434 protein-coding genes, 8 tRNA genes and 6 pseudogenes (1 of these 448 only partly in view) are annotated in these 453,476 nt (G+C 65.5%); 202 read left to right on the top strand and 246 right to left on the bottom strand.

Annotated features, from left to right (window positions below):
* Positions 1-33: 33 nt before the first annotated feature.
* Entirely contained in the window at positions 34-1,062 is a 1,029-nt protein-coding gene (locus A9973_RS06630) for a magnesium and cobalt transport protein CorA (RefSeq protein WP_183012932.1), read from the bottom strand.
* 65 nt (positions 1,063-1,127) lie between these two features.
* A complete protein-coding gene (locus tag A9973_RS06625) occupies positions 1,128-3,230 on the bottom strand; it encodes an ATP-dependent helicase (protein ID WP_183012931.1) in 2,103 nt (700 codons plus the stop codon).
* 130 nt (positions 3,231-3,360) lie between these two features.
* On the opposite strand from A9973_RS06625, the gene A9973_RS06620 reads away from it, so the two are divergent.
* A complete protein-coding gene (locus A9973_RS06620; RefSeq protein ID WP_183012930.1) occupies positions 3,361-4,257 on the top strand; it encodes a DUF72 domain-containing protein in 897 nt (298 codons plus the stop codon).
* A gap of 24 nt (positions 4,258-4,281) precedes the next feature.
* Here A9973_RS06620 and A9973_RS06615 read toward each other — a convergent pair whose 3' ends face one another.
* Entirely contained in the window at positions 4,282-5,775 is a 1,494-nt protein-coding gene (locus tag A9973_RS06615; protein WP_370539449.1) for a PLP-dependent aminotransferase family protein, read from the bottom strand.
* Between the two features lie 96 nt (positions 5,776-5,871).
* On the opposite strand from A9973_RS06615, the gene A9973_RS06610 reads away from it, so the two are divergent.
* From A9973_RS06610 to A9973_RS06600, 3 genes are all read left to right on the top strand, one after another.
* On the top strand, positions 5,872-7,134 hold the full coding sequence (locus A9973_RS06610) for a 4-aminobutyrate--2-oxoglutarate transaminase (protein WP_183012929.1): 1,263 nt from the start codon (positions 5,872-5,874) through the stop codon (positions 7,132-7,134).
* A 126-nt stretch (positions 7,135-7,260) separates the two neighbouring features.
* Positions 7,261-8,727: an NAD-dependent succinate-semialdehyde dehydrogenase gene (locus A9973_RS06605; RefSeq protein ID WP_183012928.1), complete on the top strand. Its 1,467-nt coding sequence runs from the start codon at positions 7,261-7,263 to the stop codon at positions 8,725-8,727.
* Positions 8,728-8,843: 116 nt separating this feature from the next.
* Entirely contained in the window at positions 8,844-9,698 is an 855-nt protein-coding gene (locus A9973_RS06600; protein WP_183012927.1) for an inositol monophosphatase family protein, read from the top strand.
* A gap of 137 nt (positions 9,699-9,835) precedes the next feature.
* Here the strand turns inward: A9973_RS06600 and A9973_RS06595 are convergent, their stop codons facing one another.
* The 7 genes from A9973_RS06595 to A9973_RS06565 form a co-directional block, all read right to left on the bottom strand.
* On the bottom strand, positions 9,836-10,654 hold the full coding sequence (locus A9973_RS06595) for an NAD-dependent protein deacetylase (protein WP_183012926.1): 819 nt from the start codon (positions 10,652-10,654) through the stop codon (positions 9,836-9,838).
* Between the two features lie 57 nt (positions 10,655-10,711).
* The gene (gene epsC, locus A9973_RS06590; protein WP_183012925.1) at positions 10,712-11,659 is read right to left on the bottom strand and encodes a serine O-acetyltransferase EpsC; all 948 of its coding nucleotides are present in this window, start codon (positions 11,657-11,659) and stop codon (positions 10,712-10,714) included.
* A gap of 183 nt (positions 11,660-11,842) precedes the next feature.
* Positions 11,843-12,937, bottom strand: coding sequence for a UDP-glucose 4-epimerase GalE (gene galE / locus A9973_RS06585; RefSeq protein ID WP_183012924.1), 1,095 nt, complete (start codon positions 12,935-12,937; stop codon positions 11,843-11,845).
* Positions 12,938-12,948: 11 nt separating this feature from the next.
* Positions 12,949-14,616, bottom strand: a complete 1,668-nt coding sequence (gene pgi, locus A9973_RS06580) for a glucose-6-phosphate isomerase (protein ID WP_183012923.1) — start codon at positions 14,614-14,616, stop codon at positions 12,949-12,951.
* A gap of 13 nt (positions 14,617-14,629) precedes the next feature.
* Positions 14,630-16,033: a phosphomannomutase/phosphoglucomutase gene (locus tag A9973_RS06575; protein ID WP_183012922.1), complete on the bottom strand. Its 1,404-nt coding sequence runs from the start codon at positions 16,031-16,033 to the stop codon at positions 14,630-14,632.
* Between the two features lie 20 nt (positions 16,034-16,053).
* Positions 16,054-18,315, bottom strand: a complete 2,262-nt coding sequence (locus tag A9973_RS06570) for a GNVR domain-containing protein (RefSeq protein WP_183012921.1) — start codon at positions 18,313-18,315, stop codon at positions 16,054-16,056.
* Between the two features lie 83 nt (positions 18,316-18,398).
* Positions 18,399-19,535, bottom strand: coding sequence for a polysaccharide biosynthesis/export family protein (locus A9973_RS06565; RefSeq protein WP_183012920.1), 1,137 nt, complete (start codon positions 19,533-19,535; stop codon positions 18,399-18,401).
* A gap of 242 nt (positions 19,536-19,777) precedes the next feature.
* Here A9973_RS06565 and A9973_RS06560 point away from each other — a divergent pair, with 242 nt between their 5' ends.
* The 13 genes from A9973_RS06560 to A9973_RS06500 are packed head-to-tail and all read left to right on the top strand — an operon-like array spanning position 19,778 to position 33,070.
* The gene (locus tag A9973_RS06560; protein ID WP_183012919.1) at positions 19,778-21,187 is read left to right on the top strand and encodes an undecaprenyl-phosphate glucose phosphotransferase; all 1,410 of its coding nucleotides are present in this window, start codon (positions 19,778-19,780) and stop codon (positions 21,185-21,187) included.
* A 52-nt stretch (positions 21,188-21,239) separates the two neighbouring features.
* Positions 21,240-21,692, top strand: coding sequence for a GDP-mannose mannosyl hydrolase (locus A9973_RS06555; RefSeq protein ID WP_183013185.1), 453 nt, complete (start codon positions 21,240-21,242; stop codon positions 21,690-21,692).
* 5 nt (positions 21,693-21,697) lie between these two features.
* Complete coding sequence (locus tag A9973_RS06550) at positions 21,698-23,128, top strand: mannose-1-phosphate guanylyltransferase/mannose-6-phosphate isomerase (RefSeq protein WP_183012918.1); 1,431 nt, start codon at positions 21,698-21,700, stop codon at positions 23,126-23,128.
* Entirely contained in the window at positions 23,115-23,525 is a 411-nt protein-coding gene (locus tag A9973_RS06545) for a VanZ family protein (protein ID WP_183012917.1), read from the top strand. The genes A9973_RS06550 and A9973_RS06545 overlap by 14 nt, the downstream gene beginning before the upstream one ends.
* 10 nt (positions 23,526-23,535) lie before the next feature.
* Positions 23,536-24,645 carry a GDP-mannose 4,6-dehydratase gene (gene gmd, locus A9973_RS06540; RefSeq protein ID WP_175174023.1) on the top strand — a complete coding sequence of 370 codons (1,110 nt, stop codon included), beginning with the start codon at positions 23,536-23,538 and terminating at the stop codon, positions 24,643-24,645.
* A gap of 6 nt (positions 24,646-24,651) precedes the next feature.
* A complete protein-coding gene (locus A9973_RS06535) occupies positions 24,652-25,614 on the top strand; it encodes a GDP-L-fucose synthase (protein WP_183012916.1) in 963 nt (320 codons plus the stop codon).
* A gap of 32 nt (positions 25,615-25,646) precedes the next feature.
* Complete coding sequence (locus A9973_RS06530) at positions 25,647-26,963, top strand: oligosaccharide flippase family protein (RefSeq protein ID WP_183012915.1); 1,317 nt, start codon at positions 25,647-25,649, stop codon at positions 26,961-26,963.
* 22 nt (positions 26,964-26,985) lie between these two features.
* Positions 26,986-27,888: a glycosyltransferase family 2 protein gene (locus A9973_RS06525; RefSeq protein ID WP_183012914.1), complete on the top strand. Its 903-nt coding sequence runs from the start codon at positions 26,986-26,988 to the stop codon at positions 27,886-27,888.
* Positions 27,889-27,916: 28 nt separating this feature from the next.
* Positions 27,917-29,221: an O-antigen ligase family protein gene (locus tag A9973_RS06520; RefSeq protein ID WP_183012913.1), complete on the top strand. Its 1,305-nt coding sequence runs from the start codon at positions 27,917-27,919 to the stop codon at positions 29,219-29,221.
* The gene (locus A9973_RS06515; protein WP_183012912.1) at positions 29,214-30,341 is read left to right on the top strand and encodes a glycosyltransferase; all 1,128 of its coding nucleotides are present in this window, start codon (positions 29,214-29,216) and stop codon (positions 30,339-30,341) included. The genes A9973_RS06520 and A9973_RS06515 overlap by 8 nt, the downstream gene beginning before the upstream one ends.
* 43 nt (positions 30,342-30,384) lie before the next feature.
* Positions 30,385-31,242, top strand: a complete 858-nt coding sequence (locus tag A9973_RS06510; RefSeq protein ID WP_255469043.1) for a glycosyltransferase family 2 protein — start codon at positions 30,385-30,387, stop codon at positions 31,240-31,242.
* Positions 31,239-31,799: a putative colanic acid biosynthesis acetyltransferase gene (locus A9973_RS06505; RefSeq protein WP_183012910.1), complete on the top strand. Its 561-nt coding sequence runs from the start codon at positions 31,239-31,241 to the stop codon at positions 31,797-31,799. The genes A9973_RS06510 and A9973_RS06505 overlap by 4 nt, the downstream gene beginning before the upstream one ends.
* The gene (locus A9973_RS06500) at positions 31,796-33,070 is read left to right on the top strand and encodes a glycosyltransferase WbuB (RefSeq protein WP_183012909.1); all 1,275 of its coding nucleotides are present in this window, start codon (positions 31,796-31,798) and stop codon (positions 33,068-33,070) included. The genes A9973_RS06505 and A9973_RS06500 overlap by 4 nt, the downstream gene beginning before the upstream one ends.
* Positions 33,071-33,129: 59 nt before the next feature.
* Here the strand turns inward: A9973_RS06500 and A9973_RS06495 are convergent, their stop codons facing one another.
* The 3 genes from A9973_RS06495 to A9973_RS06485 form a co-directional block, all read right to left on the bottom strand.
* On the bottom strand, positions 33,130-33,828 hold the full coding sequence (locus tag A9973_RS06495; protein ID WP_255469042.1) for a response regulator transcription factor: 699 nt from the start codon (positions 33,826-33,828) through the stop codon (positions 33,130-33,132).
* Between the two features lie 357 nt (positions 33,829-34,185).
* Positions 34,186-34,935: a response regulator transcription factor gene (locus A9973_RS06490; RefSeq protein WP_183012908.1), complete on the bottom strand. Its 750-nt coding sequence runs from the start codon at positions 34,933-34,935 to the stop codon at positions 34,186-34,188.
* A gap of 563 nt (positions 34,936-35,498) precedes the next feature.
* Positions 35,499-37,100, bottom strand: a complete 1,602-nt coding sequence (locus A9973_RS06485) for a hypothetical protein (protein ID WP_183012907.1) — start codon at positions 37,098-37,100, stop codon at positions 35,499-35,501.
* 387 nt (positions 37,101-37,487) lie between these two features.
* On the opposite strand from A9973_RS06485, the gene A9973_RS31105 reads away from it, so the two are divergent.
* From A9973_RS31105 to A9973_RS06440, 10 genes are all read left to right on the top strand, one after another.
* Complete coding sequence (locus A9973_RS31105; protein ID WP_255469041.1) at positions 37,488-38,159, top strand: TetR/AcrR family transcriptional regulator; 672 nt, start codon at positions 37,488-37,490, stop codon at positions 38,157-38,159.
* Between the two features lie 54 nt (positions 38,160-38,213).
* Entirely contained in the window at positions 38,214-40,562 is a 2,349-nt protein-coding gene (locus A9973_RS06480) for an acyl-CoA dehydrogenase (RefSeq protein WP_255469040.1), read from the top strand.
* 12 nt (positions 40,563-40,574) lie between these two features.
* Positions 40,575-41,870, top strand: coding sequence for an acetyl-CoA C-acetyltransferase (locus A9973_RS06475; protein WP_183012906.1), 1,296 nt, complete (start codon positions 40,575-40,577; stop codon positions 41,868-41,870).
* Positions 41,867-43,831 (top strand): 3-hydroxyacyl-CoA dehydrogenase NAD-binding domain-containing protein, encoded by a 1,965-nt coding sequence (locus A9973_RS06470; RefSeq protein WP_183012905.1) that lies wholly within the window; start codon positions 41,867-41,869, stop codon positions 43,829-43,831. The genes A9973_RS06475 and A9973_RS06470 overlap by 4 nt, the downstream gene beginning before the upstream one ends.
* A 64-nt stretch (positions 43,832-43,895) precedes the next feature.
* The gene (locus tag A9973_RS06465; RefSeq protein WP_183012904.1) at positions 43,896-45,218 is read left to right on the top strand and encodes an OmpP1/FadL family transporter; all 1,323 of its coding nucleotides are present in this window, start codon (positions 43,896-43,898) and stop codon (positions 45,216-45,218) included.
* Positions 45,219-45,272: 54 nt separating this feature from the next.
* Positions 45,273-47,663 carry a 3-hydroxyacyl-CoA dehydrogenase/enoyl-CoA hydratase family protein gene (locus A9973_RS06460; protein ID WP_183012903.1) on the top strand — a complete coding sequence of 797 codons (2,391 nt, stop codon included), beginning with the start codon at positions 45,273-45,275 and terminating at the stop codon, positions 47,661-47,663.
* Between the two features lie 10 nt (positions 47,664-47,673).
* The gene (locus A9973_RS06455) at positions 47,674-48,873 is read left to right on the top strand and encodes an acetyl-CoA C-acyltransferase (protein WP_183012902.1); all 1,200 of its coding nucleotides are present in this window, start codon (positions 47,674-47,676) and stop codon (positions 48,871-48,873) included.
* On the top strand, positions 48,870-49,415 hold the full coding sequence (locus A9973_RS06450; protein ID WP_183012901.1) for a DUF4442 domain-containing protein: 546 nt from the start codon (positions 48,870-48,872) through the stop codon (positions 49,413-49,415). The genes A9973_RS06455 and A9973_RS06450 overlap by 4 nt, the downstream gene beginning before the upstream one ends.
* On the top strand, positions 49,379-49,969 hold the full coding sequence (locus A9973_RS06445; RefSeq protein ID WP_183012900.1) for a chalcone isomerase family protein: 591 nt from the start codon (positions 49,379-49,381) through the stop codon (positions 49,967-49,969). The genes A9973_RS06450 and A9973_RS06445 overlap by 37 nt, the downstream gene beginning before the upstream one ends.
* Positions 49,970-49,983: 14 nt before the next feature.
* Positions 49,984-51,687: an AMP-binding protein gene (locus A9973_RS06440; RefSeq protein ID WP_183012899.1), complete on the top strand. Its 1,704-nt coding sequence runs from the start codon at positions 49,984-49,986 to the stop codon at positions 51,685-51,687.
* 18 nt (positions 51,688-51,705) lie between these two features.
* On the opposite strand, the gene A9973_RS06435 is transcribed toward A9973_RS06440, so the two are convergent.
* Together A9973_RS06435 and A9973_RS06430 are read right to left on the bottom strand one after the other, a co-directional pair.
* Positions 51,706-53,274 carry a sulfatase-like hydrolase/transferase gene (locus tag A9973_RS06435; RefSeq protein WP_183012898.1) on the bottom strand — a complete coding sequence of 523 codons (1,569 nt, stop codon included), beginning with the start codon at positions 53,272-53,274 and terminating at the stop codon, positions 51,706-51,708.
* Between the two features lie 11 nt (positions 53,275-53,285).
* Positions 53,286-54,260: a Bug family tripartite tricarboxylate transporter substrate binding protein gene (locus A9973_RS06430; protein ID WP_183012897.1), complete on the bottom strand. Its 975-nt coding sequence runs from the start codon at positions 54,258-54,260 to the stop codon at positions 53,286-53,288.
* A gap of 127 nt (positions 54,261-54,387) precedes the next feature.
* Between A9973_RS06430 and A9973_RS06425 the strand changes: the two genes are divergently transcribed.
* The 5 genes from A9973_RS06425 (at position 54,388) to A9973_RS06405 (ending at position 59,296) form a co-directional block, all read left to right on the top strand.
* The gene (locus A9973_RS06425; protein WP_255469039.1) at positions 54,388-54,936 is read left to right on the top strand and encodes a MarR family winged helix-turn-helix transcriptional regulator; all 549 of its coding nucleotides are present in this window, start codon (positions 54,388-54,390) and stop codon (positions 54,934-54,936) included.
* Between the two features lie 151 nt (positions 54,937-55,087).
* Positions 55,088-56,116 carry a 2-keto-3-deoxygluconate permease gene (locus A9973_RS06420; RefSeq protein WP_183012896.1) on the top strand — a complete coding sequence of 343 codons (1,029 nt, stop codon included), beginning with the start codon at positions 55,088-55,090 and terminating at the stop codon, positions 56,114-56,116.
* Positions 56,113-57,330, top strand: coding sequence for a D-threonate kinase (dtnK, locus tag A9973_RS06415; RefSeq protein WP_183012895.1), 1,218 nt, complete (start codon positions 56,113-56,115; stop codon positions 57,328-57,330). The genes A9973_RS06420 and dtnK overlap by 4 nt, the downstream gene beginning before the upstream one ends.
* Positions 57,327-58,379 (top strand): 4-hydroxythreonine-4-phosphate dehydrogenase PdxA, encoded by a 1,053-nt coding sequence (gene pdxA / locus A9973_RS06410; protein WP_183012894.1) that lies wholly within the window; start codon positions 57,327-57,329, stop codon positions 58,377-58,379. Before dtnK ends, pdxA begins: the two co-directional genes overlap by 4 nt.
* A 5-nt stretch (positions 58,380-58,384) precedes the next feature.
* Entirely contained in the window at positions 58,385-59,296 is a 912-nt protein-coding gene (locus A9973_RS06405) for a GntR family transcriptional regulator (RefSeq protein WP_183012893.1), read from the top strand.
* A 3-nt stretch (positions 59,297-59,299) separates the two neighbouring features.
* Here the strand turns inward: A9973_RS06405 and A9973_RS06400 are convergent, their stop codons facing one another.
* The 5 genes from A9973_RS06400 to A9973_RS06380 are packed head-to-tail and all read right to left on the bottom strand — an operon-like array spanning position 59,300 to position 64,290.
* Positions 59,300-60,802: a class I adenylate-forming enzyme family protein gene (locus A9973_RS06400; RefSeq protein WP_183012892.1), complete on the bottom strand. Its 1,503-nt coding sequence runs from the start codon at positions 60,800-60,802 to the stop codon at positions 59,300-59,302.
* Between the two features lie 9 nt (positions 60,803-60,811).
* A complete protein-coding gene (locus tag A9973_RS06395; protein ID WP_183012891.1) occupies positions 60,812-61,546 on the bottom strand; it encodes a CoA-transferase subunit beta in 735 nt (244 codons plus the stop codon).
* Positions 61,539-62,372, bottom strand: coding sequence for a CoA transferase subunit A (locus A9973_RS06390; RefSeq protein ID WP_183012890.1), 834 nt, complete (start codon positions 62,370-62,372; stop codon positions 61,539-61,541). Before A9973_RS06390 ends, A9973_RS06395 begins: the two co-directional genes overlap by 8 nt.
* A 29-nt stretch (positions 62,373-62,401) precedes the next feature.
* The gene (locus tag A9973_RS06385) at positions 62,402-63,124 is read right to left on the bottom strand and encodes an enoyl-CoA hydratase/isomerase family protein (protein ID WP_183012889.1); all 723 of its coding nucleotides are present in this window, start codon (positions 63,122-63,124) and stop codon (positions 62,402-62,404) included.
* The gene (locus A9973_RS06380; RefSeq protein ID WP_183012888.1) at positions 63,121-64,290 is read right to left on the bottom strand and encodes a CaiB/BaiF CoA-transferase family protein; all 1,170 of its coding nucleotides are present in this window, start codon (positions 64,288-64,290) and stop codon (positions 63,121-63,123) included. The genes A9973_RS06385 and A9973_RS06380 overlap by 4 nt, the downstream gene beginning before the upstream one ends.
* A gap of 298 nt (positions 64,291-64,588) precedes the next feature.
* Here A9973_RS06380 and A9973_RS06375 point away from each other — a divergent pair, with 298 nt between their 5' ends.
* Both A9973_RS06375 and A9973_RS06370 read left to right on the top strand, forming a co-directional pair.
* Positions 64,589-65,554 (top strand): tripartite tricarboxylate transporter substrate binding protein, encoded by a 966-nt coding sequence (locus tag A9973_RS06375; RefSeq protein ID WP_183012887.1) that lies wholly within the window; start codon positions 64,589-64,591, stop codon positions 65,552-65,554.
* Positions 65,551-67,212, top strand: a complete 1,662-nt coding sequence (locus A9973_RS06370) for an FAD/NAD(P)-binding protein (RefSeq protein ID WP_255469038.1) — start codon at positions 65,551-65,553, stop codon at positions 67,210-67,212. Before A9973_RS06375 ends, A9973_RS06370 begins: the two co-directional genes overlap by 4 nt.
* On the opposite strand, the gene A9973_RS06365 is transcribed toward A9973_RS06370, so the two are convergent.
* Together A9973_RS06365 and A9973_RS06360 are read right to left on the bottom strand one after the other, a co-directional pair.
* Positions 67,121-67,885, bottom strand: coding sequence for an IclR family transcriptional regulator (locus A9973_RS06365; RefSeq protein WP_183012886.1), 765 nt, complete (start codon positions 67,883-67,885; stop codon positions 67,121-67,123). The two genes, A9973_RS06370 and A9973_RS06365, sit on opposite strands and share 92 nt — an antisense overlap.
* A gap of 78 nt (positions 67,886-67,963) precedes the next feature.
* Positions 67,964-68,590, bottom strand: coding sequence for a cysteine dioxygenase (locus A9973_RS06360; RefSeq protein WP_183012885.1), 627 nt, complete (start codon positions 68,588-68,590; stop codon positions 67,964-67,966).
* Between the two features lie 168 nt (positions 68,591-68,758).
* Here A9973_RS06360 and A9973_RS06355 point away from each other — a divergent pair, with 168 nt between their 5' ends.
* The 3 genes from A9973_RS06355 (at position 68,759) to A9973_RS06345 (ending at position 70,679) form a co-directional block, all read left to right on the top strand.
* Positions 68,759-69,538: an NAD-dependent deacylase gene (locus A9973_RS06355; protein WP_183012884.1), complete on the top strand. Its 780-nt coding sequence runs from the start codon at positions 68,759-68,761 to the stop codon at positions 69,536-69,538.
* Positions 69,539-69,737: 199 nt separating this feature from the next.
* Positions 69,738-70,337: a helix-turn-helix transcriptional regulator gene (locus tag A9973_RS06350; protein ID WP_183013182.1), complete on the top strand. Its 600-nt coding sequence runs from the start codon at positions 69,738-69,740 to the stop codon at positions 70,335-70,337.
* A gap of 93 nt (positions 70,338-70,430) precedes the next feature.
* A complete protein-coding gene (locus tag A9973_RS06345) occupies positions 70,431-70,679 on the top strand; it encodes a hypothetical protein (protein WP_175216741.1) in 249 nt (82 codons plus the stop codon).
* A 13-nt stretch (positions 70,680-70,692) separates the two neighbouring features.
* Here A9973_RS06345 and A9973_RS06340 read toward each other — a convergent pair whose 3' ends face one another.
* The gene (locus tag A9973_RS06340; RefSeq protein WP_183012883.1) at positions 70,693-71,577 is read right to left on the bottom strand and encodes a LysR family transcriptional regulator; all 885 of its coding nucleotides are present in this window, start codon (positions 71,575-71,577) and stop codon (positions 70,693-70,695) included.
* 143 nt (positions 71,578-71,720) lie between these two features.
* On the opposite strand from A9973_RS06340, the gene A9973_RS06335 reads away from it, so the two are divergent.
* Positions 71,721-72,317 carry a short chain dehydrogenase gene (locus A9973_RS06335; protein WP_183012882.1) on the top strand — a complete coding sequence of 199 codons (597 nt, stop codon included), beginning with the start codon at positions 71,721-71,723 and terminating at the stop codon, positions 72,315-72,317.
* 97 nt (positions 72,318-72,414) lie between these two features.
* Here the strand turns inward: A9973_RS06335 and A9973_RS06330 are convergent.
* Positions 72,415-72,491: transfer RNA gene (locus tag A9973_RS06330), tRNA-Arg, on the bottom strand.
* A 221-nt stretch (positions 72,492-72,712) separates the two neighbouring features.
* Here A9973_RS06330 and A9973_RS06325 point away from each other — a divergent pair.
* A complete protein-coding gene (locus A9973_RS06325; RefSeq protein WP_183012881.1) occupies positions 72,713-72,943 on the top strand; it encodes a DUF3079 domain-containing protein in 231 nt (76 codons plus the stop codon).
* Between the two features lie 121 nt (positions 72,944-73,064).
* On the opposite strand, the gene A9973_RS06320 is transcribed toward A9973_RS06325, so the two are convergent.
* Both A9973_RS06320 and A9973_RS06315 read right to left on the bottom strand, forming a co-directional pair.
* Positions 73,065-73,141 (bottom strand) — tRNA-Arg (locus tag A9973_RS06320).
* A 184-nt stretch (positions 73,142-73,325) separates the two neighbouring features.
* Positions 73,326-73,402 (bottom strand) — tRNA-Arg (locus A9973_RS06315).
* 264 nt (positions 73,403-73,666) lie between these two features.
* Between A9973_RS06315 and acpA the strand changes: the two genes are divergently transcribed.
* The gene (gene acpA, locus A9973_RS06310; protein WP_183012880.1) at positions 73,667-75,403 is read left to right on the top strand and encodes an acid phosphatase; all 1,737 of its coding nucleotides are present in this window, start codon (positions 73,667-73,669) and stop codon (positions 75,401-75,403) included.
* A 51-nt stretch (positions 75,404-75,454) separates the two neighbouring features.
* Here the strand turns inward: acpA and A9973_RS06305 are convergent, their stop codons facing one another.
* Positions 75,455-76,258, bottom strand: a complete 804-nt coding sequence (locus A9973_RS06305; protein ID WP_183012879.1) for an ankyrin repeat domain-containing protein — start codon at positions 76,256-76,258, stop codon at positions 75,455-75,457.
* A 9-nt stretch (positions 76,259-76,267) separates the two neighbouring features.
* On the bottom strand, positions 76,268-76,786 hold the full coding sequence (locus tag A9973_RS06300; RefSeq protein WP_183012878.1) for a DUF2199 domain-containing protein: 519 nt from the start codon (positions 76,784-76,786) through the stop codon (positions 76,268-76,270).
* 120 nt (positions 76,787-76,906) lie between these two features.
* On the opposite strand from A9973_RS06300, the gene mnmH reads away from it, so the two are divergent.
* Positions 76,907-77,953 (top strand): tRNA 2-selenouridine(34) synthase MnmH, encoded by a 1,047-nt coding sequence (gene mnmH / locus A9973_RS06295; protein WP_183012877.1) that lies wholly within the window; start codon positions 76,907-76,909, stop codon positions 77,951-77,953.
* 88 nt (positions 77,954-78,041) lie between these two features.
* On the opposite strand, the gene A9973_RS06290 is transcribed toward mnmH, so the two are convergent.
* The 6 genes from A9973_RS06290 to cysS all read right to left on the bottom strand — a co-directional run bounded on the left by A9973_RS06290 (position 78,042) and on the right by cysS (position 83,893).
* Positions 78,042-78,134, bottom strand: a tRNA-Ser gene (locus A9973_RS06290).
* An 88-nt stretch (positions 78,135-78,222) separates the two neighbouring features.
* Positions 78,223-79,488, bottom strand: coding sequence for an aspartate kinase (locus A9973_RS06285; protein WP_183012876.1), 1,266 nt, complete (start codon positions 79,486-79,488; stop codon positions 78,223-78,225).
* 146 nt (positions 79,489-79,634) lie between these two features.
* Complete coding sequence (gene tilS, locus A9973_RS06280) at positions 79,635-80,609, bottom strand: tRNA lysidine(34) synthetase TilS (protein ID WP_370539459.1); 975 nt, start codon at positions 80,607-80,609, stop codon at positions 79,635-79,637.
* A gap of 162 nt (positions 80,610-80,771) precedes the next feature.
* Positions 80,772-81,737 (bottom strand): acetyl-CoA carboxylase carboxyltransferase subunit alpha, encoded by a 966-nt coding sequence (locus A9973_RS06275; protein WP_183012874.1) that lies wholly within the window; start codon positions 81,735-81,737, stop codon positions 80,772-80,774.
* A gap of 36 nt (positions 81,738-81,773) precedes the next feature.
* A complete protein-coding gene (locus A9973_RS06270) occupies positions 81,774-82,418 on the bottom strand; it encodes a DNA-3-methyladenine glycosylase (protein ID WP_006225511.1) in 645 nt (214 codons plus the stop codon).
* Positions 82,419-82,438: 20 nt separating this feature from the next.
* Positions 82,439-83,893, bottom strand: coding sequence for a cysteine--tRNA ligase (gene cysS, locus A9973_RS06265; RefSeq protein ID WP_183012873.1), 1,455 nt, complete (start codon positions 83,891-83,893; stop codon positions 82,439-82,441).
* 338 nt (positions 83,894-84,231) lie between these two features.
* Here cysS and A9973_RS06260 point away from each other — a divergent pair, with 338 nt between their 5' ends.
* The 3 genes from A9973_RS06260 (at position 84,232) to A9973_RS06250 (ending at position 86,325) form a co-directional block, all read left to right on the top strand.
* On the top strand, positions 84,232-84,915 hold the full coding sequence (locus A9973_RS06260) for a tetratricopeptide repeat protein (RefSeq protein WP_183012872.1): 684 nt from the start codon (positions 84,232-84,234) through the stop codon (positions 84,913-84,915).
* Positions 84,916-85,049: 134 nt separating this feature from the next.
* On the top strand, positions 85,050-85,559 hold the full coding sequence (locus A9973_RS06255; RefSeq protein ID WP_183013181.1) for a peptidylprolyl isomerase: 510 nt from the start codon (positions 85,050-85,052) through the stop codon (positions 85,557-85,559).
* Positions 85,552-86,325, top strand: coding sequence for a UDP-2,3-diacylglucosamine diphosphatase (locus A9973_RS06250; RefSeq protein ID WP_183012871.1), 774 nt, complete (start codon positions 85,552-85,554; stop codon positions 86,323-86,325). The genes A9973_RS06255 and A9973_RS06250 overlap by 8 nt, the downstream gene beginning before the upstream one ends.
* Positions 86,326-86,412: 87 nt before the next feature.
* Here A9973_RS06250 and A9973_RS06245 read toward each other — a convergent pair whose 3' ends face one another.
* From A9973_RS06245 to A9973_RS06235, 3 genes are all read right to left on the bottom strand, one after another.
* Positions 86,413-87,276 (bottom strand): undecaprenyl-diphosphate phosphatase, encoded by an 864-nt coding sequence (locus tag A9973_RS06245; protein WP_183012870.1) that lies wholly within the window; start codon positions 87,274-87,276, stop codon positions 86,413-86,415.
* 18 nt (positions 87,277-87,294) lie between these two features.
* Positions 87,295-88,881, bottom strand: a complete 1,587-nt coding sequence (locus A9973_RS06240) for a TerC family protein (protein ID WP_183012869.1) — start codon at positions 88,879-88,881, stop codon at positions 87,295-87,297.
* 154 nt (positions 88,882-89,035) lie between these two features.
* Complete coding sequence (locus tag A9973_RS06235; protein ID WP_169273453.1) at positions 89,036-89,821, bottom strand: inositol monophosphatase family protein; 786 nt, start codon at positions 89,819-89,821, stop codon at positions 89,036-89,038.
* Positions 89,822-89,952: 131 nt separating this feature from the next.
* Between A9973_RS06235 and A9973_RS06230 the strand changes: the two genes are divergently transcribed.
* On the top strand, positions 89,953-90,744 hold the full coding sequence (locus A9973_RS06230) for an RNA methyltransferase (RefSeq protein WP_183012868.1): 792 nt from the start codon (positions 89,953-89,955) through the stop codon (positions 90,742-90,744).
* A 64-nt stretch (positions 90,745-90,808) separates the two neighbouring features.
* Here the strand turns inward: A9973_RS06230 and A9973_RS06225 are convergent, their stop codons facing one another.
* Complete coding sequence (locus tag A9973_RS06225) at positions 90,809-91,798, bottom strand: tripartite tricarboxylate transporter substrate binding protein (protein ID WP_183012867.1); 990 nt, start codon at positions 91,796-91,798, stop codon at positions 90,809-90,811.
* 160 nt (positions 91,799-91,958) lie between these two features.
* On the opposite strand from A9973_RS06225, the gene A9973_RS06220 reads away from it, so the two are divergent.
* Positions 91,959-92,720: an IclR family transcriptional regulator gene (locus tag A9973_RS06220; protein ID WP_183012866.1), complete on the top strand. Its 762-nt coding sequence runs from the start codon at positions 91,959-91,961 to the stop codon at positions 92,718-92,720.
* Between the two features lie 63 nt (positions 92,721-92,783).
* On the opposite strand, the gene A9973_RS06215 is transcribed toward A9973_RS06220, so the two are convergent.
* From A9973_RS06215 to A9973_RS06195, 5 genes are all read right to left on the bottom strand, one after another.
* Positions 92,784-93,644, bottom strand: a complete 861-nt coding sequence (locus tag A9973_RS06215) for a mechanosensitive ion channel family protein (RefSeq protein ID WP_183012865.1) — start codon at positions 93,642-93,644, stop codon at positions 92,784-92,786.
* A gap of 121 nt (positions 93,645-93,765) precedes the next feature.
* Positions 93,766-94,878, bottom strand: a complete 1,113-nt coding sequence (locus tag A9973_RS06210) for a DUF1513 domain-containing protein (RefSeq protein WP_183012864.1) — start codon at positions 94,876-94,878, stop codon at positions 93,766-93,768.
* Positions 94,868-95,956 (bottom strand): imelysin family protein, encoded by a 1,089-nt coding sequence (locus A9973_RS06205; protein WP_183012863.1) that lies wholly within the window; start codon positions 95,954-95,956, stop codon positions 94,868-94,870. The genes A9973_RS06210 and A9973_RS06205 overlap by 11 nt, the downstream gene beginning before the upstream one ends.
* Positions 95,956-97,473, bottom strand: coding sequence for a di-heme oxidoredictase family protein (locus A9973_RS06200; protein ID WP_183012862.1), 1,518 nt, complete (start codon positions 97,471-97,473; stop codon positions 95,956-95,958). Before A9973_RS06200 ends, A9973_RS06205 begins: the two co-directional genes overlap by 1 nt.
* A complete protein-coding gene (locus tag A9973_RS06195; protein ID WP_183012861.1) occupies positions 97,470-98,768 on the bottom strand; it encodes an imelysin family protein in 1,299 nt (432 codons plus the stop codon). Before A9973_RS06195 ends, A9973_RS06200 begins: the two co-directional genes overlap by 4 nt.
* A gap of 211 nt (positions 98,769-98,979) precedes the next feature.
* Between A9973_RS06195 and A9973_RS06190 the strand changes: the two genes are divergently transcribed.
* From A9973_RS06190 to A9973_RS06175, 4 genes are all read left to right on the top strand, one after another.
* Positions 98,980-99,906: a LysR family transcriptional regulator gene (locus A9973_RS06190; RefSeq protein ID WP_183012860.1), complete on the top strand. Its 927-nt coding sequence runs from the start codon at positions 98,980-98,982 to the stop codon at positions 99,904-99,906.
* 106 nt (positions 99,907-100,012) lie between these two features.
* A complete protein-coding gene (locus A9973_RS06185; RefSeq protein WP_255469036.1) occupies positions 100,013-100,828 on the top strand; it encodes a class II aldolase/adducin family protein in 816 nt (271 codons plus the stop codon).
* Positions 100,829-100,908: 80 nt separating this feature from the next.
* Positions 100,909-101,868, top strand: coding sequence for a tripartite tricarboxylate transporter substrate binding protein (locus A9973_RS06180; protein ID WP_183012859.1), 960 nt, complete (start codon positions 100,909-100,911; stop codon positions 101,866-101,868).
* Between the two features lie 7 nt (positions 101,869-101,875).
* The gene (locus tag A9973_RS06175) at positions 101,876-102,865 is read left to right on the top strand and encodes a D-2-hydroxyacid dehydrogenase (RefSeq protein WP_183012858.1); all 990 of its coding nucleotides are present in this window, start codon (positions 101,876-101,878) and stop codon (positions 102,863-102,865) included.
* An 8-nt stretch (positions 102,866-102,873) separates the two neighbouring features.
* Here the strand turns inward: A9973_RS06175 and A9973_RS06170 are convergent, their stop codons facing one another.
* The 3 genes from A9973_RS06170 to A9973_RS06160 all read right to left on the bottom strand — a co-directional run bounded on the left by A9973_RS06170 (position 102,874) and on the right by A9973_RS06160 (position 105,949).
* Entirely contained in the window at positions 102,874-104,193 is a 1,320-nt protein-coding gene (locus A9973_RS06170) for an MFS transporter (protein ID WP_183012857.1), read from the bottom strand.
* A 47-nt stretch (positions 104,194-104,240) separates the two neighbouring features.
* The gene (locus A9973_RS06165; protein WP_183012856.1) at positions 104,241-104,912 is read right to left on the bottom strand and encodes a DUF4286 family protein; all 672 of its coding nucleotides are present in this window, start codon (positions 104,910-104,912) and stop codon (positions 104,241-104,243) included.
* Between the two features lie 125 nt (positions 104,913-105,037).
* Positions 105,038-105,949 carry a LysR family transcriptional regulator gene (locus A9973_RS06160; protein WP_183012855.1) on the bottom strand — a complete coding sequence of 304 codons (912 nt, stop codon included), beginning with the start codon at positions 105,947-105,949 and terminating at the stop codon, positions 105,038-105,040.
* 328 nt (positions 105,950-106,277) lie between these two features.
* Here A9973_RS06160 and A9973_RS06155 point away from each other — a divergent pair, with 328 nt between their 5' ends.
* From A9973_RS06155 to A9973_RS06130, 6 genes are all read left to right on the top strand, one after another.
* Positions 106,278-107,285, top strand: a complete 1,008-nt coding sequence (locus A9973_RS06155) for an ABC transporter substrate-binding protein (RefSeq protein ID WP_183012854.1) — start codon at positions 106,278-106,280, stop codon at positions 107,283-107,285.
* A gap of 3 nt (positions 107,286-107,288) precedes the next feature.
* Positions 107,289-108,098, top strand: coding sequence for an ABC transporter permease (locus tag A9973_RS06150; protein WP_183012853.1), 810 nt, complete (start codon positions 107,289-107,291; stop codon positions 108,096-108,098).
* Positions 108,099-108,920, top strand: coding sequence for an ABC transporter ATP-binding protein (locus A9973_RS06145; RefSeq protein WP_183012852.1), 822 nt, complete (start codon positions 108,099-108,101; stop codon positions 108,918-108,920).
* A 67-nt stretch (positions 108,921-108,987) separates the two neighbouring features.
* Positions 108,988-109,170 (top strand): DUF4089 domain-containing protein, encoded by a 183-nt coding sequence (locus A9973_RS06140; RefSeq protein ID WP_183012851.1) that lies wholly within the window; start codon positions 108,988-108,990, stop codon positions 109,168-109,170.
* Positions 109,167-110,555: an AtzE family amidohydrolase gene (locus A9973_RS06135; RefSeq protein ID WP_183012850.1), complete on the top strand. Its 1,389-nt coding sequence runs from the start codon at positions 109,167-109,169 to the stop codon at positions 110,553-110,555. Before A9973_RS06140 ends, A9973_RS06135 begins: the two co-directional genes overlap by 4 nt.
* A gap of 35 nt (positions 110,556-110,590) precedes the next feature.
* Positions 110,591-111,298 carry a GntR family transcriptional regulator gene (locus tag A9973_RS06130; RefSeq protein WP_183012849.1) on the top strand — a complete coding sequence of 236 codons (708 nt, stop codon included), beginning with the start codon at positions 110,591-110,593 and terminating at the stop codon, positions 111,296-111,298.
* Between the two features lie 30 nt (positions 111,299-111,328).
* On the opposite strand, the gene A9973_RS06125 is transcribed toward A9973_RS06130, so the two are convergent.
* Positions 111,329-111,871 (bottom strand): antibiotic biosynthesis monooxygenase, encoded by a 543-nt coding sequence (locus A9973_RS06125; protein ID WP_183012848.1) that lies wholly within the window; start codon positions 111,869-111,871, stop codon positions 111,329-111,331.
* 219 nt (positions 111,872-112,090) lie between these two features.
* Between A9973_RS06125 and hpxZ the strand changes: the two genes are divergently transcribed.
* Positions 112,091-112,465: an oxalurate catabolism protein HpxZ gene (hpxZ, locus tag A9973_RS06120; RefSeq protein ID WP_183012847.1), complete on the top strand. Its 375-nt coding sequence runs from the start codon at positions 112,091-112,093 to the stop codon at positions 112,463-112,465.
* A 126-nt stretch (positions 112,466-112,591) separates the two neighbouring features.
* Positions 112,592-113,146 (top strand): NADPH-dependent FMN reductase, encoded by a 555-nt coding sequence (locus tag A9973_RS06115; protein WP_183012846.1) that lies wholly within the window; start codon positions 112,592-112,594, stop codon positions 113,144-113,146.
* 785 nt (positions 113,147-113,931) lie between these two features.
* Here A9973_RS06115 and A9973_RS06110 read toward each other — a convergent pair.
* The gene (locus A9973_RS06110) at positions 113,932-114,147 is read right to left on the bottom strand and encodes a dodecin (protein WP_054426601.1); all 216 of its coding nucleotides are present in this window, start codon (positions 114,145-114,147) and stop codon (positions 113,932-113,934) included.
* A 183-nt stretch (positions 114,148-114,330) separates the two neighbouring features.
* On the opposite strand from A9973_RS06110, the gene A9973_RS06105 reads away from it, so the two are divergent.
* Positions 114,331-114,852 (top strand): DUF6496 domain-containing protein, encoded by a 522-nt coding sequence (locus tag A9973_RS06105; RefSeq protein ID WP_183012845.1) that lies wholly within the window; start codon positions 114,331-114,333, stop codon positions 114,850-114,852.
* Between the two features lie 13 nt (positions 114,853-114,865).
* Here the strand turns inward: A9973_RS06105 and A9973_RS06100 are convergent, their stop codons facing one another.
* Positions 114,866-115,768, bottom strand: a complete 903-nt coding sequence (locus A9973_RS06100; protein ID WP_183012844.1) for a LysR family transcriptional regulator — start codon at positions 115,766-115,768, stop codon at positions 114,866-114,868.
* Positions 115,769-115,880: 112 nt separating this feature from the next.
* On the opposite strand from A9973_RS06100, the gene A9973_RS06095 reads away from it, so the two are divergent.
* The 3 genes from A9973_RS06095 to A9973_RS06085 all read left to right on the top strand — a co-directional run bounded on the left by A9973_RS06095 (position 115,881) and on the right by A9973_RS06085 (position 118,103).
* Entirely contained in the window at positions 115,881-116,675 is a 795-nt protein-coding gene (locus A9973_RS06095) for an SDR family NAD(P)-dependent oxidoreductase (protein WP_183012843.1), read from the top strand.
* Between the two features lie 29 nt (positions 116,676-116,704).
* Positions 116,705-117,718 (top strand): zinc-binding alcohol dehydrogenase family protein, encoded by a 1,014-nt coding sequence (locus A9973_RS06090; protein ID WP_183012842.1) that lies wholly within the window; start codon positions 116,705-116,707, stop codon positions 117,716-117,718.
* A gap of 151 nt (positions 117,719-117,869) precedes the next feature.
* Positions 117,870-118,103: a hypothetical protein gene (locus A9973_RS06085; RefSeq protein WP_183012841.1), complete on the top strand. Its 234-nt coding sequence runs from the start codon at positions 117,870-117,872 to the stop codon at positions 118,101-118,103.
* A gap of 9 nt (positions 118,104-118,112) precedes the next feature.
* On the opposite strand, the gene A9973_RS06080 is transcribed toward A9973_RS06085, so the two are convergent.
* The 3 genes from A9973_RS06080 to A9973_RS06070 form a co-directional block, all read right to left on the bottom strand.
* The gene (locus A9973_RS06080; protein WP_183012840.1) at positions 118,113-118,469 is read right to left on the bottom strand and encodes a hypothetical protein; all 357 of its coding nucleotides are present in this window, start codon (positions 118,467-118,469) and stop codon (positions 118,113-118,115) included.
* A 79-nt stretch (positions 118,470-118,548) separates the two neighbouring features.
* The gene (locus tag A9973_RS06075) at positions 118,549-119,454 is read right to left on the bottom strand and encodes an aldose 1-epimerase (RefSeq protein WP_183012839.1); all 906 of its coding nucleotides are present in this window, start codon (positions 119,452-119,454) and stop codon (positions 118,549-118,551) included.
* A 96-nt stretch (positions 119,455-119,550) separates the two neighbouring features.
* Positions 119,551-121,020, bottom strand: a complete 1,470-nt coding sequence (locus tag A9973_RS06070) for a catalase (protein WP_183012838.1) — start codon at positions 121,018-121,020, stop codon at positions 119,551-119,553.
* A 643-nt stretch (positions 121,021-121,663) separates the two neighbouring features.
* Here A9973_RS06070 and A9973_RS06065 point away from each other — a divergent pair.
* Positions 121,664-122,392 (top strand): phosphatidylserine/phosphatidylglycerophosphate/cardiolipin synthase family protein, encoded by a 729-nt coding sequence (locus A9973_RS06065; RefSeq protein WP_183012837.1) that lies wholly within the window; start codon positions 121,664-121,666, stop codon positions 122,390-122,392.
* A 27-nt stretch (positions 122,393-122,419) separates the two neighbouring features.
* Positions 122,420-123,088, top strand: coding sequence for an SOS response-associated peptidase (locus tag A9973_RS06060; protein WP_183012836.1), 669 nt, complete (start codon positions 122,420-122,422; stop codon positions 123,086-123,088).
* Between the two features lie 2 nt (positions 123,089-123,090).
* Here A9973_RS06060 and A9973_RS06055 read toward each other — a convergent pair whose 3' ends face one another.
* Positions 123,091-123,288 (bottom strand): hypothetical protein, encoded by a 198-nt coding sequence (locus tag A9973_RS06055; protein WP_183012835.1) that lies wholly within the window; start codon positions 123,286-123,288, stop codon positions 123,091-123,093.
* A gap of 93 nt (positions 123,289-123,381) precedes the next feature.
* Between A9973_RS06055 and A9973_RS06050 the strand changes: the two genes are divergently transcribed.
* Positions 123,382-123,690 carry a hypothetical protein gene (locus A9973_RS06050; protein ID WP_255469035.1) on the top strand — a complete coding sequence of 103 codons (309 nt, stop codon included), beginning with the start codon at positions 123,382-123,384 and terminating at the stop codon, positions 123,688-123,690.
* Between the two features lie 700 nt (positions 123,691-124,390).
* On the opposite strand, the gene A9973_RS06045 is transcribed toward A9973_RS06050, so the two are convergent.
* From A9973_RS06045 to A9973_RS05940, 22 genes are all read right to left on the bottom strand, one after another.
* On the bottom strand, positions 124,391-124,657 hold the full coding sequence (locus A9973_RS06045) for a hypothetical protein (protein WP_183012834.1): 267 nt from the start codon (positions 124,655-124,657) through the stop codon (positions 124,391-124,393).
* Positions 124,641-125,135 carry a hypothetical protein gene (locus A9973_RS06040; protein WP_183012833.1) on the bottom strand — a complete coding sequence of 165 codons (495 nt, stop codon included), beginning with the start codon at positions 125,133-125,135 and terminating at the stop codon, positions 124,641-124,643. Before A9973_RS06040 ends, A9973_RS06045 begins: the two co-directional genes overlap by 17 nt.
* Positions 125,136-125,137: 2 nt before the next feature.
* Complete coding sequence (locus A9973_RS06035) at positions 125,138-125,581, bottom strand: hypothetical protein (protein ID WP_183013178.1); 444 nt, start codon at positions 125,579-125,581, stop codon at positions 125,138-125,140.
* A gap of 99 nt (positions 125,582-125,680) precedes the next feature.
* Positions 125,681-126,106 (bottom strand): hypothetical protein, encoded by a 426-nt coding sequence (locus A9973_RS06030; protein ID WP_183012832.1) that lies wholly within the window; start codon positions 126,104-126,106, stop codon positions 125,681-125,683.
* Positions 126,103-127,341: a hypothetical protein gene (locus A9973_RS06025; protein ID WP_183012831.1), complete on the bottom strand. Its 1,239-nt coding sequence runs from the start codon at positions 127,339-127,341 to the stop codon at positions 126,103-126,105. The genes A9973_RS06030 and A9973_RS06025 overlap by 4 nt, the downstream gene beginning before the upstream one ends.
* Before the next feature lies 1 nt (position 127,342).
* Complete coding sequence (locus A9973_RS06020; RefSeq protein WP_183012830.1) at positions 127,343-128,233, bottom strand: hypothetical protein; 891 nt, start codon at positions 128,231-128,233, stop codon at positions 127,343-127,345.
* Entirely contained in the window at positions 128,230-133,836 is a 5,607-nt protein-coding gene (locus A9973_RS06015) for a phage tail length tape measure family protein (protein WP_183012829.1), read from the bottom strand. The genes A9973_RS06020 and A9973_RS06015 overlap by 4 nt, the downstream gene beginning before the upstream one ends.
* A 34-nt stretch (positions 133,837-133,870) precedes the next feature.
* Positions 133,871-134,131 (bottom strand): DUF1799 domain-containing protein, encoded by a 261-nt coding sequence (locus tag A9973_RS06010; RefSeq protein WP_255469034.1) that lies wholly within the window; start codon positions 134,129-134,131, stop codon positions 133,871-133,873.
* A gap of 47 nt (positions 134,132-134,178) precedes the next feature.
* Complete coding sequence (locus tag A9973_RS06005) at positions 134,179-134,499, bottom strand: phage tail assembly chaperone (protein ID WP_183012828.1); 321 nt, start codon at positions 134,497-134,499, stop codon at positions 134,179-134,181.
* A 71-nt stretch (positions 134,500-134,570) separates the two neighbouring features.
* On the bottom strand, positions 134,571-135,221 hold the full coding sequence (locus tag A9973_RS06000; protein WP_183012827.1) for a phage tail protein: 651 nt from the start codon (positions 135,219-135,221) through the stop codon (positions 134,571-134,573).
* A gap of 103 nt (positions 135,222-135,324) precedes the next feature.
* Positions 135,325-135,765, bottom strand: coding sequence for a hypothetical protein (locus tag A9973_RS05995; RefSeq protein WP_183012826.1), 441 nt, complete (start codon positions 135,763-135,765; stop codon positions 135,325-135,327).
* Positions 135,762-136,115 (bottom strand): DUF3168 domain-containing protein, encoded by a 354-nt coding sequence (locus A9973_RS05990; protein ID WP_183012825.1) that lies wholly within the window; start codon positions 136,113-136,115, stop codon positions 135,762-135,764. Before A9973_RS05990 ends, A9973_RS05995 begins: the two co-directional genes overlap by 4 nt.
* The gene (locus A9973_RS05985) at positions 136,108-136,602 is read right to left on the bottom strand and encodes an HK97 gp10 family phage protein (RefSeq protein WP_183012824.1); all 495 of its coding nucleotides are present in this window, start codon (positions 136,600-136,602) and stop codon (positions 136,108-136,110) included. Before A9973_RS05985 ends, A9973_RS05990 begins: the two co-directional genes overlap by 8 nt.
* 2 nt (positions 136,603-136,604) lie before the next feature.
* Positions 136,605-136,934 carry a phage head closure protein gene (locus A9973_RS05980; RefSeq protein ID WP_183012823.1) on the bottom strand — a complete coding sequence of 110 codons (330 nt, stop codon included), beginning with the start codon at positions 136,932-136,934 and terminating at the stop codon, positions 136,605-136,607.
* Positions 136,931-137,407 (bottom strand): hypothetical protein, encoded by a 477-nt coding sequence (locus A9973_RS05975; RefSeq protein WP_183012822.1) that lies wholly within the window; start codon positions 137,405-137,407, stop codon positions 136,931-136,933. The genes A9973_RS05980 and A9973_RS05975 overlap by 4 nt, the downstream gene beginning before the upstream one ends.
* 2 nt (positions 137,408-137,409) lie before the next feature.
* Positions 137,410-137,661, bottom strand: a complete 252-nt coding sequence (locus A9973_RS05970; protein ID WP_183013197.1) for a hypothetical protein — start codon at positions 137,659-137,661, stop codon at positions 137,410-137,412.
* A 46-nt stretch (positions 137,662-137,707) separates the two neighbouring features.
* Entirely contained in the window at positions 137,708-138,955 is a 1,248-nt protein-coding gene (locus tag A9973_RS05965; RefSeq protein WP_183012821.1) for a phage major capsid protein, read from the bottom strand.
* A 62-nt stretch (positions 138,956-139,017) separates the two neighbouring features.
* Entirely contained in the window at positions 139,018-139,863 is an 846-nt protein-coding gene (locus tag A9973_RS05960; RefSeq protein WP_183012820.1) for a head maturation protease, ClpP-related, read from the bottom strand.
* A complete protein-coding gene (locus A9973_RS05955; protein WP_183012819.1) occupies positions 139,841-141,082 on the bottom strand; it encodes a phage portal protein in 1,242 nt (413 codons plus the stop codon). The genes A9973_RS05960 and A9973_RS05955 overlap by 23 nt, the downstream gene beginning before the upstream one ends.
* Positions 141,083-141,093: 11 nt before the next feature.
* Complete coding sequence (locus A9973_RS05950; RefSeq protein ID WP_183012818.1) at positions 141,094-142,803, bottom strand: terminase large subunit; 1,710 nt, start codon at positions 142,801-142,803, stop codon at positions 141,094-141,096.
* A 3-nt stretch (positions 142,804-142,806) separates the two neighbouring features.
* Entirely contained in the window at positions 142,807-143,346 is a 540-nt protein-coding gene (locus tag A9973_RS05945) for a terminase small subunit (RefSeq protein WP_183012817.1), read from the bottom strand.
* 232 nt (positions 143,347-143,578) lie between these two features.
* A complete protein-coding gene (locus A9973_RS05940) occupies positions 143,579-143,920 on the bottom strand; it encodes an HNH endonuclease (protein ID WP_255469033.1) in 342 nt (113 codons plus the stop codon).
* A gap of 271 nt (positions 143,921-144,191) precedes the next feature.
* Here A9973_RS05940 and A9973_RS05935 point away from each other — a divergent pair, with 271 nt between their 5' ends.
* On the top strand, positions 144,192-144,377 hold the full coding sequence (locus tag A9973_RS05935; RefSeq protein ID WP_175169315.1) for a type II toxin-antitoxin system HicA family toxin: 186 nt from the start codon (positions 144,192-144,194) through the stop codon (positions 144,375-144,377).
* Positions 144,378-144,446: 69 nt separating this feature from the next.
* Complete coding sequence (locus A9973_RS05930; RefSeq protein ID WP_183012816.1) at positions 144,447-144,860, top strand: type II toxin-antitoxin system HicB family antitoxin; 414 nt, start codon at positions 144,447-144,449, stop codon at positions 144,858-144,860.
* A 1-nt stretch (position 144,861) separates the two neighbouring features.
* Here the strand turns inward: A9973_RS05930 and A9973_RS05925 are convergent, their stop codons facing one another.
* The gene (locus A9973_RS05925; RefSeq protein ID WP_183012815.1) at positions 144,862-145,632 is read right to left on the bottom strand and encodes a DNA adenine methylase; all 771 of its coding nucleotides are present in this window, start codon (positions 145,630-145,632) and stop codon (positions 144,862-144,864) included.
* Between the two features lie 146 nt (positions 145,633-145,778).
* Here A9973_RS05925 and A9973_RS05920 point away from each other — a divergent pair, with 146 nt between their 5' ends.
* Positions 145,779-146,195, top strand: a complete 417-nt coding sequence (locus A9973_RS05920) for a hypothetical protein (RefSeq protein ID WP_183012814.1) — start codon at positions 145,779-145,781, stop codon at positions 146,193-146,195.
* A 58-nt stretch (positions 146,196-146,253) separates the two neighbouring features.
* On the opposite strand, the gene A9973_RS05915 is transcribed toward A9973_RS05920, so the two are convergent.
* From A9973_RS05915 to A9973_RS05875, 9 genes are all read right to left on the bottom strand, one after another.
* Positions 146,254-146,327: transfer RNA gene (locus A9973_RS05915), tRNA-Gly, on the bottom strand.
* Positions 146,328-146,429: 102 nt separating this feature from the next.
* Entirely contained in the window at positions 146,430-147,098 is a 669-nt protein-coding gene (locus A9973_RS05910) for a hypothetical protein (protein ID WP_183012813.1), read from the bottom strand.
* On the bottom strand, positions 147,098-147,523 hold the full coding sequence (locus A9973_RS05905; protein WP_255469032.1) for a hypothetical protein: 426 nt from the start codon (positions 147,521-147,523) through the stop codon (positions 147,098-147,100). The genes A9973_RS05910 and A9973_RS05905 overlap by 1 nt, the downstream gene beginning before the upstream one ends.
* Positions 147,520-148,278: a replication protein P gene (locus A9973_RS05900; RefSeq protein ID WP_183012812.1), complete on the bottom strand. Its 759-nt coding sequence runs from the start codon at positions 148,276-148,278 to the stop codon at positions 147,520-147,522. Before A9973_RS05900 ends, A9973_RS05905 begins: the two co-directional genes overlap by 4 nt.
* Positions 148,250-149,101, bottom strand: a complete 852-nt coding sequence (locus tag A9973_RS05895) for a helix-turn-helix domain-containing protein (protein WP_220805360.1) — start codon at positions 149,099-149,101, stop codon at positions 148,250-148,252. Before A9973_RS05895 ends, A9973_RS05900 begins: the two co-directional genes overlap by 29 nt.
* Positions 149,098-149,577, bottom strand: a complete 480-nt coding sequence (locus A9973_RS05890) for a nuclease domain-containing protein (protein ID WP_183012811.1) — start codon at positions 149,575-149,577, stop codon at positions 149,098-149,100. The genes A9973_RS05895 and A9973_RS05890 overlap by 4 nt, the downstream gene beginning before the upstream one ends.
* Positions 149,568-149,870, bottom strand: coding sequence for a hypothetical protein (locus A9973_RS05885; protein WP_183012810.1), 303 nt, complete (start codon positions 149,868-149,870; stop codon positions 149,568-149,570). The genes A9973_RS05890 and A9973_RS05885 overlap by 10 nt, the downstream gene beginning before the upstream one ends.
* Positions 149,871-150,161: 291 nt before the next feature.
* Positions 150,162-150,677 carry a hypothetical protein gene (locus tag A9973_RS05880; RefSeq protein ID WP_183012809.1) on the bottom strand — a complete coding sequence of 172 codons (516 nt, stop codon included), beginning with the start codon at positions 150,675-150,677 and terminating at the stop codon, positions 150,162-150,164.
* A gap of 173 nt (positions 150,678-150,850) precedes the next feature.
* Entirely contained in the window at positions 150,851-151,150 is a 300-nt protein-coding gene (locus A9973_RS05875; RefSeq protein WP_183012808.1) for a hypothetical protein, read from the bottom strand.
* Between the two features lie 90 nt (positions 151,151-151,240).
* Between A9973_RS05875 and A9973_RS31100 the strand changes: the two genes are divergently transcribed.
* The 20 genes from A9973_RS31100 to A9973_RS05780 all read left to right on the top strand — a co-directional run bounded on the left by A9973_RS31100 (position 151,241) and on the right by A9973_RS05780 (position 163,028).
* Positions 151,241-152,317 carry a S24 family peptidase gene (locus tag A9973_RS31100; protein ID WP_255469031.1) on the top strand — a complete coding sequence of 359 codons (1,077 nt, stop codon included), beginning with the start codon at positions 151,241-151,243 and terminating at the stop codon, positions 152,315-152,317.
* Between the two features lie 350 nt (positions 152,318-152,667).
* On the top strand, positions 152,668-152,973 hold the full coding sequence (locus A9973_RS05865) for a hypothetical protein (RefSeq protein WP_183012807.1): 306 nt from the start codon (positions 152,668-152,670) through the stop codon (positions 152,971-152,973).
* 30 nt (positions 152,974-153,003) lie between these two features.
* Complete coding sequence (locus tag A9973_RS05860) at positions 153,004-153,225, top strand: hypothetical protein (RefSeq protein ID WP_183012806.1); 222 nt, start codon at positions 153,004-153,006, stop codon at positions 153,223-153,225.
* Positions 153,226-153,235: 10 nt separating this feature from the next.
* A complete protein-coding gene (locus A9973_RS05855) occupies positions 153,236-153,853 on the top strand; it encodes a hypothetical protein (protein WP_183012805.1) in 618 nt (205 codons plus the stop codon).
* Positions 153,854-153,937: 84 nt separating this feature from the next.
* Complete coding sequence (locus A9973_RS05850; RefSeq protein ID WP_183012804.1) at positions 153,938-154,249, top strand: hypothetical protein; 312 nt, start codon at positions 153,938-153,940, stop codon at positions 154,247-154,249.
* Between the two features lie 152 nt (positions 154,250-154,401).
* Positions 154,402-154,522, top strand: a tRNA-OTHER gene (locus A9973_RS05845).
* Positions 154,523-154,834: 312 nt separating this feature from the next.
* Positions 154,835-155,014 (top strand): hypothetical protein, encoded by a 180-nt coding sequence (locus A9973_RS05840; RefSeq protein WP_183012803.1) that lies wholly within the window; start codon positions 154,835-154,837, stop codon positions 155,012-155,014.
* A gap of 151 nt (positions 155,015-155,165) precedes the next feature.
* Positions 155,166-155,294, top strand: coding sequence for a hypothetical protein (locus A9973_RS31095; RefSeq protein ID WP_255469030.1), 129 nt, complete (start codon positions 155,166-155,168; stop codon positions 155,292-155,294).
* Positions 155,291-155,527: a hypothetical protein gene (locus tag A9973_RS05835; protein WP_183012802.1), complete on the top strand. Its 237-nt coding sequence runs from the start codon at positions 155,291-155,293 to the stop codon at positions 155,525-155,527. Before A9973_RS31095 ends, A9973_RS05835 begins: the two co-directional genes overlap by 4 nt.
* A 155-nt stretch (positions 155,528-155,682) precedes the next feature.
* Complete coding sequence (locus tag A9973_RS05830; RefSeq protein ID WP_183012801.1) at positions 155,683-156,582, top strand: recombination-associated protein RdgC; 900 nt, start codon at positions 155,683-155,685, stop codon at positions 156,580-156,582.
* A gap of 15 nt (positions 156,583-156,597) precedes the next feature.
* On the top strand, positions 156,598-157,398 hold the full coding sequence (locus tag A9973_RS05825; protein WP_183012800.1) for a ParB/RepB/Spo0J family partition protein: 801 nt from the start codon (positions 156,598-156,600) through the stop codon (positions 157,396-157,398).
* Positions 157,395-157,871 (top strand): hypothetical protein, encoded by a 477-nt coding sequence (locus tag A9973_RS05820; protein ID WP_183012799.1) that lies wholly within the window; start codon positions 157,395-157,397, stop codon positions 157,869-157,871. The genes A9973_RS05825 and A9973_RS05820 overlap by 4 nt, the downstream gene beginning before the upstream one ends.
* A gap of 2 nt (positions 157,872-157,873) precedes the next feature.
* Positions 157,874-158,374, top strand: coding sequence for a hypothetical protein (locus A9973_RS05815; RefSeq protein ID WP_183012798.1), 501 nt, complete (start codon positions 157,874-157,876; stop codon positions 158,372-158,374).
* 164 nt (positions 158,375-158,538) lie between these two features.
* The gene (locus A9973_RS05810) at positions 158,539-158,916 is read left to right on the top strand and encodes a hypothetical protein (protein WP_220805359.1); all 378 of its coding nucleotides are present in this window, start codon (positions 158,539-158,541) and stop codon (positions 158,914-158,916) included.
* Positions 158,913-159,461 carry a hypothetical protein gene (locus tag A9973_RS05805; RefSeq protein WP_183012797.1) on the top strand — a complete coding sequence of 183 codons (549 nt, stop codon included), beginning with the start codon at positions 158,913-158,915 and terminating at the stop codon, positions 159,459-159,461. The genes A9973_RS05810 and A9973_RS05805 overlap by 4 nt, the downstream gene beginning before the upstream one ends.
* A complete protein-coding gene (locus tag A9973_RS05800; RefSeq protein WP_183012796.1) occupies positions 159,451-160,047 on the top strand; it encodes a hypothetical protein in 597 nt (198 codons plus the stop codon). Before A9973_RS05805 ends, A9973_RS05800 begins: the two co-directional genes overlap by 11 nt.
* Positions 160,032-160,334 (top strand): DUF4406 domain-containing protein, encoded by a 303-nt coding sequence (locus A9973_RS05795; RefSeq protein WP_183012795.1) that lies wholly within the window; start codon positions 160,032-160,034, stop codon positions 160,332-160,334. Before A9973_RS05800 ends, A9973_RS05795 begins: the two co-directional genes overlap by 16 nt.
* A 9-nt stretch (positions 160,335-160,343) precedes the next feature.
* The gene (locus A9973_RS05790; RefSeq protein WP_183012794.1) at positions 160,344-161,831 is read left to right on the top strand and encodes a DNA cytosine methyltransferase; all 1,488 of its coding nucleotides are present in this window, start codon (positions 160,344-160,346) and stop codon (positions 161,829-161,831) included.
* Positions 161,828-162,772 carry a hypothetical protein gene (locus A9973_RS05785; protein ID WP_183012793.1) on the top strand — a complete coding sequence of 315 codons (945 nt, stop codon included), beginning with the start codon at positions 161,828-161,830 and terminating at the stop codon, positions 162,770-162,772. The genes A9973_RS05790 and A9973_RS05785 overlap by 4 nt, the downstream gene beginning before the upstream one ends.
* Complete coding sequence (locus A9973_RS05780) at positions 162,762-163,028, top strand: AlpA family transcriptional regulator (RefSeq protein ID WP_183012792.1); 267 nt, start codon at positions 162,762-162,764, stop codon at positions 163,026-163,028. The genes A9973_RS05785 and A9973_RS05780 overlap by 11 nt, the downstream gene beginning before the upstream one ends.
* On the opposite strand, the gene A9973_RS05775 is transcribed toward A9973_RS05780, so the two are convergent.
* The gene (locus A9973_RS05775; protein ID WP_183012791.1) at positions 163,025-164,317 is read right to left on the bottom strand and encodes an integrase arm-type DNA-binding domain-containing protein; all 1,293 of its coding nucleotides are present in this window, start codon (positions 164,315-164,317) and stop codon (positions 163,025-163,027) included. The two genes, A9973_RS05780 and A9973_RS05775, sit on opposite strands and share 4 nt — an antisense overlap.
* Positions 164,318-164,558: 241 nt before the next feature.
* Between A9973_RS05775 and mutS the strand changes: the two genes are divergently transcribed.
* From mutS to A9973_RS05760, 3 genes are all read left to right on the top strand, one after another.
* Positions 164,559-167,159, top strand: coding sequence for a DNA mismatch repair protein MutS (mutS, locus tag A9973_RS05770; protein WP_183013172.1), 2,601 nt, complete (start codon positions 164,559-164,561; stop codon positions 167,157-167,159).
* Positions 167,156-168,349, top strand: coding sequence for a cupin domain-containing protein (locus A9973_RS05765; protein ID WP_183012790.1), 1,194 nt, complete (start codon positions 167,156-167,158; stop codon positions 168,347-168,349). The genes mutS and A9973_RS05765 overlap by 4 nt, the downstream gene beginning before the upstream one ends.
* 217 nt (positions 168,350-168,566) lie before the next feature.
* Complete coding sequence (locus A9973_RS05760) at positions 168,567-168,794, top strand: endopeptidase (RefSeq protein WP_105557453.1); 228 nt, start codon at positions 168,567-168,569, stop codon at positions 168,792-168,794.
* A 174-nt stretch (positions 168,795-168,968) separates the two neighbouring features.
* Here the strand turns inward: A9973_RS05760 and bamC are convergent, their stop codons facing one another.
* From bamC to A9973_RS05740, 4 genes are all read right to left on the bottom strand, one after another.
* Entirely contained in the window at positions 168,969-170,093 is a 1,125-nt protein-coding gene (bamC, locus tag A9973_RS05755; RefSeq protein WP_183012789.1) for an outer membrane protein assembly factor BamC, read from the bottom strand.
* Between the two features lie 17 nt (positions 170,094-170,110).
* The gene (dapA, locus tag A9973_RS05750) at positions 170,111-171,016 is read right to left on the bottom strand and encodes a 4-hydroxy-tetrahydrodipicolinate synthase (protein ID WP_183012788.1); all 906 of its coding nucleotides are present in this window, start codon (positions 171,014-171,016) and stop codon (positions 170,111-170,113) included.
* Between the two features lie 87 nt (positions 171,017-171,103).
* Positions 171,104-171,751 (bottom strand): site-2 protease family protein, encoded by a 648-nt coding sequence (locus A9973_RS05745; RefSeq protein WP_183012787.1) that lies wholly within the window; start codon positions 171,749-171,751, stop codon positions 171,104-171,106.
* Positions 171,752-171,823: 72 nt separating this feature from the next.
* Positions 171,824-172,450 (bottom strand): L-threonylcarbamoyladenylate synthase, encoded by a 627-nt coding sequence (locus A9973_RS05740; protein ID WP_183012786.1) that lies wholly within the window; start codon positions 172,448-172,450, stop codon positions 171,824-171,826.
* Positions 172,451-172,536: 86 nt separating this feature from the next.
* Between A9973_RS05740 and A9973_RS05735 the strand changes: the two genes are divergently transcribed.
* From A9973_RS05735 to A9973_RS05725, 3 genes are all read left to right on the top strand, one after another.
* A complete protein-coding gene (locus tag A9973_RS05735; RefSeq protein WP_183012785.1) occupies positions 172,537-173,391 on the top strand; it encodes a neutral zinc metallopeptidase in 855 nt (284 codons plus the stop codon).
* A gap of 186 nt (positions 173,392-173,577) precedes the next feature.
* Entirely contained in the window at positions 173,578-174,114 is a 537-nt protein-coding gene (locus A9973_RS05730; protein WP_183012784.1) for a hypothetical protein, read from the top strand.
* Positions 174,111-174,875, top strand: coding sequence for a DUF1828 domain-containing protein (locus A9973_RS05725; RefSeq protein WP_183012783.1), 765 nt, complete (start codon positions 174,111-174,113; stop codon positions 174,873-174,875). Before A9973_RS05730 ends, A9973_RS05725 begins: the two co-directional genes overlap by 4 nt.
* Here A9973_RS05725 and A9973_RS05720 read toward each other — a convergent pair.
* From A9973_RS05720 to A9973_RS05710, 3 genes are all read right to left on the bottom strand, one after another.
* Complete coding sequence (locus A9973_RS05720; RefSeq protein WP_183012782.1) at positions 174,872-175,144, bottom strand: hypothetical protein; 273 nt, start codon at positions 175,142-175,144, stop codon at positions 174,872-174,874. The two genes, A9973_RS05725 and A9973_RS05720, sit on opposite strands and share 4 nt — an antisense overlap.
* A 222-nt stretch (positions 175,145-175,366) precedes the next feature.
* Positions 175,367-176,032 carry an N-acetyltransferase gene (locus tag A9973_RS05715; RefSeq protein ID WP_183012781.1) on the bottom strand — a complete coding sequence of 222 codons (666 nt, stop codon included), beginning with the start codon at positions 176,030-176,032 and terminating at the stop codon, positions 175,367-175,369.
* Between the two features lie 121 nt (positions 176,033-176,153).
* Positions 176,154-176,888, bottom strand: a complete 735-nt coding sequence (locus A9973_RS05710; RefSeq protein WP_183012780.1) for a helix-turn-helix transcriptional regulator — start codon at positions 176,886-176,888, stop codon at positions 176,154-176,156.
* Positions 176,889-176,974: 86 nt separating this feature from the next.
* On the opposite strand from A9973_RS05710, the gene A9973_RS05705 reads away from it, so the two are divergent.
* Complete coding sequence (locus A9973_RS05705; RefSeq protein ID WP_183012779.1) at positions 176,975-178,246, top strand: MFS transporter; 1,272 nt, start codon at positions 176,975-176,977, stop codon at positions 178,244-178,246.
* On the opposite strand, the gene A9973_RS05700 is transcribed toward A9973_RS05705, so the two are convergent.
* Complete coding sequence (locus tag A9973_RS05700; protein WP_183012778.1) at positions 178,206-178,838, bottom strand: FMN-binding negative transcriptional regulator; 633 nt, start codon at positions 178,836-178,838, stop codon at positions 178,206-178,208. The two genes, A9973_RS05705 and A9973_RS05700, sit on opposite strands and share 41 nt — an antisense overlap.
* 124 nt (positions 178,839-178,962) lie before the next feature.
* Entirely contained in the window at positions 178,963-179,157 is a 195-nt protein-coding gene (locus tag A9973_RS05695) for a hypothetical protein (protein ID WP_183012777.1), read from the bottom strand.
* Between the two features lie 217 nt (positions 179,158-179,374).
* Between A9973_RS05695 and A9973_RS05690 the strand changes: the two genes are divergently transcribed.
* From A9973_RS05690 to A9973_RS05675, 4 genes are all read left to right on the top strand, one after another.
* The gene (locus A9973_RS05690; protein ID WP_183012776.1) at positions 179,375-180,061 is read left to right on the top strand and encodes a DUF3313 domain-containing protein; all 687 of its coding nucleotides are present in this window, start codon (positions 179,375-179,377) and stop codon (positions 180,059-180,061) included.
* A 254-nt stretch (positions 180,062-180,315) separates the two neighbouring features.
* On the top strand, positions 180,316-180,483 hold the full coding sequence (locus tag A9973_RS05685; protein WP_183012775.1) for a hypothetical protein: 168 nt from the start codon (positions 180,316-180,318) through the stop codon (positions 180,481-180,483).
* Complete coding sequence (locus tag A9973_RS05680) at positions 180,480-181,097, top strand: YiiX family permuted papain-like enzyme (protein WP_183012774.1); 618 nt, start codon at positions 180,480-180,482, stop codon at positions 181,095-181,097. The genes A9973_RS05685 and A9973_RS05680 overlap by 4 nt, the downstream gene beginning before the upstream one ends.
* Before the next feature lie 27 nt (positions 181,098-181,124).
* Positions 181,125-182,114, top strand: a complete 990-nt coding sequence (locus tag A9973_RS05675; RefSeq protein WP_183012773.1) for a DUF4105 domain-containing protein — start codon at positions 181,125-181,127, stop codon at positions 182,112-182,114.
* A gap of 12 nt (positions 182,115-182,126) precedes the next feature.
* On the opposite strand, the gene A9973_RS05670 is transcribed toward A9973_RS05675, so the two are convergent.
* The 5 genes from A9973_RS05670 to A9973_RS05650 all read right to left on the bottom strand — a co-directional run bounded on the left by A9973_RS05670 (position 182,127) and on the right by A9973_RS05650 (position 185,780).
* Positions 182,127-183,668 (bottom strand): sensor domain-containing diguanylate cyclase, encoded by a 1,542-nt coding sequence (locus A9973_RS05670; RefSeq protein WP_255469029.1) that lies wholly within the window; start codon positions 183,666-183,668, stop codon positions 182,127-182,129.
* A gap of 179 nt (positions 183,669-183,847) precedes the next feature.
* A complete protein-coding gene (locus A9973_RS05665; RefSeq protein WP_183012771.1) occupies positions 183,848-184,312 on the bottom strand; it encodes a carboxymuconolactone decarboxylase family protein in 465 nt (154 codons plus the stop codon).
* A 281-nt stretch (positions 184,313-184,593) separates the two neighbouring features.
* The gene (locus A9973_RS05660; RefSeq protein ID WP_183012770.1) at positions 184,594-184,860 is read right to left on the bottom strand and encodes a hypothetical protein; all 267 of its coding nucleotides are present in this window, start codon (positions 184,858-184,860) and stop codon (positions 184,594-184,596) included.
* Entirely contained in the window at positions 184,844-185,338 is a 495-nt protein-coding gene (locus tag A9973_RS05655) for a hypothetical protein (protein WP_183012769.1), read from the bottom strand. Before A9973_RS05655 ends, A9973_RS05660 begins: the two co-directional genes overlap by 17 nt.
* A complete protein-coding gene (locus A9973_RS05650; protein WP_183012768.1) occupies positions 185,328-185,780 on the bottom strand; it encodes a hypothetical protein in 453 nt (150 codons plus the stop codon). Before A9973_RS05650 ends, A9973_RS05655 begins: the two co-directional genes overlap by 11 nt.
* Before the next feature lie 123 nt (positions 185,781-185,903).
* On the opposite strand from A9973_RS05650, the gene A9973_RS05645 reads away from it, so the two are divergent.
* Complete coding sequence (locus tag A9973_RS05645) at positions 185,904-186,926, top strand: tyrosine-type recombinase/integrase (RefSeq protein WP_183012767.1); 1,023 nt, start codon at positions 185,904-185,906, stop codon at positions 186,924-186,926.
* 9 nt (positions 186,927-186,935) lie between these two features.
* Here the strand turns inward: A9973_RS05645 and A9973_RS05640 are convergent, their stop codons facing one another.
* The 20 genes from A9973_RS05640 to A9973_RS05545 all read right to left on the bottom strand — a co-directional run bounded on the left by A9973_RS05640 (position 186,936) and on the right by A9973_RS05545 (position 201,805).
* Positions 186,936-187,292, bottom strand: coding sequence for a phage tail protein (locus tag A9973_RS05640; RefSeq protein ID WP_183012766.1), 357 nt, complete (start codon positions 187,290-187,292; stop codon positions 186,936-186,938).
* A 257-nt stretch (positions 187,293-187,549) separates the two neighbouring features.
* Positions 187,550-188,734 (bottom strand): hypothetical protein, encoded by a 1,185-nt coding sequence (locus A9973_RS05635; protein WP_183012765.1) that lies wholly within the window; start codon positions 188,732-188,734, stop codon positions 187,550-187,552.
* 2 nt (positions 188,735-188,736) lie between these two features.
* On the bottom strand, positions 188,737-189,399 hold the full coding sequence (locus tag A9973_RS05630) for a DUF2612 domain-containing protein (RefSeq protein ID WP_183012764.1): 663 nt from the start codon (positions 189,397-189,399) through the stop codon (positions 188,737-188,739).
* The gene (locus tag A9973_RS05625; protein WP_183012763.1) at positions 189,399-190,850 is read right to left on the bottom strand and encodes a hypothetical protein; all 1,452 of its coding nucleotides are present in this window, start codon (positions 190,848-190,850) and stop codon (positions 189,399-189,401) included. Before A9973_RS05625 ends, A9973_RS05630 begins: the two co-directional genes overlap by 1 nt.
* Positions 190,851-190,873: 23 nt before the next feature.
* Entirely contained in the window at positions 190,874-191,242 is a 369-nt protein-coding gene (locus tag A9973_RS05620; RefSeq protein ID WP_183012762.1) for a hypothetical protein, read from the bottom strand.
* Positions 191,242-191,937, bottom strand: a complete 696-nt coding sequence (locus tag A9973_RS05615; protein ID WP_183012761.1) for a Gp138 family membrane-puncturing spike protein — start codon at positions 191,935-191,937, stop codon at positions 191,242-191,244. The genes A9973_RS05620 and A9973_RS05615 overlap by 1 nt, the downstream gene beginning before the upstream one ends.
* Entirely contained in the window at positions 191,934-192,851 is a 918-nt protein-coding gene (locus tag A9973_RS05610) for a hypothetical protein (protein ID WP_183012760.1), read from the bottom strand. Before A9973_RS05610 ends, A9973_RS05615 begins: the two co-directional genes overlap by 4 nt.
* On the bottom strand, positions 192,838-193,170 hold the full coding sequence (locus A9973_RS05605; protein WP_183012759.1) for a hypothetical protein: 333 nt from the start codon (positions 193,168-193,170) through the stop codon (positions 192,838-192,840). The genes A9973_RS05610 and A9973_RS05605 overlap by 14 nt, the downstream gene beginning before the upstream one ends.
* 27 nt (positions 193,171-193,197) lie before the next feature.
* A complete protein-coding gene (locus tag A9973_RS05600) occupies positions 193,198-193,770 on the bottom strand; it encodes a phage baseplate protein (RefSeq protein ID WP_183012758.1) in 573 nt (190 codons plus the stop codon).
* Between the two features lie 8 nt (positions 193,771-193,778).
* Positions 193,779-196,049: a tape measure protein gene (locus A9973_RS05595; protein WP_183012757.1), complete on the bottom strand. Its 2,271-nt coding sequence runs from the start codon at positions 196,047-196,049 to the stop codon at positions 193,779-193,781.
* A gap of 148 nt (positions 196,050-196,197) precedes the next feature.
* Entirely contained in the window at positions 196,198-196,683 is a 486-nt protein-coding gene (locus A9973_RS05590; protein ID WP_183012756.1) for a phage tail assembly chaperone, read from the bottom strand.
* Complete coding sequence (locus tag A9973_RS05585; RefSeq protein ID WP_183012755.1) at positions 196,683-197,111, bottom strand: phage protein; 429 nt, start codon at positions 197,109-197,111, stop codon at positions 196,683-196,685. The genes A9973_RS05590 and A9973_RS05585 overlap by 1 nt, the downstream gene beginning before the upstream one ends.
* A 13-nt stretch (positions 197,112-197,124) precedes the next feature.
* On the bottom strand, positions 197,125-198,483 hold the full coding sequence (locus A9973_RS05580; protein WP_183012754.1) for a DUF3383 family protein: 1,359 nt from the start codon (positions 198,481-198,483) through the stop codon (positions 197,125-197,127).
* Positions 198,484-198,543: 60 nt separating this feature from the next.
* Positions 198,544-199,068, bottom strand: a complete 525-nt coding sequence (locus A9973_RS05575; protein WP_183013171.1) for a hypothetical protein — start codon at positions 199,066-199,068, stop codon at positions 198,544-198,546.
* A 113-nt stretch (positions 199,069-199,181) separates the two neighbouring features.
* Positions 199,182-199,463 (bottom strand): hypothetical protein, encoded by a 282-nt coding sequence (locus tag A9973_RS05570; protein WP_183012753.1) that lies wholly within the window; start codon positions 199,461-199,463, stop codon positions 199,182-199,184.
* Positions 199,460-199,852 carry a hypothetical protein gene (locus A9973_RS05565; RefSeq protein ID WP_183012752.1) on the bottom strand — a complete coding sequence of 131 codons (393 nt, stop codon included), beginning with the start codon at positions 199,850-199,852 and terminating at the stop codon, positions 199,460-199,462. The genes A9973_RS05570 and A9973_RS05565 overlap by 4 nt, the downstream gene beginning before the upstream one ends.
* The gene (locus A9973_RS05560; RefSeq protein WP_183012751.1) at positions 199,845-200,057 is read right to left on the bottom strand and encodes a hypothetical protein; all 213 of its coding nucleotides are present in this window, start codon (positions 200,055-200,057) and stop codon (positions 199,845-199,847) included. Before A9973_RS05560 ends, A9973_RS05565 begins: the two co-directional genes overlap by 8 nt.
* The gene (locus A9973_RS05555; protein WP_183012750.1) at positions 200,057-200,773 is read right to left on the bottom strand and encodes a hypothetical protein; all 717 of its coding nucleotides are present in this window, start codon (positions 200,771-200,773) and stop codon (positions 200,057-200,059) included. The genes A9973_RS05560 and A9973_RS05555 overlap by 1 nt, the downstream gene beginning before the upstream one ends.
* Positions 200,760-201,569 (bottom strand): YdaU family protein, encoded by an 810-nt coding sequence (locus A9973_RS05550; RefSeq protein ID WP_183012749.1) that lies wholly within the window; start codon positions 201,567-201,569, stop codon positions 200,760-200,762. The genes A9973_RS05555 and A9973_RS05550 overlap by 14 nt, the downstream gene beginning before the upstream one ends.
* On the bottom strand, positions 201,566-201,805 hold the full coding sequence (locus tag A9973_RS05545; RefSeq protein WP_183012748.1) for a YdaS family helix-turn-helix protein: 240 nt from the start codon (positions 201,803-201,805) through the stop codon (positions 201,566-201,568). Before A9973_RS05545 ends, A9973_RS05550 begins: the two co-directional genes overlap by 4 nt.
* Before the next feature lie 71 nt (positions 201,806-201,876).
* Here A9973_RS05545 and A9973_RS05540 point away from each other — a divergent pair, with 71 nt between their 5' ends.
* Positions 201,877-202,950, top strand: coding sequence for a S24 family peptidase (locus A9973_RS05540; RefSeq protein ID WP_183012747.1), 1,074 nt, complete (start codon positions 201,877-201,879; stop codon positions 202,948-202,950).
* Positions 202,951-203,219: 269 nt separating this feature from the next.
* Here the strand turns inward: A9973_RS05540 and A9973_RS05535 are convergent.
* Positions 203,220-203,295: transfer RNA gene (locus A9973_RS05535), tRNA-His, on the bottom strand.
* A 205-nt stretch (positions 203,296-203,500) separates the two neighbouring features.
* Here A9973_RS05535 and cls point away from each other — a divergent pair.
* Together cls and A9973_RS05525 are read left to right on the top strand one after the other, a co-directional pair.
* The gene (gene cls, locus A9973_RS05530) at positions 203,501-204,958 is read left to right on the top strand and encodes a cardiolipin synthase (protein WP_183012746.1); all 1,458 of its coding nucleotides are present in this window, start codon (positions 203,501-203,503) and stop codon (positions 204,956-204,958) included.
* 32 nt (positions 204,959-204,990) lie between these two features.
* Entirely contained in the window at positions 204,991-205,905 is a 915-nt protein-coding gene (locus A9973_RS05525) for a LysR family transcriptional regulator (RefSeq protein WP_183012745.1), read from the top strand.
* Here A9973_RS05525 and A9973_RS05520 read toward each other — a convergent pair whose 3' ends face one another.
* From A9973_RS05520 to A9973_RS05510, 3 genes are read right to left on the bottom strand one after another with little or no spacing between them, the layout of a single operon-like run.
* Entirely contained in the window at positions 205,906-206,697 is a 792-nt protein-coding gene (locus A9973_RS05520) for an enoyl-CoA hydratase (RefSeq protein ID WP_370539446.1), read from the bottom strand.
* Positions 206,698-206,707: 10 nt separating this feature from the next.
* Positions 206,708-207,679 (bottom strand): tripartite tricarboxylate transporter substrate binding protein, encoded by a 972-nt coding sequence (locus tag A9973_RS05515; RefSeq protein WP_183012743.1) that lies wholly within the window; start codon positions 207,677-207,679, stop codon positions 206,708-206,710.
* A gap of 20 nt (positions 207,680-207,699) precedes the next feature.
* Entirely contained in the window at positions 207,700-208,881 is a 1,182-nt protein-coding gene (locus tag A9973_RS05510; RefSeq protein ID WP_183012742.1) for a CaiB/BaiF CoA-transferase family protein, read from the bottom strand.
* Positions 208,882-209,140: 259 nt separating this feature from the next.
* On the opposite strand from A9973_RS05510, the gene A9973_RS05505 reads away from it, so the two are divergent.
* Positions 209,141-210,115: a tripartite tricarboxylate transporter substrate binding protein gene (locus A9973_RS05505; protein ID WP_183012741.1), complete on the top strand. Its 975-nt coding sequence runs from the start codon at positions 209,141-209,143 to the stop codon at positions 210,113-210,115.
* A gap of 36 nt (positions 210,116-210,151) precedes the next feature.
* Here A9973_RS05505 and A9973_RS05500 read toward each other — a convergent pair whose 3' ends face one another.
* The 8 genes and pseudogenes from A9973_RS05500 to A9973_RS05470 form a co-directional block, all read right to left on the bottom strand.
* Positions 210,152-210,580: a PaaI family thioesterase gene (locus A9973_RS05500; RefSeq protein ID WP_183012740.1), complete on the bottom strand. Its 429-nt coding sequence runs from the start codon at positions 210,578-210,580 to the stop codon at positions 210,152-210,154.
* A gap of 131 nt (positions 210,581-210,711) precedes the next feature.
* Complete coding sequence (locus A9973_RS05495) at positions 210,712-212,814, bottom strand: 3-hydroxyacyl-CoA dehydrogenase NAD-binding domain-containing protein (protein ID WP_183012739.1); 2,103 nt, start codon at positions 212,812-212,814, stop codon at positions 210,712-210,714.
* A gap of 24 nt (positions 212,815-212,838) precedes the next feature.
* Positions 212,839-213,936: pseudogene (locus tag A9973_RS31090) on the bottom strand (acyl-CoA dehydrogenase family protein); the annotation flags it as partial.
* 24 nt (positions 213,937-213,960) lie between these two features.
* Positions 213,961-215,151 (bottom strand): annotated as a pseudogene (locus A9973_RS31085) (acyl-CoA dehydrogenase family protein); the annotation flags it as partial.
* On the bottom strand, positions 215,141-215,803 hold the full coding sequence (locus A9973_RS05485) for a 3-oxoacid CoA-transferase subunit B (RefSeq protein ID WP_183012737.1): 663 nt from the start codon (positions 215,801-215,803) through the stop codon (positions 215,141-215,143). The gene A9973_RS05485 and the pseudogene A9973_RS31085, both read right to left, overlap by 11 nt.
* Entirely contained in the window at positions 215,800-216,486 is a 687-nt protein-coding gene (locus tag A9973_RS05480) for a 3-oxoacid CoA-transferase subunit A (protein WP_183012736.1), read from the bottom strand. The genes A9973_RS05485 and A9973_RS05480 overlap by 4 nt, the downstream gene beginning before the upstream one ends.
* An 11-nt stretch (positions 216,487-216,497) precedes the next feature.
* Complete coding sequence (locus A9973_RS05475; protein ID WP_183012735.1) at positions 216,498-217,661, bottom strand: thiolase; 1,164 nt, start codon at positions 217,659-217,661, stop codon at positions 216,498-216,500.
* Complete coding sequence (locus A9973_RS05470; RefSeq protein WP_183012734.1) at positions 217,658-218,050, bottom strand: Zn-ribbon domain-containing OB-fold protein; 393 nt, start codon at positions 218,048-218,050, stop codon at positions 217,658-217,660. The genes A9973_RS05475 and A9973_RS05470 overlap by 4 nt, the downstream gene beginning before the upstream one ends.
* A gap of 220 nt (positions 218,051-218,270) precedes the next feature.
* Between A9973_RS05470 and A9973_RS05465 the strand changes: the two genes are divergently transcribed.
* Positions 218,271-219,143 (top strand): NAD(P)-dependent oxidoreductase, encoded by an 873-nt coding sequence (locus tag A9973_RS05465; RefSeq protein WP_183012733.1) that lies wholly within the window; start codon positions 218,271-218,273, stop codon positions 219,141-219,143.
* A 14-nt stretch (positions 219,144-219,157) separates the two neighbouring features.
* Here A9973_RS05465 and A9973_RS05460 read toward each other — a convergent pair whose 3' ends face one another.
* A complete protein-coding gene (locus tag A9973_RS05460; protein ID WP_183012732.1) occupies positions 219,158-220,420 on the bottom strand; it encodes an MFS transporter in 1,263 nt (420 codons plus the stop codon).
* A 339-nt stretch (positions 220,421-220,759) separates the two neighbouring features.
* Between A9973_RS05460 and A9973_RS05455 the strand changes: the two genes are divergently transcribed.
* From A9973_RS05455 to A9973_RS05445, 3 genes are all read left to right on the top strand, one after another.
* Entirely contained in the window at positions 220,760-221,278 is a 519-nt protein-coding gene (locus tag A9973_RS05455) for a sigma-70 family RNA polymerase sigma factor (RefSeq protein WP_183012731.1), read from the top strand.
* Entirely contained in the window at positions 221,275-222,291 is a 1,017-nt protein-coding gene (locus tag A9973_RS05450) for a FecR domain-containing protein (RefSeq protein ID WP_183012730.1), read from the top strand. Before A9973_RS05455 ends, A9973_RS05450 begins: the two co-directional genes overlap by 4 nt.
* Positions 222,292-222,369: 78 nt before the next feature.
* Positions 222,370-224,775 (top strand): TonB-dependent siderophore receptor, encoded by a 2,406-nt coding sequence (locus A9973_RS05445; RefSeq protein WP_183012729.1) that lies wholly within the window; start codon positions 222,370-222,372, stop codon positions 224,773-224,775.
* Between the two features lie 60 nt (positions 224,776-224,835).
* Here the strand turns inward: A9973_RS05445 and A9973_RS05440 are convergent, their stop codons facing one another.
* Entirely contained in the window at positions 224,836-225,405 is a 570-nt protein-coding gene (locus A9973_RS05440; RefSeq protein ID WP_183012728.1) for an XRE family transcriptional regulator, read from the bottom strand.
* Between the two features lie 43 nt (positions 225,406-225,448).
* Between A9973_RS05440 and A9973_RS05435 the strand changes: the two genes are divergently transcribed.
* Positions 225,449-226,336, top strand: coding sequence for a DMT family transporter (locus A9973_RS05435; protein WP_183013170.1), 888 nt, complete (start codon positions 225,449-225,451; stop codon positions 226,334-226,336).
* A gap of 16 nt (positions 226,337-226,352) precedes the next feature.
* Here the strand turns inward: A9973_RS05435 and A9973_RS05430 are convergent, their stop codons facing one another.
* The gene (locus A9973_RS05430; RefSeq protein ID WP_183012727.1) at positions 226,353-227,009 is read right to left on the bottom strand and encodes a GntR family transcriptional regulator; all 657 of its coding nucleotides are present in this window, start codon (positions 227,007-227,009) and stop codon (positions 226,353-226,355) included.
* A 218-nt stretch (positions 227,010-227,227) separates the two neighbouring features.
* On the opposite strand from A9973_RS05430, the gene A9973_RS05425 reads away from it, so the two are divergent.
* The 4 genes from A9973_RS05425 to A9973_RS05410 all read left to right on the top strand — a co-directional run bounded on the left by A9973_RS05425 (position 227,228) and on the right by A9973_RS05410 (position 231,587).
* Positions 227,228-228,214 (top strand): tripartite tricarboxylate transporter substrate binding protein, encoded by a 987-nt coding sequence (locus A9973_RS05425; RefSeq protein ID WP_183012726.1) that lies wholly within the window; start codon positions 227,228-227,230, stop codon positions 228,212-228,214.
* Between the two features lie 24 nt (positions 228,215-228,238).
* The gene (gene ggt, locus A9973_RS05420; protein WP_220805357.1) at positions 228,239-229,834 is read left to right on the top strand and encodes a gamma-glutamyltransferase; all 1,596 of its coding nucleotides are present in this window, start codon (positions 228,239-228,241) and stop codon (positions 229,832-229,834) included.
* A 228-nt stretch (positions 229,835-230,062) separates the two neighbouring features.
* Positions 230,063-230,389 (top strand): Hpt domain-containing protein, encoded by a 327-nt coding sequence (locus A9973_RS05415; RefSeq protein WP_183012724.1) that lies wholly within the window; start codon positions 230,063-230,065, stop codon positions 230,387-230,389.
* Between the two features lie 157 nt (positions 230,390-230,546).
* Positions 230,547-231,587: an Ldh family oxidoreductase gene (locus A9973_RS05410; RefSeq protein WP_183012723.1), complete on the top strand. Its 1,041-nt coding sequence runs from the start codon at positions 230,547-230,549 to the stop codon at positions 231,585-231,587.
* On the opposite strand, the gene A9973_RS05405 is transcribed toward A9973_RS05410, so the two are convergent.
* Positions 231,584-232,519 (bottom strand): dihydrodipicolinate synthase family protein, encoded by a 936-nt coding sequence (locus tag A9973_RS05405; RefSeq protein WP_183012722.1) that lies wholly within the window; start codon positions 232,517-232,519, stop codon positions 231,584-231,586. The genes A9973_RS05410 and A9973_RS05405 overlap by 4 nt on opposite strands.
* A 77-nt stretch (positions 232,520-232,596) precedes the next feature.
* A complete protein-coding gene (locus A9973_RS05400; RefSeq protein WP_183012721.1) occupies positions 232,597-233,382 on the bottom strand; it encodes an SDR family oxidoreductase in 786 nt (261 codons plus the stop codon).
* A 225-nt stretch (positions 233,383-233,607) separates the two neighbouring features.
* On the opposite strand from A9973_RS05400, the gene A9973_RS05395 reads away from it, so the two are divergent.
* Entirely contained in the window at positions 233,608-234,516 is a 909-nt protein-coding gene (locus A9973_RS05395) for a LysR substrate-binding domain-containing protein (RefSeq protein WP_183012720.1), read from the top strand.
* Here A9973_RS05395 and A9973_RS05390 read toward each other — a convergent pair.
* A complete protein-coding gene (locus A9973_RS05390) occupies positions 234,513-235,901 on the bottom strand; it encodes a PLP-dependent aminotransferase family protein (protein WP_183012719.1) in 1,389 nt (462 codons plus the stop codon). The genes A9973_RS05395 and A9973_RS05390 overlap by 4 nt on opposite strands.
* A 190-nt stretch (positions 235,902-236,091) precedes the next feature.
* Between A9973_RS05390 and cyoA the strand changes: the two genes are divergently transcribed.
* From cyoA to A9973_RS05350, 9 genes and pseudogenes are all read left to right on the top strand, one after another.
* Positions 236,092-237,063 carry a ubiquinol oxidase subunit II gene (gene cyoA / locus A9973_RS05385; protein ID WP_183012718.1) on the top strand — a complete coding sequence of 324 codons (972 nt, stop codon included), beginning with the start codon at positions 236,092-236,094 and terminating at the stop codon, positions 237,061-237,063.
* Positions 237,048-239,024 (top strand): cytochrome o ubiquinol oxidase subunit I, encoded by a 1,977-nt coding sequence (gene cyoB / locus A9973_RS05380; protein ID WP_183012717.1) that lies wholly within the window; start codon positions 237,048-237,050, stop codon positions 239,022-239,024. The genes cyoA and cyoB overlap by 16 nt, the downstream gene beginning before the upstream one ends.
* 3 nt (positions 239,025-239,027) lie before the next feature.
* Complete coding sequence (gene cyoC / locus A9973_RS05375) at positions 239,028-239,654, top strand: cytochrome o ubiquinol oxidase subunit III (protein ID WP_183012716.1); 627 nt, start codon at positions 239,028-239,030, stop codon at positions 239,652-239,654.
* The gene (gene cyoD / locus A9973_RS05370) at positions 239,651-240,046 is read left to right on the top strand and encodes a cytochrome o ubiquinol oxidase subunit IV (RefSeq protein ID WP_183012715.1); all 396 of its coding nucleotides are present in this window, start codon (positions 239,651-239,653) and stop codon (positions 240,044-240,046) included. The genes cyoC and cyoD overlap by 4 nt, the downstream gene beginning before the upstream one ends.
* 34 nt (positions 240,047-240,080) lie before the next feature.
* Positions 240,081-241,031: pseudogene (locus tag A9973_RS31080) on the top strand (aminotransferase class I/II-fold pyridoxal phosphate-dependent enzyme); the annotation flags it as partial.
* A gap of 89 nt (positions 241,032-241,120) precedes the next feature.
* Positions 241,121-241,261 (top strand): ribosomal protein bL36, encoded by a 141-nt coding sequence (locus A9973_RS31340; protein ID WP_183013169.1) that lies wholly within the window; start codon positions 241,121-241,123, stop codon positions 241,259-241,261.
* A 181-nt stretch (positions 241,262-241,442) separates the two neighbouring features.
* A complete protein-coding gene (locus tag A9973_RS05360) occupies positions 241,443-242,399 on the top strand; it encodes a glycosyltransferase family 9 protein (protein ID WP_183012714.1) in 957 nt (318 codons plus the stop codon).
* On the top strand, positions 242,374-243,486 hold the full coding sequence (locus A9973_RS05355) for a glycosyltransferase family 4 protein (protein WP_183012713.1): 1,113 nt from the start codon (positions 242,374-242,376) through the stop codon (positions 243,484-243,486). Before A9973_RS05360 ends, A9973_RS05355 begins: the two co-directional genes overlap by 26 nt.
* 975 nt (positions 243,487-244,461) lie before the next feature.
* Complete coding sequence (locus A9973_RS05350; protein ID WP_183012712.1) at positions 244,462-244,692, top strand: CrpP-related protein; 231 nt, start codon at positions 244,462-244,464, stop codon at positions 244,690-244,692.
* Positions 244,693-244,748: 56 nt separating this feature from the next.
* Here the strand turns inward: A9973_RS05350 and A9973_RS05345 are convergent, their stop codons facing one another.
* The 8 genes from A9973_RS05345 to A9973_RS05310 all read right to left on the bottom strand — a co-directional run bounded on the left by A9973_RS05345 (position 244,749) and on the right by A9973_RS05310 (position 254,541).
* A complete protein-coding gene (locus A9973_RS05345) occupies positions 244,749-245,039 on the bottom strand; it encodes a hypothetical protein (RefSeq protein WP_255469027.1) in 291 nt (96 codons plus the stop codon).
* 376 nt (positions 245,040-245,415) lie between these two features.
* Positions 245,416-246,948, bottom strand: a complete 1,533-nt coding sequence (locus A9973_RS05340; RefSeq protein WP_183013168.1) for a M81 family metallopeptidase — start codon at positions 246,946-246,948, stop codon at positions 245,416-245,418.
* Between the two features lie 107 nt (positions 246,949-247,055).
* Positions 247,056-248,717: an ABC transporter ATP-binding protein gene (locus A9973_RS05335; protein ID WP_183013167.1), complete on the bottom strand. Its 1,662-nt coding sequence runs from the start codon at positions 248,715-248,717 to the stop codon at positions 247,056-247,058.
* 25 nt (positions 248,718-248,742) lie between these two features.
* Positions 248,743-249,645 carry an ABC transporter permease gene (locus tag A9973_RS05330; protein WP_370539445.1) on the bottom strand — a complete coding sequence of 301 codons (903 nt, stop codon included), beginning with the start codon at positions 249,643-249,645 and terminating at the stop codon, positions 248,743-248,745.
* 13 nt (positions 249,646-249,658) lie between these two features.
* Positions 249,659-250,600 carry an ABC transporter permease gene (locus A9973_RS05325; protein ID WP_183012710.1) on the bottom strand — a complete coding sequence of 314 codons (942 nt, stop codon included), beginning with the start codon at positions 250,598-250,600 and terminating at the stop codon, positions 249,659-249,661.
* 7 nt (positions 250,601-250,607) lie between these two features.
* Positions 250,608-252,206 carry an ABC transporter substrate-binding protein gene (locus tag A9973_RS05320; RefSeq protein WP_183012709.1) on the bottom strand — a complete coding sequence of 533 codons (1,599 nt, stop codon included), beginning with the start codon at positions 252,204-252,206 and terminating at the stop codon, positions 250,608-250,610.
* Positions 252,207-252,242: 36 nt separating this feature from the next.
* Positions 252,243-253,580: an amino acid deaminase gene (locus A9973_RS05315; protein ID WP_220805356.1), complete on the bottom strand. Its 1,338-nt coding sequence runs from the start codon at positions 253,578-253,580 to the stop codon at positions 252,243-252,245.
* A gap of 10 nt (positions 253,581-253,590) precedes the next feature.
* Complete coding sequence (locus A9973_RS05310) at positions 253,591-254,541, bottom strand: N-carbamoyl-D-amino-acid hydrolase (RefSeq protein ID WP_183012708.1); 951 nt, start codon at positions 254,539-254,541, stop codon at positions 253,591-253,593.
* 151 nt (positions 254,542-254,692) lie between these two features.
* Here A9973_RS05310 and A9973_RS05305 point away from each other — a divergent pair, with 151 nt between their 5' ends.
* On the top strand, positions 254,693-255,790 hold the full coding sequence (locus A9973_RS05305; RefSeq protein ID WP_255469026.1) for a LysR family transcriptional regulator: 1,098 nt from the start codon (positions 254,693-254,695) through the stop codon (positions 255,788-255,790).
* A 19-nt stretch (positions 255,791-255,809) separates the two neighbouring features.
* Here the strand turns inward: A9973_RS05305 and argE are convergent, their stop codons facing one another.
* The 4 genes from argE to A9973_RS05285 all read right to left on the bottom strand — a co-directional run bounded on the left by argE (position 255,810) and on the right by A9973_RS05285 (position 259,287).
* A complete protein-coding gene (gene argE, locus A9973_RS05300) occupies positions 255,810-256,991 on the bottom strand; it encodes an acetylornithine deacetylase (protein ID WP_183012707.1) in 1,182 nt (393 codons plus the stop codon).
* A 47-nt stretch (positions 256,992-257,038) separates the two neighbouring features.
* On the bottom strand, positions 257,039-258,007 hold the full coding sequence (locus A9973_RS05295; protein WP_183012706.1) for a LysR substrate-binding domain-containing protein: 969 nt from the start codon (positions 258,005-258,007) through the stop codon (positions 257,039-257,041).
* 174 nt (positions 258,008-258,181) lie between these two features.
* On the bottom strand, positions 258,182-258,853 hold the full coding sequence (locus A9973_RS05290; protein WP_183012705.1) for a DUF1028 domain-containing protein: 672 nt from the start codon (positions 258,851-258,853) through the stop codon (positions 258,182-258,184).
* A 20-nt stretch (positions 258,854-258,873) separates the two neighbouring features.
* Positions 258,874-259,287, bottom strand: coding sequence for a RidA family protein (locus A9973_RS05285; protein WP_183012704.1), 414 nt, complete (start codon positions 259,285-259,287; stop codon positions 258,874-258,876).
* 298 nt (positions 259,288-259,585) lie between these two features.
* On the opposite strand from A9973_RS05285, the gene A9973_RS05280 reads away from it, so the two are divergent.
* From A9973_RS05280 to A9973_RS05245, 8 genes are all read left to right on the top strand, one after another.
* Positions 259,586-260,383: an Asp/Glu racemase gene (locus A9973_RS05280; protein WP_183012703.1), complete on the top strand. Its 798-nt coding sequence runs from the start codon at positions 259,586-259,588 to the stop codon at positions 260,381-260,383.
* A 43-nt stretch (positions 260,384-260,426) separates the two neighbouring features.
* Positions 260,427-261,218: a transporter substrate-binding domain-containing protein gene (locus A9973_RS05275; RefSeq protein WP_183012702.1), complete on the top strand. Its 792-nt coding sequence runs from the start codon at positions 260,427-260,429 to the stop codon at positions 261,216-261,218.
* Positions 261,219-261,341: 123 nt separating this feature from the next.
* Positions 261,342-262,055 carry an ABC transporter permease gene (locus tag A9973_RS05270; protein ID WP_183012701.1) on the top strand — a complete coding sequence of 238 codons (714 nt, stop codon included), beginning with the start codon at positions 261,342-261,344 and terminating at the stop codon, positions 262,053-262,055.
* Complete coding sequence (locus A9973_RS05265; protein ID WP_183012700.1) at positions 262,045-262,734, top strand: ABC transporter permease; 690 nt, start codon at positions 262,045-262,047, stop codon at positions 262,732-262,734. The genes A9973_RS05270 and A9973_RS05265 overlap by 11 nt, the downstream gene beginning before the upstream one ends.
* Positions 262,735-262,771: 37 nt before the next feature.
* Entirely contained in the window at positions 262,772-263,557 is a 786-nt protein-coding gene (locus A9973_RS05260) for an amino acid ABC transporter ATP-binding protein (protein ID WP_255469025.1), read from the top strand.
* A 25-nt stretch (positions 263,558-263,582) separates the two neighbouring features.
* Entirely contained in the window at positions 263,583-264,608 is a 1,026-nt protein-coding gene (locus A9973_RS05255; protein ID WP_183012699.1) for a PotD/PotF family extracellular solute-binding protein, read from the top strand.
* Positions 264,609-264,686: 78 nt separating this feature from the next.
* Positions 264,687-265,541 carry an ABC transporter permease gene (locus tag A9973_RS05250; RefSeq protein ID WP_183012698.1) on the top strand — a complete coding sequence of 285 codons (855 nt, stop codon included), beginning with the start codon at positions 264,687-264,689 and terminating at the stop codon, positions 265,539-265,541.
* Between the two features lies 1 nt (position 265,542).
* The gene (locus tag A9973_RS05245) at positions 265,543-266,364 is read left to right on the top strand and encodes an ABC transporter permease (RefSeq protein WP_183012697.1); all 822 of its coding nucleotides are present in this window, start codon (positions 265,543-265,545) and stop codon (positions 266,362-266,364) included.
* Between the two features lie 357 nt (positions 266,365-266,721).
* On the opposite strand, the gene A9973_RS05240 is transcribed toward A9973_RS05245, so the two are convergent.
* From A9973_RS05240 to A9973_RS05220, 5 genes are all read right to left on the bottom strand, one after another.
* Positions 266,722-267,681, bottom strand: a complete 960-nt coding sequence (locus A9973_RS05240; protein ID WP_183012696.1) for a glyoxylate/hydroxypyruvate reductase A — start codon at positions 267,679-267,681, stop codon at positions 266,722-266,724.
* 11 nt (positions 267,682-267,692) lie between these two features.
* A complete protein-coding gene (locus tag A9973_RS05235) occupies positions 267,693-268,163 on the bottom strand; it encodes a type II 3-dehydroquinate dehydratase (RefSeq protein ID WP_169273527.1) in 471 nt (156 codons plus the stop codon).
* A gap of 10 nt (positions 268,164-268,173) precedes the next feature.
* Complete coding sequence (locus tag A9973_RS05230; protein WP_183012695.1) at positions 268,174-268,788, bottom strand: glutathione S-transferase; 615 nt, start codon at positions 268,786-268,788, stop codon at positions 268,174-268,176.
* Positions 268,789-268,803: 15 nt separating this feature from the next.
* Complete coding sequence (locus A9973_RS05225; protein WP_183012694.1) at positions 268,804-269,802, bottom strand: NAD(P)H-quinone oxidoreductase; 999 nt, start codon at positions 269,800-269,802, stop codon at positions 268,804-268,806.
* Between the two features lie 82 nt (positions 269,803-269,884).
* Positions 269,885-271,006, bottom strand: a complete 1,122-nt coding sequence (locus A9973_RS05220; RefSeq protein WP_183012693.1) for an ABC transporter ATP-binding protein — start codon at positions 271,004-271,006, stop codon at positions 269,885-269,887.
* 409 nt (positions 271,007-271,415) lie between these two features.
* On the opposite strand from A9973_RS05220, the gene A9973_RS05215 reads away from it, so the two are divergent.
* Positions 271,416-272,666 carry an NAD(P)/FAD-dependent oxidoreductase gene (locus tag A9973_RS05215; RefSeq protein WP_183012692.1) on the top strand — a complete coding sequence of 417 codons (1,251 nt, stop codon included), beginning with the start codon at positions 271,416-271,418 and terminating at the stop codon, positions 272,664-272,666.
* 196 nt (positions 272,667-272,862) lie between these two features.
* On the opposite strand, the gene A9973_RS05210 is transcribed toward A9973_RS05215, so the two are convergent.
* The 8 genes from A9973_RS05210 to A9973_RS05175 form a co-directional block, all read right to left on the bottom strand.
* Positions 272,863-273,072, bottom strand: coding sequence for a cold-shock protein (locus tag A9973_RS05210; protein ID WP_220805355.1), 210 nt, complete (start codon positions 273,070-273,072; stop codon positions 272,863-272,865).
* 219 nt (positions 273,073-273,291) lie between these two features.
* Positions 273,292-273,368: transfer RNA gene (locus tag A9973_RS05205), tRNA-Arg, on the bottom strand.
* A gap of 82 nt (positions 273,369-273,450) precedes the next feature.
* Positions 273,451-274,035 carry a helix-turn-helix domain-containing protein gene (locus A9973_RS05200; protein WP_183012691.1) on the bottom strand — a complete coding sequence of 195 codons (585 nt, stop codon included), beginning with the start codon at positions 274,033-274,035 and terminating at the stop codon, positions 273,451-273,453.
* Positions 274,036-274,048: 13 nt separating this feature from the next.
* Positions 274,049-275,341 (bottom strand): FAD-binding oxidoreductase, encoded by a 1,293-nt coding sequence (locus tag A9973_RS05195; RefSeq protein ID WP_183012690.1) that lies wholly within the window; start codon positions 275,339-275,341, stop codon positions 274,049-274,051.
* Between the two features lie 17 nt (positions 275,342-275,358).
* Positions 275,359-276,048 carry an amino acid ABC transporter permease gene (locus A9973_RS05190; protein ID WP_183012689.1) on the bottom strand — a complete coding sequence of 230 codons (690 nt, stop codon included), beginning with the start codon at positions 276,046-276,048 and terminating at the stop codon, positions 275,359-275,361.
* Positions 276,049-276,050: 2 nt separating this feature from the next.
* Entirely contained in the window at positions 276,051-276,743 is a 693-nt protein-coding gene (locus A9973_RS05185) for an amino acid ABC transporter permease (protein ID WP_183012688.1), read from the bottom strand.
* Positions 276,744-276,777: 34 nt separating this feature from the next.
* Positions 276,778-277,569, bottom strand: a complete 792-nt coding sequence (locus tag A9973_RS05180) for an ABC transporter substrate-binding protein (RefSeq protein ID WP_183012687.1) — start codon at positions 277,567-277,569, stop codon at positions 276,778-276,780.
* A gap of 105 nt (positions 277,570-277,674) precedes the next feature.
* The gene (locus A9973_RS05175; protein ID WP_169273518.1) at positions 277,675-278,424 is read right to left on the bottom strand and encodes an amino acid ABC transporter ATP-binding protein; all 750 of its coding nucleotides are present in this window, start codon (positions 278,422-278,424) and stop codon (positions 277,675-277,677) included.
* 195 nt (positions 278,425-278,619) lie between these two features.
* On the opposite strand from A9973_RS05175, the gene A9973_RS05170 reads away from it, so the two are divergent.
* From A9973_RS05170 to cynS, 8 genes are all read left to right on the top strand, one after another.
* Complete coding sequence (locus A9973_RS05170; RefSeq protein WP_183012686.1) at positions 278,620-280,122, top strand: aldehyde dehydrogenase family protein; 1,503 nt, start codon at positions 278,620-278,622, stop codon at positions 280,120-280,122.
* Between the two features lie 200 nt (positions 280,123-280,322).
* Positions 280,323-281,615: a phospholipase A gene (locus tag A9973_RS05165; RefSeq protein WP_183012685.1), complete on the top strand. Its 1,293-nt coding sequence runs from the start codon at positions 280,323-280,325 to the stop codon at positions 281,613-281,615.
* A 274-nt stretch (positions 281,616-281,889) separates the two neighbouring features.
* Positions 281,890-283,005, top strand: coding sequence for a PAS domain-containing sensor histidine kinase (locus A9973_RS05160; protein ID WP_183012684.1), 1,116 nt, complete (start codon positions 281,890-281,892; stop codon positions 283,003-283,005).
* An 8-nt stretch (positions 283,006-283,013) separates the two neighbouring features.
* Positions 283,014-283,652, top strand: coding sequence for a response regulator transcription factor (locus A9973_RS05155; RefSeq protein WP_183012683.1), 639 nt, complete (start codon positions 283,014-283,016; stop codon positions 283,650-283,652).
* Between the two features lie 148 nt (positions 283,653-283,800).
* Positions 283,801-285,147 (top strand): CmpA/NrtA family ABC transporter substrate-binding protein, encoded by a 1,347-nt coding sequence (locus A9973_RS05150; protein WP_183012682.1) that lies wholly within the window; start codon positions 283,801-283,803, stop codon positions 285,145-285,147.
* Positions 285,147-285,989 (top strand): nitrate ABC transporter permease, encoded by an 843-nt coding sequence (ntrB, locus tag A9973_RS05145; RefSeq protein ID WP_183012681.1) that lies wholly within the window; start codon positions 285,147-285,149, stop codon positions 285,987-285,989. The genes A9973_RS05150 and ntrB overlap by 1 nt, the downstream gene beginning before the upstream one ends.
* A 4-nt stretch (positions 285,990-285,993) precedes the next feature.
* Entirely contained in the window at positions 285,994-286,788 is a 795-nt protein-coding gene (locus tag A9973_RS05140; RefSeq protein ID WP_183012680.1) for an ABC transporter ATP-binding protein, read from the top strand.
* An 11-nt stretch (positions 286,789-286,799) separates the two neighbouring features.
* Positions 286,800-287,243, top strand: a complete 444-nt coding sequence (gene cynS / locus A9973_RS05135; protein WP_183013161.1) for a cyanase — start codon at positions 286,800-286,802, stop codon at positions 287,241-287,243.
* A gap of 36 nt (positions 287,244-287,279) precedes the next feature.
* On the opposite strand, the gene pdxK is transcribed toward cynS, so the two are convergent.
* From pdxK to A9973_RS05060, 15 genes are all read right to left on the bottom strand, one after another.
* Entirely contained in the window at positions 287,280-288,143 is an 864-nt protein-coding gene (gene pdxK, locus A9973_RS05130; protein WP_183012679.1) for a pyridoxine/pyridoxal/pyridoxamine kinase, read from the bottom strand.
* A gap of 59 nt (positions 288,144-288,202) precedes the next feature.
* Complete coding sequence (locus A9973_RS05125; RefSeq protein WP_183012678.1) at positions 288,203-288,700, bottom strand: RES family NAD+ phosphorylase; 498 nt, start codon at positions 288,698-288,700, stop codon at positions 288,203-288,205.
* Positions 288,697-289,077, bottom strand: coding sequence for an MbcA/ParS/Xre antitoxin family protein (locus tag A9973_RS05120; protein ID WP_255469024.1), 381 nt, complete (start codon positions 289,075-289,077; stop codon positions 288,697-288,699). The genes A9973_RS05125 and A9973_RS05120 overlap by 4 nt, the downstream gene beginning before the upstream one ends.
* A gap of 52 nt (positions 289,078-289,129) precedes the next feature.
* Positions 289,130-290,188: a peptidylprolyl isomerase gene (locus tag A9973_RS05115; RefSeq protein WP_183012676.1), complete on the bottom strand. Its 1,059-nt coding sequence runs from the start codon at positions 290,186-290,188 to the stop codon at positions 289,130-289,132.
* Positions 290,189-290,260: 72 nt separating this feature from the next.
* On the bottom strand, positions 290,261-290,818 hold the full coding sequence (locus A9973_RS05110; RefSeq protein WP_255469023.1) for a YbjN domain-containing protein: 558 nt from the start codon (positions 290,816-290,818) through the stop codon (positions 290,261-290,263).
* Between the two features lie 44 nt (positions 290,819-290,862).
* A complete protein-coding gene (locus tag A9973_RS05105; protein WP_255469022.1) occupies positions 290,863-291,555 on the bottom strand; it encodes a DNA repair protein in 693 nt (230 codons plus the stop codon).
* A 10-nt stretch (positions 291,556-291,565) separates the two neighbouring features.
* Positions 291,566-293,260 carry a putative porin gene (locus A9973_RS05100; protein WP_183012674.1) on the bottom strand — a complete coding sequence of 565 codons (1,695 nt, stop codon included), beginning with the start codon at positions 293,258-293,260 and terminating at the stop codon, positions 291,566-291,568.
* Between the two features lie 36 nt (positions 293,261-293,296).
* On the bottom strand, positions 293,297-294,010 hold the full coding sequence (locus tag A9973_RS05095; protein WP_183012673.1) for a TonB C-terminal domain-containing protein: 714 nt from the start codon (positions 294,008-294,010) through the stop codon (positions 293,297-293,299).
* A 17-nt stretch (positions 294,011-294,027) separates the two neighbouring features.
* Entirely contained in the window at positions 294,028-294,447 is a 420-nt protein-coding gene (locus A9973_RS05090) for a biopolymer transporter ExbD (RefSeq protein ID WP_006222018.1), read from the bottom strand.
* Between the two features lie 9 nt (positions 294,448-294,456).
* Positions 294,457-296,379: a DUF2341 domain-containing protein gene (locus tag A9973_RS05085; protein ID WP_183012672.1), complete on the bottom strand. Its 1,923-nt coding sequence runs from the start codon at positions 296,377-296,379 to the stop codon at positions 294,457-294,459.
* A gap of 39 nt (positions 296,380-296,418) precedes the next feature.
* Positions 296,419-298,083: a ShlB/FhaC/HecB family hemolysin secretion/activation protein gene (locus A9973_RS05080; protein WP_183012671.1), complete on the bottom strand. Its 1,665-nt coding sequence runs from the start codon at positions 298,081-298,083 to the stop codon at positions 296,419-296,421.
* 330 nt (positions 298,084-298,413) lie between these two features.
* Positions 298,414-310,977 carry a filamentous haemagglutinin family protein gene (locus A9973_RS05075; protein ID WP_183012670.1) on the bottom strand — a complete coding sequence of 4,188 codons (12,564 nt, stop codon included), beginning with the start codon at positions 310,975-310,977 and terminating at the stop codon, positions 298,414-298,416.
* Between the two features lie 111 nt (positions 310,978-311,088).
* Complete coding sequence (locus A9973_RS05070; protein WP_183012669.1) at positions 311,089-312,057, bottom strand: FecR domain-containing protein; 969 nt, start codon at positions 312,055-312,057, stop codon at positions 311,089-311,091.
* Positions 312,048-312,617 (bottom strand): RNA polymerase sigma factor, encoded by a 570-nt coding sequence (locus A9973_RS05065; protein ID WP_370539444.1) that lies wholly within the window; start codon positions 312,615-312,617, stop codon positions 312,048-312,050. Before A9973_RS05065 ends, A9973_RS05070 begins: the two co-directional genes overlap by 10 nt.
* On the bottom strand, positions 312,607-313,284 hold the full coding sequence (locus A9973_RS05060) for an STN domain-containing protein (RefSeq protein ID WP_183012668.1): 678 nt from the start codon (positions 313,282-313,284) through the stop codon (positions 312,607-312,609). Before A9973_RS05060 ends, A9973_RS05065 begins: the two co-directional genes overlap by 11 nt.
* Before the next feature lie 229 nt (positions 313,285-313,513).
* Here A9973_RS05060 and A9973_RS05055 point away from each other — a divergent pair, with 229 nt between their 5' ends.
* Complete coding sequence (locus tag A9973_RS05055) at positions 313,514-313,879, top strand: hypothetical protein (protein ID WP_183012667.1); 366 nt, start codon at positions 313,514-313,516, stop codon at positions 313,877-313,879.
* Between the two features lie 18 nt (positions 313,880-313,897).
* Here the strand turns inward: A9973_RS05055 and A9973_RS05050 are convergent, their stop codons facing one another.
* The 9 genes and pseudogenes from A9973_RS05050 to A9973_RS05010 all read right to left on the bottom strand — a co-directional run bounded on the left by A9973_RS05050 (position 313,898) and on the right by A9973_RS05010 (position 320,426).
* Positions 313,898-314,263 carry a cupin domain-containing protein gene (locus A9973_RS05050; RefSeq protein WP_006222026.1) on the bottom strand — a complete coding sequence of 122 codons (366 nt, stop codon included), beginning with the start codon at positions 314,261-314,263 and terminating at the stop codon, positions 313,898-313,900.
* Positions 314,264-314,307: 44 nt separating this feature from the next.
* Positions 314,308-314,862 carry a helix-turn-helix domain-containing protein gene (locus A9973_RS05045; RefSeq protein ID WP_183012666.1) on the bottom strand — a complete coding sequence of 185 codons (555 nt, stop codon included), beginning with the start codon at positions 314,860-314,862 and terminating at the stop codon, positions 314,308-314,310.
* An 87-nt stretch (positions 314,863-314,949) separates the two neighbouring features.
* Positions 314,950-315,732: an aldolase gene (locus A9973_RS05040; RefSeq protein ID WP_183012665.1), complete on the bottom strand. Its 783-nt coding sequence runs from the start codon at positions 315,730-315,732 to the stop codon at positions 314,950-314,952.
* A 10-nt stretch (positions 315,733-315,742) separates the two neighbouring features.
* Positions 315,743-316,384, bottom strand: coding sequence for a glutathione S-transferase family protein (locus A9973_RS05035; protein ID WP_183012664.1), 642 nt, complete (start codon positions 316,382-316,384; stop codon positions 315,743-315,745).
* A 4-nt stretch (positions 316,385-316,388) separates the two neighbouring features.
* Positions 316,389-317,351, bottom strand: coding sequence for a tripartite tricarboxylate transporter substrate binding protein (locus tag A9973_RS05030; RefSeq protein WP_183012663.1), 963 nt, complete (start codon positions 317,349-317,351; stop codon positions 316,389-316,391).
* Positions 317,352-317,712: 361 nt separating this feature from the next.
* Positions 317,713-318,252 carry a carboxymuconolactone decarboxylase family protein gene (locus A9973_RS05025; RefSeq protein ID WP_183012662.1) on the bottom strand — a complete coding sequence of 180 codons (540 nt, stop codon included), beginning with the start codon at positions 318,250-318,252 and terminating at the stop codon, positions 317,713-317,715.
* A 115-nt stretch (positions 318,253-318,367) separates the two neighbouring features.
* The gene (locus A9973_RS05020) at positions 318,368-319,051 is read right to left on the bottom strand and encodes a haloacid dehalogenase type II (RefSeq protein ID WP_183012661.1); all 684 of its coding nucleotides are present in this window, start codon (positions 319,049-319,051) and stop codon (positions 318,368-318,370) included.
* A 163-nt stretch (positions 319,052-319,214) separates the two neighbouring features.
* Positions 319,215-319,394 (bottom strand): annotated as a pseudogene (locus tag A9973_RS31065) (glutathione binding-like protein); the annotation flags it as partial.
* A 99-nt stretch (positions 319,395-319,493) separates the two neighbouring features.
* Positions 319,494-320,426, bottom strand: coding sequence for a DMT family transporter (locus A9973_RS05010; RefSeq protein WP_183012660.1), 933 nt, complete (start codon positions 320,424-320,426; stop codon positions 319,494-319,496).
* Between the two features lie 158 nt (positions 320,427-320,584).
* Here A9973_RS05010 and A9973_RS05005 point away from each other — a divergent pair, with 158 nt between their 5' ends.
* Entirely contained in the window at positions 320,585-321,199 is a 615-nt protein-coding gene (locus A9973_RS05005) for a TetR/AcrR family transcriptional regulator (RefSeq protein ID WP_183013159.1), read from the top strand.
* Positions 321,200-321,237: 38 nt separating this feature from the next.
* Here A9973_RS05005 and A9973_RS05000 read toward each other — a convergent pair whose 3' ends face one another.
* Positions 321,238-322,203, bottom strand: coding sequence for an AraC family transcriptional regulator (locus A9973_RS05000; protein ID WP_183012659.1), 966 nt, complete (start codon positions 322,201-322,203; stop codon positions 321,238-321,240).
* A 30-nt stretch (positions 322,204-322,233) separates the two neighbouring features.
* Positions 322,234-322,833 carry a TetR/AcrR family transcriptional regulator gene (locus A9973_RS04995; RefSeq protein WP_255469021.1) on the bottom strand — a complete coding sequence of 200 codons (600 nt, stop codon included), beginning with the start codon at positions 322,831-322,833 and terminating at the stop codon, positions 322,234-322,236.
* Positions 322,834-323,072: 239 nt separating this feature from the next.
* On the opposite strand from A9973_RS04995, the gene A9973_RS04990 reads away from it, so the two are divergent.
* Positions 323,073-323,816 carry an SDR family NAD(P)-dependent oxidoreductase gene (locus tag A9973_RS04990; protein WP_183012657.1) on the top strand — a complete coding sequence of 248 codons (744 nt, stop codon included), beginning with the start codon at positions 323,073-323,075 and terminating at the stop codon, positions 323,814-323,816.
* A 1,133-nt stretch (positions 323,817-324,949) separates the two neighbouring features.
* On the opposite strand, the gene A9973_RS04985 is transcribed toward A9973_RS04990, so the two are convergent.
* From A9973_RS04985 to A9973_RS04970, 4 genes are all read right to left on the bottom strand, one after another.
* Positions 324,950-326,107: a glycosyltransferase family 4 protein gene (locus A9973_RS04985; RefSeq protein WP_255469020.1), complete on the bottom strand. Its 1,158-nt coding sequence runs from the start codon at positions 326,105-326,107 to the stop codon at positions 324,950-324,952.
* Between the two features lie 303 nt (positions 326,108-326,410).
* Positions 326,411-328,840 (bottom strand): autotransporter domain-containing protein, encoded by a 2,430-nt coding sequence (locus A9973_RS04980; protein ID WP_183012656.1) that lies wholly within the window; start codon positions 328,838-328,840, stop codon positions 326,411-326,413.
* Positions 328,841-329,427: 587 nt separating this feature from the next.
* Positions 329,428-330,414, bottom strand: a complete 987-nt coding sequence (locus tag A9973_RS04975) for a tripartite tricarboxylate transporter substrate binding protein (protein WP_183012655.1) — start codon at positions 330,412-330,414, stop codon at positions 329,428-329,430.
* A gap of 92 nt (positions 330,415-330,506) precedes the next feature.
* Positions 330,507-331,631 carry a muconate/chloromuconate family cycloisomerase gene (locus tag A9973_RS04970; RefSeq protein ID WP_183012654.1) on the bottom strand — a complete coding sequence of 375 codons (1,125 nt, stop codon included), beginning with the start codon at positions 331,629-331,631 and terminating at the stop codon, positions 330,507-330,509.
* Positions 331,632-331,738: 107 nt separating this feature from the next.
* Here A9973_RS04970 and A9973_RS04965 point away from each other — a divergent pair, with 107 nt between their 5' ends.
* Entirely contained in the window at positions 331,739-332,620 is an 882-nt protein-coding gene (locus A9973_RS04965; protein ID WP_183012653.1) for a LysR family transcriptional regulator, read from the top strand.
* 36 nt (positions 332,621-332,656) lie between these two features.
* Entirely contained in the window at positions 332,657-333,841 is a 1,185-nt protein-coding gene (locus tag A9973_RS04960; RefSeq protein ID WP_255469019.1) for an FUSC family protein, read from the top strand.
* Between the two features lie 162 nt (positions 333,842-334,003).
* Here A9973_RS04960 and A9973_RS04955 read toward each other — a convergent pair whose 3' ends face one another.
* The 5 genes from A9973_RS04955 to A9973_RS04935 all read right to left on the bottom strand — a co-directional run bounded on the left by A9973_RS04955 (position 334,004) and on the right by A9973_RS04935 (position 339,179).
* Entirely contained in the window at positions 334,004-335,182 is a 1,179-nt protein-coding gene (locus tag A9973_RS04955) for a hypothetical protein (RefSeq protein ID WP_183012652.1), read from the bottom strand.
* A gap of 129 nt (positions 335,183-335,311) precedes the next feature.
* Positions 335,312-335,584 (bottom strand): hypothetical protein, encoded by a 273-nt coding sequence (locus A9973_RS04950; RefSeq protein ID WP_183012651.1) that lies wholly within the window; start codon positions 335,582-335,584, stop codon positions 335,312-335,314.
* A 42-nt stretch (positions 335,585-335,626) separates the two neighbouring features.
* Complete coding sequence (locus tag A9973_RS04945; RefSeq protein WP_183012650.1) at positions 335,627-336,532, bottom strand: hypothetical protein; 906 nt, start codon at positions 336,530-336,532, stop codon at positions 335,627-335,629.
* A gap of 269 nt (positions 336,533-336,801) precedes the next feature.
* On the bottom strand, positions 336,802-338,145 hold the full coding sequence (locus A9973_RS04940) for an MFS transporter (protein WP_183012649.1): 1,344 nt from the start codon (positions 338,143-338,145) through the stop codon (positions 336,802-336,804).
* A gap of 263 nt (positions 338,146-338,408) precedes the next feature.
* Positions 338,409-339,179 carry a leucine-rich repeat domain-containing protein gene (locus tag A9973_RS04935; RefSeq protein WP_370539443.1) on the bottom strand — a complete coding sequence of 257 codons (771 nt, stop codon included), beginning with the start codon at positions 339,177-339,179 and terminating at the stop codon, positions 338,409-338,411.
* Positions 339,180-339,400: 221 nt separating this feature from the next.
* Between A9973_RS04935 and A9973_RS04930 the strand changes: the two genes are divergently transcribed.
* Complete coding sequence (locus A9973_RS04930; RefSeq protein ID WP_183012647.1) at positions 339,401-340,453, top strand: asparaginase; 1,053 nt, start codon at positions 339,401-339,403, stop codon at positions 340,451-340,453.
* A gap of 333 nt (positions 340,454-340,786) precedes the next feature.
* On the opposite strand, the gene A9973_RS04925 is transcribed toward A9973_RS04930, so the two are convergent.
* The 3 genes from A9973_RS04925 to A9973_RS04915 are packed head-to-tail and all read right to left on the bottom strand — an operon-like array spanning position 340,787 to position 344,036.
* Positions 340,787-341,812: a tripartite tricarboxylate transporter substrate binding protein gene (locus A9973_RS04925; protein WP_183012646.1), complete on the bottom strand. Its 1,026-nt coding sequence runs from the start codon at positions 341,810-341,812 to the stop codon at positions 340,787-340,789.
* Positions 341,761-342,825, bottom strand: coding sequence for an NADPH:quinone oxidoreductase family protein (locus tag A9973_RS04920; RefSeq protein WP_183012645.1), 1,065 nt, complete (start codon positions 342,823-342,825; stop codon positions 341,761-341,763). The genes A9973_RS04925 and A9973_RS04920 overlap by 52 nt, the downstream gene beginning before the upstream one ends.
* Entirely contained in the window at positions 342,825-344,036 is a 1,212-nt protein-coding gene (locus A9973_RS04915; RefSeq protein ID WP_183012644.1) for a CaiB/BaiF CoA-transferase family protein, read from the bottom strand. The genes A9973_RS04920 and A9973_RS04915 overlap by 1 nt, the downstream gene beginning before the upstream one ends.
* A 90-nt stretch (positions 344,037-344,126) precedes the next feature.
* On the opposite strand from A9973_RS04915, the gene A9973_RS04910 reads away from it, so the two are divergent.
* A complete protein-coding gene (locus tag A9973_RS04910; protein ID WP_183013156.1) occupies positions 344,127-345,068 on the top strand; it encodes a LysR family transcriptional regulator in 942 nt (313 codons plus the stop codon).
* A gap of 31 nt (positions 345,069-345,099) precedes the next feature.
* Here A9973_RS04910 and A9973_RS04905 read toward each other — a convergent pair whose 3' ends face one another.
* Positions 345,100-346,785 (bottom strand): sensor domain-containing diguanylate cyclase, encoded by a 1,686-nt coding sequence (locus A9973_RS04905; protein WP_183012643.1) that lies wholly within the window; start codon positions 346,783-346,785, stop codon positions 345,100-345,102.
* Positions 346,786-347,145: 360 nt separating this feature from the next.
* On the opposite strand from A9973_RS04905, the gene A9973_RS04900 reads away from it, so the two are divergent.
* Positions 347,146-348,072, top strand: coding sequence for an alpha/beta fold hydrolase (locus tag A9973_RS04900; protein WP_183012642.1), 927 nt, complete (start codon positions 347,146-347,148; stop codon positions 348,070-348,072).
* Positions 348,073-348,095: 23 nt separating this feature from the next.
* Here the strand turns inward: A9973_RS04900 and A9973_RS04895 are convergent, their stop codons facing one another.
* The 3 genes from A9973_RS04895 to A9973_RS04885 form a co-directional block, all read right to left on the bottom strand.
* The gene (locus A9973_RS04895; RefSeq protein ID WP_183012641.1) at positions 348,096-349,067 is read right to left on the bottom strand and encodes a zinc-dependent alcohol dehydrogenase family protein; all 972 of its coding nucleotides are present in this window, start codon (positions 349,065-349,067) and stop codon (positions 348,096-348,098) included.
* A 115-nt stretch (positions 349,068-349,182) separates the two neighbouring features.
* Complete coding sequence (locus A9973_RS04890; RefSeq protein WP_183012640.1) at positions 349,183-349,485, bottom strand: helix-turn-helix transcriptional regulator; 303 nt, start codon at positions 349,483-349,485, stop codon at positions 349,183-349,185.
* Between the two features lie 68 nt (positions 349,486-349,553).
* The gene (locus A9973_RS04885; RefSeq protein WP_183012639.1) at positions 349,554-350,531 is read right to left on the bottom strand and encodes an alpha/beta fold hydrolase; all 978 of its coding nucleotides are present in this window, start codon (positions 350,529-350,531) and stop codon (positions 349,554-349,556) included.
* A 72-nt stretch (positions 350,532-350,603) separates the two neighbouring features.
* Here A9973_RS04885 and A9973_RS04880 point away from each other — a divergent pair, with 72 nt between their 5' ends.
* Complete coding sequence (locus tag A9973_RS04880) at positions 350,604-351,020, top strand: Rrf2 family transcriptional regulator (protein ID WP_183012638.1); 417 nt, start codon at positions 350,604-350,606, stop codon at positions 351,018-351,020.
* A 231-nt stretch (positions 351,021-351,251) separates the two neighbouring features.
* On the opposite strand, the gene A9973_RS04875 is transcribed toward A9973_RS04880, so the two are convergent.
* Positions 351,252-351,785 carry a GNAT family N-acetyltransferase gene (locus A9973_RS04875; protein WP_183012637.1) on the bottom strand — a complete coding sequence of 178 codons (534 nt, stop codon included), beginning with the start codon at positions 351,783-351,785 and terminating at the stop codon, positions 351,252-351,254.
* A 147-nt stretch (positions 351,786-351,932) separates the two neighbouring features.
* Between A9973_RS04875 and A9973_RS04870 the strand changes: the two genes are divergently transcribed.
* A complete protein-coding gene (locus tag A9973_RS04870) occupies positions 351,933-352,688 on the top strand; it encodes a sulfite exporter TauE/SafE family protein (protein ID WP_183012636.1) in 756 nt (251 codons plus the stop codon).
* Here the strand turns inward: A9973_RS04870 and A9973_RS04865 are convergent.
* Positions 352,624-353,109: pseudogene (locus A9973_RS04865) on the bottom strand (hypothetical protein); the annotation flags it as partial. The gene A9973_RS04870 and the pseudogene A9973_RS04865 overlap by 65 nt on opposite strands.
* A complete protein-coding gene (locus A9973_RS04860; protein WP_183012635.1) occupies positions 353,042-354,010 on the bottom strand; it encodes a LysR family transcriptional regulator in 969 nt (322 codons plus the stop codon). The pseudogene A9973_RS04865 and the gene A9973_RS04860, both read right to left, overlap by 68 nt.
* A 143-nt stretch (positions 354,011-354,153) precedes the next feature.
* On the opposite strand from A9973_RS04860, the gene A9973_RS04855 reads away from it, so the two are divergent.
* On the top strand, positions 354,154-354,558 hold the full coding sequence (locus A9973_RS04855; RefSeq protein ID WP_183012634.1) for a RidA family protein: 405 nt from the start codon (positions 354,154-354,156) through the stop codon (positions 354,556-354,558).
* A gap of 9 nt (positions 354,559-354,567) precedes the next feature.
* On the opposite strand, the gene A9973_RS04850 is transcribed toward A9973_RS04855, so the two are convergent.
* Positions 354,568-355,140 carry a hypothetical protein gene (locus A9973_RS04850; RefSeq protein WP_183012633.1) on the bottom strand — a complete coding sequence of 191 codons (573 nt, stop codon included), beginning with the start codon at positions 355,138-355,140 and terminating at the stop codon, positions 354,568-354,570.
* 290 nt (positions 355,141-355,430) lie between these two features.
* Here A9973_RS04850 and A9973_RS04845 point away from each other — a divergent pair, with 290 nt between their 5' ends.
* Positions 355,431-356,264, top strand: coding sequence for a DUF4189 domain-containing protein (locus A9973_RS04845; protein ID WP_183012632.1), 834 nt, complete (start codon positions 355,431-355,433; stop codon positions 356,262-356,264).
* Between the two features lie 24 nt (positions 356,265-356,288).
* Here A9973_RS04845 and A9973_RS04840 read toward each other — a convergent pair whose 3' ends face one another.
* The 3 genes from A9973_RS04840 to A9973_RS04830 all read right to left on the bottom strand — a co-directional run bounded on the left by A9973_RS04840 (position 356,289) and on the right by A9973_RS04830 (position 359,466).
* The gene (locus A9973_RS04840; RefSeq protein ID WP_183012631.1) at positions 356,289-357,287 is read right to left on the bottom strand and encodes a tripartite tricarboxylate transporter substrate binding protein; all 999 of its coding nucleotides are present in this window, start codon (positions 357,285-357,287) and stop codon (positions 356,289-356,291) included.
* 93 nt (positions 357,288-357,380) lie between these two features.
* The gene (locus tag A9973_RS04835; RefSeq protein ID WP_183012630.1) at positions 357,381-358,445 is read right to left on the bottom strand and encodes a hydroxyacid dehydrogenase; all 1,065 of its coding nucleotides are present in this window, start codon (positions 358,443-358,445) and stop codon (positions 357,381-357,383) included.
* Positions 358,446-358,566: 121 nt separating this feature from the next.
* Positions 358,567-359,466, bottom strand: a complete 900-nt coding sequence (locus A9973_RS04830; RefSeq protein WP_183012629.1) for a LysR family transcriptional regulator — start codon at positions 359,464-359,466, stop codon at positions 358,567-358,569.
* Between the two features lie 171 nt (positions 359,467-359,637).
* Between A9973_RS04830 and A9973_RS04825 the strand changes: the two genes are divergently transcribed.
* The 3 genes from A9973_RS04825 (at position 359,638) to A9973_RS04815 (ending at position 362,413) form a co-directional block, all read left to right on the top strand.
* Positions 359,638-360,801, top strand: coding sequence for an alpha-hydroxy acid oxidase (locus tag A9973_RS04825; protein WP_183012628.1), 1,164 nt, complete (start codon positions 359,638-359,640; stop codon positions 360,799-360,801).
* A gap of 159 nt (positions 360,802-360,960) precedes the next feature.
* Entirely contained in the window at positions 360,961-361,755 is a 795-nt protein-coding gene (locus tag A9973_RS04820) for a hypothetical protein (RefSeq protein ID WP_183012627.1), read from the top strand.
* Between the two features lie 4 nt (positions 361,756-361,759).
* A complete protein-coding gene (locus tag A9973_RS04815; protein WP_183012626.1) occupies positions 361,760-362,413 on the top strand; it encodes a hypothetical protein in 654 nt (217 codons plus the stop codon).
* 9 nt (positions 362,414-362,422) lie between these two features.
* Here the strand turns inward: A9973_RS04815 and A9973_RS04810 are convergent, their stop codons facing one another.
* Entirely contained in the window at positions 362,423-363,349 is a 927-nt protein-coding gene (locus tag A9973_RS04810; RefSeq protein ID WP_183012625.1) for a LysR family transcriptional regulator, read from the bottom strand.
* 92 nt (positions 363,350-363,441) lie between these two features.
* On the opposite strand from A9973_RS04810, the gene pcp reads away from it, so the two are divergent.
* From pcp to A9973_RS04725, 17 genes are all read left to right on the top strand, one after another.
* Positions 363,442-364,089 (top strand): pyroglutamyl-peptidase I, encoded by a 648-nt coding sequence (pcp, locus tag A9973_RS04805; protein WP_183012624.1) that lies wholly within the window; start codon positions 363,442-363,444, stop codon positions 364,087-364,089.
* A 15-nt stretch (positions 364,090-364,104) separates the two neighbouring features.
* On the top strand, positions 364,105-365,019 hold the full coding sequence (locus A9973_RS04800; RefSeq protein WP_183012623.1) for an alpha/beta fold hydrolase: 915 nt from the start codon (positions 364,105-364,107) through the stop codon (positions 365,017-365,019).
* Positions 365,020-365,126: 107 nt separating this feature from the next.
* Positions 365,127-366,056, top strand: coding sequence for a TauD/TfdA family dioxygenase (locus A9973_RS04795; protein WP_183012622.1), 930 nt, complete (start codon positions 365,127-365,129; stop codon positions 366,054-366,056).
* Entirely contained in the window at positions 366,053-367,087 is a 1,035-nt protein-coding gene (locus A9973_RS04790; protein ID WP_183012621.1) for a tripartite tricarboxylate transporter substrate binding protein, read from the top strand. Before A9973_RS04795 ends, A9973_RS04790 begins: the two co-directional genes overlap by 4 nt.
* 151 nt (positions 367,088-367,238) lie before the next feature.
* Positions 367,239-368,075, top strand: coding sequence for a transporter substrate-binding domain-containing protein (locus A9973_RS04785; protein ID WP_183012620.1), 837 nt, complete (start codon positions 367,239-367,241; stop codon positions 368,073-368,075).
* A gap of 34 nt (positions 368,076-368,109) precedes the next feature.
* The gene (locus tag A9973_RS04780; RefSeq protein ID WP_370539458.1) at positions 368,110-369,006 is read left to right on the top strand and encodes a transporter substrate-binding domain-containing protein; all 897 of its coding nucleotides are present in this window, start codon (positions 368,110-368,112) and stop codon (positions 369,004-369,006) included.
* On the top strand, positions 369,003-370,427 hold the full coding sequence (locus tag A9973_RS04775; RefSeq protein WP_183012619.1) for an FAD-binding oxidoreductase: 1,425 nt from the start codon (positions 369,003-369,005) through the stop codon (positions 370,425-370,427). The genes A9973_RS04780 and A9973_RS04775 overlap by 4 nt, the downstream gene beginning before the upstream one ends.
* The gene (locus A9973_RS04770; RefSeq protein ID WP_183012618.1) at positions 370,424-371,671 is read left to right on the top strand and encodes an aminotransferase class I/II-fold pyridoxal phosphate-dependent enzyme; all 1,248 of its coding nucleotides are present in this window, start codon (positions 370,424-370,426) and stop codon (positions 371,669-371,671) included. The genes A9973_RS04775 and A9973_RS04770 overlap by 4 nt, the downstream gene beginning before the upstream one ends.
* On the top strand, positions 371,668-372,405 hold the full coding sequence (locus A9973_RS04765; RefSeq protein WP_183012617.1) for an amino acid ABC transporter permease: 738 nt from the start codon (positions 371,668-371,670) through the stop codon (positions 372,403-372,405). Before A9973_RS04770 ends, A9973_RS04765 begins: the two co-directional genes overlap by 4 nt.
* Entirely contained in the window at positions 372,395-373,213 is an 819-nt protein-coding gene (locus tag A9973_RS04760; protein WP_183012616.1) for an amino acid ABC transporter permease, read from the top strand. Before A9973_RS04765 ends, A9973_RS04760 begins: the two co-directional genes overlap by 11 nt.
* A complete protein-coding gene (locus A9973_RS04755) occupies positions 373,200-374,030 on the top strand; it encodes an amino acid ABC transporter ATP-binding protein (RefSeq protein WP_183012615.1) in 831 nt (276 codons plus the stop codon). Before A9973_RS04760 ends, A9973_RS04755 begins: the two co-directional genes overlap by 14 nt.
* A 19-nt stretch (positions 374,031-374,049) precedes the next feature.
* Positions 374,050-374,433, top strand: coding sequence for a hypothetical protein (locus A9973_RS31335; RefSeq protein WP_183012614.1), 384 nt, complete (start codon positions 374,050-374,052; stop codon positions 374,431-374,433).
* Positions 374,430-375,650: a cystathionine beta-lyase gene (gene metC, locus A9973_RS04745; RefSeq protein WP_183012613.1), complete on the top strand. Its 1,221-nt coding sequence runs from the start codon at positions 374,430-374,432 to the stop codon at positions 375,648-375,650. The genes A9973_RS31335 and metC overlap by 4 nt, the downstream gene beginning before the upstream one ends.
* A 122-nt stretch (positions 375,651-375,772) precedes the next feature.
* Positions 375,773-376,120: a VOC family protein gene (locus A9973_RS04740; RefSeq protein WP_183012612.1), complete on the top strand. Its 348-nt coding sequence runs from the start codon at positions 375,773-375,775 to the stop codon at positions 376,118-376,120.
* 9 nt (positions 376,121-376,129) lie between these two features.
* Complete coding sequence (locus tag A9973_RS04735) at positions 376,130-377,059, top strand: CysB family HTH-type transcriptional regulator (protein WP_183012611.1); 930 nt, start codon at positions 376,130-376,132, stop codon at positions 377,057-377,059.
* 111 nt (positions 377,060-377,170) lie between these two features.
* Complete coding sequence (locus A9973_RS04730) at positions 377,171-379,378, top strand: rhodanese-like domain-containing protein (RefSeq protein ID WP_183012610.1); 2,208 nt, start codon at positions 377,171-377,173, stop codon at positions 379,376-379,378.
* Positions 379,379-379,487: 109 nt separating this feature from the next.
* On the top strand, positions 379,488-380,375 hold the full coding sequence (locus A9973_RS04725; protein ID WP_183012609.1) for an aldo/keto reductase family oxidoreductase: 888 nt from the start codon (positions 379,488-379,490) through the stop codon (positions 380,373-380,375).
* A 48-nt stretch (positions 380,376-380,423) separates the two neighbouring features.
* Here the strand turns inward: A9973_RS04725 and A9973_RS04720 are convergent, their stop codons facing one another.
* Positions 380,424-381,794, bottom strand: coding sequence for a 3-deoxy-D-arabino-heptulosonate 7-phosphate synthase (locus tag A9973_RS04720; protein WP_183012608.1), 1,371 nt, complete (start codon positions 381,792-381,794; stop codon positions 380,424-380,426).
* Between the two features lie 185 nt (positions 381,795-381,979).
* Here A9973_RS04720 and A9973_RS04715 point away from each other — a divergent pair, with 185 nt between their 5' ends.
* A complete protein-coding gene (locus A9973_RS04715; protein ID WP_183012607.1) occupies positions 381,980-382,906 on the top strand; it encodes a sulfurtransferase in 927 nt (308 codons plus the stop codon).
* A gap of 15 nt (positions 382,907-382,921) precedes the next feature.
* Positions 382,922-384,082 carry a YeeE/YedE family protein gene (locus A9973_RS04710; protein WP_183013154.1) on the top strand — a complete coding sequence of 387 codons (1,161 nt, stop codon included), beginning with the start codon at positions 382,922-382,924 and terminating at the stop codon, positions 384,080-384,082.
* Here the strand turns inward: A9973_RS04710 and A9973_RS04705 are convergent.
* The 5 genes from A9973_RS04705 to A9973_RS04685 form a co-directional block, all read right to left on the bottom strand.
* On the bottom strand, positions 384,075-384,563 hold the full coding sequence (locus A9973_RS04705) for a heme-binding protein (protein WP_183012606.1): 489 nt from the start codon (positions 384,561-384,563) through the stop codon (positions 384,075-384,077). The genes A9973_RS04710 and A9973_RS04705 overlap by 8 nt on opposite strands.
* A 99-nt stretch (positions 384,564-384,662) precedes the next feature.
* A complete protein-coding gene (locus A9973_RS04700; RefSeq protein ID WP_183012605.1) occupies positions 384,663-385,304 on the bottom strand; it encodes a response regulator transcription factor in 642 nt (213 codons plus the stop codon).
* Positions 385,301-386,737, bottom strand: coding sequence for an ATP-binding protein (locus A9973_RS04695; protein WP_183012604.1), 1,437 nt, complete (start codon positions 386,735-386,737; stop codon positions 385,301-385,303). The genes A9973_RS04700 and A9973_RS04695 overlap by 4 nt, the downstream gene beginning before the upstream one ends.
* 57 nt (positions 386,738-386,794) lie before the next feature.
* Positions 386,795-387,958, bottom strand: a complete 1,164-nt coding sequence (locus tag A9973_RS04690; RefSeq protein WP_183012603.1) for an HPP family protein — start codon at positions 387,956-387,958, stop codon at positions 386,795-386,797.
* A 92-nt stretch (positions 387,959-388,050) separates the two neighbouring features.
* Complete coding sequence (locus A9973_RS04685; protein ID WP_183012602.1) at positions 388,051-388,497, bottom strand: MarR family winged helix-turn-helix transcriptional regulator; 447 nt, start codon at positions 388,495-388,497, stop codon at positions 388,051-388,053.
* A gap of 96 nt (positions 388,498-388,593) precedes the next feature.
* On the opposite strand from A9973_RS04685, the gene A9973_RS04680 reads away from it, so the two are divergent.
* Complete coding sequence (locus A9973_RS04680) at positions 388,594-390,396, top strand: chloride channel protein (protein ID WP_183012601.1); 1,803 nt, start codon at positions 388,594-388,596, stop codon at positions 390,394-390,396.
* A gap of 4 nt (positions 390,397-390,400) precedes the next feature.
* Here A9973_RS04680 and A9973_RS04675 read toward each other — a convergent pair whose 3' ends face one another.
* Complete coding sequence (locus tag A9973_RS04675) at positions 390,401-391,312, bottom strand: LysR family transcriptional regulator (protein WP_183012600.1); 912 nt, start codon at positions 391,310-391,312, stop codon at positions 390,401-390,403.
* A 136-nt stretch (positions 391,313-391,448) separates the two neighbouring features.
* Between A9973_RS04675 and argC the strand changes: the two genes are divergently transcribed.
* Complete coding sequence (gene argC / locus A9973_RS04670) at positions 391,449-392,381, top strand: N-acetyl-gamma-glutamyl-phosphate reductase (protein ID WP_183012599.1); 933 nt, start codon at positions 391,449-391,451, stop codon at positions 392,379-392,381.
* Between the two features lie 38 nt (positions 392,382-392,419).
* On the opposite strand, the gene A9973_RS04665 is transcribed toward argC, so the two are convergent.
* The 3 genes from A9973_RS04665 to A9973_RS04655 form a co-directional block, all read right to left on the bottom strand.
* On the bottom strand, positions 392,420-394,504 hold the full coding sequence (locus tag A9973_RS04665) for a TerD family protein (RefSeq protein ID WP_183012598.1): 2,085 nt from the start codon (positions 394,502-394,504) through the stop codon (positions 392,420-392,422).
* Between the two features lie 110 nt (positions 394,505-394,614).
* Positions 394,615-395,499 carry an MBL fold metallo-hydrolase gene (locus A9973_RS04660; RefSeq protein ID WP_183012597.1) on the bottom strand — a complete coding sequence of 295 codons (885 nt, stop codon included), beginning with the start codon at positions 395,497-395,499 and terminating at the stop codon, positions 394,615-394,617.
* Positions 395,500-395,610: 111 nt separating this feature from the next.
* Positions 395,611-396,516: a LysR family transcriptional regulator gene (locus A9973_RS04655; RefSeq protein WP_370539442.1), complete on the bottom strand. Its 906-nt coding sequence runs from the start codon at positions 396,514-396,516 to the stop codon at positions 395,611-395,613.
* A gap of 121 nt (positions 396,517-396,637) precedes the next feature.
* Here A9973_RS04655 and A9973_RS04650 point away from each other — a divergent pair.
* From A9973_RS04650 to A9973_RS04635, 4 genes and pseudogenes are all read left to right on the top strand, one after another.
* Positions 396,638-398,245: pseudogene (locus tag A9973_RS04650) on the top strand (ATP-dependent acyl-CoA ligase); the annotation flags it as partial.
* 53 nt (positions 398,246-398,298) lie between these two features.
* A complete protein-coding gene (locus tag A9973_RS04645; RefSeq protein ID WP_183012595.1) occupies positions 398,299-399,612 on the top strand; it encodes an MFS transporter in 1,314 nt (437 codons plus the stop codon).
* Positions 399,609-400,757: a thiolase family protein gene (locus A9973_RS04640; protein ID WP_183012594.1), complete on the top strand. Its 1,149-nt coding sequence runs from the start codon at positions 399,609-399,611 to the stop codon at positions 400,755-400,757. The genes A9973_RS04645 and A9973_RS04640 overlap by 4 nt, the downstream gene beginning before the upstream one ends.
* On the top strand, positions 400,754-401,077 hold the full coding sequence (locus A9973_RS04635) for a hypothetical protein (RefSeq protein WP_183012593.1): 324 nt from the start codon (positions 400,754-400,756) through the stop codon (positions 401,075-401,077). Before A9973_RS04640 ends, A9973_RS04635 begins: the two co-directional genes overlap by 4 nt.
* 6 nt (positions 401,078-401,083) lie before the next feature.
* Here A9973_RS04635 and A9973_RS04630 read toward each other — a convergent pair whose 3' ends face one another.
* Complete coding sequence (locus tag A9973_RS04630; protein WP_183012592.1) at positions 401,084-401,911, bottom strand: TlpA disulfide reductase family protein; 828 nt, start codon at positions 401,909-401,911, stop codon at positions 401,084-401,086.
* Positions 401,912-402,144: 233 nt separating this feature from the next.
* On the opposite strand from A9973_RS04630, the gene A9973_RS04625 reads away from it, so the two are divergent.
* The 4 genes from A9973_RS04625 (at position 402,145) to gcvA (ending at position 405,501) form a co-directional block, all read left to right on the top strand.
* Positions 402,145-402,936, top strand: coding sequence for an amino acid ABC transporter substrate-binding protein (locus A9973_RS04625; protein ID WP_183012591.1), 792 nt, complete (start codon positions 402,145-402,147; stop codon positions 402,934-402,936).
* A 24-nt stretch (positions 402,937-402,960) separates the two neighbouring features.
* Positions 402,961-403,614 (top strand): amino acid ABC transporter permease, encoded by a 654-nt coding sequence (locus A9973_RS04620; RefSeq protein ID WP_006219374.1) that lies wholly within the window; start codon positions 402,961-402,963, stop codon positions 403,612-403,614.
* 37 nt (positions 403,615-403,651) lie between these two features.
* Positions 403,652-404,404 carry an amino acid ABC transporter ATP-binding protein gene (locus tag A9973_RS04615; RefSeq protein WP_183013152.1) on the top strand — a complete coding sequence of 251 codons (753 nt, stop codon included), beginning with the start codon at positions 403,652-403,654 and terminating at the stop codon, positions 404,402-404,404.
* A gap of 179 nt (positions 404,405-404,583) precedes the next feature.
* Entirely contained in the window at positions 404,584-405,501 is a 918-nt protein-coding gene (gene gcvA, locus A9973_RS04610) for a transcriptional regulator GcvA (protein ID WP_183012590.1), read from the top strand.
* Here the strand turns inward: gcvA and A9973_RS04605 are convergent.
* From A9973_RS04605 to A9973_RS04595, 3 genes are read right to left on the bottom strand one after another with little or no spacing between them, the layout of a single operon-like run.
* Positions 405,434-406,984, bottom strand: coding sequence for an efflux transporter outer membrane subunit (locus tag A9973_RS04605; protein ID WP_183012589.1), 1,551 nt, complete (start codon positions 406,982-406,984; stop codon positions 405,434-405,436). The two genes, gcvA and A9973_RS04605, sit on opposite strands and share 68 nt — an antisense overlap.
* Position 406,985: 1 nt before the next feature.
* The gene (locus A9973_RS04600) at positions 406,986-410,072 is read right to left on the bottom strand and encodes an efflux RND transporter permease subunit (protein WP_255469017.1); all 3,087 of its coding nucleotides are present in this window, start codon (positions 410,070-410,072) and stop codon (positions 406,986-406,988) included.
* A 7-nt stretch (positions 410,073-410,079) separates the two neighbouring features.
* Complete coding sequence (locus A9973_RS04595) at positions 410,080-411,186, bottom strand: efflux RND transporter periplasmic adaptor subunit (RefSeq protein WP_183012588.1); 1,107 nt, start codon at positions 411,184-411,186, stop codon at positions 410,080-410,082.
* Positions 411,187-411,482: 296 nt separating this feature from the next.
* Here A9973_RS04595 and A9973_RS04590 point away from each other — a divergent pair, with 296 nt between their 5' ends.
* From A9973_RS04590 to A9973_RS04575, 4 genes are all read left to right on the top strand, one after another.
* Positions 411,483-412,097 (top strand): ATP-binding cassette domain-containing protein, encoded by a 615-nt coding sequence (locus A9973_RS04590; protein WP_183012587.1) that lies wholly within the window; start codon positions 411,483-411,485, stop codon positions 412,095-412,097.
* Positions 412,088-412,888, top strand: coding sequence for an iron export ABC transporter permease subunit FetB (fetB, locus tag A9973_RS04585; RefSeq protein WP_183012586.1), 801 nt, complete (start codon positions 412,088-412,090; stop codon positions 412,886-412,888). The genes A9973_RS04590 and fetB overlap by 10 nt, the downstream gene beginning before the upstream one ends.
* A gap of 208 nt (positions 412,889-413,096) precedes the next feature.
* Positions 413,097-414,680, top strand: a complete 1,584-nt coding sequence (locus A9973_RS04580) for an ArnT family glycosyltransferase (protein ID WP_370539441.1) — start codon at positions 413,097-413,099, stop codon at positions 414,678-414,680.
* A 42-nt stretch (positions 414,681-414,722) separates the two neighbouring features.
* Positions 414,723-415,367 (top strand): VTT domain-containing protein, encoded by a 645-nt coding sequence (locus A9973_RS04575; RefSeq protein ID WP_183012585.1) that lies wholly within the window; start codon positions 414,723-414,725, stop codon positions 415,365-415,367.
* An 89-nt stretch (positions 415,368-415,456) separates the two neighbouring features.
* Here A9973_RS04575 and A9973_RS04570 read toward each other — a convergent pair whose 3' ends face one another.
* Positions 415,457-417,685, bottom strand: a complete 2,229-nt coding sequence (locus A9973_RS04570; RefSeq protein ID WP_183012584.1) for an NADP-dependent isocitrate dehydrogenase — start codon at positions 417,683-417,685, stop codon at positions 415,457-415,459.
* Between the two features lie 644 nt (positions 417,686-418,329).
* Here A9973_RS04570 and ilvA point away from each other — a divergent pair.
* On the top strand, positions 418,330-419,925 hold the full coding sequence (gene ilvA, locus A9973_RS04565) for a threonine ammonia-lyase, biosynthetic (protein ID WP_183012583.1): 1,596 nt from the start codon (positions 418,330-418,332) through the stop codon (positions 419,923-419,925).
* A 28-nt stretch (positions 419,926-419,953) separates the two neighbouring features.
* Here ilvA and A9973_RS04560 read toward each other — a convergent pair whose 3' ends face one another.
* The 5 genes from A9973_RS04560 to A9973_RS04540 all read right to left on the bottom strand — a co-directional run bounded on the left by A9973_RS04560 (position 419,954) and on the right by A9973_RS04540 (position 424,448).
* A complete protein-coding gene (locus A9973_RS04560) occupies positions 419,954-420,868 on the bottom strand; it encodes a hypothetical protein (protein WP_255469016.1) in 915 nt (304 codons plus the stop codon).
* Positions 420,869-420,941: 73 nt separating this feature from the next.
* Positions 420,942-421,733: an ABC transporter ATP-binding protein gene (locus A9973_RS04555; RefSeq protein ID WP_183012581.1), complete on the bottom strand. Its 792-nt coding sequence runs from the start codon at positions 421,731-421,733 to the stop codon at positions 420,942-420,944.
* A gap of 2 nt (positions 421,734-421,735) precedes the next feature.
* Positions 421,736-422,191, bottom strand: coding sequence for an azurin (gene azu / locus A9973_RS04550; RefSeq protein WP_183012580.1), 456 nt, complete (start codon positions 422,189-422,191; stop codon positions 421,736-421,738).
* 30 nt (positions 422,192-422,221) lie between these two features.
* Positions 422,222-423,304 carry an iron ABC transporter permease gene (locus A9973_RS04545; RefSeq protein ID WP_183012579.1) on the bottom strand — a complete coding sequence of 361 codons (1,083 nt, stop codon included), beginning with the start codon at positions 423,302-423,304 and terminating at the stop codon, positions 422,222-422,224.
* 7 nt (positions 423,305-423,311) lie between these two features.
* Complete coding sequence (locus A9973_RS04540; protein WP_183012578.1) at positions 423,312-424,448, bottom strand: ABC transporter substrate-binding protein; 1,137 nt, start codon at positions 424,446-424,448, stop codon at positions 423,312-423,314.
* Positions 424,449-424,668: 220 nt separating this feature from the next.
* Between A9973_RS04540 and A9973_RS04535 the strand changes: the two genes are divergently transcribed.
* Both A9973_RS04535 and A9973_RS04530 read left to right on the top strand, forming a co-directional pair.
* The gene (locus A9973_RS04535; RefSeq protein WP_183012577.1) at positions 424,669-425,352 is read left to right on the top strand and encodes a response regulator transcription factor; all 684 of its coding nucleotides are present in this window, start codon (positions 424,669-424,671) and stop codon (positions 425,350-425,352) included.
* Positions 425,345-426,619, top strand: a complete 1,275-nt coding sequence (locus A9973_RS04530; protein ID WP_183012576.1) for a HAMP domain-containing sensor histidine kinase — start codon at positions 425,345-425,347, stop codon at positions 426,617-426,619. Before A9973_RS04535 ends, A9973_RS04530 begins: the two co-directional genes overlap by 8 nt.
* Before the next feature lie 117 nt (positions 426,620-426,736).
* Here the strand turns inward: A9973_RS04530 and A9973_RS04525 are convergent, their stop codons facing one another.
* From A9973_RS04525 to kdgD (A9973_RS04495), 7 genes are all read right to left on the bottom strand, one after another.
* Positions 426,737-427,477, bottom strand: coding sequence for an amino acid ABC transporter ATP-binding protein (locus tag A9973_RS04525; protein WP_183012575.1), 741 nt, complete (start codon positions 427,475-427,477; stop codon positions 426,737-426,739).
* A gap of 42 nt (positions 427,478-427,519) precedes the next feature.
* Entirely contained in the window at positions 427,520-428,623 is a 1,104-nt protein-coding gene (locus tag A9973_RS04520) for an amino acid ABC transporter permease (RefSeq protein WP_183012574.1), read from the bottom strand.
* A 1-nt stretch (position 428,624) separates the two neighbouring features.
* Positions 428,625-429,815 (bottom strand): amino acid ABC transporter permease, encoded by a 1,191-nt coding sequence (locus A9973_RS04515; RefSeq protein WP_183012573.1) that lies wholly within the window; start codon positions 429,813-429,815, stop codon positions 428,625-428,627.
* 3 nt (positions 429,816-429,818) lie between these two features.
* Positions 429,819-431,027, bottom strand: a complete 1,209-nt coding sequence (locus A9973_RS04510; RefSeq protein ID WP_183012572.1) for an aminotransferase class I/II-fold pyridoxal phosphate-dependent enzyme — start codon at positions 431,025-431,027, stop codon at positions 429,819-429,821.
* A 2-nt stretch (positions 431,028-431,029) separates the two neighbouring features.
* Entirely contained in the window at positions 431,030-432,046 is a 1,017-nt protein-coding gene (locus A9973_RS04505) for an amino acid ABC transporter substrate-binding protein (protein ID WP_183012571.1), read from the bottom strand.
* Between the two features lie 431 nt (positions 432,047-432,477).
* Positions 432,478-433,206, bottom strand: coding sequence for a FadR/GntR family transcriptional regulator (locus A9973_RS04500; RefSeq protein ID WP_183012570.1), 729 nt, complete (start codon positions 433,204-433,206; stop codon positions 432,478-432,480).
* Between the two features lie 139 nt (positions 433,207-433,345).
* On the bottom strand, positions 433,346-434,260 hold the full coding sequence (gene kdgD, locus A9973_RS04495; RefSeq protein WP_183012569.1) for a 5-dehydro-4-deoxyglucarate dehydratase: 915 nt from the start codon (positions 434,258-434,260) through the stop codon (positions 433,346-433,348).
* A 295-nt stretch (positions 434,261-434,555) separates the two neighbouring features.
* Here kdgD (A9973_RS04495) and A9973_RS04490 point away from each other — a divergent pair, with 295 nt between their 5' ends.
* Positions 434,556-435,539, top strand: coding sequence for a tripartite tricarboxylate transporter substrate binding protein (locus A9973_RS04490; RefSeq protein ID WP_183012568.1), 984 nt, complete (start codon positions 434,556-434,558; stop codon positions 435,537-435,539).
* A gap of 348 nt (positions 435,540-435,887) precedes the next feature.
* Here A9973_RS04490 and A9973_RS04485 read toward each other — a convergent pair whose 3' ends face one another.
* A complete protein-coding gene (locus A9973_RS04485; RefSeq protein ID WP_183012567.1) occupies positions 435,888-436,316 on the bottom strand; it encodes a hypothetical protein in 429 nt (142 codons plus the stop codon).
* 33 nt (positions 436,317-436,349) lie between these two features.
* Between A9973_RS04485 and A9973_RS04480 the strand changes: the two genes are divergently transcribed.
* Positions 436,350-436,742: a GFA family protein gene (locus A9973_RS04480; protein ID WP_183012566.1), complete on the top strand. Its 393-nt coding sequence runs from the start codon at positions 436,350-436,352 to the stop codon at positions 436,740-436,742.
* Here A9973_RS04480 and A9973_RS04475 read toward each other — a convergent pair.
* The gene (locus A9973_RS04475; RefSeq protein WP_183012565.1) at positions 436,719-437,636 is read right to left on the bottom strand and encodes a LysR family transcriptional regulator; all 918 of its coding nucleotides are present in this window, start codon (positions 437,634-437,636) and stop codon (positions 436,719-436,721) included. The genes A9973_RS04480 and A9973_RS04475 overlap by 24 nt on opposite strands.
* Before the next feature lie 144 nt (positions 437,637-437,780).
* Between A9973_RS04475 and A9973_RS04470 the strand changes: the two genes are divergently transcribed.
* Positions 437,781-439,109, top strand: a complete 1,329-nt coding sequence (locus A9973_RS04470; protein WP_183012564.1) for an aspartate aminotransferase family protein — start codon at positions 437,781-437,783, stop codon at positions 439,107-439,109.
* A 64-nt stretch (positions 439,110-439,173) separates the two neighbouring features.
* The gene (locus tag A9973_RS04465; protein ID WP_183012563.1) at positions 439,174-440,202 is read left to right on the top strand and encodes an amino acid ABC transporter substrate-binding protein; all 1,029 of its coding nucleotides are present in this window, start codon (positions 439,174-439,176) and stop codon (positions 440,200-440,202) included.
* A gap of 43 nt (positions 440,203-440,245) precedes the next feature.
* Here A9973_RS04465 and A9973_RS04460 read toward each other — a convergent pair whose 3' ends face one another.
* On the bottom strand, positions 440,246-440,854 hold the full coding sequence (locus tag A9973_RS04460) for an NTP transferase domain-containing protein (protein WP_183012562.1): 609 nt from the start codon (positions 440,852-440,854) through the stop codon (positions 440,246-440,248).
* A 243-nt stretch (positions 440,855-441,097) separates the two neighbouring features.
* Here A9973_RS04460 and A9973_RS04455 point away from each other — a divergent pair, with 243 nt between their 5' ends.
* The 4 genes from A9973_RS04455 to A9973_RS04440 are packed head-to-tail and all read left to right on the top strand — an operon-like array spanning position 441,098 to position 447,194.
* Positions 441,098-444,538 (top strand): response regulator, encoded by a 3,441-nt coding sequence (locus A9973_RS04455; protein ID WP_183012561.1) that lies wholly within the window; start codon positions 441,098-441,100, stop codon positions 444,536-444,538.
* Between the two features lie 44 nt (positions 444,539-444,582).
* Positions 444,583-445,422: a protein-glutamate O-methyltransferase CheR gene (locus A9973_RS04450; RefSeq protein ID WP_183012560.1), complete on the top strand. Its 840-nt coding sequence runs from the start codon at positions 444,583-444,585 to the stop codon at positions 445,420-445,422.
* On the top strand, positions 445,419-446,036 hold the full coding sequence (locus tag A9973_RS04445; RefSeq protein WP_183012559.1) for a chemotaxis protein CheB: 618 nt from the start codon (positions 445,419-445,421) through the stop codon (positions 446,034-446,036). The genes A9973_RS04450 and A9973_RS04445 overlap by 4 nt, the downstream gene beginning before the upstream one ends.
* A 21-nt stretch (positions 446,037-446,057) precedes the next feature.
* Positions 446,058-447,194 carry a hybrid sensor histidine kinase/response regulator gene (locus A9973_RS04440; RefSeq protein WP_183012558.1) on the top strand — a complete coding sequence of 379 codons (1,137 nt, stop codon included), beginning with the start codon at positions 446,058-446,060 and terminating at the stop codon, positions 447,192-447,194.
* A 93-nt stretch (positions 447,195-447,287) separates the two neighbouring features.
* Here A9973_RS04440 and A9973_RS04435 read toward each other — a convergent pair whose 3' ends face one another.
* Both A9973_RS04435 and kdgD (A9973_RS04430) read right to left on the bottom strand, forming a co-directional pair.
* Complete coding sequence (locus tag A9973_RS04435; protein ID WP_183012557.1) at positions 447,288-448,871, bottom strand: aldehyde dehydrogenase (NADP(+)); 1,584 nt, start codon at positions 448,869-448,871, stop codon at positions 447,288-447,290.
* A 75-nt stretch (positions 448,872-448,946) separates the two neighbouring features.
* Complete coding sequence (gene kdgD / locus A9973_RS04430; protein ID WP_183012556.1) at positions 448,947-449,861, bottom strand: 5-dehydro-4-deoxyglucarate dehydratase; 915 nt, start codon at positions 449,859-449,861, stop codon at positions 448,947-448,949.
* 258 nt (positions 449,862-450,119) lie between these two features.
* On the opposite strand from kdgD (A9973_RS04430), the gene garD reads away from it, so the two are divergent.
* Both garD and A9973_RS04420 read left to right on the top strand, forming a co-directional pair.
* A complete protein-coding gene (gene garD / locus A9973_RS04425; protein WP_183012555.1) occupies positions 450,120-451,694 on the top strand; it encodes a galactarate dehydratase in 1,575 nt (524 codons plus the stop codon).
* Positions 451,695-451,914: 220 nt separating this feature from the next.
* Positions 451,915-452,919: a tripartite tricarboxylate transporter substrate binding protein gene (locus A9973_RS04420; protein WP_183012554.1), complete on the top strand. Its 1,005-nt coding sequence runs from the start codon at positions 451,915-451,917 to the stop codon at positions 452,917-452,919.
* 78 nt (positions 452,920-452,997) lie between these two features.
* Here A9973_RS04420 and A9973_RS04415 read toward each other — a convergent pair whose 3' ends face one another.
* A protein-coding gene (locus A9973_RS04415; RefSeq protein ID WP_183012553.1) for a metallophosphoesterase crosses the window boundary here: on the bottom strand, positions 452,998-453,476 show its 3' portion. 1,726 nt of this gene lie beyond the right edge of the window; only the last 479 of its 2,205 coding nucleotides appear in the window; its start codon lies off the right edge, out of view; it ends in the stop codon at positions 452,998-453,000.

The raw sequence follows: 453,476 nt of genomic DNA, 5'->3' as shown, positions 1-453,476 counted from the left end.
GCCGCCTGGCGTGCGGAAAACGACCGCCCGGCCCTACAGCCAGCCCGATTTGCGGAAACGCCAATACAAGATGGAACAGACCGACACGATGACGCCCAGCGTGATGGGATAGCCCCACGGCGACTTCAGCTCGGGCATGAACTCGAAGTTCATGCCATAGATGCCCGCGATCGCCGTCGGCACGGCCAGGATGGCGGCCCAGGACGCCAGCTTGCGGGTAGTGTCGTTCTGCGCGGCCTGGCCGATCATCAGGCTGGCTTCAAACGCGAAGGCCAGCGACTCGCGCAAGGCGTTGAACAGCTCGTCCACGCGCAGCACGCGGTCCGCGACTTCGCCGAAATAAGGCCGCGCGTGTTCGTCCACGGCGGACATCTCGACCCGCGCCAGGCGACGGCAGATCTCGGTCATCGGCGACACCACGGTGTGGATCCGCAGCAGGTCCCGGCGCTGGCGGTAGAGCCTGCGGATGTCGGAATCCTTCGCGCCCCGGATCAGCAGCTTCTGCTCGGCCCCTTCGACCACGCTTTCGATTTTTCCGGCCGCGGCCACATAGCGGTCGACCAGCCAGTCCAGCACTTCGGACGCCACGTAGTCGCTGCCGCGCTTGAGCAGATCGGGCGAGGCCTCCAACCGTTCCCGCAAGGGGCTATGGGCGGCCGTCGCGCCGCGGCGCACCGTGACCAGGAAGCCGTCGCCGATCAACAGCTGGGTTTCGCCGAAGATCGGGCGTTCGGCCTCGACCTCGACCGTGATAGTCACGATCAGGACCATGTTGCCGTAGTCGATGATCTTCGGCCGACGGTGCGGCTCCAGCATCTCTTCCTGGTTCTTGCCGCAGGCGCCGAGTTCCCCGGTGACCCGGGCCAGCAATTCGGGCGTGGGGTTGCGCAAGCCGATCCACAGCATGCCGGGCGGCTGGCCCTGGGGTTGGCCGTTGTACCGGCTGATGTGCTGCCCGACTTCGTCGATGGGCACTTCACGGTCGCGTCGCCCGTTCACATAGGCGATCGACGCGACGACCTCACCCTTGTGGGCGTCGGCGAAACTGGCTTCATCGGACATGGACTACCTCTGGCAATGCGATCCCTACCGGACAGCTTATGGGCATCGGCCGATGATAGCCCAGCCTAGGAGAACAGGCTGCGCACCCGCTTGGTCACGTCGATGCTGGGCGCCTGCGGTTCCTTGGGCTGGCCGCCCGGCAGGTCGGGCAGCGCGGGCGGCTTGGGCAGGTGGTCGAACAGCGGCAGCATCGCATTCGTGATGTAGCGCGTGCGCGATCCGTAGACGTGGCGGTCGCCCATGCCCGTCTGCTGGTGCACGTAGAAGCGTTGCGGCACGATCAGCTGCAAGCGCTCTTTGGCGCGGGTCATGGCCACATACAGCAGGCGGCGCTCTTCTTCGATTTCTTCGGCGGTGCCCGTGCTCATGTCGGACGGGATGCAGCCGTCGACGACGTTCAGCACATAGACGGCCTTCCACTCCTGGCCCTTGGCGGAGTGAATGGTGGACAGGATCATGTAGTCCTCGTCGCGCGACGGCGCACCGGATTCGTCGCTGGTGGCGTCCGGCGGGTCCAGCGTCAGCTCGGTCAGGAATCGCTCGCGCGAGGGGTAGCCCGCCGACAGCCGCACCAATTGGTCCAGATCGGTCTTGCGCACCCGCGCGTCGTCGTACAGGCGCTCCAGTTGCCCGGCGTACCAGCGCAGGGCCAGGTCGACGTCGGCCGGCCAGCGCAGGCCGGGATCGCACAGCGCCGCATAGGTATCGGCGAACGCGCCCCACTCTTCCTGCGCCGCCGCCCCCGGCTTGAATTCACGCAGCGCGCGCAGGGGCTCGGCGGATGCGGACATGGCGTCCATCAGCTTGCCCGCCGTGGCCGGGCCGATGCCGGGCATCAGTTGCGCCACGCGGAACCCCGCCATGCGGCCGCGCGGGTTTTCCGCCCAGCGCAACAGCGATAGCAAGTCCTTCACGTGCGCGGCCTCCAGGAAGCGCAGGCCGCCGAACTTCACGAAGGGGATATTGCGGCGGGTCAGTTCCAGTTCCAGCGCGGCGCTGTGGCTGGCCGTGCGGAACAGCGCCGCCTGCGATTTCAGCGTGGCGCCGCCTTCGCGCTGGGCCAGCACCTGATCGGCCACCCAGCGCGCCTGCCCGGCTTCGTCGCTGACCGACACCAGTTCGGGCAACTGCGACGAGGCGCGATCGGTCCAGAGGTCTTTGGCGAAACGTTCCGTCGCCAGCCCGATCACCGCGTTGGACGCGTTCAGGATGGGCTGCGTGGACCGGTAGTTGCGGTCCAGCGTGATGACGCGCGCGGGCTGGGGAAACTGGCCCGGGAAGTCCAGGATGTTGCGTACCGTCGCGGCGCGGAAAGAATAGATGGACTGGGCGTCGTCGCCCACCACCGTCAGCCCGCGGCCGTCCGGCTTCATAGCCAGCAGAATGGCCGATTGCAGCCGGTTGGTGTCCTGGTATTCGTCGACCAGCACATGGTCGAAGCGCGCGCCCACGTCCGCGGCGATGCCGGGGTCGGACATCATCTCGGCCCAATACAGCAGCAGATCGTCGTAATCCAGCACCTGCTGGTCCTGTTTGGCGGCGACATAGCCCCGGAACAGGTTCTTCAATTCGTCTTCCCATTGTGCGCACCAGGGGAACGACGTCTTCAGCACGTCGGCCACCGGCGTCTGGCTGTTGACCACGCGCGAGTAGATGGCCAGGCAGGTGCCTTTCAGCGGAAAGCGCGACTTGGTGGACGACAGGCCCTGTTCGTGGCGCACCATGCCCATCAGGTCTTCGGCGTCGCCACGGTCATGGATGGTGAAGGCTTCGGACAGGCCGATGCGCAGCGCGCAGTCGCGCAGCAACCGCGCGCCGATGGCATGGAAGGTGCCCGCCCAAGGCAGGGACGGCGCTTGCTGCGACCCGCGCAGGTTCATGACCCGTTGCAGCACCGACCCCACGCGGCGGTCCATTTCCTGGGCCGCGCGCCGCGAAAAGGTCAGCAGCAGCATGCGCTGCGGGTCGGCGCCGTTCAGGATCAGGTGCGCCACGCGGTGGGCCAGCGTGTTGGTCTTGCCCGCCCCGGCCCCCGCGATGACCAGCAGCGGGCCGCCGTCGCCCGGCGCGCCGCCAACGCCGAATTCGGCGGCTTCGCGCTGGGCGGGATTCAGGTCGGCCAGGGGGTCGGGACGGCTATTCGAAGAGGCGGGGCTGTGATCGGGCATGACGCTTTAAGGGGCCCGCCTGGCATGTCGAGGGAACAGGACGGCAGGCCAAATGACTGGCTATATATCCAGCTATCATAGCAGCGTGGCCGGCCGCGGCCACGCCCCCGGAACCCCTGATCCTTCCCCCATGCGCATCCTGACCGGCACCGCCTCCTGGACCGATCCCACGCTGCTGGCCTGCCGGCGCTTCTACCCGCCCGAGGCGCATAGCGCCGAAGCCCGGCTGCGGTTCTATGCGTCGCGGTTTTCCATGGCCGAAGTGGATTCCAGCTACTACGCCCTGCCCTCGGCGGAAAACGCCTACCTGTGGGCGCAGCGCACGCCGGATGATTTCGTCTTCAACATCAAGGCCTTCCGGCTGTTCACCGGCCACCAGACGCCGCTTGCCGCGTTGCCCGCCGACATCGGCCGCGAGCTGGCCGACTGGCCGGACCCGGTCATCTATCACGACCAGATGCCCGCCGACCTCTGCGACGAACTCTGGCGCCGCTATCAATTGGCGCTGGAACCGTTGCGGATGCCGGGCAAGCTGGGCGCGGCGCACTTCCAGTTCCCGCCGTGGATCCGGCGCGATGCGCGCGGCCGGGCGCGCGTGGCCGATTGCGCGCGGCGCATGCAAGAGCACCTGATCTCGGTGGAATTCCGGCACCCCAGCTGGTTCGAGACCCCTGCCGCCACCGCCGACACGCTGGCGTTCGAACGCGATCTGGGCGTGGTGCACACGGTCGTGGACGCGCCGCAGGGCGTTGACAACACGGTGCCCGCCGTTTGGGAAAGCACCCATCCCGATCTGGCGCTGCTGCGCCTGCATGGACGCAACGCGGCCGCCTGGAACGTGTCCGGCGCGGCTTCGTCGGGGCGTTTCCAATATGAATACACGGAACAGGAACTGGCCGAACTGGCCGAACGCTTCTCGCGCCTGGCGACGCAAAGCGCGCAGGCCCATGCCGTGTTCAACACCAATTTCGAAGACCAGGGCATGCGCAACGCCGCCGCGTTCGCGTCCGCGTTGTTGCCGTTTTGAAGCAGCGGCGCCAGCGCGGACCGCTCAGGCCGCTGCCGGCTTGCGGGCGACTTCCGCCAGGCTTTCCAAGAGCACTTCGAACTTGCGCGCGATGTCGTGCTCGGGCACACAGGCGTAGCCCAGCAGCAGGCCGGGCCGCCGCCCTTGCGCGTTGACGTAATACCGTGACAACGCGCGCGTCAGCACGCCTTTGCTGCGCGCCACATCCACCACGCGCAGGTCGTCCATGTCCTGCGGCAGCGTCAACACCAGATGCAAGCCGGCCATGCTGGCGTCGCGGTGCAGCCAATCCGGCCCCAGCCGCCGTTCGATCAGGTTGACGAGCATCGCGCGGCGCCGGCCGTACAGCATGCGCATCCGGCGGATATGCGCCGCGTAATGACCTTCGGAGATGAACGTCGCCAACGCCGCATGGGTCATCAGGTGGCCCTCGCGGTAGAGCTCCGCATGCGCCGCCTGGAAGGCCGCGGTCAGCGGCTTGGGCAAGACCAGATAGCCCACGCGCAGACCCGGATACAAGGTCTTGCTGAAGGTGCCCATGTAGATGACGGGCGCGTCAGGCTCCAGGCCCAGCAGCGACGCGATGGGTCGGCCTGAAAAGCGGAACTCGCTGTCGTAGTCGTCTTCGATGATCCAGCTGCCGCATTGCCTCGCCACGGCCAACAGCTGCCGGCGGCGCGTCAGCGACATCACCGGGCCCAGCGGATACTGGTGCGAGGGCGTGACGAAGATGAAACGCGGCGGCGTGCCCACGGCATCCGGCAGGCGCATGCCCTCTTCGTCCACCGGAAGGTGCACGGTGCGCAGGCCGTTGGCTTGCAGGATGGTGCGGGCGCCCCAATAGCCCGGATCCTCGACCCAGGCGGTTTCACCGGCTTCGCCCAGGATGCGGGTCGTGAGGTCGATGGCCTGATGGGACCCTTCGGTGATGATGATCTGATCGGGATCGCAATCGATGGAGCGCGTCAGCGCCAGATGCTGGGCCAGTGCCTCGCGCAGCGCCGGCAGGCCGCCGCCGTAGGCGTAGGTCAGCAGGTCGGGCGACGGGTTGCGCCACAGGTTGCTGACGATGCGGCCGAATTTCTTGTGCGGGAACTCGGTCAGGTCGGGCACGCCGGGCATGAAGGCGCCCCATTGGTAAGGCGAGGCCGACACGCCGTCCACGATGGCCGCGCCGCGCGCCGACAGCGCAGGCCCGGGCTGCTGGGGCGGCGGCTGGCGCAGGCGGCGGCCGCTGGCCAGGTAGGAATCCGGCACCGACGCGTTGACGAAGGTACCGTTGCCCTGGCGGCTGCGCGTATAGCCTTCGGCCAGCAATTGGCTATAGACGTGGACGACGGTATTGCGGGCGATGCCAAGCTCGGCCGCCAGGTCGCGCGAGGCCGGCAGGCGGGAGTCCGCCGCGATGGCGCCATCCAGGATCGCTTCACGGATGCCGCGATACAGCCGCTTGTTCATGGGCTCGCTGGATCCGTCGGCCAAGCGCAGCAACAGCAAGTCACCTACAATGGACCGCAATTGGTTCTACCTGTTTTATCAAAGTGGTTCCCACAAATGGGGCCATCGTAGCATTAAATAAGGTTTTTCCCGCCCACCACGTTCCCCGAGGCAGAGATGAAGAATCAGGACTTGAATACCCGCCGTTCCCTGGCCACGCCGCGCGGCGTCGGCGTCATGTGCGACTTCTACGCGGTGCGCGCCGAAAACGCCACGCTGTGGGACGCCAACGGCAAGGAATACATCGATTTCGCAGGCGGCATCGCCGTCCTGAACACCGGCCATCTGCACCCCAAGGTCAAGGCCGCCGTGTCCGCCCAGCTGGACAACTTCACGCACACGGCCTACCAGATCGTGCCGTATGAAGGCTATATCTCGCTGGCCGAACGCATCAACCGCCTGGCCCCCATCGACGGCCTGAAGAAGACCGCCTTCTTCACCACCGGCGTCGAAGCCGTTGAAAACGCCGTCAAGATCGCACGCTCGGCCACCGGCCGGTCGGGCGTCATCGCCTTCTCGGGTTCGTTCCACGGCCGCACGATGCTGGGCATGGCGCTGACCGGCAAGGTCGCCCCCTACAAGCTGTCGTTCGGCCCCATGCCGGGCGACATCTATCACGTGCCGTTCCCCAACGGCACCCAGTCCATCACCGTCGCCGATTCGCTCAAGGCGCTGGACCTGCTGTTCAAGTGCGACATCGACCCGAAGCGCGTCGCGGCCATCATCATCGAACCGGTGCAAGGCGAAGGCGGCTTCAACATCACCCCGCCTGAACTGATGACCGCGCTGCGCAAGCTCTGCGACGAGCACGGCATCCTGCTGATCGCCGACGAAGTGCAGACGGGCTTCGGCCGCACCGGCAAGCTGTTCGCGATGGAACACCACGCGGTGCAGGCGGACCTCATCACGATGGCCAAGAGCCTGGGCGGCGGCTTCCCGATCTCGGGTGTGGTCGGCCGCGCCGACGTCATGGACGGACCGGCCGCGGGCGGCCTGGGCGGCACCTATGCCGGCAACCCGCTGGCGGTCGCCGCCGCGCACGCCGTGCTGGACGTGATCGCCGAAGAAAAGCTGTGCGAACGCGCAACCGTGCTGGGCGACAAGCTGCGCGCCCACCTGGAAGGCCTGCGCGCCAAGGTGCCCGGCATTGCCGACGTGCGCGGCCTGGGTTCGATGGTGGCCGCGGAACTGAACGACGCCGCCGGCAAGCCGGACGCCGAAGCCGTCAAGCGCGTGCAAGCCCGCGCGCTGGAACAGGGCCTGATCCTGCTGAGCTGCGGCGTCTACGGCAACGTGCTGCGCTTCCTGTACCCGCTGACCATCCCCGACGCGCAATTCGACCGCGCGCTGGCCATCCTGTCCGAGGCCCTGGCCGCGTGATGTTCCGGGCCTGAACACCCGATCTTCGGTTGGGCAGGCATGGCAATTGCGGGCGTGTTGCGGTTTACCGCCACGCCCGCAGCCGTTTCCTGGCCCGCTCGCATTTCATTCAAGGAGACTCCGATAATGACCGCATTGACTCACCCCCTGTCGCGCCCTGAACTGCTGCGCGACGCCTGCTATATCGACGGCAAATGGGTAGGCGCCGGCAGCGGCGCGTCGATCCCGGTGGACAACCCCTCCACCGGCAAGACCATCGTGTCCGTGCCCAAGCTGGGCCGCAAGGAAACGGAACAGGCCATCGCCAGCGCGCAGGCCGCGCTGCCGGCCTGGAGCGCCAAGACCGGCAAGGAACGCGCCGCGATCCTGCTGAAGTGGGCGCAGTTGATGATGCAGAACCAGCAAGACCTGGCCGCCATCATGACGTCCGAACAGGGCAAGCCCGTGACCGAAGCCGCCGGCGAAATCGCCTATGCCGCCTCGTTCCTGGAGTGGTTCGCCGAAGAAGCCAAGCGCATCGACGGCGATGTGCTGCAAAGCCCGAAGGCCGGCCAGCGCCTGCTCGCCTTGAAGCAGCCCATCGGCGTCACCGCCGCCATCACGCCGTGGAATTTCCCGGCCGCCATGATCACCCGCAAGGTCGGCCCCGCCCTGGCCGCCGGCTGCACCATGGTCGTCAAGCCCGCCCAGCAGACCCCGCTGACCGCACTGGCGCTTGCCGTGCTGGCCGAGGAAGCCGGCGTGCCGGCTGGCGTGTTCCACGTCATCACGGGCAGCTCGCGCGAGATCGGCGCGGCCCTGTGCGAAAGCGAAGTGGTGCGCAAGCTGAGCTTCACCGGATCGACCGAAGTCGGCCGCACGCTGATGGAGCAATGCGCGCCCACCATCAAGAAGCTGTCGCTGGAACTGGGCGGCAACGCGCCCTTCATCGTGTTCGACGACGCCGACCTGGACCGCGCCGTGGACGGCATCCTGGCCTCGAAGTACCGCAATGCCGGCCAGACCTGCGTGTGCGCCAACCGCATCTACGTGCAAGCGGGCGTGTACGAGGAAATCGCCAAGCGCCTGGTGGCCAAGGTCAACGCCATGAAGGTGGGTGACGGCTTCACCGACGGCGTGACCCAGGGCCCGCTGATCGACGCCAGCGCCGTCGAGAAGGTGCAGGAGCACATTGCCGACGCCACGTCGCACGGCGCCCGCGTGATCGCCGGCGGCAAGCCGCATGCGCTGGGCGGCACGTTCTTCGAACCGACCGTGGTGCGCGACGTGACGCAATCGATGCGCTTCGCGACCGAAGAGACCTTCGGCCCGGTGGCCCCGCTGTTCCGCTTTGAAACGGAAGCGGAAGTCATCGGCATGGCCAACGACACCATCTTCGGCCTGGCCGCCTACTTCTTCACCCGCGACTACGCCCGCATCTGGCGCGTGTCCGAATCGCTGGAGTACGGCATCGTCGGCATCAACACCGGCCTGATCTCCAACGAAGTCGGCCCGTTCGGCGGCGTCAAGCAATCCGGCCTGGGCCGCGAAGGCTCGAAGTACGGGATCGAGGAATACCTCGAAATCAAGTACTTGTGCGTGGATTTGGGCTAAATCCGGCAGATACTTCCTGCACAGCCGGAAAAAGTCCTTTCGTTCCAGGGACTTGCAAATCGCGATCAAATGCCGCTCAGGCGTGATAGATTTGCGCGTTCCCTGGACGAGTCAGTATGAGCAGAACTTTTACCCGCGAGGACACCCGCAAGCTTGCCGGCGTGCTGGCCGAAACCGCCCTGGCGGAGGTCATGCCGCGCTACCGCAACCTGCCGGAAGGCTCGGTGCGGGGCAAGAGTTCACCGCGCGACCTGGTGACCGATGCGGACGAGGCGGCTGAACGGCTGATCGCCGCCCGCCTGGCCAAGCTGCACCCCGGCGCCGTGCTGATCGGCGAAGAGGCGTCCGCGCGCAATCCCGCCCTGCTGAACATGCTGGTCGACGCCGACCTGGCCTTCCTGATCGACCCCATTGACGGCACCCGCAACTATGTGGCCGGCCTGCCGCTGTTCGGCATGATGATCGCGGCCTGCCACCGCGGCGACGTGATCGCCGGCGTCATCTACGACCCGGTCAACCGCGATTGCGCCCTGGCCGTGCGGGGCGAAGGCGCCTGGATGGAATACGAGAACGGCCGACAGGCGCCGCTGGCCGTCGCCAGCCCCGCGCCCCCCGAAGACATGGATGGCCTGATCGCCACGGGCGCGCTGCCCGAGCCGCTGCGCACCACCGTCAACGGCAACCTGTCGCGCCTGGGCAGCACGGCGTCGCTGCGCTGCGCGGCGCATGAATACCGGATGCTGGCCGCGGGCCATTGCCATGTGGCGCTGTACAACCAGCTGACGGCCTGGGACCACGCGGCGGGCTGGCTGCTGCACCGGGAGGCCGGGGGCTACGCCGCCCGCTTCGACGGGTCGCCCTACAAGCCCACGCACCGCACGGGCGGACTGCTGTACGCGCCGGACGCCGGCAGTTGGCATGCCGCTCGCAAGGCGTTGCTGGGCGACGCCATCGATCCCATCGAGGCTTGAAAAATCGGGGTTATCCCTAGGAATTATCCACAGTTCCTGTGGACAACCCTATGGAAAGGTCTGTAACAGCGCGAAAAATCCCTTACAGGGCAAGCACTTGCTTAGACCGGTCAAAAACCGGCCGGCAAAAATCGTGCCTACAGGGCGTCCAGCGCCACCGCGCAAGGCTGTTCCACCTTCAGGGTCAGCAGCGGATCGGCCCGCGTGCGGCCCAGATTGATGGCGGCGATGGGCATGCCGTTGCGGGATGCCGCAGTCACGAATCGGTAGCCTGAATACACCATCAGCGACGACCCGACCACCAGCACCGCGTCGGCGCTCATCAGGCCGGCGTTGGCACGGTCGACGCGGTCGCGCGGCACGGTTTCCCCGAAAAAGACCACGTCCGGCTTGACGATGCCGCCGCAGCGCGGACACGGCGGCACGGTGAACCGCGAGAAGTCCTCGCCATCCAGGTCGGCATCGCCGTCCGGCGCGTCCGTGGCGTCCAGCAACGTCCATTCGGGGTTGCCGTGCTGCAGTTCTTCTTGCCAGGCCTGCCGGCCGCCGCGCCAGTCGCAGTTCATGCAGCGCACCTCGTCCAGCCGGCCGTGCAGGTCCACGACGTCGCGGCTGCCCGCGGCTTCATGCAGTCCGTCCACATTCTGCGTGACCAGCACGGTGACGTGGCCGCGAGATTCCAGACGCGCCAGCGCGCGGTGGGAGTCGTTGGGCTTGACGCTGCCGAAGCGGCGCCAGCCGACCATGCTGCGAGCCCAGTAGCGGGCGCGCGCCAGATCGTCGCCCATGAACGTTTGCAGCGTCATGGGCGGCTTGCGCTTCCATTCGCCTTCGGTGTCGCGGTAGTCGGGGATGCCCGAATCGGTGCTGACGCCCGCCCCCGTCAGGACGAACAGCCGCGGGTGGCGGTCGACGAAGCCGCGCAGCGCGGCCAGATCCGAGACTCGTGTATCCATCCTGACTCCTCTGTCCTGGCCCGCCCGCGAGCGGCGCCGCGCGTTTGAAGGCGGCGTTCAGCCGCCCAGGCCGCAATCCGGCATGTCGCTGACCAGGCTGGCCTGCGTGACGTTGCTGCCCGGCGCCACGCTGCGCGTCAGCCAGACATTGCCGCCGATGGTCGACCCCTTGCCGATCGTGACGCGGCCCAGGATCGTGGCGCCAGCGTAGATCACGACATCGTCTTCGATCAACGGGTGGCGCGGCAGGCCCTTCTTGAGCTCGCCGTTTTCGCCGGGCGGGAAGCGCTTGGCGCCCAGCGTCACCATCTGGTAGAGGCGCACGCGGTCGCCGATGATGGCGGTTTCGCCAATGACGACGCCCGTGCCGTGGTCGATGAAGAAGCTGCGGCCGATGGTGGCGCCGGGGTGGATGTCGATGCCGGTGTCGGCGTGCGCGATCTCGGCCACGATGCGGGCCAGCATCGGCACGTTCAGGCGATACAGGACATTGGCCAGGCGGTGATGGATCATCGCCGCCACGCCGGGATAGCACAGCAGCACTTCGTCCACGCTGTGCGCCGCCGGGTCGCCTTGATAGGCCGCCGTCACGTCCAGGTCGAGCGCGGCGCGCACGCGCGGCAACTCGGCGCCGAACTGGCGCACGATCTCGATCGCGCGCCGCTGGGTATCGGCGGGGTCCGCGTGCTCGTGGCGACCGACGTACTGCAGTTCCAGACAGACCTGATGCAGCAGCGCATCCAGCGCCGCGCCGATCGTGTGCCCGACGTAGAAGTCCTCGACCTCTTCGCGCAGGTCGATGGGACCCAGGCGCATCGGGAACAAGGCGCCACAGAGGTCCTTGATGATCTGGCGCAGGCTTTCCTGCGACGGGAATTCACGCAAGCCCGAGTCTTCGCGCAAGCGGCCGCGCGGGCCGCGCCACGCGACGCGCGCTTCGCGCAGGCCGGACACGATGCTGTCCAGGTTCCAGTGGGCCGGCGGCAGGTGGGAGGGGCCGCTCATTGCCGCGGCTCCGGCAAGGCGCCGAACGGGCCGGCAGACGGATGGAGTTCAAACATGGGAGTGCCTCACTGACGGTGCACGGCCCTGGCGGACAGGCGGCCGAGCCATGTTGCTACGCAATAATCCCGTCAACTGTAACCGCTACCGCCCTTTTTCCGGAACCCCGCTGACACGTCACAGGGGTTATGCGGCGGCCTCACCGTGGCCCGGCTGAGCGCAGCAGCCAGTCCTTTCCTGACCAGTCGCCTCGTAGCCTTGCGGATTGCCTTGCTGCCAGCGCCAGCCGTCGGCGCACATGGCGGCCACGTCGTGCGTGCTGCGCCAGCCCAGCAGCGACGCCGCCAGCGCGGGGTCGGCCCACATGCGTTCAATATCGCCGGGCCGGCGCCCCTGCGTGCGCAGGGGGATGCGGCAGCCATTGACCTGTTCAAAGGCCCGCACCAGCTCCAGCACGCTGGTGCCCTGCCCCGTCCCCAGGTTCACCGCCACGAAGCCCGGATGCCCCTCGGAATACGACAAGGCCTGCACGTGGCCCTGCGCCAGGTCCATCACATGCAGATAGTCGCGCACGCCTGTGCCGTCGGCGGTGTCGTAGTCGTCTCCGAACACGCGCAGGAACGGCTGCCGGCCCACCGCCACCTGGGTGATGAAGGGGAACAGGTTGTTGGGCAGGTCGCGGGGGCTTTCGCCGATCAGGCCGCTGGGATGCGCGCCGATGGGGTTGAAGTAGCGCAGCGTGACCGCGCTGAAGGCGGGGTCCGCCGTGCAGACATCGCGCAGCATTTCCTCCACCATCAGCTTGGTGCGGCCGTAGGGATTGGTCGGCGCCAACGGATGCGTCTCGGTGAAAGGCAGGTACTGCGGTTCGCCATAGACCGTGGCCGACGAACTGAACACCAGCCGCGCGACGCCCGTGGCGCGCATGGCGCGCAGCAGCGCCATCGATCCCGCCACGTTGTTGTCGTAATACTTGAGCGGATCCGCCACCGACTCCCCGACCGCCTTGCAGCCCGCCAGATGCAGCACCGCTTGCACCGGCGCGCCCCGGTCCGCGGCGCCGGCCAGCACCGATTCCATCAGACCGGGGGTGCGGATGTCGCCCTCGATCAGCGGAATCGGCGCGCCGCACAGGCGTTCGGCCCGGCGCACGGCCTCGCGGCTGCCGTTGCTGAAGTTATCCAGCACCAGCGGCCGCTGGCCCGCCGCCAGCATTGCGACCAGCGTGTGCGTGCCGATATAGCCCGCGCCGCCCGTCACCAGCACATGCAGATCCGGCATGCCCGCCCCCGTCAAAGATGGGCCGCCACGCCCGGCACCCACGCGTGCCGCGAACGCGGCGCCTGGGCATGGCCGCGATAGCGGTCGATCCAGTACGACGTGGACGCGTCATGGCCCCAGTCCACCACCCCGGCCGACACCGGCACGGCCAGTTCGCGTTCGATGCCGGTGGCCAGGCGCTTGCCCAGTTCCACGCCCCATTGGTCGAAGGGGTTGATCCCCCAGACCACGCTTTGCACGAATACCTTGTGCTCGTACAGGGCCAGCAGCGCGCCCAGCCCGCGCGGGTCCAGCTGGCGCAGGACGATCAGGGTCGACGGCCGACCGCCCGGATGCACCATGTGCTGCGCCAGGCTCAACGCGCGTTCCTGGTCGTCGATGTGCGCCACGTCCAGTAGCGCCTGCTCCAGGCACTTGCCGCGCAGCAGCGCCTGCCGCTGCGCCAGGCAATTGGCCAGCAGCATACGGTGCGCGTCGGGGCTGTCGGCATGGCCTTGCAGGCTGGCGATGAAGTCGACCGGCGCGCCATCTTCGCTCTGGTGCAGCCATTGGAAGAACGTGTGCTGCCCGTCGGTGCCCGGCATGCCCCAGATGATGGGGGCCGTCGGCACGCCGACCGCCGCGCCGTCGCCGGCCACGCGCTTGCCCAGCGACTCCATTTCCAACTGCTGCAAGTACGTCACCAGATGCAGCAGCCGCGCGCTGTAGGCGGCGATGTTCAGCGAGTTGTGGCCCAGCACGCTGCAGTTCACCAGCCCGGCCAGCGCGAGCTGGATCGGCGCATTGGAGGCGAACGGCGCCTGCTGGAAATGCTGGTCCATGGCCTCGGCGCCTGCCCGCATGCCGATCAGCACGTCGGCGCCTACCGTCAGCGCGATCGACAGCCCGGCGACCGACCAGACGGAATAGCGTCCGCCCACCCAGTCGCACATCTTGAACACCTGGCTGGCCGGCACGCCCAGCGCGCGCGCGGCAGGCGCGTTCGCGGTGACTGCCGCCAGGTGCTCGGATACGTCGGTCACGCCGCCCTGCTTGAGCCAGGCGATGGCGGCCCGCGCGTTATGCAGCGTTTCGGACGTGGTGAAGGACTTGGACGACACCACCACCAGGCACCGGCGCGGGTCCAGCCCCGCCACCGCGTCGTGCAAGGCATGGCCGTCGATGTTGGACACGAAACGGATCTGGCGCCGCTGCGACGGCCCGCCGAACGCCTGGATGGCCAGCCGGGGGCCCCAGTCGCTGCCGCCGATGCCGATATGCAGCACGGTGGAAAAATCCGCCGTCTGGTCCACTTTGCGGACGAAATCGGTCATGCGCGAATACTCGCAGACGGAATCCGCGTCCTGGCCGTCCGGCTGTTCCCGCGTCCGGCCGGCTCGCAGCGCCGTATGCCAGGCAGGTTTGCCTTCGGTCCAGTTGACCGGGTCGCCCGCGAACAGCGCATGGCGCGCATCCGCCAGGCCGCGCGCCTGCAGCAGGTTCAGCGCCGCCGCCTCCAGGGCCGGGGACTGCCGCTGCATGGTCAGATCCACGCACAATCCTGCCGCCTCGATCACTTTCAACGTGCCGGCATCCAATCCGGCAGTTTGCGCAGCGTGCGCGAACGCCTGCCACTCGGGGCTGTGCGCCAGGCCGGAATTCGCCCTTAACGCCTCAATCGCATAGTTGGCCTTACCCATCGCGTGATGCTCCTTAGAACGGTAAACGAACGTGAGGTGCAATGCGCCGGAACGCTTTGCGGAAGTCCTCCTCGATACGGGCCAATGCGGCCACGGTGTCTCCTTCGAAACGCAAAACCACCGTCGGCGTGGTGTTGGAGGGACGCGCCAGGCCGAAGCCGTCGGCATAGTCCACCCGGATCCCGTCCAGGTCGTTGATGGATATCGCGCCAGGGAATTCGCCCTGTGCGCGCAAGGTCTCCACCAGTTCGAACTGTTCGCCTTCGGCGGTGTCCAGCTTGATTTCAGGGGTAGCGCAGGATTGCGGCAGGCTTTCCAGCAAGCCCGACGGGTCCGGCGCCGACGACAGAATCTCCAGCAGCCGGGCAGCCGCGTAGATGCCGTCGTCAAAGCCGTACCAGCGCTCTTTGAAAAACATGTGGCCGCTCATCTCCCCAGCAAGTAGCGCGCCCGTCTCGCGCATCTTGGCCTTGATTAGGGAATGCCCTGTCTTCCACATGGTGGCGCGGCCGCCCGCCTCGACGATGGCGCGCGCCACATGGCGGCTGCATTTGACGTCGTAGAGGATCTCGGCGCCAGGGTTGCGCGCCAGCACGTCGCGCGCGAACAGGATCAGTTGACGATCCGGCCAGATGATCTGTCCCGATTTCGTCACCACGCCCAGCCGGTCGCCGTCGCCGTCGAACGCCAGACCCACTTCGCAGTCGGAATAGCGCAGGCAATAGATCAGGTCTTGCAAGTTCTGCGGGTCGGCCGGGTCGGGATGGTGCCCGGGAAATGAACCGTCCACTTCGCAGAACAGTTCGGTCACGTCGCAACCCAGCGCGCGGAACAGCGCCGGCGCCACCGCGCCCGCCACGCCGCTGCCGCAGTCGATGGCGATCTTCATCGGCCGCGCCATGCGGATGTCGCCGAGCAGCCGGGCCGCATAGCACGGCTGGATCTGCATCTGCGTGCGCCCGCCCGATACCGCGGCCGATTCGATCGGCAAGCGCATCGCATCGCGCAGCGCCGTGATGCCTTCGCCGTACAGCGACGCGCCTTCCAGCACGATCTTGAAGCCGTTGTGCGCGGGCGGATTATGGCTGCCCGTGACGGCGATGCCCGCGCCCGTGTCCATCAGGCGCGTGGCGAAATACACCATCGGCGTGGTGGCCATGCCGATGTCGATGACGTGCATGCCGGCCGAGCGCAAGCCCGCCTGCAGCGCGGCCGCCAGCTCCACGCTGCTGATGCGCCCGTCGCGGCCCACCACGATCGAGCGCGCGCCCTGCTCCCGCGCCTGCGTGCCCGCCGCCATGCCCAGGCTGTGGGCGAAGCGCGCATCGATTTCGTCCGGCACCGTGCCGCGTATGTCGTAAGCCTTGAAAACCGCATCCAGAATTTGCGGGGTATCCCAGCCAAAAGTTCCGTGCATGCCAGTTTCTCCGGGTGGCGTTACTTGGGGCCGTTCTGTTTGAAATCGCCGTAATACGCCGCACGTGAATACCGGTAGCTTCCATACTTGGAGCGGAAGCCGAAACGCTCAGGCATGAGCTTGAGCCCGTTGAACAGCACGCCATCCACTGGCGCGCCCGCCTGGATCAGCCGCTTGGCCGTTTCGCGGATCTCGCCCACGGTGTTCATGCCGGAGCGCACCACCACCATGACCGCCGCCGCATGCGTGCCCACCACAGCCGCGTCGGGCGACGACAGCACGGGCGCCGTATCCAGGATCACCATGTCGTACTGCGACGCCAGCTCGCGCAGGGTGGCGCCGAAGATCGGCGAGGCCAGCAATTCCGAGGGATCGAAGGTCACCGCGCCCGTGGCGATGAAATCCACGCCTTCGGATACGCTGTGCTTGCGCACGCGGGCCAGCGGGATCGTGCCCGACAGCACTTCGAACAGGCCGTCTTCCTTGGGCACGCCGAAATAGCGGTTCAGCTGGCCCTTGCGGAAGTCGGCGTCGATCAGCAGCACGCGCTTGCCCACGCCGCCCTGGATGAAAGCGAAGTTGGCCGACAAGAACGACTTGCCCACGCCCGCCACCGGACCGGTGAACATGACCATGTTGTTGGCGGACTGGCGCAACGACGCCTGCAGCACATTGCGGAACGAGCGCAGGCTTTCGATGGGTGGCGAGTTGCCCTGGCTTTGCGCCAGCAGCGCGGACACGGTGGCATTCTTGCGCCGGCTGCGGCGCCACAGCTTGTCCTGCATGTCGCTGTACGGAATGGCGGCCAGCACCGGCAGGCCCGTGTAGCGCTCGACGTCCTCGGGTTCCGACAGCCCGCCGAACAACGCGTTGCGGACAAAGGCGCACAGCATGCCGAAGATCAGGCCGATGACCGTGGCCACGCCGATGATGATCGCGGCCTTGGGGCGCACGGGGCGGTCGGGTTGCACGGCAGCATCCAGGATGCGCACGTTGCCCACCTTGCCCGCGCGGATCAGACGCAGCTGCTGCGCGTTGTTCAACAGGCCCGTGTAGAGCTCGGTGTTGACGCGCACGTCGCGCACCAGGCGCACCACGTCCTGCTCCAGGTCGGGCAACTGCTTGATGTTGTTGCCGATGCGGCTGACATCGCCGGAGAGCGACGTAATCTGCCGGTCGATGGCCACGATGCTGGGGTGCGTCGGCGCAAATCGCGTGATCAATTCCTGACGCTTTGCGCGCAGCTCCATCACCTTGGTCTGCGCATCCACCGACTGCGCCAGGATCAGTTTGGCTTCTTCGCTCAGATCGATCGTGCCGCGCTTGTTGCGCAAGGCGTTGTACTTGGTCTCGGCCGCGTCCAGCTCGCCCTTCAGGATAGGCAACTGCTGTTCGAGGAACGTCAGCGACTTCTCGGCCTGGGCCGACTTGCGGTTCACGTTCTGCTGCACATACTCCTGGCCGATCTGGTTCAGCACCGCGGTGGTCAGCGCGGGGTCGTTGCCTTCGAGCGAAACGCCGATCACACCCGAGGCGCGCCCGCGCTCGAAAATGCCCAGATGCGATTGCACGTCTTCGATGGCCGCCAGGCGGGAACTGCGCGACACCGTGAACTCGGTGCCGGGACGGCCGGCCAGCGCGTCGATGTGCACATCCATCGCGCCGCCGCCGGGGAGCAGGAAGTGTTCGGGCTTGCCGACGGTGCCATTGAACGCGGCGCCCGTGAACTTGTCGGTCAGCGTGTAGCGGCCTTCGCCCAGCGCGGTCACGCGAAAGGGCTTGCCCAGCCATTCGTTGGGCACGTCAAGCTGCGAGATCGCGATGGACTCCCCGCCCCACGCGTACCCGCCACGCGGCAGGCTGCTCGGATACGGCAATGATTCGTAGCGCTGCGCCAGCCATTCGCCCACCACGGGGAAATAGCGCGGCTTGGCGTGGATGTAGAGCAGGAACTTGTCGACGGCCGGGCCCACGACCATGCGTGAACGCAGCACTTCCATTTCGCCAGAGGTCTCGGCCTTGGTGTCGAACATGGCGGAGACGTCGCCCAGCAGGCTGCGCGCCTGGCCATTGGGCATCTCCTCTTCGACCTGGACGATGATGTCGGCCGAATAGACCGATGGCGTCACCATCACATAAGCCAAGGCGCCGAAGAAGGCGAGCAAGGTGATCGCGATGATCATCCACCGGTTCGACACGATGGCGTCCACATGCGAGGACAACGGGGTTTCCTGCTGGCGAGCCGGGACGTTCGGCTCGAATGATTCGATGGGCAACGACATGCAGCTCTCCAGACGTGGGCGCCGCCGCGGTCGCGGCGCCCCCAAAGGCGTGGTTTAGGGTCTGGCGACCCCAGAAAGGCGGACTAGTTGATCGATTTCACGGTCTGTACCGTTTGCGCGCTCGGGAACAGGTTGCTGATGAAGCGGTTCCACCGCACCAGCGCTGCCGTATCCACGAACACGACGTCTTTGGGTTCCAACTCGAACTTCGCACCTACCGCCAGAGCCTGCGGCGACTTGGAGTTCAGGTGGAACACCTGCGGCGTCGCTTGCTCGGTACTGCGGACCACAAACACTTGCGACGCGTCGGCCGTGAGCTGGTTCGGTCCTCCCGCCATGCCCAGCGCCTCGGTCAATGACATGCGTCCGTCGCGCATCACCACCGTGGTGGGCAGGAACACTTCGCCCATCACGAACACCTTGCTGTCGTCGCGCGGCGTCACACGAACGATGTCGCCCGACTTCAGCATGACCTGATTCAAGTCCTGGCCACGTTCGATCAGCGCGGGCAGGTTCACGCGGGTACGGCGGCCATCGCGAATCACATAGACAGCGCTGCGGTCTGCGGTGGGCAGCAAGCCTCCCGCGCGGTTGACCGCTTCAAGCAGAGTCATCGGAATGTCGTTGATCGCAACCGTGCCCGGCAACTTGACCTCGCCTTCGACGTAAACACGCTTGCTGCGATAGCCAAGCACGCGTACCGTGATTTGCGGATCCTGGATGTACTTGCCGGAACTATTGACTATGAGATTGCGCGCCTGAAGTTCCGTCAACCCCGCCACTTTCAGCAATCCCGCATAGGGAAATTGGATATATCCAGTGGATGAGACCGTATAGCCCGGAATGCCCGAGGCGGTATCCCCCATGATTAGTTCAGTCACCCCTGTCCCGATGGCGTAGGTTTGCGTCGGAAGGACGAGTTCGGGGTGATCCCAGACCACGATAGAGAGGATGTCCCCGGCGCCGATGCGGTAAGGCTCGACGCTGCCGACCAGGCGGTCCACGCCATCGTTGTCGATCAATGCCTGGCGGGCGCGCAGGTCGTCCACGACCAGCGATGGCGTGATTTCCTTGATCGGCGCCACGGAGTTCGGATCCAGAGGATCTACGAGGTGGTCGGCGTTGAAGGTCATACCGGGAGAGAGGGCGCAAGCGCCTAGCGAGGACACGAGCGCGATAGCGGCGATGGCTCGGCTCAACGTTCCGAAAAATGTCGTCATGGCAAATCCACTGTGAATGACTTCGTTGCTTGGAATGGAGCCCGATGCGTAACGGGTTGCGACATTCCACTCTCTTTTCGAAGCCCCGCACATTCGACGGATGCCCTAAGCCTTCTCCTACATCGTTTGGAGGTTTCGGGTACGCCTTGCACTCAATAAGATTTCGTCGGTAGCCCCATGTTTTGCGGCAGTGCATCGTTTTTTCCGGCCGCAAGAAGACTCCCCACGAACAGGAGTGCGCGATGGACCCGTCCAACACGGACACGTCGGCAAGATTCAGCGGGACAAGCTATCTGTACCGCTTGCTCGACGCCGCGATCGTCATCACCTGCGGCCTGACTGCCACCGGCTTGAAATTCTCGGACGATGCTCTGGCGGACCCGCCGCAGATCCATCTGTTCCTGATCTATTTGTGCGGCCTGGGCGTCATCGCCCTCTTCCCGGCGTTCCGCCTGTATGTGTCCTGGCGGGGCCGCCTGCTGACGGATCTGGTCGTGCGCAGCCTGATGGCCTGGGCCACGGTGTTCGCGCTGGGCATTCTTGTCAGTTTTCTCATGCATCAGACCGCCGCGATATCCCGCATGTGGGCGGCTACCTGGTTCGGCATGGCCGCCTTGACGCTGACGGGCGTGCGCATCGCCGTGTATGCGGCGCTGGGCGCGGCGCGCGACCGCGGGCTGAACAAGAAGAACGTCTTGCTGGTGGGATTCGGCGCGCTGGGCCACGACCTGTGGCGCCGCGTAGAACGGTATCGGGGCGCGGGCTACAACGTGGCCGGCATCTACGCCGAACCGCACGAAAGTCTGCCGCCGCAAGTCCGCCGCCTGCATGACCTGGACAATCTGCACGCCTTCGTCCACGAGAACAACGTGCGGGAGATCTGGATCGTCCTTCCGATGGAGGCGGGCCAGGAATTGCGCGAAGTGCTGTACCACTTGCGCAACGACCTGGTGGATATCCGCTGGATCCCCGATGTGATGTCGATCCAGCTGCTGGGCCACCGCATCGGCGAATTCCTGGGACTGCCCGCCATCCAGTTGAACAGCCTGCCGGCCGCCGGCGTGCGCGGCTGGGCCAAAGAGGTCTTCGACCGCGGTTTCGCCATTTGCGCGCTGATCGGGCTGTCGCCGCTGATGATCTCCATCGCCCTGATGGTGAAGCTGACGTCCCGTGGCCCCGTTTTCTTCACCCAGCCGCGCCTGGGCGTGGACGGCAAGGTGTTCCACGTCTACAAGTTCCGCACCATGACCGTGCACCAGGAACACGGCACGGTGACGCAGGCGACCCGCAACGATTCCCGCATCACCCGAATCGGCGGCTTCCTGCGGCGTACCAGCCTGGACGAGCTGCCCCAGTTCCTGAACGTGCTGATGGGCGACATGTCGGTGGTCGGGCCCCGTCCGCACGCGCTGGAGCACAACGAAATGTACAAGGACCTGGTGCAGCGCTACATGATGCGCCACCGGGTCAAGCCGGGCATCACGGGCTGGGCCCAGGTCAACGGGTTTCGGGGGCAGACGGACACGCTGCGCAAGATGAGCGACCGCGTCGAGCACGACATCTACTACATCCAGCATTGGACGTTCCGGATGGACCTGCTGATCATCGCCCGCACGGCCGTGTCAGGATGGACGGGCCGCAATGTCTACTAAGCCTTTGGGATGGCCCGGACACGTCGCAGGCGCCCATGGCGCCTGCGGCGGCATGCTGGCGCAGGCCGACTTCCGCCAGGCGGTGGAGATGCTGCCGCTGGTGTCCATCGACCTGCTGCTGCGCGACGCCAGCGGCCGCTACCTGACGGGCCTGCGGACCAATCCGCCCGCCCGGGGCGCCTGGTTCGTGCCCGGCGGCCGCATCCGCAAGAATGAGTCCCTGCGCGACGCCCTGCGGCGCATTGCCCGCGACGAACTGGGCCTGCCTATCGCGGCCGAGGCCTGGACGCCGCGCGGCGTGTACGAACACTTCTATGGCACCAATTTCGCGGGTGAAGCCGGACGCTCCACCCATTACGTCGTCCTCGCCTACGAGGCCGAATTGCCGTTGGACACCGCTTGCCTTCCGCAGGCCCAGCACCACAGCTACCGCTGGCTGCCTGCCGAAGAGATCGCCGCCGACCCCGGCGTGCATCCGTACACCCAGGCCTACTTCAAGGAGTGAGCGCCATGACGAATCCCCCTCCCCCCTACCGGGCTGTCATTCTTTGCGGCGGCTCCGGGTCGCGCCTGTGGCCCCTGTCGCGTGAATTGCTGCCCAAGCAGTTCATCCGTTTGACCGATGCCCGCAGCCTGTTGCAGAACACGCTGCTGCGCCTGACGTCGGCCGGCGCCCAGGCCAAGCCGATGCTGGTGTGCAACGATGCCCACCAGTACATCGCCGCCGAACAGGCGCTGGAGCTGGGCATCAAGGACGCCGAAGTGATCCTGGAGCCCTTCGCGCGCAACACCGCGCCGGCAATCGCCGCGGCCACGCTGCGCGCCATGCGGGACGGGGAAGACCCCATCATGCTGATCATGCCGTCGGACCACGTGCTGGAAGACGGCGAGGTGCTCAGCGCCGCCTTTGCCGACGCGTACGAGGCGGCGCGCCAAGGCGCGCTGGTGACGTTCGGCATCACCCCGACCGCGCCGCTCAGCGGCTACGGCTATATCCAGTCGGAAGAACCTGGCGCCATGGCGCCGGCCCGGCGCGTGCGCCGCTTCGTGGAAAAGCCGTCGCCGGAAGTGGCGCAACGCTTCATCGAGGATGGCGGCTACTACTGGAACAGCGGCATGTTCGCCTTCCAGGCCTCGGTCTTCCTGTCGGAAATGGCGCGCCTGGCGCCGAAGATGCTGGAACAGGTGCAGGCCGCCGTCGCCACCGGCCATGGGGATGGCGGGCTGTTCCACCTGGACGGGCCGGCGTTCGAGGCTTGCCCCAGCGATTCGATGGATTACGCCATCATGGAACGCACGGACAGCGCCGTCGTCATCCCGCTGGCCGCGTCGTGGAGCGACGTGGGCGCCTGGGACGCCGTCTGGGGCATCGCCCAGAAGACGGTGGACGGCAATTCCACCACGGGCGACGTCACGCTGGAGGATTCCCGCAACTGCCTGATCCACTCCACCAGCCGGCTCGTCGCCTCGGTAGGGCTGGACGACATCGTGGTGATCGAAACCGCCGACGCCGTGCTGGTGGCCCATAAATCCCGGTCGCAGGACATCAAGCGCCTGGTCGAAGTCTTCAAGACCCAGCACCGGTCCGAACTGAACCACCACCGCGAGGTCCAGCGCCCATGGGGGTCTTACGACTCAGTGGGCCACGGACCGCGCTATCAGGTCAAGCGCATCACGGTGAAGCCGGGCGCGCGCCTGTCGTCCCAGATGCATCACCACCGGGCCGAACATTGGATCGTGGTGTCGGGCACGGCGCGCATCTACAACGGCGACAAGCAGTACCTGCTGACCGAAAACCAATCGACCTACATCCCGCTGGGCGAAACCCACAGCCTGGAGAACCCCGGGAAGATCCCGCTGGAGATCATCGAGGTGCAGTCAGGCGCGTATCTGGGCGAAGACGACATCGTGCGCTTCCAGGACATGTATGGCCGGGTCTGACAAGGTGCCGGCCCCTCCGTTCTGGCGGCCGGAGCTGGCACGCGTCTGCGTGCCCGTGGCGGGCGTGTTCTTCGCCGTGCTGGTCGTCGTGGGGAACTTGCCCGGCCTGGCCGCCGACATGTCCGACGCTTTCGGCGACAAGCGTCTGCACCTTGTGGCTTACAGCTTCCTGACTGCATTGATCTATTTGTCGGTCAACCGGCGCCCAGCCCTGGTGGCCATGCTGGCCGCTACCGCATTGGGTGCGCTGGATGAATCAATCCAGTCCTTTTTTCCCTACCGACAGGCTGAACTCTTAGACCTTTTGGCCGATATCTTGGCGGCAGGTGCAACAGTAATCTCACTGCACATTGGTTCCGCAGCCTTCGGCTCCTTTCGTGAAGTCACTAAGTCTTAAGGATACAACCATGCCAAAACGGGCACTGATTACCGGCGTTACCGGCCAAGACGGGGCCTATCTGGCGGAGTTCCTGCTCGCCAAGGGCTATGAGGTCCATGGCATCAAGCGGCGCGCTTCGCTGTTCAACACTGCGCGCATCGACCACCTGTACCAGGATCCCCACGACCAGCCGCGCAACTTCGTGCTGCATCACGGCGACATGACCGATTCGTGCAGCCTGATCCGCATCGTGCAATCCGTGCAGCCGGACGAGATCTACAACCTGGCCGCGCAGAGCCATGTGGGGGTCTCGTTCGAAGAGCCCGAGTACACCGCCAACGCCGACGGCCTGGGCACCTTGCGTCTGCTGGAGGCCATCCGCATCCTGAAGCTGGAAGAGAAGGCGCGCTTCTATCAAGCCTCCACGTCCGAGCTGTACGGACTGGTTCAGGAAACGCCGCAGAAGGAAACCACTCCCTTCTACCCGCGCAGCCCCTACGCCGCCGCCAAGCTCTACGCCTATTGGATCAGCGTGAACTACCGCGAAGCGTATGGGATGTACGCCTGCAACGGCATCCTGTTCAACCATGAATCACCCAAGCGCGGCGAGACTTTCGTCACCCGCAAGATCACCCGCGGCCTGGCGCGCATCGTGCTGGGCCTGCAGGAATGCCTGTACCTGGGCAACCTGTCGGCCTTGCGCGACTGGGGCCACGCCCGCGACTACGTCGAAATGCAGTGGCTGATGCTGCAGCAGGACACGCCGGAAGACTACGTCATCGCCACGGGCATGCAGTACAGCGTGCGCGAATTCATCAATACGGCGGCGCGCGAGCTGGGCATCCTGCTCGCCTGGGAAGGCGAAGGGCTGGAGGAGACGGCTACCGTGCTGTTCTCGCCGGTGCATGACATCAAGCCTGGCCAGGTGATCGTGCGGGTCGACCCGCGCTACTTCCGCCCGACCGAAGTGGAGACCCTGCTGGGCGACCCCACCAAGGCGCGGGAAAAACTTGGCTGGTCGCCGCGCACGACGTTCGCGCAGCTGGTCAAGGAAATGGTGGAGAGCGACCTGAAGGATGCGCGCCGCGACGCGCTGGTCGAACAGAACGGCTATGAAATCTACGCCTACAAGGAGTAGTCCGCCATGACGAACCTGGAGCAACGCGTGTTTGTCGCCGGCCATCGCGGCATGGTGGGCGCCGCGATCACCCGCGAACTGCAACGCCGCGGCTATCCGCAGGTGCTGACACGCACCCGGACCGAGCTGGACCTGGAAAACCAGAACCAGGTGCACCGCTTCTTCTCGACCACGCCGGTCGATGTGGTGTATCTGGCCGCCGCCCGGGTAGGCGGCATCCTGGCCAACCAGAATCATCCGGTCGACTTCCTCTACAAGAACCTGATGATCCAGTGCAACGTGATCCGCGCCGCCTATGCGGCCGGCGTGCGCAAGCTGCTGTTTCTGGGTTCGTCATGCATCTACCCTCGCGAGGCGCCGCAGCCGATCCGCGAAGACGCCTTGCTGACTGGCCCGCTGGAAGCCACCAACGAGCCCTACGCGATCGCCAAGATCGCGGGCCTGAAGCTGTGCGAAGCTTATCAGCGCGAGTACGGCGCGCGCTTCATCTGCGCCATGCCGACCAACCTGTATGGTCCGCATGACAACTATGACCTGCACAGCAGCCATGTGCTGCCGGCCCTGATCCGCAAGTTCCACGAGGGCCGCGAAGCGGGCCAGGAAAGCGTGACGATCTGGGGTACGGGCACGCCATTGCGCGAGTTCCTTTATGTGGACGACCTGGCCCAGGCCTGCGTGACGCTGATGGAGCATCCCGACGCCGAGGGCATCTACAACATCGGCGCGGGCAAGGACATATCCATCGCGGACCTGGCGGCGCTGGTGGCGCGTGTCGTGGGTTACCACGGACGCGTGGTCTACGACGCCAGCAAGCCGGACGGCACGCCGCGCAAGCTGATGGATTCGTCGCGCATGCAGGCGCTGGGCTGGCAACCGGGCATTTCGCTCGTCGACGGCATCACGCTGGCCTACGGGCATTTCCTGCGCGAACGCGCCGACCAACCCCGACAGGCGCTGCCCGTGGCCTGACGGCCGCGCCAGCATGAACGACAGGCTACCCGATGTTTGGACTCGTCAGGAAACACATCGCCGGCAACGCTTCCTTCTGGGGGCTGGTGGAATACGGCATCGGCCCGGTCGCGGCGCTGGTGGCTCTGCCCATCCTGTTCCGCCAGTTGGGCACGGTGGGCTTCGGGCAGTATTCGATGATCATCGCGCTGGCCGGATTCGGCAATGCCGCCAACCTGGGCGCGGCCGTGACCGCGACCAAGCTGGTGTCCGAAAGGATGCACGAGCCGGGCGGCGCGTACCGTGCGGCGGGCGTCAGCATGTCGCTGATCGGCTGCGCGCTGGGCGTGGTCACGTTGGCCGCCGTGCTGCTGTGGGCGGTCGTCGGCCTGGCCTGGCCCGCCGCGACCTTCGGCGGCGTGGCGGTGACGCTGCTGGCCATGCCGGCGCTGGCCATCTATCTGACCCAGCAGTATGACCAACTGTTCTCGGGCTGCCTGAAAGGGCGCGAGGATTTCCGCGCCACTGCGTTGTGCGAGGTCTTCAGCCGTTCCGGCACGATGGCGCTGGCCTGCGCCACGGCCGCGCTGACCGCCTCCCCCACCTGGACGGGCCTGGCCCAGGCGTTCGGGCTGCTGGTCGCCGGCACCGTGAAGATGCGCGTGTTCTCGCGCGCCTACGGGCGGGTGCTGGTGCGCCCGGTGCGCGACCGCTCCGCGATGATGGACGCGTTCAAGTTTTCCCGCTGGTCCTGGCTGAACAGCCTGAGCGCGCTGGCGTTCGGCTCCGTGGACCGCGTGCTGGTGGGCAGCCTGATGGGGCCGGCCGCGCTGGCGATCTATACGGTCGGCGTGCAGGTCGGCCAGATCATCCATACCGCCGCGGTGGCGATCTTCCAGAAGGCCATGCCGCGCATCAGCCGCCTGTCGGTGTCGCCGCCATATACAGGCGCCGCCGAACGCGAGATCCGCCGCATGATGCTGTGGAACCTCGTGCTGTCGGCCAGCGCCACGCTGGCGGTCCTGGCCGTGAGCCATCCGCTCTTGAACCTGCTGCTGGGCGACAACGTGGCCACCGGCCATCTCGCCACCTTCCGGCTGCTGATCGTGGCCTCAGGGCTGTTGTCCCTGAATGCCGCGGCGCACTTCTCGCTGCTCGGCCTTGGGAATTCCCGCGCGGTCGCCATCCTGAACGGCTTGGGCGGGCTGGCGATGCTGTGCGTCATGGCGGGATTGGTACACGCGGCGGGCGAGCACGCCGCGGCCTGGGGCCGCATGGCCTATGCGGCGATCACGCTGGCCGGCGTGGCACTCGCCATCCGTCAATCCCGCCCCGACTTCCCGGGCGCATTGCCAGCGGCCACCCGATAACCCCAACATGTTGAGGTCCTACATGCGCAAGCGTCATAACGAGTACTCACGTCAGCTCATCGACTTCGTCCGCGAGCTCCGCCCGCCCGCGCCGATCGCCGGGGGCCTGTTGCCCAAGGTGACCATCGTGACCCCCTCGTTCAACCAGGCCAAGTTCCTGGAACGCACCATCCTTTCCGTGCTGAACCAAGGCTATCCGCGGCTGGAGTACATCATCATCGACGGCGGGTCGACAGACGGCAGCGTGGACATCATCCGCAAGTACGAGCGTTACCTGACCTATTGGGAAAGCACCCCGGACCGCGGCCAGTCGCATGCCATCAACAAGGGGTTCGAGCGCGCCACCGGCGACTACGTCGGCTGGCAGAATTCCGACGACCTGTATTTTCCGGGCGCGCTGCGCAAGCTGGGGACGGCCGCCGCGCGGGGCCGCGCGCCGATCGTCAGCGGCAACCTGTTCGTGGCCGACGCCAACAACCAGATCTTCCGCAAGATCCACTACACGCCGGTCAACCGCGGCACGCTGACGGTGGTGAAGGCGTCGATCCCCAACCAGTCGGCCATCTTCCGCCGCGACCTGCTGCGCAAGTACGGGCTGCTGCAGGAAAGCATGCGCTACTGCATGGACCTGGAGCTGTGGAGCCGGCTGCTGCGCGAAGGCAAGAACCTGATCGTGCCGGACGCGCTGGGGGTCTATACGGCGCATGACGAGACCAAGACCGCCCTGATGCAGGACGTGCTGCTGGAAGAACGCGAACAGATCGTGACCCGCATCCGGCGCACCGAACCGGGGCTGGGCCGGCTGTTCGAACTGTCGTGCCGCGCATCGAAGGTGGCCGCGCACGCCCGCCAGGGAGACCTGTCATACCTGTTCGAAAAGCTGACCACCAAGATCTTCGGACGCGACGACTGGGCCGCGCACTAGGGCCTGTGAACACTAAACGGAGCTTCGCATGAGCCCGCACCGCCGACTCTCCACCCTGCACTTGCTGGGGCTGTTCGCGTTCACGGCCCTGGCCCTGAACGACGACCGCTTCATCCTGGGCGTGGGCAGCTTCAAGCTGTCGCCCTTCGACGTGCTGTTCGTCGCCATGCTGGCCGTCAAGGCGCTGCGGCTGGCCGAACCCAGCGCCTACGCCTTGCCGCGCGGGCTGCTGGGCGCGCTGCTGGGTTTGCAGGCGATGTCGGTGATCTATCTGCTGCTGGTGTCGGCCCACCACCCCGGCATCGAGACAGGGGATGTGGCGCGCGACCTGCGCATCGTGTTCTATTTCCTGTGCACGCCGTTCCTTTGCTACAAGGACATCGACAGTCCCGCCGCCTATGCCGTGCTGCAGAAGTACATCGTGGCGGCCTGCCTGGCCGTCGCCACTCTGATGCTGCTGGAGCAAGTGCAGGGTTTCAGCGTATCCAACCCGCTGCGCAACGTGCGGCTGGGCGTCTGGGCCATTCCGTTCGGCGTGGTGTCGCTGCTGTACTTCCGCCGCACGTTGAACGTGTCGGGCCCCAAGGCCTATGCCCTGACGGTGTACATGCTGCTGGCGCTGGTGTTCTCGCTGAACCGCAGCCAATACCTGCAGTTGGCGGTGTCGGTGCTGATCGCCGTGCTGCTGGGTTCAAGCCCCGAGATCCGCCGCCGCGCCGTGCTGATCTTCGCGCCCGCCGCCGTCGCCGGCGTACTGGTGTTCGCCAGCATCGGCTACCTGGACGTGCTGGCCAACCGCATCTTCAGCGTCGAAAAACTGGACGAGGATTCCAGCTATGGCGCGCGCATCCAGGAAATGCAGGGGCAGATGGATTTCTTCGCCGAAAGCCCGGTGTTCGGCAAGGGCGCCGGTTTCCGCAGCTGGGTGATGGGCGAAAACGGCTTCGAGCTCAGCACGTTCGCGCACAACTCCTGGGCGTTCTACCTGATGAAGTTCGGCGTGGTGGGCACCATCATGATCATGCTGCCGCCGCTGCTGATCCTGCTGCTGACGCTGCTCAAGCGCTACCACCATCCCGGGCTGGAGATGCACCGGCGCTATCTGCTGGCGACCGCCCCCATCTACATCTTCATCGATTCGCTGTCGGGCGGTCTGGCGTATGCGCCCAAGACCGCCTTTACCGGCTTCCTGCTGTGCTATTGCCTGTCGCTGATGCGCAATGCGCAGATCATGCCCGTGCCGCATGCCGAGACGCCGGCCGCGCCGTTCACCCCCAGCCACCGCCCGGGCGCCGCGCGCCAGGCGCTACCGCGAGTGATTCCCCATGCCTGATGTCTTGTTTGTCGCGCCGGACCTGCACGGCGGCGTCGGAAGATGCGTCGCCTTCATCGTGGATGCGCTGCCCGAACAGGGCGTGGATTCCGCGCTGTTCCTGCTGCGCTCGCGCAACCGCGAATATCCGGTCGGCAACCCGAAGGTCACCCGCGCGCTGCCGATCATCGAATCGCCCACCAAGCTCAGGCTGATGCTGCCGCTGGCGTTCATGCGCCTGGTTGCCCAGATCCGGCGCGACAAGCCCGCCATCGTGTGCTCGCACGGCTTGTTGTGCAACATGCTGGTCGTCCTGGCCAGGAAGTTCCTGGGCGGCACCTTCCGGACCGTTGCGTTTGAGCACAGCAGCCCGGCCATCCATTACGGCGCGTCCCGGATGCGGCGCCTGAAGTGCTGGCTGGTCAGCCAGACGTACCGCCGGCACGACGCCGTCGTGGGCGTATCGCGCGGCGTGAAGGAAGACCTGGTCAGCATGTTTCCGCCGCTGCGCGGCAAGGTCCACACCATCTACAACGGCGTGCCGCTGGACAACGTGCGCAGGCAAGGCGCCCAACGGCCCGAAGGCGACGCCAAGACGCCCTATCACGTGGTGGCCGTCGGGCGGCTGGAAGCAGTGAAGGACTATGCCACCCTGGTCGATGCCGCCGCGCTGCTGGACGACCCCGGCATCGCGTTCACCATCCTGGGCGAAGGCTCCGAGCACGCGGCGCTGCAAAAGCGCATCGACGAACGCCCGTCCCGCACGTCCGTCACACTGGCCGGCCACATCGACAACCCGTTCCCCGTGATCGCGGGCGCGGGCGCCTTCGCGCTGACCTCCATCCGCGAAAGCTTCGGCAATGTGCTGGTCGAAGCGCTATGCCTGGGCGTGCCGGTGATCTCCACCGACTGTCCCCATGGGCCGGCCGAAATCCTGGACGCCGGGCGCTACGGACTGCTCGTGCCGGTGGGCGACGCGGCCGCACTGGCGGATGCCGTGCGCCGCCTGGCCTACGACGGCAGCATCCGCGAACAACTGGCCGCCCAAGGCCCCGAACGCGCCGACGCCTTTTCCCTGGAGCGGCACTGCCGCAACGTCATTGCGCTATTCCAGCCGCTGATGCAACGCGGCACGCCCTGAACAGGACAGCATCATGCAGAAAATACCGGTTTCCGTAGTTGTCATGACGAAGAACGAGGAACGCAACATCACCAAGTGCCTGAAGGCGCTGGGGGAGTTCGACGAAGTATTCGTGGTGGACTCCAACAGCACCGACGCCACCTGCGCGATGGCCGCGGCGCTGGGCGCCCGCGTCTCGAACTTCCAGTGGAACGGCAAGTACCCCAAGAAGAAGCAGTGGTGCCTGGAACAACTGCCGTTCTCGCACCCGGTCGTGCTGTACGTGGACGCCGACGAGGAGATGACGCCCGGGCTGGCCGCCGAAATCCGTGAAACGCTGCCGCGCTTCGCAGCAGGCGCGGGCGGCGCCTTCGTGCCTTTCGACTACGTTTTCTGCGGCAAGAAGCTGGAACACGGCCATCGCGTCTACAAACTGGCGCTGCTGGCGCGGGACCAATCCCGCTTCCTGGACTACGACGATCTGGACGTGGCGCACATGTGGGAGGTCGAAGGCCACTACCAGCCGCAAGTCCAGGGCGAGACCTTCGCGCTGCGCCAGCGCATGGTGCACAACGACCACGATTCGCTCTTCCACTATTTCGACAAGCACAACCGCTACTCGGACTGGGAAGCCAACCTGCGCACCAAAGGCCTGATGAACGATCCGCGCGAGGCCAACGTGGGCGCGCGCGCGCTGCTCAAGCGCATCTTCCAGGCCATGCCGTTCAAGGCGCCGATTTCTTTCCTGCATTCCTACGTCTTCCGCCTGGGATTCCTGGACGGCAAGGCCGGCTACGACTACGCGGTGGCGCGCGCCATGTACTACTGGCAGATCCGCATCAAGACCGAAGAGCTGCAGAAGGCGCGCGAGGCCCGGGCGGGCGACACGCAGGCCGATACCGTGGCGGGGGCCGCCAAATGAGCACGCTTCAGCAACTGGACCGCTTTGCGCTGGCCCCGGGCCAGCGCGGCCGATCCGCGTTGACCGTGCAGCTATGGTGGATGGTGCAAGGCACGGTGTTCCGATGGTCACCCCAGGTGGCCTATGGCTTTCGCCGCTGGCTGCTGCGCTGCTTCGGCGCGCAGGTGGGCCGCAAGGTGCTGATCCGGCCGACCGCCACGGTGACCTATCCGTGGAAGGTCCAGATCGGCGACTACGCCTGGATCGGCGACGACGCCGTGATCTACAGCCTGGGGCCCATCCATATCGGCGCGCACGCCGTGGTGTCGCAACGCAGCTACCTGTGCGCCGCCGACCACGACGCGGGCCGGCCGGATTTCCCGTTGCGCGAACGCGCGGTGCGCGTCGAGGACGGCGCCTGGGTGGCGACGGACGTGTTCGTCGGCCCCGGCGTGACCATCGGCCGCGAGGCCGTCGTGGGCGCGCGCAGTTCGGTGTTCCGCAACATGCCGGCCGCGATGGTGTGCCACGGCAACCCCTGCCGGCCCGTCCGCCCCCGCCTGCCGACACCGCCATGAAGATATTGATCTACGGCATCAACTACGCGCCGGAACTGACCGGCATCGGCAAGTACAGCGCCGAAATGGCCGAATGGCTGGCCGCGCGCGGCCACGACGTCAGCGTCGTGACCGCGCCGCCCTACTACCCGCAATGGCAGGTCCACGACGGCTACCGCGCCGGCCGCTACCGCAAGGAGCAGCGCGCCGGCGTCACCGTGCGCCGCACGCCCCTGTGGGTGCCCGCCCGTCCCGGCGGGCTGAAGCGCCTGATCCATCTGGCAAGCTTCGCCGTGTCCAGCCTGCCGTCGCTGCTGCGCGCGGCGGCCGGCCGGCCGGACCTTATCCTCGTGGTGGAGCCGGCGCTATTCTGCGCGCCCGCCGCCTGGCTGACGGCGCGATTGTGCGGCGCGCGCGCGTGGCTGCACATCCAGGATTACGAAGTCGATGCGGCATTCGAGCTGGGCCTGCTCAAGGGCGCCGGCCTGCGGGCGCTGGTCAGGCGGGCGGAACGCTGGCTGATGCGCCGCTTCGACCGCGTGTCAACGATTTCGCACCGCATGCTGGACCTGGCGCTGGCCAAGGGCGTTTCGCCCGAGCGCGCGGTGCTGCTGCCCAACTGGATCGACGTCAACGCCATCACGCCGCGCGCGGACGGCGGCGACTACCGCGCCGAGTTGGGCATTCCCGCGGACGCGGTCGTCGCCCTGTACTCCGGCAACATGGGTGGAAAGCAGGGATTGCAGACGCTGGCCGGCGTGGCGCGGCTGCTGTCCGGCGACACGCGGCTATGGTTCGTGTTCTGCGGCCAGGGACCCGAGCGCGCACCGCTGCAGGCGCGTTGCGAAGGGCTGCCGCGCGTCGTGTTCCTGGATCTGCAACCTGCCGCGCGGCTGGGCGCGCTGCTCAATACCGCGGACATCCACTTATTGCCGCAACGTGCCGGCGCGGCCGATCTGGTCATGCCGTCCAAGCTGACGGGCATGCTGGCCAGCGGCCGGCCCGTCGTCTGCGGCGCCGCGGCCGGCACCGAGCTGGCCGCCGTCGTCGCGCAATGCGGGCTGCTCGCGCCGCCCGAGGATGCCGATGCCATGGCGCAGGCCGTGCGCACGCTAAGCGACGATCCCCTGGCCCGGGAAACCCTGGGCGCTTGCGCTCGCCGCTATGCGCTGACCCATCTGCACGTGGACGCGGTGCTGGCCGCGGCCGAGCGCGAGTTCGCTGCGGTGGCGGGCACGCCCGCCAAGACGCCCGCTCCATTGAAAACGCCGACGCGCGAGGGCGACATCTGAAGCAAGGCGCCTTTGATCGGGTGAAGCGCGCTTCGCCCGATCAAAGGCGTCCGTACGCATCACTTGCCGTCTAGCCTGCCGTCAGCCCTGACCTCGGCCTTGAGGTCTGCCTTGACCGGCGCCGGCGTGCCCGCGCTTCTGACCAGCCCCATCTGCACGGCGATATAGGCCGCCTCGGCCTGGTTGCGCGCGTTCAGCTTCCAGTACAGCGTGCGCGCGTGGCTCTTCACGGTCGCCACCGAAATACCGACCTGCTGGCCGATCTCGCGCATCGTCTTTCCCTGCACCAGCAGCTGCAGTATTTCTTCCTGCCGCTGCGTCAGTTCGCGCAGCTCCTGCGCAGGCGCGTGCGACACGTTCTGGGGCCGGCCGGCGGGTTGCGGATAGCACTCGCCGCCCGCCATCACCAGGCTTACCGCCGCCGCCAGCGCATCAGGGCTGGACGCCTTGGGCAGATATCCCGCTACGCCGGTCCGCGCGCACACGCCCATGACAGACGGGTCCAGCACGGAGTACAGCACCAATACCAGGCGCGGCATGAAGAAAGCCATCGACTGGGAAATAAGCCCGATGTCCTGCTCGGCCATGCCGCTGCAACCGACGACCAGCAATTCCACTGGGCGGTTGATCGAACTGGACATGTTGAGCAGGTGGGCTGGCGAAATGGCCAGGATGTCGTCGGCGTTCCGGACACGTTCCAGCACATGCTGAATTGCGACGCGAAGCAGAGCGTAGTCTTCGATCAGTACGGTTGTCATCCCGGGAGGAACCTTGTGACGCATGGCCCATACACGGTTCCCGCCACACCGGCGCACCACGCTGCCAAGGCAGGTTCGGGGTGGTACGCCGGCATGACGGGAATCTCGTCCGCGCTATTGGATCGCTATCGCGAGATGTTGTGATTCGCGCTCTCAACCCACGCTTGCGGACACAACCCATGCTATCAGCGGCTACGTTCGCTGAATCTCGTTCAGGAGGATGATTGGTGGTGGAAAGGCGTGCCAGAAAGCACGCCGAGCCCTGCTGTGTACGCCTTAGCCAGGATGGCTATGCGGACCCCGGCAGCAACGGAACCTGTGCGTTCCAGGCTGCCGGGCAGGCAACGCAATCTGCTGCTACCCCAGCTTGCGCCCATAGATCTGCCCGGCGTCCGTCTCCCTGCCATTGGGATCATGCCATTCCAAGGTCGCGCCGCGCTGCAACGCCGCATACACGGCTTCTCCCTTGTTCTTGACATGCAGGCGCTGGTAAAGCGTGCACGCATGCGTCTTGGCGGTCGCCACGGAAATATTGAGCATCCGGCTGACGGTCTTGATCGGATAGCCTCTGGCCAGCAACACCAGGACTTCGTATTGGCGCGGCGTGATCTGAAGCAATTGCGCACCGGCGCTGACCGGCATCGTGCCCTTTCCGGATGCGTCGTCGGCATCGCGGGAAGGCAAGGCGCAGACCGTTGCCGCAGGCGTCTGCAATGCTTGTTCACTAGGAAAGCACTGTCCGCCCGCCATGACCAGGCGTATCGCGGCTTCCAGGATTTCGACCGAAGCGGTCTTCATCAGGCAGCCATACACGCTTGCTCCCGGCAAGCCCTGCACCGGCATGGGTAAGGGCATCACATCCGTCAACAGCAGAATCCGCTTGGGGGTGAGCACACGCTGGATCTCGTGCAATGCGCTCCATGCCTCGTCGGTATCCACCGGCAATCCGTAGATCAGAAGATCGGCGCCCGCATGCGCACCGTCGGCCTTGGACAAATCCGCCAGGCCCATCCCCTCGATTTCCCACACATCGTCCAACTTGCTAAGTATCTGCCACAACCCCAACCGCAATAGCGGATGGGCTTCAATCAGGACCATCTTGGCCATGGTGTCCTCCCGGTTTTTCGACGGGCCTAGAAGGGATCTTCGCTGTGCTGAAGACTATTTTTTTTCCAACCCTGCGGCGGGTGGTCCGCACTATCCCGGAATATCTAATGAAGCTGGACCGGGGCATTCGGGCTGGGCAACTTTGGTAGCCAACATAACGGATGGCATGAACCCATCTTATGGTTCGAAACTCTCAAAATCAAGACGTTTCAGGGCGATATAATCCGATAAAAACAGAAATCATTCGTTAGCCTTAATCACCATCGTAAATAGGGATGAGATGAGCTTCTCCGCCATTTTGATGTTAGGGTTTTCACTAAGATTCCAAGCTGTCCCAGGGCGATTCCATCCTTTCCGCCCAGTACGGAGGCGTAACAGGGACGCGGATGACGGGCGAACAAGGCAAAAAAAATGCCGCGCCGGGGCACACCCCCGCTGCGGCACGAAAGTCCCATTTTGGCTGAAAAGACTCTCGATATGTTTCCGCGGACACACCCCGCCCGCGCAAGCATCCTTCAATCGAAATATAGGTAACATTTTTATTTTTGGGCCGGAACCGCCATTTACTCCATATAGGCGAAGTCAAATACCGTATGCCCCCCTTGATGATGCCAATGGTGCATTGAAGCATGACGCTTCCTCAAAAAGCTCGCGTAGTGGATTTCGCCGTCCGTCTCCACATAAGTGGTCGGTGAAAGCTCCTCGATCCGGTTCAGCGACACGCCCTTTCCGTAGTGGCAGAAACCTTGGTACTGCGCACAGCGGATGACCTCTCCGCTAGGCGACACAACGATTCCCGCGTTGCGGGCCCGCATCGGGTTGCGCACGATGGGGTTGCAGGCATGCGGGGTCCAGACGGTGGAGCGCGGAGAGTCCGAAAAGAACGCGAACAGCTCGTCGCAATGGCTTTGTCCGTCCGTTCTATCAATATTTGTTAATAACCACCAGTATTCGCCGTGTTTAAAAATAATAGTATCAACGGCAGATATATTGGTCATCAGCGTGACGTCAAGCTCCCATTTAAGCGGAAATTCCGTGCACTTCCATAACTCAATACTGCGATTGCCGCAGGTTTCCGGAACCATGTACGTCACGCCTCCATGTTCGAATATATATGGAAACGACAGGTGATAAGGCAGGTTCAGGGCGGTGCCAAGCAGCCGGAAAGCCCCGTCGGAGTAGGTTGCGACCGAAATTGTCCCCTTGCGGGAAGTGAAGTCGTAATCTTCAAAAAAAATATAGGGTTTTTTGTCGTGCGTATATACAAAAGGATCAGCGAAAAAACGGCCTTTTGGTGGTTGCAGCACCATGGCTTCTGATATCACCGCTTGCTGCCGGGAGGACGGAAACATGCCGATCCGCCATCGGACGTTGCGTTTCATGATGCGCCGCACAATCAAATCCGATATTAACCAGGCCTGGCGCGCGATATAAGCCGCGCTGTCCCACTCCACCGGATCCGGCCGCCGCGGCCCGCTCATGATCTGCATCTCGGGCGCCGCCAAGGCTTGCCTGGCGCGGGCGAGCGCCTGCAGCGCGTCATAGACCATGAAATTTCCCAGGCTGAAGGCGCGCGCCTGATTCTTCAGCCAGAACACTTCGGTGTTGAAACTGCGCTGGTCCAGCAACTCATCCTGATCCGCTTGCGGGCCGACGCGCCAGAGTTTCACCGTGGTGTGGTCTTCGCGTTGATAAACCTCCCAAAAGCCGGCGTACCGGCTGGTCGACACCGCGATATCCGAATAGCTCAGTTGCCAAACGCCCAGGCGAGCCCACCCCATCATTTGCGCCCGTGTCGCCAGCGATGCGCCCAGCGTGATCACCAGGTCCAGGCCCAGCGCGGCGACCACATCGTCGTCATGCGCTGCCGCTTCGGACACCCGTTGCAGGACCGGCACACCCGGCGGCATGCTCTGGCGCATGTCGCGGCAGTTCGCCAGCATCTGACGCTGCTTGGCGGGCAGCAGCCTGGACTCGAAGCGCGACAACGTGCCGAACAGGGCCTTCACCGCCAGGCGCGGCGCTTTGCCCGTGCCTTCGGGGGATATCACCAGCAAGGCGGACATGTCGAAATCCTGACTATGGATCAGCCACTCCGCCATCTCATGCATCCAGCCGGGTTGCTCATACCCGTCAACTAGCAGTCCCACTCGGTAGGTCTTCATTTGTCCTGCTCCTGTGTCAGGGCGCACGGGTAGCCGCAGCGGTCAGGCAAACGGGCCCGCATCACGTATCGCCGGTGCAATGCGTTCAAGTCCTCGCGCTGATACTGCGGCGTTTTGGACGCGCGTTCCAGACCACATTCATCCTAGGGCGGCTGTCCGAGGACGAACGGCCCAGCCCCCTGCCGACGGCCGATGTTCGCGTCGTCCGACTGCGCGGCTTGCCTCATCCATCTGATCTAGCCGGCCCGGTACTTCAGTACCTGAAGGGTGCATAGCGACTGGTGCGGGAAGGCCGTTCCGGGTAAACCCTATTGGGGATTGCCGAGGCTCGCTTCTCGCTGTTCCCTACCGCATAATGTTTTTAAACGAACGTTTGAATTCAACCTTATGCAAGAAATCAGAACTCCCAATACTCGCGAATCCATCCTGGACACGGCTGAAGCGCTGTTTGCGCAACAAGGCCACGACGGGACATCGATGCGGCAGATCACCGGCGCGGCCGGCGTGAACCTGGCGTCGGTGAACTATCACTTCGGCTCCAAAGAGTCCCTCGTCCAGGCGGTGCTCAAACGGCGCCTGGAGGTCCTGAACCGCGAACGCCTGCGCCTGTTGGATGAACTGGAGTCGCAATCCGGCGGCAAGCCCCTGAAGCCGTCCCTGATCGTGGACGCCTTCTTCGGCACCTTGCTGCGCCTGGCCGCCGATCCGGCCCAGGCGGGCAGCACGTTCCTGCCGCTGCTTGAACGGACCATGACCGACCCGTCCGACTTCATCCGCGCGCTGTTCGCCGAGGAATACGCCGACGTGCTGGAGCGCTACCGCAATGCCCTGTTCGCCGCGCTGCCCGACGTGCCCAAGGCCGAAATCGTGTGGCGTTTTCAATTCATGCTTGGCGCCACCTCGTACGCCATCATCGGCACGGACTTGCTGCGGTCCGTGACGGGATGGACCCTCGACGAAGCCGAGCAACCCGACAACCCCGACCTGCTGCTGCCCCGGCTCATGAGCTTCCTGCTGGGCGGCTTGCGCGCGCCGCTGCCCCCCCTGGCCGGCACGTAGCCGCCCCGCCCCCCGGTCCGGCCGCCAGAACAAAACCCATACGGAGACAGAGAAATGAATGCAGTCCTCATCGTGCTGGTCGCCATCGCGCTACTCGCCGCCGTCGTGCTGGGCGTGCGCCCCATCCGGCGCGCGTTGCTGTCGGCGCCGATCTTCAACCTCTACCGCAAGGTGCTGCCGCAGATGTCGGACACCGAACGCGATGCGCTGGAGGCCGGCACGGTGTGGTGGGAGGGCGAACTGTTCCGCGGCCGGCCCGACTGGAGCCGCCTGTTGGCCTATCCGCGTCCGCGCCTGACCGAGGAAGAGCAGCGCTTTCTGGACAACCAGGCCGAAGCCGCCTGCCGCATGGTCGATGACTGGAGCGTCACGCAAGAACGCCACGACCTGCCCGCCGAGGTCTGGAGCTACCTGAAGTCCCAAGGTTTCCTGGGCATGATCATCCCCAAGGAATATGGCGGCCTGGCCTTCTCGGCCTACGCGCATTCCGAAATCGTCACCAAGCTGTCCACGCGCTCGTCCGCGCTGGCGGTGTCGGTCATGGTGCCCAATTCCCTCGGCCCCGCCGAACTGCTGCTGCATTACGGCACCGAGGAACAGAAAAAACATTACCTGCCGCGCCTGGCGCGCGGCGAAGACGTGCCCGCCTTCGCGCTGACCAGCCCCTGGGCCGGCTCGGACGCCGCGGCCATTCCCGACAGCGGCATCGTCTGCAAGGGCGAATGGCAGGGCCGCGAGGTGATCGGCATGCGGGTCACGTGGGACAAGCGCTACATCACGCTGGCACCCGTCTGCACCCTGCTGGGCCTGGCCTTCCGGCTGTATGACCCCGAGGGCCTGCTGGGCGGCGAAAAGGACCTGGGCATCACGTGCGCGCTGGTGCCGCACGACCACCCCGGCGTGGATACCGGCCGCCGCCACTTCCCGCTGAATGCGATGTTCATGAACGGGCCCACGCGCGGCGCCGACGTCTTCATGCCGCTGGACTTCATCATCGGCGGCCCCGCCATGGCGGGTCAGGGCTGGCGCATGCTGATGGAATGCCTGGCTGCGGGCCGTTCGATCTCGCTGCCCTCGTCCAATACCGGCATGTCCAAACTGACGGCTCGCGCCGTGGGCGGCTATGCGCGCGTGCGCAGCCAGTTCCGCACGCCGGTCGGAAAATTCGAAGGCGTCGAAGAGGCACTGGCCCGCATCGGCGGCCACACCTACATGATGGACGCGGCCCGCACCATGACGGCAGGCGCCGTCGACCTGGGCGAAAAGCCCTCTGTCGTGTCGGCGATCGTCAAGTACCACGTGACCGAACGCGCGCGCCAGGTCGTCAATGACGGCATGGACGTGATCGGCGGCAAGGGCATCTGCCTGGGGCCCAGCAATTTCCTGGGCCGGGCGTATCAGCAGATCCCGATCGGCATCACCGTGGAAGGCGCCAATATCCTGACGCGCAGCCTGATCATCTTCGGCCAGGGCGCGATCCGCTGCCACCCGTATGTGCTTGCCGAAATGCAGGCCGCCCAATCGCCGGACAAGAAGCAAGGCCTGACCGACTTCGACCGGGCGTTCTGGGGCCACGTCGGCTTTGTCGCCCGCAACAAGCTGCGCGCGCTGGGCACCGCGTTGACGGGTGCCCGCCTTGTCGCCGTGAATGCCGATGTCGCGCCGGACATGTTGCGCTACTACCAGCTGCTGAGCCGCTACTCCGCCGCCTTCGCCTTGCTGGCCGACACCTCGATGCTGGTGCTGGGCGGCAGCCTGAAGCGCCGCGAACGCCTGTCGGCGCGGCTGGGCGACGTGCTCTCGCAGATGTACCTCATCAGCGCCACGCTCAAGCGCTTCGAAGACGAAGGCCGCCAGGCCGCCGACGCGCCGCTTGCGCACTGGTCGATCCAGGACGCGCTGTTCAAGTTGCAGGAAGCGTTGGACGGCGTGCTGGACAACTATCCCAACCGCTTCGTCGCCTGGAGCCTGGCGCGCATCATCTTCCCGTGGGGCCGGACGCAATCGCAGCCCTCCGACCAGCTTGGCCAGGACGTGGCGCGGCTGCTGATCAACCCCGGCGCCACGCGCGACCGGCTGACCGCGGGCTGCCACCTGCCCGCCACCGCCGACGAACCCGTGGGCGCCATTGAACTGGCGCTGGCCGCCACCCTGGAGGCCGAACCCATTGAAGCCAAGATCCGCAACCTGGAAAAACGCGGCGCGCTGCAAGGCAATCCCCAAGCCAACGTCCGCGACATCGCCGACGCCGCCTACGCCGCCGGCGGCATCACCGCCGAAGAATATGCGGTGGTGAAACGCCGCAATAGCTTGCGCGATACCGTCGTGAAAGTGGATGATTTCCCCTTCGACCTCGGCGCGTCGGGCGCAGCCCGGCCCGCCGCCGAACGCAAGGTCGCCTAAGGGAGGGAACGGATGGCATTCAAACCGGTTTACATCGTCGACGGCGCCCGCACGCCCTTCCTGAAAGCGCGCACCGGGCCCGGCCCGTTCTCGGCCGGCGACCTGGCCGTGCAGGCGGGCCGCGGCCTGCTGCTGCGCCAGCCCTTTGCGCCCACGGACCTGGACGAGGTCATCGTGGGCTGCGCCGCGCCGTCGCCCGACGAAGTGAACATCGGCCGCGTCATCGCGCTGCGCCTGGGCTGCGGCAATCAAGTGCCCGGCTGGACGGTCATGCGCAATTGCGCATCGGGCATGCAGGCACTGGATTCCGCCGTCGTCAACATCCAGTCCGGCCGTTCGTCGCTGGTGCTGGCAGGCGGCACGGACGCCCTCTCGCGCGCGCCGCTGTTGTTCTCTGACGATATGGTGCGTTGGCTGGCCGGCTGGTACGCGGCCCGCGGCACCGGCGCCAAACTGGCGGCCTTGCGCCGCTTCAAACTGAAAAATATCGCCCCCGTCATTGGCCTTTTGAAAGGCCTGACGGACCCGGTCGTGGGCCTGTCGATGGGCCAGACCGCCGAGAACGTCGCCACCCTGTTCGGCATCGACCGCGCGGCGATGGACGCCTATTCCGCCGGCAGCCACCAGCGCGCGCTGGCGGCCCGCACGGCCGGCATCATGACCGAGGTCACGCCGTTGATCGATACGCAGGGCAAGCTGTATCCCGATGACGACGGCGTGCGCGAAGACTCCACGCCGGAAAAACTCGCCAAGCTCAAGCCCGTGTTCGACAAGCCCTGGGGCAACATCACCGCCGGCAACAGCTCGCAAGTGACCGACGGCGCCGCCATGCTGGTGCTGGCGTCCGAAGAGGCCGTCGCCAAATGGAACCTGCGTCCGCTGGGCCGCATCGTCGACAGCCAGTGGGCAGGGCTGGATCCCGCGCTGATGGGCCTGGGGCCCGTGCACGCGGCCACCCCCATCCTGCAACGCCACGGCCTGGGCTTGAATGATCTGGACTTGTGGGAAATCAACGAGGCCTTCGCCGCGCAGGTGCTAGGCTGCCTGGCCGCATGGCGCGACGACGCCTATTGCCAAGCGCACTTCGGTACGCCAGCATGGGGCTCGCTTGACCCCGCCAAGCTCAACGTGGATGGCGGCGCCATCGCGATCGGGCACCCGGTGGGCGCATCCGGCGCCCGCATCGTGCTGCATCTGCTTGACGCCCTGAAGCGCCGCGGCGCCAAACGGGGCATGGCGGCCATCTGCATCGGCGGCGGCCAAGGCGGCGCAATGCTGGTTGAAACCCTGGACGAGGACCGCCCATGACGACACTGGACTCGCTATCCCACTGGCGCCTGGAGCGCGACGCCGATGGCGTGGCGTGGCTGACGTTCGACCGCGCGGGCAGCGCCGTCAACGCATTGTCGGCCGACACCATGGCCGAACTTGCCGTGGTGCTGGACGCGCTGGACGCCGCGCCGCCCAAGGGCCTGATCATCCAATCCGGCAAGGCCACGGGCTTTATCGTGGGCGCCGACGTCAATGAATTCGCCAGCCTGGACACGCCCGAGCAAGGCCGCGCGCTGGTGGCGCGCGGCTGGAACCTGTTCAACCGCCTGGCCGCCGTGCGCTACCCCACGCTGGCCTTGATCCAGGGCCATTGCCTGGGCGGCGGCCTGGAACTGGCGCTGGCCTGCCGCTACCGGCTGGTCGCCGATCAGCCCGGCACGTCGCTGGCGCTGCCCGAGGTCATGCTGGGCATCTTCCCCGGCTGGGGCGGGATGCTGCGCCTGCCGCAGGTGATCGGCGCGCCCGCCGCGCTGGACATGATGCTGACCGGCCGGGGCGCGGACGCCCGCCGCGCCGCCGCGCTGGGGCTGGCCGACGCGCGCGTGCCGCCCCGCTTGCTGCTGGCCGCGGCCCGCCAGACGGTCCTGTCGAACAAGCCCCCGCGCCGCGCGCGGGGCCTGGGCGCTTGGGCCAACCGCTGGCCATTGAAATCCGTCGTCGCCAACCGCGCCCGCAAGCAGATCGCCGCCAAGGATCCGCTGGGCCACTACCCCGCCGCGCCCGCCATCGTGACGCTGTGGGAAAAACACGGCGGCAACGCGCTGCAGGCGCCCGACCTGATCGACGGCATCATCGCGTCGGACACCGCCCGCAACCTGTTGCGCGTGTTCCGCCTGCAGGAACGCCTGAAGGCCAACGGCAAGCAGACCGGCGTCGCGCCCGCGCGCCACGTCCACGTGGTGGGCGCCGGCGTCATGGGCGGCGACATCGCGGCGTGGTGCGCGCTCAAGGGCATGACCGTGACGTTGCAAGACCAAGACATGGCCCGGATCGCTCCGGCCATCCAGCGCGCGGCAGCGCTGTATGCGCGCCGCCTGAAAGACCCGCGCCTGGCGCGTGCGGCGTTCGACCGCCTCATCCCCGACACGGCAGGCAGCGGCGTGCCGCTTGCCGACATCGTCATCGAAGCCATCAGCGAACAACCGGAAGCCAAGCGCGCGCTGTACCGGTCGCTGGAACCCCGCATGAAGCCCGGCGCGCTGCTGGCCACCAACACGTCCAGCCTGTCGCTTGAGACGCTGCGCGACGGATTGGCCGATCCGCAGCGGCTGATCGGCATCCATTTCTTCAACCCGGTCGCCAAGATGCCGCTGGTGGAAGTGGTGCATGCCGACGGCGACGCCGGCGACGCGCTGGCACGCGCCTGCGCCTTCGTCGGCCAGATCGACAAGCTGGCGCTGCCCGTCAAGAGCGCGCCCGGCTTCCTCGTCAACGCCGTGCTGGCGCCATACATGCTGCAAGCGATGCGCAGCGTGGACGACGGCGTCGCGCCCGCCACCGTCGACGCCGCGATGGTGGCGTTCGGCATGCCGATGGGGCCGCTGGAACTGGCCGACACCGTGGGCCTGGACATCGCGCGCGCCGCGGGCGAAGAACTGGCGGGCGGCGCCGAGCCGCCGCGCTGCCTGGCCGAACGGCTGGCGCGCGGCGATCTCGGCAAGAAAAGCGGCAAAGGCTTCTACGCCTGGCGCGACGGCAAGCCGGTCAAGCAAGACGGGGCAGCCCCTGCCACCGCCCCGGCAGGCCTGGCGCAGCGCCTGATCCAACCGCTTGTGGACGCCACCCGGCAGCGCGTGGAGGCCGGCGTGGTCGCCGACGCCGACCTGGCCGACGCCGGCGTGATTTTCGGAACCGGGTTCGCGCCATTCACGGGCGGACCTTTGCATTACCAAAGCAGCAACCCTTGGCACAGCAGCAAAACGGCTCACGCCGAATAGACCGGCTCGACAAGAAATCCGGCAGTGGAATAGAGACATACATCCAACTCGAGGAGGCAGTACCATGCGCAGACGTTCATTGTCCCTGAGCACCTTGTCGGCCATTGTGGTCGGCTTGGGCGCTTCCGCAACGTCCTATGCCGCCGGCTTTCAGCTCTTGGAGCAGAACGCCAGTGGCTTGGGCAACGCGTACGCAGGCTCGGCGGCAAACCCGGAAAACGCCAGCATCATCTACTACAACCCGGCAGGCATGACGTATCTGCCTGGCGTCAATTTTTCGGGCGGGGTCAACCTGATCAAGCCCTCGTTCAAGTTCTCGGACAACGGCAACAGCCGCAATCCCAGCGTGCCCGGGATTCCCGGATCGGGCCTGAACGGGTCGGTGCCCACCGGCGGCAATGGCGGCGATGCCGGCAACCTGGGGGTCGTCCCCAACCTATATGCCTCCTGGCAGTTGAACGAGCAGTGGTACATCGGCCTGGGCGTGGGCGCCCCGTTCGGCCTGATGACCGAATACGACGACGGTTGGGTCGGCCAGTACCACTCCAACAAGTTCGAGATCAAGACCATCAACGTGAACCCGTCGATCGCCTACAAGGTCAACGACATGTTCTCGATGGGCCTCGGCCTGAACTGGCAGCACATCGACGCCAACTACAAGAAAAAGACAGTGGTGCCGATCGCCGGCCTGCCGGTCGCCACCAACGGCGACGCCGACCTGAACCTGAAGGGCGACGCCTGGGGCTGGAACATCGGCTTCATGCTGCAACCCACGGAAGACACGCGCATCGGCCTGTCGTACCGCTCGAAGATCAAGCACTCGGCCAAGGGCGATACCGACATCACCAGCATCGGCCCCGCCAAGCAGTCGGTGTCCTTCGATGCCAAGGCCTCGGTGGACTTGCCCGATTCGCTGATCCTGAGCGGCGCGCACCAGTTGAACGAGCGCTGGGAGCTGCTGGGCGATATCTCGTGGACGGGTTGGAGCAGCATCCCCGACCTGAAGATCCGCAACTCGGGCGCCGGCGCGCGCGACGACGACCTGCCGCTGAATTTCCGCGACACGTGGCGCGTCGCTGTCGGTGCGAACTACAAGTTCGCGCCCGACTGGAAGTGGAAGTTCGGCGTGGCCTATGACCAGTCGCCGGTCCACAAGGAAGCCGACCGTCCGACGTCCTTGCCCGACAACGACCGCTACTGGTTCTCGACGGGCGTGCAGTGGCAAGCCACCAAGAGCACGACGGTGGATCTGGGCTATACCTATCTGTACCTGCGCAAGACGGACATCGACACGACGTCCGGCAGCCAGCTTTCCAAGGGCCGCGTCGCGGGCACCTATGACAGCAGCGGCCACATCTTCGGCCTGCAACTGTCGTCCCGCTTCTAGCCTTGCACGGGCGGGCGGCCGCGAGCCGCCCGCCCGCTTTTCCAGGAGAATCCCTTGAGCAAGTTCGTCGTCAAACACGTCGCCGTCCTGGGTGCCGGCGTCATGGGCGCGCAGATCGCCGCCCACCTGGCCAATGCCGGGGTGCCCGTCACGCTGTTCGACCTGCCGGCCGCCGAAGGCGACCGCAACGGCATCGTCAAGAAGGCGCTGGCCGGCCTGAAAAAACTGGAACCCGCGCCGCTGGCCGGCGCGGCGCGCATTGCCCTGATCACCCCCGCGAACTACGACGACCACCTGGACGCGTTGCGCGGCTGCGACCTGGTCATCGAAGCCATCGCCGAACGCATGGACTGGAAGACGGCGTTGTACGAGCGCATCGCCCCGCATGTGTCGCCCGATGCCATCATTGCCTCGAACACGTCCGGCCTGTCGATCGACGCGCTGGCCAACGCCCTGCCCGCAAGCCTGCGCAACCGCTTCTGCGGCATCCATTTCTTCAATCCGCCCCGCTACATGCGGCTGGTGGAGATCATCGCTACGTCCCATACCCAGCCCGTCGTGCTGGACCAGCTGGAAACCTGGCTGACGTCCACGCTGGGCAAAGGCGTGGTCCGCGCGCTGGACACGCCCAACTTCGTGGCCAACCGCATCGGCGTGTTCTCGATCCTGGCCGCCATGCACCACACGGCGCGCCTGGGCCTGGGCTTCGACGAAGTCGATGCGCTGACCGGCCCGAAGATCGGCCGCCCCAAAAGCGCCACCTACCGCACCGCCGACGTAGTCGGCCTGGATACGCTGGCCCATGTGGTCGGCACCATGGAAAAGAACCTGCCGGACGACCCGTGGCACCGCTACTTCGCGCTGCCCCAGTGGCTGTCCGCCCTGATCCAGAAAGGCGCGCTGGGCCAGAAGACCGGCGCCGGCGTCTACCGCAAGCAGGGCCGCGACATCCTGGTGCTGGACCTGAAGGCGCAAGACTACGTGCCCAGCGCGGGCAAGCTGTCCGACGAGGTCGCCGCGCTGCTGAAGGAACGCAATCCCGCGAAGCGCTTTGCCGCGCTGCGCGCCAGCGAACATCCCCAGGCGCAATTCCTGTGGAGCCTGTTCCGCGACATCTTCCACTACAGCGCCGTGCAGCTCGAGCACGTGGCCGACAACGCGCGCGACCTGGATCTGGCCATGCGCTGGGGCTTCGGCTGGGCGCAAGGCCCGTTCGAAACCTGGCAGGCCGCCGGCTGGCAGGCGATCGCCGCCGCCGTGGCCGAAGACATCGCCGCCGGCCGCGCCATGAGCGACGCGCCTCTGCCCGCCTGGGCGCTGGAACCCGCCCGCCAGGGCGTGCACGCGCCGGAAGGCTCGTATTCGGCGCGCACGGGGCAACTGCACCCGCGTTCGGCGCTGCCCGTGTACCAGCGCCAGCTGTTCCCGGAGCGCGTGTTCGGCGAAGGGCCGGACGACCGCGGCATCACCGTCTGGGAAAACGAAGGCGTGCGCCTTTGGAATCTGCCCGACGTCGACGCCGGCATCGCCATCCTGTCCGTCACTTCCAAGAACCACACGCTGGGCGGCGAGGTGCTGGAAGGCGTGCTGCAAGCGGTGGCCCGGGCCGCACGGGAATTTGACGGCCTGGTGATCTGGCACGAACCGCCCTTCGCGGTAGGCGCCAACCTGCAACAGGTGGTCGACGCCTGCGCCGCCGGCCAGTTCGACATGCTGGAAGCCATGGTCGAAAAGTTCCAGCGCGCGTCCCAGTCGTTCAAGTACGCGCAGATCCCCACCGTGGCGGCCGTCCAGGGCATGGCGCTTGGCGGCGGCTGCGAGTTCCTGATGCATGCCTCTCACCGCGTCCTGGCGCTGGAAAGCTACATCGGCCTGGTTGAAGCGGGCGTCGGCCTGATCCCGGCAGGCGGCGGCAGCAAGGAATTCGCCGGCCGCGCGGCCGCCCTGGCCGCAAAGACCGCCACGCCCGGTGAAGTCTTCCCCTACCTGCAACCCATCTTCCAGACCATCGCCACCGCGCAGGTCGCCAAGAGCGCGCTGGAAGCCATCGACACCGGGTTCGCCCGCGAGCACGACATCGTGCTGTTCCACCCCGACGAGCTGCTGTTCGTGGCCATCGGGCAGGCGCGCGCCGCGGCCCAGGCCGGCTACACGCCCCCGCCCCGTCTGGCGAACATCCCCGTGGCGGGCCGCAACGGCATCGCCAACTTCGAGATGGTGCTGGTCAACATGCGCGAAGGCGGCATGATCAGCGCGCATGACTACCGCGTGGCGCGCAGCGCCGCCATGGCCCTGTGCGGCGGCGAAGTCGACACCGGCACGAAGGTAGACGAAGAATGGCTGCTGGCGGTGGAGCGCCGCGAATTCGTGGCGCTCCTGCGCACGCCTGAGACCCAGGCCCGCATCCGCCACACACTGGAAACTGGCAAGCCACTGCGAAATTGAGGAAATGAACATGACGAAGCAGATGCAGGACGCTTACATCGTGGCCGCCACGCGCTTGCCGGTGGGCAAGCGCAACGGCGCCTACGTCACCACCCGCCCCGACGACATGCTGGCCGCCGCGCTGAACGGCGCGCTGGCGCAGGTGCCCGGGCTGGACACCGCACGCATCGAAGACGTGATCGCCGGCTGCGCCATGCCGGAAGCCGAGCAAGGCATGAACGTAGCGCGCATCGGCCTGTTGCTGGCCGGTCTTCCGCAGAGCGTGGCCGGCGTCACGGTCAACCGGTTCTGCGCATCGGGCCTGCAAGCGGTGGCGGACGCCGCCGCCCGCATCCGTACGGGCGAGGCCGACATCATGATCGGCGCCGGCACGGAATCCATGAGCGCCATGCCGCAGATCATGGGCAACAAGGTATCGATGAACCCCGCCATTTTCGCCCACGAAGAGAACATCGGCATGGCCTTCGGCATGGGCCTGACCGGTGAAAAGGTCGCCGAGCGCTGGAAGGTCTCGCGCGAGGACCAGGATGCCTTCGCGCTGGCGTCGCACCAGAAGGCCTGCGCCGCCATCGCCGCCGGCCACTTCCGCGCGGAAACCACGCCGTTCGAAGTGGTATCGCACCTGCCGGATGGCGCCAGCGGCGCCGTGCGCGTGGTGCGCCGGCTGGTCGAGGTGGACGAAGGCCCCCGCCCGGACAGCAGCGCGGAAGCCCTGGCGCGCCTGCGCCCCGTGTTCGCGGCGCGCGGCAGTGTCACCGCGGGCAACAGCTCGCAGATGTCGGACGGCGCGGCCGCGGTGGTCCTGGTGTCCGACCGCATCCTGCGCGAATTCAACCTGAGCCCGCTGGCGCGCTTTGTCAGCTTCGCCGTCGCGGGCGTGCCGCCCGAAGTCATGGGCATCGGCCCGATTGCCGCCATCCCCAAGGTGCTGGACCGCGCTGGCATCACGCAGGACGCGCTGGACTGGATCGAACTGAACGAGGCCTTCGCGGCGCAGTCGCTGGCGGTGATCCGGGAGCTGAAACTGGATCCGGCCAAGGTCAACCCCCTGGGCGGCGCCATCGCGCTGGGCCATCCGCTGGGCGCGACCGGCGCGATCCGCACGGCCACGATCACGCATGGCCTGCGTCGCACGGGCGGCAAGTACGGGCTGGTCACCATGTGCATCGGCACCGGCATGGGCGCGGCCGGCCTGTTCGAGGCGATGTGAAGCCCTATTGGTTCAAGAGCCTGTCGCCGGAATGGCGCGCGCGCCTGATGCGGGTGGGTTTCAACCTGCACCCGGCATTCCGCGCCACCGGCGGCCGGGTACTGCACGTGTCGCCGGATTTCCAGCACATCCGCATCAAGCTTCCTCTGCTGCGGCGCACGCGCAATATCGTGGGCTCGATGTACGGCGGATCGCTGTTCGCGGTGACCGACGGCGCCCACCCCACGATGCTGATGTCCGCGCTGGGCGCGGACCACATCGTATGGGACAAGGCGGCGTCGATCCGCTACCGCAAGCCCGCCTACACGACGCTGTATGTGGACTTCCGGCTGCCGCCCGGCGAAATCGCGGAGATCCGCCGCCTGCTCGCGCGGGACCACGAGACTACCCGCACGTACACGGTGGAATTGAAGGACAAGGACGGCGTGGTCTATGCCGTCGTGGAACGCACGATCTATATCGCCGACAAGAAGTTCTACAAGCGAAAGAACACAGGAGGAGACCCATGCATCCCATCTCTGGAGGGCGATCCGCCGCCCTGAGCCTCATGCTTGCCGCCAGCCTGGCGGGTGCGCCTGCCGTTGCCGCCGACATCGAGGTCGCGGGCGTGCGCGTGCCGGAGCAGTTGTCCGAAGGCGGCCGCGCGCTAGTGCTCAACGGCGCCGGCGTGCGCACCAAGTTCGTCGTGAAGGTCTACGTCGCCGCGCTATACACCACCACCAAGAGCAGCGACGCCGCGACGCTGGTCAACAGCGCAGAGCCGCGCCGCATCCGCCTGCAATTGCTGCGCGACGTGGACAGCAAGAGCCTGGACGACGCGTTGCAGGAAGGGTTGCGCGACAATACGTCCAAGCAGGAGCTTGCCGAGCTGAAAGCGCCTACAGACAGCTTGTCCCGCTTGATGGCCGAGATCGGCACCGCCAAAACCGGCGACGTGGTCGATCTGGACTTCGACGCGCGCGGCGTCACGATCATGGGCAACGGCAAGCAACGGGGCAGGATTGACAGCCCCGGCTTCGCGCGTGCCTTGCTGCGCGTCTGGCTCGGCGACAATCCCGCTCAAGCATCCCTGAAGAAAGCCCTCTTGGGCAACTAGGCGGAACCACGACGATGGAACGAATCTGGCACAAGAGCTATCCCTCCGGCGTTCCCGCTGAGATCGAGATGGACGGCGTAACGACGCTGGTCTCGGTCGTGCGGGAAAGTTGCCGCCGCTATGCGGACAAGACCGCATACATCAGCATGGGAAAATCCATCAGCTACGCCGAACTGGACGCGTTGACGCGCGACTTCGCCGCATGGCTGCACGCCAACGGGCTGGGCAAGGGCGACCGCATCGCGCTCATGATGCCCAACCTGCTGCAGTACCCCGTCTGCCTGTTCGGCGCGCTGCGCGCCGGCTGCATCGTCGTCAACTGCAACCCGCTCTACACCGCGCACGAGCTTGAACACCAATTGGCGGACTCGGGCGCGCGCGCCATCGTCGTGGCCGACAACTTCGCGGCCACCGTGCAGAAAGCCCTGCCCCAGACCGCGATCGAACGCGTGCTGGTGACGTCCGTCGGCGAAATGCTCGGCCCCCTCAAGGGCCGGCTGGTGAACTTCGTGATCCGCCGCGTCAAGCGCATGGTGCCGGCCTGGTCGCTGCCGGGCGCGGTCCGTCTAAGCGACGCCCTGCGCGCCGGCCGCAACGCGCCGTTCACGGAAGTGCCGTTGGACCAGCGCGACCTGGCCTGCCTGCAATACACGGGTGGCACGACGGGCGTGGCCAAGGCCGCGATGCTGACGCACGGCAACCTGGTGGCCAACCTGAGCCAGGCCCACGCCTGGATCAAGCCGTTGGTCAAAGAGGGCGAAGAGTGCGTCGTGACGGCCTTGCCGCTGTACCATATCTTCGCGCTGACGGCGAACTGCCTGACCTTCATGAAGATCGGCGCCAGCAACCTGCTGATCATCAATCCGCGCGACATTCCCGGCCTGATCAAAGAGATGAGCAAGGTGCCGTTTTCCGCCTTCACGGGTGTCAACACGCTCTTCAATGCCCTGCTCAACCATCCGGATTTCGCCAAGCTGGATTTCTCGCGCCTGCGCCTGACGATGGGCGGCGGCATGGCCGTGCAGCGCGCCGTGGCCGACCGCTGGCGCGCCGTCACGGGCAAGTCGCTGGCGCAGGCCTACGGCCTGACCGAGACCTCGCCTGCCGTCACCGTCAATCCGCTGGACGTCAAGGTGTTCACCGGCTCGATCGGCCTGCCGGTGCCGTCCACCGAGATATCCATCCGCAACGATGACGGCGAAGAGCAAGGCATCGGCCAAAGCGGCGAGATCTGCGTGCGCGGCCCCCAGGTCACGCAAGGCTATTGGAACCGGCCCGACGAGACGGCGCTGGTGATGTACTCCGACGGCTTCCTGCGCACCGGTGACATCGGCTACGTCGACGAAAACGGCTACGTGTTCCTGATCGACCGCAAGAAAGACATGATCCTCGTGTCCGGCTTCAACGTGTACCCGAACGAGGTCGAAGACGCGGCGGCGCTGCATCCCGGCGTGCGCGAAGTGGCGGCCGTCGGCGTGCCGGACGAGCGTTCGGGCGAAGCGGTGAAGCTGTACGTGATCCGCAAGGATCCGGGGCTGGACGCGGAAACGCTGATCGCTCATTGCCGCACGCAACTGACCGGCTACAAGGTGCCGCGCTACGTGGAATTCCGCGACGATCTGCCGCGCACCAACGTCGGCAAGATCCTGCGGCGGGAATTGAGGCCGGAGGCGCAGCAGGCAACGGCCTCCCCGCCGCAAACGCAAACCACCGCCTAGGCCTGCGACCCGCCGCGCCTACCACTGTCCGAAAAACACCCCGGCCCGCTTGTGCGCGTTGGTGGCTTTTTCCACCGCCTCGTCGCTGATCGTGGTGCGGCGTTTGCCGCGCAGCATCCAGTCCAGCAGGCGTTCGCGCAGTTCCGCGCGCACGCCGGCGTGCGCGCTGCTGGTGCCCAGATCCTGGAATTCATCGGGATCGGCATGCAGGTCGAATAGCTGTTCGGGTTCGTCCAGCCAATGCACGTAGCGCCAGCGGTCGGTCCGCACTGACCAGGCGCGCGCGTTCTGCGGCGTCTTGCCGCGCAGCACGCGCGCCTGGCGAAAGCTGTAGTCCAGCTCGGAATACACGCAATCGCGCCATGGCGCGGCGGCCTCCCGGCCATGCAGCAGCGTCTGCAGTTCGCGCCCCTCCAGCCGATGGCCAGGCCCGGGCGTACCCAGCGCGCGCAAAATGGTAGGCACCACGTCCACGCTCTCTACCATGTCCGCCAAGGCGCGGCCCCGCGTCGCATCGGCCGCGGCCGACGGGTCCATCACAATGAAGGGAACCCGCTGCACGGTGTCATAGAACAGTTCTTTCTCGCCCAGCCAATGGTCGCCCAGGAAGTCGCCGTGATCCGCCGTGAACACGATCAACGTGTTCTTCATCAACCCGGCACCCTCCATATAGTCGAACAGCCGGCCCAGGTGGTCGTCCAGTTGCCGGATCAGGCCTTGATAGGCCGGCCGCACCACGCGCACGCACTCGTCGGTTGAAAAGCTGACGCTTTCTTCCTGCTGGCGGTAGGCGGCCACGACCGGATGCGCGTTCGCGAGCTCTTCGCGGTTGCGCCGCACCGGCAGGCATTGATCGGCGGTATAGCGCTGGTGGTAGGGCGCCGGCGCCATGTAGGGCCAGTGCGGTTTGACGTAGCTCAGGTGCAGCACCCAGGGCTGGCTGCCGCGCTGCTTCATGAAGTCCAGCGCCTGATCCGTCATGAACGCAGTTTCGGAATGCGGTTCGGCCACGCGCGACGGCAAGTGCACGTTGCGCATGTTCCATCCGCTGACGACCTGGCCGTTCTCGTCCACGCCCGCGATCACGTAGTCGGTCCAGGGGTCTGCGCTGTCGTAGCCGTGGCGGCGCAGGAACGCGGGATAGCCGCTTTCCTTGCCGGGCGCGTGGTGGCCGTCGTAACGGTCCAGTTCCGTAAAGCCGCCACGGCTCAGCAGCACGCCCAGTTCGGACGCGCCGTCGATGGCCAGGCGTTCCATGCCGGCCTTGTCCGGAATGATGTGGGTCTTGCCCGCCAGCGCCAGCTCCCGCCCCTGGCCCGCCAGGTACTCGCCCAGCGTGATCTCGTTGACCGATAGCGGCACGCGGTTCCAGGTCGCGCCATGGCGCGACGGGTAGCGCCCCGTGTAGTAGCTCATGCGCGAGGGGCCGCAGACGCCGGAGTTCACGAACGCCCGGTCGAACCGCGCGCCGCGCGCCGCCAGCGCGTCCAGGCTGGGCGTCTGCAGGTAAGGATGGCCATAACAGCTGAGGTGGTCGGCCCGCAGCTGGTCGGCCATGATGAACAACACATTCTGCACGGTGCTCATGGCGGGTCCCGTCATTGCGTGGCCGTGAAGCCGGAGGCCCGCACCACGGGCTCCCACTGCTTGCGATAGGCCGTCAGCATGTCGGCGGTGCCGGCGGCGTCCAGCGAAACCGGTTCCAGGTATGCGCTGCGCACGGCCTCCTGCATGGCGGGTTCGCGCAGGATGGCCGCGATGTCGGCCCCCAGGCGGTCGATCTTCGCCTGCGGCATCGCCGCGGGCGCGAAGAAGGCGTTCCAGCCGTCGGCCGCCAGGTTCACGCCGCTTTCCTTGAAGGTGGGCACCTCTTTCAAATCCGCGTCGCGCGTGTCTCCGGAGGTGGCCAGGATGCGGATCTTGCCCGCGCGGTGCTGCGGCAGCAAGGTGTCCAGCGTGTCGATGCCCTGGGGCAGGATGCCGCCGATCAGCTCGGAGATCAGCGGCGCCGAGCCCCGGTACCCGACCACTTCCGGCTCCATCTTGATCTCGCGGCCCAGCATCAACGCGAAGAAGTGAGGCAGGCTGCCGGTGGCCGGCACGCCGACGGTGAACTGCTTGGGGTTCGCGCCCAACCACTGGCGCAAGGCGGCCACGTCCTTGATGGGCGAACTGGCTGGCACCGCCAGGGCGAACTTGTAGCGGCTGGCCAGCGACACGGGCTTGAAGTCCTGCTGGGCGTCGTACCCCGGCTGCGCGTAGACCAGGGGCGCCACCACCATGACGGCCGGGTTGGCCAGCATCAACACGTTCTGGCTGGCCGGCGCGGCATGCAGGCCCTGCGCCGCGATGCGGCCGCCGGCGCCGGTCTTGTTCTCGACCACGACCGGCACGCCGACCCGGTCCTTCAAGCGATCCGCCACCAGGCGCGCGATGCGGTCTGAACTGCCGCCCGGCGGATAGCCGACGACGATGCTCAGCGGACCGTCCAGTGGCGCCTGCTGCGCACAGGCCAGCGGGGCCGCCCCCGTCAACGCCGTCGCCACAAGGGCGCCCGTCATCCATTTACGCATTGTCTTCTCCTGGAGACAGTGGCCCGCTGTCGGTTATGGTTATTCATGCTTGGCCGATACCGAATGAGTGAATGGAATGTAGCAACGCGGCCGTTGGTTGATCTAATCCAGGACTTTCCATAACGATATGCACGCCACGCCCACCCTGCCCCCCTCCGAGCCGCCTGCGTCCGACCCGCCCCATCTGGCGGACATGCTGATGTACCGGCTGTACCAGGCCTGGTCCCAGTCCAACCCGGTCTTCGTGCGGATGTGCGAAGGCCGCTTCGGCATCACCCGACGCGAATGGCGGATCCTGGCCTGCGCCGTCGAGGGCGGCATCATGAATTCGGCCGAACTGGCCGCCACCGCCAAGCTGGACCTGGCCCGCACGTCGCGCACCCTTGGGACGCTATGCGAAAAGGGCTGGCTGCGGCGGCTTCACGACAGCGCCGACCGCCGGGTCGTGCGCGTCGAGGCCACCGCCGAAGGCATCGCCCGTTACCAGGCCCTGCTGCCCGAGGTCTCGCGGCTGAACGACTTGCTGGTACAGGACCTGAGCGGCAGCGAAATCGCGCTGCTGCGCGACTTCCTGGTCCGCATCGAGCAACGGGGACGCCGCATGGCGGAAGACAATATCGTCTCGGAGAAGGCCAGCCGGCGCGAAGGCGGCACACGGCGGGCGCGGTACGCCTGAAGGCGGCGAACGGGAAATGTGCCGTTGTTTTGGGCGGGAAAACCTGTACGTACAGCTAGTACGTACAGGTGTACACTACGGTTTTTCAACCCCGTGACAGACGCGTCAACGAACGTCTGCAACCACCAGAACCATCCTGGAGACTCCGCAAGTGTCGACCGCAACTTCCCGTTCGCCTTTTTTTGGCACCATGCAAAAGATCCCTGGCGGATTGATGCTCGTGCCGCTGATCCTGGGTTCCCTGATCGGCACCTTCGCCCCTGACGCCCTGGCCATCGGCGGGTTCACCACCGCGCTCTTCAAGAACAGCGCCCTGCCGCTGATCGCGCTGCTGATCTTCGCGACCGGCACGCAGGTCAACGCCCGCACCGGCGGCCCCATTTTGGCCACCGCCGGCACCATCCTGCTGATGAAGACGCTGGTGCCCGCCACGCTCATCATCATCCTGGGCAGCTATGTCGGCCTGGACGGCGTGCTGGGCGTGTCCATCCTGGCCCTGCTGGCCGCCTTCGACAACAGCAACGGCGGCCTCTGGCTGGCCTACACCGGCCAGTACGGCGATGCCCGCGACCGCGGCGCCTACGTCGCCAGCGCGGTCAACGACGGCCCCTTCTTCAGCCTGCTGTTCCTGGGCGCCTCGGGCCTGGCCGATATTCCGATGATCGCCCTGGTGGCGGCGCTGGTGCCCTTCCTGCTGGGCGTGTTGGTCGGCAACCTGGACCCCAAATGGCGCGACGTGCTCAAACCCGTGCCCAACATTGTCATCCCGTTCTTCGCCTTCGCGCTGGGCACCGGCATCAACCTGGGCGCCGTCGTCAGCGGCGGCATCAGCGGCCTGATCCTGGGCCTGATCATCAGCCCCATCACCGGCGGCCTGGTCTATCTGGGCTATCGCCTGATCCTGCGCCGCGGCGGCAAGAGCGGCCTGGGCTTTGCCGCCGGCACGACCGCCGGCAACGCCATCGCCACGCCCGCCGTGGTGGCGGCCGCCGATCCGAACTTCCAGCAATACGTGTCGACCGCCACCGCGCAGGTCGCTGCCTGCGTGCTGATCAGTTCGATCCTGGCCCCGATCCTGGCCTCGTACTTCCTCAAGCGGGCCGGCGAGCTTAAATCCGAGGATGCGGAAGCAAATCGCGGCACGCCCACATTGGGCGAGGCGCGCGGAGAGGCGCTTTGAATCCCACGATCGCCATCGTCGCCGATGACCTGACCGGTTCCGGCGACACCGCGGTGCAGTTCGTCCGCGCCGGCTGGAGCACGCACCTGTCCATCGGCGGCGCCGACGAGGCGCTGTCCGGGCCGGCCACGGCCGGCGTGGAAGTGCTGGCCGTCACCACCAACAGCCGCGCCCTGCCCGCCGCCGACGCGGCGCGCCTCATCGCGCTGAACGTGCAACAGCTGCGCGCGGCCGGCGTGTCGCGCCTGTACAAGAAGGTGGACTCCACCTTGCGCGGCGCGTTCAAGGCCGAGATCGACGCGGCCCGCGCCGCCTGGGGCCCGGACACGGTGGCGGTGATCTGCCCCGCTTTCCCGGCCACCGGCCGCACCGTCCAGCAAGGCATCCTCTACGTGAACGGCAAGCCGGTCACCGAGACCTCGGCCGCGACCGATCCGGTGACCCCGGTGACCGAAAGCCATATCCCCACCCTGCTAGGCTGCGCCCACGTCGCGGCGCAAGACGGCGAAACGCCGGACGCGCTGGCCCGGCGCATCCGGCAAGCCGGCCACACCGTAGTCGTCGACGCCGCTTCGGATGCCGACCTGGAACGGCTGGCGCGCGCGATCGGCCTGCTGGGCGAACATGCCCTGCCCGTGGGCGCGGGCGGCCTGGCCGTGCCGCTGGCCCGCGTCTGGGCCGGCGCCGACCAGACCGCGCCCGTCGTGGTCGTGGTGACGTCGCAGCACAGCGCCGCGCGCGCGCAAGCCGCCGCCCTGCAGACCGCGGGCGCCGACACCTGGACGCCCTCGTTGGCCCAGCTGGCGGACGACGCGGCATGGCAGGCCTGGAGCCAGCCCCTGCTGCAAGCGCATGCGCAAGCTGCGGCGGAAGCCGGCACGGTGCTGCTGCTGGCGCCCGAAGGCCAATTGGACGGTCTGGATTCCGAGAAGGTCGCCGAACGGCTGGGCAGCCTGGCGGCACAATTGATCACCACCTCGCGCGCGGCGGGCGTTGTCGCCACCGGCGGCGATGGCGCGCGCAGCGTGCTGGTGGCGCTTGCCGCCCGCGGCATTGCGCTGGTGGACGAAGTCATGGGCGGCGTGCCTCTGGGCACGCTGACCGGGGGCACGGCCGCGGGCCTGCCCGTGGTGACCAAGGCCGGCGGCTTTGGCACCGAAGACGTACTGGTTCGCGCGGTGCGCGCGATCCGCGACAGGAGATTCAAGCGATGACACAACCCCAACCCAACAAGCTGCCTTTGCTGGCCGTCACCCTGGGCGACGTGGCGGGCATTGGCCCGGAAATCACGGCCAAGATGCTGATGGGCCACGACGCACTGCGCCAAAAGGCCCGCCTGCTGGTGGTCGGCGACGTGGACGTCATGGTCAACGCCGTGCGCAGCCTGGGCGGCGACCCCGCCATCGTCCGCAAGCTGGACCGCGCAGCCGACTGCACCAATGCCCCCGGCACGATCGAAGTGCTGCAAGCCGGCCCGTCGCTGGCTCACGTCAAGCTGGGTGAAATCAGCGCCGACGCGGGCGACGGCTCGGTGCGCTTCGTCACGACGGCTTGCGCCCTGGCGCGCGCCGGCGAGGTCGACGGCATCGTCACCGCGCCGCTGAACAAGGCCGCCATGCACGCCGCCGGCCACAAATGGCCCGGCCACACCGAACTGCTGGCGCACGAATTCGGCGTCAAGACCTTTTCGCTGGTGCTGTCGGCCGGCGACCTCTACATCTTCCACGCCACGACCCACGTGTCGCTGCGCCAGGCCATCGAAGACCTGACGCCCGCGCGCATGCGCGCCGTGCTGCGGCTGGCCGGATCGTTCGCCAAGGCCCTGGGCCGCGGCGACCAGCCCGTGGCTGTGTCGGGCCTGAACCCGCACGCCGGTGAAAACGGCATCTTCGGCAGCGAAGACGCCGACATCCTCGCGCCCGCCGTGGCCGAAGCCAACGCCGCCGGCATCCTGGCCGCCGGCCCGATCCCGGCCGACGCCTTGTTCCCGCAGGCCGTGCGCGGCAAGTGGCAGTTCGTGATCGCCTGTTACCACGACCAGGGCCACGCGCCCTTCAAGGCCGTGTACGGCGACGATGGCGTCAACATCACCGTCGGCCTGCCCGTCGTGCGCGTCTCGGTCGACCACGGCACCGCCTTCGACATCGCAGGCAAGGGCATCGCCCGCGAAGACAGCCTGATCCTGGCGGCCGAACGCGCCGCGCATCTGGCCCCGGGCTGGACGCATGTATGGGAAACTGCGCGGGCACAAACCGGAGGTTGATTCCCATGGCGCCCGCCACGCACGACGCATTGCCCATTCTTGACCGCTCCGGCGATATCCCGCTGCACGCCCAGGTGGCGACCCTGCTGCGGGGATACATCCGGACGAACAAGCTTGCGGCCGGCGCCGTGCTGCCGAGCGAAGCCGCGCTGTGCGACCGCTTCGGCGTGGCGCGCAGCGTGGTGCGCCAGGCGCTGGCCGCGCTGGCCACCGAAGGCCTGATCCAACGCGAAACCGGGCGCCCCGCCACCGTGGCGGCGCCTCAGGAGCACCGCCGGCTGGTACAGCGCTCCACCGGCCTGTATGAACAGTTCGCCCAATCTGGCGTGGCCTTGCAGACCCGCGTATTGGCCTTCGCCCGGGCCGAACCGCCCGACGACGTGGCCGCCTTTTTCGGCACCGCGCAATTGCTGATGCTGGAACGCCTGCGCCACGTGGCCGATGCGCCGCTGGCCTATGTGCGTACCTGGCTGCCCGCCGACGCCGTGCCCGGCCTGCGCGCCGAAGACCTTGCCGACGCATCCCTGCATGGCGTGCTGACCCGCCGCTTCGGCCTGCGCCCTGGCGCGGGGCGCAACCAGATCCGCGCCGTCGCCGCCGACGCCACGCTGGCCGCGTTGCTGGATACGCAGGCCGGCACCCCCTTGCTGATGCTGCAAGGCCAAGGCATGGACCAGCACGACCGGCCGCTGGAATGGTTCACGACGTGGCACCGCGCCGAACAGCTGGTGTTCGACGTGGACGTCAGCATGGGCCACGAAAGCGTGCATCCCCGGCTGCAGCAGGACGCGCCGGTTCAAGCCGCTTCCGAGCCCTTCGCGCCTGCCGCGCCGCAAGGCCATGACCCCTTGGCGCGCGCCGAGGCGCTGGTGGCCGAACTGTCCGCCGAACTGGCCCGGCTGCGCGGCCAGGCCTGATCGTCAGGCGCCGGCGGCCTGCGGGTCGGCGGTAGCCGCCACCTGCCGCGCCAAAGCCTTGCGATCCACTTTGCCCACGGCGTTCTCCGGCAGGCGCTCGATCCACAGCACCTCGCGAGGCACGTAGATGCGGCCGAGGCGCGCCAGCACCTCGGCCTGGATATCCGCCGCCTCGATGACTGCGCCCTTGCGCTGCACGAAGACCACCGGCACTTCGCCCAGGTCCTCGTCCGGCGCCCCCACGACGCAGCACGCAGCCACGCCGGCCAGCCCCGCAACCACGCCTTCGATCAACGCGGGCGAAATGTTCTCGCCCCCGCGGATGATCACGTCCTTGATCCGGCCCGTGATGCTCAAGTAGCCCTGTTCGTCGAAACGGCCCAGGTCGCCGGTCTGCAAGCGCGCCGGCGTGGCGCCGTCCGCGCCGCCGACGCCCAGGTAACCCAGCATCAGGCTGTCGCCTTCGATGCAGATCTCGCCTTCGCCCCCCGGCGCCGCCTCCGATCCATCCGGCAGGCGCAGCGTCACGCGTTGGCCGGCCAGCACCGTGCCTACCGAGCCGACGCGCCGCGCCGCCGGCGGGTTCATCGTGGACGTGCAGGTCGCTTCCGACAAGCCATAGGACACCACCAGCGGGCAGCCCAGAAAAGCCTCGATGCGCCGGTGCAGCGCTTCGGTGATCGGGGCCGAGCCGCAGCGCGCGAAGCGCAGGCCCGCCAGGGTTTGCGGATCGAATGCCAGTTCCAGCATGCGGGCGTACATGGTGGGCACGCCCGTGATGATGGTGGGTCGGAACGCGCGCAGCAGGCCCGGCATGTCGTCCGCCCGGAAGCGTCCCGCCAGCGCGACGCTGGCGCCTGCCAGCAGCGGCGTGAATAGCTGGTTGTTCAGTGCGTTGGTGTGATGCAGCGGCATCACGTGCAGCAGGCGGTCGTCCGGCGTCAGGCCGGTGTGCGCCAGCACGCCGCGCGCATTGTTCGCCAGGCCCAGGTGGCTAAGCAGCACGCCCTTGGGATTGCCGGTGCTGCCGGAGGTGAACAGCAGCAGGCCGGGATCCGCGGCGGAGACATCGCTGCCCGCCCAGTCCTCCGGCCCCTGCGCCACGCGGGCGGCCGGCAGCAAGCGCGCCGCAGGCAACCCGCTGGCCTGGGCCGTGGCGGCGTTGGCCTCGTCGTGCAGCATCCAGTCCAGCCCCACTGCCGACACGCGGCGCGCCGTTTCTTCGACGGACAGGCGCGGTTCCAGCGGGCAGGGGCAGGCTCCCGCCGCCATGACGCCCAGAATGGCCAGCACCTGGTCCAGCGAACGCTCCATCGCCACCGCCACGAAGCCGCCGCGCGGCACGCCGGCCGCGCGCAGCCCGCCCGCCACTTGGCCGACGCGGCGATGCAGCGCCGCATAGCTCAGCGTTTCATCGGCCGTCACGATGGCGGGCCGCGCGGCCCATTCAGGCTGGCGCCACGCGCGTTCGCACGCCGCCACCAGCGTGGCCTCGGCAATCGTCATGGCGGTCCCCTAGCGCAGCGCGACGGCGGCGTCGCATTCGAATTGCCCGTCCGCATCCAGCTCGCGCAGCGCGCGGGCTTCGGCGGCCGTGGGCGGTGCGGACGGCGCGGCGCCCGTCGCATCGAATTCGAAGCCCGTGCGTTCGCGCACTTCAGACAGGCTGGACTCCGGGTGCCACGACTGCAAGGCCAGCTTGCCGTCGCGCTTCACGAACACGGCGATCGGCGTCACCACGCCATGGAAGCCGCCCCAGGACGTCATGAAATCCAGTTTCTGCACGAACGTGCGGCGCGAGTGTTCCGTGCGCCAGGTGCAGGCCCGGCGGGCAGTAGGCAGCATCACCGCCCCGCCGCCGCCGCCGGGCAGGCGCACCTTGGGTTCATGCCAATCGCCGATGCAGGAATTGTTGGCGCAGCCGGCGCCGTCGATCTGCGCGGCCCCCAGGAAGGTCAGGTCCATGCGGCCGCGCGTGCACAGGTCGTAGAAATCCTCGTTCGAGAAAATAGACGCCGTATGCTCGGCCAGCACCGGATCCGAGCTGGATATCGGAATGTGCGAAGGACGCGGATTCACGCCGCCCGCCACGTTGATGTAGACGAAGTCCCAGTCGTAGGCGCGTTTGGCCAGCAGGCACGCCAGCATCGGCATCGTGGAATTGACGCCGCTGAACGTGATCTCGTCGGGGCGGATGAAGCGCGCCAGATTCGTGACGATGTATGAAAAGCCCGACCATTGCTCAGCCATGATTCCCCCCCTGCGCTTCGGGCGCCGCGGCCAGGTGCGCTTGCAGATCGCTGTTCTTGTCCATATAGGCCTCCACGGCCGGATAGTCGATGGCGTAGTCGGGCCAACACGACCCGGGCCAGGCGCTGCCCGGAGCCACCGCGTAGGCCTGCACCATGAAGTACGGCACCAGCGTGGATTCCGGCTGCGCTTCGAACACCGTGCTGTCCACCACTTTTTCGGCTACCACCAGCACGCTGCCGGCTGCGCGCGACATGATGCGGTCCCAGTGCGCCGTGCCATGCACGCGCACGTTGCCCAGCGCGTCCACTTCGGATGCCTGGATCACGGCGAAGTCCGGGCGGATCGCCGGAATGACATAGGTCTTCTGCCCGCTGCCGTAGGGGTCGTCCAGGCACGCCCAGCCATTCAGCGCCGGCAGGCCGCTGCCATGCAGCCCGCCGCAAGGCTGGAACGGCACGCCGAACGCCGCCGCCCGCAGCCCGGCCGTCAGGCTGGCGCAGGCGTGCTCTTCCAATTCGATCTCGCGGCGCTCCACCGCGCGCCGGTACCACGGCGCCAGGCCGAAGTTGCCCTCCATCGCCACGATGCCCGCGCGGACGCGGCGCAGCACGCCGGCGCGGCACAGGATGTCCACGTCGTACCCGGGCGACTGCTTGATCAGTTCCAGATCCCGCTTGCCCTGACGGATCAGTTCGCGCACGAACGCGAACGGCCCGCGGTGCAGAAAGCTGCCGCCCAGCGCAATGGATGCGCCGTCCGGCACCAGCGCCGCCAGTTCCACCACCGTGCGCTGCTTGTTCTTTTGATTGAAACCCGAAGCCATTGTCTTCCTCCCTGCTGATTCTTGGTGGCCTAGCGCGCCTGCAGATAGGCGGCTACGCGGTCCTTCAATCCCGGCTCGGCCGCCGAACGCACCAGACGCGCCAGGTCGGCGTCGGGTGTCTCAAGCGACAACGCCGCATATAGCTGGATGCGGCTGGCGTCGGTCAACGCGTCCGCCGTGTCCACCGCCTGCTGCTCGATGCCAGGCCACTCCTGCACCGTGGCAAGCCGGCTGGCGAAGCCGTCGCGCAAGGCCTCTTCCGCACTGAACGTCGCGGCCTGCTCGAGTACCGCTCGGGCGCGTTCGGCGCCCACCAGCGCGGCGAAGCGGCGCGTGCCCAGCACCAGGCCGAACTTCAGGCCCGGCATGCGGAACGTGGCGTCGGGCGCGCTGATGCGCCATTTGCAGGCGCCGAACAGGTCGACGCCCGCGCCGAAGTTGCGCCCGTGCGCCAACGCCACCGTCAGGCAGGGGGAGGCCGCCAGACGTTGCAGCAAGGTCTCGACGCGCACGAAGCGCAGCAACAGGTCTCCCTCGCTTTGCGCCTGCCAATCGCCGAAGTCGAAGCCGGCGCTGAGATTCTTGCCCTCGCCCTTCAACACGATCAGCTTGGCGCCTTGCGCCTCGGCTGCGTCCAGCGCGGCAATCAGGGCCTCGACCAATTCAGCGGACAGCGCGTTCATCTTCTCGGGGCGAGCCAGCGTCAACACGTGTCGCGCGCCCTGCTTGTCGATGTGCAGAACGCCGCTCATGCCGTCACTCCTTTCTTGGCGCCGCGCAGGGCGCCAAGCACCTCGTCGTTGTGCTCGCCCAGCGCAGGCGGTCGCAGGCGCAGCGCCGTGGTCTGCCCGTCGAACCGCACCGGCAGGCCAAAGGTACGGGTCTGCACGCCATTGGGCAGCTCCACCGGCTGCACCCAGCCCATGTGTTCCACCTGCGGGTCCGCCAGCACTTCGGAATAGGTATTGATCGGGGCGCAAGGCACGCCGGCGGCGCGGAACCGGGCCAGCCAGGTCTGCGCGTCATCGGCGGCGAAGATGGCTTCGAGGATGTCGCGCAACGCCGTCTGGTTGCGGGCGCGGGCGCTGGTATCGGTAAAGCGCGGATCGGCCAGCAAGTCTTCGCGGCCCACCGTCGCGCATACGGCCTTCCACAGCGCCTGGTTGCCGGCCGCCATGCCGAAGTAGCCGCCCCGGCAGCGGAACGCCTGGTACGGCGCATTACGCGGATGCGCGGACCCGAGCTTGACCGGGTCCTTGCCGCTGCCGAAGAACTCGGACGTCTGCAAGGCGGCGATGCCCAGGGTGGCGCCCAGCATCGGCACATCGATGTGCGTGCCCTGCCCGCTGGCCTGCGCCGCGCGCAAGGCGGACGCGATGGCGAACGCGCCATACAGGCCCGCCGAGAAATCGGCCACGGGCACGCCGCATTTCACGGGTTCACCGCCCGCTTCGCCCGTGACGCTCATGATGCCGCTCATGGCCTGGATGGTCAGATCGAAACCGCCTTCCTGCGAACGCGGGCCCGACTGGCCGTAGGCCGAGATCGAGCAATAGACCAGTTTGGGATTGGCCTCGCGCAGTTGCGCATAGCCCAGCCCCAGGCGGTCCATCACGCCTGGCCGGTTGTTTTCGATCAATACGTCTGCGGTCAGCGCCAATTCGCGCGCCAGCGCCAGATCGGCGGGATCCTTCAAGTTCAGCGTCACCGATTTCTTGTTGCGGTTCAGCGATGCGAAGTTCTCGCTGTAGCCGTCGGAAATCGGCGGCCAGCTGCGCAGCGTGTCGCCGCCCTCGGGGTGCTCGACCTTGATCACGTCGGCGCCCATATCCGCCAACAACATGCCGCAAAACGGTCCCGCCGCGACATTGCAAATCTCCAGCACCGTGATGCCGGCAAGCGCCGAACTGGGTGTCATGTCTGACCTCTCGTTATGAAAATTCAATATTTAGGATGCAAAAAATATTATAAGTGCACGCCTTCCGGAATGGCATCATGCCAGGCGGATTTGTGGCTTCTGCTCTTGTTTCCTAGTGCAATCCCTAGGGAATGCGCTTAATTGTTGACCAGCATATCACCGTGTGGAATTCTACGTAAACCATTTATTGGAACACGAGTCCTATATATTAGGATTTATAGAAAAGGGCCGCAGCACCACTAACGACCGCAACCGCGGGCGCCCGTGCATGACGACCCGCCCCACCAAGGAGACTCCCATGAAGCAAACGTGGCGCATTGCCCTCGCCGGCGCCGTCCTGGCGCTGGCCGCCGGTCCCGCCCCCGCTCAGACCTGGCCCTCGAAACCCGTTCGCATGGTCGTGCCGTTCCCGCCGGGCGGCGCCACGGATGCCGCCGCGCGCATCTATGCGCAGCACCTGGGCGATTTCCTGGGACAAGGCGTGGTGGTCGAGAACAAGGCGGGGGCAGGCGGAGAGATCGGCGCGGAGTATGTCGCCAAATCGGCTCCCGACGGATACACGCTGCTGATGGGCGCGGTGGGCAGCCACGCGATCCATGCCGCCATGCCCGACAAGCCCGGCTACGACTTCGCCACCGCGTTTGTCGGCGTATCGATGGCGACCAGCATGCCAATGGCGGTCGCGGTGAACAGCAAAGTGCCCGCCACGAACGTGCAGGAACTGATCGCGCTGGCCAAGAGCAAGCCCGGCACCATCACGTTCGGATCGGCCGGCCCCGGCACATCGCAACACATGGCGGGCGAACTGTTCCAGGTGGTGACGGGCACCCGCCTCATGCATGTGCCCTACCGCGGCAGCGGCCCGGCCATCACCGACTTGCTGGGCGGCCAGATCGACATGGTGATCGAAACGCTGCCCGCCCTGCTGCCGCAAGTCGCCAGCGGCAAGATCCGGTTGCTGGGGGTGACCACGGCCACGCGCGCCACTGCCCTGCCCGACCTGCCGACGTTAATGGAGCAAGGCGTGAAGGACTATTCGGTCGCCACTGCCTATGCGCTGCTGGCGCCCGCCGGCACGCCGCCCGCTGTCGTCGAAAAATTGTCGGCCGGCATGCAGAAGGCCGCCGCGATGGCCTCGGTGCAGCAAGCCGCCTTGAAGCTTGGCGCCGATGCCGTGGCGACGTCGCCCGCCGACACCAGCCGCGTGCTGAAGCAGGAAGTGGCCCGCTGGGCGGAAGTGGTGCGCATGTCGGCCGCCAAATGATGCCCGCCTCCCGTTTACCCCTGCCGTCGGCCGCGGATCTGGCCATCGTGGGCGGCGGCTCGGTCGCCGTCAGCCTCCTGTACCAGTTCCTGCTGGCCTTGGAAGCTGCCGGCGGCGAGCGGGCATCCCGCCCGTTGCGCGTCGCCCTGTTCGAACCGCAGGCTGAACCCGGGCCGGGCGGCGCCTACCAGGAAGACCTGCCCAGCAATCTGCTCAACATCCCGGCGGGCAACATGTCCGCGCGGGCCGATCAGCGGATGGACTTCGTGGATTGGCTGCGCGGGCAGGATCCCGCCTGGTTACGCGGGTACGGCGTCGACGTGGTCGCCCCCTCGGACTTCCTTCCGCGCCCGCTGTTCGGCGCCTATCTGCGCGCCGTGCATGCGCGTTGCCGCGAGCTGGCGCTTTCGCTGGGCGTCACGCTCGTGCACGAGCAATGCCGGGTGCGGCACCTGGCACTGCGACAGGATGGTGCGATAGCCGTGACGCCCGAACAGGGCGCATCGTGGATTGCGCGCCACGCGGTGCTGTGCAACGGCAACCTGCCGTCGCAGGCCTTTCCGCATCTGGAGGGCGCGCCGGGCTACTTCAACAGCCCCTACCCCGTCTCCGCGCTGGCGGGCGAGATCGACCCGGACGCGTCGGTGTGCGTGGTGGGCACCAGCCTCAGCGCGGTGGACGCCATCGCCGCCTTGCAGCAGTCCGGCCACCGCGGCCCCATCCTGTGCGTGTCGCGCAACGGCCGATTGCCTTCCGTGCGCAGCCCCCACAATCAGGCGCCCAAGTCGCTGCGCCACCTGACCCGCGACGGCGCCTTGCTGTTGGCCGCACGCCACGGCGGCGCGCTATCGGTAGAGGTGATCACGCAAGCGCTGAAAGACGAAGTCCAGGCCATGGGCGGCCCGTTGGACGCGGACGACGTGCTGGGCCTGGAGGCGGATGCGCGAACGGCGCTGGATGAAGAGATCCGCCGTTCCTCGCAAGCCGCCCGCCCCTGGCAGGCCGTGGCCGCCGCCACCAACGCCGCGGTCGACCAGATCTGGCATTTGATGCCCGATGCGCAGCGCAGCCGCTTCCAGACGCAATGGCGCGCATTGTGGATGGCGCGGCGCGCCACCTTTCCCATGCGCAACGCGCTGACGCTGCAGGCCCTGTTCCAGCGCGGCCAACTGCAGGTGCGCGCGGGCTATGTGGACACCCGCTACGACCCAGCGGACCAGCGGTTCCATACGCGCCTGCGCGGCGCCGCAGGCGACGCGACGCTCGCCAGCCGTTATCTGGTCAATGCCACAAGCTTTTCGGTGAATGCCGCCGCGACCCGTGATCCGCTGGTGGCCGGGTTGCTGCAGGACGGGCTGGCGCGGCCGCACGCATTCGGCGGCCTGGCGCTGGATTTCGACACGGGCTGCCTGATGGACGCGCGGGACGCGGTGCTGACGCAGCTATCCGTCTTGGGCAGCCTGGCCGGCGGCACTTACTTCTGGACCACGTCGATGGACGTGAACGCGCGATTGGCGCGCGATCAGGCGCAGCGCATCGCCGCCGCGCTGACGCGCCCGGCGCCGCTTACTGATCCAGGAAACCCCGCCGATAGCCCATCCCTTGCGAGATGGCCTGCGCACAGGCCGACACGTCCGGCGCCAACTGCTTCATCCTAGCGGCGCTCAGGCGGTCCAGCGGGCCCGAAATGCCGACGGCCGCCACAGGCTGGTCCAGGCTGTTGAACAGCGTCACGGCCAGCCCGCCCACGCCTTCGCGCCATTCGCCACGATTCACGGCGTACCCCGCGCGGGCGATCTTGCGAAGTTCATCTTTCAACAGCGCCATGGACACGATGGTCGAAGGCGTGTGGCGCACCAGCTTCTCGGCATAGCGCTCGACATAGCCGTCGGGCTGGTAGGCCAGCAGGGCCTTGCCGGTCGCGACCGCATACGCGGGCGCCCGCCCGCCCACCATCGAATAGGCGCGGATCGGCTGCGGGCTGTCGATCTTGTCGACGTAGACGACATCGAACCCGTCCAGCACCGACAGGTGCACGGTTTCCCCCGTCTGGTCCGCCAGCGTGCGCATGAACGGCGCGGCCAGTTTGCGCACATCCAACTGCGCCAGTTGGCGGGCGGCCAGTTCAAACAAGCGCACCGCGCCACGATAGCCGCCGCCGTCATCGTCTTTGATGACGTAGCCAGCGTGGATCAGTGTTTGCAAGGTGCGATGCGTATTGCTGCGGGTCAGGCCGACCCGCACGGCCAGCGCATCGATCGTGCGCGGCGGATTGTCCACATCGGTCACCGCCTCCAGCACCATCAGCCCCTTGAGCAGCGTCTTGTCCATGTTATTTTTTCCTAATATTTAGGACGGGAACATAGCATGAGACGCCGCCCGCGAACAGCGCTTTCGGGGCGGCGGCGATCAGGCTTTCAGCCCGGGGATGGTGGCGCGCACGGCAGCGGAACGGTCCCACAGGTTGGGCAGGCTGGGCGACGAATAGCCGGACACGAACGGCTTCGCCTGCCCGGTCTCGGGATCATAGACATGCCGCGACACCGCGCCGATATTGCCGCCGTACAGGTGCACGCTGATCGACGCACGGTCAGCGAAGGCGTTGGATACGCGATGGATGTCGCCCTCTTCGGGCGACAGGCGCTCGACGTCGCCAGGCTGCAAGGTAGTGGACTCGCCAACGGCGGTCAGGCGCCCGTCCGGCTGGCGTATGTAGCGCTGATTGATTTCGGCGCCGCGCAGCATGCCCACATAGCCCCAGACCTCGTGGTCATGCACCGGCGTGAACTGGCCCGGCCCCCAGACGAAACTGACCAGCGAAAACCGCTCCAGCGGATCGCAGTGCAGCAGGAATTGCTGGTAGTACTGCGGATGCGGCGTGGTACAGGCCTCGGGCAGCCAGTCGTCGTGGCGCACCAGGTCGGCAAAGGCGGCCTGCAGGGCGGGCGTCTGCGCCAGCGCGTCCGGGGCCGCCAGCCGCGTCGCGGTGGCGATGAAACGGCGAAGCCGGTCCAGGCCGGGGGAAGCTTCGGGCATTGCGCATCTCCATTCGTCGGGAATATCCCAGATGAGAAAACCAGTATCCACCATTCGGGATGCTTGCGCACGCTTCACCCTGGCGGCATGACGGCAATCGGGTTCAGGCCGCGCTTGACAGGCCAGCGTCTGGGCGCGCAGCGTATCGGACTATCTTCCAGGTTGAAAATGACGAGTACTCATCAAGATATTCCAGCCGCGCTCGCGCAGACGCTACGCGACGCCCAGCGCATCGTGGTCTTCACCGGCGCCGGGGTGTCCGCAGAAAGCGGCATCGCCACCTTCCGCGATGCACTGACAGGATTGTGGTCGCGCTTTGACGCGCAAGCGCTGGCAACACCCGAAGCGTTCCGCGCGCAACCCGATATCGTCTGGGGCTGGTATGAGTGGCGCCGCGCGCAGGCCTTGCGCGCCAATCCGAACGCGGCACATCACGCCATCGCGGCGCTGGCGCGCCATGTTCCTGAGCTGCTTGTCGTCACGCAGAATGTGGACGACCTGCACGAGCGCGCCGGCAGCGCACGGGTCGCCCATCTGCATGGCAGCCTGCATGCGCCGCGCTGTTCCGACTGCGCCGCGCCGCACACGCTGTCCAGCAGCGTGACCGAGGAAGCCGGCGAAGGTCGCCGCATCGCGCCGCCCGCCTGCGCCGTGTGCGGCGCGCCAGTACGACCCGGCGTGGTGTGGTTCGGCGAAAGCCTGCCTGCCGACGCGTGGAGCGGTGCCCTGCGCGCGGCCGAACAATGCGATCTGCTGTTCAGCATCGGGACGTCGGCACTGGTCTACCCTGCCGCCGAATTGCCGCAACGCGCGTTGGCCGCAGGCGCGACCGTGGTTCAGGTCAACCCGGCCATGACACCGCTGGACCGGCAGGCGCACTGCAATCTGCACGGCGGCGCCGCCGACGTGATGCCTCGCCTGCTGGCGGCGGCATGGCCCGCCCTGTAGTCTGATTCGCAGCGCGACATGCACGCCAAATGCCCTTTCCAGCGGTCGCCGCAGGAATGATGGCGTCATGTCCGGTGAACATTTGTGAAGATCTTTAGGGCCGATGTGCGGTAGAAACAAGCTTGCTGCAGCAGTCGAGGGGAAACCCCAAATCTCACCGTTGCGCCACCGGATTACAGTGGCGCAAGCTGTTTCGGCCGTGGAGAGCATCATCCCTTTTTCCTGGAGACTTCCCGATGTATTCGTGCGTTCATCAGACGGTGTTTTGCATCGTGTGGTGCGGCACGCCACGACCACCGAAACCATCGCCAAACTTGAGAGCATTCCCAACAATTACCACCTGGATTGCGAATGCATGCTCGACAACGGCGAAACGCTATCCTGGATAGGAAATAACCAGTATCGTCAGACCAAAGGCGGTGCGATCTACACCGCCGAATCCGATATCACGACGCCCCGCGGCGAATCCCGCAGAGGCGGCGCCGTGAAACGGAATGCACCGGATGCATACAGGGCCGCCCCGCACAAGAAACTGACTGCCGGGCCCCCTCCATTACCACTAGCTGTCGTCAATCTAAAAACCGGCAACGATTGGAGCTTGATACGCGCCTGGCGCGAGCACCTCAATATCAGCACTGCGGATATGGCGGCCCGGCTCGGCGTGGATCACTCCATTTACATTGAATTGGAACGGCCGCGTCCACGGCCACGCCAGGTCATCCTGGATCGCGTATCGGAAGCATTGGGCGTGTCACCCGACCAACTCGATGATTCATTGTTAGGAGGACGGCTCCAGTAGCGCCGCGCGGGGTTCGCCCGCCGCCCCGCAGCTTGAACCGTCCACGTGACTTTGGCGCCGCATGAAAGACGGCCCGCGCAGGAGGTAAGCAGTATGCTCGGCACCGCTAGACGATTGACGGATGTGCTTGTCACGTCCCCCGATGGCACCTTGTATCGCATCGAACGTTTCGTGGCCGACCTGGACGCGTACTCCGCGTTGGGGACGTCCCGCTTCGATCCCAAGATGCATTGCATTTGCCGCACCAGCTCAGGCGAAAAAGTCACCTGGCTTGGCGGCCAGGCCTACGAGATGCTGAAGAACGGCATCTCGCTGACGGCGGTCGACCGACGACGGCGCTGAACGACGCCCCTCCCTACCGCGCAAATCGGTCCACCAGAAAGTCCACGAAAGTCGTGAGCTTGGGCAACGCCTGCCTGTCCTTCGGATACAGCAGCGAGATCGGTCGCGCGGCGGGCCAGTACGGCTGCAGGATCGGCACCAGCCGGCCGGCGCGCACGTCGTCGCCCAGCAGCAGCTCGGGTTGCAGCACGACGCCAAAGCCCGCCAGCGCCGCCTGCCGCAGCGCCTGGCCATTGTTGGACAGGAACCGGCCGGTGGGATAGCCCACCTGGTTGCCGTCTCCGCTGTTCAACTGCCAACCGGTGCGGCGGCTCCAATACGAAAAATCCAGGCATTGATGCCGCACCAGGTCGTCCGGCGTGGCGGGTGTCCCGTAGCGCTCAAGATACGCGGGCGCGGCGCAGACGATCATCTGATAGCGCCCGATCATGCGCGCGACCAGGCTTGAGTCCGCCGGCTCGCCGATACGCACCGCCAGGTCGTAGCGCGCGGCCACGATGTCTTCCACGGCATCGCTAAGCACCAGCTCGACGCTGACATCGGGATAGATGGACAGGTAGTCGGCGATGGCCGGCGTCAGCGCGAATGAACCGAAGGTCACCGTCGACGTGATGCGCAGGTGCCCCCTGGGCGTCAGCCGCAAGGCCTCCGCGCCCTGCTCCGCGTCGCGGATCTCCGCCAGGATGGCCTTGCAACGCGCGAAATAGGCCTGGCCCGCCTCGGTCAGGCTTTGCCGCCGGGTCGTGCGGTTCATCAGGCGCACGCCCAGCCGCGCTTCCAGTCCCTTGACGTGCTTGGCCGCCATGGCCGGCGACATCTCGTGGCGCGTGGCCGCGGCGGTCAGGCTGCCCAGCTCCACGACCGCCACGAATACTTCCATGCTGAGCAAACGGTCCATGAATTACGCACCCCGGGTGTGAAGTGTTTCCACCATTCCTGGATTTTTCCATGGAAATCGAACGGCGAGAATGGCTGCATGCACTGACGCCAGACCGGTGCGCCCCAACAACATTCCATTTCGGGCACACCCCGGGAGTCCCTATGAAAATCATCCTTATCGGCGCCACCGGCACCATCGGCCGCGCGGTTGCGGAAGCACTCGGCCAACACCACGACATCATCGCCGTGGGCAAGACCCAAGGCCAGTACCAAGTCGACGTGACCCGCAGCGACAGCATCCGCAACTTGTTCGAACGCGTAGGCAAAGTGGACGCCATCGTCTCCACCACGGGCGGCCTGCATTTCGGCCCCCTGTCCGAGATGACCGCGGAGCAGTTCAAGATCGGCCTGCACGACAAGCTACTGGGCCAGGTGGATCTGGCGCTGATCGGCCAACACTACGTCAACGCCGGCGGCTCCATCACGCTGACCAGCGGCATCGTCAGCCACGAGCCCATCCGCTTCGGCGCCAACGCGTCGGCGGTGAATTCCGCCATCGACGGCTTTGTGCGCGGCGCCGCCGTGGAGTTGCAGGGCATCCGCATCAACTCGGTCAGCCCGACCGTGCTGCAAGAGTCGATGGCAAGCTACGGCCCCTACTTTCCGGGCTTCGAAGCCGTGCCCGCCAGCCGCGTCGCGCTGGCCTACCGCCGCAGCGTCGAGGGCGCGCAGACAGGGCGTGTCATCCGGGTGTGGTGATCCGGACAAAAAAAAGCGGCTTGATGGATGACCATCAAGCCGCTTTTGTCTTTCAGCAGAACCGCCGCATCGTTGATGCAGCATGTTCGAAATAAGTTGGTGCGCCCGGCAGGATTCGAACCTACGACCCCCTGGTTCGTAGCCAGGTACTCTATCCAGCTGAGCTACGGGCGCCCCGAAAGAGGCGTGTTTATAACATGAAAAAATACCATCATGCAAATCGAAGGGGAAAATTCGCTATTTTCGGCAGTTTCTTTCCGTGACGCGCCGCCGCGCTTGCGGCAAATCAACGAAGGCGCCCGCTCGTGCGCAGTACGCTCAAACGTGCCGCAACGCAGGATCCGATCCCGCGCGGTACCCCGCACGCCGGCAACAGACTTCAAGCAGCGCAGACCATGGCCAAGAAATTCCCCATGCATCCGAAACACCCCGAGCGCATCTGCTGGGGCTGCGACCGCTATTGCCCGACAGACGCCATGAGCTGCGGCAACGGCTCCGACCGCACGATGCATCCCATCGAACTTCTGGGCGACGATTGGGCGAGCGTGGGAAATTGGGGGTTTGAAGCGGTTGATGAAGCGCCGCAAGGCGGGCAGGCTGCGGCCGCACAGGTGTGGCAGGACTGAGGCGTTGCAAGGCTGATGCGGCAAGGCTGAATGCAGAACGCATTTGTTCTGCGCCGGAAAAACAAAAAGGCCTTCGATGCGAGATCAAAGGCCTTTCCATTTTCTTGCTATGTTCTTTTTTTGGTGCGCCCGGCAGGATTCGAACCTACGACCCCCTGGTTCGTAGCCAGGTACTCTATCCAGCTGAGCTACGGGCGCTCCGGTAAAGAGGCAAAATTATATCACAATAATTAAGCCGTTGGGGCTGCTGCTGCCCCTTGCTGCTGACCCTATTTGCTTCTTTTATTAAGTTCTTCGCTTTTGTTTTAGCTCCCCCTATTCACGCGAAACTCACGCGGAATTCGGATCACCAAAACCACTACCAAAACTACTACGAAAAACTTGGTGCGCCCGGCAGGATTCGAACCTACGACCCCCTGGTTCGTAGCCAGGTACTCTATCCAGCTGAGCTACGGGCGCGTCAAAAAGCAAGCCTCGAATAATAGCGTTGTTTCAGAAAACGTGCAAGTCGAGGCGGGAAGATCTCACACGGATCCGCGCCATCCTTTCTCTTTTTCCGCTGCCTGCCACGCACTGCGTACAGCTTTCTGACAGCGGATGGTCACACCGATAGAACGTTGGCTCTTTAGCCTAGCGGCCGTTAACGATGCCGGCTGTCATCCGGCGATTCCGCGGCGCAATGACAGTGCGCCGCGTCACCCGCTAGCTCACGAGTTCATCCCCATGTCTGACAAAGAAAAGAACGCCGACGCACCGTCCGCCGCCCCCTCCGACGCGGAATCCCCCGTGCGCCCCACGCGCCGCGGCTTCCTGACCGGCATCGCCGCGCTGGGTGCCAGCGCCGCAGCGATGGGAGCCCTGTCGGGCTGCTCAAGCGATGACGACGATGACAGCCCCGCCACGCCCACACCCACGCCGGACCCCACGCCCGTCCCGGCTCCCGACCTGACGCAGCAATTGCGCGCCAATGTGAAAACGGTGGTGGTGATCTTTGCCGAGAACCGCAGCTTCAACAACCTGTTCGCCAATTTCCCCGGCGTGGAAAAGCCGCTGTCCGCGTTGACCGCTGCGGACTACGCGCAGAACGACCGCGACGGCACGCCGTTGTCCGTGCTGCCGCCCGTGTGGAACGGCATGGTGCCGACGTCGCAGCAGGCCAACCACATCACGTATCAGGTCGACCAGGCCGCGCCATACATGAACAACCTGCCCAACGCGCCGTTCGCGCTGATGGGCCCGCAGGGCGAACCGCTGCCGCAAGGCGTCGTCACGCGCGACCTGTGGCACGTGTTCTATCAGAACCAGATGCAGATCAACGGCGGCAAGAACGACCGCTTCGTCGCATGGGCCGACTCGGGCGCGCTCGTCATGGGCCACTACAGCGACTCCGCCTACAACCTGCGCCTGTGGAAGCTCGCCCAGGAATTCGTGCTGTGCGACAACTTTTTCCAGGGCGCGTTCGGCGGTTCGTTCTTGAATCACCAGTACCTGGTCGCGGGCCGTCCGCCCTTCTATCCCGATGTGGCGGACTCGGTCGCGAAAACGCAGATCGCCCAATTGCAAAGCGCCGATCCCGCCGACCCGCGCCTGCAACCCAAGGCCGCGTCGCCGGCCAGCGCGTTGACCGGCATCCCCCAATTCGGCGCCAGCGCGCTGACGCCCGACGGCTATGGCGTCAACACCATGGCCCCGCCCTACTGGCCTTCGTTCAGCCGCGACGCGACCGACCCGACGCTGGCCGACGCCACCAGCCCGCAAACGATGGTGCCGCAAGCGCACAACAACATCGGCGACCTGATGACCGCCAAGGGCCTGGACTGGGCCTGGTACGCCGGCGGCTGGCAGGCTGCCGTGGACTCCACGGCCAGCACCGGCTTTCCTTCGTCGCCCAATTTCCAGGCGCATCACCAGCCCTTCAACTACTTCAAGAGCACTGCGCCCGGCACCCCCGCACGCACCGCGCACCTGCGCGACGGCGGCTTGGGCGACCTGTCGTCCACCAACAAATTCCTGGCCGACGCCGAAGCCGGCAAGCTGCCCGCCCTGACGTTCTACAAACCGCAAGGCAACCTGAACATGCACGCGGGCTACGCGGACGTGGACTCGGGCGACCGCCATATCGCCCACATCGTCGACAGCCTGCGCAAGAGCGCGCAGTGGGAGAACATGGTGGTCGTGGTCACCGTCGACGAAAACGGCGGCTGGTGGGACCACGTGGCGCCGCCAAAGGGCGATCGCTGGGGCCCGGGCACACGCATCCCGGCGCTGGTGATTTCGCCCTTCGCCAAGAAGGGCACGGTGGACCACACGGTGTACGACACGGGTTCGATTCTGCGGCTGGCGACGCGCGTGTTCGACCTGCCGATGCTGGAAGGCCTGAAAGCGCGCGATGATGCAATGACCGCGCGCGGCCAGCACCCGATGGGCGACTTGAGCAATACGCTGACGTTCAGCGCCTGAGCGCGATTGCCGAGGGCGGGCGCCGCATGTGCGCCATCCGCCCTCGGCAGCCTAGTAAAGCGTAAGCGTGGGCCGCCGGGCGGCGCTGCCATTCCAGGCAACGGGCATGCCGGCCGCTGCGGCCTCGCGCACGATCAGTTGCGCCACGCGCAACATGTCCGCGTCCGCGCCTTCGGGCGCGCCCCAGAACGCCAGATCCAACCGCCCTTCCTTCTTTGCGCGGTTGCGGTCCTGGCGGGTATAGAAGCAGAACCCGTGCAGGCCGGCCGTCGCGCCACCGCGCTCATGGAAGACTTCCGAGCAATCGGCAAAGCCGTCCGACTGCGTCGTGCCCACGTCTTGCATGGCCACCAGGCCCGCCTGCGTCAGCGCCTCGAACAACACATCCAGCCGGGCCTGCGCCTGGCGCCATTGCGCCGCACCGAGCTTGACGGGTTCGGGCTCCGGTTCCGGCTCTTCAAGCGCCACGCCGGTCAGCGCGGACAGCACTTCCTGCACCTCGGGCATCATCGCATTCACGGTGATGTGGTTGCCGTGGGCATCGCTGATATCCGCGCGGGCGCCCGCGTCGATCAGCAGTTGCACCGCATCCGTACTGGGCGCGAACTCGGCCGCCAGATACAGCGCGGTGCGCCCGTCGCTCTGGAATTCCAGTGGGCTGCCGGCATCGATCAACACCTTGAGCACTTCCAGGTTCTGCGGAATATCCGTGTCGTTCGCACCCATCGCGGCCTGCTGCAGCGCGGTGAATCCATGCGCGTCGACGGCCGCCGGGTCCGCGCCCGCCGCCAGGCAAGCACGCACCACCTTCACATCGCCGCTGCGGGCGGCATCGAATATCTTGCTGGGCTTCAAGGGCGGCTCCTAGGTTTGCGCCACACCGGCGCCATGCACAAGCATCGCGTAGATTTCCGCGACCCGTTCCACCGTAATGCCCTCGCGCTGCTCGACGGCGAGCGGATGGCTGGTCGGCTCCAGCTCAATCGACGGCCGGATGCCGCCGTCACGCAAATGCACATGCGTCTTCAGGCTCAGCGTATCCGGATAGGGCGCGAGCTGCGTATTCAGCCAACCGAACATGGGCGGCGTTTGCGCGCGCACGGGCTCGTCGAAGGTGCGCACCCAGGTCTCGTAGCTGGCCAGGCTGACCGATACCCACACGCCCCACACGAAGGGCTCGGGATACCCATGAATGGGCAATTCGATGCAACCGCGCACGAAGAATTGCTGCTCGTCGATCACGCAGTCGTCACTGCCCAGGTCGCCGCGCTGCTGCTGTTCTTCCGGGGCGATTCGGTAGTAGCTTTCGGGCGCCTCGGCGCCAAAGCTCGGCAGGCCATGATGGCGCTGATCACACGTGGCGCACTTGAATGAGAATTCCATATTCCAGGCAGGCAGGGAGAATGCGCAGATGATAGCAACCAGCGCGCCAAGCCCCCGTGTCAGGAAAGCATTATTCTAGTGACCGCTTCGCCCCTTCCGATCAACGCAACGGCTCCCAACGTGAAACACCTGCTCGCCAGCCTAGACAAGCTGGATGACTTCGACGAAATCATCGATGTGCGCTCGCCGCTCGAATACGCCGACGACCACATCCCCGGCGCGATCAACGCGCCCGTGTTCAGCAATGAAGAACGCGCGCAGGTCGGCACCTTGTACCGCCAAGTCTCGCCCTTCGAGGCCTCGCGCACCGGCGCGGCCATCGTCGCCCGCAACATCGCACGTCACCTGGAAACCACCTTCGCGGACCGCCCGCAAGGCTGGCGTCCGCTGGTGTACTGCTGGCGCGGCGGCAAACGCTCCGGTTCGATGACGGTGATGTTCAACATGATCGGCTGGCGCGCGCGCCAACTGGACGGCGGCTACAAGCGTTACCGCGGCGCCACGCTGGAGGCCCTGGACACGCTGCCCGCAGCCCTGCGCTACGTCGTGCTGGTCGGCCCCACCGGCAGCGGCAAGACGCGCCTGCTGAACGCGCTGGACCGGGCCGGCGCCCAGACCTTGGACCTGGAGCAGTTGGCGTCGCATCGGGGGTCGCTGTTGGGCGCGCTGCCCGGCGTCGCCCAACCCTCGCAGAAGCGGTTCGACACGCTGCTGGCCGGGCGCCTGCGCGAATTCGACGCAAGCCGGCCGGTCTACGTGGAATCGGAAAGCCGCAAGATCGGGTCGGTGGCGCTGCCGCCCGCCCTGCTGCAAGCCATGCACCAGGGCGCCTGCATCGAAGTCGCCTGCACGCGCGAAGACCGCGCCACCTTCCTGCAACAGGATTACGCGGAACTGTTCGAAAACCCGGAGTGGCTGAAGGCCCAACTGCAACGCCTGCTGGGCCTGCACAGCCGCGACGTCATCAACGGCTGGCTGCAAATGGTGGACGAAGGCCGCCGCATCGACCTGGCGCGCGAACTGATCGACCGCCACTACGACCCCGCCTACGCCCGCAGCAGCCATGCGCACTACACGCAGTTGCCGCAAGCCACGCGGATGGATTTCCGGCCGAACGACGCTGATGTCGTGGAGCAGGCCCGTGTGCTACTGGCGGCGCTGACATGAAACGCCCAAGAAAAAACCCCGCATTCGCTTTCGCGATTGCGGGGTTTTTATCTTCAGCACTGGCCAGAAGCCAGTACTAAAGCTTATCTGGCGGAGACGGTGGGATTCGAACCCACGATGCAGTTTTTAGCCGCATACTCCCTTAGCAGGGGAGCCCCTTCAGCCTCTCGGGCACGTCTCCGAAAAGAGAACGAGATTCTAGCACGTTTTTTTTGAGTCTTGCCCGCAAACGGGGCCATCAATCAAAAAAACGTGCCGGAACCGTTGCCTTATTCCTTGGCGCCCGGCGTCTGGTCCAGGCCGAAGGCCTTGTGCAGCGCGCGCACGCCCAATTCCATGTACTTGTCGTCGATGATGACGGACGTCTTGATCTCGCTGGTGCTGATCATCTGGATGTTGATGCCTTCTTGCGAAAGCGTCTGGAACATCAGGCTGGCCACGCCCACGTGCGAGCGCATGCCGATGCCCACGATCGAGACCTTGGCGACCTTCTCGTCGGTGGACAGCTCGCCCGCGCCCACGGCGGGGATGACTTCGCGCTTGAGCAGGTCGACGGCGCGCGCGAACTCGTTGCGGTTCACGGTGAACGAGAAGTCGGTCGTGCCAGCCACGGACTGGTTCTGCACGATCATGTCGACGTCGATGTTGGCGGCGGCGACAGGACCCAGGATGGAGAAAGCGATGCCCGGTTTGTCGGGCACGGCCAGCAAGGTGATTTTGGCTTCGTCGCGGCTGAAGGCGATGCCGGAGACAACGGCGGCTTCCATTTTTTCGTCTTCCTCAAAAGTAATCAGCGTGCCCGAGACCATTTCTTCGTCGAGCGGGATGAGCGGGTCGGTCAGCGAGGACAGGACCCGGACCGGTACACGGTATTTGCCGGCGAATTCGACCGAGCGGATCTGGAGGACCTTGGAACCCAGCGACGCCATTTCCAGCATTTCCTCGAAGGAAACGACGGCCATGCGGCGCGCTTCGGGCACCACGCGCGGATCGGTCGTGTAGACGCCGTCCACGTCGGTGTAGATCAGGCATTCGTGGGCTTTGATGGCCGCCGCCACGGCCACGGCCGAGGTGTCCGAACCGCCACGGCCCAGCGTCGTGATGTGGCCTTCCGGGTCGATGCCCTGGAAGCCCGTCACGATCACGACCCGGCCGGCGTCGAGGTCGGCGCGGATGCGCGCGTCGTCGATGGAGCTGATGCGCGCTTTCGTGAAGGACGAATCGGTGCGCACGGGCACTTGCCAACCGGCATAGCTGCGCGCGGGCACGCCTTCTGCCTGCAGCGCGATCGCCAGCAAGCCGCTGCTGGCCTGCTCGCCGGTGGCGGCGATCATGTCGAGCTCACGGCCGTCGGGCTGGGGCGTGATTTCGCGTGCCAGGCCAAGCAGGCGATTCGTTTCGCCCGCCATTGCCGACGGGACAACAACAACCTGGTGGCCTGCGGCATGCCACTTCGCGACGCGACGCGCCACGTTTCTGATGCGCTCGACCGAGCCCATCGAAGTACCGCCATATTTGTGAACGATCAGGGACATCTCGTACTCTGGCTGGGAACCCGCCGCAAAGTGGTGGCGGGCAAAACCATATATTCTAGCGCGGCGGTAAAAATTTGCTCAGTTTGAGGAAATTTATGTTCATTACGCGGCTATTTTTCTGCGGATTCTTTCCAAAGCAGCCGTTTTTATCCTCTGGGTTCCACCCAGACCCGTCCCCGATGGCAACGGACCACGTGCCCGGCCTGCTCTACCCGCAGTTGGCGGTCATGGCCCAGGCTGTGCAGTCCGCGCAGTTGGCGCAGCAGGTCGCGCAGGCGCGCGTCGGTGGGCATGCGGGCGCCGTTTTGCGCCAGCCAATAGCGCAGCACTTGCGACTGACGCGCCGCCGACAATCCGCGCCATGCTTGCAGCGAAAAACTGGCGGCGTCCGGGCTGGGATCCAGCCGGGCGAAATCTTCGCGCGCGACTTCGTCCAGGATCTGCGCCGCCTCGGCCATGTGGTCCGCGTGCCGGGCGACGATGCCCCGCCACCCCGGCCATCGGCTGTCCAGCACCGGCGCCAGCAGCTCGCGTACCGCGGCGCGCGTGTAGCGGGGGTCGGCATTGGTCGGGTCCTGCACCGGCTGCCAGCCGCAAGCGGCCTCCACCGATGCCGCGGCCTGCAGGATGGTCGCGCGGTCCTGGCCCAGCCAGGGGCGCAAGTAGCAGACGCCGTCGCGCTGCGTCGCCGGCGACATGGCCGCCATGCCCGCCAGCCCCGTGCCCCGCAACAGGCGCAACAGCACGGTTTCGGCCTGGTCGTTGCGGTGATGCGCCAGCAGCACGTGGTGCGTTCCGTGCGTATCGGCCAGCCCGGCCAGTGCCGCATAGCGCGCGTCGCGGGCAGCCGCTTCCATGCCTTTGCCGCCCGCCTGCTCGACCTGCACCCGGGCCTCGGCCACAGGCACGTCCAGCAAGGCGCCCAGCGCATGCGCCCGGCGCCCCCAGGCATCGGCGGCGGCCTGCAGCCCGTGGTGCACATGGAACAGCGACAGGCCGATGCCCAGTTCGCGGCACACGGCCGCCGCATGCACGGCCAGCATGGCCGAGTCCGCGCCGCCGCTGACCGCGGCCGCGATGCGTGCGGGACGCTCGGGCAAGGCCAACAGGGCCCGCCGCAACGCGGCGGCAAGTTCCGGGGAAACGGGGAGCAAAAGCGGGACGGAATGCGCAACGCCCGACTCGGCCGCGAGGGGCGTGTCGGGCGTCGGCCGGACGTTCATGGGGATGGCGCGGGTAGCGCGGTCGCGGCGCAGGCGGGTCCGCCCGCGCCCCTGCCCGCCTTACGCGCGCACTTCCTGATAAGCGCCGTAGGACAGCACGCGTTGCACGCGCTGTTCCACAAGCTGTTCGGGCGTCATGCCCTGAAGCTGGCGCAGGGCGTCGCCCAGCGCGCGGCGCAGCAGGCGCGCCATGACGCGGGGGTCGCGGTGCGCGCCGCCCACGGGTTCGTTGACCACGCGGTCCACCAGGCCCAGGTCCTTCAGGCGCGGGGCGATGATGGCCAGCGCCTCGGCGGCGTCGGGGGCCTTGTCGGCGCTGCGCCACAGGATCGACGCGCAGCCTTCCGGCGAAATCACGGCATAGGTGGCGTACTGGAGCATCAGCACGGCGTTGCCCACGGCGATCGCCAGCGCGCCGCCCGAGCCGCCTTCGCCGATGATCGTGCAGATCACGGGGACCTTGAGCTCGGCCATGGCGTACAGGTTGTGGCCGATGGCTTCGGACTGGCCGCGCTCTTCGGCGCCGATGCCGGGATAGGCGCCCGGGGTGTCCACGAACGTGAACACGGGGATGCCGAATTTTTCAGCCAGGCGCATCAGGCGCAGGGCCTTGCGATAGCCCTCGGGACGCGGCATGCCGAAATTGCGGGCGGCGCGTTCCTTGGTGTCGCGGCCCTTCTGATGGCCGATGACCATGCAGGGCGTGCCGTTGAAGCGCGCAAGACCACCGATGATGGACTGGTCGTCGGCGTACATGCGGTCGCCGTGCAGTTCATGGAAGTCGGTGAACATTTCGCGCACGTAGTCCAGCGTGTACGGACGCTGGGGGTGGCGGGCGACAAGGGCCGTCTGCCACGGCGTGAGCTTGGCGTAGATTTCCTTGGCCAAGGTCTGGCTCTTCTGCTGCAGACGCCCGATCTCGTCGGAAATGTCTACCGCTGAATCGGCCTGCACATAGCGCAGCTGTTCGATCTTGTTTTCAAGTTCGGCCAGCGGCTGTTCAAATTCCAGAAATGTATTGCGCATGTAGTGTGGTTCCGTAGATGGGCTGCCTGGTGTGCATCAGTATTGAACCGGTGTCGGTTCCAGACTGCGCCATAGGTACCAGGTTGCCACGGTACGCCAGGGCTGCCACGCCAGCGAGACTTCGCGAGCCTCGAAGCGCGAGACAGGCTCGCCACTGAAATAGTGTAGCGAGATTGCCTTGAGCAACCCGGGATCATCCAGCGGCAGGACGTCAGGCCGCTGTAGATTGAAAATCAAAAACATCTCCGCCGTCCAGCGCCCGATGCCCCGGATGGCGACCAATTCAGAAATAACGGCTTCATCGTCCATCGCCGCCCACTTTTCAGGGTGGACGCGGCGTTCGCCGAAATGCACGGCCAGATCCAGCACGTATTCGGCCTTGCGCTGGGACAGGCCGGCCTTGCGCAGCCCGTCCACGCCCACGCGCAGCACGGCGACCGGCGTGGGGCGCTTGCCCACGGCGTCGATGAACTTGGTCCAGACGGCGTCGGCCGCCTTGGTGGAGATCTGCTGGCCGATGATCGCCCGCGCCAGCGTCACGAACGGCGTGCCGCGCGAGGTCAGCCAGACCTCGGGATGCTGGGGGATGACCTTTTTCAGGATCCGGTCGCGCCGCATCAGATGGGCGACGGCGGCCTCCCAATACTCGGGCTTGGGGATGTCGAGATCGGCGGTGGACATGTCGGGGGTATCCACTGGGCTCACGCCCGGCGCCATTGCGTCAAACCACCCGGCTTGTCGTCGAGCTCAATCCCGGCATCGCGCAATTCGGCGCGGATGCGGTCCGCTTCGGCGAAGTTGCGTGCGGCCTTGGCGGCCGCGCGCGCGTCGATCAGCGACTGGATGGCGGCGGCGTCCAGCGTGGCGCGCTGGCCTTGCTCGATCGCCGCAGCGGAATAGCGGGTGGGCGACTGGAAATACGTCGCCGGGTCCTGTTGCAGCAGGCCCAACAGCGACGCCAGCGCCTTCAACTGGCCGGCGCTGCGCGCGCTTTTGCCGCGATTGGCCTCGGAGGCCAGTTCAAACAGGGCCGCGATCGCGCCGGAACTATTGAAATCGTCGTCCATGGCGGCCTTGAAGGCCTGGGCCTGCGGCTCGTTCCAGTCGACGCCCTGGTCGTCGGCCGCCACGTTCTGCAGCGCCTGGTACAGGCGGTCCAGCGCGTTCTGCGCGTCGACCAGATTGTCCGGCGTGTAGTTCTGGGCGCTGCGGTAGTGGTTGCGCACAATGAAGAAGCGCACCATTTCGGCCTCGCGCGAGTTCACGCGGTAGGTCGCCTCGTCCGTGGCCGGCTCGCCCTGGGCGACCGTCTGGCGGATGGTGCGGAAATTGCCCAGCGACTTGGACATCTTGTCCGAATCGACCATGAGCGGACCGCAGTGCATCCAGATATTGGCCAGCGTGCCGCCGAAGGCGCCTTCGGTCTGCGCGATCTCGTTTTCGTGGTGCGGGAACTTCAGGTCCGGACCGCCGCCGTGGATGTCCAGGGGCAGGCCCAGCAGGGATTTGCTCATGGCCGAGCATTCGATATGCCAGCCCGGACGGCCCAGGCCGTACGGGGATTCCCACTTGGTGTCGGCGGGTTCGTCGGCCTTGGCCGATTTCCACAGCACGAAATCCAGCGGATCGCGCTTGGCGGACCCCACGGGCACGCGTTCGCCGGCCCGCAGGTCGTCCAGCGTCTTGCCGGACAGTTTGCCGTAGCCGGGAAACTCGCGGACGGCGTAGTTCACGTCGCCGTCGTCGGCCTGGTAGGCCAGGCCGTTCTGCTCCAGCTTGCCGATGATGTCGAGCATGTCGCCCACGTACTGGGTGGCGCGCGGCTCGCGGTCGGGGGATTCCACGCCCAACGCCTGCTCGTCGGCATGCATGGCGGCAATATAGAACTCGGTGACTTCGCCGATGCGGCGGCCGGTTTCAACGGCACGGCGGATGATCTTGTCGTCGATGTCCGTGATGTTGCGCACGTAATCGACCGCAAGCCCGCTGGCGCGCAGCCAACGCTGCACGACGTCGAACGAGACCAGCATGCGGGCATGGCCCAGATGGCAGAAGTCGTACACGGTCATGCCACACACGTACATGCGCACCTGACCGGCCTGGGCCGGCTTGAACGGTTCTTTGGTACGCGATAACGTGTTGTAGATTTGCAGCATGGCGCTTTAGGATTCGTGTAATTGCTTCCGGGGCGGATTCGGAAAGTTGCTTGCGAAGGACAATACCTTCGCAGCCTGCCGCCAACACCGTCGTCATCGAATACCGACGACAGGTCTTGCCTGGCCCTCGGGACCGGTCCGACCTAGCCCTCAGGGCCCGTTCAACTTGGCCTTCAAGGGCAGTTCAACCTGGCCCTCAAGGCCAGTTCAAACCAGCCCTTGCACCCGATGTCGAGCCAAAAACTCAACCGGGGCTAAAATGGCGGTCGTCAAGTATAGCAAGCGGCCCGGTCGCGCGCGTAAGTGCGGGCCGGCCACGACTTTTAACGGATACCCACGTGACTATCAAGCCGCGTTTTTGTGTCGCCCTGCTCGCCCTGGCTGTCGCCGGCGCGCCGGTTGGAACCGCCCTTGCCCAGTCGATGGCCGGCGGCGGGGGTGCCAGTCCCAATGCCACCCGCACCACGCTGGACCCGATTCCGCCCGAAGGCGGCTGGGACAGCCTGGCCAATCTGCTGGAAGCGGCCAAGCCCGGCGTCGATACGCGGCTGGCCCCATCGCCGTCGCAGGTCACCTCGCGCATCGAGATGCTGCTGAACCGCGGCGACGTGAACGAAGCCCTGGCCTTGATCGAAAAGCGCGAAGAAGAGGTCAAGGACCAGCGCGGCACCGACGTGCAACTGATGTTCCAGCACGCGCGCGCCCTGGCCGCCCTGAAGCGCACGAACGAGGCCATCGACATCTACACCGACATGACCACGCGTTTCCCGGAGCTGCCGGAACCTTGGAACAACCTGGCGGCTCTATATGCCAGCCGCGGTGAACTTGAAAAAGCGCAAGATGCCCTGCAAATGGCATTGCGCGCCGACCCCGGCTATGCGGCCGCCCGGGCCAATCTGGGCGACCTGCAACTGCTGCAGGCCCTGCAGACCTACAAAAAGGCCGCCAGCGACGGCGTGCCCGGCATGCAGGACAAAGCCCGCGAAGTCGAAACCATGCTGAAGGATAAACAAGGCAAATGATGTCCCGTTACTCCCCCTTCCACCTGCTGCGCCTGACGGCGTGCTCGTTCGCGCTGGCCGCATTTGCCCCAGCCCTCGTCAGCGCCGCTCCTGCGGCCACTTCTTCCACCTCCACTTCTGAAGGCACAAAAGCCATGAGCACCAATCCCCGCGTCAAGCTCGTCACGAACCAAGGCGACATGGTCATCACCCTGGACGCCGCCAAGGCGCCCAAGACCGTCGAGAACTTCCTGACCTACGTCAAGGAAGGCTTCTACAACGGCACCGTGTTCCATCGCGTGATCGACGGTTTCATGATCCAGGGCGGCGGTTTCGAACCCGGCATGAAGCAGAAGCAAACCCATGGCACGATCGAAAACGAAGCCAACAATGGCCTGAAGAACGACAAGTACACCCTGGCGATGGCCCGCACCAGCGACCCGCACTCGGCGACTGCCCAGTTCTTCATCAACGTGTCGAACAACGATTTCCTGAACTTCACGTCGCCCACGCCGAATGGCTGGGGCTACGCCGTCTTCGGCACCATCACCGAAGGCACGGACGTGGTCGAGAAGATCAAGGGCGTGAAGACCGGCAACAAGGGCTTTCACCAGAACGTGCCGAACGAAGACGTGATCATCGAGAAGGCCGAAATTCTTGAATAAGATTGCCTTGTCCGGCCCGATCTGGCTGGCATCCGACTTGCACCTGGGGCCGGCCACGCCGGCTACCTCGGAGGCCTTCCTGGCCTTTCTGCAAGCCGCGCAAGAAGACGCTGCCGCCCTGCTGCTGCCGGGCGACATCTTCGACGCCTGGATCGGCGACGACGTGATCCGCGCCGCACCGCCGTGGCTGGCCACGGTGGTGGCGGCGCTGCGGGAAACGGCCGGGCGCATCCCGGTGTGGCTGGGCCGCGGCAACCGCGACTTCCTGATCGGGGAAGAGCTCGCCACCGCCGTGGGCGCCAAGCTGCTGCCCGAACCCGCCCTGCTGGAAACGGATTTCGGCCAGGTGCTGTTGACCCACGGCGACGAGTTCTGTACGGACGACGCCGCCTACCAGCAGTTCCGCAAGATGGTCCGCGATCCGCAATGGCAGGCCGAATTCCTGGGCAAGACCATTCCTGAACGCCTGGCGATGGCGCAGCAGGCCCGTGGCGAAAGCCAGGCGGCCAACCAGACGAAGTCCATGGAGATCATGGACGTCAACGGCGCCGCCATCGACGCCATCTTCCACGAGACGGGCGTGCGCGTGCTGGTGCATGGCCACACGCACCGCCCCGCGCGCCACGTGCTGGATGTGGACGGCAAGAAGCGCGAACGCTGGGTGCTGCCCGACTGGGACTGCGACCACGCGTCGCCGGCCCGTGGCGGCTGGCTGGTCATCGACCGCGATGGCCTGGAGTTTTACGACCTGGAAACGGAAGCGTAGCCCTCCTGCACCACCGCCGGCGCACACTAGGAAAAAGGGCCTCGCACATGGTGCGAGGCCCTTTTTTTATCCCGCCGCCGAACAGGCCTAGCGGGTGAAGATCCAGGCGGCCACCACCGCGCCGAACACGATGCGATACCACGCGAACACGCGGTAGGTATGGTTGGCCACGAAGCGCAGCACCGCGCGCACCACGACCATCGCGCTCAGGAACGCCGCGATGAAGCCCACGGCGATGCCGGACAGGTCGTGCTGGGTCAGCACACCGAAGTTCTTGTACATGTCGAAGACGGCTGCGCCCAGCATCGTGGGCATAGCCAGGAAGAACGAGAACTCGGTGGCCGTCTTGCGCTGGATGCCGGCGATCATGCCGCCGATGATGGTGGCGCCCGACCGCGACGTACCGGGGATCATGGCGAAACACTGCGCCACGCCTACGCCCAGCGCCTGCTTCCACGTGATCTGCTCCAGCGTGTGCGCCGAGGCGCGCTCGTCGGAAGCCGTATCGTCGGCCGCGCCCGGCTGATCGCCCGGCGTGTGGTGCGTCTTGCGCTCGACATACAGCATGATCAGGCCGCCCACCACCAGGCTCACCACCACCACGCCCGGGTGGTACAGCACCGACTTGATCGTCTTGATGAAGATCGCGCCGATGACGGCGGCGGGCAGGAAGGCGATGATCAGGTTGCGAGCGAAGGCCACCTCGCTGGGCACCCCCGTCAAGGCGCCGCGGATCAGCTGGAGCAGCCGCGCGCGGAACACCCACATCACGGCCAGGATGGAGCCCAGCTGGATCACCACCTCGAAGACCTTGCCGTCGCCGGATTGGAAGTTGATCCAATCGCCCACCAGGATAAGGTGGCCCGTACTGGATACCGGAATGAATTCCGTCAGGCCTTCAAGAATGCCAAGGATGAATGCCTTGATCAGATAGAGCGCGTTTTCAGTCACGATAGGTAGGGTTTCCGGTTAATCGTTGGCAAGCGATGCTTCGTCGGAGAGCATTTCGTGGGGCCGCTTCTCGACGCGCACCAGCGCGATCCGGCGGCCGTCCATTTCCAGGACTTCAAAGCGGAAGTGCTGGTGATGGATGTCGTATTCGCAGACATCGCCCGGCTTGGGCAGATGCCCGAAGCGCGACAGCAGATAGCCCGCCAGGGTGGAGAAGTCTTGGGCTTCGTCGACCAGGCCTTCGGTTTCCAGCACCTGTTCGACATGGTGCAGGTCGGCGGCGCCGTCGATCTTCCAGGTGTTGTCGCCGTCGGCCACGATGTCGGGCAGTTCGTCCTCGTCGGGGAACTCGCCGGCGATGGCCTCGAAGACGTCGATGGGCGTGACCAGGCCTTCGATGGCGCCGAACTCGTCGGCCACCAGCACCAGCTGGCCGCGCGACCGCTTCAGCGTGTCCATCAGGCGCAGGATGCCGATGGCTTCGTGCACGATGATGGGGTCGCGCAGGCGGTTGCGGCGCACCCGGCCTTCGGTGATCAGGTCGGCCACCAGGTCTTTGGCGCGCGCGATGCCCAGCACTTCGTCCAGCGAACCGCGGCAGACGGGGAAGAAGCTATGGGGGGCTTCAGTCAGTTGGCGGCGGATCAGTTCGGGGTCGTCGTCGATGTTGACCCACGACACGTCCGTGCGCGGCGTCATGATCGACCGGATGGACCGTTCGGCCAGGGTCAGCACGCCGCTGACCATGTTGCGCTCTTCGACGCCGAAGGCTGGCATGGCCGGGCCGTCCGCGTTGGGCAGGTCGGGTTCGTCGCTGGCGGGCGGGCGCTTGCCCAGCATGCGCAGCACGGCAGACGCCGTGCGTTCGCGCATCGGGCGGCGCGCGTCCAGCTTCAGCAGGTTGCGGCGCGCTACCTGGTTAAGCGCTTCGATGGCCACCGAGAAGCCGATGGCGGCGTACAGGTAGCCCTTGGGCACCTTGAAGCCGAAGGCCTCGGCCAAGAGCGAAAAGCCGATCATCAGCAGGAAGCCCAGGCACAGGACCACCACGGTCGGGTGCGCGTTGACGAAGCGCGTCAGGGGCTTGGAGGCCAGCAGCATGATGCCGATGGCGATGATGACGGCGATCATCATGATGGCCAGGTGGTCCACCATGCCCACCGCGGTGATCACGGAGTCCAGCGAGAACACGGCGTCCAGCACCACGATCTGCGTCACGATGACCCAGAAGCTGGCGTACACGCGCGGCCCGGACGAGCCCACGTGCTGCCCGCCCTCCAGGCGCTCGTGCAGCTCCATCGTGCCCTTGAACAGCAGGAACAGGCCGCCCACCATCAGGATCAGGTCGCGCCCCGAGGGGGACAGCGGACCGACGGAGAACAGGGGGGTGGTCAAGGTGACCAGCCACGACATGACGGACAAGAGGCCAAGCCGCATGATGAGGGCCAGGCTCAACCCCATGATGCGCGCACGGTCGCGCTGCGCGGGGGGCAATTTGTCCGCCAGGATGGCGATGAAAATCAGGTTATCAATGCCCAGGACGATCTCAAGGACGACCAGGGTAAGCAAGCCGACCCACGCAGCGGGGTCTAGCAGCCACTCCATCAGGAGCTCCAGAAGTTACGCGACCGGTAATCGTACATGGAAATGCCATGACATGCCGGTGACACGCCTCGTCCGTATGCAGGATGGCCGGCGCCCGCGCATAAAAAAAACCGGCCCGAAGGCCGGTTTCCAGACTGCCGGATCCGCGTCGGGATCAGGCGGCCGACGGCGGGTTCAGCGACGTCAGCATTTGCGTGAAGATCTTCGGGCTGGCAGCCAGGACGTTGCCGCTGTCCATCCAGCCTTGTTCGCCGTCGAAGTCGGCGATCAGGCCGCCGGCTTCCAGGACCATCAGGCTGCCGGCAGCCACGTCCCAGGGCTTCAGGCCCACGCCGCAGAAGCCGTCCAGGCGGCCGCAGGCCACGTAGGCCAGGTCCAGCACGGTAGCGCCCAGGCGGCGCACGCCGGTGGCGCCTTCAGCCATCTGGCGGAAGCGCTGCGAGCCCTGCTCGGGATCGCCGGCGCTTGGCCAGTGGGCGCCCAGCAGCGCCTCGTGGTAGCGGGTGCGGCCCGAGACGCGTACGCGGCGGTCGTTCAGGAAGGTGCCGCTGCCACGGCTGGCCGTGAACAGTTCATTGCGCGACGGGTCATAGATGACCGCTTGCGTGACCTGGCCGCGCTGCGTCAGCGCGATCGACACGGCGTAGTTGGGCAGGCCGTGGATGAAGTTCGTCGTGCCGTCCAGGGGATCGATGATCCACTGGAATTCGGCCTGGTCGGGACCTTGCAGCCCGAATTCCTCGCCCAGCACGGCATGGTCCGGGTAAGCGGCATGCAGTGTTTCGACGATGGACTCCTCGGCGGCGCGATCGACTTCCGTGACATAATCGCGCGGCCCCTTGCGAGCCACGCTGAGTCGTTCCAAATCCATGCTGGCACGGTTGATAATGGTGCCGGCACGCCGGGCCGCCTTGATGGCGATGTTGAGCATCGGGTGCATAAAATTCCGTACGTATGCGGTGGGTTCGCGTGATGGTAGGCCACTTGCCGCCCCCCGGGTCCGTCGTCGCCCCCACCGGGGAAATCGACCCAAAAAACCAGGAAGGCACTCAGCCAAACGTGCCATTTTAAATGACTCAAGCATTTTCACGTGTTCGCTTCGTTATGGTGAACCCCAGCCACCCCGGAAACGTCGGTTCGGCGGCCCGTGCAATCAAGACGATGGGCTTCTCGGAACTGGTGCTGGTCGAGCCTAAATTTCCAGATGTAACAAGCCAGCCAGAGGCCGTGGCGCTCGCCAGCGGCGCGCTGGACGTGCTGGAAAACGCGCGCATCTATCCGTCGCTGGAAGCCGCGCTGGCGCCCGTCACCATGGCTTTCGCCCTGACCGCCCGCGTGCGCGACCTGGGTCCCCCGCCCTGCGACATCCGGCAGGCGGCCGACCTGGCCTGCGCCCATTTGGCCGAGACGGCCGAGGGCGTGGCCGCGATCGTGCTGGGCACCGAACGCGCCGGGCTGACCAACGCCCAGATCGCGCTGTGCCACCGCATCTGCCACATTCCCGCCAATCCCGAATACAGCTCGCTGAACGTCGCCCAGGCCCTGCAACTGGCCGCCTGGGAACTGCGTTACGCCTTGCTGGTGGACCAGGGCGCGGCGCTGCTGCCCGCCTCCACCGCCCAGGAACCGGCGCGCGGCGCCGAGCCCGCCTCAAGCGAAGCGGTGCAGGCGTTCCTGGCGCACTGGGAAGAGGCGCTGATCGGCGTCCAGTTCCTGGACCCGGCGCACCCCAAGAAACTGATGCCGCGCATGCGCCACCTGTTTTCACGCCCGGCCTTGACCCGCGACGAAGTCGACATGATGCGCGGCGTGTGCACGGCGATGCTGGCCACCGCCAAGCGCAACGGCGGCGCAAAAAAATAGGGACAGGCATTAGCCTGTCCCTTCCTTGCATCCCCGGCGGCAAGCCTGCCGGGGAATATCGCGATCAGTCCACCTTGGCGCCCGAGGCCTTGACCACCGGGGCCCAGCCTTCCACTTCCGACTTGATGAACTGGCCGAATTCGGCCGGCGTGGTCTTCACGCCCACGGCGCCCAGCTTCTCGAAGCTGGTCTGCACGGACGCCTTGTCCAGCGCTTGCTGCATGGCGGCGTTCAGCTTGTTGATCACTTCCGGCGGCGTGCCGGCGGGCGCCAACAGGCCGAACCACGACGACACGTCGAAATCGGTGAAGCCCGATTCCTTCATCGTGGGCAGGTCCGGCGCGCTCTTCGAACGTTCGCTGGTGGTCACCGCCAGGGCGCGCAGCTTGCCCGATTGGGCGTGCGGCCATGCCGAGGGCATGTTGTCGAACATGAACTGCACCTGGCCGCCGATCAGGTCGGTAATGGCCGGCGAGCTGCCCTTGTAGGGCACGTGCAGGACGTCGATGCCCGCCTTCATCTTGAACAGTTCGCCCGCCATGTGGATGGAGGTGCCGCTGCCCGACGAGGCGAACGCCAGCTTGCCCGGGTTCTTCTTCGCGTATTCAACCAGTTCTTGCACCGATTTCACCGGCACTTCCGGGTTTACGACCAGGATGTTCGGCACCTTGGCGCCCAGCGCCACGGGAGCGAAGTCCTTGCGCAGGTCGAACGTGACGTTCTTGTACAGCGTCTGGTTGATGGCGCTGGTCACGGCCACGAACAGCAGCGTGTAGCCGTCAGGGGCGGCGCGCTGGACCTGGTCGGTGGCGATGTTGCTGCCGGCGCCCGGCTTGTTCTCGACCACGAACGATTGACCCAGGCTCTCGGTGAGCTCCTTGGCCATGATGCGCGCGATCACGTCCGTCGTGCCGCCGGCGGAAAAACCGACCACGATACGGACAGGCTTGTCGGGATAGGCGGCATGGGCGGATCCCATGGCGAATGTGCTTGCGGCGGTGGCCAGAAGGGTGGCGGCCAGACGCCGCAGGCCAGGCTTTTGACCTGTAGTCATAGTGTCTCCGTGCAGGTACTGTCCATTGAATGGACGATTCGAATTATTGGATGATGCATTCTGAGCTATACACGGCGAGTGCATCAAGGTAGAGTCCACGGTACGGACAATGGTTTTCCCTTGACCGTTCCGCAATAACCTACAGTTTTCAGAGATTTGCATGCAAGACAGTGATGCCGCGGCCGCAGGCCCACGCACGTTGCGGCGCGGTTTGGCCGTTCTGGCCGCCCTGCGCGACCAAGGGCCCGATGGCCTCAGCGTGACCGATATCGCCCGCCTGACGGGCATACAGCGTCCCACCATTTACCGCTTGCTGGCCGCCCTGCTCGACGCGGGCCTGGTGCTGCCGGTGACGGGCACCAAGAAATACCGCGCCCAACTGGCGGTGGATCCGGACACGCGTTCGCGCGATCCCCGGGTGCGCCAGTTGCTGCCCGTGCTGCGCCGCCTGGCCGACCGCACGGGCGACGCCGTCTTCCTGGTGGTGCGAGACGAAGACGATTCCATCAGCCTGCACCGCGAGATCGGCAGCTACCCGGTGCAGATCCTGGCGACCTACGCCGGCAAGCGCCAGCCGCTGGGCGTGGGGTCGGGCGGCATGGCGCTGCTGGCCGCGCTGCCCGACGATCTGGCGCGCAGCATCGTCGAGCGCAACTCCGGGCGGCTGGACGAGTACGGCGGCATGACGCCTCAGGAAATGTACCGGCTGATCGAAAACACCCGGGCGCGCGGCTATTCGGTGGTGGGCAATCACGCCGTGCGCGGCGCGCTGGGCGTGGGCTGCGCGCTGCTGGATTCGCAAGGCGCGCCCCTGTTGGCCGTGAGCGTCACGGCCATCATCGACCGCATGCCGGCCCAGCGCCAGCGCGAAATCGCCGGCTGGATCAAGGCGGAACTGGCGCGTCTGGCTTTGCAGGCCTAGACCTCTTCCCCCCAAAGATACGGGCGCCTTGCGGCGCCCGTATCTTTGCCAAGACCCGTTGGATCAGGTCGCCGCGCTGCCCGGCGCGGCTTCGGCCTTGCCCGCGGTCTTGGGGTTCTGGATCTCGCGCAGCGGGATCGGCGGCTGGAAACCGGCCGCTTCCAGCGACGTGCGGATCTGCTGGTACAGGCCCCAGCGCAGGTCCCAGTAGTTGTTGGCTTCGGCCCACACGCGCACGTTCACGATGACGCCGTTTTCCTTGTATTCGAACACCTTGACCAGCGGTTCGGGATCCTTCAGCGCGTCGGGACGCGCATCTACGATCTCTTTCAGCTTGGCCAGCACCACTTCCAGGTCGTCGCCATAGCGGACCGGCACCGGGATATCCAGGCGCCGCGTCTTGTTGCGGCTGTAGTTGGTGATGGTGGCGTTCCACACCGTGCTGTTAGGCAAGGTCAGGTGGATGCCGTCGACCTGCACCAGGCGCGTCAGGAACAGGCCGACCTCTTCCACCGTGCCGTCGGCGCCGGAGCTCAGCGCCACGTACTCGCCCGCGCGGATGGGGCGCAGGATCAGCAGCATGATGCCCGCGGCGATGTTCTGCAGCGTGCCTTGCAAGGCCAAACCCACTGCCAGGCCGGCGGCGCCCAGCACGGCGATCAGGCTGGCCGTCTGCACGCCGAACCGCGCCAGCACGGCGATCACCGTGAAGATGCGCACCGTCCACACGACCGTGCTGTAGAACATCGGCACGATGGTGGGATCGATCTTGCTGGAGCGCGAAGCCGCGCGGCGGACCCATCCGCCCAACAGCGACGAAATCCACCAGCCGGCGATCAGGATCAGCAAGGCAACAAGCAGATTGATGCCCATATCCATCAGCCTGGGGGCCCAGGCGCTAAATTCCTTCAAGGCGTCTTCCATGGAATCTCCCGCAAAAATGACAACCGGAAACTGTATCAGATGATCGGTAGGCGAAGGGCCGCGATGCGGCCCCGGGATGTCAAGCTTTGTAAGGATACGCCTGACCGGCGAACAACAGATGTCAGGCCGGCACGACGCGGAAATGATTGTCCCAGGACACCTCGCGCGACGGCGGCAGCAAGGACGATTCCCTGCCCGCGGCATCCGTGCGCAGCATCGCGCCCAGGCCGCTGCTGACCAGGAAGCCGGCATCGCGCGCGGGGGCTACGCCGCAGCCGTCGGCCAGCAGCGTCGTGCCCAGGCAGCGGCCGCTGGCGGTGTCCCAATAGATCACCTGCCCCCCCACCGGACTGGAGGTGGCGACGATGCCGCCCGAGGCGTCGACCGTCACCGAGCCCACGTAGTTGCGCATGTTGCGCAAGGTCTCGACCGGCCCGTCGAAGAGTTCCAGCTTCGCGCCGCGGCGATGCCGTCCCACCAGGGCCGGGCGGTCGGCCGCCGGGCCCATGTATTGGCAACCGAACCAGACGCAACCGTCAGCCGCCAGCGCCAGATGCCGGATCGACAGGCGATGCAGTTCGGGCGCCAGTTCCACTTTCTCAAGCAGTTGGCCGCTGGCCGCGTCGATGTAGGCCAGCGACGGCCGCATCGTGTCCAGGTTCAGCTCCAGCTTGCCGTAGTCCGGGTGCGTCAGGATGCCGCCGTTGGCCACGCACAGCGTTTTGCCGTCCGGCATCAGCACCACTTCATGCGGGCCGATGCCGCCGGAATCGAATTCGCCGACCCGGCGCCAGGCGCCCCCGGGCGACGCATCGTAAATGCCCAGCACGCCCCGGCCGCCTTCGAAATCGTTCTCGGTGGCGGCAAGCAGCCGCCCCCCGTCCACGAAGGCGCCATGGCCGAAAAAATGGCGTTCGTCAGGCACCGGCAACGCCTGCTGCTCGCCGCCGCCGCGCAGCGAAAACGCCACGGCGAAGAATCCAGGCTGCCTGCCGAACACCACCGCGCGCTGCCCTGAAGCATCGATGGCGAAGCTGTGCCCGCGCGCGGGCATCGGCACGACCAGACGGTCGGCCCCGGCCTCGTCCAGCAACACCGCTTCGTCGCGCCCGCCGCGCTTGCGCGCGCTCAGGTACAACGGCCCGCCGTTCGCGGGAAGCACGGCCAGCGCCGCGCCGGGCGACAGCCCCAGCGCCGCCGCCAGCAACAGGAAACGGCGGCGATCAATCACCATCGAGCGCATTGAATCCGATGGTGACGCCCAGCGCCGGCGCCAGGTCTTGATCGACGATGGCCTTGGCGTTCTGTATCGTCAGGGCCGCCAGCAGCAACTGGCGGCGGCCGTCTTCCTGCTTCAGCGCGGCGTCCAGCGGCGTGGGCACCGCCCGCAAGGTCTGCGCGGCATTCTGCAATTCGCCGCGCACGGACACGTCCATCCAGTCGCCGCCCTTGGGCAGCGGATAGCCGCCGGCCAGGTAGAACGCCTTCAGTCCGTCCAGGTTGGCCGCCAGCAAACGCGTGGACAACTCGCTGCGCCAGAAGGCGGCGCGCTTGGGACGGGCCGCCTCGGCAGATCCGCCCAGCACGGGCAGGATTTTGACATCGCGCGCGAACTGCAGACCGGTGGACAAGGCCTTCATGGCCTCGGCCGCCACTTCCTGCGGATCGCGGTACAAGTCGTTGCCGGCTTGCGGCTTGGCGAACTGGCGGCCGAATTCGCCCTGGGCGCTCCAGGCCTGCGCCACATCGCCGGAAATCGTCGAGACGTTGGCGGCCACGGCCCGGGCATACGCGCACGCGTAGGCGAACGTCGGCGCGCTCGCCTGCGTGAGCAGCGCGGGTTCGCCGTACAGCACGTACTCCAGGGCAGGCAGCCCCTGCACCGCCACACTGCGGCCGGCCAGCGCGCCCGGCGCCAGCAATGCCGGGTCGCCGGCGGCGATCAACTGCTGCACCTGCTTGGGCATCACGCCGCGCGTGTCGGGCCAGAACGCCAGGCGTTCAAATCGGTTGGCCTGCACCAGCGGGCCGAAGCGCAGGATCTCCACGCCGGACCAGGCCTGGGCCAGATTCGAGAAGGCGACACCGACGCGCGCGGCGCCCGCTGCGTCCGGCTTGGCGCACCACCCGCCCAACGCCTCATTCACTGCGGCGGCGGCTTGCACCATCTTGCCGACCGCCGGACGGGCGTAGTCGCGTGCCAGGCGTTCGCCCAGGTCGGCAGGCAATTCGGCCTGCACGGCCAGCGGCGCGACCGCCAGCAACAGGGCCGCTGCGGCATGCTTGAACACAGGCGAAAAGGATCGGGCCATCACAGCGACTCCAGGAAACGGATCAGATCAGCGCGTTCTTCGGGCGTCATCGCCACGACGCGGTCACGCGCGGGCTTGCCCGCGCCGCCGTGCCACAGCACCGCTTCCAGCAGCGTGCGGGCGCGCCCGTCATGCAGCCAGGTGGCGCTGGGATTCACGGTCTTGGTCAAGCCGATTCCCCACAGCGGCGGCGTGCGCCATTCGCGGCCGTTGGCTTCGCCGTCGGACACGCCGTCCGCCAGGTCGTCGCCCATGTCGTGCACCAGCATGTCGGTGTAGGGCCAGATCAGCTGGAAGCGGTGCTCGGGCTGCCTGGCATTGCGGCTGGTCACGTACTTGGGCACGTGGCAGGCCACGCAGTTGGCTTCGTAGAAGAGCTTCTTGCCCGCCAGCACGCGCGCCTCATCCGCGTCGCGCCGCTGCGGCACGGCAAGATTGGTGGAATAGATCGTGACGAAGTCCATCAGCTTGGCCGGGACTTCCTCGGGGCCGAAGCGCGGCTGCGCGCCATGCGGCATCTCCAGGCACTGCTTCTGCGAGGGCGTGCAGTCGCCCGAGTGCTTGGGGAACATCGGCGTGGACAGGCCCATGTCGTTCGAGAACGCCGCGGCGCTTTGCTGCTCGACCGTCGGCTGCCCGGCCTTCAGGTTGAAGCGGCCCAGCACGCGCGCGCCGGTGCGCGCATCGGTGACCCAGTTGGCCTTGCCGACGATGCCGTCGCGCTTGTCCGCCCCCACGTTGGCCAGGATGTCGGCCTCGTGGATGGATTCCAGCAGGCCCAGCCCGATCATGGGCGGCGCCAGGCGCGGCGAAATCTGCGTGTCGGCGCGCATCGGACCATAGCCGAGGTTGTCGATGCGGTAGGTGGGCTTCATCAACGTGGCGGTTTCGCCGCCGTTGAGCGCGATCGCGACGGGCTCGTACTCGATCTCCATGCGGCCTTCGGCGGGCAGGCCCGCCACCGCGAAGTTCTGCAGTTGCACGCCATAGACGGGTTCGGGCAAGGCGGCCAGCTCGCCGGCGGCAAGCTTGGGATGGCCGCGGTCGGGGCCTTCCGGCACGGCAAGGCGCAGCAGCAGCGCCACCGCGTCCGTGCGCTCCAAAGGATCGAAACCCGGCACCGTGCCGCGTCCATCCTTGGTGTGACAGGCCTGGCACGAGCGCGCGTTGAACAGCGGCCCCAGCCCATCGGACGCCTGCGTGGAAGCCGGGGCTGATACCCAGTCTTTCCGGAACAGGCCGTTGCCGACCTGGAATTCCTGACGTCCCTCGAAGCTCATGTTGGCCGACGGCTGCGAAAAGATGTCGGCGTTGACGAGCTTGTTGGTCGTGCCCGCCCCGGCCTGCATGGTCTCGAAGGTTTCCACCTTCGAGAAATCGCGCGTGGGCGCGGTAATGGCGGTGACGCGCTTCTGGTCTTCGGGCGTCAAGTCGTCACGCCCGGCGGGCACTTCAGATGCGACGGCGGCGCCGGCGTGTGCCGACGCCGCCAATACGGCGGCTAATACGAGTTTCACTTGAACACGGCGTCGGGTTTATCCAGGCTGTCGGAACCTTCGATGGCGACCTTGCCCAATTCCAGCAACGCGATCACGCGTTCCAGGCTGCGGGTCTGGTCGACCAGGCGGTCGATGGCGGCCTGCACCATCGCATTGCCTTCCTTGTTGCCGTCGGCAATCATCTGGTCATAGGTTTCGACCGTTTCGGCGCGCGTCTTCATTGCCTGCATGGCCGCCACGGTGGCATCCAGCTTGGCGCGCACTTCGGCATCCAGCTTCGGATCCCTGGCCTTGACCAGTTCAGACAGGCTCGCGCCCTTGACCTGCTTGCCGTCGATGCGGGTGTAGGCGCCCAGGTAGACGTTGCGGATGCCCAGCTGGTCGTAATAATGCGCGTTGTGCGTGTTGTCCGAGAAGCAATCGTGCTCTTCTTCGGGATCGTGCAGCATCAGGCCGAGCTTCATGCGTTCGCCGGCCAGTTCGCCGTACGACAGGCTGCCCAGACCGGTCAGCATGGCGATCAGGCCTGCCTTGGGATCTTCTTCCACGGCCTTGCGCGCGGCGCCATCCTTCTTCCAGTTGCCCACCATTTCTTCCAGGTCCGTCACCAGCAGGTCAGTCACCGCCTTCAGGAATTCGATGCGGCGTTCGCAGTGGCCGCCGGTGCATTGCTTGGTATCGAAGTCCGTATGCGGACGGTTGCCCGAATGGCGTTCTTGCGGCGTGCCCTTGCGGTCGGCCGGCGCGGGACCGGTGCCGTTCAAGTCCTGGCCCCACAGCAGGAATTCGATGGCGTGGTAGCCGGTGGCCACGTTGGCTTCGTTGCCGTCGGCCTCGTGCAGCACTTCGGATAGCAGCTTCGGCGTGATCTTGCTGACGTCCACCGTCTTGCCGCCCACCGAGATCTTGGAATTGGCGATGACGTTGACGGTGTAATAGGCGTTTTCGTCGTTTTCAGTGCCGTAGGACGCGTCCACGTAGTCGATCAGGCCTTCGTCCAGCGGCCAGGCGTTCACGCGGCCTTCCCAGTCGTCGACGATGGGATTGCCAAAGCGGTAGGCCTCGGTCTGCTGATACGGCACGCGGGCGGCCAGCCAGGCTTCGCGGGCGGCTTTCAGCGTGTCGGGGCTGGGCGTGGCGACCAAGGCGTCGATGGCGGTGCGCAGCGTCTTGGCGGCGGTCAGCGAATCTTCATAACCCGCCAGCGCCAGATCCGAATAGGTGGCGACCACGGCCTTGGGCTCAACCGCGGCGTGGGCCGTTCCCCCGAATACCGCGGCGGCCAGCACCGCACCCAAAAGCAACTTGCGCATCGACTTTCTCCCGTAACTCGAACGGTATCCGCCCCCGCGGCGGGCCGTTCCGACTTCAATTTTGTGGATGCGAGTGTAAACAATTTTCGTTTGATGTTCAGCGCAAAGTCAGATACCTGACGTTTTTTTGAACGCCGGATACGCGAAAATCCACGCTGATTCGGGCATTCGGCCGCTACTATCCGGCTTTCCCGCCCCTCATTTCGCCGCCATGGAACTCCGCCAACTCCGCTACTTCGTCCGCGTGGCCGAACTGGGCAGCATCGGCCGCGCCGCGCGCGACCTGGGCGTGGTCGCCTCGGCGCTCAGCCAGCAGATCAGCCGCCTGGAAAGCGAACTGGCGACGCGGCTGCTGCTGCGCACGCATACCGGCGTCGTTCCCACGGCCGCCGGCACGGCGTTCCTGCGCCAGGCCCGATTGACGCTGCGCCACGCGGAGAATGCCGTGGCCGCCGCCCGCGAGGCGCGGCTGTCGGGCATGGTCAGCGTGGGCTTCGCCCCCACCACCGCGTCCGTGCTGGCCAAGCCGTTCTACTCGGCGATGGCCGAACGCTATCCGAACGTGCGGCTGCACCTGGTCGAAGGCTTGTCGGGCAACCTGGGCGAACAGCTCAACAACCGGCGGCTGGACCTTGCGGTGCTGTTCCAGAACGACAGTGGCCAGGCCCGCAGCACGATCCCGGTCCTGGACGAACGGCTGTTTCTGCTTGCGCGGCGGGGCATGTTCGCGATGCCTGACGGCGAACCCGTCACCATCGCCCACCTGGCGGCCTTGCCGCTGGCGGTCACCAGCAAGGCGCATGGCCTGCGCGCCTGGGTCGAGGCCGCCTTCGAACGCGCCGGCATCGAGCCCTGGGTCGAAGTCGAAGTCGACGGGCTGACCACCTTGATGGACCTGGTGCAGGCCAACGCCATCGCCACCATCCAGCCCGGCGCCGCCGTGGCGCGGGCCGAGGCCGGGCTGCTGAACATGCATCCCATCGACGACCCGTTCCTGTTCCGCCGCAACGCGGTGCACTGCATCAATGAAGAAGAATTGTCGCCGGCCGCACTCGCCGCGCGCGTGGTGCTGGTGGACGTGATGCGCGCGCAGGTGCGCCACGGCGCCTGGCCGGGCGCCACCCTTCTCGATTCGTGATGCCCCCATGCCGGGCGCATGGCTAGGCCCGGGCGGGTCCCGCGGATAAATTGCATTCGTGAACGCCGCGGCATGGTGTTGCGGCAGCAGACCTTCTCGACTTCCGATGACGACCGACACCCGCCCCCCGGCCTTGCCTTCCCCGGGCTTGCTTTCCATTCCTTCCATGCGGCCGCACTGTTCCGAACAGGAATGGCAGGCCCGCGTCGACCTGGCCGCCTGTTATCGGCTGGTCGAACGCTACGGCATGGCCGACATGATGGCCAATCACATCTCGGCGCGCGTGCCGGGCGAAGACAACGCGTTCCTCATCAACCCCTACGGCATGATGTATGAGGAGATCACCGCGTCCAGCCTGATCAAGGTGGACCTGGACGGCACGATCCTGGCCAAGCCCGATTTCGGCGACATCGACTACGGCATCAACAAGGCGGGCTATGTGATCCACAGCGCCGTGCATGGCGCGCGCCATGAGGTGGACTGCGTGATCCATACGCACAGCTGGGCCTCCATGGCGGTCGCCTCCCTGGACTGCGGCCTGCTGCCGCTGACGCAGACGGCCATGCGCTTCCTGAAGATCGGCTATCACGACTACCAGGGCGTGGTGCTGGACTTGACAGAGCAGGCCTCCCTGCTGGAAGACCTGGGCCAGGGCGAAGCGCTGATCCTGCGCAACCACGGCGCGCTGACCGTCGGCAAGACGGTGGGCGAAGCGTTCAACTGGATGCATCGGCTGGAACTGGCCTGTCGCGCGCAATTGGCGGCGATGGCGACCGGCGCGCCCCTGCGGGCAGTCAGCCCGGCCGTGCTGGAAGAAACCTGGAACAACTACCAGCCCGGCACGCGGCGCCCTTATGGCGTCATGGAGTGGCCGGCCCTGTTGCGCAAGCTGGACCGCATCGACCCGGGCTTCCGCGACTGAATTCCGCTTTTCCAAGGCGCCGGCCGACGTGGCGGCACGGCGCCTCGCATGCCAAGACAACAACCACGAACGGAGACGATATGAACACTGCCCGAGCCCTGCTCGCCGCCGCAGCGGCGGCCTGCGCCTGTACGTCGCTACCCGCCGCCGCCGCGGACTACCCCGACAAGCCCGTCAAAGTCATCGTGGCGTTCACGGCCGGCGGCACGACCGACACGCTGACGCGCAGCATGTCCAACGCCTTGTCCAAGACCTTGGGGCAACCCTTCGTGGTCGAGAACAAACCCGGAGCCGGCGGCAACATCGGCACTGAATTCGTGGTGCGCGCCGCGCCGGACGGCCACACCCTGATCGTCAATTCCGTCGGCCCCATCGCGGTGAATGCCTCGCTGGCGAAGCTGACGTTCGATCCCCTGACGGACCTGGTTCCGATGGTGCAGATCGCGACCGTGCCGAACGTGCTGGTGGTGCCGCCGTCGTCCCCCGCCAAAGACTTCAAGGGGTTCCTCCAATACGTGAAGAAGGCGACCCACCTGAACTACAGCTCGACCGGCGTGGGCACGTCCTCGCACCTGTCCAGCTACATGCTGATGGACCAGTTGGGCGTGGAAGCCACGCACGTGCCCTACAAAGGCGCCGACGCCGTCAACGACCTGCTGGCGGGACGCATCGACTTCATGTTCGCCACCATCCCGTCGGTGATCGGGCAGATCCGCGCCGGCAAGCTGCGTCCGCTGGCGGTCAGCACCTTGCAGCGTTCGGCCACGCTGCCCGACCTGCCCACCGTCGCCGAATCCGGCTACCCCGGCTTTGACGCCGGCTCCTGGTTCGGTTTCTTCGCGCCCAAGGGCACGCCGCCGGAGGTGGTGGCGACGATCAACCGCGAAGTCAACGCCGCGCTGCCGTCGCTGCACGCGCAGATGCTCAATGAAGGGGCCGAACCCATCGGCGGCACACCGGCCCAGTTCACCGCGTTCATCCGCCAGGAACACGACAAGTGGGCAGCGCTGGTGCGCAAGTTCGGACCCAGCGCCAACTGACTCCCCCATGACGCCACGTCCCGACATCCGCATCCTGTGCTCGCCCGCTGAAGCACCCGCCCTCGTCAAAGCGCTGCCCAAGGATGGCCCGCGCTTCATCCTGCGCCACCCCGAAGACGGCCTGCCCAGCGATGCGCAAGTGGCCTTCGTGTCCCGCGACATCACGGGCGCGTCGACCAAGTTCCAGATCACGCCCGACACCGCCCGCTACTACGAGGCCATGCGCCATGCGCCCGCGCTGCGCTGGGTGCACGTCCATTCGGCTGGCGCCGACCGCGAGATCTACCAGAGCCTGCACGCGCGCGGCGTCGCCGTCACGACCTCGCAAGGCGCCAGCGACGCCGTGGTGGCACAGACGGCCATTGGCGGCGTGCTGGCCCTGGCGCGCCGCCTGTCCCTGCTGGCCGCGGACCAGCGCGACCGCGCCTGGCGCCCCTTGCTGGGCGATCGCACGCCGCGCGACCTGGCGGGCCAGCATGCGGTGGTGGTGGGATGGGGCGGCATCGGACAACGCATCGGCGAACTGCTGATGGCGCTGGGCCTGACGCTGTCCGTCGTGCGCCATTCCGGCGCGCCCGTGCCCCAGGCGCGGCAAACTGCGCCTTACACGGATCTGGCCAACCTCCTGCCCGGCGCCGACTGGCTGGTGCTGGCGTGCCCGCTGACGCCCGCCACGCGGGAACTGGTCAGCCGCCAGGCGCTGGCCGCCCTGCCCGCGCACGCGTCGATCGTGAACGTGGCGCGCGGCCATGTCATCGATGAAACCGCATTGATCGAGGCCTTGGCCGGCGGCCGGCTGGGCGGCGCCTTCCTGGACGTGTTCCAGCAGGAGCCGTTGCCGCCGTCATCCCCGCTGTGGGCGCAGGACAACGTCATCGTCACACCGCACAGCGCGGGCTTCTCGGACGGCAATCAAGCCCGCGTGCGGGGCTTGTTCGTGGATAACCTGCGCCGATGGGCCCGGGACGAACCCCTGGCCCACCGGCTGACCGGCTGACGCCAGCCTTAGCGCTGCAAGGGCGCCTTGGCCGTTTCCTTGGCCGCCAGCAGCGCGATCGCCGTCACGGCCAACGCAGCCGCCACGTACAGCGAAATCGCCACGGTCGAACTCCAGGACTTGTACAGGCTGGCGATGATCAGCGGCGCGAAGCCGCCGCCCACGATACCGGCCAGCGTGTACGCCAGGGACGACCCGGCATAGCGCACGCGCCCCGGGAACTGCTCGGTGATGAACGCCGCCTGCGGGCCGTACATCAGCGCATGGATCAAGAGGCCCACCACGACCGCCGCGCAGATGGCGACGGGATGCGCCGTATCCATCAGCACGAAGAACACGAACGCCCAGACCATGCCCAGCACCGCGCCCGCCAGATACACGGGACGGCGGCCGATCCGGTCGGACAAGGCCCCGCACAGCGGCACGGCGATCGCGTTCAGCGCCGCGCCCAGCATGGTGGCCGTCAGCGCCATCGGCCGCGACAGGTGCAGCACCGTCGTCACATAGGTCAGCGTGAAGACGACGACCAGCGCGTACAGCACGTCCGAGCCGATGCGCGACCCGCCCGCGATCAGCAGTTGGCGCCAATGCTGGCCCAGCACTTCCTTGATCGGCGTGCTGGCGGTCTCGCGCTTGGCTTCCATTTCGCGGAACACCGGCGTTTCCTCGACGCCGCGGCGCAGCCACAGGCCGAACATGACCAGCGCCACGCTGGACACGAACGGAATGCGCCAGCCCCAGGCCTGGAAGTCCTCGGCGCTGACAAAGGCCGTCACCAGGGCGATGAAGCCGGTGCCGATCAGCGTGCCGCACGACGGGCCGACCTGTGTGAACGACGCATTGCGGCCGCGCTGGTCCGGCTTGCCGTGTTCCATCGACAGCAGCACCGCGCCCGCCCATTCCCCGCCCAGGGCCACGCCCTGCACGAAGCGCAACGCCACCAGCGCCACGGGCGCCCAGACGCCCCACGACGCATAGGTGGGCAGCAGGCCCATCAAGCCGGTCGAAATGCCCATGATGACCAACGTCGCGACCAGCACGAACTTGCGTCCCAGCCGGTCGCCCAGGTGGCCGAAGACAATGCCGCCCAAGGGCCGCGACACATAGCCCACCGCATAGGTGGAGAACGCCAGGATGGTGCCCGTCAACGGATCGAAGGACGGGAAGAAGATCGAATTGAAGACCAGCGCCGCCATCAGGTTGTAGATGGTGAAGTCGTACCACTCCAGCGTGGTGCCGACCGAACTGGCCATGGCCAGCCGGCGCATCTTGTTCGGCGCGGCTGCGCTATCGGCCGCGCGGGCCGCGTGCAAGGCATGTTCTGCCATGGATTTCCCCTTGTAGTCTGTGGGTAGAGAGTCAGGCTCGGCGCCGCTCAACGCAGGTCGGACGCCGCCAGCTTCCAGCCCAGTTCAAGCAGCCAGCCGCCGGCCGGATCCGCATCGAACGCGCTTGCCGCCTGTTGCCGCAGGGCAAGCGCCGCGGGTGCGCTGCCGGCCTCGATGACGAACAGAGGCGCCAGCGTGCGGTTGTCCTTGGATTCGCGCGGCAACGGCGTGCTGAGCGTGGCGTCCGGGACCAGCAGGTAGGACTGCACGAAGCCGTCCGCCTGGGACAGTTCCAGGCCCGCGGCCCGGGCCTGGGCGATCAGCGCCTGGGCGTCGCCTGCCACCGGCAACGGCAGCACGACCAATTCGCTGCCGCTGCCGAACCCGGTCACGGCCTCGACGGCGCAGACGCGGCGCATCGGGTCGCGCATGCGGTCCAGGTTCGCGACCGACCACGGCGTCTGGCGCTCGAACGCGGCGCGGTAGTCGGCGGTGGTGAAGGCGGCCAGCGATTCCGTGCGATACAGGCCCAGATACTTGCGCCCGCCGCCGCGCGACACATAGCGCGCGCCCGACAGGAAACCGGGAATGCGCACGCGCTCTTCCACATGCTCGCGGTCGTACCAGCGGTTGAAATCAGGCTCGTCGGCGGCCTCGACGTCGGTGGCGACGAACAGCAGGCCATGGGGAGTCGAGGCGGAGGGGGCAGAATGGCTCATAGGCGGAAGACCAGCGTTCCTTCATTTTCAGAAGGCCACATCTTCATCCGCCAGGCGGCGCGGGGACAAACGAGTAATTCTTCCTTCCAGCAACAGAATTACTGAGCGCCACCCTAGGGATAACACTATTGCGCAGATCCGAAACGCGGTTCCGCCACCGACATCGTGAACTGGTCCGAGGCCCGGCTGGCCAGTTCCGCCACGAGCCGGATCGCGTCCGACCCGGCGCTTTCCACGTAACTCACCACCAGCAGTTGCGGCGGCACCGGCATGTCGCTGCGGATCACCTGCACTTCGCCGCGCGCCACGTATTCGTAGATGGGCGGCAGCGGCACCAGCGCGCGGCCGAAGCCGCTTTTCACCAGCCGCGCCAGCGCCGAAATGGAACTGACGCAATGCACCTTGCCTTGCGGCATGCCCACCTCCCGGTACAGCGCCTTCAACGCTTCATGCGGCTGCGAGCCGGGGCTCATGGTCAGCACGGGTTCGCCCAGCAGTTGCTGCACGGTCAGCGATTCCTCGTCTCCCGCGCGGCCCACCCACCCCATTTCCATGGGCAGGCAAGCGTTGCTGATGATGCCGGTGTCGTTCAGCAGGTCCGTTTGCAGCGCGATGTCCAGCGCCCCTTCCCGCAGTCCCCGGTGCAGCGCCCGCGTCGTCTCGGACGTCAATTGCACTTCGATGCCCGGGTAGGTGGACTTCAGGTTCGTCAGGAAGCCGATCAGCCAGGTATGCACCACCGTTTCGATCGCGCCGATGCGGACCAGGCCGAAAACCTCGTCGCCGCGCTTGCCGAGCGACAGGATCTGCTGGCGGATCTCCAGCAAGCGTTCACCGTAATCCAGCAGGCGGGTGCCGACCGCGGTCAGGCGCAGTTCCTTGGCGTCGCGCTCGAACAGGCGCGCCCCGATGTCTTCTTCCAGCGAGGCGATGCGGTTGGCCACGGCCGCCTGGGTGATGTGGAGGCGGTCGCTGGCGGCCCGGAAACTGCCCAGCCGCGCCGACCATAGAAATGCTTCGACAAAACGCGTATTCATCTTGAACGGGCGCCGACCGGCGGCGCCCTGTTTCCCGTCTGCTTCGATTGCCCGGGGCGACACGCCGCGGGTCCGCGACCATGCTACCCCTTTACCGCCGCCCGCTGCCGCCGGGCCGGGCACGCGCCGTTGCGTCCCCTTCAATGGTGCGCCATGCACCAACATGGTTCATGGAAAGCACCGGGCCGGCGCCCGGCCCAGCGTCCGCCATAGGGCGGGGGCCAGCCGGGCCAGGTTGGCACGGGTCTTGCTTGATGACTGGTATGCAAGCTTGTCTACAAGGCAAGCGCCGTCACCGGACACTTCCGCGAGCACACCAGGAGCCCCCATGATCAACCGCAATGCGCCCTATGCCTTCAACGCCACCCGCCGCCGCCTGATCCAGGGGGCCGCCCTGGGCGCCGCGACGCTGGCCGCGCCCTCGCTGGTACGCGCGCAATCGGGTCCGGTGATCCGCATCGGCTTCTGGCCCGTGGCCGCCGGCCTGCCCTTTTATGCCGCCGTCGAAAAAGGCTATTTCAAGGAAGCGGGCCTGAACGTCGAACCGCTGAAGTTCGCCGGCGCGCAGCAGGTCATGGAAGCCATGCTGGCCGGGCGCGCGGACGGCAGCGCCAACGGCACCGGTTCGGCCAACCTGGCCATCGGGGAAATCGCCTCGCCCGGCTTGTTCAAGATTTTCGCGTCCAACCCCAGCAACGCCAAGAACGTGCTGGACGAGTTCATCGTCGCGAAAGACAGTCCCATCAAGAGCATTGCAGACCTCAAGGGGAAAAAGGTCGGATCTGGACCCGGCATCCAGAACGCCACGCTGGCCAAAGCAGTCCTGGAGCGCGCCGGCGCAACCGGGGCAACCGTGGTCGAGTTGGCGATCAGCCAGCACGTCGCCGCGGTTGCCGCCGGCCAGTTGGATGCGTGCTACACGCTGGAGCCCACCGGCACCGTGGGCCGCCTGAACGGTACCACCCGTGTGCTGGAGACCGGCGTCATCGCCAAGTACGTGCTGGGCGATCCGATGGCACCGTGGTTCGGCGGGTCGGCCTCGCTGACCACCGCCTTCCTGAAAAAGCATCCCGAGGAAAGCAAGAAATTCATCGCCGCCTATGCGCGCGGCATCGAACTGATCCGCACCAAACCCGAAGAGGCGCGCCCCTTCATGAAGGGCTACACCGCCATCGAAGGCCCGATGACCAACGAGGTGCCGCTGGCCGCCTACACGCTCTACAACGAGTTCACGCCCAGCGACATCCAGTACTTCCAGAAATTCTTCGACCTGTTCACCGACAAGGGCATCTTCGCGCAGAAGGTCGACGTGTCGGCCATGCTTTACAAGGGCTGACCCATGACCGCCACAACCGCAAGCAGCGCCCCGGCGGCGGCGAAGCAGCCGCCCGCCAGGTTCAACGCGTCGCGCCTGCTGCCGCTGATCGGCCCCCTGGCGCTGTTCGTCGTGTGGGACCTCGTGGTGCGACTGCAACTGGTCAGCCCCGTGCTGCTACCCACGCCCGGCGCCACCATCGTGGCGCTGATCAAGGGCCTGGCAGGCGGCCCGCTGCTGTGGGACTTCCTGTCGTCCTTGAACCGCACTCTGCAGGCCTTCGTCATCGCCGGCGTGATCGGCGTGCCGCTGGGCGTGCTGTTGGGCAGCAATGAAAAGGCGTATCGCAGCGTCGAATTCCTGGTGGACTTCTTCCGGTCCACGCCGTCGTCCGCGCTGATCCCGTTGTTCCTGATGATCTTCGGCGTGACCGACATGAACAAGATCGCCATCGCCGCCTTCGCGGCCGTGCTGGTCATCCTGTTCAACAGCGCCTACGGCGTCATCAATGCGCGCAAGCAGCGCGTGATGGCGGCCCGCGTGATGGGCGCGTCGCGGTGGCAGATCTTCAAGGACGTGCTGATCTGGGAAAGCCTGCAGCCGACCTTCGTGGGCCTGCGCAGCGGCGTGTCGATGGCGCTGGTGATCGTGATCGTGGCGGAAATGTTCATCGGTTCCGACAGCGGGCTGGGCAACCGCATCATCAATGCGCAGCAGGTGCTGAACGTGCGCGAGATGTACGCGTCGATCCTGGCGGCCGGCGCCCTGGGCTATGTTCTGAACATTCTCTTTCTCATGCTGGAAAAGCGCGTGGTCCACTGGAGCGGCCGATAAATGTCCACCGTCATCAACCCCATCATCGTCCCCGCGCCCGCTGCCGCGCCGTTCGCGCCCGGCCCGCTGGGCACCCACATCACCATCCGCGGCCTGACCAAGTACTTCGCGGGATGGCCCCTGTACGAAGACTTCAACCTGGACATCCCCAAGGGCAAGATCGTCTCGGTGTTCGGCCCCAACGGCTGCGGCAAGTCCACGCTGATCAACATGATCGCGGGCCTGATCCCCATCGACGCCGGTGAAATCCTGTTCGACGGCAAGTCGCTGGCGCAGACCAAGATCGGCTACGTGTTCCAGAACTACCGCGAGGCCATGTTCCCGTGGTTGCGCACCATCGACAACATCGCCTATCCGCTGCGCCTGGAAGGCCGCAGCAAGGCCGAGGTGGATGCGCGCGTGCAAGAGCTGGTCGCGTCGTTCGACGTCAAGTTCGACCTGAAGCGCTATCCGTACGAATTGTCGGGCGGCCAGCAGCAGACGGCGTCCATCATGCGCGCGCTGGCGCCCGGCCCCGAAGTGCTGTTCCTGGACGAGCCGTTTTCGGCGCTGGATTTCGAGATGACGCTGTTCATCCGCGAAAAACTGCAGGAAGTCTTCATGCAGACCGGCACCACCATGCTGCTGGTCTCGCACGACCTGGAAGAAGCCGTGTACCTGGCCGACCAGATCCTGCTGTTGACCAAGCGGCCCACGCGCGTCGCCGAAATCCTGCACTACGGCGACACCCGCCCCCGCACCGTGGAAACGCTGTCCGAACCCAGCTTCATCCAGATGAAGAAACTGAGCCTGGAGATCTTCCAGCGCGAAGTGCGCAAGTGAACGTGCGCGAATAAACGTACCCAAGTCAGCAAGCCCGTCACCATCCAGTCCATCGGGAGAATCCGCCATGACCCAGGAAACCATCGATCAATACGTACGCAGCGCCTTGGCGCTGTCGGGGTACGCCTTGCGCGAAGCCACCACGCAAGAGGTCGTGCAGCAGTTCTCGCGCATCCACGACATCGCGGCCAGCTTCGTGGACGAGGCCCTGCCCGTCGAGCTGGAATCGGCTTCGGTGTTCCGCCCGTGACCGGCCCCGCCGCAGACATCGCCCGCCAGGTCGCCAGTGGCGAACGCAGCGCCCAGGCGGTGCTGGACGCCACGCTCGCGCGCATCCGCGAGCACGATTCCCGCTACAACTGCTTCACCGCGGTCACTGAGGCCCGCGCCCGCCAGGAGGCGGCGGCCATCGATGCGCGCCGCGCCCGCGGCGAACCGCTGCCGCCGCTGGCCGGTGTGCCTTACGCGGTCAAGAACCTGTTCGACATCGCCGACGAAGTGACGCTGGCGGGTGGTCGGGTCAACGCGTCCAACGGGCCGGCGCGCCATGACGCCCGGCTGGTCACGCGCATGCGCGAGGCGGGCGCGGTGCTGGTCGGCGCGCTGAATATGGACGAGCACGCGTACGGCTTCACCACTGAAAACACCCATTACGGCGCATGCCGCAACCCGCACGACACCACCCGCATCGCGGGTGGCTCGTCCGGCGGCAGCGCCGCCGCCGTGGCGGGCGGACTGGTGCCGCTGACCTTGGGATCTGACACCAACGGGTCCATCCGCGTGCCGGCCTCGCTATGCGGCATATTCGGACTGAAACCCACCTTGGGCCGCCTGCCGCGCACCGGCTCTTTCCCCTTTGTGGGCAGCCTTGACCATCTGGGGCCATTCGCCGCCAGCGCCAGCGACCTGGCCGCCGCCTACGATGCGCTGCAAGGCCCGGACGCCGACGACGCCGCCTGCGCGCAGCACGCCGCCGACCCCGTGCTGCCGTCGCTGCACGCCGGCGCGCGCCCCCTGCGCGTGGCGGTGCTGGGCGGTTATTTCGCGCAATGGGCCGGCCCGCAGGCACGCCGCGCCGTTGACATTGCAGCACACGCGCTGGGCGCCACCGCCGTCGTCGAATTGCCCGGCGCCGCGCAGGCCCGCGCGGCCGCGTTCGTCATCACCGCGGCCGAAGGCGGCGCGCTGCATCGCCGCAAGCTCGTCACGCACTACGACTACTACGAACCGCATTCCCGCGACCGCCTTGTCGCGGGCAGCCTGGTGCCCGCCGCCTGGGTGCAGCAGGCGCAGCGCGTCCGCCACCGCGTCTACCGCGAAGCGCTGGCCCTGTTCAGCCAGTATGACGTGCTGATCGCGCCCGCCACGCCCGTATCCGCCACGAAGGTGGGGACCGACTGGCTGACGCTGGCGGGCAAATCCTTGCCGGCACGCGCCAGCATGGGCCTGCTGACGCAGCCGATCTCGTGCATCGGCCTGCCCGTCTGCACCGCGCCGACGTGGCCGGAAACGGAGCAGGACGGCCACCTGCCGCTGGGCGTGCAATTGATCGGCGCCCCCTGGCGCGAAGCCGACTGCCTTGGCGCCGCCTACGCGCTGGAGCAGGCCGGCGTGTCGCGCATCCGCACGCCCTGAACCGCCCCCTTTCCGATCCCATTCAAGGCCACGCTATGGAAACCGCTTTCGCTGCCATCGACATGCCGCGCACCCTGGCCGATACGGCCTATGGGTCGCTGAAACGGGACATCCTGGATTTCCGGCTGGCGCCGGGCGACCGTTTCACGGAAACCGAAATCGCGGAGCGCCTGCAAGTCAGCCGCACGCCCGTGCGCGAAGCGCTGTTCCGGCTGGAACGCGAGGGCTATCTAGAAGTGCGGCAGCGCAACGGCTGGCTGGTCAAGCCGCTGGACTTCAACACGCTGGACCATTTCTACGAGCTGCGCAGCGTGCTGGAGACCGCGGCCGTGCATGCGCTGTGCGCGCCGGGCCTGTCGCCGCCCCCCGTACGCGCGCTGCATGCGCTGGCGGATATCTGGCTCGTGGACGAAAGCGCGCGCTCCAGCGACGGCGAATGGCTGGCCGATCTGGACGAACGCTTTCACATCGACCTCGTAGCCGCAGCCGGCAACCCCGAGATAGCGCGCGTGCACCGCGCCGCCACCGAGCGCATCCGCATCGTGCGGCGGCTGGACTTCACCTTGCCCGACCGTGTCGGCAAGACCTACGAAGAGCATGGCGCGATCTTGCGCGCCTTGCTGGCAGGCGACGCCGCCGATGCCGCCCGCTTGCTGCAGGCCCATATCCAGGAAAGCCAGACGGCGGTGCGCAAGATCACGCTGCACCGGCTGTATTCCACGCGCCGCGCCAAGGCGGCCTGAGGCCGCCCCGGGGATGCCGAGGGAACGTCTTCAGCCGGCCCGCAGCCAGCGCTGCAGCACGCGCGTGATGACGGGAATGCAGACAAACACCATGATGGGCGTCAGGATCACGCTGGTGATCAACACGCGCCAGAATATCGGCAGGATGCTCAAGTGTTCGCTGACCAGAATCGAAAACACCAGCAGCACCGGAAAATAGGCCAGCCAGATGCTGACCGCCTGCTTCCAGCGCGGCGGCGCGCTGGCGGCCTTGGGCGCAAACCAGCCGTCGGTGCCGCTGACGCGATGCTCGTGGCTGGCCCGCACCAGCGTCGCCCCGCGTTCCAGCCACATCCTGCGCGGCAAGGATTTTTCCCAGCGGGCAAGGCTGGCCGCATCGGTGAAGCGCAGCACGATCTGGTATTGGTCGCCGCCTTCCGGCGGCTGCAGCACGCCAGACCCGAGGAACCCCGGGAAACCCGCCGCCAGGATTTCGCCCTGACGCATCCAGGACAGGAAATCGCTGTAGCGCTCGGGCGCGATGTGCCGGGTGACCAGCATGGTGACCGGGGCGGAAATGGCGGAACGGGACATGGCGGAACTCCTGGGCAGCGGTGCAGCTTGTTATGTCTTGCTGATGCATTGCGAGTGCAGTGTTAACCCTAGCAAGCGGCGTGCCAGCCTTGCGGCGCGGCATTCCCCAGGGCCAATGCCCCGGCGGGTGCTCTCCCCGCGGATCGGCGCACCGCGGCAGACACCATATTGGTGATTACCCTGAAACCCGCACCAGAACGGTGCATGCGGAGAAGACTCATGGATATCAATCTGCCCGACGTCGTGGCGGAAGTGGCGGCGGCGCTGGAGCGCTATGAAACGGCGTTGGTGAACAACCAGGTGGACGTGCTGGACACCCTCTTCTGGAACAGTCCCCACACCTTGCGTTACGGCGCCGGCGAAAACCTGTACGGCTACGACGCCATCCGCGCCTTCCGCGCCGCGCGCTCACCCCAGGGCCTGGCTCGCCGCGTGCTGCGCACCGCCATCACCACTTACGGACGCGACTTCGCCACGGCCAACCTGGAGTTCCAGCGCGACGGCAGCGACCGCACCGGCCGCCAAAGCCAGACCTGGATGCGCACGCCCGAGGGTTGGCGCGTGGTGTCCGCGCACGTCAGCCTGATGACATAGGGCTGTCACTGCGCACCGCCACACTCGGTGGACCTGCGCACGATATCGTTATGCGGAATCGGCATTGAGCGGGTTGCGGTCCAGGTCTACACTGGACCTTCCCTTACCCGTTGGAGCACACGCCCCATGAGCACCTACAAGATTGCGGTTTTCGTCGGAAGCCTGCGCGCCGCCTCGATCAATTTGCGACTGGCCCGTGCCCTGGAAAAGCTGGTTCCCGCCGATTTCAAGTTCGAGTACGTGAGCCTGGGCGACATCCCGCTGTACAACCAGGACAACGAGAACAACCTGCCGCCGCCGGCCGCCAAGCTCAAACAGCAGATCGCCGACGCGCAAGGCATCCTGTTCGTCTCGCCGGAACACAACCGTTCGCTGCCCGCCGCCATCAAGAACGCCATTGACTGGGGTTCGCGCCCGTGGGGCCAGAACTCGTGGCCGGGCAAGGCCGTCGGCATCGTCGGCGCATCGCCCAGCGCCGCCGGCACCGCGCTGATGCAACAGCACCTGCGCAACATCCTGGCCGCCGAGGGCGCCATTGCGCTGACCACGCCGGAAGTCTTCCTGCAATACACGGAAGGCCTCGTCGACGACCAGTTCAACATCACCAACGAAGGCACGCGCAAGTTCCTGCAAGGCTGGATCGACCGCTATGTGGATTGGGTCAAGAAAGTAAACAGCTGATTGCCGCCGCTGCCGGCCAGGGCCCTGTCCCAGCCGGCGCCGATCGCCCGATCTACCTCCGGGCGATCAAGCCCCCCGATGCGTCGGGGGGCTTTTTTTTAAAGTCGTGCAGAAGAACCGCCGGGCCGCCCCAAGGCGGCGCAGCCCCCTCGGGGGGCAGCAAGCGCGCAACGCGCGCGAGGAGTGGGGGCCAACTTATCCCCGCCAACTGTGGAGAACGTTGAGGACAGCTTTGGGGTAGACCCGAAATACCCTGTCCTGCCAAGCACTTGCGCGGGGTGATCAAATAATGCCCATTCATCCTTTTGGATGAGTTTTTCCGCATTTATCCACGAGAAGACTGGATGCGCATCCAGGCCTTTTCCGAGCCCGGCACGACATGTGGATTTGTCCCAGCATTCTGTGGAAAAGCATGAGGACAGCTTGAGGGCAGGTCCGAAATTCCTTGCGATATCAATGCCCTGCAAGGGGTGGTCAAGAAAGGCCCAAGCGCCTGATTTCGGGCCCAGGTTGTCCCCGCCAAATGTGGATAAGCCTGAGGACAGTATGCGGGTAGTCGCTATAAACCCTTATGCGGCAAGGACTTGCAAGCAGCGGGCAAAGAACGAGCAGGCACGCGCATCAACCCCCTCGACATTTTGCGATGCAAAGCGATGGGGATAAGTGGACAGGCTTGTCCCCATCGAATGTGGACAAGCCTATGAACAGTCGGATAACAAGCCCGAAAAGTCCTTATCCGCCAAGCACTTGGAAGGGCTGATCAAAAAAGGCGCAGCGCAGGGAAATTACTTGTCGCCTTCCAGCCGCATGCCGATCTTCAAACCGACCTGCCAATGCGCCACTTTGCCGTCCTTGATATGGCCGCGCACTTCGGTGACCTCGAACCAATCCAGGTTGCGCAGGGTTTCCGAGGCGCGCTCGATGGCTTTGGCGATCGCATCATCGGTGGACTTGGTGGAAGATCCCACCAGTTCGATTTGCTTGTAGACATGATTCGACATAGCTCGTCTCCGCTAAGGGTGTGAGTCGTGAATCGTCGGCGCGCGGGCCTTTCCGGCGCTTACGACCGGCAATCCATTCGAACACACAGGATACCCCCGCGGCGCTAGAGTGGTGTTACGAGTTTCGTCGCCCGATCTCGACAGGCGACGGCTCTGCTCCCGCAACCTCGCAAGGAGATCACCATGCCTGAACGAAAAACCCTGGAACGAGCCCGGCACGACAAGCGCCAAGGCAAGTCGGCGTCCACGCAGGCCGGAGAATTCGTACGCGAAGAAATCGAGCATGTCCGCGAAGGCAAGCACGGCGTGCGGTCCACGAAACAGGCCATCGCGATCGGGCTGTCCCAGGCGCGGCGCGCAGGGGTCAAGCTGCCGGCCTCCAAGTCCGCCAGCCCGGCCACCAAGCGCAAGGCAGAACAAGACAGCCATGCCGCCAAGGACGGGCACGCCAAGTCCGCCACGCGCGCCCGCGCCACCACCACCGCGTTGAAGAAGGAAGGCGCCAAGCCCGTCTCGCGCGCCGCGCTGTCGCGTCAGGCCACGAAGACAGCGAGCCGGCGCACCGCTGCGGACCGCTCGGCCGCCGCCAGGAAAGCGGCCGCCACCAAGGGCGCGGCCGGCCGTTCGGCGGCGGCGAAGAAGGCGGCCCGCACCCGTGCAGCGAACAAGCAGGCAGGCAGCGCGCACCATCGGACGCCGCATTGACGCGGCTGCGCCGCTAGCCCGCGTCGAAACGCCTGAACCGTTCCTGCAGGAATTCGCGCATGCGTTTGACGGCCGGCGACAAGAGCATGCGGTGCACGCACAGCAGGTATAGGGGCGAAGCTTCGGTGCCGTAGTCCGGCAACAGTTCAACCAGCCGGCCAGCGCGCAGGTCGGACAGCACGTCGTAGCGCGATTTATAGGCCACGCCGTGTCCAGCCAGCGCCCAACGCCGCACCAGGTCGCCATCATCGCCCACCCGGTCGCCCTTGACGGGCACCGTCGTGCGGGTGCCGTCGCGCTCGAAGGTCCAACGGTCATGCAAGGTTTCGCCCAGCACGAACGACAGGCAATTGTGGCGGCGCAGATCAGGCGGCGCCTGCGGCACCCCGTGGCGCGCCAGATACGCGGGCGATGCGCACACGACACGGCGGTTGTGCTCGGCCAGCGGCAGCGCCACCAGCGCCGAATCATTCGGCGTACCGTAGCGGATGGCGATATCGACGGGCTGCCGGTACAGATCGGCCAGCCGGTCGCTGATGCGCACTTGGAAGCTGACCCGCGGATGCTGGTGCTGGAAATCGTCCAGCCAGGGCAGCAGCACGTGGCGCCCCAGGTCCGACGGGATGGAGACCGACAAGGTGCCCGAAATGGCCGTCTTGTCGCGGGCCATCGCATTCTTGCCGGCCTCAAGCGTCGAGATCGCGGCGCGGGCATATTCCAGATAGCGTTCGCCATCGCCCGTCAGCCGCAGGCTGCGCGTGGAGCGCACGAACAGGCGCGTCTCAAGCGTCAGTTCCAGCCGTTTGAGCGCGGCGCTGGCGACTGCCGGCGTCAGGTCCAGCTCTCGTGCGGCAGCGGAAAAGCTGCCTTGGTCGGCCGCCGACACAAAGATCCTCAAGTCCTCGAACCGGACCATGATCGCCTCATTTTCAAAAAATTATTGAAACTGAGTCGGATGCTAGCCGGTTTTTCATCGTCCCGGACTCGGTAATGATGACCTCGTTCCCAGACCTCTTTGGAGTCACCTCATGAAAATCGAACTGAACGGCAAGAAAGCCCTGGTCACCGGGTCCTCGGGCGGCATCGGGCTGGCTATCGCCCTCGGGCTGGCCGAAGCCGGCGCCGACGTCGTACTGCATGGCCGCAACGCCGACAAGCTGGCTCGCGCGGCCCAGGACATCACCCTGAAATTCCCGGCCGCAAGCGTCAGCACCGTGCAGGCCGACCTGGCCACCGCCGACGGCGCGGCCTCAGTCTGCGCCGCCCACCCCGACGTGGACATCCTGGTCAACAACGCCGGCTTCTTCGCGCCCAAGTCCTTCACCGAGATCACGGACGACGACTGGCAGCAGATGCTGGACACCAACGTCATGAGCGGCATCCGCCTGTCGCGCTACTACCTGCCCCGCATGATGGCCGCCGACTGGGGCCGGATCATCTTCATCTCCAGCGAGTCCGGCGTGCAGATTCCCGCTGAAATGATCCACTATGGCGTCAGCAAGACCGCGCTGCTGGGCGTGTCGCGCGGGCTGGCCGAACTGACCGCCGGCACCGGCGTCACCGTCAACGCCGTGCTGCCCGGCCCGACGCGCTCGGAGGGCGTGGCCGACTTCTTCGCCGAAATGGCCAAGGAGCAAGGCGTGTCCCAGGACGACATGGAACGCGACTTCATCGCCCAGCACCGCCCGACTTCCCTGCTGCGCCGCCTGGCCACGGTGGAAGAAGTCGCCAACATGGTCGTCTACACCTGCTCCACGCAGGCCGCCGCCACGAATGGCGCCGCGCTGCGCGTCGACGGCGGCGTGGTCCGCTCCATCCTCTGATCCCCGCCTATCCCGAACCGAGCCTTCCCATGAAAGCCATTGCCTATTTCAAGAACCTGCCCGCCGATCATCCCGAAGCCCTGCAAGACATCACGGTCGACGACCCCGTGCCGGGCGGCCACGATCTGCTGGTCGACGTGCACGCCATTTCGGTCAACCCCGTGGACGTGAAGATCCGCGCCAACCGCGCGGCCAAGGACGGCCAGCCCGAAATCCTGGGCTGGGACGCCGCCGGCATCGTGCGCGCCGTGGGCGCCAAGACCAGCCTGTTCAAACCGGGCGACCGCGTCTGGTATGCCGGCGCGCTGACCCGCCCGGGCGCCAACAGCGAACGCCACGTGGTGGACGAGCGCATCGTCGGCCGCATGCCCGACAGCCTGGACTTCGCGCAGGCCGCCGCGCTGCCGCTGACCACCATCACCGCCTGGGAACTGCTGTTCGACCGCCTGCGCGTGCTGGACAACGCCGCGCCCAGCCAGCGCAGCCTGCTTGTCATCGGCGCAGCGGGCGGCGTGGGGTCGATCCTGGTGCAGCTGGCGCGCCAATTGACGGGGTTGACCGTGATCGGCACCGCCTCGCGACCCGAGACGCAAGCCTGGGTGCGCGAACTGGGCGCCCACCATGTCATCGACCACAGCAAGCCGCTGACCGAGGAACTTGCGCGCATCGGTTTCGACCAGGTCAGCTACATCGCCGGCCTGAACCAGACCGACAAGCACTTTCCGCAGATGGCGGCGGCGATCGCCCCGCAAGGCAAGATCGCGCTGATCGATGACCCGGCCGCCATCGACGTCCGTCTGCTGAAGGGCAAATCCGCGTCGCTGCACTGGGAATTCATGTTCGCGCGCCCCCTGCACAACACGCCCGACATGATCGCCCAGCACGAATTGCTGAACGAGGCCGCCCGCCTGATCGACAACGGCACGCTGCGCACGACGCTGGGCGAACATTACGGCACGATCAACGCCGCCAACCTGCGCCGCGCCCACGCTTTCATCGAAAGCGGCAAGGCCCAGGGCAAAGTGGTGCTGGAAGGGTTCTGAGCCCGGCGCGTCCCAGGGCATTCGCGGGAGGTCTCGCCATTCGGGCCAGAAAGCGGTAAAAACGCGGGCGGACTGTTCCGCTCGAATTTACCGGGAGTCTCCCCTGCTTGCCCATTTGATCGAACAAACGCTGGAGCCGCTCCTGTGGGGGATGGTCGCGTTTACCCTGTTGATGCTTCGGCTGGCGCCGCTGCAAGGCTGGAAGGCGGCCATCGTGGCCGGCATCGCGGCCGGCATGGTGTTCGACACCATCCAGTTCCGCGTCGGCCCGCCCCGCCTGTGGGACTCGCTGGTCCTGAGCTCGGTGCTGGCCGCCTTGCTGGCGGCAGCCGTCCTGGAAACGGCTGTTCACGTGTTCGCCCGGGTGCGTGCCCGGCGCGCTTGACCCAGGCTGCTATCCGCGCCCTTCCCGCTTGGCGCGGGCATGCGGATCATTGATCTCGCTATCCAGTTCCGCGATCAACCAGTCGAACCAGCCCGTTTCCGTCCGCGCGTACACCACGGCGGCGGGCGTCTTGCCGTCGCGCCACCCGGCCTGATGCGTGTCCATCCATGACGCCAGGCTCTTGTGCGGCGCCAGCAGGTCCGACAACCAGGTCCAGACGTACGCGGGCACATTGCGCCGAAAGCCTTTCGCGCTGGCGTAGACGGTGGGCTCAAGCGGCAGGCTGCCCGAGCGGGCCAGCTTCGCCTGCACCCGGCGCAGCGTCTCGGCCGCGGCCTGCAATTGTTCGGTGCTGAGCTTTTTCACGTAGGAACTCCTGGGTTGGATTTGTCCCGATTATCGCCGGAGGTGCCAGCGCTTTCCAAGCGCGCCGTTGCGGCCCGGTTCAGCGCTGGGCACGGGGCTGGCTCAGCCCCAGCAGGCAGGTCGCACTGAACCGCGCGCCCGCATCCAACGTTCGCATGCCGGTGCGCGTGTCGCCGTCGGCTGCCCGGTTGAACGCATCGGCCACATTCGTGACCGGCTCCACGCATAGGAAATCTGCACCCGGCGCCGTATAGACCACAAGGTGCGCAAACGCCGGATCGGCGTGCAGCGCCAGCTCGTGCCCGTCCGGCCAATGCAGCGTGGCGCGCCCTTCCCACTGCGACAGGTAGATGTCGCACCCTTCGGCGGACAGCCGCAGTTCGCGCACATGCTTGACCCGGCTGCCCGTCGGCAGGCCATCCGAATCCGTCGTCCACACCCGCCGCGCATTCAACGCGACCCGCTCGGCGGTGAAATACGGATGAAGGCCCAAGCCGAAGGGCATGGGCGTATCGCCATGGTTGATGAGGCTCATGGAAAGGCTCAGCCCGCGCGCGTCCAGCCGGTAGCGCTGCACGCATTCGAACGGCCAGGGCCATCCCAGCACGCCGGCGGGCTGGTTCAGGACCAGATCGATGCTGTCCGCCGCGTGGTCGCGCACCTGCCAGGCCTGGAACAGGCCCGCGCCATGGATCGCGTGTGGCCGCCCAGGCACGGACTGCAGCGCATGCCGTGCGCCATTGAAAGTGAACACGCCGTCGCGGATGCGGTTGGAATACGGCGCCAACGGGTAAGACCCTGCCCGAGGCCATTTGCCCGCCGGCCATTGCGTCTGCGTCAACGGTACGATCCAGTCATGACCGCCGGTAGACAACCGGGTCAGCCGTCCGCCGCCGCCTGGCGCAAATTCGGCTTGGTGGGCACCGCCGGCGATGGCAACACGCTCGGCCGCATCCAACGGGTCGGCGAAAGGGTAATCCTGCATCTGCTGCTCCCGCGGCCATCACAGGGCCGCGTCGCAGGATTGTGACGCCGCCGCACCTAAGCGGCAAGTTCGCCCACCGCGCTAGTGGAACGAGTGTCAGGCGTCCGGCGCCAGCCCCAACGCCCGGGCGACGCCCGCCCCATACGCCGGATCCGCCTTGCCGCAATTGGCCACGTGCCGCCGCTTGATGAATTCCGGGGCTTTGCCCATCGCCCGCGCGGTATTCTCGAACAACACCTGCTGCTGCCCCTTCGACATCAGCCGGAACAGGTCGCCGGGCTGCTTGAAGTAATCGTCATCGTCTTCCCGGAAGTCCCAGAAATCCCCATTCCCATTGATCTTCAGGGGCGGTTCGCGGTAAGCAGGCTGGTCTTCCCAAGCGCCGAAACTGTTGGGCGTGTAATGCAGCGCGCCTCCATAGTTGCCGTCCACGCGCATCGCACCATCGCGCTGGTTGCTGTGGACGGGGCAACGGGCGGCATTCACGGGAATCTGGTGATGGTTGACGCCCAACCGGTACCGCTGGGCATCCGAATAGGCGAACATGCGCGCCTGCAGCATCTTGTCCGGCGAAATCCCGATCCCGGGCACAAGATTGTTCGGCGCCATCGCGGCCTGCTCGACGTCGGCGAAGTAGTTCTCGGGATTGAGGTTCAGCTCCAGCACGCCGACTTCGATCAGCGGATAGTCCTTGTGCGGCCAGACCTTGGTGAGATCGAACGGGTGATACGGGACCTTTTCCGCATCGGTCTCGGGCATGATCTGCACGCACAGCGTCCAGCGGGGAAAGTCGCCGCGCTCGATGGCCTCAAAGAGATCGCGCTGGAAGCTCTCGCGGTCATGGCGGATGATCTCGCCCGCGTCGGCATCGCTCAAGGTCTGGATGCCCTGCTGGGTGCGCCAGTGGAACTTGACCCAGTAGCGCTGATTATCCTGACTGATGAAACTGTACGTATGCGAGCCGAAGCCGTGCATGTGCCGGTAACCGGCAGGAATGCCCCGGTCGCTCATCACGATGGTCACCTGGTGCAGCGACTCGGGCAGCAGGGTCCAGAAATCCCAGTTGTGCGTCGGGCTGCGCAGATTGCTGCGCGGATCGCGCTTGACCGCCTTGTTCAGGTCGGCGAATTTTCGAGGGTCACGGACAAAGAACACGGGCGTGTTGTTGCCCACCAGGTCCCAGTTGCCTTCTTCGGTATAGAACTTCACCGCGAAGCCATGGATGTCGCGCTCGCCATCGGCCGCGCCGCGCTCGCCCGCCACCGAAGAAAACCGCACGAACACATCGGACCGCTTGCCGATCTTGGCGAACAGTTTCGCGCGGGTGTAGCGCGAGATATCGTGCGTGACCGTGAAGTGGCCGAACGCCCCTGAGCCCTTGGCGTGCATGCGGCGCTCGGGGATGACTTCACGGTTGAGATTGGCCAGTTTCTCGATCAGCCACACATCCTGCATCAGCACGGGTCCACGGGGCCCCGCCGTCATGCTGTTGTCGTTGTCGACGACCGGGGCGCCGAAAGCGGTGGTCAACGGGCACTGCGTCTTTTCCTGCACGGGCTTATTCATGGCTTGCTCCTATGGGGAATCCGACAGACATCGGATTTTGTCATAGGTCAATTATTATTCTGAACTATGCAGTAAACAAAATTGAATCGCTGGATTCTCGCAATAGCTCTGGACTATTTGCCCGCGAATGCGCCTGCCCCCTCTTCCCCTGCTACGGCCCGATACAATCACGGGCCTGAATTCAGCAACACTGAACACCGCCGCCGACGCCCGCGCCGGGCCCGACCTAAGGAAGCACTGAATGTCGATGCGGGCGATGTCTTGATCGGCACACGGACCCTGAATAGCTGGGTGTGGTGCCAGCACTCGTCGGAGGCCCGCAACGGTTGGGTTCCCCTGAAATGAATCTGGAAGAAATCGACAACGATTGACGCGCGATCAAGATTCTCAAGAAAAGAATCGGTGTCAGACTGCAATTCCCACGGCCACAGCAACGTCCGGGTGCGCCTGGACAAACAAGTCCCGCCCTCTTCCCCCTGCCGCCGGCTCCAGCCCGATACAATCACGGGCATGAATTCAGCAACACAAAACACCGCCGCCGACGCCCACGTGGGCCACACCCCGATGATGCATAGGCGCGTTCCATAGGGGGGCTGCCCTAGAATTTTTAAAAGTGACGCTGAAACCTACGCCAAAGGATCTCATGAAGGTCACCGAGCAGGAAGCATCCGTTCTCTATTCACAGTTGGCACTACTTCTTGAAAAGTGCCCTCCCGACTTGTTGGAGGGAAATGCCCCTCTCTGGATGGGGAGAGTTCACGCAATCATCCAACGCGCTGACGTAGGGATGGACGCCATTGAGTTTTCAGTCAAGTCCACCGGACTTTCAAGCCTTCAGGGAATGCAGCGGCAGCAACGGTCTGCTCTCATGGTCATCGCATATCGCGCATTGGCGGCCCTCGAACGCCGAATGCCGACCCAGTCGGCCGGAGAGTTTATCCATCCCGGGAATGTCTTCGACGCCTACTCCGCTATTTCGAAGGTTCTCAGCTCAGCCACTGAAGACCTGTTGATCGTCGATCCCTACATGGACGAAATGATCCTAACGGAGTACGGCTCTAGCGTTGGGCCAGGGGTGGTCATTCGACTTCTGGCGGACCAGGGAACCTACAAACAAAGTCTCCTTCCCGCACTAGCCAGGTGGCGACAGCAACATGGGGAGACGCGCCCCACCGAATTGCGGCTTGCGCCGCCTCGCCGCCTACATGATCGCGCAATTTTTGTCGATTGCGCTCATGCATGGACGCTCACCCAATCGATCAAAGATTTCGCGAAAAGGTCACCAGGCCACATCTCTCGCGCGGATGCTATTGCACGCGAGAAACGCGAAGCGTATGAGGCTATTTGGACCGAAAGTAACGCGCCAGCCTAATGGCCTGACTCACTCCCGGAGTGTTCCATGTGCAGCCATTACCAAACTTTGAAAGACGCCGAATTGCTGCTCAAGAAATTTGGAGTGCGCAAGAAGCCGCCCGCCGTTGGCAAGTACGACATGTGGCCCAGGTATCAGGGTGTGTTCGTGCGCCGGCCTGTCGAGCATGACGCCGGCGACGAAGCCGTGCCGGAGCGGGAAGCGGTCGCCGGCCGCTGGGGCCTTATCAGCGCGATGACGAAGGCCGACGGCCTGGACAAGGCCGGCAAGCTGTCGACGTTCAACGCGCGCAGCGAGACGGCGCCCAAGTCCTTCACCTTCGGGAACGCCTGGCGTCGCGGCCAGCACTGCATCATCCCGGCCGACGCCATCTTCGAACCCGACTGGAGATCGGGCTCCGCCGTGGCCACGCGGTTTACCAGGGCTGACGGCGCGCCGCTTGGTATCGCCGGTCTGTGGGATCGCTGGCGCGACGCCGCCGGCCAGGTGCAGGAGAGCTACACCATGCTGACCATCAACGCGGACGACGATCCCCTATTCCGCGACTACCATCAAGCGGGCAAGGAAAAGCGGATGGTCGTCATCCTGCCGGAAGGCACCTACGGCGACTGGCTAACGGCGCCGGCCGACGCGGCCCGGGATTTCCTGCTGCCCTATCCTGCCGATCGCCTGATCGCGGAACCTATGTCCGATTAGCGCTACCCCAATTTTTGCTGGTAGAGGTCCTGTGCAGCGGCCAATGACGCGCGCATCCCGTAGATCGTGCCGCTGTCTCCGCGGCTAAACCACAGTTCGTACTGCCACATGCCTTCGACGTACACGCGGCAGATCGTCCAGCCGGATGGGCCTTGCCAGTAGTAGTCGCCTTTCTGCATCCACTCCACAGCGTCCGCCATGCTCCGTCCCCACCGGCCTGGAAATAGGGCCGAATTGCGCGAATTCTAGGCCTGTTTATACTGTATGTCCATACAGTATTTTGACAAAAGATCATGCTCTGCACCGTCACCCGCACCCACTACCTCGGCGAGAAGCGCCACGACCGAGACCCAGGTCCGACCATCACCGGGACCGTACGCATGTACTCGATCATGCGCGAAGACATGAAGCGATACATCCGGGTCATGACTATGGACGGCCTACAAAAATTCGGCGCCACCGATAAGGGAGCGATCCCCGACCTACTACAGCCCGAATTGCTCACTTTCTCGTCCGATCGCGGCATGATGGTCTGCGGATTCGAAGAGATCGACGGTCGGCGTTACTACCAAGGGTGGTGGCTGCAGTGGATTGAGCGGTGATTGAGCAATGCAGGCCCTGGCACCCCCGCCCAAAGCGTAACTTCGAAGTCCACGGTCGCAGAAACGTTTCGCAATACAATGCGCCTCGACTAATACCTAGACGAGAGACAACGTGCCTTATCGAAGCGCTTTAACCGCCGTGTTGATCGCAGCAATTCTGGCGGGCTGCGCCGCAAAGAGCAGGACAAAGCGGCCCTCAGACAGCCCGGTTGTGGCGAGCTACAGCGGCCCCGTGTGCTTCCTGCCGTCCCCACTGCCCGCAGATGTCCAGGCTACTTCGATTGGGAAGCTACTGGGGTCCAAGCAATGGTATGGCGGCACCAACGAAGTATTGCAAGTGGCCGCAGACGAAGCGCGCCGCTCGGGCGCCGATGTGGTGGCAAACATAAAAACAGGCCACCGGATGAGTGCATGGGCCTGGGCGCGTCCAGTGGCGAGCGGGGATAGCTACCGATTAGCCGAAGGTGTCACCATTGATTGTGCGAAGCTTGGCGGCACCCTGAGATAACGGCCCGCAATACATGCAAGGTCTGTAGCTCGGCCGCTAAAGGGAATAACACAAAAAGCGTTTCACCTTTAGCGGTCGCACTGCGTCTCCCAAACCTTGTTTACGTCGCGAATCTGCCGGCGCACTGGTGCTGGAGTTGCATCTACCTGCTGGGCCGAATCGAAATAGATGGGCCGAGCATGCTCGCAGAATTCAATGCCGACTTTTGCCGGCGCCCCGCACCCAGTCACGCTTAAGCTCATCAGCAATAGCGTCATCGCCCATGCTGGCCGTTTCTTGCTCCACATCCCGCACCTCCTTGCGGGCGTTCGCCGCCTGCTCATTGATTTGTTCTGCCCGCTCCTTCCGTTCTACTTGGCGCCCGGTAGCCCGCCCCCGATAGAACACGCTGACCAACGCAACCAGCGCCAGGCCAATCAGCAGCAGCCCGCCCTTGACGCGTTCAATCCAAGCCCACATGGCCGCCTCCTGCTACAGCGACGGCTTCCGCGTGCAGGGCTGGCCAGGTCTGAGGGTGCGGCTTCCCCGGGCGCCACGTACGAGCGTAGAGATTCCACCCGCCCTGAACATCGCCGATAGCCGGCAGGCGATTGGCATCCGTCCACAGGAGCAGCCGCGCGAACCCGGCGGCCAGCACGTCGTCCTGTTCCAGCGCGGGATAGACCGCTGCGGCGACCGGATCGACGGCACGCCCGCCGCAAAGCCGATACGCATGGACCCGACTGGCGGGGTGCGTCAATACCCCGCGCACACCCCCGCCTCGCTCAAATTGCCAGAACCCGCGGGCCGGCCCACTGATCTGCCGGCGGTGGACGAAGCGGCTTTCCTGCAAGCCAATCGCCAGCAGCATGACCCTCGCCTCCAGCGTGTCCATCTTGGCCGGCAAGAACGCCAGCGCAGGTCTGATTGCAGTCTCGAAAACAGTCTTCAGATCCACAATCACCCCTCCCCACCAGGTCGCACGCCGAGAATCTTCGCGCGCACCTCGGCCAGCCATTCAAGCAGGCCCTTCTGGCGCATGCTTGCCATCCATCGCATGTACGCCCCCAACACCCACCACGCAGGCAACCCGGCCAGCAGCATGCTCGGCCCCAGCACGTAGAACTTCGCCAGCAGCGCGTCGTCGCTGCCTGCGCCGTGTTGCGCCAGCCAGATCATGGCTTCCATCAGCCCTGGCTTCCAGGCGATGACTGCGCCGGCGAGCGCCGGCCCAAACAAGAACGAGCAGGAAACGGTCGACACCGTGCGGACAGTGAATTCGCGCGCCGATCGCGGCGGCATGATCAGCAAGCCAAGCATGGCCGCCACCGCCGCCGGCACGCCATACGCCATCGCGACCTTCAAGGCGGCGAGGCCTCCCAGCCCCGTGGTACCTGGTTCCATAATTGCACTGCTCCTGTAGACGGTGCGCATGATTGCCCTCCGTATGAACGAAAAAAAGCCCGCCAAGATGTGGCGGGCCTATTGCGAGCCGCTGTCGTTCTATTCGACCTGGCCGGCTTCGATGAACATCGCATTGGCTTGGGCCTCGGATAGGCCAAGGTGTGTGATGGCGTCCAGCGTACTTTCGCTGTCCCGCTGTACCGTGGCCGCCATTTCCCAAGCAAGGCGGCGAGGGTCATCAGACGCCATGGCGGCAAAAAATGCATTTGTCTGACCCAGCAGACCGTGGCGCGCCAGCACCACGCAGCATTGATACTTGGTCACCGATTCGGGCACAGTTACGGGAGCTGGCGCCGTGGGGTCGTGGGAATTCAGCACCGCAAGCACGGCGGCGCGCTGCTGCTCGTTCATGTCGGCACCGAATAGGAACTGCCCGTCAGGCGTCCACGAGAACGGCTTTCCATTCAGGCCCGCTGCGGCCAACTCAAGAGAAAAGCTAGGGCCTATCTTGATCTGCGAGTTCATATCATCGCCGTAGCAACAAGGGTTTGTCGAAAGACGGCCGGCGCTGAAGCTGTGTTCGTAAAGCCGTAGGGCGCCAAAGCATGGGTGCCGTCAGAGGGGGCTACAAACGTGTCCACAACCGAGGATGCCCGCTGCGTGCCGTTCGGTTCCACCGAATACCCCCAATTGCCGTATTCCAACGCTGCGGCGCCAACTCGCACGGACAGATAAATGCCGGTAGAAAGGGTGCTGGACGTGGTGTGGACCTCTCCGGTGGCGGCGAAGTTGATTTCCTCTCCGGCCCAGCAACTGATAATGACCCCACTGGTCAACTGGACGCTGCTGTTGCTCAGCGTCGTCGAAGGTCCGCCGATCTCACGAGCATGGCGCTGCCGGCGGTTGAACCACGACATCACCCGGCGATCCGTGGTCGTGTACATGAAGGTGTTGGTGCTTGTGGTCGAAGCCCAACCGACCAGCGTGTAGTCCGGGTTGCCCGTCAAAATTTCCACGCCGTCTGAGTGGCGGCTATGCGGATTTGTCGCAGCGATCCGAGGCTCCACTACCACACCGCCGGCGCTATCGCTTTTGGCGTAGAAGTAGTAAACAGTGGCGGCCGTTGTGCTCGCCGTGGTGATGCTGGTCCCCGCTGCCGGAATGCGGTACTGCCGTCCATTAATGACCAGGCCGTCGCCGCCAAAGGGGATGAGACAGAGTTCCGTTGGGCTAATGTAGATTAAGCGGCATTGCCCGTGGTCGGCCCGCTGGACCACGTACCTGCCGTTCCGCCACTCCATCCCTCCTTGATTCGGAACGAAAATCGGTCCCACATCCGCATTAGGAATATTGGTCGGAGAGAACACCGGCAGGCCCATTCCCTGGGCAGCCAGCTGGGCGAAGTGCTTAGCGGAGAATTCGCCACCTTCCACAGGCGCACCCGTCTTGGTTGCCCATTCCGCCGCAAGCGCTGCACTGCTCGCGGCTTCCAAAGCCTTTTGGGCTGCCCCGTCAGCCGCAGCCACAGCCTCCGCCGCCTTCTGACCAGCTTGCGAGCGACTATTCGCCGCGTCTTGTGCACTGCCCTCCGCTGCTGCGGAATTTTCACCCGCCGCCTGGGCCGCATCATTGATCTGGCCCTGCAGGAGATTCGCCTCCTGAGCGAAGACCGGTAGCGCGGCCATGAACGCGTCAGCACGCTCGGGAAAGTTCGCCGGGTCACTCCGGCTAGGCGGATTCGGTAATGCTGTGATCGCCATATCAGGTGAGTCCTTCAATTTCTAAGCTGCAATAGGAAACCAGCGGGTAAGCGATTTCCAATGAAAAATCCCGGTAAAAACCGAAAATCGTTAACGGGCCATAGCCCTCCGCGTCCGTGCCAATCCAGACGCACGGCGTGGCGCGAAGACCAGACAGCAGTCGATAGACCGCATTGAAGCGGGCGGCATCGACCCATAGCCGATGCGACATACGGCGAGAGAAGCGCCGGCGCCGGAACGTCGTGACGCCGGTTGCCGAAGTCTCTTTGCGGCTGTAGTCGATGATGCCGGCGCTGCCGCCATACTCCACTTCCCCTACCTCATAGGCACTGCCGCAGATCATGGCGCCGCATGCCGCATCCGCCCCCGGCGCACTGATAGTCACCTCAAGATGCAGGCTTCCATATGCGGGGATATCCGTCAGAACGACTTCGGATAGCGGCATGAACGGCTCGAAGAAGTATTCGAACCAGTTCGAAACAATCGAACCCTCCAGCTGCCGCGAATGCTCGTAGATAATTGGCCCTGCGAGACCGTCCCTGCCCACCACTGCCAGATGCGACCCGCCCAACTCCAGCAGCGCAAGGCTGTTCGTGATCCCTGGCTTTACCACTACCGAAAGTGGGCTGGCCGCGACCGTCTGCGTGCTGACCTCGCTATCGAACATGAGCCATTTGTTGGTCGGCCCCGCCGCCGCCCAATAGAGCGGCGACAGGTCCGGTTGATGGCCTTTGTTCGGCGCCTGGACGCATTCGTAGATGATCGACTCATAGAGGACTTGCGCCCCCAGGGGATAGTCGGTTGCCGAATCGTATGCAGGCAGATCGCTGTCCGGCACGCTCGAATAGATGAGCTGTGCCGGACCTATCACCACGGGTTTGATTACTTTCATTTGCCTTCTACCTGAAGAGGTGCCCCCGCCTCAGTACGGACCACCATCCCGTCCATTTCGAGCCGGTCCAGCTGGCGCGCGGTCTTGCCGGTATTGCTGGCCGTCGCCCGCGCCTCGATGCGCAGGCTGGCAACCTCTGCCCGCAGCGCCTCATTCGACTGGCGCAACGCCCGCAATTCCGCGAGCAGCAACTCTTGATTGCCGCCCCCAGAAAGGATTGCCTGCGTACGTTCTGCGCTGAAGATCCGCGAAGGGCCGGTGACTTCCAACTCCGGCCCGCGCTCGCCGACCAGGCGCAACCCGCCAGCATGGTCGCCCCCCTTCGCAAATGCCGCCACGGCCTTGCCGGCCAACGCATTGACCACTTGGCGCAATCCGTTCACCGTTGCGTCACGGCTGGCGTTGATCGCGTTCGTGATCACCTGCTCACCGCTGAGCGCAGACGTTTCAAGGGCGGCCAGCGTTGCATCGATCTGCGCAAGCAGATCCAGGCTTTCCTTGGCGTAGTCCTTCGGCGCCACGGAATCCAGGCGCCCGGCGACCGCTTCGGCCCGCGCCAGCGCCGTCGCGACGAATGCCTGATAGGCAGCATCGGACGAGAACGAATCCTTCGCCGCCTCAAGCATCGGTTGCATGAGCGCGTTGAGCTTGTCGGCATAGCCGGCCAGCGCTTCCCCGTCCGAACCCATCGCACTGGCGTATGCCTTCGCATAGTCGCCCTGCAGCGAAGCAAACTGATCCTCGGGAGATAGCTGGCTGTAGCGGTAGTCCGAAACCGACTTACGAAGGCCTGCGGCACTGTCCGCCATCAAGCCGGCCAGTGCCTTCTGGGCCTCGTAATAGCGCACGGTTTCCGCGCGCAACTCGCCCAACCGAGAAACCGACTTCGTCGCATCTAGCGCGAACTTCTGCAATGCATCCGCATATGCGGTCTGCTGGCTCTTGGCGTTTGTTGCCGCCTCCGTTGCCGCCGCCTGCGCGCTGGCGGCAGCCGTCACCGACGCCGCATATTCCGCCTGCAAGCGGGCGACGTCTGCCAGCGCTGGTGCGCCGGCCGCTGCCGCCTGAGCTGCCCGCAACGCCGCTTGCGCCTGTTCCCAGGCCGCTTGCGCCGCCGGCATCTGCGATTGCGCCACGCTGCGCGCCGCATCAAGCTCCGACCAGTTCTTCTTTTTGTAGGGGACCGTCTTGGGCGCGTAAATATCCCAGTTCAGCTTATCCAGCAGTGCCTGCGCTTCGGCCGCCCGTTGCTGGGCAGTTGCAAGCCCCGAGGTTGCGCTGTCGTAGCTTCCCTGTACTGCGTTGTATGCATCCTCTCGCTGCTTGCGTTCTGCTACCCGCTGCGCCGCCAACGCATCAGCCGCGCTCAGGCGGCCAGAGGCGGCAATCAGCCCTGCATTGCTCGGCCCCACCGTGTTAACGCTGGCGATTTCCTTCGCGATGGCCTGCGGCGTCATGACCTTGGCATCTATGATTCCGCGCGCCGCGTCACGCACGGCCACCCGCTCGGCATTGATGCCATCCAACAACCCAGCAAAACGGCTTGCCAGATTCTGGAATGCCTGCGCCATCGTCGCGACGAAGGTATCGGTATCAACTGCGGCCAGAGCGGCGCCCAACCCGGAAAAGTCGATGATCGCGCCACCAGCTTGCGCCCGCAGATCCGCGATTTGTTCGCCGAGCAACGCGGACGCCTCCTGACCGGCAGTCATTTCAGCGGAAACGCTGGTCAGATTGCCATTGAACTGGATAAGGCCGGAATCCAGAATCAGGAACAGGCGCGAAATGTACCCAACCGCCGCGGTGGCCCCCGATGCGCTATCCGATACCTCATCAAACGCGAGTGCGGCACCAGACAACGCAGGCAACGATGCCCCGCGCCCCACAAACGGCGCAAACAACGCCGAGGCCGCTTCCTGCACCGCCCTTTCCGATGCTTCTATCGCCGCAGCAAACGCCGGCCCGAGGGAAATCAAAGCGGCATAGGCCGCGCGCCCTGAATCGGTCGTTAGATCCAGCGCCAGAGCAACCTTGTTCAGCTCTTTCATGGTGTTGGGCATATCTACGCCGACCGATCGCAACGCATCGCTGATCGACGCCAGGCTGAACTTGGCGCGCTCCCCTTCGGTGTACGCCACCTCGTAGAATGCTTGGCTGGCATTCGTCAGGCTCTCCAGCCCGCCGAAAGCCGCTGCGACTTTCGTAGCCGTTTCCGCGCCCATCAGGGAAACACTCAACAGGTCATGGCGAAGCAGCTTCAGGGAGGAATTGACTGCTCCCAGGCTGTCGCTCAACCGTGCGAGCGTTTGACCGGCCGACTCGCCCTCGGCGGCCAGCCGCTCGATGTCGGGAATCAGCGCCCGAACCATGTTCTCGCCGACGTTTGCCAGCATCGTATCGATGAGCTTCTGATTCTCTTCGGCGTCCTTCGTCAGCGTGACCTTGATGCGCTCGCTGTAGGTATCCAGCGTCTTGGACGACACCCCGATGGAGTCCGCCAGGGCGCCAACGCCCATCTTCATCAACTCGAAGGATGCGGTCATGGAATCCATGAATTCGCTGTCCAGCGAACCGTATTGCACCCCCTTCTTATTGCTGCGAAACACCCCGCCCTTTTGAGTCCAGGGCGTTTCGTTGTGGCCCATGAAGCCGAGCGTGCCGAACTCGCCAGCAATCGACGTATCGCCGTACTTCTTCGGCTGCATGCCGAACAGCCTCGCAATGGTGGATGAGCCGGACAGCATCGACGCCCATTCGCCCTTGACGCCCACCGCCCGAAGAATCTTGTCCGTCCACAGCGACGGCCCGGTGATCGGGTTGTACTTGGCAATCGGCGCCATCGTCCCATTGCCCGCATCCCACCCCTGCTTGTAGAGCGAACGAGAAGCCATCATGCCGGCAGCAATCCAGCCCACCACCGGGATTGCACCGGCGGCCATCGAACCGGCGCTGGCCGCCGCGCTTCCAGCCGTCGTCGGTCCAGCCAAGCCCGCGGCCAGCGTAGCACCCTGCCCCGTCATGCCCAATGCAAATTGCGTGGCCGCCGTTGATCCAATAGCGCTGCCGATGGCGGAAACGCCAGAAGCCAGGGACGCAGTGATCCCGCCCGTCAGAGCGCCATATGCGGTCTTGGCGACGCCCAGCACGTTCATGAGACCCAGCCCCCCAAAAGAACCGCTTTGGCCCGCCGCCCCGGCCAGAGACGCTGCGCCACCGGCCGCAGACGACGCGCCACCCATGATCCCTGCAAGATTGGCGACCATGTTCACAACAATGGGCTGTGCAAACATTTTGTACAGTTGGTCCGCAACCGTGGTCTTGAACGTCGTGGTCAGCGATTTGGTGAACGACTTCCAGCCCTCCTTACCGTTGTTCAGCATGTCGGCAAAGCCGATCCGGAACACGTCGCCGTACTTGTCCACGCTGCGCTCCCAGTCACGGGCTGCGTCGTCCGCGATCTTCTTCTGGGCGTCCTTCACGTCCTTGGCTTTGATCGCGGCAGAAAGCCGCTCCCGGGCCTCGATTTCCTGTTCGATGAGTTCAACTTCGCGCTCTGACCCTTCGAACCCAGCCACCGTTGCCTTGCGGTCATACAAGCGCGCGATAGTCAGACCCTCCAGCGCCGCCTTGCTCAGCCCGTATGTGGCAACCTGATCTTCGATTGCGGCGGCCTCCAGGCTGATTTTTCCGACGCCTTCTTCCAGTTGCTGCATGTATTTCGCGCGCGACTCCAGAAACGCTGCCGTTTCCTTGTTGGTGCGCGCCAGGGCGCCTGCCTCTGCGGCAAGCGCCTGCGTGCGCTCCAGGCCGGCGCGCGCCGCTCCCTTCAAGTTGCCCTGAAGCAGTTCGCCGATTTCCGCTGCGCGCCGCTCATGTTCGTTGAGTTTGCTGGTTTGCAGACCACGTTCGGCCAGCTCCACAGCCAGCGCCTTTTCCTCCGCAATGCGCGCCCGCAGCCTGGCCGCTTCGTTCTCCGTCGCACTCGGCCCCTTGCCCGCCCCCTTGTCTTCAAACCGCTTCTCGATATCGGCCAAGGCCGCCTGGTGCGCGGCGAACACCTTGCGATACTCTTCGGTCCCCGCGGCAAGACCTGCAATCGCCTTGCGATACGCATTCGATTCGGCCTCGATCGCCTTTGCGCGCTGCTGCGGTTTCGTGCTCCGGTTGGGGTCATCGACATACTCGGCCCGACTACGCGCGGCAGCCAGATCCTCGACAGCCTTCTTTTCGGCTTGTGCCGCAGCAACGGCGGCCGCAGATTTCGCCAGCATTGCGCCCAATTCGGCCTGAGCGCCGTCAAGGCCGCTAAATTCCTTCGCCGAGACCGTGGCGCCGCCCTGTTGCGCCAGCCTGATGTTTTCCTGTCGCTGCCGCACCTCGCGTTCCATCTTCGCGATGGCATCCTCGGCGGTAGAGGGACGGCCAATGTCCAGCATGGCATCCCATGCCCCCTTGGCTGCACCCTGCACGCCGGCCCATGCACGCTCCAGCGTGCCCAGATTGTTCGTAATCTTTGGGGCGCGGTCGTTCAGCGCATCCGCGTAGGCCTTCTGCGCCACGGCCGCCGCTTCGCTTGATCGCCCTTGCAGATCCAAGGCGCGAATTTGCTCATAAGTGCTGGCCGTCAGGTAGTTCATGCCTTCGTTCAGCTTGAGCGATGCCTCCAGTGGGGCCTTACCCAAATCTTCGAACGCCTTGGCCGTATCGGTCACGGCCGTGCCGGTCGCCTTCTCCCAGCGAATCGCCGCAGCGGTAAACGCCTCCAGATTCTGCGCGCCCACTTTCGCTGTGCCGGCGAAGACGTTCAGCGCCGCCGCCGCTTGGCCCTGCGTTCCCACCGTGGAGCCGATCCGCTCAGACATTAGCTGCAATTGACCCGCGGTCACGCCCGCAGCATTGCCCGTCTTGATGAGCGTCTGGACGTATGCCGAGGTTTCCTGTGACCCCTTGTAGTAGGCGATGCCCAGGCCCGCGACGGCGCCGGCTGCCAGCGTCATGGGGCTGATGAGCCCACGGATATAGGTGCCCATCGCCCGTGCAGCGGGTCCGATCCCACCAAACATATCCTTAAGCTGCCCGCCCTGCTGGAGCATCACCGTCATCGGCCGCTGCCCGCCCTGAAGCGACGTGATGATATCGGTGAACTGCGCCGGCACGCCGCGCATTGCCGCCGCCGTAGCCTTCGCCGACATGCCCAACTGCTGCATCGCCGGTGCCGTTGCAGATATGGCCACCTTGGCCTGAGTCTGCTTTGCCGTGACCGCGTTCAACTGGTCCAGGTAGGGCTTGAGCTGGTTCGTGTCAATGCCGCGCTGCTTGGCGATTTCCTGAAAGTAGGCCGCCGTGCCACGCGCGCCCGCCTCGGTCACAGCGATTTGGCGTTCAATTTGCCCAATCAGGCTCTGCGTGGAGCGCTCAATCTTCTTGGTGGCCTGGCTGCTGCTGTCGGCCGCCTTGTTGAGGCTGGTAGACGCACCGCGCCCCAGGCTGTCCAGCGACTTCTTCGCCTTGCCAGTTTCCTGCGCAACGTCCGCCATCGCGGCCGTCAGGCCGGACGTGTCACCTGTGACGGCTACGACTCCTTCCGCAATAACTTTCGACATGGTCAGCCCAAAAAAAATGCCCGCGCTTGGCGGGCTACTTGCGGTTTATTTCTTCCAGTGCGGAAAACTCAAGGACGCGCACCTGTTCTTCCACTTCTTCGTACTGCCCTGGCGTGAGGTCCATGCGGTCCATCTTGTGGAACAGAGCGCAGTAGTCCAATCCTGTCGCACCTGCCATACCGATGCGCCATTGCGAACGCAACGCGAAGAACAGCAGGAACGCAGCTTCGTTCTCCGGCCAGATTTCGACTGGGTCGCCGGCCACGTCGTCCGGGGTAAGGCCGAATGCCGCCAACTCGCGCGGATCGGGTGCCTTCTCGTAGAGTGCGGCCCCCAGCGTCTTTAGTTTCCCAGGCGGGCCTTGCTGAGTTCGTCGATGTAGGCGCCCAGTACGGCACGCGCCGAACCGACATAGCCCTGGACCAGGCGTTCGATGTTGTCCTGGTCAAAGGCATCATCCAGTTCCCAGCCGCACGCGATGTCCAGCAAGAGCAGGACGTCATCGGTGCGTTCTGCCAGACCTTCGGCGAACTGCTTGAATTCTTCCTTGGTGCGATGTTTGAACGTGAATTCCACTTCTTCAAAGCCCGCACCAGGGACGGGCAACGGCACCTTCTTCTTGAACGTGGGGGCCGGATTGAGGGTGAATTTCGTCTTTGCCATGATGTGATGCACTCCGAGAGGGTGTTTGGTTTGCGATGCCGCCCCAAAAGGGCGGCAGGATCGCGGTTGACTTATGCGGCGGCGTAGCGCACTGGGCGCGACAGCAGCGAGAACGTGGCCTGCACGCCCATCACTTCGCCCTTGGTCATGGTCGGGGTCTCGTTAAACGACACGTAGCCGTTGTAGAGAATCATCGAACCGTTCGGGAACGTGATGCGCAGGGCGCGCACTTCACGGGTTTCCGCAGCGGCTTGCAGCGCCTTGTAGCCGGCCAGCGTCGGATCGTCGGCAATGGTCAGCGCCAGCGACTGCGCACTGGCCTGGGTCGGGATCTGGGCTTCGAAGTCGTTTTCGAGGAAGCTGTACGTGGCGAACTGCATTTCGCCGCCGGACGTGCTGGTTTCCAGGATCTGCGTGATCTGCGTGAACGCCGTGATTTCCCGCACGGAGCCGGCGCCGGTGCCAGCAGGGAACTGCACCAGGGAAGAGGTGTTCATGCCTTCCAGGGAGAAGGCTCCGGCGGCAGCATCGGCAACGCGCACGATGCGCTCGTTGATCTTCTGCCAGCCGGATTTCACTTCGATAAGCGCGCCGTTGGCGATACCGTGGGCAGCGCTGGTCGCAACGGCCGGATTGCCGTTCGTCAGGGCGGTGATGTTCTTCGCGGCGCCGTAAGCGGTCGCCAGCGAGATAATCACGCCATTGGGGAGGGATACAGACATTGTGGGCTTCCTATCTCGGGACGAAAAAAAACCCGCACGAGGCGGGTTGTGTGGTGTTGCCCCAGAAAGGGGCGGTTTCGGCCCAGCGGGCCATCAAAAGGGATTACGGCGGCTCAATAATCGGGCTGTCGATTTCCAGCGCAACGCTGGTGACAGCGATATCGGTTGCGCCCCCGATACCCAACATTCGGCTAGAGGCACGGGCAGTGAAATAGTGATGTCCGATACCCGGAACCGTGACGCGAAAACTGAAGCTGGTTTCGGAATCCAGCGCTGCGCGCAGCAAGACCTGACCGGGATCGACCAGGCGGTACAACTCCAGCGGTAGCGAGGCGGCTGCCTGGGCGACACGTCGCTGAAAAGGAACTGCAGCACCGATGGGATGAAACGGAGCGGTCTGATAGGACTTTCCCAGGCTGCTAAGCACCCGAACGCCACGGACGGGCGTATATGCCAATGCGTCGAACGCCGCGCGCGTCAACGCGGGCGGAAGAACGGCGCTGACTCCGACCGTGGACCCAGTGGATACGTGAGGTGTCGTCATAGGGTGTTGTGCCAGATCATGAAATCCTGGGTGGCGCCCTTGAACCCGGTGACAGGATCCGTGACGGAAACCGGCCCACCCTCGGGCCGGGCAAACGTCGGCGCCCGGCACAGGATCGCCCTGGTAGCCGCAATCAAATCCGACGCATTCATGCGGGTTTTCGCCCAGACATTGATTTGGACGCGAGCGCCCTGCTTGTCCGCCGTTTCCCCGTCCACAAACACGACATCGCGCCCCCCGACCTGTTGGTACGTCATGAACGGCAAGGGCGTGTCGCCGGCGGCGGTGTCGGGAAATACGCGGCCCTCCACAAGAGGGGCAAGGGCGGCAACAATCATCGGCTCAAGCATTCAGAATCTCCCCGAGCTTTTCTGCCATTCGGCGCCTGCCAGCCTCAACCGCAGCGCCTAGCTTCGCATCGACCGAGACCCGCAGGTACGGCTGCGCCGGCTCGAAGACAGGCGTTTTCAGCGGCTTGTCTTTGAGGGTGACGTATGAACCGTCAGGCAGTTTCAGCACAGCGTATTTACGCCAATGGCCATGCTCGACCAGCCACCAGTGCGGAGCTTTTCTCTTGTTCACGCCGACTAAGTAGGTCTTTCTGTCGGGACCAGAATCGGATTCATCGAACCAGCGATAGATAGCCGCTTGGAGCTTTCCCATGTGGAATGGAACTCGCGCCCGCATTTCATCGTATAGAACGACTGCCATCGCGTGCGCCGCTGGGCGAACCGCTTCGTCCTGCACCTGCTTCACGAACGCGGCGGCCTGGCCGGCAATATCGCCCTCAAAAGAGAATGTGACCGAGCGGGCGCTGTGCTTTCGAGCTTGCTTCACGTTCAGACCTCCTTCGGAGATAGCAAACGGCACACCAAATCCACGTGCTCGCGTCTCATCTCATCCGGCAAAACCGCCTCGACAACGTAATAATCGGAACCGTGCTGTACGCGCATTCCCGCCGTCACATCACGCCGAAACCTGAGTCGGACACTGGCCTTCACTATTGCAAGCTCAGCACCAGCCTTTATGGCTGACATGCCGGAGGTGTTCCGAATCGATGCCCTCGTTACCGCTACTTGACCCCATTCGCCAATCAGCTCGTTGGCGGCATCACGCTGAACTTCTCGGGTCAACAGTACAACCCTTCTGTTTAACAGCCCTGCTCTCATGGCATCATTTCCCGTCGATCAGCGCGCAGTAGTTCCGGGATGCCCTGCGGCAGTCTGATTGCACTCACCCCAACCACCACTTCTTCGCGGTTTGCAAACAGGTTGCCCAGCGTCAGGCGAACCGCCGCATCGACGCGAGGGGTGGCCACCATACCGAACAGAACTCGCTGAAAGCCGATCTTGGCCTCCTCCAACCGCGCCTCGGCCAAGTCGACCGCCATCTTGCGCGACGCCGGCTTGCTGAAATCACCCGCCGCTGCCATCGCTGCGTCGTAGGCATCTTGCGCCTCGCCCGCCGCAACCGGCAGCGCATCCTGCGCCGCGATTAGCTCAGCCGCGGTTGCGAAGAAAGCACGATTCAGATGCCCCGCGACGGCACTTTCCGCAGCGGCGAGCAGCTTTTCGAGCAACGCGGCGTCCGCCGGATCAGCGCTGCATTGGGCTATGCACTCATCAGGCGTCAATAGAGGCATAGTCAGTCCTTCTTGCCTTCGGCCAGGGCGGCAGAGAGTTTTTCCAGGCCCCACCGCTTGTCGTACTTGATTTCAGCCGCGTCCAACTTGTCGAACAGTTCCTGCTTTTCGTTAGCGTCGGTGGAGTCATCCGCCAACGCGCCCAGCTCGCGCGCTGCGGCCAGCAGCTCGTCCGGGCATTCCTCCCCGGCCTCGAAGGCCGACGGGTAGATATCACCCACCTTGACGCCGCGAATGGCTTTAATCAGCTTCATGTGTTTTCGCCTGTGAAAGACAGGGGCCGAAGCCCCCGCCACTTGGTTACGCTGCGACCTTCAGGGCGCGCAAGCATTCGGGGTTCTGCACACCGCCGCCAACGCGCTTCGTCGTGTAGAACAGCACGTAGGGCTTCTTGGTGTACGGGTCACGCAACACCCGCACGCCCATGCGGTCGATGATGAGATAGCCGCGCTTGTAGTCGCCGAACAGCATCGGGATGGAATTGGCGGCCACGTCGGGCATGTTCTCGTCCTCGGCAATGCCGTAGCCCTGCAACGTGGCCGGCTGGCCGGCTTGCGCGGACGGCTGCCAGAGGTAATTGCCTTGGCCGTCCTTGAGCTTTCGCAGCTTGGCGATGGTCAGGTTATTGGTCAGAAAGCGGGAGTTCTGGCGGTATTTTTTGGGAAGCCCGTAGATCAGATCCAGCACGGCGTCCGAGCTGATGTCGGCTGCGGCACCGCTGTTGATGACCTTGATTGCGCCGAAGGGGTGCTTGGCCGCATTGGTGCCACCTTCGACATAGGTAAGAATGCCGGCAGGCTTCTTGACGCCATCACCACTGATGAATGCGATGCCTTCCTGCTCCGCAAATTCCGCCTGAACCTCGCCCGCCAGCCAGGCGTCCAGATTAATTTCGGAATCATCAAGAATCTGTTGGGTTGCGGCCGGGTTGGCGTAAATCTCGCCATGGCCGAAGCCAAGGGCCTTAAGGTTCGGCGTGGCGGTCTCCGGACGTTGATCAGTCTCACCCACCCAGCCGGAACCCGTGCCGCCCATATTGAACAGCTTTGTCCAGCCAGCCTTGCTGGTCGGCTGGACCTGGGCCAGCTCCCGCATGGGCGACTCTTCGCGCAGCATGTCGGTAATGGTCCGATCCCATTCAACCGGCGTAAGGAAGCCGCCCTCTTCAGCGGCCCCCTTATTGAGCGCCGCTTGCATATCGCCCTTGCGCATGTGTGCGTTGAAGGAGTCGGTGTAGTCCTTGTCGCGCACGGCCACCGACCCCGGCCCGCTTTGAGCGGCAGCGATCTTGGTGTGGGCATCGTCGGACTCTCGCTGAAGGCGTTCAAGATCGGCATTGATCTTCGCCAACACCGCTTCTTGGTCCGATCCCGAGCGGCCGGCCTTGATTTCTTCAATCTGTTTGGTGTGCTCGGCCTTGAACTGTGCGAAGGCCGTCTGGATACCGTCAATCAGTGCTTTGACTTCGGCACCGGACGGCGCTGCCTCGGCGTATGCGGCCATGAGGCCGCGATGGACGATGCTCCGGGAAATGTGTGCTTGCTTCATAGTTTTCCTCTCAGAAACGACAACGCCGCCTCTAGGGCGGCGTCAATGTTGGTTGCGAATGGTCAGGAGCGAAGAGTGCTCAGTAGGGAATGCAAAGATGCAGCAACTTCATGGCCAGCGCTCGGCGTGGCCGGAGGATCGACAGCGCGCGGCGTGTCATTGGAAAACAGTGCTTTGAACGCATCGCGCCGCGCGGAACGCGAATAGCCCGACTTAGCCATCGCGGCTTCAATCAAGGCCATGGGCTTGCGCGATGTGGCGGCCTGCGCAGACGTGGTGATGTCCGAGCTGCGCAGGAGGCCGGTCGCAAACCCGTCGTCTACAGCGCGCTGCGCACCGATCCAAGTTTCTTGATCCATAAGCTTGGCGGCCTCACGCTCATCGATACCGGCCTGCGCCGCGTACAAGCTTGCCATGGCGGCGTCAAAGGGTGCCAGGACTGCGGCCGTCTCCGTCATATCGTGACGATTGCCGACTGCCACCGCCCATGCGTTGTGGATCATCAGGAATGATCCGTCGCCCATCAGAATTTCATCTCCCGCCATCGCGATAACTGAAGCCGCAGACGCTGCTACGCCCAGGACACGGACCGTAACCTTCGCCTTATGCTCACGCAGCAGGTTGTAGATGGCCATGCCCTCGAAAAAGTCCCCGCCTGGCGAGTTGATGTTGACGGTTATGTCCTTGGCGCCGATGTTCCGCAGGGCCGCGCTGATGCGCTTGGCAGTAACGCCCGTCCCTTCCCAGTTTTCTCCGATCGCGTCGTAGATCGAGATGCTTTTGTCGGGGTCGTCCACTGCTGCGCACACCGCCGGCTCCCAACGATCCACGGCGTCAGGCCGCAGATCAAAGCCAGCCTTGGCTAGCCGATGATCAGCGCGGATTTCAGGTAGTTGCTTTAGGCTCATTGTTCGATTTCATCCCAGAAGGGTTTCCAAGCGAATTGAATTTCGGGTCTGCATCGGCGGGGTATTCGGCAAGATCACGGATTTCATTGGCCGAGTGCCATGGCTGATGACCGCCTGCTCCCAATGCCTTCGCGAAGTAATCGGCTTGATCCTTGAGCGTGCCACGCATCAACGCGCGCTCATTGAATTTGAAGTACATGGTTTCGCGCTCACGGTCTGTCAAGAGCGACCGCGCAAGCGCCTGTTCCCATGCAACGAATCGCGGGGCCAGCGTGTACTGGACGAAGAAGATCGCCAGCTGCTCAATGCCAGAACCCCAACTGGTGTCATCCATCATCAGGAGTGGCCGGGGTACGCCGTACAGCCGCGCCACCTCTTCAATCTGGTGATTGCGGGTTTCGTTCTGCTGCGCATCATGTGCCGTGGAGCTAAAGCGATTGGCCTTGGCCCCCTCTTCCGCGATCATCCATTTATTGGCGTTTTCCGCCCCGCTGTATTCGTCGCTTAGCGACTCCTTCATGCGGCGGTATGCGGTATCAGAGAGGGCGTTTGGAACTTCGATAGCGCCCCCGGCCATCACCCCTGTCTTAAACACGTTTGCTGCGGCCCTCTGCGCATACGCAGCCAGCTCAAAGACCTGGCTCGATAATTGACGCTTGGATAGGCCGAGCACGCCATCAAGGGACAAATCCCGCACATGCAGAATCTCGTCTTGATCCAGTGTGAGAATGCCACCGCTTTCGGTCGTGCAGCGGTACTGCATCCGCCACCCGTCTGCCAGTTTCCCCTGAACGCGCCCCTTCTCAAACGGAATCAGATGGATTGGTCGCCCGCCTGCCCGGATGATTCTTGCGTAGGCATTGCCCTCAGTTTCGAGCAGCAGTTGCATCTGGCTCTTGAATTCCATGGGCGTTTGCCACGGGTTCGGCTTGAAGCGCAGAAGCTTGTAGGCGGCATGATCTTTAGCCGCACGTTTGTCTGCCCCAGCGTGGTAAAGGTTCGTGGGCAGCATGCCCAAGCCATTCCCAACCAATGACAGACAACGCAATGCGGCAGTGTTCCGCAGCATTGCGCTTGCCTCGCCTCGCTGGCCGTTCCTGATGAACTCCAGGAATGTCGGATCGTCAAGACCAGTGAACGTGAGTCCAGGCGCGCTGGCGTGCGGGCGTGACTGGGCCTCCGGCACCCCACGCCGGAAAAGCTTGTCCAAGAATTTCATTGTGTCTTGCCCTATAGGAAGCGCATTCCCCGGCTTTCGTATACGGACTTGCCGCTAGCCGAAGGATTCAGAGCCATCAAATGGCTGGCGTCGAAGAGCGCCATAAGCGGATCAATCTTTGCGGTTCCGCTTGCTTGCTTGGTGATGAGGATCGAGTTTGCGCGCTGTTCGATCCGTGCGTTGCTCACGGACCATGCCATCATAGGTCTACCGGCATGCGCGAAAGTCCCTTCCGCAAGCTTGCGCTCGACCGTTTTAATCGTTCCGCCCATGCGCCAGCCTTGCGATACCCCGACAAGGAGTTCTTCGGGAATTTCCGCTTCCGCAAAAGCCTCGGCAAAAGTGATTCCACTCGGGTCCGCTCCCACGCCTTCCTTTTCCGGAAAAAGCCCGGCGTCGTAAATGCGTCTGATGATCTGGGCGAGCTCCGTGACGTCGTCGCCAATCTTGTTGACGATGACCAGATCTCCCTCCTGCTCAAAATCACGAAGACGCGGGGCAATTTCCCTGCGGCGTTCCAATACTGATGGATGCGCCCATGCGCGCGCCCAGTGCAACCACCGGCCGGTCCCGATCTCTCTACCGATCAGGCCAAGGCCCAGCAAGTCATCCAGTCCGCCGCCGTCAATGCCTCCCGTGACTACTTCCACGCGGCGCATGAAGTCGCCCAACAGGCGTAGCCCCTTGTCGGCCTGCGCCTGCCAGTGGTCCGCCCCCGCCCATCGATCTGACCGTAGGTTCAGGCCGATTTCAACGTTAAGGTGCTTTGCCAGAAACTGCTGGAATGCGCCGTCTGTCCTGGCGCGCAACACCTTGAGCTGATCACCCAGCCACTCAGCGCTGACGGACCGCCCAATGTTGGGATTGGTGATATAGAAGTTGGCCGGGTCAAGGTATTCCTTAGCCTCAAGCATGTCTTCCGGGAACTCGTACAGAATTCCCAAGGTTTTGGGATCTACGATTGTTCCATCGCGCACCTGGCGCCAGTAGGCGAGCTTTTCCTTAAAGACACCGGCTGGCGGGTCATCGCTTTGAGTGGTCAGGTAGATCACCCAGCCTTCATCCCGCGATATTTGCCCGCCAAGTGCCTCCAGAAACATCGCCACGGCGTTCGCCCGCTTGCCAAACAGCCACAACTCGTCAACCAAAATGCGGCCGGACTTCTTGCCCGACACCGTGTCGGTGTCGGCAGCTACCACCTTGAGGGTATTGCGTGTCGTCACATACGTGATGGTGCGAATGTGATCTTGAACGTGAAACATGGCCGACAGCTCAGCGTCCGCCCGGATCATTGCCGCTGCCGGTTTAAAGCTGTTGTCTGCGACCTCCTTGGTCGGCGCCAGAATCAAGTGTTCCTCTTCCTGACGCCAGCAGATGATTACCGCCGTCAACATGATGCCGGCTGCAATAGTCGATTTCGTATTTTTCTTGCTGATCAGGAGTCCGTACTCCCGAATGCGCTGTTTTCCCGTATCGGCGTCATATCCGCCGAAGATCGCCCGCACAAAGTCGAATACCCATTCTTCGGAGCATTCCCCGAAGGTCTGGTGTCGGTACGTCCCGGTGGCCTCATCGTAGACCTGGGCCAGATCTACGACCTTGAGCTGCTTGAAGATGCCCAGCGCATATTCGGCCTGGTCGGGGTAGATAGGCGGCGGAATGATCGACTGTCGCGTGCGCAGGCGTTCCGCCCAATCAGGGCACGCGGTTGTCCAGGCCATGGGTTACCCCTTCCCGACAACGCGTAGATGCGTGGGAGGCGGTGGCGGCGCGAATCGCCCACCAGTGGCGGCCTTTTCAGCCGCCTCTTGTTTTGCGCCCTTCTTGCCCTGTTCCGCAATTTTCCCGTGCGTGAACGGCATGAGCGCCTTCGCGGCCTCTAGCCGAAGCTTCGGTTCTTCTAACGAGTCGTTCATGATGGCCACCAGCACCGCACGCGGATCCGAGGTAAGCCCTAGCGATTTCAAGCCGATTCCGGCCATGGAGTCAGCGTCGGCGGCTGTTTCGCACGGTCCATTCGCCGGTGTATTTGGCTCCGTCGCATCCGCCGATTCGGCCTTTTTGTTAACCCGCTTTTTGTTAACTCCTTTGTTAACCTCGGCATTGCGCCCCAAGGCCGCCAGAACATGCTTGTCACGCATCAGTCGGGCGGCTGCTTGGGCCGCCCCGTTTTCGCTGTAACCCGCATGAATAGCGGCTTTCGCACCGGATAGACCCGACAGCAGCGCATCGACGAAGCGGCGCTTTTTGTCGGTTAATGCCATAGGTTTTGGTTAACAAAAGTGGGTTAACAATTTTCCGAAGTGGGGAAATTTTCTGTGCGTGAGGGAACAGGTGGTTTCCGATGCGGAGGCCGCTCAGACTTTCACCCCCCCCTCCCTCCCAACGGGCCGCGACAGCCGTCCACAGCCCCGCCACGGGGCGATCAGCACGACGCCAGAACCGCGCTTCGGCTCGGCGCTTGAACGCATATGCGGCCTCTGGCGGCCTCGTGGCCTATGCCTTGCTCCGGTAGCCGAGATCCGCCCGCGTTTTCAGGTCATGGCATCCCGTCTTGCGTCCGTCGTCAGCGCGGTAAACGCACAGCACTTGCGTGTTCTCGTCCGCGTCCGCCCCGCCATCGAATAGGCCCACCTTGTGATCCAGTTCGAAGCCGCCAGGGAACATCGTCAACCTGCCGCAGTGCGCGCAATGAGGATTCGCGGACCAGATGCGCAAGCGACGGTCTTGCAACCGCCTACCTGTCATGCGCTTGGCGCTGGGCGTCGGCGCGGCCGCCAACTTGGGGCCGACCATAGCCAAACGCGGCTTGAGTGTTGAGAGCTTGAGCCTTGCCATCTGGTCTTCCTTGATTCGATGATGCGCACCCCCGGCACGTTCGCCACCCGTAGTCCGTGGCGTGTTACTCGTGGTGCGCTGCCTGGGTTCTTGCGGACACTCGCAGGCTTGTCCGGGCACTGGCGCAACCCGTGGCCGGTGACCTGAGCGGTCGAAGTAGCCGATGTGCGCCCTTATGCGCAAAAAAATAATCGAACAGATAAAACATAAAAGATGCTTCATACATCTTTTTTGTTGTATAATTCCTTATCGGTTCAACGAAGGGGAGGTAATGAAATACAGCGAGTTCAGGCGGTGGCTGCTGAAACAGGGTGTGAAGTTAGAACCCCACAAATCAGGTAGCAGCCACTTCAAAGCAACCCTTGGCGATCTGCAAACCAGCTTTCCAGACCACGGCAGTAAAGAAATCGGTACGGGGCTGGTGCAGAAGATCAAAAAGGATCTTGGACTGAAGTAAAGGAGGTGGCCCGCAAGGGCTGCCTCTTACCCGTTGTATGAATGCCTCCCCAATCACAGAGGACACACCATGTTGACCTACTGCTACACCCTGACGCCGGACACCAACGGCACGAACTTGATTCAGTACCCCGACCTGCCCGAAGGTGCGTCTGTCAGCGAAGGCGAACACGACCTAGCGGCCAACGCAGCTGAAGGGCTTGAAGCCATATTGCAGCTGTACATCGACGCGCGCCGCCCGATTCCCCTGCCTACGGCGGTAGGGGATGGCAGCGTGACGCTGGGCGCATTGGCAACGGCTAAGGTCTTTCTGTCTAACGAAATGGTCCAGCAAGGCATCCGCAAAACCGAACTTGCACGCCGCCTAGGCGTCCACAACCCGCAAGTGGACCGCCTGCTGGACCTGTCGCATAGCTCCAAGCTGGAAGCTATCGAGGCCGCGTTCCATGACCTGGGCCGCCGCCTCGATATTTCGGTTGCGTAAGCTATTCGGCGGGCCAGCTCTGGATCAGCAGTTCGCGCCTTGGCACACCAGCGCCCCCGGCCACCGTGTACCGGATGTCCAGCCCATGCATGGGGAACCCGGCGAAAGCTTGCCGCATTTCCGGGTGGTCATTGACGCTGACCAGCGCGCGGCCCTTCATGGTCCGCATGGCCTCTGCCATCGCGCCGTATTGCTCAATGCCGAAATCGACGCCGTAGCCAGCCGTGGCCCAATAAGGCGGGTCCATATAGAAGAGCGTGTGCGGCCGGTCGTAGCGCTTCACGCAGTCCAGCCACGGCAAATGCTCGATGAAGATGCGCGCCAGGCGCAGATGCGCCGCCGACAGCGTTTCCTCCATGCGCAACAGGTTCAACCCAGGCGGCGAAGTTGTTGCCGTGCCGAACGTCATGCCCTCCAGCTTGCCGCTGAAGCAGTTCTGCATGAGGTAGTAGAAGCGCGCCGCCCGCTGAATGTCTGTCAGCGTTTCAGGGCGCGTTTCCTTCTGCCACTTGAACATCTGCCGGCTGGACAGCGCCCATTTGAACTGACGCACGAACTCTTCCAGGTGGTGCTGCACCACTCGGTACAGATTCACCAGGTCGCCGTTGATATCGTTCAGCACTTCCACCTTCGCTGGCTCTGCCCTGGCGAAAAGTAATGCTGCGCCCCCGGCGAAGGGTTCGACGTAGCAGGAGTGCTTGGGGAAAAAGGGAAGAATCTTGTCGGCCAGGCGGCGCTTGCCACCCAGCCAGGGAATGATCGGTTTTGCCACTTGTGAGCGTCCATGTAAACTGGCCCCCGCCTGTACAGGTGGGACGGCCTTGGGTCGATCACGGGTCTAGTCCGTGTTTCGGCTGTCAACGAAGGAACTCGCGATTCCGTCGTTGTCGCCGTCTCTTAACTTATTTGGGAGTAGTCGTGGAACTGCTGTACATCGCGTTGGTAGCGGGTGCCGTATGGATCGGCTGGAAGGCGGGGGTACAGCACGGGATGACCGAGGCACACGGATCCGCCCGCCAACAGTTAGATCGGGACCACCGAGCGCTGTATGAAGCCTTCGTGTTCGATAAGGCTCTAACGCTGAATTCCCAGCGATACGTAAATTACGGACGTACTGACGCCACCACGCCCCCCCTTGTGCTCATACGCGCAACAGATTTCATCGGCAAACAGGCGCAAGATTTGGCTGACTTCGATGAACCCGATGGGCCGCCGGATAAAGTTGAATCCGCATACGAACGTCGTTGGGACGGTCTGGTTGAACAATGGCTTGGAGAACACCAGGGCCTTAGCGAATCAGAGCGCCAACGCCTCCGTCAACACCTTCTAGCTTGATTCGTGCCGAAAAGGCAAAGCCCCGACCGGAGAATCCGTATCGGGGCCTTCTTTTGTTTGGAGCGGGCTGCGGGAATTGAACCCACGTAGGCGGCTTGGAAGGCCGCAGCCTGACCATTCGGCCAAGCCCGCAGAAATGCAAAAAGCCCGCTGCTTTCGCTGGCGGGCTTTTGGTAGACGCACTGACAGACCGTATCAGGGCTGCGCCTATTCTGCGTGTGAAATTCACAAGCGTCAAGCTATATCGTCAAGCGCCCCCACAATGCCTGCGTCGATCAGCGCTTGCTCTGCTGCAAAAATCGCCAACGCCTCTTGCCCAACACCGAACCCGGCCCCGCGCGTCTTACTGCCATGCAGCCACAGCTTCAACCGCGAAAGGTGATTCGTCGCAGTATTGGAGGACACGCCTGCCTGCTCAGCAATGTCGCTCATCTGTTGTCCCCTGCCTTGCCCAAAGAGACGGGCCAGCAGGCCCAGCGTCAGCCCTCGGTTAATGGAGCAGCTTGCCAACGCTTCTTTTTCGGCGGAATCCGCCACCAAGCGAATCGCAGCTGTCCATTCAAGATTCGCCTGCCGCCCTTGGCAGCAGGGCGCACCGCAGCTGCACACCAGCGTTGCCGGTGCGGTGCGCGCCACCATGATCGCCTGTTGCAGAGGCGGCAGCGTGGACAACCGGCGGCGAATCATCCCTGCTTGGGCCGCGCCATCTTGCCCCGAAAGGCCTTTGCCTTCGCCCCGCTCCGAATCATTGCTGGCGACCTTGTTCATCAGGGGCCGGTCATATTGCTGCATGGTGAAATTGAGAGCGAATACCAGGGCGGCATGCGCACTACGGAACAGAGGTTCGCTGATGATCGTTGCGTGGTTCGCCATAGCCTTGCGCTCTAATGTGGTCGTAGTCATCAGTAGATATCCGGGGAAAAAATCACTTTCGCGGGCAGCATTTCCCGCATCCATTGCATTGCCACATCCCAGCCCATCGTGACGGTATGCCGCCCCCGGACTGGAAAAATCTTCGAGTTCACGTCGTGGGCGTCGACCATGACCGATTCGCCCCGCGCCCCCGTTTGCCTGTAGACCAGCACCGGCACGCCGTCCTGGCCGGCCTGCTCCTGCGCCTGGCGCCACCAGGCGGGCAGGCAAAGCGTATTGGCGTGCTTGCATTCGATACTGATGCGGGCGAAGGCGGGATCATCCGCCACCACGTCGCTATCACCAACCGCGTTGCGCACGCGCCGCCGCCAGACCTTGCCGGTTGCCTCGGTCAACAGGTTGGCCACCTTGCGCTCAAACGCCGCGCCCTTGTTGCGTGCCATAGCGCCGCTCATGATCGCGCTCCCTGCCCAGCGTCCAGGCGTAGCGCGTTACGCGCCATCGCAACGATTCCCGGCGAGAAGCGTTTGCCATTCGGATCTTCGGTCTCGGCGATGATCCGCTTCCACCCGCGCATCGGATCACGGCCGGACTGGTTCATGATCCCTGTCTCTCCGATCTTGCGCATTTGCTCTTCGGCTTGGGCGCGGCTGGTGGCCGTAATCGCCGGAGCGGGCAGAGCCTTGACGATGACGGGAACGGGTTTCCATTCGCCTCGGGCAAGGACTTCGTTCAAGGACCGCTCCCAGCGCGCCTTCATCGTTGTGTAGGGGCAATGCTGAAGGTCATGCGCCCCCACCTCTACCGCCGCCCAGAAGATGGCCGGATGCGGCCAGGTCCCCGGCTCGCCGTTGTGCCGCGCAGCCATTCCCGCGACCGCTGTGTAAAACGCCACCTCTGGCTCAAGCGTCGGCCGGCAGGCCCGAATGAACTCGCCCACGCTCGGCGGCCAGTCCGGTGACATGCGGCGGCAGGCGCGAAGCCCCTCGGCCACGTCCTGCGGTGTCAGGTTCTCTTCGTCAAACGCTTCCGCCCAAGCCGCCTTCCAGTTCTCGATGCTCTGCATGTCCGGGAAGTCTTTCAGCCAGCGCCCCCCATACGTGCCCGAAAGGCGATTCCAAAGGTGGTCGATCAGGGAAATGCCTTCCAGCTTTGCCATCGGCACGGCCCACATGGACCGGTTAGCCGTCGATTGTGCGACCGTCGTCATAGTCGTGGCCTCCTTGGGTGCGATTGCGGTTCACGTAGTCGGTGGGGTTGAACTTGCCGGGACGCGGGGCACCCCCAGCTGCTGCACCACTCGGGGCGAACAGGCCTTGCCAGCTTTTGCCGATGGCGTGCGTGATGACAGCCTCCGGCGTGTGGCCTTGCTTGCGGTATCCGTCCAGGTCCATCACCTGCTGCTTGGCGGCCTCTTCGGTCAACGGCTTGCGGATCTGCACGCGGTGACGCACCCAGCGCCCCCACAGATCGGCATCCAGCCAGTCCGGCAATTCCACGCTCATCGGGTCGAACCCCGGCGAGCGCTTGCGCACGCCTTTAGGTTCATTGATGGTTCCTTGACGGTTCAATGACGGTTCGGGTGCAGCACGTTCACCCCGTGACGTCGTCAGATTCACCCCGTGACGTCGTGAGCTGCACCCCGTGACGTCGTCAGATTCACCCCGTTCATTACGGGGCGCAGCAGGTTCACCCCGTGTTTGCCCTTCAGAATGTTCCACGCGGGGCGCAGCTACTGCACCCCGTGACAGATCAATGTCGTAGCAAACCGGCCGCTGATCAGCGCGCCGAATGTAGGCAGCCACCAGATCCTGATTGCCGCGCTGGATCACCTGCAGGGCTTCCAGTTCACGCAATTTGGTCTGCACCGTCCGGTTCGACAGGCCAGTGTCTTCGGCCAACGTCGCCACGGACGGGAAAGCGCCCTCGCCCTTCGCGCCGGCATAGTTAGCCAGGCACAGCAGGACGTGACGCGCGGTCGGATCCTTCACGATTCTCTGAGCAAGCGCCCATGTCATGCCCTGAACGCTCATGACGACTCTCCATACAAAAGTTGATACCCGCGCTCGGCCTCGTCGGGCCATTTGCCCATAGCGATGATCCGCAGGCGCGTAAGGCGCAAGCCGGGTATGAAATAGCTGAGCTTCTGTTCCAGCGGGGCCGGAGACTGGTCAACGAACCAGTGGCAAGGGCCACAGCCGAATGCGATGGCCCAGTCGTGGGCCTTGATGCCCTTCCCCTTGCCATCCCGTAGCAGGTTGGAATGGCATGCGACCGTCGTATCCTTGCGGCCCTGGCAATACCGGGGCACGCGGAGCAAGCATTCCTCGCCCTTGGCAAGATTAAGCAGCGCCTGATTGCGATAGATCGTCTTGGGCGGCTTCTTGCCCTTCTTGCGCGCCTTCATGGCGGCGCGAGGCGGCGGCATTGGGGTGGCCCGCATCATCGGCACGCTGCTGCGCTTCATCGGCGTCTTGTTCTTGAGGGGGGTGCGGCGCATCAACGACATACCGCCCCCGTCGACTTGACCCGCCACCAGTACGGGAACTTCCAGCCGTTTGTGCGGCGCTTGACCAGGCCAGCCTGGCTCGCATCGAACAGGAACGACTCAATCGCACGGGCGGCAGCATCAGCGCGTGATGTGCTGGGCCAGGGGTCCACCGCCACCAAGGTGGGTAGAACGATTTCCTGTAGCGCCTTGACATCGACCCGGCGCGGGGTGTCGATAATGGCCTGCTTGACCGCTTGCACGGCCTCAGGCGGCACCCTATACCCTCGGAACATGTGGAGGCAGTCAGCCATAGATGCCGCTCCACTTCACAAACGGCTTTCGCACGGCCTCATGAAAGAGCGCCGCCGCTCCGGCGTTGTGGTCCAGTTGCGCACGGCTGGTGATACCGCAGGCATCACGGACGAACTGCGCAGCATGCTGCTGGACGGTCACACCCTGGGGGGCGGCACCGATGCGGGCAACAACCCAAGCCTGGAACCGGTCGTTCCCGCAGAGTTGCCCAGCCGCACGCGCCAGCGCGCCCCCCTTACGCTCCGTGGACGGGACACGCGCCCGCACGGGTACACCAGAAGTTCCACGGGTCAGCATTGCACCCTCGACACGTTGCGCGCGCCACGGAACGCCAACACGGCCAAGTCCATGAAGAGCGTGTACAGCGCGCTGCGCTCATCGGGGTCAATGCGGCCGTCACCCATCGCGTCCAGAGTCGACGCATTCAAGCCTCCGACCTTGGCACCTACCTTCAATACCTTTTCGTGGATGGCTTTCAACTCGTCAGGCCAGCCGCCCTCAGGGGGTGCGGGCACGTCCAAGCAGGTAAGACCATGCTCGACCATCGCGTAGGTCTGCGCCCAGCGGTGTGCCACTTCAGCGCCCCCGGCCTTCTGCGCGAGCCATTCCGTAAGCAGGTCCGCCATTTCGAAGGTCATCGACTCGCCTTCTTGGCCGCTCAGCTTGGCGCGCAGCGATTCGTAGTGGATCCGCTTGCCGCGGCGTTCGGTCAGAAAGCTGGCCGCGTCCTTGACGCCGCCGGGCGCGCTACGCACATCGTTGTAGAGGACATCAAGCCAATGGTGGGAGTTCAGGCGGATGGTCATCGGGCATACCTTGGAATCGAGAAATATCAGGGTTTCGGCGGTGTTCTGCCGCCCCTAAGATGTGAAGCATGGAAAACGACCTTCAGACGTCCAGCGGCCCAATCTGGACCTTGTCTTCGGACTTCGCCGGCACTTGGGCTGTCTGGTCTGCCGGCACTGCCGGCGAATTCGCGCTATCCATCGGCGCTCTCCGTAAGGGTCTTAGTTGAATGGGGAGAGGTCGGCTGCTGCGGCGTCGGGCCGCCGTAGAAAAACCCGAGCAACTCTCCGTGATCGAAAGGAGCGCCAAAATCCTGGCTGGCTTGCCACAACGCATCCATCGTTCCCTTTCGAGGCACCTTGCGGGCGTACAGAAGGTGCGTTTCGATGTACGCGACGGTCGTGCAGGCCCGCTTAGCGAACTTCGCCCTGTCGTCAGACGAAAGGGCGAGGTAGAAGGCCTTAAAGCTCGGTTTGGGTTTGGCGATGTTCATGACGCAAGATGCTATTACCTTTTTGGTAATAGATCAACCGAAAGAAGTTACCCATTTGGTTTATTTACCTATAAGGTAAACGCGGGTCCAATGACCACCATGAAGTCCATCAAAGAAATCCGCCGGGCGAACTTCGCTCGCGCCATCGAGGAAAAATGCTCCGGCAATCAGACCGAGGCCGCCACGCGCCTTGAGTACTCCACGCCTTCCCTCGTGAGCCGCTACGCTACGGGCAAGAAGGACATTGGCGACCGAGCCGCGCGCAAGATGGAGGAAGCTTTCGGGCTTCCGAGTAACTGGATGGACGCCGACCACACGCCGGCTCACGACGACCGTGCAAATGTGCAGGGCTATGCTCGCCCTTGGCCCTTCCCCTCGATAGCAGAGGCAGCCGTGCGCGCCTTGCCCGCTGGACAGTTGAGCGCGCTGGAAGGGGCTATGGCTTTGGCAATTGCCCAACTGAACCTAGGTATCACTGTGACAGCGCCAGCCCGGCCGGTCGGAGCAACTCCTCTACGCGCACCGCGCGTCGGCCTGTACGCGGATGACGGCGCCGACGAGTTTCCAATGCCCATTGGCGGCCTGCCTATCGCCCCCTGGGAAGGTGGCGCTACGACTAAGCAAACAGAGGGAACAATCCAATCCTTGCGCATCAGCCATGCCGCGAACGTCGGCCATGTGCCGCGCGCTGGCTATTCCGCCAATGACCAAGAATTCCTTTCGGTCCCCGAGCTGGATGTCAGGCTTGCCGCTGGGAGGCTGGGGATCGAGAACTATGAAGAGACCGCTATCGGGGAAATCCTTTTGCGCCGGTCATTCTTGGAATCGTTCAAGCTTCCCATCGAGCGCATGAAGATTGTGTATGCGGACGGCGATAGCATGGAGCCGGTTATCCGTAACGAAGGTCCAATGCTTTTTTATGAAGAGACGGTGGCAGACGCCCGTCTGATCGATCCGCGCACGGTCTATGCCATCAACCATGGCGGCAAGATGATCGTGAAGTGCCTATCGCGCGAACGGGACGGCACTTGGCTTGCCAAATCACTGAACCCCGCCTATCCGCCGTTCCCCTTGGAAAAGGAAGATGGTCGCGATGTGCGCATTGTCGGCCGGATCCTCTGGTCGCCATACGACCTGCGAAACGGGGTCGATCAGCGCTTGCTTTAAAGCGTCTACCAAGCAATCAGCCGCCCACCGGGCGGCTTTTTTTCGTCCCGGCCTACCCGCCGCAAGTCGGTGTTGCGCAGCCGCGACTATCAAAATTACCCAATCGGTAAACAAATGCAATGGAAAAGTTACCTTTTTGGTTTGACTGCTATTACCAATTCGGTAATACTGCACGCATGCTTCGGGTGACAAACACGAAGCGCCGCTCTTTAACAACTTAGGCCGCCCGCCCCCGCGAGGGAGGAAGGGCGAAACAGGACAGCCAAGCGCCAGCGCGCCCCCGGACCCTGTGTGCTTGGGCTTCGACAGCCAAGCAACGCCCAGCCGGGCGTGGCGACGATAACCCCGGCATGAAATCCGATTCCGCTGAAAAGCGGGCTTCGGCCAGCGCTGCGGGTCAGCGCTTACCGAAACCAACTGCCCATTTAGGGCAAGAGAGGATCCAGATGAACAGCACAACAGCAGTAGCCCAACTCGACAGATGGGCCGCATCCCGCGCAATTCCAGCCTCCGCCATAGCCTTCTTAAAAACGGTTCTGTTGATGCGCCTCGCACAAGGGAACGCACATCGCGACCAAGACCGCGCCCGCCACGCCGAGAGCTTCATCACGGTTGTGCGCGTGCGTGCCGCTCAAATCATCGGCGAAGGCTGCTGATACTTCACTGCCCGCACCGCGAGATTCACCATGCCCATCATCGAGACACATGATCACGTAGGCGGTTGCTACGTGGGCGAGACGCCAGGCGGCGTCTTCGGCAATCGCCGGTACTACGACCGCCGCTACTGGTGCGCCTGGGAAAGCGTCAGTGACGAAACCTGGGGCGCGCCGTTGGTAACGAACGCAGTTATGGACGACTTCGGCACGCTCGTCCCCGTCCCTAAGCCCGCCCGCCCGTCCCAGCATTGAGGAAATGAAAATGATTGACCTGAAACGCTTCTGCGCAAAGGACGACCCGCGCCCCTACTTGAACGCCCCCTGGCAAGAAGATGGCAGTTCGTTCGCCACCAATGGCCACATTGCCATCAAGCTAACGGCCCAAGCGGACGCCGAACTCCCCGCCGCGGCCCCCACCATGGCCGGCCGAATCCAGAAGCATCTGGAACAAAGTGCAAGCCACAATATTGACCTGCCTATCGTTCTACCGGAGGAGCAGGGCCGCGCATGTGGCCTATGCGGCGGATCCGGTCGCCTCCTTGTCGATACTTGCACCGAATGCGATGGCAGCGGGTCGTTTGAGCATGGCTCGCATACCTACGATTGCAAGGAGTGCATGGGGCACGGGCAACATGCGTCTCCGGCCCTCCCTGGCTCTGACGATTCGACGGAGTGCGATTGCTGCGACGGCGTCGGACAGCTGTTCACCCAGTATGTCGATCTGCAGGCCGACGGCAAGACGTACAGGTATCAGCGACGGTACCTGCGCCTCATCAGCGACCTGCCATCGGCCCGCCTCATCGTCGGCACTGATCCCGTGGAGGCCGCGCGCTTCGAGTTCGCTGGTGGCAGCGGCGTGCTGATGCCCTGCCGATTCTGACAGAGCCGGCTCATGCCCCGCGTGCGGGGCTGCAGGTACGCCCGCACATTCCCACGGCTGAACCCCAATATTGAGGAAATGAATGTGACCGTGATCATAACCACGACCACGAGCCTGAAGCAGGCACACCAGGACTACATCGCCCACCTCCGCGCTCGCGGCAACGAGATAACGAATTACGAATGCCCAGACTGCGGCGGCGTGATCGAAACACAAGCAGCACCGGACGGCGAATCGTGGGGCATGCTATCCACCTGCCCGCTTTGCGCCGGCCTGCACATGCAATTCACGAACGGGAGCAGTGCCCACGGCGTAGCACTCCCCATCCGAGGAAATGACTATGACGGCAACCTCGAAGGAGGCACCAATGTAAACGCACCGCAGTGCAATCCCTGAGTTCACGGGCACAGGAGCCGGGTGATATCGGCATGGGTCAAAAGTTGCCCGATGGCTGGAGGAGAACCCACCCTCTGTACGCCAGGAGACGGCACCACACGCAAAGACGGAAGTACCTGACCTGCGCCGGGTAAGCGCGCAGGGCCACCATCGGAGCGGTAGCTCAGAGGACAGAGCGCCCCGCGCATGGGGAGGTCGGCAATGCCAAGGGGTCGCGCCCCAGACACATCCGAACGGCGGCAGTCGGCACTGGTTCGAATCCAGTCCGCTCCGATGATGGCAAGCAGTACCGCCCAGGCGATGGGCGCCCCACGCAAGGCGGGCGTGGCCTGGATTGCAAGGCGTGATTCTCTCCACCTGCAGAAGCCACAAGCCGGATCGCTTCCGGCGCCATCAACCATTCCCCACCCCCACCAACGGAGTTACCCATGGTCGCCATGATCATCCGTTTCATCGAAGAACTCATCGACGCCTTCAACTTCGGCAGCAGCATCAGCAAGTAGCACCCCCCGGCCTGCATGCCCGAAAGACCACGAAATCCGCAAGACCGCAACGCCCGGCCGGCGTTATCCCAATGAGAGAACCATGTCCGAAATCACCGTCGGCACCACCTACAAACTGCAAGGCCCCAAGGGCAAGCCGCCCGTCGAGGCCGTCGTCACCGCCGTCAAGCCGCGCAGCCGCGGCTTCACCGTCGAACACTTGGTCGGCAAGAAGAAGCTGACCTGCGGCCTGGGCAAGTTCCAGGGCCTGCTGGTGCAGTAAGCAGTATCCCGCCTGCCCCGCCTCACCGGGGCGGCTTCGGAGAGCGGGTCAGCGCCGCATCGTCACCGGCGCAGAAAGTGACTTTCAGGGAAAGAACCGGGCTACTGGCCCGCTCTCCAAAGCCCATCACCGCGCGTTCGCGCACATCCCCATGCCCTCAACCATCCCCGCCATCTGGTGGGGTCTGGCCCTGCTTGCCCTGGCGGCGGTGGTGCTGGTCCCCGCCTGCGAATACCTCAACCGCCGCTATGTCGCGGCCGATCCCTGGAAAGCATCATGAACGCAATTACTGCATCCGCGCCGGCTGCGCGCCGCCGCATTCTGCCGTCCGTCGCCCAGGTGGCCCGCAAAGCCGCAGACCTCATCGCTCCCCGTGACCACGCAGGCAAAGGCAACTGGAGTAAGGACGCCGATATCCCTCGCGTTTGGGCGTGGTTCGCTGGCATCGCCTTCGCGGCGTTCTTCCTCTTTGGCCGCCAACTTCTCAGCTGGTTGCTGAGCTTCGCGATTTGAACGGCATTGAATTCATCGTGCGAGACCGCGCTGGATGGTGGCCGCCGATTCCGCTACCCCGCCGCCGCATTCCTGCCTCTGAGGTCAGGCAAGTGAAAACCCGCGCCCCCAAGAAGCCCCGACGCGCGCAAAAACCAATTTAACCGGAGTTCCCCATGTGGTTTAGAAATCTCAAGATCTACCGCCTGTCCGCCGCCTGGTCGTTGTTCGGCGATGACCTGGAAGCCGCCCTGGCGCGCCAGGCATTCCAGCCCGGCAACAATCTGGAAATGCAGTCCATCGGGTGGGTTCCGCCCCGTGCGAATGGCGGTCTGGCTCACGTGGTCAACGGCCAAATCCTGCTGTCCTTGCGCGCCGAAAAGAAGCTGCTGCCCGCTTCGGTCGTCAACCAGGTCGCCAAGGCCCGCGCCGAGGAAATCGAAGAGCAGCAAGGCTACAGGCCGGGCCGCAAGCAGATGAAGGAAATCAAGGAGCGCGTCACCGACGAACTCCTGCCCCGCGCCTTCAGCATCTACCGCGATACCCGCGTCTGGATCGACCCGCTGAATCGTTGGCTTGTGATCGACGCTGCCGCCTCCGGCAGGGCCGATGAGGTGATTGGCATCCTGGCGAAGTGCATCGACCCGTTCCCGCTGGAAAATCTCTACGTCACGCAATCGCCGGCCAGCGCCATGACGGGCTGGCTAGCCGAAGACGAGGCCCCCTCCAACTTCACCATCGATCAGGACACCGAATTGCGCTCGTCCGGTGAAAGCGGCGCGGCCATTCGGTACGTGAAGCACTCCATTGACGCCGAAGACGCCCGCCGGCACATCCAGTCCGGCAAGCAATGCACCCGCCTTGCGCTCACATGGGCTGACCGGGTTTCGTTCGTCCTGACCGAAGGCCTCGATATCAAGCGCGTGTCACCCCTGGACGTGCTGAAGGAAGGCAACGACACCACCGCCTCCAACGATACCGAGAAATTCGATTCGGACATGACCCTCATGACCGGCGAACTGGCAAAGCTCATGGCCGAAATGGTCCACGCCCTGGGCGGCGAAAAGCGCATCTGAACACCTGGAACCGAAATGGCAAAAAAATCCAAAGACGTTTATGGCGCGGACGGCCAAAGCAACCTGCTGAACTTCGATCCGGCCAAGCTGGTCCTCGTGACCGACGAAGCCAGCCCGCTCTATGACCCCCGGGTGCACCTGCCCGTGGACGAAGCGATGGCCCGCAACATCGACTATCAGGGCGTCCTGGAACCCATCGGGGTATCCAAGAACCCCGAGACCGGCGAAACCGAAGTCGTCTTCGGACGACAGCGGGTCAAAGCCGCCATTCTCGCCAACAAGCGGCGCCGCGAACGCGGGGTGGCCGAGCGGCTAATCCCCGGCGTCGTGTATGCAGGGAAGCGACAGGATGCCCTGGACGCGATTGTCAGCGAGAACGAAGCCCGCACCGCCGATACACCGCTGGGCCGCGCCGAAAAAATGCGCCGCCATGTGGCCCTCGGTCGCGGGGAAGACCAGATAGCCGTCATCTACAACTGCTCGGTTATCACAGTCCGCGACACACTGGCCCTGCTGGACTGCCCCAAGGTCGTGCAGGACGCCGTCGAGGCAGGGCAAGTCACCCTGACGCATGCCAAGGCCCTGGCGAAACTGGCCCCCGCCGAGCAGCGCGCGAAGGTGGCCCAGCTTGTTGACGCCGGCAAAGACGTCAAGCCGCATCAGCGGTCCCGGCGCCAGGCGGAAATCATGGGCACCGCCCCCAAGCTGAAATCCCGAACTCAAATCCAAAAGGCACTTGAACAGGCCCAGGGCGACTATGCCTCGGCCCTGCGCTGGGTGCTTGGTGTTGAACCCGAACAGGAAGCGACAGCATGACCACCCCCGCTCAGATGGACCAACCCGATGAACAGCTATCGGCCCTTTGCGACCGACTCCTGGCTGATATGGCCTCCCGTATGACCCCGGAAGACCGCCAGCGCTACAGGGACGCCCTGAATGCCGCCGACGAAACGGTGGCCCGTACCGGCAATACCGCCGACCGTCAGGAGGGTTTCGCAGACGGCCTGGACGAAGGCCGGCGCATCGAGCGCCACAACGCGGCACTTCGCGCCCAAGTGGACCCCGCCAATGCGGTTCGGTACGTCACCCTGCGCGAAGTCCTTACCGACGCGACCGGCGCTGGAGTCATCAAGATGACCGCCGCCATGGAGCATCTGAGCCTTCCCCAACTGGCCTATCCCACTGCGGACCAACTGGACGCGATGATGGACTACATCGCCGCCAACCCGGCGGCTGGCGCCTCCACCCGCTCCTGCCCGGACGCCTGCGGTCAACGCGCGGAGCGCTAACCATGGGCGCTCCCGAATCATCCACCAGCCAGGACGCCGCACTGAGCAGCCTCCTGAGCGCAGCCATCGGCAGCCCCGAAACATCCGTTCCTGTGTCATCCATCCAGGCGGCGCAGCACGCCTATGCCACGCCGGGCGCGGTGGCGCAACGCATCGAGCAGTACATCGGCCGCTACGGGCGGGAGAACACCTCCACCCTGCTCTTGTACGAAGCCATGAAAGCGCTGCGCAACCCCGCCGCCCTGGCCCTGCCCGAACTCAATGCGGACCTCATCGACATTCTCGGGCGTCCGAACTTCACCTGCATCCGCCTGGCACAACTGCTGCGCCTGTCGGGCGTCGAGATTGCCACGAAAGCCGAGGCCGAGCAGGCCACCGTCATCCACTACCTGCTGGGCTTCTACCTGAAGCACGGCAGCCAGTGGGCCGAGAAGGCGGATGAAGATCTTGAACAGCGGCGAGTTGCTGCCATTGCAGCCCAGCAGGACAAAGGGGGCACGTAATGCGCCGGTTCCTCATCGCAAATTGGACGCTCCCGCTTTCGATCCTCGCCTGGACCTCTAGCGTCCTCGCCGCTGCCGTCCTGAAACAGCCGATTAACGCCTTTGTCGCGCTGGCCGCCCTTATCTGCGTATGCGGCCTTACTTGGCACGCATGGAGACACCATATGTCCCAAACCATAGTGATGGCGGCACCCGCCGCACATCTGATTCAAGCCGCCCCCGTACAGCGCGATGAGGAAGGCTACTGGACCCATCCGGCCTACCCACCCTTCGATGAAGGCCAAGGCGCCGAAGCGGCGGCCTGGTTCAAGGCTCAGCAGCTTGAAACCAGCATCGCCTATCTTGAAAGCGAGTCGGAGGAACACCCCGCAGTCGTCGCTTACTGGGGCGATGACGGTGATTCGCACATCAGCGCCTGGCAACCACCCCGCCCGGCCGGTGACGGCTGGTTTGCCCTATCCATCCACGACACGGAAGACTGGGGGCCGGTTTGCGTCTGGGTGCGGCGTAGCACCCAACTGGGAAATGGAGGCACGCGATGACACCTACCAGCTACCAGATTTCGCTGCTGCAACACACCATCGGCGTCCGGCCCGACCAGCGAAACCCCCACCGTAACCACTTCGTCGCCAGCTCCGGCCACCACGACATGCCGCATCTGGAGGCGCTGGTGGCCAGCGGCCTAATGGAAATTCGCCGCTCGCCGGCCTTTCTGCATGACGGGGACACTGTTTTTGCGGCCACCGAGGCAGGCCAGTCCACCGCGTTGCAGAGCCTCCCGCCCCCGCCGAAGCGGACGCGCTACGAAAAATTCCTAGATGCCGACTGCGACGAGACGTTCGGCGAGTTCCTTTGCGGCTACCGGGTGCCCAAATTCGAGAGCCGCGAAGTGCGCGGCAGCTTCGCTTCGTGGCGTCGCTCTTACGAATATCGGATGTACCGCACAAGCTGGGAAGGTTACAGCCCGTATCGCGAGGTCCAAGGCGAATGGAAGCCGACCATGAAGGAAGCGAAGGCCAGCTATAAGGCGGCGTTAGCGGCATACCGGCGCAGCCTGCGCGGCGACGGAGATAAGCATGCGAATTGAAATTGGAACCGTGCGTCGAATCCAAGTTTTCGACGTTCCCGACCTCGACCCGATCACAGTGACCCTGGAGGACTTCGAAGCGGGCCAAGGGAAGATTGCAATAGACGTGTGGGGGACTGCCTGGGGCGCCTATTGGGGATCCATGGGCAAACAGCACACCATTTCGTCATTCTTTCAAAAGTGCTCGACCGGCTATCTCATCGGCAAGCTATCAACCGGTATCAGAGAGACCCGATTCAGCAACGACGCGCTGATCGCCCTCACGAAGAAGACCATCATCGACCGGCGGCGCGGCCGCCATGATCGAAGCGCCTTCAATTCATTGGACAAGCACGAAGCCCGCGAGTTGTACGACGAAATCGAATGCCGACTTGAAGGTGTCGACACGCCCTCTGCTTGCCATTTCGCATCCGACTTCCTTGACCAGGTGTTCCACGAAGAATGGTGGCACTACCTCGATGGCGAAGCCGTGGAACCCAACCCCGACTATCAGTACCTGAAACGCATCATAAAGGCGGTCCAGGCCGGTTTGGCGCTCGCGGCGCAGGGCGACCGCCAGCTGGAGACCTCATGCGCACCTACCTAGCCGGCCCCATGACCGGCCACCCGGATCTGAATTTCCCCCTGTTCCACGCCGAGGCCAAGCGCCTGCGCGCCACCGGCCACGACGTCGTCAACCCCGCAGAAATCAACGTCGACCCCGCCAAAGGCTGGGAAGACTGCATGCGCGCCGATATCGCCGAACTGGTGACGTGCCAGGCCATCGCCATGCTGCCCGGGTGGCAGAACTCCCGGGGCGCAACTCTCGAACATCACATCGCTACGCAGCTGGGCCTGGAGGTCATCGACCTGGCACCGGCCGCACAAGCGTAAGGAAACCCAATGCGCTTTCTCAGCGTTTGCAGCGGCATCGAGGCGGCAAGCGTGGCATGGAACCCGCTCGGCTGGAAGGCCGTGGCCTTCAGCGAAATCGAGCCGTTCCCGTCCGCTGTCCTCGCCCACCACTACCCCGACACGCCCAACTGGGGCGATATGACCAAGTACAAGGAATGGCCTGATGTCGCAATTGACCTTCTTTGCGGAGGCACCCCCTGCCAGTCTTTCAGCGTCGCAGGACTTCGAAAAGGAATGGATGACCCGCGTGGCAACCTCATGCTTACCTTTGGTGCCATTGCTGCAAAGTACCGCCCCAAGTGGCTGGTTTGGGAGAACGTCCCCGGCGTCCTCTCCAGTAACGCCGGACAAGACTTTGCAAGCTTTCTGGGCCTCATCACTGGCCAGGTCGTCAAAGTCCCCGCAAGCGGCTGGAGCAACAGCGGCATCGTCTCCGGAATCCATGACGCATACGGCGTCGCCTATCGGGTGCTGGACGCTCAGTACTTCGGAGTACCCCAGCGACGCCGTCGTGTGTTCGTTGTCGGATGTCTTGGAGACTGGCGAAGTGCCGCAGCGGTTCTTTTTGAGCGCCACGGCTTGTCGGGGAATCCTGCGCCGAGCAGAAAAACGCGGCAAGGCTTTGCCCCCACCCTTAGCGCTCGCGCTAAAGGCGGTGGCGGACTCGGTACCGATTTCGACTGCGACGGAGGCTTGATCGCCGCCACATTGCTCGGAAAGCCGAACAGCTCGCACGCTGCAGATCAGGACACGTACGTCGCGCAAGCTTTCGGCGGCAACAACACGACTGGCTCGATCGATGTAGCGACGGCACTCAACGCATGCGCCAGCGCCAGCGGCCGAATGGACTTTGAATCGGAGACGTTCATCGCGCATAGCCTGCGCGGCGAAGGATTTGACGCCAGTGAAGACGGCACGGGCCGCGGCACGCCGTTGATATCGGTCGCATCGCGGGAAGTCGCGGGCGCGCTGACCAGCAACTACGGCAAGCAGCCGGACAGTAGCGACTCGGCGCTCGGACCCAGTCTCGCTATCGCATTCGACTGCAAAAGCAGCGGCCAAAACGGGTTTGGCGTTGGCATTGAATTGGCGGGAACCCGACGCGCCATGGCGCACTCCGCCAGCCATACAAACAGCGGTGGCCATCAGGCGGTCGCGTATAGCACCAAGCTGCACAACACGCAGAGCAATCAGGCCGGCAAGGTCTATCGAGAGTACACAGCCGGTCTTGATCGGAACAGCCCACCGCCCGCGTTGCTCACGGCAATGCAGGTTCGCCGTCTGACGCCCGAAGAATGCGAAGCGCTGCAAGCCTACCCGCGCGACTACACACGCATTCCTTGGCGCAAGAAGCCAGCCAGCGAATGCCCTGACGGACCTCGCTACAAAGCACTGGGCAATTCCTGGTGCGTTACCAATGTGCGCTGGATCGGCGAAAGGATCGATCGCGTGAATTCAATTTTGGAGCCAGCATGACCGACCAGAACAACGCCGCCCAGGCATGGCAAGACACCGTACACGACGCCATACTCATTTTGACTGAGGAAGCCGATGCGCTCAGCGACTGCCACACCCGGGCAAAAGACGACTGGGCGCAGGAACCGGAAGCCAAAGCCCGGTACGACCATATCCTGGCCGTCGCCGAAGCGCTGTCCAAGCTCCGCGCCCCTGTAGCCGATGAGGACCGCCGGCCGACTGCGCCGGACGATGACGCGATAGCCGAATGCTGGATCAACGCCAGCGATTGCGACGGCATCGCCTACGACGGCCCGTCGTTCGAGCGCGGCTATCGCGCCGCCCTGGCAAGCGCCCCTGTAGCCGGGGAGCGGGAATGCGGTAATGCGGACTGCGGATGGCGTGGCACGACGGAACGCATGTGCGGCAGTGTCGGGCCGCTTTGTCCTGAGTGCGGCGAAGTCACCGAGGCAATCGCCCCTGTATCCGGGGAGGTGGTCGCGTGGCGGGTTACGCATCCGCGCTGCCCCAAGCCCGGCTGGCAGGATGCGGCGCGCGAACCGGCACCCAGCCTCAACGAGGTGAAGCAGCAAGATGCGGATCTGGCCTTGGAATTGGCCTATGCCGCGCCCCAGGCCAGCGAGGCGGTGCGCCAAGCGATCAAGGCCTGCGGATCGAAGGTTACCAAGGCACTTGCCGCCATCGCTAGGGCTGATGGGCCGAACACGCGAAAAGCAGATGAGCCGGAACTGATCTATCGGTCGCCGGTTATGGATGAGGTTGTGCGTATCCGTCAGGCATACGACGTACTCGAAAGCGTCCTCAAGACCCAGGCCGACGAGGACGGCGCGGTCTGCTCCTGCCCCACTGGTGACGGCTCCCTGCGCTGGCCGTGCGCTGTACATCGGCCCGGTGACAAGGACGGCGGGCGGTGTCCGCAGGAGGCAAATAATGAGCGTTGAATTTCGTATTGAGCCGGTGTACGTTGACCTGCCCACGGTAGCCATGATCACCACCCTGGCCGGATCCACTATTCAGGCTATGGTCACACGCAATGAATTTCCGGCACCGAGGGAACTTTCAGGCCGGCGCGTGGGCTGGCTATATACCGAAATTGTGGAATGGGCGACGAGTCGCCCCCGTTCTACGATGCTTCCGCCCCCGAACACCGGAGCGAAGAAGCCGAGGCGCGCGCCCTCGCCGGAGGTAGGCACTTAGCTGCCGCGCTTCGCCAACTTTTCCAGGTATTCCGACAAGCGCCGCAACCAGAGCCGACGCTCTTTGTCGTAGGAATAGCGGTTGTAATCGCCCTCCACGCCTTCTAGCATGTGACCAAGAATCACCTCTGCCACATCCCGAGGGCATTTCAAGGAAGCCAGGAATGTGCGGGCAGTTCTGCGCAGATCATGCGGCGCCCAATGCGTAACGGTCAACCTTTGCCTTTTTCGCTCCGGTGCCGTTTTGCTGTACGGTTGCTGGTAATAGACACGAGTCTGCACCGATTTCTGCTCCCAATGTCCAGATTTTCCATACGACGGGAAAAGGTAGCCCTCCGGATATCCCTCCAAACGACGTCGCACAATTTCTTCGGCTCGGCCGACCAGCGGCACGCGGAAATCGGTAGCCTCCTCGCGCTTGACGTTTTTGGTCTTTGCCTTCGGAACCGTCCACCACAAGCCGTCGGCCTCCTCTGAGATCTCGCCAGCCTCCATAACCGTGATCTCCGCCCCCCGCGCAGCTGTCCACAAATACAGGGCCAGGATGTCTTGGATATCTGGCGAGAAGTTCGGCAACCATCGGATTAGTTCACCGGCCTCCGCCGGCGACAGCACCCTTTTCTTGACGCCCGCCTTCACGCCGTTGATAGCCTTTCCCTTCGATTTCAGTTTGCCTCTTAAGATGACGCGCCACCAGTTCGGCACGGACTCGGGCAGCTTGCCGGCATCGTGGCAATACTCCCAGGCCGCCCCCAACTCGCGTCGAAGGATTTGAGCCTGGACGGGTATATGGGCGTAAGAATTTATCAGCTCGAAAGCCTGGGCGCGAGTCACACTTGCGGCAGACACGCCGGCCAACTCCCCCACCATCGTTTCTAACGTCCGCTTTATCTCTGCCTGCCCCTTCGCCGCGCGGTTAGTCTCGATGTGCCCAGTCAGATAGACAGAGCAGACGTCCGCTACTGACAGAGCGCCGGCGTCCTTCTCCCCCCGCTCCGCAGCCTGCGCCTCCGCTGCGGCCGCGCGGGCCTCTTTTGCGCGTTTGACCGGATCTACGCCCGAGGCCCGCTCTTGCCGCAATGCGTCCCACGCGCCCATAGCCGCCGCGAACGAAATTTCCGGCCAGCGGCCAATTTTTTGCTGCCGCATTTTGTCGTCGACGGGGCTCTTGAATCGATACGACCAAGTGCGCGTCGTCGCCGTAGCAGTAAGGCGTAAACCAGGGCATCCATCAATGGTAAGGTGTTGCCCTGGCTCAAGAAGCTTGGCGGCGCGCGCATCGAATTGCATTGGTCTGGTGCCCCTCTGGCGTAAGTTTTCCAAAGGATGCTAATCGAAGCGGCGTAAGTTTTCAAAACGACGCCCAAAAAGTTACGCCAAATCGGCAAGTGACGACGGGTTTTTATGGGTGTCGTTGGGTCTCCCGCCATCCAACCAAACAAGGCAAACCCCTCTGCAAATGCAAGCAGCACAAGGCAAAACAGTGAAAACCCCGGCAGAAATCGATGATTCGATTATCGGCCACACCCCGATGATGCAGCAGTACCTCCGATTAAAAGCGGAGGCTGGCCCCTTGCTGCTCTTCTACCGCATGGGGGACTTCTATGAAATGTTCTATGAAGACGCGGAACGCGGCGCGCGCCTGCTTAACCTGACGCTGACCAAGCGCGGTTCGTCCAACGGCATCCCGATCCCGATGGCAGGCCTGCCCGTGCACGCCATGGAGCAGTATCTGGCGCGCCTGGTCGCCATGGGCGAATCCATCGCCATCTGCGAACAGATCGGCGATCCGGCCGCCTCCAAGGGCCCAGTTGAACGCCGCATCGTGCGCATCGTCACGCCGGGCACCCTGACCGACGACGCCCTGCTGCCCGCCAAGGCGGATCGCGCGCTCGCCGCCGTATTCGTCACCGGCAATGCCCGCGCCCCGCGCGCCGGACTGGCCTGGCTGAACCTGGCCAGCGGCGAGTTCCGCGTGACCGAATGCGCGCCCGCGCAGCTGGAATCCGAACTGCACCGCATCGCGCCCGCGGAAATCATCTGCGCCGACAGCGCCGATTTCGATTTCCCGTTCGAAGGCGCCCGCGCCCGCGTGCCGGACTGGCACTTTGAAAGCGATGGCGCCCGCGCGCACCTGCTGGCGCACTTCAAGACGGACACGCTGGCGGGCTTCGACATCGAAGACATGCCGGCGGGCGTTTGCGCCGCCGGCGCGCTGCTGCGCTATGCGGCGCGCACCCAATCGCAGGCGCTGGCGCACGTGCAAAGCCTGTCGGCCGAACGCCCTGGCCAGTACGTGCTGCTGGATCCGGTGACCCGCCGCAACCTGGAACTGACCCAGACGCTGTCGGGCGAAGATTCGCCCACGCTGTTCTCTCTGCTGGACGGCTGCCGCACGCCGATGGGCAGCCGGCTGCTGCGCCGGTGGCTGCATCATCCGCTGCGCGAAAACGAACAGGCGCTGGCGCGCCAGCAAGCCATCTCGGCGCTGCTGGCCGGCCGCATGGACGTCGAGCAGACTTTCGGCTCGGCGGGCCTGCTGGAAGCGATGCGCGCGGCGCTGAACGCCTTCCCGGACATCGAACGCATTGCCGCACGCCTGGCGCTGCGCTCGGTGCGCCCGCGCGAACTGGCCAGCCTGCGCGACGCGCTGGAATCCCTGCCGGCCTTGCGCGATCTGGTCGAACCCATGGCCGACTCGCCGCGCCTGGGCGAACTGATTTCGCACCTGTCCGTGGATCCGGCGCTGGCCGCGCTGCTGGTGCGCGCCATTGCGCCGGAACCGGCCGTGGCCATCCGCGACGGCGGTGTCCTGGCCACCGGTTTTGATGCCGAACTGGACGAACTGCGCGGCCTGGCGGCCGACGGCGGCGATTTCCTGGTGCAGCTGGAAGCGCGCGAGCGCGAGCGCACGGGCATCAACAACCTGCGCGTGGAATTCAACCGCGTGCATGGCTTCTATATCGAAGTCTCCAAGGGCCAGACGGCCAAGGTTCCGGAAGACTACCGGCGCCGCCAGACGCTGAAGAACGCCGAACGCTACATCACGCCCGAACTGAAGACGTGGGAAGACAAGGTGCTGTCCGCGCAGGACCGCTCGCTGGCCCGTGAAAAGTGGCTGTTCGAGCAATTGCTGGACGTGCTGGCCGAACACGTGCGGCCGCTGTCCGACTGCGCCGCCGCGCTGGCCGAACTGGACACGCTGGCGGCCCTGGCCGACCACGCGCGCCGCCACGACTGGATGGCGCCCGACTTGTCCGAGCAGGCCGACATCGATATCGAGGCCGGCCGCCACCCTGTGGTGGAACATGCCATCGAACGCTTCACGCCCAACGGCTGCCGCCTGGACCCTGCGCGCCGCATGCTGCTGATCACCGGCCCGAACATGGGCGGTAAGTCGACCTATATGCGTCAGGTGGCGCTGATCGTGCTGCTGGCGCGCATCGGCAGCTTCGTGCCCGCCACGCGCGCGCGCATCGGCAAGATTGACCGCATCTTCACCCGCATCGGCGCGGCCGACGACCTGGCGGGCGGACGTTCGACGTTCATGATGGAAATGACCGAAGCGGCCGCCATCCTGTCGGCCAGCACGCCCAACAGCCTGGTGCTGATGGACGAGATCGGCCGCGGCACGTCCACCTATGACGGCCTGGCACTGGCCTGGGCCATCGCCTGCCGCCTGCTGGCGCACAACCGCGCGTTGACGCTGTTCGCCACGCACTACTTCGAACTGACCCGCCTGCCGGCCGAACAGCCGGCCTCCGCCAACGTGCACCTGGCCGCGGCGGAATCGGCCAGCGGCATCGTCTTCCTGCACGAAGTGCGCGAAGGCCCCGCCAGCCGCAGCTACGGGATCCAGGTGGCGCAACGCGCCGGCGTGCCGGCCGCGGTGATCCGCCAGGCCACGCGCGAACTCGAACGGCTTGAGGCGCAGGGTTCGCCCACGCCGCAGCTGGGCCTGTTCTCGGCCGCGGCCGACGCCGACGCGCAAGCCTACGCCGAGACCGAGCGCTCCGACGAGCTCGAGGCGCTGGACGGCCTGCGCGAATCGCTTGCCGCCATCGACCCCGACAGCCTCACCCCGCGCGAAGCGCTGGATGCCCTCTACCGCCTGAAGAAGCACCTTCAATGAACCTCGACCAACGCCTGCCGCTGCTGGGCAACCAAAGCCCAAACGACTTCATGCGCCGCTATTGGCAGCGCAAGCCGCTGCTGATCCGCCAGGCCATCCCCGGCTTCAAGCCGCCGCTGACCATCGCCGCCATCAAGAAGCTGGCGCGTCGTGACGATGTCGAGTCGCGCCTGATCTGGCGCGAGAACGGCGAATGGCAGATGGAGAACGGCCCGTTCGCCCGCCTGCCCAAAGACAACGAAGGCGACTGGACGCTGCTGATTCAAAGCGTGGACCTGCTGAGCGATGCGGCCTCCGAACTGATGGGTTTGTTCCGTTTCATCCCCGACGCCCGCCTGGACGACGTGATGATCAGCATCGCCAGCCACGGTGGCGGCGTGGGCCCGCACTTCGACAGCTATGACGTGTTCCTGCTGCAAGCCGCCGGCGAACGCGAATGGCGCTACGGCCGCCAGAAGGACCTGTCGCTGGAACCCGGCCTGCCGCTGAAGATCCTCAGCAACTTCCAGCCAGAAGAAAAGGCCGTGCTGGTCCCCGGCGACATGCTCTATCTGCCGCCCCAGGCGGCCCATGACGGCATCGCCATGGGCGACGGCTGCATGACCATCTCGATCGGGTTCCGCGCCCCCACGCAGGCCACGCTGGCGCGCGGCCTGCTGGAAGCCGCCGCCGACCAGGTCATGGCGCGCGTCGGCCTCCTGGGCGGCCCCTACGGCGAACCCGCCCTGCCCGGCCCCAAACTGTCGGCCGTCTACCGCGATCCGGGCCAGCCTGCCGTCGACACGCCCGCGGCGCTGCCCGATGCCTTGGTGGCCGCCACGCTGGAAACCGTCGAAAAGCTGCGCTTCGACGATGCGCTGGCGTCGCGCTTCCTGGGTTGCTGGCTGACCGAACCGCACAACCAGAGCGTGTTCGACGCGCCCGAGGGCATGGACGTGGACCTGGAAGAAGACTGGCCCGCCTCGGGCCGCCTGGTGCTGGATCGCCGCACCCGCATGCTGTATCGCGGCAAGCAGCTCTTCATCAACGGTGAAACCGCGATGACACCTGCCGACGCCGCCCTGCGCGCATTGGCGGACGCCCGCAGCCTGGATTGCGCCGCCCCGGCCTGCGCCAAACTTTCCGACGATGCCCGTTCTTGCCTGGCGGATTGGCTGGATTCCGGCTGGATTCATTACGTGGCGGCGTAGTATCCGGACACCTGCGCGTATCTGACTTGCACAGAACGCAATCAGGTCTATGCGTGCGGTCACATAAGGAAAGACATAACACCGAGCTGAAAGGTTTGTTGCCGTTGGGATGCGACCTTTTTAACTTTCACACGCGATCGGCCGCAAGCTTCCTGTAGCCTGGATTCTGGTTTCCCCTAAGGGGGTTTCAAGAGTCGTCATCTACAGGAGTCCAAAAATGATGAGCAAAACCTTGATTATTGCCTCGGTGCTGGCAGTCTCGCTCAGCGCTTGCAACAAGAAGGAAGATGCCCCGGCGCCCGCGAACAACCCCACTCCGGGCGCAAGCACGCCTGCCCCCAGCACGACGCCGCCGGCCACGTCGCCGGCTCCGGCACCCACCCCCGGCACCACGCCTGGTGGCGGTTCGAATACCCCGGGCGGCTCGACCACCCCGGCGTCTTAATAAAAACAGAGACGAACCCCCGCTCTGAAGACGTGAACAAGCCCCGGCAACGACATTGCCGGGGCTTGTTCACGTCTGGGCCCACGACGCAGCGCCGCGCGCGCCCATGAAAAAAGGCCCCCTTGCGGGGGCCTTCTGCCTTGAACCGGCGCCGAAGCGCCGATCGGCCATGCTTTACATCTTGTCCTTCAAGACACTCAGCAGACGCTGGGCCGTAGCGCTGTTGTCGCGGGCGCCCGTGGAGTCCAGCACCGTCACCGTGGTCTGATCGCCCGTGGCGGCCAGGTGGATGCGGTATTGCGGCGCCTCGGCCTTCTTGTCGCCCGAGAACATGCGGCCGAAGAAGCCCGGTTGCTCGTTCTTTTCGCCGGTGTCGGTATCGACGTAGCGCACGAAGTAGTCGCCAGCGGAACGGTCGCGGTCGTCCACGGCGAAACCGCCGCCGTCCAGCGCCACGCCGACGCGGCGCCATGCGCGGTCGAACGATTCAGCCACCAGCAACGAGGCGCCTTGCGTACGGACATCTTCCTCGACGGCCGGCTTCTGCGGCGCGGCTTCCGCCTGCTGCACCAGCTTGCGGGCGTTGTCCACGTCCGAACCCAGGTAGACCATCATGCGGGCGAGCATGGCGGCGTTCAGGCCCGGATCTTCCTTGCCGTTCTGCCACTGCACCTGGCCGCCGTCGGAGCCGACGCGCTTTTCAAGCATCTGGCGATGGCTGACATAGACCTCGGTGTGGCCGTTGACGCGTTCGACGCGGGTGCGGAATTTCTCGCGTTCGCCGCTATCCCAGGCGGATTCCAGCACCGCGCCCAATGCCTGGCGGAGCCAGCTTTCCGGGATCTTGGCGCGGTTTTCCGCCCAGTCGGTTTCGATCAGGCCGGCGCTGGGGTTGTTGCTGGCCACGGTGAAGCCGTTCTCGGTCCAGAAGTCGACCAGACGCGGGAACACGTCTTCGGGAGCACGGTCCACGACCAGCCAACGCAGGTCGCCGTCACGCTCGACACGCATGTCCTGGCGGCCGGGCAGCACGTTGCTGGTCTTCGGGGCGGTGGCTTGCGCCTGGCCCTGTTGCTGGAACTGCGAGTACGTCGTCGAGCCCGAAGCGGGAGCGCGATAGCGCGGGTCGCTGTTGGCCTGAGTCAGATCCGGCGGGATGCTCAGAGGCTCTCCTCGCTGGGTGACGGCGCTCTTGTAGTTGACGGATTCTTCATTGCCCAGGAATTGATTGACCTCGCTGCAGCCGGCCAACAACACCAGAGACATCAATGCCGACAAACCGGCATGACGCTTGTTCATACGTATCCTCACGATATTTAGAGCAGACCCGTTTCCTGGAGCGCACGACGCACGACTTCGTGGTTCTGCGTCCCCAGTTCAACCAGCGGGAGCCGGTAGCCCAGTGTGCTGCGGCCCATTTCGGCCAACGCCCACTTGACGGGGATGGGATTGGCTTCAACGAACAAAGCCTTGTTCAGACGCGCCAGGTACGCGTTAAGTTCACGGACTTTCGGCACATCGCCGGCCAGCGCCGCGGCGCAAAGGTCGCGCATCAGCTTGGGCGCCACGTTGGCAGTCACCGAGATGTTGCCGCGCGCGCCCAGCAGAATCAGGGCGGCGGCAGTGGGATCGTCGCCGCTGAAGACCTGGAAGCCCGCCGGCGCTTCGCGCAGCAGCAGGCCGCCGCGGGCGATGTCGCCGGTTGCGTCCTTGATGCCGATGATGCCCGGCACCTGAGCCAGGCGCAGGACCGTGTCGTTGGTCATGTCGGCCACGGTGCGGCCCGGCACGTTGTACAGGATCGTCGGCAGATCGACGGCTTCCGCGATCGTGCGGAAGTGGCGATACAAGCCTTCTTGCGAAGGCTTGTTGTAGTAAGGGACGACCGACAGGCCAGCCTGCGCGCCAACCGCTTTGGCATGGCGCGTCAGGTGGATGGCTTCGTCGGTGGAGTTGGCGCCCACGCCGGCGATGACCGGGATGCGGCCGGCGGCATGTTCAACCGCGACGCGGATCAATTCCGCGTGCTCTTCCATGGAGACCGTGGGAGACTCCCCGGTGGTGCCCACCACTACCAGCGCGTCGGTTCCTTCCTGGACGTGCCAGTCGATCAATGACCGGTAGGCAGCGTAATCCAGGCTGCCGTCGGGCTGCATGGGAGTGACCAGGGCCACCAAGCTGCCCTGGAAATTAACGCCTGCGGCGGTTGCAGGGGATGCCATAAATGTAGGGCTCCAACGCCCCACGGCAGGATGCCACAGGGCCAGAATCAATGAAACCGCTGAGTTTAACGGAATTTGGCCGGAATCCTACAGAAACCACTGGACGATAGTCGTTCCAAACTCGTACACCGGACGCATCAGAAGCCAAAGCACATCGGTGACCAGAAGGACGATGACGATCATCAGGCCATACGGCTCGATTTTCGAGTATTGCCAGGCCAGGCGGTTCGGCAGCAGGCTGAACAAGATGCGTCCCCCATCCAGCGGCAGGATCGGCAGCAGGTTCAGCGCCATCAGCACCAGGTTGATGTTCACCCCGGCCACGCCCATCTGGAACCAGAATGACTCCTGCATGCCGGATTCCAGCATCAGGCGCAGTGAAAACGCCCACAGGACGGCCATCAGCAGGTTGGCGGCAGGCCCGGCCAGCGCCACCCACAGCATGTCGCGCTTGGGACGGCGCAGGCGGCCGAAGTCCACCGGCACGGGTTTGGCCCAGCCGAACAGCATGCCCGGGCTGCCCAGCAGCTTGGACGCCAACAGGATGACGACCGGCACCAGCAAGGTGCCGATCGGGTCGATATGCCGCGCCGGATTCAGGCTGATGCGGCCGGCCTCGTAGGCCGTCGGGTCGCCGAACATCCGCGCGACGTAGCCGTGCGCGGCTTCGTGCAGGGTGATGGCGAAGATGACCGGTATCGCGTAGACCGCAATGGTTTGGATGATGTCGTTCATGGCGAGCCGGATTGTAGATGAGCCGCGTGCCGGCAGGGGCCGGCACGCAAGGCACTGCGGAGCGGGAAAGGATCAGGCAAGGCCGAGCGTGGCCGGGTCGCCGCGGCCGACGCGCACGACCACCGGGTCTTCGCTGGTCAGGTCGATCACCGTGGTCGGCGATTGCGGGCAGGCGCCCGCGTCGATGATGGCCGCCAGATCGTGGTCGTAGCGGGCGCGGATGTCTTCGGCGTCGTTCAACGCGTCCGTTTCGTCCTTGGGGATCAGGGTCGTGGAAAGCAGGGGCGCGCCCACTTGCTCAAGCAGGCCCAGCATGACGGCATGGTCCGGCACGCGGATGCCGATGGTCTTGCGCGACGGGTGCGAGACGCGCCGCGGCACTTCTTTGGTGGCTTCCAGAATGAAGGTCCACGGACCCGGCGTAGCCGCCTTCAGCAGGCGGTACTGCTTGTTGTCCACGCGGGCGAAGTGGCCGATTTCAGCCAGGTCGCGGCACAGCAGGGTCAGGTGGTGTCTTTCGTCCAGGCCGCGAAGGCGGCGCAAGCCGTCCGCGGCGTCCTTGTCGTCCAGGCGCGCGACGACGGCATAGCTGGAGTCGGTGGGCACCGCCACCAGGCCTCCATCGTTCAGCCATTGGGCTGCCTGCTTGAGCAGGCGAGGTTGAGGATTCGCAGGATGAATAGATAAATACAAGGCCATGGGATTATCCTAACACTCTTGAATGCCGCCCAGCATGGCGCGGCGATGCAAAATGGCGGGAACGCCGACCCGCCCGGAGAAACAGTATGCGCCTCGATGACTCGCGTGAAAGCGACAATGTGGAAGACCGACGTGCCAGCGGTCCACGTATCGGCGGCCGTGGAACCATCGGCATCGGTACGATAGTACTTGCCTTGGTGGCCATGTATTTTGGCGTGGACCCCAGCGTGGTCCTGCAAATGGCCGAAGGCCCGCCCCAGACCCAGCAGCAGGCGCCTGCCACCCGCCCCCCCGTCAACGATCCGCAAGCCCGCTTCGTGGCCAAGGTGCTGGGCGAAACCGAAGACACCTGGACCGCGATCTTTCAGAAGGATCTGAACCGCCAATATGTCGCGCCCAAGCTCGTGCTGTTCCGCGGCGCCACGCCCACCGCCTGCGGCACGGGCCAATCGGCGATGGGCCCGTTCTACTGTCCTGGCGACAGCAAGGTCTATATCGACCTGGCCTTCTTCGATGAATTGCAGAACAAGTTCAAGGCGCCGGGCGACTTCGCGCAGGCGTATGTGATCGCGCATGAGGTGGGGCACCATGTGCAGCACCTGCTGGGCATCTCGGACCAGGTGGATCAGTTGCGCCGCCGCAATCCGGCGCAAGCCAATGCGCTGTCCGTGCGGGTGGAACTGCAGGCCGACTGCTTCGCCGGCCTGTGGGCGCAACGCGCCAATGCCGCGCGCAACATTCTGGAAGGCGGCGACGTCGAGGAAGCGCTGGCAGCGGCCACCGCCATCGGCGACGACCGGCTGCAGAAGCAAGCCCAGGGCTATGCCGTGCCGGACTCGTTCACGCACGGCTCGTCGGCCCAACGTGTGCGCTGGTTCAAGCGCGGGCTGGAAAGCGGCAACATCAAGCAATGCGACACGTTCTCGGCCAGCGCGCTCTGACCCGCCGCTGACCCGCAATCACTCGCCCCACCTTTAGCTGTATGGATATACAGCTAAAGGGGTCATCCCGTCTTCATCTTGTAAGATTACGCCCCCTCGCACTGTTTGCGCGCATGAGTTCCCTGCGCCCTGTCGCGAGCGGCGCAGCGCATCCGTAGCGCAATTCCAAGACCCTAGATCCGTTCCATGGCCAACAAGTTCGAACCGTTAATCACCGTTGATGAGGTGCAAGAGATCCTTGCCGAACCCAAGGAAACCGTAAAACCGATCTCCTGGATCCCGAAGCCCGCCGCCAACAACATCCAATGGATGGAGTTCGCCAGCGCGTGCAAGGTCAAGGGCGACGTGCGCGACGATGTGATTTTCCGGGTGATCTACCGCGGTGCGCGCACCGCCGTGCATGGCCAGGCCACGATCTTCCTGACGGAAGCGTTCTGTGCCAGCCTTTTTGTCGGCCCGCACCGGGTGTTGGGCGTGGACACGGACGATTCCTTCCACACCAGCCTGATCGGCGTGGGCCGGCCACAGTACCGCAAGCCGCTTGCAGACCGCAGCCACGAACATATCTGGGTGGACGAAGGCGAAGGCTATGCCGAACCCGTCGTGCCCGCCCTGCACACTATCGGCGCGCTGATGCAGTATTTCTTGCCGCGGGCGAACCTGACCCTTGCCGGCGGATTCGCGCATCCCCTCAAAGGCCGCCAAATCGAACTGATCCTATGAGCACTTTTCTGGAAGCCTCCGGCTGGACCGTCCTGCCGGCCGGTGAACACGCCATACGCGCGGTATCCCCCATGACCCTGGGGCTCGACGGCCAGCATGCCGCCTTCTTCATTGCGCACCCGGACGACGCGTCGTTCTACCTGACCGACGCCTGTGAGACCTCGATGCATGCGTCCAGCTACGGCATCGAAGTCGGCGCCAAGCGCATCGATCTGCTGAACGAAACCCCGGGCGTCAGCCTGGCGCATTTCGACCGCGACGGCGCCATCGTCGCCTCGGGCCCCAACGAACAGTTGCAGGAAGCCTTGTGGGACGCCGTGAAGCTGGCCATGGCCTTGTCGTTCCAGTGCGCCAAGTGGATGCCCAGATTCAGCCAATTGCGCTTTCGCGCCCAGGTCGGCCGCGCGCTGGCGGAAGGCGTGGGCGCGAACCGCATGGTCAAAGGCGCGCGCGCCAAGGGCAGCAGCGGCCACACGGCGGACTTCGCGTTCGCAGTGCGCGCGGCGGGCAGCACGGCGCTGACCTATATCGAACCGATCGCGCTCAAGGCCGGCAAGAAGATGGATTGGACGCAGGTCTACCAGACCCACGGCAAGATGTCGGACGTGAAGATGGCGGACGCGCGCAATTCGCGCATGGTCATCCTGGAGGACGGCGCATCGGCAGAGGAATTCAAGAAGGCCGTGACCATCCTCGAACAGTCCGCCACGGTGCAGACGCTGGCCAAGACGCGGGACTGGCGGGAAGTCTTTGCCGGCTAGGACGACATGTTCGTCAGGCCGTCGACGATCTCGCGGCCATGCAATATGGCCGCGTGCACCGCTTCTCGCGGACTGAAGACGAAACCGCCGTCGGCGAAACGGGGAACCGGGTATTCGTCGCCGCCTTCCAGCACGGCGCCTGCCTGAACCACCATTACCGATGCGACGAATACGGGGCCGCTGGGCAGCGCCGGGATTTCAGCGTCCGCGCCCCGGGACACCTTGGCCGTCAGCCGGTATCCCTTGTAGATCAAGTTGTTCTGATGCACTTCGGATGCCCTCTTTCTCCAATCGAGCATACCGCGCCTGTTCATGACAGTTCTGATATGTTTTGTAACGCGGGCAGAAACTAGAAACATTGTTGCAGCACAACACCTGCGTCCCCGATTCTCAAATGCCAAGAATGCCGGCCGGGAATACGGCGCATCGGCAAGCCTGATGCGGCCTGCGGCCCGGCACGGCAATCTGGCCACCCCCTTCTTGCCGCTGCCTTACGGGGATTTCCCTAGGTCGTGTTGCGAAAGCGCATCGTCGGACGACGCCATGCCCGTCGCCCGCATGTAATCCGCCAAGGTCCAGCCGCGGCCCAGCAGGATCATCCGGGTGTGAAGGTCGTCCAGCACGCGAGGCTGCACGGCGGGCCCGAGATAGCGCAACTGCTTGCGCCGCAGCTCCACATAGCCTAGCTCGTAGTGCTGCGCCAGACCCATCCAGAGCCGGTGCGCGCCGGTGGATTGGCGGGCGCCGCTCACGATGCAGAGCCCGGCGTCCAGCCCCCAGCGGTACACCGCCGTCGCCAGCCCCATGCCTTGATAGGGCGCGGCGTACTTCGAATGCGGGGCGCGCACGTAAGGGTCGGCCCGCCTGCCCACTTCGATCAGCCGGTTGAACACCGTGTAGCCCGCCACGCGGTCCCGCCGCACATCCACCACATACACGTAATACTCGCCGTCGGCTTCGCGATAGCGAAGCACGATGCCAGGGATATCGGTCTTGACCTCCGGCAGCCCGTGCAAGCGATCCAAGGGACGATTCATCCGATCGTGTATGGCATCGAGTTCGGTCGCAACTTCTTCTGGAGCATGATTGACGTCAATGCGTAGTTCCGTCACGAAACGCGTGAAGGAACGGAATGCGTGCAGTGCCAACGTAGGCAAGGCCACCTCCTGTACAGGGTTGATAAACGAAAAAAAAGCCGCATTCGCGGCTGAGAATGGATGTGTGCGATATGCCGTCTAGAAAACGGAATCCGTCTTGATCGGCTTGAAAGAAATCGGACTATGCCGCGGCATGCTTGCCCTCTTGCCAGCCGCCGGCCGCTTGCGCGTCGGCCTTGCCGAAGAACGCGGGGAATTGCTGCGCCCCTTTACGCGTGACCGACAGCGCACGCGAGTCCAGGTCCTTCGTGATCCAGCCACGGTGCACCAGCGCATCCAGCAAGGCCGCGCCCAGCGCGCCCCCCAGGTGCGAGCGCCGTTCGCTCCAGTCCAGGCAGGCGCACGCGAAACGCCGGCGGCGCTGGCGTGCTTGCACGGCGTCCACGCCCACCTGCGCCAGCGAGGCCTCGCCCAGCGGCGTCAATACGTAGTCGCGACCATCGGCCACCAGCCATTGGCGCGCCAGCATCGCGTCGTGGATGCGCACGGCAAGCGTGCCCGCCATGTGGTCGTAGCACGTGCGGGCCTCGCGCAGCGCGGACGGCGTGTTGGGCTTGAACGGCACGCGCTCGGCGCCGGCCACGACAAGCAGGGCCTCCAGCGCGTGCGCGACTTCGCTGTTGGCCAGCCGGAAGTAGCGGTGCTTGCCCTGCACCGCCATGTCGACCAGCCCTTGTTCGCGCAGCCGCTGAAAATGGCTGCTGGCCGTGGACGCGCCGATATCGGCGGCCGCGGCCAGCTCGGTCGCCGTGCGGGCGCGGCCGTCCAGCAGCAGGCACAGCATGCGCGCACGGGCCGGGTCGGCGATGGCGCCCGCCACCCCGGATAGATTGATGTCGGCGAACTCGGATTCCATGATTCGCTGTAGACCAAAGTGTTGTGTGCAAGGCCTAAGCATACTGCGAGTCATCCCGATAAGACACCGGACACGTCCCAAATCCCATGCCCTCTGCCCAATCCTTCTTCGGCTGGAAAGTCCTTGCCGCCACGTTCACGCTGGCCGTATTCGGCTGGGGCGTCGGCTTTTACGGCCCGCCGGTGTTCCTGCATGCCGTGGTGCAACGCACCGGCTGGAGCGTGGCGCTGGTGTCCGGCGCCGTCACCCTGCACTTTCTGGCCGGCACGGTGGTGGTGGCGAATCTGCCCCGCCTGTACCGCCGCGCCGGCGTCCCGCAAACCACATTCGGCGGCGCCGTGCTGCTGGCGCTGGGGGTAGCAGGATGGGCGCTGGCCCAAGCCCCGTGGCAGTTGTACGTGGCGGCCGCGATTAGCGGCATGGGCTGGGTGGCGTTGGGCGCGGCGGCGGTCAACGCGTTGATCGCCCCTTGGTTCGTGCGGCGGCGCCCCGCCGCGCTGGGCATGGCCTACAACGGCGCCAGCGTGGGCGGCATCGTGTTCTCGCCGCTGTGGGTGTTCCTGATCGCGCAGGCAGGATTCGCGCAGGCCGCGCTGGGGGTGGGCGTAGTGATGGTCGTGGTGATCGCCGTGCTGTCGCGCAAAGTGTTCGCCGTCACACCGCAGCAACTGGGCCAGCCGGCAGATGGCGACGGCGCCGCCGTGGCGGTCGCTGCGGCGGCCGCCACGCAATCCCGCGTGGGCAACCTGTGGCGTGACCGCGCCTTCTTGACGCTGTCCGGCGGCATGGCGCTGGGGCTGTTCGCCCAGATCGGCCTGATCGCGCACTTGCTGTCGTTGCTGGCGCCCTTGCTGGGCGCGCAGTTGGCGGGTGTGGCGATGGGCGTCGCCACGGCGGCCGCCATTGCGGGCCGCACGCTGGTGGGATGGTTGATGCCCCCCGGCGCCGACCGCCGCAAGGTGGCGTGCCTGGCCTATGCCATCCAGATTGGCGGATCGCTCACGCTGATGATGGCGCCGGACCACGGCTGGGCGGTCTGGGCGGGCGTGGTGTTGTTCGGATCGGGCATCGGCAACGCGACCTCGCTACCCCCGCTGATCGCGCAAACGGAGTTCGCTCGCGAAGACACCGCGCGCGTCGTGCCGCTGATCGTGGCGTTGTCGCAAGGCGCCTACGCCTTCGCGCCCGCGGTATTCGGATTGCTGCGCGCCGCGCTGGAAGCAACGGGGCAGTCGATGGTGGCCTTCCTGGCGCTGGCGGCGCTGCTGCAAGCCGCCGCCATCGCCTGCTTTGCCGCCGGGTTGGGCGCATCCGCCTTCAGGCCAGCCCGCCCCGCCGCGCCACCAGCCCGGCCATGACGGCGTTGCCGCCCTCGCTCGCCAGCCCTTCCGCCACGCCTTGCCGATCGGCCGCCGTGCGGTTCTGGCTGACCTTCCATTTGCCTTCGATGCGGGATATCGGGATCTCGACACCGATGATGGCGCGCATTTGGGCGGCGATGAAATCGGGGGGGGCCTGATCCACGTTCCAGGGCTGGGTGCGCGCCTTTTCCTGGCTGTCGGTCAAGGCCTCCAGCTGGGCGCGCAACCACGCGGGATCATCCTGGATCACCGGCGTGCCCCAGACATGCACCGCCACGAAATTCCAGGTCGGCACGACCTTGTGCGTTTCCGCCTTGGTGGCGTACCAGGACGGCGTGATATAGGCCTGCGCGCCGTGGAAGACCACCAGGCATTCCTGGCCCGCCGCCAGATGCGCCAATTGCGGATTGGCGCGCGCCACGTGCAGCCGCAGCACGCCGTGCGGCCCTTCGGGATAAAGCAGACAGGGGATGTGATTGGCCATCAGCCCCCCCTCCCCGCTGGTCATGATGACGCCCAATGGATGGGCGCGGATGAAGTCGTGCTGAACGGCAAGATCATCTTCGCGAAAGGCGGACGGCAGATACATGATGGGCGGTCTGGTTGCAGGAAAAAACACAACATACCGCCTTCGTGGCCCCATGCACAGGGCCAACGGAATTCAGTTTTATGGAGCCAGAACAATGCCCTGGCACGGCTGGCGGGAAGGCGGCCTATCGTCGGACGCGCTCGTAGGCCTGGTTCATGTGGTCGCGTGCCTCGGTTTCACGCGCGTAGGCGCGGTCGTAGCTCGCCAGGCATCCCTGCGTGGGGTTGGGCCACTTGATCGCGGCGATCGCGGCGGTGAGTTCGTCGCGCGCACGTTGCCATTCCTTGACTGCGGCATACCATTCCTTGGCGGTGTCCATAGTTTTCTCCCTATGTGCACGCCTTTCATCGTAGACCCGGCGGCGCACGCGCGGACGCCTCGCCGCCACGGAAAAAAGGATGAGCTCCATTTCCCGAGAGGGTTTACCCAACCCCGGCCGCCCGGCCCCGGCAGAATCCGGCGCCGGCCGGCGCGAACAGGCAGATAATCAGAAATGCGCCGGCACGGATGCCGCCAATGTCTGGAAAGGAACGCTCATGACCTCCCGATTGACCTTGGCCGCCGGCTGCGCCGTCATCGCCCTGGCGGCCTGCACCAACCTGCCCCGCGCGCAGGACTATTCCACGTCGCTGGGCGAAGACCAGGCGCAGCTTCAGCCCGATCCGGCGTGGAGCGCCGGCCGCGTCTGGACGCGGCCCGGCCCGCCGATCGGCAGCGTGTACGACAAGAAGCTCGTCATGGAACCGGTGACTTACATTGCGGGCGACCGTCCGGACGAGCTGGATTTCAAGGACAACGCCGTCTTGCGCGAGCGCGTGCTGGCCTACATGAACGAGGCCGTGCGCCGCGAGTTTTCGCAAGCAGGCTATCAATTGCTGGACGCTCCCGCGCCGCATGCGCTGCGCATCCGGGCCGCGATCACGGGCACCTTCAAGAACGACCGCGATCCCCGGGCGATGGAGTACATTCCGATCGGTTACGTAATCGGGCAGACCGCCAAGGCCGCGGGCTACCGCGATCAGTCGGCGCGCCTGCTCATCGAGGCCTCGGTGCGCGACGCGGGCACGAACGAACTGCTGATCGCATCGGTGGGCACCGTCACCGGCAGCAATCTTCCGCCCGACCAGAAGCCCACGCCAGACGACGTGCGCTCGGCAATCGATGATTGGGTGCGACAGGTGCGCCTGCAGTTCGACCGCAATTGGCAGGCCGCCAGACCCTGACGGCAAGCGCGCGCGACGCTGCTGCGCCTGATCCGCCGATCCGCGATAACATGCGCCGCCACGCCGCAAGACCGCCTGCCGTCGAGTGGGCGATCGGGCAATCACCGCAAGCGGGGAACATTCCTGGCGCCCAAGCGGTCCAATCCCCGAAATTTTTCCTTGAAAATCACGATGTGATGAATATTGACGTCAACCCTCACTTACTCACGGCCACGGCTAATGCTACTGTTCCGCCTGTGCAAGGAGTACAAGCAATGGATCAGAAAACGAAGCCCTGGGCTTTTCCCAAACCCCATCCGGAAAACACCCCACGTGGTGAGCGCAACAAGCAGGAGTTCGATGCTCCCGCCGAAACCAAAAAGCCTGCGCCGAAACCGCGCAGCAAGAAAGAACCGCCGGCAGTCAGCCGGGCGCGTTCATGACCTTGCCGGCCTGGCCACGCGCCGCCGCCCTGGCCGCGCTGTCCTCGCTTTCCCTGGCCGCCGCGGCCGCCCCCGATGTGCAGACCGGCGACCTGGTGTTCCAGCAATCACGGTCGGCCCAAAGCCTGGCCATCCAGCAAGCCACGCACTCCCCCTACAGCCACATGGGCATGATCGTGATGCGCCAGGGCCGCCCCTACGTGCTGGAGGCCGCTGCCCGCGTCAGCTATACGCCGCTTGACCAATGGGCGGCGCAAGGCGAACGCGGCCACTATGTCGTCCGGCGCCTGCGCGACGCGGCGCGGCTGACGCCCGCCGTGCGCGAACAGTTGGCAGCAGCGGGGGCCGCTTATGCAGGCAAGCCCTATGACCTGGTGTTTGCCTGGTCGGACGACAAGATCTATTGCTCGGAACTCGTCTGGAAAATCTACCAGCGCACGCTGGGCGTGGAAATCGGGGCGCTGGCGCCGCTCAAGCGGTTTGACCTGAGTTCATCGGCCGTGCAGGCCAAGCTGCGGGAACGGTACGGCCAGGACATCCCCTGGGACGAACCGATGATCTCGCCGGCGGCCATGTACGAATCGGACCTGCTAGCAACGGTCGCCGACCGCTGACCCTTTCCCGGAGCGCCCTTGATCCCCATGGCCGCGTCCCTCCTGATTGGCATCGCCATCGCGCTGGCCGCCGCCTGGGGCGCACTGGCGCTATGGGTGCGCGCGCCCGTGCCGCGCGGCGCACGGGCGGCGCTGACGCTGGTCTGGCTGGCGTCGGCGTTTGCCGCCATCGCCGCGCTGGCCTGGCCGGCGTGGCAGCCTGCCTGGTACGCGTTTGCCGCCGCCGTCATCGCGCTGCTGGCCTGGTGGCACACCCTTCGGCCCTCCAATGATCGCGACTGGATACCCGAAGTCGCGCGGCAGACTTATGGTGAGATAAACGGCAACCAGGTCACGCTGCACAACGTGCGCAACTTCGACTGGCACTCGCGGACCGATTTCACGCCCCGCTGGGAAACGCGGCATTACGCGCTGGACGCGCTGCAATCCGTAGACGTGGCGCTGTCCTACTGGAGCCGCCCCGCCATCGCCCACGCCCTGGTGTCTTTCGGCTTCGGCGACGACCGCTACATCGTGTTTTCGGTTGAGATCCGGCGCAAGCAGGGCGACCGCTTTTCAGAGGTCGGCGGCTTCTTCAAGCAGTACGAACTGAGCGTCATCGCGTCCACCGAAGAAGACAGCCTGCGCGTGCGCACCAACGTCCGGGGCGAAGACGGCTATCTGTACCGCGTCCACATGCCGCTGGATGCCGCGCGTTCGCTGTTCCTGGCGTATGTGGACAGCGCGAACCGCCTGCGGGACACGCCGCGCTTCTATCACACGCTGACCGCCAACTGCACCACCATCGTGTTCCAGATGGCGCGGCGCATCGTGCCGGGCCTGCCGCTGGATTTCCGGCAACTGGTGTCGGGCTATCTGCCTGAGTACTTCTACGATCTGCATGTGCTGCAAGGCGCGGGCAGCGCCACGCAATACCGCCGGCTGGGCCGTTATACGGACCGCGCGCGCGCCAATGCAACGCCTGCGACGTTTTCGCGGGACATCCGGCAAGGCGTGCCGGGCATAGACGCCTTGTAGTTCGAAGCCAAGCTAAGCGCCCCAGACCACCACTTTGTTCCGCCCCGACGCCTTGGCTTGATACAGCGCCTGGTCCGCGCATTTCAAGACGGCGCCCGGGTCGTCCCCGTCGTCCGGCCAGCGGGCCGTCCCGATGGAGACCGTGACATGCCCCACCCCGCCCGGCATCCGATGCGATTCGGTCGCTTGCCGGATCCGTTCGGCGACGCCTCTTGCCGCCTCCGAGGACGCGCCGGGCATCAGCACCAGGAACTCTTCTCCGCCCACCCGGCAGCCCGCGTCTTCCGTCCGGATCGAGTCGCGCATAAGATCCGCCAGCGCTACCAGGACCTGGTCGCCGGCGGCATGGCCGAAGGTGTCGTTGATCCGCTTGAAATGATCCAGGTCCAGTGCCAGCACGGCAAACGGCTGACGCGTGGAGAGCAAGCGCGAGATCTCGCTGGAGACGCCGCGCCGGTTCAACAGGCGCGTCATCGGATCCGTCATGGTTTCGGCATTCAGCTTGCCGATCTGCTGCTCGTGCAGCGCCATCGTGAAGCTGACCGCTTCACGCAGTTGTTCGGCCTCGAAGTAGTTGGCCTGCACCGACTGGATCAACGGCGCCGCTTGCGCACCATCGCCAGACTTCATCGCGCCCGCCAGGATCGCCAACGGCCTGGCGATCCAATACCCCATCGCGGACACCGCCAACAGCATGACCAGCGCCGCGGGAACGGAGTACCAGAAGATCCGCCACATCAGGCCATGCAGCGGCTCCAGCGTGGCGGCCAAGGGCCGTTGGACTATCACGCCCCAACCGCCGCGCTGCATGCGCGCGTAGCCGGCCAGCATGTCCACGCCCAGGCTGTTGGTGATCGGCATCGTTCCGGACTCGCCGCGCTGCAGGGCCTGGATGGCCGGGTTCTGACTCTGGTTCGTTCCAATCCAGCGCGGCTCGCGGTGATAGATGATCTTGCCGTCCGACCCCACCACATAGACGTACGAGCCGTCACGGTAGAAGTGTTCTTCCAGCAGCTTGTCCAATTCCGTGTTGTGCTGAAGGTAGACCGCCGCCCCTACAAAGCCCTGGTACGTTCCTTGGGCGTCCTTCACAGGTTCGGTCAACGCCACCGTCCACAGCCCCTGCGAAGACAGATAGGGAGGCGTCACGTTGCGCTCCTGCGCTGCGCCCCGAAGATCGATCCCGGACGTTGTACGGCCCTGCTTTTCGGTGCCTGGCAGCTGCGACGCATACGCCACGATGTCCCCCTTCGCATCGACGACCGCCGCCGCGATGACGCCGTCGGACTGCTCGGCGACGCGAAGCACTTCCTCGTCCATCGCCGCCGGCTTGTCCATCATCGACGCCACCCGACTGGCGCTGGCCGTCAACTGCTGCTGGAGTGCGCCGATGTACAGGTCCACGACCTCGGCAAGCTTCACCGCATAAGCGCGATTCGCCTCGAGCGTCGTGGCGACCAATTGTTCTTTCTGCACGTGATATGCCGCGAACAGGGCATTGGCGAAGGCGACGGTGCCGCTGAACACCGACAGGCCGACAATAAGTTGAAGCAACGTGATCCTGGGCTTGCGCAAGCGGCCTCCTGATAGTCCGTATCGGATTTTCACGGGCCGGACCCCATCCGGCCCGCTTTTTTATCAGATACGTTCTAGCATCTCGAAGGCGGATCATCCACTAGAACACGCGCGGCGCGAATCAAAAAACAACAGGTCGGCGGCAAGCCTGTGCGGCATCAGGCCTGTTCGGCGGCGACGGTCGCGGCCGGCGTGGCGCGGAACGACACGCCCAAGCGGTTGAACGCGTTCATCAGCCCGATCGCATAGGTCAGGTCGGCCAGTTCCTTGGCGCTGAACTCGGCCGCCGCCGCGGCATAGTCGTCATCGGGGACCCCAGTCTCAGACACGCGCGTGACCGTTTCCGCCCAGGCCAGCGCCGCGCGTTCACGGCTGCTGAACACGGCGCCCGCCTCGGGCCAGACCGGAACCAGCACCAGCTTGTCGACGGTAACGCCCGCTTTCAGCAAGTCACGCGAATGCATGTCGATGCAATAGGCACATCCGTTTATCTGCGACACTCGCAGATAAACCAAGTCGATCAACGCTTTGGAAAGTCCGCACTTTTGAAGGTAGACGTACACGCCGCCGAGGGCTTTGTAGCCGTCGGGCGATGCAGTGGCGTAGTCGATACGTTGGCTCATGATAGGTCCTGTGTTGGCTAGTTCAGAAAGGCTATCTTGCGCCATCATGGCCCAGCTTTCCAGAGCCATAAAACTCATTTCAAACTAGGCCATAACTCTCAGTTACCGGCACCGTCCGGGCCTACCCAAGGCAACCACCCGATCCCCTGGATCGACCTTAAGCGCCGCAGAGCGTGCGCCAGGTCGCATTGCCATCCCGGATCTGCCGCCGAATGGGCGCCGGGGTAGCCTCCACCTGCCCCACATCATCGAAATAGATGGGTCTGGCATGTTCGCAGAATTCAACGCCGACCTTGGCCGGCGCCGCGCACCCAGTCACGCCTGAGCTCATCAGCAATAGCGCCATCGTCCATGCGCGCAGTCTGATCCTGCACATCTCGTACCTCCTTGCGGGCTTGGTCAGCCTGCTCATTGATCCGCGCCGCGTACTCCTGGCGCTCTACCGCGCGCCCGGAACTGCGCCCGCGCAGATAGCTGATCAAAAACAAAGCAACCGCGAACGCAGCGGCCGCCACAACACTTTTGAAGTGCTTAAGCCGCGCCCACATAGCCGCCCCCCGCTGAGGCCGCGGCCTCGGCATAAAGCGCCGGCCACGTGCGCGGGTGCGGTTTGCCCGGACGCCAAGTCCGGGTGTAAAGATTCCAGGCGCCCTGCACATCGCCTGCAGCGGGCAAGCGGGCGGAATCTGTCCAGAGCAGCAACCTGGCGAACGCAGCGGCCAACACGTCGTCAGTTTCCAATGCGTTGTAAACGGACGCGGCCGCGGCCTCCACCTGCCGCAGATCGCATACATGCCGTGCCCGGTCCCGGCTTGCCGGATGCGTCAATACGCCTCGCACGCCGCCGCCGCGCTCAAACTGCCAGAATCCACGAGCGGGTCCGCCGATCTGGCGGCGGTGTAAAAAACGGCTTTCTTGCAGGCCGATAGCAAGCAACATGACGCGAGCCGCCACCGAGTCCATGTTGGCTGGCAGCAAGGCCAAGGCGGGGCCGATGGCGGTCTTGTTGATGATATTAAGGTCCATGACCGCCCCCGTCCGAGTGCATGCCCAGCACTTTGTCGCGCAACTCGGCCACCCACTGCAGCACGCCCTTCTGCCGCATGCTGGCCATCCACCGCATGTAGGCGCCCAGCACCCACCACGCCGGCAGCCCCGCAAGCAACATGCTCGGCCCCAATACATAGAACTTAGCCAGCAACGCATCGTCCGTGCCGGCGCCGTTGCGGGCTAACCACGTCATCGCATCCATCAAACCCGGCTTCCAGGCAATCACGGCGCTTGCAAGCGCTGGACCAAACAGGAACGAACAGGCAACCGTGGACACAGTGCGAACGGTGAACTCGCGTACGGTGTGCGGCGGCATGATCAACAGGCCAAGCATGGCCGCCACTGCTGCGGGAATACCGTACGCCATTGCGACTTTCAAGGCCGCGAGGCCTCCCAGCCCCGTAGATCCTGGTTCCATAGATGTGCTGCTCCTGAAGACGGTTCGCATGATTGCCTGCCGTTTGGACGAAAGCGCCCCCCGGGGCCGTCCTGTTCAAATAAGAAAAGCGGATATGCGTTACAACCTGGGGCTTTTGCTTCCATGAAACCCTGGTCCCGCCGTCAGCCCCGCAGAAAGCCCACGCCCACCTTGTCCGAAGCGCTTGCGCGCTATTTGGTGGAGGTGTCATCGACGAAAAAGGGTCATACGTCCGAGGTGTCGATCGCACGAATCTGGCGGGCCACTCGGTTGGCAATTCGGCCGGTTGACCGCATCCGCAGCTCTGATCTGATGGAACTGCGCGATGAATGGCTCAAGGAAAAAGCGCCGGCCACCGTAGTAAGACGGATGGCGTTCCTATCCCACGTGTACACGGTGATTCGGAAAGACTGGGGCTTTGACCAACTGGCCAATCCCGTGCAACTGGTTCGGCGGCCGGCGGTCGACGATGCCCGGGATAGACGGCTGTTTGACCGCATTACGCTGCGCGGGATCTCCGATGACCAATGTCCGCGCAAAGAGCTGGATTGGATCATCCGCGCCACGCGCTCCCCCGAGCTTCCGACCATCCTGACCGTGGCAAAAGAGACAGGCATGCGGCGGTCAGAAGTCGTGGGAATACTCCGAGAGAACTTGGACATGATGCATGGGGTCGTTCACTTACCTCACACGAAGAATGGCCGCGCACGCGATGTGCCCTTGACCCCAAGGGCGCGTGAAACACTAAGACGCTGGCTCACGGGAAAGCCGATGCGGGGTCGCATTTTCTCAATGCAGGCCGGATCGGTCACACGCGCATTCATTCGCGCCAGGCGGCGAGCCCGACAGCACTACGAGGGCATGTGCCGGCAACTTGGCCGCCGACCCAACGCGGCCTACTTCCGCGACCTGCGCTTTCATGACTTACGCCACGAGGGCACCTCGGAACTCGCCACGGTGTTCGAGATGCACGAATTGGCCAAGGTCAACGGCAACGTCGACACGCGCATGCTGCTGCGGTACTACCACCCGCACGGGCGCGAGCTTGCGCAAAAACTTGCGCGCAGTGCGCTCGGCAAGCGACAACTCGATGAAATGCGCAGGGAGCGCCAAGCGGATTTCGACGCTCTGCCGCTTGCCGCTTAGCGCGGTTTTCTACGACACCGCAACTGCGCCCTGTGCCGACTGCTGCGGCGGGACATCAGTGAGCCAAGCGGGAAGAGGCCCCCAGCCCGGATAGCTGACGGCCACGCCGTCGACGGTATGCACGTTGCCCAGCGTGTACTGTTCGCCCGTTTCCGCGAACCACAGAAACGTATCGCGATGGTCCTCGACCAGCCCCCACTTATCGCCTTCGCGGCGAGGCCTACTGCCGACCTCGGCCACCGGCGGCGCGTCCAAATAAGCACCAAACGGAATATTGAACGATCCGGGTGACAGAGAGAGCTCATTCGCCACGGATTCGTAGAGGTACAGACCATTGCTATCGGTTTGGTATACAGTTTTCTGCATGTATTTTTCTCCTAAAAATGAAATTTGCACTGCAAATGCGAGATTGCTAGGGAACCGCCAAGCAGACCAGGTGCGCGAGCACCGGCATGGGATGTACTTCGTCGGTGGCCAGCTTGCATCGGGATCCACCTCGTCTCAGATCGGCCCACAGGGTTCACTCTCCGGACACCTGACGGCCTTCTACGGCGGCTCCGAAACCCGCGGCGTAAACACTGCCTACCACCCCCGCATCCATACCTAACGGTTTCGCGCGCCGCCTATGCATGGATGCGGGGGCAGTAAGCGGCATTGGCCGGGCGGGTTTCACCCGACGTGCGGGCCACCCTGGAAAGGTCGAACGTGACCAGGTCCGCATTTGCCGGCGAGTTATCTGACGTTAGCAATGTGGACGCTCCAGGGCCGCCACCGCGAGACGTCAAGGAAAACGCGCCGGATGCCGCGGTTATTGCACCCCACGCGGATGGAATGGGCCGGCCCTGCAGGGTGCCAGTTCCATTCTGCATCGCATCCCTCTGCAGGCTGCCGAGCACCCTTGCATTTGCAGTGTCAGCGTCAGTTCCCGTAAAGCGGCGGAACATGTTGCGCAAATCAGGAACCCGGAATTGATTGGCATCCACGTCCACAAAGTAGTGCGCGCCAGGATTCGCTGTCCATGTCGCCTGGCTAACGACAAGACTATTTTCCCGGGCATAGCCCCACAACCCCGCATAAGCCGCCTTCGGCAGGACACCTCCCACGGCATCAATCTCGCTGGGCAGCGGAGTGATGGTATGGCCATCCAACGGACGACCACAGATAGGAGAGCGGTAGCCGTTGAAATAGCTGGATGCCGACCAGATCCAGATCTCACTGCATTCCGCCACGATGATCGGACCGATGTCCTCCGTGGGCAACGCAGTAATGGAGAAAATCCTGGGGAAATTCCCCGCCACAAAGGCCGTAGTGGCCAGACGAGTGCTCCGATCTGCGCTGGGCGGCGTAGGCGCAGTGGGCGCACCCGCCAAGGCGGCGGACAGCAAAGGCGCAGCGCCAATGTCCGTCAATACCTGGGCTGCCGTTCGGGCGGCGTAAGCGCCCGTACCATTGCCCGTCAGAAAAGACCCTGCCGGAACGGTCGCCAGACCCGACCCGCCCCGCGCCACCGGCAGCGTGCCGGTTTTCACATTGCCGGCATCCAGGTTCTGGATCGCGTGGCTTAGTGCGTCGCTCCCGCCTTCCTGTAGCGGCCGACCCGTCACCGCAGCCAGGCCGTCAAGCTGCTTGTATAGCCAGCTCAGGCGCTCGTCGGTGGTCTGTTGAACCTTGTTGAACTGTTCCACCGAAGGCGGAACGGACCCGATATAGGACCAGCCGGTCTTGTATTGCAGGTCAGTAATGCCTTCCGTCAGGCCGTTCTGCGCCCAGGTCGACTTGAAGAGATCGAAGAAAGTGGGATCTGCCATTTTTAGATACCTCGCGCCAGCACGCCGACGCCAAAACCATGGAAACCTTGTTCGCGAAAGCCAAATGGCTTTTCCGTCGAACCGGTGATGAGTTGCACGCCGATACCGGCGGCTTGCGGGACCCACTTGTAGGGGTTGGCCATAAGGGGATCATTCGGACCAGGAATCCGGCTGACCCAGATGCGGATCTTTGCGTTGCCCGCGTTTTGCACGATCACGCGGGACACATCAAAAATCGGTTTAAGGGAGCTCGCGATTTCCGGCGCGGTGCCGTGCCCGTTGTTCAGGGCGATCTTCCAGTACAGAAGCTTGCGGTACTCGGCATCAAGCAAGGTGGTGGATCCGGCAACCGGGCGTTCATGGGATCGCCGGAAGCGGGCCTCGCCAAAGCCGCCTGCGTTGGGCTGATCCAGAAAGCCGAAGAAGCGCACATACAGCGTTTCGTCGACCACCCGCGGCAGGCCCACGATTTCACCGATGCCGTCGAGCTGCTTGCCGACCGCCGTATCCAACCAACGGTCTTCGTACAACCCTCGCAGCGCTCCTTGCAGCCCGTCGGCGGGCTTGAGCAGCGCCTTGACCAGCGCTTCCAACCGCCGCTTGGTCTGGAACTGGCCCAGCCAATGACCCCAGGCCATTTGTGCGTGGTCTTGAGTCAGATCCATCAGGTCACCTCGATGCGCGACAAATCAAACGCAGCAACCTGAAAATCCTGGATCGCCACGTTGGCGGCGCGGTAATCCGACGGCGCGGGCACAAAAGCCGCGTCTGGCGAAAACGCCAGCGTCAGGTCCACCGATGCCAGACCCGTACTGCGGTAAATCGCGCCGTACAGACGTTGCAGGATGACGTCTTCACCGATGGCAAAGGCCTTGCCCACTATGGCCAGGTTGTCCGCGATCTCCTGGAAACCGTCAGGCGGAAACGCCTGCTCGGATGGCGGCAGCAAAGTGGTCACGCAACGCACCCAAACGTAGACCTGCTCCGGGCGGTCGAAGCGGATACGCTGATCTGCACCATCCGCATCCTTGATCACCACCAATTGCTGGCCATGCGTATCGATGCCGGCTGCGACCACCCCGAACAGCGCGTCGGCCACTTCATCGTCCAGGCCGCCGTCAACCACTGCGTGGACACTATGCGGAGGCCGGCCCAGCGCGTCCGGCTCGTCGGTGTTGTTCATGAACACTTTGACGGTACGTACACCGGCCACCCGGTCGCGCACGTTCGGCGCGATGCTGGGCAGTGTTGCCGCGCCCAGACGGAACAGGCCGGTGGGGTAGCGCGCACGGAGTTCGGCGGCGTTCTCGGCCAACCTGCCCGCTACGCCGGGCTGCAGGTTGTCGACAGCGGTCCAGCCATCCACCTGCGTGACGATCCCGTTCAGGTCTCCTTCCGCAGCGCCCTCGGTCGATGCCTGCGCGGTCTGAACCAGCGCAGGTGACCCCAAGCGGGCCAGGCTCAACGCTGCAGACCAGGCCAGCGCGGCCGCGCTGCGGCCATCGGTATGAATCCGCACGGCGGCGCCGTCGCTGGAGACCGCCAGGCCGCTGGCTGACAACGCCGTGACCAATCCCGCCAGAATCTGCGGCAGGTTGGTCGTGGCGCCGCTTGTGTAAGCGTAGGCCTGGCCATCGATCGAAACGCGATACTCGGTGTTCGTCGCAACAACGGGTTGAAGCGTCACATCGGCCGCCGCACCGGCAAGAATCTGCGTTGGCGCAGCCAGTTCCCACAGGTTCTGGCTGACGCGATGGCGGATTTGCGCGCCGGCCCGCACAGTGGTTCCGGCGTCGCCATACAACACCACATAGGCTCGGGAGGGCTCGTCCTGGTAGCGCGCCACGCCCGTAAACGACACGGAGCGGTCCAGTGACACTCCCGTGGCGGAGCCGGGATACATGGCGTAGTAGACGCCTTCAGCCTGCTCCCACAAGGTGGCTTCGCGCTCTGCGAAGGTATCAATCAGCAAGCCGGTGATGCTGTCGGGGCGGGTCTCTACCGCCCCGTTAAAGCCGGCCGATTGCATGCGCGCACGCAAGTCCGCCACGATCTCCTGTCGAATCTCGGGAAGGCGCGGACGCACGAACCCGTCCGGTGTGACACCGTAGGCCATAGGTACCTCGAAAAAAGTGGGGGTTAAGTCTTACGCAGTTCGACGACTCGATTGAGTCGTCCCGCGGTCGTATCCGCGTCAAAACTGACGCGCAGAACGCGCAGCTGGCGTTCTATTTCAAGATCAAGGCGGCGCACGCGCTCAACACCGGGCACCGCTCGAATCCGGGCGCGCAAGATCGCTTCAATGCTGGCCCGGTCAGGCGACTTCACAAGAATGTCGTCGAAGTACGGGACACCAAAGGTCGTGTCCAGAAACCACTCGCCCATAAAGGCCAGCAATGTCACCTTGATCTGTTGCGCGATCCGGTCGGCGCCATCCAAAAACGATGTCCGCCCGAGCAGATCCAGATCCAGATCGTGGTCGGCGGAAAGTGCTAGGTCCAAAGCCATCAGACAGGGTCCTCCGTAATGCCGCCGGCGTAGGGGTGGCGATGCGAGTCGCCGATGTTCTTGCCGTTGTGCGTAATCGATCCGCCTTCATAGGCCACACCGCCTCGGATCCGCATGGATGCGCCGCCCGCGCCGCCCGCGCCCGCCATGCCTTGGGTGTAGACAAGCGGCCCATTGATCGTGACAGGCGTGTTGAAGGTGGCTTGCTCAGCCTCTACGGTCCAGTTCTTGACCTGAAAGGTCAGTTCGCCCGCGGGCGACAACTTAAGCGTGCCGGGACCATATTGAATGCAAACGTTGTCGGTATCGGCTGCCAACGAACCCGGCCTCAACAACGGCGTGGCAAAGGCGTCGGACAGATCAAACTGGCGCGGGTCATCCGGTGGCCCGTTGTCGCCCGTCAGCCAGTTTTCCAGTGCGCGGGCCGAGAACGACAGCTTGATCGCGTCGCCCGCTTTCAGCGGCACCGAAATCAGGGCCTGAGCGCCATTCACGTCACCCACGGGCCAGCACACCGGCACGCGAACAATCTGGGGAGCAGGCAAGTTCTCGCCGTTGGCAAGACGCTTGGCCAGCGCCGGACGCGCAGTCACGAACATGCCGTCATAGCTCACGACTTCGCCCGGCAGTGTCGTGTAGACGTCGGCCAGCTCCGTCGAAATAATCGAGCGGATCGCGTTAATTGCGTTGCTCATCTTTTATCCTTCTTCTTGGGCGGCGCGTACCGGTCAACCAGGTTCAATTCGGTCAGCCAATCGCCGGTTTCACTGTCGCCCTTGTGTTGCACTTTCTCGACGCGCTGAAAGGCTTCAACAGTGCGGCTTTCCAGCTTGACCAAATCGCCGGGGTTGATCATCGGCAGCAGCAAGGATTTCACACTCCAGCCGTCTCGCTCCTGATGTGCGCTAACCGGGTTGGCGGCATCGTTGGCCGGCTTGCCCTTCGGCTTCGCCTTCTCCTGCGCGGCTTCTCTTACCCGCTCTGGATGACCCAGCAAGCCGGTATCGACAGCCAACACCACCGCCTGGCGTCGCGTGGTGCCACCACGTTGCAGCACTTGCAACTGTTGATTCTGAATCGACCATTCCAGGCCGGTACCTTGCGTAACCTTGTGCAGTGCCGTACGCGCCGCGCCATAGAACGAAAAGCCGTTGACCCAGGTGCGGTCAGGCACGTCATCGGCCATCATTAGCGACAAGCCCATTTGACGGGCAATGTCACGAATGATGGAGCTTGCCAAAGCGCCCTGCCCCAAGCCGATAGACACGGCCGTGTCCCGCACCTCGGTATAACCATCCTTGACGATCAGTTCAGTGACCACGTCGGGTTGGTCAAATTTTGAATAGGCAAACACGATACTGCCCGAGGCCATCAAAATCGGCCCGCCCTCTTCGGCATATCCCGCGTACAGCACACAGCGCAGCCCCGGTTCTTCCAAGGCTTTACGCGTTGCGGGCGCCAGGTTGTAAAGGCGGATCTTGTGATCGTTCGGCTCTTCGTTGACGTCTTTGGTGACCTCGAACACCAGCCGTATAGGCGGCACGATCTCCAAGCCTTTGGCACCACCCTTGCCCACCAACAGCCGGTAGACCCGATTAAATCTGGCCATCTGCCACCTCATCCACCTCGATGTACATCAGCGGCACCACGCCGCTGGGCAGCGCTTTCCGGCTGATGGCGTCACGGCGGTCCGGGGCGCGAGCCACCAGTTCGCCGGCCGGCACCGCCAGGTGCCGGAAGCCGCCCAGCAGCGGCGTATCGGGCACGACGGCAATGCCTGCCACGATCAGCTCGTTGTAGGCATTCTCGATCGACAAGACCCACTGTTCGGCCTCGCTGTTCCAGGACAGCCGCAAGAAATAAGTGACGCCGTCCAGCTCCACCTCGGTGAGACTGTCGTTGGCGTCCAGAATTGGAATCTCAAACATGGGACCTTCCTGGAAATTTGGCAGACGTCATGCTATTGCGGTGGGCGTCTCAAAAGGCTTGGAAACCTTGCCCGCATTGGTTTTGGTGGCACCCGCTTTGCCGGTAGCGCTGCCCGAGGTCTGCTCGGGTGGAATATCCACATGACGCAGCGCCACCTTTCGGATCTTCTTGAAGCTGGCGGAGATTTCGAAACGTTCGCCACCGGAATTGCTGCGTCCGATTTCGCAGGACTCCATGACGAAGTCCACGTATTGGTCCAAGCCAGTCGAAATCGTGATGGGCAAACGGTTCGCGTGAATCTCACGCAAAGCCGCTTTGGCGCTGATCAATTTGGAGCGGCCCGCGCCGCCTGAGCTGACGCCATTTACGCCCCGATTGGCCGAACCCATCAGGGCAACTTCCGCCGCCGTCACCCAACCGTCCAGCGAGAGTTTTTCGGATTCCTGCACGACGTGGTCGGACACGGGCGAACCTTCCTCAACGGCATACGACGTCGCCTGGCTGCTAAGCGAGGTTTTCTCGCTTAAGAGGGCATCAAGCGGAACGGTGCCGATCCTGCTGCCCCCGTTCCAGCCAAAAATCATGGATACAAAGCTCATGGTTTCTCCTAGCTCGAGGCCTCGACGCTTCTCGGCACGAATAGAGACCGAGTAATAATTTCCCTGCTGTCAAAGTTGAAGCCTTCCCCGGCCTTCCTGACTTCTGAGCCGACAGCCACAGGATCCAAACCGGTCGCGTTGACTGTGAAGCTGTTTTGCACATTGACCGCTTGGTTCATCTTGCCGAAACCGCCTCGCAGCGCCGAGCCTGGAGACACACCCGGAACGGCATTTCCCGCCGCAAATGCCTGCACTTGCGGTTGTGCGGCCAGCGCCTTGGCTGAATCCGTCATAGCGCCCTTCTGCTCATCTGACAGCATCTGGCCAGGCAGCAAACTCTTGAACCAGCTGACCGCCGACTTGAACTTGTCCATGACCCAGGTCTGGATGGCGTCGCCAATCGCGCGGATCACGTTCAGGATTCCACTGCCGATGTTGGCAAAGAAGGTCCACAAGCCGGTAAACGCGCCGACCAGGTGAGCGATCGCGGCATCCCAGTCGCCTGTGAATGCAGCCACCACGGCGTTGACCAGACCGCTCCAGAACGCCCACAGCGCCGAAAACCACGCCATCAAGGGGTCCAGAAAATAGCTCTGGGCCAATCCCATCAGCGTGTTCCACGCCAGCGAGATATAGGCCGTAACCGTATCCCAAGCCGCCAACAGATACGACGTGACGGAATCCCACGCTGCTTTCAGATATCCCGTGACGGAACTCCACACAGCCACTATCGCTGCGCTGATCACATTCCAGTTTTCGTAGATTTGCCATACAGCGAGGGCCAGCATGGCGAACAGCATAAGAATCCGGCCTAGCGGGTTCATGGTCACTGCCCGCCACAACATAGGCACAGCCGTCCGAGCCAAGAACATGAACAGTGGGCCGATGGGCGAAAGAATGCGCCACAAACCATAGGCTACCGCCGAGACCATGGCGAGCTGCTTCGCCCATTCGCCCACTGCCAGGCCTGCGCTGCCCAGCAAGTCCCTCACAAAAGCCAGGACCGTGGAAACAGCCGCAATTTCGTCCTGCCAGTTCTCCACGCCTCCGACCATGCTGCCCAGCACGGATTCGCTACCATTCAGCCAGTTGGAGATGTCTTCGCCGATCAGATAGATCGTGGTCAGAACCGCAGCCATGCGCAGCATCGGCCCGAGCGAACGGCTCAAACCCGAGAACGTCTGCGCCGCGCCCGCAGGCCCGGAGCCGGCAGACATCGCGGTATTCAAACCAAAGGCAGCGCCCGTCGCGTCACGTAGCGCTCGGAGCAAACCGCCCGACTGACGCGACGCCGCAGCCAGCCACTGGTTCAACATCACCAGGCCAAACGATGCCCCGGCCAGCGCGAGCATCCTGATCACAAAGCCCAGGTTGTCCGCCAGCAGTTCAACGGCCCCCGTCACGATCTGCAACGTGGAGCGGCCGCCAATCATGGTCCCAAAGAACCGTTGCCAAGCGTCGTTCAACACCGTCACCGAACCGGCAAGACTTGCCGGCTTGGCGCCTGCCTCTGCTTGCAGCGCAGGCAACTGTGACTGCAAAGCCGGCAGTGCGCGGTCGGTGCTGAGCATGCCGCCTTGGGCCTGGGCTGTCAGACCTTGCAGCGTGGTGCCCATTCCCTTGGCCATGGCGTCTTGCAGACGCTTGGGCAACGCAGCGAACTGCTCCGCGCCAAACCCGCCCTGCTCGACGGCCTTGAGCATCGACTCCATGATGGCGCCTCGATCACCGCCTTTGCTGCCAGACAAGGCCGAGCCCAGCGCCACAAGCTGCGTGACATCCAAGGTGTCCTGCGTGGACTTGCCCTGGCCCGCCATGCTGCGCTGCATGCGCATAAACGTATCGGCATTGTCGGCATAGGCTGTACGCGTCGTTCGCGACATCTTGGCCAACTCGCGGTCGGCCTCGGTGTACTCCTGGGTTGAACTCGTTGCCCGGCGCATGGCGTCTTCCACCTGCACCCAGGCATCGATATCGCCCAAGATCTGCCGAACCGAACCAAACCCCACCAACGAACCCGAAGCGCCACGCAAATTGGCAACGGCTTTTGTCAGAATGCCTGTTGGTCCTGCCGCCTTCTTCTGCAGCTGGATCAGGTCGTTCAGACCTGCCTGGGCCCCGATCATGCTGCTTGCGACATCACGCATCGCCTGAATGGCGCCCGCCGAGTCGGCCGCCATCTTCGACATGGCGTCCTTGAACCCTTGCCGGTATCGCCTGATTCCGGTTTCGTCCACCTGGTAGCTCAGGACAGCCACTACTTCCCTTACAACGGTCATCGTTACCTCGCCTTCCGTTCTGACGCGGCTTGCGCCGCCTCCTGGGCATCCATCAGAGCGTTCAGCTTCAGGATGTCCAGGAGGTCGACGTCACCGCGTTTGACGGCGTCCAAACTGACATGGCGGGCCAGGATGGGCCGCCAAATGATCAACTCTCGCTCGAAGCCTGCGTCGAACTGCCCGACAGACTCGCCAGCTTCTCGCGGGCCGGACCAAAGCGGCCGACCCAACGCGCCAAAGGGCCGGCGAAGTTGTGCTCAAGAATGTGAAACAGCAGTTCCAGGATTTCGGCGTAATCGGTAAACGCCAAACCACGATGCGCGGCGGTCAGCTTCTGGGGCTCGCGCCCCACCAGCTCAAAGCTGATCAGTTCCGAGTCGATCAGGCGCTCGGCCCAGCCGCCCAGCGCGTCGCCGCCCAGCTTGGCCGACAGCTCACGAAAGGCGTTCAGCATGGCGCTTTCATCACGTTCCTGCGTGGGGTTATCGCTGCCAAACACGGTAGTCAGCATCGAACCGGCCGCCGGCAGCACTTCCTTTTGCAGATCGCCCAGCAGCTTGAGCTGGCGGAACGGATCAAAGCGGGAAATGCGGAAGATCGTCGTACCGATGACCACTTCCTTGATCGCGGCCATCAGGCGTTACCTCCGACTACGTTGATGGCCTGGCCGGTTTCGATCGTCCATTCGCGGGAGCCGACCTTGGCGCCGTAGCCGGCATCCGGCATCTTCACGATCCATGCCGAATCCGACGCATGCAGAGACAAGCCGCGCAGATCGGTAATCGAAATCGGGAAGGCGCCATTGCCCTCGGTGGCCTTGTCGGCCTGATGCAGCGCCGACAAGGCCGCATTGCTGGCGCTGGTCTGCATCAGCGTGAGCTTGATGCTCAGGCGCGAATTGCGCGACATGGCGCGCGACACCTCGCCGTCGATACCGACGACGGACGCAATGCCATCGCCCAGTTCAGTGACGGTCACGAAGTTGTCTTCAGCCAAGCCGGAGATGGGCAGCGCGCCCACCACGATCTTCACCTGGTTCGGTGCGTAAGTTTTGACGGACATGGAAATACCCCGATTACAGTTGTTGGTAGGTGAGGTTGCCTTTGATCTCGGCAACATGGATGGCGCCCGCCAGACGGGCGCTGAACTTCAGGTCACGCAGAATGCGGTTGGCCTTGTCGTTCGTGGAGATGCCAGCAGCGCGCGGCACGGTGATCACAAAGCCGGGAATCGTGCGGCCCGCGTCGTCGATCTCGTCGGGCGCGATCAGGCCACGGCTTTGACCAAGCAGCAGTGCCTGGCGAATGCCATTGACCAGAATCTGAATGCCCACGTCGGTGTACGGCACCTTGCCGTTCGCATTGATCAGTTGCGATGCGACGTTGATCTTCACCTGCTCGGACAGCCAATCGCGGCCACGGATCACGTCGATCCATTCGCCAGCGGCGACCTTGCCGTTTTGCGTCACGGCAAAGTTGCGCATCTGCTCGAACGTGTTTGCGTTCTTTGCATGCGCAGCCAACGCCTGGCCTTCGCTCAGGCTGTCGTACGTCACGCCGGACAAGCGCGTATTGGCCCAGGTTTCGCCGCCCGGATAGAACGTAAAACGGTTGGCGCTGACAGCAGCTTCCAGCGCTTCTTTTTGGGCCTGGCCGTGATACCAGACATGCGTGCGAAAGTATTGTTTTTGCTGGCACTTGGACGCAATGTCGCTGGACACGGCGGCATCGATGATGCCGGCCTGGTCGGACGACACACCAAACAGGCGCTCATTGGATTCCACCCATTCCGCGGCATCCAGCACGTCGGCTTCAACACGGCTGGCCAAGGCCACGCCGTACCAGTCGCCGTTTTCACGCAGGCATGCATTCAGCGCGGCCGAGGGGGTTTCGGTGCTGACGGGCGCCGACAGCTGCAGATTGCCCTTGATGGCGATCGCTACCGCATTACCGGTTTGCTCTGCAGTCACCGACACTTCGGCGCCAACAGCGGCAGCGGTCACGGGTGCGTCGGTCGCGGCAATGGCAGCGACCAAGGCGGTAGCGATCGTCTCCGGCGTGCTGTTGGCAACGCCCTTAGCCGTCGCGTCGGCCTTTTGGACCAGTCCGGCGCCATCACGCCACGACAAGGTCACGGTGTAATCCGTGGCGGCAGCGCGCATCACGGTAAACGTCGAGGCATCCACGTGGCGGCGGCCAACAAAAACACGAGCAACCGTCGGGATCTGCTTGAACGCATCGCGCACGGCGACGTACAGCGGGTCGGTCTGAGCGATACCCATGTCCAGCAACTCGCCGGGCTCGGTCACGGCCAGAATGCGATTGACGGCCAGCGCGTGTGCGCCAAGGATCAGGATGTCAGAGAAGTTCTGTTCCTTGATCGCCGTGGTGTTCAGCGAGATCGCCACATTGACGATCCGGTCGATTTTTGCCATTTGCGGCTCCAATAAAAAAGCCGCCATAAGGCGGCAGGACAGTTAGGAAGATCCATGACGCTACGGCGCCGTGGGTATCTTCACGGTGAAAGGGGTGTCGATGGCGGCAGTGGTTCCGCCAGTCGTGGTGGCCACGCCGGTCACGGTCTGAATCGTGCCGACGAAAGCGGTATAGGTTTGCGAATAGCGGATGCCCAGCTCCAAGGCGCCGCGCCGCACGTCGAATGCCGTGCCCTGCTCGGGCGGAACATTCTGCAGGCGCCCCGTCTCGAAGAGCGCCAGACCCAACGCTTCGGCGCGCTCTTCAAATACCGGATGCTGCAGAGTCAGGCCCAGCTTATCCAGCGCGCTGAACGCCGCAACACCGAAACTCTTCAGTTCAACGGTGGCATCGCGATGCTCCAGCATGGCCAGGTTGCCGTCCGCATCGACTTGACCTTCTTCGGCGGGCCCGGCGTCTATCCACCGCACGACCAACGTGACATAAGGCGGCTGCGGGGCCGGTTCGATTCCTTCGGCAGACACGACAGGCATGCCATCTGCCGCGGCCCTCACCAATTCAAAAATAGCGTCTTCTGGCGTCATGGCGTCCCAGTGAATGGGTTGCATCAATAGGCCTTTTACAGCCCCGAAAAAAACAAAGCCCGCGAACCTTGTGGTTGGCGGGCTGCATTTCGTGTGGGCGCAATGGCCCGCCGTCATTGTCTCAAATCCGGTCCCAAATGTGGACGATTTTCGGCAAGTACATGTCCCAATTCGGACCACGCATAGGTAGCCGACTTGGTGTTGCCGCCGCAGCGTTGCACGTGGCCCGCATCCAGCAAATGATCCAGCACCCGGCGGGCGCCGCGGCGCATGGCCTCATGAGACGCGGGCGCCAGCGGAATGCCGCGGCTGACATGACGCAAGATTTCGCGCATCTTGAATTCGCGCCCCGGATACGCCGCCAGCAGATCAATGACCTCGTGCGCATACTTCATTTGAAAGCCCTCCAGACCCGTTGCTTGAAACTGCCAAGCGCCACCTTGTAGTAAGGCAATGTGATGCCGATGACACGGCTTGCCTTGTCCTGGCGCAGATGCGCTGGCAGGTCGCCGTAATCTGCACGGCGTGTGTATTCCGCCTGGACCACGCGCCGCTCGGCCAAAGGCAACGCCTGGTACAGCCCGTCAACTTTGCTTGCGCGCTCGTGATTGACCGGAATCTGGATGGGCTCATCGTCGTCCTGGTGACCGGGCAGCGGCGGGAACGCGCATACGTCGGGTTCGTCCTCCAGCATACGACGCGGGCCGGGCCAATCGCCTTCCCATTGCGAGCGCGCCCAATTGCGTATTTCGTCTTCCACCCAACGGGGCAAACCTTCATCCATTCGACACCTCATACTTGTTGCATTTTTTCCCATAGGGCTTGCCCTTAAGACAGCGCAGAACCGTATCGCCAAAGGGCGTCTGCACCGCACGAGCGTTTGCGCAGCCCGCGCATGACCGATTGATCGCCGTTTGTTGCCGGCTCATCAGCACTTTCATCGGATCGCCCATTTCCCAGCGGCACAGGGTTTCCCGTCGTTGTTCCATTACCTGCCCTCCCCAGGCCGGATGACGGCCGATATTTGCGTAGCCATGTCGAATTCACATTGCGCGTGGGTCAGCATCTGTGCGATGGCTTGCGTGGGATGCCCCCCTTGCGCGATGCGCGCTTCCCATTTGGCGATCCAACGACGGTGCGGCGGGCTATCGCCATCCCGTCGCTTTGCCGCGCTCATCTTTTTCAGGGCAGCCTCGACCTGCGCAGGAGACGCCAAGCTCTGGCCTGGCGCTGGCAGCGCCGCACGCTGTTGCGGAATATCGGGCCATGTGCTTTTGCTGAGTTCTTCGGCCAGCGTTCTTTCCCACCGGCTCTTGATCGACCCGTAGTTGCTGTTCAAGAGATCCACCGTGCTGACGCCCACCGCCGCCCAATACACTGCGGGATGCGACCACACGCCCAGTTCGCCGCGCCGGCGGGCTGACATGCCACGCACGGCTTCGTGATACGCCACTTCGGGCGTGAGCCAGGGGCAGCACAGCTTCAGAAACTCTGGCAGCGTCGGCGGCCATTCGCGAGCCAGGCAGGCGTGCAATCCGCGGCGCACCTGGGACTCATCCAAGCCAGCCAGTTTCTGGTTCCACGAATCTTTCAATTCACGCGGGGTCAGGCCCTCCCACTGCTGGGCAAACTTTGCGCCGTAGAGCAAGTGCATCTCGTTGACGACCAGCGCTCCCAGCCCGATCGAAGCGTTAGTGACCGGCATCAATCACCCCCATGTCGATTTCACGCGGCGCCCGCCCTTCGGCCAACACATCGCGCAATTCCGACGACCAGTCCGCCCGCTGCCGCGCCCGGCTGACCGGAGCGGACCTTGATGCCGCCCTTGGCGGGAACAAACCTTGATAGCCACTGGCAATGCTGTTGGCGATGACGGCGCGCGCCGGAAATCCCTCGGCCAGGTAACCAGCAAGCTGCTGCAGCTGACGCCGCGCGCCCTCTTCGGTGACGGGCTTTTTGCGGGCCTTGCGATCCGCTACCCAGCTGACCCAGTCTTCCCGGTCCAGCCATTCGGGCAATTCGATCAAAGAAACATCGCAACTGGCGACTCGCTTGCGCCCGGGGGTTGAAGCTTCTTCCTGGCTCTTGGTTCCTGGTTCTGGTTCCTGGTTAGTTGCACATCCGTTCAACGGCGGTTGCTCGCCTGCCGATGCCGCGTCAGGCCGCAGCGCCTTCTGCGCACGCTTGGCCGCGCTGGCTTTGCCGGCCGCAGACTTCGCTTCTTTGTTGCCGTGATACCTGGCAATCTCGGCGTCGCAGCGCGCGTGCGTCCAGCCTTCCGTGGCTTGAACAAAAAACTCGTTCAACACCTGGGTGACGGCGGCTTGCTCTTCTTCTGAGCGGGCGATCAGCAGGCGGCATAGCTTGTCGACATCCAGGGCCAAGGGCGCTTCGGTGTCGTAGTAGAGTTCGATCAGATCGCGGTACACGCTGCGTTCAATGCGCGTGAGGTGCCGCGTGGCGCTATTGAAATCGCCGATGTGATGGGGGTAGTAATTCATTCCGCTTTCGCCCCTTCGGCCAGCTCGGGCCAGATTCGATTGCAATCGGCGGGACGCAGGTCGCGCCGGGTTACCGCGCCGCTGGTGGCGTGCTCGATGGGCACGCAGTGCTGGACCGGAACGGGCCTGCGGCCCGTGCGCCATTGGTAGATAAGCGCGGGGGAAACCCCCACGCGTCGGGCGAGCGCCGCAGCGGTAAGCGCTCCATCCCGGTCGAAGTAATCGTGTAGCTTCATTAACAAAACTATAGCGATGCTACAGTTTATAAGCAAGCCATGCTATAGTTTTATTTGAATAGCATTGCTATATGAAAATGTGGACGATCGAAGAGGAAGCCGCCGCCCTGCGCGCACGCTTTGAAGGCGTGAACCGCGCGGCGTTCGCTCGCGACCACGAGGTCAAGGGCGGCCAGGCGATGATTTATCAGCACATTACTGGCCGTCGCCCTATTGGCCTCGAGGCCGCGATGGCTTATGCCGAAGGCTTCGGCTGCACCCTCGCCGCGATCAGCCCGCGACTGGCCGTCGAAGCCAAAAAGGCAGCGTCGCTATCGACGGCCGCCCCCCTTCCCCCGCCGGCCGCAGACGTCGCATGGCCTTTTCCTTCCGTGCCCGCATCACTGGTAAGAGGCCTGGCCGACGACCAGCTCAAGCGCCTGGAGGGCGCATTGCTGTTGGCGCTGGGCCAGATGGGCGTAAAAGCCAAGGGACCGTCCGCGCAGTCCAAGGCCCAACAAGCCAGGCGCGGCGCCCTCATGAACATCGACGCGGCCGTGGACGAATTCCCGATGGCGCCGGTCGCTGCTGCCCCGTGGGATCCTGATGGACTCACCACCCATCAGGCCGATCGCGCCCAGGCCTTGCGCATCAGCACGGCGGCCAATGTCGGCCATGTGTCCAACGCCGGCTACTCCGCCAACGACCAGGAATTCATGCCCATCCCTGAACTGGATGTGCGCCTGGCCGCCGGCCGGCTGGGCATCGAGAACTACCACGAGACCGAGATCGGCGAGATCCTCTTGCGCCGCTCGTTCCTGGAATCATTCAAGCTGCCGATCAGCCGCATGAAGATCGTTTACGCGCAGGGCGACAGCATGGAACCCGTCATCCGCAACGGCGGCCCCATGCTGTTCTTCGAAGACCCCGTCACCGACCCGCGCGAGATCGACCCGCGCACGGTGTACGCCATCAACCACGGCGGCAAGATGATCGTGAAGTGCATCTCGCGCGAACGCGAAGGCGCTTGGCTGGCCAAATCGCTGAATCCCGCTTATGCGCCCTTTCCGCTTGAAAAGGAAGACGGATGCGAGGTGCGCATTGTCGGGCGGATCTTGTGGTCGCCTTATGATCTGCGTAATGGCGTGGATGAGCGGCTGCTGTAGATGCCATGGCACGAACCCGGAATGTCGCGGCCTTCGGGTATGGGCGCGGAACGTGTACGAGTACGCCTTTTTCGCCACCTTGCGAGCATCCGAACGATTGGGTCGTTTCTTGGATAGCGAAGTGGTCCTGCGGGCTTGATCGCAAAGAAGGGGACCGGAGCGCGCCACACCCGCGATCCACCGAATCAGCGCTGGCAAGGAATTATTAGAATTTTTCTTGCGCGCAAAAGAAAAAAGCCGCTCTAGGCGGCTTTCTTCCAACAAATTCTTGGGGTGGCTGATGGGGCTCGAACCCACGACAACTGGAATCACAATCCAGGACTCTACCAACTGAGCTACAGCCACCTCTGGTACTGCTTTGGCGCTACTTTCGTAGTGCTTTTTCTTCCGCCGCCGCGCTTCAGAAAGAAGCTCAACAACGAAGAGGCCGAACTATAGCACATTTTTTTGGCCCGTCAAACGCCCTGCCCCCAATTTTGCTTGCCTGAGTTTCCCAGCTTGCTATCCTTCCGCTTGGTTCCCCTTGGAGGTCGTCTCTTACGCCATCGATATGGATCGCATACACGCAGTTTTGATCGATTACTGGCCTCATCTGGTTTTTGCCATCAGCATCGTGGCCGGGACTGGCGCGGCGGTGCATGCCGCGATGACCAAACAAGATGTGCGGGCGGCCATCGGCTGGGTGGGGGTGGCGTTGTTCTCGCCACTGTTCGGGGCCCTGTTCTATTTCGTGGCGGGGATCAACCGCATCCGCAAGACGCGGCTGTCGCAGCAGCGCGACGAGGCGATGGTGGTCGATGCCGAGCAGGTCGAGACCTTGCCCGTAGACGTGGCGCCGATTTCGGGGCCGCAGTTCGCGTCGCTGAAGGTGCTGGGCGACCGCGTCAGCCGGTTCCGGCTGCTGGGCGGCAACGCCGTGCAGCCGCTGGCCGGCGGCGACGAGACGTATCCGGCCATGCTGCAGGCCATCCGTGGCGCGCGTCATGCGATCGCGATGCAAAGCTATATCTTCGACAACGATCCGATCGGGCGCGAGCTGGCCCAGGCGCTGATCGAGGCGCAAGCGCGGGGCGTCGAGGTGCGGGTGCTGATCGACGCCATCGGCTCCAAGTACTCGCGCCCGCCCATCGTGCGCCTGCTGGCGCGCGGCGGCGTGACGGTCGCGCGTTTCATGACGAATCCGATGGGCGTGCTGCGCATGCCCTACGCCAACCTGCGCAGCCACCGCAAGGTGCTGGTGATCGACGGGCGCGTGGGGTTCACCGGCGGCATGAACGTGCGCGCGGCGTTCGTCAGCGCGCTGGCGGGCGACGCCACCAACCACGACACGCACTTCCGCGTGGAAGGGCCGATCGTGACGCAGCTGATGTCGGTGTTCGCGCACGACTGGAACTTCACCACGCACGAATCGCTGCCCGCCAGGCCGTGGTTCGACCCGCAGGCCCTGCCGCCTAGCGGCAACGTGCCGATGCGCTGCGTGCCGTCCGGCCCCGACCGGGCACTGGGCAGTTCGCACAATATGCTGCTGGGTGCGCTGGCGGTGGCGCAACGCCATGTGCGCATCCAGTCGCCCTACTTCCTGCCCGACCAGACGCTGATCGGGGCGTTGGCGACCGCCGCGCGGCGCGGCATCCATGTGGACATCGTGATTCCCGGCAAGAACAACCTGCGCCTGGTGGACTACGCCATGTCGGCGCAGCTGGACCAGGTGGTGCGCACGGGTTGCCGGGTCTGGCGCGCGCACGGCGCGTTCGACCATTCCAAGCTGATGACGGTGGATGACGCCTGGGCGTATGTGGGCTCGTCCAACCTGGACCCTCGCAGCCTGCGGCTGAATTTCGAGCTGGACACCGAGATCTACGACCCCACCGTCGCCCGCTGGATCGGCGACCGGGTCGACGGGCTGATCGGTCAGGCCAAACGCGTGGCGCTGGAAGATTTGACGCAAGCGCCGTTCGCCAAACGCCTGCGCAACAAGATCATCTGGCTGGCCACACCGTACCTATGACGCGGCCGATGCATCTACGGTAATCTTGCGGCATGCGCTACGAACTCACTGATCTCCGCCTTTTCCTTGCGATCGCCGAAGCGAAAAGCCTGTCGGGTGGAGCCGGCACGGTACACCTGACGGCGTCCTCCGCCAGCTACCGCCTGAAGAACCTGGAGTTCGCGATGGGCGTGCCGCTGTTCAAGCGCGAGGCCCGCGGCATGGAACTCACGACCGAAGGCGCGTTCGTGCTGAAGCACGTGCGGTCGCTGCTGGCAGGCGTTGAACGCATGCACGGCGAAGTCAGCGGGTTCGCCAGCGGGTTGAAGGGCAGCGTCAAGCTGTTCGCCAACAGCAGTTCGCTGAACGGCTTCATCGTGCCCAGCCTGAGCCGCTTCCTGTCGGCCAACCCCAATGTGAACATCCTGCTGGAAGAACGCTCCAGCAATACGATCGAGGCCGCGATCGCGGGCCAGGAAGCGGACATCGGCATCTTTGCCGGGCAGGCCAAGTCCGCCGGCGTGAACGCCATCCGCTACGCCATCGACGAGCTCATCATCGCAGCGCCGCTGAACCATCCGGTGGTGGAGAGTTCGCCGGTGCGGTTCCCGGCGGTGCTGGACCTGGATTTCGTGTGCATGAGCCGGGCCAGCAGCAACTACGTCTTCCTGCGCGACATGGCCAAGCTGGCGGGCAAGACGCCCAAGGTGCGCATCCACGTGCACACCTTCGACGCCGTGCTGTCCATGGTCGAAGCCGGCGTGGGCGTGTCGCTGGTACCGCGCAGCATCGCCGCGGCCGCGCTGCGCGAGAAGCGCATTGCGGCAGTGGCGATCAGCGAACCGTGGGCGCTGCGCGAATTGACGCTGGTAACGCAAGCCGGTGTGCCGCTGTCGCCATTCGTCGAACAGGTCGCCGAGTATCTGCTGGACGACCCGATCGTCGCCGCGACGCGCGGGCCGGACTGATCAGCCCTTGCGTTCGCGCTTGCTGGCCAGGAATTCGTTCATGAATTTCTGCGGTTCGCCGGTGTTGAAGGCGGCGCCGAATTCCGCGACGCTGTCCTCGATGGCCTCGTCGACCGACATCGTCTCCCAGCGGCGCAGCAGCTTCTTCTGCTGGCGCAATGCCGCCGGCCCCAGCGCCGCGAAGCCTTCCGCCAGCTTGCGCACGGCCTGATCCAGTTCCGCCTGCGGCACGGCCGCGTTGACCAGCCCCCAATCCTGCGCGCGACGGGCGTCGATCAGTTCGCCCGTCAACAGCATCCAGGCACTATTGGCCGCGCCGATCAGTTGCGGCATGAGTGCCGCGTGGATCACCGACGGGATACCGACTTTGACTTCAGGCATGCCGAACTGCGCGTGGTCGGCGCAAATGCGCAAGTCGCAGGCCAGGGCGAACTCCAGGCCGCCGCCCAGGCACCACCCCGGGATGCGGGCGATCACCGGCACGGGAAAGTGGCGCACGGCGTTGCAGAGGTCGCGCAGGTTCGAGATGAATTTCTGGGCGCGGGGCTCGTCCAGGGCGGCCATTTCCGCGATGTCGGCGCCCGCCACGAACGCGCGGTCGCTGGCGCCACGCAGCACCAGCACGCGCACCGAGTCGTCTTCGCGCAAGTGGTCAAGCGCCTCGCGCAGGCCATTGATCACGGGCGTGCTCAGGATGTTCAGCACCCCGGCGTCCTGCATGGTCAAGGTCGCGATGCCGGCGGCGTCGATCTCGGCGCTGGCGTGGGGGAAGGTCAGGTTTCTGGTGTTCACGAGTGCTCCTTTACTGCATTTTCTCGAACTTGATGTCCTCGACCACGGTCTTCCAATGGCCATAGGACTGCGCGATCAGCGCGCCGAATTCATCGCGCGACATCGGGCTGGGCACGGCTCCCTGCTTTTCGATGGCGTCGATGGTCGCGGGATCGGCCAGCGCCTGGCGCACGGCCGCATTCAGTTTGTCCAGCACCGGCGCGGGCGTACCTGCGGGCGCGGCCAGGCCGAACCACGACGGGTTGTTCATGGCGGGCAAGCCGGCCTCAGCGTAGGTCGGCACATCGGGCAGGACCTTGAGCCGCTGCTTGGCCGCCACCGCCAACGGACGGATGCGCTGCCCCTGGATCAGCGGGTAGGACGACGGGATGTTGTCGAACACCACCTGGACCTGTCCGGCCACCAGGTCGTTCAATGCGGGCCCCAGGCCCTTGTACGGCACGTGCAGCATGCGCGTGCCGGTGGTCTTCATGAACAGTTCGCCATTCATATGGCTCAGCCCGCCGTTGCCGGATGACCCGAACGCGTACTTATTGGGGTCGGCCTTCAGCAGCTTCAGGAACGCGGCCAAGTCTTGCGCGGGCAGCGCCGGGTTGACCACCAGCACATTGGGCACGTCGGCCAGATTGCTGATCGGCGCGAAGTCGCGGACGGGGTCGTAGGCGCTTTTGGCGTAGACGTTGGGGTTGACGGCATGCGAGCTTTCCACCGCCATCACCAGCGTATAGCCGTCGGCGGGTTGCTTGGCGGCGTACGCCGAACCGATGCTGCCGCCCGCGCCAGGCTTGTTCTCGATGATGACGGACTGGCCCAGTTGCATGCCGAGCTTGTTGCCGACGACGCGCGCGATGATGTCGGTGGTGCCGCCCACCGCATACGGCACGACCAGACGGATCGGCTTGTCGGGATAGTCGGCAGCGGCCAGGCCGGGCACGGCCAGGCAGGCCAGCAGGATGGCCAGCGGGAATTTAATGGGTGTCATTGTTGTCTCCTCGGGGTGGTTCAAATCGTGGCCGGCCGCGTCAGCACCGCGTCCGTGTGTTCGCCCAGCAAAGGCGGCGCCGCGCCCATCGCGCTGGCCGGCGTGCCGGCCAATAGCGGATTGCGCACCAGCCGGACTTCGCCCAGCACCGGATGGGTGGTGGTCTGAAGCAATTCCCGATGCAGCACTTGCGGATGCGCGAAGACCTCGTCCAGCGTGTGGATCGGCCCCCATGGCACGCCGGCGTCGTCGAACGCGTCGGTCCAGCGCTGGCGCGGCGCGGCCGCCAGCACGGCAGCCACCTGCGGACGCAGGCTGTCCATGTTCGCCAGGCGCGCGCTATTGGTGGCATAGCGCGCATCGGCCGCCCATTCGGGATGCCCGGCCACGCCGCTGAAACGCCCGAATTGGCCGTCATTGCCGATCGCCAGGATCAGGTGGCCGTCGGCGCAGGCGAAGACCTCGTAAGGCGCGCAGTTCGGATGCGCGTTGCCGCTGCGCTTGGGCGCCACGCCGGACACCAGGTAGTTGGCGCCCTGGTTGGCATTCAAGGCCACGGCGACGTCAAGCAGGCAGATATCCAGCGGCATGCCCTGGCCGGTCTGGTCGCGTTGGCGCAAGGCGGCCAGCACGGCGGACGTGGCGTACATGCCGGTCATCAGATCCACGACGGCGACCCCGGTGCGCAGTGGGCCGGCGCCGGGCGTGCCGTCCGGTTGCCCGGTGTAGCTCATCAGCCCGCCCATGCCCTGGAACACGTAGTCGTATCCCGGCTTGCCGGCCAGCGGGCCGGACTGGCCGTAGCCGGTGATGGACAGGTAGATCAGCCGCGGGTTGACGCGGGCAAGCGAGGCGTAGTCCAGGCCGTACTTTTGCAGACCCCCTGCCTTGTAGTTTTCGACCAGGATGTCCGCGTCGGCCACCAGTTCGCGCACGCGGGCCGCGCCCGCTTCCGATGCGAAGTCGATTGCGACCGATTGCTTGCCGCGGTTGCAGGCCATGAAGTAGGCCGACATGGACGCGCCGCCGTCGGCGGATCGCAAGTCGGGCGGTCCCCAGCCGCGCGTATCGTCGCCGCGTTCCGGGTGTTCGATCTTGATGACCTCGGCACCAAGGTCCGACAGGTTCTGCGTGCACCAGGGGCCCGCGAGGATGCGCGACAAGTCCACGACTTTGACGCCGCGCAAGGCGTTGTGAAGCATAGTGTCTCCGTGATTCAACCGCTTTTGAAAATTATGTCAGCGGCCCCGTCCCACGAGGAGTTGAAAGTTTCGAACGGTGCGTTCGCGGGGTTTCAAAGCGGCTTCCGCCCCCCAGGGAGCACATGCCAGGCTTTAGAAAAGCGCGAACGTTGAGTTCGAATATTTCGGATGGAGTAATGCGTTTGGCACGGCCATACTGGCTCGGCCGAGGCGCATAGGCAGCCGCGCCGCCGGACGATAAGAACCCCAGGAGACAACCATGAACCGCAATATCCTGCGACGCGGCACGCTGAGCGCGCTGCTTCTCTGCAGCGTCGCCGCTGGCGCAGCTCGCGCCGAATACCCGGACCATCCCGTCACCGTCGTCGTGGCGTTCGCGCCTGGCGGCATGACGGACATCGTCGCGCGTCTGCTGTCGGCTGAATTGGGCAAACGCTTCAAGCAGACCTTCGTGGTCGAGAACAAGCCCGGCGCCGCCGGCCAAGTCGGCACCGAACTGGTGGCGCGCCAGAAGAACGACGGCTACACGCTGCTGGTCAGCGCAACGGGCCACGTGATCGGCCCGGCGGTCAACGACCGGGTCCGCTACGACCCCGTCCGCGACTTTGCCCCAATCGGCATCCTGGCGCGCGCGCCGAACCTGGTGGTGGTCAATGCCGGCCTGCCGGTCAATACTGTCCCCGAATTCCTTGCCTGGGGGAAAGCCCAGCCAGGCGTACCGTACGGCTCGGCGGGTTTCGGGGGGTCGACGCATCTGGGCGGCGAGTGGTTGAAGAAGATCACCGGCGTGCCGATGGAGCATGTCCCGTACAAGGGCGCGTCGCCCGCCACCAATGCGGTGGTGTCCGGCGAATTGAAGGTCGCCGTGCAGGACGCGATGAGCGTGGCGCCCTTCATCAAATCGGGCCAGTTGCGGCCGATCGGCGTGGCCAGCGCGCAACGCAGCAGGCTGTTCCCTGATCTGCCTACCTTCGCGGAATCCGGCGCACCGGGGCTGGACGTCTACACCTGGCTGGGATTCTATGCCCCCGCAGGCACGGACCCGGCCATTGTGGCCAAGTTGAACCAGGCCACCAACGACATCATGAATTCACCGGAAATGGTGCAGCGGCTGGCGGGGCAGAATAGCGAACCGCTGGGCCCGATGACGCCGGATCAGGCGACGGCATTCGTCGCCGGCGAGACGGCCAAATGGCGTGACGTGGTCAAGACCACGGGCGTTAAGGTCGAATAAGCGGCGGGGATGCGCGCAGCGCGCATCCCCGTTGTCTTAACCATCCGAGGCGGGCGTCGGCGCGGCACGTACGGCGAACACCGCGTTTGCCTTGAGCATGACGCGGCCCGCTACCTGCAGCAGGCAATTGGCGTAGATCAGCCGCTTGCCCTGCTTGTCGATGCGGACGTGCGCTTCCAGCCAGTCTCCCGGCTTGACCGGATTCAGGTATTCCACCGACATCTGCACCGTCACCACCGACACTTTTGCCCGCTGCGCGATCGTGAACCCCAGCGCGCTGTCGGCCAGCGTGGCCAGCAGGCCGCCATGGGCGATTGCATGCATGTTGGTGTGGGCGTGGGCCACTCGCATGGCCAGGACCGAGTCCGCATCGCGCCGGTACAACGCGCCAAGCTCGGCCAGATGGGTCATGAAGGGACTACTGGGCTGCCAGGGCTCGAAGCCCGAAGGAATAGTGTCTGTCATGGACTCACGCGAAAGGTTCCGGGGGGGAATCCTGAGTAGGGTTCGGAGGCTAGCGGGGTACGCAGCAGTATCGCAAAGAAGGCCGGGACCGGCATGTCGCCGGCCCCGGCCTCGACCGCTCTGCGGACGCCTTAAAACGCCGCCGCGCCTTCGGCCACCCGCTTTTCCAGCAGGGCGGCGGGCTTCCAATGGTCGCCGTGGGTCTCACGCAATGCGTTGATTCTGGCAAGCGTGGCGGCCAGGCCCAGCGTCTGGGCGTAGAACATGGGGCCGCCTCGCGCGCCGGGAAACCCATATCCGTGCACGTAGACCACATCCACGTCCGAGGCGCGCTGCGCGATGCCCTCGTCGATGATCTGCACCCCTTCGTTGATCAGCGCCAGCATGCAGCGCTCGACGATTTCTTCGTCGCTGATCGAGCGCCGGACGATGCCGGCCTCGCGCGCGCAATCTTCGATGATGGCGTCCACGACAGGATCCGGCAACGGCTCGCGGCTACCGGGTTCATAGCGGTAATAGCCCGCCCCGGTCTTTTGCCCGAAGCGGCCCTGTTCGCAAATGCGGTCCGCCACCTTGGAATACCGCAAATGCGCGGGCCGGGTCGGCGCCAGGCGTTTGCGCGTCGCCCAGTTGATGTCCATGCCGGCCAGGTCTGCCATGGCCAACGGCCCCATGGCCATGCCGAAGCGCGTCAGCGCGCCGTCGATCTGCTGCGGGGTGGCGCCCTCTTCCAGCAGGAAGCCGGCCTCACGCCAGTAGCCCGTCAACATGCGGTTGCCGACGAAACCCTCGCATACCCCGACCAGCACCGGAATCTTGCCGATTCTCTGCGCCGCCGCCATGCAGGTGGCGATGACGTCGGCGCTGGTGCGCTCGCCGCGCACCACCTCCAACAGCTTCATCACATTGGCCGGGCTGAAGAAATGCAGGCCGATGACCGCCTCGGGCCGCGACGTGCAGGCGGCGATCTTGTCGATGTTCAGGCGGGACGTATTGGTAGCCAAGATGGCGCCGGGTTTGCAGACCGTGTCCAATTGTTGGAACACGGCTTGCTTGACGGCCATGTCCTCAAAAACGGCTTCGATCACCAGATCGGCCTGAGCAAGATCCTGGATGTCCAGGCTGGGGGTAATGCGCGCCATGCGCACTGCCACGCCGTCGGCGTCAAGTTTGCCCTTGGCGGCGGTGACGTCGTAGTTTTTGCGGATGAGTGCCAAGCCCCGGTCCAGGGCAGCCTGGTCGCGTTCATACAGCGTGACCGCATACCCGGCATTGGAGAACGCCATGGCGATGCCGCCCCCCATCGTGCCCGCGCCCAGGATGGCGACTTGGCCCACCGTTGCGGCACGGCCGCCGCCTGCGACGCGCGGCGCCTCCTTTTCGGCAAAGAACAGATGGCGCAGGGCCTTGGAGGCGTCGCCGGCGACCAGGAGGTCGAACTGCCTGCGCTCCTCGTCCAAGCCGGCCTCGATGGGCAGGCGTGTCGCGGCCTCGACGCAATCCGTCGCAGCGCGCTGGGCCTGCGCATTGCGGGCCTTGGGGTTGAGTGTCGCGCGCGCTGCGGCGAAATCGACGCCGTGGCCGTCCACCGCCCGTTGACCCGCAACAGGATGCGTGGCCTCTGCCGCGCGGTCCCGGGCGTAGGACAGCGCAAGATCCATCAAGTCCCCTTCCGTGACGGCATCCACCAACCCGGCCGTCAACGCAGCCGCCGCATCGACCGGCGTTCCTGTCTGGATCATTCTCAACGCGGGCACTACGCCGATCAGCCGCGGCAGCCGTTGCGTGCCGCCGCCGCCCGGCACCAGGCCCAGGTTCACTTCCGGCAAGCCCAGGCGCGCGCCGGCCTGCGCGACACGATAGTGGCACCCCAGGGCCAACTCCAGCCCCCCGCCCAAGGCAAAGCCGTGGATGGCGGCAACGACGGGCTTGTCCGAAGCCTCGATCGCGGCGATCACGTCGCGCAACATGGGCTTGGCCACCGCAGCCGGCGTGTTGAACTGGCGGATGTCTGCGCCACCGCAGAACGCTTTGCCGGCGCCCGCGATGACGATGGCGTCAACGCCGGAGTGGGTTCGTGCACGCGCCAGGCCGGCAAATAGGCCGCTGCGCACGGTGTCGCCCAGGCCGTTGACCGGCGGATTGTCCAGGTACATCACGGCGATGCGCCCATGCAGCGCATAACGGACCGTGCTGGACACCGCGTCGGCGGAAGAAGGGACGATGAGGGTCATGAAGGCTCCTTGCAACAGCGCGGCTTACGCCCGCGCCAGCCGCTGATAACGGTTGAAATGGTGGCGGGTGTCGCCCAGCGTGTATTCGATCGCCAACAGGCGCTTGACGTAGTGGCCCACGGCAAGCTCGTCGGTCATGCCCATGCCGCCATGCAGCTGGATGCTTTGCTGGCTGATGTACCGGGCGGCCTCGCCGCAGCAGGCCTTGGCGGCCGAGGTCAGGCGGCCGCGCAGCCGCGTGTCGGCCGGATCCGCGCGAGCGGCCGTCCAGGTCAGCGAACGCGCCTGCTCCAGCGCCAGCAACATGTCCACCAGCCGGTGCTGCACCGCCTGGAAGCCGCTGAGCGCCCGGCCGAACTGGCGGCGCGCGTCGGCATAGTCGCGGGTCGCGTCAAGCAGCGCCTGCATGGCGCCCAGCGCTTCGGCGCACAAGGCGATGCGCGTCGTGTCCGCCGCCTGTTCCAAGGCGGCGCCAGCGACGCCCAGCCGCGCGTCTTCGGAAACGCGGCAAGCACTGAAGACGATGTCCGCATAGCTGCGCCCATCCACGCCCACCGCGCCCTGACGGGTGACGCCGGACATGGCGTTCTGCTTCCCGGCCTCGATCAGGAACAGGGCGACGTCGCGGCCGTCGCGCGCCGCGACCAGCAGCTGCGCGGCCCCGGCCCCGAACGGCACGCGGCGTTTGACGCCGTTCAGTACCCAGCCGTCGCCCTGACGCTCGGCCACGACGCCATCGCCGTCCAGCGACCAATCCGACTGCGGCCCTGCGATGGCCAGCACCGGCGCGGCGGTGCCCTGGGCGATGCCGGCAAGTACGCGTCGGACCGCAACGCCATCCGGCATCAGCGCCAGCAGTTGGCCGCACAGCAACGCGCTGACGTCATAGGGCTCGGTCACCAGATGGCGGCCGAACTGCTGCATCACCACGCACAGGTCGGTCAACCCCGCATCCATGCCGCCCGAGGACGCGGGCAGGCCCAACCCCAGCAAGCCCATCTCGGCAAAGGCGCGCCAATGCGGCGAGGCCGCCGGATCCGCGTCGGCGGCCGGCGGCGTCCGGCCAGCGGGCACGGGGTATTCCCGTTGCAGGTAGCGCGCAACGGCGTCATCCAGCGCGCGCTCGTCATCGGTGTAGTCGTCAGGCAAGCCCAGCCCAAGTTTGGCGATGATGTCCTTCTGGACTTCGTCCGTGCCGCCATAGATGGAGATCTTGCGCAGGTTCAGGTAGAAGCCTGGCATCGCCGCCAGTTCCTCCTCGGCGGTCGGACCGCCTCGCGCATAGTCCCGCTCCAAGGCCTGGGACTGATAGGCCAGCGCGTTCGGCCCCGCGGTGTCGACCAGGGCCTCGCTGATGCGCTGCGCCAACGTGGAACCCAGGTATTTCAAGATCGACGCTTCCGCGCCATGGCCAGCGCCGCGTTGATCGCGTGCGATCAACCGCAGATTGGTCTGCTCCAGTGCCAGCGTATCAATTTCCAGCTGTGCCATCCGGTGCGCGAACACCGGGTCGTCGGCCAGGGGCTGGCCATCGACCACGCGCTGCGCCGCCAGCCTTTGAAGATGGCCCAGTTCACGTTTGGCGCGGCCGACCCGCGCCGCGCCGAAGCGCTCATGCGACAACAGGTACTTTGCATACGTCCAGCCGCGGTCCACCTCGCCCACCAGATGCGACGCGGGCACCACCACATCATCCAGGAAGACCTCGTTGATCTCTTCACCGCCGTCCAGCGTCCGGATCGGGCGCAGCGACACCCCAGGGCTGCGCATGTCGATCAGCAGGAAGGAAATGCCTGCTTGCGCCTTGGCCTCGGGATTGGTCCGCGCCAGGCAGAACATCATGTCGGCGTATTGCGCGTAGGTCGTCCAGGTCTTCTGGCCGTTGACGACGAAATTGTCCCCCTCGCGTCGGGCCCGGGTGGATAGCGAGGCCAGGTCCGAGCCGGCGCCCGGTTCGGAATAGCCCTGGCACCACCAGTCTTGCCCGCTCAGGATGCGCGGCAGGAAATGGCTTTTCTGCCACGCCGAGCCATAGGCCATGATGACGGGCGCCACCATCCGCAAGCCGAAGGGCACGGTTTCTGGCGCGCCGGCCAGCGCGCATTCCTCATCGAACACGTTGCGCTGCCCAATGCCCCAGGCGGCGCCGCCGTATTCCGCCGGCCAGTTCGGCGCGGCCCAGCCGCGCGCGTGCAGGATCCGGTGCCACCGCAGGAAATCCTCCTTGTCCAGACGCTGGTGGTCCAGCACTTTGCGCCGCAGGTCCGCGGGAAGTTCGTCGCGCAGGAAAGCGCGGACCTCGTCGCGGAACGCGGCCATGTCCGTATCAGCCGGCATTTTGAAGATCCTGAGCGAAACGCAGCGGCGCGTCGGTGGCGGCCTGCAAGGCCTCGCGAGACAGGCCCGGCGCCATGCTGCGCACCAGGAACCCGTCGGGTGTCACGTCAAGCGTGGCCAGATCGGTATACACGCGGTCGACGCAAGCCGCGCCGGTCAGCGGCAGGTCGCACACGCGGCGCAAGCGGGAGCTGCCGTCGCGCGTCGTGTGCTCCATCAGCACGTGGACGCGTTTGGCGCCCACAGCCAGATCCATGGCGCCGCCCACCGCTGCGGCCACGCCGGGCTGCCCCAGCGACCAGTTCGCCAGATCCCCGGTTTCCGACACCTGATAGGCCCCCAGGATGCAGTAGTCCAGATGGCCGCCGCGCATCATGGCGAAGGAGTCGGCGTGGTTGAAGAAACTGCCGCCGGCCGACATGGCGACGTTCTGCTTGGCCGCATTGGTCAGGTCGGGATCGATGGGATCGTCTTCAGCGCGCGCCCGCATGCCCAGGATGCCGTTTTCGCTATGCACGATGACGCCATGCTCGGGCGTCCAGTAGTCCAGCGCCATGACGGGCATGCCGATGCCCAGGTTGACGTAGGCGCCGGCAGGGATGTCGGCGGCGGCGCGGCGCGCAATGTCCGCGCGTGAAAATCGTTGGATCATTGCAGGGCTCCGGTCAACTGGGCGTCGGGGATACGCAGCACACGCTGCACGAAGATGCCAGGGGTGACAATGTGTTCCGGGTCCAGTCCGCCGACCTCGGCCAGCGCATGCACCTGGACAATCGCAGTCGCCGACGCCATGCACATCAACGGTCCGAAGTTGCGCCCCGCTTTGCGGTAGACCAGATTGCCCAGCGGATCCGCGCGATAGGCTTTCACCAGCGCGTAGTCGGCGTGCAAGGGCTCTTCGAACACGTAACCGACGCCTTTGATGACGCGTGTCTCCTTGCCTTGCGCCAGCAGCGTGCCGTACCCGGTCGGCGTGAAAAAGCCGCCCAGCCCGGAACCGGCGGCGCGCAGCCGCTCGGCCAACGTGCCCTGCGCAACGCACTCGTAGTCGATCAGGCCGTCGGCATAGGCCGATTCGAACGCCTGGGATTCCGCGCCGCGCGGGTATGAGGCGATCAGTTTGCGCACGCGTCCCAGCCGGATCAGCCGGGCCAGGCCGCTGTCGCGGCTGCCGCTGTTGTTGCATACGACCGTAAGGTTGCGCGCGCCCTGCTCCACCAGCGCATCCAGCAGATCCACGGGCTGGCCGGACAGGCCGAAGCCGCTGACCAGGACCGTGGCGCCATCGGGGATATCCGCCACGGCCTGCGCAGCGCAATGGACCATCTTGTTCATCTGGGTTTCCGTCACAAGGTATGGGAAAGGATGGCCGTGGCCTGGCTGGACAGCACGCCTCCGTTGCCGTGCACCAGCGCGACGTCGGCCTTGGGGACCTGGCGTTCGCCGGCCTCGCGGCGCAGTTGCGCCACCGCTTCGATCACCAGGAAAATGCTGTACATGCCGGGGTGCGTGAACGACAGGCCGCCGCCGTTGGTGTTCATGGGCAGGTCGCCGCCCGGTTCGATCCGGCCGCCGCCGATGAAGGCGCCGCCCTCGCCCTTGGCGCAGAAGCCCAGGTCCTCCAGGAACAGGATGGGGTTGATGGTGAAGGCGTCGTACAGCTCGACCAGATCGATGTCGGCCGGCGTCAGGCCGGCTTCGGCGAAGGCGGCTCGCCCCGAATCCACCGCGGGCGTGACCGTGACGTCGGGCATGCAGGAGATTTGCCGGTGCCAATGCGCGTGGCCCGTCCCTAACACGTAGATCGGGCGCGGGTGCAGGTCGCGGGCTCGGTCCGCGCGAGTCACGACGAAGGCGCCCGCGCCGTCGGTCACCAGGCAGCAGTCGCGCACGGTCAAGGGGTCTGAAATCATCTTCGCGCCTAGCACGTCGTCGATCGTCAGCGGCCCGCGCAGGAAGGCGTCCGGGTTCAGCTGCGCCCATTTGCGCGCGGCCACCGCGACTTCAGCCAGTTGGCGCCGCGTGGTGCCGTACTGATGCATATGGCGCGCAGCGGCCAGCGCATAGCTGGTCACCGGGTTAAACGGCTTGTAGGGATGTTCGTAGGGTTGCGGGTCCAGCGCCGCGCGCATCTGATTGATCTGCGTGCTGCTGGGTGCGCTGCGGGGGTTGGCGCCGTAGCACACCAGCACGTGGTCGCACTGGCCGGCTTCGATGGCCATGGCCGCGATCTTCAGATCGGCGATGAACGACGATCCGCCGAACATCGTGCTGTCGGAAAAGCGCGGGCGGATGCCCAGGTATTCCGACATCCGCATCACCCACCAAGGCGAGGTCAGGCTGGACGTGATGATGCCGTCGATGTCCTGCATCTTCAGGCTGCTGGCGGCCACGGCGCGGTGCGCCGCCTGCGCGATGATTTCCTGTTCGGTGCGCCCGCCGCAGTCGCCCAGCCCGGCCATGCCGGTGCCCAGGACGGCGATCGCGCCGCGATAGCTGCGGCCGCTCATGCCTGTTCCCCCAACCGAGGGACGAACACCAGCAACGGCCCGCCGTCCACGGTGTCGATCCGTGCCCGCACGGGCATCCCGATGCGCACCGCCTCGGGCGGCATGTCGACCACGCGGCTCATCAGGCGCGGCCCTTCGGCCAGATCGACGAGGCACACCGTATAGTCGCCGGCTTTGCTGCGGACGACAGTCGTGGAATAGACCTCGCCCAGCCCGCTGGGTTCGGTCCAGTGCAAGACGTCCGAGCCGCAATGCGGGCAGACCACCCTGGGATAGAAATGGTGCCGGGCGCAGGCCTGGCATTGCGGGATCGTGAAGCAGCCCTGCGCGAGCTGCTCGAAATAATGGCGCTCGGCGCTGGCGGCCGGCCCGGTTTCAGTGTGCGGCATGCTGATCGTATCCGCCCGGAAGGCGGATGTCTCCGTTATAGGTCGTTGTCCGCCCGGCATGGCTCGGGGCGTGAAACGATTTTAGGAATGCGGCCCGCCCCTGACCATCCGAAAGATTCGAAGGCATCATTCGGCGTATTCGAAGCGCCCGCCGCCCCCCCGAGAAGACGGAGTAAGATTTACGGCACAACACCCCTAAACATGGCAGGAGCAGTGGAAGATGGCGAAAGTCGGCATGGTTGGAATCGGCCTCATGGGCCACGGCATTGCAAGCAATCTGGTCAAGCACGGTCACGCGCTGACCGTGCTTGAGCACCCGGGCAACCAGCCCCTGGATGCGCTGAAGGCCGCTGGCGCGGCAAGCGTGGACAGCGGCGCCGCGCTGGCCGCCGCGTCGGATGTGATCATCCTGTGCGTGACAGGTAGCCCGCAGGTGGAAGCCGTGCTGCTGTCCGCGGGCGGCGTGCTGGAAGGCCTGCGCCCGGGCACCGTGATCATCGATTGCTCAACCGCCATTCCCTCGTCCACCGTGAAGGTGGCGCAGGCCGTGACCGAATCCGGCGGCCGCTTCCTGGATGCGCCGATGACGCGCACGCCGAAGGAAGCCGCCGAAGGCCGGCTGAACCTGCTGGTGGGCGGCGACTCCGCCCTGTTTGAAGAATGCAAGCCGATCCTGGCCTGCTTTGCCGAGAACATCACGCACGCCGGCCCGGTCGGCGCCGGCCACCGCATGAAGCTGCTGCACAACTACGTGTCGCTGGGCGTGGTGGCGTTGCTGTCGGAAGCAGCCGCCTGCGCGCTGCGTTCGGACATCGATCCGGCCGTATTCGCAGATGTGCTGGCCAAGGGCGGCGGCGGCGGCGTGGCGCTGGAACGCATCAAGCCGTACCTGCTGGAGCAGGACCCGTCGTCGCTGCGCTTCTTCATGTCGAACGCGCAGAAAGACCTGTCCTACTACAACACCATGGCGGCCGAAACCGGCGCCGTGCGCGAAATCGGCGCCGCCGTTCAGCACACGTTCGACCAGGCCGTCACGCAAGGCGGCGGCGACCGCTACGTGCCCGAACTGGTTTCGCTGCTGAAAGACCGCTGATTCAGACTGCTGATTCAGCGTCCCACGGCTGCCGGCGCGCGTGCTAGACCGCGCCCCGGCAGTTGCAGGGAAATCGCCGCGGCCAGCAACAGCAGCACGCCCGCCGACCCGAAGGCGACCCAATGCGTGTGGAACGTGTCGAACGCCCACCCGCCCAGCCACGAACTGATCATGCCGCCCACCTGGTGGCCCAGATACGTCAGGCCGTACAGCACGCCGACCAGGCGGATGCCGTAGACGTCGGCGAGGATCGCCGAAGACAAGGCGATGCTCCCCGCCCACACGATGCCGCCGATCGTGGCCGCCGCATACAACTCCCAATGCGCGCCCACCATGACCAGCGCAAAGAATCCCAAGCCCCGCACCAGATAGATGGCGGCCAGGATGTTGCGCCGCTCGACCTGGTCGGACATGCGGCCCAGCACCAGCGTGCTGAAGATGGCGACCAGGCCGATCAGGCCGATGCCCAGCGAGCTGGTGGTGGCGTCGAAGCCGTGGTCCATCAGCATCGGCATGCCGTGCGTGCCCAGCAGGTTCATGCTGTAGCCACAGGCGAACAGCCCCAGCGCCACTTGCCAGAACGGCAGCGTGCGCAAAGCGTTGCGCACGTTCGGCGCCGGGCCCTTGGCCGCGGGTTTGGCGGAAGCCTTGGTGTCGATGATCTGGTGGGGCAGCAGGTCCGTGTGTTCCGGCGCCGTGTCGCGCATGATGAAGAGCGCCACCGGCACGGTCAGCAAGGCGAACAGTACGGAAAACGCCAGCAGCGTTTCCCGCCAGCCCACGGCCGCGATCGCGAACGTGAGCGTGGGCGTCATCAAGGCGATGCCCGCCATCGATCCGGTGGACAGGAAGAACAGCGCCATGCCGCGCTGGCGGGTGAACCAGCGGCTGATCACGGGCGTCAGCGCGACGGGGCTGGTGAAGGCCAGGCCGACGGACAGCGCCACGCCGAACGACAGCAGGAATTCGATGGGGCCCCGCGCGAACACCGTCCACAATGACGATGCCACGACGATGGCGGTGCCGGTCAGCAGCACGAAGCGGGTGCCGCGCGTGCTGACCAGATAGCCGGCCAGCGGCATGGCCAGGCCATAGCACAGCATGCCGACCGCGACGATGCCCGACAACAGGCTGCGCGAAAATCCCAGCCCGTCCGCCATCGGCAGGAAGAACGGCCCGATGCCCATGCGCAGGCCGACCGTCAACAGGGTGAGTACGGCGGCGGCGCCAACGATGTTCCAGCCGAAATACCAGCCGCCCGACGCTTGCTTGTCCAATTCCTTCTCCTCGATGTCTTCTTATGGCCGCTCATGCGCCAGGGCTTGCAGACACCGCAGGGAAGGCGCGGAAGGGGATCCGCTATCGACACGGGTGGGAAGGACGAGGCGTGAAACGGCATGTTCTTGCCGGCGGCCGACGCCGCCAGACGCGACATATTACTCCTGGCTATAAGACGGTCAGGCGGCGCGCCGCCCGCACCCCCGAAATTGCTGTTCGGTCAGCGGTCGCTCCCGCCAGATTCGCAAATTCCAGCGAAGTAAATATAATTGATATCGATTTTCATTCATCAGCCATCCCTGCGGTGGCTTCTTCACCCCGGCGATTCCGCGTTCTCCATGCCTTCGGCAACCTCCCGCCCCGATTCCGCGCTGCATGCCTGGTATGTCGACCATGGCGGCTGGCTGCTGGCGTGGCTGAAGAAGAAGCTGGGCTGCCCGCACAATGCGGCGGACATGGCGCATGACACTTTTGCGCGCATCCTGGCATCGCGCGACGCGCTGGCGGCGGTGCGCGAACCCCGGGCGTTCCTGTCGGTGACCGCCAGCCGGCTCATCATCGACCAGGCGCGGCGCCGCCAGGTGGAAGACGCCTATCTGGCGGAACTGAGCCTGGCCATGGCCGACCATCCCGGCGCGCCCTCGCCCGAACAGATCCTGATGACGTCCCAGGCGCTGGCCCAGATCAGCGCCATCCTGGAAGGCCTGGCGGCGCGACCGCGCCAGGCCTTTTTGCTTCACTACCTGGATGGCGACACCCATGCCGGGATCGCCGCCAAGCTGGGCGTGACCGACCGCATGGTGCGCAAGTACCTGGTGTCGGCGCTGGTGCACTGCCACGAGGCGGTGGACGCATGAGCAGCGCCGCCGCCCAGACCATCGCACGCGAGGCCGCGCAGTGGCTGATGCGCTTGACCGAAGACGACGGCGACCCGGCCAATCGCGACCGCCTTCGCCAGCGCTTCGATGCATGGAAGCAGCAAGATCCACGCCACGAAGCCGCCGCGCGGCGGATGGAATCCGTGCTGTCGCAACTGGGCGCGTTGCGCGACGATGCGCAAGGGCAGACGACGCCATTGCACGCCGGCCTGCAGGCCGGTTGGGCAGGCGGCAGGCGGCGGCGCGCCCGCCGGGTGGCGGCCGGCCTGGCGGTGGCCGCGGCGCTGGCCACGCCGCTGGCGGTGTTCCTGCATTTCTATCCGTCGTCCTACCTGCTGGCCGACATGCGCAGCGGCGCCGGCCAGTGGCAAACCCATGTGCTGGCCGACCAGAGCCGCGTCACGCTGGAGCCCGGCGCGGCGGTCAATCTGCATTTCGATCCGCAACGCCGCGAGGTCGAACTGGTGCGCGGCGACATCCTGGTGGAAGTGGCCCATGACGCGGCCCGGCCGTTCGTGGTGCGCACCGCCCAGGGCAGCGCGCGCGCGCTGGGGACCCGCTTCGTCGTCAGCGCGGACGCCAGCGTGACGGTGCTGGGCATGCTGGAATCCAAAGTGCTGGCTACCGCCCGGGACGACGCCGACCCGGACCACGCGCGGCAGGTGCAAGCCGGCGAACAGGTGCGCATCACTCCGGACAGCGTGGGCGCGCCGCAGCCGCTGGACGCCGCCGCGGTCGAAGACGCCTGGAAGTACCGCCGGCTGGTCGTGCAAGACAAGCCGTTGGCCGACGTGCTGGAGCTGCTGGGCCGCTACCGCAGCGGCCTGTTGCGCGTGGACCGCGACGCGCTGGCCGGCCTGCAGGTCAACGCCGTCCTGCCGCTGGACGACCCCGACCGCGCCCTGCAGCTGCTGGCCAGCAGCTTCCCCATCCGGGTGCGCACGCTGACCCCGTGGGTCGTCATCGTCGACCGGGTTCCTCCGGGGAAATAACTTTTTCTAGTCCAGGGTTCCGCTTTTCCGAGCTCGTGCGTCATAGCAATCAGGACACTCACGCACACGGAACTTTCCATGCCCCTGCCGACTTTGAACCTCCGATACACCCCGCTGGCATTCAGCCTGCTGCTGGCCACGTTGGGCGCCGCCGCCCTGCCCGCCCATGCCCAACAACAGACCGATGCCGCGATCCCGTTCGACATCACCGCCGGTCCCCTGGCCCCGGCCTTGAACCGCTATGCCCAGCAAGCGGGCGTGGCGATCTCTGTCGATGCCGGCCGCATCCAGGGCTTGACCACCAACGGGCTGCAGGGGCGCTACCGCGTGGATGAAGGTTTCCGCGTGCTGCTGGCGGGCAGCGGTTTCTCCGCCGCGCGCAGCGCGGGCGGCTATGTGCTGGTGGCGACGCCCGTGCCCGGCACCACCACCCTGCCCGCCGTGCGCGTCAGCGGCCAGGGCGTGCCCGGCGCGTTGGACCCGACTTCAGGCCTGCTGGCATCGACCAGTTCCAGTGCCACCAAGACCGACACCCCGCTGATCGAAACGCCGCAATCCGTGTCGGTCGTGACGCGCGAGCAGATCGACGAACAAAAGCCGCGCAGCGTCACGGAAGCGCTGCGCTACACGCCCGGCGCCTTCACGGGCCTGGTCGGCGCGGCCGACCGCTACGACTATGTCGCGCTGCGCGGCTTCATCGAAAACAGCACGGACAACACCATCTACGACGGCCTGAAGCTGCTGAGCGATTCCGGCACCTTCAGTTCTATCCAGATCGATCCCTATTTCGTCGAACGCATCGACGTGTTCCGCGGCCCGTCATCGGTGCTGTTCGGCCGCAGCGCCCCCGGCGGCCTGGTGCAGCTGACCAGCAAGCGCCCGCTGTTCGATCCTTACCGCGCAGTCGAAGTGTCGTACGGCACCCAGGGCCAGAAGAGCGTGGGCTTCGACGTTGCCGGCCCCGTGGACGACAACGGCAAAGCGGCCTATCGCATCACCGGACTGGGCCGCTCCACCGATACGCAATTCGACAACACCCGCGAAGAACGCTATGCCATCGCCCCGCAGGTGATGTTCAACTTCACGCCGGACACGAGCCTGCTGCTGCAGGCCTATCTGCAGCGCGATCCCAGCGGCGGCTTCCACAGCGGCGTGCCCGCCGACGCCAGCATCACCAACGACCATGCCGGCCAACGCATCTCGCGCCATTTCGTGGATTCCGATCCCGACAACAACGAATTCAAGCGCAACGAACGCATCTTCAGCTATCAGTTCGACCACCGCTTCAACGACCGCTGGACCTTCCGTCAAAACGCGCGCTATGTCTCATCCGATGTGGCGCTCAAACAGGTCTACGGCTACGGCTGGGCCAACGGCACCGAGCTGAACCGCTATTACTCGGGCGCCGATGAATCGTTGAATGCGTTCGCCATCGACAATCAGCTGCAGGGCAAGTTCGAGACGGGCGCGGTCAAACACACCGTGCTGCTGGGGCTTGACTACCAGAACCGCCATGCCGACGGCCGTTGGGATTCCGGCACGGCGTCCAACCTGGATGCCTTCCATCCGAACTATGCCAACGGCAACGTGCAGATCGCCAGCCGCACCTTCTTCGACCGCCGCCTGGAGCAGACCGGCTTCTACCTGCAGGACCAACTGGCCTATGACCGCTGGCGCCTGACGCTGAGCGGCCGCCAGGACGAGGTCCGCACCACGGAATCCAGCCGCACCGGCGACTATGCGTCCAGGCAAAGCTGGAGCGGCTCCAAGTTCACCAAGCGCGCCGGCCTGGTCTACCTGTTCGACAACGGCGTGTCGCCTTACGTGAGCTACAGCGAGTCGTTCAACCCCAATGCCTACACGGACCAGCAGGGCAATCTGCTGCCGCCCACGCAAAGCAAGCAGTACGAAGCCGGCGTGAAGTTCCAGGCCCCCGGCACCGAAAACATGGTGACGCTGGCGGCCTTCGACCTGACGCAGGACAACGTGGCCAACCGCGTGCTGGCGCAGACCTACTACACGCCCGCTGGCAAGGTGCGATCGCGCGGGATCGAGCTGGAAGGCAAGGCGCGCCTGACGGACAACTTCACGATGCTGGCGGCCTATACCTTCACGGCCATGACCTACCGCGAGTCCACCGAGGGCCTGACCGGCAACACGCCGTACCAGGCGCCGCGCCACATGGCGTCCCTGTGGGGCGACTACCAGTTCGACTCCGGCCTGGGCGTGGGCGCGGGCGTGCGGTACGTCGGCACCAGTTGGGCCGACAGCGCCAACACGCTCAAGGTGCCGGCCTATACGCTGGTGGACCTGTCGGTGCGCTACGACCTGGCCCGGCTGTCGTCGTCGCTCAAGGGCATGAGCGTACGCGTGGCCGCCAACAACCTGCTGGACAAAACCTACGTGGCGTCATGCGCCAGCCTGAACTACTGCTACTACGGCGAAGAGCGCAACGTCGTCGCCACGTTGAAGTACGAGTTCTGACAGTCGGGGGAGCGCGCGCTCCCGGAAGGGGCCAGCGCGCGTCTTGCCAGCGCCGCTGCCCTATCGAAGCACGTTGCGCACGAAGCGCAGCCGCGCGTCGCCGTCGTTGAAGTAGGCATAGGGCTGCGCGCTGCTGTAGATGGCGAAATCGTCGGCGGAGACGGATTGCGGCACGCCGGACAGTTCCAGCCGCAGCGTCCCCTCGATCACGTAGACCATCTCGTGCCATCCGTCCGGATCGGGCTCGGCCAGGTATTGTTCCCCTGGCGCCAGCGTCCAGATCCATAATTGCGCCTCGCAGCTGGCGGGGGCGGCGCCCAGCAATACCGCCTGGCTGCCGGGCCGCTCGCCGCGCCATGCCATGGCCTCGATGCGGCGGCGTTCCCGGTTGGGGTCGCTGACCAGGTCCACGAAGCCCACCCCCAACGCGCCGGCCAATTTATCCAGGCTGGACAGGCTGATGTTCGCCGTTCCCGCTTCCACCCCCGCGATCATGCGCCGACTGATGCCCGACGCGTCGGCCAGGTCCGTCTGGCTCAACCCGGCCTGTTTGCGGATCCGCCGCAAATTGGCCCCGACATGCGTGAGGACATCGCGGCCCGGCGACGTAATGTGCAGTATATTGCTCATAATTTCGTAGCTATTGAAGTCAATCGTGCCCCCAAAGACATCGATGTTCGCCCTGACGCGCCAGGAAATCGCCCTGGTACTGGTCACCATGCTGTGGGGAAGCACGTTCCTCATCATTCACATTGCCATGCAGCATAGCGGACCCCTGTTCTTCGTAGGCGTGCGGTTCACCATTGCGGGCCTGGTGACGATGCTGCTGTTCCGCAAGCACATGATGGCGATCACCCGATTCGAAGCGGGCGCAGGCGTCGCGATCGGCTGCGCCCTGTTCCTGGGTTATTACCTGCAGACGCATGGCCTGCGCACCATCACCAGCAGCCAGTCCGCCTTCATCACGGCGTTGTACGTACCGATCGTGCCGCTGCTGCAATGGGCCGTGCTGAAACGCCCGCCCGGACTGATGAGCTGGATCGGCGTGGCGCTGGCGTTCACCGGCCTGATCCTGCTGGCCGGCCCCGAAGCGGGCTCGCTCAGCTTCAGCCCGGGCGAGCTGGCCACCTTGGCGGGCGCCGTCGCCATTGCCGCCGAGATCATCCTGATCGGCCTGTTCGCCAAACGCGTGGACAGCCGCCGCGTCACCGCGGTGCAGTTGCTGACGGCCGGGCTGGTGTCGTTTGCGCTGATGCCGGCGTTGGGCGAATCGGTCCCCGCGTTCTCGTGGCTGTGGGCCGGCGCCGCCATCGGCCTGGGCCTGGCCAGCGCCGCGATCCAGTTGACGATGAACTGGGCGCAGAAGTCCGTGTCGCCCACCCGCGCCACCGTCATCTATGCGGGTGAACCGGTCTGGGGCGGCATCGTCGGCCGCCTGGCGGGCGACCGGCTGCCCGCCTTGGCGCTGGCAGGCGCCGCGCTGATCGTGGCCGGCGTGCTGGCCAGCGAGATCAAGTTTCGCCGAAAGAAAGCCGTGGAAGTCCGATTGAACGACGCCTGAGCGGACTGGTGCGCGATCAGGCCGCCTGTTCCAGGAAGGCTTGCAAGGCGGGGACGGTGTTCAGCACGTGCTGACGCATGGCGGCCTCGCAGCGGGCAGAGTCGCGGGTCTGCAGCGCATCGATCAGTTCCTGATGCGATTCGCGCACGCGCAGCACGCGGCCGGGCTGTGCCGCCCACAAGCGCATATAGGGTTCCACCACCGAATGCAGCTCGGAGATCTGGCGCAACAGGCGCGGCTGCTGGCAGAAGCCGCATAGGTATTCGTGAAATTCGCGGTGCGCAGTGGTCCAGTCCAGATAGTCGCCGGAGCCCTGCTCCAACTGGTCCAGCAGGCTGGACAGGCGGCGGATGTGCTCGGCATTCATATGCAGCACGGCGTTGCGCATGGCCAGGCCTTCCAGCACCGACCGCATTTCAAAGACTTCCAGCATTTCCTGCTGGTTCAGTCCGCGCACCACCGCGCCGCGATTGGCGCGGATTTCCACCAGGCCTTCGGACGCCAGACGGCGCAACGCGCCGCGCACCGGCATGCGGCTGGTGCCGATCTCGCTGGCGACGACATCCGGCACCAGGCGCTGGCCGGGCGCATAGCGGCCCAGCCGGATCTCACGCTGCAAATGCAGGTACGCCTCGTCTTCGGCACTGATCGCTGTCTTCTGAAATTGCAGCATCGTCGTCCCCCAGGGCTTGGAAAGCCGCAATGATAGATAAACGCAAAAATAACACAAACTGGATCCAGTGATCCATGGATGCAAACACCAATAGTCCGAGCGAAGGCCTTCCCGTCTAATCCTCTCCGGCGGGCGCTTCCATGCGTCCGACGCGCCGGAACGGGCACGAGATCCGCCCGGCAGCACTCGTTTTTCATCACGCGATCAAGGGGATTACCATGAAATTTCGTCTCATCCGGACGCTGGCCGGCCTGGCCGCCGCCGCCTTCGCGGCCCAGGCCGGCGCGCAAGCAGGCGCCCCGGCCACCGACTGGCCGCAACATCCCGTGCGCATCGTCGTGCCGTTCCAGGCCGGTTCCGCCACCGACCTGATTTCGCGCCAGCTGGGCGCGGCGCTGGCCACCGAACTGGGCCAGCCCTTTGTCGTGGAAGCCCGTCCGGGCGCCGCGGCCGCGATCGGCAGCGCCTCGGTGGCCCGGTCCGCGCCGGACGGCTACACGTTGCTGATGGGCGGCCCGGCTGCCGTCGTCACCAACCGCTTCCTGCAGAAGCGCCTGGCCTATGACCCGGACGCCTTCGCGCTGGTGTCCCTGGTGGCCTACACCCCGAACATCCTGCTGGCCAACCCGCAGCAGCCGTTCAAGACCCTGCCCGAAATGGTCGCCTACGCGCGCGCCAATCCGGGCAAGCTGACGTACGCCTCGTTCGGCACCGGCACCACCTCGCACATGGCAGGCGAAATGCTGAAGTCCATCGCCGGCATCGATATCCTGCACGTGCCGTACAAGGGCGCGGGCGAAGCCATTCCGGCGCTGCTTTCCGGCCAGGTGTCGATGTACTTCGACACCATCATGACCGGCCTGCCCCAGGTCAAGAGCGGTTCGCTGCTGGCGCTGGGCATGTCGAATTCGCAACGCTCGGCGCTGGCTCCGGACATCCCCACCATCGCGGAACAGGGCTATGCCGGCTACGACATCGCCCCGTGGTATGGCCTGGTCGCGCCCGAGGGCACGCCTGCGCCCATCCTCGAAAAACTGAACCGCGCCGTGAACAAGGTGCTGGCCGACCCGGCATTGCGCGGTAAGCTCGCCGAAGCCGGCGCCGAACCGCGCGGCGGCAGCCGCGACGAGTTCGCCGCCTTCATCAAGGCCGAAATTCCGCGCACCAAGCAGTTGATCGACCAAGCCGGCATCACCCCGCAGTAACCCTTTCTACGAGTTCCAGCATCCATGTCCTCCCCCTTCGATTGGTCTTTTCCATACGCTTCCCGAAAAATGCCGGTCTTGGCCGCCAACGCGGTCGCGACCAGCCAGCCGCTGGCTGCGCAGGCGGGACTACGCATGCTGCTGGCCGGTGGCAATGCCGTTGACAGCGCCATTGCCACCGCAATCGCCCTCACCGTCGTCGAACCCGTCATGAACGGGATCGGCGGCGACATGTTCGCGCTGGTCTGGCACGACGGCCGCCTGCATGGCTTGAACTCCAGCGGCTGCGCGCCGGCCGCGTGGACGCCCGAATATTTCAATGGCCGCGACGCCATGCCCGGCACCGGCTGGGGCACGGTCACCGTGCCCGGCCAGGTCGCCGGCTGGAAAGCCCTGTCCGAGCGCTTCGGCAAACTGCCGTTCGCCAAACTGTTCGAACCCGCCATCGCCTACGCCGAAGACGGCTTCCCCGTGTCGCCCACCATCGCGCGCCAATGGGCCACCCAAGCGCCCAAGCTGGCGCACGAACCGGGCTTCGCCGAGGCCTTCCTGCCGCAAGGCCGCGCCCCGCAAGCCGGCGAATGGTGGCGCTTCCCCGCCCAGGCCAAGACCCTGCGCGACATCGCCGAAAGCGGCGGCGACAGCTTCTACCGCGGCGAGCTCGCCCGCAAGATCACGGACTTCGCCAGCCAGACAGGCGGCGCGCTAAGCGCCACCGACCTGGCCGAACACCGCCCCGAATGGGTCGCCCCCATCTCGCAATCGTTCCGCGATGTCGAGCTGCACGAAATTCCGCCCAGCGGCCAGGGCATTTCGGCGTTGATGGCGCTGGGCATGCTTGAGCAATTCGACCTGGAAGGCATGGGCCGCGACAGCGCCGACTACTACCACGTCAGCATCGAAGCGATGAAGCTGGCATTCGCCGACCTGCACCACCATGTGGCCGACCCGCGCCACATGCGCACCGACGCGCGCGCCCTGCTCGACCGCGCCTACCTGGCCGAGCGCGCGCGTCTGATCTCCATGGACCGCGCCAGCGTGCCCACCGCAGGCACACCCGCCACCGGCGGCACGGTCTACCTGACGGCCGCCGATGCGGACGGCACGATGGTGTCCTTCATCCAGTCCAACTACCACGGCTTCGGCTCGGGCGTGGTCGTGCCCGGCACCGGCATCAGCCTGCACAACCGCGGGCTGAACTTCGTGCTGACGCCGGGCCACGCCAATCAGGTCGCCCCGCGCAAGAAGCCGATGCACACGATCATCCCCGCGTTCGTCACGCGCGGCGGCCAGCCGTTGATGTCGTTCGGCGTGATGGGCGGATCGATGCAGGCGCAAGGCCACCTGCAAATGGTGACCCGCCTGGCCGCGTTCGGCCAGAACCCGCAAGCCATGAGCGATGCGCCGCGCTTCCGCGTGGAAAAAGGCCCCGTCGTCAATGTGGAATCGCACCTGCCGGCGGACGTCGTGGAGGCGCTGCGCGCACGCGGTCACAACGTGGCGGTGGCGCCGGCGGACAGCCTGGAGTTCGGTTCCGCCCAATTGATCTGCCGCCTGCCGCAAGGCGGTTATCTGGCGGCGTCCGATTCGCGCCGCGACGGACAGGCGGTGGGCTTCTAAGCCGGCAGACGTGCATGGGCCGCTCCAGGCGGCCGGATCCGGCGCCGAAAGCGCCTGATTGATGATCATGTCCTTGATTTCAGAACATATTGCTGCGGCATGCGTCATAAAAAATAGGAGGAATACGAAAGTCAGTATGCGGCACAATGGCAGCGCATGAGTCACACGCCCCTCCCTCGCGACGAGCCTTCCCCCACCCGATCAGCGCGCCACGAACAGCGGCGGCGCATGCTGACCGATTTGACGTTCGCCGATCCAGCGCGCATCCGCGCGTTGGCTCATGCCTTCAGCAACGCCAACGACCAGGACTTGCTGCAACTGCGCACGCTTCACGGGCACGGGGACCGGGCGGGATTGAACCTGCTTGCCCACCGCATCAAGGGCGCGGCCCAGATGTCGGGCGACATCCAACTGAGCGAATGCTGCACCGAGCTGGGACGGCTCTGCGCCAGCCCGGCGCAGGATGGGCAAGCGCTGGACGCCTGTGTCCAGCGTCTGGAAAGCGCCTTGGCCGAGTTCGCCGAGTCGTTCCGCCAGATCGCGCAAGACGCTTGAACCGCTAAGGCCTTCAAGACGCGCAATGCGGCCGCCCACCGTGCCGCAAACGTCCTACTTGTCGCAACGCCTGCCGCACGGCCGCTACACTGGTCGCGCGCAGCCTATTCCGCGCCCCGCATTTCATTCGACCGGCATCCACCCGCTGGACCCGGCCATGCAACGCAGTACCGGAGGCAATGTGAACACGGACATGATCAACCTTTCGATAAACCAGGTCTACGATTTGTCGATAGAGGTGCTTAGCCGCAATGGATTTTCCGCGCCGCATGCGGCGGCCATCGCGCAGACCATCACGGCCGGGCAACGCGACGATTGCCAGTCGCACGGGCTGTACCGCCTGATCGTCTGCGTGCGGACGCTGCAATCGGGCCTGGTCGACCCGAATGCCCTGCCGCTGATCACGCATCCCGCCCCCGCCGTCGTGCAAGTGGACGCGCAGCGCGCCTATTCGCTGCTGGCGTTCCAGGAAGGCCTGCCGCACCTGGCGGAAAAGGCCAGACGCAACGGCGTGGCCGTGCTGGCGATCAACAACTGCTTCCATTTTTCGGCGTTGTGGCCCGAGGTCGAGGCCATCGCCCAACAAGGCCTGGCGGGCATCGCCATGACGCCCAGCCACAGCTGGGTAGCGCCGGCCGGGGGCACTCGGCCCGTGTTCGGCACGAATCCGCTGGCCTTCGCCTGGCCGCGCCCCGCCGGCAACCCGTACGTGTTCGACTTCGCCACCAGCATGGTGGCGCGCGGCGAGATCGAATTGCACCGCCGCACCGGTAAATCCATTCCCGAAGGCTGGGCGATCGACGCGGACGGACAACCGACCACCGACGCTGCCGCCGGCATGGCCGGTGCGATGTTGACCTTCGGCTCCTACAAGGGCTCGGCGCTGTCCACCATGATCGAACTGCTGGCCGGCCCCCTGATCGGCGACTGGACCAGCCTGCAATCGCAAGCGTTCGACGCCGGCGCGAACGCCACGCCCCTGCATGGCGAACTGCTGATCGCGCTGGACCCGGCCATTCTCGGCCGCGGGCAGCGCGCCGCCAATGACGCCGGCGCCGAAGCCATGCTGGACGCCATCGCCGGCCAGGGCGCCCGCATGCCGTCCGAACGGCGCTACAAGGCGCGCGCCAAGAGTGAGCAGGAAGGCGTCTGGGTTAGTCGCGCCCTGTACGACGAAGTCCGGAACCTGGAGCGTTAAGCCAGGTTTTTGGCGCGCGGATCGTGCTTGGCCAGACGGCTCAGCAGATGGTCCACCTCGGCCTTCGCCGCCGGCGTCAGCGCGCCGCCCGGTCGGCGCTGGGCCGCGCTGGACAAGATGCCCCGGCGCATCATCACGTACTTGCGCACCGCCAGGCCCACGCCTGGCTGCTGCTCGTAGCGCAGCAGTGGCAGGTGGGCGTCGAACAAGTCGTGCGCCGCTTCCCGTTTGCCCTCGCCCACCCATTTGACGAAGTCGCACAGCATGTCGGGAAAGCAGTACCCGGTGTTGGCGCCATCGGCCTCACGCGCCATCTCGTAGTCCAGGAACAGGCCGTTGTTGCCGCACAGGATCGAGATGTGGCGCATGGCGCCTTCGGCCTCGAAGCGGCGCAGCGCCGAGATCTTTTCCAGCCCCGGCCAGTCTTCGTGCTTGAGCATCACGCAAGACGGCAGGTCGGTCACGATGCGCCGGATGACCGACGGCGCCATCTGCACGGAAAACGTCAACGGATAGTCCTGCAGCACGAACGGCACGTCGTCGCCGATGGCCTCGACCGCCTGATGGTAGTAGGTGACGATCTGGTCGTCGGTGCGCAAGGTGTTCGGCGGCGCGATCATCACACCGGCCGCGCCAAGGTCCATCACGGCGCGCGTCAACGAGCGCATGGACGCGAAGCCCGGCGCCGATACGCCCACCACGATCGGCATGCCGTCCGCCTTGCCAATCACCTGCGAAGCGATATCCAGCGATTCGGCGAAATCCAGCTTGGGGGCTTCGCCCAGTTGGCCCAGCACCGTCAGGCCGGTCGCGCCGCAAGATTGGTAGAAATCCATCATCCGGTCGATCGACGCGTGGTCCACCGCGCCGTCTTCGAAAAACGGGGTAGGCGCAATGGGGAATACGCCCTTGGCGTCAGCAGTCAGTTTCATCTTCAACGTCCTCAAGTGTCTTGGTTTGGAGTGTCTTGGCTCGGAATGTCTTGGCTAGGAGCGGGTTCGATTCCGCGTCAGATGCTGGCGATCAGGCCGCCGTCCACGCGGATCGTCGATCCGGTGATGTAGCTGGCGCGCGCGCTGGCCAGGAACGCCACGGCGTCGCCGTATTCCTTCGGGTCGCCATAGCGGCCCACCGGAATGCTGCCGGTGCTTTCACGGCTGACGTCTTCCACGCTGCGCCCTTCGCGCTTGGCGCGCGCCTCGTCCAGGAACGAGATGCGGGCGGTGGCGATGCGGCCGGGCAGCACGATGTTGGACGTGATGCCGTCCTTGCCGACTTCGCGCGCCAGGGTCTTGGACCAGCCCACCAGCGACATGCGTAGCGCGTTGGAGATGCCCAGGTTGGGAATCGGCGCGATCACCCCCGATGACGTACTGGTGATGATCCGGCCCCACTGCCTTTCGCGCATGCCGGGCAGCACGCGGTCGGTCAGCTTGATGACGGACAGCACCATGCCTTCGAAGTGCTCGCGCCACAAGTCGGCCGCCTGGCCGGACGAGGGCGTAGGCGGCGGGCCGCCCGTGTTGTTGACGAGGATATCGACGGGCCCCACCTGGGACTCGATCGAGGCGACCTGGCTGTCGATCGCGTCCAGTGCGCGCAGATCCCACTGCATGGGAAACGCGGCCAGCCCGTCCGCCTTGATCCTGTCCGCGGTAGCGGTGGCCGCCTCCAGGTTCAGATCCGCCACCACCACCCGCACGCCTTCCTGCGCCAGCGATGCGGCAATGGCGCCGCCCAACCCGCCGCCCCCGCCCAGCACTAACGCGGTCTTGCCCTTGATACCCAAATCCATCGTTACCTCCATCGTCGAATCTGTCCGGACCGGCAGGCATCTGCCCATCCTTTGATCCTATTTTCAATCATTGGACGGCCGTGTGAAAACGGAAAATACTCAGGAACATCATTCATTTTATGAATGAACTTCTGAAACCAAACTGCCGAAGGCCGCTCGATTTCAGCCTGGGTAATGACCTGGCGTCACGGTATAGTGAACCCCTTGAATTCATGTCTATAAAGAATGAACCCGCGCCGCCTGACCCCGTCCATGTCGCTGCTGCTGGCCTTCGAGGCCAGCGCGCGCCATCTCAGCTTCACCCGTGCCGCGACCGAACTGGCGCTGACCCAAAGCGCGGTCAGCCGCCAAGTGCAGGCACTGGAGGATTTGCTGGAAGTCGCCCTGTTCCGGCGCGAAAAGCGGCGCATCCTGCTGACGGAAGCCGGCATGCGGTATCAGAAGGAATTGGAAGCGGCCCTGCAGCGCATTCGCAGCGCGTCGCTGCAAGCGATCTCGCACCGGACCGGACGCGGCGCCTTCCATCTGGCCGCGCTGCCCACGTTCACCGCGAAATGGCTGATGCCCCGACTGAACCGCTTCTATGCAAGGCACCCCGGCATCCTGGTCCATCTGCATTCGCGGGTCACGCGCTTCGACCTGGACCTGGCCGGCATCGACGCCGTGATCGCCGTGGGCGACGGCGATTGGCCGGGCCTGGCGTCCTACCGCTTGATGGACGAACACGTCATCCCGGTGATCAGCCCGGACCTGGCGGCCAGCCACCCTATCCGCAAGCCGGCCGATCTGGCCCAGCACAGCCTGCTGCAGGTGGCGGCCCGCCCCGCCGTGTGGCAGCGCTGGTTCGAAGCGCACGATCTGCCCGTGCGCACCATGCGCTGGGGCGCGCAGTTCGAGCTGACCACGCACTTGATCCAGGCCGTGGCGTCAGGCATCGGCATCGGGCTGCTGCCGACGTTCCTGGTCGAAGACGAGTTGCGCCAAGGCGTGTTGGCGCCCGCCATCGACGAACCCTTCAGCACCGGCGCGGGCTACTTCTTTCTGGCCCCGCCCGACAAACTCGCCACCCCGCCGGTCGCCGCATTCCGCGACTGGCTGCTGGAGGAAAGCGGCCAGGCCTGCACGATCGCCTAGACGATCGGGTCGCGTTGCGCGTACGGCCGCCGGCGCATCAGGTCGGCCAGGCGCGTCAGCGCCAGCGCCAACTGTTCGCGGTCTTTCACGCCGCCCAGCGAAATGCGGATGGCGTTGGGTGCCGCCGCCTGCCCCACCTGGAACGCATCAGACGACGTGACGCTCAGCCCTTCGTCGCGCGCCGCCCGAGCCAGGTCCGAGGCCGTCCATGGCACGGGCAATGGCTGCCACACGTGGATGCCGACCGGATCGGCGGGAAACGGGCCCGGCAGCAACTGGCGCGCCAGCCGTTGGCGCGCCTGGGCTTCCGCGCGCACGCCGTTGAGCACCGCGTCCGCGGCGCCGCTGACGATCCATTGCGTGGTCAAGGCGCCCATCAGCGGCGTGGCCATCAACGCGAACGAGCGCATGGCGGCCAGCACGCGTTCGCGGCTGTCCTGGTCGGGACTTAGCACGAAGGCGGTGCGCAGGCCCGGCGTCAGGCATTTGGCCAGCGTGGCGATGTGGAACACGGAGGCCGGCGCGTAACTGGCCAGCGGCGGCGGCGCGTCGTCCAGGAACAGGCGGTAGGGATCGTCTTCGATGATGCGGGCGCCGCACGCTGAGGCCGAACGCACCAGGTCGCGACGGCGCCGCGCGCTCATCGTGTGCGTGGTGGGGTTCTGCAAAGTGGGATTCAGGTAGACCAGCCGGCTGCCGCTGTCCCGGCATGCGCGTTCCAGGCCGGCGGGCGTCATGCCGTCTTCATCGGCCTCGGCCGCCAGCACTTCGCGGCCCAAGTGCCGCGCGGCGCTGAGCAGTCCGGGATACACCAGCGGTTCGGCCACGATGCGGTCGCCCGGCTGGCTGTAGGCCAGGATCAGTGCGGCCAGCGCGGCCTGCGCGCCGGGGCACACCAGCACCAGCGCCGGGTCGATCGGCCCGACGGCCTGCGCCAGCCATTGCGCGCCGGCGTCGCGGGCGTCCGGGCCGCCCCCCGCCAGGTGGTAGGCCATCATCACATTGACGTCGTGGCGGTCCATGACCTTGGCCAGCCCGCGCTGCACCAGGTCTTGCAGGTCGCAGCCCAATGGCGCGGGCGGCATGTTCATGCCCAGGTCGATCAGTTGCACGGACTGCGCGGCCGGACGAGCGATGAAGGTGCCCAGGGCGCCGCGCGGATCCAGCAGGCCGCGCTGCCCCGCTTCGGCATAGGCGCGGGTGACGGTGGTCAGGTCGACGCCCAGCCGCTGCGCCAGCCCGCGTTGGGGCGGCAGGCGGTCGCCCGGCTGCAGTTGGTTTTCCGCGACGGCGCGCTCGATGAAATCGGCGATCTGGCGGTAGCGCGGGCCCCCGCCACGCGTCAGCTGCTGTGGCCAAAATACATACAAATCTTTATCTTGCATGGATAAACCTGCGCCAGAATGTCGCAATGTATGGATGATATTAATCAATTAGTATGGCAAGAATCTTAAATTAAGTCCATACATTAGAAATCTTGTACGGCTTTATAGCCGGACAGATGCTGTTGCGCGCCTGCCCGACCCAATCCCTGGCTGATGTATGGATTTAGTGTCCGTAACCAAGGGATATCACATGTCCAACTCTAGACCCTGGGCCCGCCTGGCCGGCGCCCGGGCATCCTGCCTGCGCGCCGCTCCCCGCGCCGCCTGCGCCGCCCTGCTGCCGTTGCTGCTGAGCGGCTGCGACTGGGCCCTGTTCGCGCCCAAGGGCGATATCGGCGTTCAGACCAAGAACCTGATCCTGATCGCCTCGGGGCTGATGCTGCTGGTAGTGATCCCCGTGATCCTGCTGACGCTGTACTTCGGCTGGCGCTACCGCGAAACGAACACCCGCGCGCGCTACGAGCCGAAGTGGTCGCATTCGACCTCCATCGAAGTCGTGGTCTGGACCATCCCCTGCATCATCGTGGCCATCCTGGGCGTGCTGATCTGGAAGACCACCCACGAACTGGACCCGTACAAGCCGCTGCAATCCGAAGTGGCGCCGCTGCGCATCGAAGTCGTGGCGCTGGACTGGAAGTGGCTGTTCATCTACCCCGACTACGGCATCGCCACGGTCAACCAGCTGCCGGTGCCAGTGGGCACGCCGCTGGAATTCAAGCTGACCGCGCAGTCGATGATGAATTCGTTCTTCATCCCGCAACTGGGCACGCAGATCTACGCGATGGCCGGCATGCAGACCCGCCTGCACCTGATCGCGGACGAGCCGGGCGTTTTCCCCGGCCTGTCCGCCGCCTATAGCGGCCCCGGCTTCTCCGACATGCACTTCCTGACCCACGCCACCCCGCGCGCCGAATTCGACGCCTGGGTGAAGCAAGCGCAGAACGCGCCGCAGAAGCTGGACGCCGCCGCCTACGAACGCCTGGCCCAGCCCAGCGGCCGCATGGAACCGGCCGTGTATTCGCAGGTGCAGCCCGCGCTGTTCGACGCCATCGTCAACCTGTACATGCACGACCACGGCACCCCGCGCGCAACCGCCAAGCAGTTGGCGCTTACGCAATCCCTGGAACAAGCAATAGCGAGCGAACTATGTTCGGCAAACTGACCCTAGAGGCGGTCCCCTACCACGAGCCCATCATCATGGGCACGCTGGGGGTCGTCATCCTGCTCGGCCTGGCCCTGGTGGCCGCCATGACGTACTACCGCAAGTGGGGGTACCTCTGGACCGAGTGGATCACCACCGTCGACCACAAGCGCATCGGCGCGATGTACATCATCCTGGCGCTGATCATGCTGCTGCGCGGTTTTGCCGACGCCATCATGATGCGCGCCCAGCAGGCGATGGCCGTTGGCGACGCCGCCGGCTATCTGCCGCCGCACCACTACGACCAGATCTTCACGGCGCACGGCGTCATCATGATCTTCTTCGTGGCCACGCCCCTGATCCTGGGGCTGATGAACGTGGTCGTGCCGCTGCAGATCGGCGCGCGCGACGTGGCCTATCCGCTAGTGAACTCGCTGGGCTTCTGGCTGTCGGCGGTGGGCGCGGTCCTGGTCATGATCTCGATGTTCGTGGGCGACTTCGCCGCCACGGGCTGGGTCGCGTATCCCCCCTTGTCAGGGCTGCAATACAGTCCGACCGTGGGTGTGGACTACTACATCTGGTCATTGCAGATATCGGGGCTGGGCACGACGCTGTCGGGCATCAACTTCATCGTGACGATCCTGCGCATGCGGGCGCCGGGCATGAACCTGATGAAGATGCCGGTGTTCACATGGACCGCGCTGATCACCAACATCCTGATCGTGGCCGTGTTCCCGGTGCTGACGGCGACCCTGGCGCTGCTGACGATGGACCGGTACTTCGACATGCATTTCTTCACCAACGAGCTTGGTGGAAACGCGATGATGTACATCAACTTGATCTGGATCTGGGGCCACCCCGAGGTGTACATCCTGATCCTGCCGGCGTTCGGCGCGTTCTCGGAAATCATCGCGACCTTCTCGCGCAAGCCGCTGTTCGGCTACAAGTCGATGGTGTACGCCACGTCGTCCATCGGCATCCTGTCGTTCTTCGTCTGGCTGCACCACTTCTTCACCATGGGCTCGGGCGCCAACGTGAACGCCTTCTTCGGCATCATGACGTCGATCATTTCCATCCCCACGGGCGTGAAGCTGTTCAACTGGCTGTTCACGATGTTCCGCGGCCGCATCCGCTACCACTCCGCCACGCTGTGGACGATCGGCTTCATGGTGACGTTCGCCATCGGCGGCATGACGGGCGTGCTGCTGGCCGTGCCGGGCGCCGACTTCGTGCTGCACAACAGCCTGTTCCTGGTCGCGCACTTTCATAACGTCATCATCGGCGGCGTGGTGTTCGGTTGCCTGGCGGGCCTGACGTTCTGGTTCCCCAAGGTCTACGGCTTCACCTTGAACGAGTTCTGGGGCAAGACCTCGTTCTGGTGCTGGCTGATCGGCTTCTTCCTGGCCTTCATGCCCCTGTATATCCTGGGCTTCAAGGGCATGACGCGCCGCATGAACCACTACCCGCATGCCGACTGGCAGCCCTACCTGATCGTCGCGCTGGTCGGCGCCGTCATCATCGGCCTGGGCATCCTGTCGCTGCTGATCCAGATTGCCGTCAGCATCAGGGACCGCAAGCAGAACCGCGACTTGACGGGCGACCCCTGGGATGCGCGCAGCCTGGAATGGGCCACCGCGTCGCCGGTGCCGTCCTACAACTTCGCCGTGACGCCGCAGATCACGTCGCTGGAACAGCACTGGGACAACAAGCAGTCGGGCCGCGCTTATGTGCGCCCCGCCAAGTACGACCCGATCCACATGCCGCGCAACACCGCCGTGGGCTTCGCGATCTCCATGTGGGGCCTGCTGCTGTGCTTTGCGCTGGTCTGGCACATGTGGGCCGTGGCGGCCGGCAGCCTGGTCGCCATCGTCATCACGTTCGTGGTGCGCAGCTATGACCGCGACGTGGACTTCTACATCCCCGCGGCCGACGTCGAAAAAATCGAGAACGCCCGCTATGAACGCCTTCAGGAGGCCGCGTAAGCCATGAGCCATCTGACCCTCAACAACGCCCCAGGCGCGCACAGTGCGCACGACGCCCACGAGGAACATCACGACGACGGATCCAAGACCACGATGGGGTTCTGGATCTACCTGATGAGCGACTGCCTGATCTTCGCCGTGCTGTTCGCCACCTTCGCGGTGCTGGGCAACAGCACGGCGGGCGGGCACACCGGCGCGGAACTGTTCCACCTGCCCTTCGTGCTGGGCGAAACGATGCTGCTGCTGATCAGCAGCTTCACCTTCGGCGTGGCCATGCTGGGCATGCAGGCCGGCCGCAAGCAGCAAGTCATCACCTGGCTGGGCATCACCTTCCTGGTCGGCGCGGGCTTCATCGCCATGGAGCTGTACGAGTTCTCGCTGCTGCTGGCCGAAGGCGCCGGCCCCAGCACCAGCGCGTACCTGTCGGCGTACTTCACGCTGGTCGGCACGCACGGCCTGCACGTGTCGTTCGGCCTGATCTGGATCCTGGTCCTGATGCACCAGGTGCACCGCTTCGGCCTGGACGGCATCGTCACGCGCCGCCTGTCCTGCCTGTCGATGTTCTGGCACTTCCTGGACCTGGTCTGGATCTGCGTCTTCACCTTTGTCTACCTGCGCGAGTTCGTATGAGCACGATCACCCATCCCTCCCCCCATGGCGCGCCCCCGCATGCGGACGGGCACGACAAGTCCCATGGCAGCCTGAAGAGCTACATCGTCGGCTTCCTGCTGTCGCTGGTGTTGACGCTGGCGTCGTTCGGCGCCGTCATGACGGACCTGGTGCCGCGCGAGGGGCGGCTGCTGGCGCTCGTCGTGCTGTGCATCGTGCAGCTGCTGGTGCAACTGGTGTATTTCCTGCACCTGGGCGCGTCCCGCACGCAGCGCGACAACACGGGCGTCTTCATCTGCACGGCGCTGCTGATCGCCATCATCGTGGCGGGGTCGCTGTGGGTCATGCACAACGCCAACGAAAACATGATGCCCATGGACATGACCGTGGACCAGGCGAAGCTTCGCCCCTAAGGCGGGCCTTGGCATAAGCAACAAGGAAAGCACGATGGAACGCCTGCGGCCGGAGCCGCCCGCCCTTTACCTGGACGCCCAGGGCAACATCCCCCAGTTCGAGAGCGTGCGCCAGGCCCGGGCCGAGCTGCGCGTGGGCGGATCGGCGCAAGCCGCCACCGACGCCGGACTCTATGCCGAGGCCGTGGGCGGCCTGGTGTTCGGCGATAGCCGCGACGGCCAGGACCCCCGGCGCTTCCTGACCCACCCTGCGGCCAGCGGCACCCATGCCCTGACGCTGGGCGCGCGCCTGCTGGCGCAGTTGCCGCCCACCCGGCGCGTCTATCTGCCCACGCCCAGCTGGAGCAACCATCAGCGCATCTTCGAAGAGGCGGGGCTGACGGTCGGGCACTACCCCTACTTCGATGCGTACGCCCGGCAATTGGATGTCGACGCCCTGGTCGGCTTCCTGTGCCGCTTGCCCGGACCCGCCGTCATCGTGCTGCAAGCCAGCTGCCACAACCCCACGGGCAGCGACCTCACGCGCGATCAATGGGACGTCATCGCCGATGTGGTCAAGGCGTTGGGCCACATCCCCTTCATCGACATGGCCTACCAGGGCTTGGGCGACACGCTGCAAGACGACAACTACGGCGTGACCGCCATGGCCGACCGCGGCGTCTTCACGCTGGTCGCGCAATCCTGTTCGAAGATCTTCCAATTGTCGGAAGCCCGCTGCGGCAGCCTTAGCGCCTATTGCCCGTCGGCGGACCAGGCGCAGCCGATCCAGCGCGCCATGCAGTCCTGGACCCGGATGGACACGGCGCCAGCGTCATTGGGCGTCGTGGCCCGCATCCTCAGCCAACCCGGCCTGCGCAAACTGTGGCAGTCCGAACTGGACGGCATGCGCGACCGCGTCGGCCAAGTCCGCGCCGCCCTGCACAAGACCCTGTGCCGGCTGTCGCCAGCCTGGGACTGGTCGTACCTGACGCATCAGCGCGGCTTCTTCAGCTACGACCCCGCCCTGCACCCGGCAGAAGATGCGCCGCAAGCTCCCGGCCTGCCCGACCGGCGCATCGTGTCCGCATCCGGGCGATTGGGCATTTCGCTGATCACCGAGCGCAACCTGCCCGACGTCGCGCATGCGATCGCGGGCGCCAGCGCGCCCTGAGCTATGTCATCTGCAAATCCAACCCCCGCTTCAAGGCCCGGCAAGGCGGGGCGAACCGGAAGTAAAGCGCAAGCCCCGCGCGGCGGCGCGTAGCGCCTCGCGCGCGCCAATTGTGTAGTTCTTTTAAGCAAGACCTGCGCATTCTTCACACTCCTTAAAAGGACTGTGGAAGATTCGCGCCCCCCTCTGAATACAGTCCAATGCAGCGGTCGCGGGACCGCATTGCATGGTTTTGGGGGCGCGCCAATGTCGGAGATCGTTGTCTATGTCAGAAGCCAGCCGCAGCTGGGCGACCAGATCGTCGCCCTGCCGGCGCTGTACCAACTGAAGACCTGGTGGGCGTCCAGGCGGATCAAAGTGGTGGCTCGCGACGACGTGGGCGAGTTCTACCGGTCGTTGCCCTGGGTCGATGAATTCGTGCGCGCGTCGACGTTCGGCGACTACTTGCGCAGCCTGAAGAAAGAGACACGGGTATCGGTCAGCCTGCATCACAGCAGCGAGCGTTTTGGCCTGGTCAACCTGATACGCCTGCCGGCGATACGCCTGGGATTCCGCAACGCCCGGATCAGCGACTGGATCTGGACACATTGCCACAGGAAGGACACCACCGAATACATCGGCCAGGCGAATCTGCGCCTGTTGGCGGCGTACCGCCCGTTCGACCCCGAACGCGCCACGCGGGCATGCTTCCAGGCCCTGGCGCGGACGCACTTGCGTACCGTTCAAAGCGCTGACGTCGTGATGATTCCGGGTGGCGGCGCGGGCGCGTTCAAGCGATGGAACCTGACCAACTACCTGCGCCTGGCGGACCGGCTCAAGCGGCTGCTGGGCGCCGACACGCGATTCCTGTTCGTACTGGGCCAGCAAGAGGCCGCGGAACGAGAGACATTGGAGGCCATGCGCCGCCCCGACATCGCCATCGCCTACTGCCGGCCGCTTCCCGAACTTAGCGCCATCATGCTGCGCGCGCGCCTCGTGGTGGCCAACGACTGCGGCCCCTCGCATATCGCGCAAGGCGCTTGCGCGCCATACGTCGGGATATTCAACGAACCGAACCCCGAGTGGTTCTGGCGCCGCGCCGGCGCCGCCGCGGTCGTTCCGCGCGACCCGCACGAAGGCATCGGCGCCATTACTCCCGACGACGTGCTGGACGCCTGCCGTCATGTACTGGAACATCATGCGAATACTGCACACGCTGGCTGAGCACGGCCTGGGCGGACTGGAATTCCGCACCCTGGAGCAAGCAAGCTGGCTGCAAAGCCATGGCTATGAGGTGGCAATCGCGTCCCCCGCGGCCAGCGCGGTCAGCCGCGAGGCCCGCGCGCGCAAGATCGCCACGGTGGACATCGATTTCAGGCCGGCGTATTCACCGTCTACGGTGCTGACGCTGCGCCGCGCCGTCAAGGCGCTGCGCATCCAGGTCATCGATAGCCACAGCCGCGCCGACGGCAAGACCGCCGCGCTTTGCCGCGACCTGTGCGCGGTCGTCAGGACGCGGCATTTCGCCAAGTCAATGCGGACCTCGCCACGCCGTCGGCTGGAATGGAAGATCGGTTGCGATCACGTGATCGCGACCAGCGACGTCGGCAAGCAGGAGCTGCTGACGGCGCGCCTGGTTCCCGAAGACAGGATCAGCGTGGTGGGCGAGTGGGCGGGTGACGATTTCTTCCATCCGGCCACCCAACCCGATGCATCGCTACGCATCCGACAAAGCCTGGCAATGGCCGCCCCCGAAAACGCCTACGTCATCGCCACGGTCGGCATGCTGCGCCCGGAAAAGGGCCAGGCCGATCTGCTGCGCGTCGTGCAATGGCTGCGCGTCCAGGGCGTGCCCGCCGTTGGCCTGGTCGTCGGCATGCCCACCCCAAGTACCAAGCCCTACGCCTACGAGCTGTATCGTCTGGCGGTGGATCTTGGGATTGCGGAACATGTGGTTTTCGCCGGGCACCGGACCGATGTGGCCGACATGATCCAGGCGGCCGACGTGGTGCTGGTGCCATCGGCCACCGAAGCCTGGTCGCGCATCGTGCCCGAGTCGTTCGCCGTGGGCCGGCCGGTCGTCGCCAGCCAGGTGGGCGGCTTGCCGGAGATTGTCGCGCCCGGCCAGACCGGCTGGTTGGCCGCGCCGGGAGACATCGCGGGCTATGCCGGCTGCATCATGCAGATCCGGAACCGCCCACACGAGGCCCAAGCCATCGTGGCCAACGCTCGCACATTCGCGGAATCGAATTTCCGCTTGGCCGGGAAGATGTTCAGTACGCTGCAAGCGTATCGGCGGGCGGCAGGTTGAGGTTGGCCGGGAAACCGGTCAACCGCGGATCCCAGTCACGATGCGGATGTGGGTCTCGCTCTTTTCCTGGGTGTTCCTACATGCCGATTCCTGCGGCGGGTTCCATTGCAGAAAGACATCCTTCGTCATTAGCACGATTATCTTTGCCCCGGCTGCCGGCTTCACGCAGATTATCTCTTCCATTATTTTCTGCGATGGCCAGACCGCAAGCAAAGAAGCCACAGACACTACCAACGCCCTGTTCAGCATCCCGGATTCGCATTTCTACACGGAGCGCGAAGTGTAGAGAGAGATGCGAAAAGCCGCCGCTAGTAAACGCAAATAAAGCGGACAGAAAGTATCTAACTCATTAACTATATTTCGATTTATTCTGCAATACAGTTTGTCCGCCCATGGCGCGCCGTCAGGATCCGGCCGTCAGCCGTTACTTTCGTTCAAGGCTGCGCGACGTGCCAGACTACGCATGGCGGCCGCCCACTTACTGGGCAAACGCGCGGCGAAGGCGTTCCAACTCGGCCTTGTTCAGGCGCTTCGCTTCCTGCTCCGCATAGTTCCGCTCGCCGGCGTCATACGATCCTTCGTAAATGCACCGGCTGCGAATGAACTTGCAGTTGTCGCTGACCACCCGCTCAGAGGACGCGTTTGAACTCCCACTTGAAGGGGCGCTTGAAGATCCGGGAAGGATCGAAGAACACCCGGCAACGAGTGTGGCGACGATGAGCCCTACGGCGTAGCGACTCAGCATTTGAATGGACATCTTCTTCTGGCCTGGATAGCGGTTGCAGGCATCTTTATAGCAAGCCTGGGCCAGGAAAAGGGGTTCCAAAAGATACGGGGACCCGCCTTGCAAAAAGGGACGCTGCAGGCAGCCCCCCTTCGGCCGCACTAGTCCAGGTAGCGCCGCGAGACTATTGCAGGAACGCCAGCTGCCGCGCAATACTTATTGCCCCCTCATCGTCTTTTGGAGGTGCGGCAATGCACGATGACATCCGAAAGCTGGGCGCCCAAGCGGCTCGTGAAGGATTGACCATGTGGGATTGTCCCTACTATCAGGCAGCCGTCATGCCTGGGCACACCGGTGAATCGATCGCCGAATGGCGCGAAAAAGTCGAGGCCTGGGAGGCTGGATGGATGGCGGAGACGAAATCCTGGAAGCCGCCTGACGGGGCGGTCAGATATGTACCGCGCACAACTGAAAAACAGTGATGCGCGGCCCGGCTCGCGGCCGCGCAAGCTGGCCGCCGCGAACCCTGCCAGCGCAATCAGCTGGCGGCTTGGCAGGCGAGCAATTCCTTGTCGGTAATCACCCATTTGTCCGCGCCGTCGATGTGGACGTCTTCGAGGACGCATTGGTCATCGTCCTCATCGACGATGCGGACATCCCACTTGCCGCGAGTCACCCCGGACAGCGTAAGGGAATCGCCTTTTTGCAGCACCTCTTTGTCCAGATGATCTTCCCCCCAGTTCTTTTGCTTTGCCGGAGAAAAATAGATCTCGTGGATTTCCCAGGAAGACTGGTTGACGAACACGACATCCGCGGCCGATGCGGCCATGGGAAAACAGGCCAAGGCTGTTATTGCGAAATTCCGAAATTTCATTGCTTCACCGCTGGTTGGGTTAGAGAACCTGGAAATTTGCGCAACTCTAACGAGGTTCCCGGTTTGGCCCTATCACTGAAATCAGTGAATTTGACGCCATTTGCCTGCGCTTTCCATCGCCCGTGCTAGATTCGAAAGCGCACGCCCTGATGGCGCGAATGATTTGGGAGACTTACCGCAATGGCCATATTCGGCGCATTTGTCCTGCTTCACGGCATCATCCTATTGCCCTTTCTGCTTTAAGCACGGGCTGACCGAGAGGCGACCGTCAACATCGGCCCCAAAAGGCGGCGAGGCGTCGCAAGCACGACGCCCCCCCGTTTCCGGCACCTCAAGCCGATGCCAGCTGGCGCGTCCCCGCTCTGAACTGCGCGAAGGTGGGGCCGCCGGGATGCATGCGCAGGCTGTCGCGCAAGTTGGTCCAGGGCAAATCCAAAGGATTCATGGGCATCGGCCCCGGGGCCGCGCAGATCAGGATATCTGCCGCGATCGGCGTGAAATCCGCCCGGAAATGCGTTGTGCTCTTGAGCACCAGGATGTTCTGCTTGGTGGGTTCGATTCCCACGTATCGGAACATGGCCTGATCCGCCATCTGCGCTTTATGGGACGCCACGACCACGCGCACTTCGCCGATGCGCAAGCAGGCGCTTGGCCCCAGCTCCATCCGGAAACCGGAGTAGAAGGGGCCGGTTGCGACAAACCTCCCGTCGGACAGCCGCTCCACCACGAAATCCGCCTCGAAAGGCGCGTCCCCTGGAATCCGGGAATGGCCGCCCAGCGCGATGCGCACCGTTGCCCCCTCCCCCGCCTTGTGAGCCAACAGGGCCGCCTGGGGATCCACCATCAGTCCCAATGCGCTGCCCGGCAAGTTGTAGCGCACAAGCGCGCGCAGAATTGCCGTGGTGTCGGAGTCTCCGCCTGCGCCGGGATTATCCTGCGCGTCGGCGATGACGACCGGTTTATCAGCGACGGCAGCCAGCGCCGCCGCGTGCAACACCGCTTCTTCCGGGGAATACAGCTTGCCCGCAAACGCGGCTTCGGCCGCCTCGACGTCCGCTGTCAGTGCGTCTGCCGCGGCATCCGCCGCCGGCTGCGTATCGGCATAGGCCCACACGAGCGCGCCACAGTCCGGAAAGTCCGCGGCCGGAAAGCCCATGCAAAAGGACATGCTGGAAACTCCCGGCGCGGCCTCCAGCGTTTCAAGGCGTTCGTAAAGAGCTTTGGCCGGCATGGCCATCGTGCTTTGCCAGCAGGTCGGCAACAGATACGAAATGCGGCGAGCGGCGACGCTCGGACGCGGCATGCCGTCCAGCCGCTTTTGCATGAAGGCAAAAGCGCGGGCGCCCGTGTCAGCCATATCAACGTGCGGATACGTGCGATAGGCGATCAGCGCGTCCGCCTCTTCCAGCATGCGCTCGGTCACGTTGGCGTGCAGGTCCAGGCTGGCGACCAGCGGCACATCCGGCCCGATCAGTTCGCGCACGCGGCGCAGCACTTCCCCTTCCCCATCGTCGTAATGCTCGGCGACCATTGCCCCATGAAGGTCAAGATAAACCCCGTCCGCAGGCAGCGCCGCGGCGATGTCCGCAAGCAATATCGCCGTAATGCGCTCGAAGGCATCGCGCGTCACGTGCGCCGACGGGCTGGCGGCGCACCACAACGTGGGGATCAAGGTGTGCTGGTGCCCACGCGCCGCGTCCGCAAAGCCCGCCGCGGGAATATTGGCTCCGTGGATAGCCGGGAAGACGTCCTCGCCACGCGCCATGCCGGGCCAGCCGCCGCCCAGCCTGAAGGCCTCCCAATCTGCCTTGCTTGGTGCGAACGTATTCGTTTCATGCTGAAAGCCGCCAACAATAATGCGCATCTTGCGCTCCTGTGCAAAGGGAAAAACGGTTAGACCGCCGACATGTCTGGACGGAGGACCAAGCCTCGATCCGGCTGGCCCTGTGAATTGAATGCTTGGCCAGCGTTTCACGCCGCGCGCAATGCGCGGAAATTGCGGAAATCCCAATCCCGCCCAGGCGCAGCCTCGATCAATTCGCGCGTGTATGCCTGCTGGGGCGCCGTCAACACGCGGGCGGCAGGGCCGGATTCAACGACGCACCCCTTCTGCATGACGACAATGCTGTCGCAGATCTGCGCCGCCACGCGCAAATCGTGCGTGATGAACAAGATCGCCACCCCCGTACGGGCGCGGATCTCTTCCAGCAGCTTGAGAACCTGATCCTGCACCGACACGTCCAGGGCAGAAACCGCCTCGTCGGCCACCAGCAGATCCGGCTCCATCACGACGGCGCGCGCAATACACAGGCGTTGACGCTGACCGCCCGAGAACTGGTGCGGATAGCGCTGCATCACGTCACGCCCAAGGCCCACCAGTTCCAGTGCCTGCGCGGCTTTCTCGCGTGCCTCGGCGGTGGGGATGCCAAAGTTGACCAAGCCCTCGATCAGCGAATCGCCCACCTGGCGCCGCGGATTCAGCGAACGATAGGGATCCTGGAAAATCATCTGCACACGGGTCCGCCGCAGTCGCATCTGGGCGCTCGATATCTGCACGATGTCCTCGTCTTTGAGGAAAATGGCGCCCGCGCTCGGCTCGATCAACCTGACGACGCAGCGTGCGACGGTCGATTTTCCCGATCCCGATTCCCCCACCACCCCGGCAATCTCACCGCGCCTCACCGTCAAGGCCACGTCCTTGGCCGCCGCGACCACACGCGCCGCGCCAAAGAAGGGCTTTTCCTTGTAGGTCTTGTCCAGCCCCATGATCTCCAGCACTTTCTCTCCGCTCGGCATGGGCCGCTGCTGTGGCACCAGGCTGGGAACCGAAGACACCAGCATGCGCGTATACGCCTGCGACGGCCGGGCAAGAATCTGATCGCGCGTGCCGGTCTCGACGACGCTGCCGCGATTCATGACCACGATGCGATCGGCAATCTCGGCCACCACGCCGAAATCGTGCGTGATGAACACCACGGCCGTGCGCTGCCGCTCTTGAAGTTCGCGGATCAGGGTCAGGATCTGCTTTTGCGTGGTCACGTCCAACGCGGTGGTCGGCTCGTCCGCGATCAACACTTGCGGCTTCAGGATCAAGGCCATCGCAATCACGATGCGCTGGCGTTGCCCGCCAGACAATTGATGCGGGTAGGCGTTGTAGACCCGCTCGATGTCCGGCAAATGCACCGACTCCAGCATTGCCAATACCTGTTTGCGTCGCTCGGATGCACCCAAGCGACTGTGCAAGCGCAACACCTCATCAATCTGCCTGCCCACCTTTTGCACCGGATTCAACGCCGTCATGGGTTCTTGAAACACCATTGCGATCCGGGAAGCGCGCAGGGCGCGCAGCCGGTCAGGCGTGGCCCGCAACACATCATCATTGCCGAGCAGGATGCTGCCGGCCGTCGCGGTCAGCACGCCCTTGGGCAGCAGCCCCATGGCGGCCAGCGAGGTCACGGATTTTCCCGAACCGGATTCGCCCACCACGCACAGGGTTTCGCCGGGATAGACCTCAAACGATATATTCTCGATCACCGGACGACGGGCGGCGCCATGGCCGGCTTGCACGGTAAGTGCCGAGATCTTCAGCGCAGGCGCCTGGCCTGTCTCGCGATTAGCGGATGTCGTTTTCATAACGTCGTGAATCCTGGGTAAGCCATCAGAAGCGGCGCGAGAATCGCGGATCGAGCGCGTCGCGCAGCGCGTCGCCAAGAATGTTCACGCTCAGCACCGTCAACGACAACAAGAGTCCGGGATACAGGATCAGGCCCGGCAGCATCTGGAAGTACACGCGCCCCTCGGCCATCACATTGCCCCAGGACGGCGTTTCCGGCGGAATCCCCGCCCCAAGAAAGCTCAAGACCGATTCCGTCAGAATCGCCGCGGCGAAAATATAGGTGCCTTGCACGATCAGCGGCGCATAGGTATTAGGCAGCATGTGCCGCAGCACCAGAACCGGCACCCTGGTACCCAGCGACACCGCCGCCTCGACATAGGGTTCGTTACGAACGGACAAGATCACGCTGCGCACCATGCGCGCCACCCGGGGAATTTCCGGAATGGAAATCGCCACCAGCACCGTGAACAGGCTGGCGCCGGACAAGGACACCAGCGCAATCGCCAGCAAGATGCCGGGAATGGCCATCACGCCATCCAGAAAGCGCATGATGACGGTGTCGGCGGACTTGAAGTATCCGGCCAGGATCCCCAGGACCAAGCCGGCCAGCAAGCTGGCCACGACCGCGCCCAACCCCACCGCCAAAGACACGCGCGCGCCAAAAAGCGTGCGCGAGTAAACATCGCGGCCATACGCATCGGTGCCCAGCCAGTGCTCGGCCGACATCGGCTTCAGGCGTATGGCCGGATCCATCAGCGTTGGATCCACAGTCCCCAACCATGGGGCGAAAATCGTACCGGCCAGCAACAAGGTCAATAAGGCGATAGCCAGCATGGCCGGCCAGGCCGACATCGTGGCTTTGAGTTGCCCCAGGATCGAAGACGTGGCGGCGGCCTCGACGGCAGGCGCGCCAGGCGCCGGCAAAGATGAAGTCGTAGCAGACATGGTGTGCGCACCTTTAGTAGCGAATGCGCGGATCAAGAACGGTGTACGAAAGATCGATCACCAGATTGATTCCGACATAGACCAATGAGAAAAGCAGGATCATGGCTTGGATGACGGGATAATCCCGCGCCAAGACGGCGTCCACGACCAATCGCCCCAGGCCTGGAATGTTGAACACCGATTCCGTCACCACCACGCCGCCGATGAGCATCGCAATACTGACCCCGATGATCGTGACGATGGGAACGGCGGCATTGCCCAGCGCATGGCGCAGCAACACGCCGCTTTCGCGCAGCCCCTTGGCGCGTGCCGTGCGGATGAAGTCCTCTTGCATGACTTCAATCACACTGCTGCGCACGATGCGCGCGATCAGAGCGACATACACCGTGCTCAAGGCGAGCGTGGGCAGCACCAGTCGCTGCGCGAACTGCCACCCGCCCTCGGACATCGGCCGATAGCCCTGCACGGGGAACCAGCCAAGCTGCATCGAAAAGACCAGGATCAACACGTAGCCGATGATGAAAACCGGCACCGAAAACCCGACGACCGATCCTGCCATGATGGCGCGGTCCAGCAACTTCCCCTGCCGCCAGGCCGCCACGATGCCGAGGGGAATCGCGACCAGCACCGTAAAGACGATGGTCGACAGGGACAGTGCGATGGACGGCCCGATGCGGTCGGCGATGAGACTGGACACCGGCGCATCGGAAATCAAAGATGTGCCCAGATTTCCCTGTGCCAGTTGTCCCACCCAAATCGAAAACTGATCCGGGATGGACTTGTCCAGCCCCATGTTCTTGCGTATTTCGTCTATCTGAGCCGAGGTGGCGCCGTCGCCGGCAATGATCGCGGCGGGATCCCCCGGCGTCAGACGCAACATGGCAAAAACAATGATGGCGACCACCACCAATACCGGAATGACGGAAAACAGGCGCTTCAAAAGAAATCCAGGCATGGCCGACTCACTTACCCGTTTTCTGGAGATCCCAGAACACCGGAACCGGCGCGACCACCACCCCCGTCAATTGCTTGCCTGTCGCGGACAGGTTTGAAAACTGGCCCAAGGGCACGATGACGCCTTCATCGATCACCAGCTCCTGGATCTCGTCGGCCAGGCGCTTGAGCACGGCCGGATCATTCGTGCGCGCAAACTGTGCCCGGCGCTTTTCGATCTCCGGCACGTCCGGCCAGCCGAACCAGGCATCCTTGCCGTTCGCAGCCACGCCCATGAAGGCAAGCGGGTCCCGGATATCCGGAATCACCGTATAAGTGCCGAAGATATTCCATCCGCCCTTGGCCGCAGGTTCGTGCGACGCGCGGCGATTGAGCACCGTCTGCCAGTCCATGGACTGCAGATCCACCTTGAAGCCGGCCTTGCGCAACGATTGCGCAACCACCTGCAGGATGGGTGCCGAGCCCGGATTGTCCGAAGGCATCAGTATCACGACCGGCGTCCCGTCGTAGTTGGCCTCTTTCAGCAAAGCCGCGGCCTTCACCGGGTCGCCTTTCACCAGCTTGTCGGCGCCGATGCTGCTTTCATAGGGGCCGCCGCAGCCGAAGACGGCGGCGCAAGTCTGGAAGTACTTGGGATTGCCGATCTGGGCCTGCAACACCTCTTTCTGATCGACCGCCAGTATCGCGGCTTGCCGAATCAGCTTGTTGTTGAACGGCGGCTGCTCGAAATTGAAGCGGATCTCGGATTGCCCGCCTTGCGCGGTCAGGACATGCAGATTGATGTCTTTATTGCCTTCCAGCATCGGCAACAGATCGAAGGGCGCTTTTTCGAGGAAATCGATTTCCTTGTTGATCAGCGCATTCACCGCCGTCATCTGATCCGGCATGGTCACCCATTTGACCTTGTCCACCCTGACGACCTTGCCACCCGCCAGGCCGCTTGCGGGTTCCTTGCGCGGCACATAGTCCGTGTTCTTTGCGTAGACCACCTGCACGCCCGGCTTGTACTCCTCGGTCACAAAGCGGAACGGGCCCGAGCCGATGGTCTCCTTGATCGCTTGCGACGGCGGCGTATTGGCGACGCGCTCGGGCATCATGAAGGCGGGAATGGCGCTGGGCTTGGCCAAGGCGCGCACCGCCAGATCCGTGGCTTCAGAGAAGCGCATGACAAAAGTCTTGTCATCAACCGCCTCCATGCCGGACAGCATCGAGGCCATCATCTGGCCCATTTTGTCCTGCGACGCCCAACGCTTGATCGACGCGATGCAGTCGGCCGACGTCACCGGCTTGCCATCATGCCACTTCAGTCCGTCTCGCAAGACGAAGGTATAGGTCTTGCCATCGTCGGAGGCCTTCCAGGACGCCAGCATTTGAGGCTGGATCTTGTTGTCCCCATCCAGGGAGAACAGGGTGTCGTACACCATGTAGCCGTGGTTCCGGACGATATAGCCGGTGGTGATCACCGGGTCCAGCGATCGCAAGGCGGCGTGCATCACCGCCGTCACAGTCTGCGCCTGAACGGGCGCAAACGCGGCCGTGCCGAATACCGCGCCGGCGGTCAGCGCCAGGCGCACCGCCCGCAATGCCATCGATTGCTTTTTTGCCATGTTTTTTTCCCCTTGGTCTAAAAGAATGAAAGCTGCCTAGAAGTAAGTGCGGATGGCCCCCACCACGTCGTACCGCTCATCCACCATCAGAATGGCCTCCCACTTGTCGAACGTCAGGCACGGGTGCGAAATGCCGAAACACACCATGTCGCCCACGCGCAAGGGCGAATCGACGGGAACGCTCATGTGGCAGTGCTGATCATCCAGGCCCGTCGCCACGTGACCTTGCGGCAAGGATGACGGCGCCGCGGCGGCTTCGGGTACGCCATTCGCGGCCGGCCTGAACCACCCCATCACGGGGGGCATGTGGTCGGGTGAAATATCGCGTTTTCCCAGATTGACAATGACCTTTCCCGACTCCGGCCGGGACTGCACATAGCCCCAGACTTCCAGAGCCGGCCGCAAGCCATGGCCCAGGCTGGCGACATCCGGACTGCGATCCTGCAATCGCGCGAAGGCCTCTTTGTACAAATGTGAATCGTGCGTCAGGTAGCAGCCGCTGCGGGTCAGCACCATGTGCTCGCGCGACAGGCGCAACGAGGAAAAGTGCCGTGTCACCAGGTCGTAGAAGGACGACCCGCCGGCACTCAGCAGAATCGGGCCGTCGGCAAATACCTGCTCGGCTTCACACGCCTGCACGGTCGCGATCATGCGGGCGAGAAAAATTGCGATCTGCGCTTCCACGTCCTGGCCAGGCAAAGGCTTGATCAGGCCCTCGAATCCTTCCACCCCGCGCAGGGCCAGATAAGGCGACGCTTGCTTCAATGCGGCAATCACCGCTTGCACGCACGCATCATCCCGGCACCCGGTGCGGCCGCCGGCATATCCCACTTCAAGCAGCACCTGCAAGGGCCGGCCGATATTGGCCTCTCTGGCGGCCCGCGCCAGGGTTTCCACATGCGCCGCGTCGTCCACCAGACAGTAGAAATCGAAAGCCGGATCGTCGCGCAATGCCTGCAGGATGTACGCGACGGATTGCTTGCCGATCAGCTGGTTCGCCAGCACGATCCGCTTTGCGCCGAACTGGCGCGCGACCTGGACCTGATGGCAGGTCGCCAACGTGATGCCCCAGGCGCCATCGCGGCGTTGCAGGTCAAACAGCTGGGGGCTCATCGTGGTCTTGCCGTGGGGCGCGAAAATCGAGCCGCGTTCTTCCAGGAACCGGCGCATCCAGTCGCTGTTGTGATGCAAAGCGTCTTGCCTGATCACGGCCAGCGGCAGCGGCAGGTCCTCGCGCAATACGTTCCATCCCTGCCGGGCGATGTCGTCGATGGGCACCGACCCGATCAGGCCCGGCATCCCTTTCACGCAGGCATCAAGGGGGGCGTGCTCGCAAGCGGCCACGATATGTTCAGAGGCAAAATGGTTCATCATCGTGTCCGCCTCAAGCCGCTTTCTGGTTCAAGGCCGGACCCACGCCCTTGCGCTCGACAATCAAGCCGTAGTGCTGCGGCTCGCGGTGGCGCGCGAAATCAAAGAATGTCTCGCGATACACCTTGCTCATGTCCAGATCGCAGCGCGCGGTGACGAGTTCGTCTTCGAGCGTTGTCGCCATCGCCACGATTTCGCCGGAAGGCGCGATGATGGCGCTCTGCCCGATCATCAGCGACCCCTCTTCGCGGCCGCACTTGGCCGTGCCCACGACCCATGCGCTGTTCTGGTACGCCCCCGCCTGCATGGCCAGGTGGTTATGGAAATTGGACAAGCCATCCACCGCGCCGTCGCCGGTATGGTCATTGGGCGTGTTGTAGCCCAGCACGACAAGCTCCGCGCCCTGCAGGGCCATCACCCGATAGGTTTCGGGCCAGCGCCGGTCATTGCACAAGCACATGCCCACCACGCCGCCAAAAGCGTCCCATACGGGAAAACCCAGATTGCCCGGTTCAAAATAGCGCTTCTCCAGATGCTGGGCGTCGCGGCCGGGCTGCGGCTCCACATGCCCGGGCAAATGGATCTTGCGGTACTTGCCGATGATTTCTCCATCTGCGCCGACCAGAATGGACGTGTTGTAGTGGTGCGTCTTGCCGTCCTCGACGGCCAGCTCCGCGTACCCGATGTAGAAGCCGACGCCTAAGGCGCGCGCCTCGTCGAACAAGGGCTGCGTCTGCGCATTCGGCATTTCCGCCTCGTACCAGGCGTCCAGCTCGGGGCCGCTTTCTATCAGCCAGCGGGGAAAGAACGTGGTCAGGGCCAGCTCGGGGAAAACCACGAGTTCGCAGCCGCGGGCACTGGCTTGCCGAAGCAATGCGATCAGCCGCTTGACCACCGCCTGCCTGCCCTCTCCCTTGGCAATCGGGCCAAGCTGCGCCGCGCCGATCGTGATATGCCGTGCCATCGTTGTCTCCGTAAGCGTCGACCTGCATGTGGTCGCTGATGGCTGCATAGTCACCTTGATCAGAAGGCGATACAAACGACTTATACTGGCCCAGCCCATTAGCGGCACTAATCTCAGGCCGGACGATCGCCGGGATCGGGCAACGCACAATTTGCTGCACCGCGATGACGTTTTTTTCGCACCATCTCATGCCAATCCTGCACCACGCCGGGGAACGGCCACCCAACTAACGAAGCAGATGATGAAGACGCGTTTCTCGCCCTCTCTATTGACCTGGTTGCGCTGCTTCGAGGCCGTTGCGCGCTGCGGCAGCTTTACGCGCGCGGCGCAAGAGCTTCACATCACCCAGGGCGCCGTCAGCCAACAGATCAAGCAGCTTGAAGGTTGGCTCGATGTCCCCGTGCTGCAGCGATTACCCCGGGAAGTCCTGCTCACCGCGGAAGGCGAGCGATTGCGTGGCGTAGTCAGCGATGCCTTTCGCAGCATGGACACGGTCATCGGTGACATCCGCCAGGAACGCATTGCCGCGCCCATGGAAATGATTTGCGCGCCCTCGTTTGCCATGCGGTGGCTGATGCCCCGCATGGGAGACTTTTTTCGATGCCATCCTGATGTACCCCTACGCGTGCAGGCCGAAGTGCAGCCCTTGGACGATAAGCACCCTCCTGGCAAACACATCGACGCCATTATTTGCTTCACGCCCGCACAGACGGCGCCCGCCAAGGGCGTGGCCATGCTCGATGAATGGATCTTCCCCGTCGCCAGTCCGGAGTTCCTGGCAGCGCACCCCGAAATCCTGACCCCTCACGACCTGCGGCCGAATTTCCTGCTGCATGACGACTCGGCGTGGGCGGGTGCCCCCGCCCTGATCGAATGGCGCACGTGGCTGGAACATGCCGGCGTGGATCTGCCGGACTTGCACCTGGGCCAGCGCTTTAACCTCTCGCAATTGGCGGTGGGCTCGGCCATGACCGGGCAAGGCATCGCGATGGGACGCGCGGCGATCGTTTTCGAAGATGTGCTGGCAGGCCGTTTGATCGATGTGTTCGGCATCTTCGCGCCCTCACCCGCGTCATACTTCTTCGCGACCGCGCACCAGCCGTCCGAACAGATCGCCGCCCTGCAGGGTTGGATGCTTGCCGAAGCCGATGAATTCCGCCATCAACGCGATCAGCATTTCGCGCAGCATGCCGCGTCTACCCGCGAGGCCCCGTCCATGCAACTGCACATGCTGAACAACCGAAGCTGAGGGTCTGCGCAGAGGGGCCTCAAGCCGGCGCCATCAAATACCGCGTCAACTTCTCCATCATGGCGTCGCAGGCCTCCAACTGGGAGAGCTCGACGTACTCGTCGGCCTTGTGCGCCACGTCGATGCTGCCCGGTCCACAGATCAGCACGGGCGTCTGCGCCCAAAGCGCCTGGAACAACCCGCCTTCGGTGCCAAACGCGGCCTTGGTGAGCGGCGTGTCCGGCGGCAGCCACGAAGCCAGCAACGCGACGCCTGCGGAGTCCTCCGGCGTGGCAAGGCCGGGATAGCGATTGACCGTCGTGACCCGGGGCGGCTCGGCATCGGGCAAGGCGCCCGCGGCACGCATTTTCGCCCGGGTAAGTTCCAGCACCCGCTCCAGGATCTGGTTCGGGTCGTCCTGCGCAACGTTGCGGATCTCGAAATTGACTTCGCATTCCGCGGGCACGATGTTCAGCGCCGTGCCCCCCCTGATGGTGCCCGCATGCACGGTCGTGTAAGGCACTTCGTAGCCGGGTTCGCGCGGCCCGTGTTCGGCAAGATCATGCTGCACGTCGCGCAGCGCGCTGATCAGGTCGCTGGCCGTATGGATGGCATTGACGTAGTGCGGCGCCAGCCCGGAGTGGCCCGCCTGGCCGCAGCACAAGGCCCGGTAGGCCGCCTTGCCTTTGTTGCCGGTGCCGATCTTCATCAGCGTCGGCTCACCCACCACGCAGAGCAGCGGGGCCGGTTTCATGTGCTCCAGCGCCCGCAGCATGTGGCGCACGCCCACGCAGCCGATTTCTTCATCGAACGACAGCGCCAGATGCAGGGGCCGCGCAAGCGGCTGACGGGCCGCGCGGATCATGGCCATCACGGCGCAGGCGACGAAGCCCTTCATGTCCGCGCTGCCCCGTCCATAGAGCCGCCCGTCGCGTTCGGTCGCCTCGAAGGGCGGCGAGCTCCAGAGCTGGCCCGTCACGGGGACCACGTCGGTGTGGCCCGAGAGCACGATGCCGGGCACGTCTTGGGGGCCGGTGGAGGCGAACAGATTGCTGCGCCTGGCGTCCTGAGGGTCCGCCACCAGCGTGGACGCGATGCCCGCCTGCGCCAGCAACGCCCGCACCCGGTCGATGAGTTCGATGTTGGGCGTCAGCGTGACGGATTGAAACGCGAGCAGCTCGCGCAATAGATCTGGACTGTTGTCGGGGGTCGGTGTGCTCATGGCTTGGACCTGCAAGGTTGCGGGCGGCACGCGGGCGCGCCGTCTGTTCAGTTGTTTTCAGGAGGAGGCACATAAGGATCGAAGAAACTGCCTTCGCTCATGCCTGGAATGTATTGATCAGAGATGTAGGCGCGGCAGCGCTGCATGAATACCTCGGTCAGGCGCGACGGCTTCATCGGCTTGTAGGTCGTCAGCCCAAGCAGCATGGGGCGGTGTTCGCCCACCAGGCGCAGCCGCACCAGCCGCTTGCCATCCAGCGCCTGCGTGGACTTCGGCCGCACGTTGAACAGGGCATAGCCGATGCCGTTGGCGACCATGGACCGCACCACTTCTTCGGAGCGCGAACGCGCCACGATATTCGGCTCCAGCCCGAACTTTGCGAATAGCGACATGAAGTATTCACGGCTCAAGGGCAGGTCCAGCAGCACCATGGGCAAGCGGGCCAGCTCCTCCAGCGTCACCGCGATCTGCTGCGACAGCGGATGCAATTCGCTTACCACCACATGCGGCGGCAGGCGCGCCAGCGCCTCGAACGAGATTTCGTCGCCCAGCCTCAGGTCGTAACTGAGCGCGACGTCGATCTCCAGGGTATGCAGCTTGTCGATCAGCAACTGCTGGTCGCCTTCGACCATGTGCAGGTCGACTTTGTCGAAGGCGCGCGAGAACCCGAAGATCACCTCGGGCGCGATCATGGCCGTGAGCGACTGGAAGCAGCCCACGCGCAAGGTGCCCTGAATGGTATTGCTGGAGACGGACGCGATCTTGTAGAGGCGCGACGCGCGCTCGAGCAGGTCCTCGCATTCGCCCATGACCTGTTGGCCGAGCACCGTCAGGGCCAGGCCCTTGGACGGATGCCGGACGAACAACTGCACGTCCAGTTCGGTTTCGACATGTGCGATGGCGGCCGAAATCGAAGGCGCCGAAATGTGAATCTGGCTGGATGCCGCAGCGATACTGCCGTGCTTGGCCGTGGCGACGAAGTACTCCATCTGGCGCAGCGAAATGCGATTGAGCATAGTCCGAAGAGAGAAAACTGGAGCGGCTGGAAGGAGATGGCGTTCCGGCTGGCGGGCCGCCACCGTGGCCCGGCGCCGGCATGCGCCGCACCGAGGAAAAGTGCCTCCACTATGCCCGGACGGCGGGCATGGCGCTCCTCGGGTTTTCTCGCACTCGTCGCCTGCCGCAGGCTGTCACAGATTGCCTGGCACGCCGAAACTCGGCGCAGCGCGCGGATCCCTGGCGCGGGTGATGTAGTCCTGGACCTGCGGCTCGTAGACCTTCCAGGCCTCGTAAAGCGTCTCGACGGGGCATTGCTCCACCCAGTCCATGCGCAGGTCGACGATGGGCCAATCCAGTTCCGCCACCACCAGCAGCCCGGCCGAATGTACCGGCCCCTCTTCGCCGCCGGCGGCTTGACCGGCCAACATCGCCTGAATCAGGCGTTCGGCCAGCGAGCCCGGCGTCCTCTCGAACGCCGACAGCATGGCGGCGGGCACATCCAGCGACGCCAGCATGTTGCCGGCGCACGCGGCGTGCTCGCCTTTTGCGCTGGCCAGCCGGCCCAGCGCGTTCGACCCGGTGAAGATGGCCGGCGCCCGCGTGGCGTCGATGGCCATCAGTTGCCGGTAGCTGATGAAAGGACGGTCGGCCAGGGACTGCAGCGCGCGCTCGGGCGAATGGCCCTGGCCCATCGCATCAAGAATGAGTGGCCCCAGGGCGGGGTCGGTGATGTTCTGGCTGACGGCCGCGCCCACGCCTGCGCGGGCGCGGACGCAACGCGCCGCCACCGCGGGCGACGAGGACGAGACGGCCGCGCCGAATTGGCCTGTGGCCGGGCAACGGGCGATGATCGAGAAAGTCATGACCTGGGCCTCCTGAGGCGTCAATCCGGGATAACAGCGGTCGCGTCGATTTCCACCAGCCATTCGGGGCGCGCCAATGCCGACACCACAATACCGGTGGACACCGGGAACACGCCCTTGAGCCACTTGCCGACCACAAGATAGACCGCTTCGCGATAACGGGGATCGATGATGTAGATCGTGATCTTGCAGATGTCCTGCAGTTCGCCGCCGGCCTCCCTGAGCAGCAGGTCGATGTTCTTCATCGCCTGCTCCGCCTGGCCCGAGACATCGCCGATGCAGACGCTCTCGGAGGTGTCCAGGTTCTGGCCGATCTGCCCGCGCAGGAAGACGGTGCTGCCGCGCGCGACGACGGCCTGGCACAGATCGTTGTCGAGTTTCTGTTCCGGGTAGGTTGTCTTGGTATTGAAGGTGCGTATGCGCTTGTGCTTCATGGCTCGACTCTTTATTAGGGTTTATCCGGAGACCCCGCGCCTGCCTGGCAAGCGGCGTCGCATCAGGCCGTGACCTGCCCGCTGATGGTCGGCCCAAGCGGGGCGGCAGCCTATTTGTTTTTTCCGGCGTCCCGTCTCGGAAATCCTGACGCGGGGCGGCGCCCGTGGCGATGCGCCCTCGCCCGGCCATCAGGAAAATCTATCCCTGCCAACGGAAAAGGCGACTTGGTCGCTCGGATCGCGTCTCTCATCATTGGTTTTCGCTGGCTGAAGCCACCTCTCTTTGCAGGGAAAACGGATGAACACCGCCTCAACGCACCTACCCGCTGCCTATCCCCGATTCCGCTATGACGGCGCGGGCGATCTTGCCCGCATCGGGCTGATCTACATCGCCTCCAGCGTCGTGATGGAAGAAGAGATGTGGGCCATGTCCGGTCCGGGGGTTTCCACCCATACCGCGCGCATCAAGCTGCCCAAGGTCACCGTGCAGGGCATCGAAGAAATGATGAATGCGCCGGAACTCGAACAGGCCGCGCGCCTGGCCGGCGCGGCGCCCATCGACGTGTTGCTGTTCGGCGGGACCAGCGCCTCGTTTCTGCACGGCACCGCCTACGACCAGGCGCTTATCCAGAAGCTGCGGCAATGGGTGCCGGGGCCGAAGATCACCACGGCGTCCACCGCCACGCTCGCGGCCTTGAAGAAGGTGAAAGCCGGCAAGGTTGCGCTGGCTACGCCGTATGTGCCGGAAATCCATGAGCGCGCCATCCGCTTCCTGCAGGAAAACGGCCACGAGGTCGTCAGAAGCGCCTGCCTGGGCATCTCGGATGATCACGCGCTGGCGGAGGTGCCGCTGGAGAAGGTCTATGACCACGTGATCTCGGTCGACCACCCCGATGCGACAGCCATCTTCGTTTCGTGCACCAATTTCCGGACCGTCGGCGCCATCGAGGCGCTTGAACAGAAACTCGGCAAGCCGGTGATTTCGGCCATCCAGGCCTCGTTCTGGCATTGCCTGGAACTCACCGGCGCGGCAGGCGCCAAGCCCGGCTACGGGTCGCTGTTCGAGTCGAACCTGACCAAGGCCAACACGATGTAAGCACTTCGCCACGGCGGATAACCAATAAGCAAGGGGAAAAAAGATGCATCTGCACAAAACCATCACGGCGCTGACACTCGCAAGCGCCTCGTTATTCGTCCTGGCGCCGGCCCATGCCGAGAAGCTGGTGCTTGGCAACGAGGGAAGCTATCCCCCGTTCAGCATGGTCGACCCGTCGGGCCGCCTGACGGGCCTTGAACCCGATCTGGCGCGCGAAATGTGCAAGCGGATGAAGGTCGATTGCGAAATCGTCGTCATGGACTTCAAGGCCCTGATTCCCGCACTGCTGCAGAAGAAGCTGGACGCCGTGGTCAGCCAGACCAAGCCGCTGCCGGAACGCAAGGAAAAGGTGCTGTTCGGCCGCCCGGTGCTGTTCAATCCAGACTCTTACGTGGTTCCGGAAGCGAAGAACTACACCTTCACGCCTGAAGGGCTCAAGGGCGTGCGCATCGGCCTGCAACGGGGTTCGGCGCAAGCCAAGTACGTGTCCGAGACGTTCGGCAATGCGGTGCAAGTCGTGTTCTACGACAACCCCGACCAGATCCGGCTCGACCTCGCCAATGGGCGGCTGGACATGAGCCTGGGGCCCAAGATCAGCTGGACCAACGAGTTCCTGTCCAAGCCGCAAGGCAAGGGCTGGAAATTCGCGGGCGGCGACTTGTGGACCGGTGGCGGCGACGCCGGCTCAAGCTGGATCGCCCGCAAGGACAGCGGCGAACTGCTCAACCGCATGAACGCCACGCTGGAAACCATCATCAAGGACTGCACCTTCACCACATTGCGCAAACCCTATATGGAAGTGGAGCTCCTGCCCGAGGAAGCGGCCTGCCGCTAGCCGGATATGCGCCCCCCGCAAGGGCCGCCCGCCACCGGGCCGGCGGGCCCGGCGGCAAGTTTCATACGCTTGCCTGGGCTGCGCAAAGCGCCTTTCAATGTGAACAGGCTATAGGAATACCTCATGCCTTCGATGGGTTTCGTGCAGCAACTCGCGACCGGCGCGATGATGACGATCCAGGTCGCCGTCTGTGCCTATCTGCTGGCGCTCGCGATCGGGACGTTTTTTGCCCTGATCACGCTACGGCCGACACTGCTGGCCAGGATCATCTGGATCCCGTATGCCTCCATCTTCACCGGCGTGCCTTCGCTGCTGGTGGGATTCCTGTTCTATTACGGCGGCTCACAGATCGTCGCCGGCCTGCTCTCGCCGTTCGGCATCGGCCAGCGCATCGAGATCACGCCTTTCATGGCGGCGGTCGCGGCTCTGGGCATGGTGTACGGCGCCTATCTGGCCGACCTGATACGCAGCGCGATCCAGAACGTGCCCCACGGACAGTTCGAGGCCGCGCGCGTGCTGCTGGTGCCGCGCCGCGCCATCTGGCTGAAGGTCATCCTGCCGCAGATGTTGCGCCTGGCCTTGCCCGGCATGACCAATATGTGGATCGTCGTGCTCAAGGACACCGCCCTCATCTCCTTGATCGGCCTGAAGGAAATCATGGCCTACGCCAAGCTCGCCTCTGGCGTGACCAAGGAACCCTTCGTCTATTACATGCTGGCGGCGTGCTTCTTCCTCATGATGACCTGGCTGACCTACTTCGTGGCCCGCCGCGTTGAAACGTGGGCCGCGCGCGGCTTTCATCCCGTCGTGACCCAGGGAGCGTCTCATGCACTTTGATTTCCAGGTGGCCTGGGACAGCCTGCCCAAACTGCTGGCTGGCGCCGGCACGACATTCGCCGTGCTGCTGCCGGTGCTGGTCATCGGCCTCTTGCTGGCGCTGCCGGTTGCCCTGGCGAGCTTCCGGCCAGGCCCGCGCGCCGTCTTCGCCAGCAGCTATATCGGCTTCTTCCGAGGCGTGCCCAGCCTGGTGCTGCTGTATCTGATCTACAGCGGACTGCCGCAGTTCTCATTTGTGCGCGACACCTTTCTGTGGAACGTCTTTTCCAGCGCCTATGTCTGCGCGTGGCTGGGCTTGGCGCTGACCCACTCGGGCTTCATGGCCGAGATCATCCGCGGCGGGCTTGCGGCAATTCCGAAAGGCACCATCGAGGCCGCGCAGACCCTGGGCCTGAAGCCCGCGCAAATCCTGTTCCGGTTGCGGCTTCCGCTGGTCGCGCGCTATGTGCTGCGCGCCTATCAGAATGAGTTGCTGATCATGGTGAAAAGCACGGCGGCCGTCAGCGCCATCACGCTGGTCGACCTGACCGCGGCCGCCAATACCGTTTTCGACTACACCTATGACCCGTTCACGCCCCTGATCACGGCGGCGGCCATCTACTGGTGCATCACCAACAGCATACGTCTTGGATTCTCGGTCGCGGATCGCAGATTGAACCGCTATCTCGCCCGAGTCTGAGCCGCCCGGCCGACCGTCCATCAGAGCGCGAACCATCATGACTGCCATCCTGTCCAGCATCACGCCGCCGTTGTCCTCCGTCCGCTCTGAATGCGCGCCCGCGGTATCCATCTCGGGCGTGAACAAGTTCTACGGGTCGTTCCACGCGCTGCGGGATATCCACCTTGAGGTATCCAGCGGCGAAATCGTCATCCTGTGCGGCCCTTCGGGATCCGGCAAGTCGTCGCTCATCCGCTGCATCAACCATCTGGAACAGCACGACTCGGGCGATATCCACGTCAATGGCACCGCGCTGACCCGGCGTCCGGAAAGCGTGGAGCAGGTTCGGCGCCAGCTGGGCATGGTGTTCCAGAGCTTCAATCTCTTTCCGCATATGACGGTGCTGGAAAACTGCACCTTCGCGTTGAAGATCGCCTTGAAGACGCCGGCCGCCGAGGCCGAACAGACCGCACGGGAGTATCTCGCCAAGGTCAATGTGATCGAACAGGCCGGCAAGTATCCGATCCAGCTTTCCGGCGGGCAGCAGCAGCGCGTGGCCATCGCGCGCGCGCTCTGCCTGCGGCCGCGCATCATGCTTTTCGACGAACCGACGTCGGCGCTGGATCCGGAATCGGTCGGCTCCGTGCTGCGCATCATGGAAGACCTGGCCCAGACCGGCATCACCATGATCTGCGTTACCCACGAGATCGGTTTCGCCCGCAAGGTGGCCGACCGCTGCGTGTTCATGGAGTGCGGCGAAATCATCGAGACCGCGCCCGCCGAACAGTTCTTCGCCTCGCCCAGGAGCGAGCGCCTGAAGCATTTCCTGGAACAGGTTTTGTAGCCAACAACATAGACAAGGGGTTGTCATGATCAAAAAACTCATTTGCGCGGGCATGCTTGCCGGCGCGGCCCTCGCCGGCACGGCGCATGCGCAGGATGCCCTCGTGGTAAGCACCTGGGGCGGCAGCTTCCGGGACCTTATCGATGAGACCATCGCCAAGGAGTTCACGCGGCAGACCGGGGTGCCGGTGAAGTACATCACGGGCGGCACCATCGACCGCCTGAACAAGGCCAAGCTCGCCAACAAGCCGGAAAGCGACATCACGTTCACCACATCGCACATCGGCTGGCTCTACGTCAATGCCGGTCTGTACGAAAAGCTGGACCTGAGCAAAATCCCCAATTACGCGCACCTGGTCGACCGCGCCAAGATCAGCCCGTACCATATCGGCAGCTGGGCGTACGTGTACACCATCGGCTACCGCCCCGATCTGGTTCCCGCCGGCATCACCTTCAACAGCTGGAACGATCTCTGGAACCCGGCGCTGAAAGGCAAGCTGTCCGCGCCCGATTTCGACCCCAGCCATATCATCGACATCTCGGCTTTGCTCTCGGGCGGCGACGCGAGCAGCTGGGAAAAGGGCCAGGAAAAACTCAAGGCCCTGAAGCCCAACTTCAAGGCCTTCTACACCAACGATGCCAACAGCCAGCAACTGATCGCCGCCGGCGAGACGCCCGTGCAGATCGTGCTGTCCATGAACGCCTACTACATGATCGGCCAGGGCGTGCCGATCAAGGTGGTGATGCCCAAGGAAGGCGCGGTGCTGGGGGTCGACACCATGGGCATCATGAAAGGCACCGCCAAGTCCGACCTGGCGCACAAGTTCATGAACATCGCGCTGTCGCCGGAAGTGCAGGCAAAGATCGTGGCCGCCAAGAAGGCCAGCCCCGTCATCGACGACGCCAAGGTCTCGCCCGAAGACGCCGCGCTGCCGGGCGTCTTCACGACCAAGCAGCAATGGGATACCCAGGCCATCGTCATCGATGACAAGCTGCGCGCCGAAAAGACTGCCGAGTGGCGCAAGTGGTTTACCGAGAACATCATGAACTGATTGCCGATACCGCGGCCTCGCGGCCTTGCCGGCCGCGGCATCGCTACGCTTTCACCGTACACGAAGGATGGGTAAACCATGGATGCGCGTTCCACCCTGAGGGGATGGCTGATATCCCCGGCCAGCTTCATCGCGCTGTGCATCTGCGTCGCCATGGCGGCCGTGCTGCAGTACAGCTTGCGCACTTTCATTCCCGGTTCGCTGGACGTCGGCGGCCTGACGTTGACGAATTTCTCCGGCATGGGCAAGCAGATCTACGTCGATGCCTTTGTCAACACTCTGCGCCTGAGCGTGGAAACCACGATCTTCTCCCTGCTCGTCGCGTACCCGTTGGCGTATGCGCTGGTCAGGGTGCGAAACCGCTACATCAAGTCTTTCATCCTGATCGTATCCATCACGCCGCTCTTCCTGGGCGAAATCGTGCGCACCTATTCCTGGATCATCGTGCTGGGCAGCACGGGCTTCATCAATTCGATGCTGCTCAAGCTGGGCCTGATCGATACGCCGCTTGCGCTGATGTTCAGCCATCTTGGCGTACTGGTGGCGCTGGTGCACGTCACCGTCCCGGTGGTCGTGCTGATGCTGGCTACCGCCATCTCGCACATCGACCGCGATTACGAGAAAGCGGCCGAGAGCCTGGGTGCGGGGCCGGTGCGAACGTTCCTGACCATCACGCTTCCGTTGTCGATGCCGGGAATTCTGGCCAGCATCACGACGTCGTTCGCCTGGACGTTCAGCGCCTTCGCCACGCCCCAAATGATCGGCGGAGGTCGTGTCCCGACGGTTTCCACACTGGTCTACCAGCTGGGATTCTCGTCGATGAACTTTCCCCTGGCGGCCAGCCTGAGCGTCATGGGCCTGGGCCTGACGGCGATCTCGCTGATACTGCTCGGCCGTGTCACGCGCCGTCTCAAGGTCATTGGAGGACACTGACATGGGTCTCCGTAAATCTCTTCCCCTGTGGCTGCGCATCGGCGCGCCCGTGCTGATCACGCTCATCCTCGCCTTCGTGCTGCTGCCGGTCGTGGTGGTGGTGCTGGCTTCCTTCAATGAAAAGGCCTTGCTGACGTTTCCGCCGCAGGCCTGGTCCTGGCGCTGGTTCGAGCGTGTCTTCACCTACTCCGACTTCCGCGACGGCTTTCGCGCCAGCATGGTGGTGACGTTCTGGTCGTCGTTGCTGGCGCTGGTCATCGGCACCGGACTGGCGATCGCGGTCAAGCGCATGGCGTTTCCCGGCAAGAACATCCTGCAGGCCATTTTGCTTTCACCGCTGGTGATCCCGCATTTCACCGTGGGGCTGGGCCTGCTGATCTTGGTGGCGCAGCTGAACATTGATCGCGGCTACGGCATCGTGATCCTGTGCCACGTCATCCTCGTGCTGCCATTCGTGCTGCGCAGCGTCTATGTCTCGATGGAGAACCTGGACGAACGCCTGGAGCAGAGCGCCGCCAGCCTGGGCGCCTCGCCCGTGCGGGTCCTGTTCACGATCACCGTGCCCTTGCTGGCACCCGGCCTGTTCGGCGGCTGGCTGTTCGCCGCCATCATGTCGTTCAGCGAATTCACCGCGTCGTTGTTCGTGACCACCCAGAACACGCAGACCCTGCCGGTGACCATGTACAACTATGTGCGCGAGTTCGCCGACCCGACCCTGGCCGCGCTGTCGGTGGTGTATATCGTGGTGACGGCCACGTTGCTGATATTCGCCAACCGCTTTCTCGGGTTGGGCAGGATCCTCAATATCGAGGACAACCACTAGAGAATTTTTGAGTGGAATGTTGACGTTTTATTTTGTGACGTCGGGTTCGTTCGTTCTTGAGCCGCCGGAGTCCGGACTGCGGGATTCCGATGCTCGGCCCGGTGGTCCTGCGCTTCGGATCCCTCCGCCCGGCCCCCGGCTCACGGCATCTGCCCATGAGCGAGTTCAAGGCCGCCGGCATCTACCTATGAACGGGTTTCAGAACCCTCGCATTGGGCGGCTGTAAGGCGAGGACCCCGGAGCCATCCGAAGCGCAGCCCCAGTGGGGCGAGCATCGGAATGGCGCAGGGCAGCCTCGGCGAGTTCAGAACCCTGACATCCGCAAGCTCTAACATCCGAGCGAGCCCGCCGAGCCCTTCAATAGCCGCGCGCCGGATCGACGCGGTTAGCGGGCTCCAGGCCCTGGCTGACACGCTGCACGTTGTCGGCGATCTGTTCGGCGGCCGATGCCGGAATGGCAACCGAAGCCAGGTGGGGCGTGATCAGCACGTTTTCCATCGCCCAGAGCGGGTCGCCTGGCGGCAGGGGTTCGCGCTCGAAAACATCCAGCGTCGCGCCGCCCAGATGGCCGTTGCGCAGCAAGTCGGTCAAGGCGGCCTGGTCCACCAGTGCGCCCCGGGCCACATTGATCAGCGCCGCGCCGCGCGGCAGGCGCTGGAGGCGTTCGCGGTCCAGCAGGCCGCGCGTCTGCGGCGTAAGCGGAAGCATTACCACAAGGATGTCGGCGCGCGACAGCACGGTATCCAGCGACGCCATGCCGGCATGGCACTCGATGCCTTCGACATTGCGCGGGCTGCGCGACCAGCCCAGCACCGTCAGCCCCTGGCGGGACAGTTCCCGCGCCGCGCAGGCGCCCAGTTCGCCCAGGCCCAGCACGGCCACGCGCACCGTCTCCGGCGAACGGGGATGGCGATAGGCCCATTCGCCCCGCCGCTGCGCCGCTTCGAAATACGGAATGTCGCGCGCATGGCGCAGGGTGGCGAACAGCACATAGCCCGCCATCATGCGCGCCATGTTGGGATCGGTGATGCGCGTGATGGGCACCTCGGCGGGCAGGTCCTCGCGGCCGACGAGTGAATCCACCCCCGCGCCCAGATTCACGATGAGGCGCAGGTTCTTCATGCGGTCGAAGAAGCGCTGCGGCGCCTTCCAGACCAACGCGTAGTGGATGTCGGCCGGATCGTGCGCGTCGTTGCCGTGCACCACGCGCAAGTCCGGCAGCCGCGCCTGCATGGCATCGCGCCAGGCCGTGTAGTCGTCGAAATCGCTATAGAAGATCATTGCGCCCGACACGGCGGGGCGGGGGGATGCGGGCATGGCGGTCTACCTCAGGTGCCGCGGTTGATCAGGCGGGACATGGCCTCGATGGCAAGCTCATAGCCATCGCCGCCCAGCCCCGCGATGACACCATCCGCGGCCTTGGAAATATAGGAATGATGGCGGAAGGCTTCACGCCGCCAGATGTTGCTCATGTGGACTTCGATGATCCTGCCCGGAAAGGATAACAAGGCATCGAGGATGGGCACCGACGAATAGGTCAGGCCAGCCGCGTTGATGATGACGCCCTGAGCGGTGCCGCGGGCTTCCTGGATCCAGTCGACCAGTTGGCCTTCGTGGTTGGACTGGACGAAGTTCAACTGGATGCCCAGCGAGGCGGCCTTGCTTTCGCAGCGCTGCTGCAACACGGGAAAACTGTCGGAGCCATAGGTCTTGTTGGCGTCCAGTCCGTAGAGATTGGCGTTCGGCCCGTTAAGAAACCACACCGTGGAAGATGTTGGGGTTGCGCTCGGCGTCGTCATGGAGGCAGTCTCAGGCGTCATGGGGAAGGGTCGCCTGCATGGCAGGCAATTCGTTGAACACGGAGAACCACGCCGCGGCGCGCGGATGCGCGGTGCGCCAGTCCAATTCGGGGAAGCGGAAATCCAGATACCCCAGGGCGCAGGCGAGGGTCAGGTCGCCGATGCTCGGATGCGTTCGCGGCAGGTCGTCTGCCTGCGACTCGATATCCGCCAGGCAGGCCTGGACTTTGACGAGCTGCGCCTCGCGCCATTGGGGCCACTGGATTTCGGCCGGCCGGGCCGTGTGCTCGTAGCGCGCCAGCAGGGCGGCGTCCAGCAAGCCGTCGCCCAGGGCCTGGCGCGTCAACGCCACCCATCGGGCCGGACCTGCCGGAAACAACTGCGTATCGCCGGCGGCCTCGGCCAGGTATTCGCAGATCACCCGGCTGTCATACAGCGCTCTGCCGTCCGGCAGGATCAGGGTGGGCACCTTGGCCAGCGGATTGTGGGCGGCGATGCGCGTGTCGCGGTTGACCGGATGCGCGGCGCTGGCCAGCCATTCAATCTGTTTGGCCTGGCCGGTCAAGTGCGCGCACACCATGACCTTGCGCACGAAGGGGGACGTCGGGGCATAGAGAAGTTTCAATCCGTTCTCCGTTTGTCAGGGTTTGAGGACCAGCTTGCCGAACACCTTGCCGCTTTCCAGCAACTGATGCGCGCGTACGGCGTCGGCCAGGGGCAGGCTTTGCGCCATCCTGGGCCGGATGCGGCCCGCGGCCACCAACGGCAGCACATGGCGCCTGAGCGCGACCGCCATCCGAGCCTTCTCGGCATCGGTTTGCGGACGCATGGTCGAAGAGTGCAAGCTCAACTGCTTTTGCATCAGGGTCAGCAGTTCGATGTTGACGGCCGACCCCTGCAGAAAGGAAAGGCTCACGTGGCGCCCGCCGAAGGCCAGCGCCTGCAGATTGCGCCGCACATAGTCGCCGCCGACGATATCCAGCACGACGTCCACGCCACGGCCCTGCGTGAAAGCCGCGCAGGCTTCCACGAAATCCGTGTCATGAAAGCAGATCACCTCGTCGGCGCCGAGTTCGCGCAGGGCATCCAAGCGATCGCGTTCGCCGTCCGTGGCGATGACCCGCACGCCGGCGGCATGCGCCATCTGGATGGCCAGCGTGCCGATGCCACCGCCGCCGCCATGGATCAGCACGGTCTCACCCATGCGCAGGTGGCCGAGTTCGAACAGGTTGTGCCAGACGGTGAACAGGCCTTCCGGCAGGGCGCTTGCCTGCGCGTCGTCCAGCCCCTCTGGCACTGCCAGGGAATGATCCACGCGCGCCACGCACCACGGCGCATAGCCCCCGCCCGCAAGCAGGCTCATCAGACGCTGCCCAAGCAAGGACGCCAGCACGCCGGGTCCGCACGCCGCGACCTCGCCGCAAGCTTCCATCCCCAGCACGTCGGTCACGCCCGGCGCCGGCTTGCTCACGCCCTGGCGCTGCATGATGTCGGGCCGGTTGATGCCGGCCGAAAGCACGCGCAGCAACACTTCTCCGGGCCCGGGCGCCGGTACCGGCCTGCCAGCCAGCGTCAACACGGTGGCGTCGCCCGGCTCGCGGGCGACGATGGCTTGCATTTCAGCGGGGATTTGATTCATGGCACTGTGCCTCGCAGACGAATGGAAACTCGGCGGCTGCGCAGGCGCGGCCGCCAGGAAGGGGCATCGCGTGAAACCGGCTTCAGGACGGCGCGTTGAAGACACTGACCCCGTGGCCGGGCAGCGCAAGTCCCGCCACGGCGCCCACGGGCCATTCATGGATGCAGTTCAGGTCGAAGGTGCGCACCATCACGTGCTGGCGCCCTTCCACGGGAATGTGCACCTCCAGGTACAGATCGACGTGGTCGCCCTGGAACACGTGGTTGACGACCGTGCCGCTCACGATCGATCCGCTGTGCAGGGCTTCCAGCTTGATATGCTCCGGCCGCACGTAGAGATCAAGCCGGTGGCCCTGGTGCGAACCGCCCACCAGGCGCTGGCGGGGGATATGCGTCAGCCCCGCCCCCAGGCGCAACTGGATGGTGTCGGCGCTGCTGCCGTGATAGTGCGCGGGCAGGATGTTGACATCACCCAGGAACGACGCCACGAACGGATCCTGCGGGTTGCGGTAGAGCTCGTCCGGCGTAGCGACCTGCCGGATCACGCCCTGGTTCATCACGGCGATGCGATCCGACATGCTGAGCGCTTCGCCCTGGTCATGCGTGACGAAAATCGTCGTCACGCCCAGCCTGCGCTGGATGTCGCGGATCTCCACCTGCATGGCGCCGCGCAGGCTTTTGTCCAGCGCCGAAAACGGCTCGTCAAGCAACAACACCTTGGGACGAATCACCAGGGCTCGCGCCAGCGCCACGCGCTGCTGCTGGCCGCCTGACAGCTCACGCGGCTTGCGCTCGCCCAGTCCGTCCAGCTTCACCAGGGCCATGGCTTCACGCACCCGCTGCTCGATCTCGGCGGCCGGCACGCGCCGCATCCGCAGGCCATACGCGATGTTGCGTTCGACGGGCATGTGCGGGAACAGCGCATAGTTCTGGAACACGATGCCGATCTGGCGCTGATATGGCGGCAGCGCCGTGACCGGCGTGTCGTCGATGAAGATCTCGCCGTCATCCGCATCCGCAAAGCCCGCGATCAGGTTCAGCAAGGTGGTCTTGCCGCAGCCCGATGGGCCCAGCAGCGTCAGGAATTCCCCGCGCTCGATCTTCAGGGATACCTGTTGGAGCACCGCGTGACCGCGGTATTTCTTGACCACTCCCTCCAGGCGGACCGCGCTGGAGCTATCGGAGGCAAAGGGAAGATTCGGCATGGCTGCTGCACTCACGGAGTTCAGTCTCCCGGCGCGAAGATTCCGGGAAAAACAGGCGGTGGCCGCATGGCACGCAAGGCTGCGACGCCAGCGTTCTGGTGCAGTCAAGAATACGGTAAAGCCCTATTTCCAGTGCGTTGCCGAAGCTGATGGGGGCCATCGGAAAAAAGAAATCACGACGGTCCCAAGCGCGGCGGCGCACGCCGCCCGGTAAAACCGGCACCTTTGCTTTTTCCTAAGTCAGCCGTCCGAAAAACGAAGTTATCAACTCGGGGCTTCGAGGTCACACTGCATGCCAATCGTTCAGCGCGCACCCTGATCGTGCACGCGGTCCGCCAGCCTTCTTTTCCTTGATCGTCGTGTCAGCCTCGAGACGCACCAGGGTCTCGGTATTCCTTAGGATCTTCAAATGTCAATTGAAAAAACCAATACGCTGGTGATCGGCGCCGGCCAGGCCGGCATCGCAATGAGCGAGCACCTCGGCGCCATGGGGATTCCGCATATCGTGCTGGAACGCAAGCGGATCGCCGAGCGCTGGCGCTCTGAACGCTGGGACTCGCTGGTGGCCAACGGCCCCGCCTGGCACGACCGCTTTCCCGGTTTGAAGTTCGATGACGTCGGTCCCGACGTCTTTCCGCCGAAAGAGCGCATGGCTCAGTACTTTGAGGACTACGCCAGGATGCTCAATGCGCCGGTGCGCACCGGCGTCGACGTCCGACGCGTACAGCGCAATGACAAGCGCCCGGGCTTCACCATCACGACCTCCGAAGGCACCATCGAAGCCCTGCATGTGGTCGCCGCGACCGGCCCCTTCCAGGTCCCCACCTACCCGAACATCGTGCCGGAAAACGCCGGCATCCAGCAACTGCATTCCTCGGCCTACAAGAACCCCGGTCAATTGGCCGACGGCGCCGTGCTTGTCGTCGGTGCGGGCGCCTCCGGCTCGCAGATCGCCGAAGAGCTCCGCCAGGCCGGCCGCACCGTCTACCTGTCGGTGGGCGAACACTACCGGCCGCCCCGTTCCTACCGCGGACGTGATTACTGCTGGTGGCTGGGGGCGTTGGGAATGTGGGACGAAGTCAAGAAAAAGCCCAAGCGCGAACACGTCGCCTTTGCCGTGAGCGGCTACGAAAACGGCAAGACCGTCGACTTCCGGCGCCTTGCCCACGACGGCATCCAGCTCGTCGGCATCACGACCTCGTACGAAAACGGCGTGCTGCGCTTCGCCGACAACCTTGCCCGCGACGTCGCCCAGGGCGATGCCGACTACTTCGAAGTCCTGCGCGAAGCCGACGCCTATATCGAGCAGAACGGCCTGGACCTGCCACCCGAGCCCGATGCCTGGAAACTGCTGCCCGACCCGGAATGCCTTGCCTACCCCATCCTCAGCCTGGACCTGGCCGAGGCCGGCATCAAGACCATTTTGTGGGCGACAGGCTTCAAAGTCGACTTCAGCTGGATCGACGTCGACACCTTCGACGACAAGGGATACCCCATCCACAAGCGCGGCATCTCCGTCGAGAAAGGCATCTACTTCCTGGGTCTGCCCAACCTGACCAACCGCAGCTCTTCCTTTATCTGGGGCGTGTGGCACGACGCCCGCTACATCGCCGACCATATCGGTATCCATCTGGATTACTTGGCGTACAAGAAGGAGTGACGAAACGGGGGGTTTGGCCTGCCCCAGGCCGCCCCCCCCCCGGCTGGGCTAGGGCAACTGAGTAGAATTCTGCGCCGGCTCATGCCCCGCGTGCGGGATGCGCCCCAAAAACTAAAGGGCCGAATCCAATGTTTCAAAGGATCCGGCCCCACAACCTGCTACCAAGCTGCTTGCCCTAGAGCAAGCAGCCCAGCTACTAAATCGATTTGATCATTGTCGCCGTAGGACCTTTCTGTCCTTGGCCGGCGATAAACGAAACACGCTGGTTCTCTTCAAGAGATTTGTGGCCGTCACCCTGAATTTCAGAGTAATGGGCGAAGAGGTCTTTGCCACCCAGCTCCGGCATGATAAAGCCGAAGCCCTTGTCGTTGTTAAACCACTTCACGATACCAGTTTCAATCTTCAATGTAAGTCCTAGATTTGCAGGGAAAAGTTTTCCCGAGCGGACTATGCGTGAATGTCCGCAACAAAGATACGACCGTTTCCAATTAACACATCTACCGCCTCACTTCGCGGGCCGCTGCCAGGATATTCGTCCAGCAGCAATTACCAAGAAGATCGCGAATCGTGACAGGAGGCCAGCGAATTCAAAAACCTCGCAAAACCTTGTATTTCCTAGCTATTCTGGCGCGGCAGGAGGGGCTCGAACCCCCGACCCCGGGCTTAGAAGGCCCGTGCTCTATCCAGCTGAGCTACTGCCGCGCAGTCTTTTGACGCCCCGGGAGAGGTCCGGGCGCCGCATTTTACCTTGTTGGGAAAAAAGATGGGCGGAACGGATGCCGCCCTACGCTTCCTCGATGTCAGCGTGGGTCGACACCCAGAGCACGATGGCGTCGTCTTCGCTCAAACTGATCACCCGATGCCCCATGCGGCTGTCGATATAGAAGCTTTCGCCCGCCTTCAGCCGCGCCGGTTCGTAGAACTCGGTGTACAGCTGCACCTCGCCTTCCAGCACATAGACGAATTCTTCGCCGCCGTGGCGGCTCCAGTCCTGGAATTCGTCGAACGAGCGCGCCTTGACCCGGGTGTGGAACGGCATCATGCGCTTGTGCGACAGCGCCGTGCACAGCAGCCGGTGGTCGTAATACGGCGTTTCGTACTGGCGCCCTTCGCCCTGGCGGCTGAGGCTGCGGCGGCCAGTGCCCATATGGGCGTCGGACGCGGTGAAGAGTTCGGCCACGTCCAGGTCCAGGCCCGCGGCGATCTTGATCAGGTTGTCATAGGTGGGAGACAGCAGGCTGTTTTCGATCTTGGACAGCGTGGACGCGGCGACGCCGGTGGCTGCAGCCGCCTGTTTCAGTGTCCAATCGCGCGCCTGGCGCAGGGCTCGCAGCCGTTGTGCCAATGCGCTCTGTTTGTTGCCTTGCATCCTGTGTACCTTGTCATGCCCGCGTTGTGCGCTCCCGCCACCAGTCGCGCGCCTGGTAAGACCAATAAGTCAGTTGAACCGCCGCCGTGCCCAGCCCGCCGCCGTTCCATGCCAGCCCGAAGGGTTGGAACAGCTTGTAGCGCTGGGTGTCGCCCGTGATCCCTTCGGCGACGACGCGCCCGCCGATCGAGGTGGTATTCATGCCGTGCCCGCCGAACGCCGTGCAATACCAGATATCCGGCGCCAGCAGGCCGATCTGCGGCATCAGGTGTCGGGCGTAGGCCATGCGCCCCGACCAGGCGGTCTCGACGCGCAGCCCCTGCAATTGGGGGTAGACGGACAGCAATTCGCGGCGCAGGGACTCGGCCAGATCGGGCGGGTCGTCGACACGGGTGGTGATTCTACTGCCCCAGCCGATGCGGCCGCCATCCAGCACCCGGTAATAGTTGCCGGCGCGGCGGTCGTCGCCGATGGCCGCCGTGCTGCGGATGGCTTCCCGCACGCGGTCGCCCAACGGTTCCGTCAACATGATGTAGGTGGCGATGGGCAGCATGGCCCGGCGCAGCGCCGGCACGACGTCGCCCGTGTAGCCGCCGGTGGCCAGGACGACGGCGCGGGCGTCGACTTGCCCCTGCGCAGTTCGCAAGTGTTTGACCGCGCCATTCAACGTGGCGTCGATGACGGGGGAGTCTTCGTGGATGCGCACGCCCAGGCGGACGCATTCGCGGGCCAGCGCCCGGGCATAGTTCAGCGGATGGAAGTGGAACGAAGCGGGGTCTTCGACGCCCTGGCGGTAGACGTCCGACACCAGCCGTTCGCGCACCTGGCTGCGGGTCAGGAAACGCACGTCGCGGCCGAAGTCGCGGCGCTGGGCGTCGCACCACTGGTTCAGCGCGTCGGTCGCTTCGTAGCGCACCACGCGCAGGCGCCCGTCGACCTTGTGCGCGTCGGCGATGGCCAGGCTGCGGATGTTGTCGCGGATGATTTCCACGCCTTCCATCGACAGCCGGTACAACTGCCGGTAATGGTCTTCGTCGACGTGGCGCTTGATGGCGTCGGCGCCGGCCGAGAACGCTGGCGACACCGATCCGCCGTTGCGCCCCGACGCGCCCCAGGCGATGCGCCGGCCTTCCAGCAGCGTCACGCTGCGGCCGCGGCGGGCCAATTCCAGCGCGGTGGACAGGCCGGCCAGGCCGGCGCCGACCACGCAGACGTCGGTGCTGCATGCGCCCGCCAGCGGCGGGTAGTAGGTCGCGCTGTCGGACAGCGTGCGCTTGTAATAGGTGTCGATGTACTCGGAGGCCATGCCGGTCGGGGTCCGTGTCAGTGCAGGCTTGCGCCCTGCAGTCCGCCCGTCAGGCGCTTCTCCAGCCAGTTGGCCAGACGCAGCAACGGGTAGCAATAGATGAAATAGATGGCGGCGATCATGCCGTAGATGAACAGCGACTTGGCCGGGAAGGTGATGATGAACACCTCGCCTTGCCGGGTCAGTTCCGTGATGCCGACCACCGACAGGATGGCGGTGCTTTTGATCAGCATGACGTAGACGCCGCTCATGGGCTGCACGATCAGCCGCATGGCTTGCGGCAGAACCACCAGCCGCAGTATCTGCAGGGGACGCAGGCCCAGGGTCATGGCGCCTTCGGTCTGGCCGCGCGGCACGGACTGGATAGCGCCCATGACGATTTCGGCGACATAGCAGGAGGTGTACACGGACAGCGACACGAAGGCCGCGGTGCCGGAGTCCCAGTGCAGCAGTTCGATGCCGGAACTGGGCAGCACGAAGTAGAAGATATAGAGCTGCACCAGGAACGGCGTGCCGCGCAGGACGTGGATGTACAGGCCAAGGACCTGGTGAATGCCGCGGATGCGGTAGCTGCGGATCACGCCGATCACGAAGCCCAGCAACGACCCCGCGATGATGGCCACGAACGAGATCTTCAGCGTTTCCCAGAAGCCCTTCAGCAGGAAGGGCAGCACGACGCCGGCGGTGGAAAGATAGGAATCCAGCATGCTTACCTCGCGTTCCAGGCGGGACCCGCCAGCCAGAGGCTCACGCCCCGGGACAACAACAGCATGACGCCGTAGATCAGCAGGTAGCCCGCGGCGATGGTCAGGAAGCTTTCGTTGGGCACGATGCGGTCGCTGTTCATCTGCACGCCGGCCGCAACCAGTTCGAACACGGTGATCAAAGACAGCAGCGACGTGTCCTTGATCAGCACGGCGGTCTGGCCCAGCAGGGGCGGCAGCGTGTTGACGAAGGCCTGCGGCAGCACCACATAGCGCAGCCGCTGCTGATAGTTCATGCCGCACGCCTTGGCGCCTTCCACCTGTCCGCGCGGAACGGATTCGATGCCCACGCGGATGATTTCGCTCATGTAGGCGGCGTGGTGCAGGGTCATCGCCAGGATACCCAGCACCATCTCGCTCCAGCCTTTCGCGCCCGGAATCAGCATGGGCACGGCGTAATAAACCAGATAGATCTGCACCAGCAGGGGAGTGGACCGGATGAACTGCACGTAGGCGGCCACGGGACGCCAGATGGCGGCTTTGGACGACATGTGCAGAAGCGCCAGCGGCACGCCGGCCAACACCGACAGCACAAGGCTTGCGCCCGCGGCGATCAGCGTGTTGGCCAGGCCCGTGGCGAACTGGCCCGTGTACTGGCTGACGATGCGCCAGTTGTAGTAATCGATCAGCCAGTCCATGGGCGGTCCGGTCTCCCCGTAGCGGTTCTAGCGATTAATGGTCTTTCTTCCAATCGGTGGAATACCAGTACTTCACCTGCTCGGGCAGCGTGTTGTCGGCGGTCTTCAGGGTCTGCCAGTTATCCAGCCAGAACTTCAGGCGGAAGGCGTTGGGGCCGACGGCAAAAGCCAGCGGTTCGCGCACCATCACGCCGTCCAGCACGCGCAGGTTGCCGAAGTCGACCAGGAACTGGTTGGCGGTGGACATGGACATGATGCCGGCGTCCAGGCGGCCGCTGGACAGGGCCTGGCCGACCGGGGCGCTGCCGCCCGAGAACTCTTTCATGGTGGCCTTGGGCAACATCTTCTTGCCCACTTCGGCATAGGTGCTGGCGCCCAGCACGCCGACGTTGACGCCGGCCTTGTCCAGTTCCTCAAAGGACTTGTACGGGGAATCCTTGGGCACCACGGCCACGGTTTCGGCGTAGAACATCGGGGCCGAGAACAGCACCTGGGCCGCGCGCTGCGGCGTGGGCGTCATATCGGCGGCCACCATGTCGGCCTTGCCCGACAGCAGCGCCGGCAACAGGCCCTTCCATTCATAGTCCTGCAGGACGAGCTTCACGCCCAGGTCGTCAGCCATGCGTTTGGCCACTTCCACGGCCAGGCCCGTGCGCTTGCCGGTCTTGTCCATGAAGCTCATCAGCGGGCCGGAAGTCTGCACCGCCACGCGCAATTCGCCGCGCTTGATGATGTCGCCCAGTTCGTCGGCTTGCGCAGGCAGCGCCACGGTGGCGGCCGCCAGCGCGACGCCGGCCACGCCCAGCCATTGTTTGATTTTCAGCATTTCACTATCCCCTTGAGGTGGATGAAACCTTGTCATTCCGGGCAAAGCACGTCGTGTTGCCGCAGGGCCGGCAGCGCCCGGATTAGCCGGACCGGCCTGCTTGGACTACAAAATCTTTTCCAGAAAGGCGCGTGTGCGCGCCTCTTTCGGGTGGCAGAAAACCTCGTCGGGCGTGCCCATTTCCACGATGCGGCCGGCGTCCATGAACAAGGCCCGGTCGCCGACGTCGCGCGCGAAGCCCATCTCGTGGGTCACGACCGCCATCGTCATGCCGTCGCGCGCCAGCCCGCGCATCAGCTCCAGGATGCCGCCGACGGTCTCCGGATCCAGCGCGGACGTGGCTTCGTCGAATAGCATCAATTTGGGGTCCATGGCCAGCGCGCGGGCGATCGCCACGCGCTGCTGCTGGCCGCCGGACAGCTGGCTGGGATAGCGTTCGCCGAAATCCCCCATCCCCACGCGGCCCAGCAGGTCGCGGGCATAGCGTTCGGCGTCGGCGCGGCTGCGGCCGCGCACGACACGTTGGGGTAGCGCGACGTTGTCCAGCGCAGTACGGTGTTGGAACAGGTTGAAGTGCTGGAACACCATGCCGACTTCCGTGCGCCAGCGGTTGACGTCGGTGGCGGGGTCCGTCAACGACACGCCGTCCACGCGGATCGTGCCGCTGTCGATGCTTTCCAGCCCGTTCAGGGTGCGCAGCAAGGTGCTCTTGCCCGAGCCGGACGGCCCGACGACCACCATGACCTCGCCTCGGTTCAGCTGGCAATCGACCCCGTCCAGCGCCCGATGCGGCGGCTGGCCGTCGCGCTGGAAGGTCTTGGTGACCGCTTGGACATCAAGTAAAGCGTCTGCCACTGATGTACCCCGGAAGAGGTTTCCGAACCGGCCCGGGGCGGCCTCCGGAGGGAAGCGGCGCTTAAGCCGGTTAAGAAAAAAAAGTTTCGCAATTCATGCTGGAGTTTCGTATAGTAAATTTTTTTCCAGAATCGCCACATAGGCATAACCCTTAAGCGAAGACAACGGGCTTCGCTGGCAATCCAAGGAACCGGCATGGACACCCCCCAAGACATTCTGCGCGCGCTCGGCCTGAATCCGGCCGCGCTGACTGGCGGCACGCTGACCGCACGCAGCCCGATCGACGGCGCCGAACTGGCTCAGGTGCATGAGCACACGGTGGCGCAAGCCCATTCGGCCATTACCCGCGCCCGCCAGGCCAGCCTGGCCTGGCGCGACGTGCCGGCGCCGCGCCGGGGGGAACTGATCCGCCTGCTGGGCGAAACCCTGCGCGAGAACAAGACCGCGCTGGGCCGCCTGGTCAGCCTGGAAGCGGGCAAGATCGTGGCCGAAGGCGAAGGCGAAGTGCAGGAAATGATCGACATCTGCGACTTCGCCGTCGGTCTGTCGCGCCAGCTGTACGGCCTGACCATCGCCTCCGAGCGCCCCGGCCACCGCATGATGGAAACGTGGCACCCGCTGGGCGTCATCGGCGTCATCAGCGCCTTCAACTTCCCGGTGGCCGTGTGGTCATGGAACGCGGCGCTGGCCATCGTCTGCGGCAATGCCGTGGTGTGGAAACCCTCCGAGAAAACGCCCTTGACCGCGTTGGCCTGCCAGGCGCTCTTCGCACAGGCCATGCAGCGCTTCGGCGATGCGCCCGCCGGCCTGTCCGAAGTACTGATCGGCGGCCGCGACGTCGGCGAGGCACTGGTGGATTCGCACACGGTGGCGCTGGTGTCGGCCACGGGTTCGACCCGCATGGGCCGCCAAGTCGGCCCGCGCGTGGCGCAACGCTTCGGCCGAGTGCTGCTGGAACTGGGCGGCAACAACGCCATCATCGTCGGCCCGACCGCCGATCTGGACATGGCCGCCCGCGGCATCGTGTTCGGCGCCATCGGCACGGCCGGCCAGCGCTGCACCACCACGCGCCGCCTGATCGTGCACGAAAGCGTGGCCGACGCGCTGGTCCAGCGACTGCACAAGGCCTACGCCAGCGCGCCCATCGGCAACCCGCTGGACGGCGGCAACCTGGTCGGCCCGCTGATCGACCGCGTGTCGTTCGACGCCATGCAAGATGCCCTGAAGGCCGCGCGCGAACAGGGCGGCAAGGTCACCGGCGGCGAACGCGTGCTGGCCGACGAATACCCTAACGCCTGGTACGTGCGCCCGGCCATCGCCGAAATGCCCGGCCAGACCGACGTGGTCTGCCACGAGACCTTCGCGCCCATCCTGTACGTGATGCGCTACCAGGAATTCGGCGACGCGCTGGCGCTGCAGAACGGCGTGCCGCAAGGCCTGTCGTCGGCGATCTTCACCAATGACCTGCGCGAAGCCGAAACCTTCCTGTCCGCATCGGGTTCGGACTGCGGCATCGCCAACGTCAACATCGGCACGTCCGGCGCCGAAATCGGCGGCGCCTTCGGCGGCGAAAAGGAAACCGGCGGCGGCCGCGAATCGGGTTCGGACGCTTGGCGCAATTACATGCGCCGCGCGACCAACACCATCAACTACTCGCGCAACCTGCCGCTCGCGCAAGGCATCAAGTTCGGCGAATAAGCCCGCCAACGCTTGAAATGCAAGGCCCCGCGCATTGTCGACAATGCGCGGGGCCTTGTTGCATGGGGCGCGCCCGGCGGGCACCGACATCCTGAGTAACACCTGTTTTTATTACACGCCCTACATCCGATAAGCCTGCCTTACAAACAGTTTCGGCGCGCGATGCTACATTGCCTCGTCACAAAAAAACATAGCCCGCCATGTCCCGACGCCGTCACACACGCACCTCGCTCGCCCTGCGCACCCTTGCCGCCACCCTCGCCTTGGGCGCAGCAGGTTCCGCCGCCGCAGGCGTGTCGTACCGCCTGGACCGCCCTTCCGCCGCCCCCGGCGAAACCGTCACCATCGAAGCCGTCTTCTTCAACGAAGACAGCGCGCGCGCCAACTGGCAAGCGCCGCCTGAGCTCGTGCTGCAGTGGCGCGGCCAGGACGGCCAGATCGTGCGCAGCCTGGCCAAGCTTGCCGGCGACCGCGCCAGCTACAGCGTGCCCGTCAACAACTTCGCGCGCATGGCGTGGACCGCCGTCGTGCCGACCACGGCGCACGGCCTGCAAGCCGTCTCCATCGAAGGCCAGCCGTCGATGATGGCGCTGGACGCCACCGGCCGCGAAACCGGCACCGTCGCCAGCACCCCCGCCCAAGGCCCCGTGGTGGACGCCCGCAGCGGCCAGCCCGTGCCCGTCGCCGCCGTCACCGCCGTCGGCGCATCGCCCGAAGGCGGCCCCGCCCCCGAGGCCGCCGTCACGCCCACCGTGCAGTCGCAATCGGCGTTCGACCACTTCCGCAGCTCGATTTCAGAATACAAGCCCGTCTACTTCGACATCGGCACCCGCGGCCAAACCACCGCCCGCTTCCAGATCAGCGCCAAGTACCGCCTCTTCAGCCCCAGCGGCGACCGCCCGGCGACCTGGGGCGAGAACTTCTACCTGGCCTACACCCAGACCTCGTTGTGGGACTTGCAGGGCGACTCCATGCCCTTCATCGACACCACCTTCAACCCCAGCGCCTTCTGGCTGTCGGACAACATCTGGCAATCCGCCAACCAGAACTGGCGCTTCGGCATGAATACCGGCGTCGAGCACAACTCCAACGGCAAGGGCGGCGAAGACTCCCGTTCTGTCAACGACGGCTACATCGAACCGCGCTTCCACTACCGCTTCGACAGCGGCAGCACGCTGACCTTCGCCCCCAAGGTCAAGGCCTACTTCGGCGTCGCCGACGAAAACCGCGACTACGCCGACTACGCCGGCCGCGTCGACTGGCAACTGCGCTGGGCCCAAGACAACGGCGCCGTCGTCTCGGCGATGTACCGCCAGGGCGACCAGAAACGCCGCACGACTCAGCTGGACTTCGCCTGGCCCCTGCAACGCACCTGGTTGAACATGAACGGGTATCTGCACCTGCAATACTTCAACGGCTACGGCGAAACGCTGCTGGGCTACAACCAACGCAACGAATCGCAGTTCCGCATCGGGTTGTCGCTGGTGCCGTAAGGGAAAGGCCGTGTGATGGGTTGCGCGCAGATGGCCCGTCACCTCGAATGCCCACCGCCCGCCGCCCGCGCGGCAGGCGATGGGCGGCCCCGCAAGACCTTCCGCCCCCGCTGACGCCCCGGGAGCCACAAGAACAATCAAGCAGCAAGCAAAGGGATTTCCCTCATCCCCCCGCACACCCCCCAAGCCTCCCGTAAACTCCCTCCAAAAAATCACGCGCAAAAAAACAGCGCAAGGGGCCGGGAAAATGCCCCGCCGGGGGAAAAGCAAAACCATGTTCGCGGACCTGAACCACCTCTCGCACCATGCCGCCTGGCGCCGGCAGCTGGAAATGCTTCTGGAGTCCGCCGGCGAAGGCATCTACGGCATCGACCTGCGCGGCCGCTGCATCTTCATCAACGGCCCCGGCGCCGCCATGCTCGGCTACACGCCCGACGAAGTCGTCGGGCGCAACATGCACTACCTCATCCACCACTCGCACGCCAACCGCATCCTGATGCCCGTCCACGACTGCCGCATCTTCCGGGCCTTCCGCGAAGGCCGCGGCGAACGCGTCGACGACGAAGTGCTCTGGCGCCGCGACGGCTCCTGCTTCGACGTCCAATACGCCTCCTACCCCATCCTGAACGACCAGGAAGTCGTCGGCGCCGTCGTCACCTTTTCCGACATCACCGACCGCAAGCGCACCGAACGTGAACTGGAACGCCGCGTCGGCGAACGCACCGCCGAACTCAGCGACGCCCACGACTCGCTGCGCCGCCTGTCCTCGCATTTGTCCAGCCTGCGCGAAGAAGAGCGCGCCCACATCGCCCGCAATATCCACGACGATCTTGGCGCCTCGTTCACCGCCCTGCAACTGGACCTGAACTGGCTGCGCCGGCAACTGCCCGCCACCCCCGCCTTGCAAACCCACGTCGACCGCATGCTGGAGGTGACCCAGACCGCCATGGGCGCCACCCGCCGCATCCTCACCGACCTTCGCCCCGTCGTCCTGGACCACCTTGGCCTGTGGGCCGCGCTGGAAACGCTGCTGCAAGACGTGCAGGCGCGCACCGGCCTGCAATGCCGCTACCTGTGCCCGCCCGACACCGAACGCCGCCGGCTGGACCGCAATGCCGAAATCGCCGTCTACCGCATCGTCCAGGAACTGCTGACCAACGTGCAGCGCCACGCCCGCGCCCGCAGCGTCAGCGTCAGCGCCGCCTGGAGCGACCACGGCCTGCTGCTGACCGTGGAAGACGACGGCATCGGCATGCTGCTGCCCGACGCCCCCCGCACCTTCGGCATCCTGGGCATGCGCGAGCGCGCCCGAGGCATCGGCGGCGAACTGGCACTGGACAGCGCCCCCGGGGCCGGCATGCGTGCCCGCCTGCGCCTCAACCCCACCTGACACGCGACATGGCCCTGAACCTGCTTATCGTCGATGACCACCTGATCATCCGCCGCGGCCTGGCCCGCATCCTGGAAGAAGACCCGCGCGTCGCCCTCGTGCATGAAGCCGCCGACGCGCCCTCCGCCTTGCGCGCCCTGCGCCAGGCCCGCTACGACGCCATGGTGCTGGACGTGGCGCTGGGCGAACGCGACGGCCTGGATGTGCTGAAGACCGTGCGCGCCGACTACCCGTCGCTGGGCGTCGTGATGCTGTCCGTCTACCCCGAAACGCAATTCGCCGTGCGCGCCCTGCGCACCGGCGCCCACGCCTATCTGAACAAGGGCTGCGACCCCGACGAATTGCTGGCCGCCCTGGCGAACGCCGCCGCCGGCAAGATGTACGTGACGCCTGCCGTGGCCGAACTGCTGGCGCAGACCGTGCGCCAGGACAGCTCGCGCCTGCCCCACGAACTGCTGTCGAACCGCGAATTCCAAGTCTTGCAGCTGCTGGTGGCGGGCCGCTCGGTATCGGCCATCGGCGAACAGCTGGCGCTGTCCGTCAACACGATTTCAACTTACCGCAGCCGCATTTTCGAGAAGCTCGGCGTGCGCACGCTGGTGGAGCTGGTGGCCTATGCCAACACGCACCAGCTGGGTGCGCCTTAGCCGCCCGCACAGCCGAACGGCGCACCAAGGCAGCGCACGACGCGCACCGCGTAGTAAGGGCACTACACGCATATCGTCGAACCCGGGATACCGTCCGCGCGCGGCCGGCCCCATGATGGCTCCAACCCAGTCTGGCCGGAGCCATCCCATGTCCCTATTCAGCAATCCGTTCGACGCCGATAGCCGTCTTGCCTGCGGTTGCGGCCGCCACGCCTCGAAAGCCGAGCACGAGCGCGCCAGCCAATCCGCCGCGGACAACGCCGTCGAGCAGGCGGTGATGCGCGCCCTCTTCCCGCAAGACGCGCTGCGCCGCCGCTTCCTGCGCGCGGTGGGCAGCGGCACCGCCATGGCCGCCATCGCGTCGATCTTCCCGCTGGCCGCCGCGCGCGACGCCTTCGCGCAATCCGCCGGCCCGCTGGAAAAGCAGAAACTGAAGGTCGGCTTCATTCCCATCACCTGCGCCACGCCCATCATCATGGCGCACCCCATGGGCTTCTACGCCAAGCAGGGGCTGGACGTGGAAGTGGTGAAGACGGCCGGCTGGGCGCTGATCCGCGACAAGGCCATGTCGGGCGAGTTCGACGCCGCGCACATGCTGTCGCCGATGCCGCTGGCGATCTCGATGGGCGTGGGCGCCAGCCGCGCCGTGCCGTGGACGATGCCCGCCGTGGAGAACATCAACGGCCAGGCCATCACCCTGTCCATGAAGCACAAGGACCGGCGCGACCCGAAGGACTGGAAAGGCTTCAAGTTCGCGGTGCCGTTCGACTATTCCATGCACAACTACCTGTTGCGCTACTACCTGGCCGAACACGGGCTCGACCCCGATACCGACGTGCAGATCCGTTCCGTGCCGCCACCTGAAATGGTGGCCAACCTGCGCGCCGACAACATCGACGGCTTCCTGGCTCCCGACCCGGTGAACCAGCGTGCGGTCTACGACGGCGTGGGTTTCATCCACACGCTGTCCAAGGCGATCTGGGACGGCCACCCCTGCTGCGCGTTCTCGGCCAGCAAGGAATTCGTAACGACGATGCCCAACACCTACCAGGCGCTGTTGAAGGCCATCATCGAAGCCACGGCCTACGCCCGCGCGCCCGAACACCGCAAGGAAATCGCCGCCGCCATCGCCGTGCCCAACTACCTGAACCAGCCGGTCACGGTAGTGGAACAGGTGTTGACGGGCACCTATGCCGATGGGCTGGGCAAGGTGCTCACCGACCCCAACCGCATCGACTTCGACCCCATGCCGTGGCAGTCGTTCGCGGTGTGGATCCTGACGCAGATGAAGCGCTGGGGCCAGGTCAAGGGCGACGTGGATTACCAGAAGGTGGCAAGCGAGGTCTTCCTGGCGACCGATGCGGTGCGCCTGATGCGCGAAGCCGGACTGGCTGCGCCCGCCGAAACTGCCAAGACATTCAGCGTCATGGGCAAGCCGTTCGACCCCAGCCAGCCCGAGGCCTACCTGGCCAGCTTCAAGATCCGGAGGACCTGATGCGGTCCGTGCAACATTGGCGGGCCGCATTCCTGTCCATCGCGCTGTTCCTGGCCTTCCTGCTGCTGTGGCACGTCGCCACCCGCCCCGACACGGGCGGCGCGACGGTGGACCCGGCCTATGCCGCGCTGGTCGGCAAAGCCGCGGCCAGCGGATCGAAGACGCCGTTCCCCGGGCCGGCTGACGTGGGCGCGCAACTGTGGCGCCACCTGCAAGACCCGTTCTACGACCGCGGCCCCAACGACAAGGGCATCGGCGTGCAGCTGGCCTATTCGGTGGCGCGCGTGCTGACGGGCTTCGGGCTGGCGGCGCTGGTAGCGATACCGCTGGGCTTTCTGATCGGCATGTCGAAGACCGTCTACCGCGCCTTCGATCCCTTCATCCAGGTGCTGAAACCGATCTCGCCGCTGGCGTGGATGCCGCTTGCGCTCTACACCATCAAGGACGCCGACACGTCCGCCATCTTCGTCATCTTCATCTGCTCGCTGTGGCCGATGCTGGTGAATACCGCCTTTGGCGTGGGCGCCGTGCGGCAGGACTGGCTGAACGTGGCGCGCACGCTGGAAGTGTCGCGCCTGCGCACCGCGCTGCAGGTGGTCCTGCCTGCGGCCGCACCCACCATCATGACGGGCATGCGGATATCGGTAGGCATCGCCTGGCTGGTGATCGTGGCGGCGGAAATGCTGATTGGCGGCACCGGCATCGGCTACTTTGTCTGGAACGAATGGAACAACCTGTCCATCGCAAACATCATCTGCGCGATTCTCTTCATCGGCCTGATCGGCATGCTGCTGGACACGCTGCTGGCGCGCGCCGCGCGGCTGGTCAGCTACCGGGAATGACGCCATGAGCCAATCTTTCCTGCAGATAGAAGGCCTGGGCAAGCGGTACCCGGGCCGCAACGGGCAGCCCCAGCCGCCCGTCTTCGAGAACATCGGCTTCACCATCGAACAGGGCCAGTTCGCGTGCGTGATCGGCCATTCGGGCTGCGGCAAGACGACCATCCTGAACGTGCTGGCCGGCATCGACGACACCCATGAGGGCGTCGTCATCATGGACGGCCGCCAGATCGCGGGGCCGTCGCTGGAACGCGGCGTGGTGTTCCAGGCGCACGCGCTGCTGCCATGGCTGACCGCGCTGCAGAACGTCGAATTCGGCGTGCGCTCTCGCTGGCCGTCGTACCGCCGCGAACAGGTTCGCGCGCACAGCCTGCGCTATCTGGACATGGTCGGCCTGGCCCAGGCGGCCGACAAGAAGCCCTGCGAGCTGTCGGGCGGGATGAAGCAACGCGTGGGCATTGCCCGCGCATTCGCGATCCAGCCCAAGATGCTGCTGCTGGACGAGCCTTTCGGCGCGCTGGACGCGCTGACCCGCGGCACCATCCAGGACGAACTGCGCGCCATCGTCCAGGAAACGCGCCAGACCGTGTTCATGATCACGCATGATGTGGACGAAGCGATCCTGCTGTCGGACCGCATCCTGCTGATGAGCGCGGGCCCCTATGCCCGCATCGCCGAGTCCGTCAGCGTGGACCTGCCGCGAGAGCGGACCCGGGCCAGCCTGCACCACGAACCCCGCTACTACGACATCCGCAACCATCTCGTCGACTTCCTGGTCGACAAGGCATCCCACAAGGAGTGAACCCCATCATGATGTCCCGCGCTGAAGTCACCGAACTGATCGTCACCCGCAAACTGGAAAAGAAGCTGGGGTGGGCCGCCATCGCCGAAGCCGTCGGCCAAAGCAAGGAATGGACCACGGCCGCGCTGCTGGGCCAGATGACGTTGACCGAGGAACAGGCCCTGGCCGCCGCGCGCGTGCTGGACCTGCCCGACGACGCTGTCGTGCAGCTGCAGGTGGTCCCGTACAAGGGATCGCTGCCCACGTCCGTGCCCACGGACCCGCTGATCTACCGCTTCTATGAATTGATCAACGTGTACGGCACCACGTTCAAGGCGCTGATCAACGAGGAATTCGGCGACGGCATCATGAGCGCCATCGACTTCAAGATGGACTTGTCGCGCGAAGCCGACCCCAAGGGCGACCGCGTGCAGATCGTGATGAGCGGCAAGTTCCTGCCCTACAAGACGTATTGACGGCGAAGGCCCCGTCCGGGAACGGGGCCTGTCCGCCTAGTCTTCCACGGCCAGCTCTTCCCATGCCAGCTCGCGCGTGCGCTCCAGCGTGGCCGTGACCTGGGCCGCGGCCTCGCGCACCGCTTCGGGCAGGTCCTGCCCCGTCAGCAGCTTGGCCGTCAGGCTGGCCATGAACACGTCGCCCGTGCCGTGCACCGACGGCGGAATGGCGATTTCGGGATGCGTGACGACGCTGGCCTTGTCCCGCGTCACGACCGCCAGCTGCAACGTGCCGGGGGCGGCCGCCATCGGGGCGGCGCTGGTCACGACGATCCATTCGGGGCCCTGCGCGATGAGTTCGCGCGCCGCCGCCACCACGTCGTCGATGGACGCCAGGGGACGGCCGACCAGCAGTTCCAGTTCAAAGTGGTTCGGCGTCATGCCGTCGGCCAGCGGCACCAGCAGGCCGCGGTACTGCGCGACCAGCCCGGCGTCTACGTACAGGCCGTCGTTGCGGTCGCCCATCACCGGGTCGATATGCACGCGCAGGTCCGGGCGCGCGGCGCGCAACGCCGGCAGCCAGCGCGCCAGCAGGTCTGCCTGCCCCGGCTGGCCCAGGTAGCCGCAGACGACCGCGCGGGCCACCTTGGTCACCCCGCGCTCGTCCAGCCCCTTCAACAGGCCTTCGAACCAATCCAGCGGCACCGCGCCGCCGTGCAGCGTCGGGTAGTGCGGCGTATTGCTCAGGATGACGGTGGGCACCGCGATGGCGCGCAGGCCCGCGCGGCGGAAGACCGGCATGGCGGCGTTGTTGCCGACATAGCCGTAGACAACTTGGGACTGGATCGAAACGATGTCCACCTGCGCGGTGTAGGCGGGCAACGCTGCGCCCGGCGCGGGGGCAGCGGAGATTGCGGTCATACGGCGGGCTCCTGACAGGAACGGGTTGCGCTCCGGCGCAGCGCCGGAGCTGCACCATTCTAGTCCCGCGTGCCGTCGCCCCCCGCCGCGACCAGCCACCCGGCGCCGTCCTGCACCGCGCCGTCGATCCCGGCCAGGTGAGGCGCGTAGGGATACGCCACCGACGACACGATCTGGCATTGCGCCAAATGCGGATGCGCGGCGTTAAGCAGGTACTGGATGCCGCCCGCAGCGGACGGCACCCGAAGCAGCAGCGTTTCGCCGCGCGCCAGCCACGCATTGCCGACCGCGCGCGTCGCCGGCTGGTCGGTTTCCCAATGCAGGGGCGGGACCGCGTCGCTGACGGCGTGGTCCGGCGCCATCACTCCCAACAGGAAGTAATGGCTGGGCAAGGCCCGGGGGTGCGCCACCTCGGACAGGGCCAGCCGCGCGAACACGGCCGCGGCCGGATTGGCGTCCAGCACCACCACCGGCGCGCCCGCGCCATGCCAGCGCCCCGCCGGCCGGGCCCGAGGCTGCAGGTCCTGGCTGTTGCTCAAGCGCCAAAGCGCAATCATGGGCCGTTTCCTTCATCGATGTTGACGAGCCATTCTTCGATCGCCGCCGCGTGGCGCCCGTGCTGGCATAGCAGCAAAGGCACCCGTCCCAGCAAGCGCCGCTTGGGGCTGCATAGCCACTGGCGCGCTTGCTCGCGGCCGCCGAACACCAGTTCGGCCAGCCACGTCACCCGCAACGCGCGGTACAGCACACGCAGGTCGGATACGTCCAGCCCCGATTCGCGCGAGGTGTCCCTGGCGCGGACCGGCGCCTGCTCGGGCACCAGCGCGAACCATCGCCCCGCCCCGTCGGGATAGGTCTGGCGCAGGGCCTGAAGCAGCGCCCCCGCGCATTGCAGGCTGGCGGGCGGCCCGGCGTCGCCCAGCGCTAGCTTCAACTGCGCATCCAGCACCTGTGCAATGGCGGGTGCCGCGCGCGGCGCCGGCCAGTCACTGGACGCGGGCGACGGCCGGGCTGCTTGCCGCCGGGACGGCCGCGGTTTGCTCGAATGCGGCGTTGAGGGCCGCGCCATCGATGCTGACGGTACCGGCATTCAACAAGCCCTCCATGTAGGCCCGCGCGGCCAGTTCCTGACGTTGCGAGCGCAGAGCCGCGCGCAGCTCGTCCTTCACTTGATCGAATGGTGTGACGCCGGCCGCGCGGAATGCGGACAGCTTCAGGATGTGGAACCCCGCCGCCGACTGCACTGGCGCCGACACCTCGCCTTCCTTCGTCTGCTCGATCACGGGACGCATCTCGGGCATCAGTTGCGCCAGCGGCACGAAACCGATATCGCCGCCTTGCGCACGCGAGGTGTCGTCGCGAGAAAAGTTCTGCGCCAGGGCGGCGAAATCCGCCTTGGGCGCCTGGGCCCGCTTGACCAGGTCTTGGGCCTGCTTGCGCGCCGCGGCCACCGCGTCGGCATCGCCCAGGGCAGCAGGCAGGAAGATCTGGCTGACCCGGTATCGGGCCGGCTCCGCCAGTTGCGGCTTGGCGCGTTCATAGGCGGCCAGCAGATCGGCCTGGGCCGGATAATCGTCCGGCGCCCGGCTGACCGATTCCAGGTAGCTTTGCATCACGATCCTTTCCTGCGCTGCCTGGAACGCCCGCTTGATTTCCGGCTTGTCCTGCCAGCCCTGCGCGCGCGCCTGCTCGATCAAGGCCTTTTCGGCCAGGCGCGCACGCAGCCATTGGTCCAGACCGGCCCGGTTCTCCTTCAGCTGCGCGCGCGCCTGCGGCGGCATCGCTTGCAGCTGGCGCAGCAGTTCATCGCGGTCCACCTGCACGGCGCCCAGCGTCGCGATCGCGGGCGGCCGGCTGGCCGGCATGGCGGCAGGCGCGGCCACGGCGGCGGCCGGCGCGGCGGACGCCACCGTCTTGGCGGGCGCGGCTTCGCTGCTTTGGGCATCCTTGCCGCGCATCAGCGCGACGGCGCCGGCCAACGCAGCGATCACCAGGATCGCCGCGGTCAGGCGCAGCCGGTTGGAAGAGCTCAGGGTCTTGAACATGATGGGAACCTCGGTGGGGCATCAGGACACGCCGGCGACACAAGCCGCCGGCGGTGTCCGGCAGAGACCGCGTTACGCGGCGGCCGTCGTTTCGGCGGTTGCGGGATTGACGGTTTCGGTACTGACGGCTTCGCTGTCGACGGCTTCCGTGTCGACGTTCTGCGGCGCGTCGACGGCAGCGGTCGCCAGGGCGCCAGCAGGCGCGTCCTGAGCCGACGCATTGGCGCGCAGGAACAGCAGGAATTCCTGCAACAGGCGATCCCACAGCTCGGTGGTGGCGCGCAGATACGTCTCCGCCACGCCGCCGGCCACGATCACGTCAAACTCCAGCACCAGGAACACGCCTTGCACCGACAGGCGGGCGAAGCGCTTTTCCACGTTCCAGCGGTCGGCCAGGCCCGCCGGCAATTCGCCCTGCACGCGCAGCGCGCAGCTCAGCGTGTAGTCCAGATAGTGGCCTTCCTGCTGGGCCGGGTTGCCCATGCGTGCGGCAAAGCCCACACCCTGGCTGGCGCTCAGCAACTGGACCATGCCGTTCTGTTCGGACAAGGTCACGCGGTAGCCCACGGATTGCAGCAGCGCCTGCAGGCGTTCGGCGTTCACGTCGAGGATCAGGCTGGTTTCGGTCATTTCGGTATTTCCTGGATAAAGATGAAACGGCAATCAGGGACAGGTTACGGGTGGGACGTTGCAGCCGCTTGACTGCGCGGCGCCTGCGCGTCGTACAGCTTGTCGCCGTACGCCTGCGCCTGCTCTTCGAACTTGACGCGCGCCTTGCCCGCGAAGGGCTGCTTGAGCGCCAGGATGTCGCCGGTGCTGATGCGTTCGTAGGCGTTGAGGATTTCCTTGCCCGCCTCGTACATGTCGCGGTTCCGGGCCACGCAGACCTTGACCTCTTCGTCGCGCTGGGCCAGGTTGCGAGCCAGCGTCTGGCGTTCCGCCTCCTTGGTCCGCGCCAGGGTCAGGAGCTCGTCGTAGGCGCCCTTGAATTTGCCCAACTGGGCATGGCTGGCGGCGACCTGCGCCTGGGCGCTTTCCATCATCGCGCCCTGCTGTTCAGCCAGCTTCTCGGCTTGCCCCCGGCTCTTGGCCAATTGACCCCGCAGCGATTCCAGCTCTTTCTGCGCGGCGTCGCGCTGCGCTTCGGCGGCGGCCTTGGCCGCGTTGACCTGCGCCTGCTCACTTTGCAGTTGCTGCAGCTGCTGGGTCGTGCTGCGCAACTGCGCGCGCAGGCGCTCTTCCATGGTTTCGGCGCGCGCGCCGCCGGCCAGGCTCAACCCGGCCGCGCACAGGGCCAAGGCGGCGGCGAACCGCCGGCCGCGCCCCGCCGCGGGCGAGTGGCGGGATTCATCCCATACGGTGTGCATGTCCATGGCCTCAGAACCTGGCGTTGATTTCGAACTGCATCGTGTCGATGGCCAAGGGCGGACCGTAGATCTCCTTGGTGCTCATCCAGCGGAAGACGCCGTAGACGTTCTTCTCGAAGGCATAGCCCGCGCCGATGTAGTAGCCGCGCGCGTTGGTGCCGCCCTGGTGGAACGACGAATCGTTGAACGCGTCGGGCAGCGCATCCGGCTGGATGTACTTGTAGCCGACGAAGGCCAGCCAATCGCCCTTGTCCTTCAAGTCGTACGACCGGCCCAGCGTGGCTTGCAGCATCCAGGCGTTGGGGCCGCTCTCGATGTCGCCGTTGTCGCCGAAGTTGTTGACGATATGGCCCTGCGAGCGGCTGGCCATCTTGCTCTTGCTGTAGGCCAGGTTGCGGATGAAGTTGCCGTTGACGCGCAGGCCCAGTCCGTCGAACACGCGGGTGTCCCAGCGCAGGTTCAGGTCAAGCAGGTCGAACTTGGACGCCAGGCCCACGTATTGCGGCTGCGGCGTATCGGCCGGGTTCAGCGGATTGGGCGCGATGTTGCGCAACAGGAACAGCGTGTTGCCCTTCTGCATGAAGGCCGGGCGCGACCAGTCGGTGTCGCAGTTCTCGTCGCCCGCCCACGGCGAGCAGGAGCTGGAACGCTTGCCCGCGATGTTGTCGAAGTGGTAGTAGGCCAGCGCGCCGCGCAGGCTGTTCTGGTTGTTGATCTTCCAGTCGGCGCCGACCTGCGCGCCCAGCAGCCACTTGTTCTCGCTGCCGCCTTCGCTCATCGACGACGAGCTCCAGCCGTTGTTCGCGTATTCCGTCGCGAACGCGCCCAGCGTGCCGAACAAGGTGACGTCGCGGCCTTGCAAGGGGTGCTTGAAGATCGCGGCGACACCGTCGAAGTTCAGGTCGTTGGAGAACAGCGTGTCGGTGGACTCGAACGGGTTGGCGATGCGGCCGCCCGTGACGGTGGCCCACTTGGCGGGGCGGTAGGTCAGGTAGGCCTGGTCCAGCCAGATCTCTTTCTTGCCCATGCCGCCGCCCAAGGTCTGGGACGTCGACACCGGACTGTCGTCGCTGCCGGTGGCCAACCGGATGCCGGCCGTCCAGTCTTCCGAAATTTCAGCGCGCACGCCCAGGCGGGCGCGGATGCGCAGCTGGTTGCGGCGGTCTTCGCGCGTGTTCAGCATGGGCGGATAACCGCCGTTGGTGTTGGGGTTGACGTCGTACGGCCCCTTGGCGTTGAGCTTGGCGAAATCGGTGATTTCGTTGCTGTTGCCGCCGTTGTAGAAGCGCGATTCGTCGCGCACCCGCACGTCGCCTTCCACCGTGATGCGCGACACCCAGTCCGGGAAGGTGTTGGGTTGCGCCCAATTCTCTTCCTTGGCCTGCACCATGACTTCGGCCTTGACCTCGTCGCGGATCTGGTCGCGCACGGTCTGCGGGATGTACGGCACGCGCACGTCGCCTGCCTGCACCACGGCAGCGCCGCGGTCAGGCGTGGCCTGGCGCGCGCTCTTGGCTTCGGCTTCGGCCTGCGCGACCAGCGCATCAGCCTGTTCGGGCTTGAGCACGCCTTGCTGCACCAGCAGGCGGATCAGGTTGATGGTGGCGTTCTCGGACGGCGCGGGCGCGCTGTGGGCCGGCAGCGCGACGGCGCCCGCCGCGGCCAGCGCCAGCGATGCCGCCAGCCGGTTTAGTTCGAACTTCATTCTCTAGTCACTCCGGGATCAGGTCTGTTCGGGATTTCAGGAAGGCCGGCGGCCGGTCAGCGACGCGCGGATGGGCATGTTGGCCGAGGCGGGCGGGCGTTCGTCCAGACCCGGCACGGCGCGCAAGGCGGCGACCACGCGCGCGTCGACGTCGGCGTCGCCGCTGCCGCGAGTCAGTTCCACCCGGGTGATCTGGCCTGATGCCGTCAGCCAGATGTTGGCTTGCAGGCGGAAAGTCAGATTGCGGGTGCGCTCGTCTTCGCGCAGGATCTTTTGCAGCGCGTAGGCCAGGTATTGGCTGTAGGTGGCGTTGCCGGCACGGCCACCGCCGCCGCCCGCCATGCCCTTGCCCTGGCCCGCGCCGATGTTGAACGCGTCGCTGCCGGCCTGCGCATCGCCGTCGATCTGCATCGGGTTGGCCAGGTCGTCGGCCGGGCGCGGGGGCGCCTCGTCCTGCGGCTTGGGCGGTTCGGGCGTGGGCTGCGGCTCGGGTTCGGGCGTGGCCACGGGTTCTTCCTTGGGCTGCTCTTGCTCCGGCGGCTTCTCGGGCTCGGGCGGCGGCGGCGGGGGCGGCGGCAACGGGATGATGGCCGTGACCTTGGGCGCATCGCGCCGGACGCCGGACATGTCGTTGGCCCAGCGCCATAGCGCGTAGGCCGCGACCGCCGCGGCCACCGCCACGGCCGCCAGCTTCAGCCAGCGGCGCGCCGGATGCGGGACGCGCGAGGAATCGGATGCGTGTTGCGGCATGACGTTGGTCCCGGCCCCTATTGCGGCTTGCCGGTGACGAGACCGACCTGGGCAAGTTCCAGGCGGCGCAGCAGATCCAGCACTTCCACGACCTTCTGGTACTGCACGGCGGCGTCGCCGCGCACGATCACCGGAAAGTCGGGGTTCAGCGCCTTCTCCGTGCGCAGCCGGTCTTCCAGCTCGGGCAAGGTGACCGGGTACGCGTCCAGGAAAACCTGGCCGGCGTCGTTGACGGAAATCGCCTTGGTCTTGGGCTGCGACAAGGCCATGGTGGAACTGGCCTTGGGCAGGTTGACCTTGATGCCGGCGATCTGCGCGGTGGCGGTCAGGATGAACATGACCAGCACGACCATCAGCACGTCGACCAGCGGCGTGATGTTGATGCCGTCCACGGGCGCGTCGTCGTCATCGTCCTGGGATGCGGATACGGAAGCCATGGATGCTCCTTATGCCTCGGCGGGCGCGGGTTGCGCATCGCGCGCGGCCGGTCGGCTACCCGCCGGCGCACGCGTTGCGGGGTGATGGGCGACTTCCTGCGCCTGCGTTTCGCCGTGCACTTCGGCCAGGCGCGTGACGAATTCGTCGACGAACACGCGCATGTCGGCGCTGACTTCCTTGTTGCGCGACACCAGGCGGTTGTAGCCAAACAGCGCGGGAATGGCGACGAACAGGCCCATCGCGGTGGCCAGCAAGGCCGCGGCCATGCCCGGGGCGATGGCGTTGATATTCACGTCGCCGGCCATGGCCGTGCCCAGGAACACCACCATGATGCCCAGCACCGTGCCCAGAAGGCCGATGTAGGGACCGCCGGCGATGGCGTTGGACAGCGAGCCCAACTTCGAGCCAAGCACCTGGTTTTCCTTGGTGCGCACGGCGTCCATCGACGCGCGGATGGCTTCGATCGTGGCGGCCGAGATCGACGTCGTGTCGGCGCCCTGCGAGCGGCGCGTGCGGATTTCGTTGATGGCCACGCGGTACAGGCGCCACAGCGAGGCATGTTCCAGGCGCTGGGCCAGGCCGACGTCGTCCGCCAGCATCTCCAGGCGCTTGCCGACATTGGCGAACGATTCCCGGAAGGCCTCGTTGGCGCGCGCCAGGCGGGCCACGTGGCGGCTCTTCTTGATCATGATGATCCAGGACTGCACCATCATCAGCACCAGCACGCCGATGATGACCCAGGCGTCGATCGGCACCGCCTTGAGCAGGAAGCCCATGCCGCCGAAGCCGAAGCCCGACTGCTCTTCATCCGCGCCGTAGGCGACCAGGCGCGACTCGGCGCCTTGCGAACTGGCATCGGCGTAAATCAAGGAGGCGGGACGCGCCACCTTGGACAGGCGCACTTCGTCGATGGCGCCCACGAACGGCGCATAGACCGGATGCGGCGCGGGAGCCGGCGCGGCGTCGGCAGGCACCGTGCCGTCCGCAGCGGGCATGGCGGCGGGCGCCACGGGCGCGGCCGGCGCCGGCACGTCGCCACCCAGGGCGGCCGTGGTGCCAAGCGGCGGCAGGCTGGCGGCCAGCGACGCGGTGGCGCGGCCGTTCACGTACAAATGGACCTGGCTGCCATCGGCCGTCACGGCCAGGTGCTGCCAGGCAGCGGGCGTCAGCGGCTGGCCGGGCTGGCTGCGCTGGCCGTTCACTTCCACGAACGGCACGCCCTGGTTGATACCGATCAGCAAAGCGTTGCCGGCATCGCGGCGGGCGTAGACCAGTTGTTCGCCGGCCGGCTGGTCGGCGCGGACCCAGGCGCTGAACGTGAAGGCGCCAGCGGCGGGGATGGCCAGCGACGGGCTGGCGGGCAGCATCAGCGGCGCCGCACCCGTGAACTGCGCGGCGCGACCGATGACGCCGTCCACCGTGGCGCCCGTCGGGGTCTGGCCGTGGTTGCTGTAGGCGGTGGTGTCGCGCGGGGGCGCGCCGGCGGCGCCGTCGAAGTGGTAGACCAGCGTGTAGTTCGGGTCGAACGTCAATTGGCCATTGGCCGAGACGGGCGCTTTCTGGTTGCCGTAGTACATCCAGATGTCCTGGCGCTGGCCGTCGGCCACTTCAGGCACGTCCACCCACACCAACGCCATGCCCAGCAAGGGATCGAAGGCTTCCACCTGGTGGTTCAGCACGGTCTGGTCGTCGGCGCCCACGAAGCGGATGTCGGCGCCCTTCTCGTTGATGCCGTCGAACGTGAAGTTGCCGGTGTGCAGGCGCACCAGCAACGGCGTGCGGCCGGCCGGGCCGCCCAGCGGCATGCCCTGCGCGGTGCTGTCGACAGTGATCTGTTTGCGGTACTGCCAGTCGGGCTGCCACCAGGCGTTGGCGGCGGCCGGCAATAGGCCGGCCAGCACGGTCAGCAGGAGTATCAATAGGCGTTGCATGGTCGGGACTCCGGGATGAATGAGGTAAAACGCGTGCGCTCAGAAGCTGGCGCGTACGCTGAAGTTCAGGCGGGGATCGTGTTTGCGTGTGTTCGGGCCGTCCTTGAGCGGATAGCCCCAGTCCAGCGAGCCGGACAGCCAATCCAGCACTTGCAGGCGCGTGCCCAGGCCGACGCTGGCCAGCGAGAAGCTGGAATCCTGTTCGGGCAGCGGGTCGCGCAGGCGCAAGGTGGCGGCGTCGGCAAATGCGTAGAAGCGCCATTCGTTGACATTCGCGCCCAGCCAGCGGGCCAGCGACGGCGTGCGCCATTCCACCGAACCCAGGACGCCGTCGTCGCCCGTGCGTTCGGCGGCCAGGTAGCCGCGCACGCTGGTCGCGCCGCCGGCCGAGAACTGTTCGTTGGACACCAGGGCGCCCGAGGCCAGCTGGAACGAGCCGCGCAGGCCCAGCTGCCAATCGCCGAACAGGTTCTGCGTATGCGTGCCGTCGCCACGCAGCAAGGCGAAGCTGGGGCTGGCTTGATAGCGTTTGTCGTCGAATTCCTTCCAGTCGCTGCCCTGGTTGAAGAACGAACCGCTGGCGCCCACGATGGACAGCCCCACGCTGCTCTGCGACGACTCGGAATAGCGATAGCCGTTGTAGCCCAGCGTGAACGGCAGGTACTTGATCGGGATCTGGTCTTCGTTGGCGCCGAAACGCGTGGACTCGTCGAACTTCTTGTAATCCAGGCCGACGGACAGCGAATTGCTCCAATCGCCCTGCGGCTCCATCGTGTAGATGGCGGACAAGCCGAAGGAATAACCCTTGCCCAGCACATTGGTGCCGCCGATGGTCGCCACGTTGCTGTCGCTCTTGTAACCCGAGAACTGCAAGCCCCAGCGGCTGGACAGCGGCATGGAATACGACCCCGACCAGACCTTGGCATTGTCGGTTTCCTGCGGCGCGGTGAAGAAGGTCAGGCTGACGGAATGGCCCAGTTGCCACAGGTTGTCGTAGCCCAGGGACGCCGTGCTGCGCAGGCGCGAGGTGTCGGCGCTGTAGTCGTTGTTCAGGCCCATGCTGGCATGCCAGGGGCTCTTGTCCTCGACCTTCAGGTCCACGTCCATCGTGCCCGGCATGCGCCCTTCCTTCACCAGCGGCACGACCTGGCGGCTGGCGCCCTTGTTCAGGCTGGTCAGTTCGGCCTGCGCGCGGTTGAAGTTGGGCACCTGGCCTTCCTGCAGCGCCGGCACCTCGTCGCGGATCGCAAGCGGCGAGTAATGCTGCGCACCCACCACCCGCACCCGTCCCACCTTGGTCTCGGACACTTGCAGGAACACGATGCCGTCGGCGACCTGTTGTTCGGGCAGATCGACGTAGACCGACTGGTAGCCGCGTTCCTGATAGATGGTTTGCAAGGCTTCGCGCGCGGACTCGATGTCGGCCAGCGTGCGGTCCGGCCCCAGGTAGGGGTAGACGGCGCGTTCGATGTCGCGGGCTTCCAGCACGGTGTTGCCGCGCACGATGTACTCGTTGATGTTGACGCGGCGGCCGTCGGATGCGGCTGCGGCGGCGGGTGCGGCTTCGGAAGCGGCCTCGGGAGCCGGCGCCTGCTGCGCCCAGGCCGCGGAGCCGCCCAGGACGCCGGCGGTCAGAACGAATGCTTGCGGCGCGCGGCGCAATATGGCGCGCAACGCGCAGCCCCTACTTTCGAAATCATGCATAGCGATGCACTCAGTTCCTTGTGTGAAATCCGGCCTGGTGCCGGCCGCTGCCGTGCCATGCGCTTCGCGACAATCCCGTTACGGTTTTGGCCCGCTACCTCGCGTCCACAGCTTCTGCTTGTTACTAGACGTACTGGGAAGGCGAAGACCGCGCGTTGTAAGAAAAACTTCATGAAAAAGAATCGGCGGCCGCAAGGCGCGGACTGCCCGGCGGCGATTCTGGCCGTGCGAGATGACGGCGCTAGCGTGCAAGGCGAAAAAAAGCGGCCAGGGGATGCTGGCCGCTTCATGACAAACCGATGACCGCCGGCGGCTTGCCGGCGGTCATGTTCACATCGTCAGCTTGCGTCGTTCGTCGGCGCTCAGCGACGCGGCTTCGCTGGTGTCCAGCGGCCCCGCGCCCAGCACCTGAACGGCGCTGGCGCGGTCATACGCCGGCGCGGCCGCCGACGGGCTGCCCTGCGGCACGGGCGCGGCGCCCGCCACGGGCTCGTCGCCATATCCCAGGATCTGCACGTTGATCACCGAGGGCTGGTTCTGACGCGCCTGGCTCTGGGCGCGCTGGGCGGAATCCTGCGCCGCATTGACCGCCGAAGTCGCCGCCGCGCTGGCCGACGACAGCGCGCCGGTGTTGACGGACGCCGTCACCGGCACGCCCGCGCTGTCGCCCTGCGCCTGGATGTTGGCCGCGTTCACCACCTGCAGGGCTGCGATGTTCACGTTGCCCGACACGCGGATGCCGGCTTCGCCCGCATCGATGGTGCCCAGCGGTGCATACAGGTCGACGTCGCCGGCCGGCACCTCCGGCAACGGCGCCAGCGTCGCGATGCCCGCGCCGGTGCTGGGCGCGTTCGGCGACAGGGTCACGTTGCCGAACGCGTCATAGACGCGCTTGGGCGGCGTGTATAGCACCGTTGTCTTGGAACCGCGGCCCGCGTTGATGTCGCCTTGGGCCGACCACGCCGTGATGCCGCCGCCAAACGTCGTCATCACCCGGCTTTGGCCCAGCAGGATGCTGCCCAGCGCGTACAGCTGGATGCTGCCTTCGCCCTGCGTGATGATGCCCGCGGAAGCCGGCGGCGCGACGCCCTCCACGCCGAACACCTGCTGCCCGCCCGGCGTCATCAGCTGGATATCGCCGCCGAAGCTGCTGCGGATGCCCGATGCGCCATATAGCGTGAGGTCGCCTTGATACGCCCCCGGCGCCGTGTCGGGGAACAGCGCGGCGATGGCCTGGCGGCCCCGCAAGTAGCTGCCGTTGCGCGGGTTGGCCTTGTCGTTGTATTCCCGCCCGCCGGAACGCAGCTCCGCGAAGTAGACCTGTCGCGCGAAGACGCGCTGCTGCTCCGCCGGCAACGCCGAAAAATAAGCGCGCGCGTCGTCCGTGCTGCCTGAAAAGCCGTACCGCTGCGTCAACCACAGCAACAGTTCAGCCTCGTACGTCTTGAACGCCAGGCCCTGATCCACCAGCGGGCGGCTCGGGTCCGCCGCCTTGGCCGGGTCCAGATACCGCGCCAGAAAGCCCGCGTAATCGGGCCCCTTGGCGCCCACGCCCGCCAGCACGGCGATCGATGCGCCGGGGCGGTGGTCGCCCGGCATCACCGCGCCCAGGCTGTTGATCGACGCCCGGTCGCCCATCAGCACATGGCGGCCGGCAGTGACTTCCAGCGTGCCGGGGCCGGCCACCTGGAACGAACTGTAGAGAATGTCGCGGCCCGCCGACACCCGCGACACGTCCAGCGCATCGCGGTGCAGGAACAGATTGCCGGAAGAGGTGGCCGAGGCCACGCCCGCCGCAAAGTAGTAGCCGTTGGTTGTAGGCACGTTCAATTGCGCGCCGGTATCGGTGCCCGACGCCACGATGTCGCGTCCGGCCATCATCCACACGGGACCCGACGCCTCGTACCAGGCCTGCCCCAGGTTGGGGCCCGCGATGATCGCCAGCGTTTCGCCGCTGCGCAGCCCCACGATGTCGCCGTCGCGGGCATACAGGCGCGTGACCTGGTCGGACCCGGCCGCACTGGCCGTGGGCGCCTCGAAGTAGAACAACGGAAAGTGCGCGTTGCGAGCGCCGACGATGCCGTTGGCGCCCTGGTTGCTCAAGGTGACCGCGCTGGTGGCCTGCGAGGTATAGCCCGCGAACGCCGGGGCCAGCACATTGGCCACGCTGGCCGGATCGGCCCCCGAGCGGTTGATGGCGTAGCCGCCCGCGTAAATCGAATTGCCCGCCAGCAGTTCAAGCTGGCCGCGCGCGCCGGGCGCCAGCGTCAGCGAATACGGCAGGCCGCCGTCCTCGGCGTTCAGGTAGCCGGCCGAGACGCCCGCGTAGATGCTGCCGTCGTACGCGGTGGCGCGCAGGATCGACGGGTACAAATAGCGCGCATCCGACGCGGACGTGTTGCGGCCGGTCTGCAGCGCCAGGCTTTGGGCGCTGTGCGACGTCTGCCGGCTGGGCGTCAGGTTGCCGCCCGCGCTGGACAGTTCAATGGCGGTGTTGGCCGTCCACATCGAAAACCAGCTGTAGCCGCCGCCATCGATCCGCGTGCCGTCGCGCAACCGGAACGGCGTGCTGTTCTGCAACGCGACACGGCCCGGATCGCTGGCGCCGCCCACCACCAGGTCGCCACGCGTGTCCAGCCGGATCACCGCATCGCCCGGAATCAGCGCCAACCCGCCGGTGGCGCTGGCCAGCGACGATTCATAGGGATCGAAGCCGCGGCTGTCCTTGGCGTCGCGCAGGGCCGGCTGGCTGCTGTAGCGCAGGTCCAGCCCGCCGATCGCGCCGCCCGCGAACTGCACATTGCCGCGCAGGTTGATCAGCGCGCCTTGCATGTCGATGGCGGGATCGCCGTAATACGGCGTGGGCCCGGAGGTCGACGACACGCCGCCGCGGGCATTCTGCGTGGGGTTGAGCGCCCCGCCGATGCGCAGGTCGATATCTCCGCCGCCGGTCAACGTCATGCCGCCGTCGGCCGCGATGCGGCCGGAGCTGCCCACCGCCACGACCAGACCCTGGCTGCGCGGGGTGCTGCGCGAACCGCGCGCCTCGATGTTGCCGGCATCACCATCGGTGCGCACGCTGACATTGCCGCCGCCCAGCGCGCCAAAGCCGGTAAAGCCCACCAGCAGCGGCGTGGTGTCCTTGAAGTCCGACGGTGCCTGGGTGTAGCTGCCGAAGTTGATCCACCATGCGGTTGGCGTATCGCCGCCGTTGGCGCTGCCCGTCCCCTGGCGCCACAGCCAATTGCCGACGCCCACGCTGGCGTCCACCCTGCGGGCATCGAACGTGCTTTGCGCAGTCTGGCCCCACGCGTCGCCGCGCAATGCGCCGCCGGCGTACAGGCTGAGGTTGCCGCCGGCTTCGGGATACCAGGCCTGGTAACCGCTGCCCGCCGTCACGAACGGCTCATAGGTCGCCGCATGGTCGTCGCCCAGCACCGTGGCGCCGAATCGTCCGCGCGGCAATTGGTAGGCGGACGCGATGTTCGCCGACTGCGTGCCGGCGGTGTACACGCCATAGGCCGACATCAGGCTGATATCGCCGCCCGCGTTCAGGTCCAGGTCACCGGTGCCGGTGCGCAGCACGCTGAAATTCTGCGTATGCGGCGTCACCGAAACCGCGTTGGCGTCACCGCGCTCGCAGAATCCTTCGATCACGTCGCAAAGCCATGCCATGTCGTCCGGCACCGGCGTGCCGGGCTCGAAGCCTGACTGTTCGGCGTCCGGCCCCCAGACCCACCCGCCGCCCTGGACCAGGCTGGCGTTGTAATGCGTGTCCGCCAGCGTCAGCTTGCCGGCGGCCGGCCCGGTCAGCACCCGGCGCGGATCGGCCGCGTCCAGGTCGGCGCCGGCCACCAGTTGCACCGACCACGACTGGCTGCCTGCGGGCAGCATCTGGGCCACGGCCCAATTGCGCCGCTGATCTGCCGGCGTGCCGGGCCGCAGGTCCACATAGTCGGTCCCCGCCGGGAATACCAGCTTGGTCTGCGACGGAATGAACGCGCCTTGCTTGAGCGTAATGGTGCCCTCCATCAGCAGCACGTTCGGCTCATAGCCCTGCGTGGTGTACAGATTGGGCAGGGCCACGTTCGCGGGCCAGGTGAACGACTGCAGCGACGTGCCGCCGGCCAGCAGCGTGCCCGCCCCCAGGCGCGTGCCGGCGGGCAGGTCCACCGCCTGGTTCAGTACCGTGCCGGCGCCGTACAGCAGTTGGCCAGACGCATCCCGCACGTCGCCGGAAAGCACCGTGCCGCTGGCGAGAGACAGTTCCTGGTCGAGCGCGGCCTCCACCGGCAAGCGGGTGCCCGCCGCCAGTTTCACGGCCTTCAGGGGCAAGGGATAGTTCAGCGTCTTGCCGCCGGGGAACTCGGTGCCGTCGGCAAGCGTGACGCCGCCGCGCGGCAACACCACGTCGCCGCCAAACGGCTGCACGCCGGGCGTCAGCACCCAGCCGTGCTCGTCGTCCGGCGTGGCGGCCGGCGGCGCGAAGCCGTCGTTGATGCTGCCGTAGACATCCAGGTTGCCCTTGGCGCGCAGGATCAGCGCGCCGGCCTCGCCCGAGCCGTACACCCCCGTCAGCGGCGAGCTCGGGTTTACGCCCGCATAGCGGTAGCGCGACAGGTCCAGGTCGCCCTGCACCACCAGATCACCGTCGGCGGTCTTGCTGACGATTTCCACGCCCGGGCGCAGATGGAACACGTCACGATACGTGGCGTTGTTCAAGCCAGCCAGCTTGCCGTTGATCAAGTTGCCATTGACCACCGCGCCGCCCATGAAGGCGGTGCTGTCGCCGTGCTTGGCTTCCAGGTAGGCCTGATTGATGATCTGGTACTCGCGGCCGTTGGTCCGGTCGCCGGAGTTGCCCACATCGGCGTCGTCATAGCGCTGCATGGCAGTCAGCGTGATCGACTTGGCGCCGTCGATCGCGAGCGGGCCACGCGCCTCGATGGCGATATCGCCATAGCGGGCGGCGGAACCCGGTGCCCCGCCGCCGTTGATTCCCGTATTGCCGGCCGCGTCGATGCGTGGCGCCAGCAGTTCCAGCGTGCCGCGTTGCACGCCGTCGTGCTGCCCCGTGGCCAAGGTGCCGTGACGCAGGTCGATGCGCGCGCCGCTGGCCAGGGTCAGCACGCCTTGGCCGGAATTCAGTTCCACCACCGCGCGGTTCGGCGCGTCGATGATCTTGCCGTAGCTGTCCACGCGCATCACCGTGCTGTGCGCATCCAGCACCGACGCCCCCGCCAGCGTCAAGCCGTCCCGCGCCGCCAGGCGGATGCGGCCTACCCGCTCGCCGCTGGCGTCCACCCGGCCCGCCACCATCAGGCTGCCGCCGTCGATCGACAGGTTGACATCGTTGGCGCGCAGCGTATCGCCGACCGTCAGGCTGCCTTGCTTGATCTGGAAACTACGTGCCCCGAACACGCCGCCGTCGTTCAGGCGTTGATTCAGCGCGTCGAAATCGGCATTCAAGGCGCCCGCCGCCCCCAGCCGCTGCGCGCGGATATCGACGCTGCCCGCGCGGTACGGCACTGCGGTGCCGCCGGCGTCGTAGTGACCCGAACTGGCGCCCACGATGCGGCCCAGCAGCTCCACCTGACCCGCGCCTGCCGCCAGCGCCACGGCCCGCAGGCTGCCGGCGTTGTTCTCCTTGGCCGACAGATCGATCACCGAGCCGGCCTCTTGCCGGATGCCGCCCTGGCTGCTTTCCAGGATCAGGTCGCCACCCCAGCTATAGCGCAACACGTCGTTGAAGGCGATGGCGCGGCCGGCCAGGTCCAGTTGCGACGCGGCGCCCAGCACCACGCTGTCGCGGCCTTGCAGCGTCAGCTTGCCGCTGGGCAGCACGATGGCGCCGTCCACGCGCACATTGGCGCCCGCCAGGCTCAGTTCCGCGCCCAATTCCTGCACGGTTGCCGCCTGCGCGCCCGGCGCGGCCGCCACGCGCACGTCGCCGCCGGCCGTGATCTTGTTCACCGATCCCGCCAACCCGGTCAACAGCGGCGTGTTCAGGTTGAGATTTCCGCCGCTGTAGGTGTAGCCGCTGCCGCTGGCATACGCGCCTTGCGATTCATACACCGCCAGGCTGCCGCGGTGATTGGCCGTGATGCGTTCGCTGGCGTTCAGGTTGACGCTGGCAAAGCCCAGCGCCAGGCGGCCGTTGTCGTCCAGCCCGCTGGGCTGCGCCCCCTGGCCGTAGCCGAACTCGATGCGTTCGGCTTCGATGCGCAGCACACCGTGGCCCGTGCCGGCCCCGCCTGCCGCCACCGCCCCCGGCGCCTGCGTGGCGCCGCTCCAGATCAGGTTCTGGGTGCGGATGCTGGCCTCGTCGCCGGCAGCGCCGTAGCCGTAGATGGCCGGCGTACCCAAAGACAGCGTGGCCAGACTGTACTTGCCGGTAAGCGGATCGCGTGTATCCAGCGCGACGGTGCCGTAGAAATTCATGGACTCGCGCGCCGTCAGCGTCAGCCGCTCCAACGCCGGGGCGCCGGTGCTGGTGTCGCCGCGCAGCAGACGCCCCAGGATGGTCTGGTTCAGCGTCAGCCCGTTGGGCAGCACGCCGCGCGCGGCCGCCTGCGCCAGCGCATCGGCGGTGCCCGCGTTGATCGCCCCGACCGCCAGCGTCAGGTTGCGGGTGCCATACGACACCTGCTCGCCCAGGTCGAAGGTGCCGTTGGTGGCCGCGGCGATCGTGCCCTCGGAATACAGCCGCGTCACGCCCTCGCAGGGCAGCGCCGCGCAGGTGCCGATGCGGATCATGCCCGCGCCCAGCGCATCAGGCGCCAGGACATCCAGGCGGCCGTTGGACACGGCCAGCAACCCCGTGCTGCCCGGTTCAAACGCATACCCGTTGGTCGAATCCACCGACGGCGCGCCGCGACCCAGCGTCGAAATGCCGGCGCCCGCTTCAAGCTCGATCGTCCGCGACGAAATCAACACCTCGGGCGCAGCCAGTTGCGCGCCGGCGCGCATCACCACTTCGTTGGCACCGCCCTGGAACGTGTAGAAGCGGCCGCCCTGGCCGTACATCACCACCGGCAGCGCGCCGATCACCAACCGGCTGGCGCCCAGTGCGACCAGCGCATCGGCCTGCACCGAGGCGCCCGCAAAGCCCGCAGTGGGCGCCTGGCCCGCCGCCAGGATCTCGACGCTCGTACTGCCGCCGGTGAGCGCCGCCGCCCCCCCAAAGCCGCCCTCGGCGGCTTTGAAATCGGCCAGACCGTCAAAGCGCAGCGCCTGCCCGTCCTGCGACCCGGCATGGACCGCCAGGCGCAAGGTCCGGCCGTCGGCCGGCAGCATCGCGCGCGGCACGCCGCGCGTGGCCGCATCGGCACGCACAAAGTTGGCGTAGCTGGTCTCGTTGTATTGCGAATAGGTGCGCAGCACGTTGGCCGGCGTCAGGATGACGGGGGTCGCCAAGCTATCGGCCACCCGCGTGCCGGCGGTGGACAGCGTGCCGCTGGCCGCCCACGACAGGTTGCGCATCTGCGCCGGCACCATGGCGGCGCCCGCCGTCGCCCCCGTATTGATTTCGACGCGGAACGCGCCAGGCAACAAGGCATAGGTCGACGGCATCAACGTATAGGTGCCGGCCGGCAAGCCCGGCACACCCGCCCCGATGGTGATTTGCCGCCCCAGACCCGGGGCCGAGGCGCCGGCTTCACCGCCGGCCGGCGCATAGCCCGGCTGCACGCCCGGCACGATGGCATAGACGGGGTTGTCCGCCAGCCCGGGCAAGGTGAAACCGCCCTTGGGATCGTTGCGCACCAGCGGGGAATAGCGCGCGTCGGTCGAGCCACCACGTCCGGACACGAAGCCCGCGCCGGTCAGTTCACCGCCGCCGGACAGGTCCAGCACCGATCCCGGCAGCGCATCCACATCGCGGAATCCCAGTGTGATGCCCGTGCGCAACGACGCGCCGCTGCCCGATCCGGTGGCGCCGCCCGCGCCCACCAGCGCGACTTCCGCGCCCTTGAACTTGTACGACACGCCATCGGTCGTGCCGCCGTAGGGCATCCATAGCCCGGCGCCGCTGACCGAGGTCACGCTACCCGGCAGCAACGTCAGGCGCTGCGTGCCTGACGTCGAACTCACATCGCCCAAGACGATGGCGCCCAGCGGCGCGCGCACCACGCCGCCCTGCTCCACGTTGGTCGCCGCCAGGCGCAGCGAGCCAAACGCCGAATACGGCACGGCCGGCAACGGCGCAGTGGCCCCGCCGGACCGGCCCACTCGCAGCATGCGGGTCGGATCGAACACATTGATGCCGGAAACCGGGTTGCGGGTATAGCCGGCCAGCACCTCGGCCTCAGCGCCCGTCACCGGGTACAACTGCGCGGCGATCAGGTCCAGATCGCCGCGCGTCCACAGTCGGGTGCGCGGCTCGCTGTCGTTATTCAGCAAGAAGCGCAGGTCGCCACCGCTTTCCAGCGTCACCCGGTCAAAACCCGGCCGCGCCACCGCCAAAAGGCCGCCCACGCTGCGGTTGATGCTGCCCTGGGTGCCAAACGACAGGCTATTGCCCACTTCCAGCAGGTCGGTGGCGTGCACCGTGAAGACGCCCGTCCCCATTGACGGCGCATCGCCGAACAGCACGCGCGGCCGGATCACGCCGTTGGTAGCGGTGTACTTGCCCGGCCCGGACAGGCGCACCTGAGACGCCGCCAGGTTCACGCGCGTTGCCGCGTCGGCGTCCGGCGCCAGCGAAAACGCGCCGGCGTACAGATGCAGGCTTTGGCCGAGCGCGATATCGATCGCGCCGTCAAACGACATCAAACCATTGGACAGCAGCCCCAACTGATCAAAGCCCCCGCCCGCCAACAGGCGCGCGACGTCCAGTCGGGCCTGCCCGTAGCGCAGCGCGTCGGCGGTCTCGCCCGGCTTCAGATCCGACGCCAGGGCGTTGCCCGCGCCGGCTGCCAGTACCAGCTCGCGCGGCACCTGCACCTCCATGCTGGACGGGTTCTCGCCCGCGCCGAGGTACAGCGGCGTTTCCAGCGCGATATCCAGGGCGCCGCCTGCGGCGTTTGCGCCACCGGCCCGCGCGATGAACGTGCCGTCCAGGAACAGGCCGTTGTAGGAACTGAGCGCGATGCGGCCGCCGTTGCGGTCCAGCTGCAGGGGGCCCACCCCGTTGACGTCCACGGTCGCGCTCGAACCGGACGCATCCAGCACCGCGCCCGGCCGGATGATGACGTAGGCGTCGGAAGAGGTCGCCGTGGCGCGGTCATGATTGATCTCGCCGCCGATCACGATGACGCCGCCTGCGTCCGCCACGCCATAGCGGCGGCCCTGCGCGTCCACGCCGGTTTCCGCGCGGCCGGCCACGTTCAGCACCGCCTGCTCGCCGATCCAGATCGACCGGTTGTGTACTTGGCCCGCGGCGGTCTCGATGGACTCCGCCACATCGATATCGCCCATGCCCAGTTGGCGGATATCGATCTTGCCGCCGGCCGCCGTCAACGCGCCCAGCACCGTGATCTGGCCCGCGCCGCGCAATTGGATCGCCTGCCCCGGGTCCACATTGATCTGCGCGCCGCGGTCGACAAGCAACGCCGCATCGGCATCCGCTCCCGGCAGCGACAGGCTGCGGCCGCTTTGCAGCGACAGACTGGCGCCGCGACGGCGCGTCACCGAGCCCGCCACGGGGTCATGCTGGTAGACCGGCGGCAGCCAGATTTCCAATGCCGCGCCGGCTGGCGCGCCCGTCGCCATCCTGGCCGCGCCGTTCACCGGACGGTACACCGGCATCGACACGTCGATGCGCGTGTCCTCGGCCACCGAGGCGCCGCGGCTGCCGGTGATCTCGTAACGCGAGAACCCCTGCTGAAACAACGGCGCCGCCAGCGCCAGCACGTCGTCGCCGGCGTCAGATGGTTTGGCGCCCAGCACGACCTTGCCCGCCGTCACGGCCAGCGTGCCGCCGCCCTCGACGCCATAGCCCCGCAGTTCCGCATCCAGCACCAGCCGACCGCCGGTGGCGGTGCCGGCCGCCACCGCTTCCACGGTCACGTTGCCGCCCTTGCCGCCGGTGACGTTGCCCTTGCCGCGCAGCGCGGCGCCCGAGCTCACGTCAATCACACTGCCGGCTTGCAGATCAATATCCAGCGAGCTGCGCAGCGACACGCTGCCGCCGTTCAGATACGGCATGTCGCCGGTCTGCCCTGGCGCCTGCGCCAGGTTGGCCCACAGGCCCGACGTGTCCAGGCGTGCCCGCGCGCCCAGCGCCAGCCGGTCGTCGGTCAGCCCGCCACCCGCGTTCGCCGTGCCCGCCGTGGTGTCGGCCATGCCGCCGGGCGTGGCCTGGAACAGCACATTGCCCAGCCGGATGCTGCCAGCGTTGGCCGTCAGCGCGGCGTCCACCGCCAGATTGTTTGCGAACAGCGTGATGTCGCCCGCCGGGGCCACCGTCAGATCCGATTGCACCGTGATGTCGCCCGCAGCGATCTTCACGGCGCCCAGGCCAAAGCCATTGAGCCGCGTCGTATCCAGCTGCAGGATGCCCGTGCGGTCGGCGGGCAGCGCCGTGTCCAGGTCCAGGCCGGCGGCGACTGCCGCCACCCGGTCGGACAGCACCACCTGATTGACCGTGTCGTCCCCGCGCCCCAGCACGTACTGCAGCGTGCCCGTGGTCTTGTTGTAGTACGGCATATAGGTGCCCACCACCAGCTGCGCGCCGCGTGCCACCGCGCGCTGCGATTGCTGGTAGCCATCCAGGCCGGCCTTCGCGGCGGCGTTCTGCCGGTCGCCCTGGAACGTCGTGCCGATCAGCTCGCCTTCCAGCACCGCGCTCTTGGTGCCGATCAGCAGCCGGCCCGCGTCCCGGCCCACCGTATAGCCGGTCTCGAAGCGCTCGCGCGGCGCGATCAGCGGGTTATAGAAGTAGCGCGTCTGGCCCCATCGTTCGCTTTGCGCCTCGTACCCTTTGTACAGGCCCGCATAGGCCAGGTCCCCCGGCGCACGCGACACGTCGTACAGCCTGCCGTCCACGCCGCGCAGCCACGTCTGCCGGATCATGCCGTCCTGCACGTCCAGCGTGCCGCCCGACACGTTGATCTGCGAACCGGTGCGCGTCACGACGTCGCCGCCCGTGAATTCCACGTTGCCGCCCTGCGCCATCCATTCGTTGACGGCGTGCCCCTGCGTGCCCAGGTAGCCGCTGACCTCCAGCAGGCCGCCGGCCGTGTACCAGCGGTCGGTCGCGTAGCCGTTGGTGCCGGCGGGCACAAAGACAAGATCGCGCAGGTCGACCCACACATCGTTGCTGTTGAGCTTGCCGCTGTCCCGGTTGATCGGCGCATCGCGCTGCTCATTGCCCTGGACGTTGATCTTGATGTTGTTGTTCTCCATGGCGACGGGCACGCCCACGGCGCCCGCCACATCCAGGATCGCCCCGTCGCGCACCAGGCTGCGCTGCGACGCGTGCACGGCGATCTGCCCGCCCGTGGCCAGCGTGATCGAGCCTGACGCGAAGTCCACCGTGCCGGAGCTGCCGATCTCCACCCGAGACAGCTCGCGCCGGTCGGCACCGGCCGCCACCAAGGCCGTATCCGTCTGCGTCGTCACCGGCACTCGCAGGCCGTCCCGCTGGCTGTCCAACGCCAGCGCGCCGCTGCGGTCCAGCAAGATCGCCGTCGTGCTGTTTTCCGCCAAGGTGATCTTGCCGGCGTCGCCCGCCGCTTTCAGGTGCACCGTTCCCCGCGCGTCCACCGACGTGCTGGACAACACCACCCCGCCTTGCACGACATCGCCGCCCGTCAGCGTCACGTCGCCCGTCGCCGCCTGGATCAAGCCGGTGTTCGCGACGCGCCCCGGCGTGCCGCCGGGCGTCACTTCATTGCCCTTCGTGGTGGACACGAGATTGCCCGACGTGCCTTGGCCGCGCTTGATCGTGAAGCTGTCGCCCGCCGCCAGCAGGGCCTGCCCGCCCGGCGTGTCGATCGTGCCCGCGTTCGCCGTTTCCTTGCCCAGAAGCAGCACATAGCCGCCGCCCGTGGTGGAGGTCGTCGGCACCGCCGTCCGGATGGACGCGCCCGCCTGCACCTCGACGCGGCCCAGCGCGTCCTGGAAGGTCGGCTGCGCGCCGTTGTCGGCGTACAGCCCTTTGTCGCGGAATTGCGCATCCGTGACCGTGGCCGCTGCCGCCACCAGATTGCGCGCATTCACCTGGCTGGTGCCGGAGAAGATCACGCCGTTCTGGTTCACCACCATCACCGTGCCGTCGGCTTTGATCGCACCCTGGATCTGGCTGGGTTTGGCCGATGCGCCGACCACGCGGTTCAGCACCGCGTCGTCCGTGCCCTGCTTGAATTGCACGGTCGTGTTGCGGCCGACGTTGAACGTGTCCCAGTTCAGGATCGCCCGCGATTGCGTTTGCTCGATGGTGACGACCTGGCGGCCGTTCTCCACGCTGGGTTTGGCGGCTTTCGCGCCTTCCCATTTCGCCAGGCCTCCCTCGGCCGCCCACAGCCCGCCTTCAGCCAGGCCGTCGGGCACATCGCTGCCGTTGGCGGCCGCCGCCGCGCGCGCCGCCGCCTGGGCGGCCTGCTGCGCCGCCACCGCGGCGGCCGTGCGGTTCAGGTTGTCCAGCGAACGCTGCAATTGCTGGCGAGATTGCTGCTGCTGGCGCACGCTGCTGCCGATGCCCGCGACGCTGCCGTCCGGCATGCGGCCCGTGCGTTGCGCCGTGGACTGCACGGCATTCTTGTCGGAGAACCAGCCGGGGCTGAACGCGCGTGTCTGCGCCTGCGCCGCGCCGCTGGCGCTGCCCGCGATCAACAGCGCCGTCACCGCCTGCGACAGCGGCGTCGGACGCCAGTTCGGGCGCCCGCGCCCCGGCGCGCGCGCCGTGTTCCTCTTGCCGCCCATTTCCGACATCCGTGCCTGCATGATCGCCATCCCTTGTTCCAATCGCGCGTGTTCGCCACCTAGAACAAGACAGACGGATGGAAAAATGCCGACCAGAACCCTGTCACAAATAATTCATCAGAACGCCAGGGCGAAACCGGCCTATGACAACAGGACGACACCCGCCGGAAGACGGGTCACGTGGGCCCCGTAGGCGTCCCGGATCAGGCGTTCCGCGTCGGCCACCTGCGCCAGCGAAAAGCGCGCTTGCACCATCCGCTTGCCCAGTTGGTCGTTCATCAGCACCAGGCGGCCGCGCCGATAGCGGTTCAACTCGTCCACCACTTGCGCCAGCGGTTGCTGGTCGAACACCAGCCATCCTTGCCGCCACGCGGTCACGATAGCGGGGTCGACCTGGATCGGCGGCATCACCCGCTGGTCGTCATAGCGCAGTTCGCGGTTGGCCACGACATCGAATACGCCTTGCGCATGCGCCAGCCGCACGACGCCCGACAGGCAGCACAGCCGTGCCTCGCCGCCGATGTAGCGCACGTTGAACACCGCCTCCTTCGCCGTGATCCGCCCTTTGCCCGCGACGACGACGGCCTGGGCCGCCCCGCTGCGGATCTCGGCCTCGCCATCGGCCAGTTCGATCACCGCGCCGTCGCCGCCGCTGCTGACATTGATGCGCGTCAGCGTATTCATCTGGACATCCAGCGCATCGCCGAACACCACCCGCCGCTGCTCGCCCGCCGCCGTGCGGTAGTCCGCACCCAGCGTGTCCAGGCCGGGCCACAGCCCCAACGGCGGCTTGAACGCCAGATAGGCGGCCGACGCCGCCAACGCGCCGCCCAGGAATGCCCGCCGGCCGCTCACCAGCGACTTGCGCGCCTGGTTGCGCGCGCCCTCGGCCACCACTTCCTGCACCGCCGGGCCCACGTCGCGCCACAGCTGCTTCTGCGCGGTGAATGCCGCCTGGCGCCGCGGGTCGGCCTGCAACCATTCCCGGAACGCCCGGGCATCGGCCTCGGTGGCGCGGCCAGAGGTCAGGGTCAGCAGCCAGGCCCGCGCCTCGCGCGCAGCCGCATCATGGTTCTTGTTATTTCCGGGCAGGCTCATCGTCAGTGCCATGGTTCTTCGTCCCCGCCCGCCGCACGGCCGGACAACGCCCCTGCCCCCATGCCCGCCACGTGCAGTTCCCGCGCGCAGTGTTCCAGCGCGCGTTTGAGTTCTTTAGAGACAATGCGCTCCGACACGCCGTAGCGCCGCGCGATTTCCGCGTGGGGCAACTCGTGCACGCGCGCGGCCAGCAGCATCTGCTGCGTGCGCTCAGGCAATTTGCGCAGCGCACGCTGGAAGGCGTCGATCTGGTTGCGGCCCTGCGCGATGCGCGCGGGGTCAGCGGCCTCGTCCGTGATGTGGATCAGCTCGCTTATCTCTATTCCCGTCAGCAAGCGGGAGTCTCTGCGCCGCTGGTCTTCTGCGATGTTCAACGCCACGCGGAACAGATAGGCCGCAGGCTGCTGGATCGACGAACTGGCGGGCAAGTCATTGACCTTCAAAAAGGCTTCCTGCATCGCGTCATGCGCCAGGTCTTCCGACCCGAGGCGCCGTTTGAGCTGATTGCGGAAGTCGTTGTAGCGCTCCAGGAACAAGGACCGCAGCGAGTTTTCCGGTTTGCTATCCCGCACGGCCGGCTCCGGATTCTGCCACGCACTCGGCCGCGCTGCGCGGTTCCAGCAGGACCGTCAGCGGTTGCGGCATACCCGCCGGCAAAGGACCGATCACCACGCCGCGCAACGCGGCTTCCAGCCTGCCGTCCAACCCCGGCGAACCGGTCGTCGCGACCCAACCGACGCGGCTGACCCGCCAGGCCTTGTCGAACCACAATTGCACCAAAGCCCGATAACTGCCCGGCTGCGTACCGGCCGCCTTGCACAAGGCGCGCTTCAGCGCGCCCTGCACGACGGCGGCATAGGGCGTGTCGCGCAACCGCTTGTCCGGTCGCCGCGCGGCGGCGGCCTCTTGCTCTGTCGAGACCAGCGTGAACGACTGCGCGCTGGCGTACCGGATCGCCAGCGGCGACCCGGCCAGCAACTTGCGCAAGGCATCGCCCGGCGTGTAGTTGCCGATCACCGCCGGGGCCTGCCTGCCGACGGTCAACGTGCTGTCCACCAGCACGGTCAGCCCGCTGGCCAGGCTGTATTCGACCAGCGCCTGAGCCAAAGGCTGCGCAGTGATCGCGAAAGCGACGGGCTTGGGAGGCGGTTCCGCTTGGCCCGCCGCCGCCAGCGTGAGCAGGCCCAAGGCCAGACAGGCGCGCAGCGCCGTGCCGCAGCCGGTGAAGGCGCCGCTCATGAACGTGACCGCAAGGGGGAATTGCCTGACATGGCCGCAACACCAGGCGCTTGGGCGCCCGCCCTAACAAAAGCCGCCATGCTAGAGGCGCCGAATGACGCATTCGTGACACCTTTGCCGCTGCGGCCCGGCGCCCGACACGCAACGGTCACCTGCGCGGCGCCCGCCCTCCCTATACTTCACGGATCCCGCCGGCCGCGATCCGCCGGCACTGCTGATAGGAGCGCGCATGCGCACGGTGCCCCTGGCCGCTGGCCGCGTTGTCCTGCTGTTGCTGTCCGCCGCGTTGGCCGGGCCGCTGTCGGCCGCCGAGCCCCAAGCGCCCGCCGCCCCTTCGTCAGGCGCGCAGAAACCCGCCGCGCCCGGCGGCGCGTGCATCGACACGGAAGTCAACGGGTATCGGGCGCTGTCCTACGACTGCCTGAACCAGAAGATGGCGCCCGACGCCCCCCAACGGCCAGCCCCGGGGCTGGCGTCGGAAGCGGTCACGCAGCGCCCGCCCAACCAGATGGGCCTGCCCACGCCGGCCACCATCGGCAACCGCATGGGCAACACGTTCGGCACGTCCGCCTACCCGCAGCGGCCGCAGCCATAGGGGTGTGGCGGCAGGGCGTCAGCCCAGGCGCGTGATGAAGTAGATCTTCTTGACGAACTGGTCCACTTCCCAGCGGCCGGTATAACCTTCCGGCATGACGAAGGCTTCGCCCACCGTCAATTCGTGCACGGTGCCGTCGGGGTCGACCAGGCGGGCCGAGCCCTCGACGATGTAGCCGAACTCGATGTAGCCGGTGGTGTTCGACTGGAACACGCCCGCGGTGCTTTCCCATACACCGGCCTCGGCTTTGCCGGCGTTGCCCTCAAAGGCGGTGACGGTCAGGAAGGCCGCATCGCCCGAAATCGGACGGCGGGGTTTGCCGGGCACCGGATCCTTCAGGGGGCCGGCATCAATGCGGACAAGCCGCGACTGGTCATGTTTCATGGGACACCTATCAATCTCGTTATGCGGTCGCCGGCCAATTGCGCCTAATGCGCGGCCACCACCAGCACCTCGGCCATGGCCCGGCTGACGGTGCGCATGCGGTGCGGCAGTTCGGAATCGAAATAGACCGAATCCCCGGTCTCAAGGCGGAACTGGCGTTCGCCCACAAAGACTTCGATGGCGCCCTTGAGCACCAGCAGGAACTCTTCGCCCGGATGCGGGAACACGGCGGTGGCGTCCGGAAAGTCGCGCGGCGGATGCACCACGAAGGGCTCCATCGCCTTGACCTTGCGGCGCCCGGCCAGCGATTCATAATGATATTCGCTGCCCAGCCCGCCGCGTTGCAGGGCCTCGCGGTCCGCCACGCGCACCACGCTGACCACCTCGTCCTGGGCCGTGTCATCCGTCCCCACCAACTGAGACACGCCGACGCCGTAGGCTTCGGCCAGCCGCAGCACGGTCGAGATCGACGGCTCGCTCAAGCCGCGTTCCAGCTTGGACAGATAGCTTTTGGTCAGGCCCGTGCGCTGCGCCAGCTGTTCCAGGGACAAGGATTGCTGGCGGCGCAGGGTTCGCAGGCGATGGGGCAGATCGATCATGGGCAAAGGGTCGAAAATCCGACCGGTAAGCATGCCCGAAACCGGCCCCGCCGTCGAGCCGCCCTCGCTTCACCCCGCCCCGCCCCCTCAGGCCAGCACGTCGGCGTGGGCGCGCAGCGCGCGCCGGGCGTAGTACGAAAAGCCCACCTGGGAACGCTTGGGCGTCAGGATCCAGGCGTGCGCCTCGCGGCCCAGCGCCGGCGGGATGGGCTGGATCTGGCCAGCCGCCATCGCCAGCAGCTGCATGCGCGCCGCCCGCTCGAACTGCAACGCCAGCACGCAGGCCTCTTCCACCGAACCGGCGGCGATCAGCATGCCGTGGTGCGACAGCAGGATGGCGCGCTTGTCGCCCAGCGCCGCCGAAATGATCTCGCCTTCCTCGTTGCCCACGGGCACGCCCGGCCAATCCTTCAGAAAGGCCACGTCGCCATACAAGGGGCAATTGTCCATATGCGAGATCTCAAGCGGCACCTCCAGCATGGACAACGACGCTGCATGCAGCGGATGCGTGTGGATGATGCAGTTCACGTCCGGCCGCGCGCGGTAGATCCAGGAATGGAAGCGGTTGGCCGGATTGGGCATACCACCGCCTTCCTGTACCCGCAGGTCCTCATCCACCACCAGCAGGTTGCTGGCCGTGATCTCGTCGAACCCCAACCCTAGCCGCTGCGTGTAATAGCGGCCCGGCTCGCCCGCGCGCGCCGTGATCTGCCCGGCCAGCCCGGAATCATGGCCGCCGTCGAACAGGATGCGACAGGTCAGCGCCAGACGTTCGCGCAGGCTCCACTGCGGCGTGTCGAACTGGCGCTGCATTTCCGCCTTCGCCCGCGCGATCAGTTCGTCTTTTCCCAGGTGCATCGTATCGTTCATCATGTCTCCGTCATGCCGCATCGATCAACGGCGTAAATCCCGGCAAGACGCGCACGCGCGCCAGCCAGGCAGTGAGTTGGGTAAAGGCGGACAGGTCGTAACCGCCCTCTTCCGCCATGCTGGTGTAGGGGTACAGCGCCACGTCGGCGATCGTCGGCGCGTCGCCCACCAGATAGGTCCGGCCCGCCAGATGCGCGTCCATCAGCGCCGCGGCTTTCATGCCGATCGCGCGCCAGGCCACCATCGCCGGATCATCCACGGCCGCAGTCCTGCGCAGATGGATCAACAGCCGCGGCTGCGCAAACGCATGCATATGCTGCGTCTGCTCGAAACTCAGCCAGCTGCTGACCTGCGCCTGCGTCAGCCGATCCGCCGGCAGCCAGGGCGTACCCTGCGCCAAGTACCACAGGATCGCCTGCGATTCGGCCAGCCATTCACCTTCGGGCGTCAGCAAGGCCGGCACCTGCCGCCACGGATTGATGCGCGCGAACGCGTCGGTTTCAAGGTCGCCCTGGACGATGTCGAACGTGCGCCGCGCCAGCGGCAGGCCCATGAAACCGCACGCCAGCCGGATCTTCCACGCGTTGCCCGAGCGCAGCGTGTCGGCCAGTTCCAGCGGCTTGCCCGCCAGGGGATGCTTCGTCTGAGTCATGCGGTCAGTCCATTTTGATATTGGCGCGCTTCACGATCTGGGCCCACTTGGCCTTCTCTGCCGCGATGAAGCGCTGATATTCGTCCGGTGCCCCCGTGTACAGTTGCGTGCCCTGGGCCTCCAGCCGTTCCTTCAATTCCGCCGACGCCAGCGTCTTTTGCAGCGCGGCATTCAAGGCCGCCACCACCTCCGGCGGCGTGCCGGCCGGCGCGAAAAAGGCGTTCCACGAACTGATCTGCAACTGCGCGTCGCCCACCTCGGGGCTGGCGGGCACTGCAGGCGCCGACGGCAACCGCTTGTCCGCCGCCACCGCCAACGCGCGCAACTTGCCTGAGGCCACATGCGGCATGATGACCGGGCTGGCGTCCATCACCACGTCCACCTGCTCGCCGATGGCCGCATTGACCGCTTCGCTGCCGCTCTTGAACGGCACATGCACGATGTCCAGGCCCGCCGTCAGCTTCAACAGTTCCAGCCCCAGATGCGGCGAACTGGCATTGCCCGCCGACCCGAAATTCAAACGCGCCGGATTGGCCTTCGCATAAGCCACGAATTCACTGAACGACGCGGCCGGCAACCCCGCCCGCACCGCCAGCACATACGGCGACCCGGACACCATGCCCACCGGCGCGAACTGGTTCGCGTCGTAGCTCAGCTTGCTGTAGATCAGCGGGTTCACGACCTGCGTGCCGACCGTCCCCATGAAGATCGTGTACCCGTCGGCAGGCGCCGTGGCCGCCATCTGCGCGGCAATCACACCGCCCGCACCGGGCCGGTTTTCAATGACGATACTCTGGCCCAGCACATCGCCCATGCCCTTGCCTACCTGGCGCGCCACGATATCCGTGATGCCACCGGCGCCGAACGGCACCACCAGCCGGATAGGCCGTTCCGGAAACGCCGCCTGCGCGCCCGCCACCATTCCCATCGCCAACGCCAACGCGGCCAATCTGCCCAAAACCTTCATGCCATTCCCCTTGATTGCGCCGTGTCGGCCCTAATGACACAAAGTGTCCTATAGAGCATTGATTTTCCGCAAGGAGAATGTGATTGGGGGAATCCCTGAGGGCGCGCGGATGGGGTTCGGTTTTTTCGTTGAAGTGCGTCTTTCGCCTTCGGCACTCAAGAGCAGCCATTGTGCGACCATCTTCCTACCTTCTACGCAGATAGACGGCCTGCAGGTCGAAGAAAGGCGAACCTCGGGATAAGCGCGATTAAGCGCGTGCGGCCAGACTTGGCGCTCCATGCGCTATGGGCCGACCCCTTGCGCCCTCGTGGATGCCGGGCGCGGCGCAGCCCCAAAAGCGCCACTCCCCCGGCAAGACGACTTACGGCACGGGCGGGAAGTCGACGTCGGTATCGTTGATACGATTGAAGGTGTTGGTGTAGATCGTGAGCGCGATCGCCAGTGAGATCTCGGCCAGTTGCGTGTCCGTGTAGCCGACCGCGCGAATCGCCGCGAACTCGCTCTCGCTGATAGTGCCCCGGGTATTCTGCAAGATCAGCACGAAACGCACCAGGGCGTCGCGTTTAGCCTCACCCGTGGCTTGGCCGGCGCGAATGGCATCCAGCGAGTCGGCCGACAGGCCCGCCATCTTGCCCAGCAGATGATGCGCGGCCGCACAATAATCGCAGCCAGTCTGCTCGCTGACTAGCACCTTGATCGTTTCGATGTCTTTCTTGCTGAGGCTGCCAGACGCCAATGCGCCTTCGGCGGCCAGCACTGCGGCCAGGGAGGCGGGGGCCAGATGGCCCAATGCAGCAAGCAGGTTAGGCACAGCACCGCCTGGAAGCCTTTTGATCTGGGCGTAAACGTCAGCAGTGGCGCCAGTAGCGGATTCGACGGTGGGAATAGCGATACGGCTCATGGTTTGACTCCTTTGATAGGTGATTCGGAGTTGTCACTTTAGGCTGGCCCCGCACGTATTTCGAGCCTGCATCGGCTCGAAATTATGCCCATAAGGATCAAACTCCATATATCAACTAAACACCACGAGCGTTGATCAATGCAGGCAGCTCGTCCAATCCCCCGATCACGGCCTGAGGCGTAGCGCCCAATTCATCAAACGTGTTGTCGCTGCGGTTCACCCAGCAGGTCTGAAACCCAAAGTGGCGCGCGCCGGAGATATCCCATGCGTTCGAAGACACAAACAGAATCTCATGCGGCAACACGCCCAGGGCTTGGCAAGCGAGCGCATAGACTCGCGGATGGGGCTTGAACACGCCCACAGCCTCGACGCTAAGCAGATGAGCAAACTTCTCGTGCAGACCGGAACTCTTCACGACGCTGTCGATCGAGAAAACCGATCCGTTCGACAAGATGGCCAGCGGCAAGCCGGCGCTGTTCAAGCGCTGCAATGCCTCGGGTACTTCTGGATACGGCGACAGTTGCAGATAGGCGTCGCACAGCTCGCTGCAAGTCGTCTTGTCGAGATCGAGCTTCAGGTGATTGCAGACGTAGACAAGCGCGTCATGGGTTGCTTGCTCGAACGAAACATACCGCCCCATCAAGCTGCGCAGCCACGTGTATTCGAGTTGCTTCTGGCGCCACATGGCACTAATCTCCATACCTCGGCCGGGATACGAGGCATCGCATCGCTGCACTACGGAATGAACGTCATACAGCGTGCCGTAAAGGTCAAAGACAACAGCCTTGGTATCCGACATGCGACTCTCCTGTGATTTATGCTGACGGCAATCAGGCCGCCGGGGGAAGGTTCGTAGGGCACAACGCCCGCTGAGTCTCCTCATCATTGAATTTCTTGAACTCGGCATCGGATCCAACCATCCGCACGCGCGTGACAGCAGGTTTGGTGTCGACCTCCCAAAACTAGCGCTTGATATTTGGGTATGGCGCCAAGGCGTCCTCGACGCCCTTCATGCCCCTGAACGCCTGGTCCAGCCATCCCCGCGCACAGATATCGGCAATGGTGTATTCATCGCCAACGATGTACTCCCGGCGGGCCGGATAGGCGTCCAGGACTTGATAGTGACGCACGGCTTCGCGGCTACAGCGATGGACAGAGTAGTCCTGCCTGCGGGCACCTTGCCGTTATGAGCGAAATCTTGGCGCGATCGGGCGACGGATGGTAGTAGAGGCGGATCATTTTCAATGCGCCTTACTTGCAGTCTCAAGAACGAGAACCGGTCGCGGACGCCTTGCGGCAAAAGCCACGCCGATTGCGATGACGGCGATTGCAGCAACGCCCAGCAAAGACGGGGTCTCTCCCAATACAGGCACCGCCAGGAGCGTCGCCAGGACGGGCACCAACGCCATCATGGCGGCCGCTGCGCCAGCGCCAAGAAGGGCGATGGCCCGGTTATAGGCAAAGAGCGCCACGCCACTCATGAGTACGCCTTGATAGACGAGCTGGAATACGATTTCCTGGGGCGACGCCTGGCTAAGCCTCGACAGGTTCCAACCCACATACACGGGGACGAAAATCACCGCCGACCAGAAACAGATTAGCGCCGCCGACTGAAGCGCCGACAGCCGACTGCTGCGAAACCGCACCGAGTACACGGCCCAAGTCAGCGCCGCCAACACCAGCGCGCCGTAGCCCAGCGGATCATTGCCTCCATCCACTCCCGGGCGGCTGATCACCAGCGCGATCAAGCCAAACAGGATCGCCAGATAACACCATATCGTCGACCCAGCCGGACGCTGCTTCGTAGCAAGCCACCCAAGCAGGCCAGCCAACACGGGCATCAGCGCGGGAACCATCGATGAGGCTTGCGCTGCCGTGGTGAGCTTCAGCCCCGTGGCGACGAGCAAGGTAAAGGGCGCCCCCCACAGCACGGCATAGAGCAGGCCTTCCAGCCAAGCCTTCGCCGGCAACCGTTGCTTGAACAACACCGGGGCAAGCAGCACCGCACCGGCCCCAAAACGCAGCGCCGTGAGATCCCAGATGCTCAATTGTTGATGGGTGACCGTAAATCGCGTCGCCACGAACCATCCGGAAAATATCAGGACCGAGATCGCTGCGAAGGTCAGGCCGCGGACCCATCGCATGGGCGAAACCGAATTGGAGGACGTGTTCACGGTTGCCAAAGTGTTGGGAAAAACGGGATCCGAAGGCAGGAATTCTTCGGCCTGTGGGAAGTCATGGGCATGGCATTGTGTTTTATATCAATTGATCTAAAATTTCAACCTTATTGACCACTACCCCGGCATGCGCCGGACCTTTGAGTAATCGTCATATGGGTCGACCAAGAGAATTTGATGAAGCCGAAGTCCTGGCTGCCGCCATTGACTGCTTCTGGGAACGCGGGTACGAAGCGACCTCGATCAGAGAGCTGGCCGACAAGATGGGACTGACCGGCGCAAGCCTGTACAACGCGTTCGGCGACAAGCGCACCCTATACCGGCGGGCGCTCAATCACTACATCGAAACCACTTTCGCTGATCGCGTGCGCCGGCTCGAAGGCAAGCTGTCTCCCCCAAGGGCGATCAGCACCTTTTTTGCGGAGATCATTCAACGCTCCCTGGACGATGAGCGACGCAGGGGATGCATGCTTGTGAACTCGGCGCTGGAGGTCGCCCCGCATGACCCGGAGTTCCGCGAGATCGTCACCGATGTCCTTGGGCATATCGAGGCGTTCTTTCGCCGCTGTGTCCAAGCCGGGCAGCGCGACGGCACGATAACGACATCCCAGTCGGCCACGGACCTGGGGCGGCTGCTACTGGGTGTTCATATCGGATTGCGCGTTCTTGCCAGGACCAGACCCGAGCGGCCTCTGCTGGAAGGAATGGTCAGGCCTGCGCTGGCTCTTCTTGATCCTCGTGCAGATGACAAGCAGAATGCTGGACAGTGATTGAACGACGAGGGAGCGCTGGCTTAGACTACCGTCCTCTACGCCTCGGCGAGGGTTGAGCGTGCCAAGCGGCGCCATTGCCCGGGAGTCATGCCCATCCATTGGGCGAACGCGCGCCGAAAAGCTGACACCGATTGATACCCTACCGACTCGGCCACCGTCTCAGTACTCATTGTTGGCTTCTTCAGCTCATTTGCGGCCAGACCCATCCGGATATCGGTCAACAGTTCCATGGCCGAGCGGCCCAGCCTGTCTTGGAAGTGGCGCATGAAGGTAGCGCGCGACATACTGCACAGCTCTGCCAGATCGGACAGCGTCCAGGCCCGCGCAGGATCGCCGAACATAGCCGAGATGGCGGGGGCCAGCCTGGGATGGCCAGCCAGGGCTAGCAATCCCGCCGGAGCCTGCGCGGATTCACTTGCCACGCGCAGCACCAGCGTAAACAGCGCTGACGTCAGCGCATTGAGCATGGCGTATCCACCCAACTTGTCGCCAGCGGATTCCGCGCGCATAAGGTCCACGAGACGGGCCAGGTGATTGGAGGCGGATCCGGCGCCTTCGCCCCCGTTGCCGTCCGCGGCCCGCACGAGCAGCTTCGTGGGCAGGTAGTCGCGAAGCAGCCGGTCATGAGGAGGTCCTATAAAGAACCGCCCGCACAACATGTCCAGATGCTCGCCTGTGCCGTCGTTCTCGCTGACGGTCCATCCCGTCAGACCTACGCGGTTATACGTATGCGCCGGCGCCCGTCCGCTGCCATCATGGAGCACATGTGCCGACCCGTGAGGCAACAGCACGATGTCGCCGCCCACCAGTTCTCCTACTGTCCCGCCCTCAGGATCCTCAAGGAAAGCCCGGCCCTTTAGCACGACGTGGTAAGGAATCTCGCGTGCGGTGGCCTGGCCGTAGGCTACACGCCACGGGGCGCCGTATGCGCAGCGGACTTCCAACTGGCCGGTAACGGTGATCATTTTCAGAAGGGAGCTCAACCAGTCCAGTTGCGGCATGGGTTATTCGGGCGCCTCGCGCGTAGTGACTCAGGAACAGGGCGGCGTCTCAGCGACAGGACGGTGGCCGGGCCACGCCGCAAGGGCGATATCGGCCAATCGCTGGAGGACTGCCTCACCTGCGCCGTCGCATGCCTGCGCTGACATCCCTTGAACGACCGCCGCAAAAAAGCGCGCGAGGGCGTCAGTATCGGTCTCGGGAGGCAACTCTCCCTCGGCGACTGCGCGGTCAAACCGCGTCTTGATTTCCTGAATAGCGGTCTCGCGTCGCGCTGCGACGATGCGAGCGGCAGGCTCGTTCTCTTTTGCATGTTGCAGGACTGCAGTCGAAATCATGCAACCACGAGGCGTGTCTGGATCGGAACAGCGATACGCAAAATCGTGGAGATAGAATGAGACGGCGCGATAGGCCGATGGCTCCTTTCGCAGCGCTTCTGAACGAGCCTTGCTTTGACGATCGACCTGAAAGTCGACCGCCTGTCTATACAGTTCTTCCTTCGAGCCAAACGCCGCATATAGCGATGGCGGCGTGACCCCCATAGCCTTCGTCAAGTCGGCAATCGAAGTCCCCTCATAGCCATACTGCCAGAAGAGCTTCGCCGCCACTTCAAGCGCAGCATCTCGCTCCAACAGGCGGGGTCGACCTCGTCCGCGAGTCGTAGCACACATTTTTATATCGATCCCTAAATTAATGCTTGACCGGGGTTAAGCCTGCGAATATTGTAGCGATGGCTAGTTAAATCACAAATGGAATGTCAGTACCTAGGCCACTGCTCGGGGCAGTGGCTTAGGTGACGAGGAGTTCGCGGGGTATCGGCCGTGCCCCTTCAGCGACTCCAAACTACGCAGATATATGAAGGGAAGTGGCAATGATACTCAAAGATAAAGTGGCCGTCATTACTGGTGGAAGCTCCGGGATAGGGCTGGCCATCGCAATGCGCTTCGCCGCAGAGGGCGCCGAAGTCGTGATTACTGGTCGCCGCCAAGCAGAGCTCGACAGGGCGATTGCGGAGATCGGAGGCCGTGCCAGTGCGTTTCGGGCCGATGTGTCGAAGCTTGCTGATGCAGACGCGCTCTATGAATTCGTTGGCAATCGCTACGGTCGAGTGGACATCCTTGTGGCGAATGCGGGTACTGGCGTCCTCGCTCCTCTGGGAGCAATCAGCGAGGCACAGTTCGATCAGGAGTTCGGTGTCAATGTGAAAGGCTTGCTTTTCACAGTACAGAATGCGCTACCGCTCTTGTCCGAGGGATCGGCGGTGGTATTGACCGGCTCGATTGCGTCGATCACGGGCACGGCCGGCTTCAGCGTCTATAGCGCGACGAAAGCAGCGGTCCGCGCGCTGGCGCGGGGTTGGATCCTCGACCTGAAGGACAAAGGTATCCGGCTCAACGTGCTGAGTCCCGGACCGATCCGGACGCCCTTACTCACCGGGCTTGTCCCTCCAGACCAGGAACAGGTTTTTCTTGAGAGCCTTGCGGATAGGATCCCATTGGGCCGAATTGGCGAACCCGATGAGATCGCGAAGGCCGCAGTCTTTCTCGCATCGGACGCCTCGAGCTTCGTAAACGGGATTGAGTTGTTCGTCGATGGTGGCATGGCGCAGGTCTAACAAGCCTGGGGCGGCTGGAGACTCCACACGCCGGAGCTGATCGATCGCATAGGTGGACAGGCTGGATCAGCTCCCTGTGGCCGAGTTGTTGGACCTCCGGCTACCTATGCGGCCGCCCTTGCGGCAGTAATCAACGCCCATCTCTGTCTGCCAATCGCGTCGACTTAGGGTGAGGACAAAACTTCAAGCTCGGACGGTCATTCTCTCAGGGCGGAAATCAGACGAATGCTGTTTTCGACTCCGATGCTTGCGACTGTGTTAAAGGGTGCGGCCCTGCCCCCTGGCTGCCGCACGGACTTCGAGCCGCTACACATGTCGCGCCCCGCACGCACGCCGCGTTCCACGATGATGCCTTCGGCACCGACGCCGCGCAGTTGTGACCGCAGCCTCGTTTCACCCGCGGTCACAACTGCGCGGCTTGCCCCCATCACGCCCAGCGTCGCGCCAGTAGCGTGAATCGTATCCAAACGAACGAACGCCCTGAATAGCTCCGTGGAGGAAGCAAGGCGATCATTCGATCCAGAATCCTCGGCGAACCCGATCGGTCTCGACACGGCGTTTGCTTAGTCCAACAGAAGCAGCTCCAAGGCAGGCTGCACCCAACTTCCCAGATCCACGGTCCCATCCTCGATAAATCCATAAGTGGGCAGGTGCATTCCGATGCGTAACGCCATCTCGGTTCTGGTATATCCACGGCAATGCCGCAAAGCCCGTAGACTGGTCCAGCCATGCGCTTTCATCAACGGCTGGATCTCCGCAAAGTACCTGGGGCGATGGCCGCTTGCACGTATCCAGATCGAAAGGCGGGCGGAGGTACTCAGACAGTCGGTATTGGCGAGTTCGGCCAGCGCGACCCGCGCCGGTTCGATCTCGGACGGACCGCCGGCGGTTGTACTTGTGCTGGAACTGTCCGGGTAACAGCGTGTAGACGCTGGCGCGTCGACGTCGGAGGATCGAGATGGTGGAGGCCTCAATATTGTGCTCTCAGAAGGATTCATAGACACAGCCGATTAAAGTAAACAGCTGCTGCGCCCGATAGGCGGAATTCGAGGATGTCTCTGAGCAGGCTGAAATGTGTCCGAGAGCGCCCAGTTGCGCTCAAGAAATAGGCATCCTGACATCGACCCTCAGCTTTACCCACCGAAGCCACTCAATTCGTGACACCCCGGGGCGGGGAAAACCAGCTCCACATAGACACGCTGGGTACCTTGGATAAAGTCAACGTGGTCGAATTCGGCTTCTGCCTTTCTTCGTGCCTCGACGCCCATGGCAGAGAGGTCGAACTTCCGCTGAGAGATCTGGGTCAACAAGCTTGCGATTGAATCGGGTGACCGTGACGGGACCACCCAACCGTCTTTGTCACGGGCGATGTTCTCTGGTAGTCCTGCGTACTCGGTCACGATCACGGGCTTCCCGCTGGCCATCATTTCGCGACAGGCAAAAGAGATCGTTTCTACCCGATGAGACAGCACAAAACCCACATCAATCGCAGAAATGAACGGCCTAACGTCGTCAAGCATTCCCACATAACTGAATCGACCTTCCATTCCCAGACCTCGAATTTCTGCAAGGTCAGCGCTGGATATCGGCCCGCCTGCAACTGCTACATGGAAGGTCTCCCGCTCTATGAGGGGTAAGCGAGCAACAGCGCGGACCATGTCCATCCAACTCTTGTAGTCACCTGTCCCAGCATTGCTGCCCAGCACAATGCGGCCAGCAAGCTCTCTGCCGAAGTAACGTGCCCTCATGCCGCTGCCTTCCTTCTCATTGAAGGGGCGAAAGACTTTCGTATCTACGCCGTTGAATACCGTAGATATGCCGGCGCTGGCATACGCGGTCTTAGCGAGCTTCCTGCGTACGTGGTCGCATACTGCAATCACATGATCTGTGCCTAACCATGTACGGATGCGCGCGCTAAGCGCAGATATGGGCTGATCGTTGTGCTTCGTGAAAACGATCTTTGGTCGTCGCTTTAGAAAAAGCGACGCCAAGATAACCAGTTTGTGATCGGCAGATCCGTTGACGTGCACCACATCGAAATTCTCGAGTTCGAGCAGCGCACGCAACTGTCTTGCCGGAGTGGGCATCCGGTAGAAGCGAGACGAAAACGCTATAGGGTAGGTGCTGACATTTGGAATATCCGCAGCAAGCCGCAAAAGCGCGCACCCGGGTGGCGCGGCAACACTGATAGAGTGGCGCCCTACCAAATTCTGCGCAAGGCGAGAGATGTAGATGGCGTGACCACTGACATTCGGCCCAACATGAAAGTTTGTATAAAGAATCTTCATCATGATTTTCCGCGACTGAGGCCTTCGCCACGACCCTATTGGAAGCGGCAAGGTTGGGCGTCAGTCTTTGTTGAGATCCCAAATCAGAGCGGCATCTATCTTTCGCTTGTAGATAGCTTTCAACACCTCGGTTTGGGCCGACACTGCAATAGAGGTCGCTCCGGTGCCTGTGAACGTCCGTGGGACGCTCATGAAGTCCGAAGGACGGCTCGCCAGTGCACCGGGAGGTGTGGCTGCCTCAATCAAATCAGCGCCTTCCAATGCAAAGCCCTCGCCGAGGCGCGGGCTTTTGCGCTAATCCCCTGCCTAGAATTGCACCGACAAGTTGGCCTGCAGACGCTGGTCGGTGTTGCTGGAACCGAACTGTCCGCCGTAGGCCAGTCCCAGGGTCGCAGTCGGGGAAAGCGCCAAGTCCGCGCCGATCTCGACCACGGCGGCATCCTCGGCGATGGGCGCGCCGGAGACGCTGAAGGCGCTGCCCCCGGAAAAGGCCACGGTCGATGTGGGCGTCGTGTCGCCGAAAGCGTGCCGCCATCCGATCAGGCCGCGAACGGTGCCGCTCATCTTGCCGACTTCGATATCCAACGACGGCCTGATGCCGAGCGTGGAAAACCAGGTGTTGGAGCTGTCGGAACGACTGCTCAGCGCGGCATCACCACCACGCTCATCGAACCCGTCTGTGCGGAGGTTCACGAAGGCCAGCGCGGCAATCGGCTCAATACGAAGAACGCCTCGGGACAGCCCGTATCCCACTTCTCCGAAGACTTGGCTTGCACCCGCGTCGTAATCGGCTCGCAGGTTGTTGCTCAGGTTGCCTATACGTACCGAGCGGCGCGTATCCACGTCATGCCACGAGTAAGCCGCGCCCACGCGCAGCGCCAGGCGATCCCACTGTCGTCCGCCATAGACGCCGAGGTGGTAGCTGTCGGCGCCGCCCTTGGAGTCAAGCTGATCCACGTTGAAGCTGGTATGGGTGTAGCCGGCAAAGGCGCCTGCCCGCCAATCGCCCGCAAGAGGCATGTCGGCACCGATCAGGAAACCGGCGGTGTCCTGTTTGATCTGGGAAATGCCTTGTCCGCCGCCGGCGCGGCCCCAGCCACCCAGCGCCTGTGCCCACGCGCGGGGTGTAGCGTCGCTGGCGCAGGCGCGCGCCAGTGCGCTGCCGCGGCCTTCACGCCCGTCGTTCAGGCATGACGTGTCCCGCAGGCGGTCATTGACCGAATTGCGGACCAGCAAGGTGCCCGAGACCAGCATGCCCTTGGACGACGCCAATGCTTCGCCGGACAGCGCGTCCAACATGTCGCGCGCTTGCGCGTCGGAATCCGCGTTCAGCACCGTGTCGCCTGCCGCGCCAGCAAGGCCGCCGGCGGTGCTGTCCTGGTTGGGCGTTTCCGCTGCCTCGCCGACGCTGCGCGTCTGGACCACGTTAAGGTACACATGGTTGCTGTCATTGCTGTCTTGCAGGGCAAGGAACGCCGAGACTGGCAGCGACTGGCCATAGGTCCCGCCAACTCCGCCCGTCGCGCTGAGCACGGTGTACTTCGTACCCAGGCGGTAGCTTGCCGCCGAGACGGGTTTGAGGTCATAGCGCGCGCCGGGTTGCAGCGTGGCCGTGCCGTTCACCGCGATCAGATCCGATGCCGAGGAGCTCGGGTCGAGTTCGATCCGGTAAACCGAACCGGCCGCCTGCGTGAAATTGCCATTGACCGTCAGGGTGCCAATGGATGATCCGGGAGCCACCACGCCGCCGCGCTCCACCTGCGTCGTTCCGACTGTGCCCCCGCCGGCCAGCGTGCCGCCTTGCCGGACCGTCACGGCGGAGTTTCCGATCGACCCGTTCACGGCCAGGACGCCGCCCTGGATCGTGGTGGGTCCCGTAAAGCCGATGCTGGTGCCTGAAAGCCCTTGCGTGCCGGCATTCAGCGTCAGCCCGCCGCTTCCTTGCAGCGTGCCCCCGAAGGTATCGTTCGCCGCGGTCAACGTTAGCGTCTGGGTGCCGAGGGCGACGTCGCCCGCGCCCGCCAGGGTGCCGATGGTTGCTCCGGCCGCCGTCGCTGAAATGTCAAAGATGCCATCGCCGACCACTACCCGGTTCGACACTGCCAGGCGGCCTGCGCCCGTCAATGACAGCCGGCCGGATTCGATGCGGGTGTCTCCGCTGTAGCGGTTGTCGCCCGAGAGCGACAGGGCGCCCGCGCCGAGCTTGGTCAACGAACCCGTTCCGGCGACCCCCGTGCCTACCGTCACGGTGTTGCCTGCGTCCGCGACGTCGAGCGTCCCTCCGCGCTCATCCAGCGTGATTGCGCGCGCCGTTGCGGTGAATGTGGTGCCGCTGATCTGCAGCACGCCGCCATTGAATTCGAGCGTTCCGGCCGCATTGCCCAAGTTGGCGTCGCTGGACACCCGCAAAGTTCCGCCGTTGATGTACGTTCCGCCCGTGTAGGTATTGGCGCCGCTCAGCGTGGTGCTGCCAGCGCCCGAGATAATCAGGCCGCCGCTGCCGATGATTGCCTGTTCCAGAACGAAGGCATTGCCGGCGTTGACCGCGTTCAGCGTCAGCACCGAGGTATTGAGGTTCAGATTGCGGGTATTGCCGTTGGTCAATTGCCGAACGCTGCCGCTCTCGCTCTCGATGCGCCATTCCTGGTCATTGCCCAGCGCGATTCTGGAACTGAGATCGATCTGTTGATTCACCCGGCTTTCCACGCCGACACCGTCAACGCCATTGATCGTCATGACGGCATTCAGCGTCGGACTCGCAGTGTTGGGGATGAAACCCGTGCCGGTATACGGCGCTAAAAAGACGAGGGAGCCTATCTGGCGGGCTGGGCCCCACAACATGGATTGCCCGCTTCCAGCCATCGCGTAGATTGCCCGATCAGTTCCACCCGGAACCGGGCTGCCGTTCGCGTCGAATCCGCTGCTGGGGGTTTGGCCCCACGTTATATTGCCTGTTTGAATGAAATACCGGTCCGCCGCCAGCGCCGCTGGCGCGGTCAACAGACAAGGCGCGGCGCCTAGCAACATGGCGGCGGAAAATAAATAATCGCGCTTCCGCCGCAGTGCCATCGCCCCGTTTATCGAGCGTTTGGCTGATTCAGTAAATTGCCCACATTCATATACCGAAAACACTCGACGACCCCTTTTTTGATGAATACCGTTGGCGGCTTATTGGGGGCGGAATGTATCAGTTTAAAATCTATTGTGATTATTTTTGATAAACACTGTTTCAAATTGGGGCCGGGTCCAATTTTCACGCACTGACGTGCGACAGGGCGATGGCGGGACGGCAATGCCGCACCCGCCGTCCGCCGGAGCCGCGATCAGTTGATCTTGATGTTGCGTTCCTTGACCAAGGTCTTCCACTGTTCGGTTTCTTTGGCCAGATGGTCGCGCAACGCGTCCGGGCTGCTGCCGATGGACTCCGCACCGATCGAATCCAGGGTCGCCTTCACCTTCGGCTCGGCCAGCGCCGTGCGCATGGCTTCATTCAGCTTGGCCACCACTTCCGGCGGGGTGCCGGCGGGGGCGAAAGCCGCGAACCAGGGCATCAGCTCGTAACCCGGCACGCCGGCTTCCTGCAGGGTCGGCACGTCGGGCAGGGCGGCGGAGCGCTTGGTGGTGGTGACCGCCAGCGCACGTAGCTTGCCGGTGGCGATGTGCGGCTTGGCCGACGTGATGCTGTCGAACATGTAGTCGACCTGGCCGCCCAGCAGATCGGCCACGGCCGGGCCGCTGCCCTTGTAGGGCACATGCAGCATCTCGACGCCCGTCATCGACACGAAGAGCTCGCCCGCCAGATGGATCGACGTGCCCACGCCGGCCGAGGCGTAGGTGTAGTGGTTGGGCTGGGCCTTCGCCTTGGCGATGACGTCCTGCACGCTGGTCGCGCCCGTGCGGGCTGGATTGGTGACCAGCACGTTCGGCACCACGGCCAGAAGCGAAATCGGCGCGAAGTCCTTGATGGGGTCGTAGTTCAGGTCGGCGTACAGCGCCGGATTGACGGCCATGCCGTTGGCGACGATCAGGATCGTGTAGCCGTCGGGCTTGGACCGCGCGACCGTGGCCGCGCCGATGTTGCCGCCCGCGCCGGCGCGATTCTCGACGATGAACGACGTGTTCAATTGCTTGCCCATGGATTCGCCCAGCGTGCGGGCGATGCTGTCCATCGCGCCTCCGGGCGGGAAGGGCACGACCCATTTGACCGGACGGTCGGGATAGCCCTCCGCCAGCGCGGCGGACGCGCCGCCCAGCAACGACAGCGCCAGGATGGCGCGGGCAAAGGGTTTGAGTACATGGCGCATGCGCATGGTTGTCTCCGTGGTGCTTGAATTATTGTGGGTGCGCCCTTCAAGGCGGGCGCGGCCGGGGGGCGTGTCGCGGTCTGCGTATTGCGGGCCGGTCAGCGGTCCCGCCGGTAGAATTTCAGCTTGTCTTCGTCCAGCGTCAGGCCCAGGCCGGGGCCGGCGGGCAGTTCAAGTTCAAAATCGGCATAGCGCGGCGGATTGGCGACGATGTCGTCCTTCAACAGCAGCGGGCCGAACAATTCGGTGCCCCAGGACAGGCGCGGCAGGCAGGCGAAGCCATGCGCGGATGCGATCGACCCGACCGAGCCTTCCAGCATCGTGCCGCCGTACAGCGACATGCCGGCGGCGTCACCCACGGCCGCGGTGCGCAGCATTTCATACAGGCCGCCCGACTTGGCGATCTTCAAGGCCAGCACGTCGGCGGCGCCCTGGCGCGCGATGTCCAGTGCGTCTTCGGGACCATTCACGGCTTCGTCCGCCATGATGGGCACCACGAAACGCGCGGCCAGGCGGGCCATGCCGGCCAGGTTGGCGCGCGGGATGGGTTGCTCGATCAAGTCGACGCCGGCCGCTTCCAGGCGCGCGATGGCGCCGGCGGCATCGGCCTCGTTCCAGGCCTGGTTCACGTCCACCGTCACGCGGGCGCGGTCGCCCAGCGCCTGCTTGATGCGCGACACGTGCGCCACGTCTTCCGATACGGCGCGGCGGCCCACTTTCAGCTTGAACGTATTGTGGCGGCGGCTTTGCAGCAGCGATTCGGCTTCTTCGATGTCGCGGGCGGTGTCGCCGCTGGCCAGCGTCCACAACACCGGCATGCGCGTGCGCACGGCGCCGCCCAGCAGGGTCGATACCGGCACGTTCAGGCGCTTGCCCTGGGCGTCCAGCAGCGCGGTTTCCAGCGCGGACTTGGCGAAGCGGTTGCCGCGCGCCACTTTCTCCAGGCGCTGCATGGCCGCGTGGATGTTGGTCGCGTCCATGCCGGCCAGCGCCGGGGCCAGATACGTATCGATGGCCAGCTTGATGCCTTCGGGGCTTTCTTCGCCATAGGACAGGCCGCCGATGGTGGTGGCTTCGCCGATGCCTTCGATGCCGTCGCTGCAGGTCAGGCGCACGATCACGAGCGTCTGGCGCTGCATGACCGCCATGGCCAGTTGATGGGCGCGGATGGTGGGCAGGTCCACCAGAATGGCTGCGACCGAGAGAATGCTTGCCGGATTCATACTTTTATTGCCAGGAATTTAGCGATGTTGCCAGTATGGCTTGCGCTTTCCCATTGAGTCCAAGACTATATGGGTTCCGATTCATACCTTTCCAGTCTAAATAAGCCATGCAACTTAGGCACCTGCGCTACTTCCAGGCCGTGGCGGAAGAGGGCAGCTTCACCCGCGCCGCCACCCGTCTGCACATCGCCCAGCCGCCGCTCAGCCGCCAGATCCGCCAGTTCGAGGAAGCGCTGGGGGTGCAATTGTTCGAACGCACCACCCGCGCCTTGAAGCTGACCGAAGCCGGGCGCTTCCTGCTGGAGCAGTCCCGGCTGCTGACCGCCCGGCTGGACGAAGTGCTGGAAGGCACGCGCCGCCTTGGGCAAACGCAGCGGCGCTGGTTCGGCATCGGTTTCGTGCCGTCGACGCTTTACGGATTCGTACCCGAACTGATCCGCCAGCTACGCAGCGCGGACCCGCAGGTGGAAGTCGGCCTGACGGAAATGACGACGCTGCCGCAACTGGAAGCGCTGAAGGCGGGGCGCATCGACCTGGGTATCGGCCGGATCCTGCTGGATGATCCCGCGATCGAACGCCGGGTGCTGATGACCGAACCGTTGATGGCCGCCGTGCCGCTGCATCATCCGCTGGCGGCGCTGGGCAGCGTATCGGTGGAACGCCTGGCGCAAGAGCCTTTCGTGCTGTATCCCGCCAGGCCGCGGCCGAACTTCGCGGACCATGTGCTGGGACTGTTCCGCGCGGCGGGCCATGCGCTGCAGGTCGTGCAAGAGGCCAACGAGCTGCAGACGGCGATCGGCCTGGTGGCGGCGGGGCTGGGCGTGTCGGTGGTGCCGGCGTCGGTGCAACGCTTGCAGCGGCAGGATGTGGTGCACGTTCGGATCGAGGGCGACGCGTTCGTGTCGCCGGTAATCGCCAGCTACCGCAAGGACGATCAGTCCGAGTTCCTGGCGCGGGCGTTGGCGTTGGCGGCGGGGTTGGCCGATTGACGCCACGCTTGCCCGGGCGGTTTGCGGGGCGCTAGGATGAACGCGATGAACCTGGTCAGCACGCTGTTGCGAACTTGCAGGGCAGCCCTTGCCGCGCTGGCCCGAGAACTGGCCGCCTGGAAGCCCGGCCGGGACCGCGCGATCTTCAGCGCTGAAGCCGTGCTGTCCGTCGCGCTTGCCGTCGTGGTGGCGAACGTCTTGCACCTTTCCTACACCTGGTGGGCCGCCATCAGCGGCTTTGCGGTGATGCAGACCCGCTTCGCCGCGTCGGCCGAGCGCGCGGCGCACCGGGTCATCGGCACCGTGATAGGCGCCGGCCTGGGCGCCGTGGCCGGACCGTTGATCGGCGACCGTCCCTGGCTGTTCGTGCCGGCGCTGGGCGTGATCGGCGGCGTGGCCGCCTATTACGCCAACGGCTCCAAGGCGCCTTATGCCTGGATGCTGGGCGGGGTGACCGCCCTGATGGTGACCTACGAAGCGCATGTGCTGAATTCCCTGCCGTCCACCGCGGAATTCGCCGCGCTGCGGGCGGCCGAGGTCGTGGTGGGCACGCTGTCTTGCCTGGCGGTCGCCAGCCTGTTCCATTTCGGGCCGCAGTGGTATCGCCGGATCCGCCCGCCCGCCGCATCGGCCACGCCCTTCGGCGGCGGCGAAGGCGCGGCGCCCGAGCCTAGCGCGGCGCCGTCGGCGGAGTCGCTGCGGCGCAATCGGCTGGTGCTGGGCATGCAGGCCGCCCTGGCCATCATCGTCCTGGCCGCGGCCACATACTTCCTGGACATGCCCGGTTTCGCGCAAGCGCTGGTGACGGCGATTGCCGTGCTGATACTGCCCGCCGGAAAACTCGTGGACGGCACGCGCCAGCCCATCATCGACAAGATGGTGCAGCGGGTGATCGGTTGCCTGCTGGCCGGCGCGCTGGGCATGGCGCTGTTGCCGGTGACGCAGGGGCAAGCGGTGCTGTCCATGCTGGTGCTGTCGCTGGGCGTGTGGGCCGGATGCCACGTGCAGTCGGGGCCGCAGGGCGCAAGCTATGTGGGCCGCCAGTTCACCATCGCGTTCATCATGGTGTTTGTTCAAGACCACCATTGGGCGAATGACCCGATGCCCGCGCTGCTGCGCCTGTCGGGCATCCTCTCGGGCATCGCCGTGTTGGCGGCCGTGATGCTGGCAACGCGCCGCCTGAAAGGCGATTTCATCTTGCCGTCGCGCCATACGCGATAGCATCGACAGTTTCGTTTCTGCCTTGGCGCCTTGATGACGCCCGAGCAAGACGTGGCCTTGCTGCATGAGGCGGGCTTCGACGATGTTGACTAGTTCTACGCCGGCTTCACGTTCAAGGGCTGGATCGCCTACTGCCCCATGTCCTGAACCGCGAGCGACCGATCAGGCCGCGATGGACCACTGCGGCCGCTCGGGAACCTCGGGCAGGGCGATGTCTGCATGGCCCGGGCGCACCCAGCGCACTCGCTCGCGCGTCGCGTCGATGCAGCCGCCCTGGTCGTAGACGCCTTGCGGATCGCGGATCCGCGTCATGCGCGCCAGCACGTCGGCCGTGGCCTGGGGGTCGGCCAGCGTCTGCCGCACGCGCTCCCGGACGATCTGTTCGTCGATGACGGGCTTGCCGGCGGCATCGGTGCGAAGCCCGTGGCGCCAATGGAAGATCTCGACGCACTTGGTCGTCAGCGTGAACGGGGCGCCGCGTTCCCAGAAATTGTTGAACTGGCCATTGCCCAGATAGAACACCCACGAACCCTCGTACCCTTCGACGTCGGACGAGGCCGCGTCCGGGTTGCGGAACCACAGCCGGTCGCCCGGCACGTAGAAGCGTTGGGGCAGGGGATCGGCAAGCGAACCGTACTCGTGCAGGAACGCTTCATGGAAGCGGCCGGACATGACGGCGCGCGTTTCCCATTGGCGTTGCAGGCGGCGGCCCAGTTCGGGGTTGGCGTGCAGCAGCTCTTGCGCAATGCCCAGGACCGTCACGTACTCCGTCGCCCGATAGCACGAGAACGCGTACAGCTGCCCTGACGCTTCGGGTTGCGTGGCCTTGCGCAAGCCTTCGATCAGCGATCGCCCCGGCAGGGCGGTAAAGCCGCGCGCCTCGTCATAGGTCCAGTAGTCCGATGGCCGTTCGGCGTGTTCGGTGTCGAACGCCAACGCGGTCTTGCGCGCGGCCTGGACGATGTAGCGGCGGATGCGCACCGCCGATTCCAGTTCCGCGAGGGTGGGGAACGTGAACGCGACCGGGCTGGCCAGCATCGCCAGCACGATCTCGCGGTCCAGGTCGATGTCGCAGGTGTCCGTGCGCAGGTTCAATGCGTGAGCGACGCCGGTCGTGTCATGGTCCGGCATGCAGGCTGCCGCAAAGGCGGCGTTAAGCCATGCCTGCGCGCCGGGCGCCGTGCCGGCCACGCCGGAACAGTTCGCCGTGTCGCGAAGCCCGAACGAAGACAGGAAGTGCTGGATGGCGGGGAGCGCCAAGGCCGCCTGACGGGCATCGGACGGTGCAATGCGGATGCCGCCCCGGTCGGGATGAAGCGGTGAAAACTGAAGAAACGGCATGACGGGCGAACCGGGAATGCGATTCGGAAATTGTAGTCATGCGGGCTTAATAACAGCTTTAAGGGCGGCACGTGAAACCGCGCGCCCAGCCCTGTTTTCATGGGGTTTCAGGCGAGTTTCACTCGGGTTTCAGGCGATTGTCATGGTTGTTGCGAAGCGTTTGTGCGCCGCTTCCAGGGCACGCCATGGAACAGCAGCGTGCACACGACGGCGGCGGCCAGACTGGGCAGGGCGCCGGCCTTGATGGCGTCGATGACATAACCCAGACGCCCCGACCCGAACGCCGCCAAGCACGTTGCGCGCGATGGCGCGGCAGGTGTCGTGGGGCTGGCGGCGGACGCAGCGATAGACGACGCTTGCCGCCGCAAGCAGCACGATGAAGGCAAGCAGGATCAGGTTCATGGCGTGAGGGGAAACTGCCGCGGCGGGCGCCGCGGCAGTTTCTTATTGGCTGACGTACCGCTTGGTCTTGGCGTTGAACGTGTAGTGCGTGACGTCGGCGGCGCCCAACTGGCGGGTCTTGTTCGGCCCCGAGATCGTGGTGCCGTTGGGTTTGACGGCCAGGCGCGGCATGTCGTTGGCGCCGTCTGCGGTGAACACCAGTTCGCCGGTGCTGTTGGTGCACGGCATCACTTCGCCATCCGAGCAGGCGGCGCTGTTGTCTTCGCCCGTCAGGACGTTGCCCACGTAGGTCCAGACCTTGTTGTCCGAATCCGTCTTCAGGCGTTCGGGATCGAACACCAGCAGCGAGTAGCCGTCGCTGGTGATGCCGTTGTCGAAACTCGTATCCGGCACGGCCAGCAATAGCTTGCCGGCGGGCGTGCGGTATTCGACCGGCTTGCGGCGCTTGTCGACGTCCGGGGCCCTTTCGTATGCGCCGAATTCGCCGATGGTGTGCTCAAGGCCCCGGAATTTCCAGGGGCGCTCGGATGTGGGATCGTTCAGCACGAACGTGGATTCCGCAATATTGACCTGCGTTTCGGGGCCGACCTGATCTTCGCCCGGCTTGCCGTACCGTTCTGCGGTTTCCCAGACAAAGCCCGTGTAGTAATGCGTGCCTTCGGATTCGAAGGCATGGCCGAACCAATACGTGGCGATGCTGCCGTTTGCCACTTCGTACGACGTTTCGCCTTTGCCGTCGATCTGATAGATGAAATACATCACCGTGGCGGCATCGGGAGGCGTCACGGCGGCGGCGACGGATTTTTGTATTGCTGGCGCGCTGTCCGTGGCGGCGAGCGCAGGCGCAGGGCTGCTCAGGACGGCAAAGGTGGAGGCAAGCAAGCCGGCCAGGGCGGTGCGCACGCACCGGCGGCGGAAACTCGGGCTGACCTTCATAAGGGTTCTCATGAGTTAGGAAACGTCCTGTCGAATTTCTATAAAAGCGTTTTGATTGTTGATGTCGGTATAGAACGGTCGATCTTCCGGCGCGGGGGGTAATCAAACGTGATGGCGGCCGGCAGAATTGGGATGCGGAGGCGAGTATAAGGGGGCTGTTTATCGTCCAGGCTTCACGATATTGCAGGTATTGCTAATCTGTTACATATGGCATTTTCAGCCGTTCCGGGTTTGCGCCGCACCGCTTTCGGCGGCGGCCCGAACGAACGCAGGAAGACGCTTCAACCGCCGCCCGAAGCGGGCGGCGTTTCCTGCGAGGCCGATAACACCGGTTCCGCCGCGTCCGTGCCCGGTACGACATTGGTCAGGTCTTCGGTCATTTCATGGTCCAACGCGCCCTGGACAAGGTCTTCAGTGACGCGCAATTCGACGCCCACCGGCGACATCTGGGCGGCGGCGGCAAACGGCGCGACAGGCGACGGGGCAGGGCGCTCGCGGCGGCGCCACATGAAGAAAGCCATCAGGCTGACGTTCAGCAGCGCGAAACACCAGAACAGTCCGGCCGCACCATATTTCGCCATCACCTGCGAAATCGCCAGCGGGCTCAGGGCCGACCCCAGCGAATTGATCAGCAGCAGGCCCTGGATCATGCGCACCAGCGCATCGGCGGGCGCGCGATCCGCGGCGTGGCTGACGGCGACCGGATAGATGGCGAACACGCCGCCGCCCAGCAGGAACAGCAGGACGATCAGCAGCGGCGACCCGGTCGGCAACAGCAGGATCAGCAGGCTGAGCACGGTACAGAAAACCGCCAGCGCGATCAGCACGACCTGCCGGTCGCGCAGGTCGGACCAGCGGCCGACGGGATACTGCAGCACCATGGCGCCCAGGATCACGGCGCCCATCATCTTGCCGACTTCGGCCACATCCAGCCCGATGCGCTGCAGGTACAGCGGCAGCAAGGTATATACCGCCGCGATCGCCACCCCCGAACCGAAGCAGCCCATGACCCCGGTGGGCGTCATGCGGATCAGGTGCTGCGGCATCAGGGGTTCGACGCGTTCCGCCAGCGGCGAAATGCGCGGAATGATGACCATCGGCATCACCGACAGCGAGGCCAGCAGCCCCGCCACCATGAAGGGCGCCATCTCGCCCAGCTGCGTCAGGGCGCCAAGCTGGATCTGGCCCAGCATGCCGGATCCGTACAACGAGATCATGTAGAACGCCAGCAAGCGCCCGCGCATCTTCGGATCGCCGGCCAGCAGCAGCCAGCTTTCCACCACCAGGAACACGCCGACGCTTGCCCACCCGTTGATCAGCCGCAGCACGAACCATGCCTCGGCGCCGAAGACCAGCCCTTGCAGCAGCACCGTTACCGCGATCAGCGACGCAAAACTGCTGTATGCCCGGATATGGCCGATGCGCACGATCAGCCGGTCGTTGAAGATCGCGCCCAGCGTCAGGCCGATGAAATACGACGACGAAATCAGGCCGATGACGGTGGCGGACTCGCCGGCCGCATCCAGTCGCAGGGTGGTAAGGGAAGAAATGAAAGCGTTGCCGATGCAGACAACGAACAAGCCAAGAAGCGGCCCCAGCACGAGAGCCAACAACTGCCGAGACATGACATCCTCGATCGCGAAAAGCGCAAAACCATCCGGCCTGGCCGGACTACTGCAATGAAAAGTCAGGCGGAAAGCCCGAAAGCGCCGTCGCGGCCCTGCCGGGATCCTCCTGAGAGGGCTGGGTGTCGCCGAAGGGCAAAAACCGCCGGGGATTGTAGCGCCGTTCGTTTGGCGGGCCGTTCTGCTCAGCCGGGCAAGCGGCGGGGGCTTTTATCCGGACCTGGACGGCGCCTGGGCGGCCCAGGACGACCATCAGTACGCCGCTATTGCGTCGCCGCAATGTTCGTGCGCCGCAAGCCGGCGCGCAGGGTATGTTCCAGATCTCCCAAACCGACATTTCCGCAACCGACCAACGTCAGCTCCTGCAATGCGGGCAGCGCGCCCAGGACGTCGATGTCGCCGATGCGCGTGCAGTACTGAATGTCCAACCGCTCCAAGTGGGGAAGCGCGGCGACCGGGCGAATCGTTTGCAACATGCCTTGGTTTTTTAGCCGTAGCGAACGCAATCCGGCAAGCTGTTCGATACCGGACAGCGTTTTCAAGGTGCGGCCGCCCAGCAAGCCAAGCGCCAGCAACGGCATTTCGGCGATGCGATCGAATACTGACGAATCGAACGGCACGTTCCACAGGTTCAGCTCCCTGAGCGGCAACCGCAACGCGCGGTCCAGCAGCACGCCGCGCCGGTCTGGAATCGCGGACAGCGATATCAGCGCGGGGAATGCTTCCGGCTCGAAGCGGAGCATCGCGTCTACCGTCAAGGCCTCCAGCCTGGGCATCGGACCGGCGTTCCAGGTATACGTGCCTTGCTCGGGATGCAGGGAAAGGTGGCGCAGGCTGGCGGGCAGCATGTCAGCGCGCAACCCATCCACGAGGCTGGGCAGGATGGCGCCAGGACCAATCGACAGATGGATCAGCGACGGCAGCCGGGCGATGAGTTCCGGCAATTCATGCAGCGGATCCTCGTGGGGCGCCCAGAGATGAACGTCCTCGATCGAGGCCAGCGTGGCGTCGTCCGGCGGCGCATCGTACAACACGACGCGCTCATGCGCCCCGGGGAATTGCGCAAGCTGGCGACTATGCATCATCCGCCAGGTCTGATTCCGGCTTGGCCGAGGCGTTGAAAACGGAATGAACGGCATGCGTCCTTCCAAAGAAACCGTTGGAACGCCAGTTTACGACGTGGGCAGGGCGGGGTGACGCAGCGCTGTCTTCCTGACTAGAATGGGCTTTCCGTACACCATTCTGGAAGCGTCTCATGAGCCTGCAATTTCGAATCCTCTCGGTTTTTGCAATGTGCGCGATGTCGGCAGGCGCCGCAGCGGAAAGTCTGCCGGTCGTCCAGTTCATCGCGACGGGCGGCACGATCGCGATGAAGGTGGATCCGGTCACCAAAGGGGTGGTTCCCGCCATCTCGGGCGACGACCTGATGCAGACGGTTCCCGACGCGGCCAAGTACGCCCGCATTGAAGTCAACAACTTCTCGGCCATGTCGGCCAATTATGTCGAACCCAAGTGGTGGACGCGTCTGACCAAGTCGGTGGATGACGCCTTGGCGCGTCCTGAAGTGGCCGGGGTGGTGATCGCCCACGGCACGGACACGATGGAAGAGACCGCATACTGGCTTGATTTGACGGTGAAGTCCGACAAACCGGTCATTCTGATCGGCGCGCAACGCAACGCGTCTTCGCCGGATTTCGACGGGCCGCGCAACCTGCTCAACGCGATCCGGATCGCCACCGCGCCGGATGCCAAGGGCATGGGGGTGATGATTGCGATGAACAATCAGATCAACGCCGCGCGCACGGCGACCAAGACCCATACCGCCGATGTCGAGACCTTCAAATCGGGTGACTTCGGGTTTCTGGGAGAGGTCTGGTCGGACCGCGTGCAATTCTCGCGGACGCCTTTGCGGCGTCAGCACATCGATATCGGCGAAGGCGAGATGCCGCGCGTGGAAATCCTGCCCATGTTCGGCGGCGCCGATGGCGGCTTGCTGCGCTACGCGGTGGACCAGGGGGCGAAGGGCATCGTGGTCCAGGCCGTGGGCATGGGCAACATGAACGTGTCGATGTTCGAGGCCGTCAAGTACGCGCTGGGCAAAGGCGTGCCGGTCGTCATTTCGACGCGCGTGCCGAATGGGCGCACGATGCCGGTCTATGGATTTCCCGGCGGCGGGAAAACGACCTACGACGCCGGCGCGGTCATGGCAGGGGATCTCAGCCCCCAGAAGGCCCGGCTGCTGCTGATGCTGATGTTGCATCAGGGGCAGGGCAGCAAGGAAGCACTGCAGGCCGCGTTTGACCGTTGAATACTCCCGCATGCCGGCTTCGGGCGTAAACAGCTCGACGATGTTCAAGGCAGGTGAATAGGGCAGGCGCGATTGAATATTTTCGGCCGCGCCGCAGCCCGGCCCGGCTTGGGCCGGGCGTGACGCAGGCGCGCGGAAAGTGCTTCCATTGACATGTCGCGTTAACGCACCCATCTCTCAACCTGCAACGATGTCAATGCGATCTGGGTCGGCAGCACGGAGGCGCCACTGATTTCCTTCGGGTCGCCCAGCACGCATTTCGGGCACGCTAGCGAAAGACCCCCTTATTTCGCCGACCATGCAGGGCAAAGCAGCTGAAGCCCCCGGTCTCCGCTATTGCGGCGTGATATTCGCCGCCTTGACGATATCGCGCCACTTTTCTCCCTCGGAGACATTGAAGCGCGCGAAGGTGGCGGGGTCCGATCCCACCGGCTTGGCGCCCAGCCCCGCGTATTGCGTCACGACGTTGGGCTGCTTGAGCGCTCGCGCGGCATGGTCGGCCAACTTGGCCACGATCTCGGGCGGCGTGCCCTTGGGCGCCCACAGGCCGTACCAGGTGCTGATATCGAAACCGGGGAAACCGGATTCCGCCATGGTCGGCACGTCGGGAAGCTCATCCACCCGGTGCGCGGTCGTCACCGCCACCGCGCGCAGCTTGCCCGACTTGATGAACGGCATGGCCGACGGCATCGAGTCGAACATCAACTGGATCTGTCCGCCTACCAGGTCCGTCAATGCCGGCGCGCTGCCCTTGTAGGGCACATGCTGCATCTGCAGGCCGGAGCGTACCTTGAAGGACTCGCCCGCAAGCTGCTGCGCCGATGCGGACCCCGCCGAACCGAAGTTCAGCGGCTGCGTCTTGCCCTGCGCTACCAGATCCTGGACGGTGCGGACCTTGGCGGTCTGCGGCACCACCAGCACCAGCGGCACGTCCGCCAGCTGGGTGATGGGCGCGAAATCCTTGAAGGCGTCGTAGCGCATCGACGCGTAGATGTACGGATTGATCACGTGCAGCGACGCGTTGGCCAGGAAGGTATAGCCATCCGGCGCGGCGCGCGCCACGAGATCGGCGCCGATCATCCCGCTTGCGCCGGGCTTGTTGTCCACGATGATGTTTTGGCCGATGGTCTTGGACATTTCCGCCGCCACCAGGCGCGCCACGATATCCGTCGGGCCGCCCGGCGGGTAGGGGACGACCATGGTGATGGGCTTGGCGGGAAACGCGGCGTCCGCAGCCAGCGCGGTCAATGGGCCTGCGGCAAGGCCCAAGGCCAGCGCGGCGGCGGCAATTTGCGTGGCGTGTCGCGCTAGGCGGAAGCGGCTCGCCCTGGGGGCGAGTCGGGCGGTGATGGCGTACATGGGTTTGTCTCCGTCGTTATTGTGATCGCCACCTTGCCGACGACTTGTCGACTTTCCAGGGCGGCGAGTGCTGCGGCAAGACCGGTGATCGGATAGACCGCCGTTACAGCTGGCCGGATCCGCTTGCTGCGGGCCCAGTCAAACAAGGTGGACATCGTCCGCTGCATGGCGGGCGCGTGGACGATGCGTTCGTCGGCGGGCGTCCAGCCTATGTAGCGGCCAAAGAAAAACCCATGCAGGGCAATGTTCTTCACCAGCAGCAGGTTCAGCGGCACATCGGGAATGCGGCCGCTGGCGAAGCCGACCGAGACCATCCGCGCGTTGGCCGCCGCCGCCCGCACGCTGCGTTCGAAGGCGTCGCCGCCCACGGCATCGATCACCACGTCGGCACCGCGCCCGCCGCTTGCCGCCTTGACAGCCTGCGCCATGTCTTCGTCGGCCGCGAACGCATGCGCGGCGCCTGCAGCCAGCGCGGCCTGGCGTTTGGCGTCGGTGCTGGCGCAGGCGAGTACCGTGGCGCCCAGCGACGAGGCGATTTCCACGGCCGCCAGGCCGACGCCGGATCCGGCTCCCAGCACCAGCACCGTGTCGCCGGGCTGCATGGCCGCGCGCCATAGCAAGGCGCACCAGGCGGTTCCGTAGGAAATGGGAATGGGCAGGGCGGAGAGCAGCGGCAAGTCGTCGGGCACCGGGTAGACGGTGTGCTCGGGCAGCGTCAGGCGTTCCGCGTAGCAGCCCCAGCGCGCCAGCGCCACCACCTTGTCGCCCGGCTTCAGGCGCGTGACGTCCGCGCCGCATGCAATGACGCGCCCGGCGGCTTCCGTGCCAGGCGCGAAGGGCAGGGGAGGCCGGCTTTGGTAGCTGCCTTGGATCAGCAGCTTGGTCGCATGGCTGACGCTTGCGTATTCCACGGCGACCGTGACTTCGTGGGGCCCAGGGGCCGGAGCGTCCGCCATGTCTCCCGGCAAGACGTCCTCGACCGGCCCATGGCGTCGGCAGATCAGCGCGCGCATCAGCGGTCCTCCTGCGGGGAAGGCGCCTGGCGCAGCACGCCTGCGTCCAGCAAGGACTGGATGTCCGAAGGCGGCACGCCCCAGTCCGTCAATGCGGCAACCGTATGCTGGCCGACCGCAGGCGCGGCCTGCAACGGCCGGCGCGTTGCCGCGCCGGGCACGCGCGCGAACGGCAGGGGGGTGCCGCCGGGCTGCGCCAGGGGCTCCAGCAAGCCGATATGCGCGGCCTGCGGGTGCGCGGCCAGGCTGTCGTAGTCCCTGACTCGCGCATGCAATACGTCTTCGCGTGCCAGGCGCTCCACCCAGTGCGCGGCCGGCTGCGCCGCCAGTTGAACGGACAGTTCGCGGTGCAGGCGTTCGCGCTGGGCCATGCGCCCCGCGTTGCTGGATAGCGCCGGATCCGCCAGCCAGTCGGTCCGATCCAGCGCGCGGCAGAGCCGGGCAAACTGGTCGTTGTTCAGCGCCAGGACCGACAGGCTGGCGTCCGCCGTATCGAACACGCCATTGGGCGCGCTGACCGCGCCCGCCGCGCGGGCGCCCGCCATGCCGAACGCCAGGATGTCGTTTACCTGCAAGGCGGCGCAGGCCTGGAACAGGCTCAGTTGCACGTGCTGGCCGCGGCCGCCGCGCGCCTGCTGATACAGGGCGGCGCTGGTGGCCTGGACGGCATACAGCGCGGTGGCGATGTCGGCCATCAGCAGGCCGATCCGGCGCGGCTCGCCCTCGGGCGTCTGGTTCGCGAACATCAGCCCGCTGTCGGCCTGCATCACCGAGTCCGACGCCGGCGCGTTCGCGCTAGGGCCATCCGGGCCATAGCCGCTGATGGACACATACACCAGGCCGGGGCAGCGCTCGGCCAGGCTGTCATAGCCCACGCCCATGCGTTCAGCCACGCCGGGGCGGAAATTCTGGATCAGGATGTCGGCGCGTTGCGCCATTTGCGCCAGCAAGGCTTTGCCCTGTGGCTGGCGGGCATCCACGCACACGCCGCGCTTGCCCACGTTATAGGCGATCGACAGTGCGCTCTGATCGTCGCGCACGACGCCGACATGGCGGCCCCAATCGCCGTCCGGCGGTTCTACCTTCACCACGTCGGCGCCTTGCTGCCAGAGGATCTGGGCGCAGTAGGGGCCCGCGATACCCTGGCTGAGGTCGAGTACGCGCAGGCCTGAATAGGGGCCGGAAGAGGAGGCGAACGGCGTGGTCGGCATGGGTGTGATGCGGCTGAGGACAATGCGGTCGATGCTAGACTCGCCGGCAGCATTGGACAATCCACGTATTTGTGCCTGGAATGGTGAATGATGATTGACAATATGCCGGACCTGAATCTGGTCAGACTCTTCGTGGCCATGGTGGAGTCGCGCAATCTGAGCGCCGCCGCGCTGCGTTGCGGAATGACGCGTTCGAACATGTCTCATCGCTTGAAGCGGCTGGAACTGGACTTGGGCGCGCAGCTCTTCCGGCGGACCACCCGGCATGTCGAGCTGACGCAAGCCGGCCAACTGCTTTACCAGCATGGCATCCGCTTGCTTGACGAGATGCGCGCAGTGCAAGCCGCCATCGACAGCCTGGACGGAGCCGTCAGGGGAGACGTGCGCATCCGGTTGCCGACAGGCCTGGGCCATCTTTATCTGGCGCCCGTGCTGCTCGACTTCGCGCGCACGCATCCCGATATTTCGTTGCGCGTGCATATCAACGACGGCATCGGGGACCTGATCTCCGCCGAAGTCGATATCGCGCTGAAGATCACCTCATCGCCGCCCGAGGACCATGTGGCGCGCCGCGTGTGCGGAATCCAGTGGTGCCTGTGCGCCTCGCCGGCATTCCTGGCGGAAAATGCGCCGGTGCAGACGATGGCGCAGCTGGGGCGCTGCGATCTGATTGCGCCGCAGTCCCTGGGCCGCCGCTTTGACTTGCGCATGAAGCAAGAGCACGGAGACCCGCTGATCCTGCGCGTGGCGCCAAGGCTGCAGTCGGGCGATTACCCGTTCCTGCGGGACGCGGTCCTGGCGGGGCTGGGCGTGGCCTTGCTGCCCCGCTATGCGGTATGGAGCCAGTTGCGCGACCGGACGCTGGTTGAAGTGCTGCCCGAGTTCGAGCCCGAAGGCGTCGGCGACGCCATCTACCTGCTTACCGCGCCCAACCGCTTTCCGTCCATGGCGACGCGCGTGCTGGCCGACTTCATTCGCGAGCACATCGAACGGCATATGCGAGACTGGGACAGGACCGCTCGCGTTGGGTGACACCCGGACGAGGCGGGCCGAACGCCGGCTTCTATCGGAAAAACACCGATTCGATCCGATTGCGTCCCCGTTGCTTGGCGTAGTACAGCGCGCGGTCGCTGCGGCTGAGTGCCAGCTCCGCGTCGTCGTCCTTCGTATGCAGCGCGGAAATGCCGATGCTGACCGTCAGCGGTATATGCCGCCCGTCCGACAAATACGGCGTATCAGCGATCCGGCGCTGCACGTTCCGGGCGAACCGGTGCGCGCTTTCGATGTCAGTATCGGGCAGCACGACGGCGAACTCCTCGCCGCCGATGCGCCCCACCAGGTCGGTGTCGCGCAACTGGGTGCGCAGCATATTCGCAAAATGCTGCAGGACTCCGTCACCGATCGCATGTCCCCATGTGTCGTTGATGTGCTTGAAGTGGTCCAGGTCGCACATCAGCACCGCCGAACCGAGGCCGCCGTGGCCCTTGATCCGCGTAAGCTCCGCGGCGATGCGCGACATGAAATGGCGGCGGTTGGGCAAGGTCGTCAGCGCGTCCGTGGCGGCGTGCTCTCGCAATTCGAACTCGGCGCGCTTGCGGTCGGTGATGTCCGTGACGAACCCGTGCCATACCACGCCGTTATCGGCGTCGCGGCGCGGGCTGGCGTCCCCCTGGCGCCACTGCACGCCCTGTAACGGAAGGCAGACCCGGAATTCCAGGTGCCACGGCGTCAGTGCGGCGGCTGCCTTTTGCAGCGACGAGCGATAGGCGGGCAAGTCCTCGGGATGGATGCGCTGTTCGATAGCGGTGGTGCTGGCGCGCACGTCATCGGCGGTGAGCTCGAACGTGTCCCAGATGCCGGCGCTGACATACGAGAACCACGAGCCGCCTTCGGGCACCGCCCGGCACTGGAAGACCAGCCCGGGCACAGCGTCGGTGAGGTTGACGACAAGGTCCGCCGTACGCTTGAGCCGGTCAGACATGGCGCGCACCGCGCTGATGTCGGTGGTCGTGCCCATCATTCGCAACGCCTTGCCGGAATGGTCCCGGCTGATCACTTTGCCGCGGCTGCAGATCCACTTGTAGCTGCCGTCCTTGCAACGGATGCGGTGCTCGACTTCGTAGCTTTCGGTCTTGCCGTCGAAATGGTCCTGCATGGCGGCGCGCACGTAGTCAAGGTCGTCCGGATGCAGGCGGGTGTAGGCGTCCTCGATGCGCGTCGTGAGTTCCGAATCGCTATAGCCAAGCAAGGCTTTCCAGCCGGGCGAATAGGTGATCTCGCCGGTCACCACGTTGCGGTCCCAGACACCCGTGCCGCTACCCGCGATGGCCAGCGACAGCTTTCGGGCTTCTTCGCGCCAGGTGTCTTCCCCGCCGCGCTCGCCTGACCGCACATGGCGCTGTTCGATGGCCATTGCCGCAAGGTCGGCCAGGTCCTTCAAGGCCTGGTTGTCTTCGTCGGTAAAACCGCGCGCCTGCCCGTGCAGCAGCCGCAAGCCGCCCAGCAGGCGCCCATTGGCGGCGCGCACGGGGCATTCGATGGCCCAGGGCTGGGATTCCGGGGGCGGCGTGCCGTCCACCGCCTGCCACGCGTCATCGGCGTCGGAGCACACCAGAATTGCCACGTCTACGCTGAACAAGCGCCGGGTCAGACGCACCAGCCGGTTCAACGAACCGTCGGGTTCGCAATGTGCGCCGCCCGCGCCATCGTCAGCGGGTCGGGTTAGGGACGGATCACCGATAACGGGCATTTCAGGGCCTGATCAATGCTGGATTCACCGGTGCAGCCGGGCTGCACCTGGCTGACATTCTGTCACGTTCCGCGCCAGAATTGCGAATGATGGCAGCCTCTTCCCCCAAGTCACGTCGCCTTTGCCTTTGGAGGCGAATTCTGGTGAATGGTTTTCATGACGCCGACATGCCGGATACAGCGGATTGTCAGGGACTCCATGTAGCGTCTTGCAGGCACTCGCCGTCAAGCTGGGCGCGATATGGCATTTTTCATGAGTGGGCGCTTGCCGCTTGGATTAACCCAAATATCTTGAGTTCTCCGCGCGACAATGCCTCCCAATGTTTCGGGCGGATCTGGTCTTCAATACTGGAGTTCCGATATGAAAAGTCGCTTTGCGCGGGTAGTCGCGCTGTTGGCCGGGGTGCTGTGCATCGCCAATGCCGCGGCACAGCCGGCATTCCCAAGCAGCTTCAAGAACCAGACCGTCACCATGGCGGATGGCGCGAAGATTTTCGTCCGTTCCGGTGGCGCCGGCCCTGCCGTGGTACTCATTCACGGGTTCGGCGACACGGGCGACATGTGGGCGCCACTCGCGCAAGCGCTCGCGAAGACGCACCTGGTGATCGTGCCGGACCTGCGCGGCATGGGGAAATCGTCAAAACCCGCCAGTGGCTACGACAAGAAGTCGCAGGCGGTCGACATACGCGCGGTCGTGACGGCGTTCAAGCAGGACAGGACCGCCGTGGTCGGCCATGACATTGGCACGATGGTCGCCTATGCGTATGCGGCGAGCTATCCCGACAAAGTCGACAAACTCGTCGTGATGGACGCACCCGTGCCCGGCATCGCGCCTTGGGACCAGATCATCCTGTGGCCCGCGCTGTGGCATTTCAACGCCGGCGGCCCTGATTTCGAGCGTCTGGTCGCAGGTAGGGAACGCATCTATCTTGACCGGTTCTGGAACGAGTTTGCCGGCACGCCGTCGAAGATCGACGAGGCCACGCGACGCCACTACACCAAGCTCTATTCCCAGCCAGGCGCGATGCGCGCCGCCTTCGCGCAGTTCAACGCCATCGCCAAGAGCGACGTCGCCGACAACATCGCGTTCTCCAAAACCAAGCTCACCATGCCGGTGCTGGCCATCGGCGGAGAGAAGTCCTTCGGCGACAACATGGCGATCGTCATGCGTAATGCGGCGACCGATGTGCGCGGAGAAGTCGTGCCAGGGGCGGGGCACTGGTTGATGGAAGAGAGCACCGGCGCGACGGTCGGGTTGATCGTAAGATTTCTGGCTGCGTCGCAGTAGCCCGTCGGCGCTGACACCATCCTTCATTCAGCTGGCGGCACCACTGCAATCGCGAGCTTTCCCTGGATACCGTTGTTCGGCGCCTCCAACCGGGCGTGGGCGAGCGGAATGTCGGCAAGCGAGTACACCGCGCCAAGGTGTGGCCGCAGCTGGCCGCGCGCGATCAACGCGCTCAACTCATCAAGCTTGCCGCGGTGTTGGCGGGTGAAGACGAAGTGGTAGCTCGCGTTCTTGCCCCAAGCCTGGACGAGGTTCTGTGGTTGCGCGATGTCCACGATCGTGACGACCCGGCCAAGTTGTGCAAGCGCGTCGGGGCTGCGCGACAAGGTGTGGCCGCCGACGGTGTCGAACACGACGTCGACGCCGCGGCCCCCCGTTGCTCGCATGACGGCCTCGACGTAGTCTTCCTTTTCGTAGTCGATGACCCCGTCGGCACCCAGGCCGCGTGCGAAATCAGCGCTGGATTCGCGCACCGTCGTGAACACCTTTGCGCCGATGGCTTTTGCCAGCTGGATCGCCACATGGCCGACGCCTCCGGCGCCGCCATGTATCAGGATGGTTTCGCCCACTCGCAGCGCCGCGCGCACGACCAGGGCTTCCCACGCCGTTCCGCCCACCAAGGTCAGGCTTGCCGCTTCAAGATGGCTTAGCGAAGGCGGCTTCTTTCCGACGATGGCCTCAGCGGCCACGTGGTATTCGGCATAGCTTCCTTGCCCGTCGAAAATCTGCGGGGTGTACCAGACTTCGTCTCCGGGGGAGAAGGCCGTCACACCCGGCCCGACGGCTTCGACGACGCCAGAGACGTCGTGTCCGGTAATGGCGGGCAAGGGGACCAGGTCAGGATAATCGCCGCGCCGGACCTGGTAGTCCAAGGGATTGATGGAGGTGGCATGCACGCGGACCAGGACTTGTCCTGTGTGGGGCACCGGTTTGGGCACATCGCAAAGCTCGAACGAGTCGGGGCCGCCAAATGATTTAAGGGTGATCGCTTTCATTGCAGTTCCTAAGTTCGAAAAAAAGGGATATCGGGAAATACCGATGTATTGGAATAAAAAAAGGGCATGAAAAGAAGGAGTGAAAAGAAGGGGCGAAAAAGGTTCGAGGTAAAAATTACAGCTCTTTCCCGATGATCTCGGCAAGCGCACTGATGGCCGCTTCGTTCCGCTTGTAGTAAGTCCACTGGCCGATGCGCCTGACTTCAACCAGGCCTGCACGCTGCAGGGTCGCAAGATAGTCAGACACCGTCGACTGCGACAGCCCGACGCCTTCCTGGATGCTGCTGACGCAGACGCCCACCGTATGAACATCCCCCTCATCCTGCGGGGGGAAGTGCGTCGCGGGATCCTTCAAACCTTTCAAGATTTCAAGGCGCGTGCGGTTCGAGAGGGCTTTGAATATTTCGAGCAATTCCATGCGGCGATTGTATCGAGATTTACCGATATGTCAATATGCGAAGTGGCCGCGGCGGCGAAGGGCAGCCGTCAAAGCCCCCGCAGGAATTCGACCAGCGCGTCATTGACTTCGCGAGGCGCCTCCTGCTGCAGCCAATGCCCCGCGTGGGGGATCACTTCGGTCGAGCGCAATCGGGGAACGAGGCTCGGCATGGCGTTGATGATCTGGTCCATGCCCGGGATCGCCAGTCCCGTGTCGCGTCCGCCCACAAGATACAGGGCGGGTACGTCGACCGTCTTGCCGTCCAGTGCGCCCTGCAGGGCCCAATTACGGTCCAGATTCCGGTAATAGTTAAGCCCGCCGCGAAAGCCGCTGGCCTTGTAGCTCTGGACAAACACATCCAGGTCCAGCGGGGCAAGCCAGGCTGGCAGTGTTTCGGGGATAGGCAGCGAATCGAGCAGGCCACGACCGTTGGCCACCATGCCGAAGGGATTGGGCGTGCCCGGTTCGTCGCGAGGCCCGGCATTGCCCGACGCGGCGAAGTAGATGGCGCGCAGCGTTGCGCTGACGTCCCGTTCGAACTCCTGTTCAGCCACGCCCGGTTGACTGAAGTAGTGCGTATAGAACATCGCCGATTCCGTTCTGGGGAACAGCCGGCTGGGCGGGACGGGGGGCCGGCCCATCATGGGGACGCCCAGCGCGGCAATGGCGCGAAAGCGGTCGGGCCGTATCTGCGCGGCCTGCCACGCGATATTGGCGCCCCAATCGCCTCCGACGATCACGGCGTCATCCGCGCCCTCGTTGTCGATCAACGCGACCAGATCGCCGATCACGTCCAGGGTCGTATACGCCGCCACGTCCGCCGGACTTTCGCTGGCGCCGTAGCCGCGCAAATCGGGGGCGATGGCGCGATAGCCCGCAAGGGCCAGGGCGGGAAGCTGGTGGCGCCACGCGTGGGAGGTTTCGGGAAAGCCGTGGCACAGCAAGACAAGCGGGCCTTCGCCTTGCGCGGTGACATGCAGTGTGATGCCGTTGACGTTCACATTCCGGGTTTCAAGGTCAGTCATTGTGGGCGCTCGGAGAAAGATTGCAATGCCGCTATAATAGCGTAACAGTTAAAGTTACGGTATATTAACCCAATGGCCTATGACACACGTCTTGCGCGCCTGCTGCACGTGCTGATCCATATGGATTTGCGCGGCGGCATGACCACTTCGGCAACGCTGGCCCAGATGCTGCACACCAACGAGGTCGTGGTGCGCCGGACCATGGCGGCGCTACGCACGGCCGGCATGGTCACGTCCACGGGCGGGCGAAACGGGGGATGGGCGCTGGCCAAGGGGTTGGACACCATCACGGCGCGGGATGTCTATGAGGCGATCGCCCATGGTTCCGTCTTTGCCATCGGTCCGGCCGACGACAATCCGGCTTGCCCGGTCGAGCGTGCCGCGAATCAGTGGGTGGGGGATGCCCTGCGTGAAGGCGAGGAGGCCTTGCTGCGGCACTTGGGCAGGAAGTCGCTAGCCGAGCTGGCGTCGGAGATCGTCGCGCGCTGAAGGCATGGCCGATCCATCACGGCAAAGAAACTGCTCTCCGATACATCGGTCTATTCCTCCTTTCTTGCCGGAGCATGGAAGATTTGCCGAATGCGCAGTCGCCGCAATGAACGCTATCAATAACAACAGACCAAGCCGCATCCTCGTTCCCATTAGATTGAAAGAATAACTGCGTTGGCATTGCTAACGTTCCTGATGGATCCATGCTGCAGGAAATTGTAGTCGGATACGTTATTGGGACGCGTCACGAACGGCCGCGTACATCCAATAATCGCGCGCCTGTCCGCGCACCTTTCGGTACTGCCGCATTAATCCCTCGCAGTGCATTCCCGCGCGCTCCACGACCGCAATGGACGGGGTGTTGCTGTCCAGGACGGTGGCCTGGATGCGCTGGAGGTCCATGGCATCGTGCGCCCAGCCGATGACGGCGCGCGCAGCGTGCGTCGCCAAGCCGCGGCCGGTATGGCGCGGGTCCAGGTCATAGGCCAGTTCAGCCCGCCCATTCGCTTGGGAAATATCGTTCAGACCCACCGTGCCAAATAACCCGCCGCATGCACCCACGATGGCCCATCGCAACGCATCCCCCCGGCCCGCGTAGCCATGGATGAGTTCCGCAAGTGCCGACGGACTGATATCGCCCCAGCTGGTATGTTCGATGACGCCCGGCTGGTTCAGGTAGGCCGACCATGCCGCGGCATCCGTGGCCTGAAGCGGTCGTAGAGACGCTTGCGCTGCGGGGGGTAATGCAATCAGTATGGGTTCCATCGGTGGCCTGGGTCGTGGACGCGTCATCAGCAATCCATTATTCGTCCATCAAGAATTCGAATTTTTCTCTTATGGGTCTGAATCACAATTCAATCCACTCGCCAAGAATAATCGCGAGGCCAGAAAGTAGAGCATAAGAGGACGACGATGGAATCGGTGTATCTGATGGTGGCGCTGGGCGCGGTGGTCGCCGGTTTCGTGCAGGGCTTGTCAGGCTTCGCGTTCGGGCTTGTGGCGATGTCGTTTTGGGCCTGGGCGCTAGAGCCGCGACTGGCGGCCACGCTTGCGGTATTCGGTGCGCTGGTGGGGCAGGTGCTGGCGGCCGTTACGGTCAGGCGCGGCTTCAATCTGAAGCTGCTGCTGCCGTTCGTGTTGGGCGGCCTGGCGGGTATTCCGCTTGGGGTGGCCGTGCTGCCGCATCTGGATATGGATTGGTTCAAGGCGCTGCTCGGCGCATTGCTGATCGTCTGGTGCCCGATCATGCTGCTGGCCAAGAACCTGCCGAAGATCACGGCAGGCGGGCGGTTGGCGGACGGGACGGTGGGGTTCGCGGGCGGCGTGCTGGGCGGCATTGGCGGGTTTTCGGGGTCGTTGCCTACGCTGTGGTGCACGCTGCGCGGCTTCGAAAAAGACAAGCAGCGCGCCATCATCCAGAACTTCAACCTGTCCATGCTGGCGGTGACGATGGGCACGTACCTGGCCACCGGGATCGTGACGCGCGACATGGTGCCGATGTTCGCCATCGTAGCGCCCGCGATGCTGGTGCCGACGTTGCTGGGGGCGAAGCTTTACATCGGCATCAGCGAGGCGCGTTTCCGGCAGATCGTCCTGGGCTTGCTTACGGTGTCCGGCCTGGCGCTGCTGGCGTCCGCCGTGCCCCGCTTGTTGGAACGCCTGGCATAGCGACGCCGTCGGGGGCGGTGTCGCAGGCCCAGGCGACAATGCCGTCCGGGCGCACCAGCACTGCCCGCAAGCCCAAGCGGTCTTGGGCGTCGCAACTGGCGTAGTCGCCCTGCGGTTGCCCGGGGCGTAGCAAGCCCGCAAGTGCTGCGCTGGCATCGAAGTCCAGAAACAGTGCTTTACCGCCGCGTAGAAGCAGACCGGCTCTCTTGCCATTGGCCAGTTCGAAGTCGGGCATGCTGCGTCCGACCAGCGGATGACCGCCGCCCAGATCTTGGCGCTGCGACACGCCCCACACGCGCTCGGCGAAATACGTTGCACCGTCGCGGGCATGGATCAGGTCGCGCATGATGGCTTCAAGCGCGCGCGTGCTTGGCGTGGGGCGCATCAGCGCGACCTGCGCGCGCGACCAATCCAGGATCCGGCGCGTAGGGCCCCATCAATTCCGCCACCCAATCGATGAACAGGCGCAGCTTGGCGCTGACATGCCGGTTCGGCGGGAACGCGATGGTGAGCGGCATCGGATCCAGGCGCCAGTCTTCGAACAGCGGCACCAGTTCCCCGCGTGTCAGGTAGGGCCGGGCCATGTAATCGGGCAGCCACAGCACGCCCATTCCCGCCAATCCCGCAGCCAGATAGGCGTTGCCGTCGTCCACCGCCAACACGTAGCGCCCGTGCACGTTGACGCTTTCGTCGCCGCGGTGCATGGCGTAGGGGAACGCGCGGCCGATGCGCGACCACAGATAGCCCACGATCCGGTGATGCGTATCTTCCAGTTCTTGCGGGTGCGAGGGCAGGCCGGCGCGTTCCAGATAGGCGGGGGCGGCGTAGACGCCCAGCCGCAGGTCGGCGACCCGACGCGCCATCAGCGACTGGTCGGTGATTTCGCCGCCGCGCACCACGCAGTCCACGTTCTCGCCGAGGATATCCACGATGCGGTCGCTGACGCCCATGTCCAACTGGATGTCGGGATAGCGCGCATGGAATGCGGGCAGCGCAGGGATCAGGATCATGCGGGCCAGCGGGCTGGGCACGTCCACGCGAAGGCGGCCCCGGGGCGCGGCCGACGCGGCGGACAAGCCGGTTTCGGCGTCGTCCATGTCGGCCAGCAGTTTGATCACGCGTTCGTAGTAGGCGGCGCCGTCGGCGGTGACGGCGACGCGGCGTGTGGTGCGGTTCAGCAATTTGACGCGCAGGCGCGCCTCCAGCTGCTGCACCAGTTGCGTGACGCTGGTTTTGCTCATGTGCAGCGTTTCCGCCGCCTTGGTGAAGCTGCCGGCTTCCACCACGCGGGCGAAGGCCTGCATCGCATCGAATCGGTCCATGGCGGTTCCCAGGGTTGCGCGGATTGTTTGGATTCTACAAACAGTGATGGACAGTATTGCCCGTTTATCGGCGCCAGGCGGGTCTTTACAGTGAAGCCTTCGTTAATGACGGGCCGCTTCCGGCCCATAAATGGAGAGGATTCATGGCAAGCCGCGACGTCGTTTTTCCCCCTGGCCGCCAGGCGCTTTATGAACGCAACCGCTATTCGCCGGCCGTCCGGTCCAACGGCTTCCTGTTCGTGTCGGGGCAGGTCGGCAGCCGCGAAGACGGCTCGCCCGAACCGGAACTTCAAACACAGGTGCGGCGGGCGTTTGAAAACCTGAACGCCATCTTGAAGGCGGCGGGCTGCACGTTCGACGATGTGGTGGACGTGACGGTCTTCATGATCGACCCGCAGTCCAAGTTCGAAACCGTCTGGCAAGTGGTGCCGGAATACTGGGGCGAGGCGCCGCATCCGGCTCTGACGGCCGTGGGCGTGACGTGGCTGTACGGCTTCGACTTCGAGATCAAGGTGATCGCGAAGCTGCCGGGCGCGGCGCAGGACTGACCCGGCCGCCTACTTCTTCACGACGTAGTTGTTCGCCTCGTTTTCACCCGCCCATTTGCGCAGCGACGCGATGAATTCCGGGCAGACGTTGCCGTCGACACTGGAGCTGACGATGACGCTGTTCTGCATCCGCATCAGCACCGTGCATTCATAGACTCGCGAGCGGTCCTGGTAGTGGCCTGTCGTGTTCGTTTGGAACACCGGCGTGGCGGCGGTGGTGTTGGTGGCGGCGATCATGCCGACGACCTGCTGACTGGAGCCGGTGGTGACCCATTCCGTGTAGGGGGCGGTCTGATAGTCGGACCACTCCAGCTCCACTTCGTTGCCGACGACGCGCGTCTTGGACGGTTCGCCCAACGCGGCGATGGCGTCATTGATCGAGCGGCCTTCCATGTTCTTGGCCACGTTCACGCTGGGCGAGAACGACAGGCCGGACTTGAACACGTTGCCCAGTGACGGCATCGCGGAGCTGCCGCCGGTGGGCATCGGTGCGCAGCCGGACAGGGTGGCCGCAGCGGCAATCAGGCTGGCCGGCAACCAGAGCGGCGTGCGGCGGATCGGGGAGGGCTGGGGCGACTTCATGGCGTGCTGTCGATGCTCCGTGGCAGGTCAAGGTGGCTCAACGCGTTTGTTTCTTTATGTGACAGCTTCAGGCAGGGCTGAGGCGGAGGTCCCCGCAGCGCAAGCGCCGGACGCTGACGGCGTGCTTAAGAAAGTTCGACATTTTTACCGGAAAACGGGGCCAGTATCGTCCTCTAAGCATGTGAAATTTGTTACGCAATATGCCGGCAGGGGGTATTCACAGGGGGACAGACCAGAAGGGCTTCTTGCTAAGATCGTCCCCGCTCCCCACTCGATCCCTCATTCCGACGATGATGCCTGCCCGATTTCTTCCCCTGATCCGCGCTGCATTCGCCGCTCTCGCCGTCGTGGCGGGCCTGGCTTCTCCCGCGGCGTTCGCCCAAAGCGTCTACGGCGCTATGGCGACGGACGGCGACCATTCCAAGGTGTACTGGGTGGGGCCGGAAAAAACCAAGCAGTGGGCCGACATGGCAGCCGTCGCCGAGTGCAAACGCGCGGGCGGAAAAGGGTGCAAGTCGCTGACCACCTTCTGGGACAGCTGCATGGCTTATGCGCGCAATTCGCGCCAGGACCTGTTCCCGGGCAATAGCGTGTCGCCCGAAATGGCGGCCAAGAAGGCCATGCGCCGCTGCACGGCGGCCAGCCCTGACGGCAAATGCCGGTTGACGACGATGCCCGTGTGCGCGGGCCCGGGCTATAGCGCCGAAGACCTGGCGGCCGCGAAGCGGGCCAAACCCGCCGATGTGGAGGCGCTGTCGGCCAAGCTGGACACCCGCGCCTATTGGGGCGCCGTGGCGGAAAACGCCGATGGCGGCGTGGTCTATGCGGACGGCTATCCGACGGAAGACGAGGCGCTTAATACGTTGCTGAAATGGGAAGACTGCAAAGACTGCCGCAAGCTCCTGACCTATAAGGACAGCTGCGTCGGCATGGCGTGGGTCAAGGGCAGCGAAGGCCGGGGCACGCGCTTTACGGCGTTGAACCCCGACTCCGTGTCGGCGCGCGAGGAATCGCGCGCCACTTGCACGGCCAAGACGGGCGCGCCGGCTTGCGTGGCAATGGTGCGCTGCTCGGGCCGCGCCTATGCCGACGGCTACAAGGGCGAAGACGTCAAGTCGCAATAAGAGCTTGCGCGGTCCTGGCTGCGCTTATTTGTCCAGCCAGGGCGCTTCCTTCCACAGTTGCTGGAATTCGGCTTCGCCAGCCGCCAGTTCGCGGGCGTAGTCGGCCGGGGGCAAGTAGCGTAGCGGGGCGAACATTTCATGGGCCTTGGCCTGGAATTCCGGATCGTCCACCGTGCGCTTCACGGCGTCCACGAGTTTGCCGCGCACGTCCGCCGGCAGCCCCTTGGGCGCGGCCAGGCCGCGCAACGACGCCAGTTCAACGTCATAGCCCTGTTCCTTGAACGTGGGCACGTCGGGCAGTGCTTCTGAACGCGCCTTGCCCATCTGCCCCAGGAAACGCAGTGGCGTGCCGCCTTTCTGGTACTGCAGCGCTTCGCCCACGTTGATCGCGCCGATCGTGATTTCTCCGCCTGCCAACGCGCCGCGCACTTCGCCCGCGCCCTTGTAGGGAATGTGGCTGAGCTTCGCGCCCGAGGCGCGCTCGAAACGCAGCATGGCCAGGTGGTCGTCCGACCCCGTGCCCGTGGTGCCTACCGTGACCTTGCCGGGATTCTGCTTGGCATAGGCAGACAGGTCGGCCAGCGTCTTCAATTCATTGTCGTTGCGCACGGTGAAGGCGCCCGGATCATCGATCAGGTTGCCCAGCAAGTCGTAGCTTTGCCAGGTGAAGCTGGACTTGCGTTCGATGGGGATGGTCAGCAGGTTGGGCGTGTTGATGAAGCCGATGGTGTAGCCGTCGGGCTGCGCGCGGGCCAATTCGGTGAAGCCGATGGCGCCGCCCGCGCCAGGGCGGTTCAACACCACGATGCGGGCATCGTTGCCCAGGTACTTCTGCAGGAACGGCGCCATCATGCGCGCGACCAGGTCCGTGCCGCCGCCCGGGCCGTAGGACACGATCAGGTTGATGGGGCGTTCCGGATAGCCGGCGGCTTGGGCCGCGCCGCCAAAAAGGGCGGCGCCCGACAGCAGGGCGGCGGACGCGGCCAGGATGCGCAGCGAGCGGCGCTTGTTGGGTTGTTGCATGGTGTCTCCTCGGGGGATGGGTCGGCGGCTTGGTGCCGCGCTGTTCTTGAAAGGGGTGCAACGCCGCGCAGGCGTCGCGGGGACGGCAGGAAATCAGTAGGGCGGCGGATTCAAGTTGGCGATGCGCGCGACGGCGATGGGCCAGACCTCGGGGTTGACCAGTTGCGGCGGGCGTTCGCCGCGCAGCATCAAGATCAATTGCGTGGCGGAGGACTGCGCGACGTTGCGCCGGGCCTCGTGGGTGACGCCTGCCGTATGGAAGGTGGCGACCACATTGGGCAGGCCCAGCAAGGGCGCGTCGTGCGGGGGCGGCTCTTGCTGCCAGACGTCCAGGCCGGCGCCGCGCAGATGGCCGCCGCGCAAGGCGTCGTACAAGGCCGCTTCGTCATGGATGCCGCCGCGCGCGGTCGAGATGAATACGGCACCCGGCTTCATGGCGGCGAACGCGCGCGCATCCACCAGGCCGCGCGTGGAGGCGTCCAGCGGGCAATGCAGCGATACGACATCGGATTGCGCCAGCAGGTCGGCCAGCGACACGGGTTCGGCGCCGCGGCGGCGGATGGTGTCGGCGTCCAGCAGCGGATCATGCGCGATCACGCGCATGCCGAAGCCTTGGGCGATGCGTGCGACCCGCGACCCGATCTGCCCGATGCCCACCAGGCCGATCACCGTGCCGTGGATCTCGTGGCCCATCAGGTCTTCGCGGGAAAATCCGGTGTCGTGGCGCAGGCGTTGATGCGATTCGACCACGCGGCGCTGCACGGCCAGCAACAGCGCGTACGTGTGTTCGGCGACGGACGCGGCGTTGCCGCCCGCCTGGTTCACCACCGCGATGCCGGCTGCGGTGCAGGCCGGCACGTCCACGGTGTCATAGCCCGCGCCGCCGGAGGACACGCACACCAGATCGGGACATTGCGCGATCAGCTCGGCGTTCACGAACCATTGGCGGGGCAGTTCGTCCTTGGCGGCGGACACGTGATAGGCATGGGCCGTCTTCAGGCCGGCCAGCGTGCGCGCATCGTCGCCGCGCGCCGGCAGCACCGACAAGCCGATGCCGGGCGCCGCGCCGATAGTCTGGTCGAACACCGGGTTCAACCACAGGTCCAGCCGGCAAAGGCGTTTGGGGAAGTCTTGCAGGGTGGAACCGAAATCCGGCATTGCGGCTTGTCTCCGTATAGGCGCATGAGGGGCTGTCGAGGCGACTCTACCCGCGCAAAAACCGGATATAAAGCGAATAATTTTCTGATCTAAGAGCGAAATTTAGTAAACAATTGCCGGTTCAAACCATTCCCGCTGGCGCGTCGAAGTCCAACGTGTCTTGCGCCAGAATGCGCAGGCTGTCCAGCATGGGCCGCGTGTCGTCCCGCCGCCATTGGAAGGTATAGGGCAGGGGGCGCAAGGGCGCCAGCCCGGGCAGGCGGTTCAAATCGCCACGCTGGATCAGGATGCGCGCCCAGGCGCTGGGCAGGAAACCCAGCCCCAAGCCTTGGCGCAGCATGCCGGCGATGGCGCCCCAGCTGTTGCAGCATTGGGTGCGGCCGGGGGACACGCCTTGTTCGGTCAACCAGTCGTCCAGCATGCGGATCACGCCCGAGCTTTGCGGCTGCGTGATCAAGGTCAGCCCGGGCAGGTCGGCGGGCGTCAGCGCGTTGGGATCGGGCACCGCGCGGGATGAGGCCACCCAGTCGAAGTCCGCGCTGCCGATCAGGTGCGACGCGATGGACGCGCGCGACGACGGCCCGGCGATCACGGCGAAATCCAGGTCGCCGTCTTCCAGCCCGCGCTCCACCAGTTCTCCCACCCCCACGTAAGGTTCCACCAGCAGGTTCGGATGCGCGCGCTGGATTTCCGCGATCAGCCGCGGCATCCACGTGACCGACGTGAGCTCGCCCGCGCCGAATCGGCAACGCCCCGAATACGTGAGGTTGTTGCTGGCCTGCTGCATGAACTGGTCGGCGTTGCGCAGCAGGTCTTTGGCGTGCGGCACCAGTTGTTCGCCCAAGGCAGTCAGCGTGGCGCTGCGCGCGCTGCGGCTGAACAGGTCCGCGCCGATGGATGCTTCGAGTTCCCCGATGCGCTTTGACAGCGACGACACCGAGATATTCAGCCGGTTCGCGGCGATGGCGAAGTTCTTGCAGGTGGCGGCCCAGTAGAAGGCTTCAAGTTGCTTGAGCGTCATGGCGGGGGGTGAAGTGTCGGGGGAATCAAGAGCGAATAAAAGTGTAATAACGAATATCGATAAAGTCACTTTATTCAAACTGTCGCCGGGCCTATAGTCGTCCGCCACCCAATGACAACTGCGCGGAGGCCCCAATCCATGATCGGCCGACCGCCGACAGGAGCCCACGCCATGTCCGACCCTTTGCGCCATCTGCTCAGCCTGCACGATTTCGAGGCGGCGGCGAAGAAGCGCTTGCCCAAGCCGATCTTCGCTTACGTGTCCGGGGCGGTGGAAGACGGCCAGTCCGAGCGCGGCAACCGGCAGGCCTTTTCCCAGTACGGATTCCGGCCGAAAGTGCTGGTGGACGTGTCCCGGCGCAGCACACGGGCCACGGTGCTGGGCCGGGAGTATGCCGCGCCGGTGGGCGTGGCGCCCATGGGCATTTCGGCTTTGTCCAGTTACCGTGGCGACATCGTGCTGGCCCGCGCCGCGGCCGACGCGGATGTGCCGTGCATCATGAGCGGATCGTCGCTGATCCGGCTGGAGGAAGTGATGCAGGCCGCGCCCGGCACGTGGTTCCAGGCCTACCTGCCCGGCGACGACGCGCAGATTGCCGCGTTGATCGACCGCGTGGCGGCGGCCGGCGTGACGACGCTGGTGCTGACGGTGGATACGCCGGTGGACGCCAATCGCGAAAACAATGTGCGGGCGGGCTTTTCGACGCCGCTGCGTCCCAGCGCAAGCCTGGCATGGCAGGGGCTGACGCATCCGCGCTGGTTGTTCGGCACGTTTTTGCGCACGCTATGGCGCCACGGTATGCCGCACTTCGAGAACAACTATGCGACACGCGGCGCGCCGATCCTGTCCGCCAACGTGCTGCGCGACTTCTCGGACCGCGGCCATTTGAACTGGACGCATGTGGCGGCCATCCGCCGCCGTTGGAAGGGGCAGATGGTGATCAAGGGCATCCTGCATCCCGAGGATGCGCGCACGGCCCGCGCGCACGGCCTGGACGGTGTGATCGTCTCGAATCATGGCGGCAGGCAGTTGGACGGCAGCCTGTCCCCCCTGCAGGCCTTGCCTGCGGTGGTGGATGCCGCGGGCGGCATGGACGTGATGCTGGACAGCGGCGTGCGGCGCGGCTCGGACGTATTGAAGGCGATGGCGCTGGGCGCGCGCTGCGTGTTCGTGGGGCGGCCCTTCAACTATGCGGCGGCGGTGGCGGGGCAGCGCGGCGTGGCTCATGCCATTGGTCTGATCGTGGAAGAAGTCCGCCGCAACATGGGTTTGCTGGGCGTGGTGGACCTGAAGGCGCTGGACGCCGATTGCGTGCTGCGGTTGCCTGGCGGGTAGGCCGACTGCGCCGGTCGCCGGCTTGGCCTAGAATGCGGGCACCTCTTTCATGCGGCGCTGTCCGCCAAGGATGCCTTGCTTCATCTGCGTAGAACCTTTGTGACGCGTCGCCGCTGTACGCAAGCGTGCGCCGGCGTTGTGTTGGGATGGACCTTGTTGATGCCCGCCGCCGCGCACGCGCAGGCAGCGGCACCCGCGCCGGACTACATGAGGGCCACCACGCCGCTTGCCGGCGCCTTTGAGCTGGAGGGCTACCCCAAGTCCAAACTGCGGCAAATCAAGTATCGCGGCAAAGTGTTGCGGCCGCTGAACGCGTATGAGTTCATCTACGTCAAGGCGCTGGGCCCGACGCAAGGCGGTCAGCCGATACTGTTGGCGGTGTCGGATGAGTTCATGGGCGTGGGCACCATACTGATCGCCGTGCAGAACGACACGCCGCTTGCGCGGGTGCTGAGCCCGACCGTCGATATGCGCGACCCGGACATGGGGTTCGCGCAGCCCGGGCGCCAGGACCTGCTGCTGTTCACCGCGGGGTCGCGCGCGCTGGTGACGTCCACGGGGCAGGTGCTGTGGTTCGAGCATTTGCGGCCCAAGGAATATGTGCATTCCATACCGCTTCTGGTGTCGGTGGCGCCCGACAACCGGCATGGCGCGCTGCTGTTGGACAACGAGATCCGGCTGAGCGGGGCGGACGAAGGCCCTTATGCCAGCGTGCCGTTCACCAAGGCGATGCAAAGCAAGGCGTTCAAGGCGGCCTGGGACCAAAGCTACGCGCAGGCCAAAGAAGCGCTGGACGAAGGCAAGCGTATCGACCAGCGCCGCCTGTACGCCAACATGAAGGCGGAATGGGTCAACCGGAATTTCCAATGGCAGGAAGGCAAGGACGGCTGGCAACTCATCGGGCAGGGCCTGAAGCCCGTTGCGCTTCCGATCCAAACCCGGCAGGGGCGATAACGTGATGTCTTTCTATCAAGGATTTTGCGGCTTGGCGCTTGCGTGCACGGTATTGCTTGCCGGGTGCGCGGGCCGCGCCGACGTGTATGAAAGGCATGCCCGCACGGAAGACGCCAATCCCGCCGATGTGGCGATGACGCTTGACGTGACGTTCGCGCGGGCGCCGGATTACGAGCCGAAGACGAACGAGTACGGAACGAAAGCCAAGCGGCTGGAGTATTCCGGCTATCCCAGCATCGACGTGCCGTTCTACCAGAAAGGCCTGGGGTTCGACCTGGGCGTGCTGGGCGATCCGCGGGCGTTGCTGGCGTTGCCATATCCGTCGCCCGCCATCCGGACGACCGCCGCGCAACTGAAAATTTTCGGCGAACGCCTGGACGCCACGCGCTACCGCTTCGTCGTGCTGCCGCGGCCGGGATGGAACAGCATGAACAGCTTTCAGGTCGCCTTCGCCATCAATGGGCGGCGCGAAGGCATGACGTTCGCGTACAGCGCGAAGACGGTGTGCGAAAGCCGCTTCGACGTGACGACGCCGACGTACGGTTTCGGGATGTCGGTGGCCGCGAGCTTCCCGGGCGGCAAGCCCGGATGCCTGAAGGCTTGCGATGCGCGTCCCGGATACCCGGGGCAATGCGCGTTCTTCTCCGGCGTCGAATAAGGCGCCGAATCAGTCCGTCAGGTCTTTGACCGCGTTTTCGACCAGGCCCTGCAACCACGCCAGGGCCGCGTCGGCGGGCGCGCGCCGGCTGCAGACCATGTCGATGCCGAAGGGGCCCGGGTCCACTTCGGGCGGCAAGGGCCGCAGGCTCAGGTTCTGGCCCGCCAGCCGCAATGCGGCGCGGCGCGCCAGGGTGGCGATCAGGTCCGTGCCCGCCACCGCGTGCGGCAACGCGACGATGTGCGCGAAAGTGCAGGCGACGCGGCGCTTGCGGCCCAGCCGCGCCAGGCCGGCGTCCACCACGCCGCGCGCCGACCCGTCGTCGCTGGGCGCGAACAGCGCGTGCGGCAGCGCCACGTAGCGGTCCAGGTTCAGCTTGCGGCCGCGCAGGCCCGGATGCTGCCTGTCTGCGATGCAGACGAACGATTCCTCGTACAAAGACGTGACGCGCATCCGCTTGGGCGGCGTCAGGTGTCCGCCGATGGCGATATCCACGGTGCCGTTGTCCAGCTGTTCATAAATGGTGGCACGGTCCAGCCGGGCCACGCGCAGGTCGGCCGCGGGCGCTTCGCGCCGTAGCCGGGCGACGATGTGCGGCACCAGCACGACGTCGGCGTAGTCGCTGGCGGCGAGCGTGAAGCGGCGCCCATCGGCTGCCGCCGGGTCGAAGCCTGCGCCTTGCGCCAGCGCGCGGCGGATCTGGTCCAGCGCGCTGCGGATGGCGGGCATCAGCGCGACCGCATGGTCGGTGGGCTGCATGCCGTCGGCGGTGCGCACGAAGAGTTCGTCATTGAAGACGCGGCGCAGCCGGTTGAGCGCGCTGCTGACCGAGGGCTGGGCGCGGTGAATGCGCTGTCCGGCCAAGGTCACGTTGCGGGTGTCGTACAGCGCTTCGAAGGCGACCAGCAGGTTCAGGTCTACGGCGGATAGATTCATACCATCAATAGTACGAATAACGATTATCGATTTCAACAATTGTTGGAAGCGCTTCTACCATGGCCGGCATGGATACAGAAAAGGAACATGCCATGCCCACCGTGCTGATCACCGGAATCGAACCCTTCGACGGCGAAACCCTCAATCCGTCCTGGGAGGCCGCCCGCCGCCTGGACGGGCAGATTGTCGCCGGCGCGCGTCTGGCGGCGCGCCAGCTGCCCTGCGTGATCGGAAAGGTGGTGGGGGTGTTGCGGCAGGCGATCGAGGACGTGCAGCCGGACGTGGTGATCTGCCTGGGCCAGGCGGGCGGGCGCAGCGACCTGACGATCGAGCGGGTCGCGATCAACGTGGTGGATGCGCGCATTCCTGACAACGAGGGCCATCAGCCCATCGACGAACCGGTGGTCGATGGCGGTCCGGCCGCGTACTTTTCATCCTTGCCCATCAAGGCCATCGTGCGCGATCTGCGCGCAGGCGGCGTGCCAGCCTCGGTATCGCTGACGGCAGGCACGTACAACTGCAACGCCATCTTCTACGGACTGGCCCACTTCATCGCCACCGAGCGGCCGGCGCTGCGTGGGGGATTCGTGCACGTGCCGTATCTGCCCGAGATGGCCACGCACCACCCCGGCGCGCCCAGCCTGGCGCTGGACGTGCTGGTGCATGGCGTGAAGATCATGGTGGCGACTTCGCTGGCCGTCACGCAAGACATCAAACTGGGCGGCGGCGCGCTGCATTGAAACGGAGCAGTCAAGATGACGAACTCATTGGCAAGCGCGGACGCCTTCTCGCTGGACGGCGTGGCGTTCCGGCATCGGCGGGTATCGGTGGATGGCCTGGGCTTTCACGTGGTGGAAGGGGGCGCCGGGCCGGCCCTTATCCTGCTGGCGGGTTTTCCGCAGAGCTGGTACGCGTGGCGCCGGGTCATGCCGCTGCTGGCGCCGCATTTCCGCGTGTTCGCCGTGGACCTGCCGGGGCAAGGCGATTCGGACAAACCGCTGGATGGCTACGATACGCGCACGGCGGGCGAGCGGTTGCGCGCCTTGTTCCACACCATGGGCCTGACGCGCTATGCGCTGGCGGGGCATGACATCGGCGCCTGGATCGCGTACCCGTATGCGGCCCGCTATGCCGCCGAGGTCGAACGCGTGGTGCTGCTTGACGCCAACATCCCGGGGGTGACGTTGAAGCCCGCCATCGAACTGGGGCCCGACAACTGGAGGAGCTGGCATTTCCTGTTCAACAGCGTGCCGGACCTGCCCGAAGCGCTGCTGGCCGGGCGGGAACGCATCCTGATCGAATGGTTCTTCTCGCGCAAGACCGCCAACAAGCCGGGCGTCTTCAGCCGTGCGGACATCGATGAATACGAACGCGTCTATCAGACCCTGGGCGGCCTGCGGGGCATGCTGGGGTATTACCGCGCGGCCGGCGAAGACGCGGCGCAGAACGCGGCGTTGCGCGGAACGCCGCTGACAGTGCCGGTGCTGGCGCTGGGCGGCGCCCAGGGAAGCGCGCCGGATCTGTACCCGGCCTTGAAGGCGTTGGCACGCGACGTGCAGGGCGGCGTGCTGGATGATTGCGGCCATTATCTGCCCGAAGAGCAGCCGCGCGAACTGGCGCGCCGCATGCTGGCCTTCCTGACGCAACCGTCCACGCAAACCCGCGGATAGTCCCCATCCGCGCACGCAAGGCGGGCTATTTTCACATTGCGTATCGGTATTTGTTGGGGCCGTGCGCCGCACCTATCCTGTTTTTACCGAACAGACAGGGGCGGCACATGAGCACTGTAGAACACACGCGGCTGGATATCCGGCCGCTTTCCGTCTTTACCGGCGCCGAGATCCACGGCGTCGATCTGACCCGGCCATTGAGCGGCGGCGAGGTCGACCAGATCAAGGCGGCGTTGCTGCGCTGGAAGGTCGTGTTCTTCCGCGACCAGCATATCGACCACGCGCAGCATTTGGCGTTTGCGCGGCATTTCGGGCGGCCGACCTCGGCGCATCCCTACGATGCCAACCCGCCCGAAGGCTATCCGCAGATCCGCACCATTTCGTCCTCATCGAAGACCGGCCGTCGCGGCGAGCGCTGGCATACCGATGTGACCGGCGTGGTCAATCCGCCTGCGGGATCCATCCTGCGCGCCGGGCATCAGGTGCCTGCGTATGGCGGCGACACGGTCTTCACCAACCTGGTGGCGGCCTATGAGCACTTGTCGCCCGCGTTGCGCGCGCTGGCGGACACGCTATGGGCCCGCCACCAGTTCGGGGGCTACAACGGCGATTTCGATAATCAGACCGTCTACGCGCAGCGCGTGCAGGCCAGCCCGCTGGTGTCGGAACACCCCGTGGTGCGGGTGCTGCCCGAAACGGGTGAACGGGCGTTGTTCGTGAATCCGGGCTTCACGCGGCGCATCAAAGAGGTCAACGAAGAGGAAAGCCGGCACTTGCTGAACCTGTTCTTCGAAGAAATCACGCGGCCCGAGTACACGGTGCGCTTCCGTTGGGAACCCGGCAGCATCGCCTTCTGGGACAACCGCGCCACCGCCCATCAGGGGCCTGGCGACTTCGCCTATCTGGACGTGGAGCGGGTGCTGTATCGCATCACCCTGGAGGGCGACGTGCCCGTGGGCGTGGATGGCCGCCATTCGAATGCCGTGCTGGGCAAGCCGTTCAGCGCGTTCGGGGTGGACACGGGGGCGGCGGCATGAGCGTCAAGCAGAGATTGGCCGGCAAGTCCGCATGGCGGGCAGGCCTGGGATTGGTGGCGGGCGTGGTGCTGGGGGCGGGGCTGTTGAGCAATTTCGCGGGTTCCGCGCCGGTGCCAGGCGAAGACGCCAACCGCTATCCGAACCGCCCGGTCAAGATCATCGTGCCGGTGTCCGCGGGCGGCAGCGCCGACAAGCTGGCGCGCACGGTGGCGCAGAAGCTGGGCGAAAAGTGGCATCAGAGCGTGGTGGTCGAGAATCAGCCGGGCGCCAGCAGCGCCATCGGCAACGCGGCGGTCGCGCACGCGCGGGGCGACGGCTACACCTTGCTGTTGAGCGGCGACGCCTTGTCGCTGAACGCGCTGCAACCGGGAAAGCTGCCCTATGACCCGGGAAAAGACCTGCAAGGGGTCACCAAGGCGGTCGTGAATCCGCAACTGCTGGTCGTGCGGCCGGGATTGGGCGTGAAGACATTCCAGGAGTTCGTGGCGCTGGTCAAGCGGCGGCCGGGCGAGATATCGCTGGCCTTGCCGGGCGGCACCGGCAGCTTGCAGCATCTGGCGGTAGAGCTGCTGAACGAACGCATCGGGGCCAAGACCAATCAGATCCCGTATCCGGGCGGCGGGCCGGCCACGCTGGACGTGTTGGGCGGCCATGTGGATGCCATGCTGATCACGCTGGCCGCCGCCACCGAGAACGTCCGCAACGGCAAGCTCGTGGCGCTGGCCGTCACCACGCCATACCGCTCCAAGGCGCTGCCGGACGTGCCGACCATCCAGGAGGCCGGGCTGCCGGACTATGTGGTCGAAAGCTGGCAAGGGTTCTCGGTGCCGGCTTCGACGCCGCGCGCCATCGTGGACCGGATCAACCGCGACGTGGTGGCGGTGCTGCGCGAACCGGAGACGGCGGCGCTGCTTGAGAACCTGGGCTTCACCATCGCGGCGACCCCGCCCGAAGCCGTGGACCAGACGGTGCGGGACGACATCGCGACCTATCGGCGCGTGATCGCGTCGGCGCAAGTGAAGCTTAAGTAGTGCGGTTTCCTGTCATATCGTTATAGGCGCACAGGCGTCTTCCCCCTGGGAAACGACGCCCCGCATATTGATATCTGAAAGTCTTCTTTGTCTTGCCGGCCCGCGGCCCGCAGCATGGACCTCCGTTCAATGCATACGACAAGACGACAACATGGCAATCCGCAAGACATCGGGCGCAGCCCGCACCGCAATCGCGCTGGCGCTGGCGTTGGCCGCAGGCATAGCCCACGCCGACGCCACGCTGGACAAGATCAAAGAGCGGGGCACCGTCACCATCGGCGTGCTGGCCAACGGCGGTGTATTCGGATCGCTGGACCCGGCCACCCAGCAACTGGTGGGCTGGAATCCGGAACTGGCGCGTGAACTGGCCCGCGGCCTGGGGGTGAAGGCGGAGCTGGTGCAGGTGCAGACCGCCACCCGCACGCAATTCCTGATCTCCGGCAAGGTGGACCTGCTGATCGCATCGATGGAGCTGAATCCGGAACGCGCCGACATCCTGGGCTATGCCCCCACGCCGTTCTTCCGGGTGGGCGGCGCGGCCGCCACGCTGAAGACCAGCGGCATCGCCAAGTGGGAAGACCTGCGCGGCAAGCCGGTGTGCGTCTCGCAGGGCAGCAGCTTCGCCCGGCCGCTGTCGGCCGATTACGGCGCGGTAGTCAAGGGCTACAAGAGCTCGTCGGATTCGCTGCTGGCGCTGCGGGGCGGCCAGTGCGTGGCGGCCGTGCACGATTCCACGCTGATCCATCCCTTGCTGCGCAGCAATCCGGAATGGGCCGATTACCACGCGCCCATCGCTACCGACGTGCTGCCGGCCAACTCCGTGGTGTGGACCCGCAAGGGCGAGGCCGACACCATCGCCGCGGTCGACAAGGTGGTGCAGGACTGGCACCGCACGGGCTGGCTGATCGCCACGGAAAAACGCCTGGGGATCGAACCGGCGCAACCGCTGCTGCAGGAACTCAACGCGAAATACAAACAAGGCAGCTAAGCGCGGGCCTGGACTGGAACGGAAAGCAGACATGATGCATATCAGCATGAACATGGCGGAAAGCAAGGCGGGGCTGAAGGCCGCAGCGGCTGTCGCCCTCGCGGCCCTGGCCGGATTGGCCTCGGGCGCCGCGCACGCGGACGCCACCCTGGACAAGATCAAGCAGCGCGGCAAGATCGTGATCGGCGTGGACGGCGCCAGCCCGCCCTTCGGCATCCTGGACCCGGCGACCGGCAAGGTCGGCGGCTTTCAGACCGAACTGGGCGCCGACATCGCGAAGCGCCTGGGCGTGACGCTGGAAACCGTGCCCGTCACGGCGTCCACGCGCGTGCAATTCCTGCAGGCCGGCAAGGTCGACCTGCTGATCGCCAACATCCAGTGGACGCAGGAGCGCAGCGAGATCCTGAGCTATGCGCCCACGCCCTACAACCTGGTGGGCGGCGCGGCGATGGTGTCGAAGAAAAGCGGCATCAAGCGCTGGGAAGACCTGAAGGGCAAGGTGGCCTGCGTGTCGCAGGGCAGCAATTTCGCCAAGCCTTTGCAGGATACGTACGGCGCGGTGGTCAAGGGCCTGCGCAACATCCCCGAGTCGCTGCTGGCGTTGAAGGGCGGCAGCTGCGATGCGTCGGTGCACATCCAGCCGGCGCTGTATGAGACGCTGCATGGCCCGAACGGCAAGGAATGGAACGACTTCGAGCTGGCCACGTCCGACCAGTTGATTCCGTCGCCCACGGTCATCTGGACGCGCCGCAACGAAGCCGACACGCGCTCCTTCGTCGACGGCGTGATCCGGGATTGGCTGACGACCGGCCTGCTGACCAAGGAAGCCGACCGTTTCGGCGTGCCGGCGGATTACCTGAGGCAGGCGACCGCGCAGGCGCAAGCCGGAACGTTCGACAGCGCGCCGCCCGAGGCGCAGGCCAAGCCATGACGGCCGCAACCGCCGATTCCCTGCTGGCCGCCTTGCGTGCCCGGCTGGGGCAGGAGTGGGTGTGGACCGGTGCCGACGCCGAGCCGTACTTGACGGACCAGCGCGGCCGCCTGCACGGGCAGGCGCTGGCCGTGGCGCGACCGGCCGACGCCGAAGAGGTGGCGGCCGTGTTGCGCTTGTGCCGGGCGGCCGGCGTGCCGGTCGTGCCGCAAGGCGGCAACACCGGTTTGATGGGCGGTGCCACGCCCGAGGCCGGCGGCCAGGCGGTGCTGCTGTCGCTGGGCCGGCTGAACCGCGTGCTGGCGCTGGATACCGACAACGACACCATCACGGTGCAGGCCGGCTGCGTGCTGGCCGCCGTGCAGGAAGCCGCGCGCCAGGCGCAGCGCTTGTTCCCCTTGAGCCTGGGGTCGGAAGGCAGCTGCACCATCGGCGGCAACCTGTCCACCAATGCCGGCGGAACGCAGGTGCTGCGCTACGGCAACACCCGCGAATTGACGCTGGGGCTGGAGGTGGTGACGGCCGAAGGTGAGATCTGGAACGGGCTGCGCGGCCTGCGCAAGGACAACACCGGGTATTCGCTTAGGGACTTGTACATCGGCAGCGAAGGAACGCTGGGCGTGATCACGGCCGCTACCCTCAAACTGTATCCGTTGCCGGGCGGGCAGGGGAGCGCCTTCGTGGGCTTGCCGTCCATCGACGCGGCGCTGGCCTTCCTGTCGCTGGCGCGCCAACGCCTGGGCGCGGCGTTGACGGGTTTCGAACTGATCAGCCAGCCGGTGCTGGACCTGGTGGCCCGCCATGTGCCCGATCAGCCGCTGCCGCTGCCGGGGCTGGGCCAGCCCTGGTATGCCTTGCTGGAAGCGTCCTCGGAATCCCCCGACGGCGCGGGCGCCGCCTTGTTGCGGCTGGGCCAAGAGGCGCTGGAAGCCGGCCTGCTGGCCGACGCGGTGATCGCGCACAACCTCCAGCAGTCGGCGGCATTCTGGCGCCTGCGCGACGAGGCGATCGGCGTGGCGCAGGCGCGCGACGGCGGCAACGTCAAACACGACATTTCAGTGCCGATCTCGTGCGTTCCGGCCTTCCTGCGTGGTGCGGCCGACGCCCTGCGCGCGCTGGACGCGGGGCTGCGGCCGATGGCGTTCGGCCATCTGGGCGACGGCAACCTGCACTACAACGTGTCGCACGACCCCTCGCGGCCCGTGCGCCACCTGTTTGAACTGGAAGACCGCATCCACGACATCGTGCATGCGCAGGCGCACGCCCAAGGCGGTTCGATCAGCGCCGAGCACGGCATCGGCCAGGTCAAGCGCGACGCGCTGCCCCGCTACAAGAGCCCGCTGGAACTGGCCCTGATGCGCCGCATCAAGCAGGCGCTGGATCCTTTGAACCTGATGAATCCCGGAAAGGTACTGTCATGACCGAAACCCTGTTTCCCGGCGTGTTGTCCCGCCGCGCCCGCAGCGCCGAGCTGTCTCCCATCGCCGCCGCCGGCGCTCGCGCCGCGCGTCTGGCGGCCGAGGGCCGCTCGATCATCGTGCTGACCTCGGGCGAGCCCGATTTCGATACGCCGGCCCCGATCAAGGACGCCGCCAGTGCCGCGCTGGACCAGGGGCAGACGAAGTACACGCCTACCGCAGGCACGGCGGCGCTGCGCCGCGCCGTGGCCGACGGCTATCGCCAGCGCCACGGCCTGGACGTCGACGCGTCCAACGTCATCATCTCCAACGGCGGCAAGCAGGTGATCTACCTGGCGCTGAACGCCACCCTGGACGACGGCGACGAAGTCATCGTCTCGGCGCCGTACTGGCCCACCTTCCCGGACGCGGTGCGCATTAACGGCGGCGTGCCGGTGATCGTCGGCACGCGCGCGGAAGACGGCTTCAAGCTGACGCCCCAGGCGTTGCGCGACGCGATCACGCCACGCACCAAGTGGCTGATCCTGAACTCGCCCGGCAACCCGACCGGCGCGGTCTATACGGCCGATGAACTGCGGGCGCTGGCCGACGTGCTGCGCGGCGCGCCGCATGTGCTGGTGCTGTGGGACGAGATGTACGAAGAAATCTGGTTTGGCCAGCCGCCCGCGCACTGGTTGCGCGCCGCGCCCGACCTGGCGGGCCGCACGCTGGTGGTGAACGGCGTGTCCAAGGCCTACGCCATGACGGGGTGGCGCATTGGCTGGGGAACGGGCCCGCAGGCCCTGATCCACGCGCTGGAAGCCGTGCAGTCGCAGGTGTCGTCCGGCCCCAGCTCGTTGGGGCAGGCGGCGGCGCTGGCGGCCTTGCAGGGGGCCGCCGACGGCTTCGTCGAGACCGCCCGGAAAGCCTATGCGCGCCGCGCGGAACGCGTCGTGAACGGCCTGGGCGCGGTGCCTGGCGTGCAGGTGCATGCGCCGCAGGGATCGTTCTTCGCCTGGATCGGCGTGGCCGGGCTGATCGGCGCGGCGCGCCCGGACGGTCGGCGCATCGAAGATGACGGCGACGTCGTGGACTGGTTGCTGGAATCAGAGGGCGTGGCGGTGGTGCACGGCGCGGCGTATGGCTTGTCGCCGTATCTGCGGCTGTCGTTCGCCGCATCGGACGCGAACATCGACGTGGCGCTTGAGCGCATCGGGCGGGCGGTGGCGGCCTTGTCGCTGCGCGAGGCGCTGGAGGCCGCCGCATGATCGATTCGGTGCTGCATGCCTGGGTGGCGTTCTTCAAGCCACTGGGCCTTAACTACAGCTTCGTCCAGGATCCGGGCGAACTGTCGGCGTTCGGGCACGGGCTGCTGGTGACACTGCAGCTATGCGCCTGGACCATTCCGGTCAGCCTGCTGTTCGGCGTGCTGATCGCGGCGGCGCTGACCAGCGGCCGGCCGTGGCTGGCGCGGCCGTTGCAGGCCTTTGTGGAGGTCACCCGCAACACGCCCACGCTGGTGCAGCTGTACTGCGCCTTCCTGGTGCTGAACATGTTGATCACGCAGAAGCTGGGCGGCGGCAACCCCATCACGCCGTTCGCCTGGGTGGTGATCGTGGTGGCGCTGCACAAGGGCGTGTTCCATGCCGAAGCGCTGCGTGCGGGCATCGAGGCCGTGCCGCAGGTGACGATGGAGGCGGCGCGCTCGCTGGCGTTTTCGCGGCGGCAGATCCTGGTGCAGGTGCAGCTGCCGCTGGCGGCGCGCTTCGCCTTGCCGGCGCTGGTCAACAACCTGGTGGACCTGGTGAAGATGACCGCCATCGCCTCTGCCATCGCGGTGGGCGACGTGACCTACGAATCCATCATGATCTGGTCGCACCGCGACAACGTGCTGGAGCTTTTGCTGCTGATCCTGCTGTACTTCGGCCTGCTGACCTGGCTGGTCAGCGTGGCGGGCCGTTGGCTGGAAGACCGTTTGAGGATGCCCGGCTATGGCCAATGACCTTGCATTGCCGTCCGGCCGCACGCACGCGCCTGGACGATTCATGCCCGCCTTGCTGCGCGACCCCTGGTTCGGGCTGTTGCTGGCGCTGGTGGCGCTAGGCGCCGTGTGGGCCGTGACCGGGACGACGCCCGCCGCCGTGCTGGCGCTGTGGCATTGGTCGCCGGCGTTGCTGCGCGGGCTGGGCATGAACATCCAGATCAGCCTGCTGGCGATGGCGCTGGGCACCGTCGCCGGGCTGGTGGTGGGTGCGCTGTCCCTGTCGCCGTCGCGGCAGCTGCGGCGCCTGACGCGAGCCTATGTGCTGCTGTTCCGCAACGCGCCCATCCTGGTGCTGGTGTACTTCACGACCTACGTGTTCCCGTTCGAAGTGAATGTGGCGGGCTGGTATCTGCCGTTTCCGGACTGGATCAAGGTGGTGATCGGGCTGGGGCTGCCGGCCAGCGCCAACGTGGCCGAGATCTTCCGCGGGGCGATCCAGTCGATTCCCAGCGCCCAATGGGAGGCCGCGCAGTCGTTGGCGTTCAGGCGGCCGCAGATCTTCCGGATGATCGTGCTGCCGCAGTGCGTGCGGCGCATGCTGCCGTCCTGGATGAACCTGATGGCCAGCATCACCATGAGCACATCGCTGGCTTCGCTGGTGGGCGTGCACGACCTGGTCGACACCGCCACCGTCGCCAGCAACACCGTCGCCCGCAGCGACTTCACCATCCTGGTCTATTTCACGCTATTGGCGCTTTTCTTCGCCTATTGCTATCCCATCGCGCGTTGGACGCGGTATCTGGAACGACGCCATGAACATTATTGATTTTTCGCCGCTGGTCAGCCTGCGCGACGTCCACCTCGCTTTCGGCGATACGGAGGTGCTCCAGGGTATCGACGTCGAGGTCAAGCAGGGGCAGGCGGTGTCCATCATCGGCCCGTCCGGTTCGGGTAAATCGACCATCCTGCGTTGCATCACGGGCTTGCTGCGCCCGCAGCGTGGCGCGATCCAGGTGGGCGATGTGCGCGTGGACAAGCTGAAGACGGAATCCGACTTCATCGCGCTGCGCAAGCGCGTGGGCTTCGTGTTCCAGCAATACAACCTGTTCCCCCACCTGAGCGTGCTTGAAAACCTGGTGATATCGCCCATCAAGGTCGGCGGGCAACCGCGTGCGCAGGCCGAGGCCCGCGCACGCGAGCTGCTGGCAAAGGTGCGGATGGATCACAAGGCGCAGGCCTATCCCGGAGAACTCTCGGGCGGCCAGCAGCAGCGGGTGGCCATCGCCCGTGCGCTGACCATGCAGCCCGAGCTGATCCTGTTCGACGAAGTGACCTCGGCGCTGGACCCGGAAATGGTGGGCGAAGTGCTGACCGTCATCCGCGACCTGGTGCAGGACGGCCTGACCTGCGTGTTGGTGACGCACGAAATGCGCTTTGCCGAAGAGGTCAGCGACACCGTGTACTTCACCGAGGCCGGCCGCATCGTCGAATCCGGGCCGCCGTCGCGCATCTTCGGGGCGCCGCACAGCGAACGCACGCGGGCCTTCCTGCAGCGCTCGTCCGGCGCGCCCGCCGCCCGCCGTGCCTTGCCCGACCCCATCGCAAGCTACCTGACCTTTGATCCGCTGCGTCTGGCGGTGTGATCCCCTTTGGAGTGTGACCATGAGCACTGAATCCGCAATCACCGCCGAACGCCGCCAGCAGGTGCAGGTGACGCTGTCCGACATCCAGGCCCTGCTGGGCTCCGGCTCCGTGACCCGCGAGCAACTGGCCGCCGTGACGGCGCGCCTGGAGCAATTGGCGGAACGCCGCGCCACGCTTGCGCAGGTGCGCGAAGTGGTGGTGCAGCCCGGGCAGTCCGTGTCGTTCCTGCCCGACGACATCCATAGCATCCACGTCACGGGGAATGTGCCGACGCTGCATTTCCATCTTTACGGCCAGCCGCTGGAAACGTTGTCCGGGCGCATCGGCATCGATCTGGCCACCGGCCAGATCCTGAACTACAACGCCACCCAGATGAAGCCGGGCCAAGAGGTGCGCGCATGAGCCGCGACCTTGATCACGCGCAGGTGCAGACCCGGCTGGTGCATGCCGGATCACCGGCATTGAAGAACGGCTCGGGACCGGTGAACGTGCCCGTCGTGCGCACCAGCACCGTGCGTTTTGCCGACACGGCGACCCAGGCCGCGTTGAACAAGCAGCGCGCCGCCGGCGACCGCGTCGCCACCTACGGCCGGCACGGCCTGGATACGCACCAGGCGCTGGAGGAAGCGGTGGCGTCGCTGGAAGGCGGCTACCGGGCGCTGCTGGCGCCATCCGGCCTGTCGGCGATTGCGCTGGTGCTGCTGGCGACGCTGGCGCCGGGCGACCACGCGCTGGTGGCCGACAGCGTCTATTCGCCCGTGCGCAAGGTCGACAAGTCGCTGCTGCAACGCTATGGGATCGACGCGGAGTATTTTTCGCCCGCGCAGGACACGCTGGAATCGCGGATCCGGCCCAACACGCGCCTGCTGTATCTGGAGTCGCCCAGTTCGCTGCTGTTCGAAGTGCTGGACCTGCCCGCGCTGGCGGCCACGGCGCGTCGCCATGGCGTGCTGGTCGCCGCCGACAATACCTGGAGCGGGGGCCTGTACTACCAGCCGCTGGCGTTGGGCGCGAACATTTCGATCCAGGCCGCCACCAAGTACCTGGCGGGCCATTCGGACGTGATGATGGGAGTCGTCACGGTAGACAGCGCCGACTTGGCGCGCAAGGTCGGCGTGGCCTACGACGCGCTGGGCCTGTCGGTCGGCGCCGACGACGCCTACCTGACCTTGCGCGGCCTGCGCACGCTGGACGTGCGGCTGTCGCGCCATCAAGAGAACGCGCTGGCCGTGGCCGAGTATCTGGCGCGGCATGCGGACGTGGCTCGCGTGTTCCATCCGGCGTTGCCGCAAGACCCCGGCCATGCGCTGTGGCAGCGCGATTTCAGCGGCGCAAGCGGGCTGGTGTCGTTCGCATTCGCCCACCCGGATGCGACGGCGGCGTCGCGCTTCATCGACGCGTTGCGCTACTTCTCCATCGGCGCGTCCTGGGGCGGTTATGAAAGCCTGGCGCTGGAAGCGTCGCCCGAGCGCTTGGCCGAACACAGCTACTGGCAGCAGGGTCCGGGCAAGCCATCCGTCGTGCGCTTGCACATCGGCCTGGAAAGCCCGCAGGACCTGATCGGCGACCTGGATAACGCCTTCGCCGCCACCCGCGACGCCTTGCGCCGCAGCGCCTGAGGAATATGCAAATAAGCCTTGCGCTTTAGGGTTTCTGGCTATGTAGAAGCAATTACAACCTCTTTGTCCGGTTGTACCCCCGGGTACTAGAATTTGCCTTGTTCCATGGCTGGCAGCAGGGCATGACTTCATTTTCGATCGAATCGGTACAGCTTCCGTTCCTGTCGCGCCGTGCGGAAACCGTCCGGGATTTCTATCGCCGCGTGATCGGCCTGGAAGAGCTGGCGGACGCCGAGGGCCAGCGCCTGCTTTTTTCGCTGGGCGCGGCAACGTTGTCGTTGTCTCCGGTGGCCGAGGTGAACCGGGCCGTCAAGCCGGATTACCTGGCGCTGAAGACACCGGCTTACGACGACATCCTGGCGCGCCTGCGCCAGGCCGGGCACCACCCCGTCTGTTCACTGCCCGACGCGCTGCCGCGTGTCATGTACGTGAAAGACCCGTCCGGCAATCAACTGGCCTTTCTGGGCTGAAGGCGCGCGATGAACTTCCAGCAACTCCGGTCGGTCCGCGAAGCCGTGCGGCAGGATTTCAACCTGACCGACGTCTCCGAAAGCCTGCATACGTCTCAACCCGGCGTCAGCCGCCAGATCCGCGAGCTTGAGGAAGAGGTGGGGGTCGACATCTTCGTGCGTTCGGGCAAGCGGCTGATCGGATTGACGCCGCCCGGCGAACTGATCCTGCCGCTGGTCGAGCAGATCCTGCAATGCGCCGACAACATCCGGCATGCGGGCGCGGAGTACGCGGACAGCCGTAAAGGCGTGCTGTCTATCGCAGCCACGCATTCCCAGGCGCGCTACGCCTTGCCGCCCGTCGTCAAGGAATTCCGGCAACGCTACCCCGACGTGGTGCTGCATCTGCACCAGGGATCGCCCAAGCAGGTGTCTGAAATGCTGCTGGAAGGCGAGGCCGACATCGGCGTGGCAACCGAAGCGGTGGCGGACTATCCCGGGCTGGTGAACCTGCCGTGCTACCGGTGGAGCCACAGCATCATCGTGCCGCGCGGCCACCCGTTGGAACGCGAACACGACGGCATCAGCCTGTCGCAACTGTCGCGCTACCCCCTTATCACGTATGGCCGCGGCTATACCGGGCGGGCGCATATCGACGAGGCTTTTGCCCGTGCCGGCATCACGCCCGACATCGTCATGACCGCGATGGACGCGGACGTGATCAAGACGTACGTCGAGCTGGAGCTGGGCGTCGGCATCGTGGCCGCGGTGGCCTGGGACGCCGAGCGCGATACGCGCCTGACTGCCATCGACGCGCGCCACTTGTTCGAGATCAACCTGACCCGGCTGGCCATCCGCCGCGGCGCCTGGCTGCGCGGCTACGCCTTCCATTTCATCGAGATGTTCGTGCCGACGCTGACGCGGGAGGTGGTGGACCGGGAATTGAAGGGCGAGGGCTGAGCAGGCGCCGAACCGCCCGCCGCATATCCATAGACGCATTTCTACGTTGTTCCGTGCGGGGTGCGCACGTAGCCTGGATGTCTCGTCATTTCACGAAACCCAGGTCATCCCATGAGCACCTCTTCCCAAGCCGCCGCACCGTCCGCCAGCAAGCACACGGAACGCGCGCAAGCCGTGCGCGCCTTCATCGCCCAGGTCCGGCAACTGGCGCCCGATGCGTCGCGTGCGACCCCCGCACAATTGGCCGAGGCCGCCAGGCTGCTGGAAGCGCTGGGCCAACGCCGCGACCTGTTCGGCGCCGACGCCTTTGCCGTGGTGCCAGGGCGCCCGACCTCCATCTACCGCCTGGCCGAGGACATCGATGGCGGGTATGCGCTGTACCTGTCGCTGGGCGAACCCGGCAAGGCGCAGCCGCCGCATGACCACACGACGTGGGCGATCATCGCCGGGGTGGACGGCAACGAGCGCAACGAGGTCTACGCGCGCGCCTCCTCCCAGGATCCGCTGCGCGACACGTTGACCCACGTTCGGCGCGTCGACGTCGGCCCTGGCGGTTCGATCGTGTTGGGCCCGGATGATGTGCACACGATCGAGCTGATCGGCGACCAACCCGGCGCGCACCTGCATTTCTACGGCCTGGCGCTGGACCGGCTGCTCGGCCGCGTGGTGTTCGAAAGCACCGCGGGCGGCACGTACCGCACGTTCTCGCCGCCGGCTGCCATCTACCATGCGCGCCTGACGCCCCAGGCGCTTCAGGACGAACTGCGCGGCGAAGCCGAGATCGCCGTGCTGGATGTGCGGGAAGCCGGTCGCTATGCCCGCCGCCATCTGCTGCACGCCGTGCCGGCGCCGCTGTGGCGCCTGGAACTGCTGGCCGATCGGCTGGTGCCGCGTCGCGACACCCGTATCGTGCTGGTGGACGACGACGAGACCCAGGCCCATCAGGCCGCTGCCAAGCTGACCCGCCTGGGTTGGACCGACGTGTCGGTGCTGGCCGGCGGCACGGACGGTTGGGAACGCGCGGGCCTGGAACTGTTCTCGGGCACGAACGTGCCCAGCAAGGCGTTCGGCGAAGTCATCGAACACGAGAAGCACACGCCATGGATCGACGTCGAGGAACTGCACGAGCGCGTGGCGCGCGGCGACGATATCGTCGTTGTCGACAGCCGCACGCCAGAAGAATTCCACCACTTCACGCTGCCGTTCTCGCACAGCCTGCCAGGGGCGGAACTGGTTTACCGCATCCGCGAACTGGCGCCTGATCCCAAGACCTTCGTGGTGGTGAACTGCGCCGGCCGCACGCGCAGCATCGTCGGCGCGCAGACCTTGATCGACGCCGGCATTCCCAACCGTGTGGCCTCGTTGCGCAACGGCACGATGGAATGGCTGCTGTCGGGCCGCGAGCTGGCTTATGGCCGCCACGCGGCCTTGCCGGAGCCGGGCGAAGCGGCGTTGGCTGCCGCGCGCGAACAAGCCCGCGACGTCGCGCAGCGCGCCGGCATCGGCTACGTTGACGCGGCCACGCTGCACGCGTTCGAAGCCGAACAGGCGACACGCACGCTCTACAAATTCGACGTGCGCACCCGCGAAGAGTACGAGACCGGGCATCTGGAAGGCTGGCGCTGGGCGCCAGGCGGCCAGCTCGTCCAGGCCACCGACGAATACCTGGCCACGCGCCGCGCGCGCGTCGTGCTGGCGGACTGGGACGGGGTGCGCGCGCTGACCACCGGCGCCTGGCTGGCGCAGTTGGGCGCGGTCGAGGTCTACCTGTATCAGCCGCCCGCGCTGGCCGTCTTGCAAAACGGCCCCGAGCCGCGCCGGGTATTGCGTCATCGGCCGGACACCCCGGGCTTGCGCGCAGAGGCGCTGCGTGCCGCGCTCGACGCGGACGAGGCCATCGTGTTCGACGTGGAATCGCGCGTGGCGTATGAGCGCGGCCACGTGCCCGGTGCCCGGTTCGCCGCGCCGGATCGCCTGGCGGAGTTCCTGTCGCCGGATGATCAACGCGTCGTCGTGGTGACGTCTTCCGACGGCGTGCTGGCCAGCGCCGTGGCGGCCGAGCTGGCTTGGCGCGGCAAGCGCCACGTGCCGTATCTGCTGGGCGGCACGCGCGCGTGGAAGGCGCAGGGCCTGACGCTGGCGACAGGGGGCGAGGGCGTGCTGACCGGCGACGACGACCAGAGCATCAGCCCGTATCTGTTCGATGACCTGTCTGCCCGCGACCAGGGGTTCCGCGACTACCTGGATTGGGAACTGGGACTGGTCGCGCAGCTGGAACGCGAAGGCAGCGGAGGCATCCGGCTGATCGCGGCAGTGTAGGGGCAGGCGGAAAGGCTCATGCGCAAGGCTGCGCGCCGGGGCCTTTTTTGCCCGATTATCCAAGGCTGCGGAAAGGGCTAAGCTGTCCGTTTCGCCCAGGAGATCCGACATGCCGCCGCTACACAATGAAGGTAACCGCCAAGACACCTACGCGCTGGGGGCCAAGCGGGTCAAGCGCATGGGCTACGGCGCGATGCAATTGGCCGGCCCGGGTGTCTTCGGCCCGCCGCGCGACCGCGACGCGGCATTGGCCGTGCTGCGCGAGGCCGTGGCCAACGGCGTCAACCACATCGACACCAGCGATTTCTACGGTCCGCACGTGACCAACCAGATCATCCGCGAGGCGTTGTCGCCGTATCCGGAAGACCTGGTGCTGGTCACCAAGATCGGCGCGCGCCGGGGTGAGGACGCGTCGTGGATACGCGCGGACGGCGCGGCCGACCTGGAAAGCGCCGTCGAGGACAATCTGCGCAATCTGGGGCTGGATGCGCTGGACGTCGTGAACATGCGCATCATGTTCGGCGTGCATGGGCCGGAGGAAGGCTCGATCGCCGAGCCCCTGTCGGCGCTGATCAAGCTTCAGCAACGCGGTCTGGTGCGTCATATCGGCTTAAGCAACGTCACCGCCACGCAGGTTCAGGAAGGCCGCGGCTTGTGCGACATCGTCTGCGTGCAAAACCAGTACAACCTGGCGCACCGCCACGACGACGCGCTGATCGACACGCTGGCCCGGGACGGCATCGCCTACGTGTCGTATTTTCCACTGGGCGGCTTCAGCCCCTTGCAATCCGCCACGCTGACCGAGGTCGCGCAGCGCGTGGGGGCGACGCCGATGCAGGTGGCGATCGCGTGGCTGCTGCAGCGCGCGCCGAACATCCTGGTCATCCCGGGCACGTCGTCGGTAGCGCATCTGCGCGAGAACCTGGCCGCGGCGACCCTCGCGTTGCCGGATGCCGAGGTCCAGGCCTTGGATGGGATTAGCGGGCGGGCGGCCTGAGGCGTGCCGGGCGGCCGGCGAGGACGTCCTGGTCATTTTTTTGCGGCGCTACACCGACGCCAGCAAGTCGTCGACGTGGACCATCAATTCGCGGACCTGGCGCAGCATCGGATACTGGTGCAGCACCGGCTCCCATTGCGGCGATTCCAGCAATTGCCGCCAGACCGGTTCCAGTGCCGAGACGTCTGGAGTCTGCCCGTTTTCCACGCCGCGCGCGTATTCCACGCTGGCCGGCGCGGACAGCAGTTGCATCCGGCTGGCGGCGCTAAGCAGGCGCGGGGCGGCGTCGGCGGGGGCATCGCAGCAATAGAGCACCGTGTGGGCCAGCGCCGATGAGTCGGCCGGCAGTGCCCTGAGCGATGCGCCGCGCAGGTTTACGACGCCTTGCCGGGTCTGGAACGGATAGACCGCGTGATCTTCGGCATGTGCAAGCAAGCGCAAGCCGCGCTGAAGCCGGGGCAGGTCGGCGGTGGCGGCGTCGACGGAGGCTTTCGCTTCAATCAGCAGGCAGACATCCCAGACCGGCGTGGCGGCGGCGCCGGTCTGGCGCAGCAGCACGGCATCCCACTCGCTCTTGGCCCGATCCGAGCTGGCGGGGATCGACGAGGGCACGCGCATCGACGTCACCACACGGTAAGGCGCATGGGCGCCTTCGGCGTCGTTCAGCCGCTGGGCCAGCGCGTCCAGCGCTTGCGTGGCCAAGGCTTCGACGGCCGCGCCACGGCGCTGCGCCGCGGAGCCTTGCGCGGCGGCGGTCGGGCTTCCGGAGCGCGGGCCGTGGCGGTCCCAGAGGGATTGGTAGCGGCGAACCTGGGCATCCGGCGCCAGGGCGTCCAGGCGCCGCAGGCGCGCTAGCGCGGGGTCGTCCAGCAGGCGGGCCAACGCGCGTTCGACGGAGGGGTCGACCGCTTTCTCCGGCATGGCGCGAAGCTGGCGGGCGGCGTCAAGCAGGGCCGTCCAGGACGCCGTGGACACGGCCGCTTGCAGCGGTGCCAAGGCGTCGCGGTCCGGGCCCGGCGCCATGCGCTGCAGCTTGGCGGGGTGGGCGATCGCGTTGACGGCGGCATGGATTTGCCGGCGGTCCTGGTCGGCGGCGGCGGATAACGACGCGAATTCGCGCACCTGCGGCGCCCTGTGACGCAGCACGATGGCCTGGAAGGCGGGGTCTCCCTCGTTCGCGCGCATGGCTTCGCGGATGAGCCGCGACAGCGCGTGCAAGAAATCGTGCCGCGTTGCCGAATCTGGCGCCACGCCGCCGGCAAGCGCCTGGCGGGCATGTTCGACCGTCATGGCGAGCATCGTGGCCGCACCGCCATTTGGCGCCTGCGTTGCGGCGTTGGGCGCGGGCGGCACGCGGTAGCGGCGCGGGACGGCGCGGAGGATCTTGTCCAGCAACGGCGAGGAAGGCGGCAAGGGCATGGGCGGGGATCAGCGGTCAGGCAATGTCGTGCAGTGTCGTGCAGTGTCGCATGACGCCGCCATAGCCTGACATTAAGCTGAATAAGTAATCAGAATATGAGAACAAAGTCGTTCGCCCGCGGCGGGCCAACCGATATCGTCCGGATTCCAAAGGCGCATCCAGTCGCCTCATTCAGGAGAATCCGATGTCCCCACGCAAGCTGCTGGCCGGCGCCTTCGCCGCGCTGGCCACATGCATCGCCTTTCCGGCGACGGCGCAACACGCCAAGTACCTGGTCACGACCGATTGGCTGGAAAAGAACCTGAACGACCCGAAGGTACGGGTGGTGGAGGTGAGCGTGAACCCCGGCCTGTACGAACGCGGGCACATCCCGGGCGCAGCCAACGTCAGCTGGCACACCGATCTGGTCGACACCGTGAACCGCGATATCGCGCCGCCCAAGCAGTTCCAGGCGCTGGTGGCGCGTTCGGGCATTAATGCCGACACCACGACCATCCTGTACGGCGACAACAACAACTGGTTTGCCGCCTGGGGCGCTTGGATCTTCGATATCTACGGCATCGACAACGTGAAGATCCTGGACGGCGGGCGCAAGAAATGGGAAGCCGAAGGGCGGCCGTTGTCCAACAGCGCCAAGGTCCCGCCGGCTGGCACGGCGCAGATCAAGCAGCCCGATCCCACGCTGCGCGCACATCTGCAGGACGTGTTGGCCGTGGCCCGCAAGGACAAGCAGGGCGTGCTGGTCGACATCCGTTCGGCCGACGAATACAACGGCAAGATTTTCGCGCCCAGCGGCGTGCCGGAATTGGCGGTGCGCGCGGGCCACGTGCCCGGCGCGGTGAACGTGACGTGGAGCAAGCTGGTGGCTGAAGACGGCACGTTCAAATCGGCGGACGAACTCAAAGCGATCTACCTGGCGGCCGGCGTTGACGGCACGAAGCCCATCATCACCTACTGCCGCATCGGTGAACGCTCCAGCCATTCGTGGTTCGCATTGCGCAAGCTGCTGGGCTACGACGTGCGCAACTATGACGGGTCGTGGACCGAGTACGGCAACAGCGTCGGATCGCCCATTTCGAATCCGTCTGGCACGGTATGGGGCAAGACCTGAGTGAGCGCGCGACGAATGGTGCCGGCCGCCGCCGTGATGGCGGCCGTTTTCGTGGCGGCGTGGGGCCTGGCGCCGCTGCCTGAGGGCGGGCGCAGCCTGTCCTTGTCGGTCTTGCTGGGCGCGGCGTTCGGCATCGTGCTGCAACGCTCGCGTTTCTGCTTCTATTGCATCGCCCGCGACTTCATCGACAGAAAGGAGACGGCCGGCATGGTCGCCGTGCTGATCGCGCTGGGGGTGGGCACCCTGGGCTATCACGCGGTGTTCGGCGCGTTCCTGCCCGTGCCGTCGGCGGACCGTTTGCCGCCCGGCGCGCATATCGGTCCGGTGAGTTTGGCGCTGGTGGCGGGGGCGTTCGTCTTCGGGGTGGGCATGCGCGTTTCAGGCTCTTGCATCAGCGCCCATTTCTACCGGCTGGGCGAAGGCGCGATGGCGTCGCCGTTCGCGCTGCTGGGCGCGGGCCTGGGCTTCGTGCTGGGGTTCGCGACATGGAATTCCCTGTACCTGGCGCTGATCCAGGAGGCGCCGGTGGTGTGGCTGCCGCAGCGGTTGGGCTATGGCGGGACGTTGCTGCTGCAGGGCGCGGTCTTGGCCATGTTGGCGTGGGCCGTGTTCCGCCGAGGCGGCGTGCAAGCGCCTGCGGCGGCGCGGGCCGCGTCGCCCTGGCAAGCCGTGCTGAGAGACCGCTGGCCGCCCGCGGTGGGCGGCATCCTGGTGGGGTTCATCGGCGTCATCGCCTATCTTCGCATTGCGCCCTTGGGCGTGACCGCCGAACTCGGCAGTTTGGCGCGGACGGCGGCGGCGGGCACCGGTTGGCTGCCCGAGCGGCTGGAAGGACTGGACACGTTCGCGGGCTGCGCCACCGTGGTCAAGCGCATGCTGCTGTCGAACAACGGCGTGTTCGTGCTGGCGCTGGTGGCGGGCGCCTGGGCGGCGGCGCTGGCGGCCGGCGCGTTCCGGCCCAGGCTGCCTTCCGTGAAAGACATCGTCCGCAATTTCACGGGCGGGGTCTTGATGGGCTGGGGCGGCATGACGGCGCTGGGCTGCACCGTGGGCACACTGCTGTCGGGGGTGATGGCGGGCGCGCTGTCGGGATGGGTGTTCGGCGCGGCCTGCTTTGCGGGGATCTGGGCGGGCTTGCGGGTCGTGCGCGCGCCCGCCCAGCCTCGCATTACTTGAACATCGCGGCGTTTTCTTCCAGCACGGCGTCGGCGCACTGGGCGTCCAGGTTGCCGCCGGGGGCGCCGGCCACGCCGATCGCGCCGATGACATTGGCGCCGGCCTTGACCGGCACGCCGCCGCCCAGCAGCAGGAAGCCGGGGATGTCGGTCAGATTGGCCGCGCCCGGGTTCTTCTGCGCGTTTTCCATCATGGCAAGCGTTGGGGTCTTGGCCGACACGGCGGTGAAGGCCTTGGCGCGGCTGGCTTCGATGGTGTGCGGGCCGGCGTTGTCGGCGCGCGCAAAAGCCTTGAGCAAGCCGGCGCGGTCCACGACCGAGGCGCTCACGTTATAGCCCTTGGCCTGGCAGGCGGCGACGGTGGCGGTGGCGAGCTTCTGCGCATCGGCCATCGACAAATTGCTTTCGTTCAGCACGGCGGCGTTGGCGGCGCCGGCGAAAGCCAGGGTGGAGATCAGCGTGGCAAGCGAGAAACGGGTCATGGTCTGCGTCCTTTTCGGGAACATTCGGTAGGAGCAGTCAGTGTCGCGAAAACGCGCGGCGCGCGGTATACGCCCGAATACGCGGGCATCTCCGTAGCGCTACGGAGGGCCCGGGTCCAGCAAGGTGGCGTATTGGCGGATCAATTGCGCCAGCGAATCGGCTTCGAGTTTGGCGAAGACGTTGGCGCGGTAAGTTTCCACCGTGCGCGGCGACAGGTCGAACTCGCGCGCGATCTCTTTGTTGCTCATGCCTTGCACGATGCGTTCCAGCACCTCGTGTTCGCGGCCCGACAGCCGCGCCAGCCGTTCGGCGGCGGCTTGCGTCACGGCCAGGCGTTCGCGGCTGGCGATGTGGGTCCGCACGGCGGCCTGCACGGCGTCCAGGAACACGTCATCGTCCACGGGCTTTTGCAGGAATTCCATGGCGCCGCCCTTGAAGGCGCGGCGGCACAGGTCCACGTTGGCATGTCCGGTCAGCATGACCACCGGCAGGTCGGATTGTTCGGCCAGCCGGCTCAGCACGTCCAGTCCGCTGATGCCGGGCATGCGGATATCCAGCACGACGCAGCCGATGGCGCAGGGAGCCAACTGCGCCAGGAAGGCCTGCGGATCGCCGAAGCCGGCGCTGCGCAGGCCGACGCTGCGCAATAGCAGCGCCAGCCCGTCCCGCACGGCGTCGTCGTCGTCGACCAGGTAGACCTGGGGGGAAAGCGCGTGGGTGCGCGCATCTGGCGTGGTCATGAGGGAGCTCCGGCGCGTGGCAGGCTGACGGTGAAGCAGGCGCCGGCAGGGGTGAGGTTGCGGGCGGCGATGCGGCCGTCCATGGCGCCGGCCAGCGTTTCGCACAGCGCCAGCCCCAGGCCCATGCCCTGGGCGCGCGTGGTGTAGAACGGCGCGAACAGCCGGGGCAGGGCGTCCGCGGCGATGCCCGGTCCGGTATCGCTGACGGTGAACAGGTAGTTGTCGCCGTCGGCGCGGCCCTCGATCTGGATGTGGCGCGGGCCATCGGCATCCGCCAGCGCGTCCGCGGCGTTCTGGACAAGGTTGTGCAGGATCTGCTCCAGTGCCACGCGGTCGCCCAGCGGCTGTGCGCCGGGCGTGGCGTTGTGCCACCCGAGGCGGATGCCTTGCCGCGCCAGATCCGGTTCGCGCAGGAATCGCAAGGACGCCACCATCGCGTCCGGATCCAGGGCTTCGCGCCGCGCGGGCGAGCTGGGCTGCACCAGGGCGCGCATGCGGCTGATGATGTCGGCGGCGCGTTTGGCTTGCTCGGAACTGGCCAGCAAGGCATGGCGCACGGCCGGGCGTTCGTCGTCGTCGTCCAGCAGGCGTCCGGCCGCGCGCGTGTGCGCCAGGATGGCGGTCAGGGGCTGGTTCAATTCATGGGCGATGCCCGCGGCCATTTCGCCCAGCGTGCTCAAGCGCACCATGGCCGCCAGCCGCGCCTGCTCTTGCTGGCGGCGCGCGTCGGCGCGCGAGCGTTGCCATGCCGCGGCGCCGGCCACGATCAAGCCGCTGGCCGCGGCCCACGCCAGCCACGCCATCCACGGCCACGCGTCCGGTGTCAGCGTGCGGGTGCTGCGCATCTGGAAGGGCTGGCTGGCCGCGCCCAGCGGCTTTTGCAGCGCGATCGTCAGGCCCCGCGCGTCCTCGGGCTGCCTGTCCAGCAGCGGTACCGGAACACGGTCGATTGTCAGGCTCAGGTTGGCCAGGCCTGGCGGAAAGTCGGCGGCGGGCACCAATTGGCGGGCGTCCAGCAGCAGGCTCCAGCTGGACGGCGCGATCAGCCAGTACCGCGCGGCGTCCACCGGCACGGTGACGGGCCGGCCCGATTGCCGCGCGCGTTCCAGCGCGGCTGGCAAATCCGGCGGCGCGGCCGTGCTGCCGGCCCAAGCGCCGTCGGCCAGATAGCCCAAGCCCAGCAATTGCGGCAAGGCGGGTTGCAGGCTGGGGGACAGGCGTTCGGGCGCGGGCGGGTGCGACAGGGCCGCCAGCGTGGCCAGCACGGCTTCGTGCTGCACTGTTTTCTGGCTCAGCATGCGTTGGGCGATGCTGGTGCTTTGGAAGAAGCGGTCGTATTGGTCGACGTATTCCTGGCGGGCGATCCAGGCGGCGCCCAGGCAGAACAGGAACAGCCAACAGAGGAGGACGCGGGTGCGCGATAGGAGGTTCACGCCTGAAATTATGCCTTGCGGCCTGTGCGGACAGGAATCCGTAGGGCTACGGAGGGCTCAGGCGACGCGCTTGCCCGTGTCCGCGCCCGCCGCGGCTTGCGAACTGGCCGACATCGCCATCTGGTACAGGGCCGCCACCAGGTCGGACTGGGTGATGAGGCCATGCAAGATGCGCGACGCGTCCAGCACCGGCACGCAGTGCAGGCTGTCGGACATGGGGCGCGCCAGTTCGATCACGGGCAGCCCGGGCGTGGCGAACGGGACTTCGCTGCGCATGCAGTCCGCCACCAGCGGGTCGAAGGTGGGCACGCCGTCGACGGTGGCAGTCGCGAGCCGGCTCTTGCGCGCCAGCACGTCCCCCTGCGCGAGCATGCCGGCGTAGCGGCCGGCGGAATCCAGCACGGGCAGCGCTTGCAGCCGGTGCTTGTCGAACAGCCGGATCGCGTAGTCCAGCGGATCCTGCTCCTGCACGGTGACGACGTCGCGCGACATGATGTCGGCGCATGACACGTCGCCGAAACGGCGCAGGCTGGCGCGCAGTTCGGCGGCCAGCACGATGTCTTCCAGGTCTTCCTTGCTGATGTCCAGCAATTCGCCGCGTTGGGACAGGGCCTCGTCCAGATCGGCGCGGCTGAAGCCCAGCCGGGCGCTCGGGGCGGCATCGCGGGTGCGGTGGCCGGGGGCCGGGTCGGCATGGCGGCGGGGGTAATTGCGCTTGAGCGCGCCATTGAACGCCACGGCAATGCACAGCAGGATCAGGGAGTTCAACCCCACCGGCCATAACGCGAAGCCATAGCCCAGGCTGGCGACGGACGGCCCGCCCAACACAGCCGTCAACGCGACGGCGCCGCTGGGCGGATGCAGGCACCGCAGGCTGAACATGGCGCCGATGGCCAGCGCCACGGCGACGGCGGCGGCCACGCCAGGCACGGGGATCATCTGCGCGCAGAACACGCCGATCAGGGCAGACACCAGATTGCCCGCCAGGATGGACCAGGGCTGGGCCAGCGGGCTGGCGGGGGCGGCGAACAGCAGCACGGCCGATGCGCCCATGGGCGCGATGAACCACGGGTTGGCGCTGCCCAACGCATGGCGGCCCACCCATTCCGTGCAGAACAGCCCGACCAGGGCGCCCAGGACGCCGTACAGCTTCTCGCGCCGGTTGACGCCGACAGGCGCCGGCGCGAACGCGCTCAGCCAGCGCTTGATTGCCACACCCAAAACGATCTCTCCTCGCGTGCTTGAAATATGTCGCGGGACGACAATTTATCACGCGGCGGCGCAGGGCCGGGAAACGCCCGGGGGGGCCGCGCTCAGGCGGTGTCGTCGCCGATGCGCGTCAGCAGGCGCGCAAGCAAGGGCCGCATGGCACGCAGTTCTTCCAGGTGCGAAGCCGACAGGCTTTCCAGCACGCGTTCGGCTTTGGGGGTCAGCACGACTTCGACGCGACGGCCGTCTTCGGGGTCGGCCTCGCGGCTGACGAGGTCCAGGCGGGCCAGCCGGCCCACCAGTTCGGCCGCCGTGTGCGGGCGGATCAGCAGGCGGTCGGCGATTTCGCCGACATACAGGCCGCGCCGCCCAGACGGGCTTTTGCGCGTGCCTTTGATGGCCAGCAAGGTCTGGTGCTGCTGCGGGGTCAATGCCAGTTCCCCGGCAGCGCCTTCACTGAAGGCGGCGAACGTGCGCAGCGCGTAACGGAAGTCGGCCAGCAGTTCGTAATCGGCGGGCGACAGTGGAGTGGGGGACGGAGACGTTTTCACGTCCCGATTCTAATATATGTCGTGATACGATATAAATGACCTGGCGCAAACCGGGGCGATTTCTTCCCAACATTTCCTTCAATCTCTGCATCGACAATGCCTACCTATCCTGCATCAGCCCCGGCTGCGCCAGCGCCGGCACCTGCCCGGGCGGCCGCCCGCCTGGGCGATTTCACCACTGACCGCCGCGTCGTCATGCTGATGGCCCTGGCTATTCCCGTGGGCCTGGCCAGCGTGGCCGCCGCCTGGGCGCTCCTGCGCCTGATTTCGCTGTGCACCAACCTGGCCTACCACGGCCAGTTCTCATTCGCCGATATGCCGATCACGGCTGGCCAGCTGGGCTGGGGCTCGGTCTTCATTCCCGTCGCCGGCTGTCTGGTCATCGGACTGATGGCGCGCTACGGGTCCGAGAAGATCCGCGGGCACGGCATCCCGGAGGCCATGGAGGCCATCCTGATCGGCAAGAGCCGCATCCAGCCCAAGGTGGCTATCCTGAAGCCGGTGTCGTCCGCGGTCTCGATCGGAACCGGCGGGCCGTTCGGCGCCGAAGGCCCGATCATCATGACGGGCGGCGCCATCGGTTCGTTGCTGGCGCAGACCATCCATCTGGACGACGCCGAGCGCAAGACGTTGCTTGTGGCAGGCGCCGCCGCGGGCATGACGGCCATCTTCGCCACTCCCCTGGCGGCCGTGCTGTTGGCCGTCGAGCTGCTGCTGTTCGAATGGAAGCCGCGCAGTTTCCTGCCGGTGGCGATGGCGGCCCTGGTGGCCGCGGCCACGCGCGCCTTCGCGCTGGATGCGGGCCCGGTCTTCGCGTACTCGGGCGCGTTGCCGTTCACGCCATGGAACCTGGTGGCCTGCGCCGCCGTGGGCGTCTTGGCGGGGCTGGGCTCGGGCGTGTTGACGACGCTGGTCTACGCCGCCGAAGACCTGTTCGAAAAGTTGCCCCTGCACTGGATGTGGTGGCCCGCCATCGGCGGTCTGGCCATCGGCATCGGCGGTTTGATCGATCCCGCCGCGCTGGGCGTCGGCTATGACAACATCCGCCATTTGCTGGCGGGCGGCCTGGCGTTCCAGGCGGTGTTGCTGCTGCTGGTGGTCAAAGTGGCGATCTGGTCCATCGCCCTGGGGTCCGGCACATCGGGCGGCGTGCTGGCGCCCTTGCTGATCTTCGGCGGCGCGCTGGGCGCGTTGGCCACGCCCTGGCTGCCGCAGACGGACCCGGGCTTCTGGGCGCTGCTGGGCATGGCCGCCATGATGGGCGGCACCATGCGCGCGCCGTTGACGGCCACGCTGTTCGCCGTCGAACTGACGGGCGATGGCGCGGCGCTGCTGCCGGTGCTTGCGGCCAGCGTCTTCGCCTATGGCGTGACCGTGCTGCTGCTGAAACGGTCGATCCTGACGGAGAAGATCGCGCGCCGCGGCCATCACATCAGCCGCGAATACCAGGTGGACCCTTTCGATCTGCTTCGGGCCTCGGCGATCATGACCCGGGCCGTAGACACGCTGCCGGACACGGCGACGGTGGCGCAGGCCGTCGCCCATTTCACGACGCTGCAACCCGTGCACACCAGTTATCCGGTGGTGGACCGGCAGGGCGTGGTCGTGGGCGAGGTGACGCGCGCCGACTCGCTGGCGTGGGCGCTGGACGCGGAGGACGGCGCCCGTACCTTGGCGCAGGCGCTGGCGGGACGCGAGCCGATGATCGGCTATCCCGATGAACTGGCCAGCCGGATCGCGGACCGCATGGCGCTGTCCGGCGTGGGACGAGTGCCTATCGTGGACCGCGAGTCCGGCCGCCTGGTAGGCATCGTCGGGCGCAAGGACCTGTTCCGGTCGCGCGCGCGCCGGCTGCGCGATGAAAGCGAGCGCACGGCGTACTTCCGCCGCGCGTCTTAACGCCTCAAGCGCCTTGGCTGCCGCTTGCCGTCCGGCGTTCCCGCAGTTCCCACAGCACGTCCAGCACATGCCGGGTGGCTTGTTCCACCTTTTCCGCCCGGTGCGCGATGCCCAGCGGACGCCATACCGCAGGCCGCAGCGGGCGCATGACGATGCGCGGATCGGGTTGCGGCGCGGTCGCCTCGTGCGGCAACAGCGTGGCGCCGTAGCCGGCGGCCACCAGGCTCTTGATGGCGTCGTTGTAGTTCAACTGGATGCGCGCGCGCGGGTTCAACCCGGCGCCGGCGAACCATTCGCCGGTCTGGCGCGACAACCGCGTCGTGCCATCGTTCAGGATCAGCGGGCGGTCCGCCAGCCAGGCCGGCGTGACGCGCGCGGGCGCCGGCCAGCCGGCAGGCAGGAACGCCATGACCGGATCGCGGCGCCAAGGTTTCAGCACCAGCCCGTCGATGGGCGGCTGCGGCAATGCCACCAGCCCCACATCCAGTGTGCCGTCATGCAGGCGTTGCAGCGTTTCCTGAGAGGTCAGCACGGCAACTTGCACGTCGATGCCGGGGTGATGGCGGCCCAGCGTCTCCAGCGCTTGCGGCAGCAGATGGGCGATAGCGCCCGTGGAGGCGCCCAGCCGCACGCGGCCGGACAAGCCCTGCACTTGCCGCTGCACGTCGTCCAGCGCCTGGTCGGCCTCGGCCAGCAGGCGGCGCGCGCGTTCCAGCAACGTGTCGCCGATGGACGTGGGCCGCACCTGGCCGCGTTTGCGCGTCAGCAGCGGCGCGCCGATGCGGGCCTCCAGGTCGGCCACGTGCAGGCTGACGGTAGGGGGCGCCAGGTGCAGCGCGCGGGCGGCATCGGCGAAAGAGCCCAGGTCGGCGATGGCCACCAGGGTGCGCAGACGGTCCAGGCTGATTTCACGCATGGGGTTGTTATTCAGAAAAGATGAATTGAATGGTCATGATATTCGACTTTTCTTATGTTGTAGCCGGATCGATGATACGGGCTTGCCACAACCCCTTAGCCCACACTCCCGCCTCCCGGCCGGGACGGAGCACGCCATGACCCATCCTCTAGTTTTCATCGACGGCGACCAAGGCACGACGGGCCTGCAGATCCACGAACGGCTGCATGGCCGGACCGATCTGCGCCTGATGACGCTGCCCGAGGCCGAGCGCAAGGATCCGCAACGCCGCGCCGAGGCGATCAACGCCAGCGACGTGGCCATCCTGTGCCTGCCCGACGAACCGGCCCGCCAGGCGGCGGCCTCTGTCGTGAACCCGACGGTGCGCGTGATCGACGCCAGTTCCGCGCATCGCACGACGCCGGGCTGGGTGTACGGTTTTCCGGAAATGGAGGCGGGGCAGGCGGACAAGATCGCGCATGCCAAGCGTGTCAGCAATCCGGGCTGCTACCCGACCGGCGCCATCGCCTTGCTGCGCCCGCTGATCCAGGCCGGGCTGGTGCCGGCCGATTATCCGGCCGTGGTGCATGCCGTGTCGGGCTATTCGGGGGGCGGCCGCGCCAGCGTGGACGCTTATGAAGGGCCGGACGGCGCGAAAGGTCCGGCGTTCCAGCTGTACGGGCTGGGCCTGGCGCACAAGCACACGCCTGAAATCGAAGCGCATGCCGGGCTGACGCAACGTCCCGTGTTCGTGCCGGCATACGGCGCGTTCCGCCAAGGCATCGTGCTGACGATTCCGCTGCATTTGCGCTTGCTGCCGGCGGGCGCGACCCGCCAGCGGCTGCATGACTGCCTGCAGCAGCGCTACGCAGGTACGACGCATGTGCAGGTGGTGGACAGCCAGGAAGCCGCGGCCCACACGCATCTGGATCCGCAGGTGCTCAACGGCACCAACGATTTGCGCCTGGCCGTCTACGGCAACGAGGCGCATGGCCAGGTGCTGTTGACCGCGGTGTTCGACAACCTGGGCAAGGGCGCCTCCGGCGCCGCGGTGCAGAACCTGGACCTGATGCTGGCCGCGATGGGGTAGGGGCACCGCGCCTGCCGCCCTGCGGGCCGGCAGGCAAGCTACAGGAACCCGGCGCGGATCCGGTCGATGTCGAAGGGCGTGATGCCGCGGTCCACGGCGAAGACCGTTTCGGCGGCGGCCGGATCATCCACGATCCGGCCGCGCGCCTGGGCGTGCAACGTGAAGAGCGTGTGCAAGTCGGTCTGCGGGCGTGTCAGCAACGCGCGCAGCATCAGCGAGACGCCTGACAGGTTGTTGGCCACATTGTTCAAGCGCGGCTGCGCCCGCAGCGCCACATCCATCCAGCTCATCCGATGGTCTTGCAGGTCCAGCGCCAGCGGCAGGCAGATCAGCGTGTTGGACGCCAGGTCTACCCGGTCCATCACCGTGCGCGGCTCGAAGGGTTCGCCCGAATTCGCGTCCTGGCGCGCCATCCAGCCCGCAAAGCACTCGGGCAGTTCGCAATAGGGCTGCAGGGTGTAGCTGTTCAGCACCATCACGACGAAGCGCACGCCGCGCCGGCGCAGACGTTCCAGGTCCAGGTCGATGAATTCGGCCGCACCCTGCGGGGCGTCGACGATGTCGCCGCTGTGATAGCCGCCGTAGCTTTGCAGCCGGTAGTAGGTCAGCGCGTCGACGAAGTTGAAACCGCTGTCGAACAGCGCGGCGGACAGGTCGACGTCGGCGCGGCCGCTGCCGTTCTTCCACCACAGAAACAGGCGCACGAAGGCGGCATCCGGCAGCGGCAGGCTGCTGCCGCGCGCAAGCGTGCGCAGGCTGCGCGAAGCCGACCGCTGGACGAAGGGCGCCGCGTGTTCGCGCAACGCCGGATCCACATAGCAGGCGCCCAGCGGCGGCAGCGCGGCAAAGCGCGCCAGCAAAGCGGTTTTGCAAATGTCGGAGACGGCGCGGGCCATGCCCGCCGGCAGCGGCGCACGGGTGTCTTCCATGGCATACACCTTGGCCACGTCGCCCTTGGGATAGAAGGCGCGCAGCGCGGCTGGCGCATCGCGATGGACGGCGTGAGTAGTCAGCTGCAAAAGCACGGGCGTGGAAACCTGATCCGCCACGCGGGCAAAGCCGGCCAGGATGGGTGCAGGGTCGGGGGCGCGGCGCAGCAGATGGTCCAGGCGCCGGGCGTAATCGCCCGGACGGCTTTCCAACCGGCGCGCGGCTTCGGCGTTCTGGCCGGATTCCAGCAGGGCCTCGATGGCGCTGTTGAAGGTGGGCGCGGGCTTGCCGCTGCGCAGCAGGGCAAAGGCGGCGGCCGTGCGCGGATAGCGGCCGGCGAATTCGCCGGGGTGCAGGAATTCGCCCAGGCGTTTCCAGCGTTCCGGCCAGCGCTGCATGTCTTCGGCGGCATTGGCATGCCGTTCGACCAGGCCCAGCAGCAATTTGCGGCGCCCGCGCGGCATGGATTTGAAGCGCGTGGGCACGGCCAGCGACGCATCGCCGCCGGCCAGCGCCACGGCCAACCGCAGGACATCGGTCGCGGTATCCAACTGCGCCTGCAGGAAGGCGTCGGTGGCCGGACCGGGCACATGCAGCAGCAGGTTTGCGGCCAGGTGCGCCAGGTTTTCCTTGAAGGGGATGGCGTCGGGGATCAGCCGGAAAATGTCGGCGCGGTACTGCTTCACGTACCAGGCCAGGTCGGCGCGGTCTTCATCCGACAACGAGGTGGCGGACGCCGCCAATCGGGTGAAGATGGCTTCGCAATCCGCCGCGTCGCCCAGTTCAATGATCTGGGGCTTGCGGCCATGGAACAGCGGCGGGCGCTCGGATCCGTCGCCCGGCACGCGGCGCAGCGTCAGGTAGTGATTGATGGCGTCCAGATAGCGCTGCGCGTCGTCCAGCCCTTGGACCTGCTGCGGGAAATCCGGATAAAGCGGGCGGTGCGGGCGGTGCGCGCCCGTCATCTGGCGCAGGGTTTTCAGCAGTTGGCGTCCGGTCTGCGTCACCGCCGGCAGCGGCCAGGCGGCCAGCCGCGCGACCACGGCATCAGACATGACGTAACCCAGTTCTTCGGCTTGCGCCTGGATCGCGGCCAGCTCCACGGCGGTCACCGGACTATCGGCCACATCGGCGGGAGGCGGGGTCTTGTCCAGAAGCAGGCGGCAACGGCGCCGCAGATAGATGGGGTTCATGTGCTGGTCAAATGGAAAACGCCTGCCGATGGCAGGCGCAGTGCGGAAAGCGGGAACCCTAGGTTTCTAGGGGTAGAAGGAAGGACTCCCATAGCCACGCACGCAGCTTATCACCATTTCATTTCGCCCTTGGCGACCTTGGCGCTGATGTCCAGCGACGCGGCGGCGCCGGCTTGGGGGTATTGCGCCTGCATCGCGGAGATCAGCCCGGCGCTGTCGGCGGCGCGGGCGGCTTGCGTGTCGAAGGCGCGGATGTAGCCCTGCGTGTAGCGGACCGATTCCAGGTTCAGCGGGGCGCCCGGCGCATAGTGGCCCGGAATGACGGCGACGGGAGCAAGCTTTTCGATGCGAGCCAGCGTGGCCAGCCAGTCCTTGTGCGATTGCGGCGTTTGCGTGTCGGCCATCCACACGTGCAGGTTGCCGAACACCACGACGCCACCCACCACGGCCTTCAGCGACGGGATCCACACGAAGCTGCGGTCCGGCTGCGGGCCGTCCAGTCCGGTGATTTCCAGCGTCTGGCCTTCAAGCGTCAGCGTGCGGCCTTGCAGCACTTGCGGAATGATCGCCTTGGCCGGCGCGTCGGCGCCCAGCTTCGGGCCCCAGAACGCGATCTTGCCGTCCACGGTTTCCTTGATGTGCCGCACCGTCGGTTCGGTGGCCACGACACGGGCGTCGGGGAAGGCCGCCAGCACCGTGTCCAGGCCGAAGTAGAAGTCGGGGTCGCCGTGGCTGATGTAGATGGTGGTCAACGTCTTGCCGCTGGCGCGCACCATCTCCACGACCTTTTCAGCTTGTGATCTGCCGAACTGGGCGTCGATCAGGATGGCTTCGCGCTGGCCGCTGACCAGCACCGACGACACTTGGAAGATGGCGTCGTTGCCCGGATTGAAGTGGGTCAGCGACAAGCCGGTGCCGGCGGCGTGGACCGGGGCGATCAACATGGCAAGCGCGGCGGTCTGCAGCAGGCGGCGCAGGGAGGGGAGGACGGACATGGCGGGCTCCTGGACGGAAAGGGCGGAAGGGGAAGTGGAGCCAGTCTAGTTGCAGGAAATGCGCAGATCTATCCCCGCGAATGCCAGAGTCTGTTGCAAAAATCGATCAAATCAGGCGGGCTTCCGGTCGGCCAGCGTGGCTTCGACCAGGTGGCGCAGCCACATCGTGCCGGGGTCGCTTTCGAAGCGCGCATGCCAGTGCACTGTGACGCACAGGGGCGGCAGCGTGATGGGCAGGGGGCGGATTTCGAACGCGTCATCGCGGTTGAACCAGATGGCCGCCCGATAGGGCAGCGTGACGGTCAGGTCGGTGCGCCGCACGATCTCGGCGGCGGCGGAAAAATGCGGCAACGTCAGATACGGCTGGCGGTGCAGGCCCGCTTCGCCCAGCACGTCGTCCAGCAGGCGGTGCGCGCTGGCGCGCGCGGCCACCAGGATGTGGTCCAGCCGCTTGAATTGGCCGCGCGTCAGGCCGGCCGACAGTACCGGGTGGCCGCGCCGGCCCATGCAGGCATAGCGTTCGCTGAACAGGTCAGCGTGGCAAGTATGGCGGCCCAGCCCTGCCAGGTTGCCGATGGCCAGGTCCACCTCGCCATCCTTCAGCGCCTGCGGCAATTGCTCCAGCGCGATCTCCAGCACTTCGACCTGCAAGCGCGGGGCCAGCGCGTGCACGCGTTCCATCAACAAAGGCAGGAAGACCATTTCGCCGATGTCCGACATCGACAACCGGAAGCGCCGCGTGCTGGTGGCGGGGTCGAACCGCCGCCGCAGATTGACGGCTTCGGCAAAGCTGTTCATGCCGCGTTCGATGGGGTCGGCCAGCGCAAACGCGATCGGGGTGGGCTGCATGCCCGTGGCGGTGCGCACGAACAGCGGATCATCGAAACGCTCGCGCAGCCGGGCCAGCGCATAGCTGACGGCGGGCTGCGTCAGGTTCAGGCGCTGCGCCGCGCGCGTGACGCTGCGTTCATGCAGCACGGTCAGGAAAACCCGCATGAGATTCAGGTCGAAGTCCACGCATGCCCTTGATATCAGTCTGATTTATAAGATAAATAATACCCATAAATTTGACACATAAATAGTTGATTCCTAGACTAATTCCACAGAGCCGCGCCACCTCGGGCAGCGGCCGCACAACCGGGGAAACGTCGCCATGCATGCGTTGACATTGCCGTCGTTGTTGGTGGAGCAGGGCGCCCGGCTGGGCGATCGCCTGTGGGTGCAGGCGCCGGGCGGCGCCTTGCGCTTCGGCGATGCGTCCGCCCAGGCTGCCAGCTGGGCCGCGCGCCTGGCCTCGGCCGGTGTGCGGCGTGGCGACCGCGTGGGCTTGATGGCTGGCAACCGGCACGAATTCCTGTCCGTGGTGCTGGGTTGCGGATGGCTGGGCGCGGTGGTCGTGCCCATCAACACCGCCTCGCGCGGCATGCAGCTTCGGCACATCCTGGCCAATAGCGGATGCGTGCTGCTGGTGGCCGACGCGGCGTCCTGTCCGGCGCTATCGGCCCTGGCGGCGCTGTCCGCCACGGAACCGGCCGACGCCCTGGGGCTGCGCGCCATCTGGCTGCTGGACGAGGCCGTATCCGCCGAGGGCCTGCCCGCGCCGGCCGGCCCGCCGCCGCCGCAACCTGATGCGCCGCTGCCGCCTGCCGCCGACATCCGCCCCGGCGACATGCTGGCCATCCTGTACACCTCCGGCACGTCGGGCCTGTCCAAGGGCGTGTGCTGCCCCCATGCGCAGTTCTACTGGTGGGGAAAGATCGCCGCGCGGAATCTGGAAATCTCCGATGCCGACGTGCTCTACACCAGCCTGCCGCTGTTCCATACCAACGCGTTGAACGCGTGCTTCCAGGCGCTGGTGACGGGCGCTTCCATCATTTGCGACGAGCGCTTTTCGGCCAGCCGCTACTTCGACCGGCTGGAAGCCACCGGCGCCACCGTGACCTATCTGCTGGGCGCGATGGTGCCGATGCTGCTGGCGCATGAGCCGGCACCGGCGGAACGCCGGCACCGCACGCGCATCGCTCTGGCGCCCGGCGTGCCGGAACGTTTCCATGGCGCCTTCACCGAACGCACCGGCATCGCGCTGCTGGAAGGCTACGGGTCCACCGAAACCAATTTCGCCCTGGGCGGAACGCTGGCCGAGCAACGGGCCGGCACGATGGGCCGCGTCGCGCCCGAGTTCGACGCGATGGTGGCCGACGAGCACGACGCGCCCGTGCCCGATGGCGAACCGGGCGAACTGCTGCTGCGGGCCACGCCGCCGTTCGCGGTCGCCACCGGCTACTTCGGCATGGACGACAGGACGGTCGAAGCCTGGCGCAACCTGTGGTTCCACACGGGCGACCGCGTGGTCCGCGACGCCGACGGCTACTTCCGGTTCCTGGACCGCATGAAGGACGCCATCCGCCGCCGTGGCGAGAACATCTCTTCGTACGAAGTCGAGCAGGTGCTGCTGGCGCATCCGGCCGTGGCCGTCGTGGCGGTCTACGCGGTGCGCTCCGAGCTGGCCGAAGACGACGTGATGGCGGCGGTGGTCTATAAGCCGGGCCAATCATTGACGCACACGGACCTGCTGGATTTCTGCCAGCCACGCATGCCGTATTTCGCCGTGCCGCGCTATCTGCGCGTGCTGGACGAACTGCCGCGCACCGAGAACGGCAAGGTCCGCAAGTTCCGCTTGCGGGAAGAAGGCATCACCGGCGACACCTGGGACCGGGACGCCGCCGGCTATCGCGTGGCGCGATAGCGTGAACCGGCGCTCGCGCGCCATTGATCCATTCGAAAATCCAAGGGGCGGCAATGACGATGGCATACAAAGGGGCGGCGTTGTCCGCCGCCGACGAGGCGAAAAGAAAGCGCACCCGGCGCGTGGTGATGGCCTCGGTCGCGGGCAACGCGATGGAGTGGTATGACTTCTTCATCTACGGCACGGCCGCCGCGCTGGTCTTCGGCGAACTGTTCTTCCCCAAAGGCACCGACCCGCTGCTTGGCACGATGGGCGCCTTTGCTGGTTTTGCGGTGGGCTTCCTGGCCCGCCCGCTAGGCGGCGTGGTGTTCGGCCACATCGGCGACCGCTATGGCCGCAAGCTGGCGTTGGAGTGGACGCTGGGGCTGATGGGCGCGGCGACGTTCCTGATCGGCTTGTTGCCGACCTACGAGCAAGTGGGCGTCTGGGCGCCGGTGGCGATGGTGGCGCTGCGCATCCTGCAAGGCGCGGCCGCGGGCGGGGAGTGGGGCGGAGGCGTGCTGCTGATCAGCGAGGCTGTGGGTGGCAAGCGGCGCGGCTACTTCTCGTCGTTCAGCCAACTGGGCGTGGCGGGCGGCTTCGTGCTGTCGTCGGCCGTCTTCATGCTGGCCCAGCAACTGCCGCAGGAAGCGTTCATGAGCTGGGGCTGGCGCCTGCCGTTCCTGCTCAGCGTGCTGATCTTCGGCGTGGGCCTGTACATACGCAAGCACATCCCCGAAAGCGAAGAATTCGTGCAGGCCAAGAAGACGGCCAAGCGCGGCATGCCCGCCGTGGAAGTCTTCCGCCGCTACCCGCGCCAGGTGCTGACCGCGATGGGCTTGCGCGTGGCCGAGAACGGCGGTTCATACATCTTCCTGGCCTTTGCGCTGGCCTACGGCAAATTTTTGGGCATCCCCAACGACGTCATGCTGGGCGGCGTGCTGGCGTCCATGTTCATCGAACTGGGCACGCTGGTCTGGTTCGGGCATCTGTCCGACCGCATCGGGCGCCGCGCGGTGTACCTGATCGGCTCGGCCGGGCTGGTGCTGGTGGCGTTTCCGTTCTTCTGGCTGGTGCAGACGAAGGAACCGGTCTGGATCTTCCTGGCCTTCTTCCTGGGCAATACGGTCTGCCACGCCGCCATGATCGGCACGCAGCCGGCGTACTTCGCGGAATTGTTCCCGGCCGAAGTCCGGTATACCGGGCTGGCGCTGGGCCATGAGCTGGCGTCGGTGTTCGCGGGCGGCCTGTCGCCGCTGATTGCGATGGCGCTGTTGCGCAAGTATGAATCCGCCACGCCGGTCGCGTGGTTCCTGGTCGGCATGGCCGCCGTCACCGTGGTCACGTTGCTCTTGACGCGCGAACCGCCCCGCGAGGACACGGAATGAGCGTGGTCCGCGGCCCCGGCATCGTCGGCGTGGGGGAAACGCCCGCGCTACGGCATCCCGACGCGTCGTGCAGCACCGCAGGGTTGATGGCCCAGGCCGTCGGCCAAGCCTTGCGCGGCGCCGGCCTGGCCCCGGCGGATGTGGACGGGCTGGGGGTGGCGTCGTTCACGTTGCGGCCGGACCGCGCCATCGATCTGGCCTGGCGGCTGGGGCTGCGGCTGAACTGGTGCATGCAGGACGAAATGGGCGGCGCCAGCGCCATCAACCTGTTGCGCCAGGCGTGGCTGGCGCTGGAAGCCGGGCAGGCCGACACCATCGTGCTGGTGTCGGGTGACCATTTCACCGGGGCGGATTTTGCCGGGCTGGTGCGCGGCTACAACCGCAGCGCGACGGAGTACCTGAGCCCGCTGGGCTGCGAAGGGCCGAACCCGCTCTTCGCCATGCTGACGCAGCGGCAGATGGCGCGCACCGGCTTGCGGCGCGAAGACTATGGCGCGCTGTGCGTGGCGCAGCGGCAATGGGCGGCTGGCAATCCGAATGCCGCCTACCGTCAGCCGCTGACCCTGGCCCAATATCTGGAAGCGCCGCTGGTGGCGCCGCCGTTGGGCCGGCTGGATTGCGTGCCGGTCGTCAGCGGGGCGAGCGCGTTGGTGCTGCGCGCGCGTCCCCAGGGCGCGAGCGTGCGCCTCGTGGCCAGCGACGCCCGCTACAACAACGACCAGCAGGAAGGCGACGGGCTGGAAACCGGCATCGCCGATTTTGCGCCGGCGCTGTGGCGCCGGGCAGGCGTGGGCCCGGAGGGCATGGACGTGGTCAGCGTGTATGACGACTACCCGGCCATGGCGTTGGCGCAATTGCGCGATCTGGGTTTTGCCGGCACGGACGACTTGCCGGCGTTCATCGCCCGCCGCATCGCGACGCGGGCCTTGCCCGTCAACACGGCGGGCGGCCAGCTGTCTGCGGGACAAGCAGGCACGGCAGGCGGCATGCACGGGCTGGTGGAGGTCTCGCGGCAGTTGCTGGGCCAGGCGGGGGCGCGCCAGTTGCCCGGGTTGCGGCACGGGCTCGTCACCGGCTATGGCATGGTGCAACTGCGCTACGGCATGTGCGCGAACGCCGCGGTGCTTGCAGCGGAGGCCGCATGAGCGCGATCGTCTTTCAGTGCCAAGCCTGCAACCATCGCGTGTATCCCGCGCGGCTGTGGTGCCCGGCATGCGGCCAGGATCAAAGCGGGGCGCTGCATATTGCCGTGGAGCAGGCCGAGCTGCTGGCGTGGACCGCGATGCCTGCCCGGCAGGCCGAGGCGGCGCCGGTCATTGTGGCGACGGTGCGCGCGCTGCCCGACGGGCCGGTGATGGTGGTCCGCCTGGACGCGCCGCCCACGCACACCGGTCAGCGCCTGCGCCTGGATGAACGCACGATGCAGGGGCGGTCGTTGCCGTGGGCATGCGCGGCGGCGGTTTAGCTGACGCTAGCCGCCTTCCGCTTGCTGGATGGATTCCAGGCGTTGCGCAAGCGATGCCGTGGACAGTTCGCCCACGCGCAAGTCGACCAGGCGGCCCTGCGCATCCAGGAACAGCGTGGCCGGCAGGCCGCGGTTGCTGTGCTTGCGCGAGGCTTCGCCCGCCCGATCCAGCAGCACGTTGCGCAGCGATGGCGCGTGCTGATCCAGGAACTTCACGACATCGGCGGGTGCTTCGCCCTGATTCAGAAACACGAAGTTCACGTCGGGGTTGGCGGCTTGCGCCTTGGCGAACGCCGGCATTTCGCGGCGGCAGGGCGGGCACCAGCTGGCCCACAGGTTGATGACGGTGGGCTTGCCGTGGAACGCGGATAGCGCGGCCGGCGCGCCGTCGATACCCTGCACGGCCAGCGCGGCCAATTCGGGTTGCGCCTGCGGCGTGGGCGCCAGCCAGCGTCCACCCCCGAACCAGACGGCACTGGCCAGCGCCAGGGCGCCCACCAGGGCGGCGGGCGGCGCATGGCGCCGAAGCGCGGCGAACAGCGTGTAGGCCCAGGCGGCGGCCAGGCCCGCCCATCCATGCCAGCCGCCATCGCGCAAGTCCAGCATCTTGATGGGATCAGGCAGGTAGTGTTCGCGGTATTGCCAGACGAAGCTCAGACGGGCCACCAGCAGGCCGACCAACAGCGCGCGCCACAGGGCGGTGCTCAGGTCGTTGGCCTGATCGCGCTGGCGGTTCAAGAGGCGCGCAGCCAGCAGGCCCACGGCGGCAGCCGCAATCAGCAGGGCGAAGTCGGAGGGGATGACGAGGGGGCCAAGGCGCAGGGCGGGTGTCATGCGCCGCCCGCCTGGGTCAGGTGAATAGGGGTTGCGCTTTGGTTGTTGATCGTCAGATGCATGCTGCCTCCCGAGTTAACGGGAAAGCCTATCACGCCGCGCGAAGAGGCCGGGCGCCGGCGTGCGGATGGGCCTTGCCTGGGCAGGTTGCGCAGTGACGCTAAAATGGCGGCTCGCGGCTGAATGCCAGCCACCCCGGCTTCTTCTTCATTGCGCCCGGCGCACCCATAACTATGAAAAAACTGACTGCTGTTTTCCTCGTGTCCGCAACCACGATGCTGACCGCTTGCGGCCCCAGCGACAACGCGCCCGCCGCCAGCACGCAAGCGCCGGCTGCCGCCAAGAAGGTCGTGGTGGGCCTGGACGACAATTTCCCGCCCATGGGTTTTCGTGACGCGAGCAACCAGATCGTCGGTTTCGACGTCGACATGGCCAAGGAAGCCAGCAAGCGCCTGGGCATCGAAGTCGAATTCAAGCCGATCGACTGGAGCGCCAAGGAAGCCGAACTCAACGGCCGCCGCGTCGACGTGCTGTGGAACGGCCTGACCATCACCGAAGAGCGCAAGAAGAACATCAGCTTCACCGCGCCGTACATGGCCAACCACCAGATCATCATCGTCGGCAACGCGTCGCCCGTGAAGGTCAAGGCCGACCTGGCCGGCAAGACCGTGGGCGCGCAGGACGGCAGCAGCGCCACCGACGCCATCGCCAAGGACCCGGTTGCCGCCCAGATCAAGGAAGTGAAGAAGTTCGGCGACAACGTCACGGCGCTGATGGACCTGGCCGCCGGCCGCCTGGACGCCATCGTCGTGGACGAAGTGGTGGGCCGCTATCTGATCAGCAAGCGCGCAGGCGAATACCGCGTGCTGGAAGAGAACTTCGGCACGGAAGACTACGGCGTCGGCGTGCGAAAGGACGACACCGAACTCCTGGGCAAGCTGGACAAGACGCTGGATTCGATGAAGCAGGACGGCACCGCCGGCCGCATCGCGACCCAGTGGTTCGGCACCAACATCATCAAGTAAGCGGCAAGCGGCGCGACGTACTGAATGGACTACGTACTCTCCCTGTTGGGGCCTATGGCGGAAGGCGCGAAAGTGACCTTGACGCTGTTTTTTATCACGCTGGCCCTGGCCGTGCCCCTGGGGCTGGTGCTGGCGCTTGCGCGGATTTCGAAATGGCCGCTGCTGAGCAACCTGGTCAACGGCTACATCTGGCTCATGCGCGGCACGCCGCTGATGCTGCAGATGCTGTTCATCTATTTCGCATTGCCGTTCGTACCGGTGGTGGGCGTGCGCCTGCCGGACTTTCCGGCGGCCGTGGTGGCGTTCGCGCTGAACTACGCAGCGTATTTCGCCGAGATCTTCCGCGCCGGCATCCAGTCGGTGGACCGGGGGCAGTACGAAGGCAGCAAGGTGCTGGGCATGACCTATCTGCAGACGCTGCGCCGCATCGTGCTGCCGCAGATGGTGCAGCGCGTGCTGCCGCCGATGAGCAATGAGACCATCACCCTGGTGAAGGACACGTCGCTGATCTACGTGCTGGCGCTGAACGACATCTTGCGGACAGCGCGCGGCATCGTGCAGCGCGACTTCACGACCACGCCGTTCCTGGTCGCCGCCGCCTTCTATCTCCTCATGACGCTGGTGTTGACATGGTTCTTCCAGCACATGGAAAAGCGCTATGCCAAATATGACCAGTAACCTGGCGCCGGGCGCCGACGCGGCCGCGCGCCCCGTCATGATCCAGGCCCGCGGCATCATCAAGTCGTTCGGCGCCAACCGCGTGCTGGACCAGGTGTCGCTGACGCTGGGCCAGGGCGAAGTCGTGGCGGTGATCGGCCCGTCGGGGTCGGGCAAGAGCACGTTCCTGCGCTGCCTGAACCACCTGGAAACCATCGACGAAGGCAGCATCGACGTCGAAGGCGAGACCATGGCCCGCGCCGTCGACGGCGGCCGCAGCCAGTACGCCAGCGACGCCGACGTGCGCCGCATTTGCCGCAAGATGGGCATGGTGTTCCAGTCGTTCAACCTGTTTCCGCACATGACGGTGCTGCAGAACATCATCGAAGCGCCGCTGACCGTGAAGGGCATGTCCAAGGCCCAGATCATCCCGAAAGCAGAAGAGCTGCTGCGCAAGGTCGGTCTGCTGAACAAGCGCGACAACTATCCCACGCGGCTGTCGGGCGGCCAGAAGCAGCGCGTGGCGATCGCCCGCGCGTTGGCGATGGAGCCCGACATCATGTTGTTCGACGAACCCACGTCCGCGCTGGACCCGGAACTGACGGGCGAAGTGCTGCGCACGATGAAGCAACTGGCCGACGAGCGCATGACCATGTTGGTCGTCACGCACGAAATGGGCTTCGCCCGCGAAGTGGCGCACCGCGTCATCTTCATGGACGAAGGCCGCATCGTCGAGGAAGCGCCGTCGGCGGATTTCTTCCGGGCGCCGCAACATGCCCGTAGCCGGGAATTCCTGGCGCATATGCTCTGATTGCCTGGCCGCTTGCGGCCTGGCATCGCTTGCCACAGCCCGCTTTCAAGCGGGCTGTTTTCTTTTTAGCTCAGCTAACTTTTGTCACGGTGCGGTCCAGGTAAGTTCACCGGCTATCTTGAGAGCTTGCATGATATTCTTATTGGGTTAAGACATTAGTTTTTCTAAAGGAATGCACCATGGGTGCCGTGCTGCCTTTGCTTGCCTTGCGGGCCTTTACCGAGACCGCGCGCCTGGGCAGCCTGAAAGCCGCCGCCGAGGCGCTGGGCGTGACGCCCGGCGCGGTCAGCCAGCAAATCCGCTTGCTGGAAGACAGGCTGGGTTTGGCGCTATTCGTGCGCGAACGTCACGGCGTACGCCTGACGCCTGCTGGCGCCAGCGCCTATCCGGGGTTGCTGCGGGCCTTCGACCAGATCGAAAAGTCGTTGTCGCTGCTGGAGTCGTACGGCGCGCAACGCACGCTGACCGTCAGCACCGTGCCGTCGTTCGCCTCGTCCTGGCTGGTGCCACGTATCGGCAGGTTCTCGGCCTTGCATCCTGATATCGAGGTGAGGGTGGAGGCGTCGTCCAAGCTGGTCGACTTCAAGCGCGACCGCATCGACGTGGCGTTGCGCCACGGCCTGGGGCACTACCCGGGCCTGTCGACATTCAGGCTGATGACGCCCGTGCTGTTGCCGGTGGCCAGTCCGGCGCTGCTGGCGCAAGGCCCGGCCATCCGATCGGCCGAAGATTGCCTGAAGTACCCGTTGCTGCAGGATTCCGACCGCGCCGATTGGGCGCTGTGGCTACAGGCGCATGGGGTGGACGCCGGGGCCGACGCGCAACGCGGCCCCAGCTTTGAAGACGACCTGCTGCTGCTGCGCGCCGCCGGCACCGGTCAAGGCATCGCGCTGGTGCAGGACACGCATGCCCGGGAAGACATCGAATCGGGCCGGCTTGCTCTTGCGCTGGACCGGCCCTGGCCCGCGCGCTTTGCGTACTACATCGTCAGCCGGCCGGACGCCGTAGCGCGGCCGGAAGTGCAGGCGTTCATCGACTGGGTGAAGGCCGAAGCGGCAGAGTCGGCGCAAGAACCGTCGATGCTGGCGGCGCACTGACCGTCGCACTGCCAGCCGGATTGGCCGGCACGCCGGGCACGGCCGTATCCCAACCGCCTCCCAAGGCGCGGATCAGCCGCACCGTCGCACGCGCCCAGTCTCCGTCCAGCCTTGCCGTGGCCAGTTCTTGCTGCAACAGCGTCCGGTCCGCATCGATGACGTCCAGCTGCGTATGGGTGCCGGTTTCATATTGCAGGCGGGACAGCTCGGCGGAGCGCTCGGCGGCCTGCCGCGCGTTGTCTTGCGCTGCCTGCTGGGGGGCAAGCAGGCGCAGGGCCGCGAGGTTGTCTTCGACTTCCCTGAACGCATTAAGCAGCGTCTCGCGATAGCGCGCCGCCTCTTCTTCGAAGACGGCCTGCGCCCCGTTGATATCGGCCTGGCGCTTGCCGCCATCAAGGACAGGCAGGGTCAGCGCGGTGCCCAGGAACGGCCCTAGCAAGAAAGTCCGGCTGGACCAGTGGAACAATTGGCTCAGGTCGGCGGACTCGAATCCGGCCGACCCTGTCAGTTCCAACCTGGGAAAGAATGCCGCTCGGGCCGCGCCGACGCGGGCATAGGCTGCCGCCATGGCGCGTTCGGCGGCGGCGATGTCCGGCCGGCGTTCCAGCAGGTCCGAAGGCAGGCCTGCCGGCACGGCGACGGCGATGCGGGTCAGCGGTTGCGGCGGCAAGCTGAACTCGGCGGGCGCCTTGCCGACCAGGACGGCCAGCGCGTGTTCGGCATTCGCTCGGAGCCGTTCTGCGCCCAGGGCGTCGGCGCGGGCGCTTTCCCATTCTTGCCGGGCGCGCGCGACATCGCGCTCGGCCGCGTCGCCGCCTTCATGGCGCATGCGGCTCAACTGATAACTGCGTTCCCGCAGCTCAAGCGTGCGTTGGTAGATGCGCTGCGCGGCGTCCAGCTCGCGGATCAGGAAGTAGGCATCGGCCAAGTCTGCCTGCAGCGCCAGCAAGGTCAGCCGGTACAGCGCGCTTGTGCGGTCCCTGTCGGCGGTGGCCGCGCTGATGGTCGATGCCACCCGGCCGAACAGGTCGGCCTCGTAGGCCACGGCGCCTTCGACCCGCCATAGCGTCGAATGCGCGGCCGGCCCGCCATCGCGCTCGCCCTGCGAGGCGGGGGACTCCCGCTGGCGCGTCGGACCGAACCCAAGGTCCATCCTGGGGAACAGCGATGCGCGTGACTGACGGTGCTGGGCGCGGGACTGCTGCAATCTTGCGTAGGCGGCCTGCAGCGTCGGATTGGCGTCTTGCGCGGCGGCTTGTAGCGCATTGAGCGCCGGGTCTTGAAAGACAGTCCACCAGGCGCCGCGCAGCGCGTCGTCGGCAGGCGATGCCGGCTTCCAGGCGCCATCCGGGCCAGCCTCCGCCTGCTTGTAATGCGACGGGACAGGTCCGGTGTCGGGGGGGTAGGCGGGCTGGAGCGAGCAGCCGGCCAGCGCCAGGGTCGCCAGCGCAAGGGCCGGGCGGGAAGGGAATAGGGAGTGCATGTCAGGGGTTTCCGGGCAAAGCGGGAGTGGGGGCAACGGTGTGGCCCGGCTGGCCGGCGGCGGTCGCCCCGGCCAGATCGCGGCCGAACCGCGCGTAGACGGCGGGCAGCACGAACAACGTGAACAGCGTGCCCACCAGCAGTCCGGCCACAAGGACCGTGGCGATCGCCCGCTGGCTGCCCGCGCCGGCGCCGTTCGCGAACAGCAGCGGCATCAGGCCGCCCACCATGGCTGCCGTGGTCATCAGGATGGGGCGGATGCGGGTCGCCGCCGCGGCGCGCACGGCCTGCACGCGGTCCAGGCCCTTGGTCCGTTGCTCTACGTTGGCGAATTCCACGATCAGGATGCCGTGTTTGGTGATCAGGCCGATCAACGTGACCAGTCCGATCTGCGTGTAGATGTTCAGTGTGCCCAAGCCGAAGAACATAGCCGCCAACGCGCCGCACGCCGCCAGCGGAACCGTGGTCAGGATCAGCAGCGGGTCGCGCGCGCTTTCGAACTGCGCGGCCAGCACCAGGAAAATGAAGACGAGTGCAAAGGCGAAGGTCAGGGCAAAGCCGCCTTGCTCCTGCAGGTACTGGCGCGATTCGCCCAGGAAGCTGGTCTGGAATCCGGCGGGCAGGCGGTCGGCTTCGCCTTGCAGGAAGGCCACGGCCTGCCCCAGGGGCACGCCGGGCGCGGGGACGGCGACCAGCGTGGCGCTGTTCAACTGGTTGAATTGCGTCAGCGCATTGGCTTCGACGCCGTTCTCCAGCGAGACGACCGTCGAGAGCGGCACTTGCCCGCCGGTGGCCGTGCGCACGTGGAACAGGTCCAGGGACTCGGCCGTCAGGCGCAAGTGGCGCGGTGCTTGCGGGATCACGTCGTACGAGCGGCCCTGGGCGCCGAAGCGGTTGACGTAGGATTCTCCGACCAGACGTGCCAGGGTGTCGCCGATCTCTTTCATGCTCAGGCCCAGATCGTGGGCCCTGGACCGGTCGATCCGCACCAGCGTGGTGGGGTTGCTGAAGATCAGGTCGGAGTCCACGAAGGCGAACTTCCCGCTGCGGCGCGCAGCGTCCTTGACCTTTTCCATGGTCTCGTAGACGGCCTGGTGGCCGGCGGGCGAAGACACCACGAATTGCACGGGAAACCCGCCGACCGATCCGGGCAACGGCGCAGGCAGGAAGGCGGATCCGGCAATGCCTTCGACGCCCGGCAAGGCGCCTTGCAGGTCCGCCATGATGGCGGCGGCGTCCCGTTGGCGGTCGGCCCATGGCGTCAGCATCACGCCCGCCCAGCCTTTGTTCAGCGCGCCGCCCATGCCGGACACCATGTACACGTTGGCGGCCTCCGGCAACGCACGCAGCGCGGCTTCCACGCGTTTGGCCTCGCCTTCCAGGAACTCCAGGCTGCTGGCTTGCGGCGCCTTCATGTCGACAATGATTTCGCCCTGGTCTTCGGCGGGCACCAGTTCGGATTGCAGGCCGTTGAACAGGATGGGCAGGCTGGCCAGCACGCCCGCGCCGATCAGCAGGGTGAGCCGGGTGTCGCGCAGCATGCGGCCCAATAGGCGGTCATAGGCGCCGACGAGCCTTGCGGTGGCGTGCTCCACCGCGACGGCGTAGCGGCTGGGCGCTTGCCGGCGCAACAGCTTGGAGGCCACCATCGGCGATACGGTCAGGGCGACTACGGCGGACACGGTGACGGCGGCGGCCAACGTGAACGCGAATTCGCTGAACAACGCGCCGGTCAGGCCGCCGATCAGCCCCAGCGGCGCGTACACGGCGACCAGCGTCGCGGCCATGGTCAATACCGGGCCGACGATTTCCCGTGCGCCATGGATGGCCGCGTCGCGCGGGGATTCGCCTTCTTCCATGCGCCGGTGCACGTTTTCCACCACCACGATCGCGTCGTCCACGACCAGGCCGATGGCCAGCACCATCGCCAGCAACGTCAGCAGGTTCAGGCTGTAACCCAGCGCCAGCATGATCGCGGCCGCGCCCAGCAGGGATAGCGGAATGCTCAATACCGGCACGGCTACCGCGCGCAACGAGCCCAGGAAGATGAAGATCACCAGAACGACCTCCAGGCTCGCGATGCCGAACTTGCCCAGCACATTGCCGATCGCGGCGTCGATGAAGACGGTGACGTCGTAGGGGATCGCCATCTTGGCGCCCGCCGGCAGATCCAGGCCGTTCAGGATGCGACGGGCTTCACGGGAGATCGTCAGCGGGTTGCCGCCGGGCGTCGCCATGACTTCCAGGTACACGGCGGGTTCGCCGTTCATGCCGGCGATCTGATTGCGGTTCTGGGCGCCGATCTCCACGGTCGCGATGTCTTCCAGCCGCACCAGGCTGATCCCGCGTTTGACGACCAGTTCACGGAATCCCTGGACGCTGTCCAGGCTGGTGTCCGCCCGAACGTTGCTGACCACGAGCGCGTCGCGCAACTGGCCCGGCGCCGCCTGGTAGTTGTTGTCCCGCAGCGCGGATTCGACGTCCGCCGTCGTGATGCCGTGGGCGCCCATGCGCAACGGGTCCAGCCAGATGCGCATCGACAGCGCCTGAGCGCCCAGCACGTTCACCGCGGCCACGCCATCGACCGTGGTCAGCATGGGGCGCGCGACGCGCATCAGGTAGTCGGTAATGCCCGTCAATGGCTGGCCTTCGGGCGCGGTGAATCCCGCATACACCACGCCGATCGCGCCGGGAGACTGGCGCTGAACCACGGGGTCATAGGCGTCGTCGGGCAGCAGATACCGCACTTCGTTGACCTTCGCCAGGACTTCGGTCAGCGCCGTGTCGGAATCGGCGTTCAGGCGCAGGTACGCGTTGATCGTGCTGCGGCCCTGGTCGGAAGACGAGGTCAGGTACTCCACGCCTTGCGTGGTGGCGACGGCCTGCGCAAGCGTGGTCGTGACAAAGCCCTGCATCAGGTCGGCGGATGCGCCGGGGTATTCCGTGGTGACGGTGACGACAGCGCTTTCGATGCGCGGGTACTGGCGAAGCGGCAGGTCGAGCAACGCGCGCAGACCGACGAGGGCGATCAGCAGGGCGAAAGCGGTCGTCAGGACCGGGCGGCGGATGAAGAAGTCTGTGAATGACATGGCGGGCTCAGTCGGCGTGGCGCACCAGGACGCGGGAGCCGTCCTGGATGTTCATCTGGCCGGCGACGATGACAAGGTCGCCGTCGCGCAGCGCGGCGGCCGAAAGCGCGACAACGCCATCCTGGCGTGCGCCGGTCTGCACGGGGATCAAGCGGGCGCGGGCGTCGGCGCCGTTCCCTTGCACCGCGAAGATCGTTTCGCCGGACAAACTGCTTTGCACCGCGGCGGCGGGCACGGTGACGGTGGCGGGCGCGGGCGGCAGCGTCACGCGGACCGGGGTGTAGGCGCCGGGCCATAATTTTCCCGCCGCCTCGGCGCCTAGCGTGGCGCGCAGCCGCACGGCGCGATCGCCGGCATCCCCTTGCGGATCAATGGCGGTGAGCTTGCCCACCAGCGGCGCGCCGGCGCTGCCGTCGCCGGTGACGGAGACGTCCAAGCCCAGACGCAGCGCGGACCGGTGCCGGTGCGGCAGGGTGAAATCCACATGCAGCACGCGCGTATCGGTCAGGGTGGCCAACGGCGTTCCCGCCTCGACGTACTGGCCAAGATTGACCTGGCGCAGCCCCAGGGTCCCGGTGAAGGGCGCACGCACCAGACGGTGCGCGGCGTCTTCCTCGCTTTGGGCGACTTGGGCCCGCGATTGGGTGTACGCGGCCACATGCTGTTCGTATTCCGCGCTGGACATGGTCTGGCCGTGCAGGCGCTTGGCGCGCCCCAGGTTGGCCCGGGCAAGCATGGCCGAGGCGCGATGGCGTTCCAGTTCGCGTTGAACGGGCCCGTCGTTCAATTGCACCAACGGCATGCCGGCCGCTACGTGCTGGCCGCTTGTGAAATGGATTGCCGTCACGCGACCGGCGATTTCGGAAGCGACCAGAACCTGCTGGTCGGCGAGCACCGTGCCGATGGCCTGTAAGCTCAGCGGCAACGTCTGGACGCGGGCGGGCGCGACGACGACGGGAACGGGCGCCGGATCGCCGGCCGCCGGATCGCCGGCCGCCGGATCGCCGGCCGCCGGATCGCCGGCCGCCGCCGTTTGCGCGGCCAGGGCGGTCTTGCGCTGGGCATCGTAGAGATAAAGGCCGCCGATCGCGGCAAGCACGAGCAGGGCGGCCAATGCGAGCCTGCGATTGGCCGCCGCGCGGGGCCGAGGGGGGGCGGAATGCTGAGACATAAGGTCCATTCAGAGGTCGATGTAGTTGCGCTAAACATGCAACTGGAAAGATCAGGAATGGTATGCAGCGCTATCGCAATTCGGAAACGATAAGTTCTCCCACTAGAAGATAGTTTTTCTAATCTCTATGCGGAAGGCGCGGCCGCCGTGCTTTGCGGGTTATCGTGCGACAGTCCCATCGAAAAGGAATTCCGGTTTGTCCTTTGCCTATTCAGAAGACGCGACGGAGGGCAGCACGCATGGCTGACGCCGCTCCTGTGCTGCGGCTGCGCGGCGTCTACAGCCAGCGTCTGTCCCCGGTCAGCTTGGACCTTGAGGCGGGCGAATGCGCGGCCATCACCGGACCCTCCGGGTCGGGAAAATCGTTGTTGCTGCGTCAGGTCGCGGACCTGGATCCCGGCCACGGCGAAGTCGAACTGGACGGCGCCCGCCGTTCCGGCATGCGCGGCTTCGAATGGCGGCGCAAGGTCGTCTACTGCCAGGCCGAGGCGGGCTGGTGGGACGACCATGTCGCGCCGCACTTCATGGACCGCGCGCAGGCCGAGACCTTGATGCAGGCGCTGGGCCTGCCTCCGGAAAAACTGGATGCCCTGGTGCACGAGCTTTCCACAGGCGAACGCCAGCGTTTGGGTTTGGCGCGCGCGCTGGCGCAAGCGCCGCGCGTGCTGCTGCTGGACGAGCCGACGGCCGCGCTGGACCAGGCGGCGACCGCGTTGGTCGAGGGGGCGCTGCAACGCTATCTGGACGGCGGTTCGGCGATCCTGATGGTGACGCACAGCCCGGAGCAGGCGCGGCGTCTGGCGCGGCGCGGCTGGCGGATGGAGCAAGGCAGACTGGAGCCGTTATGGACGTGATTACCTTACAGGCGACGGATCTTGTGATCGCCTCTTGTCTGGTGCTGCTGTGCGCGGCGATCTCTTTCGCGTTGCGGCTGAACCTGCAGCGGCAGGTCCTGTGGGCGGCGGTGCGCACCGTGGTGCAGCTGCTGCTGGTGGGCCATATCCTGCGCGTGGTGTTCGCGCATGCTGCGCCCTGGCTGACGGCGCTGGTCGTGGCGGTGATGATGGCGCTGGCCGCCCGCGAGGTAGCCGCCCGGCCCAAAATGCGGTTGGCCGGGCACGGCAACGGCTGGGTCGGCACGCTGGCGGTGGCGGCCACCACGCTGATCACGGCGATGTTCATCCTGAACACCGCGTTGCGCCCCGATCCCTGGTATGACCCGCGCTACGCCATCGCTCTGGTCGGCATCGTGCTGGGCAGCGTGCTGAACGCGGCCAGCCTGGCGCTGGACGGCGTGCTGTCGGGCGTGCGCCGCGAAAAACTGGCGATCGAAGCCCGACTGTCGCTGGGCGCCACGCCGCATCAGGCGTTTTCGTCCTTGTTGCGGGAATCGGTCAGGCGCGGCATCGTGCCCAGCGTCAACCAGATGTCGGCGGCCGGCATCATCACGCTGCCGGGCATCATGACGGGCCAGATCATCGCCGGCATGGACCCGATCGAAGCGGCCAAATACCAAATCCTGCTGATGTTCCTGCTCTGCGGCGCCAGCGGCATGGCGGCGATAGGCGCGGCGTATGGGGCGATGCGCAGGCTGACGGATGACCGCGGGCGTCTGCGCCTGGACCGGCTGGCGGCGTCGAAATAGGGGGGGCGCAGCCTACGAATGGCTGAAAAAGGCGGGTTCGGGCACGAAATTTCATGAGAAATCGACGCGGGGTTTTCCATAATGTCCCCAGCTTTCCATTCTTTTGAATGCCTTTTCCCCCAAATCCGATGCCATTCGAGTCCAGTTTGACCCTTCTGTTCCGCCTGATCCGCTCTGCCGCTGCGCACGCGCACTCGGAGCATCAGGCATGAGCGCCGTCATGACGCCTGCCGCCGTCCGTCCCGTCAGCGCGGAAAAGAACATTCCCGGCTGGCAGGTGCTGCTGTGCCTGGCCGTGTGGTTGGCCGCCCTGGCCTGGGCGCGTTGGCTGACGCTGCCGGATGAAGGGCGCTACGCCGGCGTGGCCTGGGAGATGCTGCGCAGCCGCTCGCCCATGGTGCCGCTGCTGGATGGCATGCCGTATTTCCACAAGCCGCCCCTGTACTACTGGCTGGCGCAAATCAGCTATGCGCTGTTCGGCGTACACGAATTCAGCGCGCGGATCCCGTCGCTGATCGGCGCCTGGAGCGCCGGGGCAGGGTTGTACGCCTTTGTCTCGCGCTACCGGAACGTGGCGCAGGCTCGCTGGGCCGTGGTCATCCTGGGGCTGACGCCGTTGTTCTTCGGTGCCGCCCAATTCGCCAATATGGATATGCTGGTCGCCAGCATGATCACGCTGTGCGTGCTGGCGGCCGCCGACACGGCCTTGCGGCGCGCTCAGGGGCGGCCGTTTCGCGCCATGTCCATCGCCACCGGTGTCCTGGCGGCGCTGGCGGTGCTGGCCAAGGGCTTGATCGGCCTGGCGCTGCCCGGAGCGATCGTGCTGGCCTGGCTGCTGCTGCGGCGCGACTGGCGCGGCATGCGCGCCTTGCTGTGGGTGCCGGCGTTGCTGGCGTTCGCCGTGGTGGCCGTGCCGTGGTTCTGGCTGATGCAGGTGAAGTTTCCCGGCTTCTACCACTACTTCTTCGTCTATCAGCATTTCGAACGCTTCGCGCAGAGCGGCTTCAACAACGCGCAGCCGATCTGGTTCTATATCCCGATCGTGGTCGGGCTGGCGTTGCCGTGGTCGATCTGGGGCGTGGCGCTTTTCAAGCCGGCGTTCTGGCGCGAAGCGGATCCGCACGGCTTGCGACGGTTGATGGCGATCTGGATTGCGGTGGTGGTCGTGTTCTTCTCCATTCCTCAGTCCAAACTGATTGGCTACGTGCTGCCGGTGTTTCCGCCCCTGGCGTTGCTGATCAGTGAGCGTATCGCACCCGCCTGGGCAGCCTGCAGGCGCCGGGGCATCACCATCGCGATCGGCGTCGCGGTCGTCATCTGCGTCGGGGCGGTCATTGCGGCATCGAACAATCCGCGCGGCAGCGCAGGGCCGACCATGCAAGAGCTGCGCAGCGAAATGCGCCCGCAAGACGGGCAGATCGCCCTGCACACGCTGCCGTTCGACCTGGGTTTCTACACCCAGGCCGCGGAGCCCGCCTGGATCGTCGACAACTGGCAGGACCCCGAGATTCCCACCCGGGACAACTGGCGCAAGGAACTGTACGACGCCGCGCAATTCGATCCCGTCATGGGCAAGCGCGTGCTGGTGGGCAACGATGACCTGACGCCCCGCCTGTGCGCGGCCGCTGACGGCGCGCGCTTCTGGATCTGGGGCCGGGACGATGACGGCCCGCGCTATCCGGCCATCACCGGCGTGCCGGCGCGCATCGCCGGCGAGAAGCGAGCCGTATGGCGTCTTGATATCGACGCGGCATTCCGCCAACGGATGTGCGCGGGCACGCCGGCGCGGTAGATCCGCCCTGGAATTTTCATCCGACAGGACACATTGACGAACATGACAGAGATTTTTTCCTGGTTGACGAGCGAGCACGGCCTGATGGCGTTGCTGGCGCAGAACTGGATCCTGGGCACCGTGATCATCGCCGGTGTCATTTTCGTGGAGACGGGGCTGGTGGTCATGCCCTTCCTGCCCGGCGATTCGCTGCTGTTCGCCGCAGGCGCGTTTCTGGGCCTGGCGGGTATCGATCCCGCGATTTCGCTGGCCGCGATCACGGCGGCAGCGATCGCGGGCGACGCGTTGAACTACACCATCGCGTCGTCTTCCGCCGGCCAGAGGCTGGCGCATAGCCGCTGGATCAAGCCGGCGCATATGGAGCGCGCGCGCGACTACTTCGCCCGGTACGGCGCCATGACCATCACGGTGGCCCGCTTCGTGCCGATCGTGCGCACGCTGGCGCCATTCGTGGCCGGCTTGTCGCAGATGCCACGCCGCACGTTCTACGCCTACAACGTCATCGGTGGCGTGCTGTGGTGTTCGACGATGCTGCTGGCCGGGTATTGGCTGGGGTCGATCCCGTGGGTGCGCGCGAACCTGCATTGGGTGTCGGTGATCATCATCGGCCTGTCGCTGATCCCCGTCGCGGCGCAGTTCGTGCAGATGCGCCAAACGCGGCAGTTGCGCCGCGGCGAATCGCAGTAAGCGCGAAACGCCATGAAAAAGCCGGCAGCCTGGAAGGGCTGCCGGCTTTTTTTCGCCTGGGGCGGCGGGATCGCCGCCCGGCGTGGGGCTTAGCCGATGGAGGCCAGCACCTGGTTCAGCGTGGCGCTGGGGCGCATGGCTTGGCTGGCCTTCGATTCGTTCGGCTGATAGTAGCCGCCGATGTCGACCGGCTTGCCTTGGGCCGCCTTCAGCTCTTCAACGATCTTGGCTTCGCTTTCGGCGAACGCGCCAGCGGCGCCGGCGAACTGGGCAGCCAGTGCGCGGTCGTCGGTCTGCGCGGCCACGGCCTGGGCCCAGTACATGGCCAGGTAGAAGTGGCTGCCGCGGTTGTCCAGGCCGCCGACCTTGCGGTCGGGCGACTTGTTCTCGTCCAGGAACTTGGCGGTCGCCTGATCCAGCGTCTTGGCCAGGATCTGGGCGGTCGGGTTCTTGTAGGCGCGGCCCAGGTGGTCCAGGGATTCGGCCAACGCCATGAATTCGCCCAGCGAATCCCAGCGCAGGAAGCCTTCTTCCAGGAACTGCTGCACGTGCTTGGGCGCCGAACCGCCGGCGCCCGTTTCGAACAGGCCGCCGCCGGCGACCAGCGGGACGATCGACAGCATCTTGGCGCTGGTGCCCAGTTCCATGATGGGGAACAGGTCGGTCAGGTAATCGCGCAGCACGTTGCCGGTGACCGAGATCGTGTCCAGGCCTTCGCGGATGCGCTTGACCGAGAACTTGGTGGCTTCAACCGGATCCAGGATGCGCAGGTCCAGGCCGCTGGTGTCGTGGTCGTTCAGGTACTGCTTGACCTTCGCGATGACCTGGGCGTCGTGGGCGCGCTTTTCGTCCAGCCAGAAGACGGCGGGCGTCTTGCTGGCGCGGGCGCGGGTGACGGCCAGCTTGACCCAGTCCTGGATCGCGGCGTCCTTGGTCTGGCACATGCGCCAGAGGTCGCCGGCTTCCACGGCTTGTTCCAGCAGGACCTTGCCCGAGGCGTCGGTGACGCGCACCGTGCCCGATGCCGGGACGACGAAGGTCTTGTTGTGCGAACCGTATTCTTCGGCGGCTTGCGCCATCAGGCCGACGTTGGGCACGCTGCCCATCGTGACCGGATTGAAGGCGCCGTTCTTCTTGCAGTCGTCGATGACGGCCTGGTAGACGCCGGCGTAGCTGCGGTCGGGGATGACGGCCTTGGTGTCTTGCAGTTGGCCGTCGGCGTTCCACATCTTGCCCGAGTCGCGGATCATGGCGGGCATGGACGCGTCGACGATGACGTCGCTGGGCACGTGCAGGTTGGTGATGCCCTTATCGGAATTCACCATGGCCAGTTGCGGCAGCGTCTTGTAGGCGGCGTCGATGTCGGCGGTGATCGCGGCCTGCTGGTCGGCCGGCAGCGATTGGATCTTGGCGTACAGGTCGCCGATGCCGTTGTTGGCGTCAAAGCCCGCCTGCTTGAGCACGGCGGCATGCTTGGTCAGCACGTCCTTGTAGAACACGGACACGACATGGCCGAAGATGACGGGGTCCGAGACCTTCATCATCGTGGCCTTCAGGTGCACCGAGAACAGCACGCCGGTGGTCTTGGCATCGTCGATCTGGGCTTGCAGGAAGGACTTCAGCTTGGCGGTCGACAGCACGGCGGCGTCGATGATTTCGCCGGCCTTGACCGGGGTCTTTTCCTTCAGCACGGTCTTCGTGCCGTCGGCGGCGGTCAGTTCGATCTTGACGTCGCCGGCCTCGGCGATCAACGCCGACTTTTCAGTGCCGTAGAAATCGCCTTCGGACATGTGGGCCACGTGCGACTTCGAATCGGCCGACCAGGCGCCCATCTTGTGCGGGTGCTTGCGGGCGTAGTTCTTGACCGACAGCGGGGCGCGGCGGTCGGAGTTGCCTTCGCGCAGGACCGGGTTCACGGCGCTGCCCTTGACCTTGTCGTAGCGCGCCTTCACGTCGCGCTCGGTGTCGTTGGCGGGGGCGTCCGGGTAGTCCGGCAGCTTGTAGCCCTGTTCCTGCAGTTCCTTGATGGCCGCCTTCAGTTGCGGCATCGAGGCGCTGATGTTGGGCAGCTTGATGATGTTGGCTTCCGGCTTGACAGCCAGGGCGCCCAGTTCAGCCAGGGCGTCCGCGAGCTTCTGGCTGTCTTCAAGGTAATCCGGGAAGAGGGCGATGATGCGGCCGGCCAGGGAGATGTCGCGCGTCTCGACCGTGATGCCTGCGGGCTTGGCGAAAGCCTGGACGATGGGAAGCAGCGAACGGGTTGCAAGCGCCGGAGCTTCATCGGTGAGGGTATAGATAATCTTCGGAGTAAGAGACATGATCCTTGAATCTGTTCGGCTGAGGCGCTTTTGGCGCAAACCCGAACATGCTAAGCGGCGTACGCCGGTAGATGTTATCGAGAGTGGGTTCGTAAGGGCAGAGGCGGATCAATGATCCGCATCGGTCCAAATCGGCAGACGCCCGCCCTTTATTTGATGGCTGGTTGTCCAGCGCATTCCGAGAGGTGCGACTGCCACGAACCGAACATTGTAATACCGCGATACCCGCAACGTGCATGGAAATAGGCGCCAATGGGCGTCTTATGGGCTCGATATCGCATCAATACGGTCTCGATATGGACAAATGGCCGAATTTTCGCAACGAATGCCGGCCCGGTGATGCTGCCTGGCGCGGCAACATGCGCCATCGCACATGCATCAGCGGCTAAGTCCCGTGTTTTCAGCGCCAACGGCGGGTTCCGCCGGGGTGGAGCAAGGCGCAGCGGCTGATTTGACAAACGGGCGCGCCGGGCGCAAGCTGCGGTGCATGACTTCCCGCGCCATCCGCATTTCGCTGATTATTACCATCATTCCTGGAATGGTGGGTTAGCGCGCGACCGCAGTCAGTCACAGCCACCCGCCCCACGAGGCGGGTTTTTTGTGGCCGCCTCTGCAGGGCAAGTATCCCCAACGCAGAGAATCCCATGTCCGCTTGCTCGTCCGCCGCCGTCGTTGCCGAAACCCCCGCCGAAACCCCCGCCTTCCAGGACGGCAATGCCTCGCCCATCGAGTACCTGCGTCAGATCCTGACCGCCCGGGTCTATGACATTGCGCGGGAGACCGAACTGGACCCGGCGCGCGGCCTGTCGGCGCGGCTGAATAATACGGTCCACCTGAAGCGCGAAGACAATCAGCCCGTCTTCTCCTTCAAGGTGCGTGGCGCCTACAACAAGATGCGCAACACGCCGCAAGCGGCGCTGGACCGCGGCGTGATCACCGCGTCGGCCGGCAACCATGCGCAGGGCGTGGCCATTTCCGCGGCGAAACTGGGTGTGCGCGCCATCATCGTCGTGCCGCAGACGGCGCCGCAGGTCAAGGTGGACGCCGTGCGCGCGCATGGCGGTCCGACCGTCACGGTGGTGCAGGCGGGCGACTCTTACAGCGACGCCTACGCCCATGCGCAAACGCTGGCGCAGCAGCAGGACCTGACCTTCATTCCCGCCTTTGACGACCCCTATGTGATCGCGGGCCAAGGCACCGTCGGCATGGAGATCCTGCGTCAGCACCCTGGCGCCCTGCATGCCATTTTCGTGCCGATCGGCGGGGGCAGCCTGGCGGCAGGGGTGTCGGCCTATGTGAAGACCGTGAACCCGGGGGTGAAGGTCATCGGCGTGCAGACCGAGGATTCCTGCGCGATGGCGCAATCGATACAGGCGGGCGAGCGCGTCACTCTCCCGGAAGTGGGGCTGTTTTCGGACGGGACGGCGGTCAAGCTGGTGGGCGAGGAAACCTTCCGCCTGTGCCGCGAGTACCTGGACGAAGTGATCCTGGTGGATACGGACGCGGTATGCGCGGCGATCAAGGACATGTTCCTGGATACGCGCAGCGTGCTGGAGCCGGCCGGCGCGCTGGCCGTGGCGGGGCTGAAAAAGTACGTGGAACGCGAAGGCGCGCAGGGCCTGTCGCTGGTGGCGGTTACCTCCGGCGCCAACATGAACTTCGACCGCATGCGCTTCGTAGCCGACCGCGCTGAAGTCGGCGAAGCGCGCGAAGCGGTGTTTGCCGTGACCGTGCCCGAAGAACGCGGCAGCTTCCGCCGCTTCTGCCGCGTGCTCGGGCCGCGCAGCGTGACCGAATTCAACTACCGCATCGCCGATGCCCGCACCGCGCACATCTTCGTCAGCATGCAGATCGCGCGCCGCGGGGACGCGGCCGACATCATGGCCGCGTTGGAGGAGCAGGGGTTTTCGGTCAACGACCTGACCAACAACGAGGTGTCCAAGCAGCACATCCGCTACATGGTCGGCGGGCGTTCGCCCTTGGCGGGCGGCGAACGCCTGTTCCGCTTCGAGTTCCCCGAGCGGCCCGGCGCGCTGATGAAGTTCCTGTCCGAAATGGCGCCCAACTGGAACATCAGCTTGTTCCACTATCGCAATCAGGGCGCGGACTTCAGTTCGGCGCTGGTGGGCATCCAGGCGCCGCTGGCCGACAGCGCGGCGCTGGACGCCTTCCTGATGCAACTGGGCTACGCCCATTTCGAGGAAACCGGCAATGAGGCCTACCGCCAGTTCCTGATCTGAGCGCGCGAGTCGGACGGCAGGTCGGACGTCAGCCCGGTTTGCAGTTTGCCTTGGCCGGCAGGGACACGCCGGGCTGCAGCCGCAACGTGGCGCGGCCCTGCGCCTGCGTCAGCAGCAGGGTGCGGGCGCGCCAGGCCGGCACGTCGTCGAAGGCCACGTCGGGCCGGGTCGAAGACAAGGCCAGCGGGTCGGGCTGGTTGAATTCGAGCACGGGCAGGCTCAGGCACGTGTCCTTGAAATCCAGCCGCGCCAGTTCGCGCCCGTCGCTTATGCGCACGGCGCGGAACGCGATCGGCGCATCCACGAATTTGGTGATTTCGGGCACATACTGCTGGTAGCCGTGGGCGTCTTTGACACGGGTGGCGGGCTGCACCACCACCACGTCCCGGCCCGGCGGGATGGCCAGGTAAGCCACATCGCCGTCCACATCCAGCAGCTTGCCGGCCCCCAGGTTCAATGCCTTGAGCGGCGCGTGGCGGATCATCACCGTCTCGTTCCAGGCGGTCTCGACCCGCGTCCAGCCGGGCAGGCGGGCGGCTTCGAAACGGGTGCCGTTGGGGCGGTCGCGGTCGCGCTTGTCGGACAGCGCCAACCGGTTTACGCGCAGGGCGCCGTCGACGACCTTTAGATGGGCCAGCACGGGATCCGTGCTGGAGCTGTTGAAGTAGGCCAGCACCGCGTCGGTCTCCAACGCCTTGGCGGGACCTGCGCAGAAGAAGGTGTTGGCGGCGGGCTCCTTGCCGTCCGGGTACAGCAGCCGGCCCACATCCCGGCCGCACAGTTTGTGGCCCTGGAAGCTGATGGTCGTCGTGCGGGTGTTCTGGCGCTGGCCGGTGTTCCAGTCACTGCGCCCGCTGGTCGCGACGTCCACCACGAGGCCATGGTTGTCGTAGATCACGGACGCGCCCGCGGGGGCGGCAAGCATGCTGAGAAAAAACGCCATGGTGCGGCCTCTCGACATCGGGGACTCCGGGGATGGCTAAGGGGTGAATATATACCGCCTCAGGATATCGCCGTCATGCCTGGGCGAGCCCGTCGACATGGACCTGCGGCTGTCCCTGGGGGCAGCGTTCGACCCGGGCCCGCACGCGGTACACGCGGCGCAACGTGGCGGGCGTGACCACCTCGGCCGGCAGGCCTTCCGCTTCGATCGCACCGCCGTGCAGCAGCAGCGCGTGGTCGGCATGGCGCAACGCGATGTTCAGGTCGTGCAGCACCACCAGCGTGATCAGCCGGTGCTGGCGGGTCTGCCGGCGCAGCACGTCCATGACGTGGAACTGGTAGTTCAGGTCCAGCGCGGACAGGGGTTCGTCCAGCAGCAGCAGGCGCGGCCGGCGCACCAAAGCCTGCGCCAGCGAGGCCAGCTGCTTCTGGCCGCCCGACAGCTCGTCCAGGTAGCGGCTGGCCAGCGTTGCGATGCCCAGGTCCGCGATCGCGGCCATGGCGTCGCGCATCAGGGCCGGGCCGGCCGCGTCGCGCCGGCTTTGAAGACCCGAGCGGGCCGCCACCAGCACGGACTCGAACACCGTCATGTGCACGCCCTTGGGCAGCGCCTGCGGCATGTACATCGCGCGTTCAGCGCGGCGGGCCGGCGTGGCGCGCGCCAGGCATTCGCCGTCCAGCAGCACTTCGCCGCGCATGACGGGATTCAGGCCGGCCAGCGTCTTCAGCAGCGTCGACTTGCCGCTGCCGTTGGGACCGAGCAGGGCAGTCACTGTGCCTTCTGCGATTGGCCCCGCGTCCAGGTCCTGCAGGACGGGCCGGCCGCCGTAGCCGGCGGCCAGCCCGTGGAGTTGCAGCCAGCCCATCGTCAGGGTTGCAGCACCAGCGTGCCGCGCATGTGCTGCGCGTGCGCCGGGAACGAGCAATAGTAGGTATAGGACTGGCCCGCGCGCAGGCGGCTGACGGGGAAGGTGACCGTGGCCGTTTCGCCACCGCCCAGCATGGGGGTCTTGGCCAGGATGCGGGCGTCGCCCTGCGCCAGGAAGTCGTGTGGGGCCCCGGCCTTGATGCCGTCGACCATCACGGCGTCGATGTCTTCGGTCTTGGCCAGTACCCAGTTGTGGCCTGCCTTCTCCTTGCTGTTCTTGCCCGTGTGGATCAGGCGCACGGTGAATTCCTGGCAGGTGGACGGCACGACGATGTGGTCAGGGCCGAACTGTTTGCCGGGACGGCCTTCGACGTCGATGGCGCATGCATCGGGGGCGGCCTGGGTGGCGCCGGTCATCAGCAGGGCGGCAAGGGTGAAGCACACGCGGGATTGCATCGGGGAAGTCTCCTTAGGGGATGCGAGGCGTCAGGCGCGCTTGAGCGCGCGCACGACGATGGTGAGGAAAAACGGGATGCCGACCAGTGACGTCACGATGCCCACGGGGATCAGGGCGCCGGGCAGGACGGTCTTGGACGCCACCGACGCCAGCGACAGGATCAAGGCGCCGGCCAGCGCGCTGCCGGGCAGGTAGTAGCGGTGGTCTTCGCCCAGCAGCAGGCGGGCGATGTGCGGGGCGACGAGCCCCACGAAGCCGATGGTGCCGACGAACGACACGGCCAGCGCTGCCAGCGCGCTGACGCGCAGCAGGCTGACCAGCCGCAGGCGGCGCACGTCGATGCCGAAGCTGGCGGCGCGCTCTTCGCCCAACCGGACCGCCGTCAGCTTCCAGGCGTCGCGCATTGAAAAGGGCGCGGCCAGCGCGATGGCCGCGGCCATGACCGCCACCGTGGTCCAGTTGGCGCGCGCCAGGCTGCCCATGGTCCAGAAGACGATGCCTTGCAGGGCCTCTTCGCTGGCCACGAACTGCAGCAGCATCACCAGCGCCTGGAAGGAATACACCAGCGCGATGCCGAACAGCACCACGCCCAGCGTCGAACCGCCGCGCCAGCGCGCGACGCGCTCCAGTATCAGCACCGACACCAGCGTGCAGGCAAAGGCGGAAATCGGCACCACCATGCCGGGCGGCAAGGCGGGCACGTGCCAGTCCAGCGTAATGGCCAGCGACGCGCCGAAGGCGGCCGCCGCCGAGACGCCAAGCGTGTAGGGGCTGGCCAGCGGGTTGTCCAGCATGGTCTGCATTTCAGCCCCGCCCAGTCCCAGCGCCACGCCGACCAAAAGGGCCATCAACGCGTAGGGGAGCCGGAACTGCCAGACGATGACGCGCGTGCCGGCGCTGGCCGCATCGGGATGCAGCAGTGTCTGCAGCAAGTCGCCGGGCGACAGCGCGGCGGGGCCGCTGGCGATGTCGGCCAGCAGGCTGGCGACGATGGCCAGCGCCAGCACGGCCGTCAGCAGCAGGCGCTTGCGGACGGTGCGGCGGTAGGCGGCGACGGGGTCTTCAGGATCGGCGGGCAGGGACGGCGCCGCTGGGGTGGTGATGCTGGGCATGGCGCAATTACCGGGCCGGTGCCGGGCCGGCGGCCGGCGTCGTCCAGTAAGTGCCCGCGTTGTCCACGTGCAGGAACTGGCGGTACAGCGCGTCCAGCGTGTCTTGCGGGTCCAGCGCCGCGGCGCGTTCGGGGTAAAGCCAGGTCGCCATGGCTTCGATGGCGGCCACGTTGTAGGGCGAGTTGTAGAACGCATGCCAGATGCCGTAGGCGCGGTGCCGCTTCACGGCGTCCAGGTCGCGGATGCCGTCGCGGGCAAGCAGGGTGGACAGGCTGTCCGCCGAGATGGCGGCGGCCGCACCCGGCCCGGCCAGCAGGCCCGGGCGCCCGGGTTCAGAGCGGCTGCCCGTGGCGATGTAGACGTCGGGCTTGGCGTCCAGCAGGAATTCCAGGCTGACGTCGCCGATGGCGCCCGGCAGCACGGAGCCGGCCACGTTCACGCCGCCGGCGGCGTCCAGCAAGTCGCCAAAGCTGCCGTTGCCCGTGCTGTGGCAGCAGGCCGGCCACACGCCCGCCAGCATTTCCACGAACACGCGCGGACGCTGCGCCGCAGGCACGGGGTCGACGATCTTGCGCACGCGGGCCAGATGGTCTTCATAGAACGCGATGTACGCCTCGGCCTCTGCCTGACGATCCAGCGCCTGGCCCAGAATGCGCATGCTGGGCACGGTGTTCTGCACCGGGTGCTGGCGGAAGTCGATGAACACGATGGGGATGCCGGCCTCTTGCAGCGCCCCAATCATGGGGTTGTTGCGGCCCGGGCCATGGCCGCTCAGGCTGAACACGGCGACATCGGGCCGCAGCGACACGATCTTTTCGGGGCTGACGCTGGCTTCCGACGTCTTTCCGATCAGGGGCACGTCGGCGGCTTTCGGATAGCGCTTGATCAACTGGGCCCAGGAATAGGGGTCCTGCTGTTTCAGTTCGCCCTGCCAGCCGACCACGCGGGCCACGGGGTCCTGGCGGTCCAGCAGCGCCATGGCGAAGACGAAGCGGCCTTCGCCCAGCAGCACGCGCTTGGGGTGGTCGGGCACGGTGACGACGCGGCCGGCCAGATCCGTGACCTGACGGGCCTGGGCGCCGGGCAGGGCGCAAAGCAGGGCGGTGGCGGCCACGGCCGCACGGAACAGTTTGATCGCACGCATCGAAGAATCCCGGGTTGCGCCGTTGCCTGCGGGCTTGCAGGTAACGCGAACCATTCTTATCGACACGCAGTGTCCGCCAAGCCATCTCAAGAAAACGTTAAGACCAGCGCGGTGTGGCGCGCGTGCTGCAAACAGGGATGGAACGTGACGCGCCGGCGGAGCGGCGCAGATACACTGGCCCCTACAATATGAGACTGATTTCCATTCCCTACTGGTTTCCATGCGCGTCCTAGTCATCGAAGACGACCCCGACATCCTGGCGAACATCACGCATCACCTGGCGCGGCGCGGCTATATCGTCGATTGCGCGGAAGACGGGCAGCGCGGCTATGCGATGGCGGCCTCGGGCGGTTTCGACCTGATCGTGCTGGACCTGATGCTGCCGCGGCTGGACGGCTACGAGCTGTGCCGCCGCCTGCGCACGGAAGCCGCCTGCGACACCCCGGTGATCATGGTGACCGCGCGCGACACGCTGGACAACCGGCTGACGGGTTTTGACGCCGGGGCCGACGACTACCTGGTGAAGCCCTTTGCGCTGGCCGAGCTGGCCGCGCGGGCCAAGGCCCTGCTGCATCGCGCCAGCGGTGCGGGCGCGGCGCGCGTGCTGCGCGTGGGCGACCTGACGCTGGACACCGGCACGCTGGCGCTGGCGCGCGCCGGCCTGCCGCTGCGCCTGCCGCCGTCGCCGCTGCAACTGCTGACCTTGCTGATGCGCGCCAGTCCTGCCGTCGTGCACCGCGCCCGGTTGGAAGAGGCCCTGTGGCGCGATTCGCCGCCCGACAGCGACAGCCTGCGCACGCATATCCACCAGATCCGCCAAGTGGTCGACAAGCCCTACGGCGCGCCGCTGCTGCACACCGTGCACGGCATCGGCTATCAGCTGCGGGCGGCGGACGATGCCTAGCCGGCGCGGGCTGGCGCGCCATCTGGTGTTGACCTATGTGACGCTGGCGCTGCTGGTGGCCGGCCTGCTTTCGTGGATGTCCGTCTGGAGCGTCGGCAAGCTGGAAGCCCATTTGCAGCGCATCGACATGGGGATGGCGGTGGAGCGGGTGCGCGGCGACTTCCTGGCGGGCATCGACCCGGGCCGGCCGAACCGCTTTTTTCATGGCGAACCCGGCAGCCAGGCGTTTCCAGCCTGGTTGCGGGGGTTGGATCCCGGCTTCCACAAGATCGAACGCGAAGGCCGTATCTGGCACGTGATGGTCGACGACCAGGCCGGCCAGCGCTACATGCTGCTGCGCGACTACACCGACTATGAGCAGAGCCAGGCGGCGTCGCACTGGGCGGCCGTCAGCGGGCTGGCGGGCAGCCTGGCGCTGGCTTTCATCCTGGGCATCCTGGCCACGCGCCGGCTTTTGCGGCCGTTGGCGCGGCTGGCGGCGCAGGTCAACACGCGTGGCGCGCAGCCGCCGCAGACGCGGCTTGCCGAAGACTATCCGCCGGACGAGATCGGCCAACTGGCCGCCGCGTTCGATGCGACCTACAACCAGCTGGAACAGGCGCTGCGCCGCGAACGGCTGTTCACGGCGGATGTCGGCCACGAATTGCGGACGCCGCTGATGGTGATTTCGAGTTCGTGCGAACTGCTGCGCGAGGAACAGGCGCTGGACTCAGGCGGCCTGGCCCGTCTGGCCCGCATTGACGCCGCCGCGGCCGACATGGGCGAACGCCTGGACACCTACCTGATGCTGGCCCGAGGCGGCGACGCGGCCGGGCGCTACGCGCGCGAAAGCGCCCAGACCGCGGCGCGCGGGCAACTGGCCGCGTGGGCCGCCGTGGCGCAGCGCCGCGACATGCGGTTGAGCCTGGCGCTTGCGCAGCCCGATGCACCGGCCTTGCAGTTCCCCGCGCCGTTGTTGCGCGCCGTGCTGTCCAATTTGATCCGCAATTCGCTCCAGTACGCCGGCCCGCAGGCAAGCGTCGTGATCACCGCCGGGCCGGATTTCATGCAGGTGGAGGACGACGGGCCCGGTATCGCGGTTGAGCAGCACGAGGCCATCTTCAACCCATTTGTGCGCGGCGAGCAGCCCGACGCCGGCAATCTGGGGCTGGGCCTGTCGCTGGTGCAGCGCATTTGCGCGCATCAGGGCTGGCGCGTGTCGCTGCAGTCGGCGCCGGGGCGCGGCACGGTGTTCCGTGTGAATCTTGCAGCGGCCGCCAATGCCTAGAACGACAGGTCCTCGGTGGCCGCATAGGTGGTCCACAGGTTGAAGATGTCGGTGCGGCGGGACAGGCCGGCATCGCGGATGCCGTCCACCGTGATGCGCTGTTCCGCCGGGCGCGAGTCAGTGCAGGATCTGGCTCAGGAAGAGCTGCGTTCGTTCATTTTGCGGCCGGTCGAAGAACTCGTCGGGGCTGTTCTGCTCGATGATTTCGCCGCGATCCATGAAAATCACGCGATTGGCGACTTTGCGCGCGAAGCCCATCTCGTGGGTCACGCAGATCATCGTCATGCCGCTTTCCTGGGCCAGCGTCACCATCACGTCCAGCACTTCCTTGACCATTTCGGGATCCAGCGCGGACGTTGGTTCGTCGAACAGCATGACCTTGGGATTCATGCAAAGCGAGCGCGCGATGGCCACGCGCTGCTGCTGGCCGCCCGACAACTGGCCCGGGAATTTTCTGGCCTGGTCCGGGATGCGCACGCGCTCCAGATATTTCATGGCGGTAGCCTCGGCCTGGGCGCGCGGCTGCTTCAGCACCCACATGGGCCCCAGCGTCAGGTTCTCAAGCACGGTCAGGTGCGGGAACAGGTTGAAGTGCTGGAATACCATGCCGACCTCGCGGCGGATGGCCTCGATGTGCTTGATGTCGTCGGTCAGTTCCGTGCCGTCGACGATGATCTGGCCTTGCTGATGCTCTTCCAGGCGGTTGATGCAGCGGATCATCGTGGACTTGCCCGAACCGGACGGCCCGCACACCACGATGCGCTCGCCTGGCGCCACGTCCAGGTTGATGTCGCGCAACACGTGGAACTGGCCGTACCACTTGTTCACGCCCTGCAATCGGATAATGGAATCCGGCATGCTTGGTCTCCGTAAAGGTTTACCGGGGTTGACGCCGCGTGTTCAGCGCGCGTGCCCGGTGGCCAGCCGCTTTTCAAGCACCTGGCTGTATTTGGACATGGAATAGCAGAAGGCGAAGTAGATCAGCGAGATGAAGAGATAGGCCTCGACGCCGAACCCCCGCCATGCCGCATCCGACAAGGCCGCCTTGGCCGCCAGCGTCAGGTCGAAGATGCCGATGATCACCACCAGCGACGTGTCCTTGAACAGGCTGATGAAAATGCCCACCAAGGGCGGGATCACGATCTTCAACGCCTGCGGCAGGATGATCTTGCGCATCTGCTGCCAGTAGTTGAGACCCAGCGAATCCGCGCCTTCGTACTGCCCCTTCGGGATGGCCTGCAAGCCGCCGCGCACCGTTTCCGCGATGTAGGCCGCCGCGAACATGATGATGGCGATCTGGGCGCGCAGGAGCTTGTCGATGGTGAAGCCTTCCGGCAGGAACAGGGGCAGCATCACCGACGACATGAACAGCAGGCTGATCAGCGGCACGCCCCGGATCAGCTCGATGTACACGACGCACAGCGCCTTGATGGCGGGCATCTTCGAGCGCCGGCCCAAGGCCAGCAGCACGCCGATGGGGAACGCGAACGCGATGCCGAACGTGGCCAGGATAAGCGTCAGGGGCAAGCCGCCCCAGCGCGCGTTCTCGACGTAGGTCAGGCCGAACACGCCGCCCCACATCAAGAGCGCCACGGCCGTCAGGCCCGCCGTCCAGATGACGGCCAGCTTGCCGTTCCAGACGCGGCGCATGCCGCTGCACGCGATCACCGCCACCAGGATGACGGTGGCGATCAGCGGACGCCATTGCTCATCGAAGGGATAGGTGCCGAACAGGATCAGCCGGTGCTTTTCGACGATGAACGCCCAGCAGGCGCCGCCCGCCGAGGCCCGGCATTCCATCGCATTGGACGCGGTGAAGTTGGCCTTGATGAAGGCCCATTCCACGAGCGCCGGCACCGCCATCAGCAGCAACCATGCCAGCAGCACCGTGATCAGCAGGTTCAAGGGCGACGAGAACAGGCGGGAGCGGATCCAGGGCCAGGCGCCTGCGTGGGCGCTTGGCGGGGGCAGGGCTTCGGCGGGGATGTGCATCGTGCTGCCCATGTCAACGCTCCACCAGCGCGATGCGCTTGTTGTACCCGTTCATGAATATCGAGATCGACAGGCTGACCGTCAGGTAGGCGCCCATGATGATGAGGATGCCCTCGATGGCCTGGCCGGTCTGGTTCAGCGTGGTGTTGACCACGGAGACGATGTCCGGATAGCCGATGGCGACCGCCAGCGAACTGTTCTTCAACAGGTTCAGGTACTGGCTGGTCATCGGGGGGATGATCACGCGCAGCGCCTGCGGCAGGACCACCAGGCGCAGCACCTTCGCGCGCGGCAGGCCCAGCGAGCCGGCGGCTTCCCACTGGCCGTTGTTCACGGCCTGGATGCCCGACCGCACCACTTCGGCGATGAACGCCGAGGTATAGACGGTCAAGCCCAGGAACAGGGCCACGAACTCCGGCGTCAGCGTCAGGCCGCCCGTGAAGTTGAAGCCTTTCAGCTCGGGCATGTCCAGCGTCAGCGACGCGCCGCTGACGAGCCAGCCAATGATCGGCAGCCCGGCCAAGAGGCCGATGGCCCAGCGGCCCAGCGGGAAGACGCGCCCGGTGGCTTCCTGGCGCTTTGCGCCCCAGTGGCCCAGGAACAGGATCGCGGCGATGGCCAGCGCCAGGCCGCCCAGCACCCAGTCCAGCGATGCACCTTCCAGCCCGGGCACTTTCAGGCCGCGGTTGGAGATGAAGACGCCCGGCAGCGGGTGGTGCGCCTGGCGCGGACCCGGCATATTCTCCGTGATCAGCGCATACCAGAAGAACAGCTGCAGCAAGAGCGGCACGTTGCGCATCACCTCGACATACACCGACGTGATCTTCGCCACCAGCCAGTTCTTGGACAACCGGCCGACGCCGATCAGCACGCCCAGGAGCGTCGCGGCGACCAGCGCAAGCAGGCCCACGCGCAGCGTGTTCAGCACGCCCACGAAGATGGCGCGGCCGTAGGTGTCGGCCGGCCCGTAGGTAATCACGGATTCGCCGATCGCGAAGCCCGCCTCGCGGTCCAGGAAGCCGAAGCCGGTGGCGATGTTGCGCATCGACAGGTTGTGCAGCGTGTTGTGCACCAGGAACCAGACGCCTGCCCCGACCAGCGTCAGGGCCAGCGCCTGGTAGACCACCGCGCGCGTGGCCGGTTCGTTCCAGGAGACCCGGCGCGGCGGCCGCCGCGCCGGGCGCGGATCGTTGTGCCTGGCCACGGTTCAGCCCGCCATCAAGGCGTTGACGGCGGCAGCCAGCCGGTCCATGCCTTGCTCGATCACGTCGGTCGACGTCGCGAACGAAAAGCGCACATAGGGCGACAAGCCGTACGAACCGCCATCGATCACGGCCACGCCCGCTTCGCGCAGGAAGAACAGGCTCACGTCCAGATCGGTCTTTAGCTCGCCCGCCGGACCGGTGCGCCCGATCAAGCCCTGCACGTTGGCATACACGTAGAAAGCGCCGTCGGGCATGGCGCAAGAGATGCCGGGGATGTCGTTCAGGCGGCGCACGATCAGGTCGCGGCGCGCCTTGAAGATGTCGACCATTTGCGTGACGCTCGATTGGTCGCCTTCCAGCGCGGCCTGCGCGGCCACCTGCGAGATCGCGCTGGGGCAGGACGTGCTTTGCGACATGACCGTGCTCATCGCCTTGATCAGGTCGGCGGGGCCCGCGCCATAGCCGATGCGCCAGCCCGTCATGGCGTAGGACTTGGACATGCCATTGACGATCAGCGTGCGCGCGATCAACCCGGGCTCCACCTGAACGGGCGAGGCGTGGCGCTGCCCGCTGTAGCAGAAGGGCGCGTAGATCTCGTCGCTCAAGATCCAGACTTGCGGGTGGCGCAGCAGCACGTCGGTCAGGGCGCGCAGTTCAGCGGCGCTATACACGGCGCCGCTGGGGTTGCTCGGCGAATTCAGGATCAACCAGCGGGTGCGCGGCGTGATGGCGGCTTCCAGTGTGGCGGCGTCCAGCTTGAAGCCCTGCGATTCCGGGCCGGTCACGACCACGGGCTTGGCGTCGTTCAGCAGCACCATGTCGGGGTACGACACCCAGTAGGGCGCGCACACGATCACTTCGTCGCCCGGCTCCAGGCTGGCCGTCAGCGCGGCGCCGATGATCTGCTTGGCGCCGGCGCCCACGGTGATCTGGTCCATGCCGTAGGAAACGCCCAGGGCCGGTTCCAGGCTGTTGGCGATGGCGCGGCGCAGGCCCACGGTGCCATTGGGGCTGGTGTAGCGGATGTCGCCGCCGGCAATGGCGTCCTGGCCGGCGCGCGCGATGTGGGCGGGCGTGGGCATGTCGGGTTCGCCCAGCGTGAAGTCGGCGATTTCACGGCCTTGGCGGCGCAGTTCATCGACCACGATCTTGGCGGCCATGCTGGGCGAAGGTTTGATCTGCTTCAGGCGGGAGTTGACGATGCTGTTCATGATCAGCGCACCGGCCAGCCGTACATCAGACCGCCCTGGGTCCATTGCTTGTTCAGGCCGCGGTCCAGCTTCAGCGGGCTGTCCTTGCCCATCGCGCGGTCATAGCTTTCGCCGTAATTGCCGACCTGCTTGATGATGTTGTAGGCCCACTTGTCGTCCAGGCCCAGGTTCTTGCCCATGCCGGGCGTCACGCCCAGGATGCGCTGCACGTTGGGGTTGGTGCTCTTCAGCATCTCGTCCACGTTCTTGGACGTGATGCCGTATTCCTCGGCTTCCAGCATGGCGTTCAGCGACCAGCGAACCACGTTGAACCACTGTTCGTCGCCCTGGCGGACCATCGGGCCCAGCGGCTCTTTGGACAGGTTCTCTTCCAGGATCTCCCAGTCGTCCGGTTTGGCCAGGCGCGTGCGCATGTTGGCGGCGGTGTTCGACTTGTCGTTGGTGTAGGCGTCGCAACGGCCCGATTCCAGCAGGCGGAAGTTCTCGTCGTAGTTCTCGACCAGGACCGGTTTGAAGGTCAGGCCGCGGCTGCGGAAGTAGTCGGCCAGGTTCAGTTCGGTGGTGGTGCCGGGCTGCACGCAGATGGTGGCGCCGTCCAGTTCCTTCACGCTTTTCACGTTCATCGACTTCTTGACGATCAGCCCTTGCGCGTCATAGAAGTTCACGCCCACGCCGATCAGACCCAGCGTCGTGTCGCGGGTCAGCGTCTGGGTGGTGTTGCGCGACAGCATGTCGATTTCGCCCGACTGCAGCGCGGTGAACTTCGCCTGCGCCGTCAGCACGTTGCCCTTCACCTTGGAGGCATCGCCGAACAGGGCGGCCGCCACCGCGCGGCACATGTCCACGTCCAGGCCGGTCCATTCGCCTTTGCTGTCCAGCACCGAGAAGCCGGGGATGCCGGCAAAGCCGCACTGCAAAAAGCCTTTCTTCTTGACGGCGTCGAAGGTCACGCCGGCTTGGGCGCCGGAAGCGACGCACAGCAAGGTCGCCGCGACGGCGGTGCTTAGAAACTTACGCATGGAGGATGCTCCTGGGAGGTCGGAAAGCGCTTGGGGCAAGCGGGGGGGAGTCAGGACCCGCCACGCGTGCGCCGGCGCACCCCGGGCGAAGGCCGGAGCAGGCGGCGTCCGCGTGAGCGGACGGGTAAGAAAACGGGGAGGGTTGCGGCGGAACCGCAGGCGACCGGATATCCGGTCAGGTGATATGCCGATGGATGCGCGTGGCGTAGCGGTGGAACGTCGTGCGGAGGGAAAAGATCGGGCTCATCGGCGGTACTTGTACAACGTGGGTCATACGGTAGCGGGGCGCTTGGCCGGCAGACTGCTCGGCAAGTGCATGGCTAAGTCATAAGACGTATGATGGCAGCCGTCATACAAGTAGGCAAGTCAGGGGAATCCCGTAATTCCCCGATTCGTTCAGGCCGGCGGTGCAGGGCCGCCGGGGGCAGCACCTATTGTGCGGGCGCTTGAGACAGCAGCTTGCGGTAGCGCGCGATGCTGTCGCCCAGGTGGCGCGCCATCGCGGCGCGTGCGGCGCCGGGGTCGCGGCGCATGATGGCGGTCAGGATGGCTTCGTGTTCGCGCACGTTGCGCGTTTCGTAGGTTTCAAGCTCTTCGGGCGTCTTGCCGCCGTGCTTGATGTTCAAGTCCAGCATCACGTCGCGCACCGCGGCTTTCAGCAGCGCCGGAAAGTGCGGGTTGTTGGAGGCCTTGGCGATGGACAGATGGAATTCGTAGTCCGCCTTGACCGCCGCTTCCATGTCGCGCGTGGCGCGGTTGAAGGCGTCGAACGCCTCGACGATGCCGCTCAGGTCGGTGGCGGTGCGGCGCTCTGCCGCAAGCCCACAGGCCTCGACTTCAAGTCCGGCGCGCAATTCCATGATGTGAAGCGCCCAGCGCGGATCCGCGGCGTGTTCAATGACGAAGTCGATGGGCTTTTCGCGGTCTTCCGTGACGAACACGCCGATGCCGGGCTTGCTGACCAGGCGACCGCTCAGGCGCATCGACGCGACCGCTTCACGGATGACGGTGCGGCTGACTTCGAATTCGTCACAAAGCTGGTGCTCGGAAGGCAGTTTGTCGCCAGCGCGGTACAGGCGCGAATCCAGGCGCTTGTTCAGTTCCTCGATCACCACGTCGGTCAGGCGCGAGCGCGGGCGGGGCCGGGCGGGAGTTTGCATTGTCTCTCTTATGGGTAAGGCGGAAGCCCATATGACAACATACGGCAGAGATTTCCGCCAATGCTTGATTCGCGCGGGGCCTTGGCAATAAAAACGCCCTCCGGCGGGAGGGCGCGTCTGGCCTGTCGGTCGCGAGGGCTTACTGGGGCCCGAGCTTCTTGATCAAGGCGTTGAGCATTTCCAATTCTTCGCCGGTCAGGTCGGTGAGCGGGGCGCGCACGGGGCCGGCGTCGTGGCCGACGAGCTTGGCGCCGGCCTTGACGATGCTGACGGCGTAGCCGGCCTTGCGGTTGCGGATTTCCAGGTAGGGCAGGAAGAAATCGTCAAGCAGGCGGTTGGTGGTGTCGGAGTCGCCCGCGGCGATGGCGCGGTAGAAGTCCATGGCGGTCTTGGGCACGAAGTTGAAGACGGCCGACGAATACACCGGCACGCCCAGCGCGCGGTAGGCGGCGGCATAGACCTCGGCGGTGGGCAGGCCGCCCAGGTAGGAAAAGCGATCGCCCATTTTGCGGCGGATGCGGACCATGGCTTCGATGTCGCCGATGCCGTCTTTGAAACCGACCAGGTTGGGGCAGCGTTCGGCCAACTGGGCCAGGCTGTCGGCGGACAGGCGGGATTGGGCGCGGTTGTAGACGATGACACCGATCTTGACGGACTTGCAGACCTGTTCGACGTAGGCGGCGATGCCGTCCTGCGAGGCTTCGGTCAGGTAATGGGGCAGCAGCAGGATGCCCTTGGCGCCTTGGCGTTCGGCTTCCTGGGCATAGGCGATGGCGGTGCGGGTGGGGCCGCCTGCGCCGGCCAGGATGGGCACTTTGCCGGCGCAGGTCTGGACGGCAGTGCGCACGACGTCCGAGTACTCCTGGGGGGCCAGGGAGAAGAACTCACCGGTGCCGCCGGCGGCGAACAGGGCGGTGGCGCCATACGGGGCCAGCCATTCCAGGCGGGCGGCGTAGGTCTTGGCGTTGAAATCGCCGTTCTGGTCAAAGTCAGTCACGGGGAAGGAGAGCAATCCTTCCGACACGATTTCCTTGAGTTCCTGGGGAGTCGTCATGCCTGTCATCCAATAAGAGGGAATGGTAAAGCGGAGCAACGCAGGGCAGGGCCGAAAACAGGCGCTTTGTTGCTTGCCGATCAGTAGATGTATGTCATCGTACAACATACAAGTTGAGTCGGCAATAGTCGCTCAATATTCAGCGCGCCCCTCATACGACACGATCGGGCAGGCCGTGACAAATGCGGAATTACCCTAGATTGAAAGCAGATCCAGGCGCCGGTATTCTCCATTTCTCCGAAGTCATACGACAACGTACAAGATAGAAATCGATCTATCCTTTCAGGAGACAAGCTTGAAGGCATTCCCTTTGTTGCGCCGCACTTTCGCCGCTTTGGCATTGACCGCGCTGAGCACCGGCGCCCACGCCGCCGACGATTGGCCGAAGGCCAAGCCCATCACGCTGGTGGTTCCGTTCGCCGCCGGCGGCACGTCTGACATCCTGGGCCGGCTGATCGCGCAGGAACTGGGCGCCAGCCTGAGCCAGACCGTGCTGGTCGAGAACAAGGGCGGCGCAGGCGGCGTGCTGGGGGCCGACGCCGTGGCCCGGGCCAAGCCCGACGGCTACACCTTGCTGCTGGGCACGATCGCCACGCATGCGATCAACCCGTCGCTGCTGCCGGGCATCAACTACAACGCGGCCAAGGATTTCGCACCGGTCATCCTGCTGGGCAGCATCTCGAACGTGCTGCTGGTGGGCGCCAGCCAGCCGTACAAGACCGTGCAGGACGTGGTGGCCGCGGGCAAGGCCAACCCGGACACCATCGCCTTCGGCTCGGCCGGGCAGGGCACGTCGCAGCACCTGTCGGGCGAAGTGTTCAAGCAGTTGACGGGCGCCCACCTGACCCACGTGCCGTACCGCGGCAGCGCGCCCGCCATCCAGGACCTGATCGGCGGGCAGATTCCCAGCTCGTTCGAAACCGCGCTGGTCGCGCTGCCTTACGTGCAAAGCGGCAAGGTGCGCGCGCTGGCGGTGACGTCGGCCAAGCGCACCGACGTGATGCCGGATGTGCCGACGATGCAGGAAGCCGGCGTCGCGGGTTTCGACGTCAGCAGCTGGCAAGCCATCTACGCGCCGGCCAACACGCCGCCGGCCGTGGTGGACCGCCTGAACAAGGCCATCGCCGCCATCATCGCCAAGCCGGATGTCAACGGCAAGATGAAGGGCCTGGGCTTGGCCTACACGCCGAACACGCCTGCGGAGTTCACCGCGTTCCAGATCGCTGAACAAGCCAAATGGGCGAAGATCATCGCGGACGGGAATCTGCGATTGCAATAGACGGCAGGGAAGCCCGGTCGCAGGGCGGCGGCTTTTAGCCGCCGCCAAGGCAAAGCATGTCGAGGCCCATGTGAATACCAAAGCGGGTGCACTATTCTGGGGCGGGCATTCGATGCCGTTACATTATTGAATAATATTGTCGACACGCCCTTCGATATTCGATGTCGGGCATGCAGCCAGTTTTCACTTCTGGCTATCGTCAAGGCCAGTGCGGATAGAAATAATGCCAATGTGCAATTCGATAATCATCCCAGGCCATCAGGAAAACCCTGGGCGTGAGAATTCGAATTCCATTTGAAAACTGATCGGGGGTATTGGACCGGTATCGCTGCAGGTCGGTAATCAGGACTAGCGCTTACAGACCAGGATGCCCAGCAACAGCATGCCGACCAGGGTTCCGCCAATGGCCAGCGCGGCTCGTTCCGCCCGTTCGCAGCCATGCGAGTACAGCCATGCGGCTGCCGCAGTCGTAAAAACAATTGCGATGCCTAGCAGAAATTCACGCCAATGCCGACGCGCATGGCGTAATGCCCGGTCGAGTGAAGTTTTCACTTTTCTCATGCGCCTTGTGAAAGGGAATCCGCGATTCATTCTGTCAAAAAAACCGAATATGGGAAACTCTTTTCCAAACTGCGCACTAATTAATGGGCATTTTTGTTTTTCGCGGAAAGGGCGAAATGAAACTGTTTTCGAATTCGCGGGCAAGCCTTCGCCGGTGCCGCAGCCGATATCAAGCACGTCGGGGCGGAGAACGGGAAGCAAAATGGCTGGAACCATTCATCGAATGCAGAATCTTCAAGGAGACACAGCATGGAACGATTCACCGGCGGTTGCCTGTGCGGCGATGTGCGCATCGTGGCGTTGGGGCAGCCCTATCGGGTGGGCCTTTGCCACTGCATGGATTGCCGCAAGCATCATGGGGCGCTGTTCCATGCGTCCGCGATCTTTCCTCGGGATGCGGTGACCATCGAAGGGGCGACGCGCGACTATGCCGGGCGGCATTTCTGCCCGCGCTGCGGGTCGACGCTGTTCGGGCGCACGGGGGACGAGGTCGAAGTGAACCTGGGGTCGCTGGATGCCCCCGACCAACTGACGCCGACCTACGAAAGCTGGATCATCCGCCGGGAATCCTGGTTGCCGCCGTTTCCGCTGACCCGGCGGTACGAGCGCGACCGCGATTCAGGGAGCCGCTTCGAGGGGTAGGGCGGCGGTAAGGGTACGCATTTTCTCCCAAAGTTCGCTGACGACGGGGCGCGTATCGGCCGCTTCCTTGAAGGCGAGGACGGAGACTTCGACATCCCACGCCCGATTGGCGACCGGCGCAAGCGCCTGATCGCCGCGTCGACGCAAGGCGCTATCGGCCAACCACGCCACGCCCAGGCCTTGGGCCGCCATATCGCCCAGCACGTCCGACATTTCGGCTTCGAACACGCGCACGCCATGCACGGGCTGCTCGGCGCCCTCGATCGCGGCTTCGATCAGCCGTGCAAAATAGACGTTCGGCGAATACATCAATAGCGGGACGGGTTCGCCGGCGGTTCCCGGCAAATCCAGGGCTGTGCGCTCGAGCAGCGTGCGGGCCGCATACGGGCGGATCAGCTCGGTGCACAGCTCCAGACGCTCATAGCGCGCGGTGTCGAGCGGCAGGGGCTGCGTGACCTGATGAAAGCAGATCAGCAGATCGGCAGCGCCCGACGTGAAGGCGGACACGGTGTCATGCACGTTGCCCGTCTGCAGCTGGCAACTCCAGTGCTGGCCGGCGCTCCATCGGATCCACCAATCCGGCAGGTAGGCCGTAGCCAGCGAATACGAGGTAGCCAACCGCAACTGATTGCGGGCCGGAACGCCGCCGATGCCTGCACGGGCTTCGGCCAATTGGTTCACGAGCTCCATCGCCGCCAAACGGAAGCGTTCGCCGGACTCGGTCAATTGCGTCGGAAACGTGGACCGGTCGATCAGGCGCGCGCCTGCCCATTGCTCCAGGCTTTGAATGCGTCGGCTGAATGCGGCCTGCGAGAGATTCCGGGCTTCGGCCGCGCGCGTGAAGTTTCGCAGCTCCGTCAACGTGATGAAGTCTTGAAGCCAGCGGGTATCCATGCCTGTCGTTTCCTATTTTGCATCGCCCATGCGTGCCACGCATGGGCCCGCATGCGCACTTCGCATTGGACGCGCAAGGGCCGTAAGGCAAACACTGCGTCCAGGGGATTCCGCATTGGATCCCACCCGTCCCGGAGTGTAAACATGGATGAAACCCTGCGTGCCGCTGCCAAAGAATTCCTGATCCGCTATGGCGGCGACACCTTTCCCAACCTGTTCAAGTCGGCGCGCGGCACCGTGGTCCGCGACGATGCCGGCCGCGAAATCCTGGACTTCACGTCAGGGCAGATGTGCGCGACCATCGGCCACAACCATCCGGCGATCGTCGAAGCCGTCAATCAGGCTGGGCAAACGGCATTCCATTTCTTCAGCGGCATGATTCCGGAGGTGGTCGCCAGCCTGGCGTCGACCTTGTCGCGGGACTGGATGCCGCCCGGCCTGTCCAAATCGATCTTCGTCAACACCGGGTCCGAGAGCAACGAGATTGCCCTGCGCATGGCGAAAATGCACACGGACGGCTTCGAGATCCTGGCCGTGGGCGGTTCCTGGCACGGCGTGACCAGCGGTGCCGGATCCGTCTCGTATGCCAGCGACCGCAAAGGGTACGGCGTCCCGCCCGCAGGGGTGTTCGTGGTGCCCGAACCGAACAGCTACCGTCCGTATCTGGCGGGCCTGGACGCCGAGCAATCCGCGCTTGCCTGCCTGGAAATCGGTCTGAAGATGTTCGATATGGCATCGGCGGGACGCCCCGCGGCCATCATCGTCGAACCCGTCATCAGCGCCGGTGGCGTGCTGGTGCCGCCCAAGTCCTATATGCAGGCGCTGCGCGCCGCGGCGGACGCCCGTGGCATGCTGTTGATATTCGACGAGGCGCAGACGGCGTTTGGCCGCATCGGCTACCGCACGGGGTCGGAGTACTTCGGCGTCACGCCCGACATCATGAGCCTGTCAAAGACGATGGGCGGCGGTCTGCCCCTTGCTGCCGCCGTGACCACGCCGGCCATCGAACAGAATGTGCATGAGAAGGGGTTCACGTTCTACACCAGCCATGTCTCCGATCCCTTGCCGGCGACCGTCGGGCTGGCCGTTCTGGAGACCATCAAGCGGGAAGACCTGATCGCTCGCGCCCGCACGCAAGGGGATTATCTGCGCCGGGGCCTGCTGGAACTGCAGCAGCGGCACGAATGGATCGGAGACGTGCGCGGCCTGGGGCTGTTGTTGGGCGTCGAATTGGTGCAGGACCGCACAACGCGCCAGGCGCACCACGAGCTGGGGGCGCTGACCACCCAGCGGTGCTTCGAGCTGGGGCTGTCCATGAACATCCGGCGGCGTCCGGAGCGGGGTTCGGTGTGGCGTATTGCGCCTCCGCTGACCGTCACCGATGACGAGATCGACCGGGCCGTCACGATCCTGGATCAGGCGTTGACTGAAAGCGTGTCCAAGTTGGCGCGGCCGCGTGCGCAGGCGGCCTGATCGCCTTCTGGCCTTTCTCTACCTTTCCCAGTGGACGCCGGTTCGCGGCGCCAGGAGCTTCATCATGAAAACGTTGATATCCGGCGCCCGCGCGCTGGCCTTGGGGGCTGTGCTGACCATGGCGGCGTGGCCGGCCCATGCCGGCGCCACGCTTGAGACGGTGAAAAAGCGCGGGTACGTGCAATGCGGCGTATCCACGGGCATCCTGGGGTTTTCGGCGCCGGACAGCCGTGGCCAGTGGTCAGGCCTGGATGTGGACATGTGCCGCGCGATCGCGGCGGCGGTGTTCAACGATGCGACCCGGTTCAAGGTGACGCCGCCGACCACGCAGGCCCGCTTCACGGCGTTGCAGTCGGGCGAAGTCGACGTCTTGACGCGTAATGCCACGCCGACGCTGGCGCGCGACACGACGCTGGGGCTGATCGGCGTCGTGGTGAACTATTACGACAGCCAGGGCGTCATGGTGCCGCGCAAGCTGGGTGTGAAGTCGTTGAAGGAAATGGACGGCGCGACCATCTGCGTGCAACCGGGAACCGTGACGGAACTGGATCTTGCCGACTGGTTCCGGGCGCAGGGCTTGCGCTACCGGCCCGTCGTCATTGAAAAGTACGACGAGATCTTGCGCGCGTTCGCGGCTGGGCGCTGCGACGCGTTCACGTCGGACAAGTCGCAACTGGCCGCCTCGCGCACGACGTTGGAACGCCCTGACGACTATCTGATCCTGGACGAGAACATCGCCAAGACCCCGCTGGGCCCCATGGTGCGCCAGGGCGACGACACATGGTTCACGCTGGTCCGCTGGACGATGAACGTCTTGTTGGAGGGCGAGGAATTCGGCATTACTTCAAAAAACGTGGATGCCCTGATGGCGAGCACCAATCCCAACGTGCAGCGCATCCTGGGTGTGACGCCCGGGATGGGCCGCAACCTGGGCGTGGATGACCGGTGGGCCTACAACGTTCTGAAGCAAGTGGGCAACTACAGCGAAAGCTACGACCGCAATTTGGGGCTGGCCAGCGCGATGAAACTGCCGCGCGGGTTGAACGCGCAATGGCGCGACGGGGGGCTGATGTACGGATGGCCGATACGCTAGCGCGGGGTGCAGCGGTCGGTCTGCGTCCGGCGCTCGCCCGGTGTCAGGCAAGGCGGCCCTGCAACGCCATTTCTGCCCGGATGAGGTCGTCGGGATGATCGATGTCCTGCACGCATCCCGCGTCGCGGGAGGCGAGAAGATGCAGGGTGCCCTGTTGGGCGGCCTTGCGTACCAGAGGCATGGCGCCGGATTCCCCGCGCAGTTCCAGCAACGCGCTGCGCCATGCCGGACCGAAGCCCACGGGATGGCCGGCCTGGGCCGTGCCATCCGCCATGCCCACGTCAGGGCGCACCACGGTCCAGGGTTCGGCACGCGCCGCCTCGCGCAGCGACCGGGCGGCGCCGATCAGGCTGGCGGGGTCGATCAAGGGCAAGTCGCCCGGCAGGATCAGCCAGCCGGGCGCATCCGGCTGGCGTGCCACGCCTCGGGCGATGGAATCGCCCATGCCATAGGCCTCGGGCTCTGATTCCGGCCGTTCCACCGTCATCCAGGGCAAGCCGCTGGCGCGTACGGCGGCAAGCGTCCATTCCAGGACCGGCCGGCCCAGGAGGTCGGCATCGAGCTTGCTGCCGGATCCGCCTGCTTCACGGAACCGACGTCCGGCGCCAGCGGCCAGGACGATGATGACGGGGAAGGGGGATAGGTCAGTCATGGATTCGATGTGTCGCGACCATTCGGGCTCGCCAGGGTCAATGCGTGAGGCTGACTTTAACGAGATTCCGCGTCGGGCGCATCATCCCTATTGTGCGAGGCGCCGGTCCGCTTTCGCGTGCTGCCAAAACAGGTATAGTCCACCGCTTAGGCCACTGCAGCGACCGCGCCTTGTTCCATCGGGCGTCCGCAACGCTGTACCGCTTGGCCGCATCCCCCTATATTGAGCAAGCCACCCGCTACCATGCCGAATCCGTCGTCGCAGCCTTCCGCCCGCTATGCCTTTCCCCGGACGCTACTGGCCGGATTCGTGACGGCGGCGTTGGCCACGCTGGTCATCGCCTTCGTCAATGTGCGCTCTGCCGACACCCGCCAGCAGGCGGTCAAGGCCGTAGACCGGACGACGGAGACGCTGCGCCAGCTCAGCCTGTTCAACTCGGCGTTGAAAGATGCCGAGATCGGCCAAAGAGGCTATCTGCTGACGGGCGACGCGACCTACCTGCAACCGTACCTGCGCTCGTTGGGCCTGATCGAGCAGCGCCTGGCCCTGGTGAAAGAGGCGGCGTCCAACGATTCGGCGCAACGCCGCATCGTCAGCGACATCGAAGGCATCACGCGGCAAAAACTGACGGAATTGCACGACACCGTCGAGATGCGCAAGGGCGGCAACGTGGAAGGCGCGATGGCCGTCGTGCGGACGGATTCGGGCAAAGAGGCAATGGACCGGTTGCGGGACCTGGTCGGCGACCTGTATGCGCGGCAAATGGACGAACTGACCGAAGGCAAGGAAGCCTGGGCCGCCGCCGCCTCCACGTCGACCTATTACTCGTGGGGCGGTTCGGCGTTGCTGCTGGTGCTGATCCTGGCGTCTGCCGGCATGACCATGCGTGAGTACCGGGCCAAGGCGCGCCAGTCCTGGGTCACGGCCGGGCTATCCGGCCTGAGCATGCGGCTGCAGGGGGATCACCGCCTGGACGAGATCGGCAAGCGCGCATTGGATTATCTGGCGGAGTATCTGGACGCCGACGTGGGCGCGGGGTACGTGGTCGACCGCAGCAGCGGCGAACTGGAGCTTTTTGGCGGCTTCGCGATGCCGCCCGAGCGGCTGGCGCGGAAGATCCAGTCGGCCGAAGGCCTGGCCGGGCAGGCCGCCAGTTCGCGCAGGTTGCTGCATGTGCGCAACGTGCCTGCCGGACACCTTGAAGTGGCCTCTGCCACAGGCCGCTCCACCCCCGCCGAGCTTGTCCTGGCGCCCGCCATTCAGAACGGGCGCGTATACGCCGTGATCGAGCTGGGCTTCAACCACCCGGTGGGCGAGAGCGAGCGCAACCTGCTTGACGGCGCCTCGGAAATGCTGGCCTCGGCGATCCGTTCGGGCCAGGACCGGTCCCGCCTGGAAGCGCTGCTGGAGGAAACGCAGCGTCAGGCCGAAGAGCTGCAGACCCAGCAGGAAGAGTTGCGCGTCAGCAATGAAGAGCTGGAGCAGCAGAGCCGCATCCTGCAAGAGTCGCAGGCGCGCATGGAATTGCAGCAGACCGAGCTGGAGCAGACCAACGCCAATCTGGAAGCGCAAGCCGAGCAATTGCTGCGCGTGCAGGACGCGCTGACCGACAAGGCCCGCGAACTGTCGCAGGCCAGCCAGTTCAAGAGCGAATTCCTGGCCAACATGAGCCACGAACTGCGCACGCCGTTGAATTCGACGCTGATCCTGGCCAAGCTGCTGTCGGACAACAAGCCCGGCAACCTCAGCCCCGAGCAGATCAAGTACGCGCAGACCATCTATTCCGCCGGCAGCGACCTGCTGACACTGATCAACGACATCCTCGACCTGTCCAAAATCGAGGCCGGGCAGGCCACGCTGGAGGTCGAGCAGGTGGCCGTCGCGCCGATGCTGCAACGTTTGCTGGAGCCGCTGCGGCCGATGGCGCAGGACAAGGGGCTGGCGCTGGAACTGGACATCGATCCGGCTGTGCCCGCCACCCTGTACACCGATCCCCAGCGTCTGGGCCAGGTGTTGAAGAACCTGCTGTCCAATGCGTTGAAGTTCACGCAGCGCGGCACGGTCGCCCTGCGGGTGTCGCGCACCGGGCGCGACAGGTTGTCGTTTGCGGTGCAGGACACGGGTATCGGCGTGCCGGCCGATCAGCAGGAATTGATTTTTGAGGCCTTCCGCCAGGCCGACGGCAGCACGCACCGCAAGTTCGGCGGTACGGGGCTGGGGCTGTCGATCTCGCGCGATCTGGCGGCGTTGCTGGGCGGCGGCATTTCGGTGACGAGCACGCCTGGGCAAGGCAGCGTGTTCACGCTGGAAGTGCCTCTGCGCCTGGAGGGCGCGCCGTCCGTGCCGGGCGCGCGCAGCGTGGTGGCGCCCGCCGTGCCATTCGCGCCCGCCCAGGCGGCGCCCGTGGCGTCCCGCCGAGAGCCCGTCGCGCCACTGGCCGCAGCACAGGCTGCACCACCGGCCCCCATGGCGGCCGGCGACGCCAGTCCGCAGCCGGAACGCAGCATCCTCGTCATCGAGGACGACGAGCGCTTTGCGGCCATTCTTGCCGACCTGGCGCGCGAAATGGGCTTCGGCTGCCTGGTGGCCCATACCGCGACCGACGGCCTGGCGCTGGCGGCGCGGGAACGGCCCAACGCCATCGTGCTGGACATCAACCTGCCCGATTTCTCGGGGCTGGGCGTGCTGGACCAGTTGAAGCGCAATCCGCAGACCCGGCATATCCCGGTCCACGTGGTGTCGGTGACCGACTATGCCCGCGAAGCGATGGGCCGCGGCGCGGCTGGCTATGCATTGAAACCGGTCAAGCGCGAGGAATTGATCCACGCGTTGCAGCACCTGGAGGCCAAGTTCACGCGCCACGTGCGGCATGTGCTGGTCGTCGAGGACGACGACCGCCAGCGCGAAAGCGTGCGCCAGTTGCTGGCGCGCAACGACGTCGAGATCGCACCGGCGGCCACGGCGGCCGACGCGCTGGCGCTGCTGCGCGAGACGACTTTCGACTGCGTCGTCATGGACCTGAACCTGCCCGACATGAGCGGCTACGAGCTGCTGCAGCAGATGACCGAGCAGGAGGGCGTGTCGTTCCCGCCGGTCATCGTCTATACGGGCCGGGCGCTGTCGCGCGACGAAGAGCAGCATCTGCGCCGCTTCTCCAAGTCCATCATCATCAAGGACGCGCGTTCGCCAGAACGCCTGCTGGACGAAGTCACGCTGTTCCTGCACCAGGTGGAAGCCGAGTTGCCGCCCGAGCATCGCCAGATGCTGGAACTTGCCCGCAGCCGCGACTCCGCGCTGGAGGGCCGCACGGTGCTGGTGGTGGAGGACGACGTGCGCAACGTATTTGCGCTTTCCAGCATCCTGGAGCCCACCGGCCTGCGCGTGGAGATCGCGCGCAACGGCCGCGAAGCGCTGGACGCGCTGGAGCGCGCCGGAACTGACGGCCAGGTCGCCATCGACCTGGTGCTGATGGACATCATGATGCCCGAGATGGACGGCTACACGGCCATGCGCGAGATACGCAAACGGCCCGAGTGGCGCCGCCTGCCGATCATCGCGCTGACCGCCAAGGCCATGAAGGACGACCAGGAGAAATGCCTGGCGGCCGGGGCCAACGACTACATCGCCAAGCCGTTGGACGTGGAGCGCCTGCTGTCGCTCGTCCGCGTCTGGATGCGCAGCTAGAGGGCGGCCCGCCCGCCCGCGCCACGTTCCATCGAGTACCCGTCATGCCATCCTCCACCAAAGCGCGCATCGCAGACATCGAGCAACGACTGCTGCTCGATGCGATCTATCACCATTACCACTATGACTTCCGCGAGTACGCGCAGGCGTCGCTGAAGCGGCGCCTGCAAACCGCGCTGACGCAGTTCGACTGCAAGACCCTGTCGCAATTGCAGGACCGGGTGCTGCACGACCCCCCGGTGTTCACCGCGCTGCTGCAGTTCCTGACCGTGCAGGTCAGCGACATGTTCCGCGACCCGGGGTACTTCCTGGCGCTGCGCAACGAGGTGATCCCCATCCTGCGCACGTATCCGTCGATCAAGGTGTGGGTGGCTGGATGCAGCGCGGGCGAAGAGGTCTATTCGCTTGCGATCCTGCTGGCCGAAGAGGGGTTGCTCGACCGCGCGCTGATCTACGCGACCGACATCAATCCGCATGCGCTGCGCGCGGCGGAGCAGGGCATTTTCGATATGGACCGGGTGGCCGCTTTCTCCTCGAACCATGCCCGGTCCGGCGGCCGCAGCTCGCTGTCGGACTACTACACCGCGCGGTATGGGCGGGTGGTGTTCGACAAGCGGCTGCGCGAGCACATGGTCTTCTCCGACCACAGTTTGGCCACGGACAGCGTGTTTGCCGAGGTCCATCTGATTTCGTGCCGCAACGTCTTGATCTATTTCGAGCGCGATCTGCAGAACCGGGCCCTGGGTCTGTTCCATGACGCGCTGGTCCACCGAGGATTCCTGGGGCTGGGTTCCCGGGAGTCGCTGCGGTTTTCCGCCCAAGCCGGCAACTTCGACGATTTCGTGCTGGAAGACCGCATCTACCGCAAAAAGGCGGGCCTGTGAGCGCGGGCGCACCCGATTCGCGCGCGCAGGCGGCGGCTTGCCCGTGGGATGCGATCGTCATCGGCGGATCGTCCGGCGCCATCGACGCCTTGAACGTGCTGCTGCCCGCCTTGCCGGCCGGCCTGGACGCGGCGGTGATCGTAGTGCTGCACCTGGTACGCGACCGCCGCAGCCTGCTTGTCGATATTTTCAGCGATCGTTGCGCCTTGACCGTGCTGGAGGCCGAGGACCAGCTGCCGATACGGCCCGGCCATCTGTATTTCGCGCCGCCGGACTACCACTTGCTGGTGGACCAGGGCCCAAGGCTGGCGTTGTCGGTCGGCGAACCGGTGAGTTTTTCGCGGCCGTCAATCGACGTGCTGTTCGAGTCCGCCGCCGACAGCTATGGCGAGCGCCTGTTGGGGGTGCTGTTGTCCGGCGCCAACGACGACGGTGCAGCCGGCCTGGCGGCGATCCATGCCGCAGGCGGCCGCAGCGTGGTGCAGGCACCGTCCAGCGCCGCGATGCCCGTGATGCCTGAAGCGGCCCTGGCGCGCCAGCCCGCGCACGACGCGTTGACGCCTGCCGAAATCGCCACCTTGTTCGCCCAACTGCGCGCGCCGCGCCTGCCGTAACCTCCTACCTGTTCCGACACCATGTTCCTGACATCCGCCAAACCGCAAGACGAACGCATCAAGTGCCTGCTGGTCGACGACGTCCCGGAAAACCTGATCGCGCTGGAAGCGCTGCTGGAAAGCGGCCGGGTCGAAGTGCTGAAGGCGCAATCCGGGCCGGAAGCCCTGGAGCTGCTGTTGCATCATGGCGACGTGGCACTGGCGCTGCTGGACGTGCAGATGCCCGACATGAACGGCTTTGAATTGGCCGAACTGATCCGTGGCAGCGAGCGTACCCGACACATCCCGCTGATTTTCATGACCGCCGGCTCGCGTGAGCGGAATTGGCAATTCCGCGGCTACGAGAGCGGCGCCGTGGATTTCCTGTACAAGCCCATCGATCCGCACATGCTGAGCATGAAGGCGAACGTCTTCTTCGAATTGCACGAGCGCAAGCGCGCGTTGGCCAAGCAGCTGGAAGAACGCACGGAAGCCTTGCGGATCAACGAGATGTTCATGGCCGTCCTGAGCCACGACCTTCGGACTCCGCTGCAATCGATCGTGATGGGGGCGGCGCTGCTGCAACGGCAGAACGACAACGCGCGCGTGGCTAGTCTGGCCCAACGCATGCTTCGAAGCAGCGAGCGCATGGCGCGCCTGATCGACGACCTGCTGGACGTGACGCGCATCCGCCAGGCAGGCGGCCTGACGCTTGAGCCGGCCTGGATCGCCCTGGACGCGTTGCTGCAGCGCACGGTCGACGAAGTGCAGACCGGCTACCCCGACCGCCGGATCGAATGCGAGTGCGTGGGCGACCTGGCCGGCGCCTGGGATGCCGAGCGCCTGTGCCAGGTGTTCACGAACCTGGTCGGCAATGCGCTGCACCACGGCAGCGGCGACGTTCCCGTGCGGATCCGGATGGATGGCACGGCGCCGGACCGTGTATCCGTCACGGTCAGCAACGGCGGCAGCATTTCCCCCGCGCTGCTGCCGCACCTGTTCAACCCGTTCCGCGGCGGCGACCGCCCCTCCGAAGGCCACAAGGGGCTGGGCCTGGGGCTGTTCATCGCGCAGCAGATCGTGCTGAGCCACGGCGGGCGCATCGGTGCGTCGTCGGAAGACGGCCTGACGCATTTCCGGGTGGACCTGCCGCGCGAAGTGCCCCAGGGCGGGGCGTAGGGGTAAGGATCCCGAAGCGACTGGCCGCGCCCTTCGATCCGTCTTTTGGGGGCGCGACGTCGCCATGTCTGGGCCATACCCCCGTGTCCGGCGTCAGCCAGCCGTCATCACGCCGTCGACCATGCGCATCAGATCCAGCGGATTCCCGCGCTTCACGCCGTCGGGCAGCAGCGCGTCGGGCAGGTCCTGATAGCAGACCGGGCGCAGGAAGCGGCGGATCGCCGTGGCGCCCACCGACGTGGAGGCGGCGTTCGACGTGGCGGGGAAAGGGCCGCCGTGCACCATGGCGTGGCTGACTTCGACGCCGGTCGGATAGCCGTTGGCCAGGATGCGGCCGGCCTTGCGTTCCAGCACGGGCAGCAGCGTTTGCGCCGGCGCCACGTCGGCGTCGTCCACGAAAAGCGTGGCGGTGAGCTGGCCTTCCAGATGTTCGGCCACGGCCTTCATCTGCGCGATGTCTTTGCAGGCCACCACCAGCGAGGCCGGGCCGAAGACCTCGGCTTCGAGTTCGTGCGAGGCCAGGAAGCGGTCGGCCTGCGTGCCGAAGAGCACGGCGCCGGCGGCGTTGGCGGCCGGTTTGGAGGCTTCGCCGCGGCCCAGGGTGGCGACGCTGGCGTGTTTGGCCAGCGCGTCGGCGCCTTCCTGGTAGGCCGCGAAGATCCCCGGGGTCAGCATGGTGGCCGCGCCCTTGGCCTGGACCGCTTGCGCGGCGGCCTGGCGGAAGCGTTCCAGCGCGGGGCCTTCGATGCCGATGACCAGGCCCGGGTTGGTGCAAAACTGGCCGACGCCCAGGGCCAGCGAATCCACGAAGCCGCGGGCGATGGTTTCGGCGCGGGCCTCCAGCGCGGCCGGCATCAGGAACACCGGGTTGATGCTGGACATTTCGGCGTAGACGGGAATCGGCACGGGACGCGCGTTGGCGGCGGCAACCAGGGCCAGGCCGCCGCGGCGGGAACCCGTGAAGCCGACGGCGGTGATGGCGGGATGCGTCGCCAGGGCGGTGCCGATTTCGCTGCCCGCGCCAAACAGCAGCGAGAACGTGCCTTCCGGCAGGCCATGGCGGGCGACGGCGGCCTGGATCACGCGGCCGACCATTTCAGAGGCGCCCGGGTGGGCGTTGTGGGCCTTGACGATGACGGGGCAGCCTGCGGCCAGCGCGGACGCGGTGTCGCCGCCGGCCACCGAGAATGCCAGCGGGAAGTTGCTGGCGCCGAAGACCGCCACGGGGCCCAGCGGCACATTGGCCAGGCGCAGGTCGGCACGCGGCAGGGGCTGGCGGTCGGGCTGGGCGGGGTCGATGGTGGCGTCCAGGAAGTAGCCGTCGCGGACCACGCGGGCGAACAGGCGCAGTTGGCCGACGGTGCGGCCGCGTTCGCCTTGCAGGCGGGCGATGGGCAAACCAGTTTCCTCGCGGGTGCGTTCGATCAGCGCGTCGCCCAGTGCCAGGATGCCTTCCGCGATGCTTTCCAGGAATTGCGCGCGGGTCTCGAGCGGCGCGGCGCGGTAGGGATCGAAAGCGGCGCGGGCCAATTCGGCCGCGCGGGCGACGTCGTCGGACGAGCCTGCCGGAAAGCCCGGTTCCAGGCGTTCGCCCGTGGCGGGGTTGATGGCGTGCTGGGCGGCGCCCGAGCCCAGGACGGCGGTGGCGCCGATCAGCATTTGGCCGGTCAAAGTCATGAGTATTCTCCGAAAAAATACGCCCCCGAACCGGGGGCATGAATGCGTGGCGATCTGGCGTGCCGGGCGGGCGGCTTATTGGGGCCCGAGCTTCTTGATCAAGGCGTTGAGCATTTCCTGCTCTTCGCCGGTCAGGTCGGTGAGCGGGGCGCGCACGGGGCCGGCGTCGTGGCCGACGAGCTTGGCGCCGGCCTTGACGATGCTGACGGCGTAGCCGGCCTTGCGGTTGCGGATTTCCAGGTAGGGCAGGAAGAAATCGTCAAGCAGGCGGTTGGTGGTGTCGGAGTCGCCCGCGGCGATGGCGCGGTAGAAGTCCATGGCGGTCTTGGGCACGAAGTTGAAGACGGCCGACGAATACACCGGCACGCCCAGCGCGCGGTAGGCGGCGGCATAGACCTCGGCGGTGGGCAGGCCGCCCAGGTAGGAAAAGCGATCGCCCATTTTGCGGCGGATGCGGACCATGGCTTCGATGTCGCCGATGCCGTCTTTGAAACCGACCAGGTTGGGGCAGCGTTCGGCCAACTGGGCCAGGCTGTCGGCGGACAGGCGGGACTGGGCGCGGTTGTAGACGATGACACCGATCTTGACGGACTTGCAGACCTGTTCGACGTAGGCGGCGATGCCGTCCTGCGAGGCTTCGGTCAGGTAATGGGGCAGCAGCAGGATGCCCTTGGCGCCTTGGCGTTCGGCTTCCTGGGCGTAGGCGATGGCGGTGCGGGTGGGGCCGCCGGCGCCGGCCAGGATGGGCACCTTGCCGGCGCAGGTTTGGACGGCAGTGCGCACGACGTCCGAGTACTCCTGGGGGGCCAGGGAGAAGAACTCGCCGGTGCCGCCGGCGGCGAACAGGGCGGTGGCGCCATACGGGGCCAGCCATTCCAGGCGGGCGGCGTAGGTCTTGGCGTTGAAATCGCCGTTCTGGTCAAAGTCCGTCACGGGGAAGGAGAGCAATCCTTCCGACACGATTTCCTTGAGTTCCTGCGGGGTGGTCATAGCGCGATCGTCCGGTGTGTCCGTTGCGGGCCTGCATGGGGGGCGCCGAACGGTGGGCGGGTTTAAAAGGCAAGCTTTAAAGGTAAGTCATCGTACAACATGAATTTATTCGTTTCAAGGCCTGTTTCCCTATGAGGTGACTTGTAGGCAAGGGGAAACCCGAAATTTATTTTTGATCTGGTTCAAGGATATTCTCTTAGTTGTACGATAACGTTTCGGATGCAGCCTAATGCGCATCCCCACGCAAAAGGATTCTTCATGCAGGTTGCGGCAGACCAAGCGCCCGTGCTTATCAAGATTCACCCGCAGGACAATGTGGCCATCGTCGCCAACGAAGGCGGCTTGCCCGCCGGCACCGTGCTGCCGGACGGGCTGCAATTGGTGGACACGGTGCCGCAAGGGCACAAGGTCGCGCTGGCCGACCTGGCCGAAGGCGACGCCGTCGTGCGCTACAACGTGGTGGTCGGTTTTGCGGCGAAAGCCCTGCCGCGCGGCAGCTGGATCAATGAGCGCGTGACGACCATGCCCGCGGCGCGCACCTTGCAGGATCTGCCGGTGGGCACGCGCATTGCGCCGTTGCCGCCGCTGGAAGGCTATACCTTCGAGGGCTATCGCAACGCGGACGGCACCGTGGGCACGCGCAACATCCTGGCCATCAGCACCACCGTGCAGTGCGTGCAGGGCGTGGTCGAACACGCCGTGGCGCGGATCCGGCAGGAAATGTTGCCGCGCTATCCCAACGTGGACGACGTGGTGGGCATCGAACACACCTACGGCTGCGGCGTGGCCATCGATGCGCCGGGCGCGGCGATCCCCATCCGTACCTTGCACAACATTGCGCGCAACCCCAACTTCGGCGGCACGTCGATGGTGGTCAGCCTGGGATGCGAAAAGCTGCAGCCGGAACGGCTGCTGGCGCCAGGCGCGATCCCGATCCGGGCCGGCGACGGCATGGGCGCCGACGGCGAGGGCGTGGACACCATCGTGCTGCAGGACGAAGAGAACATCGGCTTCCAGTCCATGATCGACCTGATCATGCGTACCGCGGAACGCCATCTGCAAAAGCTGAATGCGCGCCGGCGCGAGACTTGCCCGGTGTCGGACCTGACCGTCGGGGTGCAGTGCGGCGGCAGCGACGCGTTTTCCGGCGTGACCGCCAACCCGGCCGTGGGCTTTGCGACGGACTTGCTGGTGCGGGCGGGCGGCACGGTCATGTTTTCCGAGAACACCGAAGTGCGCGACGGCATCGACCAGTTGACGGCGCGCGCGGCCACGCCCGAGGTGGCGGACGCGCTGGTGCGCGAGATGGCCTGGTATGACGACTACCTGCAGCGGGGCATGGCCGACCGCAGCGCCAACACCAGCCCGGGCAACAAGAAGGGCGGCTTGTCAAACATCGTCGAAAAGGCGATGGGGTCGATCGTGAAGTCGGGCTCGTCGCCGATCCACGGCGTGCTGTCGCCCGGCAACCGCCTGACGCAAAAGGGTCTGATATTCGCGGCGACGCCCGCCAGCGATTTCATCTGCGGCACCTTGCAGCTGGCGGCGGGCATGAACCTGCATATCTTCACCACCGGCCGCGGCACGCCTTATGGGCTGGCGCAAGTGCCGGTGATCAAGGTGGCCACGCGCGACAGCCTGGCGCGCCGCTGGCATGACCTGATGGACGTGAACGCCGGACGCATCGCCACCGGCCAGGCGACGATCGAAGACGTGGGTTGGGAACTGTTCCGGCTGATGCTGGATGTGGCCAGTGGCCGCCAGCAGACCTGTGCGGAAAAACTCAAGCTGCACAACGCGCTGGCGCTGTTCAATCCCGGCCCGGTGACCTGAGCGACGCCGCGCGCTGGCCTGCGAGCACCTGACGCGACGCGTCACGCGGACAGAGTACGGCGGGTCCGTCACCGTGCTGGCGGACCGCATCATGGCCAGCAGCCATTCCCTGTACGCCCTGTATGTCGAACGCGGGGCGCCGTCTGAATGCCACGCAAGGCGGCGAGACAGCCGCCTGCGCCAGTTTTACCGACAACACATCAAACCGAGTGGAGACAGCATGGATTCAAGCAAGAGGCAGTTCCTGGGCGGCGCCGCGGCGATTTGCCTGTCGCCGTGGGTGCCCGCCTGGGCGCGACAGGCCAACGCATCGACAGCCGCCGCTGCCGCCAATTGGCCGACGCGGCCGGTGCGCATCATCGTGCCGTATCCGCCCGGTGGATCGTCGGACATCATCGCCCGCATCCTGGCGCCGCGCCTGGCCGACGCGCTGAAGCAGACCGTGGTGGTGGAGAACAAGCCCGGCGCCAACGGCAATCTGGGCGCGGGCCTGGTCGTGCAGTCGGCCGCGGAAGGCCATACCGTGCTGCTGTGTGACGTGGGCGCGCTGGCGATCAGCCCGTCGGTCTACACCAAGCTGTCGTTCGACCCGTCCAAGGACCTGCGCGCCGTCAGCATGCTGGCGTATTCGCCGCACGTGCTGGCCGTGCATCCGGACGTGCCGGCCAAGACCGTCCAGGAACTGGTGGCGTTGTCGAAGCAGCAACGCCTGAATTTCGCCGTGACGGCGATCGGCAGCGCGCCGCACCTGGCCGCGGTGGCGGTGCAGCAGGCCACCGGCGCCCAGTGGGAATACGTGCCCTACAAGGGCGGTTCGCAGGCGGTGACGGATACGATCGGCGGGCAGACGCAGGTCATCATGAACGGGCTGCTGGCCACCTTGCCGCACATCAAGGCGGGCAAGCTGCGGCCGATCGCGATTTCGAAGGGCGAACGCATGCAGCTGGTGCCGGACATCCCGACCATTTCGGAACAAGGCGTCAAGGGATTCGAATCCGGCACGTGGCAAGGCGTGATGGCGCCGGTCACGACGACGGATCCGGTGGCGGAAAAGCTGGCGATGCTGATGGCGCAGATCGTCAACCAGCCGGACGTGAAGGCGCAGTTGAACGAGCAGGGCGCCGAGATCGTGACCCGCAATCCCGCCGAGCTTGCCCAGTTCTTCAGCAGCGAGCGCGCCCGCTGGGCCAAGGTAGTGCAAAGCGCGGATATCCGGCTGGATTGATTTTCTGGTGTTCGATATGCCGCGAGGCGCCGCGACCGGAATCGCGGCGCCTCGCGGCGCTTCATGGCAGGGCCAGGATCAGAACGGCGAAACCTCTGCCGTCATGTCCGTCAACGTGTTGGTCTTCAGGTCGACGATGAAGTGGCGGGTCGGCGCGCCGGCCGCCAGTTTCAGGAGGATCGCCATCAGGGGCTTGAAGCGCGCCTGGAACACGGCCGCGGCGGTATTGTCGTTGCGCACCTGGTTGCCGTTCATCAGCAAGTTGGCGTTGGTGGATTGCAGGGCCTGGGCCAACAGCTTGTACTGGCGCGCCCGCGCGGCGGGGATATCCGCGAAGGCCAGGTCGCCGGCATTGGCCAGGCGCACGAAGTCGCCTGCCAGGTCCAGCGCTTTCCAGGCGTCGAAGTCTTCCAGGCGCATGCCGTTGGCTTGCGCCAAGGCGCGGGCACGCACTTCGGCCGCGGCGTAGTCGGTGGCGTAGGCGGGGTTGGCGGCACCCGCGCCGCCCGCTTCAGCCAGGCAGCCGAAGAACGCGGTCGAGAACAGGCCCTGCCCGC

It is taken from the genome of Achromobacter sp. UMC46, assembly GCF_014170335.1.
GTDB lineage: Bacteria > Pseudomonadota > Gammaproteobacteria > Burkholderiales > Burkholderiaceae_B > Achromobacter.
The sequence above is the reverse complement of the archived record's forward strand: the minus strand, read 5'-3'. Positions and strand labels throughout refer to the sequence as shown.

Bases quoted from the DNA above. Each gene is read 5' to 3' on its own strand.
- A9973_RS06630 (WP_183012932.1), bottom strand. From the start codon at position 1,062: ATGTCCGATGAAGCCAGTTTCGCCGACGCCCACAAGGGTGAGGTCGTC.
- A9973_RS06625 (WP_183012931.1), bottom strand. From the start codon at position 3,230: ATGCCCGATCACAGCCCCGCCTCTTCGAATAGCCGTCCCGACCCCCTG.
- A9973_RS06620 (WP_183012930.1), top strand. From the start codon at position 3,361: ATGCGCATCCTGACCGGCACCGCCTCCTGGACCGATCCCACGCTGCTG.
- A9973_RS06610 (WP_183012929.1), top strand. From the start codon at position 5,872: ATGAAGAATCAGGACTTGAATACCCGCCGTTCCCTGGCCACGCCGCGC.
- A9973_RS06605 (WP_183012928.1), top strand. From the start codon at position 7,261: ATGACCGCATTGACTCACCCCCTGTCGCGCCCTGAACTGCTGCGCGAC.
- A9973_RS06600 (WP_183012927.1), top strand. From the start codon at position 8,844: ATGAGCAGAACTTTTACCCGCGAGGACACCCGCAAGCTTGCCGGCGTG.
- A9973_RS06595 (WP_183012926.1), bottom strand. From the start codon at position 10,654: ATGGATACACGAGTCTCGGATCTGGCCGCGCTGCGCGGCTTCGTCGAC.
- epsC (WP_183012925.1), bottom strand. From the start codon at position 11,659: ATGAGCGGCCCCTCCCACCTGCCGCCGGCCCACTGGAACCTGGACAGC.
- galE (WP_183012924.1), bottom strand. From the start codon at position 12,937: ATGCCGGATCTGCATGTGCTGGTGACGGGCGGCGCGGGCTATATCGGC.
- pgi (WP_183012923.1), bottom strand. From the start codon at position 14,616: ATGGGTAAGGCCAACTATGCGATTGAGGCGTTAAGGGCGAATTCCGGC.
- A9973_RS06575 (WP_183012922.1), bottom strand. From the start codon at position 16,033: ATGCACGGAACTTTTGGCTGGGATACCCCGCAAATTCTGGATGCGGTT.
- A9973_RS06570 (WP_183012921.1), bottom strand. From the start codon at position 18,315: ATGTCGTTGCCCATCGAATCATTCGAGCCGAACGTCCCGGCTCGCCAG.
- A9973_RS06565 (WP_183012920.1), bottom strand. From the start codon at position 19,535: ATGACGACATTTTTCGGAACGTTGAGCCGAGCCATCGCCGCTATCGCG.
- A9973_RS06560 (WP_183012919.1), top strand. From the start codon at position 19,778: ATGGACCCGTCCAACACGGACACGTCGGCAAGATTCAGCGGGACAAGC.
- A9973_RS06555 (WP_183013185.1), top strand. From the start codon at position 21,240: ATGCTGGCGCAGGCCGACTTCCGCCAGGCGGTGGAGATGCTGCCGCTG.
- A9973_RS06550 (WP_183012918.1), top strand. From the start codon at position 21,698: ATGACGAATCCCCCTCCCCCCTACCGGGCTGTCATTCTTTGCGGCGGC.
- A9973_RS06545 (WP_183012917.1), top strand. From the start codon at position 23,115: ATGGCCGGGTCTGACAAGGTGCCGGCCCCTCCGTTCTGGCGGCCGGAG.
- gmd (WP_175174023.1), top strand. From the start codon at position 23,536: ATGCCAAAACGGGCACTGATTACCGGCGTTACCGGCCAAGACGGGGCC.
- A9973_RS06535 (WP_183012916.1), top strand. From the start codon at position 24,652: ATGACGAACCTGGAGCAACGCGTGTTTGTCGCCGGCCATCGCGGCATG.
- A9973_RS06530 (WP_183012915.1), top strand. From the start codon at position 25,647: ATGTTTGGACTCGTCAGGAAACACATCGCCGGCAACGCTTCCTTCTGG.
- A9973_RS06525 (WP_183012914.1), top strand. From the start codon at position 26,986: ATGCGCAAGCGTCATAACGAGTACTCACGTCAGCTCATCGACTTCGTC.
- A9973_RS06520 (WP_183012913.1), top strand. From the start codon at position 27,917: ATGAGCCCGCACCGCCGACTCTCCACCCTGCACTTGCTGGGGCTGTTC.
- A9973_RS06515 (WP_183012912.1), top strand. From the start codon at position 29,214: ATGCCTGATGTCTTGTTTGTCGCGCCGGACCTGCACGGCGGCGTCGGA.
- A9973_RS06510 (WP_255469043.1), top strand. From the start codon at position 30,385: ATGACGAAGAACGAGGAACGCAACATCACCAAGTGCCTGAAGGCGCTG.
- A9973_RS06505 (WP_183012910.1), top strand. From the start codon at position 31,239: ATGAGCACGCTTCAGCAACTGGACCGCTTTGCGCTGGCCCCGGGCCAG.
- A9973_RS06500 (WP_183012909.1), top strand. From the start codon at position 31,796: ATGAAGATATTGATCTACGGCATCAACTACGCGCCGGAACTGACCGGC.
- A9973_RS06495 (WP_255469042.1), bottom strand. From the start codon at position 33,828: ATGACAACCGTACTGATCGAAGACTACGCTCTGCTTCGCGTCGCAATT.
- A9973_RS06490 (WP_183012908.1), bottom strand. From the start codon at position 34,935: ATGGCCAAGATGGTCCTGATTGAAGCCCATCCGCTATTGCGGTTGGGG.
- A9973_RS06485 (WP_183012907.1), bottom strand. From the start codon at position 37,100: ATGAAGACCTACCGAGTGGGACTGCTAGTTGACGGGTATGAGCAACCC.
- A9973_RS31105 (WP_255469041.1), top strand. From the start codon at position 37,488: ATGCAAGAAATCAGAACTCCCAATACTCGCGAATCCATCCTGGACACG.
- A9973_RS06480 (WP_255469040.1), top strand. From the start codon at position 38,214: ATGAATGCAGTCCTCATCGTGCTGGTCGCCATCGCGCTACTCGCCGCC.
- A9973_RS06475 (WP_183012906.1), top strand. From the start codon at position 40,575: ATGGCATTCAAACCGGTTTACATCGTCGACGGCGCCCGCACGCCCTTC.
- A9973_RS06470 (WP_183012905.1), top strand. From the start codon at position 41,867: ATGACGACACTGGACTCGCTATCCCACTGGCGCCTGGAGCGCGACGCC.
- A9973_RS06465 (WP_183012904.1), top strand. From the start codon at position 43,896: ATGCGCAGACGTTCATTGTCCCTGAGCACCTTGTCGGCCATTGTGGTC.
- A9973_RS06455 (WP_183012902.1), top strand. From the start codon at position 47,674: ATGACGAAGCAGATGCAGGACGCTTACATCGTGGCCGCCACGCGCTTG.
- A9973_RS06445 (WP_183012900.1), top strand. From the start codon at position 49,379: ATGCATCCCATCTCTGGAGGGCGATCCGCCGCCCTGAGCCTCATGCTT.
- A9973_RS06440 (WP_183012899.1), top strand. From the start codon at position 49,984: ATGGAACGAATCTGGCACAAGAGCTATCCCTCCGGCGTTCCCGCTGAG.
- A9973_RS06435 (WP_183012898.1), bottom strand. From the start codon at position 53,274: ATGAGCACCGTGCAGAATGTGTTGTTCATCATGGCCGACCAGCTGCGG.
- A9973_RS06430 (WP_183012897.1), bottom strand. From the start codon at position 54,260: ATGCGTAAATGGATGACGGGCGCCCTTGTGGCGACGGCGTTGACGGGG.
- A9973_RS06425 (WP_255469039.1), top strand. From the start codon at position 54,388: ATGCACGCCACGCCCACCCTGCCCCCCTCCGAGCCGCCTGCGTCCGAC.
- pdxA (WP_183012894.1), top strand. From the start codon at position 57,327: ATGACACAACCCCAACCCAACAAGCTGCCTTTGCTGGCCGTCACCCTG.
- A9973_RS06405 (WP_183012893.1), top strand. From the start codon at position 58,385: ATGGCGCCCGCCACGCACGACGCATTGCCCATTCTTGACCGCTCCGGC.
- A9973_RS06400 (WP_183012892.1), bottom strand. From the start codon at position 60,802: ATGACGATTGCCGAGGCCACGCTGGTGGCGGCGTGCGAACGCGCGTGG.
- A9973_RS06395 (WP_183012891.1), bottom strand. From the start codon at position 61,546: ATGGCTGAGCAATGGTCGGGCTTTTCATACATCGTCACGAATCTGGCG.
- A9973_RS06390 (WP_183012890.1), bottom strand. From the start codon at position 62,372: ATGGCTTCGGGTTTCAATCAAAAGAACAAGCAGCGCACGGTGGTGGAA.
- A9973_RS06385 (WP_183012889.1), bottom strand. From the start codon at position 63,124: ATGAGCGGCGTTCTGCACATCGACAAGCAGGGCGCGCGACACGTGTTG.
- A9973_RS06380 (WP_183012888.1), bottom strand. From the start codon at position 64,290: ATGACACCCAGTTCGGCGCTTGCCGGCATCACGGTGCTGGAGATTTGC.
- A9973_RS06375 (WP_183012887.1), top strand. From the start codon at position 64,589: ATGAAGCAAACGTGGCGCATTGCCCTCGCCGGCGCCGTCCTGGCGCTG.
- A9973_RS06370 (WP_255469038.1), top strand. From the start codon at position 65,551: ATGATGCCCGCCTCCCGTTTACCCCTGCCGTCGGCCGCGGATCTGGCC.
- A9973_RS06365 (WP_183012886.1), bottom strand. From the start codon at position 67,885: ATGGACAAGACGCTGCTCAAGGGGCTGATGGTGCTGGAGGCGGTGACC.
- A9973_RS06360 (WP_183012885.1), bottom strand. From the start codon at position 68,590: ATGCCCGAAGCTTCCCCCGGCCTGGACCGGCTTCGCCGTTTCATCGCC.
- A9973_RS06355 (WP_183012884.1), top strand. From the start codon at position 68,759: ATGACGAGTACTCATCAAGATATTCCAGCCGCGCTCGCGCAGACGCTA.
- A9973_RS06345 (WP_175216741.1), top strand. From the start codon at position 70,431: ATGCTCGGCACCGCTAGACGATTGACGGATGTGCTTGTCACGTCCCCC.
- A9973_RS06340 (WP_183012883.1), bottom strand. From the start codon at position 71,577: ATGGACCGTTTGCTCAGCATGGAAGTATTCGTGGCGGTCGTGGAGCTG.
- A9973_RS06335 (WP_183012882.1), top strand. From the start codon at position 71,721: ATGAAAATCATCCTTATCGGCGCCACCGGCACCATCGGCCGCGCGGTT.
- A9973_RS06325 (WP_183012881.1), top strand. From the start codon at position 72,713: ATGGCCAAGAAATTCCCCATGCATCCGAAACACCCCGAGCGCATCTGC.
- acpA (WP_183012880.1), top strand. From the start codon at position 73,667: ATGTCTGACAAAGAAAAGAACGCCGACGCACCGTCCGCCGCCCCCTCC.
- A9973_RS06300 (WP_183012878.1), bottom strand. From the start codon at position 76,786: ATGGAATTCTCATTCAAGTGCGCCACGTGTGATCAGCGCCATCATGGC.
- A9973_RS06285 (WP_183012876.1), bottom strand. From the start codon at position 79,488: ATGTCCCTGATCGTTCACAAATATGGCGGTACTTCGATGGGCTCGGTC.
- A9973_RS06275 (WP_183012874.1), bottom strand. From the start codon at position 81,737: ATGCGCAATACATTTCTGGAATTTGAACAGCCGCTGGCCGAACTTGAA.
- A9973_RS06270 (WP_006225511.1), bottom strand. From the start codon at position 82,418: ATGTCCACCGCCGATCTCGACATCCCCAAGCCCGAGTATTGGGAGGCC.
- cysS (WP_183012873.1), bottom strand. From the start codon at position 83,893: ATGCTGCAAATCTACAACACGTTATCGCGTACCAAAGAACCGTTCAAG.
- A9973_RS06255 (WP_183013181.1), top strand. From the start codon at position 85,050: ATGAGCACCAATCCCCGCGTCAAGCTCGTCACGAACCAAGGCGACATG.
- A9973_RS06240 (WP_183012869.1), bottom strand. From the start codon at position 88,881: ATGGAGTGGCTGCTAGACCCCGCTGCGTGGGTCGGCTTGCTTACCCTG.
- A9973_RS06235 (WP_169273453.1), bottom strand. From the start codon at position 89,821: ATGCACCCGATGCTCAACATCGCCATCAAGGCGGCCCGGCGTGCCGGC.
- A9973_RS06230 (WP_183012868.1), top strand. From the start codon at position 89,953: ATGACTCAAGCATTTTCACGTGTTCGCTTCGTTATGGTGAACCCCAGC.
- A9973_RS06225 (WP_183012867.1), bottom strand. From the start codon at position 91,798: ATGACTACAGGTCAAAAGCCTGGCCTGCGGCGTCTGGCCGCCACCCTT.
- A9973_RS06220 (WP_183012866.1), top strand. From the start codon at position 91,959: ATGCAAGACAGTGATGCCGCGGCCGCAGGCCCACGCACGTTGCGGCGC.
- A9973_RS06215 (WP_183012865.1), bottom strand. From the start codon at position 93,644: ATGGAAGACGCCTTGAAGGAATTTAGCGCCTGGGCCCCCAGGCTGATG.
- A9973_RS06210 (WP_183012864.1), bottom strand. From the start codon at position 94,878: ATGGTGATTGATCGCCGCCGTTTCCTGTTGCTGGCGGCGGCGCTGGGG.
- A9973_RS06205 (WP_183012863.1), bottom strand. From the start codon at position 95,956: ATGGCCCGATCCTTTTCGCCTGTGTTCAAGCATGCCGCAGCGGCCCTG.
- A9973_RS06195 (WP_183012861.1), bottom strand. From the start codon at position 98,768: ATGCGCAAGTTGCTTTTGGGTGCGGTGCTGGCCGCCGCGGTATTCGGG.
- A9973_RS06190 (WP_183012860.1), top strand. From the start codon at position 98,980: ATGGAACTCCGCCAACTCCGCTACTTCGTCCGCGTGGCCGAACTGGGC.
- A9973_RS06185 (WP_255469036.1), top strand. From the start codon at position 100,013: ATGACGACCGACACCCGCCCCCCGGCCTTGCCTTCCCCGGGCTTGCTT.
- A9973_RS06180 (WP_183012859.1), top strand. From the start codon at position 100,909: ATGAACACTGCCCGAGCCCTGCTCGCCGCCGCAGCGGCGGCCTGCGCC.
- A9973_RS06175 (WP_183012858.1), top strand. From the start codon at position 101,876: ATGACGCCACGTCCCGACATCCGCATCCTGTGCTCGCCCGCTGAAGCA.
- A9973_RS06170 (WP_183012857.1), bottom strand. From the start codon at position 104,193: ATGGCAGAACATGCCTTGCACGCGGCCCGCGCGGCCGATAGCGCAGCC.
- A9973_RS06165 (WP_183012856.1), bottom strand. From the start codon at position 104,912: ATGAGCCATTCTGCCCCCTCCGCCTCGACTCCCCATGGCCTGCTGTTC.
- A9973_RS06160 (WP_183012855.1), bottom strand. From the start codon at position 105,949: ATGAATACGCGTTTTGTCGAAGCATTTCTATGGTCGGCGCGGCTGGGC.
- A9973_RS06155 (WP_183012854.1), top strand. From the start codon at position 106,278: ATGATCAACCGCAATGCGCCCTATGCCTTCAACGCCACCCGCCGCCGC.
- A9973_RS06150 (WP_183012853.1), top strand. From the start codon at position 107,289: ATGACCGCCACAACCGCAAGCAGCGCCCCGGCGGCGGCGAAGCAGCCG.
- A9973_RS06145 (WP_183012852.1), top strand. From the start codon at position 108,099: ATGTCCACCGTCATCAACCCCATCATCGTCCCCGCGCCCGCTGCCGCG.
- A9973_RS06140 (WP_183012851.1), top strand. From the start codon at position 108,988: ATGACCCAGGAAACCATCGATCAATACGTACGCAGCGCCTTGGCGCTG.
- A9973_RS06130 (WP_183012849.1), top strand. From the start codon at position 110,591: ATGGAAACCGCTTTCGCTGCCATCGACATGCCGCGCACCCTGGCCGAT.
- A9973_RS06125 (WP_183012848.1), bottom strand. From the start codon at position 111,871: ATGTCCCGTTCCGCCATTTCCGCCCCGGTCACCATGCTGGTCACCCGG.
- hpxZ (WP_183012847.1), top strand. From the start codon at position 112,091: ATGGATATCAATCTGCCCGACGTCGTGGCGGAAGTGGCGGCGGCGCTG.
- A9973_RS06115 (WP_183012846.1), top strand. From the start codon at position 112,592: ATGAGCACCTACAAGATTGCGGTTTTCGTCGGAAGCCTGCGCGCCGCC.
- A9973_RS06110 (WP_054426601.1), bottom strand. From the start codon at position 114,147: ATGTCGAATCATGTCTACAAGCAAATCGAACTGGTGGGATCTTCCACC.
- A9973_RS06105 (WP_183012845.1), top strand. From the start codon at position 114,331: ATGCCTGAACGAAAAACCCTGGAACGAGCCCGGCACGACAAGCGCCAA.
- A9973_RS06100 (WP_183012844.1), bottom strand. From the start codon at position 115,768: ATGGTCCGGTTCGAGGACTTGAGGATCTTTGTGTCGGCGGCCGACCAA.
- A9973_RS06095 (WP_183012843.1), top strand. From the start codon at position 115,881: ATGAAAATCGAACTGAACGGCAAGAAAGCCCTGGTCACCGGGTCCTCG.
- A9973_RS06090 (WP_183012842.1), top strand. From the start codon at position 116,705: ATGAAAGCCATTGCCTATTTCAAGAACCTGCCCGCCGATCATCCCGAA.
- A9973_RS06085 (WP_183012841.1), top strand. From the start codon at position 117,870: ATGGTCGCGTTTACCCTGTTGATGCTTCGGCTGGCGCCGCTGCAAGGC.
- A9973_RS06075 (WP_183012839.1), bottom strand. From the start codon at position 119,454: ATGCAGGATTACCCTTTCGCCGACCCGTTGGATGCGGCCGAGCGTGTT.
- A9973_RS06070 (WP_183012838.1), bottom strand. From the start codon at position 121,020: ATGAATAAGCCCGTGCAGGAAAAGACGCAGTGCCCGTTGACCACCGCT.
- A9973_RS06065 (WP_183012837.1), top strand. From the start codon at position 121,664: ATGAAGGTCACCGAGCAGGAAGCATCCGTTCTCTATTCACAGTTGGCA.
- A9973_RS06060 (WP_183012836.1), top strand. From the start codon at position 122,420: ATGTGCAGCCATTACCAAACTTTGAAAGACGCCGAATTGCTGCTCAAG.
- A9973_RS06055 (WP_183012835.1), bottom strand. From the start codon at position 123,288: ATGGCGGACGCTGTGGAGTGGATGCAGAAAGGCGACTACTACTGGCAA.
- A9973_RS06050 (WP_255469035.1), top strand. From the start codon at position 123,382: ATGCTCTGCACCGTCACCCGCACCCACTACCTCGGCGAGAAGCGCCAC.
- A9973_RS06045 (WP_183012834.1), bottom strand. From the start codon at position 124,657: ATGTGGGCTTGGATTGAACGCGTCAAGGGCGGGCTGCTGCTGATTGGC.
- A9973_RS06035 (WP_183013178.1), bottom strand. From the start codon at position 125,581: ATGGAACCAGGTACCACGGGGCTGGGAGGCCTCGCCGCCTTGAAGGTC.
- A9973_RS06030 (WP_183012832.1), bottom strand. From the start codon at position 126,106: ATGAACTCGCAGATCAAGATAGGCCCTAGCTTTTCTCTTGAGTTGGCC.
- A9973_RS06025 (WP_183012831.1), bottom strand. From the start codon at position 127,341: ATGGCGATCACAGCATTACCGAATCCGCCTAGCCGGAGTGACCCGGCG.
- A9973_RS06020 (WP_183012830.1), bottom strand. From the start codon at position 128,233: ATGAAAGTAATCAAACCCGTGGTGATAGGTCCGGCACAGCTCATCTAT.
- A9973_RS06015 (WP_183012829.1), bottom strand. From the start codon at position 133,836: ATGTCGAAAGTTATTGCGGAAGGAGTCGTAGCCGTCACAGGTGACACG.
- A9973_RS06005 (WP_183012828.1), bottom strand. From the start codon at position 134,499: ATGGCAAAGACGAAATTCACCCTCAATCCGGCCCCCACGTTCAAGAAG.
- A9973_RS06000 (WP_183012827.1), bottom strand. From the start codon at position 135,221: ATGTCTGTATCCCTCCCCAATGGCGTGATTATCTCGCTGGCGACCGCT.
- A9973_RS05995 (WP_183012826.1), bottom strand. From the start codon at position 135,765: ATGACGACACCTCACGTATCCACTGGGTCCACGGTCGGAGTCAGCGCC.
- A9973_RS05990 (WP_183012825.1), bottom strand. From the start codon at position 136,115: ATGCTTGAGCCGATGATTGTTGCCGCCCTTGCCCCTCTTGTGGAGGGC.
- A9973_RS05980 (WP_183012823.1), bottom strand. From the start codon at position 136,934: ATGAGAGCAGGGCTGTTAAACAGAAGGGTTGTACTGTTGACCCGAGAA.
- A9973_RS05975 (WP_183012822.1), bottom strand. From the start codon at position 137,407: ATGCCTCTATTGACGCCTGATGAGTGCATAGCCCAATGCAGCGCTGAT.
- A9973_RS05970 (WP_183013197.1), bottom strand. From the start codon at position 137,661: ATGAAGCTGATTAAAGCCATTCGCGGCGTCAAGGTGGGTGATATCTAC.
- A9973_RS05965 (WP_183012821.1), bottom strand. From the start codon at position 138,955: ATGAAGCAAGCACACATTTCCCGGAGCATCGTCCATCGCGGCCTCATG.
- A9973_RS05960 (WP_183012820.1), bottom strand. From the start codon at position 139,863: ATGAGCCTAAAGCAACTACCTGAAATCCGCGCTGATCATCGGCTAGCC.
- A9973_RS05955 (WP_183012819.1), bottom strand. From the start codon at position 141,082: ATGAAATTCTTGGACAAGCTTTTCCGGCGTGGGGTGCCGGAGGCCCAG.
- A9973_RS05950 (WP_183012818.1), bottom strand. From the start codon at position 142,803: ATGGCCTGGACAACCGCGTGCCCTGATTGGGCGGAACGCCTGCGCACG.
- A9973_RS05945 (WP_183012817.1), bottom strand. From the start codon at position 143,346: ATGGCATTAACCGACAAAAAGCGCCGCTTCGTCGATGCGCTGCTGTCG.
- A9973_RS05940 (WP_255469033.1), bottom strand. From the start codon at position 143,920: ATGGCAAGGCTCAAGCTCTCAACACTCAAGCCGCGTTTGGCTATGGTC.
- A9973_RS05935 (WP_175169315.1), top strand. From the start codon at position 144,192: ATGAAATACAGCGAGTTCAGGCGGTGGCTGCTGAAACAGGGTGTGAAG.
- A9973_RS05930 (WP_183012816.1), top strand. From the start codon at position 144,447: ATGTTGACCTACTGCTACACCCTGACGCCGGACACCAACGGCACGAAC.
- A9973_RS05910 (WP_183012813.1), bottom strand. From the start codon at position 147,098: ATGACTACGACCACATTAGAGCGCAAGGCTATGGCGAACCACGCAACG.
- A9973_RS05905 (WP_255469032.1), bottom strand. From the start codon at position 147,523: ATGAGCGGCGCTATGGCACGCAACAAGGGCGCGGCGTTTGAGCGCAAG.
- A9973_RS05900 (WP_183012812.1), bottom strand. From the start codon at position 148,278: ATGACGACGGTCGCACAATCGACGGCTAACCGGTCCATGTGGGCCGTG.
- A9973_RS05895 (WP_220805360.1), bottom strand. From the start codon at position 149,101: ATGAGCGTTCAGGGCATGACATGGGCGCTTGCTCAGAGAATCGTGAAG.
- A9973_RS05890 (WP_183012811.1), bottom strand. From the start codon at position 149,577: ATGTCGTTGATGCGCCGCACCCCCCTCAAGAACAAGACGCCGATGAAG.
- A9973_RS05885 (WP_183012810.1), bottom strand. From the start codon at position 149,870: ATGGCTGACTGCCTCCACATGTTCCGAGGGTATAGGGTGCCGCCTGAG.
- A9973_RS05880 (WP_183012809.1), bottom strand. From the start codon at position 150,677: ATGACCATCCGCCTGAACTCCCACCATTGGCTTGATGTCCTCTACAAC.
- A9973_RS05875 (WP_183012808.1), bottom strand. From the start codon at position 151,150: ATGAACATCGCCAAACCCAAACCGAGCTTTAAGGCCTTCTACCTCGCC.
- A9973_RS31100 (WP_255469031.1), top strand. From the start codon at position 151,241: ATGACCACCATGAAGTCCATCAAAGAAATCCGCCGGGCGAACTTCGCT.
- A9973_RS05865 (WP_183012807.1), top strand. From the start codon at position 152,668: ATGAAATCCGATTCCGCTGAAAAGCGGGCTTCGGCCAGCGCTGCGGGT.
- A9973_RS05860 (WP_183012806.1), top strand. From the start codon at position 153,004: ATGCCCATCATCGAGACACATGATCACGTAGGCGGTTGCTACGTGGGC.
- A9973_RS05855 (WP_183012805.1), top strand. From the start codon at position 153,236: ATGATTGACCTGAAACGCTTCTGCGCAAAGGACGACCCGCGCCCCTAC.
- A9973_RS05840 (WP_183012803.1), top strand. From the start codon at position 154,835: ATGTCCGAAATCACCGTCGGCACCACCTACAAACTGCAAGGCCCCAAG.
- A9973_RS31095 (WP_255469030.1), top strand. From the start codon at position 155,166: ATGCCCTCAACCATCCCCGCCATCTGGTGGGGTCTGGCCCTGCTTGCC.
- A9973_RS05835 (WP_183012802.1), top strand. From the start codon at position 155,291: ATGAACGCAATTACTGCATCCGCGCCGGCTGCGCGCCGCCGCATTCTG.
- A9973_RS05830 (WP_183012801.1), top strand. From the start codon at position 155,683: ATGTGGTTTAGAAATCTCAAGATCTACCGCCTGTCCGCCGCCTGGTCG.
- A9973_RS05825 (WP_183012800.1), top strand. From the start codon at position 156,598: ATGGCAAAAAAATCCAAAGACGTTTATGGCGCGGACGGCCAAAGCAAC.
- A9973_RS05820 (WP_183012799.1), top strand. From the start codon at position 157,395: ATGACCACCCCCGCTCAGATGGACCAACCCGATGAACAGCTATCGGCC.
- A9973_RS05815 (WP_183012798.1), top strand. From the start codon at position 157,874: ATGGGCGCTCCCGAATCATCCACCAGCCAGGACGCCGCACTGAGCAGC.
- A9973_RS05810 (WP_220805359.1), top strand. From the start codon at position 158,539: ATGTCCCAAACCATAGTGATGGCGGCACCCGCCGCACATCTGATTCAA.
- A9973_RS05805 (WP_183012797.1), top strand. From the start codon at position 158,913: ATGACACCTACCAGCTACCAGATTTCGCTGCTGCAACACACCATCGGC.
- A9973_RS05800 (WP_183012796.1), top strand. From the start codon at position 159,451: ATGCGAATTGAAATTGGAACCGTGCGTCGAATCCAAGTTTTCGACGTT.
- A9973_RS05795 (WP_183012795.1), top strand. From the start codon at position 160,032: ATGCGCACCTACCTAGCCGGCCCCATGACCGGCCACCCGGATCTGAAT.
- A9973_RS05790 (WP_183012794.1), top strand. From the start codon at position 160,344: ATGCGCTTTCTCAGCGTTTGCAGCGGCATCGAGGCGGCAAGCGTGGCA.
- A9973_RS05785 (WP_183012793.1), top strand. From the start codon at position 161,828: ATGACCGACCAGAACAACGCCGCCCAGGCATGGCAAGACACCGTACAC.
- A9973_RS05780 (WP_183012792.1), top strand. From the start codon at position 162,762: ATGAGCGTTGAATTTCGTATTGAGCCGGTGTACGTTGACCTGCCCACG.
- A9973_RS05775 (WP_183012791.1), bottom strand. From the start codon at position 164,317: ATGCAATTCGATGCGCGCGCCGCCAAGCTTCTTGAGCCAGGGCAACAC.
- mutS (WP_183013172.1), top strand. From the start codon at position 164,559: ATGATGCAGCAGTACCTCCGATTAAAAGCGGAGGCTGGCCCCTTGCTG.
- A9973_RS05765 (WP_183012790.1), top strand. From the start codon at position 167,156: ATGAACCTCGACCAACGCCTGCCGCTGCTGGGCAACCAAAGCCCAAAC.
- A9973_RS05760 (WP_105557453.1), top strand. From the start codon at position 168,567: ATGATGAGCAAAACCTTGATTATTGCCTCGGTGCTGGCAGTCTCGCTC.
- bamC (WP_183012789.1), bottom strand. From the start codon at position 170,093: ATGAACAAGCGTCATGCCGGTTTGTCGGCATTGATGTCTCTGGTGTTG.
- dapA (WP_183012788.1), bottom strand. From the start codon at position 171,016: ATGGCATCCCCTGCAACCGCCGCAGGCGTTAATTTCCAGGGCAGCTTG.
- A9973_RS05745 (WP_183012787.1), bottom strand. From the start codon at position 171,751: ATGAACGACATCATCCAAACCATTGCGGTCTACGCGATACCGGTCATC.
- A9973_RS05740 (WP_183012786.1), bottom strand. From the start codon at position 172,450: ATGGCCTTGTATTTATCTATTCATCCTGCGAATCCTCAACCTCGCCTG.
- A9973_RS05735 (WP_183012785.1), top strand. From the start codon at position 172,537: ATGCGCCTCGATGACTCGCGTGAAAGCGACAATGTGGAAGACCGACGT.
- A9973_RS05730 (WP_183012784.1), top strand. From the start codon at position 173,578: ATGGCCAACAAGTTCGAACCGTTAATCACCGTTGATGAGGTGCAAGAG.
- A9973_RS05725 (WP_183012783.1), top strand. From the start codon at position 174,111: ATGAGCACTTTTCTGGAAGCCTCCGGCTGGACCGTCCTGCCGGCCGGT.
- A9973_RS05710 (WP_183012780.1), bottom strand. From the start codon at position 176,888: ATGGAATCCGAGTTCGCCGACATCAATCTATCCGGGGTGGCGGGCGCC.
- A9973_RS05705 (WP_183012779.1), top strand. From the start codon at position 176,975: ATGCCCTCTGCCCAATCCTTCTTCGGCTGGAAAGTCCTTGCCGCCACG.
- A9973_RS05700 (WP_183012778.1), bottom strand. From the start codon at position 178,838: ATGTATCTGCCGTCCGCCTTTCGCGAAGATGATCTTGCCGTTCAGCAC.
- A9973_RS05695 (WP_183012777.1), bottom strand. From the start codon at position 179,157: ATGGACACCGCCAAGGAATGGTATGCCGCAGTCAAGGAATGGCAACGT.
- A9973_RS05690 (WP_183012776.1), top strand. From the start codon at position 179,375: ATGACCTCCCGATTGACCTTGGCCGCCGGCTGCGCCGTCATCGCCCTG.
- A9973_RS05685 (WP_183012775.1), top strand. From the start codon at position 180,316: ATGGATCAGAAAACGAAGCCCTGGGCTTTTCCCAAACCCCATCCGGAA.
- A9973_RS05680 (WP_183012774.1), top strand. From the start codon at position 180,480: ATGACCTTGCCGGCCTGGCCACGCGCCGCCGCCCTGGCCGCGCTGTCC.
- A9973_RS05675 (WP_183012773.1), top strand. From the start codon at position 181,125: ATGGCCGCGTCCCTCCTGATTGGCATCGCCATCGCGCTGGCCGCCGCC.
- A9973_RS05665 (WP_183012771.1), bottom strand. From the start codon at position 184,312: ATGAGCCAACGTATCGACTACGCCACTGCATCGCCCGACGGCTACAAA.
- A9973_RS05660 (WP_183012770.1), bottom strand. From the start codon at position 184,860: ATGTGGGCGCGGCTTAAGCACTTCAAAAGTGTTGTGGCGGCCGCTGCG.
- A9973_RS05655 (WP_183012769.1), bottom strand. From the start codon at position 185,338: ATGGACCTTAATATCATCAACAAGACCGCCATCGGCCCCGCCTTGGCC.
- A9973_RS05650 (WP_183012768.1), bottom strand. From the start codon at position 185,780: ATGGAACCAGGATCTACGGGGCTGGGAGGCCTCGCGGCCTTGAAAGTC.
- A9973_RS05645 (WP_183012767.1), top strand. From the start codon at position 185,904: ATGAAACCCTGGTCCCGCCGTCAGCCCCGCAGAAAGCCCACGCCCACC.
- A9973_RS05640 (WP_183012766.1), bottom strand. From the start codon at position 187,292: ATGCAGAAAACTGTATACCAAACCGATAGCAATGGTCTGTACCTCTAC.
- A9973_RS05635 (WP_183012765.1), bottom strand. From the start codon at position 188,734: ATGGCAGATCCCACTTTCTTCGATCTCTTCAAGTCGACCTGGGCGCAG.
- A9973_RS05630 (WP_183012764.1), bottom strand. From the start codon at position 189,399: ATGGATCTGACTCAAGACCACGCACAAATGGCCTGGGGTCATTGGCTG.
- A9973_RS05625 (WP_183012763.1), bottom strand. From the start codon at position 190,850: ATGGCCTACGGTGTCACACCGGACGGGTTCGTGCGTCCGCGCCTTCCC.
- A9973_RS05620 (WP_183012762.1), bottom strand. From the start codon at position 191,242: ATGGCTTTGGACCTAGCACTTTCCGCCGACCACGATCTGGATCTGGAT.
- A9973_RS05615 (WP_183012761.1), bottom strand. From the start codon at position 191,937: ATGAGCAACGCAATTAACGCGATCCGCTCGATTATTTCGACGGAGCTG.
- A9973_RS05610 (WP_183012760.1), bottom strand. From the start codon at position 192,851: ATGGCCAGATTTAATCGGGTCTACCGGCTGTTGGTGGGCAAGGGTGGT.
- A9973_RS05605 (WP_183012759.1), bottom strand. From the start codon at position 193,170: ATGTTTGAGATTCCAATTCTGGACGCCAACGACAGTCTCACCGAGGTG.
- A9973_RS05600 (WP_183012758.1), bottom strand. From the start codon at position 193,770: ATGAGCTTTGTATCCATGATTTTTGGCTGGAACGGGGGCAGCAGGATC.
- A9973_RS05595 (WP_183012757.1), bottom strand. From the start codon at position 196,049: ATGACCGTTGTAAGGGAAGTAGTGGCTGTCCTGAGCTACCAGGTGGAC.
- A9973_RS05590 (WP_183012756.1), bottom strand. From the start codon at position 196,683: ATGGCCGCGATCAAGGAAGTGGTCATCGGTACGACGATCTTCCGCATT.
- A9973_RS05585 (WP_183012755.1), bottom strand. From the start codon at position 197,111: ATGTCCGTCAAAACTTACGCACCGAACCAGGTGAAGATCGTGGTGGGC.
- A9973_RS05580 (WP_183012754.1), bottom strand. From the start codon at position 198,483: ATGGCAAAAATCGACCGGATCGTCAATGTGGCGATCTCGCTGAACACC.
- A9973_RS05575 (WP_183013171.1), bottom strand. From the start codon at position 199,068: ATGACGCCAGAAGACGCTATTTTTGAATTGGTGAGGGCCGCGGCAGAT.
- A9973_RS05570 (WP_183012753.1), bottom strand. From the start codon at position 199,463: ATGAAGTATGCGCACGAGGTCATTGATCTGCTGGCGGCGTATCCGGGG.
- A9973_RS05565 (WP_183012752.1), bottom strand. From the start codon at position 199,852: ATGGATGAAGGTTTGCCCCGTTGGGTGGAAGACGAAATACGCAATTGG.
- A9973_RS05560 (WP_183012751.1), bottom strand. From the start codon at position 200,057: ATGGAACAACGACGGGAAACCCTGTGCCGCTGGGAAATGGGCGATCCG.
- A9973_RS05555 (WP_183012750.1), bottom strand. From the start codon at position 200,773: ATGCCGGTCACTAACGCTTCGATCGGGCTGGGAGCGCTGGTCGTCAAC.
- A9973_RS05550 (WP_183012749.1), bottom strand. From the start codon at position 201,569: ATGAATTACTACCCCCATCACATCGGCGATTTCAATAGCGCCACGCGG.
- A9973_RS05545 (WP_183012748.1), bottom strand. From the start codon at position 201,805: ATGAAGCTACACGATTACTTCGACCGGGATGGAGCGCTTACCGCTGCG.
- A9973_RS05540 (WP_183012747.1), top strand. From the start codon at position 201,877: ATGAAAATGTGGACGATCGAAGAGGAAGCCGCCGCCCTGCGCGCACGC.
- cls (WP_183012746.1), top strand. From the start codon at position 203,501: ATGGATCGCATACACGCAGTTTTGATCGATTACTGGCCTCATCTGGTT.
- A9973_RS05525 (WP_183012745.1), top strand. From the start codon at position 204,991: ATGCGCTACGAACTCACTGATCTCCGCCTTTTCCTTGCGATCGCCGAA.
- A9973_RS05515 (WP_183012743.1), bottom strand. From the start codon at position 207,679: ATGACACCCATTAAATTCCCGCTGGCCATCCTGCTGGCCTGCCTGGCC.
- A9973_RS05510 (WP_183012742.1), bottom strand. From the start codon at position 208,881: ATGCTTCACAACGCCTTGCGCGGCGTCAAAGTCGTGGACTTGTCGCGC.
- A9973_RS05505 (WP_183012741.1), top strand. From the start codon at position 209,141: ATGAACCGCAATATCCTGCGACGCGGCACGCTGAGCGCGCTGCTTCTC.
- A9973_RS05500 (WP_183012740.1), bottom strand. From the start codon at position 210,580: ATGACAGACACTATTCCTTCGGGCTTCGAGCCCTGGCAGCCCAGTAGT.
- A9973_RS05495 (WP_183012739.1), bottom strand. From the start codon at position 212,814: ATGACCCTCATCGTCCCTTCTTCCGCCGACGCGGTGTCCAGCACGGTC.
- A9973_RS05485 (WP_183012737.1), bottom strand. From the start codon at position 215,803: ATGATCCAACGATTTTCACGCGCGGACATTGCGCGCCGCGCCGCCGCC.
- A9973_RS05480 (WP_183012736.1), bottom strand. From the start codon at position 216,486: ATGAACAAGATGGTCCATTGCGCTGCGCAGGCCGTGGCGGATATCCCC.
- A9973_RS05475 (WP_183012735.1), bottom strand. From the start codon at position 217,661: ATGAGCGGCCGCAGCTATCGCGGCGCGATCGCCGTCCTGGGCACCGGC.
- A9973_RS05470 (WP_183012734.1), bottom strand. From the start codon at position 218,050: ATGCCGCACACTGAAACCGGGCCGGCCGCCAGCGCCGAGCGCCATTAT.
- A9973_RS05465 (WP_183012733.1), top strand. From the start codon at position 218,271: ATGGCGAAAGTCGGCATGGTTGGAATCGGCCTCATGGGCCACGGCATT.
- A9973_RS05455 (WP_183012731.1), top strand. From the start codon at position 220,760: ATGCCTTCGGCAACCTCCCGCCCCGATTCCGCGCTGCATGCCTGGTAT.
- A9973_RS05450 (WP_183012730.1), top strand. From the start codon at position 221,275: ATGAGCAGCGCCGCCGCCCAGACCATCGCACGCGAGGCCGCGCAGTGG.
- A9973_RS05445 (WP_183012729.1), top strand. From the start codon at position 222,370: ATGCCCCTGCCGACTTTGAACCTCCGATACACCCCGCTGGCATTCAGC.
- A9973_RS05440 (WP_183012728.1), bottom strand. From the start codon at position 225,405: ATGAGCAATATACTGCACATTACGTCGCCGGGCCGCGATGTCCTCACG.
- A9973_RS05435 (WP_183013170.1), top strand. From the start codon at position 225,449: ATGTTCGCCCTGACGCGCCAGGAAATCGCCCTGGTACTGGTCACCATG.
- A9973_RS05430 (WP_183012727.1), bottom strand. From the start codon at position 227,009: ATGCTGCAATTTCAGAAGACAGCGATCAGTGCCGAAGACGAGGCGTAC.
- A9973_RS05425 (WP_183012726.1), top strand. From the start codon at position 227,228: ATGAAATTTCGTCTCATCCGGACGCTGGCCGGCCTGGCCGCCGCCGCC.
- ggt (WP_220805357.1), top strand. From the start codon at position 228,239: ATGTCCTCCCCCTTCGATTGGTCTTTTCCATACGCTTCCCGAAAAATG.
- A9973_RS05415 (WP_183012724.1), top strand. From the start codon at position 230,063: ATGCTGACCGATTTGACGTTCGCCGATCCAGCGCGCATCCGCGCGTTG.
- A9973_RS05410 (WP_183012723.1), top strand. From the start codon at position 230,547: ATGCAACGCAGTACCGGAGGCAATGTGAACACGGACATGATCAACCTT.
- A9973_RS05405 (WP_183012722.1), bottom strand. From the start codon at position 232,519: ATGAAACTGACTGCTGACGCCAAGGGCGTATTCCCCATTGCGCCTACC.
- A9973_RS05400 (WP_183012721.1), bottom strand. From the start codon at position 233,382: ATGGATTTGGGTATCAAGGGCAAGACCGCGTTAGTGCTGGGCGGGGGC.
- A9973_RS05395 (WP_183012720.1), top strand. From the start codon at position 233,608: ATGAACCCGCGCCGCCTGACCCCGTCCATGTCGCTGCTGCTGGCCTTC.
- A9973_RS05390 (WP_183012719.1), bottom strand. From the start codon at position 235,901: ATGCAAGATAAAGATTTGTATGTATTTTGGCCACAGCAGCTGACGCGT.
- cyoA (WP_183012718.1), top strand. From the start codon at position 236,092: ATGTCCAACTCTAGACCCTGGGCCCGCCTGGCCGGCGCCCGGGCATCC.
- cyoB (WP_183012717.1), top strand. From the start codon at position 237,048: ATGTTCGGCAAACTGACCCTAGAGGCGGTCCCCTACCACGAGCCCATC.
- cyoC (WP_183012716.1), top strand. From the start codon at position 239,028: ATGAGCCATCTGACCCTCAACAACGCCCCAGGCGCGCACAGTGCGCAC.
- cyoD (WP_183012715.1), top strand. From the start codon at position 239,651: ATGAGCACGATCACCCATCCCTCCCCCCATGGCGCGCCCCCGCATGCG.
- A9973_RS05360 (WP_183012714.1), top strand. From the start codon at position 241,443: ATGTCGGAGATCGTTGTCTATGTCAGAAGCCAGCCGCAGCTGGGCGAC.
- A9973_RS05355 (WP_183012713.1), top strand. From the start codon at position 242,374: ATGCGAATACTGCACACGCTGGCTGAGCACGGCCTGGGCGGACTGGAA.
- A9973_RS05350 (WP_183012712.1), top strand. From the start codon at position 244,462: ATGCACGATGACATCCGAAAGCTGGGCGCCCAAGCGGCTCGTGAAGGA.
- A9973_RS05345 (WP_255469027.1), bottom strand. From the start codon at position 245,039: ATGGCCGCATCGGCCGCGGATGTCGTGTTCGTCAACCAGTCTTCCTGG.
- A9973_RS05340 (WP_183013168.1), bottom strand. From the start codon at position 246,948: ATGCGCATTATTGTTGGCGGCTTTCAGCATGAAACGAATACGTTCGCA.
- A9973_RS05335 (WP_183013167.1), bottom strand. From the start codon at position 248,717: ATGAAAACGACATCCGCTAATCGCGAGACAGGCCAGGCGCCTGCGCTG.
- A9973_RS05330 (WP_370539445.1), bottom strand. From the start codon at position 249,645: ATGTCTGCTACGACTTCATCTTTGCCGGCGCCTGGCGCGCCTGCCGTC.
- A9973_RS05325 (WP_183012710.1), bottom strand. From the start codon at position 250,600: ATGCCTGGATTTCTTTTGAAGCGCCTGTTTTCCGTCATTCCGGTATTG.
- A9973_RS05320 (WP_183012709.1), bottom strand. From the start codon at position 252,206: ATGGCAAAAAAGCAATCGATGGCATTGCGGGCGGTGCGCCTGGCGCTG.
- A9973_RS05315 (WP_220805356.1), bottom strand. From the start codon at position 253,580: ATGATGAACCATTTTGCCTCTGAACATATCGTGGCCGCTTGCGAGCAC.
- A9973_RS05310 (WP_183012708.1), bottom strand. From the start codon at position 254,541: ATGGCACGGCATATCACGATCGGCGCGGCGCAGCTTGGCCCGATTGCC.
- argE (WP_183012707.1), bottom strand. From the start codon at position 256,991: ATGAGCACACCGACCCCCGACAACAGTCCAGATCTATTGCGCGAGCTG.
- A9973_RS05295 (WP_183012706.1), bottom strand. From the start codon at position 258,007: ATGCTCAATCGCATTTCGCTGCGCCAGATGGAGTACTTCGTCGCCACG.
- A9973_RS05290 (WP_183012705.1), bottom strand. From the start codon at position 258,853: ATGACTTTCTCGATCATCGCCCGTTGCCCGGCCACAGGCCAATTCGGC.
- A9973_RS05285 (WP_183012704.1), bottom strand. From the start codon at position 259,287: ATGAAGCACAAGCGCATACGCACCTTCAATACCAAGACAACCTACCCG.
- A9973_RS05280 (WP_183012703.1), top strand. From the start codon at position 259,586: ATGAACACCGCCTCAACGCACCTACCCGCTGCCTATCCCCGATTCCGC.
- A9973_RS05275 (WP_183012702.1), top strand. From the start codon at position 260,427: ATGCATCTGCACAAAACCATCACGGCGCTGACACTCGCAAGCGCCTCG.
- A9973_RS05270 (WP_183012701.1), top strand. From the start codon at position 261,342: ATGCCTTCGATGGGTTTCGTGCAGCAACTCGCGACCGGCGCGATGATG.
- A9973_RS05265 (WP_183012700.1), top strand. From the start codon at position 262,045: ATGCACTTTGATTTCCAGGTGGCCTGGGACAGCCTGCCCAAACTGCTG.
- A9973_RS05260 (WP_255469025.1), top strand. From the start codon at position 262,772: ATGACTGCCATCCTGTCCAGCATCACGCCGCCGTTGTCCTCCGTCCGC.
- A9973_RS05255 (WP_183012699.1), top strand. From the start codon at position 263,583: ATGATCAAAAAACTCATTTGCGCGGGCATGCTTGCCGGCGCGGCCCTC.
- A9973_RS05250 (WP_183012698.1), top strand. From the start codon at position 264,687: ATGGATGCGCGTTCCACCCTGAGGGGATGGCTGATATCCCCGGCCAGC.
- A9973_RS05245 (WP_183012697.1), top strand. From the start codon at position 265,543: ATGGGTCTCCGTAAATCTCTTCCCCTGTGGCTGCGCATCGGCGCGCCC.
- A9973_RS05240 (WP_183012696.1), bottom strand. From the start codon at position 267,681: ATGCCCGCATCCCCCCGCCCCGCCGTGTCGGGCGCAATGATCTTCTAT.
- A9973_RS05235 (WP_169273527.1), bottom strand. From the start codon at position 268,163: ATGACGACGCCGAGCGCAACCCCAACATCTTCCACGGTGTGGTTTCTT.
- A9973_RS05225 (WP_183012694.1), bottom strand. From the start codon at position 269,802: ATGAATCAAATCCCCGCTGAAATGCAAGCCATCGTCGCCCGCGAGCCG.
- A9973_RS05220 (WP_183012693.1), bottom strand. From the start codon at position 271,006: ATGCCGAATCTTCCCTTTGCCTCCGATAGCTCCAGCGCGGTCCGCCTG.
- A9973_RS05215 (WP_183012692.1), top strand. From the start codon at position 271,416: ATGTCAATTGAAAAAACCAATACGCTGGTGATCGGCGCCGGCCAGGCC.
- A9973_RS05200 (WP_183012691.1), bottom strand. From the start codon at position 274,035: ATGCAAGGCAACAAACAGAGCGCATTGGCACAACGGCTGCGAGCCCTG.
- A9973_RS05195 (WP_183012690.1), bottom strand. From the start codon at position 275,341: ATGGCCTCCGAGTACATCGACACCTATTACAAGCGCACGCTGTCCGAC.
- A9973_RS05190 (WP_183012689.1), bottom strand. From the start codon at position 276,048: ATGCTGGATTCCTATCTTTCCACCGCCGGCGTCGTGCTGCCCTTCCTG.
- A9973_RS05185 (WP_183012688.1), bottom strand. From the start codon at position 276,743: ATGGACTGGCTGATCGATTACTACAACTGGCGCATCGTCAGCCAGTAC.
- A9973_RS05180 (WP_183012687.1), bottom strand. From the start codon at position 277,569: ATGCTGAAAATCAAACAATGGCTGGGCGTGGCCGGCGTCGCGCTGGCG.
- A9973_RS05170 (WP_183012686.1), top strand. From the start codon at position 278,620: ATGGACACCCCCCAAGACATTCTGCGCGCGCTCGGCCTGAATCCGGCC.
- A9973_RS05165 (WP_183012685.1), top strand. From the start codon at position 280,323: ATGTCCCGACGCCGTCACACACGCACCTCGCTCGCCCTGCGCACCCTT.
- A9973_RS05160 (WP_183012684.1), top strand. From the start codon at position 281,890: ATGTTCGCGGACCTGAACCACCTCTCGCACCATGCCGCCTGGCGCCGG.
- A9973_RS05155 (WP_183012683.1), top strand. From the start codon at position 283,014: ATGGCCCTGAACCTGCTTATCGTCGATGACCACCTGATCATCCGCCGC.
- A9973_RS05150 (WP_183012682.1), top strand. From the start codon at position 283,801: ATGTCCCTATTCAGCAATCCGTTCGACGCCGATAGCCGTCTTGCCTGC.
- ntrB (WP_183012681.1), top strand. From the start codon at position 285,147: ATGCGGTCCGTGCAACATTGGCGGGCCGCATTCCTGTCCATCGCGCTG.
- A9973_RS05140 (WP_183012680.1), top strand. From the start codon at position 285,994: ATGAGCCAATCTTTCCTGCAGATAGAAGGCCTGGGCAAGCGGTACCCG.
- cynS (WP_183013161.1), top strand. From the start codon at position 286,800: ATGTCCCGCGCTGAAGTCACCGAACTGATCGTCACCCGCAAACTGGAA.
- pdxK (WP_183012679.1), bottom strand. From the start codon at position 288,143: ATGACCGCAATCTCCGCTGCCCCCGCGCCGGGCGCAGCGTTGCCCGCC.
- A9973_RS05125 (WP_183012678.1), bottom strand. From the start codon at position 288,700: ATGATTGCGCTTTGGCGCTTGAGCAACAGCCAGGACCTGCAGCCTCGG.
- A9973_RS05115 (WP_183012676.1), bottom strand. From the start codon at position 290,188: ATGTTCAAGACCCTGAGCTCTTCCAACCGGCTGCGCCTGACCGCGGCG.
- A9973_RS05110 (WP_255469023.1), bottom strand. From the start codon at position 290,818: ATGACCGAAACCAGCCTGATCCTCGACGTGAACGCCGAACGCCTGCAG.
- A9973_RS05105 (WP_255469022.1), bottom strand. From the start codon at position 291,555: ATGCACACCGTATGGGATGAATCCCGCCACTCGCCCGCGGCGGGGCGC.
- A9973_RS05100 (WP_183012674.1), bottom strand. From the start codon at position 293,260: ATGAAGTTCGAACTAAACCGGCTGGCGGCATCGCTGGCGCTGGCCGCG.
- A9973_RS05095 (WP_183012673.1), bottom strand. From the start codon at position 294,010: ATGCCGCAACACGCATCCGATTCCTCGCGCGTCCCGCATCCGGCGCGC.
- A9973_RS05090 (WP_006222018.1), bottom strand. From the start codon at position 294,447: ATGGCTTCCGTATCCGCATCCCAGGACGATGACGACGACGCGCCCGTG.
- A9973_RS05085 (WP_183012672.1), bottom strand. From the start codon at position 296,379: ATGCAACGCCTATTGATACTCCTGCTGACCGTGCTGGCCGGCCTATTG.
- A9973_RS05080 (WP_183012671.1), bottom strand. From the start codon at position 298,083: ATGCATGATTTCGAAAGTAGGGGCTGCGCGTTGCGCGCCATATTGCGC.
- A9973_RS05075 (WP_183012670.1), bottom strand. From the start codon at position 310,977: ATGGCGATCATGCAGGCACGGATGTCGGAAATGGGCGGCAAGAGGAAC.
- A9973_RS05070 (WP_183012669.1), bottom strand. From the start codon at position 312,057: ATGGCACTGACGATGAGCCTGCCCGGAAATAACAAGAACCATGATGCG.
- A9973_RS05060 (WP_183012668.1), bottom strand. From the start codon at position 313,284: ATGAGCGGCGCCTTCACCGGCTGCGGCACGGCGCTGCGCGCCTGTCTG.
- A9973_RS05055 (WP_183012667.1), top strand. From the start codon at position 313,514: ATGCGCACGGTGCCCCTGGCCGCTGGCCGCGTTGTCCTGCTGTTGCTG.
- A9973_RS05050 (WP_006222026.1), bottom strand. From the start codon at position 314,263: ATGAAACATGACCAGTCGCGGCTTGTCCGCATTGATGCCGGCCCCCTG.
- A9973_RS05045 (WP_183012666.1), bottom strand. From the start codon at position 314,862: ATGATCGATCTGCCCCATCGCCTGCGAACCCTGCGCCGCCAGCAATCC.
- A9973_RS05040 (WP_183012665.1), bottom strand. From the start codon at position 315,732: ATGAACGATACGATGCACCTGGGAAAAGACGAACTGATCGCGCGGGCG.
- A9973_RS05035 (WP_183012664.1), bottom strand. From the start codon at position 316,384: ATGACTCAGACGAAGCATCCCCTGGCGGGCAAGCCGCTGGAACTGGCC.
- A9973_RS05030 (WP_183012663.1), bottom strand. From the start codon at position 317,351: ATGAAGGTTTTGGGCAGATTGGCCGCGTTGGCGTTGGCGATGGGAATG.
- A9973_RS05025 (WP_183012662.1), bottom strand. From the start codon at position 318,252: ATGAGCCGTATCGCTATTCCCACCGTCGAATCCGCTACTGGCGCCACT.
- A9973_RS05020 (WP_183012661.1), bottom strand. From the start codon at position 319,051: ATGTCGGATACCAAGGCTGTTGTCTTTGACCTTTACGGCACGCTGTAT.
- A9973_RS05005 (WP_183013159.1), top strand. From the start codon at position 320,585: ATGGGTCGACCAAGAGAATTTGATGAAGCCGAAGTCCTGGCTGCCGCC.
- A9973_RS05000 (WP_183012659.1), bottom strand. From the start codon at position 322,203: ATGCCGCAACTGGACTGGTTGAGCTCCCTTCTGAAAATGATCACCGTT.
- A9973_RS04990 (WP_183012657.1), top strand. From the start codon at position 323,073: ATGATACTCAAAGATAAAGTGGCCGTCATTACTGGTGGAAGCTCCGGG.
- A9973_RS04985 (WP_255469020.1), bottom strand. From the start codon at position 326,107: ATGATGAAGATTCTTTATACAAACTTTCATGTTGGGCCGAATGTCAGT.
- A9973_RS04980 (WP_183012656.1), bottom strand. From the start codon at position 328,840: ATGACGATCAATGGCGTTGACGGTGTCGGCGTGGAAAGCCGGGTGAAT.
- A9973_RS04975 (WP_183012655.1), bottom strand. From the start codon at position 330,414: ATGCGCATGCGCCATGTACTCAAACCCTTTGCCCGCGCCATCCTGGCG.
- A9973_RS04970 (WP_183012654.1), bottom strand. From the start codon at position 331,631: ATGAATCCGGCAAGCATTCTCTCGGTCGCAGCCATTCTGGTGGACCTG.
- A9973_RS04965 (WP_183012653.1), top strand. From the start codon at position 331,739: ATGCAACTTAGGCACCTGCGCTACTTCCAGGCCGTGGCGGAAGAGGGC.
- A9973_RS04960 (WP_255469019.1), top strand. From the start codon at position 332,657: ATGAACGCGATGAACCTGGTCAGCACGCTGTTGCGAACTTGCAGGGCA.
- A9973_RS04955 (WP_183012652.1), bottom strand. From the start codon at position 335,182: ATGCCGTTTCTTCAGTTTTCACCGCTTCATCCCGACCGGGGCGGCATC.
- A9973_RS04950 (WP_183012651.1), bottom strand. From the start codon at position 335,584: ATGAACCTGATCCTGCTTGCCTTCATCGTGCTGCTTGCGGCGGCAAGC.
- A9973_RS04945 (WP_183012650.1), bottom strand. From the start codon at position 336,532: ATGAGAACCCTTATGAAGGTCAGCCCGAGTTTCCGCCGCCGGTGCGTG.
- A9973_RS04940 (WP_183012649.1), bottom strand. From the start codon at position 338,145: ATGTCTCGGCAGTTGTTGGCTCTCGTGCTGGGGCCGCTTCTTGGCTTG.
- A9973_RS04930 (WP_183012647.1), top strand. From the start codon at position 339,401: ATGAGCCTGCAATTTCGAATCCTCTCGGTTTTTGCAATGTGCGCGATG.
- A9973_RS04925 (WP_183012646.1), bottom strand. From the start codon at position 341,812: ATGTACGCCATCACCGCCCGACTCGCCCCCAGGGCGAGCCGCTTCCGC.
- A9973_RS04920 (WP_183012645.1), bottom strand. From the start codon at position 342,825: ATGCGCGCGCTGATCTGCCGACGCCATGGGCCGGTCGAGGACGTCTTG.
- A9973_RS04915 (WP_183012644.1), bottom strand. From the start codon at position 344,036: ATGCCGACCACGCCGTTCGCCTCCTCTTCCGGCCCCTATTCAGGCCTG.
- A9973_RS04910 (WP_183013156.1), top strand. From the start codon at position 344,127: ATGATTGACAATATGCCGGACCTGAATCTGGTCAGACTCTTCGTGGCC.
- A9973_RS04905 (WP_183012643.1), bottom strand. From the start codon at position 346,785: ATGCCCGTTATCGGTGATCCGTCCCTAACCCGACCCGCTGACGATGGC.
- A9973_RS04900 (WP_183012642.1), top strand. From the start codon at position 347,146: ATGAAAAGTCGCTTTGCGCGGGTAGTCGCGCTGTTGGCCGGGGTGCTG.
- A9973_RS04895 (WP_183012641.1), bottom strand. From the start codon at position 349,067: ATGAAAGCGATCACCCTTAAATCATTTGGCGGCCCCGACTCGTTCGAG.
- A9973_RS04890 (WP_183012640.1), bottom strand. From the start codon at position 349,485: ATGGAATTGCTCGAAATATTCAAAGCCCTCTCGAACCGCACGCGCCTT.
- A9973_RS04885 (WP_183012639.1), bottom strand. From the start codon at position 350,531: ATGACTGACCTTGAAACCCGGAATGTGAACGTCAACGGCATCACACTG.
- A9973_RS04880 (WP_183012638.1), top strand. From the start codon at position 350,604: ATGGCCTATGACACACGTCTTGCGCGCCTGCTGCACGTGCTGATCCAT.
- A9973_RS04875 (WP_183012637.1), bottom strand. From the start codon at position 351,785: ATGGAACCCATACTGATTGCATTACCCCCCGCAGCGCAAGCGTCTCTA.
- A9973_RS04870 (WP_183012636.1), top strand. From the start codon at position 351,933: ATGGAATCGGTGTATCTGATGGTGGCGCTGGGCGCGGTGGTCGCCGGT.
- A9973_RS04860 (WP_183012635.1), bottom strand. From the start codon at position 354,010: ATGGACCGATTCGATGCGATGCAGGCCTTCGCCCGCGTGGTGGAAGCC.
- A9973_RS04855 (WP_183012634.1), top strand. From the start codon at position 354,154: ATGGCAAGCCGCGACGTCGTTTTTCCCCCTGGCCGCCAGGCGCTTTAT.
- A9973_RS04850 (WP_183012633.1), bottom strand. From the start codon at position 355,140: ATGAAGTCGCCCCAGCCCTCCCCGATCCGCCGCACGCCGCTCTGGTTG.
- A9973_RS04845 (WP_183012632.1), top strand. From the start codon at position 355,431: ATGATGCCTGCCCGATTTCTTCCCCTGATCCGCGCTGCATTCGCCGCT.
- A9973_RS04840 (WP_183012631.1), bottom strand. From the start codon at position 357,287: ATGCAACAACCCAACAAGCGCCGCTCGCTGCGCATCCTGGCCGCGTCC.
- A9973_RS04835 (WP_183012630.1), bottom strand. From the start codon at position 358,445: ATGCCGGATTTCGGTTCCACCCTGCAAGACTTCCCCAAACGCCTTTGC.
- A9973_RS04830 (WP_183012629.1), bottom strand. From the start codon at position 359,466: ATGACGCTCAAGCAACTTGAAGCCTTCTACTGGGCCGCCACCTGCAAG.
- A9973_RS04825 (WP_183012628.1), top strand. From the start codon at position 359,638: ATGTCCGACCCTTTGCGCCATCTGCTCAGCCTGCACGATTTCGAGGCG.
- A9973_RS04820 (WP_183012627.1), top strand. From the start codon at position 360,961: ATGCCCGCCGCCGCGCACGCGCAGGCAGCGGCACCCGCGCCGGACTAC.
- A9973_RS04815 (WP_183012626.1), top strand. From the start codon at position 361,760: ATGTCTTTCTATCAAGGATTTTGCGGCTTGGCGCTTGCGTGCACGGTA.
- A9973_RS04810 (WP_183012625.1), bottom strand. From the start codon at position 363,349: ATGAATCTATCCGCCGTAGACCTGAACCTGCTGGTCGCCTTCGAAGCG.
- pcp (WP_183012624.1), top strand. From the start codon at position 363,442: ATGCCCACCGTGCTGATCACCGGAATCGAACCCTTCGACGGCGAAACC.
- A9973_RS04800 (WP_183012623.1), top strand. From the start codon at position 364,105: ATGACGAACTCATTGGCAAGCGCGGACGCCTTCTCGCTGGACGGCGTG.
- A9973_RS04795 (WP_183012622.1), top strand. From the start codon at position 365,127: ATGAGCACTGTAGAACACACGCGGCTGGATATCCGGCCGCTTTCCGTC.
- A9973_RS04790 (WP_183012621.1), top strand. From the start codon at position 366,053: ATGAGCGTCAAGCAGAGATTGGCCGGCAAGTCCGCATGGCGGGCAGGC.
- A9973_RS04785 (WP_183012620.1), top strand. From the start codon at position 367,239: ATGGCAATCCGCAAGACATCGGGCGCAGCCCGCACCGCAATCGCGCTG.
- A9973_RS04780 (WP_370539458.1), top strand. From the start codon at position 368,110: ATGCATATCAGCATGAACATGGCGGAAAGCAAGGCGGGGCTGAAGGCC.
- A9973_RS04775 (WP_183012619.1), top strand. From the start codon at position 369,003: ATGACGGCCGCAACCGCCGATTCCCTGCTGGCCGCCTTGCGTGCCCGG.
- A9973_RS04770 (WP_183012618.1), top strand. From the start codon at position 370,424: ATGACCGAAACCCTGTTTCCCGGCGTGTTGTCCCGCCGCGCCCGCAGC.
- A9973_RS04765 (WP_183012617.1), top strand. From the start codon at position 371,668: ATGATCGATTCGGTGCTGCATGCCTGGGTGGCGTTCTTCAAGCCACTG.
- A9973_RS04760 (WP_183012616.1), top strand. From the start codon at position 372,395: ATGGCCAATGACCTTGCATTGCCGTCCGGCCGCACGCACGCGCCTGGA.
- A9973_RS04755 (WP_183012615.1), top strand. From the start codon at position 373,200: ATGAACATTATTGATTTTTCGCCGCTGGTCAGCCTGCGCGACGTCCAC.
- A9973_RS31335 (WP_183012614.1), top strand. From the start codon at position 374,050: ATGAGCACTGAATCCGCAATCACCGCCGAACGCCGCCAGCAGGTGCAG.
- metC (WP_183012613.1), top strand. From the start codon at position 374,430: ATGAGCCGCGACCTTGATCACGCGCAGGTGCAGACCCGGCTGGTGCAT.
- A9973_RS04740 (WP_183012612.1), top strand. From the start codon at position 375,773: ATGACTTCATTTTCGATCGAATCGGTACAGCTTCCGTTCCTGTCGCGC.
- A9973_RS04735 (WP_183012611.1), top strand. From the start codon at position 376,130: ATGAACTTCCAGCAACTCCGGTCGGTCCGCGAAGCCGTGCGGCAGGAT.
- A9973_RS04730 (WP_183012610.1), top strand. From the start codon at position 377,171: ATGAGCACCTCTTCCCAAGCCGCCGCACCGTCCGCCAGCAAGCACACG.
- A9973_RS04725 (WP_183012609.1), top strand. From the start codon at position 379,488: ATGCCGCCGCTACACAATGAAGGTAACCGCCAAGACACCTACGCGCTG.
- A9973_RS04720 (WP_183012608.1), bottom strand. From the start codon at position 381,794: ATGCCCTTGCCGCCTTCCTCGCCGTTGCTGGACAAGATCCTCCGCGCC.
- A9973_RS04715 (WP_183012607.1), top strand. From the start codon at position 381,980: ATGTCCCCACGCAAGCTGCTGGCCGGCGCCTTCGCCGCGCTGGCCACA.
- A9973_RS04710 (WP_183013154.1), top strand. From the start codon at position 382,922: ATGGTGCCGGCCGCCGCCGTGATGGCGGCCGTTTTCGTGGCGGCGTGG.
- A9973_RS04705 (WP_183012606.1), bottom strand. From the start codon at position 384,563: ATGACCCGTTTCTCGCTTGCCACGCTGATCTCCACCCTGGCTTTCGCC.
- A9973_RS04700 (WP_183012605.1), bottom strand. From the start codon at position 385,304: ATGACCACGCCAGATGCGCGCACCCACGCGCTTTCCCCCCAGGTCTAC.
- A9973_RS04680 (WP_183012601.1), top strand. From the start codon at position 388,594: ATGCCTACCTATCCTGCATCAGCCCCGGCTGCGCCAGCGCCGGCACCT.
- A9973_RS04675 (WP_183012600.1), bottom strand. From the start codon at position 391,312: ATGCGTGAAATCAGCCTGGACCGTCTGCGCACCCTGGTGGCCATCGCC.
- argC (WP_183012599.1), top strand. From the start codon at position 391,449: ATGACCCATCCTCTAGTTTTCATCGACGGCGACCAAGGCACGACGGGC.
- A9973_RS04665 (WP_183012598.1), bottom strand. From the start codon at position 394,504: ATGAACCCCATCTATCTGCGGCGCCGTTGCCGCCTGCTTCTGGACAAG.
- A9973_RS04660 (WP_183012597.1), bottom strand. From the start codon at position 395,499: ATGTCCGTCCTCCCCTCCCTGCGCCGCCTGCTGCAGACCGCCGCGCTT.
- A9973_RS04645 (WP_183012595.1), top strand. From the start codon at position 398,299: ATGACGATGGCATACAAAGGGGCGGCGTTGTCCGCCGCCGACGAGGCG.
- A9973_RS04640 (WP_183012594.1), top strand. From the start codon at position 399,609: ATGAGCGTGGTCCGCGGCCCCGGCATCGTCGGCGTGGGGGAAACGCCC.
- A9973_RS04635 (WP_183012593.1), top strand. From the start codon at position 400,754: ATGAGCGCGATCGTCTTTCAGTGCCAAGCCTGCAACCATCGCGTGTAT.
- A9973_RS04630 (WP_183012592.1), bottom strand. From the start codon at position 401,911: ATGACACCCGCCCTGCGCCTTGGCCCCCTCGTCATCCCCTCCGACTTC.
- A9973_RS04625 (WP_183012591.1), top strand. From the start codon at position 402,145: ATGAAAAAACTGACTGCTGTTTTCCTCGTGTCCGCAACCACGATGCTG.
- A9973_RS04620 (WP_006219374.1), top strand. From the start codon at position 402,961: ATGGACTACGTACTCTCCCTGTTGGGGCCTATGGCGGAAGGCGCGAAA.
- A9973_RS04615 (WP_183013152.1), top strand. From the start codon at position 403,652: ATGATCCAGGCCCGCGGCATCATCAAGTCGTTCGGCGCCAACCGCGTG.
- gcvA (WP_183012590.1), top strand. From the start codon at position 404,584: ATGGGTGCCGTGCTGCCTTTGCTTGCCTTGCGGGCCTTTACCGAGACC.
- A9973_RS04605 (WP_183012589.1), bottom strand. From the start codon at position 406,984: ATGCACTCCCTATTCCCTTCCCGCCCGGCCCTTGCGCTGGCGACCCTG.
- A9973_RS04600 (WP_255469017.1), bottom strand. From the start codon at position 410,072: ATGTCATTCACAGACTTCTTCATCCGCCGCCCGGTCCTGACGACCGCT.
- A9973_RS04590 (WP_183012587.1), top strand. From the start codon at position 411,483: ATGGCTGACGCCGCTCCTGTGCTGCGGCTGCGCGGCGTCTACAGCCAG.
- fetB (WP_183012586.1), top strand. From the start codon at position 412,088: ATGGACGTGATTACCTTACAGGCGACGGATCTTGTGATCGCCTCTTGT.
- A9973_RS04580 (WP_370539441.1), top strand. From the start codon at position 413,097: ATGAGCGCCGTCATGACGCCTGCCGCCGTCCGTCCCGTCAGCGCGGAA.
- A9973_RS04575 (WP_183012585.1), top strand. From the start codon at position 414,723: ATGACAGAGATTTTTTCCTGGTTGACGAGCGAGCACGGCCTGATGGCG.
- A9973_RS04570 (WP_183012584.1), bottom strand. From the start codon at position 417,685: ATGTCTCTTACTCCGAAGATTATCTATACCCTCACCGATGAAGCTCCG.
- ilvA (WP_183012583.1), top strand. From the start codon at position 418,330: ATGTCCGCTTGCTCGTCCGCCGCCGTCGTTGCCGAAACCCCCGCCGAA.
- A9973_RS04560 (WP_255469016.1), bottom strand. From the start codon at position 420,868: ATGGCGTTTTTTCTCAGCATGCTTGCCGCCCCCGCGGGCGCGTCCGTG.
- A9973_RS04555 (WP_183012581.1), bottom strand. From the start codon at position 421,733: ATGGGCTGGCTGCAACTCCACGGGCTGGCCGCCGGCTACGGCGGCCGG.
- azu (WP_183012580.1), bottom strand. From the start codon at position 422,191: ATGCAATCCCGCGTGTGCTTCACCCTTGCCGCCCTGCTGATGACCGGC.
- A9973_RS04545 (WP_183012579.1), bottom strand. From the start codon at position 423,304: ATGCCCAGCATCACCACCCCAGCGGCGCCGTCCCTGCCCGCCGATCCT.
- A9973_RS04540 (WP_183012578.1), bottom strand. From the start codon at position 424,448: ATGCGTGCGATCAAACTGTTCCGTGCGGCCGTGGCCGCCACCGCCCTG.
- A9973_RS04535 (WP_183012577.1), top strand. From the start codon at position 424,669: ATGCGCGTCCTAGTCATCGAAGACGACCCCGACATCCTGGCGAACATC.
- A9973_RS04530 (WP_183012576.1), top strand. From the start codon at position 425,345: ATGCCTAGCCGGCGCGGGCTGGCGCGCCATCTGGTGTTGACCTATGTG.
- A9973_RS04525 (WP_183012575.1), bottom strand. From the start codon at position 427,477: ATGCCGGATTCCATTATCCGATTGCAGGGCGTGAACAAGTGGTACGGC.
- A9973_RS04520 (WP_183012574.1), bottom strand. From the start codon at position 428,623: ATGGGCAGCACGATGCACATCCCCGCCGAAGCCCTGCCCCCGCCAAGC.
- A9973_RS04510 (WP_183012572.1), bottom strand. From the start codon at position 431,027: ATGAACAGCATCGTCAACTCCCGCCTGAAGCAGATCAAACCTTCGCCC.
- A9973_RS04505 (WP_183012571.1), bottom strand. From the start codon at position 432,046: ATGCGTAAGTTTCTAAGCACCGCCGTCGCGGCGACCTTGCTGTGCGTC.
- A9973_RS04500 (WP_183012570.1), bottom strand. From the start codon at position 433,206: ATGCAAACTCCCGCCCGGCCCCGCCCGCGCTCGCGCCTGACCGACGTG.
- kdgD (WP_183012569.1), bottom strand. From the start codon at position 434,260: ATGACGACTCCCCAGGAACTCAAGGAAATCGTGTCGGAAGGATTGCTC.
- A9973_RS04485 (WP_183012567.1), bottom strand. From the start codon at position 436,316: ATGGTTCCAGCCATTTTGCTTCCCGTTCTCCGCCCCGACGTGCTTGAT.
- A9973_RS04480 (WP_183012566.1), top strand. From the start codon at position 436,350: ATGGAACGATTCACCGGCGGTTGCCTGTGCGGCGATGTGCGCATCGTG.
- A9973_RS04475 (WP_183012565.1), bottom strand. From the start codon at position 437,636: ATGGATACCCGCTGGCTTCAAGACTTCATCACGTTGACGGAGCTGCGA.
- A9973_RS04470 (WP_183012564.1), top strand. From the start codon at position 437,781: ATGGATGAAACCCTGCGTGCCGCTGCCAAAGAATTCCTGATCCGCTAT.
- A9973_RS04465 (WP_183012563.1), top strand. From the start codon at position 439,174: ATGAAAACGTTGATATCCGGCGCCCGCGCGCTGGCCTTGGGGGCTGTG.
- A9973_RS04460 (WP_183012562.1), bottom strand. From the start codon at position 440,854: ATGACTGACCTATCCCCCTTCCCCGTCATCATCGTCCTGGCCGCTGGC.
- A9973_RS04455 (WP_183012561.1), top strand. From the start codon at position 441,098: ATGCCGAATCCGTCGTCGCAGCCTTCCGCCCGCTATGCCTTTCCCCGG.
- A9973_RS04450 (WP_183012560.1), top strand. From the start codon at position 444,583: ATGCCATCCTCCACCAAAGCGCGCATCGCAGACATCGAGCAACGACTG.
- A9973_RS04440 (WP_183012558.1), top strand. From the start codon at position 446,058: ATGTTCCTGACATCCGCCAAACCGCAAGACGAACGCATCAAGTGCCTG.
- A9973_RS04435 (WP_183012557.1), bottom strand. From the start codon at position 448,871: ATGACTTTGACCGGCCAAATGCTGATCGGCGCCACCGCCGTCCTGGGC.
- kdgD (WP_183012556.1), bottom strand. From the start codon at position 449,861: ATGACCACCCCGCAGGAACTCAAGGAAATCGTGTCGGAAGGATTGCTC.
- garD (WP_183012555.1), top strand. From the start codon at position 450,120: ATGCAGGTTGCGGCAGACCAAGCGCCCGTGCTTATCAAGATTCACCCG.
- A9973_RS04420 (WP_183012554.1), top strand. From the start codon at position 451,915: ATGGATTCAAGCAAGAGGCAGTTCCTGGGCGGCGCCGCGGCGATTTGC.